437 protein-coding genes, 7 tRNA genes, 1 other RNA gene, 10 pseudogenes and 1 riboswitch (2 of these 456 only partly in view) are annotated in these 448,795 nt (G+C 53.1%); of the genes and pseudogenes, 216 read left to right on the top strand and 239 right to left on the bottom strand.

Going from position 1 to position 448,795, the window contains the following annotated elements:
• Nucleotides 1-376: the start of a hydrogen peroxide-inducible genes activator gene (locus ABNV41_RS12920; protein ID WP_050819056.1), read on the bottom strand. The gene continues 587 nt to the left of window position 1, outside the view; only the first 376 of its 963 coding nucleotides appear in the window; it begins with the start codon at nucleotides 374-376; its stop codon lies beyond the left edge, outside the window.
• Nucleotides 377-556: 180 nt separating this feature from the next.
• On the opposite strand from ABNV41_RS12920, the gene ABNV41_RS12915 reads away from it, so the two are divergent.
• Nucleotides 557-1,099: a peroxiredoxin gene (locus ABNV41_RS12915; protein WP_012812366.1), complete on the top strand. Its 543-nt coding sequence runs from the start codon at nucleotides 557-559 to the stop codon at nucleotides 1,097-1,099.
• Nucleotides 1,100-1,301: 202 nt separating this feature from the next.
• Nucleotides 1,302-1,829: a carboxymuconolactone decarboxylase family protein gene (locus tag ABNV41_RS12910; RefSeq protein ID WP_050819057.1), complete on the top strand. Its 528-nt coding sequence runs from the start codon at nucleotides 1,302-1,304 to the stop codon at nucleotides 1,827-1,829.
• Between the two features lie 98 nt (nucleotides 1,830-1,927).
• Here ABNV41_RS12910 and ABNV41_RS12905 read toward each other — a convergent pair.
• The 4 genes from ABNV41_RS12905 to ppa all read right to left on the bottom strand — a co-directional run bounded on the left by ABNV41_RS12905 (nucleotide 1,928) and on the right by ppa (nucleotide 4,348).
• Nucleotides 1,928-2,004, bottom strand: a tRNA-Asp gene (locus ABNV41_RS12905).
• A gap of 149 nt (nucleotides 2,005-2,153) precedes the next feature.
• On the bottom strand, nucleotides 2,154-2,762 hold the full coding sequence (locus tag ABNV41_RS12900) for a YceI family protein (protein ID WP_349934784.1): 609 nt from the start codon (nucleotides 2,760-2,762) through the stop codon (nucleotides 2,154-2,156).
• Nucleotides 2,763-2,843: 81 nt separating this feature from the next.
• Nucleotides 2,844-3,662: a class III extradiol ring-cleavage dioxygenase gene (locus ABNV41_RS12895; RefSeq protein WP_050819059.1), complete on the bottom strand. Its 819-nt coding sequence runs from the start codon at nucleotides 3,660-3,662 to the stop codon at nucleotides 2,844-2,846.
• Between the two features lie 158 nt (nucleotides 3,663-3,820).
• Entirely contained in the window at nucleotides 3,821-4,348 is a 528-nt protein-coding gene (gene ppa, locus ABNV41_RS12890) for an inorganic diphosphatase (RefSeq protein WP_003625653.1), read from the bottom strand.
• A 156-nt stretch (nucleotides 4,349-4,504) separates the two neighbouring features.
• Between ppa and ABNV41_RS12885 the strand changes: the two genes are divergently transcribed.
• From ABNV41_RS12885 to ABNV41_RS12875, 3 genes are all read left to right on the top strand, one after another.
• Nucleotides 4,505-4,578: transfer RNA gene (locus tag ABNV41_RS12885), tRNA-Ile, on the top strand.
• 80 nt (nucleotides 4,579-4,658) lie between these two features.
• Nucleotides 4,659-6,338, top strand: a complete 1,680-nt coding sequence (ettA, locus tag ABNV41_RS12880; protein WP_050820308.1) for an energy-dependent translational throttle protein EttA — start codon at nucleotides 4,659-4,661, stop codon at nucleotides 6,336-6,338.
• Between the two features lie 123 nt (nucleotides 6,339-6,461).
• Nucleotides 6,462-6,965 carry a GNAT family N-acetyltransferase gene (locus ABNV41_RS12875; RefSeq protein ID WP_050819060.1) on the top strand — a complete coding sequence of 168 codons (504 nt, stop codon included), beginning with the start codon at nucleotides 6,462-6,464 and terminating at the stop codon, nucleotides 6,963-6,965.
• Nucleotides 6,966-7,018: 53 nt separating this feature from the next.
• Here ABNV41_RS12875 and ABNV41_RS12870 read toward each other — a convergent pair whose 3' ends face one another.
• From ABNV41_RS12870 to queA, 7 genes are all read right to left on the bottom strand, one after another.
• Nucleotides 7,019-7,645, bottom strand: coding sequence for a phospholipid-binding protein MlaC (locus ABNV41_RS12870; RefSeq protein ID WP_050819061.1), 627 nt, complete (start codon nucleotides 7,643-7,645; stop codon nucleotides 7,019-7,021).
• 27 nt (nucleotides 7,646-7,672) lie between these two features.
• On the bottom strand, nucleotides 7,673-8,521 hold the full coding sequence (locus tag ABNV41_RS12865; protein ID WP_080986737.1) for a VacJ family lipoprotein: 849 nt from the start codon (nucleotides 8,519-8,521) through the stop codon (nucleotides 7,673-7,675).
• A 244-nt stretch (nucleotides 8,522-8,765) separates the two neighbouring features.
• Complete coding sequence (locus ABNV41_RS12860) at nucleotides 8,766-9,593, bottom strand: TerB family tellurite resistance protein (RefSeq protein ID WP_003624849.1); 828 nt, start codon at nucleotides 9,591-9,593, stop codon at nucleotides 8,766-8,768.
• Between the two features lie 79 nt (nucleotides 9,594-9,672).
• Complete coding sequence (locus ABNV41_RS12855; protein ID WP_050819063.1) at nucleotides 9,673-9,918, bottom strand: ribbon-helix-helix domain-containing protein; 246 nt, start codon at nucleotides 9,916-9,918, stop codon at nucleotides 9,673-9,675.
• Complete coding sequence (gene queG / locus ABNV41_RS12850) at nucleotides 9,915-10,985, bottom strand: tRNA epoxyqueuosine(34) reductase QueG (RefSeq protein WP_050819064.1); 1,071 nt, start codon at nucleotides 10,983-10,985, stop codon at nucleotides 9,915-9,917. The genes ABNV41_RS12855 and queG overlap by 4 nt, the downstream gene beginning before the upstream one ends.
• A 12-nt stretch (nucleotides 10,986-10,997) precedes the next feature.
• Nucleotides 10,998-12,158, bottom strand: a complete 1,161-nt coding sequence (tgt, locus tag ABNV41_RS12845; protein WP_050819065.1) for a tRNA guanosine(34) transglycosylase Tgt — start codon at nucleotides 12,156-12,158, stop codon at nucleotides 10,998-11,000.
• Nucleotides 12,155-13,237 carry a tRNA preQ1(34) S-adenosylmethionine ribosyltransferase-isomerase QueA gene (queA, locus tag ABNV41_RS12840; protein WP_050819066.1) on the bottom strand — a complete coding sequence of 361 codons (1,083 nt, stop codon included), beginning with the start codon at nucleotides 13,235-13,237 and terminating at the stop codon, nucleotides 12,155-12,157. The genes tgt and queA overlap by 4 nt, the downstream gene beginning before the upstream one ends.
• 170 nt (nucleotides 13,238-13,407) lie before the next feature.
• On the opposite strand from queA, the gene ABNV41_RS12835 reads away from it, so the two are divergent.
• Both ABNV41_RS12835 and ABNV41_RS12830 read left to right on the top strand, forming a co-directional pair.
• Nucleotides 13,408-13,620 carry a hypothetical protein gene (locus tag ABNV41_RS12835; RefSeq protein ID WP_003624836.1) on the top strand — a complete coding sequence of 71 codons (213 nt, stop codon included), beginning with the start codon at nucleotides 13,408-13,410 and terminating at the stop codon, nucleotides 13,618-13,620.
• A 19-nt stretch (nucleotides 13,621-13,639) separates the two neighbouring features.
• Nucleotides 13,640-14,137 (top strand): kinase inhibitor, encoded by a 498-nt coding sequence (locus ABNV41_RS12830; RefSeq protein WP_050819067.1) that lies wholly within the window; start codon nucleotides 13,640-13,642, stop codon nucleotides 14,135-14,137.
• 45 nt (nucleotides 14,138-14,182) lie between these two features.
• Here ABNV41_RS12830 and ABNV41_RS12825 read toward each other — a convergent pair whose 3' ends face one another.
• The gene (locus tag ABNV41_RS12825; RefSeq protein WP_035366691.1) at nucleotides 14,183-15,178 is read right to left on the bottom strand and encodes an IS481 family transposase; all 996 of its coding nucleotides are present in this window, start codon (nucleotides 15,176-15,178) and stop codon (nucleotides 14,183-14,185) included.
• Nucleotides 15,179-15,390: 212 nt separating this feature from the next.
• A complete protein-coding gene (locus ABNV41_RS12820) occupies nucleotides 15,391-16,641 on the bottom strand; it encodes an IS701-like element IS1452 family transposase (protein ID WP_012812328.1) in 1,251 nt (416 codons plus the stop codon).
• Nucleotides 16,642-16,783: 142 nt separating this feature from the next.
• Here ABNV41_RS12820 and ABNV41_RS12815 point away from each other — a divergent pair, with 142 nt between their 5' ends.
• Entirely contained in the window at nucleotides 16,784-17,779 is a 996-nt protein-coding gene (locus tag ABNV41_RS12815; RefSeq protein ID WP_035366691.1) for an IS481 family transposase, read from the top strand.
• Here ABNV41_RS12815 and ABNV41_RS12810 read toward each other — a convergent pair.
• The 6 genes from ABNV41_RS12810 to ABNV41_RS12785 all read right to left on the bottom strand — a co-directional run bounded on the left by ABNV41_RS12810 (nucleotide 17,776) and on the right by ABNV41_RS12785 (nucleotide 24,983).
• Complete coding sequence (locus ABNV41_RS12810) at nucleotides 17,776-19,878, bottom strand: hypothetical protein (RefSeq protein ID WP_050819069.1); 2,103 nt, start codon at nucleotides 19,876-19,878, stop codon at nucleotides 17,776-17,778. The genes ABNV41_RS12815 and ABNV41_RS12810 overlap by 4 nt on opposite strands.
• A 60-nt stretch (nucleotides 19,879-19,938) precedes the next feature.
• Nucleotides 19,939-20,688: a methylenetetrahydrofolate reductase gene (locus tag ABNV41_RS12805; protein ID WP_050819070.1), complete on the bottom strand. Its 750-nt coding sequence runs from the start codon at nucleotides 20,686-20,688 to the stop codon at nucleotides 19,939-19,941.
• Complete coding sequence (locus ABNV41_RS12800) at nucleotides 20,685-21,599, bottom strand: bifunctional methylenetetrahydrofolate dehydrogenase/methenyltetrahydrofolate cyclohydrolase (protein WP_050819071.1); 915 nt, start codon at nucleotides 21,597-21,599, stop codon at nucleotides 20,685-20,687. The genes ABNV41_RS12805 and ABNV41_RS12800 overlap by 4 nt, the downstream gene beginning before the upstream one ends.
• 118 nt (nucleotides 21,600-21,717) lie before the next feature.
• A complete protein-coding gene (locus ABNV41_RS12795) occupies nucleotides 21,718-22,866 on the bottom strand; it encodes a GNAT family N-acetyltransferase (protein ID WP_050819072.1) in 1,149 nt (382 codons plus the stop codon).
• A 19-nt stretch (nucleotides 22,867-22,885) separates the two neighbouring features.
• Nucleotides 22,886-23,350, bottom strand: a complete 465-nt coding sequence (locus ABNV41_RS12790; RefSeq protein WP_003624824.1) for a RidA family protein — start codon at nucleotides 23,348-23,350, stop codon at nucleotides 22,886-22,888.
• A 76-nt stretch (nucleotides 23,351-23,426) separates the two neighbouring features.
• Nucleotides 23,427-24,983 carry a vitamin B12-dependent ribonucleotide reductase gene (locus tag ABNV41_RS12785; protein ID WP_050819073.1) on the bottom strand — a complete coding sequence of 519 codons (1,557 nt, stop codon included), beginning with the start codon at nucleotides 24,981-24,983 and terminating at the stop codon, nucleotides 23,427-23,429.
• A 209-nt stretch (nucleotides 24,984-25,192) separates the two neighbouring features.
• On the opposite strand from ABNV41_RS12785, the gene ABNV41_RS12780 reads away from it, so the two are divergent.
• The 8 genes from ABNV41_RS12780 (at nucleotide 25,193) to ABNV41_RS12745 (ending at nucleotide 32,858) form a co-directional block, all read left to right on the top strand.
• Nucleotides 25,193-25,561 (top strand): NADH:ubiquinone oxidoreductase subunit NDUFA12, encoded by a 369-nt coding sequence (locus tag ABNV41_RS12780; RefSeq protein WP_050819074.1) that lies wholly within the window; start codon nucleotides 25,193-25,195, stop codon nucleotides 25,559-25,561.
• A gap of 48 nt (nucleotides 25,562-25,609) precedes the next feature.
• Nucleotides 25,610-26,155 carry an outer membrane lipid asymmetry maintenance protein MlaD gene (gene mlaD / locus ABNV41_RS12775; RefSeq protein ID WP_003624817.1) on the top strand — a complete coding sequence of 182 codons (546 nt, stop codon included), beginning with the start codon at nucleotides 25,610-25,612 and terminating at the stop codon, nucleotides 26,153-26,155.
• Between the two features lie 51 nt (nucleotides 26,156-26,206).
• Nucleotides 26,207-26,428: a hypothetical protein gene (locus ABNV41_RS12770; RefSeq protein ID WP_050819075.1), complete on the top strand. Its 222-nt coding sequence runs from the start codon at nucleotides 26,207-26,209 to the stop codon at nucleotides 26,426-26,428.
• Nucleotides 26,425-27,012: a DUF2155 domain-containing protein gene (locus ABNV41_RS12765; RefSeq protein ID WP_050819076.1), complete on the top strand. Its 588-nt coding sequence runs from the start codon at nucleotides 26,425-26,427 to the stop codon at nucleotides 27,010-27,012. Before ABNV41_RS12770 ends, ABNV41_RS12765 begins: the two co-directional genes overlap by 4 nt.
• A 176-nt stretch (nucleotides 27,013-27,188) precedes the next feature.
• Nucleotides 27,189-27,932: a trehalose-phosphatase gene (gene otsB / locus ABNV41_RS12760; protein WP_050819077.1), complete on the top strand. Its 744-nt coding sequence runs from the start codon at nucleotides 27,189-27,191 to the stop codon at nucleotides 27,930-27,932.
• Between the two features lie 3 nt (nucleotides 27,933-27,935).
• Nucleotides 27,936-29,282, top strand: a complete 1,347-nt coding sequence (locus ABNV41_RS12755) for a trehalose-6-phosphate synthase (protein WP_050819078.1) — start codon at nucleotides 27,936-27,938, stop codon at nucleotides 29,280-29,282.
• Nucleotides 29,279-29,794, top strand: a complete 516-nt coding sequence (locus ABNV41_RS12750; RefSeq protein WP_050819079.1) for a disulfide bond formation protein B — start codon at nucleotides 29,279-29,281, stop codon at nucleotides 29,792-29,794. The genes ABNV41_RS12755 and ABNV41_RS12750 overlap by 4 nt, the downstream gene beginning before the upstream one ends.
• Before the next feature lie 106 nt (nucleotides 29,795-29,900).
• Nucleotides 29,901-32,858 (top strand): glycosyltransferase, encoded by a 2,958-nt coding sequence (locus ABNV41_RS12745; protein ID WP_349934783.1) that lies wholly within the window; start codon nucleotides 29,901-29,903, stop codon nucleotides 32,856-32,858.
• A 14-nt stretch (nucleotides 32,859-32,872) separates the two neighbouring features.
• Here the strand turns inward: ABNV41_RS12745 and ABNV41_RS12740 are convergent, their stop codons facing one another.
• A complete protein-coding gene (locus ABNV41_RS12740; protein ID WP_196332607.1) occupies nucleotides 32,873-33,370 on the bottom strand; it encodes an NUDIX hydrolase in 498 nt (165 codons plus the stop codon).
• 133 nt (nucleotides 33,371-33,503) lie between these two features.
• Here ABNV41_RS12740 and ABNV41_RS12735 point away from each other — a divergent pair, with 133 nt between their 5' ends.
• The 6 genes from ABNV41_RS12735 (at nucleotide 33,504) to ABNV41_RS12710 (ending at nucleotide 41,662) form a co-directional block, all read left to right on the top strand.
• The gene (locus ABNV41_RS12735) at nucleotides 33,504-34,487 is read left to right on the top strand and encodes an aldo/keto reductase (RefSeq protein ID WP_003624799.1); all 984 of its coding nucleotides are present in this window, start codon (nucleotides 33,504-33,506) and stop codon (nucleotides 34,485-34,487) included.
• A 111-nt stretch (nucleotides 34,488-34,598) separates the two neighbouring features.
• Nucleotides 34,599-35,051 carry a hypothetical protein gene (locus ABNV41_RS12730; RefSeq protein ID WP_050819082.1) on the top strand — a complete coding sequence of 151 codons (453 nt, stop codon included), beginning with the start codon at nucleotides 34,599-34,601 and terminating at the stop codon, nucleotides 35,049-35,051.
• 69 nt (nucleotides 35,052-35,120) lie between these two features.
• Nucleotides 35,121-37,367 carry an excinuclease ABC subunit UvrB gene (uvrB, locus tag ABNV41_RS12725; RefSeq protein WP_050819083.1) on the top strand — a complete coding sequence of 749 codons (2,247 nt, stop codon included), beginning with the start codon at nucleotides 35,121-35,123 and terminating at the stop codon, nucleotides 37,365-37,367.
• Between the two features lie 131 nt (nucleotides 37,368-37,498).
• Nucleotides 37,499-38,164 (top strand): 2OG-Fe(II) oxygenase, encoded by a 666-nt coding sequence (locus ABNV41_RS12720; protein ID WP_050819084.1) that lies wholly within the window; start codon nucleotides 37,499-37,501, stop codon nucleotides 38,162-38,164.
• Between the two features lie 43 nt (nucleotides 38,165-38,207).
• On the top strand, nucleotides 38,208-40,952 hold the full coding sequence (locus tag ABNV41_RS12715) for a pitrilysin family protein (protein WP_349934782.1): 2,745 nt from the start codon (nucleotides 38,208-38,210) through the stop codon (nucleotides 40,950-40,952).
• A gap of 230 nt (nucleotides 40,953-41,182) precedes the next feature.
• On the top strand, nucleotides 41,183-41,662 hold the full coding sequence (locus ABNV41_RS12710) for a hypothetical protein (RefSeq protein WP_050819086.1): 480 nt from the start codon (nucleotides 41,183-41,185) through the stop codon (nucleotides 41,660-41,662).
• 38 nt (nucleotides 41,663-41,700) lie between these two features.
• On the opposite strand, the gene ABNV41_RS12705 is transcribed toward ABNV41_RS12710, so the two are convergent.
• A complete protein-coding gene (locus ABNV41_RS12705; protein ID WP_050819087.1) occupies nucleotides 41,701-43,551 on the bottom strand; it encodes an HAD family hydrolase in 1,851 nt (616 codons plus the stop codon).
• Nucleotides 43,552-43,879: 328 nt separating this feature from the next.
• Here ABNV41_RS12705 and ABNV41_RS12700 point away from each other — a divergent pair, with 328 nt between their 5' ends.
• A complete protein-coding gene (locus tag ABNV41_RS12700; RefSeq protein WP_050819088.1) occupies nucleotides 43,880-45,430 on the top strand; it encodes a hypothetical protein in 1,551 nt (516 codons plus the stop codon).
• Nucleotides 45,427-46,197: a glycosyltransferase family A protein gene (locus tag ABNV41_RS12695; protein WP_050819089.1), complete on the top strand. Its 771-nt coding sequence runs from the start codon at nucleotides 45,427-45,429 to the stop codon at nucleotides 46,195-46,197. Before ABNV41_RS12700 ends, ABNV41_RS12695 begins: the two co-directional genes overlap by 4 nt.
• A gap of 75 nt (nucleotides 46,198-46,272) precedes the next feature.
• Here the strand turns inward: ABNV41_RS12695 and ABNV41_RS12690 are convergent, their stop codons facing one another.
• A complete protein-coding gene (locus ABNV41_RS12690; RefSeq protein WP_087651693.1) occupies nucleotides 46,273-47,343 on the bottom strand; it encodes a hypothetical protein in 1,071 nt (356 codons plus the stop codon).
• Nucleotides 47,344-47,645: 302 nt separating this feature from the next.
• Between ABNV41_RS12690 and ABNV41_RS12685 the strand changes: the two genes are divergently transcribed.
• Both ABNV41_RS12685 and ABNV41_RS12680 read left to right on the top strand, forming a co-directional pair.
• On the top strand, nucleotides 47,646-49,196 hold the full coding sequence (locus ABNV41_RS12685) for a hypothetical protein (protein ID WP_050819088.1): 1,551 nt from the start codon (nucleotides 47,646-47,648) through the stop codon (nucleotides 49,194-49,196).
• Nucleotides 49,193-49,963 carry a glycosyltransferase family A protein gene (locus ABNV41_RS12680; protein ID WP_050819089.1) on the top strand — a complete coding sequence of 257 codons (771 nt, stop codon included), beginning with the start codon at nucleotides 49,193-49,195 and terminating at the stop codon, nucleotides 49,961-49,963. Before ABNV41_RS12685 ends, ABNV41_RS12680 begins: the two co-directional genes overlap by 4 nt.
• Nucleotides 49,964-50,038: 75 nt before the next feature.
• Here ABNV41_RS12680 and ABNV41_RS12675 read toward each other — a convergent pair whose 3' ends face one another.
• Entirely contained in the window at nucleotides 50,039-51,109 is a 1,071-nt protein-coding gene (locus tag ABNV41_RS12675; protein WP_087651693.1) for a hypothetical protein, read from the bottom strand.
• Nucleotides 51,106-51,689: pseudogene (locus ABNV41_RS12670) on the bottom strand (amino acid permease). The gene ABNV41_RS12675 and the pseudogene ABNV41_RS12670 overlap by 4 nt, the downstream one beginning before the upstream one ends.
• A 105-nt stretch (nucleotides 51,690-51,794) precedes the next feature.
• Here ABNV41_RS12670 and ABNV41_RS12665 point away from each other — a divergent pair.
• Both ABNV41_RS12665 and ABNV41_RS12660 read left to right on the top strand, forming a co-directional pair.
• On the top strand, nucleotides 51,795-53,180 hold the full coding sequence (locus tag ABNV41_RS12665; protein WP_012812390.1) for an IS1380-like element IS1380A family transposase: 1,386 nt from the start codon (nucleotides 51,795-51,797) through the stop codon (nucleotides 53,178-53,180).
• A 261-nt stretch (nucleotides 53,181-53,441) separates the two neighbouring features.
• Nucleotides 53,442-54,464 (top strand): IS110 family transposase, encoded by a 1,023-nt coding sequence (locus ABNV41_RS12660; protein WP_050818395.1) that lies wholly within the window; start codon nucleotides 53,442-53,444, stop codon nucleotides 54,462-54,464.
• A 276-nt stretch (nucleotides 54,465-54,740) separates the two neighbouring features.
• Here ABNV41_RS12660 and ABNV41_RS12655 read toward each other — a convergent pair.
• A pseudogene (locus ABNV41_RS12655) lies at nucleotides 54,741-55,445 on the bottom strand (amino acid permease); the annotation flags it as partial.
• Between ABNV41_RS12655 and ABNV41_RS12650 the strand changes: the two are divergent.
• A complete protein-coding gene (locus ABNV41_RS12650; RefSeq protein ID WP_035366691.1) occupies nucleotides 55,403-56,398 on the top strand; it encodes an IS481 family transposase in 996 nt (331 codons plus the stop codon). The pseudogene ABNV41_RS12655 and the gene ABNV41_RS12650 overlap by 43 nt on opposite strands.
• Here the strand turns inward: ABNV41_RS12650 and ABNV41_RS12645 are convergent.
• The 4 genes and pseudogenes from ABNV41_RS12645 to ABNV41_RS12630 all read right to left on the bottom strand — a co-directional run.
• Nucleotides 56,394-56,735: pseudogene (locus tag ABNV41_RS12645) on the bottom strand (amino acid permease); the annotation flags it as partial. The gene ABNV41_RS12650 and the pseudogene ABNV41_RS12645 overlap by 5 nt on opposite strands.
• 258 nt (nucleotides 56,736-56,993) lie before the next feature.
• Entirely contained in the window at nucleotides 56,994-58,073 is a 1,080-nt protein-coding gene (gene dinB, locus ABNV41_RS12640) for a DNA polymerase IV (RefSeq protein WP_050819092.1), read from the bottom strand.
• A gap of 95 nt (nucleotides 58,074-58,168) precedes the next feature.
• Nucleotides 58,169-58,927 carry an aspartyl/asparaginyl beta-hydroxylase domain-containing protein gene (locus tag ABNV41_RS12635; protein ID WP_050819093.1) on the bottom strand — a complete coding sequence of 253 codons (759 nt, stop codon included), beginning with the start codon at nucleotides 58,925-58,927 and terminating at the stop codon, nucleotides 58,169-58,171.
• Nucleotides 58,928-59,091: 164 nt separating this feature from the next.
• A complete protein-coding gene (locus tag ABNV41_RS12630; RefSeq protein WP_050819094.1) occupies nucleotides 59,092-59,709 on the bottom strand; it encodes a hypothetical protein in 618 nt (205 codons plus the stop codon).
• A gap of 175 nt (nucleotides 59,710-59,884) precedes the next feature.
• On the opposite strand from ABNV41_RS12630, the gene ABNV41_RS12625 reads away from it, so the two are divergent.
• The 3 genes from ABNV41_RS12625 to ABNV41_RS12615 are packed head-to-tail and all read left to right on the top strand — an operon-like array spanning nucleotide 59,885 to nucleotide 62,249.
• Nucleotides 59,885-60,958, top strand: coding sequence for a quinone-dependent dihydroorotate dehydrogenase (locus ABNV41_RS12625; protein WP_050819095.1), 1,074 nt, complete (start codon nucleotides 59,885-59,887; stop codon nucleotides 60,956-60,958).
• Nucleotides 60,955-61,833: a TIGR01459 family HAD-type hydrolase gene (locus tag ABNV41_RS12620; RefSeq protein ID WP_080986738.1), complete on the top strand. Its 879-nt coding sequence runs from the start codon at nucleotides 60,955-60,957 to the stop codon at nucleotides 61,831-61,833. The genes ABNV41_RS12625 and ABNV41_RS12620 overlap by 4 nt, the downstream gene beginning before the upstream one ends.
• On the top strand, nucleotides 61,827-62,249 hold the full coding sequence (locus ABNV41_RS12615) for an NUDIX domain-containing protein (protein ID WP_196332608.1): 423 nt from the start codon (nucleotides 61,827-61,829) through the stop codon (nucleotides 62,247-62,249). Before ABNV41_RS12620 ends, ABNV41_RS12615 begins: the two co-directional genes overlap by 7 nt.
• Nucleotides 62,250-62,276: 27 nt before the next feature.
• Here ABNV41_RS12615 and ABNV41_RS12610 read toward each other — a convergent pair whose 3' ends face one another.
• The 5 genes and pseudogenes from ABNV41_RS12610 to ABNV41_RS12590 form a co-directional block, all read right to left on the bottom strand.
• Nucleotides 62,277-63,092, bottom strand: a complete 816-nt coding sequence (locus ABNV41_RS12610) for a TIGR00282 family metallophosphoesterase (protein ID WP_050819096.1) — start codon at nucleotides 63,090-63,092, stop codon at nucleotides 62,277-62,279.
• A 24-nt stretch (nucleotides 63,093-63,116) separates the two neighbouring features.
• Nucleotides 63,117-63,704: a 5-formyltetrahydrofolate cyclo-ligase gene (locus ABNV41_RS12605; protein WP_050819097.1), complete on the bottom strand. Its 588-nt coding sequence runs from the start codon at nucleotides 63,702-63,704 to the stop codon at nucleotides 63,117-63,119.
• Nucleotides 63,691-63,846: non-coding RNA, 6S RNA (gene ssrS / locus ABNV41_RS12600), on the bottom strand. Before ssrS ends, ABNV41_RS12605 begins: the two co-directional genes overlap by 14 nt.
• Nucleotides 63,847-63,867: 21 nt before the next feature.
• Nucleotides 63,868-64,194, bottom strand: a pseudogene (locus tag ABNV41_RS12595) (cell division protein ZapA); the annotation flags it as partial.
• 6 nt (nucleotides 64,195-64,200) lie between these two features.
• A complete protein-coding gene (locus ABNV41_RS12590) occupies nucleotides 64,201-64,503 on the bottom strand; it encodes a hypothetical protein (RefSeq protein WP_050819099.1) in 303 nt (100 codons plus the stop codon).
• Between the two features lie 55 nt (nucleotides 64,504-64,558).
• Here ABNV41_RS12590 and ABNV41_RS12585 point away from each other — a divergent pair, with 55 nt between their 5' ends.
• The 4 genes and pseudogenes from ABNV41_RS12585 (at nucleotide 64,559) to ABNV41_RS12570 (ending at nucleotide 67,202) form a co-directional block, all read left to right on the top strand.
• On the top strand, nucleotides 64,559-65,089 hold the full coding sequence (locus ABNV41_RS12585) for a hypothetical protein (RefSeq protein ID WP_050819100.1): 531 nt from the start codon (nucleotides 64,559-64,561) through the stop codon (nucleotides 65,087-65,089).
• Entirely contained in the window at nucleotides 65,086-66,000 is a 915-nt protein-coding gene (locus ABNV41_RS12580) for a class I fructose-bisphosphate aldolase (protein ID WP_050819101.1), read from the top strand. Before ABNV41_RS12585 ends, ABNV41_RS12580 begins: the two co-directional genes overlap by 4 nt.
• A gap of 44 nt (nucleotides 66,001-66,044) precedes the next feature.
• A complete protein-coding gene (locus tag ABNV41_RS12575; protein ID WP_050819102.1) occupies nucleotides 66,045-66,617 on the top strand; it encodes a thiamine phosphate synthase in 573 nt (190 codons plus the stop codon).
• Nucleotides 66,618-66,778: 161 nt separating this feature from the next.
• Nucleotides 66,779-67,202: pseudogene (locus tag ABNV41_RS12570) on the top strand (DUF2501 domain-containing protein).
• Nucleotides 67,203-67,304: 102 nt separating this feature from the next.
• On the opposite strand, the gene ABNV41_RS12565 reads toward ABNV41_RS12570, so the two are convergent.
• The 3 genes from ABNV41_RS12565 to epmA all read right to left on the bottom strand — a co-directional run bounded on the left by ABNV41_RS12565 (nucleotide 67,305) and on the right by epmA (nucleotide 69,870).
• Nucleotides 67,305-68,270: a fasciclin domain-containing protein gene (locus tag ABNV41_RS12565; protein WP_349934781.1), complete on the bottom strand. Its 966-nt coding sequence runs from the start codon at nucleotides 68,268-68,270 to the stop codon at nucleotides 67,305-67,307.
• Between the two features lie 72 nt (nucleotides 68,271-68,342).
• On the bottom strand, nucleotides 68,343-68,753 hold the full coding sequence (locus tag ABNV41_RS12560) for a hypothetical protein (protein WP_006116827.1): 411 nt from the start codon (nucleotides 68,751-68,753) through the stop codon (nucleotides 68,343-68,345).
• A gap of 91 nt (nucleotides 68,754-68,844) precedes the next feature.
• Complete coding sequence (epmA, locus tag ABNV41_RS12555; protein WP_050819104.1) at nucleotides 68,845-69,870, bottom strand: EF-P lysine aminoacylase EpmA; 1,026 nt, start codon at nucleotides 69,868-69,870, stop codon at nucleotides 68,845-68,847.
• Between the two features lie 20 nt (nucleotides 69,871-69,890).
• Here epmA and ABNV41_RS12550 point away from each other — a divergent pair, with 20 nt between their 5' ends.
• Entirely contained in the window at nucleotides 69,891-70,940 is a 1,050-nt protein-coding gene (locus tag ABNV41_RS12550) for a lysine-2,3-aminomutase-like protein (protein WP_050819105.1), read from the top strand.
• A 2-nt stretch (nucleotides 70,941-70,942) separates the two neighbouring features.
• On the opposite strand, the gene ggt is transcribed toward ABNV41_RS12550, so the two are convergent.
• The 3 genes from ggt to ABNV41_RS12535 form a co-directional block, all read right to left on the bottom strand.
• The gene (ggt, locus tag ABNV41_RS12545; protein ID WP_349934780.1) at nucleotides 70,943-72,763 is read right to left on the bottom strand and encodes a gamma-glutamyltransferase; all 1,821 of its coding nucleotides are present in this window, start codon (nucleotides 72,761-72,763) and stop codon (nucleotides 70,943-70,945) included.
• Nucleotides 72,764-72,769: 6 nt separating this feature from the next.
• A complete protein-coding gene (gene map, locus ABNV41_RS12540; RefSeq protein ID WP_050819107.1) occupies nucleotides 72,770-73,570 on the bottom strand; it encodes a type I methionyl aminopeptidase in 801 nt (266 codons plus the stop codon).
• Between the two features lie 125 nt (nucleotides 73,571-73,695).
• The gene (locus tag ABNV41_RS12535; RefSeq protein ID WP_050819108.1) at nucleotides 73,696-74,844 is read right to left on the bottom strand and encodes a D-alanyl-D-alanine carboxypeptidase family protein; all 1,149 of its coding nucleotides are present in this window, start codon (nucleotides 74,842-74,844) and stop codon (nucleotides 73,696-73,698) included.
• A gap of 314 nt (nucleotides 74,845-75,158) precedes the next feature.
• Here ABNV41_RS12535 and clpS point away from each other — a divergent pair, with 314 nt between their 5' ends.
• Complete coding sequence (gene clpS, locus ABNV41_RS12530; RefSeq protein WP_003623838.1) at nucleotides 75,159-75,536, top strand: ATP-dependent Clp protease adapter ClpS; 378 nt, start codon at nucleotides 75,159-75,161, stop codon at nucleotides 75,534-75,536.
• A gap of 166 nt (nucleotides 75,537-75,702) precedes the next feature.
• Nucleotides 75,703-78,048, top strand: a complete 2,346-nt coding sequence (gene clpA / locus ABNV41_RS12525) for an ATP-dependent Clp protease ATP-binding subunit ClpA (RefSeq protein ID WP_050819109.1) — start codon at nucleotides 75,703-75,705, stop codon at nucleotides 78,046-78,048.
• Nucleotides 78,049-78,140: 92 nt separating this feature from the next.
• On the opposite strand, the gene ABNV41_RS12520 is transcribed toward clpA, so the two are convergent.
• Together ABNV41_RS12520 and ABNV41_RS12515 are read right to left on the bottom strand one after the other, a co-directional pair.
• On the bottom strand, nucleotides 78,141-78,644 hold the full coding sequence (locus ABNV41_RS12520) for a DUF3465 domain-containing protein (protein WP_050819110.1): 504 nt from the start codon (nucleotides 78,642-78,644) through the stop codon (nucleotides 78,141-78,143).
• Between the two features lie 6 nt (nucleotides 78,645-78,650).
• Complete coding sequence (locus ABNV41_RS12515; protein WP_050819111.1) at nucleotides 78,651-79,568, bottom strand: polyphosphate kinase 2 family protein; 918 nt, start codon at nucleotides 79,566-79,568, stop codon at nucleotides 78,651-78,653.
• 113 nt (nucleotides 79,569-79,681) lie between these two features.
• Between ABNV41_RS12515 and ABNV41_RS12510 the strand changes: the two genes are divergently transcribed.
• A complete protein-coding gene (locus ABNV41_RS12510; protein ID WP_050819112.1) occupies nucleotides 79,682-80,290 on the top strand; it encodes a YqgE/AlgH family protein in 609 nt (202 codons plus the stop codon).
• Between the two features lie 25 nt (nucleotides 80,291-80,315).
• Here the strand turns inward: ABNV41_RS12510 and rapZ are convergent, their stop codons facing one another.
• Nucleotides 80,316-81,296 carry an RNase adapter RapZ gene (gene rapZ, locus ABNV41_RS12505; RefSeq protein WP_050820312.1) on the bottom strand — a complete coding sequence of 327 codons (981 nt, stop codon included), beginning with the start codon at nucleotides 81,294-81,296 and terminating at the stop codon, nucleotides 80,316-80,318.
• A gap of 264 nt (nucleotides 81,297-81,560) precedes the next feature.
• On the opposite strand from rapZ, the gene ABNV41_RS12500 reads away from it, so the two are divergent.
• A complete protein-coding gene (locus ABNV41_RS12500; RefSeq protein WP_050819113.1) occupies nucleotides 81,561-81,959 on the top strand; it encodes a RidA family protein in 399 nt (132 codons plus the stop codon).
• 19 nt (nucleotides 81,960-81,978) lie between these two features.
• Here the strand turns inward: ABNV41_RS12500 and ABNV41_RS12495 are convergent, their stop codons facing one another.
• Both ABNV41_RS12495 and ABNV41_RS12490 read right to left on the bottom strand, forming a co-directional pair.
• The gene (locus ABNV41_RS12495; protein WP_087651696.1) at nucleotides 81,979-83,781 is read right to left on the bottom strand and encodes an ATP-binding protein; all 1,803 of its coding nucleotides are present in this window, start codon (nucleotides 83,779-83,781) and stop codon (nucleotides 81,979-81,981) included.
• 9 nt (nucleotides 83,782-83,790) lie between these two features.
• On the bottom strand, nucleotides 83,791-84,504 hold the full coding sequence (locus ABNV41_RS12490; protein ID WP_003623821.1) for a response regulator transcription factor: 714 nt from the start codon (nucleotides 84,502-84,504) through the stop codon (nucleotides 83,791-83,793).
• 193 nt (nucleotides 84,505-84,697) lie between these two features.
• Between ABNV41_RS12490 and ABNV41_RS12485 the strand changes: the two genes are divergently transcribed.
• The 9 genes from ABNV41_RS12485 (at nucleotide 84,698) to ABNV41_RS12445 (ending at nucleotide 94,478) form a co-directional block, all read left to right on the top strand.
• Complete coding sequence (locus ABNV41_RS12485) at nucleotides 84,698-85,294, top strand: nucleotide exchange factor GrpE (protein ID WP_050819115.1); 597 nt, start codon at nucleotides 84,698-84,700, stop codon at nucleotides 85,292-85,294.
• 205 nt (nucleotides 85,295-85,499) lie between these two features.
• Nucleotides 85,500-87,404: a molecular chaperone DnaK gene (dnaK, locus tag ABNV41_RS12480; RefSeq protein WP_050819116.1), complete on the top strand. Its 1,905-nt coding sequence runs from the start codon at nucleotides 85,500-85,502 to the stop codon at nucleotides 87,402-87,404.
• A 155-nt stretch (nucleotides 87,405-87,559) separates the two neighbouring features.
• The gene (gene dnaJ, locus ABNV41_RS12475) at nucleotides 87,560-88,702 is read left to right on the top strand and encodes a molecular chaperone DnaJ (protein WP_050819117.1); all 1,143 of its coding nucleotides are present in this window, start codon (nucleotides 87,560-87,562) and stop codon (nucleotides 88,700-88,702) included.
• Between the two features lie 6 nt (nucleotides 88,703-88,708).
• Nucleotides 88,709-89,488, top strand: coding sequence for a 4-hydroxy-tetrahydrodipicolinate reductase (gene dapB, locus ABNV41_RS12470; RefSeq protein ID WP_050819118.1), 780 nt, complete (start codon nucleotides 88,709-88,711; stop codon nucleotides 89,486-89,488).
• Between the two features lie 188 nt (nucleotides 89,489-89,676).
• Nucleotides 89,677-90,864 (top strand): methionine adenosyltransferase, encoded by a 1,188-nt coding sequence (gene metK, locus ABNV41_RS12465; RefSeq protein WP_349934779.1) that lies wholly within the window; start codon nucleotides 89,677-89,679, stop codon nucleotides 90,862-90,864.
• Nucleotides 90,865-90,882: 18 nt separating this feature from the next.
• The gene (locus tag ABNV41_RS12460; protein ID WP_050819120.1) at nucleotides 90,883-91,620 is read left to right on the top strand and encodes a tRNA (guanosine(46)-N(7))-methyltransferase TrmB; all 738 of its coding nucleotides are present in this window, start codon (nucleotides 90,883-90,885) and stop codon (nucleotides 91,618-91,620) included.
• A gap of 99 nt (nucleotides 91,621-91,719) precedes the next feature.
• Nucleotides 91,720-93,297, top strand: a complete 1,578-nt coding sequence (purH, locus tag ABNV41_RS12455; RefSeq protein ID WP_003629724.1) for a bifunctional phosphoribosylaminoimidazolecarboxamide formyltransferase/IMP cyclohydrolase — start codon at nucleotides 91,720-91,722, stop codon at nucleotides 93,295-93,297.
• Nucleotides 93,298-93,418: 121 nt separating this feature from the next.
• Entirely contained in the window at nucleotides 93,419-94,177 is a 759-nt protein-coding gene (locus tag ABNV41_RS12450; protein WP_050819121.1) for an OB-fold nucleic acid binding domain-containing protein, read from the top strand.
• Between the two features lie 130 nt (nucleotides 94,178-94,307).
• Nucleotides 94,308-94,478 carry a DUF1328 domain-containing protein gene (locus ABNV41_RS12445; RefSeq protein ID WP_003623804.1) on the top strand — a complete coding sequence of 57 codons (171 nt, stop codon included), beginning with the start codon at nucleotides 94,308-94,310 and terminating at the stop codon, nucleotides 94,476-94,478.
• 9 nt (nucleotides 94,479-94,487) lie between these two features.
• Here ABNV41_RS12445 and ABNV41_RS12440 read toward each other — a convergent pair whose 3' ends face one another.
• The 3 genes from ABNV41_RS12440 to ABNV41_RS12430 all read right to left on the bottom strand — a co-directional run bounded on the left by ABNV41_RS12440 (nucleotide 94,488) and on the right by ABNV41_RS12430 (nucleotide 98,780).
• On the bottom strand, nucleotides 94,488-95,447 hold the full coding sequence (locus ABNV41_RS12440) for a DMT family transporter (protein ID WP_050819122.1): 960 nt from the start codon (nucleotides 95,445-95,447) through the stop codon (nucleotides 94,488-94,490).
• A gap of 221 nt (nucleotides 95,448-95,668) precedes the next feature.
• Complete coding sequence (glyS, locus tag ABNV41_RS12435; RefSeq protein WP_349934778.1) at nucleotides 95,669-97,729, bottom strand: glycine--tRNA ligase subunit beta; 2,061 nt, start codon at nucleotides 97,727-97,729, stop codon at nucleotides 95,669-95,671.
• Between the two features lie 4 nt (nucleotides 97,730-97,733).
• On the bottom strand, nucleotides 97,734-98,780 hold the full coding sequence (locus ABNV41_RS12430; protein WP_196332610.1) for a glycine--tRNA ligase subunit alpha: 1,047 nt from the start codon (nucleotides 98,778-98,780) through the stop codon (nucleotides 97,734-97,736).
• A 75-nt stretch (nucleotides 98,781-98,855) separates the two neighbouring features.
• Between ABNV41_RS12430 and ABNV41_RS12425 the strand changes: the two genes are divergently transcribed.
• Entirely contained in the window at nucleotides 98,856-99,680 is an 825-nt protein-coding gene (locus ABNV41_RS12425) for a DUF2076 domain-containing protein (RefSeq protein ID WP_050819124.1), read from the top strand.
• A gap of 41 nt (nucleotides 99,681-99,721) precedes the next feature.
• Here the strand turns inward: ABNV41_RS12425 and ABNV41_RS12420 are convergent, their stop codons facing one another.
• The 5 genes from ABNV41_RS12420 to ABNV41_RS12400 all read right to left on the bottom strand — a co-directional run bounded on the left by ABNV41_RS12420 (nucleotide 99,722) and on the right by ABNV41_RS12400 (nucleotide 104,269).
• A complete protein-coding gene (locus tag ABNV41_RS12420; protein WP_080986739.1) occupies nucleotides 99,722-100,216 on the bottom strand; it encodes a helix-turn-helix domain-containing protein in 495 nt (164 codons plus the stop codon).
• 155 nt (nucleotides 100,217-100,371) lie between these two features.
• A protein-coding gene (locus ABNV41_RS12415) for an IS5 family transposase (RefSeq protein ID WP_082779839.1) occupies nucleotides 100,372-101,168 on the bottom strand; the annotation gives its coding sequence in 2 pieces (ribosomal slippage) (nucleotides 100,372-100,829 and nucleotides 100,829-101,168; 798 coding nt in all).
• A gap of 56 nt (nucleotides 101,169-101,224) precedes the next feature.
• A complete protein-coding gene (lnt, locus tag ABNV41_RS12410) occupies nucleotides 101,225-102,871 on the bottom strand; it encodes an apolipoprotein N-acyltransferase (protein WP_050819126.1) in 1,647 nt (548 codons plus the stop codon).
• Nucleotides 102,872-102,935: 64 nt separating this feature from the next.
• Nucleotides 102,936-103,784 carry a GNAT family N-acetyltransferase gene (locus ABNV41_RS12405; RefSeq protein ID WP_003623791.1) on the bottom strand — a complete coding sequence of 283 codons (849 nt, stop codon included), beginning with the start codon at nucleotides 103,782-103,784 and terminating at the stop codon, nucleotides 102,936-102,938.
• Entirely contained in the window at nucleotides 103,781-104,269 is a 489-nt protein-coding gene (locus ABNV41_RS12400) for a Fur family transcriptional regulator (RefSeq protein ID WP_006116856.1), read from the bottom strand. Before ABNV41_RS12400 ends, ABNV41_RS12405 begins: the two co-directional genes overlap by 4 nt.
• 159 nt (nucleotides 104,270-104,428) lie before the next feature.
• Between ABNV41_RS12400 and ABNV41_RS12395 the strand changes: the two genes are divergently transcribed.
• On the top strand, nucleotides 104,429-104,722 hold the full coding sequence (locus ABNV41_RS12395) for a sulfurtransferase TusA family protein (RefSeq protein WP_003623789.1): 294 nt from the start codon (nucleotides 104,429-104,431) through the stop codon (nucleotides 104,720-104,722).
• A 63-nt stretch (nucleotides 104,723-104,785) separates the two neighbouring features.
• Here ABNV41_RS12395 and rho read toward each other — a convergent pair whose 3' ends face one another.
• The 3 genes from rho to ABNV41_RS12380 form a co-directional block, all read right to left on the bottom strand.
• Nucleotides 104,786-106,084: a transcription termination factor Rho gene (gene rho, locus ABNV41_RS12390; protein ID WP_042787093.1), complete on the bottom strand. Its 1,299-nt coding sequence runs from the start codon at nucleotides 106,082-106,084 to the stop codon at nucleotides 104,786-104,788.
• 234 nt (nucleotides 106,085-106,318) lie between these two features.
• Nucleotides 106,319-106,852 (bottom strand): hypothetical protein, encoded by a 534-nt coding sequence (locus ABNV41_RS12385; protein WP_087651699.1) that lies wholly within the window; start codon nucleotides 106,850-106,852, stop codon nucleotides 106,319-106,321.
• Between the two features lies 1 nt (nucleotide 106,853).
• Nucleotides 106,854-108,044, bottom strand: coding sequence for a magnesium transporter CorA family protein (locus ABNV41_RS12380; RefSeq protein ID WP_349934777.1), 1,191 nt, complete (start codon nucleotides 108,042-108,044; stop codon nucleotides 106,854-106,856).
• A gap of 186 nt (nucleotides 108,045-108,230) precedes the next feature.
• Between ABNV41_RS12380 and trpB the strand changes: the two genes are divergently transcribed.
• The 10 genes from trpB (at nucleotide 108,231) to ABNV41_RS12330 (ending at nucleotide 120,913) form a co-directional block, all read left to right on the top strand.
• Nucleotides 108,231-109,550 (top strand): tryptophan synthase subunit beta, encoded by a 1,320-nt coding sequence (trpB, locus tag ABNV41_RS12375; protein ID WP_196332612.1) that lies wholly within the window; start codon nucleotides 108,231-108,233, stop codon nucleotides 109,548-109,550.
• Nucleotides 109,547-110,380 (top strand): tryptophan synthase subunit alpha, encoded by an 834-nt coding sequence (gene trpA / locus ABNV41_RS12370; RefSeq protein WP_050819128.1) that lies wholly within the window; start codon nucleotides 109,547-109,549, stop codon nucleotides 110,378-110,380. The genes trpB and trpA overlap by 4 nt, the downstream gene beginning before the upstream one ends.
• Nucleotides 110,381-110,413: 33 nt before the next feature.
• Nucleotides 110,414-111,667: a TIGR03862 family flavoprotein gene (locus tag ABNV41_RS12365; protein ID WP_050820316.1), complete on the top strand. Its 1,254-nt coding sequence runs from the start codon at nucleotides 110,414-110,416 to the stop codon at nucleotides 111,665-111,667.
• A complete protein-coding gene (locus ABNV41_RS12360; protein ID WP_050819129.1) occupies nucleotides 111,664-113,142 on the top strand; it encodes an ATP-binding protein in 1,479 nt (492 codons plus the stop codon). Before ABNV41_RS12365 ends, ABNV41_RS12360 begins: the two co-directional genes overlap by 4 nt.
• Before the next feature lie 52 nt (nucleotides 113,143-113,194).
• Complete coding sequence (locus ABNV41_RS12355; protein ID WP_050819130.1) at nucleotides 113,195-114,379, top strand: ATP phosphoribosyltransferase regulatory subunit; 1,185 nt, start codon at nucleotides 113,195-113,197, stop codon at nucleotides 114,377-114,379.
• 65 nt (nucleotides 114,380-114,444) lie between these two features.
• Nucleotides 114,445-115,734 (top strand): adenylosuccinate synthase, encoded by a 1,290-nt coding sequence (locus ABNV41_RS12350; protein ID WP_050819131.1) that lies wholly within the window; start codon nucleotides 114,445-114,447, stop codon nucleotides 115,732-115,734.
• Between the two features lie 222 nt (nucleotides 115,735-115,956).
• Nucleotides 115,957-116,646 carry a phosphate regulon transcriptional regulator PhoB gene (gene phoB, locus ABNV41_RS12345; protein WP_019088766.1) on the top strand — a complete coding sequence of 230 codons (690 nt, stop codon included), beginning with the start codon at nucleotides 115,957-115,959 and terminating at the stop codon, nucleotides 116,644-116,646.
• Between the two features lie 19 nt (nucleotides 116,647-116,665).
• Nucleotides 116,666-117,973 carry a cell wall metabolism sensor histidine kinase WalK gene (locus tag ABNV41_RS12340; protein WP_050819132.1) on the top strand — a complete coding sequence of 436 codons (1,308 nt, stop codon included), beginning with the start codon at nucleotides 116,666-116,668 and terminating at the stop codon, nucleotides 117,971-117,973.
• A gap of 73 nt (nucleotides 117,974-118,046) precedes the next feature.
• Entirely contained in the window at nucleotides 118,047-119,081 is a 1,035-nt protein-coding gene (gene pstS / locus ABNV41_RS12335; RefSeq protein ID WP_080986740.1) for a phosphate ABC transporter substrate-binding protein PstS, read from the top strand.
• Between the two features lie 164 nt (nucleotides 119,082-119,245).
• Complete coding sequence (locus ABNV41_RS12330) at nucleotides 119,246-120,913, top strand: OprO/OprP family phosphate-selective porin (protein ID WP_050819133.1); 1,668 nt, start codon at nucleotides 119,246-119,248, stop codon at nucleotides 120,911-120,913.
• Nucleotides 120,914-121,015: 102 nt separating this feature from the next.
• Here ABNV41_RS12330 and ABNV41_RS12325 read toward each other — a convergent pair whose 3' ends face one another.
• On the bottom strand, nucleotides 121,016-121,459 hold the full coding sequence (locus tag ABNV41_RS12325) for a glycine zipper family protein (RefSeq protein WP_006116868.1): 444 nt from the start codon (nucleotides 121,457-121,459) through the stop codon (nucleotides 121,016-121,018).
• A gap of 219 nt (nucleotides 121,460-121,678) precedes the next feature.
• On the opposite strand from ABNV41_RS12325, the gene ABNV41_RS12320 reads away from it, so the two are divergent.
• Nucleotides 121,679-122,545: a glycosyl transferase gene (locus tag ABNV41_RS12320; RefSeq protein ID WP_050819134.1), complete on the top strand. Its 867-nt coding sequence runs from the start codon at nucleotides 121,679-121,681 to the stop codon at nucleotides 122,543-122,545.
• A 48-nt stretch (nucleotides 122,546-122,593) separates the two neighbouring features.
• Here ABNV41_RS12320 and ABNV41_RS12315 read toward each other — a convergent pair whose 3' ends face one another.
• Together ABNV41_RS12315 and ABNV41_RS12310 are read right to left on the bottom strand one after the other, a co-directional pair.
• Complete coding sequence (locus ABNV41_RS12315; protein ID WP_050819135.1) at nucleotides 122,594-123,889, bottom strand: histidine-type phosphatase; 1,296 nt, start codon at nucleotides 123,887-123,889, stop codon at nucleotides 122,594-122,596.
• Nucleotides 123,886-125,208: a hemolysin family protein gene (locus ABNV41_RS12310; protein ID WP_050819136.1), complete on the bottom strand. Its 1,323-nt coding sequence runs from the start codon at nucleotides 125,206-125,208 to the stop codon at nucleotides 123,886-123,888. Before ABNV41_RS12310 ends, ABNV41_RS12315 begins: the two co-directional genes overlap by 4 nt.
• Nucleotides 125,209-125,432: 224 nt before the next feature.
• On the opposite strand from ABNV41_RS12310, the gene ABNV41_RS12305 reads away from it, so the two are divergent.
• Complete coding sequence (locus ABNV41_RS12305) at nucleotides 125,433-126,413, top strand: MDR family oxidoreductase (RefSeq protein ID WP_050819137.1); 981 nt, start codon at nucleotides 125,433-125,435, stop codon at nucleotides 126,411-126,413.
• A gap of 9 nt (nucleotides 126,414-126,422) precedes the next feature.
• Here the strand turns inward: ABNV41_RS12305 and ABNV41_RS12300 are convergent, their stop codons facing one another.
• The 3 genes from ABNV41_RS12300 to ABNV41_RS12290 all read right to left on the bottom strand — a co-directional run bounded on the left by ABNV41_RS12300 (nucleotide 126,423) and on the right by ABNV41_RS12290 (nucleotide 130,238).
• On the bottom strand, nucleotides 126,423-128,579 hold the full coding sequence (locus tag ABNV41_RS12300; RefSeq protein ID WP_087651704.1) for a peptidase domain-containing ABC transporter: 2,157 nt from the start codon (nucleotides 128,577-128,579) through the stop codon (nucleotides 126,423-126,425).
• A complete protein-coding gene (locus tag ABNV41_RS12295; RefSeq protein ID WP_050819139.1) occupies nucleotides 128,579-129,883 on the bottom strand; it encodes an HlyD family secretion protein in 1,305 nt (434 codons plus the stop codon). The genes ABNV41_RS12300 and ABNV41_RS12295 overlap by 1 nt, the downstream gene beginning before the upstream one ends.
• 94 nt (nucleotides 129,884-129,977) lie before the next feature.
• A complete protein-coding gene (locus tag ABNV41_RS12290; protein ID WP_349934776.1) occupies nucleotides 129,978-130,238 on the bottom strand; it encodes a hypothetical protein in 261 nt (86 codons plus the stop codon).
• 257 nt (nucleotides 130,239-130,495) lie between these two features.
• Here ABNV41_RS12290 and ABNV41_RS12285 point away from each other — a divergent pair, with 257 nt between their 5' ends.
• Nucleotides 130,496-131,920: a Hint domain-containing protein gene (locus tag ABNV41_RS12285; protein ID WP_050819141.1), complete on the top strand. Its 1,425-nt coding sequence runs from the start codon at nucleotides 130,496-130,498 to the stop codon at nucleotides 131,918-131,920.
• A 97-nt stretch (nucleotides 131,921-132,017) separates the two neighbouring features.
• On the opposite strand, the gene ABNV41_RS12280 is transcribed toward ABNV41_RS12285, so the two are convergent.
• A complete protein-coding gene (locus ABNV41_RS12280; protein ID WP_050819142.1) occupies nucleotides 132,018-132,749 on the bottom strand; it encodes an SDR family NAD(P)-dependent oxidoreductase in 732 nt (243 codons plus the stop codon).
• 42 nt (nucleotides 132,750-132,791) lie between these two features.
• Nucleotides 132,792-133,712, bottom strand: a complete 921-nt coding sequence (gene argC / locus ABNV41_RS12275; protein ID WP_087651707.1) for an N-acetyl-gamma-glutamyl-phosphate reductase — start codon at nucleotides 133,710-133,712, stop codon at nucleotides 132,792-132,794.
• Nucleotides 133,713-133,784: 72 nt separating this feature from the next.
• Between argC and mazG the strand changes: the two genes are divergently transcribed.
• Complete coding sequence (gene mazG, locus ABNV41_RS12270; RefSeq protein ID WP_050819144.1) at nucleotides 133,785-134,762, top strand: nucleoside triphosphate pyrophosphohydrolase; 978 nt, start codon at nucleotides 133,785-133,787, stop codon at nucleotides 134,760-134,762.
• Between the two features lie 73 nt (nucleotides 134,763-134,835).
• Here the strand turns inward: mazG and ABNV41_RS12265 are convergent, their stop codons facing one another.
• From ABNV41_RS12265 to ABNV41_RS12255, 3 genes are all read right to left on the bottom strand, one after another.
• Nucleotides 134,836-135,363, bottom strand: a complete 528-nt coding sequence (locus ABNV41_RS12265) for a DUF2501 domain-containing protein (RefSeq protein WP_050819145.1) — start codon at nucleotides 135,361-135,363, stop codon at nucleotides 134,836-134,838.
• A gap of 256 nt (nucleotides 135,364-135,619) precedes the next feature.
• The gene (gene htpG, locus ABNV41_RS12260) at nucleotides 135,620-137,497 is read right to left on the bottom strand and encodes a molecular chaperone HtpG (protein WP_050819146.1); all 1,878 of its coding nucleotides are present in this window, start codon (nucleotides 137,495-137,497) and stop codon (nucleotides 135,620-135,622) included.
• Nucleotides 137,498-137,602: 105 nt separating this feature from the next.
• Nucleotides 137,603-138,529 carry an N-formylglutamate amidohydrolase gene (locus ABNV41_RS12255; protein ID WP_349934775.1) on the bottom strand — a complete coding sequence of 309 codons (927 nt, stop codon included), beginning with the start codon at nucleotides 138,527-138,529 and terminating at the stop codon, nucleotides 137,603-137,605.
• 68 nt (nucleotides 138,530-138,597) lie between these two features.
• On the opposite strand from ABNV41_RS12255, the gene ABNV41_RS12250 reads away from it, so the two are divergent.
• Nucleotides 138,598-138,672, top strand: a tRNA-Val gene (locus ABNV41_RS12250).
• 303 nt (nucleotides 138,673-138,975) lie between these two features.
• On the opposite strand, the gene ABNV41_RS12245 is transcribed toward ABNV41_RS12250, so the two are convergent.
• The 22 genes from ABNV41_RS12245 to ABNV41_RS12140 all read right to left on the bottom strand — a co-directional run bounded on the left by ABNV41_RS12245 (nucleotide 138,976) and on the right by ABNV41_RS12140 (nucleotide 151,497).
• Complete coding sequence (locus ABNV41_RS12245) at nucleotides 138,976-140,025, bottom strand: IS481 family transposase (RefSeq protein ID WP_349935111.1); 1,050 nt, start codon at nucleotides 140,023-140,025, stop codon at nucleotides 138,976-138,978.
• Nucleotides 140,025-140,963, bottom strand: a complete 939-nt coding sequence (locus ABNV41_RS12240) for a tyrosine-type recombinase/integrase (protein WP_349934774.1) — start codon at nucleotides 140,961-140,963, stop codon at nucleotides 140,025-140,027. The genes ABNV41_RS12245 and ABNV41_RS12240 overlap by 1 nt, the downstream gene beginning before the upstream one ends.
• Before the next feature lie 174 nt (nucleotides 140,964-141,137).
• Nucleotides 141,138-141,464 (bottom strand): hypothetical protein, encoded by a 327-nt coding sequence (locus ABNV41_RS12235; protein WP_155467955.1) that lies wholly within the window; start codon nucleotides 141,462-141,464, stop codon nucleotides 141,138-141,140.
• Nucleotides 141,461-141,865, bottom strand: a complete 405-nt coding sequence (locus tag ABNV41_RS12230; RefSeq protein WP_050819149.1) for a hypothetical protein — start codon at nucleotides 141,863-141,865, stop codon at nucleotides 141,461-141,463. The genes ABNV41_RS12235 and ABNV41_RS12230 overlap by 4 nt, the downstream gene beginning before the upstream one ends.
• Nucleotides 141,862-142,053, bottom strand: a complete 192-nt coding sequence (locus ABNV41_RS12225) for a DUF1653 domain-containing protein (protein ID WP_050819150.1) — start codon at nucleotides 142,051-142,053, stop codon at nucleotides 141,862-141,864. Before ABNV41_RS12225 ends, ABNV41_RS12230 begins: the two co-directional genes overlap by 4 nt.
• 226 nt (nucleotides 142,054-142,279) lie before the next feature.
• Nucleotides 142,280-142,546, bottom strand: coding sequence for a hypothetical protein (locus ABNV41_RS12220; RefSeq protein ID WP_050819152.1), 267 nt, complete (start codon nucleotides 142,544-142,546; stop codon nucleotides 142,280-142,282).
• Entirely contained in the window at nucleotides 142,543-142,824 is a 282-nt protein-coding gene (locus tag ABNV41_RS12215) for a hypothetical protein (RefSeq protein ID WP_050819153.1), read from the bottom strand. Before ABNV41_RS12215 ends, ABNV41_RS12220 begins: the two co-directional genes overlap by 4 nt.
• Nucleotides 142,821-143,150 (bottom strand): hypothetical protein, encoded by a 330-nt coding sequence (locus ABNV41_RS12210; protein ID WP_050819154.1) that lies wholly within the window; start codon nucleotides 143,148-143,150, stop codon nucleotides 142,821-142,823. The genes ABNV41_RS12215 and ABNV41_RS12210 overlap by 4 nt, the downstream gene beginning before the upstream one ends.
• Nucleotides 143,147-143,737 carry a 3'-5' exonuclease gene (locus ABNV41_RS12205; RefSeq protein WP_050819155.1) on the bottom strand — a complete coding sequence of 197 codons (591 nt, stop codon included), beginning with the start codon at nucleotides 143,735-143,737 and terminating at the stop codon, nucleotides 143,147-143,149. The genes ABNV41_RS12210 and ABNV41_RS12205 overlap by 4 nt, the downstream gene beginning before the upstream one ends.
• Nucleotides 143,734-143,928, bottom strand: coding sequence for a hypothetical protein (locus ABNV41_RS12200; protein WP_349934773.1), 195 nt, complete (start codon nucleotides 143,926-143,928; stop codon nucleotides 143,734-143,736). The genes ABNV41_RS12205 and ABNV41_RS12200 overlap by 4 nt, the downstream gene beginning before the upstream one ends.
• On the bottom strand, nucleotides 143,898-144,398 hold the full coding sequence (locus tag ABNV41_RS12195; protein WP_349934772.1) for a hypothetical protein: 501 nt from the start codon (nucleotides 144,396-144,398) through the stop codon (nucleotides 143,898-143,900). The genes ABNV41_RS12200 and ABNV41_RS12195 overlap by 31 nt, the downstream gene beginning before the upstream one ends.
• A 1-nt stretch (nucleotide 144,399) precedes the next feature.
• The gene (locus ABNV41_RS12190) at nucleotides 144,400-144,861 is read right to left on the bottom strand and encodes a hypothetical protein (protein WP_349934771.1); all 462 of its coding nucleotides are present in this window, start codon (nucleotides 144,859-144,861) and stop codon (nucleotides 144,400-144,402) included.
• The gene (locus ABNV41_RS12185) at nucleotides 144,858-145,082 is read right to left on the bottom strand and encodes a hypothetical protein (protein WP_050819158.1); all 225 of its coding nucleotides are present in this window, start codon (nucleotides 145,080-145,082) and stop codon (nucleotides 144,858-144,860) included. The genes ABNV41_RS12190 and ABNV41_RS12185 overlap by 4 nt, the downstream gene beginning before the upstream one ends.
• Complete coding sequence (locus ABNV41_RS12180; protein WP_050819159.1) at nucleotides 145,079-145,399, bottom strand: hypothetical protein; 321 nt, start codon at nucleotides 145,397-145,399, stop codon at nucleotides 145,079-145,081. The genes ABNV41_RS12185 and ABNV41_RS12180 overlap by 4 nt, the downstream gene beginning before the upstream one ends.
• 78 nt (nucleotides 145,400-145,477) lie before the next feature.
• Nucleotides 145,478-145,723, bottom strand: a complete 246-nt coding sequence (locus ABNV41_RS12175; RefSeq protein WP_050819160.1) for a hypothetical protein — start codon at nucleotides 145,721-145,723, stop codon at nucleotides 145,478-145,480.
• A 6-nt stretch (nucleotides 145,724-145,729) separates the two neighbouring features.
• Nucleotides 145,730-145,852: a hypothetical protein gene (locus tag ABNV41_RS12170; RefSeq protein WP_349934770.1), complete on the bottom strand. Its 123-nt coding sequence runs from the start codon at nucleotides 145,850-145,852 to the stop codon at nucleotides 145,730-145,732.
• Nucleotides 145,852-146,073, bottom strand: coding sequence for a hypothetical protein (locus tag ABNV41_RS12165; RefSeq protein ID WP_050819161.1), 222 nt, complete (start codon nucleotides 146,071-146,073; stop codon nucleotides 145,852-145,854). The genes ABNV41_RS12170 and ABNV41_RS12165 overlap by 1 nt, the downstream gene beginning before the upstream one ends.
• An 11-nt stretch (nucleotides 146,074-146,084) precedes the next feature.
• Nucleotides 146,085-146,804 (bottom strand): KilA-N domain-containing protein, encoded by a 720-nt coding sequence (locus ABNV41_RS12160; RefSeq protein ID WP_050819162.1) that lies wholly within the window; start codon nucleotides 146,802-146,804, stop codon nucleotides 146,085-146,087.
• 682 nt (nucleotides 146,805-147,486) lie between these two features.
• Nucleotides 147,487-148,509 carry an IS110 family transposase gene (locus tag ABNV41_RS12155; protein ID WP_349934769.1) on the bottom strand — a complete coding sequence of 341 codons (1,023 nt, stop codon included), beginning with the start codon at nucleotides 148,507-148,509 and terminating at the stop codon, nucleotides 147,487-147,489.
• Between the two features lie 261 nt (nucleotides 148,510-148,770).
• Nucleotides 148,771-150,156 (bottom strand): IS1380-like element IS1380A family transposase, encoded by a 1,386-nt coding sequence (locus ABNV41_RS12150; RefSeq protein WP_349934689.1) that lies wholly within the window; start codon nucleotides 150,154-150,156, stop codon nucleotides 148,771-148,773.
• A gap of 57 nt (nucleotides 150,157-150,213) precedes the next feature.
• Complete coding sequence (locus ABNV41_RS12145; RefSeq protein WP_155467958.1) at nucleotides 150,214-150,780, bottom strand: hypothetical protein; 567 nt, start codon at nucleotides 150,778-150,780, stop codon at nucleotides 150,214-150,216.
• Nucleotides 150,781-150,840: 60 nt separating this feature from the next.
• Nucleotides 150,841-151,497, bottom strand: coding sequence for a LexA family transcriptional regulator (locus ABNV41_RS12140; RefSeq protein ID WP_050819164.1), 657 nt, complete (start codon nucleotides 151,495-151,497; stop codon nucleotides 150,841-150,843).
• 82 nt (nucleotides 151,498-151,579) lie between these two features.
• Between ABNV41_RS12140 and ABNV41_RS12135 the strand changes: the two genes are divergently transcribed.
• The 5 genes from ABNV41_RS12135 to ABNV41_RS12115 all read left to right on the top strand — a co-directional run bounded on the left by ABNV41_RS12135 (nucleotide 151,580) and on the right by ABNV41_RS12115 (nucleotide 154,094).
• Nucleotides 151,580-151,792 (top strand): Cro/CI family transcriptional regulator, encoded by a 213-nt coding sequence (locus ABNV41_RS12135; RefSeq protein WP_080986742.1) that lies wholly within the window; start codon nucleotides 151,580-151,582, stop codon nucleotides 151,790-151,792.
• The gene (locus tag ABNV41_RS12130; protein WP_050819165.1) at nucleotides 151,789-152,049 is read left to right on the top strand and encodes an SANT/Myb-like DNA-binding domain-containing protein; all 261 of its coding nucleotides are present in this window, start codon (nucleotides 151,789-151,791) and stop codon (nucleotides 152,047-152,049) included. The genes ABNV41_RS12135 and ABNV41_RS12130 overlap by 4 nt, the downstream gene beginning before the upstream one ends.
• Nucleotides 152,050-152,065: 16 nt before the next feature.
• Nucleotides 152,066-153,451, top strand: a complete 1,386-nt coding sequence (locus ABNV41_RS12125; protein WP_349934768.1) for an IS1380-like element IS1380A family transposase — start codon at nucleotides 152,066-152,068, stop codon at nucleotides 153,449-153,451.
• Between the two features lie 323 nt (nucleotides 153,452-153,774).
• Nucleotides 153,775-153,975: a hypothetical protein gene (locus ABNV41_RS12120; protein WP_050820320.1), complete on the top strand. Its 201-nt coding sequence runs from the start codon at nucleotides 153,775-153,777 to the stop codon at nucleotides 153,973-153,975.
• Nucleotides 153,972-154,094 (top strand): hypothetical protein, encoded by a 123-nt coding sequence (locus tag ABNV41_RS12115; RefSeq protein WP_269057429.1) that lies wholly within the window; start codon nucleotides 153,972-153,974, stop codon nucleotides 154,092-154,094. The genes ABNV41_RS12120 and ABNV41_RS12115 overlap by 4 nt, the downstream gene beginning before the upstream one ends.
• Before the next feature lie 86 nt (nucleotides 154,095-154,180).
• Here the strand turns inward: ABNV41_RS12115 and ABNV41_RS12110 are convergent, their stop codons facing one another.
• Nucleotides 154,181-154,909: a DUF1796 family putative cysteine peptidase gene (locus ABNV41_RS12110; RefSeq protein WP_050819166.1), complete on the bottom strand. Its 729-nt coding sequence runs from the start codon at nucleotides 154,907-154,909 to the stop codon at nucleotides 154,181-154,183.
• A gap of 284 nt (nucleotides 154,910-155,193) precedes the next feature.
• On the opposite strand from ABNV41_RS12110, the gene ABNV41_RS12105 reads away from it, so the two are divergent.
• Both ABNV41_RS12105 and ABNV41_RS12100 read left to right on the top strand, forming a co-directional pair.
• Nucleotides 155,194-155,946: a glycosyltransferase gene (locus ABNV41_RS12105; protein WP_349934767.1), complete on the top strand. Its 753-nt coding sequence runs from the start codon at nucleotides 155,194-155,196 to the stop codon at nucleotides 155,944-155,946.
• A gap of 153 nt (nucleotides 155,947-156,099) precedes the next feature.
• A complete protein-coding gene (locus tag ABNV41_RS12100) occupies nucleotides 156,100-156,312 on the top strand; it encodes a hypothetical protein (RefSeq protein WP_050819168.1) in 213 nt (70 codons plus the stop codon).
• Between the two features lie 325 nt (nucleotides 156,313-156,637).
• Here the strand turns inward: ABNV41_RS12100 and ABNV41_RS12095 are convergent, their stop codons facing one another.
• Nucleotides 156,638-157,030 carry a hypothetical protein gene (locus ABNV41_RS12095; RefSeq protein WP_050819169.1) on the bottom strand — a complete coding sequence of 131 codons (393 nt, stop codon included), beginning with the start codon at nucleotides 157,028-157,030 and terminating at the stop codon, nucleotides 156,638-156,640.
• Nucleotides 157,031-157,174: 144 nt separating this feature from the next.
• Here ABNV41_RS12095 and ABNV41_RS12090 point away from each other — a divergent pair, with 144 nt between their 5' ends.
• Nucleotides 157,175-157,960, top strand: a complete 786-nt coding sequence (locus ABNV41_RS12090) for a DNA/RNA non-specific endonuclease (RefSeq protein ID WP_050819170.1) — start codon at nucleotides 157,175-157,177, stop codon at nucleotides 157,958-157,960.
• 114 nt (nucleotides 157,961-158,074) lie between these two features.
• Here the strand turns inward: ABNV41_RS12090 and ABNV41_RS12085 are convergent, their stop codons facing one another.
• On the bottom strand, nucleotides 158,075-158,422 hold the full coding sequence (locus ABNV41_RS12085; protein WP_050819171.1) for a DUF3147 family protein: 348 nt from the start codon (nucleotides 158,420-158,422) through the stop codon (nucleotides 158,075-158,077).
• Between the two features lie 149 nt (nucleotides 158,423-158,571).
• On the opposite strand from ABNV41_RS12085, the gene ABNV41_RS12080 reads away from it, so the two are divergent.
• Entirely contained in the window at nucleotides 158,572-159,252 is a 681-nt protein-coding gene (locus ABNV41_RS12080) for a YfdX family protein (RefSeq protein ID WP_050819172.1), read from the top strand.
• Between the two features lie 288 nt (nucleotides 159,253-159,540).
• On the opposite strand, the gene ABNV41_RS12075 is transcribed toward ABNV41_RS12080, so the two are convergent.
• Entirely contained in the window at nucleotides 159,541-160,956 is a 1,416-nt protein-coding gene (locus ABNV41_RS12075) for a short-chain fatty acyl-CoA regulator family protein (protein WP_087651747.1), read from the bottom strand.
• Nucleotides 160,957-161,087: 131 nt separating this feature from the next.
• Between ABNV41_RS12075 and ABNV41_RS12070 the strand changes: the two genes are divergently transcribed.
• The 9 genes from ABNV41_RS12070 to ABNV41_RS12030 all read left to right on the top strand — a co-directional run bounded on the left by ABNV41_RS12070 (nucleotide 161,088) and on the right by ABNV41_RS12030 (nucleotide 172,171).
• Nucleotides 161,088-162,650: an MmgE/PrpD family protein gene (locus ABNV41_RS12070; protein ID WP_050819174.1), complete on the top strand. Its 1,563-nt coding sequence runs from the start codon at nucleotides 161,088-161,090 to the stop codon at nucleotides 162,648-162,650.
• Between the two features lie 32 nt (nucleotides 162,651-162,682).
• On the top strand, nucleotides 162,683-163,849 hold the full coding sequence (prpC, locus tag ABNV41_RS12065; protein ID WP_050819175.1) for a 2-methylcitrate synthase: 1,167 nt from the start codon (nucleotides 162,683-162,685) through the stop codon (nucleotides 163,847-163,849).
• Nucleotides 163,846-164,778: a methylisocitrate lyase gene (gene prpB / locus ABNV41_RS12060; RefSeq protein WP_050819176.1), complete on the top strand. Its 933-nt coding sequence runs from the start codon at nucleotides 163,846-163,848 to the stop codon at nucleotides 164,776-164,778. Before prpC ends, prpB begins: the two co-directional genes overlap by 4 nt.
• 55 nt (nucleotides 164,779-164,833) lie before the next feature.
• Entirely contained in the window at nucleotides 164,834-166,822 is a 1,989-nt protein-coding gene (gene acs, locus ABNV41_RS12055; protein ID WP_050819177.1) for an acetate--CoA ligase, read from the top strand.
• A 225-nt stretch (nucleotides 166,823-167,047) separates the two neighbouring features.
• On the top strand, nucleotides 167,048-168,310 hold the full coding sequence (locus ABNV41_RS12050) for an MFS transporter (RefSeq protein WP_050819178.1): 1,263 nt from the start codon (nucleotides 167,048-167,050) through the stop codon (nucleotides 168,308-168,310).
• Between the two features lie 70 nt (nucleotides 168,311-168,380).
• Nucleotides 168,381-169,499 (top strand): hypothetical protein, encoded by a 1,119-nt coding sequence (locus tag ABNV41_RS12045; protein ID WP_050820321.1) that lies wholly within the window; start codon nucleotides 168,381-168,383, stop codon nucleotides 169,497-169,499.
• A 96-nt stretch (nucleotides 169,500-169,595) separates the two neighbouring features.
• Nucleotides 169,596-170,183 (top strand): DUF1643 domain-containing protein, encoded by a 588-nt coding sequence (locus ABNV41_RS12040; protein WP_050819179.1) that lies wholly within the window; start codon nucleotides 169,596-169,598, stop codon nucleotides 170,181-170,183.
• 150 nt (nucleotides 170,184-170,333) lie between these two features.
• Entirely contained in the window at nucleotides 170,334-171,626 is a 1,293-nt protein-coding gene (locus ABNV41_RS12035) for an aminopeptidase (RefSeq protein ID WP_050819180.1), read from the top strand.
• Nucleotides 171,623-172,171 carry a hypothetical protein gene (locus ABNV41_RS12030; protein WP_050819181.1) on the top strand — a complete coding sequence of 183 codons (549 nt, stop codon included), beginning with the start codon at nucleotides 171,623-171,625 and terminating at the stop codon, nucleotides 172,169-172,171. The genes ABNV41_RS12035 and ABNV41_RS12030 overlap by 4 nt, the downstream gene beginning before the upstream one ends.
• Nucleotides 172,172-172,239: 68 nt before the next feature.
• Here the strand turns inward: ABNV41_RS12030 and ABNV41_RS12025 are convergent, their stop codons facing one another.
• The 3 genes from ABNV41_RS12025 to ABNV41_RS12015 form a co-directional block, all read right to left on the bottom strand.
• The gene (locus tag ABNV41_RS12025; RefSeq protein WP_050819182.1) at nucleotides 172,240-173,253 is read right to left on the bottom strand and encodes a cell envelope integrity EipB family protein; all 1,014 of its coding nucleotides are present in this window, start codon (nucleotides 173,251-173,253) and stop codon (nucleotides 172,240-172,242) included.
• Nucleotides 173,254-173,349: 96 nt separating this feature from the next.
• Nucleotides 173,350-175,137, bottom strand: a complete 1,788-nt coding sequence (aspS, locus tag ABNV41_RS12020) for an aspartate--tRNA ligase (protein WP_050819183.1) — start codon at nucleotides 175,135-175,137, stop codon at nucleotides 173,350-173,352.
• 122 nt (nucleotides 175,138-175,259) lie between these two features.
• Nucleotides 175,260-176,327 carry a low specificity L-threonine aldolase gene (locus ABNV41_RS12015; protein ID WP_349935110.1) on the bottom strand — a complete coding sequence of 356 codons (1,068 nt, stop codon included), beginning with the start codon at nucleotides 176,325-176,327 and terminating at the stop codon, nucleotides 175,260-175,262.
• Nucleotides 176,328-176,487: 160 nt separating this feature from the next.
• On the opposite strand from ABNV41_RS12015, the gene ABNV41_RS12010 reads away from it, so the two are divergent.
• The 8 genes from ABNV41_RS12010 to ABNV41_RS11975 all read left to right on the top strand — a co-directional run bounded on the left by ABNV41_RS12010 (nucleotide 176,488) and on the right by ABNV41_RS11975 (nucleotide 183,075).
• Complete coding sequence (locus tag ABNV41_RS12010) at nucleotides 176,488-177,102, top strand: 50S ribosomal protein L25/general stress protein Ctc (RefSeq protein ID WP_050819184.1); 615 nt, start codon at nucleotides 176,488-176,490, stop codon at nucleotides 177,100-177,102.
• 96 nt (nucleotides 177,103-177,198) lie between these two features.
• On the top strand, nucleotides 177,199-177,780 hold the full coding sequence (pth, locus tag ABNV41_RS12005; protein ID WP_003625001.1) for an aminoacyl-tRNA hydrolase: 582 nt from the start codon (nucleotides 177,199-177,201) through the stop codon (nucleotides 177,778-177,780).
• Nucleotides 177,780-178,874: a redox-regulated ATPase YchF gene (ychF, locus tag ABNV41_RS12000; RefSeq protein WP_050819185.1), complete on the top strand. Its 1,095-nt coding sequence runs from the start codon at nucleotides 177,780-177,782 to the stop codon at nucleotides 178,872-178,874. The genes pth and ychF overlap by 1 nt, the downstream gene beginning before the upstream one ends.
• An 84-nt stretch (nucleotides 178,875-178,958) precedes the next feature.
• Nucleotides 178,959-180,284, top strand: coding sequence for a glutamate-5-semialdehyde dehydrogenase (locus tag ABNV41_RS11995; RefSeq protein WP_050819186.1), 1,326 nt, complete (start codon nucleotides 178,959-178,961; stop codon nucleotides 180,282-180,284).
• 40 nt (nucleotides 180,285-180,324) lie between these two features.
• Nucleotides 180,325-181,017 carry a nicotinate-nucleotide adenylyltransferase gene (locus tag ABNV41_RS11990; RefSeq protein ID WP_050820323.1) on the top strand — a complete coding sequence of 231 codons (693 nt, stop codon included), beginning with the start codon at nucleotides 180,325-180,327 and terminating at the stop codon, nucleotides 181,015-181,017.
• A gap of 134 nt (nucleotides 181,018-181,151) precedes the next feature.
• The gene (gene rsfS, locus ABNV41_RS11985; protein ID WP_042787045.1) at nucleotides 181,152-181,574 is read left to right on the top strand and encodes a ribosome silencing factor; all 423 of its coding nucleotides are present in this window, start codon (nucleotides 181,152-181,154) and stop codon (nucleotides 181,572-181,574) included.
• Nucleotides 181,575-181,629: 55 nt separating this feature from the next.
• Nucleotides 181,630-182,085, top strand: coding sequence for a 23S rRNA (pseudouridine(1915)-N(3))-methyltransferase RlmH (locus ABNV41_RS11980; RefSeq protein WP_050819187.1), 456 nt, complete (start codon nucleotides 181,630-181,632; stop codon nucleotides 182,083-182,085).
• Nucleotides 182,086-182,196: 111 nt separating this feature from the next.
• Complete coding sequence (locus ABNV41_RS11975; protein ID WP_003630021.1) at nucleotides 182,197-183,075, top strand: sulfurtransferase; 879 nt, start codon at nucleotides 182,197-182,199, stop codon at nucleotides 183,073-183,075.
• A 5-nt stretch (nucleotides 183,076-183,080) separates the two neighbouring features.
• Here the strand turns inward: ABNV41_RS11975 and ABNV41_RS11970 are convergent, their stop codons facing one another.
• Nucleotides 183,081-184,022, bottom strand: coding sequence for a LysR family transcriptional regulator (locus ABNV41_RS11970; RefSeq protein WP_035365910.1), 942 nt, complete (start codon nucleotides 184,020-184,022; stop codon nucleotides 183,081-183,083).
• A gap of 96 nt (nucleotides 184,023-184,118) precedes the next feature.
• On the opposite strand from ABNV41_RS11970, the gene budA reads away from it, so the two are divergent.
• The 7 genes from budA to ABNV41_RS11935 all read left to right on the top strand — a co-directional run bounded on the left by budA (nucleotide 184,119) and on the right by ABNV41_RS11935 (nucleotide 192,678).
• Complete coding sequence (budA, locus tag ABNV41_RS11965; RefSeq protein WP_003624984.1) at nucleotides 184,119-184,925, top strand: acetolactate decarboxylase; 807 nt, start codon at nucleotides 184,119-184,121, stop codon at nucleotides 184,923-184,925.
• A gap of 81 nt (nucleotides 184,926-185,006) precedes the next feature.
• Nucleotides 185,007-186,695: an acetolactate synthase AlsS gene (alsS, locus tag ABNV41_RS11960; protein ID WP_050819188.1), complete on the top strand. Its 1,689-nt coding sequence runs from the start codon at nucleotides 185,007-185,009 to the stop codon at nucleotides 186,693-186,695.
• 330 nt (nucleotides 186,696-187,025) lie between these two features.
• Nucleotides 187,026-188,720 (top strand): thiamine pyrophosphate-dependent enzyme, encoded by a 1,695-nt coding sequence (locus ABNV41_RS11955; RefSeq protein WP_087651751.1) that lies wholly within the window; start codon nucleotides 187,026-187,028, stop codon nucleotides 188,718-188,720.
• Between the two features lie 31 nt (nucleotides 188,721-188,751).
• Nucleotides 188,752-189,495 carry a (Fe-S)-binding protein gene (locus ABNV41_RS11950; protein WP_050819191.1) on the top strand — a complete coding sequence of 248 codons (744 nt, stop codon included), beginning with the start codon at nucleotides 188,752-188,754 and terminating at the stop codon, nucleotides 189,493-189,495.
• Complete coding sequence (locus tag ABNV41_RS11945) at nucleotides 189,492-190,895, top strand: lactate utilization protein B (protein ID WP_003624973.1); 1,404 nt, start codon at nucleotides 189,492-189,494, stop codon at nucleotides 190,893-190,895. The genes ABNV41_RS11950 and ABNV41_RS11945 overlap by 4 nt, the downstream gene beginning before the upstream one ends.
• Entirely contained in the window at nucleotides 190,892-191,482 is a 591-nt protein-coding gene (locus ABNV41_RS11940) for an LUD domain-containing protein (RefSeq protein ID WP_003624971.1), read from the top strand. The genes ABNV41_RS11945 and ABNV41_RS11940 overlap by 4 nt, the downstream gene beginning before the upstream one ends.
• A 191-nt stretch (nucleotides 191,483-191,673) precedes the next feature.
• Nucleotides 191,674-192,678, top strand: coding sequence for a multidrug resistance efflux transporter family protein (locus ABNV41_RS11935; RefSeq protein ID WP_050819192.1), 1,005 nt, complete (start codon nucleotides 191,674-191,676; stop codon nucleotides 192,676-192,678).
• A 64-nt stretch (nucleotides 192,679-192,742) separates the two neighbouring features.
• Here the strand turns inward: ABNV41_RS11935 and murA are convergent, their stop codons facing one another.
• The 9 genes from murA to dxs all read right to left on the bottom strand — a co-directional run bounded on the left by murA (nucleotide 192,743) and on the right by dxs (nucleotide 203,471).
• Entirely contained in the window at nucleotides 192,743-194,005 is a 1,263-nt protein-coding gene (gene murA / locus ABNV41_RS11930) for a UDP-N-acetylglucosamine 1-carboxyvinyltransferase (protein WP_003624966.1), read from the bottom strand.
• 8 nt (nucleotides 194,006-194,013) lie between these two features.
• The gene (gene dcd, locus ABNV41_RS11925; protein ID WP_012812446.1) at nucleotides 194,014-194,568 is read right to left on the bottom strand and encodes a dCTP deaminase; all 555 of its coding nucleotides are present in this window, start codon (nucleotides 194,566-194,568) and stop codon (nucleotides 194,014-194,016) included.
• Complete coding sequence (locus ABNV41_RS11920; protein WP_003624963.1) at nucleotides 194,559-194,789, bottom strand: hypothetical protein; 231 nt, start codon at nucleotides 194,787-194,789, stop codon at nucleotides 194,559-194,561. The genes dcd and ABNV41_RS11920 overlap by 10 nt, the downstream gene beginning before the upstream one ends.
• 106 nt (nucleotides 194,790-194,895) lie before the next feature.
• A complete protein-coding gene (locus ABNV41_RS11915; RefSeq protein ID WP_050819193.1) occupies nucleotides 194,896-196,701 on the bottom strand; it encodes a carbohydrate porin in 1,806 nt (601 codons plus the stop codon).
• Nucleotides 196,702-196,989: 288 nt separating this feature from the next.
• Entirely contained in the window at nucleotides 196,990-197,877 is an 888-nt protein-coding gene (gene hpnK / locus ABNV41_RS11910) for a hopanoid biosynthesis-associated protein HpnK (protein WP_003630033.1), read from the bottom strand.
• A gap of 99 nt (nucleotides 197,878-197,976) precedes the next feature.
• On the bottom strand, nucleotides 197,977-199,407 hold the full coding sequence (hpnJ, locus tag ABNV41_RS11905; RefSeq protein ID WP_019088455.1) for a hopanoid biosynthesis associated radical SAM protein HpnJ: 1,431 nt from the start codon (nucleotides 199,405-199,407) through the stop codon (nucleotides 197,977-197,979).
• A 133-nt stretch (nucleotides 199,408-199,540) separates the two neighbouring features.
• Nucleotides 199,541-200,710, bottom strand: coding sequence for a bacteriohopanetetrol glucosamine biosynthesis glycosyltransferase HpnI (gene hpnI / locus ABNV41_RS11900; protein WP_349934765.1), 1,170 nt, complete (start codon nucleotides 200,708-200,710; stop codon nucleotides 199,541-199,543).
• Between the two features lie 76 nt (nucleotides 200,711-200,786).
• Nucleotides 200,787-201,440, bottom strand: coding sequence for an ABC transporter substrate-binding protein (locus ABNV41_RS11895; protein WP_050819195.1), 654 nt, complete (start codon nucleotides 201,438-201,440; stop codon nucleotides 200,787-200,789).
• Between the two features lie 3 nt (nucleotides 201,441-201,443).
• Nucleotides 201,444-203,471, bottom strand: a complete 2,028-nt coding sequence (gene dxs, locus ABNV41_RS11890; protein ID WP_087651752.1) for a 1-deoxy-D-xylulose-5-phosphate synthase — start codon at nucleotides 203,469-203,471, stop codon at nucleotides 201,444-201,446.
• 423 nt (nucleotides 203,472-203,894) lie between these two features.
• Between dxs and hpnH the strand changes: the two genes are divergently transcribed.
• Nucleotides 203,895-205,106, top strand: a complete 1,212-nt coding sequence (hpnH, locus tag ABNV41_RS11885) for an adenosyl-hopene transferase HpnH (RefSeq protein ID WP_050819197.1) — start codon at nucleotides 203,895-203,897, stop codon at nucleotides 205,104-205,106.
• Nucleotides 205,107-205,266: 160 nt separating this feature from the next.
• Entirely contained in the window at nucleotides 205,267-206,649 is a 1,383-nt protein-coding gene (locus tag ABNV41_RS11880; protein ID WP_080986744.1) for a hemolysin family protein, read from the top strand.
• A gap of 119 nt (nucleotides 206,650-206,768) precedes the next feature.
• Here ABNV41_RS11880 and ABNV41_RS11875 read toward each other — a convergent pair whose 3' ends face one another.
• Together ABNV41_RS11875 and ABNV41_RS11870 are read right to left on the bottom strand one after the other, a co-directional pair.
• Nucleotides 206,769-208,730, bottom strand: a complete 1,962-nt coding sequence (locus tag ABNV41_RS11875; protein ID WP_050819198.1) for a transglycosylase SLT domain-containing protein — start codon at nucleotides 208,728-208,730, stop codon at nucleotides 206,769-206,771.
• A gap of 224 nt (nucleotides 208,731-208,954) precedes the next feature.
• On the bottom strand, nucleotides 208,955-209,809 hold the full coding sequence (locus ABNV41_RS11870) for a uracil-DNA glycosylase family protein (RefSeq protein ID WP_050819199.1): 855 nt from the start codon (nucleotides 209,807-209,809) through the stop codon (nucleotides 208,955-208,957).
• 156 nt (nucleotides 209,810-209,965) lie between these two features.
• On the opposite strand from ABNV41_RS11870, the gene ABNV41_RS11865 reads away from it, so the two are divergent.
• From ABNV41_RS11865 to ABNV41_RS11855, 3 genes are all read left to right on the top strand, one after another.
• Entirely contained in the window at nucleotides 209,966-211,828 is a 1,863-nt protein-coding gene (locus tag ABNV41_RS11865) for a tetratricopeptide repeat protein (RefSeq protein WP_050819200.1), read from the top strand.
• Entirely contained in the window at nucleotides 211,825-212,730 is a 906-nt protein-coding gene (locus ABNV41_RS11860; RefSeq protein WP_050819201.1) for a 4-(cytidine 5'-diphospho)-2-C-methyl-D-erythritol kinase, read from the top strand. The genes ABNV41_RS11865 and ABNV41_RS11860 overlap by 4 nt, the downstream gene beginning before the upstream one ends.
• An 89-nt stretch (nucleotides 212,731-212,819) precedes the next feature.
• Entirely contained in the window at nucleotides 212,820-213,215 is a 396-nt protein-coding gene (locus ABNV41_RS11855) for a hypothetical protein (protein ID WP_050820326.1), read from the top strand.
• Between the two features lie 190 nt (nucleotides 213,216-213,405).
• Here ABNV41_RS11855 and ABNV41_RS11850 read toward each other — a convergent pair whose 3' ends face one another.
• The 6 genes from ABNV41_RS11850 to ABNV41_RS11825 form a co-directional block, all read right to left on the bottom strand.
• Entirely contained in the window at nucleotides 213,406-214,413 is a 1,008-nt protein-coding gene (locus ABNV41_RS11850) for an SDR family oxidoreductase (protein WP_050819202.1), read from the bottom strand.
• Between the two features lie 134 nt (nucleotides 214,414-214,547).
• A complete protein-coding gene (locus ABNV41_RS11845; protein ID WP_003625105.1) occupies nucleotides 214,548-215,126 on the bottom strand; it encodes a YqaA family protein in 579 nt (192 codons plus the stop codon).
• A 13-nt stretch (nucleotides 215,127-215,139) separates the two neighbouring features.
• The gene (locus tag ABNV41_RS11840; protein WP_003625103.1) at nucleotides 215,140-215,349 is read right to left on the bottom strand and encodes a hypothetical protein; all 210 of its coding nucleotides are present in this window, start codon (nucleotides 215,347-215,349) and stop codon (nucleotides 215,140-215,142) included.
• Nucleotides 215,342-216,838: an MATE family efflux transporter gene (locus tag ABNV41_RS11835; protein ID WP_050819203.1), complete on the bottom strand. Its 1,497-nt coding sequence runs from the start codon at nucleotides 216,836-216,838 to the stop codon at nucleotides 215,342-215,344. The genes ABNV41_RS11840 and ABNV41_RS11835 overlap by 8 nt, the downstream gene beginning before the upstream one ends.
• A gap of 144 nt (nucleotides 216,839-216,982) precedes the next feature.
• On the bottom strand, nucleotides 216,983-217,789 hold the full coding sequence (locus ABNV41_RS11830; protein ID WP_349934764.1) for an ABC transporter ATP-binding protein: 807 nt from the start codon (nucleotides 217,787-217,789) through the stop codon (nucleotides 216,983-216,985).
• Nucleotides 217,790-217,794: 5 nt separating this feature from the next.
• On the bottom strand, nucleotides 217,795-218,826 hold the full coding sequence (locus tag ABNV41_RS11825) for an ABC transporter permease (protein ID WP_349935109.1): 1,032 nt from the start codon (nucleotides 218,824-218,826) through the stop codon (nucleotides 217,795-217,797).
• Nucleotides 218,827-218,948: 122 nt separating this feature from the next.
• Here ABNV41_RS11825 and ABNV41_RS11820 point away from each other — a divergent pair, with 122 nt between their 5' ends.
• Nucleotides 218,949-219,881, top strand: coding sequence for a ribose-phosphate pyrophosphokinase (locus tag ABNV41_RS11820; RefSeq protein ID WP_050819205.1), 933 nt, complete (start codon nucleotides 218,949-218,951; stop codon nucleotides 219,879-219,881).
• Nucleotides 219,882-219,892: 11 nt separating this feature from the next.
• The gene (locus tag ABNV41_RS11815; RefSeq protein WP_349934762.1) at nucleotides 219,893-220,495 is read left to right on the top strand and encodes a histidine phosphatase family protein; all 603 of its coding nucleotides are present in this window, start codon (nucleotides 219,893-219,895) and stop codon (nucleotides 220,493-220,495) included.
• A gap of 3 nt (nucleotides 220,496-220,498) precedes the next feature.
• Here ABNV41_RS11815 and ABNV41_RS11810 read toward each other — a convergent pair whose 3' ends face one another.
• The 3 genes from ABNV41_RS11810 to ABNV41_RS11800 all read right to left on the bottom strand — a co-directional run bounded on the left by ABNV41_RS11810 (nucleotide 220,499) and on the right by ABNV41_RS11800 (nucleotide 223,163).
• Nucleotides 220,499-221,938: a hypothetical protein gene (locus ABNV41_RS11810; RefSeq protein ID WP_050819207.1), complete on the bottom strand. Its 1,440-nt coding sequence runs from the start codon at nucleotides 221,936-221,938 to the stop codon at nucleotides 220,499-220,501.
• A 143-nt stretch (nucleotides 221,939-222,081) separates the two neighbouring features.
• Nucleotides 222,082-222,501, bottom strand: a complete 420-nt coding sequence (locus tag ABNV41_RS11805) for a hypothetical protein (protein ID WP_050819208.1) — start codon at nucleotides 222,499-222,501, stop codon at nucleotides 222,082-222,084.
• Between the two features lie 194 nt (nucleotides 222,502-222,695).
• Nucleotides 222,696-223,163 (bottom strand): hypothetical protein, encoded by a 468-nt coding sequence (locus ABNV41_RS11800; RefSeq protein ID WP_012812457.1) that lies wholly within the window; start codon nucleotides 223,161-223,163, stop codon nucleotides 222,696-222,698.
• Nucleotides 223,164-223,542: 379 nt separating this feature from the next.
• Here ABNV41_RS11800 and ABNV41_RS11795 point away from each other — a divergent pair, with 379 nt between their 5' ends.
• Nucleotides 223,543-224,079: a DUF1269 domain-containing protein gene (locus ABNV41_RS11795; RefSeq protein WP_003630102.1), complete on the top strand. Its 537-nt coding sequence runs from the start codon at nucleotides 223,543-223,545 to the stop codon at nucleotides 224,077-224,079.
• A 103-nt stretch (nucleotides 224,080-224,182) separates the two neighbouring features.
• Here ABNV41_RS11795 and ABNV41_RS11790 read toward each other — a convergent pair whose 3' ends face one another.
• The 3 genes from ABNV41_RS11790 to ABNV41_RS11780 all read right to left on the bottom strand — a co-directional run bounded on the left by ABNV41_RS11790 (nucleotide 224,183) and on the right by ABNV41_RS11780 (nucleotide 228,078).
• Nucleotides 224,183-224,695: a hypothetical protein gene (locus ABNV41_RS11790; protein ID WP_003630104.1), complete on the bottom strand. Its 513-nt coding sequence runs from the start codon at nucleotides 224,693-224,695 to the stop codon at nucleotides 224,183-224,185.
• 129 nt (nucleotides 224,696-224,824) lie between these two features.
• Entirely contained in the window at nucleotides 224,825-227,086 is a 2,262-nt protein-coding gene (locus tag ABNV41_RS11785) for a TonB-dependent receptor domain-containing protein (RefSeq protein ID WP_349934760.1), read from the bottom strand.
• A 218-nt stretch (nucleotides 227,087-227,304) separates the two neighbouring features.
• Nucleotides 227,305-228,078: an SDR family oxidoreductase gene (locus ABNV41_RS11780; protein WP_050819209.1), complete on the bottom strand. Its 774-nt coding sequence runs from the start codon at nucleotides 228,076-228,078 to the stop codon at nucleotides 227,305-227,307.
• Nucleotides 228,079-228,236: 158 nt separating this feature from the next.
• Between ABNV41_RS11780 and ABNV41_RS11775 the strand changes: the two genes are divergently transcribed.
• The 6 genes from ABNV41_RS11775 to ABNV41_RS11750 all read left to right on the top strand — a co-directional run bounded on the left by ABNV41_RS11775 (nucleotide 228,237) and on the right by ABNV41_RS11750 (nucleotide 236,202).
• Complete coding sequence (locus tag ABNV41_RS11775) at nucleotides 228,237-229,160, top strand: LysR family transcriptional regulator (RefSeq protein WP_050820328.1); 924 nt, start codon at nucleotides 228,237-228,239, stop codon at nucleotides 229,158-229,160.
• A gap of 65 nt (nucleotides 229,161-229,225) precedes the next feature.
• The gene (locus ABNV41_RS11770; protein WP_050819210.1) at nucleotides 229,226-230,935 is read left to right on the top strand and encodes a Na+/H+ antiporter; all 1,710 of its coding nucleotides are present in this window, start codon (nucleotides 229,226-229,228) and stop codon (nucleotides 230,933-230,935) included.
• A gap of 52 nt (nucleotides 230,936-230,987) precedes the next feature.
• Nucleotides 230,988-231,220, top strand: a riboswitch (cobalamin riboswitch).
• Between the two features lie 134 nt (nucleotides 231,221-231,354).
• Entirely contained in the window at nucleotides 231,355-233,526 is a 2,172-nt protein-coding gene (locus ABNV41_RS11765) for a TonB-dependent siderophore receptor (RefSeq protein ID WP_050819212.1), read from the top strand.
• Complete coding sequence (locus ABNV41_RS11760) at nucleotides 233,526-234,437, top strand: ABC transporter substrate-binding protein (protein ID WP_349934758.1); 912 nt, start codon at nucleotides 233,526-233,528, stop codon at nucleotides 234,435-234,437. Before ABNV41_RS11765 ends, ABNV41_RS11760 begins: the two co-directional genes overlap by 1 nt.
• Complete coding sequence (locus ABNV41_RS11755; protein WP_050819214.1) at nucleotides 234,434-235,447, top strand: iron ABC transporter permease; 1,014 nt, start codon at nucleotides 234,434-234,436, stop codon at nucleotides 235,445-235,447. The genes ABNV41_RS11760 and ABNV41_RS11755 overlap by 4 nt, the downstream gene beginning before the upstream one ends.
• Entirely contained in the window at nucleotides 235,441-236,202 is a 762-nt protein-coding gene (locus ABNV41_RS11750; RefSeq protein ID WP_050819215.1) for an ABC transporter ATP-binding protein, read from the top strand. The genes ABNV41_RS11755 and ABNV41_RS11750 overlap by 7 nt, the downstream gene beginning before the upstream one ends.
• Nucleotides 236,203-236,221: 19 nt before the next feature.
• On the opposite strand, the gene ABNV41_RS11745 is transcribed toward ABNV41_RS11750, so the two are convergent.
• From ABNV41_RS11745 to ABNV41_RS11730, 4 genes are read right to left on the bottom strand one after another with little or no spacing between them, the layout of a single operon-like run.
• The gene (locus ABNV41_RS11745; RefSeq protein ID WP_050819216.1) at nucleotides 236,222-238,465 is read right to left on the bottom strand and encodes a beta-N-acetylhexosaminidase; all 2,244 of its coding nucleotides are present in this window, start codon (nucleotides 238,463-238,465) and stop codon (nucleotides 236,222-236,224) included.
• Nucleotides 238,462-239,448 (bottom strand): N-acetylglucosamine kinase, encoded by a 987-nt coding sequence (locus ABNV41_RS11740; protein ID WP_050819217.1) that lies wholly within the window; start codon nucleotides 239,446-239,448, stop codon nucleotides 238,462-238,464. Before ABNV41_RS11740 ends, ABNV41_RS11745 begins: the two co-directional genes overlap by 4 nt.
• A complete protein-coding gene (locus ABNV41_RS11735) occupies nucleotides 239,448-240,380 on the bottom strand; it encodes an N-acetylmuramic acid 6-phosphate etherase (RefSeq protein ID WP_050819218.1) in 933 nt (310 codons plus the stop codon). The genes ABNV41_RS11740 and ABNV41_RS11735 overlap by 1 nt, the downstream gene beginning before the upstream one ends.
• Nucleotides 240,381-240,401: 21 nt before the next feature.
• Nucleotides 240,402-241,868, bottom strand: a complete 1,467-nt coding sequence (locus ABNV41_RS11730) for a sodium:solute symporter (RefSeq protein ID WP_050819219.1) — start codon at nucleotides 241,866-241,868, stop codon at nucleotides 240,402-240,404.
• Nucleotides 241,869-242,664: 796 nt separating this feature from the next.
• On the opposite strand from ABNV41_RS11730, the gene ABNV41_RS11725 reads away from it, so the two are divergent.
• Nucleotides 242,665-243,777, top strand: a complete 1,113-nt coding sequence (locus ABNV41_RS11725) for an AIDA repeat-containing protein (RefSeq protein ID WP_349934755.1) — start codon at nucleotides 242,665-242,667, stop codon at nucleotides 243,775-243,777.
• A 112-nt stretch (nucleotides 243,778-243,889) separates the two neighbouring features.
• Here ABNV41_RS11725 and ABNV41_RS11720 read toward each other — a convergent pair whose 3' ends face one another.
• Entirely contained in the window at nucleotides 243,890-244,192 is a 303-nt protein-coding gene (locus tag ABNV41_RS11720; RefSeq protein WP_349934754.1) for a hypothetical protein, read from the bottom strand.
• A gap of 526 nt (nucleotides 244,193-244,718) precedes the next feature.
• Between ABNV41_RS11720 and ABNV41_RS11715 the strand changes: the two genes are divergently transcribed.
• The gene (locus ABNV41_RS11715; RefSeq protein WP_349934753.1) at nucleotides 244,719-245,513 is read left to right on the top strand and encodes an IS5 family transposase; all 795 of its coding nucleotides are present in this window, start codon (nucleotides 244,719-244,721) and stop codon (nucleotides 245,511-245,513) included.
• Here ABNV41_RS11715 and ABNV41_RS11710 read toward each other — a convergent pair whose 3' ends face one another.
• Entirely contained in the window at nucleotides 245,514-245,792 is a 279-nt protein-coding gene (locus tag ABNV41_RS11710) for a hypothetical protein (RefSeq protein ID WP_349934752.1), read from the bottom strand.
• Between the two features lie 267 nt (nucleotides 245,793-246,059).
• Between ABNV41_RS11710 and ABNV41_RS11705 the strand changes: the two are divergent.
• A pseudogene (locus tag ABNV41_RS11705) lies at nucleotides 246,060-247,799 on the top strand (Hint domain-containing protein).
• Nucleotides 247,800-247,856: 57 nt separating this feature from the next.
• On the opposite strand, the gene ABNV41_RS11700 reads toward ABNV41_RS11705, so the two are convergent.
• Nucleotides 247,857-249,278 (bottom strand): deoxyribodipyrimidine photo-lyase, encoded by a 1,422-nt coding sequence (locus ABNV41_RS11700; protein WP_050820329.1) that lies wholly within the window; start codon nucleotides 249,276-249,278, stop codon nucleotides 247,857-247,859.
• 168 nt (nucleotides 249,279-249,446) lie between these two features.
• Between ABNV41_RS11700 and msrB the strand changes: the two genes are divergently transcribed.
• The 4 genes from msrB (at nucleotide 249,447) to ABNV41_RS11680 (ending at nucleotide 253,517) form a co-directional block, all read left to right on the top strand.
• On the top strand, nucleotides 249,447-249,914 hold the full coding sequence (gene msrB, locus ABNV41_RS11695) for a peptide-methionine (R)-S-oxide reductase MsrB (RefSeq protein ID WP_050819220.1): 468 nt from the start codon (nucleotides 249,447-249,449) through the stop codon (nucleotides 249,912-249,914).
• A 32-nt stretch (nucleotides 249,915-249,946) separates the two neighbouring features.
• Nucleotides 249,947-250,384, top strand: a complete 438-nt coding sequence (locus ABNV41_RS11690) for a DUF4112 domain-containing protein (RefSeq protein WP_050819221.1) — start codon at nucleotides 249,947-249,949, stop codon at nucleotides 250,382-250,384.
• 194 nt (nucleotides 250,385-250,578) lie between these two features.
• Nucleotides 250,579-251,787, top strand: a complete 1,209-nt coding sequence (locus tag ABNV41_RS11685) for an AI-2E family transporter (protein ID WP_050819222.1) — start codon at nucleotides 250,579-250,581, stop codon at nucleotides 251,785-251,787.
• Between the two features lie 113 nt (nucleotides 251,788-251,900).
• On the top strand, nucleotides 251,901-253,517 hold the full coding sequence (locus tag ABNV41_RS11680; protein WP_050819223.1) for a bifunctional aspartate transaminase/aspartate 4-decarboxylase: 1,617 nt from the start codon (nucleotides 251,901-251,903) through the stop codon (nucleotides 253,515-253,517).
• A gap of 130 nt (nucleotides 253,518-253,647) precedes the next feature.
• On the opposite strand, the gene ABNV41_RS11675 is transcribed toward ABNV41_RS11680, so the two are convergent.
• From ABNV41_RS11675 to ABNV41_RS11665, 3 genes are all read right to left on the bottom strand, one after another.
• The gene (locus ABNV41_RS11675; protein WP_087651539.1) at nucleotides 253,648-254,196 is read right to left on the bottom strand and encodes a Dps family protein; all 549 of its coding nucleotides are present in this window, start codon (nucleotides 254,194-254,196) and stop codon (nucleotides 253,648-253,650) included.
• Nucleotides 254,197-254,352: 156 nt separating this feature from the next.
• Complete coding sequence (locus ABNV41_RS11670) at nucleotides 254,353-255,324, bottom strand: NAD(P)H-dependent glycerol-3-phosphate dehydrogenase (protein WP_050819225.1); 972 nt, start codon at nucleotides 255,322-255,324, stop codon at nucleotides 254,353-254,355.
• Between the two features lie 66 nt (nucleotides 255,325-255,390).
• The gene (locus ABNV41_RS11665) at nucleotides 255,391-255,624 is read right to left on the bottom strand and encodes a bacterioferritin-associated ferredoxin (protein ID WP_087651538.1); all 234 of its coding nucleotides are present in this window, start codon (nucleotides 255,622-255,624) and stop codon (nucleotides 255,391-255,393) included.
• A 337-nt stretch (nucleotides 255,625-255,961) separates the two neighbouring features.
• Between ABNV41_RS11665 and ABNV41_RS11660 the strand changes: the two genes are divergently transcribed.
• The gene (locus ABNV41_RS11660) at nucleotides 255,962-257,413 is read left to right on the top strand and encodes a hypothetical protein (protein ID WP_050819227.1); all 1,452 of its coding nucleotides are present in this window, start codon (nucleotides 255,962-255,964) and stop codon (nucleotides 257,411-257,413) included.
• A 79-nt stretch (nucleotides 257,414-257,492) separates the two neighbouring features.
• On the opposite strand, the gene ABNV41_RS11655 is transcribed toward ABNV41_RS11660, so the two are convergent.
• Complete coding sequence (locus ABNV41_RS11655; RefSeq protein WP_080986746.1) at nucleotides 257,493-258,029, bottom strand: PACE efflux transporter; 537 nt, start codon at nucleotides 258,027-258,029, stop codon at nucleotides 257,493-257,495.
• Nucleotides 258,030-258,091: 62 nt separating this feature from the next.
• Here ABNV41_RS11655 and ABNV41_RS11650 point away from each other — a divergent pair, with 62 nt between their 5' ends.
• The 9 genes from ABNV41_RS11650 to ABNV41_RS11610 all read left to right on the top strand — a co-directional run bounded on the left by ABNV41_RS11650 (nucleotide 258,092) and on the right by ABNV41_RS11610 (nucleotide 265,579).
• The gene (locus ABNV41_RS11650; protein WP_050819228.1) at nucleotides 258,092-259,021 is read left to right on the top strand and encodes a LysR family transcriptional regulator; all 930 of its coding nucleotides are present in this window, start codon (nucleotides 258,092-258,094) and stop codon (nucleotides 259,019-259,021) included.
• A gap of 133 nt (nucleotides 259,022-259,154) precedes the next feature.
• Nucleotides 259,155-260,360 (top strand): amine dehydrogenase large subunit, encoded by a 1,206-nt coding sequence (locus tag ABNV41_RS11645; protein ID WP_050819229.1) that lies wholly within the window; start codon nucleotides 259,155-259,157, stop codon nucleotides 260,358-260,360.
• Complete coding sequence (locus ABNV41_RS11640; protein ID WP_006117006.1) at nucleotides 260,357-260,899, top strand: MauE/DoxX family redox-associated membrane protein; 543 nt, start codon at nucleotides 260,357-260,359, stop codon at nucleotides 260,897-260,899. The genes ABNV41_RS11645 and ABNV41_RS11640 overlap by 4 nt, the downstream gene beginning before the upstream one ends.
• Nucleotides 260,899-261,501, top strand: a complete 603-nt coding sequence (locus tag ABNV41_RS11635) for a redoxin family protein (RefSeq protein ID WP_196332630.1) — start codon at nucleotides 260,899-260,901, stop codon at nucleotides 261,499-261,501. The genes ABNV41_RS11640 and ABNV41_RS11635 overlap by 1 nt, the downstream gene beginning before the upstream one ends.
• Nucleotides 261,488-262,075 (top strand): methylamine dehydrogenase (amicyanin) small subunit, encoded by a 588-nt coding sequence (gene mauA, locus ABNV41_RS11630; RefSeq protein WP_003625995.1) that lies wholly within the window; start codon nucleotides 261,488-261,490, stop codon nucleotides 262,073-262,075. Before ABNV41_RS11635 ends, mauA begins: the two co-directional genes overlap by 14 nt.
• A gap of 2 nt (nucleotides 262,076-262,077) precedes the next feature.
• Entirely contained in the window at nucleotides 262,078-262,587 is a 510-nt protein-coding gene (locus ABNV41_RS11625) for a hypothetical protein (RefSeq protein WP_050819231.1), read from the top strand.
• Nucleotides 262,588-262,697: 110 nt separating this feature from the next.
• The gene (locus tag ABNV41_RS11620; protein WP_196332614.1) at nucleotides 262,698-264,077 is read left to right on the top strand and encodes an outer membrane beta-barrel protein; all 1,380 of its coding nucleotides are present in this window, start codon (nucleotides 262,698-262,700) and stop codon (nucleotides 264,075-264,077) included.
• A 48-nt stretch (nucleotides 264,078-264,125) separates the two neighbouring features.
• Nucleotides 264,126-264,716, top strand: coding sequence for a methylamine utilization protein MauD (locus ABNV41_RS11615; protein WP_012812484.1), 591 nt, complete (start codon nucleotides 264,126-264,128; stop codon nucleotides 264,714-264,716).
• Between the two features lie 128 nt (nucleotides 264,717-264,844).
• Nucleotides 264,845-265,579 carry a hypothetical protein gene (locus ABNV41_RS11610; RefSeq protein WP_349934749.1) on the top strand — a complete coding sequence of 245 codons (735 nt, stop codon included), beginning with the start codon at nucleotides 264,845-264,847 and terminating at the stop codon, nucleotides 265,577-265,579.
• Here ABNV41_RS11610 and ABNV41_RS11605 read toward each other — a convergent pair.
• Nucleotides 265,572-266,326, bottom strand: a protein-coding gene (locus tag ABNV41_RS11605) for an IS5 family transposase (RefSeq protein ID WP_087651418.1) whose coding sequence is annotated in 2 segments (ribosomal slippage) — nucleotides 265,572-265,987 and nucleotides 265,987-266,326 — 756 coding nt in all. Because the reading frame shifts where the segments join, the coding sequence is not laid out codon by codon here. The genes ABNV41_RS11610 and ABNV41_RS11605 overlap by 8 nt on opposite strands.
• Before the next feature lie 220 nt (nucleotides 266,327-266,546).
• Here ABNV41_RS11605 and ABNV41_RS11600 point away from each other — a divergent pair.
• From ABNV41_RS11600 to aldA, 3 genes are all read left to right on the top strand, one after another.
• Complete coding sequence (locus ABNV41_RS11600) at nucleotides 266,547-267,443, top strand: aldo/keto reductase (RefSeq protein ID WP_050819234.1); 897 nt, start codon at nucleotides 266,547-266,549, stop codon at nucleotides 267,441-267,443.
• A 6-nt stretch (nucleotides 267,444-267,449) separates the two neighbouring features.
• A complete protein-coding gene (locus ABNV41_RS11595) occupies nucleotides 267,450-268,316 on the top strand; it encodes a LysR family transcriptional regulator (protein WP_050819235.1) in 867 nt (288 codons plus the stop codon).
• Between the two features lie 105 nt (nucleotides 268,317-268,421).
• Entirely contained in the window at nucleotides 268,422-269,870 is a 1,449-nt protein-coding gene (gene aldA / locus ABNV41_RS11590) for an aldehyde dehydrogenase (RefSeq protein WP_050819236.1), read from the top strand.
• Nucleotides 269,871-269,973: 103 nt separating this feature from the next.
• Here the strand turns inward: aldA and ABNV41_RS11585 are convergent, their stop codons facing one another.
• The 4 genes from ABNV41_RS11585 to ABNV41_RS11570 all read right to left on the bottom strand — a co-directional run bounded on the left by ABNV41_RS11585 (nucleotide 269,974) and on the right by ABNV41_RS11570 (nucleotide 275,120).
• A complete protein-coding gene (locus ABNV41_RS11585; protein ID WP_349934747.1) occupies nucleotides 269,974-271,278 on the bottom strand; it encodes a c-type cytochrome in 1,305 nt (434 codons plus the stop codon).
• Nucleotides 271,279-271,282: 4 nt separating this feature from the next.
• On the bottom strand, nucleotides 271,283-273,475 hold the full coding sequence (locus ABNV41_RS11580) for a molybdopterin cofactor-binding domain-containing protein (RefSeq protein ID WP_050819238.1): 2,193 nt from the start codon (nucleotides 273,473-273,475) through the stop codon (nucleotides 271,283-271,285).
• A complete protein-coding gene (locus ABNV41_RS11575; RefSeq protein WP_050819239.1) occupies nucleotides 273,472-273,933 on the bottom strand; it encodes a (2Fe-2S)-binding protein in 462 nt (153 codons plus the stop codon). Before ABNV41_RS11575 ends, ABNV41_RS11580 begins: the two co-directional genes overlap by 4 nt.
• Nucleotides 273,934-274,043: 110 nt before the next feature.
• Nucleotides 274,044-275,120: a DUF563 domain-containing protein gene (locus tag ABNV41_RS11570; protein ID WP_050819240.1), complete on the bottom strand. Its 1,077-nt coding sequence runs from the start codon at nucleotides 275,118-275,120 to the stop codon at nucleotides 274,044-274,046.
• Nucleotides 275,121-275,227: 107 nt separating this feature from the next.
• Between ABNV41_RS11570 and ABNV41_RS11565 the strand changes: the two genes are divergently transcribed.
• Complete coding sequence (locus tag ABNV41_RS11565) at nucleotides 275,228-276,325, top strand: class I SAM-dependent methyltransferase (protein ID WP_050819241.1); 1,098 nt, start codon at nucleotides 275,228-275,230, stop codon at nucleotides 276,323-276,325.
• 14 nt (nucleotides 276,326-276,339) lie between these two features.
• On the opposite strand, the gene ABNV41_RS11560 is transcribed toward ABNV41_RS11565, so the two are convergent.
• A complete protein-coding gene (locus ABNV41_RS11560) occupies nucleotides 276,340-276,567 on the bottom strand; it encodes a hypothetical protein (RefSeq protein ID WP_050819242.1) in 228 nt (75 codons plus the stop codon).
• A 108-nt stretch (nucleotides 276,568-276,675) separates the two neighbouring features.
• Between ABNV41_RS11560 and ABNV41_RS11555 the strand changes: the two genes are divergently transcribed.
• Complete coding sequence (locus ABNV41_RS11555; protein ID WP_050819243.1) at nucleotides 276,676-277,431, top strand: HNH endonuclease; 756 nt, start codon at nucleotides 276,676-276,678, stop codon at nucleotides 277,429-277,431.
• Nucleotides 277,432-277,461: 30 nt separating this feature from the next.
• On the opposite strand, the gene ABNV41_RS11550 is transcribed toward ABNV41_RS11555, so the two are convergent.
• Complete coding sequence (locus tag ABNV41_RS11550; RefSeq protein WP_050819244.1) at nucleotides 277,462-278,730, bottom strand: MFS transporter; 1,269 nt, start codon at nucleotides 278,728-278,730, stop codon at nucleotides 277,462-277,464.
• A 273-nt stretch (nucleotides 278,731-279,003) separates the two neighbouring features.
• Here ABNV41_RS11550 and ABNV41_RS11545 point away from each other — a divergent pair, with 273 nt between their 5' ends.
• A complete protein-coding gene (locus ABNV41_RS11545) occupies nucleotides 279,004-279,246 on the top strand; it encodes a hypothetical protein (protein ID WP_050819245.1) in 243 nt (80 codons plus the stop codon).
• Between the two features lie 116 nt (nucleotides 279,247-279,362).
• Here the strand turns inward: ABNV41_RS11545 and ABNV41_RS11540 are convergent, their stop codons facing one another.
• The gene (locus ABNV41_RS11540) at nucleotides 279,363-281,024 is read right to left on the bottom strand and encodes a Hint domain-containing protein (RefSeq protein WP_087651532.1); all 1,662 of its coding nucleotides are present in this window, start codon (nucleotides 281,022-281,024) and stop codon (nucleotides 279,363-279,365) included.
• 449 nt (nucleotides 281,025-281,473) lie between these two features.
• Between ABNV41_RS11540 and ABNV41_RS11535 the strand changes: the two genes are divergently transcribed.
• A complete protein-coding gene (locus ABNV41_RS11535; protein WP_349934745.1) occupies nucleotides 281,474-282,055 on the top strand; it encodes a hypothetical protein in 582 nt (193 codons plus the stop codon).
• Between the two features lie 2 nt (nucleotides 282,056-282,057).
• On the opposite strand, the gene ABNV41_RS11530 is transcribed toward ABNV41_RS11535, so the two are convergent.
• On the bottom strand, nucleotides 282,058-283,176 hold the full coding sequence (locus ABNV41_RS11530) for a site-specific DNA-methyltransferase (RefSeq protein WP_349934744.1): 1,119 nt from the start codon (nucleotides 283,174-283,176) through the stop codon (nucleotides 282,058-282,060).
• A gap of 293 nt (nucleotides 283,177-283,469) precedes the next feature.
• On the opposite strand from ABNV41_RS11530, the gene ABNV41_RS11525 reads away from it, so the two are divergent.
• Complete coding sequence (locus ABNV41_RS11525; RefSeq protein WP_349934743.1) at nucleotides 283,470-283,739, top strand: hypothetical protein; 270 nt, start codon at nucleotides 283,470-283,472, stop codon at nucleotides 283,737-283,739.
• A gap of 47 nt (nucleotides 283,740-283,786) precedes the next feature.
• Nucleotides 283,787-284,074 (top strand): hypothetical protein, encoded by a 288-nt coding sequence (locus ABNV41_RS11520; RefSeq protein ID WP_349934741.1) that lies wholly within the window; start codon nucleotides 283,787-283,789, stop codon nucleotides 284,072-284,074.
• A 288-nt stretch (nucleotides 284,075-284,362) separates the two neighbouring features.
• On the opposite strand, the gene ABNV41_RS11515 is transcribed toward ABNV41_RS11520, so the two are convergent.
• The 26 genes from ABNV41_RS11515 to ABNV41_RS11390 all read right to left on the bottom strand — a co-directional run bounded on the left by ABNV41_RS11515 (nucleotide 284,363) and on the right by ABNV41_RS11390 (nucleotide 308,595).
• On the bottom strand, nucleotides 284,363-284,563 hold the full coding sequence (locus tag ABNV41_RS11515) for a hypothetical protein (protein ID WP_339077742.1): 201 nt from the start codon (nucleotides 284,561-284,563) through the stop codon (nucleotides 284,363-284,365).
• A gap of 1 nt (nucleotide 284,564) precedes the next feature.
• Nucleotides 284,565-284,945, bottom strand: coding sequence for a hypothetical protein (locus ABNV41_RS11510; protein ID WP_349934739.1), 381 nt, complete (start codon nucleotides 284,943-284,945; stop codon nucleotides 284,565-284,567).
• 41 nt (nucleotides 284,946-284,986) lie between these two features.
• Nucleotides 284,987-285,298, bottom strand: coding sequence for a hypothetical protein (locus ABNV41_RS11505; RefSeq protein WP_349934738.1), 312 nt, complete (start codon nucleotides 285,296-285,298; stop codon nucleotides 284,987-284,989).
• Entirely contained in the window at nucleotides 285,291-285,470 is a 180-nt protein-coding gene (locus ABNV41_RS11500; RefSeq protein WP_087651528.1) for a hypothetical protein, read from the bottom strand. Before ABNV41_RS11500 ends, ABNV41_RS11505 begins: the two co-directional genes overlap by 8 nt.
• A complete protein-coding gene (locus tag ABNV41_RS11495) occupies nucleotides 285,467-286,024 on the bottom strand; it encodes a lysozyme (RefSeq protein ID WP_349934737.1) in 558 nt (185 codons plus the stop codon). Before ABNV41_RS11495 ends, ABNV41_RS11500 begins: the two co-directional genes overlap by 4 nt.
• Nucleotides 286,025-286,139: 115 nt before the next feature.
• A complete protein-coding gene (locus tag ABNV41_RS11490) occupies nucleotides 286,140-286,451 on the bottom strand; it encodes a hypothetical protein (RefSeq protein WP_349934736.1) in 312 nt (103 codons plus the stop codon).
• 61 nt (nucleotides 286,452-286,512) lie between these two features.
• On the bottom strand, nucleotides 286,513-287,763 hold the full coding sequence (locus ABNV41_RS11485; RefSeq protein ID WP_349934734.1) for a hypothetical protein: 1,251 nt from the start codon (nucleotides 287,761-287,763) through the stop codon (nucleotides 286,513-286,515).
• Entirely contained in the window at nucleotides 287,763-288,548 is a 786-nt protein-coding gene (locus ABNV41_RS11480; protein ID WP_349934733.1) for a hypothetical protein, read from the bottom strand. The genes ABNV41_RS11485 and ABNV41_RS11480 overlap by 1 nt, the downstream gene beginning before the upstream one ends.
• 3 nt (nucleotides 288,549-288,551) lie before the next feature.
• A complete protein-coding gene (locus ABNV41_RS11475) occupies nucleotides 288,552-290,177 on the bottom strand; it encodes a hypothetical protein (RefSeq protein WP_349934732.1) in 1,626 nt (541 codons plus the stop codon).
• A gap of 7 nt (nucleotides 290,178-290,184) precedes the next feature.
• Entirely contained in the window at nucleotides 290,185-295,761 is a 5,577-nt protein-coding gene (locus tag ABNV41_RS11470; protein WP_349934731.1) for a phage tail length tape measure family protein, read from the bottom strand.
• Nucleotides 295,754-296,485 carry a hypothetical protein gene (locus ABNV41_RS11465; RefSeq protein ID WP_349934730.1) on the bottom strand — a complete coding sequence of 244 codons (732 nt, stop codon included), beginning with the start codon at nucleotides 296,483-296,485 and terminating at the stop codon, nucleotides 295,754-295,756. The genes ABNV41_RS11470 and ABNV41_RS11465 overlap by 8 nt, the downstream gene beginning before the upstream one ends.
• A gap of 4 nt (nucleotides 296,486-296,489) precedes the next feature.
• A complete protein-coding gene (locus ABNV41_RS11460) occupies nucleotides 296,490-296,852 on the bottom strand; it encodes a hypothetical protein (RefSeq protein WP_349934728.1) in 363 nt (120 codons plus the stop codon).
• Nucleotides 296,853-296,887: 35 nt separating this feature from the next.
• Nucleotides 296,888-297,322, bottom strand: a complete 435-nt coding sequence (locus tag ABNV41_RS11455; protein WP_349934727.1) for a hypothetical protein — start codon at nucleotides 297,320-297,322, stop codon at nucleotides 296,888-296,890.
• Nucleotides 297,323-297,415: 93 nt separating this feature from the next.
• Nucleotides 297,416-298,726, bottom strand: coding sequence for a phage tail tube protein (locus ABNV41_RS11450; RefSeq protein ID WP_408871354.1), 1,311 nt, complete (start codon nucleotides 298,724-298,726; stop codon nucleotides 297,416-297,418).
• A 42-nt stretch (nucleotides 298,727-298,768) separates the two neighbouring features.
• Nucleotides 298,769-299,215: a hypothetical protein gene (locus tag ABNV41_RS11445; protein WP_349934725.1), complete on the bottom strand. Its 447-nt coding sequence runs from the start codon at nucleotides 299,213-299,215 to the stop codon at nucleotides 298,769-298,771.
• Nucleotides 299,212-299,652 carry a hypothetical protein gene (locus ABNV41_RS11440; protein ID WP_349934724.1) on the bottom strand — a complete coding sequence of 147 codons (441 nt, stop codon included), beginning with the start codon at nucleotides 299,650-299,652 and terminating at the stop codon, nucleotides 299,212-299,214. Before ABNV41_RS11440 ends, ABNV41_RS11445 begins: the two co-directional genes overlap by 4 nt.
• A complete protein-coding gene (locus tag ABNV41_RS11435; protein WP_349934722.1) occupies nucleotides 299,652-299,975 on the bottom strand; it encodes a hypothetical protein in 324 nt (107 codons plus the stop codon). The genes ABNV41_RS11440 and ABNV41_RS11435 overlap by 1 nt, the downstream gene beginning before the upstream one ends.
• Nucleotides 299,972-300,625 carry a hypothetical protein gene (locus ABNV41_RS11430; protein ID WP_349934720.1) on the bottom strand — a complete coding sequence of 218 codons (654 nt, stop codon included), beginning with the start codon at nucleotides 300,623-300,625 and terminating at the stop codon, nucleotides 299,972-299,974. The genes ABNV41_RS11435 and ABNV41_RS11430 overlap by 4 nt, the downstream gene beginning before the upstream one ends.
• A gap of 12 nt (nucleotides 300,626-300,637) precedes the next feature.
• Nucleotides 300,638-301,855 (bottom strand): phage major capsid protein, encoded by a 1,218-nt coding sequence (locus ABNV41_RS11425; protein WP_349934719.1) that lies wholly within the window; start codon nucleotides 301,853-301,855, stop codon nucleotides 300,638-300,640.
• A 69-nt stretch (nucleotides 301,856-301,924) separates the two neighbouring features.
• Nucleotides 301,925-302,776 carry an HK97 family phage prohead protease gene (locus ABNV41_RS11420; protein WP_349934717.1) on the bottom strand — a complete coding sequence of 284 codons (852 nt, stop codon included), beginning with the start codon at nucleotides 302,774-302,776 and terminating at the stop codon, nucleotides 301,925-301,927.
• Nucleotides 302,769-304,103, bottom strand: a complete 1,335-nt coding sequence (locus ABNV41_RS11415; RefSeq protein ID WP_349934716.1) for a phage portal protein — start codon at nucleotides 304,101-304,103, stop codon at nucleotides 302,769-302,771. The genes ABNV41_RS11420 and ABNV41_RS11415 overlap by 8 nt, the downstream gene beginning before the upstream one ends.
• Nucleotides 304,100-305,830 carry a terminase large subunit domain-containing protein gene (locus tag ABNV41_RS11410; RefSeq protein ID WP_349934714.1) on the bottom strand — a complete coding sequence of 577 codons (1,731 nt, stop codon included), beginning with the start codon at nucleotides 305,828-305,830 and terminating at the stop codon, nucleotides 304,100-304,102. The genes ABNV41_RS11415 and ABNV41_RS11410 overlap by 4 nt, the downstream gene beginning before the upstream one ends.
• A complete protein-coding gene (locus tag ABNV41_RS11405) occupies nucleotides 305,831-306,130 on the bottom strand; it encodes a hypothetical protein (RefSeq protein WP_050819265.1) in 300 nt (99 codons plus the stop codon).
• Between the two features lie 156 nt (nucleotides 306,131-306,286).
• Nucleotides 306,287-306,475, bottom strand: coding sequence for an HNH endonuclease signature motif containing protein (locus ABNV41_RS11400; protein WP_230844648.1), 189 nt, complete (start codon nucleotides 306,473-306,475; stop codon nucleotides 306,287-306,289).
• A gap of 246 nt (nucleotides 306,476-306,721) precedes the next feature.
• Nucleotides 306,722-307,180 carry a DUF6362 family protein gene (locus ABNV41_RS11395; RefSeq protein ID WP_349934713.1) on the bottom strand — a complete coding sequence of 153 codons (459 nt, stop codon included), beginning with the start codon at nucleotides 307,178-307,180 and terminating at the stop codon, nucleotides 306,722-306,724.
• 233 nt (nucleotides 307,181-307,413) lie between these two features.
• Nucleotides 307,414-308,595 (bottom strand): hypothetical protein, encoded by a 1,182-nt coding sequence (locus ABNV41_RS11390; protein ID WP_349934712.1) that lies wholly within the window; start codon nucleotides 308,593-308,595, stop codon nucleotides 307,414-307,416.
• A gap of 58 nt (nucleotides 308,596-308,653) precedes the next feature.
• Here ABNV41_RS11390 and ABNV41_RS11385 point away from each other — a divergent pair, with 58 nt between their 5' ends.
• Nucleotides 308,654-309,676: an IS110 family transposase gene (locus ABNV41_RS11385; RefSeq protein WP_087652277.1), complete on the top strand. Its 1,023-nt coding sequence runs from the start codon at nucleotides 308,654-308,656 to the stop codon at nucleotides 309,674-309,676.
• A gap of 223 nt (nucleotides 309,677-309,899) precedes the next feature.
• Here the strand turns inward: ABNV41_RS11385 and ABNV41_RS11380 are convergent, their stop codons facing one another.
• From ABNV41_RS11380 to ABNV41_RS11350, 7 genes are read right to left on the bottom strand one after another with little or no spacing between them, the layout of a single operon-like run.
• Nucleotides 309,900-310,685: a hypothetical protein gene (locus ABNV41_RS11380; protein ID WP_230844626.1), complete on the bottom strand. Its 786-nt coding sequence runs from the start codon at nucleotides 310,683-310,685 to the stop codon at nucleotides 309,900-309,902.
• Complete coding sequence (locus ABNV41_RS11375; RefSeq protein WP_349934711.1) at nucleotides 310,669-311,697, bottom strand: toprim domain-containing protein; 1,029 nt, start codon at nucleotides 311,695-311,697, stop codon at nucleotides 310,669-310,671. The genes ABNV41_RS11380 and ABNV41_RS11375 overlap by 17 nt, the downstream gene beginning before the upstream one ends.
• Nucleotides 311,694-312,113, bottom strand: a complete 420-nt coding sequence (locus tag ABNV41_RS11370; protein WP_349934709.1) for a hypothetical protein — start codon at nucleotides 312,111-312,113, stop codon at nucleotides 311,694-311,696. Before ABNV41_RS11370 ends, ABNV41_RS11375 begins: the two co-directional genes overlap by 4 nt.
• Complete coding sequence (locus ABNV41_RS11365; RefSeq protein WP_349934708.1) at nucleotides 312,106-312,291, bottom strand: hypothetical protein; 186 nt, start codon at nucleotides 312,289-312,291, stop codon at nucleotides 312,106-312,108. The genes ABNV41_RS11370 and ABNV41_RS11365 overlap by 8 nt, the downstream gene beginning before the upstream one ends.
• Nucleotides 312,278-312,472 (bottom strand): hypothetical protein, encoded by a 195-nt coding sequence (locus tag ABNV41_RS11360; protein ID WP_349934706.1) that lies wholly within the window; start codon nucleotides 312,470-312,472, stop codon nucleotides 312,278-312,280. The genes ABNV41_RS11365 and ABNV41_RS11360 overlap by 14 nt, the downstream gene beginning before the upstream one ends.
• Complete coding sequence (locus tag ABNV41_RS11355; protein ID WP_349934705.1) at nucleotides 312,472-312,951, bottom strand: hypothetical protein; 480 nt, start codon at nucleotides 312,949-312,951, stop codon at nucleotides 312,472-312,474. Before ABNV41_RS11355 ends, ABNV41_RS11360 begins: the two co-directional genes overlap by 1 nt.
• On the bottom strand, nucleotides 312,951-313,133 hold the full coding sequence (locus ABNV41_RS11350) for a hypothetical protein (RefSeq protein WP_349934703.1): 183 nt from the start codon (nucleotides 313,131-313,133) through the stop codon (nucleotides 312,951-312,953). The genes ABNV41_RS11355 and ABNV41_RS11350 overlap by 1 nt, the downstream gene beginning before the upstream one ends.
• 24 nt (nucleotides 313,134-313,157) lie before the next feature.
• On the opposite strand from ABNV41_RS11350, the gene ABNV41_RS11345 reads away from it, so the two are divergent.
• Both ABNV41_RS11345 and ABNV41_RS11340 read left to right on the top strand, forming a co-directional pair.
• Nucleotides 313,158-313,544, top strand: a complete 387-nt coding sequence (locus ABNV41_RS11345; protein ID WP_050819273.1) for a hypothetical protein — start codon at nucleotides 313,158-313,160, stop codon at nucleotides 313,542-313,544.
• A gap of 450 nt (nucleotides 313,545-313,994) precedes the next feature.
• A complete protein-coding gene (locus tag ABNV41_RS11340; RefSeq protein WP_349934702.1) occupies nucleotides 313,995-314,687 on the top strand; it encodes a hypothetical protein in 693 nt (230 codons plus the stop codon).
• Nucleotides 314,688-314,733: 46 nt separating this feature from the next.
• On the opposite strand, the gene ABNV41_RS11335 is transcribed toward ABNV41_RS11340, so the two are convergent.
• A complete protein-coding gene (locus ABNV41_RS11335; RefSeq protein WP_088364652.1) occupies nucleotides 314,734-314,940 on the bottom strand; it encodes a helix-turn-helix transcriptional regulator in 207 nt (68 codons plus the stop codon).
• Between ABNV41_RS11335 and ABNV41_RS11330 the strand changes: the two genes are divergently transcribed.
• From ABNV41_RS11330 to ABNV41_RS11295, 8 genes are all read left to right on the top strand, one after another.
• A complete protein-coding gene (locus tag ABNV41_RS11330) occupies nucleotides 314,939-315,385 on the top strand; it encodes a helix-turn-helix domain-containing protein (protein ID WP_250698370.1) in 447 nt (148 codons plus the stop codon). The genes ABNV41_RS11335 and ABNV41_RS11330 overlap by 2 nt on opposite strands.
• Before the next feature lie 84 nt (nucleotides 315,386-315,469).
• Entirely contained in the window at nucleotides 315,470-315,847 is a 378-nt protein-coding gene (locus ABNV41_RS11325) for a hypothetical protein (RefSeq protein ID WP_088364792.1), read from the top strand.
• Nucleotides 315,847-316,203 (top strand): hypothetical protein, encoded by a 357-nt coding sequence (locus ABNV41_RS11320; RefSeq protein ID WP_349934701.1) that lies wholly within the window; start codon nucleotides 315,847-315,849, stop codon nucleotides 316,201-316,203. Before ABNV41_RS11325 ends, ABNV41_RS11320 begins: the two co-directional genes overlap by 1 nt.
• Nucleotides 316,200-316,496: a hypothetical protein gene (locus ABNV41_RS11315; protein WP_349934700.1), complete on the top strand. Its 297-nt coding sequence runs from the start codon at nucleotides 316,200-316,202 to the stop codon at nucleotides 316,494-316,496. Before ABNV41_RS11320 ends, ABNV41_RS11315 begins: the two co-directional genes overlap by 4 nt.
• Nucleotides 316,472-316,819 (top strand): hypothetical protein, encoded by a 348-nt coding sequence (locus tag ABNV41_RS11310; protein WP_349934699.1) that lies wholly within the window; start codon nucleotides 316,472-316,474, stop codon nucleotides 316,817-316,819. The genes ABNV41_RS11315 and ABNV41_RS11310 overlap by 25 nt, the downstream gene beginning before the upstream one ends.
• Entirely contained in the window at nucleotides 316,816-317,469 is a 654-nt protein-coding gene (locus ABNV41_RS11305) for a hypothetical protein (protein ID WP_349934698.1), read from the top strand. The genes ABNV41_RS11310 and ABNV41_RS11305 overlap by 4 nt, the downstream gene beginning before the upstream one ends.
• On the top strand, nucleotides 317,466-317,723 hold the full coding sequence (locus ABNV41_RS11300; RefSeq protein ID WP_063353611.1) for an AlpA family transcriptional regulator: 258 nt from the start codon (nucleotides 317,466-317,468) through the stop codon (nucleotides 317,721-317,723). Before ABNV41_RS11305 ends, ABNV41_RS11300 begins: the two co-directional genes overlap by 4 nt.
• A complete protein-coding gene (locus ABNV41_RS11295) occupies nucleotides 317,723-318,787 on the top strand; it encodes a tyrosine-type recombinase/integrase (protein WP_349934697.1) in 1,065 nt (354 codons plus the stop codon). The genes ABNV41_RS11300 and ABNV41_RS11295 overlap by 1 nt, the downstream gene beginning before the upstream one ends.
• A gap of 69 nt (nucleotides 318,788-318,856) precedes the next feature.
• Here ABNV41_RS11295 and ABNV41_RS11290 read toward each other — a convergent pair.
• Nucleotides 318,857-318,932: transfer RNA gene (locus ABNV41_RS11290), tRNA-Ala, on the bottom strand.
• A gap of 135 nt (nucleotides 318,933-319,067) precedes the next feature.
• On the opposite strand from ABNV41_RS11290, the gene ABNV41_RS11285 reads away from it, so the two are divergent.
• On the top strand, nucleotides 319,068-319,364 hold the full coding sequence (locus ABNV41_RS11285) for a YggT family protein (protein WP_020944560.1): 297 nt from the start codon (nucleotides 319,068-319,070) through the stop codon (nucleotides 319,362-319,364).
• Between the two features lie 5 nt (nucleotides 319,365-319,369).
• Nucleotides 319,370-319,816, top strand: a complete 447-nt coding sequence (locus tag ABNV41_RS11280; RefSeq protein WP_196332617.1) for a hypothetical protein — start codon at nucleotides 319,370-319,372, stop codon at nucleotides 319,814-319,816.
• A 100-nt stretch (nucleotides 319,817-319,916) separates the two neighbouring features.
• Here ABNV41_RS11280 and ABNV41_RS11275 read toward each other — a convergent pair whose 3' ends face one another.
• The gene (locus ABNV41_RS11275; RefSeq protein WP_003626196.1) at nucleotides 319,917-320,096 is read right to left on the bottom strand and encodes a hypothetical protein; all 180 of its coding nucleotides are present in this window, start codon (nucleotides 320,094-320,096) and stop codon (nucleotides 319,917-319,919) included.
• A 266-nt stretch (nucleotides 320,097-320,362) separates the two neighbouring features.
• Between ABNV41_RS11275 and ABNV41_RS11270 the strand changes: the two genes are divergently transcribed.
• Nucleotides 320,363-320,551 (top strand): hypothetical protein, encoded by a 189-nt coding sequence (locus ABNV41_RS11270; protein WP_050819288.1) that lies wholly within the window; start codon nucleotides 320,363-320,365, stop codon nucleotides 320,549-320,551.
• 66 nt (nucleotides 320,552-320,617) lie between these two features.
• Here the strand turns inward: ABNV41_RS11270 and ABNV41_RS11265 are convergent, their stop codons facing one another.
• Both ABNV41_RS11265 and ABNV41_RS11260 read right to left on the bottom strand, forming a co-directional pair.
• Nucleotides 320,618-321,421: a hypothetical protein gene (locus ABNV41_RS11265; protein WP_050819289.1), complete on the bottom strand. Its 804-nt coding sequence runs from the start codon at nucleotides 321,419-321,421 to the stop codon at nucleotides 320,618-320,620.
• A 32-nt stretch (nucleotides 321,422-321,453) separates the two neighbouring features.
• A complete protein-coding gene (locus tag ABNV41_RS11260; RefSeq protein WP_050819290.1) occupies nucleotides 321,454-322,140 on the bottom strand; it encodes a YoaK family protein in 687 nt (228 codons plus the stop codon).
• Nucleotides 322,141-322,383: 243 nt separating this feature from the next.
• Here ABNV41_RS11260 and ABNV41_RS11255 point away from each other — a divergent pair, with 243 nt between their 5' ends.
• The 3 genes from ABNV41_RS11255 (at nucleotide 322,384) to ABNV41_RS11245 (ending at nucleotide 324,356) form a co-directional block, all read left to right on the top strand.
• Complete coding sequence (locus tag ABNV41_RS11255; protein WP_050819292.1) at nucleotides 322,384-323,325, top strand: hypothetical protein; 942 nt, start codon at nucleotides 322,384-322,386, stop codon at nucleotides 323,323-323,325.
• A gap of 93 nt (nucleotides 323,326-323,418) precedes the next feature.
• Entirely contained in the window at nucleotides 323,419-323,811 is a 393-nt protein-coding gene (locus ABNV41_RS11250; RefSeq protein ID WP_050819293.1) for a DUF805 domain-containing protein, read from the top strand.
• A gap of 110 nt (nucleotides 323,812-323,921) precedes the next feature.
• Nucleotides 323,922-324,356, top strand: a complete 435-nt coding sequence (locus tag ABNV41_RS11245) for a hypothetical protein (RefSeq protein ID WP_050819294.1) — start codon at nucleotides 323,922-323,924, stop codon at nucleotides 324,354-324,356.
• A gap of 114 nt (nucleotides 324,357-324,470) precedes the next feature.
• On the opposite strand, the gene ABNV41_RS11240 is transcribed toward ABNV41_RS11245, so the two are convergent.
• Together ABNV41_RS11240 and ABNV41_RS11235 are read right to left on the bottom strand one after the other, a co-directional pair.
• Nucleotides 324,471-324,971 (bottom strand): CHRD domain-containing protein, encoded by a 501-nt coding sequence (locus ABNV41_RS11240; RefSeq protein ID WP_050819295.1) that lies wholly within the window; start codon nucleotides 324,969-324,971, stop codon nucleotides 324,471-324,473.
• Between the two features lie 209 nt (nucleotides 324,972-325,180).
• Nucleotides 325,181-326,005 carry an META domain-containing protein gene (locus ABNV41_RS11235; protein WP_050819296.1) on the bottom strand — a complete coding sequence of 275 codons (825 nt, stop codon included), beginning with the start codon at nucleotides 326,003-326,005 and terminating at the stop codon, nucleotides 325,181-325,183.
• A gap of 253 nt (nucleotides 326,006-326,258) precedes the next feature.
• Between ABNV41_RS11235 and ABNV41_RS11230 the strand changes: the two genes are divergently transcribed.
• The 4 genes from ABNV41_RS11230 (at nucleotide 326,259) to ABNV41_RS11215 (ending at nucleotide 331,773) form a co-directional block, all read left to right on the top strand.
• Nucleotides 326,259-327,662 carry a Hint domain-containing protein gene (locus tag ABNV41_RS11230; protein ID WP_349934695.1) on the top strand — a complete coding sequence of 468 codons (1,404 nt, stop codon included), beginning with the start codon at nucleotides 326,259-326,261 and terminating at the stop codon, nucleotides 327,660-327,662.
• 337 nt (nucleotides 327,663-327,999) lie between these two features.
• A complete protein-coding gene (locus ABNV41_RS11225; protein ID WP_003626226.1) occupies nucleotides 328,000-328,377 on the top strand; it encodes a hypothetical protein in 378 nt (125 codons plus the stop codon).
• Nucleotides 328,378-328,440: 63 nt separating this feature from the next.
• Entirely contained in the window at nucleotides 328,441-329,130 is a 690-nt protein-coding gene (locus ABNV41_RS11220; RefSeq protein WP_050819298.1) for an invasion associated locus B family protein, read from the top strand.
• 426 nt (nucleotides 329,131-329,556) lie between these two features.
• Nucleotides 329,557-331,773, top strand: coding sequence for a TonB-dependent siderophore receptor (locus ABNV41_RS11215; protein WP_349934693.1), 2,217 nt, complete (start codon nucleotides 329,557-329,559; stop codon nucleotides 331,771-331,773).
• Between the two features lie 84 nt (nucleotides 331,774-331,857).
• Here the strand turns inward: ABNV41_RS11215 and ABNV41_RS11210 are convergent, their stop codons facing one another.
• The 5 genes from ABNV41_RS11210 to ABNV41_RS11190 all read right to left on the bottom strand — a co-directional run bounded on the left by ABNV41_RS11210 (nucleotide 331,858) and on the right by ABNV41_RS11190 (nucleotide 336,546).
• A complete protein-coding gene (locus ABNV41_RS11210) occupies nucleotides 331,858-332,388 on the bottom strand; it encodes a cytochrome c (protein ID WP_050819301.1) in 531 nt (176 codons plus the stop codon).
• Between the two features lie 4 nt (nucleotides 332,389-332,392).
• A complete protein-coding gene (locus ABNV41_RS11205; protein ID WP_050819302.1) occupies nucleotides 332,393-333,643 on the bottom strand; it encodes an FAD-dependent oxidoreductase in 1,251 nt (416 codons plus the stop codon).
• A 90-nt stretch (nucleotides 333,644-333,733) separates the two neighbouring features.
• The gene (locus ABNV41_RS11200; RefSeq protein WP_050820334.1) at nucleotides 333,734-334,051 is read right to left on the bottom strand and encodes a hypothetical protein; all 318 of its coding nucleotides are present in this window, start codon (nucleotides 334,049-334,051) and stop codon (nucleotides 333,734-333,736) included.
• A gap of 36 nt (nucleotides 334,052-334,087) precedes the next feature.
• Nucleotides 334,088-335,083, bottom strand: coding sequence for an IS481 family transposase (locus ABNV41_RS11195; protein ID WP_035366691.1), 996 nt, complete (start codon nucleotides 335,081-335,083; stop codon nucleotides 334,088-334,090).
• 212 nt (nucleotides 335,084-335,295) lie between these two features.
• Nucleotides 335,296-336,546, bottom strand: a complete 1,251-nt coding sequence (locus ABNV41_RS11190) for an IS701-like element IS1452 family transposase (protein ID WP_012812328.1) — start codon at nucleotides 336,544-336,546, stop codon at nucleotides 335,296-335,298.
• A gap of 142 nt (nucleotides 336,547-336,688) precedes the next feature.
• On the opposite strand from ABNV41_RS11190, the gene ABNV41_RS11185 reads away from it, so the two are divergent.
• From ABNV41_RS11185 to ABNV41_RS11165, 5 genes are read left to right on the top strand one after another with little or no spacing between them, the layout of a single operon-like run.
• A complete protein-coding gene (locus ABNV41_RS11185; protein WP_035366691.1) occupies nucleotides 336,689-337,684 on the top strand; it encodes an IS481 family transposase in 996 nt (331 codons plus the stop codon).
• A gap of 41 nt (nucleotides 337,685-337,725) precedes the next feature.
• Complete coding sequence (locus ABNV41_RS11180; protein WP_050818501.1) at nucleotides 337,726-340,035, top strand: TonB-dependent siderophore receptor; 2,310 nt, start codon at nucleotides 337,726-337,728, stop codon at nucleotides 340,033-340,035.
• Between the two features lie 45 nt (nucleotides 340,036-340,080).
• Nucleotides 340,081-340,797 carry a tetratricopeptide repeat protein gene (locus tag ABNV41_RS11175; RefSeq protein ID WP_196332584.1) on the top strand — a complete coding sequence of 239 codons (717 nt, stop codon included), beginning with the start codon at nucleotides 340,081-340,083 and terminating at the stop codon, nucleotides 340,795-340,797.
• A 42-nt stretch (nucleotides 340,798-340,839) separates the two neighbouring features.
• Entirely contained in the window at nucleotides 340,840-341,379 is a 540-nt protein-coding gene (locus tag ABNV41_RS11170; protein ID WP_050818500.1) for a hypothetical protein, read from the top strand.
• Nucleotides 341,380-341,394: 15 nt separating this feature from the next.
• Nucleotides 341,395-342,078 carry a Fe2+-dependent dioxygenase gene (locus ABNV41_RS11165; RefSeq protein WP_050818499.1) on the top strand — a complete coding sequence of 228 codons (684 nt, stop codon included), beginning with the start codon at nucleotides 341,395-341,397 and terminating at the stop codon, nucleotides 342,076-342,078.
• Between the two features lie 163 nt (nucleotides 342,079-342,241).
• Here the strand turns inward: ABNV41_RS11165 and ABNV41_RS11160 are convergent, their stop codons facing one another.
• The 5 genes from ABNV41_RS11160 to ABNV41_RS11140 are packed head-to-tail and all read right to left on the bottom strand — an operon-like array spanning nucleotide 342,242 to nucleotide 347,123.
• The gene (locus ABNV41_RS11160; RefSeq protein WP_050818498.1) at nucleotides 342,242-343,120 is read right to left on the bottom strand and encodes a TauD/TfdA family dioxygenase; all 879 of its coding nucleotides are present in this window, start codon (nucleotides 343,118-343,120) and stop codon (nucleotides 342,242-342,244) included.
• An 18-nt stretch (nucleotides 343,121-343,138) separates the two neighbouring features.
• A complete protein-coding gene (locus ABNV41_RS11155; RefSeq protein ID WP_050818497.1) occupies nucleotides 343,139-344,422 on the bottom strand; it encodes an MFS transporter in 1,284 nt (427 codons plus the stop codon).
• Nucleotides 344,423-344,435: 13 nt separating this feature from the next.
• Nucleotides 344,436-345,326: an LLM class flavin-dependent oxidoreductase gene (locus tag ABNV41_RS11150; protein ID WP_349934692.1), complete on the bottom strand. Its 891-nt coding sequence runs from the start codon at nucleotides 345,324-345,326 to the stop codon at nucleotides 344,436-344,438.
• Nucleotides 345,327-345,367: 41 nt separating this feature from the next.
• The gene (locus tag ABNV41_RS11145) at nucleotides 345,368-345,853 is read right to left on the bottom strand and encodes an LLM class flavin-dependent oxidoreductase (protein ID WP_349934691.1); all 486 of its coding nucleotides are present in this window, start codon (nucleotides 345,851-345,853) and stop codon (nucleotides 345,368-345,370) included.
• Nucleotides 345,854-345,890: 37 nt separating this feature from the next.
• Nucleotides 345,891-347,123, bottom strand: coding sequence for an acyl-CoA dehydrogenase family protein (locus ABNV41_RS11140; protein ID WP_157668573.1), 1,233 nt, complete (start codon nucleotides 347,121-347,123; stop codon nucleotides 345,891-345,893).
• Nucleotides 347,124-347,391: 268 nt separating this feature from the next.
• Here ABNV41_RS11140 and ABNV41_RS11135 point away from each other — a divergent pair, with 268 nt between their 5' ends.
• Nucleotides 347,392-347,814, top strand: coding sequence for a hypothetical protein (locus tag ABNV41_RS11135; protein WP_349934690.1), 423 nt, complete (start codon nucleotides 347,392-347,394; stop codon nucleotides 347,812-347,814).
• 223 nt (nucleotides 347,815-348,037) lie between these two features.
• Here the strand turns inward: ABNV41_RS11135 and ABNV41_RS11130 are convergent.
• Both ABNV41_RS11130 and ABNV41_RS11125 read right to left on the bottom strand, forming a co-directional pair.
• Nucleotides 348,038-348,966, bottom strand: a pseudogene (locus ABNV41_RS11130) (IS110 family transposase).
• A gap of 261 nt (nucleotides 348,967-349,227) precedes the next feature.
• Nucleotides 349,228-350,613, bottom strand: coding sequence for an IS1380-like element IS1380A family transposase (locus tag ABNV41_RS11125; RefSeq protein ID WP_349934689.1), 1,386 nt, complete (start codon nucleotides 350,611-350,613; stop codon nucleotides 349,228-349,230).
• Nucleotides 350,614-350,678: 65 nt separating this feature from the next.
• Between ABNV41_RS11125 and ABNV41_RS11120 the strand changes: the two genes are divergently transcribed.
• The 3 genes from ABNV41_RS11120 to ABNV41_RS11110 all read left to right on the top strand — a co-directional run bounded on the left by ABNV41_RS11120 (nucleotide 350,679) and on the right by ABNV41_RS11110 (nucleotide 353,333).
• On the top strand, nucleotides 350,679-351,164 hold the full coding sequence (locus ABNV41_RS11120) for a TonB-dependent receptor plug domain-containing protein (protein WP_349934688.1): 486 nt from the start codon (nucleotides 350,679-350,681) through the stop codon (nucleotides 351,162-351,164).
• 63 nt (nucleotides 351,165-351,227) lie between these two features.
• Nucleotides 351,228-352,808: a TonB-dependent receptor gene (locus tag ABNV41_RS11115; protein ID WP_349934686.1), complete on the top strand. Its 1,581-nt coding sequence runs from the start codon at nucleotides 351,228-351,230 to the stop codon at nucleotides 352,806-352,808.
• An 18-nt stretch (nucleotides 352,809-352,826) separates the two neighbouring features.
• On the top strand, nucleotides 352,827-353,333 hold the full coding sequence (locus ABNV41_RS11110; protein WP_050818492.1) for a flavin reductase: 507 nt from the start codon (nucleotides 352,827-352,829) through the stop codon (nucleotides 353,331-353,333).
• Nucleotides 353,334-353,568: 235 nt separating this feature from the next.
• Here ABNV41_RS11110 and ABNV41_RS11105 read toward each other — a convergent pair.
• Nucleotides 353,569-353,644: transfer RNA gene (locus ABNV41_RS11105), tRNA-Glu, on the bottom strand.
• 382 nt (nucleotides 353,645-354,026) lie between these two features.
• Between ABNV41_RS11105 and cysG the strand changes: the two genes are divergently transcribed.
• The 5 genes from cysG (at nucleotide 354,027) to ABNV41_RS11080 (ending at nucleotide 359,491) form a co-directional block, all read left to right on the top strand.
• Nucleotides 354,027-355,430, top strand: a complete 1,404-nt coding sequence (cysG, locus tag ABNV41_RS11100) for a siroheme synthase CysG (protein WP_087651767.1) — start codon at nucleotides 354,027-354,029, stop codon at nucleotides 355,428-355,430.
• 87 nt (nucleotides 355,431-355,517) lie between these two features.
• The gene (locus ABNV41_RS11095) at nucleotides 355,518-356,945 is read left to right on the top strand and encodes an FAD-binding oxidoreductase (protein WP_050818490.1); all 1,428 of its coding nucleotides are present in this window, start codon (nucleotides 355,518-355,520) and stop codon (nucleotides 356,943-356,945) included.
• 98 nt (nucleotides 356,946-357,043) lie between these two features.
• On the top strand, nucleotides 357,044-357,856 hold the full coding sequence (locus tag ABNV41_RS11090; protein ID WP_050818489.1) for a MetQ/NlpA family ABC transporter substrate-binding protein: 813 nt from the start codon (nucleotides 357,044-357,046) through the stop codon (nucleotides 357,854-357,856).
• Nucleotides 357,853-358,836, top strand: coding sequence for a methionine ABC transporter ATP-binding protein (locus tag ABNV41_RS11085; RefSeq protein WP_050818488.1), 984 nt, complete (start codon nucleotides 357,853-357,855; stop codon nucleotides 358,834-358,836). Before ABNV41_RS11090 ends, ABNV41_RS11085 begins: the two co-directional genes overlap by 4 nt.
• Nucleotides 358,817-359,491, top strand: coding sequence for a methionine ABC transporter permease (locus ABNV41_RS11080; RefSeq protein ID WP_050818487.1), 675 nt, complete (start codon nucleotides 358,817-358,819; stop codon nucleotides 359,489-359,491). Before ABNV41_RS11085 ends, ABNV41_RS11080 begins: the two co-directional genes overlap by 20 nt.
• Before the next feature lie 52 nt (nucleotides 359,492-359,543).
• Here ABNV41_RS11080 and hmpA read toward each other — a convergent pair whose 3' ends face one another.
• Nucleotides 359,544-360,758, bottom strand: a complete 1,215-nt coding sequence (gene hmpA / locus ABNV41_RS11075; protein ID WP_349934685.1) for an NO-inducible flavohemoprotein — start codon at nucleotides 360,756-360,758, stop codon at nucleotides 359,544-359,546.
• A 362-nt stretch (nucleotides 360,759-361,120) separates the two neighbouring features.
• On the opposite strand from hmpA, the gene ABNV41_RS11070 reads away from it, so the two are divergent.
• Nucleotides 361,121-361,489: a helix-turn-helix domain-containing protein gene (locus tag ABNV41_RS11070; RefSeq protein WP_003626381.1), complete on the top strand. Its 369-nt coding sequence runs from the start codon at nucleotides 361,121-361,123 to the stop codon at nucleotides 361,487-361,489.
• Between the two features lie 103 nt (nucleotides 361,490-361,592).
• Here ABNV41_RS11070 and ABNV41_RS11065 read toward each other — a convergent pair whose 3' ends face one another.
• Together ABNV41_RS11065 and alkB are read right to left on the bottom strand one after the other, a co-directional pair.
• Nucleotides 361,593-362,753, bottom strand: coding sequence for a serine hydrolase (locus tag ABNV41_RS11065; RefSeq protein ID WP_050818485.1), 1,161 nt, complete (start codon nucleotides 362,751-362,753; stop codon nucleotides 361,593-361,595).
• A 33-nt stretch (nucleotides 362,754-362,786) separates the two neighbouring features.
• A complete protein-coding gene (gene alkB, locus ABNV41_RS11060; protein ID WP_050818484.1) occupies nucleotides 362,787-363,455 on the bottom strand; it encodes a DNA oxidative demethylase AlkB in 669 nt (222 codons plus the stop codon).
• A gap of 109 nt (nucleotides 363,456-363,564) precedes the next feature.
• Here alkB and ABNV41_RS11055 point away from each other — a divergent pair, with 109 nt between their 5' ends.
• Complete coding sequence (locus ABNV41_RS11055) at nucleotides 363,565-363,951, top strand: hypothetical protein (protein ID WP_050818483.1); 387 nt, start codon at nucleotides 363,565-363,567, stop codon at nucleotides 363,949-363,951.
• A 70-nt stretch (nucleotides 363,952-364,021) separates the two neighbouring features.
• Here the strand turns inward: ABNV41_RS11055 and ABNV41_RS11050 are convergent, their stop codons facing one another.
• The 9 genes from ABNV41_RS11050 to ABNV41_RS11010 form a co-directional block, all read right to left on the bottom strand.
• Nucleotides 364,022-365,476 (bottom strand): sodium:solute symporter, encoded by a 1,455-nt coding sequence (locus ABNV41_RS11050; protein ID WP_050820266.1) that lies wholly within the window; start codon nucleotides 365,474-365,476, stop codon nucleotides 364,022-364,024.
• Nucleotides 365,473-365,670 carry a DUF3311 domain-containing protein gene (locus tag ABNV41_RS11045; protein ID WP_080986704.1) on the bottom strand — a complete coding sequence of 66 codons (198 nt, stop codon included), beginning with the start codon at nucleotides 365,668-365,670 and terminating at the stop codon, nucleotides 365,473-365,475. Before ABNV41_RS11045 ends, ABNV41_RS11050 begins: the two co-directional genes overlap by 4 nt.
• A gap of 156 nt (nucleotides 365,671-365,826) precedes the next feature.
• Nucleotides 365,827-366,318 carry a hypothetical protein gene (locus ABNV41_RS11040; protein ID WP_050818482.1) on the bottom strand — a complete coding sequence of 164 codons (492 nt, stop codon included), beginning with the start codon at nucleotides 366,316-366,318 and terminating at the stop codon, nucleotides 365,827-365,829.
• A 32-nt stretch (nucleotides 366,319-366,350) separates the two neighbouring features.
• On the bottom strand, nucleotides 366,351-367,496 hold the full coding sequence (locus tag ABNV41_RS11035) for an anhydro-N-acetylmuramic acid kinase (RefSeq protein WP_080986703.1): 1,146 nt from the start codon (nucleotides 367,494-367,496) through the stop codon (nucleotides 366,351-366,353).
• A 4-nt stretch (nucleotides 367,497-367,500) separates the two neighbouring features.
• A complete protein-coding gene (locus tag ABNV41_RS11030; RefSeq protein WP_050818481.1) occupies nucleotides 367,501-367,857 on the bottom strand; it encodes a DUF6476 family protein in 357 nt (118 codons plus the stop codon).
• A 1-nt stretch (nucleotide 367,858) separates the two neighbouring features.
• Nucleotides 367,859-368,581 (bottom strand): pyridoxine 5'-phosphate synthase, encoded by a 723-nt coding sequence (locus ABNV41_RS11025; RefSeq protein WP_050818480.1) that lies wholly within the window; start codon nucleotides 368,579-368,581, stop codon nucleotides 367,859-367,861.
• Nucleotides 368,578-369,549, bottom strand: a complete 972-nt coding sequence (pdxA, locus tag ABNV41_RS11020; RefSeq protein ID WP_050818479.1) for a 4-hydroxythreonine-4-phosphate dehydrogenase PdxA — start codon at nucleotides 369,547-369,549, stop codon at nucleotides 368,578-368,580. Before pdxA ends, ABNV41_RS11025 begins: the two co-directional genes overlap by 4 nt.
• 53 nt (nucleotides 369,550-369,602) lie before the next feature.
• Entirely contained in the window at nucleotides 369,603-370,265 is a 663-nt protein-coding gene (locus tag ABNV41_RS11015) for a hypothetical protein (RefSeq protein ID WP_050818478.1), read from the bottom strand.
• 54 nt (nucleotides 370,266-370,319) lie between these two features.
• The gene (locus ABNV41_RS11010) at nucleotides 370,320-370,814 is read right to left on the bottom strand and encodes a protein-export chaperone SecB (protein WP_050818477.1); all 495 of its coding nucleotides are present in this window, start codon (nucleotides 370,812-370,814) and stop codon (nucleotides 370,320-370,322) included.
• 25 nt (nucleotides 370,815-370,839) lie between these two features.
• Here ABNV41_RS11010 and ABNV41_RS11005 point away from each other — a divergent pair, with 25 nt between their 5' ends.
• From ABNV41_RS11005 to ABNV41_RS10980, 6 genes are all read left to right on the top strand, one after another.
• Nucleotides 370,840-371,007: a hypothetical protein gene (locus ABNV41_RS11005; protein ID WP_155467907.1), complete on the top strand. Its 168-nt coding sequence runs from the start codon at nucleotides 370,840-370,842 to the stop codon at nucleotides 371,005-371,007.
• Nucleotides 371,008-371,070: 63 nt separating this feature from the next.
• The gene (locus ABNV41_RS11000; RefSeq protein WP_050818476.1) at nucleotides 371,071-371,418 is read left to right on the top strand and encodes a lipopolysaccharide assembly protein LapA domain-containing protein; all 348 of its coding nucleotides are present in this window, start codon (nucleotides 371,071-371,073) and stop codon (nucleotides 371,416-371,418) included.
• Nucleotides 371,411-372,124, top strand: coding sequence for an orotidine-5'-phosphate decarboxylase (gene pyrF, locus ABNV41_RS10995; RefSeq protein ID WP_349934684.1), 714 nt, complete (start codon nucleotides 371,411-371,413; stop codon nucleotides 372,122-372,124). The genes ABNV41_RS11000 and pyrF overlap by 8 nt, the downstream gene beginning before the upstream one ends.
• Before the next feature lie 25 nt (nucleotides 372,125-372,149).
• Nucleotides 372,150-372,791, top strand: coding sequence for a phosphoribosylanthranilate isomerase (locus tag ABNV41_RS10990; RefSeq protein WP_050818474.1), 642 nt, complete (start codon nucleotides 372,150-372,152; stop codon nucleotides 372,789-372,791).
• Nucleotides 372,792-372,862: 71 nt separating this feature from the next.
• Nucleotides 372,863-372,953 (top strand) — tRNA-Ser (locus ABNV41_RS10985).
• 248 nt (nucleotides 372,954-373,201) lie between these two features.
• On the top strand, nucleotides 373,202-373,846 hold the full coding sequence (locus ABNV41_RS10980) for a TetR/AcrR family transcriptional regulator (RefSeq protein ID WP_050818473.1): 645 nt from the start codon (nucleotides 373,202-373,204) through the stop codon (nucleotides 373,844-373,846).
• On the opposite strand, the gene ABNV41_RS10975 is transcribed toward ABNV41_RS10980, so the two are convergent.
• Nucleotides 373,806-375,263 (bottom strand): NCS1 family nucleobase:cation symporter-1, encoded by a 1,458-nt coding sequence (locus ABNV41_RS10975; protein WP_050818472.1) that lies wholly within the window; start codon nucleotides 375,261-375,263, stop codon nucleotides 373,806-373,808. The two genes, ABNV41_RS10980 and ABNV41_RS10975, sit on opposite strands and share 41 nt — an antisense overlap.
• Before the next feature lie 129 nt (nucleotides 375,264-375,392).
• Between ABNV41_RS10975 and hydA the strand changes: the two genes are divergently transcribed.
• Nucleotides 375,393-376,793: a dihydropyrimidinase gene (hydA, locus tag ABNV41_RS10970; protein ID WP_349934683.1), complete on the top strand. Its 1,401-nt coding sequence runs from the start codon at nucleotides 375,393-375,395 to the stop codon at nucleotides 376,791-376,793.
• Here hydA and ABNV41_RS10965 read toward each other — a convergent pair.
• Nucleotides 376,790-377,800, bottom strand: a complete 1,011-nt coding sequence (locus ABNV41_RS10965; protein ID WP_349934682.1) for a 2OG-Fe(II) oxygenase — start codon at nucleotides 377,798-377,800, stop codon at nucleotides 376,790-376,792. The genes hydA and ABNV41_RS10965 overlap by 4 nt on opposite strands.
• A 220-nt stretch (nucleotides 377,801-378,020) precedes the next feature.
• Between ABNV41_RS10965 and ABNV41_RS10960 the strand changes: the two genes are divergently transcribed.
• Both ABNV41_RS10960 and ABNV41_RS10955 read left to right on the top strand, forming a co-directional pair.
• Complete coding sequence (locus ABNV41_RS10960) at nucleotides 378,021-380,438, top strand: TonB-dependent receptor (RefSeq protein WP_349934681.1); 2,418 nt, start codon at nucleotides 378,021-378,023, stop codon at nucleotides 380,436-380,438.
• Nucleotides 380,439-380,551: 113 nt separating this feature from the next.
• A pseudogene (locus ABNV41_RS10955) lies at nucleotides 380,552-380,995 on the top strand (dihydropyrimidine dehydrogenase); the annotation flags it as partial.
• Here ABNV41_RS10955 and ABNV41_RS10950 read toward each other — a convergent pair.
• Nucleotides 380,960-381,985 carry an IS481 family transposase gene (locus ABNV41_RS10950; RefSeq protein WP_349935108.1) on the bottom strand — a complete coding sequence of 342 codons (1,026 nt, stop codon included), beginning with the start codon at nucleotides 381,983-381,985 and terminating at the stop codon, nucleotides 380,960-380,962. The pseudogene ABNV41_RS10955 and the gene ABNV41_RS10950 overlap by 36 nt on opposite strands.
• A 93-nt stretch (nucleotides 381,986-382,078) precedes the next feature.
• On the opposite strand from ABNV41_RS10950, the pseudogene ABNV41_RS10945 reads away from it, so the two are divergent.
• The 3 genes and pseudogenes from ABNV41_RS10945 to ABNV41_RS10935 all read left to right on the top strand — a co-directional run.
• A pseudogene (locus ABNV41_RS10945) lies at nucleotides 382,079-382,984 on the top strand (FAD-dependent oxidoreductase); the annotation flags it as partial.
• Between the two features lie 15 nt (nucleotides 382,985-382,999).
• Nucleotides 383,000-384,268, top strand: coding sequence for an NAD-dependent dihydropyrimidine dehydrogenase subunit PreA (gene preA / locus ABNV41_RS10940; protein ID WP_087651768.1), 1,269 nt, complete (start codon nucleotides 383,000-383,002; stop codon nucleotides 384,266-384,268).
• A 30-nt stretch (nucleotides 384,269-384,298) separates the two neighbouring features.
• The gene (locus ABNV41_RS10935; RefSeq protein WP_050818467.1) at nucleotides 384,299-385,561 is read left to right on the top strand and encodes a Zn-dependent hydrolase; all 1,263 of its coding nucleotides are present in this window, start codon (nucleotides 384,299-384,301) and stop codon (nucleotides 385,559-385,561) included.
• Nucleotides 385,562-385,615: 54 nt separating this feature from the next.
• Here ABNV41_RS10935 and ABNV41_RS10930 read toward each other — a convergent pair whose 3' ends face one another.
• Nucleotides 385,616-387,025 (bottom strand): PLP-dependent aminotransferase family protein, encoded by a 1,410-nt coding sequence (locus ABNV41_RS10930; RefSeq protein WP_050818466.1) that lies wholly within the window; start codon nucleotides 387,023-387,025, stop codon nucleotides 385,616-385,618.
• A 133-nt stretch (nucleotides 387,026-387,158) separates the two neighbouring features.
• Here ABNV41_RS10930 and ABNV41_RS10925 point away from each other — a divergent pair, with 133 nt between their 5' ends.
• From ABNV41_RS10925 to ABNV41_RS10910, 4 genes are all read left to right on the top strand, one after another.
• The gene (locus tag ABNV41_RS10925; RefSeq protein WP_050818465.1) at nucleotides 387,159-388,511 is read left to right on the top strand and encodes an aspartate aminotransferase family protein; all 1,353 of its coding nucleotides are present in this window, start codon (nucleotides 387,159-387,161) and stop codon (nucleotides 388,509-388,511) included.
• 37 nt (nucleotides 388,512-388,548) lie between these two features.
• Nucleotides 388,549-388,938 (top strand): tautomerase family protein, encoded by a 390-nt coding sequence (locus tag ABNV41_RS10920; RefSeq protein ID WP_128105897.1) that lies wholly within the window; start codon nucleotides 388,549-388,551, stop codon nucleotides 388,936-388,938.
• A 697-nt stretch (nucleotides 388,939-389,635) separates the two neighbouring features.
• Nucleotides 389,636-390,390, top strand: a protein-coding gene (locus ABNV41_RS10915) for an IS5 family transposase (protein ID WP_087651418.1) whose coding sequence is annotated in 2 segments (ribosomal slippage) — nucleotides 389,636-389,975 and nucleotides 389,975-390,390 — 756 coding nt in all. Because the reading frame shifts where the segments join, the coding sequence is not laid out codon by codon here.
• 91 nt (nucleotides 390,391-390,481) lie between these two features.
• Nucleotides 390,482-392,920 (top strand): membrane-bound PQQ-dependent dehydrogenase, glucose/quinate/shikimate family, encoded by a 2,439-nt coding sequence (locus ABNV41_RS10910; RefSeq protein WP_050818462.1) that lies wholly within the window; start codon nucleotides 390,482-390,484, stop codon nucleotides 392,918-392,920.
• Nucleotides 392,921-393,022: 102 nt separating this feature from the next.
• On the opposite strand, the gene ABNV41_RS10905 is transcribed toward ABNV41_RS10910, so the two are convergent.
• From ABNV41_RS10905 to ABNV41_RS10890, 4 genes are all read right to left on the bottom strand, one after another.
• Nucleotides 393,023-394,015 (bottom strand): hypothetical protein, encoded by a 993-nt coding sequence (locus ABNV41_RS10905; protein WP_196332582.1) that lies wholly within the window; start codon nucleotides 394,013-394,015, stop codon nucleotides 393,023-393,025.
• Complete coding sequence (locus ABNV41_RS10900) at nucleotides 394,015-395,505, bottom strand: amino acid permease (protein ID WP_408735224.1); 1,491 nt, start codon at nucleotides 395,503-395,505, stop codon at nucleotides 394,015-394,017. Before ABNV41_RS10900 ends, ABNV41_RS10905 begins: the two co-directional genes overlap by 1 nt.
• Nucleotides 395,506-395,937: 432 nt before the next feature.
• Nucleotides 395,938-396,732, bottom strand: a complete 795-nt coding sequence (locus ABNV41_RS10895) for a family 1 encapsulin nanocompartment shell protein (protein WP_050818461.1) — start codon at nucleotides 396,730-396,732, stop codon at nucleotides 395,938-395,940.
• A gap of 3 nt (nucleotides 396,733-396,735) precedes the next feature.
• Nucleotides 396,736-397,767, bottom strand: coding sequence for a Dyp-type peroxidase (locus ABNV41_RS10890; RefSeq protein ID WP_050818460.1), 1,032 nt, complete (start codon nucleotides 397,765-397,767; stop codon nucleotides 396,736-396,738).
• Nucleotides 397,768-398,101: 334 nt separating this feature from the next.
• Between ABNV41_RS10890 and ABNV41_RS10885 the strand changes: the two genes are divergently transcribed.
• Both ABNV41_RS10885 and cydB read left to right on the top strand, forming a co-directional pair.
• Nucleotides 398,102-399,535 carry a cytochrome ubiquinol oxidase subunit I gene (locus ABNV41_RS10885; protein ID WP_050818459.1) on the top strand — a complete coding sequence of 478 codons (1,434 nt, stop codon included), beginning with the start codon at nucleotides 398,102-398,104 and terminating at the stop codon, nucleotides 399,533-399,535.
• Between the two features lie 5 nt (nucleotides 399,536-399,540).
• Complete coding sequence (cydB, locus tag ABNV41_RS10880; protein ID WP_196332581.1) at nucleotides 399,541-400,557, top strand: cytochrome d ubiquinol oxidase subunit II; 1,017 nt, start codon at nucleotides 399,541-399,543, stop codon at nucleotides 400,555-400,557.
• Nucleotides 400,558-400,750: 193 nt separating this feature from the next.
• Here the strand turns inward: cydB and ABNV41_RS10870 are convergent, their stop codons facing one another.
• On the bottom strand, nucleotides 400,751-401,083 hold the full coding sequence (locus ABNV41_RS10870; RefSeq protein ID WP_196332580.1) for a hypothetical protein: 333 nt from the start codon (nucleotides 401,081-401,083) through the stop codon (nucleotides 400,751-400,753).
• A gap of 353 nt (nucleotides 401,084-401,436) precedes the next feature.
• On the opposite strand from ABNV41_RS10870, the gene proP reads away from it, so the two are divergent.
• Nucleotides 401,437-402,897: a glycine betaine/L-proline transporter ProP gene (gene proP, locus ABNV41_RS10865; RefSeq protein WP_050818458.1), complete on the top strand. Its 1,461-nt coding sequence runs from the start codon at nucleotides 401,437-401,439 to the stop codon at nucleotides 402,895-402,897.
• A gap of 70 nt (nucleotides 402,898-402,967) precedes the next feature.
• Here proP and ABNV41_RS10860 read toward each other — a convergent pair whose 3' ends face one another.
• The 4 genes from ABNV41_RS10860 to ABNV41_RS10845 all read right to left on the bottom strand — a co-directional run bounded on the left by ABNV41_RS10860 (nucleotide 402,968) and on the right by ABNV41_RS10845 (nucleotide 408,525).
• The gene (locus tag ABNV41_RS10860) at nucleotides 402,968-403,714 is read right to left on the bottom strand and encodes a 1-acyl-sn-glycerol-3-phosphate acyltransferase (RefSeq protein ID WP_050818457.1); all 747 of its coding nucleotides are present in this window, start codon (nucleotides 403,712-403,714) and stop codon (nucleotides 402,968-402,970) included.
• Nucleotides 403,715-403,809: 95 nt separating this feature from the next.
• The gene (locus tag ABNV41_RS10855; protein WP_050818456.1) at nucleotides 403,810-404,430 is read right to left on the bottom strand and encodes an SCO family protein; all 621 of its coding nucleotides are present in this window, start codon (nucleotides 404,428-404,430) and stop codon (nucleotides 403,810-403,812) included.
• Nucleotides 404,431-404,434: 4 nt separating this feature from the next.
• Nucleotides 404,435-407,236: a DNA polymerase I gene (polA, locus tag ABNV41_RS10850; protein ID WP_050820260.1), complete on the bottom strand. Its 2,802-nt coding sequence runs from the start codon at nucleotides 407,234-407,236 to the stop codon at nucleotides 404,435-404,437.
• Nucleotides 407,237-407,424: 188 nt separating this feature from the next.
• Nucleotides 407,425-408,525 carry a branched-chain amino acid aminotransferase gene (locus ABNV41_RS10845; RefSeq protein ID WP_050818455.1) on the bottom strand — a complete coding sequence of 367 codons (1,101 nt, stop codon included), beginning with the start codon at nucleotides 408,523-408,525 and terminating at the stop codon, nucleotides 407,425-407,427.
• 280 nt (nucleotides 408,526-408,805) lie between these two features.
• Between ABNV41_RS10845 and ABNV41_RS10840 the strand changes: the two genes are divergently transcribed.
• A complete protein-coding gene (locus ABNV41_RS10840) occupies nucleotides 408,806-410,269 on the top strand; it encodes a YdiU family protein (protein WP_050818453.1) in 1,464 nt (487 codons plus the stop codon).
• 20 nt (nucleotides 410,270-410,289) lie between these two features.
• Here the strand turns inward: ABNV41_RS10840 and ABNV41_RS10835 are convergent, their stop codons facing one another.
• Nucleotides 410,290-411,102, bottom strand: a complete 813-nt coding sequence (locus ABNV41_RS10835) for an ABC transporter ATP-binding protein (RefSeq protein WP_050818452.1) — start codon at nucleotides 411,100-411,102, stop codon at nucleotides 410,290-410,292.
• Nucleotides 411,099-412,166 (bottom strand): iron ABC transporter permease, encoded by a 1,068-nt coding sequence (locus ABNV41_RS10830; protein WP_230844573.1) that lies wholly within the window; start codon nucleotides 412,164-412,166, stop codon nucleotides 411,099-411,101. The genes ABNV41_RS10835 and ABNV41_RS10830 overlap by 4 nt, the downstream gene beginning before the upstream one ends.
• Before the next feature lie 98 nt (nucleotides 412,167-412,264).
• On the opposite strand from ABNV41_RS10830, the gene ABNV41_RS10825 reads away from it, so the two are divergent.
• Both ABNV41_RS10825 and rpoH read left to right on the top strand, forming a co-directional pair.
• Entirely contained in the window at nucleotides 412,265-413,278 is a 1,014-nt protein-coding gene (locus tag ABNV41_RS10825; protein WP_196332578.1) for an RluA family pseudouridine synthase, read from the top strand.
• 249 nt (nucleotides 413,279-413,527) lie between these two features.
• A complete protein-coding gene (rpoH, locus tag ABNV41_RS10820) occupies nucleotides 413,528-414,487 on the top strand; it encodes an RNA polymerase sigma factor RpoH (RefSeq protein ID WP_019087846.1) in 960 nt (319 codons plus the stop codon).
• Between the two features lie 88 nt (nucleotides 414,488-414,575).
• Here rpoH and recJ read toward each other — a convergent pair whose 3' ends face one another.
• The 5 genes from recJ to ABNV41_RS10795 form a co-directional block, all read right to left on the bottom strand.
• Complete coding sequence (gene recJ, locus ABNV41_RS10815; RefSeq protein ID WP_349935107.1) at nucleotides 414,576-416,408, bottom strand: single-stranded-DNA-specific exonuclease RecJ; 1,833 nt, start codon at nucleotides 416,406-416,408, stop codon at nucleotides 414,576-414,578.
• A gap of 16 nt (nucleotides 416,409-416,424) precedes the next feature.
• Nucleotides 416,425-417,423, bottom strand: coding sequence for a class II fructose-bisphosphatase (gene glpX / locus ABNV41_RS10810; RefSeq protein ID WP_050818449.1), 999 nt, complete (start codon nucleotides 417,421-417,423; stop codon nucleotides 416,425-416,427).
• A gap of 53 nt (nucleotides 417,424-417,476) precedes the next feature.
• Entirely contained in the window at nucleotides 417,477-418,790 is a 1,314-nt protein-coding gene (locus tag ABNV41_RS10805) for a homoserine dehydrogenase (protein ID WP_050818448.1), read from the bottom strand.
• The gene (locus tag ABNV41_RS10800; RefSeq protein ID WP_050820258.1) at nucleotides 418,787-420,019 is read right to left on the bottom strand and encodes an LL-diaminopimelate aminotransferase; all 1,233 of its coding nucleotides are present in this window, start codon (nucleotides 420,017-420,019) and stop codon (nucleotides 418,787-418,789) included. The genes ABNV41_RS10805 and ABNV41_RS10800 overlap by 4 nt, the downstream gene beginning before the upstream one ends.
• 136 nt (nucleotides 420,020-420,155) lie before the next feature.
• On the bottom strand, nucleotides 420,156-421,328 hold the full coding sequence (locus ABNV41_RS10795) for a hypothetical protein (protein WP_349934680.1): 1,173 nt from the start codon (nucleotides 421,326-421,328) through the stop codon (nucleotides 420,156-420,158).
• A 46-nt stretch (nucleotides 421,329-421,374) separates the two neighbouring features.
• Here ABNV41_RS10795 and ABNV41_RS10790 point away from each other — a divergent pair, with 46 nt between their 5' ends.
• Together ABNV41_RS10790 and ABNV41_RS10785 are read left to right on the top strand one after the other, a co-directional pair.
• Nucleotides 421,375-422,055, top strand: a complete 681-nt coding sequence (locus tag ABNV41_RS10790) for an ATP-dependent Clp protease proteolytic subunit (protein WP_019087840.1) — start codon at nucleotides 421,375-421,377, stop codon at nucleotides 422,053-422,055.
• A gap of 138 nt (nucleotides 422,056-422,193) precedes the next feature.
• Nucleotides 422,194-423,207 (top strand): hypothetical protein, encoded by a 1,014-nt coding sequence (locus ABNV41_RS10785; RefSeq protein WP_050818446.1) that lies wholly within the window; start codon nucleotides 422,194-422,196, stop codon nucleotides 423,205-423,207.
• 69 nt (nucleotides 423,208-423,276) lie between these two features.
• Here the strand turns inward: ABNV41_RS10785 and pqqE are convergent, their stop codons facing one another.
• The 5 genes from pqqE to pqqA form a co-directional block, all read right to left on the bottom strand.
• Entirely contained in the window at nucleotides 423,277-424,371 is a 1,095-nt protein-coding gene (pqqE, locus tag ABNV41_RS10780; RefSeq protein ID WP_050818445.1) for a pyrroloquinoline quinone biosynthesis protein PqqE, read from the bottom strand.
• A complete protein-coding gene (gene pqqD / locus ABNV41_RS10775; RefSeq protein ID WP_050818444.1) occupies nucleotides 424,368-424,643 on the bottom strand; it encodes a pyrroloquinoline quinone biosynthesis peptide chaperone PqqD in 276 nt (91 codons plus the stop codon). The genes pqqE and pqqD overlap by 4 nt, the downstream gene beginning before the upstream one ends.
• Before the next feature lie 21 nt (nucleotides 424,644-424,664).
• The gene (gene pqqC, locus ABNV41_RS10770; RefSeq protein WP_050818443.1) at nucleotides 424,665-425,405 is read right to left on the bottom strand and encodes a pyrroloquinoline-quinone synthase PqqC; all 741 of its coding nucleotides are present in this window, start codon (nucleotides 425,403-425,405) and stop codon (nucleotides 424,665-424,667) included.
• A complete protein-coding gene (gene pqqB / locus ABNV41_RS10765; protein WP_050820257.1) occupies nucleotides 425,402-426,313 on the bottom strand; it encodes a pyrroloquinoline quinone biosynthesis protein PqqB in 912 nt (303 codons plus the stop codon). Before pqqB ends, pqqC begins: the two co-directional genes overlap by 4 nt.
• A gap of 89 nt (nucleotides 426,314-426,402) precedes the next feature.
• Nucleotides 426,403-426,483: a pyrroloquinoline quinone precursor peptide PqqA gene (gene pqqA / locus ABNV41_RS10760; protein WP_080986702.1), complete on the bottom strand. Its 81-nt coding sequence runs from the start codon at nucleotides 426,481-426,483 to the stop codon at nucleotides 426,403-426,405.
• A gap of 342 nt (nucleotides 426,484-426,825) precedes the next feature.
• Between pqqA and ABNV41_RS10755 the strand changes: the two genes are divergently transcribed.
• The 4 genes from ABNV41_RS10755 to ABNV41_RS10740 all read left to right on the top strand — a co-directional run bounded on the left by ABNV41_RS10755 (nucleotide 426,826) and on the right by ABNV41_RS10740 (nucleotide 431,276).
• Nucleotides 426,826-428,151, top strand: a complete 1,326-nt coding sequence (locus tag ABNV41_RS10755; protein ID WP_050818442.1) for a lipopolysaccharide biosynthesis protein — start codon at nucleotides 426,826-426,828, stop codon at nucleotides 428,149-428,151.
• The gene (locus ABNV41_RS10750; RefSeq protein ID WP_050818441.1) at nucleotides 428,144-429,181 is read left to right on the top strand and encodes an ELM1/GtrOC1 family putative glycosyltransferase; all 1,038 of its coding nucleotides are present in this window, start codon (nucleotides 428,144-428,146) and stop codon (nucleotides 429,179-429,181) included. The genes ABNV41_RS10755 and ABNV41_RS10750 overlap by 8 nt, the downstream gene beginning before the upstream one ends.
• A gap of 15 nt (nucleotides 429,182-429,196) precedes the next feature.
• Nucleotides 429,197-430,342, top strand: coding sequence for a glycosyltransferase (locus ABNV41_RS10745; RefSeq protein WP_050818440.1), 1,146 nt, complete (start codon nucleotides 429,197-429,199; stop codon nucleotides 430,340-430,342).
• 127 nt (nucleotides 430,343-430,469) lie between these two features.
• Entirely contained in the window at nucleotides 430,470-431,276 is an 807-nt protein-coding gene (locus ABNV41_RS10740) for an alpha/beta fold hydrolase (protein WP_050818439.1), read from the top strand.
• 79 nt (nucleotides 431,277-431,355) lie between these two features.
• Here ABNV41_RS10740 and ABNV41_RS10735 read toward each other — a convergent pair whose 3' ends face one another.
• Together ABNV41_RS10735 and ABNV41_RS10730 are read right to left on the bottom strand one after the other, a co-directional pair.
• Nucleotides 431,356-432,141 (bottom strand): exodeoxyribonuclease III, encoded by a 786-nt coding sequence (locus ABNV41_RS10735; RefSeq protein ID WP_050818438.1) that lies wholly within the window; start codon nucleotides 432,139-432,141, stop codon nucleotides 431,356-431,358.
• Complete coding sequence (locus tag ABNV41_RS10730; protein ID WP_050818437.1) at nucleotides 432,138-432,506, bottom strand: iron-sulfur cluster assembly accessory protein; 369 nt, start codon at nucleotides 432,504-432,506, stop codon at nucleotides 432,138-432,140. Before ABNV41_RS10730 ends, ABNV41_RS10735 begins: the two co-directional genes overlap by 4 nt.
• 123 nt (nucleotides 432,507-432,629) lie before the next feature.
• On the opposite strand from ABNV41_RS10730, the gene ABNV41_RS10725 reads away from it, so the two are divergent.
• The 9 genes from ABNV41_RS10725 to ABNV41_RS10685 all read left to right on the top strand — a co-directional run bounded on the left by ABNV41_RS10725 (nucleotide 432,630) and on the right by ABNV41_RS10685 (nucleotide 441,688).
• The gene (locus tag ABNV41_RS10725) at nucleotides 432,630-433,850 is read left to right on the top strand and encodes a deoxyguanosinetriphosphate triphosphohydrolase (protein ID WP_349934679.1); all 1,221 of its coding nucleotides are present in this window, start codon (nucleotides 432,630-432,632) and stop codon (nucleotides 433,848-433,850) included.
• 47 nt (nucleotides 433,851-433,897) lie between these two features.
• Nucleotides 433,898-435,697 (top strand): arginine--tRNA ligase, encoded by a 1,800-nt coding sequence (gene argS, locus ABNV41_RS10720; protein ID WP_050818435.1) that lies wholly within the window; start codon nucleotides 433,898-433,900, stop codon nucleotides 435,695-435,697.
• Nucleotides 435,697-436,695 (top strand): SPOR domain-containing protein, encoded by a 999-nt coding sequence (locus ABNV41_RS10715; RefSeq protein ID WP_050818434.1) that lies wholly within the window; start codon nucleotides 435,697-435,699, stop codon nucleotides 436,693-436,695. Before argS ends, ABNV41_RS10715 begins: the two co-directional genes overlap by 1 nt.
• A 20-nt stretch (nucleotides 436,696-436,715) precedes the next feature.
• The gene (locus ABNV41_RS10710; protein ID WP_050818433.1) at nucleotides 436,716-437,627 is read left to right on the top strand and encodes a ScpA family protein; all 912 of its coding nucleotides are present in this window, start codon (nucleotides 436,716-436,718) and stop codon (nucleotides 437,625-437,627) included.
• A complete protein-coding gene (gene scpB, locus ABNV41_RS10705) occupies nucleotides 437,624-438,490 on the top strand; it encodes an SMC-Scp complex subunit ScpB (protein WP_050818432.1) in 867 nt (288 codons plus the stop codon). Before ABNV41_RS10710 ends, scpB begins: the two co-directional genes overlap by 4 nt.
• Nucleotides 438,491-438,562: 72 nt before the next feature.
• On the top strand, nucleotides 438,563-439,231 hold the full coding sequence (tatB, locus tag ABNV41_RS10700; RefSeq protein WP_196332577.1) for a Sec-independent protein translocase protein TatB: 669 nt from the start codon (nucleotides 438,563-438,565) through the stop codon (nucleotides 439,229-439,231).
• A complete protein-coding gene (gene tatC / locus ABNV41_RS10695) occupies nucleotides 439,228-440,058 on the top strand; it encodes a twin-arginine translocase subunit TatC (RefSeq protein WP_050818430.1) in 831 nt (276 codons plus the stop codon). The genes tatB and tatC overlap by 4 nt, the downstream gene beginning before the upstream one ends.
• Nucleotides 440,059-440,061: 3 nt before the next feature.
• Entirely contained in the window at nucleotides 440,062-441,330 is a 1,269-nt protein-coding gene (gene serS / locus ABNV41_RS10690; protein ID WP_050818429.1) for a serine--tRNA ligase, read from the top strand.
• Nucleotides 441,331-441,349: 19 nt separating this feature from the next.
• Complete coding sequence (locus ABNV41_RS10685; protein ID WP_349934677.1) at nucleotides 441,350-441,688, top strand: SMR family transporter; 339 nt, start codon at nucleotides 441,350-441,352, stop codon at nucleotides 441,686-441,688.
• Here the strand turns inward: ABNV41_RS10685 and ABNV41_RS10680 are convergent.
• The 3 genes from ABNV41_RS10680 to ABNV41_RS10670 all read right to left on the bottom strand — a co-directional run bounded on the left by ABNV41_RS10680 (nucleotide 441,685) and on the right by ABNV41_RS10670 (nucleotide 445,052).
• The gene (locus ABNV41_RS10680; protein WP_050818427.1) at nucleotides 441,685-443,877 is read right to left on the bottom strand and encodes a protein-disulfide reductase DsbD; all 2,193 of its coding nucleotides are present in this window, start codon (nucleotides 443,875-443,877) and stop codon (nucleotides 441,685-441,687) included. The genes ABNV41_RS10685 and ABNV41_RS10680 overlap by 4 nt on opposite strands.
• Nucleotides 443,878-443,995: 118 nt before the next feature.
• Nucleotides 443,996-444,750 (bottom strand): IS5 family transposase gene (locus tag ABNV41_RS10675; RefSeq protein ID WP_408871353.1). Its coding sequence is split into 2 segments (ribosomal slippage): nucleotides 443,996-444,411 and nucleotides 444,411-444,750, totalling 756 coding nucleotides; the frame shifts between segments, so codons are not numbered across the junction.
• Between the two features lie 80 nt (nucleotides 444,751-444,830).
• Nucleotides 444,831-445,052, bottom strand: a complete 222-nt coding sequence (locus ABNV41_RS10670) for a zinc-finger domain-containing protein (protein ID WP_349934675.1) — start codon at nucleotides 445,050-445,052, stop codon at nucleotides 444,831-444,833.
• Between the two features lie 60 nt (nucleotides 445,053-445,112).
• Between ABNV41_RS10670 and ABNV41_RS10665 the strand changes: the two genes are divergently transcribed.
• Together ABNV41_RS10665 and ABNV41_RS10660 are read left to right on the top strand one after the other, a co-directional pair.
• Complete coding sequence (locus tag ABNV41_RS10665; protein WP_050818425.1) at nucleotides 445,113-446,222, top strand: alpha/beta fold hydrolase; 1,110 nt, start codon at nucleotides 445,113-445,115, stop codon at nucleotides 446,220-446,222.
• A 120-nt stretch (nucleotides 446,223-446,342) separates the two neighbouring features.
• A tRNA-Arg gene (locus ABNV41_RS10660) sits at nucleotides 446,343-446,419 on the top strand.
• A gap of 116 nt (nucleotides 446,420-446,535) precedes the next feature.
• On the opposite strand, the gene ABNV41_RS10655 is transcribed toward ABNV41_RS10660, so the two are convergent.
• The 3 genes and pseudogenes from ABNV41_RS10655 to ABNV41_RS10645 all read right to left on the bottom strand — a co-directional run.
• Nucleotides 446,536-446,742, bottom strand: a complete 207-nt coding sequence (locus ABNV41_RS10655; RefSeq protein ID WP_050818424.1) for a hypothetical protein — start codon at nucleotides 446,740-446,742, stop codon at nucleotides 446,536-446,538.
• Between the two features lie 63 nt (nucleotides 446,743-446,805).
• Nucleotides 446,806-448,642: pseudogene (locus ABNV41_RS10650) on the bottom strand (FUSC family protein).
• Between the two features lie 121 nt (nucleotides 448,643-448,763).
• Nucleotides 448,764-448,795, bottom strand: partial view of a LysR substrate-binding domain-containing protein gene (locus tag ABNV41_RS10645; RefSeq protein ID WP_349934674.1) — the end only. It continues 865 nt past the right edge of the window; the window shows 32 of its 897 coding nt (coding positions 866-897); its start codon lies beyond the right edge, outside the window — the gene reads right to left on this strand; its stop codon occupies nucleotides 448,764-448,766.

Here is a 448,795-nt window from a genome sequence, read left to right as displayed (position 1 = left end):
AAAGGCGCGGAAAATGCTCTCGCAGGTTACGCACAAGTTGCGGAATTAGAAACGGCCCGATGGTTGGAATAATGCCGACTCGTAATGGCCCTGTCAGTGGTGTGCGGGCTGCGGCGGCCAGTTGTGGCACGGCTTCCAGCGCAGCCAGTGCTTGCCGGGCTTTGAGTGCAATTTCGTGCCCCAAAGGGGTGAACACCACCTTCTTGCCTACGGTGCGGTCCAGCAAAGGGGCATCAAGCTGGCGTTCCAGTGCCATAATTCCGGCGGAAAGGGTGGATTGCGTTACGGCACAAGCGGCAGCGGCCCGCCCGAAATGGCGCAGTTCTGAAAGGGTGATCAGATAGCGTAATTGCTGGGCAGAAGGCAGCGGCAGCACGGCATGATTTCCTGATGCGATGTATCTGAGAGGCAAATCTTCGGCATTTCATCGAATACTTCAATGATTTTGATATAAAATATTCATTGGCTTAAATGAAAAAGCCGCGTCATACAGGATACCACAGCCGGTGGCACGTTGGTGCTGCATGGCGTGTGCCAAGCTATAAGGAGCAAGATTATGCTGACAGTTGGCGATAAATTTCCAAGCTTTGATCTGACCGCCGTTCCTGGTGGCCCGGAAGGCCTGAAGGGCGATTTCGTTCAGATTTCTGACAAGAGCGATGCCGGTAAGTGGAAGATCGTATTCTTCTGGCCGATGGACTTCACGTTCGTCTGCCCGACAGAAATCGTGGCTTTCGGTAAGCTGGCCAAAGACTTCGCTGATCGTGATGCCGTTGTGTACGGTGTGTCCATCGACAGCCAGTTCGTGCACCTTAACTGGCGCCTGCATCATGATGACCTGAAGGATCTGCCGATCCCGATGCTGGCTGACATCAAGCGTGAGCTGACAGAAGGCACAGGCGTTCTGGCTAAAGAAGCCGGCGTTGCCCTGCGCGCGACCTTTGTTGTGGACCCGCATGGCGTGATCCGCCACGTGTCTGTTAACGATCTGTCCGTTGGTCGTAACCCTCAGGAAATCCTGCGTATTCTGGATGGTCTGCAGAGCGACGAACTGTGCCCATGTAACTGGAAGAAGGGTGACGACTTTATTAAAGTCTGAGCCTGAAAATTTCATCTGGCCTACGGGCCGGATGAGGCGGTGCGGGTGGCATTTGTCACCCGTTGCCTTCTTCCAGAAGGGGAGGGCGGTAGCCCTGATGCGGTTACCATCTGTGCCAAACAGTGGTGCAGCTTACGCGGCAAAAACCGTAATGACGCTATGCGTCTGATTTTTCCGAATAACCTGAAAACTGGAAAACGCTATGTCCATTGATTCAATCAAGGATCGTATTCCCGATTACGCTAAAGACCTGCGGCTGAATCTCAGCTCCTTGGCCAATGATGTTACGCTGACACCGCAGCAGCTTGCGGGCACATTTGTGGCATCTGCACTGGCAGCCCGGAATGATGAAGTGACATCAGCCATTGTGGCGCAGTTTGCTTCAACACTTTCCCCCGAAGCACTGACGGCGGCTAAATCAGCCAACGCCATTATGGCCATGAACAATATTTACTATCGCTTTGTGCACATGGCGGGTGGTGAATATTCCAAAATGCCTGCACAGCTGCGCATGAGCGTGATTGCCAAGCCCGGCGTAGAAAAAGCTGATTTTGAGCTGTGGTGTCTGGCGGTTTCCGTGATTAACGGGTGTGATCTGTGCGTAACCAGCCATGAAAAGATTGTGCGCGAAGCGTTGGGGGCATCTGCCGTGCAAACAGCTGCGCGTATTGCTGCCACAGTGCATGCCGTTGCAGTTATTCTGCAGGGTGCCAGCGCTTTAGGTGATTGAAGCTGAAAAGCCTTGCTTCCGGCTGCTTGGCAGCCGGACAAAAGCAGGCCGCACCACTTTGTGTTCCTAAAAGAAATTAAATTTTTAAGGAAATAAAGTGGCGCGAGTGACGGGGCTCGAACCCGCGACCTCCGGCGTGACAGGCCGGCGCTCTAACCAACTGAGCTACACCCGCAGTTTCAACGCGCTTTCGTGCGTTGGTATGTCGCGCTTTATAGCGATGTTTTCGCGTTTGGCAACAGGGTTTTCATAAAAAAATTCATTTCAGGAAATTTTTCTCTCGCCAAGCCCAGAAAAGCGGCAATTTCTTTTGAAAGGAATGGCTTATTTTGCCTTTTCAAATGCCCCGGCAATGGAAAGCTCCACTTTGTCTGCCACCAGAGGCACATAGGTTTTTATGCCATAGGCACTGCGTTTCAGCTCTCCCGTAGCCTGAAAGCCCACAGTATAGGTTTTGTTCATGGGGTTTTGCCCAGCACCTATAAAGCGTGCATGCAGGGTGAGCGGCTGTGTAATGCCATGTAGCGTGAATTGTCCCTCAATATCAGCTGTGTCTGTGCCGGTTTGTGTGATTTTGGAGGAAACAAATTCAGCCTTGGGGTAGCGGGCCACATCAAACCACTCAGATGTTTTGAGCTCTTCGGTCAGTTTGGTGCTGGGTGTCAGGATGCTGCCAACAGGAATGGAAACGCTCAGGCGGGATTGGGCTGGCTGGGCAGGATCCAGCGCAAGCGTGCCCGATGCGTTGGAGAAAAAACCAGCATAATTGGTAAAGCCCAGATGGAGCACAGAAAACACCACTTGTGTGTGGTTGGGATCTACAGCGTAGTTTCCCTGTTCAACGGCAGAAAAGGCTGGAGCAGCTTGAGCTGTGGAGAGAACAAAGGTTAATCCCACAAATGTCAGGAAAGGGCGCGGGAAAGAGGTGCTCATAAGCTGTTCCTTCAAAAACGAGAGCTTTTAGAGGCATAGCTCCTGAGCAAACAGAAAGTTTCCGGTAAGTTTTTTCCGCCTCTAACCGAAGCGGAATCCAGATAGCGCTTTACCCAAAACTATATCGCTATACGTGCGCACGCCTTCATCCTGCCCGGCAGCACCTGCTGCCACCATAAGTGGCAGTAAATGTTCCTCTCGCGGGTGGCAGACACGTGCACCGGGTGCAGAGGCCCAGTGTATGAGCTGTGTATTGCGTTCAACTGGTGGGGCGGTCACGGCTTTTGCTAACCATGTATCAAATTCTTGTGCAGCCTGATTGGTAGCAGGAGAGCCGTTCATGAAGTGGCGTAGGTTATGGTAGGTCATGCCCGTACCAACAATCAGCACATTCTGGGCACGCAGAGGTTCTAGAGCAGCTCCAAGGGCAATATGGGCTGCGGGATCCATGCTTTTCAGCAGGGATAGCTCCACAATCGGAATATCGGCGTCTTCAAACGCCAGCATAAAGGGGATGAAAACGCCGTGGTCGAACCCGCGTTCTTCGTCTGTGGCACATGGCATGCCAACTTCATGCAAAAGGCTACAAACAGTGCTGGCCAGCGCAGGGCTACCCGGTGCCGGGTATTGCAACTGATAGGTGTGTGGCGGAAAGCCATAGTAATCATAAATGAGCGGTGGATTGGGCGCAGCCGTAACGGTGGGGATGTCTTCTTCCCAATGGCCAGAAACCACCACAATGGCATCGGGTTTGCGGGGCAGGGTGTTTTGCGTACCGCGGAGATATTCCGCCATCCGATCCCACGTATCGGGCCAATCCATAAAAAAGCAGGGGCCACCACCATGAGGGAGAAAGAGAACGGGCTGGCGTGAGGGAAGGGAAGACCCCGTGATGGGCATGCTGGTTTTCTCCAATATCCGTGCGTCATATTGGAGGGGAAGGGCGTGCTTGATAAGCCGTTTTCTGGAAGAACTCTTTTTACGCAGGGTATGAGGCAAGAAAAAAGCTGCGGGGCAGAAGCCACCGCAGCTTTTTGTAAGCAGAGTGCAAAGGCGGCTTATTTGCCTTTTGCAGCTTCCAGAGCTTTTACAATGAACTCGCCTGCTTCTTCCTTGGTGCCCCAACCGGTCACTTTCACCCATTTGCCTTTTTCGAGGTCTTTATAGCGGGTGAAGAAGTGTTCAATGGCCTGCACGGTAATTTCCGGCAGATCGCTCACGCTTTCCACTTTGGTGAACTGCGGGTGCACTTTGTCATGCGGAACGCAGATGATTTTTTCGTCCTGACCGGATTCGTCTTCCATCTTCAGAACGCCAATCGGGCGGGCGCGAATCACGCAGCCGGGCACAACATTGTGCGGGGTCAGCACCAGAGCGTCCGTCGGGTCGCCATCAGCTGCCAGCGTGTTGGGGATAAAGCCGTAAGCCGTGGGGTAAGCCATGGGTGTGAACAGGAAACGGTCTACCACAAGGGCGCCGCTTTCTTTGTCAATTTCGTATTTGACAGAAGAACCCTGCGGAATTTCGATCACGACGTTAATATCAAACGGCACATCTTTGCCGGGGGAAAGTTTTGAAACGTCCATTGAAGACTGCTCCAGAGCTGAAAAATTAAAGGCGGCAAACCCTATCTGGCAGATGCCCGCTTGCCAAGAGTAATGCGTTTTTCATGCCAACTGGCAGTTTTCAGCACAGAAACCCTTGCCAAATCGCTCAGGTTGCGTAATCAGGAACCCGCCTGCGCGCCCGTAGCTCAATTGGTTAGAGCGGGCCGCTCATAACGGCTTGGTTGCGGGTTCAAGTCCTGCCGGGCGCAGGCGATAACAGCTTGCTGCGCCGATGTGGTCGCACCCGCCAGTTTTATCTTACCCATCCGCATTACGGGAGTTCATTATCATGGCATCCTATCAATACGTTTATGTCATGAAGGATCTGACAAAGTCCTATCCCGGCGGGCGTGAAGTGTTCAAAGGCATCACGCTGTCCTTCATGCCGGGTGCCAAAATTGGCATTCTGGGTGTGAACGGTGCTGGTAAGTCCACCCTGCTGAAAATCATGGCCGGCATCGACAAGGAATTCGGTGGTGAGGCATGGGCCGCAGAAGGTGTGCGTGTTGGCTATCTGGAGCAGGAACCGCAGCTAGACCCCAAGCTGACCGTGGGTGAGAACGTGGCTCTGGGCTTTGGTGATCTCAAAAAGGCCGTAGATCGGTTTAACGAGATTTCCGCCCGCTTTGCCGAACCCATGGAAGATGAGGAAATGAATGCCCTGCTGGCCGAACAGGCCGAATTGCAGGAAAAGATTGATGCCGGTGATGGCTGGGAGCTGGACCGCAAGCTGGATATTGCGCTGGACGCCCTGCGCTGCCCGCCGGCAGATAGCCCGGTCGATAAGCTTTCCGGTGGTGAGCGCCGCCGCGTGGCCCTGTGCCGCCTGTTGCTGGAAAAGCCCGACCTGCTGCTGTTGGACGAACCTACCAACCATCTGGATGCTGAAAGTGTTGCGTGGCTTGAACGCACGCTGAAGGATTATGATGGCACTGTTATGGTCATTACCCATGACCGTTACTTCCTGGACAACGTGACCAACTGGATTCTGGAAATCGAGCGTGGCCGCGGTATTCCGTTCGAGGGTAACTATTCCTCCTGGCTGGAACAGAAGCGTAAGCGCCTGGCTCAGGAAGAAAAGGAAGAAAGTGCCCGCCAGCGCGCATTGGCCGCGGAACAGGAATGGATTAACGCCAGCCCCAAAGCCCGACAGACCAAAAGCAAAGCCCGTATTACCAAATATGAGGAAATGCTGGCTGCCAGTGCTGAAAAAGTTAGCGGCGTGGCAGACATTGTTATTCCGCCCGGCCCACGCCTTGGTGGCACTGTTATTGAAGCCGAAAACCTGACCAAGGGTTTTGGTGAGCGCCTGCTGATTGATAACCTCAACTTTAAGCTGCCGCCGGGTGGCATTGTGGGGGTTATTGGCCCGAATGGTGCTGGTAAATCCACCCTGTTCAAAATGATTATTGGGCAGGAAAAGCCAGACGCGGGAGACCTGAAGATTGGTGAAACCGTAAAGCTTGGCTACGTAGACCAGTCTCGTGATGACCTCGATGCAGACAAAACCGTGTGGGAAGAAATTTCCGGCGGCACAGATGTGATCTATCTTGGTAAACGGGCTGTACCTTCGCGTGCCTATGTTGGGGCCTTTAACTTTAAAGGGTCTGACCAGCAGAAGAAAGTAGGCGTGCTTTCTGGTGGTGAGCGCAACCGCGTGCATCTGGCCAAGATGCTCCGTCAGGAAAGCAACGTGATCCTGTTGGACGAACCGACCAACGATCTGGACGTAGATACCCTGCGTGCGTTGGAAGATGCACTGGCAGAATTCCCTGGTTGTGCTGTGGTGATCTCGCATGATCGCTGGTTCCTGGACCGTCTGGCAACGCATATTCTGGCCTTTGAAGGCGATTCCCACGTGGAATGGTTTGAAGGGAACTTCCAGGCATATGAAGAAGACAAGCGCCGTCGTCTGGGTCCGGATGCTACAGAACCAGGCCGTATCCAGTACAAACCTCTTGCGCGCTAAGTAAGGTTAATAGGAGCCCTGAGTTTACTGGGCTCCTATCTTGATGAAGGCACCATGTATTACCGGCAGCATGTGCAATTAAAGGAAGGGCACCTGCCTTTTCTTTGCTGCAAGGCGTGAATTGTGGATTCGCGTTCGGTCAGAACTCCGCGCTTACTGCTTAAGCCCGTAACTTGGCGGGATATGGAAGATATGGTGCGCCTGAAGGCAGATGGAGGTGCCTTTGGCCGCATGCTTGGTGGTGTGCGCAGCCGCCAGCAGGCGGAACTGGAAATGGCGGATGATATCGCTTTCTGGGCCTGCCATCGGGTAGGTATTTTTACTATTCATGAAAAAGGCCGCTTTGTAGGGATGACCGGTATTCATGACCGGCCAGATGGGCGCGGCTTTGCCCTGCGTTTTGCACTTTTTCCGTGGGCCAGTGGCCGTGGCATTGCGCGAGAGGCCGCAGGGGCAGCCCTTAACTTTGCGCATGACGCCGGGATTAATAAAGTGATTGCCGTTGCGGCAGAAAGCAATGTGGCATCCCGCACTATTCTGGGCGGCATTGGGATGCGGGTGGAAGAAACGTTTCAGAGAGATGGCCAGACAATGCTGGTTTATGAAAGCGTTTGGCCCAAGCCATAAAAAAAGGGGTGTTCCATATGGAACACCCCTTTTTAAATTGGAATATGTTTGCGTTAGTTAGCCGGTGCGTTGTGGTGGCTCAGCTGGCGCTGCAAGGCATCCAGCAGGGCACCTACATTACCGCCATTGCGTGCGATGTAGGATGAATAGTCATTCCGCTGTGTCAGGCGCAGGCTTGCACCTTCACCAATAACGTCCACCACTTTGGGGCTGCCAGAGGTATCGCTTACAATCCACTGCATGGCAGCAGCAGGCTGCTGTGGGCGCACCAGCGTGCTGTCTACGGCGTATTCACCAGCACCAGTGCTGGTAACATTGCCCAGCGTAAAGTTTACGCCGCGGTATTCACCCAGCTTGTCTGTAATGGCGTTAACCAGAACCTGATGGAACAGGCCCAGATAACGCTGCTGCTGGTCTGGAGAAGCGGTTTTCCAGTAACGGCCCAGGCAGTAACGACCGATTCCATCAATATCGACGTTTTTCTGCACCAAAGGCAGCACTTTTTCTTTCTTTTCAGCCAACGGAATAGGGCTGTTGACGATGGCAACAAGCTGGTTGCCAAACACCTGAATAAACTGTTTTGCGTTTTCCGCAGCGCGTGCGGGAGCGGAAAAAAGGCCACCAGCGCAAAGCAGGGCAAAGGCACCCAGAACAACACGGCGGCTTGAAAGAAATTTCATGTCTGTGTACCCTTTTGGCTGTTTTTCTTAATGGTACCAGTCTGGCACGGTCGCACGGTTATCATTCTTGATGGCTTCGGCCTGCGCCCGGCGCTGTTGCTGATAGGCACTACGGATGGTGGCATAAGGATCCAACGCATCACGTTCCAGCGCATCAAGCTCATCCAGATGCTCAGAACGGGCATGAACCACCCCAAACAGGTTATACGCCCAGTTGAAGCTGACCAACCCGTATCCGCGTGGCACATAGTCCCATGGAGAAAGGCCTTGGTCAATGGCATAGCCAATACCATCACGGATAGAAGATGGCCCCATTGGCAGGAACAGATAAGGCCCTGCGGGAATGCCCCAGTTGGCCAATGTCATGCCGGCATCGTTATCATGGTGCGGAAACCCGGCCATTTTGGCCACGTCAATCAAACCACCCAAGCCGACAGTCATGTTCACGCACCAGCGTACAAACATATCGCCTGCGCGGCGTGGTTTGCCGGCCCCTACATCGTTAAAGAACACGGAGGGCTCGTTCATGGTTCTGACAAGGTTGCCCAAAGAATTACGCACCGGGCGCGGTACGGCCCATACGTAAGCCTTGGCCATGGGGCGAAGGGCCCACTTATCGAACTTCATGGTCATGTTGAACATCTTGCGGTTCAACGGTTCGTAGGGATCGTTCGCGGCCTTGTATTCGGCCAGAGCATCCGGGTCCTTGGGCACAGGTGCCTTAATGGCGCTGCATCCTGCCGTGCCCAGCAAAGTGGCGGCCAGGCAGAATGTGCCCAGACGAAAACGGCGCTGTGCCGAGGAACCTTCCCGCGTTTGACTTTTTTTTGCCTGCGCGCGAGGGCGGAGCCTTGAGCCGTTCCGTCCTGAAATCATTGCCACCTTTACCTTTGCTCTGTGACGACTGTCTGGCCCATGCTGTATGCAGGCCAATTGCTGTCGCTTTCTCTACCACGAGAAACCAGCGGCGCAATGGCAGGGCTTACTTGCATAACAAACAGGGGCGTAAAATAGACCTGTGTGCGCGACCTTTGACAGCGGAGTGAGAGATTTTTGTGCAACCTGTTGCCAGAAAGTCGCACTTTCTATCTTGCTTCAAAAAGAAAAGAGAATCCTGAAATCAAAGACCACGATCACGCTTGATGATATCCCACGCAGCGTTAATGCGTGAAATCTTGACGGATGCGGCTTCAATTTCAACGGCGCTGGCATTCCGGGCTAGAAGGATATCCGGGTGATATTGCCGCACCAGCTTTTTCCAGAGAGCGCGCAGTTCTTCGTTTGAAAGATCAGGCGAGGCCCCCATAACAGCATAGGCATCATCTTCAGCCATTGCTGGGGTAGAACGCCCATGGGCTGCTCGTTCCCAAGCGCCACGGCTCAGGCCAAACAGGGCATGCACGCGCTTGAGAAAGCGCTCTTCCTCTGGAGCCAGCGGTTCATCCGCAGCCAGATCAGCCCGTGCAATTGTAAACAGAATCCCCATCAGGTCTTCCAACGGGCGTTTGTCTGTTGCGTAAACCTGGCCCAGTTCACGCGCAAAAGCCTCGTAATCATCCGTGCGCTGGCGGGCCATATCAAACAGGCGGCCAACTTCACGCATGTTTTCATCAGGCACGCGAAAACGAGATTTAAAGGCGTTGATTTCACGCCGGTTAACGGGTGCATCGCACTTGGCCAGCTTGGCGCTTAAAATAACGCAGGACAGCCCATAAAGCTGTTCTTTTTTGCCAAGGGCAGCAGCCAGCTTGGCGGCCACAAAAGTGGCTGCACCATTAGGGTCTGGCCGTGCACGCGCAGCCCATTTATCGCTCCAACCGCCTGTAGGGGGCTGAAGAATCGCACCTGTATCTGCTGCGTGGCCCAGTGCTGTGCCAACCGCTGCGCCAACCGGGCCGCCTACGGCAAAACCGGCTACGCCACCAAAAATTTTACCCCAGATCGCCATAAAAACAGTTTATCACGTTCTGGCAGCCTGCCCAAACAACCTGATGCGTTAAAGCGGGCACAGCAGTTCTGCGTTGTTTTCAGGTGCCGGGAGTCGCGCTTGCGGCAAGTTGGTGTGTCAGCCATTCCAGCGCATAAACCCGCAAGGCAGAGGCCAGTGATTGCTCGGGAGAACGTGCTGCATCCACCTTTGTAACCAGTTGAGGCAACGTTTGTTTTTGCTGGTTTGCAATATCTTCCAGCGCGTTCCAGAAGCTGGGTTCCAGTGCCACACTGGTATCATGGCCTGCCAGAATTAGGCTGCGTTTGCGTAAATGGCGGCTCAAGTTGCCTCTCCCATCAGGCACTGCGTGGCCCAATCTGCGGCTTCCGCCACCACAGAATCCGGGTCTTGCTGCAAGGGTTGTGCGTAGGGCAGCAGTTCCGGGTGGCCGGAATTGCCAATGGCTATCAGCACATTCCGTATAAACCGATTGCGGCCAATGCGTTTGATGGGAGAGCCAGAAAACATGGTGCGAAAAGCGGCATCATCAAGCTGGCTGAGCGTTGCCAGTTCTGGCGCTATCAAATCTGGCCGCGGTTGTAGCTTGATGTGGTGGGATGCTTGGGCAAAGCGGTTCCATGGGCATACGGCCAGACAATCATCGCACCCATAGATATGTGTGCCAATGGCTTTGCGTAGTGGGGCAGGAATAGGGCCTGCATGTTCAATGGTCAGGTAGGAAATGCACTTGCGTGCATCCATTTGATAAGGAGCAGGAAAAGCCTGTGTGGGGCATGCATTCAGGCAGCGGGTGCAGCTGCCGCAACTGCCCCCAGAATCGGCAGATGTTGGCAGTTCCAGCGTGGTATAGATTTCACCTAGAAAGAGCCAGCTTCCGTGTTGGCGGGAAACCAGATTGGTGTGTTTGCCTTGCCAGCCTAGCCCGGCTTGTGCGGCCAAAGGCTTTTCTGCCACGGGGGCTGTATCAACAAATACTTTCACATCCGGGGTTGTATCCAGCACCATGCGGGCTTCACGCACAACAAACTGTGCCAGATGCTTGAGCATGCCCTTAACAACATCGTGATAATCACGGTGGCGCGCATAAACGGAAATATTCCCGCATGTGCGATTCTGAAGAGTGTTTAATGGATTCTCTGCCGGTGCATAGTTCAGGCCCAATGCAATAACACTGCGGGCTTCTGGCCATAGAGCTGTGGGTTGACTGCGCTGCTCTGTGCGGTCTGCCAGCCAGCCCATTTCACCATGATATCCTTCAGCCAAAAAATCTTTCAGCCGCGCACGCACCTCCGGGCCCAGATGGGCGGGGCAGAAGCCAATGGCATCAAACCCCAGTTCCAGCGCCTTGATGCGTATTTTTTCCGCCAGTTTTGCCGCGGGTGCAGTCATGGAAGCACTTGTTCAGGGAACAGGCGGAATGGTGGGTTGTGGCATTTCATCTTCCGTCCAATCCTCTGCTGCCCATTCTGCACGCAAAGTGGTGGCCAACGCATCCAACCGTTTTTCAACAATCGCCTGCTGGATCTGGCGCATCAGGCGCTGGTAATAGGCAATATTATGCCATGTCAGCAGCATGGGGCCGAGAATTTCATTGGCGCGGAACAAATGGTGCAGATAGGCGCGGCTATGGCGTGAACAGGCCAGACAGTCACAATGCGGAGAAATGGGGCGTGCATCTGTGGCATGGCGTGCATTGCGCAGGTTGAGCGTGCCGCGCTCGGTATAGGCGCGGGCGGTGCGGCCTGCGCGTGTGGGCATAACGCAGTCAAACATATCCACGCCGCGTTGCACGCTGCCCAGCAGATCATCTGGGGTGCCTACGCCCATCAGGTAGCGCGGCTTGTCCTGCGGCATGATGGGGGTGGTGGTGTCTAGCGTGGCGAACATCAGTTCCTGCCCTTCGCCAACTGCCAGGCCCCCAATGGCGTAGCCTTCAAACCCGATATCGGTGAGCGCCTTTACGCTTTCCGCCCGCAGTTCAGGTTCTGTGCCGCCTTGCACAATACCGAACTGACCATACCCTTCGCGCTGCACATAAGCCTGGCGGGAGCGCGCAGCCCAGCGCATGGAAAGCCGCATGGAAGCCGCAATGGCTTCCGGCGGTGCAGGTAGGGCTGGGCATTCATCAAAACACATGGTGATGGTGGCATCCAGCGCGTGTTGGATGTCTGTTGAACTTTCAGGCGTGAGCCGATGTTCAGAACCATCAATATGGGAGCGGAAGGTGACGCCGTCCTGATCTAACCGTCGCAGCGCGCCAAGGGACATAACCTGAAAGCCCCCTGAATCTGTCAGAATCGGGCCAGACCAATCCATAAACTTATGCAGGCCACCCAAGGCGCGTATGCGTTCTGCCCCCGGCCGCAGCATGAGGTGATAGGTATTGCCCAGAACAATGCCAGCACCGGTGGAGCGCACGGCATCCATGGTCATGGCTTTTACCGTGCCAACGGTGCCAACCGGCATAAAGGTTGGGGTGGCCACAGGGCCGTGGGCTGTGTGCAGCATGCCTGCGCGCGCGGCGCCATCTGTGCTTTCACACGTCCAGTTAAAGCGGGTCATTCTACTGTTCCGAGGTGGTGGGCATGGATGGAGTGGGCGCAGCGCAGCAGGCAGGCATCGCCGTAGGAATAAAAGCGGTAACCGCTGGCAACGGCATGGGCATAAATCTGCCGGGCACGCTCAACCCCTGCAAAGGCGGAAACCAGCATGAAAAGCGTAGAGCGCGGCAGGTGGAAATTGGTGAGCAGCATATCCACAGCGCGGAATTGATAGCCGGGCCGAATGAAAATGGAGGTTGTGCCATCAAACGGATGCACAATGCCGTTTTCATCTGTTGCGGTTTCCAGCAGGCGCAGGCTGGTGGTGCCAATGGCAATAATACGCCCGCCAGCCTTACGGGTGGCGTTGATACGTTCTGCTGTTTCCGGGGTGATGATGCCGCGTTCTGAATGCATTTTGTGTTCAGAAATTTCGGCTTCACGCACAGGCAAAAAGGTGCCGGCCCCTACATGCAGGGTAAGCGTGCAGCGCTGGGCGCCTGTGGCATCTATGGCTTTCAGCAGCGCAGGCGTAAAATGCAGCCCGGCAGTAGGTGCGGCCACGGCCCCTTTGTTACGCTCAAAAATGGTGGCGTAATCACTGGTATCCTGCGCCGTAGGTCCTTCCGGGCGATGAATATAGGGTGGCAATGCCAATGCGCCTGCTTTTTGCAAAAACGCATCAAAAGCATCCCCTTCCGCACTGAACCGAAGGACCGCACCCCCGCCGGATTCTAACGCCTGCACGCGGGCTGTGTCCTGCACACCGGGGAATGCAATAGTATCGCCCACCTTGAGCCTGCGCGCATTGCGCACCAACACGTGCCAACTGCCATCTGGCTGAATCTGGTCCAGCGTAATGCCAATTTTGGCTTCTCCACGCAGGCCATGAAGCTGGGCACGAATAACGGCCGTATTGTTTGCAACCAGCAAATCTCCCCGCTTCAGAAGCGAGGGCAGATCACGGATATGCCTGTCAGCAAACATGTCGGGCTGTGTGGCATCCAGAAGGCGCGCGGCTTCTCGCGGGCGGGCGGGTTCCTGCGCGATCAGGCTTTCTGGAAGGTGAAAATCAAAATCTTCGGTGCGGTCACTGCTCATGATGGCACCGTTTACGCAATAGGCTGGGCCAAGGCCAGAGGCAAAGGCGCAGTTCTGCAGGTGGCATGCAGCCTGTAGGGGTTGAAGAGAGGGCGCTTAGGGGCCAGATTCCCCTTTCAGTAACGCCGGAGGGTATTCCGGTGCACAGATATTTTAAAGGATGACAATTTATGTCTTACGCACTTCTGGATGCAGCACGTGTTGCCAAGGCCGCTGAAGTTTCTTTGGGTGTGCTGAAAACCAGCGATGAAACCACAGAAGCGCATCAGCGTAAGGTTATTATGATTGAACGGATTGAAGCTCTGGCCAAAGCAGCAGCAGAATCCAAAGCAGGCGTTACGCTGACATCTGAAGAATTCTGGCTGATCAGCCGTAATTGGTAACAGCACGGGAGCCGCTTTTATGGCATTTGTTCTTACAAGCCCGGCCTTTGTAAATGGTGATACACTGCCGCAGGCACAGGTTTACAATGGCATGGGGCAGCACGGGCAGAATCTTTCCCCCGCGTTGGAATGGAAAGATGCCCCCACAGGCACCAAAAGCTTTGTGGTAACGGTATATGACCCCGATGCCCCAACTGGTTCGGGCTGGTGGCATTGGGTGGTGGTGAATATTCCCGCTACTATTACAGCACTGCCAGAAGGTGCCGGTTCCGCCGGGGATAAGCTGCCAAAAGGTGCCATGCAGGTGCGTACAGATTTTGGCGTGCCGGGTTATGGTGGGGCTGCCCCTCCGCCGGGGCGTGTGCACCGTTATGTCTTTACGGTTTATGCGCTGGATGTGCCTACGTTGGATGTGCAGGAAGATTCCAGCCCGGCATTGGTTGGTTTTATGGTCAACCACCACAAGTTGGCTTCTGCCAGCCTGACAGCTCTATATGGTAGTGGCTCCCGCGACTAAGCTTTCATTTCCCTGAACCTCTTTATCAGGTTCAGGGAAATGTCCCTAGCTGTCAGGTTGTGAGACGTCATTGGCGTAATCAAGGATTTCGTCGACCTGTTTCATGATGTCACGACCAGCCGGTTTGATATAGTCTTGATTACGTGACGCGGGATGTTTTTCAAGCCATGAGATGATGCATTGGGCGGGAGCGATGCCGCCCAGAACACGCTGCGGGCGATGATTGTAGGCGAAACAGAAGCCTCTGAGCAGAATTTCCAGATCTTCATGGTTTGAGACACAGACCTGCAGTACTTCTGTAGCGACACGGCCATTGAAGCGTTCCACCATTCCATTGGTCTGAGGGGAGTAAGCCTTGGTCCGGCGTCGGTCGATTCCCATGTCATGACAGGCTTTTTCGAAGGCGTCCGCTGTAAAGCAGGAGCCACGATCGGTCAGGATATGGGTGATCCGGAAAGGAAAGGCCGATTTGACGGCATTGAGGAAATCAACGGAATTATCCGCATTTTCCGCGTCATAAACAGCCAGGTGCACTGAACGGGAACAGCGATCGATGGCGACATACAGAAAACGTTTCCGCCGGTCCCCATCTGCTGTCTGTAATTTTGGCAGATGTTTCACATCGATATGGACATAACCGGGATCGTAATCGCGGAACTTTCCCTGTCCCCGAACTGGTCCGGCCTTTGGAACAGGAGGCAGCCTGTTCAATCCGGCGTCTTTCAGTATCCGCCAGATATTGTCCCGGTTCAGATGCGGCAGGAAATGCCGTAAGACAAAGGTCAGATCATCCAGACCAAAACCGGTAGAACGCCGAAGCTGACAGACAATGGCGCGCTCCTCCTCCGAGGCTTTCCAGGCCAGCCTCCAGGGACGGCTGCTGCGGTCCTGACAGGCGTCCGAACCACGCCTGCGCCACTTGCGGACTGTTTCATCGCTGATCCCGTAGCGTCTGGCGAGCACGGATGTCGGTTCTGACGAACGAGCTATCTCAGCCCGGACAGCCGGTGTCGTGCGTGCCTGTGGGTGGATCTGAAGCATCATTCGGTCTCCCTGCAAACGGAAGAAAACAACGAAGCATAACGCGGTATCGCCCACGCTACATCATCCCAATGACGTCTCACAACCTGACACCTAGCACTACAGTTGCATTTTGTGTCGTGAGTGAGCGCGGATAGCACTGGCCTGATGCGTTCGTCGAAAGACGGACCATCTGAGGATGTGAGAGACGGGGAGTCTGCGTTGTGCAAGTTTTACGACGAGGCGCCTGATCTCCTGAATGGACCAGCGGACAAGGACTGTCGTGTTCTGAGTTGTGTTTTTTTCGGTTTCAGTGAGTTTGCCTGGTAACGGACACTGGCCATGACGGCATAGGCCAGCATGACCAGAGAGACATGCCGATGCCAACCATGCCAGGAGCGGGTCTCGTTATGATCAAGACCAAATTCGTTTTTGGCCGTCTCGAACCCTTCTTCGATCCTCCAGCGCGTCCCTTCAACGTTCACCAGTTCCTGCGTGGTTGTCCCTTTCGGGCTCCAGGTCGTAAAATAGGCAAGGTCCCCGTCAGCGATGTTTCGGCGGATCAACAGGCCACGTGTCCATGGTCCGGCTATAGGGCAGTCAAATTCTTCAGCATCCAGATCAGCAAGCGGAAGATACGCCCAGTCATAAAGTCGCTCACCTTTTGTGCCGTGCCCCGCTGACAGACGACGCCAGGCCTGGTCTGGCAGTCCTGCTGCAATATCTTTCGCCTCTCCGGCAATCAGCGGTTCCGTTGCCCATGATCCGAACCAGTGATTGCCCTTGACCCCAAGCACATATCCAATTCCTGCCCGGCGAAGCGTGCGTTCTACGTCGCCCACGCCATACACGCTGTCTGCTGCAACCCAGCGGAACGGCACACCGGCCTCAATACTTCGCTCAATCATCATCGAGGCTAACGCCGGTTTGGTTGCAAACACCACGTCATCGGGAACGTGGGCCCGCTTCAGACGCTCAGGCTTTGATGTCCAGTCTTTCGGGAGATACAGGGCGCGGTCAATAAAGGCATGCCCCCGTTCCGAAACATAAGCGCCAAACACACCAATCTGGCAGTTCGTGATCTTGCCGGCAGATCCCGTATACTGCCGCCCCACACCGCAGGACGCCTGACCCTTCTTCAGAAAACCGGTCTCATCAATGACCAGCACGCCCTCTTCAGTGCCCAGATGCTCAATCACATAATCCCTGACGACGTCACGAAGGGCATCGGCATCCCAGTGCCCGCGTCCCAGAAGCGCCTGCTGCCGCCATGGACCAGGATCTCCTGCGGCTTCCGCTCGCATCCATCCCGTCTTGCGTGGTTCATTGCCAATCAAAACATCAAGAAAAGCACAGGCCGAATCTACGACACGTTTTTGCGTGAACAGCGGCGCCATCCGATCCTTGGCGGACCGAAGCGAGCGCGCCCATAATTCCAGCGTCTCTTCAACAGACGTACCGCCACTCATCATATCCTGAATCATGGTTACCCATAGATTCAGAACTCAACACAAAATGCAACTGTAGTGCTAGCTGTCAGGTTGTGAGACGTCATTGGGATGATGTAGCGTGGGCGATACCGCGTTATGCTTCGTTGTTTTCTTCCGTTTGCAGGGAGACCGAATGATGCTTCAGATCCACCCACAGGCACGCACGACACCGGCTGTCCGGGCTGAGATAGCTCGTTCGTCAGAACCGACATCCGTGCTCGCCAGACGCTACGGGATCAGCGATGAAACAGTCCGCAAGTGGCGCAGGCGTGGTTCGGACGCCTGTCAGGACCGCAGCAGCCGTCCCTGGAGGCTGGCCTGGAAAGCCTCGGAGGAGGAGCGCGCCATTGTCTGTCAGCTTCGGCGTTCTACCGGTTTTGGTCTGGATGATCTGACCTTTGTCTTACGGCATTTCCTGCCGCATCTGAACCGGGACAATATCTGGCGGATACTGAAAGACGCCGGATTGAACAGGCTGCCTCCTGTTCCAAAGGCCGGACCAGTTCGGGGACAGGGAAAGTTCCGCGATTACGATCCCGGTTATGTCCATATCGATGTGAAACATCTGCCAAAATTACAGACAGCAGATGGGGACCGGCGGAAACGTTTTCTGTATGTCGCCATCGATCGCTGTTCCCGTTCAGTGCACCTGGCTGTTTATGACGCGGAAAATGCGGATAATTCCGTTGATTTCCTCAATGCCGTCAAATCGGCCTTTCCTTTCCGGATCACCCATATCCTGACCGATCGTGGCTCCTGCTTTACAGCGGACGCCTTCGAAAAAGCCTGTCATGACATGGGAATCGACCGACGCCGGACCAAGGCTTACTCCCCTCAGACCAATGGAATGGTGGAACGCTTCAATGGCCGTGTCGCTACAGAAGTACTGCAGGTCTGTGTCTCAAACCATGAAGATCTGGAAATTCTGCTCAGAGGCTTCTGTTTCGCCTACAATCATCGCCCGCAGCGTGTTCTGGGCGGCATCGCTCCCGCCCAATGCATCATCTCATGGCTTGAAAAACATCCCGCGTCACGTAATCAAGACTATATCAAACCGGCTGGTCGTGACATCATGAAACAGGTCGACGAAATCCTTGATTACGCCAATGACGTCTCACAACCTGACAGCTAGCTTGTGTAGGCTTTCAGGTCGTTTAAAACATCATCTGGCGTCACAAGCCCTGTTTGCTCATGCTGCGGCATCACCAGAAGGGGCGGACCATCATTTAAGAACCGGATGGAAAGTTGCGCCCAGCGAGACCGGACAAACCGACGAAAGACCTGAGCCAATGCGCAGCGGTCCATGTCTGTATGATATGGGTTGCTAGGTGAGCAGACAGTATTCAAATAATCACTCATAAAAGCGGCAATGGCGGGTACAAGTTCGGCTTCGCCAAAATAGGCCAAAGCCGTATTCATGCTCCACGGCGTGCCATATTGCTGCTGACCGTTGTCATCAAACTGGGTCAGATCAAAGCCATATGTTGCATGGGCTTTCATATCCCGCAGCAGGCTTACAAAATTGGCAGGAAAATAGCCTGCGCAATCCCCTATCAAAACCGGCACCCTAAACTGGGCGGCAATATCGGGCAGAATCAGATAGCGTAATGCCGGTTCCAACGAGGCGGCATCTGATCTGGTTTCCCCGTGCCCAAAGCTGAGCCGCAATGTTGTGGCATGACTTTCTAACCACTCTGAAACAGTGGAAAGAAAGGTAAGCTGATCCACCGTTGGGTTGGCAACACCAAGGCAAAGCTGGATTTTGCCAGCAGAACGATCTTCCCGGCACGCATGGAGAAGGGAAAGAACAAGCCCCGGAACCAGATCAAAATGTTGCCCCGTGCAGGCAAAAGCCAAGCAGGTGGAAGGTTGTTCTTCTGGCATGCTGAAGTGCCATTGCCAGTTTGCCACACCCGTTACATCCGGTATGGCGCGGCTGGCCAAGCGCCCGCATTCCTGCATGCTGAGCCATGAAAATACCCCTTGATCATACGGGGCAGGGGCCATGTTATCCTGCACGGCCAGTTTGCGGGCAATGGCGTAATGCTCATCCGCTTCGGCCTGTAGGCCAGCTAGCCAGCTTGTATGGCCCAAGCCTAGTTCTTCCCACCAGCTTAGGCCATTTAACCGTGCTTCTGTTGTTAACAGGCGTAGGCGGTTTTCTGTATCCAGTTTCTGAAAAGCCTGCTCAAACAAAGAGCTATAAACGCGCCGAATATCGGAGCCATTTTTGGCTGCAAGGCGCATAGGCACCAGCAGCGTATCAAACGGTGTTTCAAAAGCAGGAAGGCCGACGCTGCTTAAAACGCCAGGCACCAGCAAAAGAGCACTTTCTCCAGCTTTTTGCCGTGCCACCAATGGGGCAAGCAGTGTGCTGATATCTCGATCAGGATAACGAGTGGTAAGAGACTGCTCCATGAGCGTGGCGGCAGTATCGTAATTTTTAGTGCGCAGCGCCAGAATGGCGGCCATCCATTGCAGTTCGGGCCGTGGGTCATGCTGGCGGGCAAGGGTTAAAAAGCCGTCAGCCAGTTCCCATTGTCCAAAAAGAGCGCATAAACGCGCCAATTGCACGCATGTACCTGTATCACGCGGGGTAACACTTAAGCGCAGAATCTGTTCGCGCAGATCATCCAGCGTTGCCCAAGGTGTTGTGGCAGGGCGCAATGTGTTTGTTTGCAGAAGATGCAGCACATCTTCCATCAGCCCAGACAAAATATGGGAAGGGCACACAGTAAAGGTAACCTTTTCTGGTGCGGCTTCACTCCACAGCGTTATGGTGTCTTTTGTGCGTGTGACTTGCAGTTGTTCTGCTGGCCATTTGTGGCTACCCAATTGCAGATGATGTTCTGCACAGGTGGCGCGGCCAACAAAACGTGTACCCAGATACCATTCCTGTTCTGTAAGATCGCGCAGGATGGAAAGCAACTCTGACGGCAAAAGCAGAAAACGTTCCCACGTGGCGCAAAGCGGCACAACGTCAAATACATTTTGTTCTCGGCTGGAAAGATAACCTTTACCAGCCCGGAGAGACACAAGCGGGCGGCCAGCAAAGTTTTCGACCGCTTCTGCTTGGGTAAATATTCCACCGGGGTTTAATACCCCAGATTGCGCATCCAGCGTGGCTGGAGTTGTGCCACGCATAAAGGATTGCGCAAAAGAAACCGCATGCAGGCGCAGCCCCGAGTAACCCACCAGAGCACCATGCCAAGAGAGAAGATAGAACGGCATGGGCTGATCCTATAAAACGATCGTGCTGGTGGAAATAATGTAGAACAATGGCACGACTTTTTATGCCACGGCATCCAGCAGGTGGGGAAGATACTGTTCCAGCTTGATGCGCACCGGCATCAGGTAGGCCTTACCTTTTTCCTGAGCCAGTTCCTTAAGCACCGTTTGTGCAAACTGGATATTGGCATCCAGCGTAGGAGAAAAATCACGCGGGAAAACAATGTGGTTTGTTGTTTCCCAATAAGAGCGTGATTTGGGGCCAATAACGGGGGAAAGCCCCCAGAACACGCATTCGCCCTGCATCCATTCCCGGCACAGGTCAAACAGTTTTAGGTCAAATACAGGCTGTGTGAAAAAACCAATGGCTCCGGCTTCTTTCTTGCGGGCCACATCTTCCAGCTCTTTCCACGGCGCGCGGCGGTAGGGGTCAAACGCCGCATAAACTTTCAGATGCGGTGCTTCACGCCGGTAGCGGCGGATAATGCTTTCCGTGCTGTTGGGGTATGTGCGGTGGCTGAGATCTGCCGGAGGGTCACCATGCACAACCAGAATCTCTTCCAACCCCGGTTGGTCCGCCCCGGGTAGGGGGGCATCTGGTGCAATATCTATGGCCCGGATGTGTGGAATAACATTTCCAAACTGTGGGCGTACAAGTGCCGCGGCATCCCAACTGCGGAGGGGAAAGCGCATCAGGTCAGGAATGTTCAGCGTATCTGCAACGGAAAATGTGGCTTTAACTGTAGCCACATCTGTTGCCAGAGCCTCAGCAGAACGTGGGATTAGCTCAACCGAAAGGCGGGAAAGGCTCATTCTGCGCTCCCCTCAAGCTGCAATTTGGCTGCGGTGAGTGTGTTTTTCAGCAGGCAGGCAATGGTCATGGGGCCAACACCACCGGGAACAGGTGTAATGCGGCCAGCTACTTTAACAGCTTCATCAAATGCAACGTCACCCACAAGGCGGGTTTTGCCATCATCGGTTTTGATACGGGTGATACCAACGTCAATTACGGTGGCGCCGGGTTTAATCCAGTCTCCACGCACCAGTTCACGGCAACCCGTGGCCACAACCAGAATATCGGCTTGCCGTGCAAGAGCTGCCGTATCGCGCGTGTGAATATGCGCAATAGAAACCGTGCAGCCTTCTGCCAGCAGCAGCAGGGCCATAGGTTTGCCCACAAGGTTGGAAGCCCCGATAACCACGGCGTGCTGGCCTTTCATATCCCCCAACTGGTCACGCAGCAGTAGCAGGCAGCCCAGCGGCGTGCAGGGAATGAGCGAGGGTAGGCCCACAGCCAAACGGCCAGCGTTGATTTCACCCAGACCATCCACATCCTTTTCAGGCAGAATGGCATTGGTTACGCGGCGGCCATCCAGCCCGTTTGGCAGGGGAAGCTGCACCAGAATGCCATGAATTTCGGGGTCTTTGTTCAGGCGGTCTATCAGCGCCAGAAGTTCGGCTTCCGATGTGTTTTCGGGCAACATATGCATGAAGGAGCGCATGCCGGCATGATGGGTCTGCACCGCCTTGTTGCGCACATACACTTCGCTGGCAGGATCATTCCCAACAAGAATAACGGCCAGACCGGGCGTTACGCCATGTTTCTCGTGAAACGCCAGAACATCCTCACGGATATGCTGACGCATTTTGGCGGCAAAGCCTTTGCCATCAATCAGGGAAGCCTGATGATCGGAGGGAAGGGAGGATGAAGATGCGTTGGTCATGGAGCTGCCAGTTGATCATGCAGAAGCGTGTGGGGTTTCAAGCCGGGGCATACGCAAAAAAACGCCAAACGACAACGTTTTCACCCGTATATGCCCGGTATGCGCAAGAAATTTCAGGTCATGTTTCACTCTGCCGATAGGGAGAAAGCACGTTAAGGGCCTCGGCTTCCGCCAATATGGCGGGGCGTTCTGCCTGAAGGAAAGCCCCAACACCATTGCGAAGAGAGGGGTTTTCCAGCCAATGGGCAGAATGTGTGAGAGCAGGCAAATAACCGCGCTGGATTTTATGTTCACCCTGCGCTCCGGCTTCTACCCGTTTGAGGCCGTGGGCAATGGCAAAATCTATGGCGCGGTAATAGCACAGCTCAAAATGCAAAAATGGCCAGTTGCCAACACAGCCCCAGTTGCGGCCATACAATGTATCGCTTCCCAAAAGGTTGAGGGCAGCGGCAACGGGTGTGCCTTCATGCCGTGCTGTCATCAGCACAACGCGGTCTTGTAGGCGTTCAGAAAGTAGCGGGAAAAAATCTGGCGTCAGGTAGGCGTTGCCCCACTTTTTATCAATCGTGTTCTGGTAAAACGTGTAAAAGGCTTGCCAGTCTTCCGGCGTAATGTCTGACCCGCGCAGGGTATGAAAGCTCAGGCCAGCGGCATTGGCATCACGCCGCTCTCGCCGGATGGCTTTGCGCTTGCGTGATGAAAGTGTTTCCAGAAAATCATCAAAACAGGCGTAATTCTGATTGTGCCAGTGATACTGTAAGCCAAGGCGCGGGAGCCACCCTCGTTCAGCCAGAACATTGCTTTCCTGCTCGGTGCAGAATGTTACATGGGCGGAGGAAAGCCCCGTATCATGGCAGATCTGGCGTAGGGCATCCGCCATAACTTTTTGGGTTTCTGCCGGTGCATCGGGGTGCGTTAAAAGGCGCGGGCCCGGTGCTGGGGTAAAGGGGACGGCAATTTGCAGTTTGGGGTAATAGCGCCCACCAGCGGCTTCAAAGGCGCGCGCCCACCCTTGGTCGAATACATACTCACCCCATGAATGGCCTTTAATATAGGCAGGGCAAGTGGCGGCCAGTTGCCCATCTGGCGCGTGCAGGCTGACATGCTGTGGCAGCCAGCCTGTTTCTTTGCGTACGGAACCGCTGTCTTCTAATGCAGAAAGAAAAGCATGGCTGACAAATGGGTTATCCGCCCCCGCACAGGCATCCCACTCCGTTGCCGGAATGGCGTGAATACTGTTGTGCAGAGATACGGACCAGTCAGCCATGTCTGTCTTTCCTGCAATCTCAGCCGATTTCGAACAGCCCTTCTACTTCAACCGGGGCATCCAGCGGCAGGGAGGGCACGCCAACGGTGGAGCGCGCATGGCGCCCGGCATCACCAAATACGGCAACGGCCAGATCAGATGCCCCATTCATGGCGGCTGCGTGTGAGGTGAACTCTGGCGTGCAGGCAATAAAGCCACCCAGACGCACCACGCGTTTTACGCGGGAAAGATCGCCCACAGCGGCGCGCACCTGTGCGATCACATTGATCATGCTGTAACGCGCAGCTTCAACCGCTGTTTCAACAGAAACGGCATCCCCCAGCTTGCCGGTAGCAAACAGCTTGCCATCTTTAAGTGGCAACTGGCCGGAAACCACTAGAAGAGAACCTGTTTGAACGCAGGCTACATAGTTGGCAACAGGTGCAGCAGGTGTAGGCAGTTCGATACCAAGTTCAGCCAGACGGGATTCAGGAGTGCTCATCACGCTGTATTCCTTGTGTTAAAAAGCTGGGCAAGAAGCAGAAACTTGCCTCTTGCCCAGCAGAATGGACCGTATGCCTTTAGCAGACAAGCCGCAGATTACGGCGCTTGCGCCCGGTGGGGGGCGTATCATCTGCTTCTGGCAGGTCCAGCGGCAGAAGCGGGTCGGGGTCAGATTGTGCATCTTGGTGCGGGCCATCTGGCAGCCGCACACCCAGATACGTGTCTGATAAGGCGCGGAAGGCGTAATCCAACATGGATGTGGCGTAGGAGGCAACCGGGTCTCCCTCCACCGTGCCAGCCGGCCCAAAACAGGTGTAGGCAAAGTTTTCCACAAAGGCTTCCAGCGGGGCCCCGTATTGCAGGCCAATGCTCACGGCTTCACCCAGGCTTTCCATCAGCCCGCGCACCATGCCGCTTTCCCGCGTGGGGGTCAGGGCGAGTTCACCCAGCGTGCCATCTTCATATTCCCCCGTGCGCAGGAACAGCCGGTGGCCACCAATAGTGGTTTTTTGCGTAAAGCCGCCGTGCCGAGGGGGCAAAGTGCGGCGTATGCCACGTTCCAGCTTGTTGCGGATTGGCTGGTTCTGCACTTCTGGCCGTGCGGGCATGCGGTCTACAAAGCCAGTCAGAGCGCGATACATGGCCAAATGCGCGTTAGGGCCGGGTTGGGGTAAAACAGTTTCACCCGCCAGCGCCGCAGCCAAAGCGGTTTCAACCGTAAAGCCGCGTGCTTCCAACCGCAGCAAAGCGCTTCTGGAAAGTTTGCCATCTGGCCGCAACATGGAAAAAGCCGGAGCCAGCCCGCAGGCTTCTACCCCCAAAAGCCCGTCTATCGGGTTGGAGGCAGAAAAGCCGGTTTCAATCGGGGCCAACGGCGTTTCTGTTTCCACTGCTGCTTCGTTCCAGACAGCGCGGAGGGTTTCCCCCAATCCGGGCAGAACGGTGCGCACTGGTGGCAGCGGAAGAGATTCTGGCCCACGGCCAGCATGGGCTGTCAGGGTGGCCAGCGCAGCTATGGCGCATGCGGCAGCACGGCCATCTTCGCTATCATAATCCAGCCCAACGCCTGCAAGGCATGCGTCCAGATTGGTTAGCAGAATATCACCAGCCAAAGGGGTGGGGGCAAGCGTATCGGCAGGTGCAGTGGGGGCTGCTTCTGTTTGTTCTGGTGCAAATAAATCTGGCAGCGGCAGTTCCCCATTGCGCTGGCTGGCCAGTGTGCTGGCGGCATGGCGCAATACGGAACAGATCAGCCGCAGAGCCGCAACAAACGTGCGCGCAGCAAACCCTTCACCGGGGGAAACAAAGGCCGCCAGATTAACAATAAAGCCCGGCGGGCGGTCAAAACGGCAATGCCATACGGCTTCTGTTGGGGCGGCCTGCCGCGTAAGCAGCATCCACACCAAAGATCGGGCCGTGGCATCATCTGGTGCCAGCGCATCAATCCAGCGGGAGGCAAGGCTGGGCAGATCCAGCGCTTCATCTCCTGGTACAAGCTGGGCCAATGCCGTTGCGGCATCTGTATCCCATTCTGCGGGCAGCGTAACGGAGCGAAGGGGAGCGTCCGGGTCTGCTGCGGCCTCTAGCGTGCTCATCAGCACGCCATTCCAGTGGCGTCTGGCTGTTGCGTTCATGCGGGCAGTTTATCGTTTCCGCCTATCGCGTCGGAACCCGGAATCGTGCTGCCAAAAGGCAGTTAACACTCTGCATAATGAGGATATGGGGGATAACTTTTTGTGAGGTTGCGTTTCCCGCCCCAATACCGGCTGCTCGAGCGCAGTTGATCGGAAACACGTGCATATTTCATGGACCGGGCATGGTGCGGAGTCCTATCATCCACAACATGGCAAACTTTGGAACATGGCTGCATACGCGCCGGAAGGGGCGGCTGGTTGGCAAGGATGCCGATGGCCGCTGCTATTACGAATCAACAGGCCGGGCCCGTCAGGGTGGTGGGGTGGAACGGCCCGAACGCTGGGTGATCTACCTGAAAGGGGAAGATCCTTCTGCCGTGCCGCCAGAATGGTGGGGGTGGCTGCACCACACGCTGGATGCGCCTATTCCGGCAGAAGAACGCAAGCCGTGGCAGCTTCCGCATAAGCCAAATATGACAGGTACGGCACAAGCTTACAGGCCACCGGGAAGCCTGTATTCCACCGGCCAGCACCCTCCTGCAACGGGAGATTACGAGGCATGGACACCTGATGCGTGATCTGCTGCGCATTTCCTGCTAAACCGAACAGGCAATACAGGGAGTGCGATGCGGCTTATGGCTTCAGCAATGGCAGAAAAATCTCGGCGTAGTCTTACAGAACTGCTTACAGGCACTTTTGTGTTGGTGGCTATTGGCGGCATGCTGGTGGCTGCCGTGGTGGGCGAAGGCCGCAAGACAGACACAACCGGTTACCAGCTTAATGCTGATTTTACGCACATAGATGGGCTGGATATTGGCTCTGATGTGCGGTTGGCAGGCGTGACAGTCGGGCAGGTGGTGCGTGAAACTGTAGATCCGCACACCTTTAAGGCGCATGTCACCTTCACTGTGCGGCCCGATATTCATCTTTCAGATGATACGGCAGCCATTATCACCAGTGATAGCCTGCTGGGTGGCAAGTATATTGCCCTCTCCCCCGGTGGGGATGACAAAACCCTCAAACCCGGTGAAACAGTTGGGCAGACACAGGGCTCCATCAGTCTGGAGCAGTTGCTCAGCAAGTTTATTTTCTCGGTTACGGATACCCTCACACGTGCCAACAAGGCAGCACCTGCAAATGGTGGTGGCACGGGCGGGAATGATCTGCCCTGAAACAGACATAAAAATCCGTTAATTCAAGATTGAAGCCGGGAAACAAACAGCATGGAAAAGCCACGCTTCTGGCCACAGGATGATGGAGACCCCATAACCTGCCATGAAAAACTGCGTGTTCTGGAAGAAAACTGGCAGGAAGTGCAGGACATTGTGCGCGATGCGTTTGAGGATGCCATGCTGATGGGGGTGAGTGAGCAGTTTATGCGGGCGCGTTTGAAAGATATGGTTGATAGCCTTGCTTCTCCTAAAAACGGAGGGCAGGCAGTATGAGGCGCACAGCACCTAAAGCCGTGGCCTGTGGAGTTGTTCTGGCTGCAATGCCTATGCTGGCGCAGGCTGCTGGTACGGCTCTGGCACCTCCGGCAGTTTACGCACCTGATACGTGGCAAGGTAAAAATACAGCGGTTGTCAGGGTGCTAGACAGGCTGGATGCCCATGTGGAAGTTCTTTCTGTGCCAGTCGGTACAACGGCGCATTATAAAAGTTTGGACATTACGCCCTCACGTTGTCTGCAACGTCCCCCTACACTTTCGCCCGATGCCGCAGCATGGCTGGCTTTGCAGGATAAACATCCCAACGGAGCTACTTTTCAAGGTTGGATGCTGGCAGCAGAGCCTGCATTAGGCGTGTTTGAAAGCCCTGTTTACGATGTGCGGATGGTGCGGTGCGAAGGGGCGGATACAGAGCCTATGTTACCCCCATTGCCTAAGCCTGTTGCACCTGCTGCGCCGCCTACATCTGGTTCGGACACAGCCCCAGCACCTACGGGTGATAATCCATCTTCCAACCATGCAGGCAACCCGGATATTCCCGATGCCATACCAGACAAGCAAGAAACCGGTGGCGTTTATTAGCGTTGGGTAAGGAACCGTTTCAGTTTTGTGCCGGTTCCGCGCGGCAGGTCTGTAAGATCGGTGGTTGTCGAAGCAGGGGGTGTTCGGCAACGTGTTAAAATATCGTGGTCTGGCTGCAAGTGCCTAGCAGTCTTGTCATCAGGGCCGGCCATCACAACAAGAATTGAGGTGCAAACGTGCTAGGTTCTCTCGGTGCGCAGGATTTCCGTTTTCATCTACCCCCGTTGAATGAAACTGCCTTTCTGCTCGATTTTGACGGTACTCTGGTTGATATTGCTCCCACACCAGAATCTGTTGTGGTGCCAAACGGGCTTCTTGATAGCCTGCGCCGCCTGCGTGAAGCATGTGGAGATGCCCTGGCCGTTGTTTCTGGCCGCCCGATTGATCAGATTGATCATTTTCTGGGCGATGTGCCTTTTGCCGTTGCGGGTGAGCATGGGGTGGCCATTCGGCATCGCCCCGGTGGCCCTATTGAACGCGCAGCATTACCTACTCTCCCGCCTGAATGGCTGGCTCAAGCGCGAGATCTGCTGGCAACACTGCCGGGCACACGATTAGAGCATAAAGAAGGCGGTTTTGTTCTGCATTACCGTGCCGCACCAGAAGCTGCAGAAACATTGCGTCAGGCAGCGGATGAATGGGTTAAGCAATCTAAAGGCACATTCTTGCTTTTGCCGGCCAAAATGGCGTGGGAAATTCGCCCTGCCGGAATTGATAAGGGCTATGCCGTTTCCCTGTTAATGGAAAGTCCACCCTTTACGGGCAGAAAGCCTGTGTTTGTAGGGGATGACGTAACGGATGAAGATGCCATAGCCGCTGTACGCAGAATGGGGGGCGTGGGGCTGCGTATTCCATCTGATTTTCCAACACCTTCTATTTTTCGGGCCTGGCTGGCCTCCCTTACAGGCGGGAGCCGATAAGGGATGGGGCGTCTTGTTATTGTTTCCAATCGCGTTCCGGCTGTGCGCGACCGAGCTCAACCTGCTGGAGGGCTGGCTGTTGCCCTGCGTGATGCCGTGCAAGGGCAGGAATGCCTGTGGTTTGGGTGGTCCGGCCAACAAATCCCAGATGATGAAGGGGAAGATCGGCGCGTTAGCATAGACACGGTGGAGAATGTAACCTACGCCACCGTAGATCTCACCCAGTCTGAATATAATGGATTTTACGAAGGGTATTCCAACGGAATCCTCTGGCCACTTTGCCATTATCGCGCCGGGTTAATGAATTATAGCCGGCAGGATAGGCATACATATCATGCCGTAAACACCATGTTTGCGCAGAAACTTGCTCCCTTATTGAAATCTGATGATTTGATATGGGTGCATGATTACCATCTATTTCCACTTGGGCTTGCGCTGCGTGAATTAGGCATAAAATGCCGTATCGGCTTTTTCCTGCACATTCCGTTTCCACCATGGAGTTTGATGCGGGCCTTGCCGGGTGCAGAAAAGCTTATGCGGTCTTTGCGTGCCTATGATGTGATGGGTGTGCAGACAGAAGACGATGCCCGGAATGTGAACGAAGGCTTTTCCGTTGTGGGTGTGCCTGCGCAGGCACGGGTATTCCCTATTGGAATAGACCCCGAAAGTTTTCAGAAGCAGGCTTCTTCTGGTTTGGATAACCCGGAGGTGCAGAAGCTTGAAAAAAGCCTGCGCGGTCTGCCGTTGATTATCGGCGTGGACCGTATGGATTATTCCAAGGGGCTGCCAGAGCGTTTTCGGGCGTATGAAACGTTCTTGCGCAAATATCCAGAATATCGCGGGAAGGTTATTTACCTTCAGATCACCCCGGTTTCTCGTGGCAGTGTGCCAGAATACAAGATGCTGCGTGAAGAACTGGATGGTGTGGTTGGCCATATTAACGGCACGTATGGAGATTTTGACTGGGTGCCTATCCGCTACCTTACGCACCCTGTCCCGCGTGAGCTGTTGGCACCGTTTTTCCGCCTTTCTCGCGCAGCGTTGGTAACGCCCTTGCGGGATGGTATGAATCTGGTTGCCAAGGAATATGTCGCTGCTCAGGATGAGGAAGATCCCGGCGTGCTTATTCTCTCCCGTTTTGCTGGTGCTGCGCCAGAAATGGAAGATGCGCTTTTGGTAAACCCGCATGATGCAGATGAAGTGGCAGATGCCTTGCATAAATCACTCAGCATGTCTCTTTCAGAAAGACAGGTGCGGTGGAAACGGCTGAAGCCAGATGTCTGGCGTGTTACGGCTGGCAGTTGGGCGCGTTCTTTTATTACGGCATTGGCAGAGGTGCGGTCTGAATGAGGGGGAGCCACGCATCTCGGCCACTGGCGCTATTTTTGGCAGGTGCAGCATTATTGGCGCTGGGGGTGGTGTGGTACACCCAACATGTTTTGCAAATTATGCCGTGCGAGTTGTGCCTGTGGGAGCGTTGGCCGTGGCGCCTGCTGCTTGGTACAGCCATTGTGGCTGCTGTGTTGCCAGATAAAGTGACACGGCAGCTTTTGTGGTTAACAGTGCCTTTTATGGTGGCAGATATCGGGCTTTCTATCTGCCATGTAGGGGTGGAGTGGCAATGGTGGCCAAGCCCACTGCCTGCATGCCATGCGCCGCATATATCTGGGTACACTATGGCGGAGCGTCTGGCATCCATGCCTTTGCTGCCTTCCAAACCCTGTGATGCAGCTACGTATCTGGTGCCGGGGGTTCCGGTTTCCATGGCGGCAATGGGCGGCCTGTATGCTGCTGCCGTGTTATGGATTTTTATGGTCTGGCGTAAAAAGCTGGAGCGTGTAACGCGTCGTATTTTCCATTAAATATTACAATTTAAGTGTTAGGTTTTTATTGTTGCAGGCGTGGTCACTTCGTTGCCGTATTGTAGCGGTTGAAGCACCACGTATAAATCTTATACTGTGTGCCTGAATGAAATGTCAGGATATCTCTATGTCTTTAAGCGGTAATATTAAAAAAATCGATTGGAGCGTATTTGACGCAACATGGTACGCAGAAAAATATGAAGATGTTCTGAAATTTCTCGGTATTGAAGGTGCAGAGGCATTAGAGGCATTTTATAGGGAAAAGGGGCCTGCGCTCCGCCATTCTCCCAATCCATATTTTGATGAAGATTGGTATTTGCGGCGTTATCCTGCTGTTGCAGATGCCGTAAGCAAAGGTGAATGGCAATCTGGGTTTGACCATTATTGCCGCACGGGTTCTTCTTCCCATAATCCACACTGGCTTTTTGATCGTGAATTTTATTTCAAACAGCAGCCAGCTCTTCAACCTGCGGTATTGGAAGACGCCGGATTTCGAAATCTTTATGATCATTACCTAAATGTGGGTGATGAGCAGTTTTTGACGGGGTCATGGTTTTTTAACCCAACAGCGTATCTCAAAAGCGGCCATGCACGTATTGAAGGCTTGGGTGCTTTTGCACAATGCGTACGTAATCTGGAACCTGAGCAGGGATATGGGCACCGTCTGTCCTGGTATTTTGACCCTGAATGGTATCTGGAAACCTACCCACATGTCAGGAAGGAACTGGATTCAGGGCGTTGGCTTTCTGCCCTGCACCATTATCTGTCTAATTCTACACCAACAGATTACAATCCGAACGCGTACTTTTCGGAAGAGTTTTATGGCAGCGTTAACCATGATGTAAGTGGTGCGGTTGAAAGCGGAAACTTCCGTAATTTTTATGAACATTTTTTACGCTATGGCGTGCATGAACTGCGTAAACCAAGCGCCAATGTTGATTTGGAAGGCTACTACCGTAATGCGGTTGTGCAAAAGGAAGTTACCCGGGGTGATTTCCCAGATGCATTCGCGCACTATATTGCCCATAACGGCAGGTTAGAAGATGATGTGGCAGGGCTGAAGGAAAGCGAAGCTCTTTCCAAAAAGCTCTATCATGAAATGTGTCAAATTCGGTTGCCTGTTCTTTTGAATCAGACATTGGATTTCACATACGATGCGCCAGATTTAAGCGTTATTATTGTAGCGCATAATCTGTTTGCCATGACCATGAGCGCATTGGCATCGTTACGAGCCAACTATAATGGCCAAATGCAGGTTATTGTGGTGGACTCTGGTTCTACAGATGGCGTGCGCCATATTGAACGTTATGTGCGTGGTTTGGATGTTGTACGTTTTCCAGGCAATGTTGGTTTCTTGTTGAGTTGCAATGCCGCATTGGAAAAAGTGCGTGGCCCATTCACGCTTTATCTGAATAACGATACAGAGTTGATGCCAGAAGCCATTGGCAATGCCTTGGCACGGCTACGCTACAAAATGAAAATAGGGGCCGTGGGTGGCAAACTTGTACGCACCAATGGCTTGTTGCAGGAAGCGGGGAGTATTGTCTGGCGCGATGGTTCTGTGTGCGGTTATCTGCGTGACCAGCGGCCAGATGTGCCAGAAGCTAACTTTGTAAGATCCGTAGATTATTGCGCCGGTGCGTTTTTGATGGTGCGTACGTCTTTGCTGCGTCAGCTAGGTGGCTTTGATACAGATTATGCCCCAGCGTATTTTGAAGAAACAGATCTGTGCCTGCGTATTCATGAAGCTGGGTTTGATGTTGTGTACGACCCTTCGGTGGTTGTGGTGCATTATGAATACGGTACATCCAGTTTTATGAGCGGTGCTTCCATGATAGCGCGCAATCAGGATGTATTTCGGCGTAAGCATACAGCATATTTGCGCCAGAAAAGCCTGAACAACCCAAGAATGCTGATAAAGGCCCGTTTCAGCAGGCAGGATCAGAAACGCGTTTTATTTATTGAAGACAGATTGCCCTATCGGTTTTTGGGGTCAGGCTTTACGCGTTCAAATGATATTGTGCGCAGCATGATTGCTGCAGGATGCCAGGTAACGGTGTATCCGGTGTTTAGACCCACAGAATCTCAGGAAGATATCTGCATGGCTTTTCCCGATCAGACAGAGGTGATCTGGGATAGGGAGCTGCCAGAACTGGAAGATTTTATTAAATCCCGCGCCGGATATTACGATGCTATCTGGATTGCACGCACGCATAATGCAGACCGTCTGGCCCCAGTGCTGATGGATTGTGCTGATGCCCTAACAGGCACAATGGTGATTATTGATACTGAAGCCGTATCGGCCCCGCGTGAGTACCGTAAAATGGAATTACGGGGGCAAACGCCAGAAAACACAGTAGATGATCTTCTGAAGCACGAATTCAGACATCTGTTCATGGCTGAAAAAATTATTGCAGTGAACAGCAAGGATTCAAAAATTCTTAATGCGCATGGTTTTTCGAATGTTCATGTTCTTGGGCATTTGCAAAATGCTTCAACATGGTCTCCCGGATGGGAAGAACGTCGGAATATTCTTTTTCTGGGGGCTATGCACGATCAGGATTCACCTAATGTCGATTCTCTTGCCTGGTTTAGCGGAGAAGTGTTGCCATTGCTGGATGATCGTTTGCCAGAGGATGTTAAGTTTACAGTTTGTGGCTATGTAAACCCGCGTGTTGATCTTACGCCGCTTCTTAACAATCCACGCGTTGTGGTGACGGGGCGGGTAGAGGATGTAACCCCTGTTTACAATAGCCACCGAGTATTTGTGGCACCAACCCGATATGCGGCGGGCATTCCCTACAAACTGCACGAAGCCGCAGCACATGGTATTCCTATTGTAGCCACGGATATCTTGTGTGAGCAGGTTGGATGGGTGCCGGGTGAAGATATGCTGTGCGCCAGTATCTCAGACGCACAGGGCTTTGCAGATGCCATTGTCCGACTGTATGAAGACAAGCAGCTGTGGGAAAAAGTGCATGTGCGTGAACTCAAGCGGATTTCTACAGAGAACACGCAAGAGAATTATGTAAAAGCGATAAAGGAAATTTTAGAAACTTCCTGAATGGTACCTGCACGTCAGATGAGGTGAGTGGAATCTTCCATTTGCAGAATCTGACGTGCCAGACTATGCAGCCGTGCGCTGGCACGTGCCCCTAATGTGCTGATGTCCTGATAGGAAAACCAACGTGCTTCCAAGGCATCATCACCAGCCTGTACCGGGTTCTGGGTGTGTTCGTGCTCCTCACATCTTACGGCAAGAATGATGTAATGGAACGCCAGCTTTCCATCGGTGTCATAATGCAAGCTGTCAAATGCATCTATTACAGAAGTTGCTTTTGCAGGTAAGGATGTTTCTTCTAATAATTCACGTTCTGCGGCATGGAAAATTGTTTCTCCCGGTTCAATCCGTCCTCCGGGAAAACCCCATAACCCGGCATCTGGTGCATTGGCGCGCCGAACAAGCAAAAAATTATTCTGCCTGCGTACAATAGCAAGAACACCGGAGCGGGGGAGGCAGGAATGGCATGATGTTTTCATGATCGGGAAGTGTAGAAGGTCATGAATGCTGGTCAACCCTTATCTGCGTAAAAGGGATTGGGCTGTTTTTTCCCTTTGCCCCAATGCAGAAAATGCGTGTTAAATACAGCCATAACCGTGTGGATGTTGCGCACGGAAAATATAAACCAGCTATCAAGGAGCGCATCTTATGTCGGCAGATACAATTGCCATTCCGGGTATAGCCAAACCTGCTTCTCGCATTGCGTTAGGTACGTGGGCCATTGGTGGTTCCATGTGGGGTGGTGCAGATGATGCAAACGCCAGTAAGACGATAGATGAAGCTCTGGAGCTTGGTATCAATATGATTGATACAGCACCAGTCTATGGATTTGGGCATTCTGAAGAAGTTATTGGTAAGGCTTTGGAGGGCCGACGTGGCCGCGTTATTCTGGCCACCAAGGTTGGCCTGAACTGGCAGGACGGCAAGGTTTTCAGGGATAGTCGGCCAGCACGGATTGAAGAAGAAGTTGAAAAATCTTTAAGCCGTTTGCGCACAGATTATATTGATCTGTATCAGGTTCATTGGCCCGATACGCGCACGCCGTTTGAAGAAACAGCCCGTGCTCTGGAAAATCTGGTGAAAAGCGGCAAGGTTAAAGCCTTGGGGCTGAGCAATTTCTCACCTGCGCAGATGGATGAATTCCGCAAGTTTGCCCCTGTTTCTGCCGTGCAGCCGCCATACAACCTGTTTGAGCGTGAAATAGAGCGCGATGTTCTGCCGTATGCAGAAAAGAACAATCTGGTTGTGCTGGCGTATGGCCCGCTGTGTCGTGGCCTGCTTTCTGGCCGCATGACGGCAGACCGGAAGTTTGAAGGAGATGATCTGCGCAAAACAGACCCCAAGTTCCAGCAGCCGCGTTTTGGGCAGTATTTGCAGGCGGTGGAAGATCTTAAAGCCATTGCCAACAAGTACGGCAAAAGCATGTTGGCTCTGGCTATCCGCTGGGTGTTGGATCGTGGTCCAACTATTGCGTTGTGGGGTGCGCGTAAGCCAGAACAGATTGCAGGCGTGGATGATGCCTTTGGCTGGAAGCTGGATGCAGAAGACATGAAAGCTATTGATGCCATTTTGGCGAAGGATATCAAAGATCCGGTAGGCCCAGAGTTTATGGCTCCTCCACTGCGGGCCTAATTCGGCGTAACAGGTGCAGGGCTGGCTTCTCCAGCCCTGTTCTCGCCGCAAGGCTGGCGGTGGCCCATACGCATTGACTCAGATGCGGCTTTTTTCGCACTCTATTAAGTTATGAAAGAGCCGCATCCTCCTTATCAGGCTGAGCCTGAGCAGGCGACAGTCTGTATGTTTCCGCTTCAGCAGGTGTTGGGGCGTGTAGAGGCTGCGGAATATTTGGGTATTCCTACCCGTAGGCTCAGATTTCTTGAAATGTTTGGGCGTGGGCCTAAATCTGTTTCTCATCGGGCAGGGGCCATTCAATTTCGTAAAGAAGACTTGGATAACTATAGCGCCCAGCAGTTTAGCCGTGCCGGATTAGGGGCAGATGCGCTTTCGCGTTATCGGAGTATGCGCGCACTGGCTGATTATAAAGGGCTGGATCCGTTTATGGATATGGCCAGCCGAGATGAACTTTCTCAGGCATGCACCTATATTGGCGGGCGTGTGGGTATTGGGCTGGGGCTGGTGGTGATTGTGCTTTCTCATACCCCGTTGTCCCGCATTTTGTTCCATGTAGTGCGTTAAGGCGGTTTTGTAGCGGTCTGGGCGCTTTCATATCTTGCGCAAGGCGCTGTGGCAGCCCATGTTTGGGCAATGGCTTCCAAAACTTCTTCCTCTGCGGCACGTGGTAAAAAGCGCCCTTCATTAAGCGAGCGCGCCGCTAGCCTTCCCCCAGTTCTGTTCGAGCCGGAAAAGCAGGCTCCGCGTCCACGCCTCAAGCGCATGGAAGTGGTATCGGAATACGAACCGGCGGGGGATCAGCCGCAGGCTATCAGTGAACTGGTGGCAGGGGTAGAAGCTGGAGAACGCGATCAGGTTCTGCTGGGGGTTACGGGTTCTGGCAAAACCTTTTCCATGGCCAAAATTATTGAGGCCACACAAAAGCCTACGCTTATTTTAGCACCCAACAAAACATTGGCAGCCCAGCTTTATGGGGAAATGAAGCAATTTTTCCCCAATAACGCAGTTGAATACTTTGTCAGCTATTACGATTACTATCAGCCAGAAGCCTATGTGCCACGTTCTGATACGTATATTGAAAAAGACAGCCAGATAAACGAACAGATTGACCGTATGCGCCATGCCGCCACACAGGCGCTGCTGGAGCGGAACGATGTTATTATTGTGGCCTCTGTTTCCTGTATTTACGGTATCGGATCTGTAGAAACCTATTCCCGCATGGTGGTGAAGCTGGAACTGGGCGGAGAGATAGACCGGGATAAGTTGATAAAAAGCCTTGTTGAACTCCAGTACCGTCGGAATGATGCTGCATTTGCGCGAGGCACTTTCCGCGTGCGTGGTGAAACAATAGATATCTTTCCCGTGCAGAATGAGGATAGAGCCTGGCGTGTTTCCCTGTTTGGGGATGAGGTTGACGGGCTGATAGAGTTTGATCCCCTGACAGGTGAAAAAACGGCTGATCTGCAGGAAATTACTATTTACGCAAACAGCCATTACGTAACCCCACGCCCTACGTTGAATCAGGCCATTAAAGGCATCAAGCAGGAACTGCGCGAACAGCTTGATGTGTTTACAAAGGCTGGCAAGCTGCTGGAAGCAGAACGGCTGGACCAACGCACCACCTTTGATCTGGAAATGCTAGAAACAACAGGTGTGTGTAAGGGGATCGAAAACTATTCCCGCTATCTTTCAGGCCGCAAACCGGGGGATCCACCACCAACCCTGTTTGAATATCTGCCTGAAGATGCGCTGTTGATTGTAGATGAAAGCCACGTAACCGTGCCGCAGATTGGTGGCATGGAACGAGGAGACCATGCGCGCAAATCCGTTCTGGCGGAGTTTGGGTTTCGGCTTCCTTCCTGTCTGGATAACCGGCCTTTGAATTTTGCGGAGTGGGATAAGTTTCGCCCACAAAGCATTTTTGTAAGTGCCACGCCGGGTCCGTGGGAAATGGAGCGCACAGGCGGCGTGTTTGCTGAGCAGGTTATTCGCCCCACCGGGTTGGTGGACCCCATTACAATTATCCGGCCTGTTGAGCATCAGGTAGATGATCTGTTGGCAGAATGTCGCACCACCATTGGCAAGGGTGGGCGCGTGTTGGTAACAACGCTGACCAAACGCATGGCGGAAGACTTAACCGATTACATGAACGAAGCCGGTATTCGGGTAAGATATCTGCATTCCGATGTAGATACACTGGAACGGATAGAAATTATCCGAGACCTGCGCATGGGCGCATTTGATGTGCTTATTGGTATTAACTTGCTGCGAGAAGGCTTGGATATTCCAGAATGTTCGCTGGTTGCTATTCTGGATGCAGATAAGGAAGGGTTCTTGCGTTCGCGCACCTCTCTTATCCAGACCATTGGCCGTGCGGCCCGAAATGTAGAGGGCCGGGTTCTGCTTTATGCAGATAAAATGACGGATTCCCTGACATACGCTGTAGAGGAAACAGCCCGCAGGCGTGAAAAACAGATGGCGTGGAACACAGAGCACGGCATTACGCCACAAAGCGTGCGCAAGAATATCAGTGATATTGTCTCTTCTGTGTTTGAGCAGGATTACGTCACCATCGCGCCGGATGAAGATACCGGCGTTGCAGAGTTTGTGGGGCAGGATTTGGGCGCGGCCATCGCCGGGTTGGAAAAGCGTATGCGCTCCGCAGCAGCAGAGTTGGAGTTTGAAACTGCTGCCCGCCTGCGAGATGAAATTCAGCGGCTGGAAGCCTTGCAGCTTGGGTTGGAACCGCCCCCGGTAGCGGCTTCAACCGCAGGGAAAGCGCAGACAAGTGGCCGTAAACCCAAAAAAGACAAGGTGCCACGGCCATTGGGGCCAGGTGGGGGTGGGTATGACCCGGCAGCCAGACGAAAAAAGCGCTAACCTAAAGAAAGACGGCAGATATCGGCCAAAATTATAGCGAAACACCGTAAGCGTTCGGGCAGGCCTTGTTTCTGCCGCTTATCCCTTCTACCGTCCGCAGAGCAAACCCTTATTTGTGCGGACATTACGGCATGACAACGTCAGATACTTTTATCCAGCCGGATTATACAGCACTGGAGCAAGCGCCTGTTGCGCCAGATCCTTTCCCGCATGTGGTGGTGCCGCATTTTATCCGGTCAGAAGATTTGGGGCGTTTGTTTGCGCATCGGCCGCATATTGTGTCTGGCGGATCTTTCCCGCCAGAGTCCTTGCAGCTCTCTTCTCTTATGCAACATCTGGTGGAAGAACTGGAAGGCCCGCGTTTAAAGGCGATTGTTGCGGAAAAATTTCATCTCAATCTCGATCATGCGCCTTCCATGCTCACCATTCGTGGGCGTACGCGTGAAAAAGATGGGCGCATCCACACAGATTCATTGGCCAAACGCGTAACCATTTTGCTGTACCTTAACCCATCTGGGGCCGGTGAGGCATGGGAGCGGCAGGAAGGCTGTTTGCGCCTTTTGCGTGGCCCGCATGATATTGAGGATTACGCCAAGGAAGTGCCACCTGTAGATGGCACCTTGCTGGTTTTCCCCAATGGTCCAACCACATGGCATGGGCATAAGCAGTTTGTGGGGCAGCGCTATACCATCCAGTTAAATTACATGACAGAAGATGCACGTGCCCGGTCTGAACTCCGGCGGCATAAACTTTCTGCCTTGGTTAAAAAGTTGCCTTTGCCGCAATTGGGGCAGTAACTTTCCTTTTTTGATCTGTTGCTGCATTGAACAGGAAACCTGAATGATTTTCCGCAAGCCGTCTGCTGCCCGTAAACACTTTTCACTGCTGGCCGTAACGCTGGCCCTGTTGGGAGGCACGGCCCTTTCTCCCACACTGGCTCATGCTCAGGACGCCGCACCGGGTATGCCGTCTGCTCTTGTCCCTCCTAGCCTGAGCAGTGCGCAGGTTGTGCGGGCCACTCTTCCGAATGGCCTCAAGGTTGTGATCGTCCCTAACCGGTTGGCTCCGGTTGTCACAACGGAAATCAACTATCTTGTTGGCTCGGCAGAAGTGCCAGAAGGCTTTCCCGGCACGGCACATGCGCTGGAACATATGATGTTCCGTGGCAGCAAGGGGTTGGATAAGGATCAGCTTGCAGCTATCGGCACGCGCTTGGGCGGCAGTTATAATGCAGATACAACAGAAGACGTAACGCAGTATTTCTATACAGCGCAGGCACAGGATTTGCCTGTTTTGCTGAAAATTGAAGCCCTGCGCATGAACGGCTTAACCCTGTCTGAAGCGGATTGGGAAAAAGAGCGCGGCGCGATTGAGCAGGAAGTTGCGCGTGATCTTTCCAGTCCGGCCTATCGGTATCTGGAACAGTTACAGGGTATTCTGTTTGCAGGCACGCCCTACGAACACGATGCACTGGGCACACGGCCTTCCTTTGATAAAACCACGGCCGCTGATCTGAGAGATTTTTACCAGAAGTGGTACGGCCCCAACAATGCCGTGCTGGTTATTGTGGGTGATATTAACCCGGTTTCTACCTTGCAGTTGGTGCAGGATACGTTTGCCGATATCCCGCGCAAGGATTTACCGCAGCGCCACAAGGTAACTCCGGTGGCACCACCGGCTAAAACACTTACGCTTTCCACAGATTATCCTGTTGGGTTTGCTACGCTTGCATTCCCCATGGCAGGCAGTTCTTCATCAGATTTCGCAACGGCGGATATTCTGTCAGACGTGCTCTCCAGCCAGCGTGGTGCGCTGTATGATCTGGTGCCGCAGGGCAAGGCGTTATACGCAGGGTTTGAATACGCCCCTAAAAAAGAAGCGGGTTTTGGCTTGGCGCTTGCGGCTTTCCCCAAAGGTGCAGATGCTTCTGGCCCCATGAATGCCATGAAAGCTGTGTTGGAAAAAATCCGCAAGGAAGGCGTACCAGCAGAACTTGTTGAAGCTGCCAAGCAAAAAGAAATTGCCCAGCTTCAGTTTTCCGCCAACTCTGTAAGTGGTCTGGCATCTATTTGGTCCAACGCCTTGGCATTTCAGAATCTGGATAGCCCGGGAGATCTGGTAGCCGCCTATCAGGCCGTCACACCAAAGGCCGTGAATGATCTGGCCGCAAAGCTGCTTGATCCGGCACATGCTGTGTCTGCCATTCTTACCCCAGAAGCATCCGGCAAGGCCGTTTCTGGCAAAGGCTTTGGCGGGGCAGAATCTTTTGCAACAGCTCCAGATAAACCAGTAAAACTGCCGCAATGGGCAGAAAAAGCTCTGGCCAAACTGGAAGAACCAAAACCTACACCACTGCCTGCAGTCAGCACCTTATCGAACGGCATCAAGCTGATTGTTTGGCCATCTCATGTCAGCCACACCATTCAGCTTTCTGGCCAAATTCGTCAGACACCCGAATTGCAGGAACCCAAGGGTAAGGAAGGTGTGCATAGCTTAACAGAGGCTCTGTTCTCCTATGGCACAATGCAGCATGATCGTCTGGCTTTTCAGAAAGCATTAGATGATGTGCCTGCATGGGAAGATGCAGGGGGCAATTTTTCTTTGCAAGTTCTTACGCCTGATTTTGAAAAAGGTGTGGAGCTGCTTGCAGAAAATGAATTGCACCCGGCATTCCCGGAAAAAGATTTTACGGTTGTACGCACACAGTTGGCACAGGCGCAGGCCGGGGAACTGGTATCTCCTGGGCATCTGTTTGATAAAGCTATCAAGGCCGCCATTTTGCCGGAAACAGATCCGACACAGCGTGATGCTACACCTGAATCTATTATGAGCGTAACCCGTGATGATGTGCTGCATTATTACCAAAGTGCATGGTGCCCAGATCTGACAACTATTGTTGTAACGGGTGATATCTCACCAGAAAAAGCACAGGCTGTATTAGAAAAAGCTTTTGGTGGCTGGAAAGCAGAAGGACCAGCACCTGACGTTAATCTGCCGACTGTACCGCTGAGCAAAACATCCCGCGCAACAGTGCCTGATAAGAGTAGCGTGCAGAATGATGTTGTACTGGCAGAAACATTAGGGCTGACAGCACAAAATCCTGATCACTTCCTGCTGCAGTTGGGCAATGAGGTGCTGGGCGGCGGGCTGTTCTCTTCACGTCTGTATAGAGATATGCGGGTGAAGACAGGCTATGTTTATTCTGTAAGCAGTTCTTTTGATTGGGGGCGTACGCGCGGGGCCTATACTGTCAACTACGGTGCTGATCCGGATAAAGTTGGTAAAGCGCAGAGTGTTGTCATGAAAGATCTGAAGGCCATGCAGTCTGCACCTCCTACAGCAGAGGAGCTTTCTTTGGCCAAAGCCTCACTGTTGCGGAGCCTGCCTCTTGCCAGAGCCAGTTTGGGCCGGATTGCTGCGCAGTATCTTTACTTGGAAGATCTGGGCTTGCCGCTTGATAATGCTGATCGTGGGGCGAAAGTATATTACAAAGCCACTGGAGCAGAAGTGCAGGCCGCGTTCCGTAAATGGATCAGGCCAGATGATCTTGCTGTTATTGTAAAGGGTCCCACACCTACTTGGTAAATAATGACATGTATTCGTAAATATTTTATGAATGGGTTTTTCATATGCATTTTACGGATACATTGTAAATTATCTTTTTCCACTCGTATTTAGAAATTAAAAATAGTACGAGTGGATTGGGTGTCAGTATTTTCTGGACAGAAAAATAATTATGCTTGTATTAGATTTATCAGAAAATCATTTATGTATCGAAGAGCTTGCTATGCAGAAGATCACGAGGGGGTGTTGTGATGTCCGGTGAAAAAAAGCCTGTCAGTAAGGTTCGTTCTTCTCGTGTGAAAGTGGCGCGTAAAAAAGTTGTGGCCCCAACAGCGTCAGAAACACATGAACCAGAAGTGGTGCCTCAAGTTGAAGAACAGGTAGCAGCAGACCCTGTAGCCAAGCCTGCACAGGCTCCGGCGGCAGAACAAATTGCATTAGCACTTCAGTCTCAGGCGGGTATTGTGGAACAAGAAGCTGAAAAAGAACGTCGGGCCGCTATCTTTTTTGATAGCCAGTGGTACCTTAATGCATATCCAGATATTCGTGAGGCGGGTGTAGATCCGCTGGAACACTTTCTGGATTACGGTGCTAAGGAAGGTAGAAACCCGAATGCGCTGTTCAATAGCCTTTCCTATTTACGGGTAAATCCAGATGTGGCTGGGTTTGGGCCGGGGCCTTTTATCCATTACATCTGTTATGGTTTTCAGGAAGGTCGCCCACTACGGTAGGATACGCCCTTTTTTATTATTATATAAAAGATATTTTTTTATATTTCTTCAACAACTTCTATATGAGACGGAAACTCTACTTCTTTATTTTCATCCAGAATATAATAGTGAATATTTTCAGAAACCCAATCTTCCCGGAAATCACAATCCTTATAAATGTTACGGCATGGCGTATTATCTGGAAGATCATGAATAGATGCCGTTACACGGACATCTCCATGTTTTTCTCTAACGTGGCTGACAACATCAGCAATAATACTCTTTTCTACTTCCATGCCCAAAACACGGCAGCTCATAACAAACTGTACAATTTCATTATTGCGTAGGTATATTACGCTTACCAACCCATATTTAGTGAATTTGTCCTGAACAGTTGCAACAATAACTTCTCCGCCTTCAGCAAGAAAGCGTGTGAGTTCTTCAAATGTCCAACGTTTGCCAGATGTGTTGAACTGATTGGTCTTGTTGGTAAGTTCTAAGGCACGTGCCAGTTCTGGTTGTTCTGCATCTGTGATGTAGGTGAGGCAGACCGTACATTCCAACGATGCCAGAAATTCTTCACGGTTCAGGTTGGTGCGTGTTTCTTCACGGGCAATTTGTCCTCGGATCATGGTTTCCCGTTGGACTGATTCTTGTGTCAGGCGTGCAACCTGCGTTTCGGGGGACCATAAAAGAATACGACGCGTGAGATACGGGTTGCCGCCAATTGTACGAATTTCAGGAAACGCCGTGTTAACAGCAGCGCGTTCTACAGGGTTATCATCTACAAACACAACGCTTTTGGGTTTGATGTTAAATTCCTGGCAGATGGCAGCAATATTTTCTGGTTTGGGCGTCCAGTTAATTTTAACAGAGGCAAAATCTTCCAATTTAATAAACTGCGGGTTGATAATATCATCCCACCGTTCACGCACATAGGCTTCATCATTTTTGGAGCAAATCGCCACCAGAATACCGCGTGCGCGCAAGGTATGGATAGTTTCCCACAAACCTACAGGCCAACCATCGGTACGTGGCCAAGGTTGTACTTCTGGGCGGTAATGTTCTGCTATCTGGCCGCGCCATAGGGTGTTGTCCAGATCAAAAATAACGGCCTTAACCTGATCTACCTGATGCACAGTGCGATGAGCTGCAACAATCTGGCGGAAAATGGTTTTAATAAATTCTTCCCGGTGAATAGGATAAATGGTTTCTAGTGCAGGAATGGGTTCATTGCGTTCAATGGCACCGAAATCATCCCAATCCTGAAAAGACAGACCGCCATGAGTATGGAAGTAAATCACATCATCCAGCACATAGCGTTTGCCTAAAGAAGACACGACGGAATCAACGTCTAGTACATAGGCATTTTTATAACTGGAAATTTTTTTGGCCAGATGCATGTTCAAGCGCCTGACCATATAGGTAAGGTCTACTTCTGTACCTTGTGAGAGCAAGCTGGAAGCTGTGCTTATTTGCGGAACTATAAAGTTAGAGACAAAAGTTAATAACCCATGTTTGCGGTTGTAAAGCAGTGCCGCATCTAGCATGACATCTAGCGTGTTTAAGGCATCGTGCAGAATACTCTCTGCAAACGCTGGGTCGTTAAGCCTAAACCCTTCTATCACACGGTCACTTAAAACAGTACGTAATGGAATTTGTACATATTGTAGATCGTACTGATCTGCTGGTACGGGTGGGGTTTCAGGTAAAATACTTACAAAATTATAAGGGATGTAATCAAAATTGATATCTGGATAATACCCCTTAAAGGCTTCCAGATATAAAGAAGTTAAGCATGATCCAACCAAGAGAATGCGATTGATCTTGCGCTCTGTTTTTTGAAGATCTGTAGGAAATAGAAAATCCGGAGATGCAAGAGAAGAATTATTTTTTGTTGTTGCCGACATAAAGAACTCCGCCAAGATAGCTCTTATTCTATTTAGATTCGTAATGAAGAGATTACTTGTTCAGTGAGGGAAATGAGTAAGAGCGTAAGGCCTCATTGGAAGTTTATAAAAATTAATTCATACAACACAATGAACATCTTTATAGTCACCCGCCAACATGAAAGAAAGTATTTTTAGGCAATGAATTAAGGGAGGGGAATGAGAAAATCATAGATAAACAGAATAATTTTCATGTAGAGAAATAGTTAACTGTTGTATTTTCTAACATAAAAATTTATATTCTGTATAAGAACCTGCAAATAGAGATAGCATTCAAACGGAAGATGCAATGGTAAGTTTAACTGCCTGGAATAAAAAAGACATAAAATCAATAATTGATTCAGGAAAATTCGATACTGAATTTTATTTAAAAGAAAATCCAGATGTAAAAAAATCTGGTCTTGATCCAATTATACATTATGTTCTTTACGGGGTGCATGAAAACCGTAATCCTAATGATAATTTCAATACAGAAATATATTATAATCTTTATAAAAATGTGATCGGGAAGAATGAAAATCCCTTTGCGCATTATATAAGAAATAATGACCACCTGTTTTTCTTTGAAAAAGGTCTATTGCAGGAATATTCGTATGTTTCCATTACGAATGCATTGAACCGATTAAAGAAATATCCGTTCTTTAATGAAGAAGATTATGTGCGTATGAACAGCGATGTTTCATCCGCCAGTATGCCAACCGCCCGCCATGCTTTGCTGTATGGTATTGGCGAAGGGAGAGAAATTTTTTCCAAGCGTTCAATCGTGCGCTTTTTGGGTAATGAATGTAAGCACGACGTTAACTATAAAATTACAGATAAAGTTTATGGTAAGAATTTTCCTAAAACAATTGGGGTATTCTACCATTCCGAAGGTAATTCCTTTATTCAGGAACTGGCCGAGTGTTTAAGCGACTATCTGTGCGATGCCGGTTTGAATGCCAAGGTGCTGACCGAAAAAACGCCAGAGGAAGAAACACCTGAACTCTGCATTTTCTGTGCTCCGCATGAGTTCTTCTTTCTGGATGGTAATGAAATCTGGAAGCGTGATGAGATTATTAGAAAATCCATCATGTTTAATACAGAACAACCTCAGACACTCTGGTTTACGCGTGGCATTCTGTACATCCTTATGTCAGCCGGGGTGATGGATCTGTGTTATCAAAATCTCAAATCCTTTTCAGATGTCGGGCTTCCAGTCTTCCACTTTGATCCGCCGGTTAAAATAGAGGCTTGCAAACTTTCCGAGGTAGACAAAAAGCATCCCTTGTTCCGTATTTTGCCAGAGAAGGCCAAAATAGGTTCTACGCCATTCCGGTCGATTGCCGAGCGTGATATTGATGTCAGCTTTTTTGGGAATGCTTCCCGCAAGCGCGAAAAATTCTTTTCACGTTCAGCGGCTTTCTTTTCCAACTACCAGTGTTTCTTGTATTACCGTAAGGCAGATGGGCCTATCCCCTCTACCGGTGTTTACGACATTCTTTCGCGGCTTCCACGCTATGTCGCAGAAAACTCCAAGGTAGCGTTAAACATTCATCGTGATGATAACTGCTTTTTTGAATGGCATCGTATTGTCAAGCAGGGTCTGGCTTCCGGTACTATCGTTGTTACAGAAGAATGTTTCCCGCATCCGCTGTATAAGGCAGGTGAGCACTTTCTGTCTGAAACGCCGCGGCATATGCCCAATCTGGTAGAATGGCTGATTCAGACTGAGGATGGGCAAAAAGAGGCAGCCAGAATTCAGCAGAATATCTTTGATTTGCTGCAAGATGAAAAAATATTCAATTCCAAGAATATCGATCTCAAAAACTATATTTCTGCTGTGTGGAGCACTGTGAAATGAGCGTTATCAAGCCATGGGACCCCAGCCCAGAAGTTGTTTTTTCCTATAAGAAAAAATCCCGGAAGCCCAAAAACCTGATTACGGTCTGCGTTACCAACTTTAATTATGCTTCTGTTATTGAAGAGTGCCTGGATAGCATTGCAGACCAAACGCATGCTGACCTGGAAATTGTGGTTGTTGATGACTGCTCCCAGCGAGATGATTCCGTTGATGTGATTGCGGAATGGATGGAAGAAAACAAGCAGCGTTTTTATAGCCTGCAGTGTTTGACCAACCCGCGGAATCAGGGGCCATCATTTTCGCGCAATATGGCGTTTGCACATGCGCAATCAGAGTATGTGTTTATTATTGATGCCGATAATACCATTTATCCAACTGCGCTGGAAAAAATCTACACAGCGCTTTTGCAGGGTAAGTTTCCAGCGGTTTATACCCAGATTGAAGAGTTTGGAGACCGCAAAGGTATTGGCCATGCCGATATCTGGGATGCTGCACGCATGCGCAAGAACAACTATGTGGATGTGATGGCGCTTATCCGTAAAAGCGCGTGGGAAAAGGTTGGCGGCTTCTCACATATTGAAGAAGGCTGGGAAGATTATGATTTCTGGCTGAAGTTTATTGATGCAGGGTTAGAGCCCGGATATCTGCCAGAAATTCTGTGTCGCTACCGTGTGCATAATTCTTCCCGCACAGCAACGGAAGCATTGGCTGCACATTATGATCTGGAATTGGTGATGGAGTTCCGTCATCCAGATTTGGTTGAGTAATCAGGTATTCCAGATACAGCGTTATAAAAAAGAGCGGAGGCAATTCCGCTCTTTTTTATTTTTAATATGCAACGGTTAAAACACACTATTAAACGCTACCTGCGGTGAAACCGAAAACCCGGTATTGTGGCCGGCAAAATAGGTTGAAACACCAGCAATAACCCCAAAGCGGGGGGACCAGTTGTATTCAACCGCAGGGGCTATCAGCCAGTCCCCTGAAGAACTGTTGATACGGTCTATCCGTTCTATTTTGCCGCTTGTAGGCGTACGGCCTTTAACGTGAGATCCATCTGCCCAGTCTCGCGCCAGATCCATGGCCAACACCCATTTCTGGTTGATGCCAAATTCTAGAGAAAACCCGCTTTCTCCATACATGCCGGGTTGCGCTGTGCCGCGGAATCCAACCTCAGTGCCATAACTGCTCACATTATGTAGATGTGCAGTTGTAAGTGCCCGGCGGAAAGTGCCCCACATACGCAAGCGCAGTTCATGCTGGCCCGGCAGCGTGTAAGTGGATTGTTCCGTAAAGGCTAGGCGGAACGTATAAACACCAGAGCCAACACCATCTTCAGCCCGGCCCAGTCTTTGATAATTGCCGGTGGGGAAACCAACCCCGGCAAATACGCTGAGCGCTGGAATATAGCGTGCTGGATCTGCGTCCAGATAACGCCACATTAAATCAACAGGCAGATCTCCAAATTTGAGCCCGCTGCTGGTGCCTGCTTTCTTCTTCCACAAGTAACTGATTGTAGGGGTTACCTGAATACTGATGGAATCAGTGATGGAATATTTATACAGCGTAAAATTGGAAACGGATTGCTGGCGTGGGTGGAGCGGGTGGCTGTTGCCATTAGCATCCAGGTACCCCACGGGCAGGTTGTAACTGACGTAAGGTTCCCACGCGAACACCCCAGATTTGGAAAGCGCACCAGAAGGTGAGACGAGAGACCCCGTATACCATTGCGGGCGTGCTTCCCCCGGAGCTTGAGACCCAGCAGCGGCACTGTTGCCTGTATCAGCAGCATGCGCGGTGGAAAGGCCGACAGAAAGCAACAATGTGCCAACCAGAGAGCGACAAACAGCAGGGCAACACTTAACGCCTGCGCGCGGCTGGAGGGAGGAAAACACACTGGCTGCCTGAATCATGATCTGTCTGACCCTTCATGGGGAACCAAAAAATCTTCCGTCAACACAACAGAAGAGCGTAAGGCCTCATTGGAAGTTTATAAAAATTAATTCATACAACACAATGAACATCTTTATAGTCACCCGCCAACATGAAAGAAAGTATTTTTAGGCAATGAATTAAGGGAGGGGAATGAGAAAATCATAGATAAACAGAATAATTTTCATGTAGAGAAATAGTTAACTGTTGTATTTTCTAACATAAAAATTTATATTCTGTATAAGAACCTGCAAATAGAGATAGCATTCAAACGGAAGATGCAATGGTAAGTTTAACTGCCTGGAATAAAAAAGACATAAAATCAATAATTGATTCAGGAAAATTCGATACTGAATTTTATTTAAAAGAAAATCCAGATGTAAAAAAATCTGGTCTTGATCCAATTATACATTATGTTCTTTACGGGGTGCATGAAAACCGTAATCCTAATGATAATTTCAATACAGAAATATATTATAATCTTTATAAAAATGTGATCGGGAAGAATGAAAATCCCTTTGCGCATTATATAAGAAATAATGACCACCTGTTTTTCTTTGAAAAAGGTCTATTGCAGGAATATTCGTATGTTTCCATTACGAATGCATTGAACCGATTAAAGAAATATCCGTTCTTTAATGAAGAAGATTATGTGCGTATGAACAGCGATGTTTCATCCGCCAGTATGCCAACCGCCCGCCATGCTTTGCTGTATGGTATTGGCGAAGGGAGAGAAATTTTTTCCAAGCGTTCAATCGTGCGCTTTTTGGGTAATGAATGTAAGCACGACGTTAACTATAAAATTACAGATAAAGTTTATGGTAAGAATTTTCCTAAAACAATTGGGGTATTCTACCATTCCGAAGGTAATTCCTTTATTCAGGAACTGGCCGAGTGTTTAAGCGACTATCTGTGCGATGCCGGTTTGAATGCCAAGGTGCTGACCGAAAAAACGCCAGAGGAAGAAACACCTGAACTCTGCATTTTCTGTGCTCCGCATGAGTTCTTCTTTCTGGATGGTAATGAAATCTGGAAGCGTGATGAGATTATTAGAAAATCCATCATGTTTAATACAGAACAACCTCAGACACTCTGGTTTACGCGTGGCATTCTGTACATCCTTATGTCAGCCGGGGTGATGGATCTGTGTTATCAAAATCTCAAATCCTTTTCAGATGTCGGGCTTCCAGTCTTCCACTTTGATCCGCCGGTTAAAATAGAGGCTTGCAAACTTTCCGAGGTAGACAAAAAGCATCCCTTGTTCCGTATTTTGCCAGAGAAGGCCAAAATAGGTTCTACGCCATTCCGGTCGATTGCCGAGCGTGATATTGATGTCAGCTTTTTTGGGAATGCTTCCCGCAAGCGCGAAAAATTCTTTTCACGTTCAGCGGCTTTCTTTTCCAACTACCAGTGTTTCTTGTATTACCGTAAGGCAGATGGGCCTATCCCCTCTACCGGTGTTTACGACATTCTTTCGCGGCTTCCACGCTATGTCGCAGAAAACTCCAAGGTAGCGTTAAACATTCATCGTGATGATAACTGCTTTTTTGAATGGCATCGTATTGTCAAGCAGGGTCTGGCTTCCGGTACTATCGTTGTTACAGAAGAATGTTTCCCGCATCCGCTGTATAAGGCAGGTGAGCACTTTCTGTCTGAAACGCCGCGGCATATGCCCAATCTGGTAGAATGGCTGATTCAGACTGAGGATGGGCAAAAAGAGGCAGCCAGAATTCAGCAGAATATCTTTGATTTGCTGCAAGATGAAAAAATATTCAATTCCAAGAATATCGATCTCAAAAACTATATTTCTGCTGTGTGGAGCACTGTGAAATGAGCGTTATCAAGCCATGGGACCCCAGCCCAGAAGTTGTTTTTTCCTATAAGAAAAAATCCCGGAAGCCCAAAAACCTGATTACGGTCTGCGTTACCAACTTTAATTATGCTTCTGTTATTGAAGAGTGCCTGGATAGCATTGCAGACCAAACGCATGCTGACCTGGAAATTGTGGTTGTTGATGACTGCTCCCAGCGAGATGATTCCGTTGATGTGATTGCGGAATGGATGGAAGAAAACAAGCAGCGTTTTTATAGCCTGCAGTGTTTGACCAACCCGCGGAATCAGGGGCCATCATTTTCGCGCAATATGGCGTTTGCACATGCGCAATCAGAGTATGTGTTTATTATTGATGCCGATAATACCATTTATCCAACTGCGCTGGAAAAAATCTACACAGCGCTTTTGCAGGGTAAGTTTCCAGCGGTTTATACCCAGATTGAAGAGTTTGGAGACCGCAAAGGTATTGGCCATGCCGATATCTGGGATGCTGCACGCATGCGCAAGAACAACTATGTGGATGTGATGGCGCTTATCCGTAAAAGCGCGTGGGAAAAGGTTGGCGGCTTCTCACATATTGAAGAAGGCTGGGAAGATTATGATTTCTGGCTGAAGTTTATTGATGCAGGGTTAGAGCCCGGATATCTGCCAGAAATTCTGTGTCGCTACCGTGTGCATAATTCTTCCCGCACAGCAACGGAAGCATTGGCTGCACATTATGATCTGGAATTGGTGATGGAGTTCCGTCATCCAGATTTGGTTGAGTAATCAGGTATTCCAGATACAGCGTTATAAAAAAGAGCGGAGGCAATTCCGCTCTTTTTTATTTTTAATATGCAACGGTTAAAACACACTATTAAACGCTACCTGCGGTGAAACCGAAAACCCGGTATTGTGGCCGGCAAAATAGGTTGAAACACCAGCAATAACCCCAAAGCGGGGGGACCAGTTGTATTCAACCGCAGGGGCTATCAGCCAGTCCCCTGAAGAACTGTTGATACGGTCTATCCGTTCTATTTTGCCGCTTGTAGGCGTACGGCCTTTAACGTGAGATCCATCTGCCCAGTCTCGCGCCAGATCCATGGCCAACACCCATTTCTGGTTGATGCCAAATTCTAGAGAAAACCCGCTTTCTCCATACATGCCGGGTTGCGCTGTGCCGCGGAATCCAACCTCAGTGCCATAACTGCTCACATTATGTAGATGTGCAGTTGTAAGTGCCCGGCGGAAAGTGCCCCACATACGCAAGCGCAGTTCATGCTGGCCCGGCAGCGTGTAAGTGGATTGTTCCGTAAAGGCTAGGCGGAACGTATAAACACCAGAGCCAACACCATCTTCAGCCCGGCCCAGTCTTTGATAATTGCCGGTGGGGAAACCAACCCCGGCAAATACGCTGAGCGCTGGAATATAGCGTGCTGGATCTGCGTCCAGATAACGCCACATTAAATCAACAGGCAGATCTCCAAATTTGAGCCCGCTGCTGGTGCCTGCTTTCTTCTTCCACAAGTAACTGATTGTAGGGGTTACCTGAATACTGATGGAATCAGTGATGGAATATTTATACAGCGTAAAATTGGAAACGGATTGCTGGCGTGGGTGGAGCGGGTGGCTGTTGCCATTAGCATCCAGGTACCCCACGGGCAGGTTGTAACTGACGTAAGGTTCCCACGCGAACACCCCAGATTTGGAAAGCGCACCAGAAGGTGAGACGAGAGACCCCGTATACCATTGCGGGCGTGCTTCCCCCGGAGCTTGAGACCCAGCAGCGGCACTGTTGCCTGTATCAGCAGCATGCGCGGTGGAAAGGCCGACAGAAAGCAACAATGTGCCAACCAGAGAGCGACAAACAGCAGGGCAACACTTAACGCCTGCGCGCGGCTGGAGGGAGGAAAACACACTGGCTGCCTGAATCATGATCTGTCTGACCCTTCATGGGGAACCAAAAAATCTTCCGTCAACACAACAGAAGGAACGGTTTGTGGCACGGCGTCATGTGCCGGGGCGGAGCGCATACGGCGCCAGCCCCATGCCAGCGCTAAAGCCAGCAGGGGAATGGCGCATATGGTTGCCGTTCCGGTTGGGTAATCAAACGCCATCAGCCCAACGATGCCAATAAAGAAGGCGAGAGCCAGCCAAGAGGTAAATGGCGCGCCCGGCATCGGGAAAGAGGTGGGGGCAATCTCTCCACGGCGAATTTTTTTGCGCAGTTGAATCTGGCACAGCACAATAAAACACCACGTGCTGAGAATACCCAGTGAAGCCAGACTGAGCATAATTTCAAAAATCTGGCTGGGGATGAAGTAATTCAGTACCACGCCCACCAGATAGATGGCCACGGTGGAAAGAATGGCTGCAGAAGGCAAGCCTGTTTGTTCATGCGGGCCAAATAACGTGGGGCAGCCCCATCCAGCGCCAGTGCACGCAGTACGCGGCCAGTAGAATAAAGGCCGGAGTTCAGGCTGGAGAGAGCTGCTGTGAGCACCACAACATTCATCACACTGTCTACGCGGAAATCTCACAGAAGGGTTGTACATCGGGTTAGATTATGAAAAAGTCTATTTTGTGTAAAAGAAATTTTCGTAAGCTATAAGAAAACCCGATGCAGACAGAGTGTAGCGCAGGCGCGTATGAATTTCCAGCCTCCTGTGGACGGCGTGTTGTGGCCCGTTTTGACGGGGGTCGCATGAGTTCGGATGGGGGCGTCATTCTGGTGAAGCAGGCTGATGACATTCTGGGTCTCAGCCGCCGCTTTGCTGCCTGTTTTCGCGATAAGCGGCATCCCGGCTTTGTGGAATACCGGGTTGAAGACCTTGTCCGTCAGCGGATCATGGGCCTGGCACTGGGCTATGAAGATCTCAATGATCACGATGCCCTGCGGCATGACCTGATCTTTGGTCTGGCCTCGGGTCGTCTGTCAGGAGGCCGGGCAAACTGCGCAGCATTGGCTGGCAAATCTACACTGAACCGGTTGGAGCGCAGTGGGCACAAGGCAGATCGTTACTGTCGCATCATTGCTGATCATGAGGCCCTGGCTACCCTGTTCGTCACGCTCTTCCTTGACCAGCATGAGCACGCACCTGCCCGGATCGTTCTGGATGTGGATGCCACCGATGACCGTATCCATGGCCATCAGGAAGGCCGCGCCTTTCATGGATATTACGGCCATAACTGCTATCTTCCCCTGTATGTCTTCTGCGGGGACCATCTCCTCAGCGCTACCCTGCGCACGGCAGACAGGGACCCGGGGAAGGAAGCATTGGCAGACATCCGCCGGATCGTGGAGCAGATCAGGAGCCGTTGGCCCCGGGTGCGTATCCTGGTGCGTGGGGACAGCGGTTTCGCCCGGGACAGTCTGATGACATGGTGCGAAGACAACCACGTTGACTTCCTGTTCGGGCTTGCAGGCAACACCCGCCTGTATGACCGGATTGCCTCTTTGTCCGCTGAGGTTCGTGACGAAGCCGCCACGACAGGCAGAGCTGCGCGCGGTTTCGCCTCCTTTGACTGGATCACAAAGGACAGCTGGACGCGCCGCAGGCGGGTCGTGGCCAAGGCCGAATGGCGCCACGGCAACCGCTATCATCGCTTTATTGTCACCACGCTACCGCAGGGAATGTCCGACCCCCGCCATCTCTACGAACAGATTTACTGCGCACGCGGGGATATGGAAAACCGCATCAAGGAATGCCAGATGGATCTGTTCTCAGACAGGACCTCGTCCCACACCATCCGGGCCAACCAGCTCCGGCTGTGGTTCTCGGCCGCAGCCTATGTCCTGCTGACCGCTCTGCAAAGACTGGCCCTTGGCCAGACCAGCCTGGAGACGGCGACCTGTGGCACCATACGCGCACGACTGCTCAAAATCGCGACACGTGTAACGCTCAGCGTCCGTCGGATTGTCCTGTCCATGCCGGACATGTTCCCCTGTCAGCATGAATTCGCCCTCGCTCATGCACGATTGCGAAGGCTCCGGCAGGCCATCTGAAGAAACAGACAGTGCACAGACCACATAGCTTCCACCAACACTGCCTTCTCAGGCCGTGACACCCTCACTGCGTTCAGAACCCGCCGCCAGAAGCAGAATATCGTCAATATTCCAGATCGGGCTCCTGTGGGATGACTGAATTCTACAAAATGACCCGAAATTTCCTCAAGTGTGAGATGGGGTGGTTGCCGTCCTCCCCGCACGGCATCGCAATGTGCCAGAATGGTCGTTGGAAGAAACGACTGCGCGAAAGGACGGCAGATGAAGGATACAGTGATAGGCGTTGATCTGGCAAAGAACATTTTCCAGGTTCATGGAGCTTCGCGTGCGGGCGAGGTGATGTTTCGCAAAAAGCTGCGTCGTCAGCAGTTTATGCAGTTCATGGCCACGCAGCCGCCTGCTCTGGTCGTTCTTGAAGCGTGCGGGAGCGCGCATTACTGGGCTCGCGAACTGGCAGGAGCTGGTCACGAGGTCAGACTGATCGCTCCGCAGTATGTGAAGCCTTTCGTGAAGCGCCAGAAGAACGATGCTGCTGATGCGGAAGCGATCGTCATTGCGGCCCGGCAGCCGGAAATGCGCTTTGTCGAACCACGCACTGAAGCGCAGCAGGCGCGTGGCGTTCTTTTCCGGGCCCGGCAGCGTCTGGTGCACCAGCGCACGGAACTGGTGAATGCCCTGCGTGCCGTTCTGTATGAATTCGGTCTCGTCGTGCCACAGGGGATTGCGCATATCAGACACATTGAAACCATGCTGGATGAGGCGGTTCTGCCAGAGGCTGTGAAGCAGGAATGCCTTGATCTGCTGCGACAGATTTCGGAGCAGAGTGTGCGGATTGATGTCAGAACAAAGAAGATCAGGATGCTTGCCCAGGAAAGTGAAAACACCTGCAGATTGCAGAGCATGCCTGGAGTGGGTCCTCTGACCGCTCTTGCGATTGAAGCTTTTGCGCCTGACCTGCAGAGCTTCCGGCGCGGGCGCGACTTTGCTGCGTGGCTGGGGCTGGTGCCCCGTCAGTTCTCATCTGGCGGAAAGGAAAGGCTGGGGAAGATATCAAAAGCCGGGCAGGCTGATATCCGCAGGCTTCTCATCATGGGCGCCATGACCCAGGTGAACTGGGCCAGCCGTAAGGCCCCTGCACCGGGAAGCTGGCTGGCACGGATGCTGGCCCGCAAGCCCCGTATGCTGGTAGCCATTGCGCTGGCCAACAGGATGGCACGAGCCATCTGGGCCATGGCAACAAAACAGGAGGATTATCGGGATCCGGCCCTGTCCCTGGCAGCCTGAGCGATGGCTCGGCTCCCGCGGATGGAACCGGTAGGGGTGTGAGAGGGCGATGACCTGAATGGGCGCATGATCGTTTGATCCGGATCGGAAAAACCAGTGGATTTCTCTGTGCTTTAAAGCACGCCTGTGAGATTTGGATCTGATCCGCTGATCACCATACCGGCCAGTGGCTTCTGAAAGGCCACATCAACAGGCCTTACAGAAGACCGCACACGATCACACGTCAATATTGGTCAGAAAACTCTTGCATAACGGACGGTAACCACAGAAGAAATCCGCGTCTATGCCCGGCACGCCTAACTTGGAGAGGAAGGTAACAAAGGGGCTGACACCAGCCTGATACGTGTTCCACGGCAGCAGCAGTACAAGCAGTGTAATGGTGCCTACGTAAAAAATGGCAATACGCCAGATAACGTTGTTAATGGCTTGCGGCAGAACGGATTTAACATCCTCACATTCCCCCGCCGCGGTGCCAATCAGCTCAATACTGGCATAGGCAAATACAACGCCTTGCACCAATACCAGTGCCGGCAAAAAGCCGTGGGGAAACATGCCGCCATTTTCGGTAATCAGATGCAGCCCGGTTGCGTGCCCATCTACGGGATAACGCAAGGCCAGAATAACCAGTGCGATAACCAGAAATCCGCCCAAGGCCAGCACTTTGACCAAAGAAAGCCAGAACTCCAGCTCACCAAACCATTTTACGCCGGTCAGGTTCATGCCGGTTATCAGCACAAGGGCCAGCAGGGCAAAAAGCCATTGCGGTACGCTGGAAAAAACAGGCCAAAAGCGCATGTAAAGCGCCACGGCAGTAATATCCACAATGCCTGTTACAGCCCAGTTAACTGTCAGGTTGTGAGACGTCATTGGGATGATGTAGCGTGGGCGATACCGCGTTATGCTTCGTTGTTTTCTTCCGTTTGCAGGGAGACCGAATGATGCTTCAGATCCACCCACAGGCACGCACGACACCGGCTGTCCGGGCTGAGATAGCTCGTTCGTCAGAACCGACATCCGTGCTCGCCAGACGCTACGGGATCAGCGATGAAACAGTCCGCAAGTGGCGCAGGCGTGGTTCGGACGCCTGTCAGGACCGCAGCAGCCGTCCCTGGAGGCTGGCCTGGAAAGCCTCGGAGGAGGAGCGCGCCATTGTCTGTCAGCTTCGGCGTTCTACCGGTTTTGGTCTGGATGATCTGACCTTTGTCTTACGGCATTTCCTGCCGCATCTGAACCGGGACAATATCTGGCGGATACTGAAAGACGCCGGATTGAACAGGCTGCCTCCTGTTCCAAAGGCCGGACCAGTTCGGGGACAGGGAAAGTTCCGCGATTACGATCCCGGTTATGTCCATATCGATGTGAAACATCTGCCAAAATTACAGACAGCAGATGGGGACCGGCGGAAACGTTTTCTGTATGTCGCCATCGATCGCTGTTCCCGTTCAGTGCACCTGGCTGTTTATGACGCGGAAAATGCGGATAATTCCGTTGATTTCCTCAATGCCGTCAAATCGGCCTTTCCTTTCCGGATCACCCATATCCTGACCGATCGTGGCTCCTGCTTTACAGCGGACGCCTTCGAAAAAGCCTGTCATGACATGGGAATCGACCGACGCCGGACCAAGGCTTACTCCCCTCAGACCAATGGAATGGTGGAACGCTTCAATGGCCGTGTCGCTACAGAAGTACTGCAGGTCTGTGTCTCAAACCATGAAGATCTGGAAATTCTGCTCAGAGGCTTCTGTTTCGCCTACAATCATCGCCCGCAGCGTGTTCTGGGCGGCATCGCTCCCGCCCAATGCATCATCTCATGGCTTGAAAAACATCCCGCGTCACGTAATCAAGACTATATCAAACCGGCTGGTCGTGACATCATGAAACAGGTCGACGAAATCCTTGATTACGCCAATGACGTCTCACAACCTGACAGTTAAAAAAGGCCATGGTGCCTGCAATATAAGAGGCTTTGGGGCCTAAAAATTCCCGCGTGTAGGAAACAAAGCTGCCACTGGTGGGGCGGTACATTACCCATTCCCCCAATGCACGCAGCATCAGAAAAGCAAAAACACCACACACCAGATAAACCAAGGCGAGAGATGGCCCGACTGCCTGCAGGCGAGAGCCAGCCCCCAAAAACAACCCGGTGCCGATAGCCCCGCCCAGCGAGATCATTTGGATTTGCCGCTTACCCAAACCACGATGGTATCCATCTTCAGTGCGTGCGCCTGCATTGGCAGGTGTATGCCCGTCTGAGGTGGGGGAAGCAGTCATCTCGTCAACCTTGATTACAAAATTATGTCAGAACCGATTGGTATCGGGTGCATTGGATTTTGCAGGTTGTAAAGATGGAACCGTTAAATAATCGCAATTAAATACGAATAGTGAGCAAGAATGAAGTTGAATCGTATAAGGAATATGCAGAATCCATATTAATATCAGAAAAGACAAATATGGATATTTTATTTTGATATAGAAATAATTTAAATATAACTACTGTTCATGAGGATAAAAATGTTATTTATTTATTATCTAATCAAGTAAAGAGAGCTGCGTTGTGGCTTCTTGATCTTGCGGATTTAAAAGAGTGGAAAGTGTAATACCCAAAAGTCTTACCGGGGTGCGCACAGGCAGCAATGGCGCAAGTAACCGGCACGCCATTTCGGCCAGAATTTCTTGATCTTGTACCGGATCGGCCAGAGAGAGGCTGCGTGTGCATTGTTCAAAATCTGTATAGCGTAATTTCAGAGTAATCGTGCGGCCTGTCAGGTTTCGTTTCTGGCACCCGGCCCACACTTTGCTAGCCAGTTCACGTAATGCCGCATGTAATTCGGCTGGGGTACGCAAATCCTGTTCGAACGTGACTTCCTTGCCGAGTGATTTGCGCGGTCTGTTTGGTTCTACCGGCCGATCATCTTTGCCGCGAGCAATGCCATAATAAAACGCTGCCGCCTTGCCAAAATGCTGGCGCAAAATATCCAGCGAAAAACGGCGTAAATCTGCTCCTGTATGAATGCCCAGTGTGTGCATCCGCCGGGCAGTGGCAGGCCCTACGCCATGAAAAGCATTTACGGGCAGGGCTGCTACAAAATCTTCCCCCCGGTTGGGTGGAATAACAAACTGCCCATTGGGTTTGCGATAATCTGAGGCCAGCTTGGCCAGAAATTTGTTGTAAGACACCCCTGCGGAAGCTGTGAGCCCTGTTTCTTGTAAAATGGCAGCACGTATTTCTTCCGCAATGGCCGTGGCAGAGGGGCGGGGAAGGAGCGGATGCGTGACGTCCAGATAGGCCTCATCTAATGAAAGAGGCTGAATAAGGGGCGTATAACGTGCAAAAATAGCGTGAATCTGGGCAGAAACGGCACGGTAAACATCAAAACGCGGTGGCACAAAAATAAGGTGTGGGCATTTGCGCTGTGCCTGAACCGAAGGCATGGCTGAACGGACGCCAAATTTCCGGGCTTCATAACTGGCAGCGGCAACCACACCGCGTTCCTGGCATCTGCCTACCGCTACAGGTTGGCCTTTAAGCGTTGGGTTGTCCCGTTGCTCAACAGATGCATAAAAAGCATCCATATCAATATGGATAATGCGGCGTACAACTGCGGTCATCACCTGGGTGTGTTAGCAGAAGACCGCGTAAAAGGGAACAAACAGAAAACAAACTCAGCTGAAAATCCTACCAACCGAGTTTGCAAACTGAAACATCAGGCGGCTTTCATTGTGCCCTGAAGTTGGTTCCATTGGGCAATGTTGTGCTGGGCATCCTTAACAAAAGCAGAATGGCGGATACCGTTTAAAAAGAGGTTTTGCACAATTTTGCCGATGCCTTTGGTAGGGCGTCGGATTTGCATCAACAGCACGATGCGTGTGTCTGATGTGTTGTTGTGCACATCATGCTGGTACGTATCATCAAACAGCAGGCACTGCCCGTTGTGCCACACCAGCTTTTGGCCTGCGACACGAATCCAGCAGTCATCGGCATTGCGGGGCACGGAAATTCCCAAATGGCAGGTTATCAACCCTTTGGTGACGCCATAATGCGGGGGAATAACGGCACCGGGTTCCAGCACCGAGAAAAAGGCGGAATTCAAATCTGGAATACGAGAAATCAGTTCTGCTGTTTTGGGCATACGCGCGCAGTTTTCCGGAACTTTCACGCCATAGCCGTACAGAAAAAAGGATTTCCACCGTGTGTCCGGGGCAATGCGGGTGTGATCAGGAGAAAGAGCCCGTAGCGGCGGAATCGCTGTTCCAGCAGCATTTAGGGTATGAAATTCGCGCGCAATATCTTGCCAGTAACGCTGTAGAATCTGGGTCCACGGAAAAATGTCCGGATCCAGAACCGGCGTATTGGGAATGAGAGAATCCTGCGCAATGAGCTTGTTAAAAACCGGGCGCAGGGCTTTTCCGATCCGGATGAGGAATGGGCGCTTATTGGGCTGAGAAGATGGCAGATCTTTCATGGCTTCTATCTGTGTTCTTGCTTGGGGAAGCGCGAACAAAAGAGACCTGCCTTGCCACAGAACTTTCAAGAAAACGGCGCAGAAGGTCTCGCCTTACACGTAAGGGAAAAACGCTTCCTGAGATTCAGTGTCACGTTTTCCCTTAGAAAAAATTATTATCCTGATCAAGATACCGGAAACCCTTGCGAGTGCTGATATTTTGAGGTGGCCCGTTCCTGCCAGTGCGCCACCATTTGTCTGGGTTGCATATCCAGATCATGCCAGCGTGCAAGAGAAAGTGCTGCCGTGGCCGGGTAAGCCCCATAAGCAGATGGGCGTTCCGATACCTTGGTGGGCACAACACGGCTGGAACTATGAGAAAGCCAGTATCCCGCCCCGGCAAGGCAAGCCCCCAGTGTTGTAATGGCAGAAGCAAGGCGTGCACGCAGGCCAGCAAAAGGTACCAGCGGCTTAAGCAGGGCGTCCATATCTGTATTGCGCTCATTCTGCGCGGCTTCTGTTGCCAGTAAAAGACGATACTCTGTGCTGGTGACAGAAAGAGCACAGCCAACCCGGATATCCAGCGCAGGCATTTCCAGCGCGGCCATATCTGTCAGCGCATCATGAAAGGTTTGTGCAACAGCCAGAAACTCCTGCCTGAAACAGGGCAGAAACAGGCCGCCCGATGGCCCGGTTGTGGGCGTGCGCGGGGTTGTTTGTATTCCTGCAAGGCGGCGAATGGTCCAAAGTGTCAGCCGTTCGCTGCAGGCAAGATCCGTCAGGTAAACAGGTGAACGTGTCATGGCGCATTCCTGAAGGCAGAAGCCTTCATCCTTTGTGTGGCGTGTGCGATAACTCTCTTTAGATGAGAATAATTCTCATTATCAAGATAAAAATGCATCAACTTTTCTCACGCTTGTGTGGTGGCTCTGTTTTTTCTGCTTTTCTTGCGGCGGGGCTTGGGGCAGTACACAAGGCATGTCTGTGCTTGCCTCACTCTCTCTTCCGTTCCTGCGCCGGTTAGATCCGGAACAGGCCCATGAACTGGCTTTGGATGCCCTGACACTGGGCGTATCCGTGCCCATAAAGCGGCCCAAGGATGATCCCGCCCTTGCCACGCGCGCGCTGGGCATGCGGTTTTCCAATCCCATCGGCATTGCCGCCGGGTTTGATAAGAACGCCCGCGTTCTGCGCCCCTTGGCGCAATTGGGATTCGGGTTTGTAGAAGCCGGAACCGTTACGCCACGCCCGCAGGCTGGCAACCCCAAGCCCCGGCTTTTCCGCCTTACGGAAGATCGGGCGGTTATTAACCGCATGGGCTTTAACAATCAGGGTATCAACAAGTTTGCCGTGCGTCTGGCACGTCTGTCTCGCCCATTGCCATCAGGCCGTGGTGGTGGGGCCGGGGTGCCGGTAGGTGCAAATATCGGCATTAACAAAACCGGCGCAGACCCGGAGCGTGATTATCCAGAACTGGTGGCCCGCGTTAAGCCGTACGTTAATTACATTGTGCTCAATGTCTCTTCCCCCAACACGCCGGGCCTGCGCGGTTTGCAGGATGCCGCCCGCTTGCGTGGGATTCTGGATGCCATTTCCGCCCGCCATGCAGAACGGCCACCGTTGCTGATTAAGCTGGCACCGGATCTGGAAGATGATGCCATCGGCCCGATTGTAGAAGCAGCCGTAGCCGGCGGCGCACAGGGGCTGATTGTTACCAACACCACACTGGCCCGCCCCGATTCCCTGCAAAGCCCGTATCGCACAGAAGCCGGAGGGCTTTCTGGCCGCCCGCTCAAACCACGTGCAACAGAAATGCTGCGTCTGGTTGCGCAGGCTGCTGCTGGCCGTCTGGCATTGGTGGCCTGTGGTGGCATTGAAAGCGGTGAAGACATTCTGACCCGAATCCGACTTGGGGCTGATTTGGTGCAGGTTTACACCGCATTCGCCTATGAAGGCCCCGCATTGGTTAGACGGCTAAAGCGTGAAATGCAGCAAATCATGCGTGCGCAGGGTATTGAAACGCTGGATGATATTCGGGGTAAGGATCTATGACAGCGCAACAAACTGTAGAAGATATGCAGCAGATTACAGGCCTTGCTGCGCTGGCAGATCAGTATGATGGCTACATTATAGATCTATGGGGCACGGTGCATGACGGTGTGCAGCCGTATCCCGGTGCTGTGGCCTGTTTGCAGGCCCTGCGTGCATCTGGCAAAAAAATTGTCATGCTTTCCAATGCGCCTCGCCCGGCAGATGTGGTGTGTGCGCAGCTTGAAGCCTTTGGCATTTCTCGTGAACTACATGATGGTGTGATGACAAGCGGTGAAGAAACGCGCCGCCTGTTAAAAGCGCGAACAGACCCTTGGTTTGCCAATCTGGGCCCAAAAGTGCTGCATATTGGCGGCACGCACGATCTGGGCCTGTATGATGGCTTGGATGTGCAGCGCGTGGCGCAGCCTGCTGATGCCGATTTTATCATGAACACCGGGCCAGATGCCGAACGCGGCGTAGGCTCACTAGATCCATATCTGCCAGAACTGCGCGCTTGTTTGGAACGTGGCCTGCCAATGGTATGCGCCAACCCGGATATGGTGGTGGTAAAAGGCGGCAAACGGCAGATTTGCGCCGGTGCACTTGCCGCCTTTTATGCAGAGCAGGGCGGTAAGGTAAGCTGGATTGGCAAGCCATACCCCCGTGTGTACGAACCTGTTTTTGAGATGCTGAATGTGCCGCGCCAGCGTATTCTGGCCATTGGCGATGCATTGGCTACCGATATGCGCGGTGCTTCTGCTGTAGGTGTGGCCGGGTTGTGGATTCTGGGTGGTATCCATCAGGAAATGATCGGGGATGATATCCAGTTGGCAAAAGAAGAAGCCAAAGCTGCAGGCTTGGCACCGGTTGCCGCTATTAAAAGGTTGGTGTGGTGAGCGCGCAGCCGACTTTGCCAGCAGTGGGATGTGGCGCAGCTATTCTGAATGATGCTGGCCACATTCTGCTGATACGTCGCCTTAAACAGCCAGAAGCAGGTTGCTGGGGCTTGCCGGGCGGGAAGGTGGATCCGTTTGAAACCGTACCGGCTGCCGTTATCCGCGAAGTGCAGGAAGAAACCGGCTTAGCCGTGCAGTTGGATGCGTTGCTTTGTGTGGTGGATCAGATTGATCCGGCAGCAGGCGCGCATTGGGTTGCCCCAGTTTACAAGGTGCGGCAGTACACCGGACAGCCCCATATCTGCGAGCCACATAAGCATGATGGGCTGGAATGGTTTGCGTTAGATGCGCTGCCTCAGTCCCTTACCATTGCTACACAGCAAGCTGTGGCTGCCTTGAAAGATCAGGCAGCCTAAAACAGCGCCACAAACGCCAAGCCTGATTTAAAAATCAGGCAGCGTCTGGGCCAGCAGGCCACCTTGGCGCAGGGGAGCCACACGGCGGGCAAGGCCGGTGGCATCTTCTGTTTCCACCATAATTCCGCATATTGTGGCTTCACCTTCAGCGGGTTGCAGGCGTTCGCCCGGCATTTTACGCACAAAGCGCGTAACTGCGGGTTCCTTGGTCATGCCAATAACGCTGTCGTAATCTCCGCACATGCCTGCATCTGTCTGGAACGCAGTGCCGCCTGCCAGAATCCGATGGTCTGCCGTGGGGGTATGCGTATGCGTGCCCACAACCAAAGAAACGCGGCCATCCAGCATGTGGCCCATAGCCCACTTTTCGCTCGTGGCTTCTGCATGCACATCCACAATGGCTGCCTGTATGGTGGCGCCAAGGCGATGCTTGTTCAACAGCTCATTCATGCACCGGAATGGGTCATCCAGCGGGTCCATAAACAAACGGCCCATAACGTTGACCACAAGGGCTTTGCGGCCATCTGCCAGTTCTACCACCACACTCCCGTGGCCGGGCGTGCCGGGGGGATAATTGAGTGGGCGCACAATGCGGGGTTCGGAGGTAATATGCCCGATCAGATCGCGCCTATCCCACGCATGGTTGCCAAGGGTGAGCACATCCACACCACCTTGCAGCAGAGAGGTGGCAATAGCGGGGGAAAGGCCAAAGCCGTGGCTGGCGTTTTCGGCATTTACCACAACCAGATCCAGCGCCAGTTTTTCACGCAAAGCGGGCAGGCGGCTTAAAACGGCTTCGCGGCCTGTGCGGCCAACAATATCACCCAGAAAAAGGAGTCTCACGCCAAAGGTTTCCTGTGCTTGCTGTTAGTCAAAACGGAGAATCTCCTTTTCAGTCACAATACAGGAAAGTGGCCTGTCATACGGGCCAGTAGGCAGACTGTCTAATTCTTGGCAGGAGGGTGCGTATCCAATGCTGAGCGCATCGGGCAGGGCGGCCAGAGTGCGATCATAATATCCGCCGCCATATCCTAGCCGGTTGCCTGTGCGGTCAAACCCCAGCAAAGGCACCAATATGATGGCGGGTTGCTGCACAGGCCCGTCGGGAAATTCTGTGCCAAAACGGCCTTGCATCATGGGGGTATCGGGCGTCCAGCGCCGAAAAATAAGGGGCTGCCCACGTGGCGGTGTTTCAGGCAGCACCATGGTTGCACCTGCATCCACTAATATGTGGCACAGTGGGCATAGGTTTACTTCATGCGGCAGTGGCCACACGCCAGCCACAACGGCGGGCAACTGCGGGTACAGCAGTGTATGCAAATGGGTGAGAATACCGCTGTCCAGCGCCTCATCACGCGCCTTTAGCGTGGCCGTGCAGTGCTGGCGCAATTCTTTTTTGCGCGCGGCAACAGCAGGCGAATCACCTTGAGGGGAAGAAATGTGCGGAGCCACCATGAACCGTGGGTCTTTCAACCTCCAGGACCTGCGAGTGCAGGTGGGCGCCGGGTAATGTGACCAGGGCCACAACAGAGCCAGCTCCCTAGGAAGTGCTTATCGGCCCAGGGGATGACTTGCCTCACGCGTTGGGCAGCCCCGCCCCATCTATGTAGGCGCGCTCAAGCTCCGCTGCAAGAGATTCCGCACGTTCGGCCAAATCTGCCAAACGGCTGGTGGTCAAAGCCTGTTCTGCCCGCAGGCGTTCGGCATCTTTTGCAGCCTGTATGGTGGCATCTGGCACGCGGCTGCCAGAAAGATCCTGTATTTCATCTGCCATTAAAAGGGCGGCCAGCACCAGCACCCGGGCATCTCCGCTAAAGCCCATGTCCCGCACACGCTGCACGCGGCGTTCTACCTGCTGGGCCATGGCCTGAACGTGGCGTTCCTGCCCGTTATCGCACCCTACCGTATAGCTGTGACCGTTAATCCGAACCGAAACAAGTGCCATGCTCTATCAGTTTCCCTGTTCGTGTTCTGCCGGGTTGTAAAACGTAAGGGGAGATGGCTTGTCTGCCCGTTCCAGCGCATCACGCACGCGGGAGAGAAGGGCATCTACATTGGCCACCAGTTCCTGCTTTTCTGCACCTGTACGGGTTTGCTGTTGCAGCCCTTTTTCAACAGCAAAGGAAATGCGTTGCAAGGCACGATCCAGCCGGGCTATGGGGTCTTGCCCAGCCAGCGGCTGCGTGGCCGGGTGCTGTTTACCAGCGTGTTCGTCAGTCTGGGGCAAAGACGGCTCCACGGCTTGATCCTGCATTCTTGTTTTTGTCAACTGCGCTCAGGAATCACCCGCAAACGCGATGGCGTCAAGCATGCTAACCAAAAACGCTTCACTTTTCTTGCCAAAATTGCAGCCAGACAGGCTGTTTACGATTGATGGATACGAATCTGGCATGGCTGCCTGTCAGGCTGCGCGTGAAGTGGAGGGCATGATAGACGGCCCAAGCGCGCGTTTTGGTTTTCTTTCGGCCCCAGGTGCGGCTGGGTTTATGGGGGCAGGGTGGTGGTTGGCCCTTATTGCGGCGCTGGAGGATTCGGTAGGCTGTGCATTTTGGCATGCGCTGGATTGCGGTGGCAGCGCAGCTTATGCATTGGGGGCCGTGCGCATGGGGCAAAAACATGCTGTGTTGCAGGCTCCTACAGCCCAGTTTAAGGCGGTAAAAGCGGTTTATTTGCAGGAATCTGGCATGCTGTTGAGTGCTCGCCCGCCATCATTTCACCTTATACCGTCATTATGTCACACGTCTTCTCTTGTCGGGTATTTCACCGACGGTTATTGCCAATCCTCAGATCCGGAAAATAAACTGCCGGACACAAGGCAAAAAAAGGATTGTTACCCATGACACTTACCCCCAAGGTTAAGGCTATTCTCGACCAGTACGAGAGCGATAATCCCGGCACCAAGATGAATCTGGCGCGGCTGCTTAACGCAGGTAAGCTGGGTGGCACGGGTAAGCTGGTGATTCTGCCGGTTGATCAGGGGTTTGAGCATGGCCCGGCCCGTTCCTTTGCAGCCAATCCGGCAGCGTATGATCCGCATTATCACTTTGAACTGGCTATTGAAGCTGGCCTGAGCGGCTATGCAGCCCCTCTGGGCATGCTGGAATGCGGCGCAGCAACATATGCTGGCGAAATTCCGCTGATTCTGAAGTGCAACAGCTCCAACAGCCTTGCAACAGAAAAAGATCAGGCTGTAACGGGCACCGTGTCTGATGCGCTGCGTCTGGGCTGCTCCGGTATTGGTTTTACCATCTATCCGGGTTCCGAATACTGCTTCGAGCAGATGGAAGAACTGCGTGAACTGGCAGCAGAAGCCAAAGCTGCCGGTCTGGCCGTTATTGTATGGAGCTACCCACGTGGCCCCGTGCTGGACAAAAAGGCTGAAACCGCAGTGGATGTGTGCGCCTATGCCGCACATATGGCTGCGCTGACGGGCGCGCACATCATCAAGGTAAAGCCGCCAACGGATGTGGTGGCGTTGGATGCCAACAAGCCCGTTTATGAGCAGAACAAGATTGACGTTGCCACTCTGGCTGCCCGCGTGCAGCATGTGGTGCAGTCCTGCTTTGCGGGCCGCCGTATCGTGATCTTCTCTGGTGGTGCGCATACCAGCACGGATGAGCTGTTGCAGACCATTCAGGGCATTCAGGATGGTGGCGGCTTCGGTTCCATTATCGGCCGTAACGTGTTCCAGCGTCCGAAGGCAGAAGCTCTGGCTCTGCTGGACAAAATTACCACCATTTTCAAAGGCTAAAACAACCGTAGTATCTGCGCAGCGGGCATGAGATAAGGAGCGCTATGTCTGATCTTTATCTTGTCACGCCTGCTGTGTCTGATGCGCAGGCTTTTTTACCTGTTCTTGAGGCAGGTTTGGCCCACCACCAGCCTGCAGCTTTGTTGCTGCGGCTGGCGGATATGCCTGCCTCTACAGCCCGGCAGGCCGTGCTGCTTCTTAAGCCGGTTATTCAGGCGCGTGATATCGCCCTGATGCTGGAAAACGCCCCCACTCTTGCGCAGGAAACCGGGTGCGATGGTGTGCACCTGTCTGCGTCATATACAGCGGCTTCTGTAAAAGATGTGCGGCGTATTATAGGGCCGGATCTTCAGCTTGGTGTGGCTGTAGGGGAAAGCCGTGATGCCGCCATGTGTGCTGGTGAAGATGGCGCAGATTACATCTGCTTTGGCGCAGAAGATGGGGCATCGCTTGAAACTGTTTCTGCTCTTACACGCTGGTGGTCTTTAATGATGGAACTGCCCGTGGTGGCGCAGGCGCAAACACCGGCTGATCTGGCGGTGTTAAATGCCAGCGGGGCAGATTTTGTTATGCCCTCCGAACAGTGGTGGCAGCAGCCAGATGCGTGGCAGGGCTGATTTTTGTCGGGTTTGATACGGTTTTTTGCCATGTTTGCGGGCAATGCTAAGTATCAGAACGCGCTTTCTGATCAAACAGATCATGCTGATCTGCGGATGAAGGAAGCGGCACGATTATCGAGAACTGGATATTTTCCATGCTGAATAAAAAAACATTCCTGATGCTGGCTATGGCTGCTGGTGTTGTGGCTGCTCCGGCTGTGCATGCACAGGGTTTTGGCGGCGGACTGGGTTCTATCGGCAAAAGTGCTCTATCTGGTGCTGAAAGCGGTGTGGAAAGCCAGGGTGCAAGCATGGCATCCAGCATGTTGCCAAGCCTTTCTTCTGCCAGCACGGGCAACCTGGCCGGTATTCTTGGCTACTGCGTGCAGAACAATGTGCTTCAGCAGAGCTCTTCTACAGCGCAATCCGTTCTGGGTAGCCTGACACAGCAGCCGGGTGTGACATCTTCCAGTGCATATGAAGCTGGCCAGCGCGGCCTGTTGCAGACCGGCAATAACCAGATGTTCTCCTTGGCGACTTAAGGGTGAACTCAAAACCAAGCTGTGCAGCATGGTGCTGGATAAGGCGCAGTCTGCCCTCTAATTTTGCGGTGGTGTTAGCAGGCCTTCTGTCTGCTTCATCTGTAAAAAAGCCCCTGCCAGTATTTACACTGGCAGGGGCTTTTTGCGTGTTCTCAAACTGTTTTCAGGGCAGTTGTAAAACAGGCGGCGTTGTCAGGTTTTCCTTGCGAGAGGTGTAGGAGGCTGTAGCCGGTTGCGTGCGGGCGGCAATCGTGCTGGCCTGTGCCTGTGCCTGTGCCTGTGCCTGTGCCTGTGCCTGTGCCTGTGCCTGTGCCTGTGCTGTGGGCAGTGGGTTGGCTGGGGCTACAGAGGCAGCAGAAGCAGATGTGCTGGCACCTGCATTTTGTTGCGCAACAGGTGGAAGAACAAGATCCTGCGTGAAGTACAGCACACCGTTAGATTGCGGAATACCCGTAACCCATAGGTGGGATGTCATGCCTTGCCCGTTGCCTATAACCACTTGGCCAGATGGCCCATCCACCCACGCTGAAAGCAACTGGCCATTCAGGGTTGGTAGTCCGACAGATTGAGTGGGTGAGGCCAGAGCAGCCTGCTTGATTTTGGCCAGCGGCCAACGTCCTTTGACAATGGTGTAGGACAGAATTTCCTTGATAACTGCCGTATTGTCCGGGTTTGTCAGCTTGTTGCCTGTCTGGGCATCATAGGTTTCCAGCGCAGAATTGGGGATGCCGAAAACTGTAAACGGTCCACTGCGCTGCAAGGTGGCAAGCAGGCCTGTTGTATTGAGCAGATGAGTATAATCTGCCATTTCCAAAGAACTGGGGAGGGTGTCCGACAAGGGGCGGTCACAAAAAGCCGGAGTTTCTGGGTTGGGGTAAGCAATCTGACTGTCGGGAGCGCTTTTTGGCTCTCTTCCCAGTTGCTGGGTTTGTTGGGCAGGCATGTAGGTACGTGTGCCCGAAACTGTTGGCATCATGTACGAACAGGTTGAATTGGCAACCTTATACGTATCCTGCCGTGCGCGGCTTTGTGTGCAAGCGGCAAGCGCCAAGACTGCAATGCCTATGGCAGCGGGTGCAAGCGCACGTGGGTTAAAGGCTGTTCTGTACAGAACACGCTTAAGGTGCATGGATGTCTCCTAAAAGATCATGCCGCTGAAAAAAGTCTGGCTTCATGAAGTAGAAGACTGCACCGGGCATACTCAGCACCCGTCTCCTCGCATTGTCCAGGCTGTTACAATACCGTTTACCAGTTCAAACGTGGTTTGGCAGGTGTAGGTATAGGCTGTGCCCATGCCACCGCCCATGCCGCCCCAACCGCCATCCCAGCCGCCCATACCCCAGCCAGGGCCATATCCGCCCCAGCCACCCCAGCCGCCATCCCATCCCCATCCGCTCATGGGCATGGTGTAATCGGTTTGCTGGTTGATATAGGCCAGAAAGGTGTGGTTGCCAGAAACAAATTGCCGCGTAGGCACGCCGAATGTACGCACCACATCGGTTGTTTGTTTGCCAATCATGGAATCAAGCTGGCGCCGTTCCTTTTTACTGGGAACTTGGCAACCCGTTAGGGCCAGAGCGCCCAGCAGCAGGATAAATCTTTTATGCATCATGGCAGCTCTGGCTCCCGCCGGCAGTTTTGTAACCGGGCATCATACGGATGAATGTTGAACAGCATATTATGGTTGCGCCAAATGTTGCAGACTAACCGTTTATCCACAAGACGTTCTGTATACGTGTTGTGCCGCAAGCCAGCATAACCAACCTATCAAACCCCAATGCAATGCCAGAACAGGTGGGCATATGGGGCAGGGCGCTGAGCAGTTTTTCATCCACGGGCCATTCGGGCCGGTCGGGGTAGAGGGTTTTGCGCTGGTGGCGGTCGGCCTCAAAACGGGAGCGTTGTTCTGTGGCGTCTGTCAGCTCTTCAAAAGCGTTCGCTAACTCCATGCCTGCGGCATAAAGTTCAAACCGTAGAGCCACACGGGGGTCTTGCGGGCTTTTACGCGCCAGCGCGGCTTGGCTGGCGGGCCAGTGGGTAAGAAAAGTGGGGCGTGTGCGGCCAATGGCGGGTTCTATGCGCTCCATCAGCAGGCGGAAGAACAGGTCCTCCCACGTTTCACCATCACGCAAAGTGCAGCCCGCTGCTTTTGCCAAAGCCTGCGCGTTTCCTTCTGTTGGCAGAAGGTCGATGTCGGCATGGCGATGGAAGGCTTCTTGCATGGTCAGCCGCTCAAACGGGCCGGATATGTTCAGGCTATGGCCAGAATGGTGGAGAATCGGCGGTAATACGGCTTGCAAAAGGGCTTCGGTTTCATCCATCAGCCCATCCAGCGTCATGTTGGGTTGATACCATTCCAGCATGGTAAATTCTGGAGCATGCAGGTGGCTGCCCTCGCCATTTCGCCAGACACGCGCAAACTGAAAAACAGGCAACCCGGTGGCCGCCACAATACGCTTCATGGCAAATTCCGGGCTGGTGTGCAGGAACAGGTTTTGTTGCACGCCATTAGGTGCTTCCTGCACCGTATGAAAAGGTTGGAGGTGTACCTCCTCCCCCGGTGTAGGCACGGCGTAAGGCGTTTCCACTTCCACACAACCACGCGCTTCCAGAAAGGCACGTGTCCCGCGCAAAACCAGATTACGGCGCAGCAGAAAAGGAAGCCGGTCAAGAATATGATCGGGGTCTTTCATACCCGGATCAGGCTGAACAGTTGCAGAGTCTGACATGAGAGGAGTAGAGGCGTGACATGTCTTTCCCGGTCAAGCCCTCTTTTTCGCGGCGCAAAACATTGCGCACCCCGGATGATCTGATAGCAGCCGGTTTGGTGCCCCCCAAACAGCGCGAGATGTTGGATGCTGTTGCCCAGCATTATGCCACGGCCATTCCACCAGCTTTTCTGGATGTAATCACTGCGCCAGATGATCCGATAGGTGTGCAGGTTGTGCCCTCCGCGCAGGAGCTGGAGATTGCGCCAGAGGAGCGCTCTGACCCTATTGGAGATAACGCGCTTTCACCCGTTCCCGGCATTGTGCACCGTTATGCAGATCGGGCGCTGTTGAAGCCCTTGCTGATCTGCCCGCTTTACTGTCGGTTCTGTTTTAGGCGCGAGCATGTGGGGCCAGATGGCGGTGTGTTGGATGATGCCGCTCTGGAACAGGCGCTGGAGTGGCTGCGCACGCATGAGCAGATTCGCGAAGTGATTCTAACGGGGGGAGATCCGCTTATGCTCTCTCCGCGCCGGTTGGGGCATATTGTGGCAGCGCTTTCAGCCATGCCGCATGTCACCACTATTCGGGTGCATAGCCGCGTGCCCGTGGCAGACCCTGAGCGTGTAACAGATGCCCTGCTGGATGCGTTGGAAACAGATAAAGCGATGTGGATGGCCGTGCACGTCAACCACGCGCGGGAAATGTCCGAACCCGCACGGGCATGTCTTAAGCGCATTGTGCGCAGGGGTATTCCGCTACTGGGGCAGTCTGTTTTGCTGCGTGGTGTGAATGATAGCGAGCAGGCGCTGGAAGATCTGTTCCGCGCCATGGTGGAAACCCGTATGCGCCCGTATTATTTGCACCAGCTGGACCCGGCCCCCGGCACAGCGCATTTTCATGTGCCGGTAGAGGAAGGGCAGCGCCTGCTGGCAGGTTTGCGCGGGCGCGTAACCGGTTTGGCGTGGCCGCTCTATGTGCTGGATATTCCCGGGGGCTACGGCAAGGTGCCGTTGGGGCCTGAGTATGTGCAAGGCCCCAAGCAAGTGAAAGACCCTAAAGGAACCACCCACAAGTTGGACCGGCTATAGGCTTACTCACCTATAGCGGCGCCTCCGGGGTGGCGCCTGTCATACCCTCCAAAATAAGGAGGAGCACCTGTGGTCTGGTCTGTTAAGCGTGGGCTGCCTGTCAGAATGCCCTCCGGTATGCCCCACGGCGCATGGGGGGCAAAATGGTAGCCCTCATGCTCCAGTGTCTGTTCTACAGATGAGGAAACTGCGCCGGATTCTATTTCTACTGCATCGGGCATCCACTGTTCATGCAGGCGCGGCAGATCAATGGCCTGCTGGATGTCTAATCCGTAATCCACAACACCCAGAATAACAGACAGCACAATGGTGGGAATGCGCGAGCCACCGGGGCTGCCTATCACCATAATGGGCTTGCCATTGCGGGAGAGAATGGTGGGTGTCATGGAAGAAAGAGGCGTTTTACCCGGAGCAATGACATTGGCTGTGCTGCCGGGAATACCAAACATATTGGGCGCGCCGGGTTTGATGGAAAAATCATCCATCTCATCATTCATGAAAATGCCGGTATTGCCCCCCATCACCTTGGCCCCAAACCATCCGTTCAGTGTGTATGTGGTGGAAATGGCAAAGCCATTTTTGTCCATCACAGAAAACTGCGTGGTTTCAGGTTTTTCGGCAAAAGCATCCCCGGCTTTCAGGGATGTAGAAGGCACAGCGTGATCTGTGGGAATATGCGCCCGTATTTCAGCTGCGTAAGTTGTGTCTAGCAAATGCTGGCTGGGGTTGGGCACAAAAGCCGGATCTCCCAGATCACGCCTGTCAGAATAAGCGTGGCGCATGGCTTCTATTTCGCGCTGCAAAGCTGGGGCTGTGTGCAAACCAAGGGTTTGCATGTTGTAGCCACCCAGAATGTTCAGCATTTCACACAAGGCAACGCCACCGGCACTTGGGGGCGGTGCGGTTTCCACTTCCAGCCCGCGATAATGACACGTTAGCGGAGGAAGTTCGCGTGGTGCGTAACGCGCAAAATCTGAAAGGGTGAGGATGCCACCATTTTTGCGAGAGGTATCTACAATGGCGTGGGCAATGGGGCCTTTGTAAAAAGCATCTGCACCGTGGCGGGCAATCTGTTCCAACGAGCGAGCAAGGTCTTTTTGCACCAGTTTATCTCCCACCTGCAGGGGGGAGCCATCGGGGCGCAGGAAAATAGCCCGTGCATAGGAGTCTTTACGAAAAGCCTCGGTCGAGGTGTTCAGTAACGCCACCTCTCCGGTTTCCAGCACAAAGCCTTCACGCGCTAGCCGAATGGCCGGGGCCAGCACAGCCTGACGCGGCAATTTGCCCCAGCGTTTATGCACTTCCTCCAGCCCAGCCACAGTGCCGGGAATGGCAACAGCCTTCCAGCCGGTTACAGATTGATCGGGCAGCACATTGCCGTGTTCATCCAAAAACATGGTGGGGGTGGCCGCAGCAGGAGCTTTTTCCCGAAAATCCAGAAAAACACTTTGCAGTTTGCCCGGTGGGCGCAGCAGCATAAAGCCACCACCGCCCAGATTGCCCGCCGCAGGGTAAACAACAGCCAATGCATAACCCATGGCCACGGCGGCATCTGCTGCGTTGCCGCCTTGGGCCAGAATGTGCGCTCCGGCTTCAGATGCAAGGCGTTGGGCAGAAACGGCCATGCCATGCGCCCCACGTGTGGGTGCTAAAGGTGGGAGGTGATCAGGCTGTGTTGTGCTGAATGCCAGCGGGTCTGGCGCAGATGCCACGGGGGCCGCTGCCCATACTGGCTGGATGGTGGTAGCCCCCACTCCCATACAAAGCACTGCCATCGCCACCAAACGGGAGGGGAGGGAGAAACGCTGTATGGGAGCAGGCATGGGGGCTTATCCTTTTACAGGGTAGGGTGGGCAGGTGTAGCCAGCAGGAGAAAGCGTGAAAATTTCATAACCTTTTTCGGTTACGGCCAGCATGTGCTCAAACTGGGCGGAAAGGGAGCGGTCACGCGTTACTGCCGTCCACCCATCTTCCAGAATTTTTACATCTGCTTTGCCAATGTTCAGCATGGGTTCAATGGTAAACACCATGCCTGCCTTTAGCTTCATACCTTCGCCGGGGCGGCCATAGTGCAGAATGTTGGGTTCGGTATGAAAGGTCTGGCCAATGCCGTGACCGCAGAAGTCTTCCACAATGGAATAGCGGTGTTTTTCTGCATAGCTCTGGATAGCGTAGCCAATATCACCCAGCGTGGCGCCAGGGCGTACGGCCTCAATCCCGCGCATCATGCTTTCATAGGTTGCTGTAATCAGCTTGGCAGCTTTGATGGATACTTTGCCCACCGTGTACATACGGCTGCTGTCACCAAACCAACCGTTCAGCTTGGGGGTAACGTCAATATTCACGATATCCCCTTCCTGCAGAACGCGATCACCGGGAATGCCGTGGCACACAACATGGTTAACGGAAATGCAGCAGGATTTGGGGTAACCGCGATAATTCAGCGGGCCGGGCACGGCATCATGCGCCAGCGTGTAGTCATGAATAATACGATCAAGTTCCCCTGTGGTAACACCGGGTTTGACGTAAGGGGTAATCATATCCAGCGTAGAAGCTGCCAGACGGCCGGCAGCACGCAACATTTTAAAATCTTCTTCAGTATGCAGAATAATTCCGCCTCTGCCGGCCATAATGGTGCTCCCTAAATTTTGCAGGCGTTAAACGAGTCAGCCGCAAGATGGAGCCAGCAGGCAGCAAAGGCAACCCGCTTATACCGTTGCGGATCGCCTAAGCCTGCAGAATCGGCAGAAAAAACTCAGGTATGGTTATGCGTTGCATGGTGTTTGGTTGCGCTTCTGGAAGATGTAGCCGTTGCTGGCCGCACCTTGGCACCAATTAACCGTACGTGGTGACCGCCAGAAACTGGCATGGCCATAACGTGTCGGCCACGGCGTGCCGCAGGGGCGGAGGCCACTTCTACCACACGGCGGTGGGCAGATGCCGCCATAATAAGTGCATGATGGTTGCGGGCTGTGCGTGTGCCAATCTGGGCACGGGCTAGCATAAGGGGCCGTGCAACCGGGGCTACACCTTCTGCATCAAACCCACGGTCTAGCTGATTGGCCATAACCAGAGAGCGCTGGTTGTTGCTGGAAGCCCCCATAACCACGCCCACAAGGCGCACGTTATCACGGATGGCGGAGGTAACAAGGTTACGCCCGGCTTCCTGCGTGTAACCGGTTTTCATGCCATCTGCCCCTGCATACACTTTGAGCATGGGGTTGTGGTTGGGAATGATGCGGCGGTGAAAGCTGAAATACGGCGTTGAAAAGTAGTGATAATATTCGGGGAAATCAGAAATCAGACGGCGGCCTAGGGTGGCCAGATCGCGTGCTGTTGTCATCTGGTCCGGGTCAGGCAGGCCAGAAGCATTGCGGAAGGTGGTGTTGCTCATGCCCAAGTAGTGGGCCTGTTGCGTCATCATTGCGGCAAACTGGGGTTCGCTTCCGCCACCAATCAATTCACCCAATGCGCAGGCAGCATCGTTGGCGGATTTGGTAACAAGAGCCAGAATTGCCTGTTCAACAGTAAGATGTGAACCGGGAACCAATCCGAGTTTGGAAGGTTCCATAGTAGAGGCATGGATGGAAACAGGTACAGCTTGATCTAGCGAGATGGCACCAGCGCGCAGGGCGTTGAATGTCATATACAGGGTCATCAGCTTTGTCAGGCTGGCCGGGTAGCGGCGGAGGTCTGGATCATCTTGCGAAAGAACAGCGCCGGTGCGTGCATCCACCACAATGGAGCTTAACTGCCCTGCATACTGGGCCTGCGCTTTGCCATAAGTAACTGTGGTGCCAATAGCCAAGCCTGCCAACAGGCCAACCCATTTGCGCAAAGAGGGTGTTTTTTTACGTTTCAGCTTGGGCAGCATATTATTTTCTGCCGTTGTTGCGTGCCGCATTACTGTCCTGTTTGCCACTGCCACCCCCACCTGCTTCCTGCAGGGTTACTATTCCGTCTGCCGCTTAAGATCGCAAGCCCACGACTGCATAAATCTGGAAAAATCCGAATCAGGGTTTCAGTTTTAGCGGCGTGGTAGTGTGTATATTTTCGTGTGTTCTGCCTATGTGGCACAAATATGGCAGTGCACGGGGCATAGCCACGTTATAAAGGTATGGCGTGGTATGTCCTCTTCCATATGGGGTTGCCGTAACCAATATGGTGGAAGATACAGCCTTATGATTTTGTCTGACCTGCTGCCGGAGTTTGCCCATAATGGTTCTGCATCGCGATCCTGTTTTGCATACGGGTAATGGGCCTTTGCGCCGTGGCGGAGGCACGGATTCTTCGGATGATGGTGCTGATATTGGCGTGGTGGTGCGGGCCAAACCCAAAACCCGCAAGCCGGCCATGTACAAAGTGCTGATGCTGAATGATGATTACACCCCAATGGAATTTGTGGTGTACGTGCTTGAACGCTTTTTTCAGAAGAATCGGGAAGAGGCCACAGACATCATGCTCAATGTGCATCGGCGCGGTGTTGGGGTGTGTGGCGTGTTCACTTATGAAGTAGCCGAAACCAAGGTGGCGCAAGTTATGGACTTGGCGCGGCAAAACCAGCACCCGTTACAGTGCACGATCGAAAAAGACTGATCACTTCTGCAAGGTTATTGCTAAAAAACGGCATGGTACGCGTTTTTTACGCGGAATAAGACTCGCATTTCCTGAAGAAGCAGCCAAATATGATAACAAGGGCTGCGGGTATGGTGGGTAGCGTTGCTACCGTGCCTGCAATGTCTGGGGAAAGGAGCGTCTCGTCATGTTGTCACGCAATCTCGAACAGACTCTACATCGGGCGCTCATTCTGGCCGGTGAACGGCATCATGAATACGCCACGCTTGAGCATCTGCTTCTTGCCCTGGTTGATGATGCGGACGCCGTTACGGTGTTCCGGGCGTGCGGGGTGGATCTGGACCGCCTGCGCACGGATCTGACAGGTTTTCTGGATAAGGATCTGGCTGGGCTGGCATCTGATCGGCCAACAGAACCAAAACCCACTGCCGCGTTCCAGCGCGTTATTCAGCGGGCGGCTATTCATGTGCAATCTACCGGGCGGGATGAGGTAACAGGCGCAAACGTGCTTGTGGCCCTGTTTGCCGAGCGGGAAAGCCATGCAGTATATTTCCTGCAGTTGCAGGATATGACGCGGCTGGATGCCGTTAACTTTCTGTCTCACGGTATTGCCAAAGCGCCGGATCGTTCTACACGCCGCCCGGTGGCGGGTACGGAATCGAACGCAGAAAAGGGTGAAGAACCCGAGCGGACTGAAAGCAAGAGCCAGAAGGGCAATCAGGATGCGCTTTCTACCTATTGCGTTAATCTGAACGATAAGGCGATTGCCGGTAAGGTAGATCCGCTTATCGGGCGTGATACGGAAATTGAGCGCACTATTCAGATTCTGTGCCGCCGCACCAAGAACAACCCGCTGTATGTGGGGGACCCGGGTGTAGGTAAAACCGCCATTGCGGAAGGGCTTGCCCGCCGCATTGTGGAAGGTAACGTGCCAGAAGTGCTGCTGAAATCCACCATCTATTCGCTGGATATGGGCGCATTGCTGGCAGGCACACGCTACCGCGGTGATTTTGAAGAACGCCTGAAAGCTGTGGTGACAGAGCTGGATCAGGACCCGCACGCCATCCTGTTTATTGATGAAATCCACACCGTTATTGGTGCCGGGGCAACATCAGGCGGCGCGATGGATGCCTCCAACCTGCTTAAACCCGCTTTGGCAGCAGGCACTCTGCGTTGCATTGGCTCTACAACGTATAAGGAATTCCGGCAGCACTTCGAAAAAGACCGCGCACTTGTGCGGCGCTTCCAGAAGATTGATGTGCCAGAACCCACAATTGATGATGCGGTGAAGATTCTGCGCGGCCTGAAAGGCAGCTACGAAAAACACCACAAGGTACGTTACACGGAAGAGGCCATTCGTGCGGCAGTGGAACTGTCTGCCAAGTATATTCATGATCGTAAGCTGCCCGATAAGGCAATTGACGTGATTGATGAGGTAGGCGCTTCCCGCATGCTTCAGCCTGAAGGCCGCCGCCGCAAGACGGTGAACCTGAAGGATGTGGAAGACATTATCGCGCGTATTGCCCGCATTCCGCCCAAAAGCATTTCTGCGGATGACAAGGAAGTGCTGCGCTCCTTGGAACGCGATCTGAAAGGTATGGTGTTCGGGCAGGATCAGGCGATTGATGCCTTGTCTGCTGCCATCAAGCTGGCACGTGCTGGCCTGCGCGATGCAGAAAAGCCGATTGGCAACTATCTCTTCTCTGGCCCCACCGGGGTTGGTAAAACAGAAGTGGCCCGCCAGCTGGCAACAGCGCTGGGGATTGAGCTGGTTCGCTTCGATATGTCCGAATACATGGAGCGGCATTCCATCTCTCGTCTGTTGGGTGCGCCTCCGGGGTATGTCGGGTTCGATCAGGGCGGTTTGCTGACAGATGCCATTGATCAGCACCCACACGCTGTGCTGCTTCTGGATGAAATCGAAAAAGCACATCCAGATCTGTACAACGTGCTGTTGCAGGTGATGGATAACGGGAAGCTGACGGACCATAATGGCAAGACGGTGGATTTCCGCAACGTTATCCTGATCATGACCACCAATGCTGGTGCGTCGGATATGAGCAAGGAAGCTGTGGGCTTTGGTCGTCAGGTGCGAGAAGGTGAGGATGAAGAGGCCATTAAACGCCTGTTCACACCAGAATTCCGCAACCGTCTGGATGCCATTATTCCGTTTGCACATCTCTCGCCTGAAATTGTGGGGCAGGTGGTTGAAAAGTTTGTGCTGCAGTTGGAAGCGCAGCTTGCAGACCGCAACGTAACCATCGAACTGTCTTCCGCCGCCAAGGAATGGCTGGCAGAGCGCGGGTATGACAGATTGTATGGCGCACGGCCTCTGGGGCGCGTTATTCAGGAATCCATCAAGAAGCCGCTGGCTGAAGAACTGCTGTTTGGCAAGTTGGCAAAGGGTGGAGCCGTGAAAATCGGTCTGAAAAACGGTGAACTGGCGTTTGATATTGTTGAAAGCAGCAATAGCTCTTCCAGCAATGGGGAAGACACTCACGGTAGTGAACATGAGGAAGAAGCAACGGGCTGATGAATATCTGCCACGTGCGTAAATAACAGCAGGGCCGCCAGAAAATATCTGGCGGTCCTGTTTGTATGTGCTGTGTGGGACTGAAAAAAAGATCAGTCGTACTTGGTGCCATTAACCGTAACAGAACCCGGAATTGGCCAGGATTTGCCAGTGCCGCGGTGTGTCCAGTCAATGCCCTGCTTGCGGTAGGAATCGTAGTAATAACGGCCCACCACTTCCACCTGGTCTCCCTTATTCACCCACGGCCATGATGGCGTGTGCATTTCATCTAGATTGGTCACAATGCGGATGGAAATGTTGGGGGCAACGGTTACGTAAAAATACCCATGCCACCCACTGCGGGTATGGCGCGCCTTGGGGCTGACTGCGCGCACGGTGCCGCAGATATGGACGGGTGTATCCCCTTTGGCGCCGCCGTTTTCATAATCCTGCTGTTTGTTCAGGAAATCCTGATTATTGCAGGTTGCGGGCATGGAGGATGCAGCAGGGGCTTCCTGCTTCCATCCCCATCGGGCTTGTGCGGGGGAGGAGAGGAAAGAGGCTGCCAAACCCGTAAGGCCTGCCAGCATAAGTGCGGGAAAACGTGAAGACATCATTCAGGTTCAGTTTTGTGGTGTGGGAATCTGGCCTTTTTCAGCCAGAAGATGGGCGCGGTATTCATCCAGAAAGTGTTCAACCTCTGGCGCGGGCTTGGGTGTAACCTGATGCAGGTTTCTAAGGGCACGAATAATGGTGCCAATCACCACAAGGCGCGCATACCATTTGTGGTTGGAAGGCACGATAATCCACGGTGCATAAGGGCGTGCTGTTTCAGCAATGGCATCCTGATAAGCCGTGGCATATTCCTTCCAGAATTCACGCTCCTTCAAATCGGAAGGTGAGAATTTCCAGCGCTTTTCCGGAATATCCAGCCGGGCCAACAGGCGTTTCCGCTGTTCTTCGGGCGAGATATTCAGGAAAAACTTGAGCACCACAGTGCCTTGGCGGCTGAAATAGTGTTCCAGGTGGCGGATATCGCTAAAGCGGCCTTTCCAGAATTCAGGAGTGTTCACCTCTCCCGTCAGGTGGGCGTTCTGGAGCAATTCCGGATGCACACGGGTTACAAGCACATCTTCATACTGGCTGCGGTTAAAAATAACGATCCGCCCTGCCTGTGGTGCAGCAGTATGGATACGCCATAAAAAACCGTGTTGCAGTTCAGTCGGGCCGGGTTGTTTGAAGGATGTTACGGACACCCCCTGAGGGTTCACGCCAGACATCACATGCTTGATGGTGCCATCTTTGCCCGCAGCATCCATGCCTTGCAAAATGATGAGCAAAGAGTGGGTTTGGTTTGCGTAAAGAAGTTCCTGCAATATTTGCAAAAGGCTTTTGACTTTGCGCAGCAGAAGTTTTCCATCTGCTTTTGTCAGGCCCAGATTGCCGTCATCATTCGGATTATGCGCGCTCAGTTTAAACTTGCTGCCATCCGTAACATGATAGCTGTCTAGCGCATCCAGAAAGCGCGAAAGAGTATTCATGCTATAATTGCCTTACAAAATATTTGCCCTTCACGGAGTGTGGCGGGGCATATGTCAGTCATAAAGGCAGGGGCAATCTTGTCAAAAAAAGAGGCGCTTCTCATATTCTAAGTATGATATCCGTACATTCTTCTATTTCTGCACCTTCCAAACCAGAAGAGACACACTCTCTTGCAGGTATGCTGCTGGTGGCTTCTCCCATGTTGGCGCAAACCCCTTTTGCTCAGAGTGTGATTTATATCTGCGCACATGCGCCAGATACCGGCACCATGGGGCTGGTGGTGAACAAACGTCTGGCTGTGGCCAGCTTTGATGAATTGTTAGCCCAACTTGATATCCAGCCCATGCCTCCTGTCAGGCGCATTGGTTTGTGTGCCGGTGGCCCAGTAGATGCTGGGCGGGGTCTTGTGTTGCATTCTGCTGAATGGGAAGGGGAAAATAGCCTGAGTGTCAGCCCCAATGTTGCCCTGACAGGCAGCGTGGATGTGCTGAAGGAAATTGCTGCAGGCAAAGGCCCACAAGAAGCCCTGTTGGCTATGGGCCATGCCAGTTGGACAGCCGGGCAGCTTGAAGAGGAAATTCTGCAGCACGATGCCTGGTTGGTGGCACCTGCCACGCGGGATATTGTGTTTGGAAGTGACCATGCAGCCAAGTGGCGGCGTGCCTTGGCTTCTATCAATATTGATCCATTGCGCTTGAGCGGACAGGTGGGACACGCCTGATAGCGGTATATGCTCCTGCTTGAAATTAGAGCGTGCGGGAGGAATCAGACAAAGCAGGCTCCACAGGTTTTCTGGCCCAACGCCAAGAGGTAATGCCCTGCCGCGCTAGTTCACGGTGCATAACCATGATGGGCCATTTTCCCGCGCCCTCGTAATGTCCCATTCCATCAGGCGCGGAAAGTCTTTTGGCCAAGGCTTCTACAATGGTTACGGAGCGATGCCGCCCGCCGGAACAGCCAATGGCAATGGTGGCATACTTCTTGCCTTCCCGCACAAAGCGCGGAAGCACCAGTTGCAGCATGGCATGAATCTGGTTCAGGAACGGCAGGTAATCGCGGTCTTCCGCTACATATTCCGCAACATCAGCATCCAACCCGGTTTTGGGGGCCAGTTCGGGCACATAATGTGGGTTGCGCAAAAAGCGGGCATCAAAAACAATATCAGCTTCTCGCGGTAGGCCTGCAGGGTAGGCAAAAGACATGAGCGCTACGGTCAAGCCTTCCTGCGCGCCACCAGTCCAAGGGCTGAAACGGCTTTCTACAAACTGGCGCAGCTCCGGCGGGGGCATGTCTGTTGTATCAATCACCAGATCAGCCGCAGCCCGCAGCGGCGCTGTCAGGGCTATTTCTTCTTCAATGCCTTCTTTGATACTACCGTGCGGGGCCAGCGGGTGGCGGCGGCGTGTTGCCGTATAGCGGCGTAGCAGCACGCTTTCATCTGCTGTGGCATAAATCAGCTCAACACGCAGGTGCGGGTTCATACGCAGGCGGGCCATGGCTTCCAGCACGGCAGAAGCATCAAACCCACGGGTGCGGGAATCTACCCCAATGGCAACTGGGCGTTCTGCACGGGCCACAATATCATCCAACATCCCAAGTGGAGGGTTGTCGATAACTTCGTGTTCCAGATCTTCCAGAATCCGCAGGATGGAGGATTTGCCCGCCCCAGATAGGCCGGACACCAGCAGAATGCGGCGTGGTGCAGGCGTATCATCTGCCGTAACCATGAACGGCTTTTCCTCTCCATCTTGAGGCTGGCAGGTGCTGGTTGATGATGCAAAAAGATGCCAGAACCCGCAATCAGCCAGTAAACCAGTTAAGCGCTTTGCCAAGCCACTTTACTGCAGTTTGGCCGGTTGTGAGAAGGCATTATACTCAAGGCAGGCATCACTTCGTAACACATCGTTGCGTTTTGTGACGTAAAACAAGGCGTTTGTTACGAAAGAGAAAATTGCGGTTCGTTCGTTCTTGCCTTACGTCCTGACATTGTGATGACGCAAAAACAACAGGCAGATCGGGCTTTGGTGAAACAGCATACACCACATCTTAAACATATAACGGGTGGATTTGTTCTTTCAGGCATAACGGCTCCGCATATCAAAGGGCTGGATATGGCTGAGCAGTGCCGGGCAGCGCTGGAGCAGGGGGTAGAGCTTCTGGCCAAACAGGGGCATGCTTTGCATGATGTCACCCATATTCTCTGCACCGTTGCCGATGCTGAAAATTTTCCGTCTTGTTTCCCTGTTTTCAGGCAGTTTTTTCCTTCCATTTCCCCAACCATGACACTGATGTGGTTGAAGGATGCACCTTCTTCCCAGCCCAAAATCATTTTTGAGCTGGTTGTGCAGGAAGAAATGCTTGAGGCGCAGGAAGAAGATTACGCCTTCTGATATGCCCAGTTTTGCCAGCCTAGCGGGTGACACTCACCCGTGGCAGCTGAATGGTAAAACAGGCGCCAATAACCTGCCCATTCTGGTTGTGCAGATTATCAACAGAAATTGTGCCATGCAGGGCTTCTATAATCTGCCGGCTGATGGAAAGCCCCAAGCCTGAGTGCTGGCCGAAGTTTTCATTCTTCGGGCGCTCGGAATAAAAGCGGTCAAAAATCGAATCCAGCTTGGCCTGTGGAATGCCCGGGCCTTCATCTGCCACAGAAATGGTTACCATCTTACCCGTTGGCATAGCTGAAAGCGTGATGTGGCCGTTGGGCGGAGAAAAGGAAATGGCATTGCCAATCAGGTTGCGTAAAACCTGCACAAGCCGGTCTTCTACCGCCAGAACTTCCAGTGGGCTTTCTGGGGTATCACCCTGCACATTTGTTTGCACAATGGGTTGTCCATCTTGCCGCGTGGCCTGCTGAATTTCTGCTAAAACAGAAAGCAGCGGCGCAATGGCAACAGGCTCAGCCTTTGCGCGAGACATTTCGGCATCCAGACGGCTGGCATCTGAGATATCGGTGATCAGCCTATCCAACCTGCGCACATCATCATTGATAATAGTCAGTAGGCGGCGTTGCTGGTTTAGGTCTTCAATACGCAGCAGTGTTTCAATGGCTGAGCGGATCGAGGATAGCGGATTTTTAATTTCGTGGCTGACATCGGCGGCAAAGCGCTCAATGGCGTCCATCCGCTTCCAGAGCGCTTGCGCACTGGCTTGTAGGGCGCGCGCCACATCGCCAATTTCATCACGTCTGGCCAGCAGTCGTGCGGGTACGGTGCCAGTGCGCCCTGTTGCATCACGCATAACCTGTGCTGATGCAGCCAGCCGCAACAGTGGCCGGGCAATGGTGAGTGAGAGGTACCACGAGAGCAGTACCGTCAGCACAAGTGCCATCAGAAAAACGGACAGAATGGAAGACCGAATGGCAAACAGGGAGCGATCAACCTGTGAGGCCACGCGGGTAAGCTGAATAATGCCAATGGTGCTGCCATCGTGCATAACGGGTTCAGCCACCGTAATAATCAGGCGCCCCCGAGCAGTACGCCGGATATAGGGCGGCGCTTCCTGCGGGGGAGGTGGCGGGGCGCCTTGTGTTCCTATGGCAGTGCCAGACGGCCGGGCAGGAATATCTTCCTCATCCGTGTTCAGCGTAACAATGCCCGAATTATGGCTCCCCCATAGCCATGTGAGAAACCGTTCATAAATGCCGGGCTGCGTGGCTGGCGGAAAAGGGATGGTTTTTACACGTTGCTCGTTGCGCGGTGTGGCAGGAGCGGGTTCTGCCGTTTCGGGCCAGTCTGCGAGGTTGTCAGCCACCAAGCGGCCATCCGGCCCAAACAGGCGGGCATGGGCATTGGGGCTTGGTTCTGTAAGCCGCAGCAGCAGTGGGCGCGCTAGAGATTCTTCCAGCACATAGCCCCGATCCTGCGGGTTAATGGCGTGGGGGTGCGTTGCGCGTACGGCACTTTGACCTAACGCGCCCGCATAAATCCGGGCCTGTTCACGCAGGGCCGTGACTTCTGTTGCCAGAAGACCGTTCCGAAACTGGTTCAGAAACAGAATGGTTACGCCCAGCAGAGCGATAGGCAAGATATTAACCAGCAAGACCCGCCGCATCAGCGGAGAAATCAGCCGTGTGCGAGAGGCCTGATAAGCCGCTGTGGCTTCTATACTGCCTTTGCGGGGCTTGTTACCCGGCATAGACAGATAATGCAGGCCACCAATGCGGCCTGCCAGCGCCTTAAAAAAAGAAGGGGCGGGCGGGCTGGTCATGAACCGCGATCAGTCTTCCCGATATCGGTAACCGATACCGTATAAGGTTTCGATCTGGTTGAATTCGTCATCCACCTGCCGGAACTTTTTGCGCACACGCTTGATATGGCTGTCGATGGTGCGGTCATCTACATACACGGTGTCACCATACGCAGCATCAATCAGCTGATCGCGGGATTTCACCAGTCCGGGCCGCTGGGCCAGTGTTTTTACCAGCAGAAACTCCGTTACGGTCAGGGGCACATCTTCCCCTTTCCATGTGCATTTGTGGCGTAGTTCATCCAGAGAAAGGTTGCCACGCACCAATGCGCCACCCGTAGGTTCCCCATTGGCTTCTGCTCGGCTTACTTCATTCCGGCGCAGCAGGGCGCGGATGCGTTCCAGCAAAAGGCGTTGGGAGAACGGCTTGGTAATGTAATCATCCGCCCCAAGGCGCAGGCCCATAAGCTGGTCCACTTCCTCGTTCTTGGAGGACAGGAAAATGACAGGCAGGTTGGAGCGGGTGCGCAACCGTTGCAGAAGTTCCATGCCATCCATGCGGGGCATCTTGATGTCCAGAACAGCCAGATCAACCGGGTAGGCCGTTAAGCCCTGCAGTGCCGATTCGCCATCTGTATATGTGCGAACATTGAAGCCTTCTGCCTCCAGCGTCATCTGCACCGATGTCAGGATATTGCGGTCATCATCCACCAGCGCAATTGTCTGCTTGGTGCGCTCTGTCATTGTCTGCGTTGTCCTTCCCTGCTGCCATGCGAGCAAGCCCTATAGACTAGGACGTGCCATCCTATCCTGCCAAGTGCCCCTGTCCAGAATCGGCCAGCTTTTTTCTGTATTGTGTAGATAGGGCATAAAATCATGCACATGGCAGGGGTGGCGGGTCTTGTCGGCGGCGTTTGCGTTGCTTACTTCAAAAGGCATGACCCAAGATACAGATCCCACACAGGTCGAAACGCCGGCAGCACAGCCGGCCCCGGCCGAGCAGACGGCTCCGGAACACGAAGCCGCTGCTGAAGCTGCGCAGAACGGTCAGCCAAGCGGCCCGGAAGCGCGTATTCAGGAACTTGAGCAGGCCGCTGCTGACTTTAAGGAAAAGTGGCTGCGTTCAGAGGCTGAAAACCAGAACCTGCGCGCCCGTGCCAAGCGTGATCTGGATGATGCCCGCCAGTACGCCGTGCAGAAATTTGCACGTGACGTTGTAGAGGCCGCAGAAAACCTGCGCCGTGCGCTGGCCAGCCTGCCACCTGCGCAGGAAGGTGAAGATTCTGTGCTGACCAAAATGCGTGAAGGCATTGAAAGCACGGAACGTTCCTTTATTTCCATTCTGGAACGCCATGGCATCAAGTGTGATGACCCGTCAGGCAAGCCGTTTGATGCCAACCTGCATCAGGCAATGGCAGAGCAACCCAGTGCTGAACACGAACCCGGTACGGTCATGCAGGCATGGACGCCAACATGGACGCTGCACGGGCGCCTGCTTAAGCCAGCCATGGTGGTGGTTGCCAAGGCTTCCTGATCAGGAGGTTACGGCATGGCGGCAGGTAAAAAATCCTGCCCGCCAAGGTGTTTTCCCTTCTTGAAAAAGAGAAAACGCCACCATACATCAGGTTTATCATTCAGGCCTGCTTTTACCTCATTACGGGCAGAGCGGGCGGGTAAATGAAAGCAAGGGCCTTTTCTGGTGCTTCGGGCCAGATGGGGTCGCTGAAAGGGAATATATAATGAGTAAAGTTATTGGTATCGACCTTGGTACAACCAACTCCTGCGTTGCAGTGCGTGAAGGTAACGAAACTAAGGTTATCGAAAACAGCGAAGGCGCACGCACCACCCCGTCTATGGTGGCTTTCACCGAAAGCGGTGAAATGCTTGTGGGTCAGGCTGCAAAGCGTCAGGCAGTTACCAACCCGGCTAACACTTTCTACGCTGTTAAGCGTCTGATCGGTCGTCGTTTTGATGATCCGACAGTCCAGAAAGACAAGGAAATGGTGCCCTACGCCATCGTTCAGGGTGATAATGGCGATGCATGGGTTGAGGCGCGCGGCAAAAAATATGCCCCCTCACAGATTTCCGCCTTCGTTCTGGGCAAGATGAAGGAAACGGCTGAATCCTATCTGGGTGAAAAAGTTTCTCAGGCCGTTATCACCGTTCCGGCTTACTTTAACGATGCCCAGCGTCAGGCAACCAAGGATGCAGGTAAGATTGCCGGCCTTGAAGTGCTGCGTATCATCAACGAACCCACAGCAGCTGCTCTGGCTTACGGGCTGGAAAAGAAAAGCGGCGGCACCGTGGCTGTGTATGACCTTGGTGGTGGCACGTTTGACGTTTCCGTTCTGGAAATTTCCGATGGCGTGATCGAAGTGAAATCCACCAACGGTGATACGTTCCTGGGTGGTGAAGACTTTGATAACCGCATCATCGGTTACCTGGCAGACGAGTTCAAACGCGAACAGGGTATTGATCTGCGGTCTGACAAGCTGGCTCTGCAGCGTCTGAAAGAAGCAGCAGAAAAAGCCAAGATCGAACTGTCTTCCTCCAAGGAAACAGAAATCAACCTGCCGTTCATCACGGCCGATGCATCTGGCCCGAAACACCTTGTTCTGAAGCTGACCCGCGCCAAGCTGGAAAGCCTTGTGGACGATCTGGTGCAGCGTACGCTGGAACCCTGTAAGGCAGCGCTGAAGGATGCTGGCCTGTCTGCTTCTCAGATTGACGAAGTCATTCTGGTTGGCGGTATGACCCGTATGCCCAAGGTTATCGAAACGGTTAAAGGCTTCTTTGGTAAAGACCCAGCCCGTAACGTGAACCCCGATGAAGTTGTGGCCATTGGTGCTGCTATTCAGGGTGCCGTTCTGAAGGGTGATGTTAAAGACGTTCTGCTGCTGGACGTAACTCCGCTTTCTCTGGGTATTGAAACGCTGGGTGGTGTGTTCACCCGTCTGATCGACCGCAACACAACCATCCCGACCAAGAAGAGCCAGGTGTTCTCCACAGCGGAAGATAATCAGAGCGCTGTGACCATTAAGGTCTATCAGGGCGAACGCGAAATGGCAGCCGATAACAAGCTGCTGGGTAACTTCGACCTGACCGGTATTCCTGCAGCTCCGCGTGGCGTGCCGCAGATTGAAGTGACCTTCGATATCGATGCCAACGGCATTGTGTCCGTGTCCGCTAAGGACAAGGCAACCGGTAAGGAGCAGCAGATCAAGATCCAGGCTTCTGGTGGTCTGTCCGATACCGATATCGACAAGATGGTGAAGGACGCTGAAGCTAACGCTGAAGCCGATAAAGCCAAGCGTGAGCAGGTAGAACTGCGCAACAATGCTGAAGCTCTGGTGCATCAGACTGAAAAGTCTCTGACCGAAGCTGGTGACAAGGTTCCGGCTGCTGAAAAGAGCGAAGCAGAAAGCGCCATTGCTGCTGTTAAGGCCGCTATGGAAGGCACAGATGCAGAAGCTCTGAAAAGCGCAACCGAACGCCTGACACAGGCAGCCATGAAGGTGGGTGAAGCCGCTTACAAGGCTGGTCAGGCTGGTGAAGCTGCTCCGGAAGCAGAAGCTGCAAAGCCGGACGAAAAAGAAATCGTTGACGCTGACTTTGAAGACGTGAACGACAGCAAGAAGTCCTGATCGGACGCTATGCACAAGGGTGACTATGTGACAAACATAGTCACCCTTTACTTTATTTCTGGCGTCCGCGCTTCATTGTAAGGCGGGCGCTTTTTGTTGTTTCGGACAAATGCTGTGCTCATGCTTTAGAGGCAGCCCCCGACAAGAGGACTTCCATGGCCACTCAGCTCGATTACTACGCAATTCTTGAGGTTTCCCGAACAGCCACGGCTGATGAAATCAAGAAATCCTATCGCAAGCTGGCCATGAAGTATCATCCCGATCGGAACCCGGGGGATGATGCAGCAGAAGCCAAGTTCAAGGAAATCAACCAGGCCTACGATATCCTGAAGGACGAACAAAAGCGCGCTGCGTATGACCAGTACGGCCATGCCGCGTTTGAAGGCGGTGGCCCTGGCCCCGGCGGGTTTGACTTTGGCGGTGGCTTTGGTGGCGGTGGTCTGGGCGATATTTTCGAACAGATGTTTGGTGACATGATGGGCGGCCGCCGTGGTGGCCGTGCACGCACTGGCAACGATATCCAGACCCATGTTGAAATCACGCTAGAAGAAGCTTTTACCGGCGTAAAAAAAGATGTGCGGGTCATTACCCGCGTGGCGTGCGAATCCTGCCACGGCACAGGTTCTAACGATGGCGCATCGGGCGTTGAAGTCTGCCCAAGCTGCCACGGTGCAGGCAAGGTGCGGGCGCAGCAGGGCTTTTTTGTTGTGGAGCGCCCATGCCCAACCTGCCATGGCGCAGGCAAGGTGGTGAAAAACCCCTGCAAGGTTTGCCACGGCGAAAGCACAGTGGAAAAGGAACGCACGGTTGAAGTGCAGATTCCTGCCGGTGTGGAAGACGGCACGCGCATCCGTCTTTCTGGTGAAGGAGAGGCCGGAGGCAACGGTGTGCCGCCGGGTGATCTGTATATCCACGTTTCTGTTGTAGAACATGGCATTTTCCAGCGCGATGGTGCCAACATTTATTGCCGCGTGCCGTTGCGCATGGCGCAGGCTGCTTTGGGCACAGAAATTGAAGTGCCTGTGATTGATGGCTCCCGCACCAAGGTAAAAATTCCGGCTGGCACGCAAACCGGCGCACATTTTCGCCTGCGCGGTAAAGGCTTCTCGGTTCTGCGCTCTACGGCCCGTGGCGATATGTACATTCAGGTTACGGTGGAAACGCCGCAAAACCTCAGCAAGCGCCAGCGTGAACTGTTGGAAGAATTTGAAAAAGAAGCCGGTGAGGATGTGAAGCAGAGCCCCGAACATACGGGCTTCTTCCGCCGCGTGCGGGACTTTTTTGAAGGGAAGGAATAAGCGCTCATGCGTATCGGTATTGCAGGCATAACGGGGCGCGTGGGCCGTTTGTTGGTGGAAGAAGTGCAGGCCGCAGGGGCAACCCTTTCTGGTGGCACAACACGTAAGCCAGAAGCAGTCAGTGGTCTGCCCCAAGGTGTGCCGCTGTTTAAGGATATGGCCGAATTAGCTGCCAACAGCGATGTGGTGATTGATTTCACCCACGCTGATACGGTTATCCCGAATGCACAGGCATTGGCCGCAGCAGGCACGGCATGGGTGCTGGGTACAACTGGCCTTTCAGCAGAGCAGCAGTCAGCCGTAAACAAAGCAGCAGAAAAAATTGCTGTGGTACATGCTGCCAATTATTCCCCCGGCGTTACATTGGTGCAGCGTTTGGCGCAGATGATGGCACGTGTGCTGCCAGCAGACTCCTACGATGCTGAAATTGTGGAAATGCACCACCGGCAGAAAGTGGATGCGCCATCCGGCACGGCCTTGGCTATTGGTGAGGCCGTGGCGCAGGGGCGTGGTGTAAAGCTGGCAGACGTGCGTGAAAGTGGGCGTGATGGCCATACTGGCCCCCGCAAGGAAGGGGCTATTGGCTTTGCAGCTTTGCGTGGTGGGCAGATTGTGGGCGAACATGAAGTATTGTTCACATCAGCCGATGAGCAGATTGTTCTGGGGCACCGCGCCTTTGATCGGCGCATTTTTGCCACTGGTGCGGTGCGTGCTGCCAAGTGGGTAAAAGGGCACAAACCCGGCCTTTACAGCATGGAAGACGTGCTGGGCCTGCCCCCACTATAAGGCCAGCTTAAAGGGGCGGGCAGTGTCCGCCCCGCGTTGGGCGCAAGGCTGAAAACGGCGTTTCTTGCTGGCCTGTTTGGCCAATACTCTTGACCGCTGCTTTCTATCCCTTCATACGACCTCGTCCCCCTTTTTTAGGGCGGGCTTCTGTTTCCTTTTTCACAGTGCGTGGGGCAAACGGCACCATCATGCGTAAAGACGGCGATTTTCTGTTTACTTCGGAGTCTGTTTCCGAAGGCCATCCCGATAAAGTTGCTGACCGGATCAGCGATACCGTTCTGGACGCTTATCTTGCGGCAGATCCGGAAGCCCGCGTTGCCTGTGAAACGCTGGTAACCACCAACCGCATCATTCTTGCGGGTGAAGTACGTGGCCCATCTTCCGTTACATCGGACAAGCTGACTGAACTGGCGCGCGAAGCTGTCAAAGATATCGGTTACGATCAGGAAGGTTTCTCCTGGCGCCGTGCGGAAGCTGCCAATTACCTGCATGCGCAGTCTGCTGATATTGCAGTAGGCGTTGATAGCGCAGGTGAAAAAGACGAAGGCGCAGGCGATCAGGGGATCATGTTCGGGTATGCCTCGAACGAAACCGATACCCTTATGCCAGCCCCCATCTACTATGCGCACCGCATTCTGCATGAAATGCGTGATCTGCGCCGTGCGGGTGACCCGATTGTGGCAGGCCTGCAGCCGGATGCCAAAAGCCAGGTGACCCTGCGCTACGTCAATGGCCGCCCGGTTGGTGCGACCTCTGTGGTGATTTCCACCCAGCATGATGAAGGTATCAATCAGGAAGAACTGCGTGGCCGTCTGGGTCAGGTGGTTAAGAATGTGCTGCCAGAAGGTTGGGTGCCGCCGGAAAAAGAATTCTACGTCAACCCCACGGGTGTGTTCGTAATTGGCGGCCCGGATGGTGACTGCGGGCTGACAGGCCGTAAGATTATTGTGGATACCTATGGTGGTGCAGCCCCGCATGGTGGTGGTGCATTCTCCGGTAAGGACCCCACGAAGGTTGACCGTTCCGCAGCTTATGCCTGCCGCTATCTGGCTAAAAATGTTGTGGCCGCTGGTCTGGCAGACCGTTGCACCATTCAGCTTTCCTACGCCATTGGCGTGTCTCATCCGCTGTCCGTCTATGTGGATCTGGATGAAACCGGTAAAGATGTAGATGAAAACCGTCTGGGTGACGTGCTGCGTGAAGTGATGGATCTTACCCCACGTGGTATCCGTAAGCACCTGCGCCTGAACCGTCCGATTTATGCTGTGACATCTGCTTATGGTCACTTTGGCCGCCAGCCAGATTCCAAGCTGGACACCTTTACGTGGGAACAGACCGATCTGGTTGACGCCCTGCGTAGCGCGCTGAACCGCTAAGTTTAGGGCGTTCTGTTCATGGCGGAGGCTAAAGGTTCGGCTGAAAATGGTCAGCCTGTGGTAACAGATGTCAAACCCCCGCCGGAGCGGCTGTACGGCCGCCAGCGTGGGCATCCGTTGCGCCCCCGTCAGGAACGGCTGCTGGATGAAACCCTGCCGCGTATGCGCTTTCCGCTAGAGCGCGCGGCAGATCCGGCTTCTGTTTTTGGCCATACGCCAGAACAGATCTGGTTTGAGGTTGGCTTTGGCGGTGGTGAGCACGTGCTTGCTCAAACCAATGCACACCCCGAAGTGGGGTATATTGCCTCCGAAGTTTTCCATAACGGTTTGTGCTCCCTGTTAAGCCGCCTTGTGCCGGTGGGGGAGGAAGCAACGGCTCCCGTGCCAGAAATGCTGCGGCTGTGGGATGATGATGCCCGGCAAGTGCTGAATGTGCTGCCCGATGCGTGTCTGGACAGGTTGTTCCTGATGTTTCCAGATCCGTGGCCCAAGGCACGCCATGCCAAGCGGCGCTTTGTGCATCCGCAAAATGTGGCGTTGGCTGCCCGTGTGCTTAAGCCCGGTGCCGTGTGGCGCGTTGCCAGTGATGATCCTACCTATCAGGCATGGGTGGAGGAAGTTATGGCAGCTCAGGATTACTTTGAAGCGCCAAAACCCGTTTTAACCCGGCCAGAAGGCTGGTTCCCCACGCGGTATGAGGCCAAGGCCATTGCTGCTGGCCGCCAGCCTATGTACTGGACATTTACCCGCCGCTAAGGCGGGTTTTGTCGTTTTTCACCCCTCGGCTGATGGTCTGCATGTGACATGTTGGGGTCATCAGCCCGCATTACGTTTTTGCCATGCGAAAGGTCCGCCATGAGCCAGACGACGCTGCCTATCCGTCGTGCCCTTGTTTCTGTTTCCGATAAAACGGGTCTGCTTGATCTTGCCCGCGCTCTTGCAGCGCAGGGGGCAGAAATTCTTTCTACCGGGGGGTCTGCCAAGGCGCTGCGCGATGCAGGTATCCCTGTTACGGAAGTTTCGGATTACACAGGCTTTCCCGAAATTCTGGATGGCCGGGTAAAAACACTGGTGCCCAAAATTCATGGTGGCATTCTGGGCCGGCGTGATCTTCCTGCGCACGTGGCCCAGATGGAAGAACACGGCATTGGCCCAATCGATCTGGTGGCTGTCAATCTGTATCCGTTTGAAAAAACGGTTGCTTCTGGCGCAGATGCAGATACCTGCATTGAAAACATTGATATCGGTGGCCCTGCACTTATTCGCGCTGCCGCCAAAAACCATGCCCATGTGGTGGTGCTGACAGACCCGGCCCAGTATGAAGGGCTGATTGATGCGTTGGGCGATGGTGGCACCACGCTGGAAATGCGCCGTGCCTATGCGGGTGCTGCGTATGCCCGTACTGCTGCGTATGATGCCGCCATTGCTGCATGGTTTGCCAAGCAGGCTCAGCAGCCTTTCCCCGAACGCTTCATTATGGCTGGCCAGCGTGCGGAAATTCTGCGTTACGGTGAAAATCCGCACCAGAAGGCCGCTTTCTATCGTGATGGCACAGTGCGCCCCGGCGTGGCTACGGCACAGCAGGTGCAGGGTAAGTCTCTCTCCTACAACAACATCAATGATACCGATGCTGCGTTTGAGGCTGTAGCTGAATTTGATAGCCCGGCCGTTGTGATTGTAAAGCATGCCAACCCTTGTGGCGTGGCTGTTGCACCTTCACTGACAGCAGCGTGGGATCAGGCCCTGCGGTGCGATCCGGTTTCTGCCTTTGGGGGCATTGTGGCCCTAAACCGCACGCTGGATGCGGCTACGGCAGAAAAGATTTCCACCATCTTTACGGAAGTGATTGTGGCTCCGGATGCGGAAGAAGATGCCAAGGCGCTTCTGTCCCGCAAAAAGAACCTGCGTCTGCTGCTAACCGGTGGCCTGCCTAACCCTGCGGCAGAAGGTATTGTGGTGCGTTCTGTAGCCGGTGGTTTTCTGGCTCAAACGCGTGATAACGGCCAGATCAGCCGTGAAGGCCTGAAGGTGGTGACAAAGCGCGCCCCTACGGAACAGGAAATGCAGGATCTGATCTTTGCATTCCGCGTGGCCAAGCACGTTAAGTCTAACGCTATTGTGTACGCCAAGGATGGCGCCACAGTGGGCATTGGCGCTGGCCAAATGAGCCGTGTGGATTCTGCGCGTATTGCGGCTTCCAAAAGTGGTGAGGCCGCAAAGGCTGCCGGGCAGGATACGCCGCTTACACAGGGTTCTGTTGCTGCGTCTGATGCGTTCTTCCCGTTTGCAGATGGTCTGGAAACCATTGTTGCCGCTGGGGCCACTGCGGTTATTCAGCCGGGTGGTTCCATCCGTGATAACGAGGTGATTGCCGCAGCAGATGCTGCCGGTATTGCCATGGTGTTTACTGGTATGCGCCATTTCCGCCACTGACACGCTTTTCCCGCTCTTGCGGGAATGACAGTTCGTGGCAAAGAATAGGGCCACGAATCTCACGCAATGCTGTCCCCCGTGCACATATGGGCGGGGGCGGCGTTTCATAATCGGTTGGGCTATGCGCTATCTGCTTTCTTTGTCTGCTGCATTATTGGTGTCTTCCGTGGCTGTAGCCGCGCCAGCACATAAAACGCCTGCCTCCAAGGCAGAGTCCTTTTCTGCTCGGCAGACACACACAGAAAAGCAGGCAGATGGTGTGTATGATCTTTCTGGCTTGCCTTCCTTTAGCGGTAAGGTCGCGCAGTTTCTGCCATCCCCTCATGGGGGTGTGTTTGGGCTGGTGCTGGAAGATGGCACGCAGGTTTTTGTTTCCCCAGAACAAACGCATGCATTGGCTGGGCTGGTTAAACCGGGGGATGTTATTTCCATCCGCGGGTTAAAGGGCCGCACATTGCCTATTATTCGGGCGTTTGGAATTACCAGCCCGCGTGGCCGTGGCATGCAGGACAATTTTATTGCCATGCCCGTGCATTCTACTGAAATGATTGCCGGCCCGGATTTGGTGCTGCATGGCGAAATCTGGCAGCAGCTTTACAATGCCAATGGGGAACTTTCCGGTGTGATTTTGAAAGATCACTCCGTTATCTGCATTACCCCGCGTGAAGCTGCGCGTGTGGCTAATCTGCTTACACCGGGCCAAACGCTCTATGCTGTTGGCACAGGTAGTAGTGGTGAGCTTGGCACGGCTATTGATGCACGAGAAATTGGTACATCAGCCGAAAAAATGGTGGGTATTGCCGTGGGTGATGCGCCGCCACCCGGCCCACCTGCTGGCAGCCCGGCTTATGATATTATTCCCGGTGCAGAAGAACACTAAAGCCGCTCTATAGGCGTGCAGCGTAAGTGCAAAGTGGCAAGCAAACTGTTGCCGCTTTTGTGCGTTAGCCTTTCTACTACAGGTGACTAACAGTCATACGTGTTGACGTGTGGCGGAAGGGAGAAAGTAGATGGCTATTTTACGCTGGGTTCTGATTTTTCTAATTTTTGCCCTTCTGGCATCCATATTCGGGTTTTCTGGCGCGGCAGGCAACTTTACAGAAATAGCTAAAATTCTGCTGTTTGTGTTTGTGGTGCTGCTGGTAATCAGCCTCTTTTTTGGACGCACACCCCGAACCTGATTTCAGCCTTTATTCAGATGTGTTGTGTGGTGTGCGGTGGGCTGCCGTGCACCACAGCACACCTGTTATGAGGCAGATAATGGCGCAAAACTCTACAAGACTGGGCCAGCGATGTGCCCATACAAAGCTATAAAGCAGGGCAAACAGCGTTTCAAAAATAATCATTTGCCCGGAAAGCGTGAGCGGCAGCAGGCGGGAGGCTCGGTTCCATAACCCGTTGGCCACTACAGAAGCCAAAAGCGCCGTAGCACTACACACGCCCCAAAAACGCGCCCAATCTAGCCAGGCATGGGGCACAGCATGCAAAACAAAGGCGGGAATAACCAGCACAAGAGCGAGTGCGCCGGTAACAACGCCTGTTAGCAGAGACCAGTCATGGTCACTCACGGTAGAGGTTTTTAACAGCCAGCGCGTGTTTTCAACGGCATATAATGTCCATGATGCCAAAGCCCCCACAGCACAAAGCAATCCAATAACTTGGGTAGGAAAAGCCACCGGGTGCGCCGGAGTGGCTGCTGCATGAGCCGTAAAACTGCGCGAAACAATAAGCAGAATACCAATAATACTAAGGCTCATGGGGGCAGCAATCTGTTTGATACGGATGCTACTGCCCGCCCGTATGCCCATAATCAGCACAGCAATGGGTAAAAACCCAATAATAAGCGTGGTTACAGGGCCGCCTACAGTTGTAATGGCGGTGGAAAGCAGAATGTAATACAGAACATTGCCCAGAATAGATAAGCGGATAAGCGCAATCCACTCGGCTTTTCCCAGAATGTTTTTAAGAATATTCCAACGGGGCAATAGCAAGGCCAGAGAGATTAGACCATAAACAATGTAACGCCCGGCTGTCATTTGCAGAGATGTAAAATCATGCAGCAGCAGGGGAACAATAAATACAGTGCCCCATAACGCACCGCTTCCCATACCATTAAGCACACCAAGGGTGAGAGAGCGGGAAGACGTCATTTTATTCTACCATGCAAAAAACCGGAAAAGGCCTATTCCGGCTTTGTCTTGCCGGAGAAAGGTTCATGCCTGTCTAAAAGAGTATTGGGGCAGACACTATGTTTTTTGCAGGTATCAGCTACACGCCTGCGTGCAACGCATTGTGTGGGGTTTTTGCGGGCAGATTTAACGTAGCTTGCTGCGTTTACAGGCAGCAAGCCACGTTAAGATAATGTGGGTGATTATCCCTCAATCTGGCTGAAATCTGCAATCAGCCGCATCATACGTACAACGCGGGAAAGCAGCTTCAGGCGTTTTAGCCGCAGCTCTGGTTCTGGAGCATTTACCGTTACCACTTCAAAGAACTTATCCAGCGGCTCGCGCAGGCTGGCGGCTTCGCGCATGGCATCGGTAAAGTGTTCGGCGGCAAAGTCCTTTTCTACGGCAGGTTCCACACGTTCCAGCGCGTCAAACAGGGCGCGCTCCTCATCCTGCGTGAACAGGGCGGGGTCTGGCGTATCTTCGTGCGGGCCGTCTTTCTTGTCTTCAATCCGCAGAATGTTGGCGGCGCGGCGCGTGGCGGCCAGCAGGTTTTTGCCGTCTTCTGTTTCCAGCATGTCCTGCAAGGCATGGGCACGGGCCAGCAGGCGCACGATATCCGTATCGGAATTATCAACGGAAATTGCGGCCAGACAATCATGCCGCGCCCCTTCAGAGCGTACCTGCACGCGCAGACGTTCGGCAATGAACTGCGGTAGCAGATCCAGATCAGGCGCATCCTGCAAATCAGCAGGCAGAGCTTCGGCTGCCAAAACAAACAGGCGCACCAGATCAAGCCGCAGATTGTTTTCACGGATCAGGCGGATAACACCCAAGGCTGCACGGCGCAGGCCGAACGGATCTCCCGAACCCGAAGGTTTTTCACCCGCAGCAAAGAAGGCCACCAGCATATCAATGCGGTCAGCCAGCCCCAGCACAACGGAAACCGGAGCAGTTGGCACCGAATCACCGGGGCCGCGTGGGGTGTATTGTTCGCTAATGGCCTGCGCCACGGCAGCACTTTCGCCGTCATGTTTGGCGTAGTAACCGCCCATCACACCCTGAAGTTCGGGAAACTCCCCAACCATACCGGTTGTCAGGTCGGTTTTGCTCAGTTCAGCCGCGCGTTCGCAGTCGGCCTTGGGTGCACCCACCATGTCGGCCAGAATACCGGCCAGACGCACCATACGGCGTGTGCGATCACCCTGAGAGCCCAAGCTGGCATGGAAGGTGATGGAATCCAGCGCCTTCAGGCGGGAAGCCAGCGTTTGCTTGCGGTCCAGATCCCAAAAGTGGCGGGCGTCTGCAAAGCGGGCACGCAGCACGCGTTCATTACCGGTGACAATAAGCGTGCCATCATCTGCCGGCACAATGTTGGCCACAAAAGCAAAGCGCGGTGCAGCCGTACCATCGCTGTTGCGCAGGGCAAAGTAACGCTGGTTCACACGCATGGAAACCTGCATCACTTCAGCAGGCAGTTCCATAAACTGCGCATCAATCTGGCCAAGGAACGGCACAGGCCATTCCACCAGCCCGGCTACTTCGTCTACCAACCCGGCATCTGGCACAATTTGCAGCCCTTCGGAAGCTGCCAGAGCGTTCAGGCCTTCTGTAATGGTTTTGCGGCGTTCTGCAGCATCCACCATCACGTGGCGGTCATGCAGGGTTTTCCGCCATTCCGCAGCGCTGGAAACAGCCACAGCACCGGGGTTGAGGAAGCGATGGCCCTCTGTCAGGTTGGCAGCCACCAGATTGTGCCCGTTATCTTCACCCTGAGCGAGGGAGAAAGGCACGGTTTCACCATCCAGAATGCACAGGATGCGGCGCAGCGGGCGCACCCATGTAAAGCTGCTGCCAGCCCCCCAACGCATGGATTTGGGCCAAGGGAAGCGCCGCAGCAGATCAGGCAGCACAGCCGCAATATGGGCCTGTGCGCTTACGGCTGGTTCTTCACGCTCCAGAATCCAGAACCCGTTCTGCAATGTGAGCGCATCACGTGTTACGCCGTGCTTGCGGGTAAAGCCATCCAGCGCCTTGTCTGGCGCGCCCTCACGCGGGCCGCGTTCAGAAACCGTGCGGCCGGGCACGGTGGCATCAATGTTCAGGCTGGCAGCAATACGGCGTGGGCCAGTGGCCGCCACGGCATTTTGCGGGTGCAGAGGGGCCAGAGCTTCTGTCAGCAGGCGCAGGAGGTTTTCCCCTGCCTGGCTTTGCATGCGGGCCGGAATTTCTTCAGAGAACAGTTCTATCAGCAGTTCGGGCATTATCTTACTTGTCCTCGCCAGCCAGCCAGGTTTCACAGCATAGCTTGGCCAGATTACGCACTCGGGCAATATAGGCGGCACGTTCGCTCACGCTGATAACGCCGCGCGCATCCAGCAGATTGAACAGGTGGCTGGCCTTCAGGCACTGGTCATATGCAGGCTGGGCCACACCGGTTTCTGCCAGTGCCACGCTTTCTTTTTCTGCATCTGTAAAGTGCTGGAACAGCAGGTCTGTATTTGCCAGTTCAAAATTATGGCGGGAATAATCTTTTTCGGCCCGCAGGAACACATCACCGTAGGTCAGGCCCGCGCCATTGTAATCCAGATCGTACACGTTCTCTACGCCCTGCACATACATGGCCAGACGTTCCAGACCGTATGTCAGCTCGGTAGAGGGCAGAGTTACGGGAATACCGCCAACCTGCTGGAAATACGTAAACTGCGTGACTTCCATACCATCACACCAGACTTCCCAGCCAAGGCCCCATGCACCGATGGTGGGATTTTCCCAGTCATCTTCCACAAAGCGGATATCGTGCAGTTCCGGGTCAATCCCGATGGCGCGGTAGCTGTCCAGCAGCAGTTTCTGGCTTTCTTCCGGCGTGGGTTTGAGCAGAACCTGATACTGATAATAGTGCTGCAAGCGGTTTGGGTTTTCCCCATACCGGCCATCGGACGGGCGGCGGCAAGGCTGCACATAAGCCGCTTTCCACGGTTTGCTGCCAAGGGCGCGCAAGGTGGTGTGGGGGGAAAGAGTGCCCGCGCCAATTTCCTGATCATAGGGCTGGAGAATGGCGCATCCCTGTTTGGACCAGAACTGGTGAAGGGTCAGGATAAGATCCTGAAAGGAAAGAGGCCGCTCAGTGGGGCGGGGAGACGCCGGGTCCATGATCAGGGTGCTACTCCGGTAGGTTACGTTATAATGCAGCTCATACATGCTGCGTGCGGGCACACCATACAGCCCCATGCGCCGAACCGGAAGAGAAGGCAGGCCATGGTGCAATTCTTCCTGCGCAGGGCTTCTTGCATCGCGCTTGTATCCGCGCCACATCTTGGACAGAGTGTTGGCGTAAAACAAAGGCTATAGCCGCCAGTGTTAGCCCCCAAAGGGCAGGGAAGGTATGGGATGAATAACGACGAACGCGATCTGATCGAAAAATTCTTTGCGCGTGTAAGCGGCGCACCACAGGGCGGTTTTGCCAGTGTGCCCTCTACGCGGCCCAACCTGCCCCCGATAGACCCGGAGGCAGACCAGTTTATTGCGCAGGAATTCCAGAAATATCCGGAAGCGCGCTATCGCATTACCCAGATGGCGGTTGTGCAGGAAGCAGCGCTGGTAGAAGCGCAAAACCGTATTCAGCAGCTTCAGTTCCAGTTGCAGCAGGCCCAGCAGGCTTTGCAACAGGCACAGCAGCAGCAGGGTGCCGGGCAGCAGAAATCTGGTGGTTTCTTTAGCGGCCTGTTTGGCGGCGGGCAGAATGCACAGCCGCAACCGCAGCCAACGGCGGCTCCTCCGGGTTGGGGTGGTCGTCCTGCAGCAGCGCCCATGCCGCCGCAGTATCAGCCGCAGCCCATGCCGTATGGTATGCGCCCCTCCATGTTTCAGGGCGGTTCCGGCTTTTTGGGCAGCGCGCTTTCCACAGCTACAGGTGTTGCTGGCGGCATGATGGCCGCCAATGCGCTGACCAGCCTTTTCAGCGGGCATCATGATGCCGGTGCAGCAGGTGGTGATGCAGGCTGGGGTGGTGGTGCAGCCCCCACGGAAACCATTAACAATTACTATGGTGATGCAGGAGCAGGAGCTGGAGCAGCGGGCGCAGATCCGTTTGGTGGTGCTGGCACCAGCGCAGACCCCAACTTTGACGCGAACAGTTCTGACTGGGGCGGCGATGCCGGAGACGCTGGAGATGCCGGTGGAGATTGGGGTGGCGGAGATGATCAGAGTTTCTGATTCACCTCACTTACAAAGGGCGGCTTTAAGGCCGCCCTTTTTTATTTGGTCCCACTCATTGTTTGCATGAGTTCGAGAATTTTTTGGCGCATTTGGGCATCTGGAATACTGTAATATGCGCGCACCAGTTCCAGTGTTTCCTGATTTTTGAAAATATTTTTTGTATCTGTTGTAGAAGTTACAGGAACATTTTTGTCCGATATTGTGCCAAAGCTTTTACGTGTTTCTGAAAAATGCGCATGTTTGTTGGAAACAGCTTCAGCGGGATACATATCATCAAAAAAGAAGTTGATCGGCACATCCAGCGCGCAGGCAATATGGTACAGCCGTGATGCACCCACACGGTTTGCGCCACGTTCATATTTCTGAATCTGCTGGAAGGTAATTCCCAAAGCTTCTCCCAGTTTTTCCTGAGAGAGGCCTAGCAGTGTGCGGCGTAGTCTTATGCGTTTGCCAACATGGGCATCAATGGCAGTGGCAGCAGCATGAGACTGGATCATGGTGGTGTCGATCGGTTCGTGCTCCGTGTGTTTCACGCCTCGAAACTTTTCATGCTTTCATGAGATGAGATGCTCAAGAAGATTAATATTTTATAAAGATGTTTGTCATTTCCTCCAAAAGAAAAACAGCGCAGACATCTGTTTAAAAAGGAACTGCGCCATAAAATTAAAAAATGATGAACTAGGGCCTGTTAGGGCTTGATCCAGTCTGCTGCGGCAGCGATGTGGATGACCGCGAGGAACGACGTTGCTGTTTTTTCATATCTGGTTGCGACAGCGCGCCACTCCTTGAGGCGAGCCCAGAGGTTCTCAACGAGATGCCGACACCGATAGGCCCATTTGGGGCAGGCGACCGGGCCATCGCGTCGTTTCGCGGGAATGGCTGGCCGTGCTCCCATGTCCCATATCCGTTCACGCATGGCGTTCGACGCGTAGCCCTTGTCCGCTACTACCCACAGGGGAGTGGCGGGAAGGCTGTCGAGCATGGCTGGTGCCAGAGGCAGTTCATGAGCCTGTCCAGGGGCCAGCGCAAAACCGAAGGCTTTTCCATGTCCATCAGCGATCACGCAGACTTTTGTGCCATAGCCGCCGCGAGAGCGGCCAAGTGCTTCACGATGGTCTCGCTCTTCGAAAGAGGCCCCTTTTTTTGGGCTCCCGCCGCTTTGTGGTGAGCCCTGATGTTCGTGCCATCCAGAAAAGTCATTCCGAATGCCACTCCCTGTTGTTCCTGAACCAGTGCGAGCAGCCGCTCCCATACGCCGAGCTTCGCCCAGCGGATGAAAAGCTGCGCAGCCCGCCACCACGGACCCAGTTCAGCGGGGATACTCCGCCATTTCGCGCCATTCTCATGACGCCAGAAAATCGCTGCTATCGTCCGCCGCAGATCATGTGGCGGCGTCTTGCCCCTCGGGCGAACCTCCTCAATCAGAGGTTCCCAGATCGCCCATGTCTCGTCCGTAAAGGTGCCTGTTCTGTCTCCTTCTTCCATCCCTACAATATGGGAAGAAATTCAAGATCTAACAGGCCCTAGTAATGAATAAAAAGTTAGATTTTGTTGCGCCGGAGAGATGCTCCAAGCATCAGCAACGCACAGCAGAGTAAAGGAACGGTTTGCCCGTAATGCCCGAAAAATGTGCGAGGCAGCGCAGCAGGTACAGCAGAAACAAGTATTCCTGTTTTGTCCCACTCCAATTTGGAAAGAAGATGGCCTCTGCCATCAAACGCGGCAGAAATACCTGTGTTGGCAGCTCTGACTATGGGTAACCCTTCTTCTACAGCCCGCAAGCGCACGGATTCCAGATGTTGGCGTGGGCCTGCACTATTACCAAACCAGCCATCATTCGTCACATTAGCCAACCAGCGCGGACGGTCATGAGGGTTGGTGACATCGCCTGAAAAAATAACCTCGTAACAGATTAACGGACCAACAGGGGGAATGTTGGCTAAATGCCATGTTTGTGGGCCCGGACCAGCAGCCAATCCGCCTTGTGGTACAATCTGCAACGGAATGAAGGAGGGTTGATACTCTCCAAAAGGTACAAGGCGTGCTTTGTCATACACGGCACTTACGGCGCCATCGGGCGCCAAAGCTAAAACGGAATTGCGGTAACGCCCATTATCATCCTGGCGAAGTGCTCCAATAATTCCTGCATCTGCCCCCAGTGCCCAGTCCATAATAACTTCGCGGGCTTTGGGCGTATCCTGCAACAGATCATAGCCGGGAAAAGAGGTTTCTGGCCATAAAAACACAATAGGGCGGTAAGGTGTGCCAGAAGCTGCCTGCTGAATCTGAATTTGCCGCGCCTGCTGCACACCTTGGGCTGTCAGACGCAGGTAACGCAAAAAGATATCTCTTGGGCGTAACCTGCCTACTTTTTCAGTTTCCGGCACATTGCCTTGCACCATAACAGCTATTGGGCCGGATTCTCCTTGGGGGTGAATGCTGTAAAAGCGTGCTGCCCCAACACCAAGCCAAAGCACACAGGCCGCGAGACTGCCCACGTAAATTCTACGCCGCGCTGCAGATGAGCAGCACGGTGTTGCTGATTGCGGTGTAAATGGCGTGCGCAGATGTAGGCTGTCTAATAAGGCGCTCCCGCATAACAGGCTTACCAGTACAAGCGCCAAAGTCAGCCCGTCTTCCCCCATCCATGCAGCAGGTTGAATGAGCAGGTCCCCAACAGGGCCGGGTATGGCAAGGCAACTGCCCAGTGCATTCCATGTAAAGCCGCTGAATAAAAATGTGCGGCCCATATCAAACACTGTCCACGCACCGGCAAAAAATGCCAAACGGCGCAGTCCCGCAGGTACAAGAAGGCTTAACGCGGCTGGCGCGCCTACCATTGGCGCAAGAATGAGAGCACACCCCATGGAAGGGAAGGGTACAAACCACCAGAACTCATCTGCGCGGATGAGCACCGCATTAACCAGCCAGTAAAGCCCGGCGGTGTAAAAGCCAAAGCCAAACAGGCAGCCAGCCCACGCTGCGTGTTTCCAGCTTGTTGTGGTGTTGAGTATCCGGCTCAGTATGCCAAAGGTTAGCAACAGGATAGGTAAAAAATGCAAAGGGGGTAGAGCCAGCGCAGAAAGAGCGCCAACCCCCAGCATAAACCCCATAAAACGCCAGTTTTCCCGCCAGCACCGGCGCAGGCGGGTATGCGCCGTTTGAAAAAACGCGGGCAGTTTTACCACGGCGCAAACCTTAGTTTACTGACTAACAGAAAAAGAAAACGGACGTTGAAAAAGCTGCCCGTTCTCAGTCCAGCGCATCGCGCAGGCGGCGTTCGTAGTGCCTGTAATATTTGTCTGCCAGCAGTTCACTTTTAACCAGAATAGCCACATCTGTGGTGTTGAACTGCGGGTCCACCACGGCGCCATCACCTACATAGCCACCTAGCCGCAGATAGCCTTTGATAAGTGGGGGCAAGCCTGCCAAGCATCGGCGCAGGTTCAGGCTGTGCGGGTCTGTGCGCAGCATTTCCACTTTCCGGTCTGGCAATGCACGTACGCGCAGGGCCGGAGGGGCCAAGTGGTTGTGATACAGATAAGTCAGCTCATCTGCCATTTTATCCGGGTCTGTTCCCGGCAGGCTGGCGCAGCCAAACAGCAGATCAATCTGATGCAGAAAAATGTAGGAGGCAATGCCGCGCCATAGCAACTGCATGGCTGTGCGCCCACGGTAGTTTTTATCTACGCAGGACCGGCCCACTTCCAGCAATTTACCGGGGAATTCTTTTAGCGGCGTAATGTCATACTCGCTGGAAGAATAAAAACGCCCGATTTTTTTTGCGGCGTCACTTTGCACCAGCCGGTATGTGCCCACCACGCCCCGTGCGTCCGAGGCAATAGCGTGGTCAATAACCAGCAGGTGGTCTGCTACATTGTCAAATTCATCAATATCGCGTTTCAGGCGCAGGGTTTCGCCCTCGGGGCGTGCACCCATTTCTTCATAAAAAACGCGATAACGCAGGGCCTGGGCTGCTTCCAGCTCGGCCTCTGTTTCTGCAATGCGTACGCTCAGGGTGCCACCACGCAGTTCAGGAAAGCCTTTGCGTTCCAGATCCAGCGCAGAAAGCCCCCCTCCGTTGTTGCGCGTTGCACTCATGCAGCATTTCCTTTCTGGCGGGCGCGAGAGGATGTTTTGGTGCCCGGCTTTGCAGCGGATTTTTTGCGGCCAAACAGCTCAAGCCGCATGGAAACAAATTCAAAGCCCAGCCGATCCGCCACTTTTTTCATCAAGGCTTCATGTTCCGGGTCTTCAAACTCTATAACCTTCCCATTATCCACGTCTATCAGATGATAATGGTGACGCCCATTTTCCGTTGCTTCATACCGTGCGCGCCCACCGCCAAAATCTCGGCGTTCCAGAATGCCTTTTTCTTCCAGAAGGCGTACGGTGCGATACACCGTGGCCACTGAAATGCGGGAATCCAGCGTTAAGGCACGGCGGTACAGTTCTTCCACATCTGGGTGGTCGTCTGCTTCAGACAGAACACGCGCAATAACGCGCCGCTGTCCGGTCATTTTCAGGCCGTGTTCAACACACAGCTGCTCGATCCGCGATTCTGCCGACTGTGCCTTCAAGATCACAAATCCTGCTTTGAGTTACAATTTGTGTTTCAGGTTTCAGGTAGCCGAAAGTGATAGGGTTTGTCCAATTTTACACTCGCTGGCAGTTTTTTTATGCGATGCAGGCCCCTATCTTTTGCAGATGAGCTTACATTTTTTGCCATTTTGTGGAGTTTTTGAATGACCCGTTCTGCTGCATACGTGCCCGATTTTAACGTGCAGGAAGAGCCACGCATTGCCGTTTTGGATATTACAACGGAAAAATGCCCCATGACATTTGTGCGCACGCGCTTGGCGCTGGATGGTCTGCCGCCGGGTGGTTTGCTGGCTGTGCGCCTGAAAGGGGAGGAACCGCTGAAGAATATCAGCCGGTCTGCCCGTGCATTGGGGCATACCATTTTGTCTGATGTGCCGCAGCCCGATGGCAGTGTGGTGCTTACGCTGCGCAAAAAACAGGAAACGCCTGCCTCGTAAACCGAAGCAGGCGCTCTGTAGAAAAGAACTGATAGAGGGGAAGGCTAAAAAATGCCTGCCCAATCAGTTGTTCATGGCTTCGAAGAAGTCGTTGTTGGTTTTGCTGTATTTCAGCTTGTCCAACAGGAAGTCCATGGCGTCCATCGTGCCCATAGGGGCCAGAATACGGCGCAGAACCCACATTTTGGACAGCGTAGCCCGATCCACCAGCAGTTCTTCCTTACGGGTGCCGCTCTTGGTGATGTCGATCGCGGGGAAGGTGCGCTTGTCTGCCAGCTTGCGATCCAGCACCAGTTCGGAGTTACCCGTGCCTTTGAATTCTTCAAAAATCACTTCGTCCATACGGCTGCCGGTATCAATCAGCGCGGTGGCGATAATGGTGAGGGAGCCACCTTCTTCAATATTACGGGCAGCACCAAAAAAGCGCTTGGGCCGCTGCAGGGCGTTGGCATCCACACCACCGGTCAGCACCTTGCCGGATGAAGGCACAACGGTGTTGTAGGCGCGGGCCAGACGGGTGATGGAATCCAGAAGGATCACCACATCGCGCTTGTGTTCAACAAGCCGCTTGGCTTTTTCCAGCACCATTTCCGTAACCTGCACGTGGCGGTGTGCGGGTTCATCAAAGGTGGAGGCAATCACCTCACCGCGCACAGAGCGCGCCATGTCGGTTACTTCTTCGGGGCGTTCATCAATCAGCAGAACAATCAGGAAAACTTCCGGGTGGTTCGCGCTGATGGAAGAGGCAATGCTTTGCAGCATAACCGTTTTACCCGAACGGGGCGGCGCCACAATAAGGGCGCGCTGGCCCATACCAATGGGGGAAACAAGATCGATAACGCGCGGCGTAAAGTCTTTTTGCGCGCCTTTCTTGCCTTTTTCGGCCTTTGGTTCTGGGGCGGAAGCCTGGCTTTCCACTTCCATCTGAAGGCGACGTTCAGGGTAAAGTGGGGTCAGGTTATCAAAGTTGATGCGGTGGCGTACGGCATCCGGTGGCTCAAAGTTGATCGTGTTGATCTTGAGCATGGAGAAGTAGCGTTCACCATCACGCGGGGCGCGAATCTGGCCTTCTACCGTATCACCCGTGCGCAGGCCAAAGCGGCGCACCTGAGTGGGGGAGATGTAAATATCATCCGGGCCGGGAAGGTAGTTTGATTCGGGGGAACGCAGGTAACCAAACCCGTCATGCATGATCTCAAGCGTGCCTTCGCCGTAGATCGCCTGGTCGTTGTCGGCCAGTGCCTTCAGGATGGCAAACATCATGTCCTGCTTGCGCAGGGATGACGCGTTTTCAATATTCAGGTCTTCAGCGCAGGCCAGAAGATCCGCTGGGGATTTGGCCTTGAGTTCCGCAAGATGCATCTAGGAAATGCCCTGACTGGCAAAAGTTCATAAGGGATATGTCAGGATTTCTCATGCCATCGGCTGCCGAAAGCGCGCGGCTATGGCAAATAAACACCTTGCTGGAAGGTGATGCCGGAGCAGAATAATCCAGACTAAAGGGAGGATGCGCTGGGCAGGTGAAGTCAGCCAGCACTATGGAACCGCATAATAACGATGGCCCGATGTGTCGTCAATAACCTTGTGGTGTGGGCTTCATGGCGTTGGCGCGGGTGTAATGGCCGCATTCCACCCGGCGCGCGTCAGCCACACGGCAGAAATGGACATATCGGGCGAGATAAAGCTGTTGACCTGCGACCACAGTTGGGAAGGGTGCATGGTGCGCGTAAGCCCGCCGGAAATCTGATCTCGCGAGCACGGGCCATTCAGGTGCAGGCTGTCTTCCTTCAGGGTGGCTGTGAGCTGGCATGCACCTGTTTGCCCATTTTGCAGGTCAGGCGCAGTGCCTTCCACATCTGCCGTTAGCAGCGGGCGCATGGTGCCATCCAGCAGCATCAATTCCCCTGTCACATGGCCTTCTGTAGAGGGATGAAGCCCTACAAGAAGCCGTTTGCCACTGTGTGAAGAAATGGCGGCATAGCGCAGAGGCTCGGTACTGAGATGATCAAAAAATGCCTGATATCCGTTAGGCGGCGGAGCCTGAACGGGTGTGGAAGGCGCGGCATGTGCCGTAGCAACGGCCCCCATAAGAGAGGCGCAGAAAAAAGCCGTTTTCCAGAACTGATGCATCTTACTTGATCCCTCCCAGCCAGCCTTTTTTCCAGAACCACAGTAGCGGCAACACAATGGTGGAGGCCATAAGCCCGAGTGAATACCAGTATCCGAAAGACCAGTTCAGTTCAGGCATGTTCTTGAAGTTCATACCATAGATACCGGCAATCAAAGTTGGGGCAACACCAATAAAGCTGACAACTGTCAGCACCTTCATCACCCCGTTCTGTTCAATGTTGATAAAGCCCAGCGTGGCATCCAGCAGAAATTCCACCTTGTCCTGCGCTTGGGAAACATAGGCATCCAACGAGGAAAGGTCTCGGCTTACGGTGGTAATGCGCATCCGCAGCGGGTTAGAAAGTGCATAGGCGGCGGCAGTATTGCTCCCCCCTTCTTGCGGTACGGAATCCGTGGTGATGTGGCGTGTGCTCAGCATGTATCCGGGGGTGGGAATGGCGCTGGCCGTTTTGCGGCTTTCGCTCAAAAACAGGGCAATGCGCTCCATGCCCAAAAGCGTATCGCGCATACGTGAACACAGATTACCCGAACTGCCAACGCGCTGGAGCAGATCACGCTGCCAGGAGGCAATATTACGCACTGCGGACCCAGATGGGCGGGTGCGGAAAATATCGTGAGAGAGGGTATCCAGCAGGTCTCCCACACTTTCTAAAATATCGGCCAGCCGGTCCACAATGGTTTCAATCAACGCCACCAGAATTTCCCCGGCATGCAGGGTTGCATCATGCTGGGTGTGCAATGGGGCAGAGGGCGCGGCTGTGGATGCAGGCGTAGGGGCCGTTGTTTCTGGCGTGGGAATAGCATGGGGGGCAGGCATAACCTGCGCATGGTCCGCCACAAGCAAAGCCACCGTTTCAAAAGACTGGTAGGCCTGAAAGCGAATAGTGAACAGCCGGTTTTGCGTGAGAATAAAGCCTACCGGTGTTGTCTGAAATTCCGGGCCAGTTTTTTGTAATAAAGGGGAGGAAAGAAAGGCCGCACCATTGCGCACGCTAATGCGGGATGAACTTTCAATTTCATTCAGATCATCCAGAGTGGGAATGGGCTGGCCACATAACTGGGTTGCCAGGGCCTGTTCCTGTGGTGTGGGGTCTAAAAGGTCCAGCCATACGGCATCGGCGGCGTCGGCTGCGGTCTCAATAGCCCGTGCGGGCATACCAGGCCGGTGGGCCAGGAACATGCGTTTCTCCATTTTGTGCGCGCGCTACCGAAGGCAGGCAGGGCCACTGTTTTCTGAACACAGAATGTCAGGTGGCGGTATGGGCTGCAAATATTCAACTGTTACAAATTATGCGGCCTTCTACATGTTTCTGGCAAGGTTACGTGGTTGCAGGGCTGTGCAACGCCTTGCGGTATCTGGTAAGCCTGCGGCTTCGTTATGACAGGCGATGTCAGGCTTTTATATATCTGGCAGGCGCGGTTTTTCACGCGGTATGGGAGCGGCAGACCAGAAATGGCAGATCCGAAGGAACACGGCACGTCAGCGGTGCATAGCAATTCCCTCCGGCACCAGCCGGATGAGCGGGGGCATTTTGGTGGGCGTCATGGGGGCCGTTTTGTAGCGGAAACCCTTATGCCCCTCATTCTGGAACTGGATGAGGCCTATAAGGCCGCCAAGGCTGATCCGGCTTTCCGTAAGGAGCTGGATTACTATCTGAAAGATTATGTCGGCCGCCCCAGCCCGCTCTGGTTTGCCCAGCGCATGACGGAAGAACTCGGTGGCGCTAAAATTTTTCTTAAGCGTGAAGAACTCAATCATACGGGCTCACACAAGCTCAATAACGTCATGGGGCAGATTCTGCTGGCCCGGCGTATGGGTCGCACCCGTATTGTGGCGGAAACCGGGGCTGGCCAGCATGGTGTGGCCACGGCAACCGTATGCGCTCTGTTTGGCCTGAAATGCGTAATCTACATGGGTGCTACCGATGTGGAACGGCAAAAGCCCAACGTGTTCCGCATGCGTCTGCTGGGTGCGGAGGTGGTGCCCGTTACCTCCGGCGCAGGCACGCTGAAGGATGCCATGAACGAGGCCATGCGTGATTGGGTGGCCAATATTGCCGATACCTACATGCTTATTGGCACAGTGGCAGGCCCGCATCCGTATCCGGCTATGGTGCGTGATTTCCAGAGCGTGATCGGCACGGAAACCAAGGCTCAGATGAAGGCTGCCGAAGGCCGTCTGCCAGATGTGGTGGTGGCGGCTATTGGCGGTGGTTCCAACGCTATGGGGATTTTCTATCCGTTCCTGGATGATAAATCTGTGCGTCTGATTGGCGTGGAAGCCGCTGGCCACGGGCTGGATAGCGGCAAAACCGCAGCTTCTATTGAGCGTGGGCGCCCCGGTGTGCTGCATGGCAACCGCACCTATCTGCTTCAGAACGCAGATGGACAGATTGAAGAAGCACATTCCATCAGTGCCGGGCTGGATTACCCCGGCGTGGGGCCCGAGCATTCATGGCTGCATGATATCGGCCGTGCAGAATATGTAGGCATTACGGATAACGAGGCACTGGATGCCTTCCAGTTCTGCACACGCATGGAAGGTATTATTCCTGCGCTGGAATCCGCCCATGCCGTGGCGTATGCCGCAAAAATTGCGCCTACGCTTTCCAAGGATACCCTGCTGGTGGTCAACCTTTCTGGCCGGGGTGATAAAGACATCTTCACTGTTGCCGAACATCTGGGGGTCAAGCTGTGAGCCGTATAGCAGCCCGTTTTAAAGCATTAGCCGCCCAAGGCCGCGGCGCGCTTATCCCGTATCTGGAAGCGTATGATCCAGATTGGGATACATCGCTCGAACTGTTGCGGAAAATGCCCGCTGCTGGCGCAGACCTGATTGAAATTGGCATGCCTTTTTCAGATCCTTCTGCCGATGGCCCGGTTATTCAGGCCGCTGCCCGCCGTGGCCTTAAAGCCGGGGCCACGTTGGCAGGCGTGCTGGATATGGTAACGGACTTCCGCCAGCAGGATAACGAAACCCCGATTATCCTTATGGGGTATCTGAACCCGGTAGAATCCTATGGTTATGAACGCTTCTGCCGCGATGCCTCCAGTGCCGGTGTGGATGGCCTGATTTTGGTGGATCTGCCGCCAGAAGAAGCCGATGTGCTGGCACCATTTGCCAAAGCCAACAAGCTGGATATCATCCGGCTTGTGGCACCTACCACGTCGGATGAGCGCCTATCTTATGTGCTCTCTCATGCATCTGGCTTTGTCTATTACGTCAGCATCACGGGCATTACGGGCACACGTTCTGCCACGACGCATGATCTGGAAGCCGCTATTCCACGCTTGCGTAAGGTCACCAAACTGCCGATTGCCATTGGGTTTGGTGTGCGTACGCCGCAGCAGGCCGCCAATGCTTCCTGCATTGCAGATGGTGCAGTTGTAGCCTCGGCCCTGCTGTCCACCTTGGCAGAAACGCTGGATGACAAAGGCCGCGCTACGGCAGAAACTCTTCCGCGCGTGTTGGCGCAGATTGAAGATCTGGCAAAAGCTGTGCGCAGTGCTGGCGGAAAGGCGGTATGATTCCGCTTTTCCGATTCCAGTAATATCTTGCCCATGACAAATGCCTCAGCCGCTAACATCGTTATTGTCGGGGCTGGCCCTGCGGGGCTGGCTGCGGCGGAATATCTGGCGCAAGCTGGTTACGGCGTGCAGGTGCTGGAGCGTATGCCCAGTGTTGGCCGCAAGCTGCTTATGGCGGGGCGGGGTGGGTTAAACATCACACATTCCGAACCGCATGAGGCCTTGATGCGGCGTTATGGTGTGGCGCAATCCTGGTTGCGCTCAGCATTGGATGCGTGGACCACGCAGGACATCCAGCACTGGATGGAAGGGCTGGGGCAAGCCCATTTTACGGGGTCTTCTGGCCGCGTATTTCCTTCGGCCATGAAGGCATCTCCGTTGCTGCGTGCATGGCTGGCACGGCTGCGGGAGCTTGGAGTTGTGTTTCACACCCGTACCGCATGGAAAGGGTGGGATGCACAAGGCTACCTGCTTGTGCAGCGCGAAGGGCAGCCTGAACCACAACCCATGCAGGCAGATGCCACATTGCTGGCGTTAGGTGGGGCAAGCTGGCCACGCTTGGGCAGTGCAGGAGGTTGGGTTTCGGTTCTGGCGCAGCAGGGCGTTAATATAGCGCCATTGCAGCCCGCAAATTGTGGTTTTGAAACAGCTTGGTCTGATCTGTTTCGGGGGTGCTTTGCAGGCGAGCCCCTTAAACCTGTAGCGCTCAGCTTTGCAGGGCAACGCGTGCAGGGTGAAGTGATGGTAACGGCCAACGGGCTGGAAGGCGGCGCGATATATGCGCTGTCTGCGCCAATTCGGGCAGCTATTGCCGAAGAAGGCGTGGCCATTGTGCTGGTGGATTTGCGCCCGGATATGCCAGAGCAGGAAATAGCCCGCCGTCTGGCCGCCACCCGCCCGCGTGAGAGCCTTTCCAACAAATTACGCAAGGCGTTGCGGCTGCCGCCTGTTGCTGTCGCACTGCTGCGTGAAGGGGGGCAGGATATTCCTTCCTCACCGCAAGCCTTGGCCGCGCGGTTAAAAGCTGTGCCAGTTGTATTGAGCGCTCCACAACCGCTTGCCCGTGCCATTTCTACCGCGGGTGGCATTACGCGCGACTCCTGCACAGAGGGTTTTATGCTGCGTGCAGTGCCCGGCGTATTTGTGGCGGGTGAAATGCTGGATTGGGAGGCCCCAACTGGCGGCTATCTGCTGCATGCCTGCCTTGCCACGGGGCGTGCGGCAGCAAAGGGCCTACAGGCATGGTTGCAGGATACAGGGGCTAAGCGGTATCCCCTCCAGCCATGAGCAGCATGATTATAATGGGTGAAGTGCCGGGGGGTGGCCCGGCGCAATTAGATTTGGCCGAACTTCTGGCCACGCGCCTGCTGGTGCAGGGCAATTCGGGGTCTGGTAAATCACACTTGCTGCGGCGGTTGCTGGAGCAATCTGCCCGCATGGTGCAGCAGGCGATTATTGACCCGGAGGGGGATTTTGTCAGCCTTGCGGAAAAATTCGGCCATCTGGTGATTGATGGCGCAGACCATTCCGAAATGGCGCTGCATGCTGCAGGCGAGCGCATGCGTATGCACCGTGCATCTGTTGTGCTGAATCTGGAAGGCTTGGATGCAGACCAGCAGATGCGCTGGGCGGCTGCATTTTTGGGCGGTATGTTCGAGGTGCCGCGCCAATACTGGTACCCGGTGTTGGTGGTGGTGGACGAAGCGCAGCTTTTTGCCCCTGCCGCAGCGGGTGAGGTTTCGGACGAAGCCCGGCGTGCATCCCTTGGCGCCATGACAAACCTGATGTGCCGTGGTCGTAAACGTGGTTTGGCCGGGGTTATTGCCACACAGCGTTTGGCCAAGCTGGCCAAAAACGTGGCCGCAGAGGCTTCCAACTTTTTAATGGGCCGGACATTTCTGGATATTGATATGTCCCGTGCGGCAGATCTGCTGGGGATGGAGCGCAGGCAGGCCGAATCGTTCCGCGATCTGGCGCGTGGCACCTTTGTAGCGCTTGGCCCGGCCTTGTGCCGTAGGCCAATGCCGGTGCGTATTGGCACGGTAGAGACAGAAAGCCGTTCTGCCGGTCCGGTTCTCACACCGTTTGAGCCGCCACCTGCGCCTGTGCATGATCTTATTCTGGCCCCCGTACCTGTGCAGGATATGCCGGTACGCCCGCGTAAGGCACCTGCACCGCCACCGCCTGATTTACTCACCCAACTTGCTGCGCATGGTGAGGCACAGGCTGCCCAAGCTGAACAGGAAGCCCCCGAAGAAACATCCGAAACCCAAGCCGAGCGTGAAGCCCGCATGCGTGCCATCTTGCGTGACATGATGGAGGATGAGGAAGCTGCCTTTCGCCCTGCACCGGTTTTGTATCAGGATTTTCTGGTGCGGTGTCGTATTGCTGGGCTTGGGCGGAATGCGCTGGATATGCGGCGCTTTAACCGGGCCTTGGCTACCGCTCGCAGTGGGGTGGATGAAGAAACATCTACTCAGCCTGAATGGCAGGAGGCTGAAGCGCTGGCCTCCACTTTGCCGGAGGACCTTCAGGCCGTGGGGCTTTTTCTGGCCCGCGCCGCATTGGAGCGGCAGCCATGCCCATCTGATGCCGCTATTGCGCGGGTGTATGGCACGGTTTCAAAAGGGCGTGCGCGCCGTTTGCTTGGTTGGTTGGAAGACCAGAATCTGATTGTCTTGCGTGCAGATGGCATGGGCCGCCGTGTGCTGACTTTTATTGGCACAGGGTGGGAAACCTTGCCCGGCAACGCAGATGGCTGAAAAAACCACACCAGTTAGACGCATATAGCGCAAAAAGTGCCCCTTTGCGGGCATGACGGGCACGCCATGCAGTGCTATAGCCCGAAGCATGACGGAAGACCCGCCTTTCAGCCCGGCGCTGCTGCCCGCAGGCTTTGTAGATTTTTTAACGCCCGATGCCCGAACCGAGGCAGAAGGTGTTGCCACGCTTATGGACGTGTTTGCATCCCACGGATACGACCGCGTGCGGCCTCCTCTTATAGAGTTTGAGGACACGTATCTGGCGGGTGCCGGTGCGGCCCTTGCGGAACAGAGTTTCCGGGTGATGGACCCGGATACCCGCCGCATGATGGTGCTGCGCCCGGATATTACGCCGCAGGTTGCCCGTATGGCGGCAACGCGTGTGGCTAGCACGCCGCGCCCGCTGCGTGTTTCTTACGCCGGTGTGTGTGTTGTGGTTTCTCCCGTGGCTGCGGAAGAAAGCAGCCGCCAGATCATGCAGACAGGTATCGAACTGATAGGCCCGGATTCGCCAGAGGCGGATGCAGAGGTCATGTCTGTTGGGGCGGAAGCTCTTGAGCGTCTGGGTGTGAAGGATGTTTCCTTCGATCTCACCATGCCGCCCTTTATTCCGGCCCTGCTGGAAGAAAGCAAAGTGCCCGAAGCACAACGTGCCGCCCTTATGCGTGCGTTGGACCGTAAGGACTCCGCAGCGGTGGCTGAACAGGGCGGGGCATTGGCAAGCACGCTTATTGCGTTGCTGGAAGCCACCGGGTTGGCAGAACATGCCGTAGCGCGGCTGACGGAAATTACTCTGCCCCCCAAAGCCCGCGCTGTTCTGGACCGCCTGGTGGATACAGTGGCCGCCCTGCGTGAGCAGTGCCCCAACCTGCGTATGACGGTAGACCCCGTAGAGTTCCGGGGCTGGAAATACCACACAGGTGTGTGCGTAACGCTGTTTGCCGTTGGCCGTTCGGAAGAGCTGGGGCGCGGTGGCCGGTACCTGTGTAATGATAATGAACCCGCATGCGGGCTGACATTGCGGCCAGATGTGCTGTTCCGCATGATTCCGCCAACCCCTGCACGCCCTCGTGTCTATCTGGCACCGGGGGTAGATAAGCGGGAGGCTGCGCGCTTGCGCACGCAGGGTTATGCCACGCTGGCGGCATCTTCTCTCACCGCAGAGCCAGAGATTGAAGCGCGCCGTTTAGGGTGCACCCACGTGTTGCGTGGTACCGTTTGTACGGCCCTGTCATAATTTCCCCGTAAGGGGCTTTTTCTCTTTCAGTTTAGCGGCAAGATTCTTTCAGGAGCACACCATCCATGTCCAACGTAACCGTGATTGGCGCCCAGTGGGGTGATGAAGGCAAAGGCAAAATCGTAGATTGGCTTGCCAGTCGGGCTGATATTGTTGTGCGCTTTCAGGGTGGGCACAATGCCGGGCACACGCTGGTTGTGGGCAATCAGGTTTACAAGCTTTCCCTGCTGCCTTCTGGCGTTGTGAACAACAAGCTGGGCATTATCGGCAATGGCGTGGTGGTGGACCCGCAGGCTCTGTTGGCAGAAATCGGCCGTATTCAGGAGCAGGGTCTGGAAGTTACGCCTGATACGCTCAAGATTGCAGAAAACGCCCCCCTGATTCTGCCTGTGCACGGCGCGCTGGATCGTGCGCGTGAGGCTGCGCGTGGTGATCGTAAAATTGGCACCACGGGCCGTGGCATTGGCCCTGCGTATGAAGATAAAGTGGCCCGCCGCGCTATCCGCCTGTGTGATCTGGCTGAGCCAGAAACGCTGGACTGGAAGCTGGATGAACTGCTGCTGCACCACAACACCCTGCTGGCAGGGCTGGGTGCAACCGTATTCACCAAAGAAGAACTTCTTACATTCCTGACAGATATTGCCCCTAAAGTGCTGCCTTATATGGCTCCTACTTGGGATATTCTGGATGATGCCCGCCGTGCAGGCCGCCGTATTCTGTTTGAAGGTGCGCAGGCTGTAATGCTGGATGTGGACCACGGCACCTATCCGTTTGTAACCAGTTCCAACACGGTTGCTGCCAATGCGGGCACAGGGTCTGGCATGGGCCCAACGGCTGCGGGTTTTGTGCTGGGTATTGCCAAGGCATATTGCACCCGTGTGGGTGAAGGCCCGTTCCCTACAGAACTGCATGATGAAACAGGCCGCCGCCTTGGCGAACGTGGGCATGAATTTGGCACCAACACGGGCCGTCCGCGCCGTTGCGGTTGGTTTGATTCCGTTCTGGTGCGTCATGCCGTGCGCGTTGGTGGTGTAAACGGTTTGGCGCTTACCAAGCTGGACGTGCTGGATGGTCTGGATGAAATCCGGATTTGCGTGGGGTATGAACTGGACGGGCAGAAGATTGAACGCTTCCCCTCCGCTCCGGCAGCGCAGCAGCGTGTGCGCCCGGTTTATGAAACGCTGGAAGGTTGGAAGGAAACCACCCACGGTGCACGCCGCTGGGCAGACCTGCCAGCTCAGGCCATTAAATACGTGCGCCGGATTGAAGAACTGGTGGGCGCACCTGTTACCCTGCTTTCCACCAGCCCAGATCGGGATGACACCATTCTGATGCGTGACCCGTTTGAAGATTGATCTGGCAGGCAATGTGTTTGTAACAAAAGGGCCTTCTCCATACGGGAAGGCCTTTTTTTGTTGCAACTTTGTGAGGGTTTCACAAAACTTTCATACGGGTACTTTTTGCCCGATATATAAGCGGTTTTCACACATGATCTCTTTCTTGCAAGGTGGCGGGACGTTGTTTTTTGCTGTGAGAACCCCCTATCTTTCAATCATGTTACAAAAAGCAGGGAAAGCATGAATAAGGCAGATCTTCTGGTGGTTGAGGATGATCCGGCACTCTCCCGGCTTATCGGCTACAATCTTGAAAAGCAGGGATATGCAGTCCGTGTTGTTGGGGATGGTGAAGCAGCACTTGAAGAAGTGCGCCAAAAACGCCCTGATCTGTTGTTGCTGGATTGGATGCTGCCGGGTATTTCTGGCTTGGAAGTGTGCCGCCAGCTAAGGGGGCAACCCAAAACGGCAACTCTTCCGATTGTGATGCTGAGCGCACGTGGGGAAGAAACAGATACGATCCGCGGTTTAGATACCGGAGCGGATGATTATCTTGTCAAACCCTTTAGCATGGAGGCGCTGTTTGCGCGCGTAAAAGCCATGCTGCGCCGCCTGCCTCCAGCAGATAAAACCCTGCGGTTTGATACGTTGGTGATGGACCGAGTGAGCCACAAGGTAGAACGTAGTGGGCGTTTGCTGGCTTTGGGGCCAACCGAATATCGTCTGCTAGAATTCTTTATGCTCAATCCGGGTAAAGTTTTCTCTCGCGAGGAACTTTTGAAACATGCTTGGGAACGCAGTTCTTTTGTAGAATTGCGTACTGTGGATGTGCATATCCGCCGCCTGCGGCAAACCCTGAATGAAGGTGATGAGCAGGATCTTATCCGTACAGTGCGCGCCAGAGGGTATGCGCTGGATCTGCCGCAGGGCTAGAACAGGGTAAATTTTTGGCATGGTTGCACAGGCATGGCTGATAATGGGGGAAGGGGCCATAGCTGGTGCAGCCATGGCAACTTTGGGTGGTATGGTGCTTGGGCGCATGCGTGCCTCTGCAAGCCGTGTGCCTGTTCTTGCCCGGCGCAGCCCCAGTAAGGAAGTTTCACAACCTTGCTTGGAGCAGGTTATGGCTTGCCTGCCCGCCGCCATGCTGGTGATAAACGAAACACGCGGGTTATGCGTGGTTTCCAAAATGGCTGAACAACAGTTTGATGGGGACCTTGGCAGTATAGTGCGCCATCCGGCGTTTCAGGCCAAACTGGATGTGGTGCTTGCGCAAAAGGCAGGGAACATACAGCCTGGCCGTGTGCGTGTCATTCTGGATATTCCACGCCTTCGTGTCGTTCAGGCTGTTTTACAAAAACAAAGTTTACCAGCAGCATTGTTGCCCATAAGTATGCGCCGGGAAAACACAGCACCCAATGCGCAAACAACTCTGGTTTTTGTTGATTTGCATGATGAAACAGATGCCGTTGTTGCAGAGCGCCAGCATACAGATTTTGTGGCATTTGCCAGCCACGAATTACGCACCCCTTTGGCAGCTTTGCTGGGATTTATAGAAACCCTGCAAGGGCCTGCTGCGGATGACCCAGTAGCACAAAAAGAGTTTTTGGAAATTATGGCCCAGCAGGCTAAGCGGATGCAAAACCTGCTGAACAGTCTGCTTTATCTTTCCCGCGTGCAAATGCAGGAACATCAGAAACCGCGAGACGTGGTGCGGCTGGTTGATCTGTTGGATCAGTGCCAGACAGAAGGAGATCTTCTAAGCTCTGGTTTACCCGTTACAGTTGATGTGCAGCCGCCAGAAAATCAGAACTGGCAGGTTGCGGGGGATGAAACCCAACTTTTGCAGGTTGTGGTTAATCTTGTTGAAAATGCCATAAAATACAGCCTTGTTTCAGAAAAAACAAAGGCCGGTAAACCTGTATCTATTACCATAAGTTGCCAGCAGGCAGAGGCAGATCAACGTTGGCCATCTGCGCCAGGTATTGTGCTGAGTGTAACAGATAATGGCCCCGGTATTCCGGCCCGGCATCTGGCGCGTTTAACAGAACGGTTTTACCGCGTGGCTAAAACTGCGGCCGCAGTGCAAGGTAGTGGGTTGGGGCTTGCCATTGTGCAGCATATTGTCAGCCGGCATGGCGGACGGTTTGTGGTGGAAAGTGCTGTGGGGCAGGGCACGTCCTGCCATATCTGGCTACCACTTTTACCTTTGGTGGCGGATCATTCATCAAACTGTCACCAAACTGTCTTGCAGACGTAACCCATTTTTGCGTTCCCTCCCTTACGAAGCAGAGGCGGCATGTACTGGTGCCGTTTTGTGTTGATGCTTAGGGATGCTCCCCAAAATGCGTTTTTCTTTTCGGTCTGAAACCTGTGCTGCTGCGGTTGCCTGCTTGCTGGCTGCGGTGCCCTCCTTTTCTCACGCACAAAGTGTAACTGGTGCGGGATCCAGTTTTGCTGCCCCGATTTATGAGGCATGGGCCTCTGCCGCCAAAGCAGATACAGGTGTTAATGTAAATTATCAGACCGTAGGGTCCAGCGCCGGGCAGAACCAGATTCTGGCAGGCACGGTGGATTTTGGGGCATCTGATGCACCTATGGATGCCAAAAAGCTGGAAAGCGCACATCTTTTTCAGTTCCCCACCGTTATGGGCGGGATTGTGCCGGTTGTGAACATTCCGGGCATTAAGGCAGATGTGCTGGTGCTGAGCGGTGATGTGCTGGCTTCTATTTATTCCGGCGATATCACCAGCTGGAATGACCCGAAAATTGCTGCACTTAACCCGGGTGTTTCCCTGCCAGATACCGCAGTGGCACCTATCCATCGCGCAGATGGGTCTGGCACAACATTTGTGTTTACGTCCTACCTCGATCAGTCTTCCAAAAATTGGCATGATCAGTACGGCGCAGGCACATCCATCAGCTGGCCCGGTGGTTTGGGCGCACGTGGGAACGATGGCGTATCTGCCACCGTGCAGAACACCGAAGGTGGCGTAGGGTATGTGGAATACGCCTATGCTAGCCGTAACCATCTGACCACCATTCGCCTCAAGAACAGTTCTGGTCAGGCTGTTGCTGCCTCTCAGGCCAGCTTCTCTCAGGCAGCAGAAGCCGCAGATTGGAAAAATGCTTCGCATTTCTCTGTGAATTTACTGAACACTTCTGGCGCACAGGCATGGCCTATTGTTTCTGCCACCTATGTTCTGGTGCCGCTGCCAGCACGTAACCCTGTGCGTGATGAAGCTGTAAAGCGCTTCTTTATCTGGGATTTTGCTAAGGGCGATTCCATCGCAGCAAAGCTGGATTACGTGCCACTGCCCAAAGCTGTTAAAGACAGCATTCAATCTGCATGGCAGGCAGGTAAATAAGCAGTTTTTAATACCCTTATTTCAATAATATATTTTATTATGGAAAGCGGCCCCTTTGTGGGCCGCTTTTTTCATGAAACTGTCATGAAACCATCATCTAAGCGTCACGCACAAAAAGTTGGAATAAAGTTATTCACCACGCATCGCTCCTCTTCTCTTTTGGAATGGCCATGATGCGTCGTTGTTCACCGCTTCTTCCATCTTTTGCATTTGCTTCTATTTTAATGTCTGGAATCGCCCCAGTGGCCGAGGCTTCCAGCTCAGATGATGCCCAGATCCGCGCCCTGAAAGCTGAAATGGCTGAAATGCGGCGTGAAATGATGGGGCAGATCACACATCTTAAATCTCAGATCGCTCAGAACGAAACACGGCAGAAAGGCCCTGTTTCCCGCCGGACTGCACGTACAACGGCACAGAACGGGTATAAGTTCCCGGAAAAATATGCTGATAACGATGTAGACCCCAACGTAAAGTTTGGTGAACAAGTTCCGCACAAAAATATTCTGCTGAACAACGGTGTTGGCACGCCTCCCTCTGACCGCGGCATGACGACATCATGGAAGGATTTCAAGGCAGCGACGCAGCAGGATGAAAATGTGCACGTTGGTGGCATGACCATCGGTTTCCCCAAAGGGCGCTTTACGGTTGCATCTGAAGATGGCGCTTATGGTCTGTCCATCGGTCTGGCATTCCATGAAGACTTCGGTGGCTTTATGGGCATGTCTCCCCGCCGGGGTGAAACCAAGGGTGATTTCTCCAGCTTTACAGAAAACGCTCGCCGCCTGCGTATTCCGTTCACCTTCCGGTATAAAGACTGGGTGGCAAACGTAACGCCTGATTTCGGGTCTGGCAGCGCGGACGGGTCGGATGGTCTGTATGAAGCCAACCTGAACTACACCGGTCTGCACAACACTATTCTGACAGTAGGTTACTTCCAGCCGCGTGTGACGGAAGAAGATTCCGAAAGCTCCAACGATTTCGAAATGATGGAACGTCCCGCCATTACGGATATCGTGCGTAACATTGCCGCAGGCGATGCCCGCTTTAGTGTTGGTGGCTTGCATTATGAAAAACGCTGGTGGATTGCAGGGTATTTCACCGGACAGACATTTGGTAACCGCGCCAAGGATGCCAACATTGGCGATAGCCAGACAGGTGGCACCTTCCGTGTTGCCGGGCGCCCTTATGTTTCTAAAGACATAGACGTGCATCTGGGTCTTTCTGCCATTAGCGCATTCAAGGTGAATGATGGCACCAATGGCCGCACCTATACCTTTAAGGAAGCACCGGAAGTTAACCTGACAACCACTGCGCTGTTGAACACGGGTGCCCTGCGCAACATTGGTTCCGTATGGTCTGCTGGCCCGGAACTGGGTTTCCGCTGGAAAAAGCTGGTGCTGAAGGGTGAATATTACCACATCGGCGTAACCCGTAATCAGCAGCAGGGTGGGCAGTCTCTGCCGTCTCTGTCGTTTGAGGGTTACTATGGCGCGGCCAACTATACGCTGTTTGGCAAGCCCCGTATGTATAATGAAAAAGAAGGCGCGTTTTCTGCTCCGGGTGTAGAGCACGAATTTGACCCCGCACATGGCTACTGGGGTGCGTTGGAACTTTCTGGCCGTTACAGTGTGGCTGATTTTGATGATACGGCAAACAGTGTGCGCGGTGGCCGCCAGACAGTATGGTCCGGTGGGGTGAACTGGTATCCCAACCGCCACTTCCGTGTGATGCTGGACTTCAACCACTTTATCGTAACGCGTAATAGCCAAGCCTATAACATTCTTGGCCGGGATGGGAACTCTGTTGCCGCCCGTGTGCAGGCTGCATTCTAAACCCAACATTCTGCCATTAAAAAAGGGATCGTTCCGGAAGGAACGATCCCTTTTTGCTATTATCAGCCCACGTAATATGTGTGGACTGGTAAAGCGTAGCTTTTACTGCTGGGGCATATAACCAGCATTGGGGGCAGGCAGCACGTTTTTGTAGGCTACCATGCAGGCTACATAAGCATTGTTGTACTGGGTCTGGATGCCGCCTTGCTGGCTGTTGGAATATGCACTGCCACCAAGGCCACCACCCAACGCACCAGCTGCGGCACCAATGCCAGCACCCGTGCCACCACCAACAGCAGCACCCAGGCCAGCGCCAAGCGCAGTGGTTGCCAGGCCGCCATACAGAGCCTTGCGATTCTGGCTACCGGCCTGACCATGCACAGCAGCAGCAGCCTGAGAGCGGCAGAAATTCTGTTCCTGCAGGAAGGTGCCATAATCCTTGCCTGGGCCGGGCAGTACTTGTGCAGTCGGGCCCATGGGCGTTTCAGCACAAGCAGCCAGCAAAAGCGCCGGCAGAAAGGCAAACGCTGCTTTATGAAGTTTCATGTATATTTGTCCTCTGTATATAAGCCATGATACATACGTATATATGGTAGGTAATCATGCCATTTTTAAGGAAAAGAAAGAATGAAAATATGACCAGGAAAAGATTTCTTACAAGATAAACGGTCCTGCAGTAATTAAAAAATAAACTAGCCTGACTTTTGTTTGAAGTGTTGGCTCTTTCTGTTATGCAAGCGTTTATTCTAATAACAAAAAATCAATATGAAAGACCTACGAATGAATGCCGTAGTGAAACTGTTTATTGGCTGTGATCCAAATGATTGTGACCTCGAACAGTTAATGGTGTTACACTATAGTATTACAAAATATAGTAGTTTGCCGGTTGATATTACTTTCATGCAGCTTACGCGTGATCCTTCCAGTTTCTGGTATTCTGGCCTGAAACCAGAGGAAGGCTGGAATACAACGGAATGGCCAACGCCTTTTTCTGGTTTCCGTTGGGGCATTCCTGCCTATTGTGGTGGCAAGGGCCGTGCGCTGTATATGGATGCTGATATTTTTGCCCTTTCAGATATTGCAGAGCTATGGAACCAGCCTATTCCACAAGGCAAGGTGATGCTGGCATCTGGTCAGGGGCGAGATTTGCGGTTGGGGACCCTGATGTGGGATTGTGAAGCCGCCATGAAGCTTTTGCCCCCGTTGGCAGAAATTAAGAAAGACGCCTCGGCCCACAAAAAGCTGAAAACATTTTTTGAAAAGCACCCCGAGTATATCCAGCCGCTAGATCCCGCCTTCAGCAATCTGGATGGCGACGGTATGCCGCTGGAAGCGTTAAAATTTCTGCATTATTCGGATATGGGTACGCAGTTTTCCCACAAATACTCCTTGAAGCGGCTGAAAGGGGAAGAGCGCAAGCACTGGTTTGATGGCACAATTTACAACCATCCGCGCCCAGATCTGCAACAGAAATTTGACGAGCTTTACAAGGAAGCGCTGGAAGCTGGGTTCAGCCTAGATACTTACCGGGTTAAAGAACATTTTGGCGTTTTACCTAAAAAAACGCAGGTGCGTTACAAAGGTAACAAGATTACACGCTCGGCGTTTCGGTTTCTTAAACCATTTAGGTAAAAATATGCTGGCCTATGCAATGCGGTTTCAATGCATAGGCCGTGTGCCTTAATGTTGCGGCACATTCTGGCTTAAGTTTTCCAGCCAACAGGTTTCATTTTTAGGCTGGTTACACAGTGTACTGGTTAACGGCAGGGGCGCACCTTGCCCCGGAATATTGTCCAGTTTCAGGCCATCTCGCAGTTGGGCGAGAGATTGATGGAAAACAGCAAAGCGGATTTCTTTGCGTCCATCAGAGTGCTTCCATGTTTCAAAAGCCAGAGTTGTATCGGGGGCGGTAGGGTCCGGTTGGTCTGTAAAGTTCCAATCCAACCCGAACAGAGTGGTGAGCATATCCAGTGTGGTATCATGCCCGGCAAACATCACCACGCGGGCCTGTGCAGGCAGTACGCTTCCATCCGGTAGGGGAAGGGGCTGTTCATTCAAGAGTGTTAAAATAGCTTGGGCCAGTTTGCCACCACGAGGAATGGCAATGGCTGGGGTGCGGCGCATACGTGCACTTTGATAATTATGCACAGGTAAAACGCTATTAAGCGTATTTACAGTATCCGTATGGGCTGCGGTTACAGAGGAAGGTAACCCCTGCACATATTCCAGCAACAGAGCTTCTGAAACAGTAGAACCTAACGCTAGCCCGTTTTCTGCGTGGGGTGCACCCTTTTTCCATGAAAGGGGTGCATGCTTGGAAAAACATGGCGTTGTGCCAGTTGTACATGCGTTGGGGGCAAAGAGTGCTTGCAGGGTTTGAACGCCCGATTGCACTGGCGGTGGCAGTTCCGTGCCCGGTGTGAGATCTGGATTAAGGTTTTTTTCAACGTCATCTGTATTTAGCGCCGTGCTTTGGGCAGCCAAGGCGTTAAACAGCGGATCATGTGTTTTAGCAGGCATGGAGCGCGCTTGCGTCTGGCAACCATCGCTTAACGCGGCAGCCAGAATATCGCCGCTGTGTTGTGTGCGGCTGCTGGCGGAATCTGCCCAGATAAAAGCTGGCTGCTCCGGCAGACAACGGGCAGAGCTATCCCTGCTGGCAATATGGTAATAGCTTTTTAAAAACTGCCCCATCAGGCCCAGATCAAACTGGCCATGCGCCGTCATCTCACCGGGGGGAACGGGCCAAGGTGTCCACGTATGGCGGGTCTTTTTTTCTAGCTTGTCCAAGGGTTTGGTTGGACTGCGGATTCCGTGGCGAGAAACCAGCACAACCCGTTCCAATGTGGCATCAAAGACATCTGCCTGCGCAGCAGATGCCTCTGGAATAGTGATTGCGGGTGGAAAAAGAGAAAAGGTGGTGCCCAGAAAGCAGGCAAAAAGGAAAGCGGAGGAACGGGAGTGGGGAAAGTTCATGGGGTCTCGGTCATACGTGTCACAAGTAGCTGATTGATACGGAATCCTTCCACATCCACCACTTCAAAGCGGAAACCAGCGGCATCTACCCTGTCTGCCTTACGGGCCATACGGCGCAGACGGTGCATAATAAAGCCACCAATTGTGTCAAACTGCTCGCTATCGGGCAAATCCACGACATGCAGTTCGCGGATAACATCACCAATCGGCGCGGCGCCATCTACAAGCCATGAGTTCTCATCACGCTTTACAATGGCTTGTTCTTCAAACGGGCTGGCCAGCCCATCCATCAGCACGCCCATAATGTCTTTAAAGGTAATCAGCCCCACAACCAGCCCGTATTCATTGACAATCAGGGCAAAGCCGGTGCCGTGCGTATCAAACTGAGCCAGTGTATCCCAAAGGTTCAGTGTTTCGGGAACAGAGAGAACTTCACGCCGCATCCGGGCGATGGGGTTGCTATGGGGGCGGCCAGAGGGTGCGATGGAAGGATCCACCACAGATGCCAGCACGTCTTCCGCACGAATGGAGCCGATAACTCTATCCAGCCCACCATTGCATAGCGGATAGCGGGAATAAGGGTTGGTGCGTACCTTTTCGTGGTTATGTTCAGGCGTGTCCTGAATATCCAGAAAGATGATTTCATCACGCGGGGTCATGGCGGAGGTGACGGAACGTGCCTGTAGGGCCAGCACGTTTTCAATCATCTGGTGTTCCTGCTGTAGCAACACACCGGATGCCGTGCCAGCAGCCAGAATGGCATGCAGGTCTTCCGGTGTAATGGGTTCCACCGCAGAAGCTGCCGGAATTTTCAGCGCATGCAAAATGGCATCGGAAATCTTGGAAAAAATCCACACAAACGGATACAGCACCCGTAGGGCCACGCGGGGAAACCACCCCACGGCCATGGCCACTTTGTCCGGGTTGTTCATGGCTACGCGCTTGGGCAGCAGGTCAGCAAACAGAACAAAGGCGCCGGTTACAAAAATAAAGCTGAAAGTGGAGGCCAGATTCTGCGCCCACCAGTCTGACATGCCCCAGCGGCTTAGAAATTCGGTTACAGGCGGGGTGAACATTTCGGAACTGGCAATACCGCCCAGAATCCCTACGCCGTTCAGGCAGATCTGGATGGCGGTCATCACCTGTCCGCTGTTGCGGCGCAGGGCCAGAAAGGCTTGGGCGCGCTTGTCTCCTGCTTCTGCACGACTGCGAAGCCTGACTTCCCGCGCAGCTGCGAAGGATATCTCGGAAAGTGAAATCAGAATGCTGACAGCAATCAGCAGGACAAGGGTCAGCAGACCCATAATAAACAGGAACAAGAGAACGTCCGAAATAAAGTGAAACCTGTAATGGTGGCTTCATCTATACCCGCAGGCCGAACAGATACCTAGTTTAATTTTTGTTCCCAACCGGAATGAGAGGAAACTTCAAAATACTGTCATGCAGGCACAGATGGGCTTTGCATGCGTTGGTGTACTGCGTACCGTGCCCAAGATTTTGGCCGGTTGATGGGTGGCAAAAGCTTAACCAGCGGTGAAAAAACATGTTTAAAGCCCTGTATGTAGAAAAAACAGAAACTGGTCAGCAGGTTACGCTGCGTGAACTGGCAGAGGCAGACCTGCCAGAAGGGGATGTAACAATCCGGGTGCAGTGGTCATCCCTTAATTACAAGGATGCGCTCGCCCTTACAGGTAAGGGCCCGATCATACGTAACTGGCCCATGGTGCCGGGTATTGATCTGGCAGGTAAAGTTGAGGCTTCTACACATCCGGCGGTTCTTGTTGGGCAGGATGTTATTGTGACCGGGCATGGCTTGGGGGAAAACCGCTGGGGTGGGTTTGCCCAACTGGCGCGTGTGCCGGGTTTATGGGCTTTGCCACAACCTTTGGGGCTAAATGGGCGGCAGGTTATGGCGCTCGGCACGGCGGGCTTTACGGCTATGCTGTGTGTGCAGGCCCTTCAGCGTGAAGGGGTGGAACCTGCAAGCGGGCCGGTACTGGTTACCGGTGCCAGCGGCGGAGTGGGTAGCGTGGCTATCATGCTGCTGTCGCGGTTGGGGTATCAGGTTGTGGCAGTAACCGGGCGGTTGGAGGAGCAACCTTACCTGCACAGTTTGGGGGCTGCAGACGTATTGCCACGCGCGCATTTTACCACGCCATCCCGCCCGTTGGAAAAAGCGCGTTGGGCTGGTGCGGTTGATGTTGTGGGGGGGCAGGTTCTGGCCTCGGTGTGTGCAAGTATGCGCCCTCAAGGGGTGGTTACAGCATGCGGGTTGGCCGGAGGGATGGATTTTCCCGCAACGGTGGCCCCATTTATTTTGCGCGGCGTAACATTGGTGGGCATTGATAGCGTGCAATGCCCCCGGCGAGAGCGGCAGGAAGCATGGGCGCGCCTTGCTGAACTGATAAACCCTAGTCAGCTTGATGACATGGTGCGTGAGATTGATCTGGCAGAAGCCCCGCAGGCTGCGGATATGCTTCTGGCAGGCCATGTGCGGGGGCGGCTGGTTGTGCGTATTCCTTAACCCCAAAAATTAAGATGCCGCCCTGTTTTGCTGATGGGGTGGTTGATACTGGGTCAGCACGCCGCCGGGCTGGAAGATATAAATGGTATCTGCATGTGCAATGGTTGCCGGGCGATGGGCAACCATAATGCGGGTAATGTTCATATCGCGCAGGGCTTCGGCCACCTTGTGTTCGGTCAGTTCATCCAGATGGCTTGTGGCTTCATCCAGAAACAGGATTTCGGGTTTGCGATAGAGCGCACGTGCCAGAATAACACGCTGTTTTTGCCCACCAGAAAGCCCACTGCCCATATCACCCACCAAGGTTTCAAACCCCATAGGCATGCGCTTGATATCGTCAATAATGGCAGCACGGGTGGCGCATTCCACCAGCCATGCCTCATCCACCTGTTCGGAAAAACCACTGATATTATCTGCAATAGAGCCAGAGAACAGGCCATCATCCTGCAACACTCCGGCAATGCGGTTGCGATAGCCTTCAAGCGTCAGGCTTTCCAGATCTGCACCATCCAGCCGAATGCTGCCTTCCTGCGTTTCCATCAGCCCCATCAGGGCCTTAAGGAATGTGGTTTTGCCACAGCCCGAAGGGCCGACAATGGCAACACTACTGCCTGCAGGTACCTCTAGTGAAATATTGCGGAAAATCCACGGATCTTGTGAGCCGTAGCGGGCAGACAGGCCAGAACAACTGAGCGTGCCACTGGCCCGTTGTTCATCCAGGCGGGGTGGCGGCATAGCAGCCGTGGTGCTTGTGGCTTCCGGGTCTGTCATCACAATGTCAGACAAACGGTCTGTCTGCACATTCAGCATACGTATCTGAAAGCCACTGCTAATCAGGTTGCCAATGCGTGTGGCAAATTGATCTTTGTAGGACAGGAAAGCCACCAGCATACCCACAGTCATGTGGCCGCTCATAACAGCACCTGCACCCAGAACCATCATGATCAGGCGGTCAGCGCCAAAAATCAGATCGCCCATGCGGCCATAAATCAGATCATACCGTTGCAGGCGCAGGCGGATGTTAATGCTGTCTATCAGCAAGTTCAGCCATGTGGTGCGGCGGCGTTCACGCAGGCCCAAAAGTTTTACGCTGGCCATACCGCGTAGGGTTTCTATAAAATGGCTTTGCTGGCGCGCATCAATTACAATCTGTTCTTCAGATGCCTCACGGTAGATACGGTAGGTAATCAGCCGCAACAGCACATCCAGCCCCGTGGCCACCATAGCCACCATGCCCAGCCAGCCACCATAAATGAACAGCATGATGGCCATGCCCACAGCCATCACCCCATCCATAACCGTTTGCACCATATCGGTGGTGATGGTTTTTTGGATGGTGCCCAGAGAGTTAAAGCGTGAAAGCACATCGCCCACATGGCGTTTGGAAAAATAATCTAATGGCAAGCGAGAGAGGTGGTCAAACAGGCTGGTGTTCCATTGCAGGCCCACGCGCGTGCTCAGCAGCAGCACAGCCCATTGGCGCACACAGCCAATAAGCATTTGCAAAAGCAAAAGCAGGGCCATGCCACAAGCAATGGTAATGAGCAGTTCGTGATCTGCTGTTACCACCACTTCATCAATCACGACTTGCGAGACCATGGGCATGATCAGCGCAATGACTTCCAACCCAAGAGAAAGCGCACCCAGCACCATCAGGGCAGGGCGCAGCCCAGCGACATGGCGAAACAGATCGCGCAAGCGCAGGGTTTCTCGGTCATCTTCGCGGCGGAAGCTATCGTTTGGCGTGGCTTCCAGGGCAATACCCGTGAACTCGCGCGAGACTTCGCCCATACTAAGCGTACGGCGGCCCACTGCTGGGTCATGAATAGTAACTTTGTTGCCCTTAACCTGCGTAAGCACCACAAAGTGGTTCATGCTCCAGTGTAAAATGCAGGGCATGCGCAGGTTGGGCAGGTCTTCCAGTTCCAGCCGCACGGCGCGGGTGGAAAGGCCCACCGTATCAGCCGTAGCGATAAGATCGCGCAGCGTAACACCTTTAACGGATATGGAATAACGCCTGCGCAATGTGGCCAGATCAATCTGGTTGCCATAATGGCCCATAATCATGGCCAGACATGCCAAACCACATTCTGCAGCTTCTACCTGTAAAATAACAGGCGTGCGCGAACGCCACCCGAATTCAAGAGATTTGAGGGTTACGCCCATTACCTCAATCCTCCGCTCACGGCGTAAAAATCATCACGCATGCTGATAACGGGATCAAAAATCCACTGGTAAAGTCTGCGGGTATCAATAGCGATATCGGCTTCAACTTCCATGCCAGCTTCAAGCGGCTTGTGTTGGCCATAGGCATCAACAAACTGCTGATCGGGGCGCACGCGGATGCGGTAAATATCCTGCCCCGGATTTTGAGATTGCGTTTTGTCTTTGTCTGAAGGGGCAGCTTTCTGGCCTGTGCCATCTGTTGCGGTAACAGGCGCACGCGTAATCTCGCTGACATGACCGCGATACAAACCAAAACGCTGATAGGGGAAGGCGGCATAGCGTAGCAACACTGGCTCGCCCTCATGCAAAAAGCCTATAGAGGCAGAGCTGACATACAATTCAGCTTCCAGGGCATGGCCTGTGGGCAATAATGTGAGCAGGGGCGTGCCAGACGAAACCTGTTGGCCGGGGTTAACGCGAATAGCGGTGAGGGTGCCATCATCCGGAGCAAGGATAATACTGCTGCGGTGGCCTTCGCTTTCGGCAATCTGTTGGTCAATCTGGGCAATCTGCTTGTCCAGATCATTCAGATCATGCGCCAGTTGGCCATCATAGCGAATGAGCTTTGTGGTCAGGTCCGCAATCTTTCCGTCTGTGTCCGTATAGCTTTGCAAAAACTGTGCATGACTGCTTAGCAACTGGGCATAAGTATAAAGCTGACTCTGGAATTGTGTTTCTGTCACCAGATGTGCGGATTGTGCCGTTTGCATACGGCGTACCGCAGCTTCTACCACTGGCAGCACATGGACATCGTTATCAAGCTGGTGCCCGATATGTTGATGTTGCTGGTTGAGGTAACGGATCTGGGTCACCATGGATTGTTTTTCCACGGGAGCATCCTGCGTGCGAATATTCTTTTGCTGCTGCAACAGGTCGCGCTGATGGCGCAGTTGGGAGAGGATGTGCTCCTGCGTGGGACCAGATGAAGATGTTGCTTCCAGATCTATGGTGAACAGCACATCACCTTTTTTAACGTGATGGCCTTCTATGGCGTTTTGTTGCGCAATAGTGCCAGTTGTATTGGCATTAACGGTAATAAGGCCTGAAGGAGGAACCATTAAGCCGGTAGCGTGCACACGCCGGGTATAAACACCCCAGATAGTGTAGAGAATGGCCAGCACCACAAGGGCGAGCGTGAACCATGCCGCAATTCGGATAGAAAGCGGTTGAGAGGTCTGAACTTGCCCAAGCCATGATTGGCGTCGCGCTTCCAGAACCTCACGTCTAAAAAGGTCCGAACTCATGCAGGCTTTTTTGAAGAGAGCAAGGTTTTACCACTTTAGTATTTTTGCAAAATAACCAGGCGGATTTTTAAAAACCGCCTGGAAATTCCTGAAATTAAACTTTCAGAACGTCATCCAGCAGGGAGGTTACGCCATTGGTTGTGGCATTCAGGCCCGTCAGCAGGCCATCGGCAACCGTGGTTGCGCCGCTTGTTACAGCAGGAACCAGAGTATTCACCGTGTTGTTCACGCCGCTAAGGATGGTGGCCAGACCAATATCCAGACCAGCCAGTGTGTCTGTCAGTGTGGTGCCCAGAGCATCGCCCAGCGTGCCGCCAGCAACCATAGCGATTTCGGAATCGTTCAGAGTTTTCATAGGTTTTCACCTTCGACTAAGAAAGTTGTGCCATTGCGGCAGACCTATATTCTGGCAAAATACATTTTCTGACAACAGTATAGTAAAGTAACAAATAAAAGAATACACAGCTAAATATTTAAATAAAATAATTTATATTACATGGAGTGTATTTATTTTGTTCATTAATTCTTATCAAAAATAAATAATCAAATCAGGTATGTAATTTTTGCATTCATGGGCGCACTTCAAAAGCTCTTACGTTTTGGCATGTTTTCATAAAATTATATGGTGATTCTCAAATGTCAGATCTAAAAACTATAGAAATTACCTCACCTAATCAGGATGTATCTCTTTCTGGTCCTGATTCTTCCAATCTTTCAGATTCGTATTATTATGAAATCAGCAATCCAGATGATCATCCTTTCACATTAGATCTTTCTATTTCCACATCAGATCTATATGCAACATATGATTCAGCAAAGAAAGAAACAATTATTAGCACAGATCTTGAAGGAGACATGGGTTATGCAAACCAGAACCTCTACGTTGTGATTCCGGACACAGCAACTGTTTCTAATCCGTTAAATCTCAATACCACTTTACTTGGTCATGACTTGGTTACAACTATTTCAACAGATGGAACGTACAGCGATACATTTGCATGTTTTTTAAAAGATTCTTTAATAAAAACAAAAAATGGATATATGCTGGTGCAGGATATTGCTCCTGGTGAAATGGTTTCCGTTTTTATTGGTGATAAAGAAGAACAAAAAGAAGTTGTATGGGCAGGAACAGCGCATGTTGTTGTCAATGCCAATTTGCCGGAAGATCAGGCCGGATTTCCTGTACGTATTTTAAAAAATGCTATTTCAGAAAACGTACCTTTTAAGGATATGTTGATAACGCCCGAACACTGTCTATTTGTAGAAGGCAAGTTTGTTCCCGCACGTATGTTGGTAAATGGTCGTTCCATTTATTATGATACCACCATAACATCTTATGATTACTATCATATTGAAGCGGAAAAACATTCAGTCATTATGGCAGATGGTATGCTGACTGAAAGTTATCTGGATACAGGAAACCGTCGTAACTTTCGGCAGGTTGGCAAAGTTATCAAAATTGGTGGAAAACAGAAAAACTGGCATAAAGATGCCGCTGCACCGTTGGGTGTTCAGCGTGATTTTGTTGAACCAATTTTTCAAAAAATTAAAGAAAGAGCAAAAGATCTGGGAATTGAGAATCGCACAGCACCAAAAACCCTTATTGAAGACCCAGACCTCAAGTTGATTACAAACAGTGGGGCAACTATTTACCCATTCAAGAAATCAAAGAACATTTACAGCTTCATGCTTCCCGCAGGTGTGAAGAGTGTGCGCGTGGTATCTCGCTCCAGTCGCCCATGTGACACTATCGGACCATTTGTGGATGACCGTCGCCAAATGGGTGTTGCTGTTGGCAAAATCCATTTTGGCTCTATTCGGGTGTCACAGCAGGTTCAGGAGCATCTGGCGCCATCCAAGCCAGAAGGGTGGCATGATATGGGCTGGCAAGATTGTGCATGGACAGATGGCAATGCCTTTTTGCCACTGCATAACATCGTAACAAGCAAAATGGGTATTCTCAGCCTGGAAGTCCGAGCAACTGGCCCCTATGTTGCGCAGGCCGACCAACAGGAATATGTCGCGCTGTCAGCATAGTTTTTGCTGTCGGGGGCTACGGAATAGAAAAAGCCCCAACATCTGTAAAAAGATGTTGGGGCTTATAATAAAATCCCGTTAGAAAATAGGTAGCTCTTTAAGCTTCCAGACCACCATCTACCGGAATGGCCGCACCCGTAATGTATTCAGCCTGTGGGCTGGCAAGGAAGGCAACAGTAGAGGCAATGTCTGCCACTGTGCCGTAAGCACCGGTTGCTACAAAGCTGCTGATCAGTTTTGCAACTTCACCTTCTGCCGGGTTCATGTCCGTATCAATCGGGCCGGGTTCCACCACATTGGCTGTAATGCCTTTTGGCCCCAGATCACGCGCAACGCCTTTGGCAAAGCCGCGTAGTGCCGCTTTGGTGGTGGCATAAAGGGAAATGCCGGGGAAGGGCGCACGCGCACCAAAAGCAGAACCGATAAAGATAAGGCGGCCGCCTTTTTGCATGTGCTTTGTGGCTTCTGCTGTTTCAATCATAACAGCGCGCACATTCAGGTTGAGAACTTTTTCAATATCTTCAACGCTGGTTTCGTTAATCGGGCCATAAGGAAACATGCCCGCATTGCACACCAGTGCATCAATCCGGCCAAAATCTGCAATGGTTTTGGCAATAACAGCCTTGTTGCCTTCTACCGTAGCGCCATTGGCTTTGATTGTAACGGCCTTGCGGCCCAGTGCGCGCACTTTCTGGGCAACCTTTTCGGCTGCATCTGCGCTGTTGGCGTAAGAAAGGGCAATGTCGTAGCCATCTTTTGCCAGTGCCTCAACAATAGCGGCACCAATGCCTCGGCTTCCGCCGGTTACAAGCGCAACACGGTTGCTCATAGTGTTTAACCTTTCTTCTATTTTGCGTGGGCAGGGCGTCGTTTAGGCAGCGTTCAGGTCCAGCATCAGCCGGATATTCTGCAACGCAGCACCAGATGCCCCTTTGCCCAGATTATCCAAACGGGCCGTAAGCAGTGCCTGCCGGTTCTGGGTATTGGCATGCACGCGCAGTTCCATTCTGTCGCTTCCCGCAAGGGCTTCGGCAGAAAGTTTTGGCTCTGCGGCCAGCACACGCACATGGTCTTGCCCTGCGTAGCGTTTTTCCAGAATGTTGTGCAGGTCTTCCCCGCTCACGTTTCCGTTCAGATCATCCAGATGCAGTGGGATGGACACAATCATGCCGCGCGCAAAGTGCCCAACAGAAGGCACAAAAACCGGCCTGCGCTTAAGGCCCGCGTGTTGATGAATTTCGGGCACGTGCTTGTGCTCAAGCTTCAGGCCATACAGTTCAAATGCAGGGCCACCATCGCGCTCATGCGCTTCTATCATGCTGCGGCCACCGCCTGAGTATCCGCTAATGGCGTTAATACACACCGGGTAGCGCGCATCCATCACACCGGCATCTACCAGCGGGCGCAACAGGGCAATGGCGCCTGTGGGGTAACAGCCGGGGTTGGCTACGCGAGGGGCAATGGCAATGGCTTCAGCCTGTCCCGCTTCCAGTTCGGGAAAGCCATAAACCCAGCCGGGTGCCGTGCGGAAAGCCGTGCTGGCATCCAGAATGCGAGGGGCGGCATCGCCTAGTTCTGCGGCCATTTCAACAGCTTCGCGGGAGGCATCATCAGGTAGACACAGCACAACCAGATCGGCCGCCTGCATGGCTTCCTTACGGGCAGCAGGGTCCTTGCGGTGTGCATGATCTACGGAATGGAGCGTAACAGGCAAAGGGGCAAGGCGTTCGCGAATTTCAAGCCCTGTTGTGCCAGCTTCACCATCAATAAAGACTACGGGTTTCTGTGTCATGCCTTACCTCATTCTGGTTCTGGCGGCAGATTAGGCTTTCTGGGTGCTGCCGCATAGACGGCGCGGCTGTTTATGGCAAAATGCCACCATATCTTTTTGCACCGGGTAGCGGTGTATGTATGCAAACCAAAGGCAGAAACAAGCATGACCACTTCTCCCGCATCCAGCCAACCAACAAAAAGCGTACAACAGGGCAACAGCCAGCAGGCAGCGTACGAACTGCAACGTCTGCTGGCCCTTATGGCCCGTTTACGAGACCCCAAGGAAGGCTGCCCGTGGGACAGAGAGCAAACGCACGAAACCATAGCGCCCTACGCCATTGAAGAAGCGTATGAAGTGCTGGATGCCATTCAGAAAAAGGATTGGAATGCGTTTCCCGATGAATTGGGAGACCTGCTGCTACAGGTTGTATATCAGGCCCAGCTTGCGCAGGAAGAAGGGCGGTTTGATTTTGCAACCGTAGCCCGCATGATTACGGAAAAGATGATCCGCCGCCACCCCCATGTGGTGTTTGGTGCCGATGTGCTGGAAGACCATGCCGTAGCGGATACGCGGCAACCAAAGCAGGATATTGCCAGCCAATGGGAGACGTTGAAGGAGCAGGAACGGCAACGTAATGCCGGGCAAACTGGTAAAGGGGCAGCAATACCGGGTGCCTTGGCGGGTGTGCCGCCAGCATTGCCTGCATTATTGCGTGCTTCCAAACTGGCGGCGCGGGCTGCACGTGTGGGGTTTGACTGGCCAGATATTTCTGGCGTGGTGGCCAAGGTTCATGAAGAGATTGAAGAGTTTTCTGTTGAACTGGAGGCCGGCAACCGTGAGCGCATGCAGGATGAGCTGGGTGATGTTCTGTTTTCTATTGCCAGTTTGGCACGGCGGCTGAATCTGGACCCAGAAGCCTGCTTGCGCCAGGCGTGTGACAAATTCACCCGCAGGTTTGAAGGAGTAGAGGCAGTTTTGGCAGAACAGGGACTTTCCATGTCTGACCAAAGCGTGGAAATGCTTGATGGTATTTGGAAGGATGTCAAAAAAGCAGAAAGCAAAAAGTAACGCCAGCCGCAAAACCTGGGCCTATTTATAAAATAGGGCAGGCTGTTATAGCCTGCCCATGTATGAAGGATAATTAGTCTGTCAGGCTTTGGCCTTTTTTTGTAAGATCGCTGCACAGCTTTACGCGTTTGGAAAGCTCAAGAGTGGCAATATCAAAAGGTTTGGATGTACTGTTTTGCAGCAACCCTTGCCCCCCTAAAGAATATCCCTGATCGTTTCGCACATCGGGACGCTTGGAAAGATTGCGAGCTACACTGCGTGGTGTTGTGCCAGAGGCATAATTTTTATGCACGCAATAGGAAAGCAGCCCAGCCACATTGCCGGTGCTTGCATTTTCTATTGATGGCAGACCACCCTCTCCCAAAACGCCGGGGGTGGCTATGGTAGAGGTGCCAGAAACATTCCCCACAACCTGTGCGCCATTAGTAGGGGCAGAAGCCGGATGGGCCGGATCTGTTACCGGAAGGGCATCTGCAGGAGCTGTTGGGAATGTGGTGCCTGCTGGAAGGGGGGAAGACGTGTTTTGTGCGTGCGCCATACCTGCGGCGCTTAGCCCCAGAATACAGCTTGCCGCCATTATTGTTTTTTTGGTGGAGAACATTTAGATGGCCCTTTCAAAATTTTCCATACAACAGGTCTTATTCAAAAAGTGCCGCTATTTTTTGTAATAAAAACGCAATAGCGGGTTCTGCCTACTAGAATGCGCCAGAGCGGGAAAAGTTCTGTTCTACTGTAATCGGTCAGATCTTGTTGGGATATTTTGTAAAACAGTTTTTGAAAAGCTTGTTTTATAAAAAGGAAAGGCCCGGCAGAACCGGGCCTTTTTGAAACATATAAATATTTTGTGAAGCGATGCTTTAGGCCTTGGGGGCTTCTGGCTGTGTGCCCTGCGCCAGATATTCCATCAGGCGGCGAGAAAAGGCATTTACATCCTTGGGTGTATCGCCATTCTGGATGCTGGCAACATCCAGCAGAATATGGGCCAAGGCATCCACTTTTTCACCAGCTTTTACCTTTTGTGCCAGCGTATGCACGATAGGATGTGCCGGGTTAAGTTCCAGAATAGGTGCGGCTTCTGGCATGTTCTGTCCGCTACGCTGCAGCAGTTTGCGCAGTTGCAGATCTGGCCCACCTTCTGGAGCACTCAACACCATTGCGCTGGAAACCAGACGGTCTGTTGCGCATACGTCTGAAACATCTTCGCCCAGTGCTTCTTTCAGGGCAGGAATCAGGGCTTCCATGTCTGCCTTTTCGGCAGATGTTTCTTCTGGTGCGCCAAATTTTTCCAGATCAGTCATGCCCTGAGCCACGTTGCGCAGGGCTTTGCCCTCATACGTGCCCAGACGCTCTGGCCAGAAGGAATCAACCGGGTCAGACAGCAGCAGCACTTCTACACCGCGTGCCTTGAAGCCTTCAATCTGCGGAGATGCCGCCAGCACTTCTGCGCTATCACCGGTTACGTAGTAAATGGCATCCTGTTCCGGCTTCATGCGGCTGATATAGTCATCCAGAGATGTCAGACCATCTACAGCGCTGGAGCGGAAACGGCTGAGTGCGGCAACCTCCGTGCGGTGTGTGGGGTCATCCCACATGCCTTCTTTCAGCACCGGGCCAAAGTTTTCCCAAAATGCAGCGTAGCTTTCGGCATCCTTGGCGCGGGTTTTCAACTCACCCATCACCTTGCTGGTAACAGCCTTGCGAATACGGGCCAGCACGGGGGTAGCCTGCAACATTTCGCGCGAGACGTTAAGCGGCAGATCTTCCGTATCTACAACGCCCTGCACAAAGCGCAGCCACGGCGGTAGGATTTCGGCTTCATCAGTAATAAACATGCGGCGCACATGCAGGCGCAGCTTGCTTTCACGCGTTTGTTCCGCAAATTCAAAAGGCCGCATGGAAGGGATAAACAGCAGGGCTGCAAATTCAATGGTGCCTTCTGCGCGCCAGTGCAGCGTATCCCACGGTTTATCGAAGTTGTGGGTTAGATGGCGGTAGAATTCTTCAAGCTGTTCTTCTGTAATTTCACTTTTGGGTTTTAGCCAAAGTGCTTTACCTTCATTGGCTGTTTCTTCCTTACCGTCATGCAGGATCGTGACAGGCCATGCAATGTTGTCCGACCATTTGCGAATAATGGTTTGCAGACGGGTAGGGTCCAGAAACTCTTCAGCATCAGACTTGATGTGCAGGGTAATATCCGTGCCCGGCTTATCACGCGTGGCAGGTTCTAGTGTGTAAGATCCACGCCCATCGGAAGTCCAGCGCCATGCTTCATCTGATCCAGCTCGGCGGGACACAACATCCACTTTATCTGCCACCATGAAGGCCGCGTAAAAGCCTACACCAAACTGGCCAATCAGGCTGGGGCGATCTTCCGGTTTGGCATTTTCAAGCTGCTGGCCAAAGGCACGGGTGCCAGAGCGTGCAATGGTGCCAAGGTTGTTAATAAGTTCTTCCTTGGTCATGCCCGAACCATCATCGGTAATGGTCAGCAGGCGTGCGTCTTTATCCGGGTTGATATGAATTTTGGCATCTTCTGGCAGGGCGCGGGCGCCATCTGTCAGGGCTTCAAAGCGTCTGCGGTCTGTGGCGTCTGCCGCGTTGGCCACGAGTTCGCGCAGGAAAATTTCTCTTTCAGAATAGAGAGAGTGGACAACCAGATCCAGCATCCGCCCAACTTCTGCACTAAACTCCCGCGTTTCGGCATTGGGTGTGGTGTTCTGGGTTGTTTCTGTCATGTTCACGTCCTGTAATGCATTGTTTGCTTTTATGTGATTATCAGATGTGGTGGTGACGCCGCGTTTTCAATATCCACCCCTTTAGATAATACGCATGCTTCTTTTCTATAAACCGTGGGAAGCGGGAAAGAGTTTCAGAAGCTTTTCTGTAAGTGTCGCCAGCGCGTTAGATAGCGGTGCAAAGCCTGCGTGGCAGATATGGGTTTCTTCATCCATATATAGGCTTCTGCGCATTTCAATTTGCAGGGCATGTAGGTTGTGCTGCGGTCTGCCGTAATGGCGGGTGATATACCCGCCAGCATAAGGCTGGTTGCGCGTGGTGCGGAAGCCCAGGCTCTGCAAGGTCTGTTCGGCTGTGCTGATAATATCTGGGTGGCATGTGGTGCCGTGAGCATCGCCTAGCACAAAGTCTGGGCTTGCCGCTTCTGGCACATCGGGCATGGAGTGTAAGTCCAGCAGCAGGCAGAAGCCGTGCGTCTTACGTGTTTTATCCAGCATATCGGCCAGCATGGCATGGTAAGGCATCCAGTAATGGCGGATGCGCAGGGCGGCTTCCATAAAAGGTAGGCGATGCCAGTAAATGGGTTTTCTGTTGCCCACAATACGCGGAATGGAGCCCAGCCCAGCGAGGCCACGTTCTGTGGGACGTACAAAAGCAGGAATGGGGCCTTGGAACATGCGTGTATCCAGATCCCACGCACCACGGTTTACATCACAAAACACGCGGGGGAAGGTGGCATGTAGCAAGGCTGGCCCTAAGGCATGTGCCTGCTCTGCCAAAAGGTGAATATGGCTATCCTCCCCACTGCGTAAAACGGAAAGAGGCTGGCGGGAGTTTTGCACAAAGGCTTCTGGGTAAAATTGCCCGGAATGCGGAGATGCCAGTACAATAGGCGCACCCACAGCCCCCAGCACCTCAAACGGAGCAGGCGCAATGGCCCGGCTTGCCTGATCTGGCAAGTCTGCCTCTGATGTGTTTTCCAGCAAACGTGCCAAATGGCGAGGCAGCAGGGAATGGGCAAGATTTTTCATGTTGCTGGTATTCTAAGGGGTTGCGTTTGCCACGCAAGAAGGATAAAAGGCGGCCCACGGTTACGGATGGGCGCATAGCTCAGCGGTAGAGCACTACCTTGACATGGTAGGGGTCACAGGTTCAATCCCTGTTGCGCCCACCATCCCTAACCGGTAGTTTTCTGCGGATTTTAAGTATTTCTCTCCCTGAAAAATCTATCCATGTAGTGCCATTAAGCGGCATCAATTTGCATTATTTGGCACCTATATCCGTGCCAGATCCGTGCCGCTCAGACAGTCCCCACCAAGCGCGAATCTCTTCGCGATATGCATCAGGCATTTTCTTCGCATAGCGTGCCACGATGCCCATAGTCGCCCATCCGCCATCCTCTTTGAGCGCCAGAATGTCGCGATACAGACAATAGTGCCACGAAGCCCATGTATGACGTAAATCATGAGGCGTGACGTCAGGAACAAAGACGGTCTTTTCTTTTATTGATCCCTTTGGAGTCCAGACTCGCATATGTGTCAGGTTGTGAGACGTCATTGGCGTAATCAAGGATTTCGTCGACCTGTTTCATGATGTCACGACCAGCCGGTTTGATATAGTCTTGATTACGTGACGCGGGATGTTTTTCAAGCCATGAGATGATGCATTGGGCGGGAGCGATGCCGCCCAGAACACGCTGCGGGCGATGATTGTAGGCGAAACAGAAGCCTCTGAGCAGAATTTCCAGATCTTCATGGTTTGAGACACAGACCTGCAGTACTTCTGTAGCGACACGGCCATTGAAGCGTTCCACCATTCCATTGGTCTGAGGGGAGTAAGCCTTGGTCCGGCGTCGGTCGATTCCCATGTCATGACAGGCTTTTTCGAAGGCGTCCGCTGTAAAGCAGGAGCCACGATCGGTCAGGATATGGGTGATCCGGAAAGGAAAGGCCGATTTGACGGCATTGAGGAAATCAACGGAATTATCCGCATTTTCCGCGTCATAAACAGCCAGGTGCACTGAACGGGAACAGCGATCGATGGCGACATACAGAAAACGTTTCCGCCGGTCCCCATCTGCTGTCTGTAATTTTGGCAGATGTTTCACATCGATATGGACATAACCGGGATCGTAATCGCGGAACTTTCCCTGTCCCCGAACTGGTCCGGCCTTTGGAACAGGAGGCAGCCTGTTCAATCCGGCGTCTTTCAGTATCCGCCAGATATTGTCCCGGTTCAGATGCGGCAGGAAATGCCGTAAGACAAAGGTCAGATCATCCAGACCAAAACCGGTAGAACGCCGAAGCTGACAGACAATGGCGCGCTCCTCCTCCGAGGCTTTCCAGGCCAGCCTCCAGGGACGGCTGCTGCGGTCCTGACAGGCGTCCGAACCACGCCTGCGCCACTTGCGGACTGTTTCATCGCTGATCCCGTAGCGTCTGGCGAGCACGGATGTCGGTTCTGACGAACGAGCTATCTCAGCCCGGACAGCCGGTGTCGTGCGTGCCTGTGGGTGGATCTGAAGCATCATTCGGTCTCCCTGCAAACGGAAGAAAACAACGAAGCATAACGCGGTATCGCCCACGCTACATCATCCCAATGACGTCTCACAACCTGACACATATGTCCGGGCAATCCGGCCTTTCTGCATGCGACAGACCAAGCCGCTTTTATCTGGCCGCCGCTTACTCTTCCTTTGTCTGCATATCCTCTTTCAATCCCCCGCTTATAGCGCGGACGGAACACCGGCCCATCTCTATCGGGTAGTGAGCGCAAGGCTTCGATAACGCGCGGCACAAGGCCAACATGCCGTTCATTCCCCTGCTTTTGCCAGACCACAGCACTGGCGCCTCGGATATCTACATATCGCCAATCAAGCTCAATTGCTTCGGACATGCGGCAACCGGTGCCAATCAAGAAAATCAGTAATGGTCTGATATGAGGCGATGCCGATTCCACAAGGCGCGTGGCTTCTTCGGGCCTCAAGAATATGGAGCGTGTTTTGGGTATGGACGGGCCCTTAAAAGCAGGTCTGTCGCACCATTGGCGGACGGCGGCAAATTCAAGGACTGCCTTGAGAGGGGTTAGCACACCCCTCACTTTTGTTGCCGGCGCAGCATTATCCCCATCGCGGAGCAAGTATCGGTATGACTGGTCAACCGTTTCTTGCGTAATAGTGGAGAGCTTCATGCGCCCGAAGTGCATTAAAAGGCGCATGAGATAGTCTTTTGTGGTGTCCGATCTTTCTTCCGCTTTGAGATATGCCTCTACTGCGCTGGAGAAGGTGACGACTGCACGGGCGCCAAAGACACTCGCCGTCCAGAGTTCGCTCTCCCGTTTGGCGCGGTACGCTTCCGCTTGCTTCGGGTCAGAAGTTCCTGTGCTCTCAAAAATGCTTTTTCCGCAGACGGTTCCACGGACGTAGAGATATTCACGGCCTTTGCGACTGATGATTTTGAGCGACATTCCAAGCTATCTAACAGACGTTTAAAATCGTCATTGCGAAACACAAATTTTCTTCCCCAACGCCTATGGGTTGGGCCGCCCGCATATATCGGGGTTTCATTCAGATGTTTCCGAAGGGACTTTTCTTTTACTGTTCCGCGCAAGCGCAGCAACACATCCTTCAGCGTCATAAGATCAGGTAGCGTCTCTCCCATTCCCGCCCTCCATAGCTGCGTCAATGGCGGCGCGTATTTCTTTGGGATCTGTGACACCAGATCTTGAGAAAAACATGATCTGCCAAATTAGGGGTTCGCCATGACGGCCCCCAATGCTTGACACACATTCAGCCAACCACTCCAACCGCCGCGTATCAGCCGCACATTCTGCCCGTGCGCGTTCTTCGGCTTCACTAATAGCGGCGGCAAGCATCATCCGGAGATTATCGGGCGTGTAATCTTCGTGGCACAAATAGGCAGAATTAACCTGCACCATTTCTTCAATTTGTTCCTCTCTCGCCCTCATGCCGCGGCCCCTAGATTGCGGATTGCTTTGGCACATTCAGAGGCTGCGCACATACGCTCATCGTAATAAACGCGGTCATCATCGTTATCCGCGAGTTCGCGCTCATCATAATATTCGTCGCTGATTTCTTGTGCTTTCTTCGCTGCACGCTCCCGTTCCGCCGCCAGCATTTCGTTTATCTGCGTGGGGGTGAGGACGGGGCCGTGGTATTCCCAGGCCTTGGTGTATTTCCATCTATGTGCCCAGACTTCAGTGGATGTGAAATACCCTTGGGCTTTGCTGCACCAATAAAAAGGACGTGGACCGCTGCCGTTGCCTATGTGTATCCAATGCCATCCATCCCGCTCTGGAAACATAGGCACGCCGGGGCGCTTTGGGTCGGGCCAGTTTTGGGTGGTCATACTTCTACCTTTTCAAATCGGCCATCAAAAAATTCAGTGGAAGGGCGAACCCAAATGCGACCATCATCCATGCTCATATAGACGATGCATTCGGTCATATCGTGAGGCCCTTCGATTTGAAGGGTTCCTTTTCCCATCACCATATATTGCGTGCCCCGCTTTTTATGCCGGTATATGTCTTCCCTCACGCCTTCTCTCCTGCGCGGGTGTTCCGTGCGGAAAAAGCTGGCATCCCAGATTCCGTGACAAAATGGCTTGGCAATTCATCATACTGGCAAAGGGGTGTGTCTTTTTCTGATGTACGCCCACAAGCGTGGCAACCAAAATTACCTCTGCATAATGGCCTTTGAAAAAAACCATCTTTGCAAACATGCCCATCAGGCTGGTAAGACCGACACGGCTTCAATTCCTCGCTCATGCTTCCTGGCCTTTCAGGGCTGCCTCAAGCAAATAAGCAGCCTTCATTGGGTTTCCATTGGCAATGCTTATGCGCGCGCCGGTCACTATCTCGTTCAACTGCGAAATAACCGCATCCGCATCGGCCTTCATAACCACGGCCCCAGATACGCCAGCGTTTGGCTCTGCTCGTAACTGCGTTGTATTGATGCCGCTGGTTGGGTCGCGTAGGGCGTCTGCCACCAGTGGGTTGATGTAGCCAACTATGGGAAGGGGATGGGTCATAGTGCATACCCCACACCTGTAAGAGCCTGATAAGGGCACTCAAAAAACAGTTTGCCATCTACCCAAACGCAAGCGCGAGTGCGCATACAATATTCACCGTTAACGTCATGCTGCAAGGTAATGCGCTCAACTATAGGCCATTCGCTTTTTGGCTTGCATGCAACGTAGCTAGGTTCCCCAACCTTAAAAAATGGACTGTCTCCGTCCGCATCAGGTGTGCCAGTTATATAGAGGCACTCTTTTACTTCATAATCGGCCATTGCAGATTTATCGGTCATTCGCCTTCTCCCGGCAGCACTTCGCGGACGTGTATTACTTCTTTTCTATACTCTGGTGTAAACGCCTGATGCGCTTGTTCTGGGCTTGTGCATGTTATGCGCCCACCAGAATTGCTAAGCGCCATCCAGAATTCACGCGGCTGCGGGACTTCCTCGGCGTTCTTTATATCCAACAGGCAAGCAATAAACCCTTCATTACTTTCGGGCCTGCTAATGAAAGCAAGCTGCCCCAAAACAGCATGAACCACGCACACCTCACCATTGAAGGCATAAGGCCCCTCATGTTCTGGCGTGTAGGGGCCGAGGATTTTTAGTTTCTGGGTCATGCTCCAGTTCCTTCCACATCACGCAGATGGAAGAACAGACGAGCGCAGGCCCGAACGTCTACCATGGCATCGTGCGCGCCTTCGAGTTCTTCATTGAAGAAGTGCTTGATGCATTCTTCCAGTTTCGGTGATTTGGGCTTGTCGATGCCAGCAGCGATCATGCGTGCTGTTGGTGGCAGGTTCACCAGCGGGGCGGCTGCATCCATTGTGCAGAACTTCTCGCCCAGCAGACGCCAGCCACGCGCGACACGCGCAAACATAATGTCGATGATCTGCACATCGAATTTGATATTGTGTGCAACCAGAAGATCGGCCTTTTTGGTCAGATCATAGAAGGCCGCGGCTGCGATCGCTTCACGCACACCGCAACGCTGAGCCATTTCCGTTGTAATACCATGAACCTTTGCTGCCGCTTCCGGTATCGTCCACCCATCAGGATGAACGATCAGGTTCAGGCTTGCGCGTTTTGTGCCATCGTCTTCCGTCAATAGGGCCGCAAGCTGCACGCAATGCGGCTGCCGGTCGGAATTGAGGGGAGTGTACCGGTCGGGGAGGCCTGTAGTCTCCGTATCAAAAAAGAGGATCATGCCGGCGCTCCATCAACAGGAGCTTCGGCAGCTTTCTTGTCCAGTTTCTCGCGGCGATCAGCGATCATATCCTGCACCGCTTCCTGCACTTCTTCACTGATCGGACGGCCTGCTTCTTGGGCACGAGCGATAGTGGTCTGCCATAGGCTCCACTGGCTATCTACACACGCAACATCAGGGCACTTTTCCAAGCGCGTGTGGAATAAGGCGATGTGGTCAACCGGTGGCGCAACACGCTGCTGTGCTGCCATGGCCCTTGCTTACCAAAGAGGTTCGCGCGTTTAGCGTCTGCAATACTGAAATCGCCTGTTACTTCATCACCATCTATCCGCTTGGCAACGCATACAGCGCGAAGGTTGTCGCCTTCTCCTTCAAAGTATTCTTTAACCGATGCGCATTTACCGGATCCACGCACAAGCGCCAGCATGGCATCACCCCAAACGCTGGGGCGTCCGTTGATCACGGCAATGTTCTGGATAGCCTGCATTGGTGCCAGGCCAAGTTCAGAACCCATCTGCACAGCGATCATGATATTTTCTGGCTTACCCTTGTAGTCCTTGGGCATCAGATCTGAGTTCGCTGCCATTTTTGAAAACGTAAACAGCTCATTGAATGTGCTGATCTGCAAAACGGGGGCATGTGCTGTCAGTGCATTACTCATTTCAACCATCCTTCCGGGCGCTAACAACCAAAATGGGAGCGCCGCCATTGCTCATTGTGACGCCGGGCAAATCTTGCTTCCGGGCCAGTTTCTTCATTTCTGTGGTTTGGAACTTATCCGGCTGTGGCTTCCAAAGTTCGGGATGGGCGGTTTGAAGCGCCTTTTCATCCGTGACCATTGGCTCTGGCAACCGCTCACGCAGGCTGGCCTTCCAGTTGTCAGACTGAAAACCTGTTACGCCGTCCTGCTGCATCGTCTTTGCGAGTTCTGACCGCAGAAGCTCTGCTGCCATCTTTGCCTTGCGCACTAGATCCTCAGCCGCACCAATAGCCTCAAGGGCGCAGGAGTCTGTATTGGCCCCATCTGCTCTGGAGGCGATGATCTGATTGTTCCACGCCTGCATAGCCTCACGCATGTAATCAGCGTGTGCTCTATTGAGGGTTGCGAGAACGGCATCCATCACGCAGCCTCCAGCACGCGATCAGCAATGACCGGACCCGTATCAGTTCCCAGCATAGCTGTGAGCCAATTCACTTGCGTCCTGATCTTTACTTGTGCATCCAGCAGATTACTCCATTTCTCACCAAGGGCAGGGACATGCTTCATTTCGCCCATGATGATCTGCTCTGCTGCTTGTAGGTTGGTAATGACGCGCTGGGCTTCGTTGTGGGAGAGGGTGATCATGCCGCACACTCCGCAACTTTGCGCCTGTCGTCATTATGCGACAGGGCGGCAGACTTAATGCTTTCCTTCCGCTTTTCGCGCAGTTCACGCACAGCGCAGACCATATCACCGATAGCTTCTTCGGAATAATCAATCATCGTGTCTGCAAAAGCACGGTCTGAAAATTCATCCCGCTGCATGCGCATGATGATCTGGCAGTGTTGATATATTGCCGCTTCATATTCGCGGATTTCACGCGCTACATGCTCCGGCACATCATCCGTATTAAACATGCCATCACGCACGGCGTTTGCGTACGCCTTGTTTGTGTAAGCCATTTTCTACTCCTAGCGTGGAGAAACATTCAGCCAATGCGGCCATGCAACCCGCTGCGGACAGCGGGAAACATTGCGGCATTAGGGTTCTGGATTTTCGCCCCTGGCTTTTGCTAAAGCGGTGCGAGCTAGACTTTCAGAATTTCCTATCCATGAAGAAAATCTCCCTTGCTCGCTCAATGAATCCCAATCCGCAACATCGCCATTTTGATGCAAACCAGATACACCTTCGCTGTTTTCTTTAAGATCTTGAATGTCATGGAGTAGGCGATCTAAAGCCTCATAAAGCTCAGGCGCCGTGGCAATCAGACGAGCGTTGGCTTCCATAACAGGTCATGTTTCAGACTGGTTATAATCACCGCAAATTTGTGCAACTTCATTGCCGTCAGCCGTTGCAACTAGCGTGTCATCTACAGGTCCAACTTTCCATGGGCCGGGTGTGAACTTCGTTGCCATCACGCACCCACCATCAGCGCGATAACGCCAGCAAAGGTCATGTCGATATATTCAACAAACCGCAGGCCAGTATCCGTGCAAAGCAGACAGAAAACAGCCACGTAGAAAAACACAGCCAGACAGAACAACTGCCCCAGCGCCGTAAACTGCAACCAGTCGCACACATCCCGCGCACCGCTTCCGATGCGTTCTGGCCATTCTTTGTTTTGGAGAGTGTTCATTTGCTTTACCCTCAGTGCTGGCCAGATATTTTAACGAGGCGCGTAATGCCTTTTGGTGTGAAAAACACCTGCGGGCTAAAGCGCTCATCGCCGTCACGGTCGCGGTATGGGTGAAACTTTACGTAGCAATATCCAGCCTTCACCTTGTCAGAATAGGCATTCCATTTTCCGTTCTGCTTAAAGATGAATCCGTTTGCATGCGCTGCACGCGTGAACTGGTTGAGCTGCATATTTGCGGCTTTGGCTGACAGGTTCAGCGTGTAGAGGCCATCACTGTCTGCGATCTTTCTGGCGACCTCAGCTTGAGGTGCAAGAATAGCGTTTTCCTGTTTAAGCTCTTCAACCTGTCGTGCTGTGATCTGGAACGCCCGTGCGACAATTTCCTGTTCGCTTAGTGCGGGTGCAGCGATCTGGCCCGTTACCAGTGCGTCAAAAGCGCGAATGACAGTGAGGTGGAAGGCGGGGCTAATCCACATTGCGTAGGCATATACCAGCTCTTTGCAGGCGTAGGTGCCGTTGTTAATGCCATCATTCGTTTTCGAGAGGGGGGTCTGCAAATTTGCAGAGGCCCTAATTTCTTTAACAAGATATTGAGTTTGGGAATTACGAACCCAAAACGCAGGTTGCTTAGATTTATCGCTACCGGCTGCCTTATGGCAGTCGTTCAGGCAGAACCGGCCTTCCGCATCCTGCCGTATCTTCGTTCCGAGAATTGAGAGAGAAGCGTTCATCGCCCATCACCTTTCGTTCGTGATGGGTGGATGTAAGTATTACTTACCAATCATGTAAAGGGAAAAGTAAGTAAAACTTACATGCTCTGCAAAAAAATGCCCCGCTTCATATTGGAGCGGGGCATCAAGAATGATTTAATTTAAAGTTAGGTTGCTAATCATTTATAGGCTTCGTGTTATTGTGATTAAAACATAATCCATCAGCATTATATGTCGATGTTGTCGTGTAGTTTGACGTCAATGTGAATTTTTTAAATCTGAAACATGTTTCTCTTTGGTATTTATGTTTAAAAATGTCTTCATATTTTGCTTTTACCAAAACGTAAAAATATTCTGTATTAATAATTTGATTCCATTTTAAATGAGGAGTTAAGGAAAATGAACTTCCTCTCGGGATATCGTCGCGGATTTCTTCTGTGGTTACCGTCCGTTATGCAAGAGTTTTCTGACCAATATTGACGTGTGATCGTGTGCGGTCTTCTGTAAGGCCTGTTGATGTGGCCTTTCAGAAGCCACTGGCCGGTATGGTGATCAGCGGATCAGATCCAAATCTCACAGGCGTGCTTTAAAGCACAGAGAAATCCACTGGTTTTTCCGATCCGGATCAAACGATCATGCGCCCATTCAGGTCATCGCCCTCTCACACCCCTACCGGTTCCATCCGCGGGAGCCGAGCCATCGCTCAGGCTGCCAGGGACAGGGCCGGATCCCGATAATCCTCCTGTTTTGTTGCCATGGCCCAGATGGCTCGTGCCATCCTGTTGGCCAGCGCAATGGCTACCAGCATACGGGGCTTGCGGGCCAGCATCCGTGCCAGCCAGCTTCCCGGTGCAGGGGCCTTACGGCTGGCCCAGTTCACCTGGGTCATGGCGCCCATGATGAGAAGCCTGCGGATATCAGCCTGCCCGGCTTTTGATATCTTCCCCAGCCTTTCCTTTCCGCCAGATGAGAACTGACGGGGCACCAGCCCCAGCCACGCAGCAAAGTCGCGCCCGCGCCGGAAGCTCTGCAGGTCAGGCGCAAAAGCTTCAATCGCAAGAGCGGTCAGAGGACCCACTCCAGGCATGCTCTGCAATCTGCAGGTGTTTTCACTTTCCTGGGCAAGCATCCTGATCTTCTTTGTTCTGACATCAATCCGCACACTCTGCTCCGAAATCTGTCGCAGCAGATCAAGGCATTCCTGCTTCACAGCCTCTGGCAGAACCGCCTCATCCAGCATGGTTTCAATGTGTCTGATATGCGCAATCCCCTGTGGCACGACGAGACCGAATTCATACAGAACGGCACGCAGGGCATTCACCAGTTCCGTGCGCTGGTGCACCAGACGCTGCCGGGCCCGGAAAAGAACGCCACGCGCCTGCTGCGCTTCAGTGCGTGGTTCGACAAAGCGCATTTCCGGCTGCCGGGCCGCAATGACGATCGCTTCCGCATCAGCAGCATCGTTCTTCTGGCGCTTCACGAAAGGCTTCACATACTGCGGAGCGATCAGTCTGACCTCGTGACCAGCTCCTGCCAGTTCGCGAGCCCAGTGATGCGCGCTCCCGCACGCTTCAAGAACGACCAGAGCAGGCGGCTGCGTGGCCATGAACTGCATAAACTGCTGACGACGCAGCTTTTTGCGAAACATCACCTCGCCCGCACGCGAAGCTCCATGAACCTGGAAAATGTTCTTTGCCAGATCAACGCCTATCACTGTATCCTTCATCTGCCGTCCTTTCGCGCAGTCGTTTCTTCCAACGACCATTCTGGCACATTGCGATGCCGTGCGGGGAGGACGGCAACCACCCCATCTCACACTTGAGGAAATTTCGGGTCATTTTGTAGAATTCAGTCATCCCACAGGAGCCCGATCTGGAATATTGACGATATTCTGCTTCTGGCGGCGGGTTCTGAACGCAGTGAGGGTGTCACGGCCTGAGAAGGCAGTGTTGGTGGAAGCTATGTGGTCTGTGCACTGTCTGTTTCTTCAGATGGCCTGCCGGAGCCTTCGCAATCGTGCATGAGCGAGGGCGAATTCATGCTGACAGGGGAACATGTCCGGCATGGACAGGACAATCCGACGGACGCTGAGCGTTACACGTGTCGCGATTTTGAGCAGCCGTGCGCGCATGGTGCCACAGGTCGCCGTCTCCAGGCTGGTCTGGCCAAGGGCCAGTCTTTGCAGAGCGGTCAGCAGGACATAGGCTGCGGCCGAGAACCACAGCCGGAGCTGGTTGGCCCGGATGGTGTGGGACGAGGTCCTGTCTGAGAACAGATCCATCTGGCATTCCTTGATGCGGTTTTCCATATCCCCGCGTGCGCAGTAAATCTGTTCGTAGAGATGGCGGGGGTCGGACATTCCCTGCGGTAGCGTGGTGACAATGTAGCGATGATAGCGGTTGCCGTGGCGCCATTCGGCCTTGGCCACGACCCGCCTGCGGCGCGTCCAGCTGTCCTTTGTGATCCAGTCAAAGGAGGCAAAGCCGCGCGCAGCTCTGCCTGTCGTGGCGGCTTCGTCACGAACCTCAGCGGACAAAGAGGCAATCCGGTCATACAGGCGGGTGTTGCCTGCAAGCCCGAACAGGAAGTCAACGTGGTTGTCTTCGCACCATGTCATCAGACTGTCCCGGGCGAAACCGCTGTCCCCACGCACCAGGATACGCACCCGAGGCCAACGGCTCCTGATCTGCTCCACGATCCGGCGGATGTCTGCCAGTGCTTCCTTCCCCGGGTCCCTGTCTGCCGTGCGCAGGGTGGCGCTCAGGAGATGGTCTCCGCAGAAGATGTATAACGGCAGATAGCAGTTATGGCCGTAATACCCATGAAAGGCCCGGCCTTCCTGATGGCCATGGATACGGTCATCGGTGGCATCCACATCCAGAACGATCCGGGCGGGTGCGCGCTCATGCTGGTCCATGAAGAGCGTCACGAACAGGGTAGCCAGGGCCTCATGATCAGCAATGATGCGGCAGTAACGATCTGCCTTGTGGCCACTGCGCTCCAGCCGGTTCAGCGTGGATTTTCCTGCCAGTGCTGCGCAGTTTGCCCGGCCTCCTGACAGACGGCCCGAGGCCAGACCAAAGATCAGGTCATGCCGCAGGGCATCGTGATCATTGAGATCTTCATAGCCCAGTGCCAGGCCCATGATCCGCTGACGGACAAGGTCTTCAACCCGGTATTCCACAAAGCCGGGATGCCGCTTATCGCGAAAACAGGCAGCAAAGCGGCGGCTGAGACCCAGAATGTCATCAGCCTGCTTCACCAGAATGACGCCCCCATCCGAACTCATGCGACCCCCGTCAAAACGGGCCACAACACGCCGTCCACAGGAGGCTGGAAATTCATACGCGCCTGCGCTACACTCTGTCTGCATCGGGTTTTCTTATAGCTTACGAAAATTTCTTTTACACAAAATAGACTTTTTCATAATCTAACCCGATGTACAACCCTTCTGTGAGATTTCCGCGTCGAAATCCAATTGATTATTTACATCAACCTTTGAAAAATCATCAACTAGATTTAGTCTTTCATTGGTAAATTTTTCAGAAACTTCTGTATAAATTAAAGTCGCATCAGATTGACCAACATTATTAACAACAATGGGGATGATGTATATTCCATTTGGAGATATAGGTAGTCCTGGGGATGAAATGTTCATCAATAAGGATGGCATTTGTGAAGCATCAAGAGCTTTCATTGCCGTCTTTGCGCTTTGCTTGGATGCAGATGACGAGCGCAGTGAGCCAATCATTGATCCAAGACTCCATATGCATGAAAAAATTGATATAATGAATGCCCAAAATGCTATTCTTTTTGCTAAGGAATCTTGGACTGGGGGCATAACATGACAACTTGGGTTTGGATTTTCGCCGCTTTGGCAAGTGCAGGAACCGCTGTTTTTGGAAGTGCTACTGCTGTTTATGGTGGATATATTCGTGGCATTTGCGCTGCAATTAGTACTGGCGCGCTGATCGTGTGCGTCTTTATCTTGATCCATAGTGGCTTTTAACTTTCTAGAATAATTGCGTAATTGTTAATGTAATTATTTGTAGAATTTTTAGATCCGCCTCCCAAACCAAACAACACGACCTAAAATTTTGCAGTTTTCCGCCAAAACATCGTAATCTTTAAAGCGTGGGTTTTCCGACCGTATTTTGAGCGTCGGCACATCTTTATCGCGGTCGATTTCAACCCATTTGCAAACCACACCATCTCCATCGAACAAGACAAATATGCCTTCCATGGAGAGATTGGTTTTCCTGCGGTCCACCAGCACCGTGTCGCCATGGCGGAGAAGAGGCTCCATTGATTGCCCTTCAATCTCGACCAGGCAGAGATCTTCTGGAGAAGCGCGTAGCTCTTGGGTTATAAACCCGGCCTCAAAATATCGAGGCGCGCTGAGATATGCTCCATCAATGATACCTCCTCCACCGGCTCCCGCTCTCACATCAAGCGTTGGAACTGGAAGATAATTGGGAGGATGTACCACAGTCATATCGGGCATATCAGAGCGGCATGGAGCTAGGTCTTCTTGATTTGCGATTTTATCCTCAAGATAAGCCCTGACCTGCTCAATGCGGATGGAGCCGGGCAAAGTGCTGCCACTTCGCCATTGACTGACGGCCTGACTGGAAACGCCAAAATGCTTCGCCAACTCAGAATTACTGACATTGGCACGGGCCATAGCATCACGAAGAAAATCACCGAAAGACATGCTTACATTCTACAACGTTGTTGCGCTTACATCGACGTAAGTTTTGCTTGATATAATATGTAACCTGTGCTTACATATTGGCATGGAACACAATCCCATTAAAGCTGCGGTAAGCGCAGCAGGAAGCAAGAGCGCATTAGCTAAAATGCTTGGGGTTACATCTCAGGCAATAAGCCAATGGAAGAACATTCCTCCCGCGCATCTCGAAGCTATCTCGTCTCTTACGAAGAAGGGATTTCATGAACTACGCCCCGACCTGTTCAAGCGTACCCCAGCGCAGGAGGCTACGCGATGAGCAAACCCAAACCATGGACGCCCGAAGAAGACGCGAAACTGGAAACCTTAGCCAATGCAGGCAAAAGCTGGGATGCGATTGCCGGAGTGATCGGACGCTCCAAATCCTCATGCCAGTCGCGAGCATCGTCTCCGAATTCTCCAGTCACATTGAGCGAAGAGGGGATGCGCATCCGTCGCCGCGGAAATCTCACAGAAGGGTTGTACATCGGGTTAGATTATGAAAAAGTCTGTTTTGCACAAAAGAAATTTCCATAATCATCAAGAAAACCCGATGCAGACAGAGTGTAGCGCAGGCGCGTATGAATTTCCAGCCTCCTGTGGACGGCGTGTTGTGGCCCGTTTTGACGGGGGTCGCATGAGTTCGGATGGGGGCGTCATTCTGGTGAAGCAGGCTGATGACATTCTGGGTCTCAGCCGCCGCTTTGCTGCCTGTTTTCGCGATAAGCGGCATCCCGGCTTTGTGGAATACCGGGTTGAAGACCTTGTCCGTCAGCGGATCATGGGCCTGGCACTGGGCTATGAAGATCTCAATGATCACGATGCCCTGCGGCATGACCTGATCTTTGGTCTGGCCTCGGGCCGTCTGTCAGGAGGCCGGGCAAACTGCGCAGCACTGGCAGGAAAATCCACGCTGAACCGGCTGGAGCGCAGTGGCCACAAGGCAGATCGTTACTGCCGCATCATTGCTGATCATGAGGCCCTGGCTACCCTGTTCGTGACGCTCTTCATGGACCAGCATGAGCGCGCACCCGCCCGGATCGTTCTGGATGTGGATGCCACCGATGACCGTATCCATGGCCATCAGGAAGGCCGGGCCTTTCATGGGTATTACGGCCATAACTGCTATCTGCCGTTATACATCTTCTGCGGAGACCATCTCCTGAGCGCCACCCTGCGCACGGCAGACAGGGACCCGGGGAAGGAAGCACTGGCAGACATCCGCCGGATCGTGGAGCAGATCAGGAGCCGTTGGCCTCGGGTGCGTATCCTGGTGCGTGGGGACAGCGGTTTCGCCCGGGACAGTCTGATGACATGGTGCGAAGACAACCACGTTGACTTCCTGTTCGGGCTTGCAGGCAACACCCGCCTGTATGACCGGATTGCCTCTTTGTCCGCTGAGGTTCGTGACGAAGCCGCCACGACAGGCAGAGCTGCGCGCGGCTTTGCCTCCTTTGACTGGATCACAAAGGACAGCTGGACGCGCCGCAGGCGGGTCGTGGCCAAGGCCGAATGGCGCCACGGCAACCGCTATCATCGCTTTATTGTCACCACGCTACCGCAGGGAATGTCCGACCCCCGCCATCTCTACGAACAGATTTACTGCGCACGCGGGGATATGGAAAACCGCATCAAGGAATGCCAGATGGATCTGTTCTCAGACAGGACCTCGTCCCACACCATCCGGGCCAACCAGCTCCGGCTGTGGTTCTCGGCCGCAGCCTATGTCCTGCTGACCGCTCTGCAAAGACTGGCCCTTGGCCAGACCAGCCTGGAGACGGCGACCTGTGGCACCATGCGCGCACGGCTGCTCAAAATCGCGACACGTGTAACGCTCAGCGTCCGTCGGATTGTCCTGTCCATGCCGGACATGTTCCCCTGTCAGCATGAATTCGCCCTCGCTCATGCACGATTGCGAAGGCTCCGGCAGGCCATCTGAAGAAACAGACAGTGCACAGACCACATAGCTTCCACCAACACTGCCTTCTCAGGCCGTGACACCCTCACTGCGTTCAGAACCCGCCGCCAGAAGCAGAATATCGTCAATATTCCAGATCGGGCTCCTGTGGTATGACTGAATTCTACAAAATGACCCGAAATTGCCTCAAGTGTGAGAAATCCGCGTCGAGGCCGGCAACAGCATTACTGAAACGGCAGTATCCGCTTTGCAGACAGACTTCGCATCATTCGAAACCTGCTGGGCAGGCCTGAAAACCGGTACCACGCCGGATGTTTGTACAGCACTTGGCGGGAGCAAGTAACATGAACGCAGCAGAAATTAGCGCCATTCTTAGCGTAGTGGGCACAGTGGCCAGTCTGGCCGAAAAATACGGGCCGGAAGTTTATGAAACGGTCAAGGAAGCTCTGGAACAATCCAAGAGCAAGACCGGGCCGAGTGTGGCGGATATTCAGGCCATCTTTGCCAAATGCAAGGCGGATAATACGGCTATCCAATCTGCATGACGCCAGATTTTGAGTGCGGGATGATTGTTGGTGGTGGGGGAGTGTTTTTTGCCACCATCATCTTGGTTGTAGGCTGGCGGTTGCTGGTGGTGCGGTCGGATTTTTGGCGTGGAAATTGACCAAGAGCCGCCATAGGTAGCGGACAGGCTCTTGGCTGGTTGTTTTATGCCACTGATATAAGGCAAAAATTTGATGTCTTGTGTTTCTATCGCCCTTTCTGGGAGGCAAGAAACGCAGAGAAAACGGTCATAAAGCTCATGAAATCCTGTGTGGTTTGAAAATCCGTGCCGTCAATACTTTCTTTGCGTGAAATGGAATATAAAAGCGCATTCTCTGTTTCTAGGGAAATGCTGCATGTATAAAGTTGATCTTCGCGCTGTATGAAGTTTAGAGCAAGAAGATATTTGTTGTTATAAAGAGATAGGGTTTTTGAAAGTTCATAAAAGTCGTTTTGATTGATTCTTTGAGAAATGCATAAAAATATAACCTTTTTATCTGAGTGTAATAGATTTACAAATCTTTCAACACAGCGCTCGTAGTATCTGTAAATCTTATCATCCGATATATCATAGTGATTGAATGTAAAGAGAACGCCATAGTGTGTTTTGTAATATATGTGATCACAAAAATTAGCATCTGGTGAAAGTTTTTCATCTTCAGAAATTTTCATATGTTGTGATCTATCCAGAAATGTTAAAAAATTATCCTGAATACAATGATTTACCATACGGATATCACTAAATATCCAATCAAACGGATAAGATTTCTTTTTAAGTCCCAAATTTTTGAGCACTGAGGCTGTAAGGCAATGGTCTCCTACAGATACAATTTCTATATCCTGAACAGCTTGCGCAATGCGTCTGAAATGACGGTAATATACGAGTAAAGAGAGCAGGTCTTTTACAGACTGTTTGGCTTTTTTCAGACTGTCCATAAGCGCTCTCGGAATTGGGTGTAACTGATACTTATATGGATGAATGTATATTCTGATATTGGAATATTTTAACTTTTCTTTCAACACCGTTCTCAGGGCGGTCTGTGTGGTAGTATTATGTCCGGCCCATAGGTGAGGGATATTTTTGTTTATATCTTTTTTCCATGGTAATATTTTATGGGTATGAAAAATAATTATTTATGACGAGAAATATGAGCACGCAATCTAGGCGCCCCAATTCGCCCCATGTCAAAATGGATTTTTTTCGTTGTTTGGAAAAAGGCGTGGAAAGTGGCTGGCTTCCAACGCTTGATCAGGCGGATATTGATCCACCAGATAAAAGCGTTCTGCCACCAACTATACCGAAAAGAATTTCTCAATACTGGCATAGTGAAACACTGCCGGATGACGTAGCGTGTTCTATTGAAAAAGTAAAAAACAACAACCCGGATTTTGAGATGGCCCTCACGCATGATGAATCTGCGCGGGCTTTTCTGCATACGCATTTCGGGCCAGATATGGTGGCGCTTTTTGATGTGTGTTTCCACCCTGCCATGCGGTCTGATCTGTGGCGTATGTGTGACATGTATGTGCATGGGGGTATTTACGTTGACGTCGATATTTCCATGCATGCTCCACTCGTTCACATCACCGGTCATGCGTCTTATGAATGCTTCCTTCTGTACGCCGTTGGCAGCCCATGGTGCATTGAAAACGGGTTGATCATCTCCAGAAAAAAGCACCCTGTTATTGAAGCTATTATTCATGCCCTTTGTGATTCTTTGACCCGTTATAAAAATAACCCCAATAGCTTTGAGAACATCTGGGTGAATACTGGGCCGGGTACAACAACAATTGGGGCTATAAAGTACCTTTTTGATGTCACCCCGCAATCAGCACCCCATGCCAATGGAAGTGGTTTTTTGCTTGGGCACCATAGCCGTGCTGGTGCGAGCTATTGGCATGATGAGCTTGCTTACAAGGCATCGGCTGAAGGCAATTGGCGCAAGGCAAGACCACCTCATCGTCAGAAATAAAGCGCCATATCTGTGTCTCTTTCCACAGGGTTTGGTGTAGGGTTTTTCTGCCTGTGTACAACCTTGTGGAAAGTGTGAATGAATACCTTGCAGCGCTTATCTGCTAAGGCCACATAGAAGCAAGTATGTAAGATTGAAGAGAAAGTTCACGCTATGACCACTGTTACAATTTCTGTTCTGAAAGAGTTTGTTTCCAAGGCATCCGCTTTGCATCAAACCTGGAAAGCAGCCAAACCCTCTGCATCCGAGCTTTCCTGGCAGGAATGTGTGGAAGATGAAAACTATAAGGATGCCGTAGTAGATAGAGATTTTCTGGCAGAACTGACAAAAGCCAACATACCGTATGAAATGTCGGAAGCTGTTTGAAGCCTAAGAGATATATTCTAAAAATTGGGTAAGAAAAAACCGCCTTTTGGCGGTTTTTTTTGTGGTTATTTCAAAGTGATTTTTAGGCCTGACCTCTTTCTATAAATGGTCAATCAGGAAATAGGAAAGCATGGCAAAAATAATGGCTATGCTGGGGGCAAAAGCATTTAATCAGGTGCCCGGATTTATATAGGGTATGGGTAAATCATCAGCGTGACTCACATGGGTTGTGCCCGTTATCCACAGGCTTACCCACCGGAGCATCCGCAGAATCTGTGGACAAGGCCACTAAGCTTGGCAGTCAAGATGGCTGCGGATAAAAACTTTAGGGATGGTATAAATCCTGCTCCAGAAAGGTTTGAACGCGCAGGAAGGCTTCTTCTTCCGTTTCGTTTTCAGCAATGCCCAACCATGTGGGCTTGCGCCGGGCAATCCACCCCAACATCTTACCGCTCAGGCTCTGAAAGAGCGGAATATCCTCTGCTAGCAGCAAAATACCCAAAGGCAGCATCCACACACCCAAAACGGGTAAAAAGGAAAGCAGCCCACCCAAAATGAACAGCAGCCCAGAAGGCAGGCGCACCCATTTTTGCTCGGGCTTGCGTAGCCATTGTATGGCGCGGCGCATTTTGGCCGGCAGTTTTGCCGTTATCATTTGTGTGCGGCGTTCACGCAGGGTTTCTGGCGTAGTGGTGCTGGAAGGTGAGAGCTGCTCCATTTCTGCTCCATAACTGTGGCTGTTTTGGTTTTATGTGCCTTTGTTTGGGCGTTATCTTTTCTATAAAGGCATTTCGTATTGTATGGTATTTAACAAAGGCAGCATTGTGTATTCAAAACAGGGCTTCACGCTGGTATTTGTGCAATGAGTGTGCGTGTTGCAAAAATATGCTTGGGCATGGCTGTGGCCTGCCTGCCAGTTTCGGCCGCTTGGGCGCAGGAAAACGCAGCATGTCAGGCTTTTGGGCCAGAAAACAAATTACCCGCAATAACGCGGCCTTTCATGCTGAAGCAGACAGAACTGCTGTGTAACACGGGCTATGCTGTTCTGGTTTCATCTGTCACGCACACACCTTTGTGGGCAGCGGAGCATTTGCAGGCCAATAATGTGCGCCTTGCAGAACGCTTGATGCGTGCAGGCACTTTTTATGCAGATTCCCGGTGGCCAGATGGCAGCCGAGATCAGGATTACAAAAAATCCGGCTACAGCAGGGGGCACATGGCCCCCAGTGCGGATCAGCCAACGCCAACAGCACAATTTGAAACTTTTGCGTATTCCAACATGGTGCCGCAATCCATTGCGCTTAATCAGGGTATTTGGGCACGTATTGAATACACGGTGCGGGAGCTGGCTGTGCAGGAAGGGGACTTATATGTGGTCACCGGCCCTGCGTTTCATGGTCATCCCATTCCAACCATTGGGCCAGACCACGTGTTTGTGCCATCTTCTACATGGAAGGCTGTGTATTCCACACGTCGTCAGGCTGCGGGCGTGTATGTCTGCAAGAACGTGCAACGTTCTCCACATTGCGATCAGGTGACTGTGGCAACCCTTATTCGCAATACAGGGGTAGATCCATTTCCGGCGGTGGCGGATACCATTAAGCAGAGTTTCTGGCGCTTGCCGTCACCACGCAAAATACGGCGGTAAGCGTGGACCGGAAACGGTACAAGCCACAATTTTCACGGAGGTTGTACACGTTATCCACAGGCTTACCCACCGGAGCATCCGCAGAAACTGTGGGCGACTCTATTGGCAAGTGGTTTATTGGCTAATGCCAAGCCACGGGCCAGCCCAGATCATCAGCAGGTATAAAACAACGGTTAAGCCACACCCACTGGCCAGTGCGGGCCAGAAATGCACGCCACACCGCATCAGCCACGGCATGAACAAAAACATGGGCAGGGAAGGCAGCACATACCAGAACGTAGCGCTGACATGGGCTTCCATCCGTGCAGGATCATGCGTTTCCAGCCAAAGCCAGATCATGCCAAATACGGAAACAAGGGGCAGGGCGGCAACTAGCGCGCCAAATCCGGGGTAACGGCGTGCCAAAGTGGAAACCAGAGCAATAATCAGAGCTGAAAGCAGAGTTTTGAGAAGAAAAAACATTCAGGTATCAGACAATAAATAAAAAACGCCTGACTATAATATATTTTTTAATATAGATGAATTGTATCACCCCACCCGGCGCATTAAATTAATTTTCAGGATATCATCCGTTATCTTTTGAAAATTTAAATCAGTTTGGATTAGTTTTTATGCGTTTAAAAGCTCTTTTTGCAGCATCTGCTGTATTGCTCACCAGTTTTTCTGTGGCACAGGCAGGCACCATGCACACCACGTGGGAAAAGTTCAAGGCTGGCCATGCCATGCATCGCCTTTCCGTTGATGGCCAGAAAGCCATGATGGATGTGTTTCAGGCGCGTGATCTGCTGGCTCAGGGCAAAACCGATGCCGCCATTCCGCCGCTGTATGATGCGCAAAAGCGTTTCAAGGCTGCCAGTGCAGATAACAAGAAGTTCTTTGCGGCAGAAAGCCAGCTCCAGCCAGCTCCGCAGCATCCGGCTTCTGCAACCCATACGCCGGTTGCTAACCCCACAACATGGGTGCCAGTTGGTGGTGAGTTTATTGTAAGCGAAACACTGGCCCCAGAAAAACAGGCCGCACTGGCTAACGCCAACAAGCAGTTCCAGGCCGGGCAGACCCAGCAGGCACAGCAGAGCCTGCAGGTTGTGGGTGAAGATGCAGACTTCATTCTGGCCCTTGCACCGCTGGAACAGAGCGAAGGTGCCCTGTACCGCGCAAAAGTGTTTACAGAAGGCCGCCAGCCGCAGCAGGCTGTAGAAGCACTTAACCAGCTGCTGGATGGCATTGTTTTTGTTTCTGACGATGTGGTGGAAAAAGTGGCTCCGTCCACACCGGCTAAAAAAGCGAACTAAAACAACACGCTGTGTTGCAAGGCAGGGGTGGGGAGCAAAAAAGTTCTCCACCCCTGCTTTTTTATGTTGCGTTTATTGAGAATGGTTCTTATTATCAATCTTGTCGCGGCGATGAAGGCGTTTCTGCTGGTGGGGCAAGGGGCATCGTCGCGACAACTCTTGGTTCGTCTTGATTTATCCCGTTCAATCCCCGGTTCCTATCTGGAATGTTTTTGCATCCCCGGTCATTCCAGATAGGTCTTTTAAGTTCCCCTTGCCCCACCAGACTATCTTCTTCCTTATAAAATATCAGGGTTTTTCAGGTAGTGCCCGGTAGGGCACAACGCCTCTGGCATCACTTCCCGTATCCAGCATCCGGCCCGAAACAGGTAAAGATCTGTGGCTGCAATTATCCCGCACACAGGCGCGGCAGCCGGGGCCAATGGGTACTACCAATCTGTGGTCATTCAGGTTTAAGCCATCTGCATAAACGGTTTTTGCGGCATCGCTTATGGTGCAGCCCAGCACAATGGCAATCTGCCGTGGGCGGTCTGTATAGGTAACACCCTCATGCCCCACTGTGCGGGCAACATTGAGGTAAATGGAATCATCCGTAGTTTGAGAAAGCTGCACCTGCACCTGCCCCGGTGTGGCAAAAGCCCGAAAGATGTTCCACAACGGGCAGGGGCCACCAAAACGTGCCTGAGAAAAACGGTTAGCAGAAAAACTTTTAAGAATATTGCCCGCGATATCCAATTTGAGAAAATAAAAGGGAATGCCCTCCATACCGGGGCGCTGCAACGTGCTTAATCTGTGGCTTATCTGTTCAAAACTGGTGCCAAAATGGCGGCGTAGGCGCTCGATATCATAACGCATGGTCTGTGCTGCGTGCAGGAAGCGCGTATAGGGCAACAGCAAGGCCCCGGCAAAGTAGTTACCCAAATAAACGCGGCCGAGTTCCAGCGCATTTTTCTCTTTGGGGCCTTCACGCCGTAAAATGCTGCTTATCAGGCGGGTATGGTCTCGTTGGCCAATAATCTGCGCCAGATAGAACAGCGTGCTTTCTGGCGGTTGGTCTGGGGGTAAAAGAATGGTGCGGCGGTGCCGGTCTATTCGCCATACCAACCCGCCTTCTTCCAGCGCCGGGTCTTGTTGCGTGTGCAATCCATGCTGATCAAGCAGATAGGTTTTTAAGGCTTCGGCCAAGCCGTTTTGGAGGTTAAGGTTTTCGTAAAACTTTTCGGCAGCACAATCGAGTTCATGAAAATAGTTTCGGTGTTGCTGCACCCAGTCTCCTACCGTTTCATACGGCTCTAGCGGAGGAGAGGGGGAAAGAGTATCGCTTTCACGCTCCTGCTCAAATTTATAGGCGCGGTAAAGGGTTAAAAATGCAGCGCATAAATCCGGGTTGGCATGTACGGCATCTGCCATTTTGGCCAAAGGTAAGGATGCATTTTTAAATACAGGGTCTGCCATGGTTTCGCGCATGGCCTGCACGGTATGGGCTTCTTTGGTGTTGCTGAACCATGCGGGGGTTAGATTAAAGCGTTCACACAGCTTTTGTAACAGATGGTGCGGAACAGGCCGGTGGTTACGTTCTAACTGGTTAAGATAACTTGGTGATATGTCAAGCATGTCTGCCAAGTTGGCTTGGGTTAGGGTTTCGCGTTGGCGCAACTGCCGCAAGCGCGGGCCAGCAAAAAGCTTGGTTCTGGTTTGTGGCATGGTACGAACTTCGCAAACTTCGCAAACGGGAACATTCCCTTCGCCTCTTTTTACTCTTATCTCTCTGCCGCTCAAAACAACACTCTGCAACACTCCCCTCACGATCAAATTCCGATCATGAGGTTAAAGCAATGCAGTATCATGATGTGCGTGTTCATCCAGAAAGCGACCGTCTGCCAAGGCCCGAACAGCTTGCGTGGAAAATTGCGCAGGTAGCGGCAGATCCGGTGCCGGTGGAGGCCGCAGTTACGGATATGATTATCAACCGGCTGATAGATAACGCATCTGTGGCCATGGCATCTGTAAACCGTCATTCCGTCATGAGCGCACGGGCCGAGGCTCTGGCGCATCGGCGGGAAGGTGGTGCCACGGTGTTTGGCATGGGGCCAAATGTGCGTGTGCATGCAGAATGGGCCGCATGGGCCAATGGCACAGCCGTGCGTGAGCTGGATTTTCACGATACATTTTTAGCGGCAGAATATTCTCATCCGGGCGATAATATTCCCGGCATTCTGGCTGTTGCCCAGCAGTGCCGCCGCAGCGGTGCAGATTTAATCCGTGGTGCCGCCACGGGGTATGAAATTCAGATAGACCTTGCGCGTGCCATTTGTTTGCACAAACACAAGATAGATCATGTAGCGCATCTTGGCCCATCTGTGGCCGCAGGTATTGGCACGCTTATGCGCCTGCCGCCAGCGGTTATCTATCAGGCCATTGGGCAGGCCTTGCATGTTACCACCGCCACGCGCCAGAGCCGCAAGGGCGAGATTTCATCATGGAAAGCCTATGCCCCCGCCCATGCCAGCAAAATGGCGGTAGAGGCCGTTGACCGCGCCATGATGGGCGAAACATCTCCAACCCCGATTTATGAAGGGGAAGATGGCGTTATTGCCTGGATGCTGGATGGTAAAAATACGCATTACCGTGTGCCATTACCAGAAATGGGTGAGCCAAAACGTGCCATTCTGTCCTCCTTCACCAAGGAACATTCGGCAGAATATCAAAGTCAGGCGCTTATTGATCTTGCCTTTCGTATGGGGCAGAAAATAAAAAACTGGGATGATGTTGAAGATGTGCTGATAGAAACCAGCCATCACACGCATTACGTTATTGGTACGGGCTCGAACGATCCGCAAAAGTTTGATCCGCAAGCCTCGCGGGAAACGCTGGATCATTCCATCATGTATATTGTGGCTGTGGCTTTGCAGGATGGTAGCTGGCACCATGTGCATTCCTACGCGCCGGAACGCGCCCGCAGGCCTGATACCGTAAGGCTCTGGCGCAAGATCCACACAATAGAAAAACCCGAGTGGACACAACGGTATCATGAAACAGACCCGGATAAAAAAGCCTTTGGTGGCCGTATTGTTATCCGCATGAAAGATGGCTCGGTTATTGCGGATGAGCTGGCTGTTGCCAATGCCCATACCTTGGGGGCTACACCGTGGCAGCGTGCTGATTATATCCGTAAGTTCCAAACACTTTCAGAAGGCATTGTGCCGCATCAGGAAGCCGAAAGGTTTTTGGATATTGTGCAAAACCTGCCCAATCTGAAAGCCGGAGAACTGCATATGTTGGAAATTGCCATTCCCGAGCGTGATATTCGCCAGAACACTGCGGAAGGTATTTTCAATTTCGGGCAGGCCAAGCCCGCTGCGGTTACGGCTGCCACCTCTACAGCTCTGGCTTCCTAAACAGGCGATAACGCACAGGAAGGAATGGAAAAATGACAACGCATCTGCACAGAAAACCAAAAAAATCTGTTGCGCTGTCAGGCACGGTTGCGGGCAACACGGCGCTTAGCACTGTGGGGCAGAGCGGGAATGATCTGCATTATCGTGGGTATGATATCAAAGATCTTGCACGCGCCAGCACGTTTGAGGAGGTCGCGCATCTCCTTATCCACGGTTATCTGCCCAATAGTGCAGAACTGGAAGCCTACAGGCGGCATCTGGCCAGTATGCGGGATATTCCTGCCATTGTGCGTGCTGCTCTGGAACGTCTGCCAGCCGCCACACATCCTATGGATGTTTTGCGCACGGCCGTTTCCGTTCTGGGCTGTGCGCTGCCAGAACGGAGCGATTGCCCCACAGCAGGTGCGCGGGATATTGCAGACAGGCTTGTGGCCTCGTTAGGCTCCATGCTGCTGTATTGGTATCATTTTTCCAACCACGGCCGGCGGATAGATACCAATACGGATGATGAAAGTGTGGGCGGTCACTTTTTGCATCTTCTGCATGGCAAAGCGCCAGCAGAGGACTGGGTGCAGGCCATGCACACCTCTCTTATTCTGTATGCGGAGCATGAATTCAATGCGTCCACATTTACAGCCAGAGTAGTGGCGGGCACGGGTTCGGATATGTATTCCGCCGTAACAGCCGCCATAGGTGCCCTGCGTGGCCCCAAACATGGGGGCGCCAATGAAGTTGCGCTGGATATTCAGCAGCGCTACCGCACAGCGGATGAAGCCGAGGTGGATATTCTCAGGCGTCTGGAAAACCGTGAAGTTATCATCGGGTTTGGGCATCCGGTTTATACAATAGCAGACCCGCGCAACGAGATTATCAAGGAAACAGCGCGCAACCTTTCGCGCCGTAACGGCAACATGCGTTTGTATCATGTGGCCGAGCGGATTGAGCGGATTATGGATGAACAGAAAAAGATGTTTCCTAATCTGGATTGGTTTAGCGCGGTTTCCTACAACGCCATGGGTATTCCCACGGCCATGTTTACACCCATTTTTGTAATTGCCCGCGTAACAGGGTGGTGCGCCCATATTATGGAACAGCGGCAGGATGGAAAAATCATTCGCCCGTCTGCCAATTATGTGGGGCCGGATAATCGGCCTTTTGTACCTCTGCGTGAACGCGATGGTCTGGAGCATGCAGCATGACATATCTGGTTGGCAAGGATCTGCCGCAAACACCAGCCGGGCAGCGGTTTCGCGCTTTGCTGAACAAACCGGGCATTATGCAAATTCCCGGTGCGCATAACGGGCAGGCGGCATTGCAGGCCAAGGATAATGGCTTTCAGGCTCTTTATCTTTCAGGCGCGGCCATGTCTGCCAGCATGGGGCTGCCGGATCTGGGCATTATCACCATTGAGGATGCGTGTTTCTTTATCCGTCAGATTGCACGCGCTTCCGGTCTGCCGCTTTTGGTGGATGGGGACACCGGATATGGTGAAGTCCTGAACGTAATGCACATGGTCAGGGCTTTTGAAGATTCCGGAGCCGCCGCCGTGCATATTGAAGACCAGATCCTGCCCAAAAAATGTGGCCACCTGAATAACAAAAAGCTGGCCACCCCGCAGGAGATGGCCCAAAAGGTGGCCGCCGCCGCCAAGGCCCGGCGTGATATGGTGATTATTGCCCGCACAGATGCCGCCAGCTCAGAAGGGCTGGATGGTGCCGTGGCCCGCGCCCGTTTGTATTACGAGGCCGGAGCAGACGCCATTTTCCCTGAAGCACTGATTTCTGAAGAAATGTTCAGGGAGTTTGTGCGCCGTATGCCCGATGTGCCCCTGCTTGCCAACATGACGGAATTTGGCCGTTCGCCTTATTTCACGGCTTCTCAGTTTGAAGATATGGGATACCGTATGGTCATCTGGCCTGTCAGTTCCTTGCGGGCGGCCAATAAGGCGCAGGAGGATTTGTACAAAACCATTGCGCGCACAGGCGGTACGCAGGAGATGCTCCCCCGCATGCAAACGCGAGAGGAATTGTACAAAACAATCCGGTATTACGATTATGAATCATTGGACGCAGGCATTGTGGCCACGGTTCTGCCGCACATCGGCCAGGCCGATCGCAACGCCGCCTGAACATTCTCTTTCTTTCCCGAACAACAAAAAACAAAAAAGTAAGGGAGACGGAACAATGTCGGAAAACATCACTATCCCGCCTACACAGTATGCAGATTACCCGGCCCTTATGCCACCTGCGGAACTGGCCGCCATGCAGCGCTATGCACGGCGAGACCCGGATGGTTTTTGGCTGCAACAGGCCAAGCGCGTACATTGGCACCGTAAACCCAAACATGGTTTTACGGGCAGCTTTACGGGTGATGTATCCATAAGCTGGTTTGAAGATGGCCTTATCAATGCATCCGTGTGCTGTATTGATAAGCATCTGACAGACAAGGCCGATCAGGTTGCCCTTATCAGCCACCGTGAAGGCCGGGCCGAGGCAGAAAAAATTACATATGCCATGCTGCATGAACGGGTTTGCCGCCTGTCTAACGCGCTGGTGCATTTGGGGGTGGAAGAAGGGCACCGCGTTGCCATTTGCTTGCCCATGATTTCAGAAGCTGTGGTGGCCATGTTGGCCTGTGCACGCATTGGGGCTGTGCATGTGGTGTTGTTTGGTGGTTTTTCGGCAGAAGGTATTGCAGAACGCATTATAGATAGCGGTGCAGTTGCGGTTATTACCGCCAGCGAAAGCATGCGCGGCAACAAGATTGTACCGTTTAAAGCGATTATGGATGAAGCCCTGTGCAAGGCAGGTGCAGAAAGTGGCGTGCGTTCTGTTCTGGTTGTGCGTACGTCTGATGCACCCGTGCCAATGCTGCCAGGGAGAGATTATGATTTTCATGATTTTGTAGATTCGTTTGAGGCAGATTTTGTGCCCGTTGTTATGCGGGCAGAAGCACCCCTGTTTATGCTCTACACATCTGGCAGCACGGGCAAGCCTAAAGCGGTTGTGCATGCCACCGGTGGGTACATGGTGTGGGCGGCTTACACCATGGGCATGGTGTATCATCATCAACCCGGCGATGTGCTGTGGTGCACGGCAGATGTGGCATGGATAACGGGGCATACATCCGTTGTATATGGCCCACTGGCCAATGGCGGCACCACCATGATTTCAGACAGCCTGCCTTCATACCCCGCGCCGGGCAGGTGGCTGGATCTGGTGGATGAGCATAGGGTGACCATGCTGTTTACCGCCCCCACAGCCGTGCGCGCCATGATGGCCGATGGCGATGATGTGGTGAATGCGCGCAATCTGGAGTCTCTGCGTTTGCTGGGTGTTGCGGGGGAACCCATAAGCCCGGATGCATGGCTATGGTATCACGATGTCGTGGGCAAAAAACGTTGCCCCGTGGTGGATACATGGTGGCAGACAGAAACCGCCGGCATTGTGCTGGGGCCAGTGCCGGGTGTGCAACCGCTTAAACCCGGCTCTGCCAGCACGCCGTTGCCAGGGTTGGAAATGGTCATAGCCGATACACAGGGCAGGCCGGTGCAGGGGCCTGCGGAAGGTAGCCTGTGCATTGCGCGTTCATGGCCAGGGCAGGCCCGCACAATCTGGAAAGATCATGCTCGCTTCTGCCAGACATATTTTGGTATGGTTCCGGGGCATTATTTCACGGGTGATGGCGCACGGCGAGATGCCGATGGCTATTACTGGATTACGGGGCGCATGGACGATGTTATCAATATTGCAGGGCACCGTTTGGGTACAGCAGAAGTGGAAGATGCGTTGGCAGCAGATCATCGTATTGTGGAATCTGCTGCAGTGGGCATCCCGCACCCGGTAAAGGGGCAGGCGCTGGCAGTATTTGTTATCCAGCGCCAGAATGTGGCTACGGAACTAACGGAAAAAGGCATAAGCCGCCTTATCTCCGGTATGCTGGGGCGTTATGCTACGCCAGAGGCCGTTTATCTGGTGCCAGATCTGCCTCGTACGCGTTCTGGCAAGATTGTACGCCGCCTGCTCCGCAAAATTGCCAGTGGCAAATTGGATAATTTGGGAGATCTTTCATCTCTGAATGATCCGTCCATCGTGCGTATGCTGTGTGACAGGGTATGGAGCCACATGGCTTTTGATGAGGGGGCAACGCCTCGCACACAGGCAAGGGCCTGATCTGACAACGAGATGTTACAAGTTTGCTTCGCGCGGCAAGATGCTTCAGGGCCGGGGGAACCCCTCGGCCCTGTTGTGTGTTCTGTTCCTAACAAACGGGTTGATGTTGGCTTATCACGCAAAAATGGGCGCACTGGCGGGGTCGTGATCTGAGATTCACTGGTTGGTTAAGGGGCTTGCGTGGCACCATCACGGTAAAAACAGGTTGTAGAACCGGAGCTGTGAATGACCGAGCCTTCTTTTTCATCCATAACGCCATCTGCTTTGCCCGATCAATCGGTAGATAAAGCAACAGCTCGCCATGTTGTGCTGGCATCCTTTTTGGCCTGGATGTTGGATGCGTGTGATTTTTTTATTGTGTTGTTTACACTTGATGATGTGGCAAAAAGTTTTAACGTTTCCCTGCAAAGTGTGCTGCTTGCCCCCACCCTTACGTTGATGACACGGCCACTAGGTGCCTTTTTATGTGGGCGCGCGGCAGATAAATATGGCCGCAAGCCCGTGCTGATTTTAACAATTATTATTTATTCTCTTATAGAATTGGCATCAGCCTTTGCGCCAACGCTTGTTATATTTTTAGCACTGCGCACCCTGTTTGGCATTGCTCTTGGGGGCGAGTGGGGGGTGGGTACATCTCTGATTATGGAAAGCGTGCCCAAAAGCTGGCGCGGCACGGCTTCTGGCATTTTGCAGGCGGGGTATCCTGCGGGGTATTTGCTGGCATCTTTGGTATTTTTGCTATTGCCGGTTTTGGGGTGGCGTGGGCTGTTTGTGCTGGGCAGTAGCGCTATTTTTTCTGCCCTGTATATCTGGCTGCGTGTGCCAGAAAGCCCAGATTGGCTGGCCCGGCAGAAGGCCGATACACAACACGGAAAAGCAGAAGAACAGCTTGGTTTGTTGGCCATTATAAAAGGCAATGCGGCATTATGTGTTTTTGCTGTGGTGCTGATGGCGGCTTTCAATTTCATGAGCCACGGTTCTCAGGATCTCTACCCCAAGGTGTTTCTGGCGCTGGAACGGCATGTGCCGCCTACGTCCATTACAACTGTTGTGGTGCTGTATAATCTGGCTGCCATTGCAGGTGGGTTGTTCTTTGGGTTTCTGTCGCAAAAAATCGGGCGGCAATATGCCATTATTCTTGCAGCGGCCTTAACGTTGCCTTTGCTGCCGTTATGGACACTTCCGCATTCTCTGCTTTGGCTGGGGTTGGGGGCTGTGTGTATCCAGTTCTGCATTCAGGGTGCATGGGGTGTGGTGCCGGCTTATTTAAGCGAGCTTTCTCCACCTTCTGTGCGGGCTACGTTCCCCGGCCTTGCCTATCAGTGCGGGAACCTTATTGCCGCCAGTAACGCTTTGCTTCAAACATGGTTTGCCACCCAATTGGGTATGGGGCTGGCACCTGCGCTTATGTTGGCTGTTGGGGGTGGTGCAGTGGTTGTGCTGGTGCTTACACTCCTGAATGCCCGGCTGTATCCACAACGGATATAAAACAGCAGGCAGGTGGCAACACGCAGGAAGGAAAAACGGTTTGGCTTTTATAAGGTATCTGGGCGCATGTATGGTGTTGGCGAGCACTGGGCTGCCATATGCGCAGGCACACGCCGCAACACCGGCAGAACAGCGGATTATCACGCGCAATGCGCAGCCGCGCCCGGTGCCGCCACTGGCTACCGCGCAGGTGCAGGGGGATGATCTGCACGCAAAGGCACAACCGGTAAATCTATCTGCTTTGGGCCTGCAGGCGGCTGTAAAAGTGGCGGACAAACAGCCGTGCCCTGCCAACAGCCTGCTTTTGGGGAAAGATGAAAACCCAACAGCCGGGCAAACATGCCGCGTGGCCACTTTGGAAGTGAACGCACCAGAACACCCCGTATTTATCCAGACCCTAGGCAGCCTGATGGCGGAAGATAGTCCTGGGCTGATGGATTTGCATCTTTCCCTGTACCAGCTTGCGCCAAACGGACAGAAGAATGCTCTGCCGCAGGTTATGGTTTCGGGCTACACAGGTGGAGCGCATTGTTGCCAGGCCGCCGCTATTGTAGAGGCCGCCCCGCAAGGCCAGTGGCGTGTGCTCTCTCTTCCCGCACAAAATGGCGGAGGGGAACCCGTAGTGCAGGATATTGCGCGAGATGGCACCCGCCAGCTTGTATATACGGATGAGCGGTTTGATTACGCCTTTGCCTCTCACGCAGGGTCGGCCATGCCGGTGGTGCTGTATCAGTATCAGGATGGCCAGTTGCAGAATGTTACGGCGCAGCCGCGGTTTGCAGCCTATTTGCGCAACCAGCTTGCGCAGGATTCCGCACAGTGGCGCAAAACGGGGGTAACGGAGGTAAACGGCTATCTGGCCGCGTATGTGGCCACCAGCGCAAATATTGGAGAGCTGAACGCAGGCTGGCGCTACATGATGGCGCGGTATGATACGCACTCTGATTTTGCAGAAACATGGTGCGCGCTGGATAAAGCCGCATGGCCCCAGAACAAGGATGGCGTATTCTGCCCCAAGCAGTTTGTAAAAACCGTGCCGTTTCCGCAAACTCTGGCGCAATCTCTGGTGCAGTGGGGGTACATCACACCCCAGCAGAGTGCTGCTCTTGGCTATGATGTAGAGAAAATAAAGCAGAACCAGCAGCAGGTTATTGCCACCACTACCAAGGCATGGCGCGCTGCACATTAGGCAGATTACAGCCCTGCTGGCAGGCAGATTTGTGCCAGAACACAACACAGCCTAAAACTTGGGCTTGTTTTGCCATGTTCTGCCAGCGGGAGTGTAATGGAAGATCTGTTTGAAGGGCATAATGTGGGCACGGCCCGCCCTCTGAAACTTTCAGAAGATGTTGTGAGCACCGCCACCTATGGCGGCCCAGACAAATGCTATGGCGGCCCAGACAAATGCTACCGTTATAAGCTTAAACGGGTGTGGGACCCATCACGCCCACTGGTGATGTGGCTGATGATGAACCCATCCGTCGCCACAGAATATGGGGATGACCGCACCGTGGCCAAATGCCAGCGCTATGCCCGTGCATGGGGGTATGGTGGTATTCTGGTGGGCAATACGTTTGCGTATCGGTGCACAGATCAGCTTCGGTTGCTGGAAACGCCAGATCCGATAGGGCCGGAAAATGATAAAGCTCTGCTGGAAATGGCGCAGGAAGCCAATAAGGTGATTGCAGCCTATGGCACGCCACACCACAAGGCCCTGCTGGCCCGTGGGCCGGATGTGGTGCATATGCTCCAGCAACACGGCATTACGGTGGATGCGTTGCGGTTAAGCAAAACAGGTCGTCCGTGCCATCCGCTCTATTTGCCAGCAAGCCTGCTGCCCGAGCCTTTGCCAACCAACCTGGTGCAAAGCTAACAGGCACATAACGGAAAGCAGCTTTCTGCCCATGTGTATTGACGCCAAGCCCCGTTCGGTATCCGATACACATAAAGGTGTTTGAGTTCTGCACATCATGCCTGCCACATTGCAAAATAAGGCGTGCTGTGCAGCAAAGTTAAGGGAAACATGCATATTATGGCCTTACAGAACACGCAGGGTGCCGCAGGCGGTTATCTGGCATCTGCCGAATTTGCCACCATGCTGGACAGGCTGGGTGAAGTGGCAGCACGTACGGGCCTGAACGTGGCCCACGGCCAGCAGGTCATTATTACGGCACCCCTTCATGCCGTGCCGCTGGTGCGCCGCATTACGGAGCACGCGTACAAGGCCGGGGCCTCACTCGTCAGCACGTTTTATTCGGATGAGGAAACCACGCTGGCCCGTTACAAATACGCGGCGGAAGATACGTTTGATACCGCAGCAGGCTGGCTTGCTGGCGGGATGACAGAAGCCTTCCGTAATGGTGCCGCGCGTATGGCCATTACGGGCTCTAACCCGGCATTGCTGGCGGGGCAGAACCCGGAACGTATTTCCCGCGCCAGCAGGGCTAATTCCCGCGTGAACCGGCCTGCCATGGAAATTATCACCAATTTTGATGTGAACTGGTGCATTGTGGCGGCCGCTTCTCCGGCTTGGGCAGCACAGGTGTTTCCTGATCTGCCGGTTGATCAGGCGGTAGAAAAACTGTGGCAGGCCATTTTTTCTGTCTCGCGCATTACGGGTGAAAACCCGGTAGCGGATTGGGAGGCCCATAATGCCGTTCTGCACCGCCGCGCCGCATTTTTGAATGATGCCCGTTACAGCGCGCTACATTTTAAAGGTCCCGGCACAGACCTGATGGTAGGGCTGGCAGATGGGCACGAATGGGCAGCCGGTGCGGAAAAAGCCGGAAACGGCATTGTGTGCAACCCCAACATTCCAACCGAGGAAGTGTTTACAACACCGCATCGCCTCAAGGTGGATGGCATGGTGGCAGCCACCAAGCCGCTTTCTCATCAAGGCACGTTGATTGAGGATATTCGCGTAAGGTTTGAAGGCGGACGCATTGTAGAAATGCACGCCAGCAAAGGCGAAGATGTGCTGGCCCGTGTGCTGGATACGGATGAAGGCGCCCGCCGTTTGGGGGAAGTGGCGCTTGTGCCCAATTCCTCCCCCATTTCGCGCAGCGGTATTTTGTTCCAGAACACATTGTTTGATGAAAACGCCGCCAGCCATATCGCATTGGGGCAATCTTACACCAAATGTATGCGCGATACGGCTGGGCAGGATGAGGCCGCATTGGCCGCCCGCGGAGCCAATAGCAGCATGATCCATATAGACTGGATGATTGGTTCTGGTGACATTGATGTGGACGGCATAGATGCCAAAGGTGAACGCGTGGCATTGATGCGCAAAGGTGAATGGGTGATAGAAGCATGAGACATACTCTAAAACTTTCCTGCCGCTCTGCTCTGCTGGGCGTTATGGGCGCTGCAGCGCTTGTGGTTGGCACAGCGGCACAGGCGCAAACGGTTTCTACCGGTGGCAATGGCGCGCCCAATTTAACGCCAGAGCAGGTTGCCACTTTGCAGCATGATATGGATACCGCGCTGCATTATCATCTGGCCCCAAACGTGCTGCCGCGCCTGACCACAACGCTGAAGGAAATTCAGGCCGCCGGCATTCAGCCGCCCTCACGCTTTGGCATGTCTCTGGACCAGCAGATTGCCCTTGTGCAGCAGGTGCCGGGTTTGGACCCGATTTTGCAAAAGAATGGCTTTTCAGCACATGATTTTGTTATGAGCCTTACCTGTGTGGGCCTAACGGGCAGCCTGATGAACGTGCCTGCCAACCCCAGCAACACCAAGATGCCGCAGCCTGAACCTGCTAATGTGGCTATTCTCAAATCCAACCCGCAGGATTTGCAAAATCTGGTTACGGTTCTGCGTTCGGCCCATCAGTCAGGTGGTGCGCTTTCGCACTAATTTCACACATACATATTGGTGTGTAAGAAAATGGCAGGTTTTTCCTGCCATTTTTTATGTGTGATGGTTTAGTTTTTCTTCTGATGTGGCTTGGCGTGGCATGTTTCCGGCTTGGGCAGATCCAGCACATGCAATGTACCCTTCATGCGGAAATCTCCAAAATCCAGCGTCAAATTGTCAGAAACACCATTGGCAAAATACCGCATGCCAATTTCATATTCCGGCATCATGTTTGGTGGCGTGCGTGAAAAAAAGGCCACATGCACACGGCCAGATTGCAAGGCGTTCAGGGCAGTAAAATCCGTGGTGGGCGTTGTATTGCCCCAGCCTAAAAGGGTTATGTACGTATCTGCCGCGCCATCTGGTGATGTGCCATCAAAAATAGGGGCTGAAATCTCGGTTTTTCCGCTTCGGGCGGCATCCAGAATGGAAACGGTATGCTGGATGGGGAACAACGTGCCAGCCGGAAGCGGGAGTGTTTTGGCTAAAGGTTTTTCGTAATGCGCTGTGCCAGAACCATCCGGGTGCAGTGTGGCTTCCCCCCGCAGGTTTTGCAGCAATTTGCCGTTAGATGTTTCCATGGTGCGAAAGATCAGGTTGCGCCCATCTGCACTTTCAAACGTGGAATAGTCAGATACCAGATGCTCCACGCCGTTCTGGCGGGTTACGCTTTGAATATCCAGCCGCTGTTGGGTGGACCATCCGCTGCACCCATGCCGCACGCTGTAAAGCATGGTGCCCGTGGCCGATAATGTTTTGCCGCCAGAAGCTTCTGTGAGTGTGAGATCATACACCGCACGTTGCGAGGCAATCTGGTTGATATCTGAATCGGAAAAAGAATGTGCAGCGTTGGGCGTAGCATTGGGGCGTGCTTCAGCCGGTGGGGTGTTTTGTGAAACAGTGCCCGAAGGCACCACTGCACCGGCTGTTTGTGCATGCGCCATGTGCAAAGGCAGAGCGACCACGCCACCCAGCAGCACAGATGCAACGGCCTTGCGTAACGCACGGGCATTATGCCCCGGCGTAAAGCAAAAACCTTGGGCAAGGGGTAGGGGAAGTGGCAGGCGGCGTGAACGTCTCATACCCGGTACAAAAAAACATCCGGCGCGGTCTTGCAACCACCCGGATGCCAAAAGGGCCGGGGTGTGGCCCTTTTACATGCATATGTGAAAGCCCGATCAGTCTTTCTTGACAGCGGGCTTCAAGTTCAGCGCGAGGGAGAGTTCCTTCAGGCGTTCCGGCGGAACGGGGGCCGGGGCACCCATCATCAGGTCTTCGCCCTGCTGGTTCAGCGGGAACAGAATGACTTCACGGATGTTCGGCTCATCAGCCAGCAGCATCACAATACGGTCCACACCGGGGGCGGACCCACCATGCGGCGGTGCACCGTAGCGGAAGGCGTTGAGCATACCGCCAAAGCGGGCTTCTACTTCGCTTTCCGGGTAACCAGCAATTTCAAAGGCGCGGATCATCACATCCGGCAGGTGGTTACGGATAGCGCCGGAGGAAAGCTCAATGCCGTTACACACAATGTCATACTGGTAAGCCAGAATATCCAGCGGGTCTTTGGTGTTCAGTGCTTCCAGACCACCCTGCGGCATGGAGAACGGGTTGTGCGAGAAGTCAATCAGCCCCGTTTCTTCATTCAGCTCATACATCGGGAAGTCCGTGATCCAGCAGAAACGGAAGGCATCCTTTTCAATCAGATCCAGTTCTTCAGCAATGCGTGTGCGCACAAGGCCAGAGAACTTGGCCACATCATGCCCCTTGCCCGCGGCAAAGAACACGGCATCACCGGGGTTCAGCCCCAGCTTGGTGCGAATGGCTTCCACGCGGTCGGCTTCAAGGTTCTTGGCAATCGGGCCCTGGCCGCCCTCTTCTGCAAAGGTGATGTAACCCAGACCACCAGCTCCGTTTTCACGCGCCCAAGCGTTCAGCTTGTCATAGAAGGAGCGGGGACGGCCACCAGCGCCGGGGGCCGGAATGGCGCGCACTTCACCACCATCGGCTGCAATGCGGGCAAACAGGCCAAAGCCGGAACCGGCAAAATCTTCCGTTACATCGGTAATCAGCAGCGGGTTGCGCAGGTCTGGCTTATCAGAACCATACACCTTCATGGCGCGGGCGTAGGGAATACGCTCAAACGGTGCGGTGCTGACGGCGCGGCCCTTGCCGAACTCTGTAAACAGGCCAGACATCACTTCTTCCAGAACGGCAAAGATTTCGTCCTGCGTGGCAAAGGCCATTTCAAAGTCGAGCTGGTAGAACTCACCGGGGGAGCGATCCGCGCGGGAGGCTTCATCACGGAAGCACGGAGCAATCTGGAAGTAGCGGTCAAACCCGGCCACCATGGCAAGCTGCTTGAACTGCTGCGGGGCCTGCGGCAGGGCGTAAAACTTGCCGGCATGGGTGCGGGAGGGCACCAGAAAGTCACGCGCACCTTCGGGGGAGGATGCTGTTAGGATGGGGGTCTGGAACTCAGTAAAGCCCAGATCCGTCATGCGGCGGCGCATGCTGGCAATAATGGCGGAGCGCAGGCGGATGTTGGCGTGCACCTGCTCGCGCCGCAGATCAATATAGCGGTAACGCAGGCGCAACTCGTCAGAATAATGTTCCTGCCCGGCAACCTGTAGCGGCAGCACAGCGGCGGAGGACTGTACAATCAGCTCACGCGCACGCAGCTCAATATCACCCGTGGCAAGGTCCGGGTTGCGGGTGGTTTCATCACGCAGCACCACGTCACCCGTTACGGTTATCACGCTTTCCACGCGCAGGTGCTCGGCCGTTTCCATAACGGGGGAACCCGCGGGAATAACAATCTGCGTCAGGCCTGTTTCATCGCGCAGGTCAATAAACAGCAGCCCGCCGTGGTCCCGCTTGCTATGCACCCAGCCGGACAGGCGCGCGGTGGTGCCGGCATCGCTGGCGCGAAGGGCCGAACAGCTGTGGGAACGGTAAGGATGCATGGTCTTGTCCTGAAATCTGGCCCGGCGTTGCAGCAGGGGCGGTTTTTGGCAATGATTCCGTTGTGCCCGGAGGAAGCAGTGGAGCAGCGCTTATGTCAAGGCCGCACTGTATATCTTGCGTCTTATAAGGCACCTTGCCCGCGCACGCAGCTGCGTAAATCTGCTGCCAGCGCGGCAATGGCTTCTGGCCGTGCGTCCCACGCAAACATAAAGCGGCAGATGCCCCCAAAAAACGTGTAAAAGCGCCAGCCACGGGCCCGCAATTCGTTCATCACAGGTTCGGGCATCAGCAAAAACACGGCGTTGGATTGCACGGGCCATGCCAGTTTGATGGAGGGAATATCCTCTACCGCCTGTGCAAACTGGCGTGCGCTGGCATTGGCGTGGCGTGCGTTATCCAGCCATGCGCCACTATGGATCATGGCCAGCCACGGGGCAGACAGAAAGCGCATTTTAGAGGCTGTTTGCCCGCTCTGCTTTGCGCGCTCGGTAAAGCCCTGAGCCATGCTGCGTTTAAAAAACACTACGGCTTCCCCCATGGCCATGCCGTTTTTGGTGCCACCAAAACTTAGGGCATCCACGCCGGATTGCCATGTCATAGCCGCAGGTGTGCAGCCCAGCATGGCAACGGCATTGGCAAAACGCGCACCATCCATGTGCAGCCGCAAGCCGTGATCATGGCAGGCATTGGCAATGGCCCGAATCTCATCCACCGAATACACAAGCCCGTTTTCTGTGGGTTGCGTAATGGTCACCACTGCGGGGGTGGAAGAGTGCGGATCGCTGGCGCGGCGGGCGGCCAGTTTTATGGCTTCAGGTGTCAGCTTACCGTCTGGGGTGGGGGGCGTTATCAGTTTGGCGCCACCGGTAAAAAACTCTGGCGCACCGCGTTCGGAGGTTTCGGCATGTGCCACTTCCGAGGCAATAATGCTGCAATAGGGCGGGCATAATGTTGCCAGCGCCAGCGCATTGGCTGCCGTGCCGGTGAGCACAAAAAACACTGCGGCTTCAGGCGCTTCAAACACATCCGCCACTGCTTTGGCGGCAAGGCGTGTCCAGGCATCATCCCCATATGCGGGGGTGGATCCCTTGGCCGCGCGGCTTATGGCTTCCAGCGCCTGTGGGCACAGGCCTGCATAATTATCACTGCCAAACTGTTGCGGGGGCGTGGTGGTTTGCGGCAGGGGCATAAGCGGCTTCTCCGGCAAGGGCTGTGGGGCAACAGGTGCCAAAGCCTGCTCTATAGCACAAGCTATACCTTGCTCCTGCACAGCTTTTGCTGTAAGGCGCTGCCACTGCGTGGGCACCCCTGGAGGCCCGCGTGATTAAGTTTTTTATGGAGAAGTCAACGTGTCCAAGATTACATCTATCGAAGCTTCGGCGCGCGCGAAGGCTGGTAAGGGGGCAGCGCGGGCAACGAGGCGTGCAGGGCTTGTTCCCGGCGTTATCTACGGCGGCAAGCAGGAACCCACCCTTATTGCTATCGACCCACGCATTATCATCAAGGGCATTCAGGCATCTGGCTGGCGCTCTCGCGTGTATGAAATCAAGGTTGATGGCAAGGCAGAACGCGCTCTGGTGCGTGACGTGCAGCTGCACCCGGTGAAGGATTCCCCTGTTCACGTTGACTTCCTGCGTCTGGCCGCTGGTTCTCGCGTGCATGTTGAAGTGTCTGTTCACTTCGAAAACGAAGAAGCATGCCCCGGCATCAAGCGCGGCGGTGTGCTGAACGTTGTGCGCCACACCATTGAAGTGGACGTGCCGGCAGACAACATTCCCGAATTCTTCACGGTTGACCTGTCCAAGCTGGACATTGCGGACAACGTGCGTTGGGAAGATGTGCAGGGCACCGAAGGCGTAACCCCGCTGACCCACGAAGAAAACTTTGTTGTGGCTTCCATTGCTGCTCCGAGCGTGGACACCACCGAAGGCGCAGAAGCTGCTACGGAAGAAGCCGCTTCCTGATCGGAAGCCGGTTTATTCGGGTTGTTTATTAGGCATGGGGGTGCGTGCAGATGCGCGTGCCCCCTGTGCTGTTCATAACGTTAGGTGGAATCAGCAATGCTGCTCTGGGTCGGGTTGGGCAATCCCGAATCCTCCATGCGTCGGCACCGGCACAATGTTGGCTTTATGGCGGTGGAAGCCATTGCCCGTAAGTACGGGTTCACGCCATGGCGCAACCGCTTTAAGGGCGAGGTTGCAGAAGGCCGCATAGGCGGGCAGAAAGTTCTGCTGCTGCTGCCCATGACCTACATGAACAAATCGGGTGAAAGCGTGCAGGAAGCCGCCGCTTTTTATAAAATTGCACCCGAAAATATTACCGTTTTTCATGATGAGCTGGATCTGGCACCGGGCCGCCTGCGCATAAAGCGTGGGGGAGGGGCTGCGGGGCATAACGGTTTGCGCTCTACAGATAAAATGTTGGGCACGCCAGAATATTGGCGTGTGCGCATAGGCATTGGCCACCCCGGCGCCAAGGAACGGGTGCACGGCTGGGTGCTGGGCAATTTTACGGAAACAGACCGGCAGGAATGGCTGGAACGGCTGCTTGATCGCATGGCCGATGCCGCCCCCCTGTTGGCAGATGGGCGGGCAGACCAGTTCATGACAAAGGTTGCACTGCCGGAAGGGAGCAAGGGCTGATGGGTTTTAACTGCGGTATTGTCGGGCTACCCAATGTGGGTAAATCCACGCTGTTCAACGCGCTTACGGCCACGGCCACGGCGCAGGCAGCCAATTATCCGTTCTGCACGATCGAGCCCAATACAGGCCGCGTGGCTGTGCCAGACCCCCGGCTGGACAAGCTGGTGGAAATTGGCAAATCACAGCGCGAAGTGCCCACCAGCCTTGAGTTTGTAGATATTGCCGGCCTTGTGCGCGGTGCCTCCAAGGGTGAAGGGCTGGGCAACCAGTTTTTGGCCAACATCCGTGAAGTAGACGCCATTATCCATGTGCTGCGCTGCTTTGAAGATGATGACATCACCCACGTTGAAGGCGGCGTGGACCCCGTGCGTGATGCCGACATTATTGAAACGGAGCTGATGCTGGCGGATCTGGATTCGCTGGAAAAACGTCTGCCCAATCTGGAAAAGCGCGCCCGCAACCGGGATGCTGAAGCCACAGCACAGCTTGCCGTTATGGCGCCGCTGATGGAAGCGCTGCGTGAAGGCCGCCCAGCCCGCACCGCCATTCCGGCAGGGGAAGAAGAAGCCGTGCGCCGCCTGCAGCTGCTTACCACCAAGCCGGTGCTGTATGTGTGCAACGTGGATGAAGACTCGGCCGCAACTGGCAACAAGTTCTCAGAACAGGTGCAGGCCAAGGCTGCGGCGGAAGGTGCTGCTGCCGTTATTGTGTCTGCCGCGATTGAAGCCGAAGTCAGCCAGCTTGAAAATGAAGAACGGCGCGAGTTTCTGGAAGGTTTGGGCCTTCAGGATAGCGGGCTGGATAGGGTTATTGCCGCTGGCTACAAACTGCTGGGCCTGTGCACCTACTTTACCGTAGGCCCGAAGGAAGCCCGCGCCTGGACAATTACCGCAGGCACCAAGGCCCCGCAGGCTGCCGCCGTTATTCACAATGATTTTGAACGCGGCTTCATTGCATGCGAAACTGTCGCGTATGATGATTACGTTCAGTATGGTGGGGAAGCTGGCGCAAAGGAAGCCGGACGCCTGCGTATTGAAGGGCGAGATTACGTGGTGCAGGATGGCGATGTGCTGCTGTTCCGCTTTAACGTTTAACAGCCACGTACAACCACAAATCACAGCTTGATGGCCTGCCATCACCGGCAGGCCAGATAGAAAGATGGAGATAGGAACGCCGTTATGAACGCGGAGGGTGAGAGTAAGCTGCAAGGGGTTACAACGGCTGCGGCCAATCCCGTGCAGGATGTTCCAGCGCAGGCACAGGGGCTGGGGCCAATGGCTGCCTTGGCCCATCGTGCTCGGCTGGCGGCCCGCACACTGGCGCAAAGTTCTTCCGCCACGCGGGATAAAGCCCTGTGGGCCGCTGCGGCGGCTTTGCGTGAGGCTGCTCCCGCCATTCTGGAAGCCAATGCGCAGGATCTTGCCGCTTCCACCGCTAATGATGCGTTTCGTGATCGGCTTACCCTCACGCCCGAACGGGTGGAAGCCATGGCCCGTGGTCTGGAAGAAATTGCAGATCTGCCAGACCCCGTAGGCCGCGTGTTGGAGGAATGGACACGCCCCAACGGCCTGCGCATCCGCCGTGTTGCCACCCCTGTGGGTGTGATTGGCATGATTTATGAAAGCCGGCCCAATGTGGGGGCAGATGCCTCTGGTCTGTGCATTAAATCCGGCAATGCCGTGTTGCTGCGTGGGGGATCGGAAAGCCTGAACAGCGCACGTGCCATTCATGCCGCCATGCAGGCCGGATTACGCTCTGCCGGTTTGCCGGAAGATGCCGTGCTGATTGCCCCAGATGCCAACCGCGCCCATGTGGCGGAAATGCTCACCGCTTCTGGCCTGATTGATCTGATTATTCCGCGTGGTGGGCGTTCATTGGTCGAACGTGTGCAGCGTGAGGCCCGCGTGCCTGTGCTGGCCCATGCTGAAGGGCTGTGTCACACCTATATTCATTCCGCGGCAGATTTTGCCATGGCGCGCCGCATTGTGCTCAACGCCAAAATGCGCCGTACCGGCATTTGTGGTTCAACAGAAACCCTGTTGATAGATGCAGCCATTGCGCCAGCATTGTTGCCGCAGATTGTGGCAGATCTGGCAGAAAAAGGCTGCACCTTTAAGGCGGATGCCGAAGCCCGCGCCATTATGCCCGATCTGCCCGCGGCAACGGAAAAAGACTTTGCAACAGAATGGCTGGATGCGGTTCTGAACATTGCCGTGGTGGATGGTGTGGATGAAGCGCTGGACCATATTGCGCAGTATGGATCTTCCCACACAGAAGCCATTGTGACAGCGGATGAAAACATGGCCATACGGTTCATGAACGGTGTTTCCAGCGCTGTGGTGATGTGGAATGCCTCCACCCAGTTCTGTGATGGGGGGGAGTTTGGCTTTGGTGCGGAAATTGGCATTGCCACTGGCCGCTTCCATGCCCGTGGCCCGGTGGGTGTGGAGCAGCTGACAACCTTCCGTTACGAAGTGATTGGCACCGGGCAGGTGCGCCCCTGATTTTTGCGGCCATGCGGCCAACTGCACGGGGCGCGCGCAGGTGCCGGTAACTTTCCAACCACATCCGGCTGCAAAGCCTTGTGCACGTGGCACTGTTATTCCCACTTGGGGGGATAACAGATGCCTGCGTATTGGGCTTTTGGGTGGGTCTTTCAATCCCGGCCACAAAGGGCATCAGGCCATTGCGCGGCGTGCGCTGGCGGTGCTGGGGTTAGACCAGGTGTGGCTTATGGTTTCACCCGGTAACCCGCTTAAAGCCGGGCGCTCAGATATGGCGGCCTTGCCTGCACGCTTGGCCACGGCGCGCCAACTGGCAGATGGGCGGCGCATTATTGCCACGGATATCGAAAGCCGAATCGGCACACGTTATACGGTGGATACAGTGCGGGTGCTGCAAACGCGCTTTCCGCGTGCGCGGTTTGTGTGGCTGATGGGCGCAGATGGTCTGGCCACCTTGCCGCGTTGGAAAAACTGGCGGCAGCTTGTGCATAGCGTGCCAGTGGCGGTTTTCCCTCGTCCGGGGCAAAATGCGCGGGCCTTGCATGGGCTTGCCGGGCGGTATCTGGCCCGCTGGCGGGTGCCTGCATGGCGTGCACATGCCCTTGCGGAACTTTCTCCCCCCGTGTGGGCTTTTCTTCCGGGGGCACAAAACAGTATATCTGCAACAGCTATTCGTCAGCAGGGCGGATTCAATGCCGCTGCAGGCCAACCCCATACCCCCGATACGCTTTAAAGATCAGGAGAACGGTCATTCCTACCAAGCCCCCCGCCGAAACATCAGCACGTTCCCGCACGGCCACCACGTCCGCCAAAGGGCGTGCCGCATCTGCACGTGCCACCACAGCTGGCGCTGCTGCGCCTGGTTCCGTGCGTAAAAAAGCCGCTGCGGCTGGCCCCAAGGCCACCACCAAGCGCGAAGCCGTGGCCCCGGATATGCTGGAGCAATCTCTGGCGCTCATCACCGCCAGCCTTGAAGATGACAAGGCTGAAGATATTGTGGTGATCGACCTTGCAGGCCGTGCCTCCTTTGCAGACCGGATGGTGATTGCCACAGGTCTGGCAGACCGTCAGATTTCCGCCATGGCGCAGCATATTGAACGCAAGCTGCGTGATATCGGCATCAAGCGCGTGATGGTGGAAGGCGCCAACGGGTCTGACTGGGTGCTGCTGGATACGGGTGATATTGTGGTGCACCTGTTCAAGCCAGAAGCACGCACCCTGTATGGGCTGGAAAAAATGTGGGGCAAGGAACTGGATGAAGGCGCAGAAGGTAACGTGACCCGCCTGTAATCGCCTGGTTCATGATGTTGTTCTCTGATTTTTCAGTGCGTATGGGCATACCGGCATGAGGCTGGTGGCCATTGGGCGTATGAAGGATAAATCCGAGCGGGCGCTGGTGGAACGGTACCTCAAGCGCCTGCGCCCCAAGCTGGAGATTATAGAACTGCCAGATGGGCGCGGCAGCCCGGATGAAATCAAACGGCGCGAGGCACAGGCCATTCTGGCTGCTTGCCCCGCGCAAAGCCACGTTGTGGTGCTGGATGAAGCCGGGCGCAATTTCAGCAGCCCGGATTTTTCCAATGCCGTGCAAGGCTGGCTAACGGCTGGCCGTATCCCCTGCTTTGTTATTGGCGGGGCGGAGGGGCTGGATGCCTCGGTTATCCAGCGGGCCGATGCGTCCATGTCCTTTGGCACCCTTACATGGCCGCATATGTTGGTGCGGATTATGCTGGTGGAACAAATTTACCGCGCGCAGGCTATTGCGGCGGGGCATCCGTATCATCGTTCCGGGCGGCCATAAGGGGCTGCTGGCTGCTTTTATGGCATGGCGGCAGTGAACCACGGGGTCTGCCTGCATGGGGGCAGACCTGATAGCGTCCGGCCTTTCCTGAACAGACCGGACTGAAGATACATGACAGACGTTCTCTACACTCCGGATGCCCTGCGGCAGTTGCAGCACACTGGCAACGCCGTTCTGATAGATGTGCGTTCGGAAGAAGATTTTGCCAAAGGGCATATTCCCGGTGCCGTAAACATGCCGGATATTTTTACCTATCTGGCAGAAACATCAGAAAGCGGGCTGGCCAGCCTGCAACAGAAGTTTTCATCGCTGTTTGCGCAATACGGTCTGGATGGCAGTAAAACAGCGGTTGTGTATGAAGATGCCCTGCATACACGTTATGGCGCGTCCTGCCGTGGATACTGGATCTTGCAGTATCTGGGGTACCCCAAGGTAGGTATTCTGGATGGCGGGTTGCGGGCGTGGCAGGCCTCTGGCGGCACGTTGACGCAGGATGTCACGCACCCAGCACCCACGCAGTTTCCGCTCTCTATCAACCACGCGCTGATGGCCACGCGGGAAGATGTGTTTGCGGCCCTTACCAACCCGTCCATCAAGCTGCTGGATAACCGCGACAAGGTGGAATGGCTGGGTGAAAGCTCATCACCTTACGGGGTGGATTTTGCGCCGCGCAAAGGGCGTATTCCCGGTGCTGTGTGGATTGAGTGGTATAGCTTCATGCATACGCAGGATCAGGAAGCACGCTTTAAAACACCGGAAGAAATTCGGGCTCTGGCCGCCACGCGCAACCTGTACCCGGATGATGATATCATTATCTACTGCTTCAAGGGCGCACGTGCTGCCAACACCTATGTGGCGCTGGCTTCTGCCGGGTTTACCAAACTGCGCATCTATATGGGATCATGGAACGAGTGGTCTCGCCATGCGGATATGCCCATAGAAGATGGCGTGCCACGGGCTTCTGTGCCGTATCGCCCGCAGCAGGGCTGAGGCAGTTAGAGGTTTTCCGAATCTGCAAAGGGGGCGGTGTCATGCTGGCGCTGCTCCCACTTGCGGCAGGCCGTGCGCAACACCGTTACAAACCGCGTAACCAGCGGCATGTTCTGCCCGGTGCGGATGGCAACAGCCAATGTGGCGCGGGGTGCGGGTTCACTAATGGCATGAAACGTGACCCCGCCAGCATGAATCTGGCTGAGTGAGCGCGGTACAACAGAAACCCCAAGCCCCGCCGCCACCAAAGGCACGGTGCCCGCAATTTGCGGGGCCTGTTGGCCCATTGTGGGGGTAACGCCCGCAAGCTGATAGGCCGACAGAATGGCATCATGAAAGCCCGGCCCTAACTCACGCGGGAAGATAATCAGCGGGTCATCCGCCACCATATCCAAACTGATCACCGGTTCCTTGGCCAGTCTGTGGCCACGGGGCAGAGCGATAACCGTGGGTTCATCCAGCAGGTGAAAAACCGAGAGGCGTGAGGGATCGGTAAACGGCGGGCGGATAATGGCAATATCCACGCTGGGTTCGTGCAATGCCGCACACAGGGCAGGGGTGTTGCTTTCTTCCAAAGAGAGCGTGACATCGGGCGCCATTTCCCGAAACCGGCGGATGGTAAGCGGAATAACCGGCAACAGCGGCACAGCCCCAGCCAACCCTACGCGAATATGCCCTCTTTCCCCCCGCGCCAGACCTTCTGCCGTGGAAAGAAATTGGGCCTGCAAATCCAGAATGGTGCGGGCGCGGGGCAAAAGCACTTCGCCAATTTCTGTCAGCTTCATGCCCCGAGTCTGCCGTTCAAACAGCGTTACGCCCAGATTGCGCTCAAGCTGGCGGATTTGCTGGCTGAGTGGGGGTTGCTCGATACCCAGTGCCTCTGCGGCATGGGTAATGCTGCCATGCTCGGCAACGGTTACGAAGTAGCGCAGGTGCCTGATATCCATATGGTATATGTAATGCATATGGATAACGTGTTCAATATATATTGGAAGACTGGCTTCCACTGTTATAACGTGCGGGCGAAACGAACTTAAACCACCATGCGTTTGTGGGAGTATTGCAGCATGAAAAAACAGTCGGTGATGGACATGGATGTCCGCTCTTCTGCCCTTGGCAACGGCGTGCTGAAAAAGCCTGTTGCAAACCGTTTGTACCAGACCTCCACCATGGCGGCCCTGCTGGATGCGGTGTACGATGGTGAAACCACGCTGGATGAACTGCTCCAGCACGGTAACTTCGGCCTAGGCACATTCAACGCCCTTGATGGCGAAATGATTGTGACAGACGGCGTGGTGCGCCAGTTCCGTGCAGAAGGTCTGGCCGCAGAAGTGCCCGGTTCTCTTAAAACGCCGTTTGCCTGCGTAACGTATTTTGAACCGGAAAAAACGGTTACCATCGATTCCCCCAAAACCAAGGAAACGTTTGAAGAGCTGGTGGACAGCCTACTTGGTAACCCCAACCTGTTTGGTGCCGTGCGCTTTACGGGTGAATTCCAGCGCGTTGATACCCGCACGGTGTTCTGCCAGTGCAAGCCGTATCCGCACATGCTGGAAGTGGTGAAAAAGCAGCCCACCTGCACCATGGAAAACGTTATGGGCACCATGATCGGCTTCCGCACCCCGGTTTACATGCAGGGCGTAAATGTTGCGGGCTACCACCTGCACTTCCTTTCTGAAGATAGCAAACGTGGCGGGCACGTTACGGAATATCGCCTTGTGCGCGGCAAGCTGGAAGTGGCTTCCATTTCCGATCTGGAAATTCAGCTGCCCCGTACGGAACAGTTCGCCAAGGCTGACCTGAACCCTGAAAGCCTGAGCGAAGCCATCCGTATTGCTGAAGGCGGCTGAGCCTCCATTCGCTGAACATTTTTAACGGGGCTGCTGAAAAACAGCTTTCTGGCAGCCCAGTTTTTGCAGGACAGAACTGAAATGACCAATCCGGCAGACAACGCCGCTCAGTGCGGTGCGGAGCTTATTGTCAAAAATCTGGAAGCCCACGGCGTCAAGCACGTGTTCGGTATTCCGGGCGCTAAGGTAGACCGTCTGTTTGATGCGCTGGTGGATTCCTCCATCACCACCGTTGTTACGCGGCATGAACAGAACGCAGCCTTTATTGCAGGTGGCCTCGGCCGTCTTACAGGCAAGGCAGGCGTGTGCATTGCCACATCCGGCCCCGGTGCTTCCAACTTTGTAACCGGCCTTGCCACCGCCAATTCTGAAGGCGACCCGGTGCTGGCTATTGGTGGCGCCGTAAAACTGGCAGACCGCCTGAAGCTGACGCACCAGACCATGGATACGGTCAACCTGTTCAAGCCCATCACCAAATACAGTGTTGAGCTGACAACCCCGGTTGCGATTTCTGAAGTGATGGCCAACGCTTTCCGCTTTGCAGAAGGCGGTCGCCCCGGTGCTGCTTTTGTCAGCACGCCTATGGATGTGCTGTCCATGCCGGCTCATGCACCGGTTCTGGCTGGCCGTCCGCTGCCGCGCGTTGGCGGTGCCCCGGCTGATGTAATTGCAGAAGCTGCAACCATGCTGAAAAACGCCAAACGCCCTGTGGTTCTGCTGGGTATGCTGGCCAGCCGCCCGGATGTGGCAGAAGGCGTGCGCTCTTTTGTAAAAGAAACCGGCGTGCCGGTTGTGGGCACCTATCAGGCTGCTGGTGCGGTTTCTGAAGATCTGGTGGACCGTTTTGGTGGCCGCGTTGGCCTGTTCCGCAACCAGCATGGTGATCAGCTTCTGCACGAAGCCGATGTTGTTGTGGCTATCGGCTACAACCCGGTGGAATATGATCCGTGGCTGTGGAACGTGAATGATGACCGCAAGATCATCAACGTGGACATCGTTCCTGCAGAACTGGATAACGCTTACGTTCCGGCCATTGAGCTGATTGGTGAAATTGCACCCACGCTGACAGTGCTGGCAAAAGATGCAGGCAAGCTGGCCCGTGCTTCAGAACTGGAAGCTGTTCTGGAAGGCTACAAAAAAGCCCGCACCACCGCGCTGCTGGAAGCCCGCAGCACCAGCAACAACGCCGTGCATCCGCTCCAGATCGTGCGTGAGCTGGAACAGTTTGTAACCCCGGATATGACACTGTGCTTGGATATGGGCACCTTCCATATCTGGCTGGCACGTTATCTGCTGTCCTTCCGGGCGCGTCAGGTGCTTATCAGCAATGGTCAGCAGACAATGGGCGTGGGCCTGCCGTGGGGTATTGCTGCAAGCCTGCTGAACCCGGCGCAGAAAGTGCTGTCCATCTCTGGTGATGGTGGGTTCATGATGTCCAGCATGGAACTGGAAACGGCTGTGCGCCTGAAGTGCAACCTGATCCACATGGTTTGGATTGATGAAGCCTACAACATGGTGGAAATGCAGGAGCAGAAGAAATATGGCCGTGGTTCCGGTGTGAACTTTGGCCCCATTGATTTTGCAAAATATGCAGAAGCCTGCGGCGCAACGGGCATTAACGCCACCACGGAAGATGAAGTGCGTCAGGCCCTGCGTACGGCTATGGATGTAGAAGGCCCGGTGGTTATTGCCGTGCCGGTTGATTACTCCCACAACCATCTGCTCATGCAGCCGCTGGCTCAGCTGGGTGAAACGAGTGCCGCAGCGTAAAGCTGCGCAAAAAACGCAGGCCAGATTTTTTTTGCTGATGTGCGCGCCGCCTGTTTTGCAAAATGCTTCATTTTGTTATAACAAGCGGCGTAGCAGTTCAGGCTGCCAGAAAAGGCAGCACAGCATGACAGAAATTTGGGCTAGCAAAGCAGATGTTACCGTTCTGCCTTATTGTGAATTCCCCTGCATATTTCTGCCAGTCTATCAGGGTAGGGGAATGAACAAATCCTTTCAGTCGTGCAAAGTGTATATACAGTTGGGCAATGGCGCAGTGTGCCAATGCGCAGGCTGTGCACACTTGCCAAAACGGCAGAATAGGGGGCAGGCGTAATGGCAGTAACATCTGTAGAAACAGCAGGCGGCAAAACCCGGCGCGGTGCAGCGGTTTTGCTGGAAGTGCTGCGGAGCGAAGGGGTTGAATACATATTCGGCAACCCCGGCACTACGGAACTGCCGCTGATAGATGCCCTGCTGGAAGTGCCCAACGTGCATTACGTGTTGGGCCTTCAGGAAGCCAGCGTGGTGGCCATGGCAGATGGTTACGCGCAGGCCGCCCGCAAACCGGGCTTTCTTAACCTGCATACGGCAGGTGGTTTGGGCCACGGTATGGGCAATCTGCTCAATGCCAGTGTTTCGCAAACCCCATTGGTGGTGACTGCCGGGCAGCAGGATTCCCGCCACACCATTTCTGATCCGCTTCTGTTTGGTGATCTGGTGCAGATTGCCCGCCCCGCCGTAAAATGGGCGCAGGAAGTGGCCCATGCAGATCAGCTTCCTGTTTTATTGCGCCGCGCTTTTCATGATTCCACCGCAGCCCCCACAGGGCCGGTGTTTCTGTCACTCCCCATGGATGTGATGGAAGAAATGAGCAGCGTGGATATTGGTGAGCCCTCCAATATCAACCGTCAGGCCGTGGCGGGCGGGCTGCCAGAACTGGCGCAAGCTCTTACAGCCCTGCGCCCCGGCAAGGTGGCCATTATTGCGGGGGATGAGGTGTATGCCTCGGATGCCGCAGATGAAGTGGCTGCTGTGGCAGAGTGTTTGGGTGCGCCGGTTTATGGCTCATCATGGCCATCGCGCATTCCGTTTGCCACGGCGCATCCGCTGTGGTGCGGCAACCTGCCCACACAGGCCACCGGTATTGCGGAAAAGCTGAGCGGATACGATGCCATTTTTGCATTGGGTGGCAAATCCCTCATTACCATTCTGTACACAGAAGGCCCGGCCCTGCCGCCATCCTGCGCAGTGTATCAGATGTCTTCCGATGTGCGGGATCTGGGGCGCACGTTCTGGACGCCGCTTTCCGTGGTGGGGGATATTCGAGCATCCTTGCAGGCGTTGTTGCCCATGTTGCAAAAGGCGGCAGCCCCGCAGCGTGCTGCCTATGCGGCATCGGGCCAGAAGGTGGCGGAAGCCCGGCGTGCACAGCGTGCGCAGGCTGTGGCAGAGGTATTGGCCCATCCGGCAGATGCCGTTATTTCCCCCCGCGTTGCAGCGTGGGAGACGGTGCGTGCCATTGGCCCGGATATTGCCATTGTGGATGAAGCCATTGCCACTTCATCCGATGTTCGGTTGTTTTTAGAAAGTGCATGGTCTGCCCAGTATTCCTTCCTGCGGGGGGGCGCGCTGGGCTGGGGCATGCCTGCGGCTGTTGGGGCCTCACTTGGCCTTGGGCGGGATAGAGTTGTCTCACTGGTGGGGGATGGGGCAGCCCTGTATTCCCCACAGGCTTTGTGGACAGCCGCACACGAAAAGCTGCCCGTTACTTTTGTTGTGATGAACAATCGCGAGTACAACGTGCTCAAGAACTTCATGCGGCAGCAAAACAACTATATCTCTGCGCAGGAGGGGACATATCCCGCCATGGATATTGTTGATCCACAAATAGACTATCAGGCTTTGGCCCGGTCCATGGGGGTGCCTTCCAGCAGAGTAACGCGGGCGGCAGATATTGCGCCCACGCTGGAAGCAGCATTAGCGACCGATGGCCCCACGCTTGTTGAAATTATGATTGCAGCGGGCTGAGAGTGTCTGGCTGCAAAAACCGGGGGTGCGTATGAAAATCGGGTTGTTTATTCCCTGTTACATAGATGCGTTTTATCCAAACGCAGGGGTTGCCACGCTGGAGCTGCTGGAAAAGCTGGGCCAGGATGTGGAATACCCCATGGAACAAACCTGCTGCGGCCAGCCAATGGCCAATTCAGGCTGTAACCGGGATGCTGCCTCTGCTGAGGCGCTGTTTGTCAAACTCTTTGCCAAATACGATGCCATTGTCATGCCGTCTGGCAGTTGCACCCACCATGTGCGGGACAACTTTGATGCCATTCCGCAAACGGATGAAGTGCGGCATGTGCGTGAAAACACCTTTGAACTGGTGGAATTTCTGCACGATGTGCTGAAGGTGCAAGATTTCCCTTGGGCGGAATTCCCGCACAAGGTGGGCCTGCATAACAGTTGCGGCACCCTGCGCGCCCTGCGTACGGCCAGCATGTCTGAACTGGGTGAGCCTTTCTTCTCCAAACCGATGGATCTGCTTTCCAAGGTGAAGGGTATTTCCTTCGCCCATCCCAAACGGCCAGATGAATGCTGCGGTTTTGGTGGCACCTTCTCGGTTACGGAAGAAGCCGTTTCCGCCAAAATGGGGGTGGATAAGGTAACCGATCACCATAATGCCGGGGCGGAATACATTGTTTCTGCCGATACGTCCTGCATGATGCACCAGCAAGGGTGTGCGGAACGGGCCGGGGTTCCCATCCGCTTCATTCACATTGCTGAAATTCTGAATGGAGCACGGGAATGAAGGTTAAACCAGTCAACCACGCCAAGGCGGCGGAAGAGTTCATTGAAGACGTTGCGCATGAAAGCTTTCATGACGAACGCCTGTGGGACCTGCGCCAGAAGCGTGATGAGCAGATGCACATTCTGCCGGAATGGCAGGAACTGCGCACCCGTGCCTCCCAGATCAAGGAACACACGCTGGCCAACCTGCCCGAATATCTGGAGCAGTTTGAGGCCAACGCCAAAAAGAACGGCATTCATGTTCACTGGGCAGCCGATGGTGCGGAGCATAACCGCATAGTTGGCGAAATTCTGGAAAAACACGGCGCCAAATCGCTTATCAAAAGTAAGTCGATGGTGACCGAAGAATGCCAGATGCGCGAATATCTGGAACCACGCGGCGTTACGGTAACCGAGACAGACCTTGGTGAACGTATCCAGCAGCTTGATAACCAGATGCCCAGCCACATTGTGGTGCCAGCCGTACACAAGCTGATACCAGACGTGGCCAAGATTTTTGCCGAGCACTATCACACAGACCCGAACGACAACAGCGCGCAGTCTCTGGCATGGCAGCAGCGTCTGGCCGCGCGCCCGGTCATTCTGTCAGCCGATGCGGGCATGACAGGCGGCAACTTTGTTGTGGCCGAAACAGGCTCCTTCGTTGTCTGCACCAATGAAGGCAATGCGGACCTAAGCGCTACGGTGCCGGGCCTGCATATTGCCACGATCGGGATCGAACGCCTTGTGCCGCGTATGGCGGATATGGGTGTGTTTATCCGCCTGCTTTCCCGCAGTGCGCTGGGCTCTCCCATTACGCAGTACACCACGCACTTCCGTGGCCCGCAAAAGGGCAGCGAAATGCACGTGGTGCTGGTGGATAATGGCCGCTCCCACCGCCTTGGCATGCAGGATTTCTGGACATCGCTGAAGTGTATCCGCTGCGGTGCGTGTATGAACACCTGCCCGGTGTATCGTCGTTCCGGTGGTCTGTCCTACGGTGCCGTGTATTCTGGCCCGATTGGCGCAATTATTGACCCCACCTTTAACGAGCGCAAATACAGCACGCTGCCGTTTGCTTCCACCATGAACGGAAGCTGCACCAATGTGTGCCCGGTCAAGATCAACATTCACGAGCAGCTGTATAAATGGCGGCGCGTGCTGGCCGAACATCATGAACTGCCGTTTGTAAAACGTGAGATCATGCACATGGCTGGCAAGCTTATGGGCCAGCCCAAGCTGTACCGTGCAGCCATTAACGGTACGGAAGTGGCGCTGAGCACCATGCCACGTTTTGTGCTGTATAACTGGCTGAACCCGTGGGGCAAGCACCGTGAACTGCCGCACCCCGTCAAAACCACCTTCAACAGCTGGTACAAGAAAAACCGCCTGAACAAGCAGAAGGAAGGGGAAAAAGCATGAGCTCGCGTGATGCCATTCTAGCCCGTTTGCGGGATAACCGCCCAGACCCCAACGCCCATCCGCTGCCCCCCGTTGCCAAGCTGGGGGATATGGATGCAGGCAAGGCGCGTTTTGAAAACAGCCTGCAAATTATTGGTGGCCAGGTTCTGGAACGGCAGGAAAACGATACGCTGGCAACAGCTATTGCCCGCACCTTTCCGGATTCCAAGGTGATCTGCTCTGCCGTGCCGGATTTTGAAGGCACAATTCGGATTGAAGATCTGGATTCCCCACAGCAGGCGGCCTCGGTGGATGTGCTGGTGGTGCGCTCACCTTTCGGCATTGCCGAAATGGGCTCCATCTATCTGAGCGAAGCGCAGTTGAATAACCTGAACTCCGCAGCGCATCTCACGCAGCATATTGTGGTCATTCTTTCCCCCAAGAATCTGACCGCAAACATGCACACCGCCTATATGGACCGCCCCGAGTTCCATACCGCCAATTACGGTGTGCTGATGAGCGGACCTTCTGCCACGGCAGATATTCAGGGTGTTCTGGTGCGTGGTGCACAGGGCGTGCGCACGCTTTCCGTGTGGTGGGAAGACTAAACCCTACCAGCCTGAAAAGAGCGTTTCTTCAAAAGCCGGAGCGGGGCATCAGCCTGCTCCGGCTTTTTTGTATGTGCGCAGCAGGCGGTGTGCTCTTGTATTATTCGTTAACACATCGCACAGAATAAAGGGCAGGCTTTGCCTGTGCATGGTTGCAAAGTGTGGTGTGAGGATAAAACAGGGGCGCAGATATGGTGGAGAAAAACACAGCAGCAGCGCCCATTCTGGCAGGCGCAGGCATACAGCATGGTGGCACGGGGGCGCCTCGGCTTATCGGGTTGGGGCTGGTGGCCTCGGCGTTGTTTTCCGTCACCTTTGTGCTTAATCGCTTTATCAGCCTGCATGGCGGGCACTGGGTGTGGAGTGCCGCACTCCGGTATATTGAAACCGCTTTGCTGCTGTTGGCGTGGGGCTTTGTGGCCAAAGGCGCGCGCTGGGTGGAGGCAATCTGGCACCTGTTCTGGCAAAAGCTGCGCTTCTGGCTGGTGGCAGGAGGCATTGGGTATGGTGCCTTTTACGCGTGCTGCTGCTTTGCGGCCAATCATGCGCCCGGCTGGATAGTTGCGGCCACATGGCAAAGCACCATTCTGGCCACGCCTGTGGTGCTATGGGCTTTTGGTGGCAAGGTGCCCTTACGCGGTGTGGCGTTTCTGGTGCTAATTTTTGCCGGTATCGTTATTCTCAATGCAGGGCGGCTGCAATCTGGTGTGCCATTGGCACAAATTGCCTCTGGCGTGGTGCCGTTGCTGGTGGCGGCGTTCTGTTACCCAATTGGCAACCAGTTGCTTAATCGGTTCCGGCATCAGGCCGGGCCACACGCTGCACTGTTGCAAGATCCACTGGCCGCTGTTTTGTTAATGACACTTGGCGCCCTGCCGTTTTTTGCGGGGCTTTTGTTACTGGTGCGCCCCCCATTGCCAGATATGGGGCAGATAACATCCACGGGCCTGATTGCGCTGTTTGCAGGCTGCTTGGCCACGCCACTATTTACCTATGCCCGCAACCTTTCATCAGATCCGTATCTGATTGCCGCCGTGGACGCCACACAGGCGGGAGAGGTTGGGTTTACATTGGCGGGTGAAGCCCTGCTGCTTGGCAGTGTTTCACTGGGAATGGCAGATTACGTGGGTCTTATGGCTGTTATGGGTGGCCTGATTGGCTTTGCCGTAAGCGAGGAAACTGCGCCTGAAGCCTGAATACAAAAACGGGTGGGAGCATTGCTGCCACCACCCGTTTTAAAACGCTATGCTGTAGCAGGGTTTAGTCCCGCACACGCTCAATCTGTGCGCCACAGGCGGCCAGCTTGCGTTCCACAGCCTCATATCCCCGGTCTAGGTGATACACGCGGCTGAGAATGGTTTCACCATGCGCGGCAAGCCCTGCCAGAATGAGCGAGAAAGATGCCCGCAGATCGGTCGCCATAACAGGTGCGCCAGAAAGGCTGTGCACACCGCGGATAATGGCGGAAGACCCATGCACGTTAATGCGTGCGCCCATGCGGTTAAGCTCCGGCACATGCATGAAACGGTTTTCAAAAATGGTTTCCGTAATCATGGAGGCCCCTTCGGCCACAGAAAGCAGCGCCATGAACTGGGCCTGCATATCTGTGGGGAAGCCCGGGTAGGGTTCTGTCATAATATCAATGCCACGCAGCGCACCGGTGCGGCGCACGCGCATGGCATTGCCTTCCTGCGTCACTTCCACGCCGGTTTCTTCCAGCGCGCGCACCACAGCACCCAGATGGTCCACATGTCCATCAATCAGGCGCAGATCACCCCCCGTAATGGCGGCGGCGCAGGCATAGGTGCCGCATTCAATGCGGTCTGGCATAATGCGGTGGTGGGCCCCGTGCAAGGCTTCTACGCCATCAATGGTAATGGTGCCGGTGCCCGCGCCAGAAATACGTGCGCCCATGGCGTTCAGGCAGTTGGCCAGATCCACCATTTCCGGCTCACGCGCGGCATTCACAATTTCCGTGCGCCCTTTGGCAAGGGTGGCGGCCATCATGATGTTTTCCGTAGCCCCAACAGAGGCAAACGGCAGAATAACCCGCTCGCCCTTTAGCCCCTTGGGGGCCTTGGCGTTGATGTAGCCGTTTTCCAGCGTAATTTCTGCGCCCAGAGTTTCCAGCCCCCGAAGGTGCATATCTACCGGGCGCGTGCCAATGGCACACCCACCGGGAAGGGAAACGCGAGCTTCATGGCAGCGGGCCAGCAGGGGCCCAAGCACCAGAATGGAGGCACGCATTTTGGAAACAATGTCATACGGTGCTTCGGTGTTGGTAATGTCACCGCCAACGGAAATGGTAGAGCCATCACCGTTTACGTCTTCCACTTCCAACCCATGCTGGCGCAGCAGGGCGCGCATGGTGCCAATATCTGCAATGCGCGGCACGTTGGAAAGCACCAGCCGTTCAGATGTCAGCAGCCCGGCCACCAGCAGTTTCAGGCCTGCGTTCTTGGCGCCGCCAATGGTAATTTCGCCGTGCAGGGGGCGTCCGCCCCGGATGATGAAACGATCCATGGTCTTTCTTACATCCGCGGGGTGGCAACGCCACGCTGGCCCATATACTTGCCGGCACGGTCTGCGTAGCTGACTTCACACGGGCTTTCACCCTTAAAGAACAGGAACTGGCAGATGCCTTCATTGGCATAAATGCGGGCGGGCAGGGGGGTGGTGTTGCTGATCTCGATCGTCACCTGTCCTTCCCATTCCGGTTCCAGCGGGGTGACGTTGACGATAATGCCGCAGCGCGCATAGGTGGATTTGCCCAAACACACCACCAGTACATCCCGCGGGATACGGAAGTATTCAATAGTATGTGCCAGCACAAAGCTGTTGGGCGGAATAATGCACACATCGGCCCGGCGGGAAACAAAGCCATCCGGGCTGAAGTTTTTGGGGTCCACAATGGCGTTGTTTACATCCGTAAAAATACGGAAATCATCTGCCACGCGGGCATCATACCCGTAGGAGGAAAGACCGTAGGAAATAACGCCTTCGCGCTTCTGGTTTTCCACAAACGGTTCAATCATGCCGTGGTCCTGAGCCATCTGGCGGATCCATGTATCTGGCATCACGGGCATGTCTTGTCTTCTCCGGTAGGGTGGCGGTTTTGTGCGCCGGGTTCAGAACTGGTGGGGGTGGCAGAATCTGTTGAGTCCTGCCGGGTGCGTGCCTGTTCCTTGCGGCGGCGCAAATTGGCACGCAGCGCCGCAGCCTGCCGGGCCATACGCTCGGCGCGGGCAGCTTCCGCTTTAGAGGAAAGGCGGGGGCCGGAAGATGTGTTTTCGGGCGTATCAGTCATGCCGGTATGCAGCAGGCCAGTCGCGTAGGTTGAACGTTCGACAGGCTGACTAGCAGAGGCAGCCCGCCCTGACTAGGGCAGACTGCATGCGTATGGGCAAAACCTGCTAGAGGTTGGCAATAACCTTAAGGCCCATCATGCCCGCATTGCGGATTTTATGTGTTTCACCGGGGTGGATCATGTACTGGAACTCTGGCTGAACCAGCAGGCCGGGCAGGGCATCAATACCGTAATAGGCCTCAATCACGTCAGACGAATGCTGCACGCCATACACACCACTTGGCAGGCCGTATCCGCCATCCAGCGCGAGCTGTTCACTCTGCCGCCGCCGGTTGCTGACCTTGTACCATGAAAACATCATGCCCAGACGGTCCGTCATGCGAGAGGGAATCACCCCTACAAGGGAGATACCGCCGTACAACTGGTCAGACACATTCACGGCGCGCGGGGTCACATGGATGTAGCCGCCCATCAGGTAGCCACCGGCCATCATGTTACGGCCACCAAGGCGGTACACCATCTGGTCTGCTTCCAGCCAGAACATGTCAGACGGGGCAGAGCGTGCGCCGGGCACCTGTGCGGCAACGGCACTTGGCAGGGCCGAGCCAATTTTATCGGCATAGCGCGTGGTATCATGCGCGTAGCCCAGCACGTAATGCCCCGGCAGGCGGTTGCGTGTTAAAAACGGCTGCCACGTAAATTCGATGGGCAGGGAAATACCGGTGGCGTGTTCCGCGCCCCATGCCCAGCCGGAGGGGTTCTCGTTCAACGCGCCCACAGAATACGCGCCAATCTGGATAGCCGTATCCCATGTGGGGCGGAAGCGGATGCGCGCCCCCCATGTGGCTTTTGGATACACGCTCATGCCCGGATTCTGTTTGATGGCCACAGGCGCAGAACACGTCACCATGAACGAGCAGAGCAGAGGCGATGTTGCAAACACATGGGTGAGCGACATACGCCCGAAAATGACATCGAGCGTGTTGTTGCGGAATTTCTTTTCAGCATACAGGTCCACCAAGTGGGCCACCACGTTGCCGGAAAGAGAATACACTTCCTGCAAGCCAACGTAGGATTCGCCCACGCGCGGGCCCTGAATGGCCTTGCCCGCACGTTCCATCACCAATGTATGCACAGACCACCCGCCCAGTCTGGGGTCCATTTTGCCCAGATCGAAAATGGCCTGAAGGGTGAGTTCGTGCACATAACTGGTGCCTTTTTCCCCCGGTCGGCCACCGGCAAACAGGCCGTTGGCTTCGCCCTTATAGGTGAAGGAAAAGGTAAAGCCTTTTTCGCGCAGCCGGTTTCGGAATGGGCTGAGCTGCGGAATAAGCGCGCCAGACCCCGCCGTGGGCACGTAGTACGGATCATTCAGATCCGTATCTCGCAGTGCATCCAGGCTGGGGGGCAACATGCGTGAAGGGCCTTCTGTAGCCAGAATGGAATCCAGTTCCACCTTATGAAAGGCTGAGGCATCGCCCGATGGGCCTACAGGCTGCACGCTCATGGTGGCCATACCGGGAAACGGCAGAACAGGCACACCGCTGGGCGGGATAGGCGTGTTGGGTGGCCGCCGAATGGCGTTAAGATCCGGGCCGAGGGATTCTGCATCCAGCGGGCGGCCTGCCTGCGCGGGGCCTGCGTGTACCTTGTTATCTCCGGGCGTTACAATTGCATCGGATACAGGTGCCACGGCCGTTTGGGCCGTAAGCGGAGATGTGGTGGTGCTTTGCGCCTGTGCCGCATTGTGTGCGCCAACAGGCAATACAACAGCCGCGCAACCTGCAAGCAGCGCAGAAAGGGCGGTAGAAAATGCACGCCCGGGCATATCATGCTCCGCTTTATGGCGGCATGTTTTTGAAAAAGTCATTCCGCTTCCCGCAAAATCATGAGTGTCGGAAATGTTGACCACAATGCTGATAAGGAAAAAGCTCCGCAGAGCTTGCCTGTCTGTTTAAGGCAGCATGGTGAGCCAGCGCAGATAGGTGGACAATTCACCTTTTAGCGCAAAGGCAGCGGATGAACGCAAAGCACGAGGGCTGAAGATGAAAGGCATGGGACAAACCATTATTGTTATTTTTGGTTGTTGGCCCCTCATCACAAACAGAAGCGCTGTGTGTGGTCAAGTTGGTATTTGTAATAATATTTCCTAAAACTGTATAAAAATGAAATAAAAGCCAATAACGGGATGCATTTTTTGTTATAACGGTAATTTTGCAACAGGTGGCACATTGTCCTGTGGCATTTCTAAATCCTGCCAGCCGCAAAGCTGCGCATGGGCATGTTCCAACCCGGCCCGAAAGCCCGGAGAACACAAAGCTTTGAACTCGGCTTCCTGCTCATAAGTTGGCATCAGCCTTTTCAGCAGGGCATTTTTATGTGTGGCGGGGTGGAAATAGATTTCAGAAACACCTTCGGGCAGATGCGCGGCCAGCGCGGCCACGCGGTCTGTTGTCATGTGGCCGCTCCATGCCAGCCCAAAGCACCAGTCATTTGTTTTCATGCCCGCAGCATGGGCCTGATGGCGCAAAAGGCTTGTCCAGCGGCGGAGGGCGGCATCACCCAGCGTGTCTGTATAGGTGCCAGCGGCGTAAAGGGGTTCGGGCGGTTCCAGCGGCACGCGCACAGCATTGAGCCCATAGCGTTTGCCAATGGTGACAAGCAGGTGCCCCACCGTGGGGTGCAGGTGCATGTGTTTGTGGGCATTGGCGTGGTCTAACCGCAGGCCAGTGCGGCGGAAGGCTTCAAACTGGGCGGTAATTTCGGCTTCCAGTTCTCTCCGTCCTTCAGGGCGGAAAAAGTAATCGACCCCCAAGCCAAATTGCGAGGATGAAAACCATCCATCGGGCTGGGTAATAAGCGGCAGGCTGGTATGGGGCAGAACAGCGGGGCCTTCTATCACCACAAGGTGCAGGCCAACATTAAGGGTAGGCAGGCGTTTGGCGCGTTCTATGGCGTCATCCACAGCCTCACCCGCAACCATAAGGCTGGCTGTTGAAAGCAGGCCATTGCGATGGGCAAGTTCGATTGCCTCATTCACTTCAACAGACATGCCGAAATCATCGGCAGAGATAATGGCGCGTTTCATAACAGAACCCCTGATCTTGCTCCGGCAGTATCTAGCACCGGCAGGGGGGAAATGTCATGGGCGGAGGCATTTTGCCCCCGCCCATGTGGCATGCGTAGGTTACGCAGCATCCTTACGGTTTTTAAGGAACTGGAAGAACTCCACACCTTCACGCAGGCGGCGCTTCATCATCTGCGGAGAACGCACCATTTCACCCAGGATGGAGGCAATCTTGGGCGCGCGGAAGTAGAACTTCTTGTAGAAGTCTTCCACACTGTTGAAGATTTCTGTGTGAGACAGGTGCGGGTAATGCAGCGGTGCAATCTGCACGCCGTTATCATCCAGCAGTTCTGCGTTGTTTTCATCCAGCCAGCCGTTTTCCGTGGCCTGCTTGTGCAGGGCCGTGCCCGGATACGGCGCCGCCAGAGAAACCTGCAACGTGTGCGGGTTGATTTCCTGCGCGAAGCGGATGGTTTCCTGAATGGTTTCCTTGGTTTCACCCGGCAGACCCAGAATGAAGGTGCCGTGAATTTTAATGCCAAGTTCGTGGCAGTTCTTGGTGAACTCACGCGCTACTTCAACGCGCATACCCTTCTTGATGTTATGAAGGATCTGCTGGTTGCCGCTTTCATACCCAACCAGAAGCAGGCGCAGGCCGTTGTCACGCAGCACTTTCAGTGTTTCGCGCGGCACATTGGCTTTTGCGTTACAAGACCACGTAACACCCAGCTTGCCCAGTTCACGCGCAATGGCTTCTGCACGCGGCAGGTCATCGGTGAAGGTGTCATCGTCAAAGAAGAACTCTTTCACCTGCGGGAAGTACTGCTTGGCCAGACGGATTTCAGCCGCAACGTGCTGCGGGCTGCGTGTGCGGTAGCGGTGGCCACCCACCGTTTGCGGCCACAGGCAGAACGTGCAGCGAGATTTACAGCCACGGCCCGTGTAGATGGAAATGTAGGGGTGCATGAGGTACCCGATAAAGTAGTCCTCAATACGCAGGTCCCGCTTGTACACTTCGGTCACGAAGGGCAGGCTGTCCATGTCTTCAATCATGGCGCGGTCACGGTTGGCAATAATTTCGCCATCCTTGTTGCGCCACGTAATGCCGTCTACATCCTTAAAATCACGGCCTTCGGCAATTTCCTTGATTGTGTAATCAAATTCATTGCGGGCCACAAAATCAATCGGCGCGCCTTTCAGCAGGCTTTCTTCTGGCTGAACGGCAACCTTGGCACCCACCATCCCGATTTTCAGGTTGGGGTTCACGTCTTTGAGCATCTGCGCCACTTCCACATCCTTGGCGAAGGATGGGGTGGAGGTGTGCAGAATAACCAGATCGCGGTTTTTAACGTCTTCCAGAATCGGTTCCATGCCAATGCCTGCGGGCGGGGCATCAATCAGGCGGCTGCCTTCAACCATTGCTGCAGGCTGGGCCAGCCATGTCGGATACCAGAAGGACTTGATTTCGCGCCGTGCCTGATAGCGCGAGCCTGCGCCACCATCAAAACCGTCAAAAGTCGGGGGCTGCAGGAAAAGTGTTCTCATCGTCATCGGTTTTTATCCTGACAAGGGCGTGAAGCGGTTGGAGCCGGCAAAAAAAGCGGTCTGCAAGGCTTCCATGGTCATTTAGCTGAGGGATTTACTCTGGGCTGTTAGCATAAGGCAAGTTTTGCGTGCGCCGGGCTTACTGTCTGGCGGAAAGACCACCAGATGAAGGGGGGCCAACCGGGTGTGGGGCCACATGCATGGTTTGCCCCCGCCAGTGCACTTCTGTGCCGGAAGCGCTGCCCACCATAATGGCGGCAGAAAGCCAGTCCCGCGCAGGCAAAAGCAGAAGCGGCCATAGCGGGCGAGACCCCACAGTGCGGTCTATCATCAACGCGGTAAGGCAGCGAAAGCCCCATACACCCCAGAAAAAAGGGAGTGTCCACGCAGCATGGGGCTGGAACAAGACCACCAATGTAGCCCAGAACAGTGGAAGCTGGATTGAAGAGGCCGCATAGCCCGCAGGTGCAAGCGTGCAGACTGTGCGGCCCCATCTGAGCTCATGCTTTAACAATTCTGTAAAATTGGATTCGGCAATAGTGGTCCATGTTAGGCAGTCGGCAATGGTAATATCCATGCCCAACTGGCGTACAAGGCGGCCTAGCAGTGCATCATCCGCCACATGTGGCAGCAGGGCTTCCAGCCCGCCCACCTGTTCCAGCGTTTCACGCCGCAGGGCCATGGTGGCGCCCAGACAGTCCTGCCGCCCCAGATAGCGCGAGAGAATGACGCCGGGCAAAAAGTTATGGTTGATCTGGCAGGCTGCCAGCATCTGCACCACAGTATGCTTGGCAGGTAGCCCGGCATACAGGGTGGTAACTAGCCCGGTGTTGGGTGTGTTCAGCTCAGCCACGATATGTTGAAGATAATCGGGGCTGACATGAATATCAGAATCGGAAATAACCAGAATATCGTGCTTGGCCTGCGGCAGGATATTCATAAGGTTGCTGATCTTGCGGTTTAGCCCGTGCAGCACGGGGTTCACCACCAAATCCATATCCAGTTCCGGGTGGCGTTCTTGCAGGCGGCGCACAATGGCTATGGCCGGATCATCTGCATCGCGCACGCCAAACAGAATCTGCACATGTGGGTAATCCTGCGTACAAAAGCTTTCCAGCGCTTCTTCCAACAGGGGTTCAGAGCCATAAAGTGGCTTTAAAACGGTAACCGGTGGGCTGTTTTCAAGAGCAACCGGCTTATGCTCCTTGCGGCGGAAACGGGCCAGAAGGCCCGCCCCCAAAGCAGATTGCACGCAGCCGGTAACAGCCAGTACCGCGCTGGCCGCAGCTAGAAACGGAAAGGCGGACATTACACCTCAACCGTTTTATGGCCCCGTGGGGGCGCTGGTTTCTTTCCGCTGCGGCGCACGATGCTGCTTCTCGCTCTTAATCTTTGGAGTAACTCTGAACCTTGCGGTTCAGCACGTTGATCAAACCCTGCACACCGCCAGAGTTCAGCGTGGAGCTGAAGTCAGACCGCTGGGCAGCTGCCTGGCTGATGCGGGAATCGCTCAGCAGCACATCGGTAATTTTCCATGCACCACCTTCGTTGTGCATGATGTAGCTTACAGCCGTGCCGGGCATGCTGTCATCAGACCCGATATGGGTTTCTACAATCTTGCCGCCGCCAGCAGGCGCATCCGTAACGGACGGAGAGATGGTAAAGCGTGCGCCAGAACCGGGCTTAAAGCTGGAGACATAGCGCGCAATGGTGAAGTTGCGGAAAGCTGCCAGCAGGTTCTGCTTGTCGCTCGGGCTCAGGCTGTCATAGCGCAGGCCAACAGAGGCTTTCAGCACGGCTTCAAGATCATAAGCCTGATCCACCGCACCAGCCACCATCTGGCTGCGTTCAGCAAAGCTGCTGTGCGCGCTCTGAACCTGATCCAACGCTTTGTACAGCGACTGGATAGGCGCGCTTACGGCACTTGCCGGAGCAGACTGGGCAAAAGCTGCCGGAGCGGAAATGCCAGCGCCAGCAACCGGAAGGAGGGCCATGGTCATACCAAACACAAGGCCTGCACGAATTGAAAAGCGTTTCATGGCTTAAGATTTTGTCCCGGTTGCGCGGTTTGGCAAGATCGCTTCAAGCATGTCACCGATGCCCAACGCGCTTAGAGCGGTTCCGACGATGTGTGGTGCGGAGAGGCCGGCCTCGGCGTATTGGGCGGCCTGGGTGTTATGGTCGATGAAGCGGTCTGGCAGGGTGAGGGGGCGGAAACGCACGTTATCGAGCAGGCCGGTGCGGGCCAGATGGTGCCCGACAAGGGAGCCAAAGCCACCTTCCGAACCTTCCTCAATGGTAATCAGCACGGCATGGTTGCGGGCCAGATTTTCCACCAGTTCCGTATCAAACGGCTTGGCAAAGCGGGCATCCGCCACGGTGGGCGGCAGGCCACGGGCGGCCAGCATGTCTGCGGCTTTCAGGCACTCGGCCAGACGCGGGCCAAGCGAGAGAATGGCCACGCCACCTTTTTCCGGCCCGGACTGCCCACCCATTTCACGGATGATGCGGCCTTTGCCAATTTCCAGCGGTGTGCCTTCTGCGGGCAGGTCCAGCCCAAGGCCACTGCCACGCGGGTAGCGCAGGGCAATCGGGCCTTCATCAAACAGGGCGGCGGTGGCCGTCATGTGCAGCAGTTCCAGCTCATCCGATGGGGCCATGATGGTCATGCCCGGCAGGCAGCCCAGATAGGCAATGTCGAAGGAGCCTGCATGGGTGGCGCCATCGGCGCCCACCAGTCCGGCGCGGTCAATGGCAAAGCGCACGGGCAGCTTTTGCAGCACCACATCGTGCATCACCTGGTCATAGGCGCGCTGGAGGAAGGTGGAATAGATGGCGCAGAACGGGCGCAGCCCTTCGGTGGCCATGCCGGCGGCAAAGGTTACGGCATGCTGCTCGGCAATGCCCACATCAAAAAACCGGTCCGGGTAGGCCTTGGCAAAGGCATCCAGCCCCGTGCCAGAAGGCATGGCGGCGGTAATGGCGGCAATCTTGTTATCGGTGGCCGCACGGCGTGTGAGCTCGCGGGAGAACACGGATGTGTAGCTTGGCGGGCCTGCGGGGCCTTTTTTCTGTTCACCGGTGACCACGTTGAACTTGGCAACGGCGTGATACTTGTCTCCGGCTTTTTCGGCCGGCTGATAGCCGTGGCCTTTTTCCGTGATGACATGCAGCATGATGGGGCCGTTATCCGTATCGCGCAGGTTGCGCAGGATAGAGACCAGCTGCGGCAGATCATGCCCATCCACGGGGCCAACGTAGTAAAAGCCCAGCTCTTCAAACAGCGTGCCGCCGGTAATCATGCCGCGGGCATATTCATCGGCCTTGCGGGCCGTGCGTTCCACAGGGGCGGGCAGTTTTTTCACAAACTTGCCAGCCAGTTCGCGCAGCCCCATGAACTTGCGGGAAGACATCAGGCGCGACAGGTAGTTCGACATGGCCCCCACAGGCGGGGCAATGGACATCTCGTTGTCGTTCAGGATGACAATCAGCCGTTCCGCACCGGGGCCGGCCACGGCGGCGTTGTTCATGGCCTCATACGCCATGCCGGCGGAAATGGAGCCATCGCCAATCACGGCAATCACATTGCGTTCGCGGTAGCTGGGGTCTTCCTCCGCCCGCAGGTGGTGGGCCACGGCCATGCCGAGTCCGGCGGAAATGGAGGTGGAGGAATGGGCTGCGCCAAACGGATCGTATTGGCTTTCTGCGCGGCGGGTAAAGCCGGACAGGCCGCCCGGCTGGCGCAGGGTGCGAATGCGGTCACGCCGGCCGGTCAGAATCTTGTGGGGGTAGGCCTGGTGGCCCACATCCCAGATCACCTTGTCATCTGGGGTATCAAACACCGCATGCAGGGCAACCGTCAGCTCCACAACACCCAAGGAAGCCCCAAGGTGCCCCCCTGTGGTGGAAACCGCGTCCACCGTTTCGGCCCGCAGTTCATCCGCAACCTGCTTGAGCTGCTCAACCGAGAGATTGCGCAGGTCCGCCGGATACTCAACCCGGTCCAGCGCAGGAAAACGCCCTAACGTCGGAATCGGTGAAGGCGCGCTCTTGTCCTGAGAACTGTCCATGCGATCGTTTCCATCTTTTTGTTGCGGGCTGCTGTCTGGTATCTGGGCGGATGACGCAACCCGGAGTGTGTCTTACGCCGCGTTTGCATGCCGACAGACATCGCGATCCGATGGCATGTGGTTTAATATTTCACGCAAGAACGCAAGTATTGAAACAAAACAAGCCGGCGAATGTGGCCTTTTTGCAACAGGACTGTGAAAACACTTGAGCTTGACAAACCACACAACATATATGCAGGCCAATGTCTTCTTTCATGCGTGGCCGCGTAACGCGTGTATTCAGTATTCTGTCTGACCACCTGATGGTTCAGGGCGGAAATACTTGCCGCGGGTAACACGGCCGCGTTTCTTGTTACACACTGAACTGACCAAGTTCTTTCCAGTCACGATACGGGCGTAAGTGATGCGCCGGAGCGGGGGTTTATGGCCGTACCGATAATGCAGGCCGTCAGGGTCGGCAAATATGTCGTCACACAGCATCTCAAGAAGCGGAAGCGTTATCCGCTTGTGCTGATGCTTGAGCCGCTTTTCCGCTGCAATCTGGCATGCGCAGGTTGCGGGAAGATCGACTACCCGGCTGCCATTCTCAACCAGCGCATGACCGTGCAGGAATGCATGGATGCGGATGCCGAAGCAGGCGCGCCCGTTGTGGCTGTGGCCGGCGGTGAACCGCTGCTGCACAAGGAAATGCCGCAGATTATCCGCGGTTTGATTGCGCGTAAGAAATACGTTTACCTGTGCACGAACGCCCTGCTGCTTGAAAAGAAGATGGATGAATATGAACCATCCCCCTTCTTCTCTTGGGATGTGCATCTGGATGGTGACAAAACCATGCACGATTCCTCCGTCTGTCAGGATGGGGTGTATGAACGTGCCGTGGCCGCCATCAAGAAGGCCAAGGAACGTGGGTTCCGCGTTTCCATCAACTGCACCCTGTTTGATGGCGCAGACCCGCAGCGCGTTGCCAATTTCTTTGATGAAGTGATGGCAATGGGCGTGGACGGAATCATGACCGCACCGGGTTATGCCTACGAACGCGCACCGGATCAGGAACACTTCCTGAACCGCCAGAAAACCAAGCAGCTGTTCCGCGATATCTTCCGTTTGGGCAAAGGCCACAAATGGCGGTTTACGCAGTCTCCGCTGTTCCTGAACTTCCTGGCGGGGAACGAGCAGTACCACTGCACGCCGTGGGGTAAGCCGCTGCGTAACGTGTTTGGCTGGCAGCGCCCGTGCTATCTGCTGGGTGAAGGCTATGCCAAGTCCTTCCGTGAGCTGATGGACGACACGAAGTGGGATGATTACGGCACCGGTAACTACGAAAAATGCGCTGACTGCATGGTGCATTCCGGTTACGAATCCACCGCTGTTATGGATGCCGTGCGTCGGCCTTGGCACATTGCCAAAGTGGCGCTGTTTGGCCCAGAAACAGAAAAGCCAATGGCCCCGGAAATCTCGCTGGCCAACCAGCGCCCGGCCCAGTACGTCTTCTCCAAACAGGTGGAAGAACAGATGGAAGCCATTGCCGCACGCAAGCCTGCAAAGGCCCCACGTGTGAAGGTGATTCGCACAGCCGAAGGCGCGAACGATGCCCCGGCAGCAAAGCCAGCAGTAGAAGCCACTGCGGCAGACTGATCGGGCCTTCCGAATCGGGTTTTAAAAAGGGGCGGTTCCCGCAAGGGGCCGCTCTTTTTTTGTCTTTCCCCTTCAAAACATACCGAATTGGTCCGCTTTATCTGGAAGGCAGGCATACGGTTGCCGCATAAGGCAATCAGCGTTCCCGTATGGCCTAGCTGTGGCTTTGGGGGAAATCATCCCCTATTCTGCCCGCCAGAAACCCGCCACGCGGGTACCCTACACAGAGGGCATATCGTTTTTCATGGCACTTTCCATTCTTGTCATTTTCTTTCTGGTGTTGCTGAACGCCGTGTTCGCCATGGGGGAACTTGCGCTTATTTCCGTGCGTATTCCCCGTTTGGCCATGTTGCAGGAACAAGGCGTGCGCGGGGCCGAACGGGCCATGCGCCTAGCGGAAGATCCCCAAATCTTCCTGCCCACGGTGCAGGTGGGCATGACACTGGTTTCCATTCTGGAAGGCACATTTGGTGGGGTGCAGATAGAAGCGCACCTTACCCCCATGCTGGAGCGTATTCCGGCCATTAAACCCATTGCGCCCCAGCTTTCCATGATTGTGGTGGTGGTGCTGATTACGGCCATCATGCTGGTGCTGGGTGAGCTTGTGCCCAAGCAGCTGGCCCTGCGTGAGCCAGAAAGAGTGGCGGCCCGTCTGGCCATGCCGCTGGAACTTCTGGCCAATGCTACCCGCCCTGTGGTGTGGCTGCTGCGCCAATCTTCCAACATCGTGCTGCGGCTGATGGGCGCGGCAGATGCCGTAAACCAGACGCTGACGGAAGAAGAACTGAAAGCCTACATTGCCGAAGGCGCACGATTGGGCGTTCTGGAGCATGAAGAACGCACCATGATCGAACGCCTGCTGCGTCTGGCGGACAGGCCCGTGCGTGCCATCATGACCCCCAGAAACGAACTGGTGTGGATAGACCGCCATGCCGGGCGCGAGGCACTGGTGCAGGCGCTCAAGCAAACCACTTATGCACGCCTTGTGGTGTGCGAGGGTGGGGTGGATAACCCGGTGGGCGTGGTTCTGGCCAAGGATATGCTGGACCGTGTTCTGGACGGCATGCCGGCTTCCATAGAGGCCGGTTTGCGCCCGATGGTGGTGGTGCCAGACAGTATTTCCGCACTGGATATGCTGGAACGCATGCGGAGCATCCCGCTGGGCATGGCCTTTGTGTTTGATGAATACGGGGCGTTTGAAGGCATTGTTACGGCGTCTGACCTGTTTGACGCCATTGTGGGTGAAACCTCGCACGAGCCTCAAAAACTCACGCGCCTGCATACAGAACCGGCCCCCGATGCCGTGCTGATGCTGGATGGCACGGAATCCGCCGATGAAGTGAAGGACCGTCTGGCCCTGAAAACCCTGCCAGAAGAAGGCAGCTATCATACGTTGGGTGGGCTTATTCTGGCCCTTCTGCGCCGTGTGCCAGCTGTGGGTGACAAGGTGGCTTACGAAGGCTGGTTGTTCGAGGTGCTGGAAATGGAAGGCCGCCGTGTTTCCCGCGTGCGGGCCAGCAGGCAGCCTCTGGCAGAAAACTGAACAAAGCTACATGGGGCAGGCGTTTGGCCTGCCCACAGGCCACAAAAAAGGGGCGCAGCCGGTTAAAGCTGCGCCCCTTTTTATATGCGATAAGCCGGCTGAACCTGCGCCGCAGACCCTTAGTGAAGGGTGCGGGTGTTCAGCGTATGTGCCAGTGCCTTTTCATCCTCAAAGTCTGGCCACGTGCTTTGGGCCAAGGCTGTAAGGGAAGGTGTGGGCAGCTTCATCTTGGCGGCATACATCCACAGATAGGCGAGGGTGTGGTGCACGTAATCCCGCGTTTCCGTGTTGGGCAGCAGTTCCATGAACAGCAGCGGGTCATTGGCTGCGGGGCCGGTGGCGCTTTCCCAATGTGCAAGGGCAGAAGGCCCTGCATTGTAGCTGGCCAGCAGGCGGATAATATCTCCACCACGTGCCTCTGTGTGGCTGGTCTGGCGTGTTAGCCCGGCCAGATACTGCACATAACGCTGCCCGATTTCCAGATTGATGCTGGGGTCATGCAGGGCTTCGGCAGAATGCACAAAGTGGTGGTTGATATTGGTGGGGGACTCACTGGTAACAAAATCAGCCGTAAGCGGGCGGATCTGCATCAGCCCATGTGCCCCTGCGCCGGAAACAGCGCGTGGGTCGAAGTTCGATTCCACACGGGCCAGCGCGTAAACAAGGGCGGGGTCCATGGTAAAGCCGTGCCGGGGGCGCAGCAGGGGCAGGGGGGTATCCTCTGCGTTCTGTGCTGTGGCGGCATGGGTGTTCAGGGCATCGGCCATTTCTGTGGCCAGATCATGCAGCCCGGCTGTTTGCGCCACAAGCTGAAAGGCCCGTGCCAGTGTGACGTCTCGCAGGTCTGGCCATGCGCGGCGGATAGCGTTTTCGGCCATTTCCGGCTCACCAACCTGCAGCAGGGCAAACACGCGGCGGCCGACATCTGTGGCGCCTACGGCTTCAATATCAATTTCCGTCAGCACCGGGGCAGAGGACGCGCCGTTATCTGGAGCGGGGCTGTCTTCCAATGGTTTGAAGCCAACAGGGCGTGTATGGGCGCTGGAGGCCGCATGGTCTGCCGGGGCTGGCCGCAGCATACGATAGGCCAGAAGCCCATAGAAGCTGCGCGGAAAAGCCGCCGCATGCTGGAGCCAGATGTGCTGGGCATGGGTGTTGCCGGTTTTTTCGTGCCCGCGTGCGGCCCAGAAGGCGCAGGCGGCCCGCATTTCCGGCATGGCGCGCGGGGCGTGGGAGGCTTTTTCAAAAAACGGAATAGCCTCGGCGTAAGCCTGCTTTTGCCACAGGGCCAGCCCGGTAATGTAGCTGGCCAGCGCATTGCGCTCGCGCGAGATGTTTACGGCCGTGCGGCCAATATCCAGCGCCATATCCGTTTCACCGGAAACCAGCATGGCCTGTGCGGTTTCAGCCTGTAGCTGGGCCGCGTAGGCGGGCGTCATACCCGGTGTAATGCTGATAAGGTGCAACGCACTGTGCACGCCCTTCAGCCCCCATGTGGTGCGTTCGCGCAAGGTGCGGTCCAGCAAGGGGTTGCGGGTGAATTCCTGCGCCAGTGGGCCAGCCGCAAGGGCGGCATGGGCTGGGGCCAGATGGTCTGCCGGTGGGGCAGGTGGCAGCGGGCCACCCCGTTCGGGCAGCGCAGCAAGGCGTGCCCATATGGCCGGAGCATCGGCATAGCTGGTGTATTGTTTCAGCCAGTTCCGCAGCTCGGTCGCATTGGGGTGGTAATTCGGGTTCAGGTAACGGTCTGCCTGTAGCTCACCCAGCAGGGTGGCATCTGTTAGATGCGTGGTGCTGCTGATGGCTTCTGTGAACGCACCCTGCTGCTGTAGGCGCAGGATGGCGCGCACCTGAGTGGCAACTTCAGGAGGAAGAGGTTTTGGAAGTGTAACATCATCACCTTCAGGGAAAGCCTGGCGTGGCAGAACCATAGCCAGCTCTTCGCTGTACGGTTCGGGCCCGGCTTCCGGGGGCTTGGCATGGGCTCTCGTCACAACGACGGAAGCGCTGGCCAAAAGGGCGGCACCAGCCAGAATGGCTTTTGCCGCGATCTGATGAGGAATTTGACCTATCGCTCGCATGGCTGGCGGGGTCTAGGCCCTTCCAGCCCAAAAGGCAAGTTTCCTATCTGTAAGAAAAGGGAAAGGTTCTTCAAAAATTGTTGCATTCCCAGCGGTGAATCGCTGGTCAAGGCGGAATAATTTCTATGATTTGTGCAGGTATTCCCACGGTTTGGGGACTGTATTTCTTGCTGACATATTCTGTAACATCTGGCACGCCGTTTACACTTACATGCGCGCGCTGATTACATGCTTTGGCTGTTTTGGCGCAGGGTATCCATCACCGTCATCAGTGTTGTCCATATTTCACGCCGTGCGGAGGGGCTGGCCCGGAGCTGGAGCGGGTGGCGCATACACATAACGGGCAGCGGGGGCAGGCCCGGCAGGGTGATGTCCTGCCAGTTGCGGCGGGGCAGATCCGTGGTTTTGCCAAGCAGCATTCGGGCAGGCAGCCGCCCACATAGCAGCAGCCGCTTGGGTGCAAACAAAGTTATGGCGCGCTCTAAAAAGGGGCGGCAGATGCGCTGGTCCATCTCTGTTGGGGGGGTGCCACCTGCGGGCCGCCAAGGCAGGGCTGTGGCAAGGGCCAGTTGGCTGCGTTCCAACGGCAAGGGGGCCAGCATGGTATCCAGCAGGGTGCCGCATAGGCCCGCAAAAACCTGCCCGCTTCTGTCTTCATCCTCATCTGGGGCTTCCCCAATCAGCATCAGGGGGGCGTTGCGGGGGCCAGAGGGCATAAGGGTGTGCATGGCAGCGCCGCGCAACGGGCATGCCGTAAAGGAATCCATGGCCTGAAACAGCTCTTCTGGCGTGTTGGCGGCTGCGGCAAGGCGCTGTGCCTGTTCCACCGTATCTGCAAAGCTGGTGGGGGCAGGCGGTTGCTGTGGTTGGTTTTGCGTAATCGCGGCAGGCGCTGGTGTTCTGCCGGTTCCGGGCTGCGGGGGTATGTATGGGGGTGTCTGCTGGGGCGTTTTGCCCCGAAGCGGAGGCAACACAAGCCCGGCCCCCGCGTGCCGATGATCGGCCGGGGTATCGGTTACAGCAACATCCACGCCCCATTCGGTATAAAGGCGCAGGAGAGACAGAGCAGCTTCCATCATATAAACCGTATCACAAAGCGGACGGTTTGGTGGTTTGGCGCGGGCGCGTTAGACAAAACCAGTCGTTCATGTCGTTCCTTTCCGCTCTGCCAGAAGGGGCGGTGCATCCGTGGGCGGCCTGCCCGGTTGCCACCGTATCCTGTAGATAGGGTTCTTATGCTGTTTTGTCGCCTTCTGCCTACGGTTTTCATGCTGCTTTCCGCCACTGTGCTGGCTTCTCCGCTGTATGCGGCCCAGCCCGATACATCTGGCGCAGCCCTTAAAGGGGCCGAACCCAAAGCAGATACTGCGGTTATGCATGCGCCTGTCGGGCATGTCGATTCGGGGGCGTTTTTAAGCGCCGTCATTGCCGTGCGCAGGGGGGATGACCTTCAGGCCGCGCGCTCTTTCCGCCAGGCCGCAGCCGCAGACCCACAGAATATGGAACTGCTGAAGCAGGCCTTTGTGCGCAGTGTGATGGCGGGGGATGCCGATGCCGTGCCGCTGGCCCACAAGCTGGATAAGCTGCCCGGCGCGCAGAGCGTGATTTCCGCCCTTGTGCTGGGGAACGATGCCGCCGTGCGCGGTGAGTGGGGCGAGGCGCTGACCTATTACCATCAGGCCCGCACAGACCCGCTGACACATCTTATTATGCCGCTGCTTCTGGCATGGTGTGAGCAGGCGCAGGGCCATGCCAATGAAGCCGTGGAAAGCCTGACCCATATTCAGAAGTCTGTTTTGGTGCCGTTTTACACGCTGCACGCCGCCCTGATTGCACAGGTGGCAGGCCAGACAGACCGCGCAGGCCAGCTTTTTGATGAAACGCGCAAGATCATGCCGGGGGGTGATCTGCTGCTTACCCGCTCCTACGCCGCATGGTTGTGGGAGCACGGGCAGAAGGAAAAAGCCCGCGCCGAGCTGCGCAAGCTGGAAGGGGATGATCCGGTTCTGCTGCTGGCTGGCCCGCAGCTTCAGGCCACAATTTCGCACTTTCCGGTTACATCGGCACGTGGCGGGATTGCGCGTGCTTATATTCTTACCGCGTTTTTGCTGCGCCAGCAGGGACGGGAGCAGGCCCAGCAGGCCGCAGCCACCGGCGGCATGGTGGGGAATGATGCCAACCTCTACCAGTTTAACGAGGCCGCCCGCCTGATGCTGGGCTTTGCCTTGGCCATGGACCCCACATTGGCCGAAGCCCGGCTGATGCTGGCCGAAATCCAGATTGATGAAGACCACGGGGCCGCTGCGCGAGAAACATTGCTGCGCGTGCCGCAGTCTGACCCCATGTCCCCCGTGGCGCGGTTGCGGTTGGCTGTGCTGGATTCCACGCCCGATCAGGCCACCGAGGCTGTCAGCCTGTTGCGCCCGCTTGTGGCCCAGTTGCCCGATCAGATTCTGCTTCAGCGTGCCTTGGGCAATGCGCTGGTGCAGCAGAAAGACTGGAAGGGCGCGATAGCCGCCTATACCAAGGCCATAGACCTTGCCACCGCCCAGAAGGATGTGGATTGGACGCTGCTTTTCCTACGCGCCATGGTGTACCATGAAATGGGGGATTGGCCCCACGCGCGGGATGATGCCCGCGCCGCACTGGCCTATGCGCCAGACGAATCCATGCTGCTGAACTTTCTGGGCTACTCCATGGTGGAACGGCATGAAAACCTGCCCGAAGCCGAAAAGCTTTTGCGCAAGGCGCACCAGCTTTCCCCCGATGATGCCGCCATTACAGACAGTCTCGGCTGGGTGCGTGCTGAGCGCGGAGACCTGAACGAAGCGCTGGAGCTTTTAGAAAAAGCCGCAGAAAAAACTCCCGAAGACCCGGAAGTGAATTATCATCTGGGCGAGGTTTATTGGCGGCAGGGCCGCAAGACCGAAGCCATAGATCAGTGGAACGTGGCTTTGGGGCTGCACCCCATTCCGTCGGATGAAGTATTGATACGTGCTGCGCTCAAGCGTGCAGGTGTGGAGCCGGATGTGAAAAAGGCAGATCAGGCCGCCCCCGCTAAAGCAGCGCCGCAGGATAAAGGAACACACACGCCATGACAGTTGATGTTCTGGATGTTGCAACCACAACCCTGACAGAAATCGCACCAGCAAAAATCAATCTGTATTTGCACGTTACTGGCCGCCGGCCAGATGGATACCACCTGCTTGATAGCCTTGTGGTGTTTGCCGGTGCAGGAGATGTGCTGCATTATGAGCCGGGCACACAACCGCTGCACCTTAAGCTGGAGGGGCGCTTTGGCCGCGCCCTTGGCGCAGATGCCGCAGGTGCCGATAATTTGGTGATGAAAGCCGCCGCCGTGCTGCGTGATCTGGCCGGGCCACAGGCCAATGTGCAGGGTGGTTGCCTTGTGCTGGAAAAAAACCTGCCCGTGGCTTCTGGCATTGGCGGAGGTTCGGCAGATGCGGCCGCGGCCCTACGCCTGCTAAACCGCGCATGGAACACGCAGGTGGATGAACCCACCTTGTTCCGCGTGGCGGAAACACTGGGGGCCGATGTGCCAGTGTGCCTGCTTAGCCAAACCGTGCGGATGGAAGGTATTGGGGAAACCCTAACCCCCGCACCGCGTTTGCCAGAGTGTGGCCTTGTGCTGGTTAATTGCGGGCAGGCTGTTTCTACCCCGGATGTGTTCCGCAAAAGAACAGGCGATTTTGTGCCACGGGCGGATTTACCACAAAGCTGGCCCAATAGTGCCGCTATGGTGGCAACCCTTAAGGCGCAGGAAAACAGCCTGGAAGCCCCGGCATGCAGCGTATGCCCGCCGGTTAAAAAGGTGTTGGCCGATATTGCGGCGCAGCCAGACTGTCAGTTGGCCCGTATGAGCGGTTCTGGCGCCACATGTTTTGGCGTTTTCCCCACTGTTGAAGCCGCGCGGGAAGCAGCAGACAGGTTGGCAGATGCACATGCCGCATGGTGGGTGTGGGGCGGCGCTCTGGTTTAAAGGGGTTTGCCACCTTATATCAGCATCAGTTTTTTCAGCGGGCCGGAGGGCGCAAGCCTGTTCCGGTCTGGCTGGGTGTAGGAGGTTTTATGTCTTCCAAGCTTGATCTGTCTCTTTCAGCAGACCACACAGAAGTTCATCTTAAGGTACTAGAGCAGGAAGACCAGCCTGCTGTAGATATTGCGCTTACGGTGGAAGACCTCACACGGCTGATTCAGGTTTTGGGCCAGTGTCGGGAAACGATGCTGGAAGGCAAGGAATTGCCGCCCATAGAAGGAGCCACCTTTACGCCCGTTACCCGCACCAAATGGGCGCTCCAGCCCGAAGCCAGCACGGATGGATCTGTTCTGGCCTTTCAGCACCCGGCCTTTGGCCCGGTGGGGCTTGTGCTGCCACCAACAGATGCAGACCGCCTGATGCATGGGTTGCACATGCACCAGCAAATGCGCCAGCAGCCTGCCAAACCGCGCGGGCGTTTAAACTAGGTTTTTAGGTGTAGCGCATCCGGGCATAGGCACGGATGCGTGGTGGCCTTGCCACTCTACGCCATGCGCTCAGCACGTTCTGCCCTTATGCCGGTTGCAAGAGCGCATTGCGTGAGATGACGTAAGGCGAGGCAGAAAACACCACCCCATTCAGCATGAAAAATACGCTGAACAGGATGGCACGTGCCCTTCAGGATTTCCGGCAGTTGCGGATATGCGCCATCAGGGCGGTTAACCCCATGGCTGTTAATGCGCCAAAAATACCGGCCCGCAAGCTGCTGGGTACAAAGAAGGTGAGCGGGCTGTCCAGCCTGCGGGAGTGTTCATCAAACGGCCCCTGCGCCCCAAAGGAACCGGGCACGGATTTGTATAAATCATCCGGCTGCGGGCCTTCTGCCCAATCATGCTCCATCTGGGCCTTGTAGCCTTTTTCTGCCATGCGGGCTTCACGGCAGCCGGGGGCAACCATGTGCCACAGGGCGGCAAAGCTGTTGGTGGCTCCAATGGAAATGGAGCGGCTGGTGCTAAAGGCCGCACGGCAAATGGCTTCTGCCGCCACTTCGGGTTCATACACCGGGCCAACGGGTTTGAGGCGCTTGCCCGTGAGGTTGCGTGTCCAGCCATAATGGGGGGTGTTGATGGCAGGCAGATCCACCATGACCACGCGGATATTATCAGCATCGTGCAGCAGTTCTGGCCGCAGGCTTTCGCAAAACCCACGCAGGGCAGAGCGTGCCCCGTTTTCAGCAGCCTGAAGCGGCATGCCGCGTAGGTTGGGGGCCAGATCCAGGTTGATAATAGCCCCTTGCCCACGCCGGCGCATAACGCCAAGTGCGGCCAATGTGCCGTTTACGCTGCCCAGATAGGTTACTTCCGTAGCACGGCGGATATCATCGGCAGAAAGGGCAGCCACCTGCCCAACCACCGTGGCCCCGGCGCAGTTGGCCCACACTGAAATGGGGCCAAGTTCTGTTTCAATACGTTCCGCCGCATCCTGCACGGCTTTGGCATCTGAAACATCCAGCGGAATCACCAATGACCGCACAGAGTGCTTGGCCAGATTTTCTGCTGTTTCCTTCAGCCGGTCTTCATCGCGGCCCAGCAGGGCAATATCAAACCCGGCGCGGCCCAGCGCACGTGCCGCCGCGCGGCCAATACCGGCGCCTGCGCCTGTAATCACAGCTATCTGGGTTGGCATCCGCGTTTTTTCTCCCGGTTATCAGTCAAGCAAGACGTTCAAAATCTGGCTGCCATTTTGCGCCGCAATCGGGCAGGGCACAAGCCACAGGGCAGAGGTTCTGCCCCGCGTGGGCCTGAATGCAGGTGCCAGATTTACAGATATTTCAGCGCAATAATGCCGCCTAAAAACACCACAGCAAAAGCCCCGGCCACCAGCGGCAGACGTTTTTCCAGAAAATCCTGAATAGGCGCCCCAAAGCGCCACAAAAGCCCGGCCACCAGCATAAACCGCACGCCGCGCGTAACAAGGCTGGCCAGCATAAAGGGCAGAATGGCAAAATGCGCCATGCCGCTGGCAATAGTCACAAACTTGTAGGGAATGGGCGTAAGCCCCTTGAGCAGAATAATCCACACCCCCCATTGGCGGAATTTTTCCTGCAAGGTCAGCAGTGTGCCCTCGGCGTGGTAAAAATGCACAATCGGGCGGGCCACTGTATCTAGCAAAGCCGCGCCAATCAGCCAGCCCAAAAGCCCCCCGGCCACACTGGCAATGGTGCAGATGGCCGCATAAACCCATGCCTTTTGCCTATGCGCCAGCACCATGGGCACCAGCAGCGTTTCTGGCGGGAGAGGAAAAAAGCTGGCTTCTGCAAAAGCCAGCGCCGCCAGCCATAAAGGTGCGTAGGGGCTGGCAGCGTGCCGCAAAACGCGGGCATAAAGGCGGTTTAGCATATGGGTTTAAAAACTACATCCGTTCACGGCGCAGAACATCCTCCGCCTTGGCGTGGATGGTATCATATTCTTCCTGCGTGAGGTTACCTCGGTGCAGCATTTCACTGGCACGGGCCAGCGCATCACGCGCGTGGGTGGCATCGGGTATGGGGTAACGGCGGCCGGGCAGGGCAAAGGCATCATCCGGCAGGGCGTTGCGTTCTTCAGTTGTCAGCTTAGACATGGTTGGTCTTCCTGTCTTCCTCACATAGTTCAGAGGCACTTTCCAGTTCGTCCAGTTCCGCCATGGCAGCTTCTGCGCTGGTGGTGGGAACATCGGAAACCGGCGTGCTGCTCCGCACTCCCGCTGCCAGAGGATGCTGTGCGGGAGAGACTTCTAATGTTTGTGTCACACGGAACGCCGTCAAGACCGCGAAGGACCCAAACACCACTGCCCCCAGCGCTTGCCCGGCCTGCACGCCAAGCGGGCCAAAGCGTGCACCCATCATGACAAACGGAATGGTGCCCAGCGTGGCCCGCCCCCAGTTAAAGGCAGTAGAATACAGCGGAAAACCAAGGTTATTAAAGGCAGCGTTGGCCACAAACAGCATACCCACAAACAGGTAACTGCCGATTGTCCATGTGCAGAACAGATGGATAAGGGCTGCGGCATCACCTTGCGCATTATACATGGCCACAACCCCGTTCTGCACACAGAACAGGAAAACCCATGTGGCCCCTACGCTGAGAATAACCAGTTTAAGGGCGGCGCGCAGCGTTTCACGCACACGGTCACACTGCCCGGCCCCGATGTTCTGCCCCATAATGGGGCCAACTGAGCCGGTGAGCGCAAAAACCAGCGCAAACAGCACGGGCACCGTGCGCTCGATAGAGGCTTGCCCCGCAACGGCGGCCAGCCCAAAGCGCGCCATGGCCTGCGTGACGTACACTCCCCCAACAGGTGTGGCCAGATTGGTGAGAATGGCCGGAAAAGCCACCGAGGCCACGCGCTTGGTGTCTGGCAGAATACGGTGGAGCTGCGGCATGGCCAGCATATCGTGCCGCAATGCGCCCCGCAGGCCCACTGTGGCCACAACGGTGCGTGAAAGCACAGTGCTGATGGCCGCCCCGGTAAGCCCTTCATGCAGCCCAAAAATAAACAGCGGGTCCAGCACCGCAGCCACAACGGCACCCAGCAACGTAATGTGCATGGAGCCCTTGGCATCCCCCACCACACGCATGAGGGAGGAGGACCCCATGCCCGCGCAGATAAGCGGCAATGCGGGGCTGACGGTGCGCAGGAAGGTGGTGGCGTTGGCCAATGCCTCACCCCGCGCGCCAAACAGTTCCAGAATGGGGTGGGCAAATATCATGGTGCCCACACCCAGCACCGTTGCCAGCCCGATCATGACGGTAAGGGCGGAGGAGGCAATGCCCCGTGCTTCATCTGCGCGGCCTGCGCCAATTTCACGCGCAGTGGCGGCACTTATGCCAATGGTCAGCCCGATGGAAACGGCAATCTGCAAGCCAATAACGGCCCCGGCAAAGCCAATGGCCGCCGTAAGGGCCGTGTTACCCAGGTGGCTGATATACACCATATTGAGCATATCCACCGCAAACACCGCCATAAGGCCAATGGCACCGGTGCCAGCCATAACCAGCACATGGCGCATGATGCTGCCGGTGGTAAAGCAGGCCTTGTGACGTCCGCCAGGCGGGGAGGGCCGGTTCATTCATGCTCCGTGTGGGCTGTGCTGCGCGCGTGCCGGTGTGTGCGTTGAGTATGTCATGACTTGTGCCCCCTGCGAACAGGGAGAACACGGAACATCTGCCCTGAAAGGCGTGCAAGCCCGAATAATGTGCCCCAAGCGCCGGGTTTAGGGGGCTGGGGATGCGTCTTCCGGCTTTTCTTCTTCTGGTTTGCGCTCCAGCGGGCGGCCTAAATATGCCTCCAGCACTTGCTCGGTAGGGCCATCCATCCGCACTTGCCCCTGATCCAGCCAGATCAGGCGGTTGCACCAATCGGCCATCACATCCGCTATATGGCTGGAGAGCACCAGAATATCGGCGCGGGAGACAAGGTTTTCAAGCCGGGCGCGGGCACGGTTACGGAAGGAGGCATCCCCCGCCATAAACCATTCATCCATCAGCAGCACATCGGGCATGATAGCCGTGGCCAGTCCAAAGGAAAGGCGCACCATCATGCCCGAACTATAGGTGTTTACGGGCAGGTCCATAAACGCGCCAAGGCTGGCAAAGCTTTCTACATCAGCCTCAACCTGCGCGGTCTGTTCCGTGCTCAGGCCAGAGAACATGCCGCGCAGGCGAATGTTCTCCCGCCCGGTCAGGTCCATGTTCATGCCCAGTGCGGGGTCTAGCAACGTGCCAATGCTACCGCGCACTGTCACACTGCCGCCTACGGGTTCATAAATACCGGCCAATGCGCGCAGCAGCGTGGTTTTGCCTGCACCATTGCCGCCTACAAGGCCCAGCCTGTCTCCCGGTTGCAGGGTAAAGCTGACCCCTTTAAGCGCCTGCACCACCACGCGGTCTCGGTTATCGTGCATGAAGCGCGTGTTGAGCGTGCGGCCCAGCGTTTTGCTGAGCGATTTGCGCAGGCTGCGGGCATTGCCATGATACAGCGGAAAGGTGATTTGCAGGTTTTCAACTGCAATATCCGTCATGCGCCTTACACCCAGTATGCCAGCCGTGTGCGCATACGGGCGAACAGGCAGAAGGTTGCAACAATCAGCACGGCAGACCACCCAAGGGCCGCAGGCCATACGGTGGTTTGCATCACATCCCCCGTAAAGGGTGCGCGCAGAATTTCAATCAGCGGGTAGAAGGGGTCCAGCAACAGCCATGCCTGCCCGGTTGTCATTAACTGGGGAGACCACAAAATAGGTGTCACAAAGAACATCACCTGCGTCAGGCTGGCCATAATGGGGGGCACATCCCTAAAGCGCGCGCCCAGAATGCCCAGCAAAAGCACGGCAAAAAAGCAGTCTACCAGCCACAGGCCCGTGGCGGGCAGCACCGTCCATGACCATTTGGGCGAGACGTGAAACCACAAAAACACCCCGGCCACCACGGGCACGTTATGCGCAAACACCAAAATGTTGCGCACAGCCACACGCAGCACGTGCAGGGAATATGGCATGCGGGCCGCATGAATAAGCCGCGCCGCCCCCGTAAAGGTGCCGCAGCCTTCCTGCATGGTGCCGCCTACAAAGCCCCATAACACCAAAGAAAGGGTAAGGAAGGGCAGATAGGTGTGCACATCCGTGTTGAGCAGATACGCATACAGCACACCCATGGCCGCCACCATAATGGCGGTAGTGGCCGTAAGCCAGAACGGCCCGAGAATGGAGCCACGATACCGCAGCCGAATATCCAGCCAGGCCAGCGTAAGCCCCAGCCGCGCATGGCGGAAGCCGCGCGCAAAATCCTGCGCGGCATGCACAAAGTAGGAAAAACCACGTTCTGGCACCAAATGCAGCACAGGCTGGCCCTTTGGCTGCGGGGCGTGCTGCGGCGCAGCCGAAAGAGGGGGCTGTTTTTTTGTGGCGCGTTCTTCCTGCGTATCCGGCAAGGTGGGCGTGCTGTTCATGGTGTTTAACGCGATAGAGAACCCTGCCTGTTTGTGCAAGGTTGGCATGCTTTTTATGCTGCCATTATAACCCGCCACACAGGCCCATATGGGCCCAAAGCAGCGCGTTATTTGCGCAACGATTGGCAGGAAAACACTCCACAGAGATGACAACAGGCCCCGTGGTTGCTACACCCGGCCCGCCGGAGAGCCCTTTTTTCGTTCCACACCTAAGGCCGGGAACCGTCCTTGTCATGAAAATCGTCGCCTGTAACAGCAACCTCCCACTTGCCGAAGCCGTTGCCGCGGAGCTGAACCTCCCCCTCTGCAACGCCACCGTGCGCCGCTTTGCGGACATGGAGGTGTTTGTAGAAATCCACGAAAATGTACGTGGTGAGGACGTGTTCGTTATCCAGAGCACCTGCACCCCCACCAATGATAACCTGATGGAACTGCTGATCATGCTGGATGCGCTGCGCCGTGGTTCGGCCAAGCGTATTACCGCAGTGATGCCCTATTTTGGTTATGCCCGGCAGGATCGTAAATCCGGCCCGCGTACGCCTATCAGCGCCAAGCTGGTTGCGAATCTGCTGGTAGAAGCCGGTGCCAGCCGCGTGCTCACGCTGGATCTGCACGCCATGCAAATTCAGGGTTTCTTTGATATCCCGGTAGACAATCTGTACGCCGCGCCGCTGTTTGTGCGCGACATTCGCTCCCACTACGGAGACCGTGATCTGATGATCGTCTCCCCCGATGTGGGTGGTGTGGTGCGTGCCCGCCAGCTGGCCCAGCGCCTGAACACGGATCTGGCCATTATTGACAAACGGCGTGAACGCGCAGGCGTTTCCGAAGTGATGAACGTGATTGGTGATGTGCGCGGCCGCCACTGCCTGCTGGTAGATGATATTGTGGATAGCGGTGGTTCACTGTGCAACGCAGCCCGCGCCATTGCCGAACAGGGTGCTGCATCTGTGGGCGCATACGTGACACATGGTGTGCTGACAGGGCAGGCCGTGGAACGCATTGCCGATTCGCCTATCGAAATGCTGACACTGACAGACAGCATCCGCGCCACGGAAAAAGTTATGGCTGCGCGCAATATCCGCCAGATCACCATTTCCGGGCTGCTGGCACGCGCCATTCATGCCGTGGCGGATGAAAGCTCCGTTTCCTCCCTGTTCGATTGATCCGAGGCCCTATGAGCACGCTTTTCCCCCGCCCATACTGGTATTTGCGCCACGGCCAGACAGACTGGAACCGGGCTGGTCTTTCTCAGGGGCGCACCGATGTGCCCTTGAATGAAACCGGCATTGACCAAGCTGTGGCGGCGGGAAAGCTGCTTGAGGTTGCCCTGCGTGCCGCAGGGGAAAATGGGGTAACGCGCATTGTGTGCTCTCCGCTGGAGCGTGCTTTGCGCACTGCCACCATTGTGCGCGATGCGCTTATCACCCACGGCCTGCCAGCCTTGCCGCTGGATGTGGATACGGGGCTGGAGGAAGTCTGCTTTGGTGAGCAGGAAGGCCAGCCGATAGGGGATTGGTATAATAGCTGGATTGCCGGTGATTACACCCCACCGGGGGCAGAAACATTTGCTGCCCTGCGCCAGCGCGCTACAGATGCCGTAAACCGGGCCACACAGGCCCCCGGTCGGCCGCTGATTGTGGCACATGGGGCGCTGTTCCGTGCTTTGCGCGCCGCTATGTCTCTGCCTGCCAATGTGCGCCTGCCCAACGCCATTCCGCTAAGCTTGGAGCCAGAGGCAGATGACCGTTGGGAGCTGCGGGAGCTGATAGACGCGTAAGCGTTAGTTCTGGAACTTATAGAGTTCGAACGAAAAGCGGTTTGGTTGTTTTTTGCCAGCCTTGCCTATGCGCACGCTATAAGCCTGCTGATAATGTTGCTGAATATAAACGCATACAGGTTCTTCTACTTTGTCTGTTGAACATCCCTGATACGGTAACATGACAAAAGCCGGGCGCTGCGCCAGGTCCTGCAAATAGTGTTTGCCCGCGTTTTTGCCATAAATAATGTCGATATGATCTCGGAAAAGGTAGCGGTCAAAACTGTGCAAATGCGCCATGTAAAAATGGGTGTGCGGTGTACGGATGTTGAGCACTTTTTGTTGTTGAACCAGATCAGATAGGTACGTGTAATCAATCTGTTTGAAGTTGAGATAGTCTTTTAGATTCTTGTGGATTTCATCTGCACAGCTAAACCCAACAACAGCGGCTAAAGGGGCTACGGCCCAGCCTAACAAAAGGCGTTTCTGTTGTGCCAATAGCACCAGCATGATGCTGAGGGGCGCAAACCACAGCCCCGAATAATGGCTGAATGCGTGGCCAGAAAGTAAAGCCGCAGGCACCGAGGAGATAAACCACAGCGTAAGCAATGTGGTATCCGGTGTTGGGGCCGTTTTAAGTATGGATTTCTGCCCGAACCATTTGATGAGAATAGGTGAAAAAACGGCCAGATAAGCGGCCAGCAGCAGAACAGCCTTTATGCGTTTTGAAAGCTTGCCGCTGTAAGCATGTAAAAACTGATGCTGCAGCGCAAAGTAATCAGCCAGCGCATGATGCCCCTGTATAAAATATGGCGTAAACAACGCAGCCAAACCTCCACAGGTGCCAATAGCAAACAAAATTATATTTAAAGCCGGGCGTGTATTTGCCAGTAATAAAAAACATACAGGCAGAAACAGGCAAATACCTTCCAGATAATTTATGTTCACCGTAAGGCCAAACATAACCCCGGCAGCCAGAAGCCATAGAATGCGGGTTGCGGGCTGAATGGTGGCAAGTGTGCCTTTGCGGGCCAGCCAGAGTACGGCCAGTTCTGTTGTGATCAGAAGTGTTTCTGTATTTCCGGCCAGCAGCTCAAATGGCGCGCCCAGCAGCGTGAGTGCCGCAAAAACCCATAGCCAGCGTGTGTGCCATATACTGCGGGCCATGGCTGCAAATGCAGCAAGAGAGAGCAGGGCCAGCACCGTAAACTTGCCAACAGGTAACTGGGCTGTAAGCGCATCCCACACACCATACAGCACATAAACACCAAAGGGTTTATGGTCGAACACATACTGGTAAGGGAGCATATGGTCTTGCAGCAGCCCCCGGCCAATAAGTGCGTAAAATGTTGTATCGGCAGTGGAGAAGGGGAGGATCAGGTAAGAAAAAATATAAAAAATACTGCATAAACATATAATAAAAATAAATATCTTGTTTTTGAAAATGCTCTGTAAATCCAACATAATCCTTCCCCTGTTCGAAAGTGTGGATATTCACGCAGGGAAAAGGAAGTAAAGGGAAAATAAGTTAAATAATTTTCTAAAAAACATGGCAGAATAGCCAAGCGGCAGCTTCTGCCATGCTTATCTTAACAGTGTTGAACACATTATACGGCGGGCGTGTGTTCCTGCGGGGAAATGCGGTTTCTTTGCGGAAACAGAGAGGGATCATGCAGGGCACGCAGGCGCACGCACCGGGGCAGAAGCCTGCGGATAATGTGCATGGTGGCGGTATCGGAAAGCCCGGTCTGTTCAGAAAACCAATCCAGCTCTTCCTGTAGGAAAAAGCCGCGTACTTCTGCTTCAGATGCCGGAGGGCTGTGGGGGGCGGTCTGCCACCGGCGGATGGTGGAAATCATGCCCATGGCTTCTGCCCGCTGTTCCAGCTTACTGGGGTGATCCGGGGCAGGAACAGGGCCAAGAACCTCGTTTAGCGCGCTTAACAGGCCGGATTTGTTAAACCATGCGGCAGTTACAAAGTCTCCCACGCTGGAAATGGCGTTGGAGACGGAGTTCAGGAATGTCATGAAAACCTCCCGTCTTTATAAAAGGGGTGCATACTGCCAACGGCGCGTGGGCGCAGAGAGTTTCCATGTGCTCAAAAAATAAAAACCGCCCCCAAAGCAAGGGCGGTTTTTACAAACAGACCATCTGCCACAGCCATCAGCCTTAAGCCATATGGTGTGGCAATGTGTGGCGGGTGTGGCCGCCTTTTTCTGTATTAGTCCTGCAACGGCAGCATAAAGGTGCCATCATCCAGCTGGATGCCACGCTGGGCAGCATGGGCACAGGTTGCGGTGCGGATGTCTTTGTCATCCACCGTGTTCAGGTCAATCATCTGGCCGGGGCCAACCATCAGCTGCCCTGCGCCACCGGCGGGGTATGCGGCATCACTTTTCACATCGCTGCGTTTTGCAAGGGAGCGGCCGAGTGAGCGCACCGTTGTATCATCATCAATGTTGTGGGCGTAGCAGTAGTACATCAGCCCGGCAATGTTGCCTACAGATGCGTTATCTACCGTAGGGCCGGGGCCAACAGGTGCTTCCGGCACAGAAGCCACGCCAACATTGGCAGCATGGGCAGGTGCAACCCCGGCAGCCAAAGCCAGGCCACATACGGCAGCAAGGGCCGCTTTGCGCAGTGTGTTCATGGGTGAACCTCCTTTGTGAACAAGTTTGATGAGGCTCACTATCGAACCGGCCCGGATATGCGGCAAGGGCCTTGGTTGCCGGTCTGTTATGCAGAAAATATTGGTTTGTTATCAAAAATCCTGCATGATTTGTGAAGTTTCGTGATCTAATCGGACAATAATGGTCCGTATTGTCACTCGGGCGTGAGCGGGTGGATGCTGTACCTGTATTGGCGGAGCGGGGTATGGTTATTTAGTCGTCTTATACGAATACTCTATAATGGTATTTCTGTATTTTTATGCTGCCTGCGTAATCTGGCCCACTGGCATGTGTGGGGTGGGCTTCCCATATCCTGAAAGGACTACATACAAATGTACATGCCGTTTGCCGCGCGTAGGCCAGATGGCATGAGAGATATAAAGCAGGGAGCCGATTTGAATGTCTGATCTGATTGTTCTGGGTTTTGACCACGTTGATGATGCCGCCAAGGTGCTGACAGAATGCCGCGCCTTGCAGAAAGAATACCTGCTGGATCTGGAAGATGCCGTGGTTGTTACGCGGGATGCACAAGGCAAGGTGCATTTGCACCAAAGCGTAAACCTTGAAAAAGCCGGGGCTTCCTGGGGCCTGCTTTCCGGCGGTTTCTGGGGCGCGCTGGTTGGTCTTTTGTGCCTGAACCCGCTGGCTGGCTTTTTGATCGGGAGCGCTGTGGGCGCCGGTGCGGGCGCGCTGTCTGGCAAGTTCTCTGATTACGGAATTGATGATGGCTTTATCAAACAGCTAAGCGACACCATTCCGCCCAACACCTCTGCGCTGTTCATTCTGGTGCGTAAGTCTCAGCCGGAAAAAGTGCTGGCCGATCTCAGCCAGTTCAAGGGCCATGCCCGTATCCTGCAAACCTCTCTTTCCCCAGAAGCAGAAGAAAAGCTCAAGGCTGCTTTGGGTCAGGTTGCTGCGGCACAAGCCAAGGCCTGAGCCATACTTTAGGCACCATCCTGCACTTTGTGCATGGAAAACCCCCGGTGGCAGAAGCACACCGGGAGTTTTTTAGTATCTTAACGCACAGAATGAAAAAAGTTCACAGCCGTTTGCCCATTTCCTGCCGCAGGGTGTTGCAGCGCTGGGTATATTTTGCGGCGCGTGTGGCGGTAATCCAGTTGATAATAAACGCCGCCGCCAATGAGAGGAACGAGGCCGCGGTCAACAACTGGCCGGTCAGATAGATTTTTTCATCATAATGCAGGGCGGAATACCACAGCAAAGTCAGGCTCAGCACCGCGCCAATAAAGCCGGAAACACCTGTAAGCCGCATAAGGGAATCTTCCACCAGTTCAAAGGCGGCGGTTTCTCGCCACAGGTCAAACAGGCGGCGGTCAATGTCTCCCACGTTTTCAGCGTGGTCTGCCTTTTCGGCTTCCGTGCGCTTGTGGGGGTTCTTGCGGTGGATCTCCAGCTCCTGCCGGGCCTTGGCAAAAACCTTCCGCCGTTCCTGAATGGCGGGCAGGCTGATATCCACAAAACTTAAAATGGCAACATTCAACCCGGCGGAAAGCTGAACAATGGCCTGAAAGTTGCCCCATGTCATATCCATTGGTCTGGCTCCTCCACGGGCTGGATATCCTCGTATTGGAGCCGTTTTCTGGGGCAAAATGCCGGTAAAATCAATCCATGCCCATGTGGGGGCTGTAGCGCGTGGGCAGCGCCACAGCCGGTAACGTGCTTAGAAACCTTGGGAAATCCCGCCCAGAATGGTGCGGCGCAGCCCGTATTGCGGGGCCCCCACGCCAATGCCGGAACCATCACGCAGCTTGTAGGTGTGGTCCCCCAGATTGATCACATCTATGCGGAACTGCGTATCCCCCGGCCATGCACTGCCAAATGTGTTGTGGATGGTTTCCACGGCAGAAAAGTTGACGGTAGCATAAGGCGTAAGCGCCACACCGTTGGGCACAAGGCCATCGGCCCGCAGCCCGCTGCCATACACCATGGTGGCAGACAGCCGCAGCGGAAAGCGCGTTTTGTGGAAGAAGGAATACGCCGCCCCGGCAGAAGCCGTCCAACGCTGGTCATGGTCCAGATGGATCCAGCGGTGCTGAATGTAAGCCAGATCATCCGGGCTCATGTTAAACTGCGCGCTGGTAATATCCTTGCCGATGGCGCGAGACCACGCAAAGTTGCCGTATAGAGAAAGCGGGCCACGATCATAAGAGGTGCTGACCTCATACCCGTTCACCTGCCCACGGCGATAGTTAAAGCCACTGAGGATGATGGGCGCACCAAACTGGCCTTCATCAATCAGGTTATGTGCCAGCTTGTAATAGGCATCGAACGAGACACGCCAGCCCGGCAGAATGGTTTGTTCAATACCGGCATCAAAGTAATGGTCGCGCTCGGCCCGTACCTTGTTGTTCTGGTAAACGGAGGGCGCGGCACTGGTGCCTGCAAATTTGTACAGCGAGGAAGAACTGACAACCTCAAATGGCGGGGGCGTAAAGTAGCGTGAATACCCGGCGTGAATCACACCGCCTTTCCACGGCTTCCACACAATGTTCAGGCGTGGGCTCACCTGTTTTTCCGCCGTGTATTCGCTCACCCCATCAAAACGCAGGCCGTAATTGATGGTCAGGTTGTTCAGCGGTCGCCATTCATCCTGCGCATACAGGCCGTACACCGTGCCGGTTTTGCCGCTGCCATCGTAAATGCTCAGGGGCGTGGTGCCAAAGGTGGCGTTGCCATCTGCATCCTCACCTTCCTGCCCAAACACGCGGGAGAGGGATTTGGAGGTGTTGCGTTCTACAAAAAGCTGAAAACCAAAGCGCACGGTATGATCTTTTGCAGCACGCCATGTGACGTCATGCTGCGTGCCCATGGAAAACACCGAGCGCGCGGCCTGCTGCGCAATACCGTTGTAAACCAGATCTCCCAGCCAGTCGGGCGAATAGCGCAGGCTGCTGTAGCGGGAGAACACGGAGCTTTGCAGGCTGAAGTCTCCCATCTCTTTCTGCAACGCCAGAATGGCAAAATCTGTAATCTGATTTTGGTGTTCATCCAGATGCGCACTGTCCACGCTGCCATTCAACTGCTGCGCCAGATCGCTGCCAGAATAGGCGGGCATGGCAAACTGGGTTTGCTGGCCGGGGTTGTTGGGCAACTGGTATTCTGCGTTGGAAACACCGGCAATAAAGCTGATACGCGTATCCTCATCCGCGGTGTACCGCAGATGGCCCAGAAAGTGATACTGCTCGCTCAGGTCATGGATGGCGTTGAAGGAGGATGTTGTATTTTCAATGCCAGTGCGGTCATGCACATAATCTGCCGTGGCAAAGAAATCCCACTTCCCTTTATGAAAACCATATTGCAGGGAAGGAAAGAAGTAATCCCGCGCCCCACCGTAAAGTGAGAGATTGCCGCCAGAATTGGTGGTGCCGTTCTTGGTGTTGATATCCACTACAGCCGCCTGCAAAAACCCGAACTGGCTGGGCAACGCCCCAGTGGTGAGGGACATGTTATCTGCAAAGCGTGTCATCAACGCTTGCCCAAACACGCTCAGCCCCTCCGGCAACTGCACGCCATCCAGCCGGAACTGCACCTCGTTATGGTCCCCACGCACATGGATCTGGCCGTAGCTGTCCTGCGCTACGCCGGGGGCTTGCAGCAATACCTGATTAAGCGGTGCGTTATCACCACCGGGAATGGTTTCCAGCGCCTGCCGGCTGAACTTGTGCACCGTGGCCCCGGTGGAGGGCGAAAGTTCTGAACGCATGCGGTCCAGATGCGCGGTTACAATCACCTGCTCGGCATCGTTCTTGTCATGCGCAATCACTTTTACGGTTTGCGGCTTTGTTTCAGTGGGCTTTTTCTGCTGCGTTTCTGTTGTGGAGGGTGTTGTCGTGGTCGTGGTGGTTTCAGCCAGGGCCATGCTGCTGCCCAGAGCAGTAAAAACAGTGGAGCAGAGAAGAAGAGCGGCTGATCGAACCATCATGCTGTGCGCTGCCTTGGTTGAGTGTGGTGGAGGCGCAGCATGTATTATGTAACACTATAACATTACAACAGGAATGAGCCCCGTTTGCTCAGCTTTCTGTGGGCTGTTGCACGCGCGCAACAGCTTTGCATCTGGGGCAGGGCACAAAAAAGGGGGCCACGCTTTGCACGTGGCCCCCTTGCACATGGCGGTGTACCGCAACGGGCACAAAGCCGGTTTTATTTTGTGGTGTAACCGCCGTTTACCAAAATGGTCTGGCCCGTCATCCACCAGCCTTCAGAAACAATAAAGCGCACATAGGGTGCAATATCTTCAATGTCTGTCAGGCCTGTTTTGCTAAAGGGAGAAAGTGCCGCAGCGGTTTTGTGGTAAGCCACGGCATCTGCACTTTCCTGCCCGTAAAAGAATGGCGTATCCATAGGGCCGGGGCCAATGGCGTTAACAGAAATGCCACGCGCGCCATATTCCTTGGAAGCCGCACGGGTGAAGTGTTCCACCGCAGCCTTGGAACCCGCATAGGTGGAATAGAACGGTGTGTACGCGCCCAGCAGAGATGTCACCAGTGTCAGCAGTTTGCCGTTATCGGCCAGATGTTTTCCGGCTTCACGGATGAACTGATACGCTACCTTGGTGTTGATGGTGAACATGGCATCAAATTCTTCATCCGTGGTGTCTGCAATCGGCTTTTTCAGCACTTTACCCACAGTGTTAATGGCAATGTCTGGCGCGCCAAAAGCAGTTTTTGCATCTGCAAACAGTTTGGCTACTGCTCCGGGCTGTGTCAGATCAGCCTGAAAAGCCTCAGCCTGCGCGCCTGCCGCTCTTACAGCGGCCACTGTGGCATCGGCTTCCGCCTTGCTGGCTGCACTATGGTAATGGATGGCAATGGCCTTTGCGCCATGTTCTGCCAGATCCCGCGCAATCAGCCCGCCCAGATTTTTGGCCCCACCGGCTATCAGAACGGTTTTGCCTTTAATGCTGTGGTCTACCATGTTGGGTGCTCCCTTGCATGTATCGGAGGCCGATGGATGTGGCTCCCGTTTTCTCTTGCCACCGTATCAGCTACAGTGGACGGATAAAGCTGCCTGTTCTGACAACACTTGCCAGATTTCCCGAACAATGCAGGTGGCAGCCCAAAAGGCTAACGCGCATGGATAGGATAGATCTTTTTCGTATTTTTGCCCGCGTGGTAGAGGCCGCCAGTTTTACCCACGCGGCAGAAACCTTGGGCATGCCGCGTTCCAGCGTATCCGCCGCCGTGCAGCAGCTAGAAAGCCGCGTGGGGGCACGTTTGCTTACGCGCACAACACGCACAGTTACCCCCACGCCAGATGGCGCAGCCTTTTACGAACATTGCCTGCGCCTTGTGGCGGATGTGGAGGAAGCGGAAAACCTGTTCCGCCAGAGCGAAAGCGCTGTGCAGGGTGTGCTGCGTGTTAATATGCCCGGCCGCATTGGGCGGCTGATTGTAGCCCCGGCCTTGCCCGATTTTCTGGCAACATATCCCGGTCTTTCGGTAGAATTGGGGGTAACGGACAGGGCCGTGAACTTGGTGGAAGATGGGTTGGATTGTGTGCTGCGCGTTGGGCCCTTGCAGGATTCCGGCCTGATTGCCCGCCGCATGGGGGAGCTTGAACTTATAAACGTGGCCAGCCCCATATATCTTAAGCAGCGCGGCACACCCCAATGCCCGACAGATTTGCTGAAAGGGCACGAGGCCGTGCGCTATGCCTCCCCCCAGAATGGCCGGGTAGAGCAATGGGAGTGGGAGGAACACGGCCATACCCACACGCTGGATGTGCCGGGCCGCGTAACGGTTAACAGCGCAGAGGCTTTAATAGCCTGCACACTGGCCGGGCTGGGGGTGATGCAGATACCCGCTTACGATGTGCGCTCTTACCTGCACACAGGCCAGTTGGTGGAAATACTGCCCCAGTGGCGTGCGGCACCGCTGCCTATGGCGCTGCTTTATCCGCACAGGCGGCACCTTTCCATGCGGGTGCAGGTGTTTGCCACATGGTTGGAAGGCCTGGTGCGCCAGCAGGTTTTGCGTCCTGTTTCCGCCATGCCGTAAAGCGGGTGTGTTTCTGCAGAATGTCCGTTGCATAAACACCCAAACACGCCCAAAGAGCGCAGGCCATGTTGACCATAGAAAACATTCTGCTGCTGCTTTTGCTGGCGGCAGTCAGCAGCCTGCTTGTTGCCCTGTTTAAACAGAAGGTGCCGCAGCCGGTTATCCTTATCATTCTGGGTGTGTTTGCTGCGGTGGCGGGCATGCATGTCAGCTTGCAGCCAGATATGTTCATGTTTGTGTTTCTGCCGCCATTACTGTTTGCAGATTCATTTCGCATGCCATTGCGTGAGTTTGCAGAACTGCGCGGCCCCATTCTGTTTCTGGCCTTTGGGCTTGTGGTGCTCAGCACGCTGGTATGTGGCTATGCTATCCACTGGATTGTGCCAGAGCTGGGCCTGCCTATCTGCTTTACACTGGCGGCTGCACTTTCCCCCACAGATACGGTTGCGGTTTCCAGCCTTATTGAAGGGCGCAAGGTGCCCAACCGGCTGTTGCAGATTTTATCGGGCGAGGCCCTGTTTAATGATGCCTCCGGCCTTGTGTGCTTTCGCTTTGCCATGGCCGATGCCCTTACGGGTGAGTTCTCTTACAGGCAGGCTTTTGGCACGTTCCTAATGGTGGCGCTGGGCGGCCTGCTGGTGGGCGCTGCGGTGGCATGGCTGGCAGTTAAGCTCAACCGCGTGCTGGTGCGCCGTGGGTATGATGATCCGCAATCCCAGATCATCTTTGTGTTGCTCTTGCCGTTTTTAATGTACGCTGCGGCAGAAGCGGTGGACTGCTCGGGCATTCTGGCCGCCGTGGCAGGCTGCATGGTGCTCAAACTTTCCGGCATGATAGAGGACACTGCCACTTTTACCCGCCTACAGGCCACAACGGTCTGGAACATTGTCAGCTACGTTTTTAATGCGCTTATCTTTTTGTTTCTGGGCATGCAGTTGCCAGAACTGCTGCAACATGGCGTGGCGCTGGGCCGGAAATATGATGTGGCCTTGTGGCAGGTTGGCCTGTTTGTGGTGCAGATATACGCCATTATGCTGGCCATGCGCTTTGCAGGTGTATGGACATCCGTTTTCGGCCGTTGGGTGGTGGCGCGTATTGGCAGCCTGCCGTTTGAACCCACAGGTTTTGCAGGCAGCATGTTGCTGACATTTGCTGGCGTGCGCGGGGCCGTTACGCTGGCGGCTGTGCTTTCCCTGCCCGAAGGCACGGATGGCACAGATGCCTTTCCCATGCGCGATGCCGTGGTGGTGGCCGCTACGGGGGTGATTGTACTTTCCCTGCTGGCAGCCAGCGTGTTCATTCCGCTGTGTTTGCGTTTTTTGCCGCAGGAGACGGTGGATAAGAACGCGCAGGAAGAAAACATGGCCCGCCAGAAGCTGATACGCGCAGCCCTTGCGGTGCTGACAAAAGCGCGCGCGCAACCGCCAGCGCCCAACCCAAACAGCACAGCACTGGCAAAGCCCGAGGGGCAGAATGCAGATGAAGCCCTGCGGCAGGAGGTGATAGACCGCCTGTATCAGCTGTATCACAGCCGTTTGGAAGAAGAGGACGAAACGCCGCGTATCACACCGCTAGACCGCAGCCGCGCCCTACGCCATGCGCGTATGGAACTGGCGCTGCGCCTGCAACTGCTGCGGGCCGAACGGCAGGCCATGCGGGATATGACATCGCGCAGTGAGATTAACGACCAGACAGAATGGAAGCTCCAGCAGGAACTGGATTATGAGGAGCAGGTTATTCGCTCCCAGTCTCAGCGCCTCCCGCGTGAAGCCTAAAGCCAGCCGCCACACTGGGGCGTGCTTTTGTTGACAAGCCACCCCCAGCCTGTAAACCACACCGCATGATGGTTTCCCCCAAGGGGAATGAAAAGGGAACCGGGTGCCCGCGCCATTGCCTGCAATGGTTTTGCGATATTCCCGGGCTGTCCCCGCAACTGTAAGCGGCATGGATGTGCACGCACGGCGCAAAGCGCTGGCCCACTGGAACAAACCTTTCCGGGAAGGGGTGCCACAACCGAAAAACCGCAAGCCAGGAGACCTGCCATCAGCACACAGTTGCAGACGGGGCATGTCAGCCGGGGTGTGCTGGCAGGCTGGGCAAGCGGTCAGCCAATGGGGTGGTTTGTGCCCTGTGGTGGAAAAAGCCGGGCCAAGTCTCGTGGCAACGCTGTTAAACCGCGAGATTGCCTTAACCCATGTGCCTGAAAATCCTTTTGCTTACCGGCTCTTCCCTGCTGCTGGTAGAAACCACTGCCGCCATGGCGGCAGATGCCGTAAACCCCGCTACATCAACGGGTAAAAACACCGTTGATGCCAAAGTGGCCGTAACACCCGCCGCCACCGCTCCGGCGCAAAAGGCGCCTCTCTCTCATGCAGCGGAGGGCCCGCAAGCTGTGCAGGCCCGCAGCACGCAGGCTTACCCGGATTACGTTACGGTAAGTGCGGCCCGCCACCCCATGCGGGCGGATGAAATTGGCACGGCCATGACGATTGTGACAGAAAAGCAGATCCTCACCCAGCAGCGCCGCACGCTTACAGATATTCTGGCCCGCCAGCCGGGGCTGAATGTGGTGCGTTCGGGTGGCTTTGGCGGCACCACCTCCATTTTCATGCGCGGCAACAATGCCAACGAGGTGAAAGTGCGGCTGGATGGCATGGATATTAACGATGGCAGCTCCACCTCCGGCGCATTTGATGCTGCGCAGTTTGTGACCGATGGCATGGGCCGCATAGAAATTTTGCGCGGGCCACAAAGCGGCCTGTACGGGGCAGATGCCATGGCCGGGGTTATTGATATTACCACAGCACAGGGGCAGGGCAGGTTTACGCCTTTTGTGCGGGTGGAAGGTGGATCTTACGGCACGTTCAATCAGGTTATGGGCGCGCGCGGCAGTAAGGGAAAGTTTCATTACAATGTTGAACTTTCCCATTACCGGCAGGATGGTTTTCATGAAATCCCGCGCTATATCGGCCGCTATTTTGGCGCAGACAAGGAACAGCGCCACCGGGGGGACAGAAACGATAACCGCTCCGCCAACATTCGCTTGGGCTATGATGTCACCCATAATTTTGATCTGGGGCTGACGGCCCGGCTGATACAGAGCAACCTGCACACCTACAGCGCCTATAATATGGAAGATGAATATTACAGTCGGCTAGGATATTACGGTGATGTGGGGAGCGAGCGTGAACACACCACGCAAAATCAGGCCATTGTGCGGGGCACGGCGCATTTATCCTCATTCGGGGGCAGGTTCGATCAGGTGATTGGTCTGGGGTATATGACAGGCCGCAGAAGCTGGACAGAAACCGGCACCACGCTGGAAGGTGATGCCTTGCAGTATGACCCCACATATTACCGCACCAGCCGCATTAAAATAGATTGGCACGGCACTGTTAATCTGGACAAATACGGATCTCTGCTTGTAGGGGCAGAGCATTTTCATGATACGTTCAATTCCAGCCAAGGAAACAGTGCAGCATCTTCCACACCGTTCAGCACCAGCGCGGGCATGGATACCACAGCAGGTTACGGGCAGTATCAGGGCAACTGGAACAAGATTTTATATGGCGCGGCCAATATCCGGTATGATGCCAATTCCCGCTACGGCAATTACGTGACGTGGCGTGTGGCTCCGGCCATTCATATTCCGCACAGCGGCACGGTTATCAAGGCCAGTGCGGGCAGTGGCTTTCATGGCCCTTCATTGTATCAGCTTTTTGCCAACCAGATTTCCACCAGCTATGCGGAAAAAGGCAACCCCAACCTGCGGGCCGAACGCCTGATAGGGTATGATGTGGGTGTGGAACAGACACTGGCGCATGATAAACTGCATTTTGGGGCCACATGGTATGAAAACCATGTGCGCAATCTTATTCAGTCTGTCAGTTCCTACGAAAATTACTATTCCACCTATTCCTACAATAACGTGGCCCGTGCCCGCATGTATGGCGTAGAAGCGTATCTGGATTGGAAAGCGCTGGATACGCTTGATTTCAACCTGAACTATACATGGACCCACGCGCGAGATGCCTCTACCGGGCAAGCCCTCCAGCGCCGCCCGCAGCACAAGTTCAACTTCAACACCACATGGCAGCCGGTAGATGGGCTCTCGCTTTCGGGCAATATCCTGTATGTCAGCGGTTCGCGCGATACGCCGGTTATTTCCGATACGTACCAGTATTGCAGCACATGCGGTAAAGACCACGGATATTTCACCATAGATCTGGCGGCCAGTTATAAAATCAACCGCTATGTCACCGTATTTGCGCGGGCGGATAACCTGCTCAACCGCCAGTATGAAAGCCCCATAGGCTACCTTCAGCCCGGCCGCGCAGGCTATGGCGGCTTTACGCTGAATTACTGATGCAGCTTTCCGTCTTCCTTCGCCGGGTGGTTGTGTGTGCATGGGGTGCTGCCCTTGCGGCGTTTGCACCCGGTGCGGCATGGGCGGAGCGTGTGGCATCGCTCAACCTGTGCACAGATCAGCTGGCCCTTATGTTGGCAGATCACAAGGATATTATAGGCGTATCCACCCTTGCGCGGGATTGTACGGAATCTGTGTTGTGCCAGCAGGCGCAGGATGTGCCGGTGTTGCAATCCACCGCAGAAACAGTGCTGGCCGCCAAGCCCGATGTGGTGCTGGCAGGACGCTTTACGGCACGCTTGGCTGTGCGTGCCGCCAAGGAGGTAGGGGCCAAGGTGCTTACGTTGCCGCCTGCATCCTCCTTGGCGGATATTCCAGATCAGATCATGCAGGTTGCCAATGCGGTGGGGCAGCCAGAACGCGGGCGGCAACTTGTGGCGGCGTTTCAGGCCCGGTTGGCAGAAATAGCCACAACCCGCCAGGTGTCAGACCCCATAGCCGTGGTGTATGAGGCCAACGGTTTTGTGGTGCACGCCCATAGTCTGCCAGATGATGTGCTGGCCCATGCCGGTTTGCGCAACTTTGCCACCACGGCAGGCACACCTCCCTTGGGTAGGCGTGTGCCGCTGGAGGTGCTTTTGGCCTATCATCCGGATTTATTGGTGAGAGACCCTTCCGGCCCCGGCCATTCTCTTGCACAGGCCATGCTGTCCAACCCGGTTATGCTGGCCATGTTTGCACCGCCGCATGTTGTGGATGTGCCAGCCCGCCTGTGGCTTTGTGGGTTGCCGCAAACGCTGGATGCCGTTGCCACATTACGCCATGCGCGGGATGGTATTGTGGCTGATGCTGCAAGGCATGTTTCACATCCCCCCATAGCACAACCCACGGTAAAGGAGACCCAACCATGAAGCCCCTGCGCCCCGTTGTGCTGAACACCCTGCTGGCGTTGCTGGTGGCTGTTATGGCTGTGGCCTCCCTATGGTGGGGGGAAAGCAGCATTAACGTACCTGCGGCTTTGGCGGATTGGTGGAACAGTGCCCATTCCATAGGCGCGGTCATTATGGGGCAGTTGCGCCTGCCGCGCATGTTGCTGGCCCTTATGGTCGGTGGCACGTTGGGGCTAAGTGGTGCGGTGCTGCAAGGTTATTTGCGCAACCCGCTGGCAGATCCGGGCCTTTTAGGTGTTTCTGGCGGGGCGGCCCTTGGGGCTGTGTGCGTGTTTTATACAGGACTTTTTCAAATTGCCTCGGCATTGCTGCCGTTGGGCGGCTTGGCCGGTGCATTGGTAACAGCCATGTTGTTGGTGGCCTTGGTAGGGCGCGGCGGGGCATTGGTGCTGCTGCTGGCCGGTGCGGCCGTTAGCAGCTTTACGGCTGCCCTTACGGCATTGGTGCTCAACCTGGTGCCCAGCCCCTATGCCACGTTTGAAATTATGCATTGGCTTATGGGGTCTTTAACAGATCGCACATTAAATGATGTGCTGCTGGCCTTGCCCGGTGTGGTAGCGGGCTGCGCCCTGCTTATGGGCTGTGGCCGCGCGCTGGATGCCCTTACAATGGGGGAAGATGTTGCCCAGAGCCTCGGCTTTCGGCTGGGGGGTGTAAGGGGCGTGCAAATGCGCGTGGTTGTGGGCACGGCCTTGGCTGTGGGGTCCTGCGTTGCGGTTTCTGGCGCTATCGGGTTTGTGGGGCTGGTGGTGCCGCATTTGCTGCGGCCTTTGGCGGGGCATCGGCCATCTCGGCTGATGGTGCCAGCCTTTTTGGGTGGTGCGGCACTTTTGTTGGCGGCAGATTTGGCTGTGCGGTTAATGGCCGGGCGCACAGAGTTGCAGTTGGGCGTGGTTACGGCGTTAGTGGGTGCGCCTGTGTTCTTCCACCGTGTGATCCTGTTTAGAAAACGGAATATGCTGTCATGCTGAATGTGCAGAATGTTGGCTTCAGCATAGAAGGCGCGCAGCTTCTCCAATCCGCCAGCGTGCAGTTCGAGGCCGGGAGTGTGACAGCCCTGATAGGCCCCAATGGTGCAGGCAAAAGCACATTGTTGCGCATTATGGCGGGGTTGCTGCCCGCCACGCAGGGGCAGGTGGTGTGTAATGGCACACCGTTGCAGCAGCTTACACTGGCCCAGCGTGCGCGGCTTATGGCGTATATGCCCCAAGATGTGCCGCCGTTTCCGCCCATGCCAGTGCGGGAGGTGGCATCATTGGGGCGTCTGCCCTATGGGGAATCTTCAGCACAGGCCTTGCATCATCCAGCAGTGGCGCAGGCCTTGGCAGAAGTGGGCTTGCAGGATTTGGCAGAGCGCCCGGCCAGCCAGCTTTCTGGCGGGGAGCGTGCACGGCTGATGCTGGCGCGCGCCTTGGCCGTGCAGGCCCCCATCTTGCTGGCGGATGAACCCGTAGCTGCGCTGGACCCGGCACATGCCTTGGCCGTTATGCAGGTGTTTTGCAAACTGGCAGCACAGGGCACATGTGTTGTGGTGGTGCTGCATGATCTGCTGCTGGCCACACGTTTTTGCAAAACGCTGGTGCTGATGCAGCAGGGGCGTATTCGGCACATCATCCCGCCCGCCCGTTTAACGGATGATATGGTGCGCCAAACTTACGGTGTAACCACCCGGCGGGTAGAAAACGCTGTTGTGCCGTGGGATTTATGCACGGCACAACCAAATTAGCATTTGCAAAAATATATGATCAGGGCAGGGTTAATCCGCCCTCACGCGTTACAAGTGCCTCCACACCCGGCACAATACGTTGAATGAGATCCCCCGCAGGTTGGGGCGTGTTGGTGACAACATGGATGGAGGAGGAAGCTGCAATGTCCTTGTGTGCGGCATCCAGTGTTTCCCGCGCCTGTTCACGCCAGCCGGGGGTACGTTCTGCGCCTAGTGCCGCCAGCCCGGCACGCGCCAAAGCGGCCAGCCGGGCAGATGCCGCCAGTGCGGGCGTAAGGGCGGCATGGCGGGCTGCAACCTGATGAAACGCGGCATCATTATCCGCCCAGATTGTGAGCAGCCGCTCCAGCTCCGGTTTAAGCTCTACCTTGCCGTTTACAAAAGCCACTGCTTCTGCATTAAACTTTTCAGCCTCAAAGCTATCCGGGCTGGCAATATCTGCCGGGGTATTTAAATCTTGCTCCGTGGCTGTCTGCTTATGGCGAATTTGTAAAAATTCGTGGTTATGGGCGTAATTGCGAATAGGGGAAACAGCACTCAGCAGCACACGCGGGGCCTGTGTTTCACCCGCTGCCAGGCGGTCTAGCAGGGCTTCTGCATCTTCCTGGCTTTTCAGGCCCAGAAGGTCCAGCTTGTCCCGCGTTACAGCCAGCCTGCCATACAGGGTTTGGGGCACGCAGTTTTGCGGGGTAGACCAAAAACGCTCCGCCACAGCGGCCATACGGGGCCATAGGCGGGCATCCAGCATGTCTTCATCCACCACCTCTGTCCATAAGGCACCTTCGGCCCCCAGTATCAGGGTTTTTTGCTGCTTGGTTAAGGGGGGTACGGGGGCTTCGGGCTTGGTGTCTGTTGGGGTGGCAATGGTGCCGCCGGGGCCGGTTGTCTGGGATGCGGCCTGTGCCTCTGCGGCATCTTTGCGGGTGTCTAACGGGTCTGTCTCATAATAGGCAGAGGCCGGGAGCAGCCTGTCCAGATAATAAGGGCCGGAAACCACCACCGGCAAACCTGCCTCTGCCGCTTTTGCCGTGTTGGCCGGGCCGCGCCAGCTTTCTATAATGGTGTGGGGCGGCACGCTGGCGGCCAATATCTCATCCCACCCCATAACGGTTTTGCCATCGGCTTTGAGCATCTGCGCCACGCGGTTTGTAAAACTGGCTTGCAGATCAGCCGGTGTGGCAAAATGATGCGCCTGCATGTAGTGCGCAATGCGGGGGGTGAGTGTCCACTGTTTGGCCACCACCTCATCCCCACCAATATGGAACACAGGGTCCGGGAACAGGGCGGACATTTCAGCATACAGGCCGCGCACAAAAGTGTAGGTGGCGGGGTTTGTGGGGTCCAGCGCTGCGCGGTTGATCTCGGCGCGGTCTGTCGTGTTCATGGGCAGAACAGAGGCGTATTGAGGGTAGGCCAGCAGCATGGCAAAGCTGTGCCCCGGCGTATCAAACTCCGGCACAATGCGCACGCCCCTGTCTGCCGCATACTGCACCAGATTACGGATTTCGGCCTGCGTGTAATATTGCCCGTGGCTGCTGATTTTTTGCAGGCGTGGGTAATGCCTGCTTTCCACCCGAAACGCCGCGCCATCTGAAAGATGCAAGTGCAGCACATTCAGTTTCACCATTTCCATGGCATCAAGCTGCCGTTCAATGGTGGGGATGGACATGAAGTGACGGCTGACATCCAGCATCAGCCCCCGCCATGCAAAACGCGGGCTATCCTGAATATGCGCCTGCGCCATAACGGGGCCTGTGGCCTCGCGCCGCACAAGTTGCACAATACTGGCCAAGCCGTGCAGCACACCGGCAGAGCCTTGCGCGGTAAGGGTTATGCCATCTGGCCCCACATCCAGCGTATAATCTTCCCGCATGGTGGGGGCGGGAAATGTGGCCTCACGCGCATACTGAATGTGGAGGGGAAAGGTATTTTTGTCCTTTCCTGCATTTTCCAGTGCAACAGTCTGCCCGGCCACTACGCTCATGCGGTTTGCAAAGCGCTGTATGGCACGGGTTAAAAGCGGGGTGGGCGGGGTTTGCCAGATAACCTGCCAGTTGGCAGGCAGGGCAAAGGCAGATCCATCCGTTTGCAGGGAGTTGGGTGCAGGCATGATAACCGGCGGCCGTGGCGCGTTAAACGCTGCGGGCGGTGCGGTATCTGCCTTGGCGGGGGCAAGATGAGCACCAAAACCCGCCAGCACGCCTATGGCGCACCCTGCTGCCAGAACACGTAAACCAGAGCGGATGGAAAACCCCTTTATCATGCAATCGCCTTTCCATGCGTGAGATTGCGGGCAAGTTGGCAGATCCATGTGGCATCAGTGTGCCATCCGGCCAGTTCTGCTGCTTTTAATACCGCGCCACCAATAGGGGGCAGCGTGGCCGGGTGCGGTTCTGCCCCCAGCAGGGATGTTACGGTTTGCAGCACAACGGGGTTGTGCATCACGCTGCCGCCGTAGCTCCATGCCAAGGGCAGGGGAGAAGGCGGCAGGTTGCTTACCTGCTTAGCCGTTGTATGGGCCAGTTCTGCCAGGTGCCCGCCAGCGGCACGCAGCAGGGCTATGGCGTATGTGTCTTCATTTAGGGCCAGCGTGTGCACGGTTGCCGCTACATCTCCCACGGCGGAGCGAGGGTGTGTGCGGGTGCGCAGCCATTCCCGCAGGGCATCTGGCGCGGTGGGGCCTATGGTGGGTAGGTTCAGGCTGTGCAGCAGTTCTTGCGCAAATGCGGCAAAAGGCACGGAAGGATCATCCAGATACCGCGTGGCATAGCCTAGGGCTTTGCGGCCTATCCAGTATCCGCCGCCTTCATCCCCCAAAAGCCAGCCCCAGCCGCCAGCGCGTGCTGTTTGCCCGTTTGCGCCAACAGCCATGGCGACAGACCCGGTGCCCGCCAGCACAAACACACCCGCCTGCCCGGCAAAGGCTGCGCGGTGTGCGGTTTCTACATCGTTTTCCAGCCACAGCCGCACATTGGGGCCAAGGGCGGTGCGGGCCACCTGTTCCTGCTGGGCGGAGGAAGGGCGTGCGGCATCATACCCCGCCATACCCAGCACGGCAGATTGCAACGTGGTGCGCGGCATCTGTTCTAAAAGGTGGCGCAGGTTTTCGGCCCATTCTGGCCGGTCAAACGGGTTGCAGCCGGGGCCGGTAGCCTGTGCCAGCACGGTGGCATCGGGCGCTATCACCACCGCACGCGTATGGGTGCCGCCGCCATCTAGCGCCAGAATGGTGGGTTGGGCGGGCATCAGGCGTGGGCCTTTGCGGGTGTTTGTGCAGCAATACGGGCCAGAGCCTTGCGCAAATGCCCGCCACACAACACCAAAAGCTGCCGAGCCTGCGTAACATCCAGCCCGTGGCGCAGCAGCACGGCCAGTTTGATGCTGCCATTGGCCTGTTGCAGGGCCTCTTCTGCCTGCGCCTGTGTGCAGCCTGTAAGATGGCGCAACATGCGGTGCGCACGCCGCACCAACTTGGCGTTAACAATGCGCATATCCACCATTTGCCCGCGCCATGTATGGCCCAATCGGATCATCAATGTGGTGGAGAGCAGATTGAGCGTAACCTTTTGCGCCGTGCCGGCCTTCATGCGGGTAGAGCCTGCCACCACTTCTGGCCCGGTCTGGATCAGCACCGGGTATTCCGCATTTAGCAAACGCGTGTTGGGGCTGCATGACATGCCAATGCACAGGCTGCCTGCTGCCTTCGCGGTTTCCAGCGCAGCGCAGGTGTAAGGCGTGCCACCGCTGGCGGCCACACCTATTACAACATCCTGCGCAGTAGGGGCGTGGGCAGTTATGGCGCGGCGGGCTTCGGCCTCATCATCCTCGGCCCCTTCCACGGGGTTGAACAATGCGGCATCGCCTCCCGCCAGCATCAGCACCAGCCGTTCGGCTGGCCAGCCATAGGTGGGAATAAGCTCTACCCCATCTTGCAACCCAATACGGCCCGATGTGCCTGCGCCCACGTAAAACAGGCGGCCTCCGGCTTCTAACCGCGGCACGGCGGCTGTAATGGCGGCTTCCAGTTGTGGCAGGGCAGATTTTACGGCAGCCACGGCCCCAAGCTGGCTTTCCAGCAGGGCTTCCAGCACCGTGCCTGTGGGCCATATGTCCAGATCCGTATAGCGGGCATCCAGCGTTTCTGTGTGGGCAAGTGGAACAGAGGCAGGCTGGAGCATAAGCGGAAAACCTTTATAAAACTAACGGTGATTTCTCTTTTGTATCACATAGCGTAGGCCGACCAGCCCAAACAGTGTGATCATGCCCAGCACAATCAGCCAGACAAACGCCAGCGGTTTGCCGTAGGGGTGCAGGTACATCATGGCCAGCACCATAAGCGGCACGCTCAGGCCAAAGGCGGGGGCCAGTGTGCGGGCTTTTAAACCGGGCCATGCCATGCCTGCTATAAAGCTGGCCAGCATGGGACCATACCCACATGCAGCAATGGAAAGCCCCACCAGCACGGCAGACTGGCTGCCCTGTGCAAACAGGCCCGCGCAAAGCACTAACGCCCCGGCCCAGAACAAGGTGATAACCCGTGCAAACCCAAGGCCGGAAAGGCCAAGCCTGCGGGTGGCCCATGCGCAGGGGGCGGCAAAGTCTCCCACAGTGGCGGCTGTCATGGCGGACAGCGTGGCGGAGAGAGACCCCATAGTGGCTGCCAGCACACCCGCCAGCATTAGCCCGCGCAGGCCGGAGGGCAGTTCCTGCGCAATATAGGCGGGAAAAACAGCATCCGGCGTGGCAAACCCGGCCTGATGCAGGGAGGCCCCACCATGATGCACCCATAACAGCACCCCCACGCCAGAAAGCAGCGCAAACAAAAGGCCCACACCCACAGCACTGCCCATAAGCGCCAGCCGCGCATCACGCAGGCAGCGGGCCGCCAGCACGCGCTGCACCATAAGCTGATCTGTGCCGTGGGAGGCCACGGAAAGCACCGTACCGCCTAAAAGTGCCGCCAGAGGTGTGAAGGAACTTGTGAAAGGTGGCGTGTTATAAACAAACAAATCAAACCGCCCAGCGGCTTGCAGCGTATGCAGCACACCCGCAGGGGCTGCATGCCATAGCAGGGCAAGGCAGGCCGCAGATCCAAACAGATACAGCCCGAACTGAATACTGTCTGACCACACAACAGCGCGCAGGCCACCGCACAGCGTATAAAACAGCGTAACAAGCATAATGCCGCCCAGCAGCACGGCATGGGGCAGACCCATATGTGCGGCATCCAGCATGGCGGCTAAAGGCAACATACCTGCAAACAGACGCACTGCCTCGGCCAGCAAACGGGTGATGAGGAATGTGGAGGACGCCATGCGTTGCATGGAAGAGCCAAAGCGCTGGCCCAGCCAATCATACGCGCTCAGCATTTTGCCGGACTGGTAAAGAGGCAGAAACTTCCATGCCACAATGGCGCGGCCTATCAGATACCCTAGCGCCAACCCCACAAAAACCATGCCGCTGCCATAGGCAATACCCGGCACGCTAATAAGCGTAAGGGTGGAGGTTTCTGTTGCCACAAGGGAAAGGCATAGCGCCCACCAGGGCAGATCTCCATGCCCTTCAAGGTAAGCGGTGGCGGAGGTCTGGCGGCCAGCAAGCCCCAGCGCCAGAAGGGGCAGGGCAGTCAGATACGCCAGCATGACCAGCAGATCGGCAAATGTCATATCAGGCGTAAAGATTTTGGCATGATGTGGCTGCGCTAAAGCTGTTTTGGAAGAATAAAGTGAGCGTAGTTTTGCCGTTGCAAAAGATCAACCGCTTGGGCGCCTGTTGTTGTCTGATGGCAATGCATAAGGTTTGGCAGCATATCTGCAATGCAAACAAAGCATATGATGTTGGACACTATTATACGCATTGTTTTGGGTAATATATTGAGAGGCGATTCTGGCGCGGAATGGGCCCTTCTTTAATTTTTCATAGTTAAGAAAAGCAAAGTTATATTGGACTATTTTGGTACGTTATTAATATCATGAAATGTGTTTGTTTTTTGGTTGCATTAAGGTTTTTGTTTTCCTAACAAGAAATAAGATTCTAGGGTGCAAAGATAATTTAACGAACTACCTGATTTTTCGTGTGTTTTTGCGCACATAACAGTTTTAGACGCGGGCATAATTGATGATGAGCAGAAATTTGAATGCGCTTTCCATTTCTAATTCAAAACGAATGTCTTTTTTCGTACCAAAAGGTGAAAATCAGCAAAATTATCTGACCCGCACGCGGCCGCAACCCCGGTACAGGCAGGCCCCGAAGGTATCTTCTGAGATCTTACTGAAGGTGATTGGGTCATGAACTGGCGCGCCTCAATTTGTGTTGGAATGACCCCCCAGAGCGCTTCAATCACCAAGATTTCCTGTGGTGTCCGCGTCATGCAGGAACGCCAAGGCAGTTCGAATGCCCCCGACGGATCACTGCATAGCAGGTGATTGAGCAGTGCAAGAATATCTTGAAACAGAAAGGTAAATGAAAATGAGTGATGCTCCAACCCGAGTACAGGGAACAGCAAAAGTTCCAGGAGAAGTAAATGGAAGTTCTGTTACCAGCGTTAATAACGTTTTTAACATGGGAACAGACAGCCTTACGGTAAGCGACGGAGGGACGGCCACAAACGTAACCATACAGGGGTATGGTTATGTCTATGGTGGCACCGCTTCTAACTGGAGCGCTCTTTCAGGTGCCTATATGGCAGTGGATAGCGCAGCTACGCTTACAAATTTTACCGATAATGGCGCATACGTTGAAGTAAACGGCGGTGCTATAGTTAATTCCGCGCAGGTATTAAATCCTTTTAAATTAGACGGAAAAGGCTACCTTATCATCAATAGCGGTACTGTGAATGGTGGTACTGCTACCTCTGGCGGTATGATTGATGCTAAAGGCACAAATGCTATTGCCAACAATGTTAGTACCAGTTCTGGTGGCCAGATTGTGGCAGAGCAAGGCACGGTTAACAGTGCTACCGTGGGGAATGGTGGTAGCTTTACTGTGTGGGCTGACGGAAAGGCAAACACTACGACTGTAAATGGCGGCGGTGAGTTCTACGTTAGTGGGACGGCAACTACGACGACAGTAAATTCTGGCGGCGATGTGTCGGCTTGTGGAAATGTGACTGGCACCACCCTCAACGATGGAAAGCTAACAGTTCTTGATGGTGGCACTGCTGATACGACTACTGTTAGCGGTACAAGCGCATCACTGTATGTGAACAGTAACGCGACTGCAAATAACAACACCATTGATGGCGGTAGCGTCTTTGTTGAGGGACTTGTCTCAGGCGGAACGCTGACTAACAAAGGCCAGATAAGGGTTTCCGCTGGGGGTGTGATTTCCAGCATCGATACGACAGACGGTAGTCTGTTTATTTCTGCTGGTGGTTCTGCCTATGATACAAACGTTGTGTCAGGCTTTACACAGGTTGACGGATATATTTCTGGCGGCTCCATCTACGATGGAAAAATCCAGATTGATTCTGGTGCCACAGCTTCTGGTGTTTCCGCTTCCGGCACGGACTTTCCGACACAAGGTACCATTGAGGTTGATGGCGGCACGCTTACAGGCTGTTTCAAAAGGGTCTAAACCACCCGAAAACGTGAGTCATACTCAAAGGTTTCTATAGGTTTTTGCTTACGTTGAAGGTGCCGTTTTCAGGCACAAAAAGGTGGCCGGAACATTATACCCGGCCACCTTATCATTTTACCAAATGACGATAAGCAGCAAAAAGAGGTCGGCAAATAAACCCTAGAATTTTTAGTGGTATGATGATTGGCGAAAACATTATGAAGCCAATCACGTAGAAAAACCAAGCAAGACCATTCAGTAATCTATTATCGCTGAACCGGCCTTCAAATTCATAGCTATCTTCACCGTCCAACTCATCCAGCATGTCTTGCAGGCGGGCTTCTTCCCGAACCTGCTTGCGCATTTTGAGCCGGTTTAATTCCTCTTCAAGCTCCTCGGTTGTCCAATCGTCATATTCAGGCGGCAAACTCACCTTCTAACCTCAGTTGGGCCGCTGAAAAACTTTGGGTTGCCATACTGCATTTTAATCAGTTCTTTCGCGTTGAACACATTATTTGCAGTAACAGTAACTTCTTGTACTGAACCATTAGGAAGAACTATTTTTGCTTTATACAGCCTATCAGCCATTATCGTAACCTCGTGCTATTTCGTCCTACGACAGACGTGTTTGAGCATCGGCGCCTCCTGGCGTCGGGCGGGTCGTAGCGTGTTTACACGAGGCATAGTCACGCCCTGCCTATTTCCCAGACGATAAACAGCTTTCACCGTTCACCGCTGGACAATAAGTCCGGGTGTTGTATTGGGCAGGCCACCCGACATAGGAGACCGCCTCGTGTAAAAAGGCGCTACGACACGCCAGCACACATACTAGCACAGGCCAAAACTGGCAGCTAGGTTTCACTGTAAGCCCTTGATATAGAATAATAATTACAATTTTTTAACTTGACTTGAGTATGGCCTATCATATAATAGGAGCATGATTGGCGTGATGCGCATATATGGCCTACGATACTGATCTCACTGATGAACAGTGGGGGCTAATTAAACGCCACATCCCTCGCGCCAAAAAAGGTGGTAGGCCACGCGCTACCAACATGAGACGCGTAATTGACGCAATCATGTATGTGCTTACGCATGGGTGCAAGTGGCGGGGCTTACCCAAAGATTTCCCGCCGTGGGAAACAGTGTACCGCTATTTTGCTGACATGCAGCAACGGGGCCGTTGGCGGCGTATTCATTATGACTTGTATGAGAAGGTACGAAGGGCCGCAGGTAAAAACCCACAGCCCTCTTTGTTGGTGATTGACAGCCAAAGTGTCAAAACAGGCAAGTGCGCAAGTAATGACACCAAGGGATATGACGGCGGCAAGCGCGTAAAAGGCCGCAAGAGGTTTATTGCAACCGATAGCCTTGGGTTGCTGGTTGATGTATCTGTGACCACAGCCAACCGTCATGATACCAAAGGCGGTAAGAAGGTTATGGCCAAATACCGCAAACGGGCCAAAAATCCCCGCTTGAAGAAGGTGGTAGCTGACAAGGGTTTCAGAGGAACCATATTTGCCGGGTATGTAAAATCAGCCTTCAAGGCCGTGGTAGAAATTGGACAAAACCACACCACGGCCAAAACTGGATTTGTACCCGTCAAAAACAGATGGGTGGTAGAACGTAGCTTCGCTTGGCTTGGTGATTGTAGACGGCTTACGATTGACCAAGAGCGCACCATTTCCCATAGTTGCGGGATGGTGCGTTTGGCCTTCATACGCTTGATGCTGAGAAGGCTGGTGCCGGTATGATTACTGTAGAGGTTTATGCAATTCTTTCTGAAGTGCCGCTGCAAAATTCATTAAAGCAGTCTGGGCTTTTACAATAGATTCATCAGTGCTTTTTACTGGATGAACAGTGTGAGTAAAAACAAACGATGTTTCCTCGCCGAATGTTACATTCAGTTTTACTTTGTGTGCATCCTCTTCTACCGTATCGTCCCATCGCTGTAAATTTTTATTACTTGCATCTTCAGATTCAATTTCAACAGTCGTGGCTTCTAAGCTTAGAAATTTCACTTCTACACTCATACCTAAAATCCTTTTGATATACTGACTAAAAGATTGTAGGCGCTTATACAGCCTTTGCAAGATGTTAGCGCGTAGAGATTGAATAAAGGTAATATCTTTAGAAAAAGTCACTTTTTATTCTCCTATCGGAACAATTCGAACGCAAGTCGCGCTATTGTTTTTCACCCAAATAGGTCAGAATAACTTTTGACCTGAATTACCTCATTATCGGTAAAACTGCCCAAGTTAGTAGGGTATGACTCAAGAAATTTGGCTGTTTACCTACTTATGAAACAGCCTGTTACTGATGCCACAACGCATGATTACGGTAACGTTACCCTTATTACCGGCACTGTAAATAACCTTTCCGCAACAGGCGGTGGTATTACAATGACTGGCGGCACACTCTCTGGCGGCACGTTCCAGAGTGGCGCTACCATGACTGTTAATGCAGGCGCAGTCAGCGGTACTGTTACCATTGGCAATAAGGGAAATGCCAATGTAAGCGGCGGAACTGTTTCCGATATCAACATTGCTTCTGGTGGTTCCGGGGCCATTACGGGCGGATCTGTTGCTGATGTTACTGTTTCATCCGGTGGCACGGTCAATTTTAATGCCGGCGCAACATTAACGGACACACTCACGCTCTCAAGTGGTGGCACAGCTTCTATCACGGGCGATACAGGGGGTGCTGTTCAGCTTGGAGATGGCTATACAAGTGGTTTAACAATTACCGGGCTGAATACCTCTAAAGATACAAATGTTACGACAACGATTAACGGTTGGACCAAGGACAGCCAGATTGATCTGCAGTATGTGACATTTAATAATGCAAAATGGAAATATTCTGACGCAAATACTGTTGCGATCACAACAACAGATGCCACAACAGGTGATACATATACTGTTACGCTGAACATACCGAATGTTGAAGCAACGGGTTTCAATCTGGTTAATGATAACCAGGGTGGTACAATCATTACCTGCTTCCTGGCTGGCAGCATGATTTGCACGCCTGATGGTGATGTGGCGGTTGAAGATCTCCAGATTGGTGATCAGCTTGTTGCGTTTGATTGGGAACATGACAGGGAAGTTACCCGCCCGGTTGTATGGGTTGGCAAGGCACATGCAAAAGTGCGGGCTGGTTTGCCGGATGATGAGGCCGGATACCCTGTGCGTATCCTTAAAAATGCCATTTCAGATGGCGTGCCTTACAAGGATATGCTGATTACCGCAGAGCATTGCCTGTGCTTTGAGGGCAAGTTTGTGCCGGCCCGTATGCTGGTAAATGGTTTTTCCATTTTCTATGATAAATCCATTACCTCTTACGATTACTATCACGTGGAAACAGACCAGCATTCCGTCATCACGGCCGATGGCATGCTGACAGAAAGCTATCTGGATACCGGCAACCGCCGCGCTTTCCGTCAGGAAGGTAAGGTTGCAACACTACGCGGCGCTGTGCAGAGCTGGGCAGAAGATGCAGGCGCACCCCTATGTGTGGACCGCGCTTTTGTTGAACCTCTGTTCCACAGGCTGGAAGCACGCGGGAACAGCATGGCGGGGCACCGTGTGCCAGCAAAACAGGCTGTTGTGGCAGATCCTAACCTGCATCTGGTTACGCAGGCAGGGGCCATTATTCGCCCAATGCGGCATGAAGGCCAGCGTTACAGCTTTATACTGCCCGCCAATACGTAATCTGTGCGCATTGTCTCCCGCGCTAGCCGCCCGGCAGATGCGATCGGCCCGTTTGTGGATGATCGCCGCCAGATGGGTGTGGCTGTGGCAGACGTGCATTTTATCACCGCCAAAAAGCTGCATTCCATTACAGCGCATCTTCAGGCTGAAAAGCCCGCAGGCTGGCATGATACGGATTGGACCGATTGCGCATGGACAAACGGTAACGCCATGCTGCCTTTGGGTGAGTGCACCAAGGGGAACATGGGCCTTCTGTCTCTGAATATTCGTGCCGCTGGCCCGTATGTGGAGCATAAGGCAGACAAACAGGCACAGGTTCTTTCTGCCTGATTTTAAAAAGTTAGTTCTAAAAACAGGCTCTATCTCTTATGGGGTAGGGCCTGTTTGTTATTTGGGCAGGTTTTTCCAGCACTCCAAGGCGCGCAGGCGGCCCAGTTTAAGGTCCACAATCGGGGCCGGATACTTTAAACGCTGCGTGCTTTTCCATGGCGTGTGAATGGTTTTGTTATCCAGCGCCGCCAGTTCCGGCACCCATGTGCGGATATACTGGCCTGCTGGATCGTATTTTTCAGATTGCCCCACCGGGTTGAAAATACGAAACCACGGTGCGGCATCAATGCCCGTGCCAGCGCCCCATTGCCAGTTCATGGCGTTTACGGCGGCATCAGCATCTACAAGCTGAGTGTAAAACCAGCGTTCACCTTCTCGCCAGTCTGTTAGCAGATGCTTGGTTAAAAAGGAGGCCACAACCATGCGCACGCGGTTGTGCATCCAGCCCGTGCGGGCCAGTTGGCGCATGCCGGCATCTACCAGCGGAAACCCCGTTTGCCCTTGCTGCCATGCGGCCAGATCTGCGGCATCTGTGCGCCACGGCATGTGGTCAAACTCTGCGCGCAGGTTGCGGGTGGCAAGGTCGGGCGTGGTGAACATCTGCATCCATGCAAAATCACGCCAGCCCAGTTCTGCCAAAAACTTTTCGGCATCGGTGGTCAGGTGTGGATTCTGGTCGGCTGCATGGCGGATAGCGTGCCAGATCTGCCGCACAGAAATCTGCCCCACCCGAATATAAGGTGAAAGCAGAGATGTGCCGTGCGGTGCATCTGCTCTATCGCGCTGTGTTTCGTAATTTGCCAGTGCGTTTTCTATAAACCGGTGCAGGTTGGCGTGGGCGGCTTTTTCTCCACTTGTCCAGCCGGGAGGCAGAGCAGGTGGCTTTGTGCCAACACGGTGCAGGTGCACGCCATCAGGCAGCGTAAGGGTGTGGGCAGGCACATACTCTTTGCCGCGCATATCTGGTGCAGGCAGCGGGGGCGGGGGTTCTGGCAGATCCCGCGCAGCGCGCCACCATGCTGTAAACACACGGTAGGGCTGGCCCGCCTGCGTGCGTATGGCCCAGGGTTCAAACAACAGGCGGCCGGTGCAGGAATGTACGCTCACGCCCTGTTTTTTCAGGCTGGCATGTACATCCGTATCTGCCGCAATGCCCGGGGCATCGTACCGGCGGTTCCAGAACACATCTGTGGCATTTACGGCCTGCGCCAATGCGGGAACAGAAAGCCCCGTTGGCCCGCAGAGCATAAACAGTGTCTGCCCCTGTTCGTGCAAACTGGTGGCCAGTTGTGCACAGGCCGCCTGCGCCCAATCTGCAATGCGGGTGCCAGAGGCATCTTGCAAAGCGGCATCCTGCACATATGCGCACAATACGGGCTGCCCGGTGGCGCAGGCCGCGTGCAGGGCAGGGTTATCAGCCACGCGGTAATCATCTCGCAGCAGAACCAGAACAGGGGCGGGGGAGTGTGCATGAACCATACACAATGTGGTGCCGGTATAGCTGCGCACATGCAATGGGGTGGGCCATAATTTTGTAAGAGTGCGGGTTCTGATGGTCGCTAGAGTGTGAAGGTATCAAACTATGGCCATGCGCGTTGTTGGTGCCATAATGTATAACTGTAAACACGGCAGGAAAGGCGATTAGCCATGTCAGATTCTTTATCAGGCAGCTGCGGTGCCGGTGGGTGCGGCCCGCGTGGCCCGCTTACCCCAGAGCAGGAGCAGATTCTGTTTGGCCACGGAACGGAGTATCCCGGCTCCAGCCCGCTAAACCATGAAAAGCGCGAGGGTGCGTATCATTGCGCGGCCTGCGGGTCTTTGCTGTTCCGCTCTGCCACCAAGTATGAAAGCGGCAGCGGCTGGCCTTCCTTCTGGGCGGCAGAACCTAACGCTGTTGCCACGCATAAAGATACCAGCCACGGCATGGTACGCACAGAAGCCCATTGCGCACAGTGTGAAGGGCATTTGGGCCATGTCTTTCCCGATGGTCCGCCCCCTACAGGCCAGCGTTATTGCATGAACGGTCTGGCGCTGGATTTCAGGCCAGATCCGCAGCGGGCAACATCTGCTGGTGGAGCAACTTCTATGGATCATACAAGCGGCTGGGCATCTTGAAAGCGTTATGCCCCCTGCTTACGTAATGAGGCATGACAACACACGCTCTGGCTCATACCGGGTTTTCCTCTTTTCACAGTGGGCAGTCTGCTAACGGGCAGCCCTCTGCGGATGCACTGCGCCGCCTTAAAAGGGTGCGGCGTTTTGCGTGGCTGCTGGATGCCGCCATTAGGCTGCCCGGCACCCGCGTGCGGCTAGGGGCAGATGCCATTGTGGGGCTGGTGCCCGGCGGTGGCAGCACGGTTATGGGCCTGCTTTCCTTTTATGTGGTGTGGGAGGCCTGGCGCATGGGCCTGCCGCTTAAGCTTTTGCTGCGCATGGTGGGCAATATTGCCATAGAAGCCGCAGTGGATGTGGTGCCCGTGGCGGGTGATCTGCTGGACATTGCCTTTAAGGCCAACATGCGCAACGTGGCCGTTATGGAAAACTGGCTGGGTGTGCCGCCCTCTGCCGCTACGCGTAAAAAATAGGCATCATTTTATAAAACATGATTGTTTCTAATAAGGGCTGCCCATTGGGTGGCCCTTTTATGTATCTGGCACGTTAGCAGGTAAAACAGGCAGGGTGGCCCGCCACGTTTAGCCTGCGTTGCAAGAAAAAAGGGTGTGGGCGGCGCCATTTTGCAGCACAACGGCACAAATGCCGGTGGTTGGCAGAGGGTGCAATGTGCCCTCCGTTCTTCCGCCCCGCAGGCAGGAGAAAACACGCCGTGCAGCCGCCAGATAGCAGCGCCCCAACCCCGTCCATTACAACGCCAGCCGCTTCTGCGCCTCATGTGCCAGAGGCACCGCAGCTTGCCGGGCTGGAGGCATCTGTTCACAAGCTGGAAAACACGGTGCGCCGTTTTTACCGGCTGGCTGTTATGGTGGTTACGGTTACGGCGGCAGGGCTGTTTGTAAGCTCTGGCGGTGCGGTGGTGATGGTGGTGTTTGCCTCTGCCTTGGTGGCGGTGGTGCTGCATGCTGCGGCGCGTATTCTCTCGCGCCTGCTGCATATTCCGCAGTGGCTTTCTGTCATGCTGTTTGTGTTGGTGCTTGTGGGTGCACTTTCCCTTGTGGTGCATGTGTCCGGCCCGGAACTGATGGTGCAGCTTTCACACTTGCATGAAGCTTTAACCAGCGAGCGCGATGCCCTGCACAACATGCTGGACAGCAACCCGCTGGGCCATGCGGTGCTCGACCACTTTCCACGTTTTCTGGGTGGCAACATGGTGCCAGATGGCCATGCGGGCACAGATAACGGCATGGATTTTGCAGGCTCCATGACCAACGTGCTCACCTCCACCTTTGGTTCGGTGGGCACCATGGTGGTGATTATTATTGCCGGGGTGTATTTTGCACTTTCCCCCCACCTGTATGCCAACGGCATTTTGCGCATAACGCCTGTGGCTTACCGCAGCACCATGCGCACTGTGCTGCTTACAACCGGCCATGCCCTCACTGCTTGGGTGGCAGGGCAGATGTTGGATATGACGGTTGTGGGGTGTTTGACATGGAGCGGCCTTTCCCTGCTGGGTATGCCACTGGCGCTGCCTTTGGGGCTGGTGGCGGGGCTGGCCAATTTTGTGCCGTATCTGGGCACGTTTATCGGGGCTGTGCCCGCGCTGCTGATTGCGCTTTCCGTTGGCCCGCGTGAGGCCATGATGGTGGCGGGCCTGTATGCCGCTATCCAGACGTTTGAAGGGTATGTGATGTCTCCCTTCATTCAAAAACGTGCGGTGCGGATGCCGCCTGCGCTTACCATTCTTTCGCAAACAATTTTTGGTGCGTTTTTGGGCATGTGGGGCTTTATTTTTGCCTCCCCCATTACAGCGGTGCTTCTGGCTGTGGCCAGCCGCCTTTCCGCACCACTCCCGCCGAATGAAGAAGTGTAACCTTGCCCATACGTAGGCAAAACCGCTGTTTTTTTACACTTTCCCACTGGTCATAATAGAACAGGACATGCAAGCTGATGGTGGCAAGAAGTTCCGCAGGAAGGAAACCCCGCATGTCTAGCACGCCGGATGCGTATCAAAAATTTCGTCATCTCAGCCCGTTTGAATTGAAAGATGAGCTTATAAAACTGGCCTCTGGCCGTGCCCAGCGCGCCATGCTGGATGCCGGGCGAGGCAACCCCAATTTTCTGGCAACACTGCCCCGGCAAGGGTTTTTTCAGCTTGGTATGTTTGCTGCGGCAGATTCAGCACTTACCTTTTCCTACATGGCCGAAGGCGTGGGCGGCGTGCCCCGGCGTGAAGGCATAGAGGCACGGTTTGAAGCCTTTTTGGCAGATAACCAGAACGTGCCGGGTATTTCCTTTTTGCGCCGTGCCGTATCCTATGTGCGAGACCAGCTTGGCCTGCCGGCAGATGAGTTTTTGCTGGAAATTACATCCGGTATCTTGGGGTGTGATTACCCCACACCGCCGCGCATGCTGCGTTATACGGAAAAAGTGGTACGCCATTACCTGCTGCACGAAATGGCAGGTGGCACCATGCCAGAAAGCACAACAAACCTGTTTGCGCTGGAAGGTGGCACGGCGGCCATTAGCTACATTTTTGCATCATTGCGAGAAAACGGGCTGATCAAGCCGGGTGATAAAGCGGCCATTGGTATGCCGGTGTTTACCCCGTATGTGGAAATTCCCGAACTGCGTGATTACCAGTTGCAGGAAGTGGCCATTAACGCCAGCCCGGAACAGGGGTGGCAATACCCGGATGAAGAGCTGGACAAGCTGCTTGATCCATCCGTTAAGATCTTTCTGGTGGTCAACCCCAGCAATCCGCCATCTGTGCGCATAAGTGATGAAGGGCTGGCCCGCATTGCCGAGATTGTTAAAAAGCGGCCAGACCTCATTATCGTAACAGATGATGTATACGGCACGTTTGCAGATGATTTCCGCTCCATTTACGCCATCTGCCCGCACAACACTATTCTGGTATATTCCTTCTCCAAGTATTTTGGGTCTACAGGCTGGCGTTTGGGCGTGATTGCCATGCACGAGCAGAACGTGCTGGACGAAGCCCTGGCCGCATTGCCAGAAGCCGAAAAGGTTGAGCTGGATAAACGCTATGCCTCGCTTACGCCAGATGTGCGCGGCCTGAAGTTTCTGGACAGGCTGGTGGCAGATAGCCGCACCGTGGCCCTTAACCACACGGCAGGGCTTTCTACCCCGCAGCAGGTGCAGATGGTGCTGTTTGCCCTGTTTGCGCTGATAGATGGGCGTGATGCGTATAAAAACGCGCTCAAACGCCTGCTGCACCGGCGCGAACTCGCCTTGTATCGAGACTTGGGCGTAAAAGCCCCGGATGATGCTGGCAGCACGCATTATTATACGCTGATTGATCTGGTAAATGTGGTTACGCAGCTTTACGGCACGCGCTTTGCCCGCTGGCTGATGACGCATATGGATTACCAGACAATCCTGTTCCGTATTGCAGAGGAAACAGGCGTTGTGCTGCTGCCGGGTGATGGTTTTGCTGTAAAACGCCCCTCGGCCCGTGCTTCATTGGCCAATCTGAACGAATATCAATACGCAGCCATAGGCGCTGCCCTGCGCCGCATGGCCGGTGAGTATTATGACCGCTACCGGCAGGAAAAAGGGCTGAACAGCAAAGGGGAATAATCTGTTTAGGGCAGAAAAATCCCTGCTGCATGTTGGCCAGCAGTCTTTCATAAAAAAGGGCCCGGATTGAAAAGTCCGGGCCCTTTTTATGCACACGCGTTTTTAAAATACGCTGGCAGGAAAAACTGTTTTACTCGTTATGGCCAAAAACCGGGCGCGTGCTTTCAAACAGGAACCACGTGCGGCGTTCTGTTTCATCAATCCAGGTTTCAAGCAGGCTGGTTGTGGCCACATCTCCGGCATCGGATGCAATGGCATGCACGGCGCGCAGGCGCTTGGTGAGGGTAAGGTTATCTTCCCGCAGTTCTGAGAGCATGTCCTCTGGGGTTACGTACAGGGCATCGTTATCAGAAATTTTGGTTTTGCGGGCAATTTCCCCAACCGAGTGCAGGGTGGTGCCACCAATCTTGCGGGCGCGTTCGGCCATGGGGTCTGTCATGGCAAAAATCTGCTGGCTCTGTTCATCCAAAAGCAGGTGGTAATCCCGAAAATGGCGGCCGCTCATATGCCAGTGAAAGTTCTTGGTTTTAATATACAGGGCAAATACATCGGCCAGAACTTCAGACAGGCCACCCGCTACGGCCTTTACCTTATCGGCCTTCAGGTCTGTGGGCGTGCCAAGATATTCCTTGATATGGGCTTCTTTAGCTGTGGCGGCTTTTGCTGTGGTTGTGCTCATGGTCTGAACGAACCTCCTGTTTTCACTTTTTGGCAACACCAGATTGGTTGCTGCCAAGTGCTGCCTTTACACGTGGTACGATAAAGGCATCGTGCAAGGCCTGACATGGAAAGATCACAATCCTCACATCCATGTGAATGTCAGGGTGCAACGCGTTCAGGGGGTATCAAGTTCCGTGCGCAGGGGGCGGGTTAAAAGCTGCTCCTGCGCTTGTGGCAGCGTAATCCTGCCTTCCAGAAAAGCGGCAATGCAGGCGGTAATGGGCACATCCACCTTATGCTGGCGGGCCAGTGCCAGAAGAGCATCTGCTGTGGTCACACCTTCTGCCACGCCGGGCAGAGTGGCCAGTGCGGTTTGGGTGGCGCTGCCCCGGCCAAGGGCCAACCCCATCTGATAATTGCGCGAGGCCTCACCCGTGCAGGTCAGCAGCAGGTCTCCCAACCCGGCAAGGCCAGCCAGTGTGGCGGGGTGTGTGCCCAAGGCCACGCCAAGGCGGGTTATTTCTGCCAGCCCACGGGTAATAAGGGCCGCGCGGGCGTTTTCTCCCAACCCGGCGCCAATGGTAATGCCCGCCGCCACGGCAATAACGTTTTTGGCCGCCCCCCCAAGCTGCACGCCAGTAATATCTGCACTGGCATAAAGGCGCAGGCGCGGGGTGGAGAGCAGATCTACCAGCTTGTGTGCCAGATCTACATTGGCAGAGGCCACAACAGATGCCGCCGGAAGGTCTGCCGCAACCTCACGCGCAAAGTTGGGGCCAGAAAGTACAGCCCCCGGCACATCTGGCCGCAGCCGGTGCAGCACATCCAGCGGAAAAGCCAGCGTGCTGCGTTCTATGCCCTTGCAGCACAGCACGGCAGGCACGCCTGCAGGCACCAGCGGCAGAACAGAGGCCATATGTTGGGTGGGAATAACCATAAGCGCGCACGCCACATCTGCCGGTGGCGGCGCAGAGGAAACGGTTATGGAATCTGGTAGCGGAAAATCTGGCAGGCGCGGCATGGCGCCAGAGGGCAGGCGGGCAGGGTTACGTGCCCACAAATAAACCTGTGCCCCGGTGCGGGCGGCGTGCAGGGCCAGCGCAGTACCCCATGCGCCAGCGCCCATAACCAGAATACGGTGTTTCATGCTCTAAGCGGTGCCAGAACCCCAAGCGGGGCGCAAGCACCATATAAAGCAGTAGCTTTAAGCGCCTTAAGCAGACAGCGCCACGCCAGCATGAGCCGGCACCATGTGGGCCGGAACTTCGGCCTTTTTCATGTGTTTCAGCCGGGCTTCACGCAGCAGGCACACAACGCCTTTTACGCAGTTCCCGCACTGGGCCTTGCAGTTGCGTGCAGCATAAATTTCACGCGGGCGGGTAGCCCCATCCGCCACTGCGGCTTCAACGTCCTTGTGGGTGAGACGATTGCAAGAGCAGACAACCATACGCAGCACCTTTGTGGTGGGTGATCGATTCTGAGTAAGACCTGACCACAAATAAGAATGAATCGCAATTATTTTTTGCAAAAAGTTCTCATTTGCTTGTGTTCTGCCTGTGCATATGGGGATGAGGTGCACGTATTTGGTGTGTGATTTTTGCAATGTTCGTATCAATTTTATGCATATGCATAAAAAAATAATAAATTTCATTCATATTAAAAATATAAGGAGCGCATCTTAAAAAAGCCTTTATTTAATAAAGCGAGGATGCGTGGATAAAAATATAACAAGAACGTCGTATGTTCTCTTCCTGCTGTGCACGTTCTTTTTTATTTACAGAAACATGGAAGGTCTTGGTTATCTTCCATTTGGTGATGAATCTGGCCATTTTTTAGGGGCCATTGCTCTGCATCGTGGAGATAGACTTTACCGTGAATACATAGATGCCCACGGCCCACTGGTTTTTACGCTTTCGTGGCTGGTTGGCCATGTTGTGGGGTGGTCTCAGGTCTGGTTAATGCGTCTGGTTTCCACCGCATGTGCGGCGGCGGCTGGGGCTGCGGTCTTTTTTTCTCCGCTGTTTCGGTTGGCATGGCAGCGTTATCTGGCCACCGCCCTGTGGTTGGGTATGGTGGGCAGCGTATGGGTGGTGCAGGGCCTTAATCTGGATGATTACTGGACAATAGGCGGGGCGCTGGCTGTTATTGCGTTGGCCATGCTGGCGGTGCCGCTTGTATGTGCTGCTCCTGTTTCGCGCATGCAGGCTTTTATGGGCGGGGCTGCCTTGGGGTTGCTACCTTTTGCCGCTTATCCGTTCAGCCTGTTTTCTGCTGGGCTGGGGCTGGCTGTCTTGTGCGTGTTTCTTTCTGCCCCTCGGCAATATCAGGTGCCCTTTGTGGGGATGATGCTAGGCGGTGTGGCTGCCGTTGGCATCATGCTGCTCTGGCTGCTGGTATATGGTGATATTGGCGGCATGGTTGCGTTCCATTTTATCGCCAATCAGCAGTGGTATGCGCATTATATTCCAATGGACGTAAACCAGTTCTGGCAAAGTTTGCGTTTTTCTTTGGCTCCAGATCGTCTTGTTCAAACAATAGCTGTGTGCATGCTGGCTGTGGGGGGCGCGTTGCTGCTGTTATACGGGCGGCATAGGGTGGCGGCGCTGTTTATCCTGCTTGGCATACTAAGCTTGCAGGCGCGTGGCAGTGTCGGGTTCCAGAATGGCTCATTCCTTATGGCCGCTCTGGGCCTTGGGGCTTTGCTTCTGGCCAGTGTGTTGGCATCCAAACCTAAGGTGCTGTTTTTTGTGGCCGTTGCCTGTGTGGCATTAACGGTTGTTGGCGCGCGGCATGCGGTTTCATCTCCATTTGGGCAAACCGCGGCGCAAAGGCATGCGGTAGGCTGGCACCGCTTTAGGGAAAACCCCACCGTGGGCTTTGCAACCCTTATTCGTAAATATGCTGCACCGGATGAGCGTGTGCTTGTTTTGCCGTATAATCCCGATGTTTATATTTACGCCAATCGCCTTTCCATGAAGAAATATCACGCCTACCTGCCGTGGGAGGCCGATTATGCGGCCCATCCGTGGCATGGATATACGCGCGATATTTGTGTGGATCTGCCAAAGGATGAACCCCCGGTTATCTATTATGATCACTGGGTTGTCTGGGGTGCGTATCCGGCAGAAAAGTTTATGCCCTGTTTTTTACAGGTGCTGGAAAAAGACTACACGCAGATGCCGGATGATCAGTTCATTTATGTTAGAAAAGATCGGCTGGCAGCGCAGCAGCCGTAAAATACTTAGTTCTTCTGCATAAGTTTTGCCCCCTATCTCTGCCATGCAGGGTAGGGGGTATTTTTTGGACTGGCTTGGCTTACCCGTTGGCCTTGCCCGTTGCGGGGTGGTCCGCCGGAATAGGGAATATCCGGTCATACGCCATGTTAAACACAAACGCATAAGCCAGATAAAACACGGCAATGGACATGCTGAGCGAAAACGCCGTCAGCACACTTTCATGCAGGTACCATGCAATGGCGGGCAGCAGCACAATCTGCAATCCGGCTTCAAACAGCACTGTGTGCACAATGCGTATGCCCACTGTTTTGTGCGTGGTGGCATAAAGCCGCGCCATTATGCGGTCGAACACCACATTATAAATGTAGTTCCATATTGTAGCGGTTATGGCGCTGCCAATGCCAATAACCCCCATGGAGGATTCGTGCAGCCCGAACAGCGTGCTGCCGCCGGGTATAACAATGGCCAGCGCGATAAGCTCAAACAGCAGCACGTGGCGCACACGGTCTGCCGTACCGCGCGTGCCCACAGCCGGGGCATTTTGTGCGGTCTGATGATCTGCCATGGCAGAAGGGGCCGAAGCGGCCTGAACGGAACTGAATGTTTGCGTTGACATGCGGCGCAATCTATCGCCACCCTCGCCAAAGGAAAGATAAGAACCATCAGGAAAACAGATGGATGAATGTCTCGCTCGAACAGCTTGAAGCCTTTGTTGCCACAGCGGATGCAGGATCATTTTCCGCAGCAGCCCGCCGTTTGGGGCGTGCGCAGTCTGCCATCAGCACGCATGTGGCCAATCTGGAAGTAGATCTGGGGCTGGAGCTGTTCCTGCGCACCGGGCGCACACCTGTATTGACACCAGAAGGTGAACGCCTGCTGCGTGAGGCCCGCGTGGTGCTGGACCGGCGCGAACATCTGATAGGCGTGGCCCGATCTTTGGAAGATCAGGTTGAAAACCGGCTGGTTGTGGCCATAGATGAACTATACCCCGAACACGCCCTTGGCCCGGTTTTTGCCGAGTTTGCAGAACACTTCCCCTACGTGGAAATGGAAATCCTTTTTCCGCTGATGGAGGATGTAGGCCAGCTTGTGCAGGAAGGGGCCGCGCATCTGGGGGTGATGTGGCAGCAAACACGTATGCCGCCAGATCTGGCGTTCCGCACCATCGGGCGGGTGCCGCTTAAATTGGTATGTGGGCGCAGCCACCCGTTGGCCCAATGCGGCCCCGTAGCGTGGGAAGATCTTAAACGGTATCGGCAGATTATGGTGGCCGCCCGCGGGCAGGAGCGCGAGCGCCAACACCTGCGCGTGGCGGGTGAGGTTTGGTGGGTGGAAAGCCACTGGGTGATTCTGGAGTTGGTGAAGCACAATATCGGCTGGTCTTTTATCTCAGACCACATTCTGGAGGCCTCTCCCGCAGCGCCAGATATTGTAACACCGCCCCTGGCGTTTGATGCCGGAGACAGGCCCGTACCCCTTGCTGTGGTGTGGCATCACAAACGCCCGCAAGGGGCGGCTGCGCGCTGGTTACGGCAACGCCTATGTGGCTCGGAGTCTGTTTTATATAAAAGGTCAAACAAAAGTTCACAAACGCGCGATCAGATGTAACAATTTGATATTCAAGAAAATATAGATGTCATAACAGCATAAAAATGCATATCAGGGCGCATGTTTTGTCTTGCGGACGAAATGAGAAACGCTATGATACCGAAACATTCCGGTATCGAGAGAAACAGTTCGCATGTCTCTTCAAAAAGTCCGCCCCTCCCTGCTGTGTGCCCTTCTGGGCAGTGCAGCCATTCTGACCATGGGAGGAACCGCCGCCAAGGCAGCGGAACCCGTATTACAGACCGAGCAGAGTGACGTTATTACCCTGCCTCCTTATTCCCCCCACACCATTTTGGTGGAAGATGCGGTTTACACCCACAACAAGGATGGCCGCGTTTATGTAGTGGATGCCGATTCCGGCAAACTGCTGGGCATGGTGCAGGCCGCCTATAACGCCAACATGGCGCTTACGCCCGATGCCAAGCGCATTTACGTGGCAGAAACCACGTGGGAACGCGGCAACCGTGGCGCACGGAACGATCTGCTGGCCGAATATGATGCCAGCACGCTCAAGATCACATCCGATGAAAAACTGCCCGCCCGCGCGCTGGTCACGCCTAAAAAGAACGACTTCGCGCTGAATGCCGATGGCTCACGCGCCTACGTGTATCAGATGAGCCCCAGCAACGCGGTGGAAGTGGTGGACAACGCCGCCCACAAAGTGACGCAGACGGTAGAAATTCCCGGTTGCGCGCTGGTGTATCCGTGGGGCAATTCCGGCTTCTCCTCCCTGTGTGCAGATGGCACGCTGGCCAATGTTAGCCTTGGTGCAGACGGCAAAGTGGGCATGACGCACACAGCCCCGTTCTTTGAACCCGACAAGGATGGCATTTTTGAACAAAGCCCCACTGTTGCGGCAGATGGCACGGCTTACTTCATCAGCTATAGCGGCATGGTGTACCCCACAAAAATGGGGGAAAACAGCACGGTAGAAAAACCGTGGTCCTTGCAGGAAGGTGCGGGGCTGAAGGCAGCGCCTGATTCCTCCAAGCCGTTTGAAGTAACATGGCGCCCCGGTGGCTGGCAGATTGCCGCCCTGCACAAGGCATCTCACCAGATGTACGTGCTGATGCACAAAGGCACGTTCTGGACACATAAAGATAACGGCACGGAAGTGTGGGTGTATGATACGCAAACCCACAAGCGCATCCGCCGCTATCCGCTTAAAGTGGCCAGCAACCTTGTGGGTGTCACGCAGGATGAACATCCGCTGATGTTCACCGCCAATGAAGATAACGGTGATTTCTTTGTGTCTGATGCGCTTACGGGCAAGCCCCTGCGCACCATGAAGGCCCTTGGTTCCTCCCTTATCTTTACGGTTGCGCCGGGTGAAGGATGAGCCTGCTGGCTGAAACAGCCCCGCTGGCTGCCCTGTGCGCAGGGGGCATTGGCACCATGTTTTTGGTGGCCGGTGTTTCCAAACTGCGTGGGCATGATGCGTTTTTAGGCACGCTGGCCTCTTACCGGCTTTTGCCCTCATGGTCATACGAAGGTGTGGCGTGGGGCTTGGCCGGGGCAGAGGTTCTGGCTGGTCTGGCGCTGTTTTCCGGCTTTGCCGCCGGGCTTGGCGGTTTGGCTGCTGCGGCCATGCTGGTGGTGTTTGCGCTGGCCATGGGCATAAACGTGGCCCGTGGGCGCACCAGCCTGTCTTGCGGGTGCACACCCGGTTTGGTGTCTGAAACCCTGTCATGGAAGCTGGTCGCCCGCACCGTGCTGTGCGTGCCGCTGGCGCTGGCCCCATGCTTTGCATCTGGCGTTTCTGCCTTTGTATGGGGGCAGGGCGTTATGGCGGGTGTGGCGCTGTATCTGGTGTGGTTGGCACTGGTGGCGCTGCCGCCAGAACGCGTACCCGGATCTGGCGGAGGGCAGGAAGCATGATGCTGTTTCTATACATCTGGCAGGGGCTGCTTACGGTTCTGGCCCTTGGGCTTGCCGTTATGCTGGTAGCCTTGGCCCGCCAGATTGGTGTGCTGCACGAACGCCTTGCACCGCTGGGGAATCAGGAAGCCAAGCCGGGGCTGGATGTGGGGCAGATTGTGCCGCGTCTGGTTTTGCATACGCTACAGGGCCAGCCTTTTGTGGTGGGGGATACCCTGCCCGCAGGCGCCAAGCAGCTTTTGCTGTTTGTGGCGGCGGAATGCCCGGTGTGTAAGCGCGTTATCCCCATTGCACGGCAGGTGGCTGCCGAACGTGGGCTGGACCTTATTTTTGTGGGCGATGGCCCCGAACCTGAACTGAAAAGCATGGTGGCTGCCCGCCCGGAAATGCAGGGTGTTCCCCTCATAACCGGTGTGGAGCTGGCCCTTGTGCTGCAAATTAACCGTATGCCAGCCATGGTACTGCTTGATGAACGCGGCACCATTCTGGCCAAAGACCTCGTGAATACCCGGCGTCAGATCGAAGGGCTGCTTGGCAATATTACCGCCACACCCCCGCAGGGTCTGACCGATACAGGAGCAATGTCTCATGCTGCCGTCTGAAAACAAGAACTCCGCAGAACAGGGCACCCTGTTTGACCGGCTGACCGAATCTCTGCTCCGCCGTTTTGCGGGCAAAACCTCCCGCCGTGGCGTGGTGGCAAAGCTGGGCGGCGTGGCCGCTGCCGTGCCGCTGTTTCCGCTGCTGCCGGTAAGCCGCGCCAATGCGGCTTCTTCCTCCGCAGCCAAGGCTGTGGCCAAGGCCACAACGCCGTTTGGCTCCAAGGCGCAGGCCAAAGATGCCAACGCGTGCGATTACTGGCGGTATTGCGCCATTGATGGCAATTTGTGCTCCACCTGTGGTGGTGGCGTACATAGCTGCCCGCCGGGCACGGCGCCTTCTCCCACATCCTGGATTGGCAGCTGCTACAACCCGCAGGATGGCAACTCCTACATGATTGCATATCGTGATTGCTGTGGTCAGGATTCCTGTAACGAAGTGACCTGCCTGAACACGGATGGAGATCAGCCTTCCTACCGCCCCATGGCCAATAATGACATCATCTGGTGCTTTGGCACGGGCACGTCTGAAATGTACAACTGCTCCACAGCTGCGGTGATCGGGAAAGCTTCCTGATTATGTTGCGTGCTGTTTTCCGCCTTGCCGTGCCTGCTGTTGCAGCGTGTGCAACACTGGTTCTGGCAGGCGGGGTGGCACGCGCGGCAGATGCCGTGCCGGGGGCCACAAGTTTAAACCCCACGCAGGTTGCCTATCTTTCACACTGCGGGGGGTGCCACGGTATTGCAGGCGTATCTGGCCCAACCTTTGTGCCTATGCTGCGTGATAGCGTAGGCAGCTTTGCCTGCACGGATGAAGGGCGGAAATATCTGGTGCAGGTGCCGGGTGTTTCCATGTCCCTCATTCGGGATGATCAGCAGTTAGCCGATGTCATGAACTTTGTGCTGATTGATCTGGGCGGCAAAAGCACGCCGCCGGGCTTTAAGCCCTATACAGCGGCAGAAGTGCATGAATGGCGGAAGCATCCGCTTTCCATGCCAGATTTCATGGCCAACCGCGCCCATGTGCTGGAGCGTTCTTTAGCAGCGTGTCATCGCAGCAACAATGGCGCGGCTGCAACAGTAAAGTAACACGGCAAGCCCTGTTCTGCAGGGCTGCTCTCGGCTAGATCACGGCTTTGGTGCCACACTAATTGTAAAACAGAAGCAAACCCGCCCCCTGCCGCGGTTGTTTGTGGATAATGGGAGTATCAGGGAGCATGCGTTTGCGCCACCGTTTGTCCGCCGGTATGTGTTTTGCCCTGCAACTGGCAGCGCTGCCTGCATTTGCGCAGGAAAAAACCACCCCCGATGATGCCGAGCGCCCTTTGGCAGTGGAAGAAACAGCAGCAGAAAAAAAGCAGGCCAAGCAGGATGAGGTGAACCTGAAAAGCCCTTCCAGCCACTCATGGTTTGATGATGTTGAAGGCCATATTGTGGTGGAAGCCGGTGTAAACGGTAACCCATGGACCAAAACAGGCCGCAACTGGGCACAGTCTTACGTAGATCGGGCCAACACCGCCACACTAAACCAGATTACCGGCACGCTCTCCCACCCGGTAACAGAACTGGGCGATGGCTACGGCCTGGGTTTTGTGTTTGAGGTTCTGTACGGCTCCGATGCCCGCTTTAACCCCACCATTGGTATGGGTGATGGCAACCTGACAGGCATGTACCAGTGGACGCCCACTCAGGCGCATATTGATGCCCACCTGCCGTGGCTGACCAAAGGCGGGATAGACCTGCAAATTGGCCAGCAATATGGTATTCAGGGTTTTGAAGGCACAGATGCGCTGGAACGGCCCTTTTATTCCTACAACTATTCATCCGATTACATTGTGCCGTTTGAAACCGTGGGTGTTCTGGCCACATGGCACATGACAGACCACGCAGCCCTTGTAATGGGTGTAAACGCCGGTAACTCCACCACCTTTGGCCACGCCAAAAACAACAGCCGCCCCAAAGGGTATTTTGGTTTCCAGTTTACAGAACTTGCAGGTGGCAAGCTGGATGTTGCCGCCATTGGCTATTTTGGCCCGCAGCAAAGCGTGTACGCCATTGGGCGTGAAGCCAACCACGATATGGAATATATTGGAGACCTTCTGGCCTCCTACAAAATTAACGATAAAACCACTGTCACCCTGAACGCCACCTACTTCCATGATGATTACCTGCGTGATGATGTGTACGGTGTAACCGCCTATTTCGCGCATGATTTCAGCGATGAGCTGACGTTTAACGCGCGTGGTGAAATCTTCCGCGATAACAATGGCGGCGTGGTGGGCAACAACACATCTCCCATGTCTTACGTGAACGAACTGCGTGGCCAGAACTATCCGTATGATTACGCACCCGGCACCACCTATGGGGAACTCACGGTGGGTGTTACGTATCGCCCCGGTTTTCTTAAGCTGCCCAAGGGGTCTTTTTCCATCCGCCCGGAAGTGCGGCTTGATAAATCCCTTAACGGCACAAAACCCTTTAACCGTGTTTCCCCCACGGATGATCCAAACGTGAACTATGCCAATAACGGCATGAACAACATGTTCTGGTTCAGCTGTGATGCCATCTGGGCATTTTAAAACACCGTTACGCCACTCCACCACCGGCACAACATAAAGGACCAGCCCGTGCAGAACCTGATATACGCCAATGCTGCCCTTACTGTTGTGCTGCTTGCGGCCTGCATTGTTATGGGCCTGATGCTGCGCCGTATCCGCCGCCTGTTTCAGGAAATTGCACCGGTGGGTGCGCTTACCAGTTCTCGCGGCCCGCAACCGGGAGATGCCTGCCCGCCACAGCCTTTTCACACATTGGCGGGGGGCGTGCTGGCGCTGGCAGGGGGTGCCAAGCCACGGCTGGTGCTGTTTGTTTCTGCAACATGCCCGATCTCTCGCAAGGTTATTCCCATTGCGCGCAACTTCTGCGGGCGTGAAAATCTGGAACTGGTGCTGGCGGGGGATGATGCCCCAACCATTCAGCAGCACTTTGCCCAGCAAACCAACACACCTGCTGCCGCGTTTATTAATGATCCGGCGCTGGGCCGTGCCTTGCAGGTAGATAAACTGCCTGCCGCGTTTTTGTTCGATCAGCAAGGCACGCTTATTGCCCGTGGGTTGGTGAACAACCGCGAGCATCTGGAAAGCTTGCTGAACGCGTGGGAAAGCGGGTTCAGCACCGTGCAAACCTACATGCAGCACACGCGCCGCAACCGCGCGTGATGTTGGGTGTGTATTTGTAAAATATTTGGCAACCGTATTATAAATAATCGCAAATAGTTTTTATTGACTCTTCTGCTCATAACTTGCCAGATTTAAATTAAGTTCTGGAAAAGAGCAGGAGTGCCACCATGACCGACTCCTTTCATCTCCCCAAAATCTCTCTTGAAGGCCTGGAGAAGATTATTATCGCGTACAGCCATGTGCCCGATAACCCTACCTTGGATATACTTGCGCGCCTTACCAAAATGGGCTCTGCCGCCATTAGCAGAAACAATAAGTTTCTGATGGATATCGGTATTATTGCAGGTGCGGCAGACAAAACAGTTACTCCCTTAGGCCAAAAGCTGGGGCATGCGCTGGAATACGCCATGGGGGCCGATGCACAGGCATATTGGCGAGAGGCTGTTGCCAGCAATGCCGCCCTTATGGCGCTTATGGCCACGGAACATCTGCAACGCGGCATGAGCGAAAAGGATTTATCTGCGCATATTCTTGATGTTTCGGTGCATAAAAAACATGCGCATACACAAACAGGTGCGCGGTGCCTGATAGATATTCTGCTGGAAAGCGGATTACTTGTGCAGGACAAAGACAAGCTTGCAGCCGCACCCGCCAAAAGCCCAGATCAGCCAGAGCCTGCCGCCCAAGATCATGGGCAAATTTTCGGCCTGCAGGCAGAAGATTCCGCGCCGGATACTAAGGACAGCACGCCACAGGCCGCCCTTATAGGGGTGCCACTTGCAGGGCAGAATACAATACGCCCGGATATGCCTGCTATCACGTTGAATCTGACATTGCCGGAAACAGAAGATCTCACGGTTTATGAAAAAATCTTTCGTGCTCTACGGCGTGTCGTCAGTTAAGCAGGATGATGATTGAGGCGAACTGCACGGCTGCGAGGAAGGTCGATTTCAGTTTATCGTAGCGGGTTGCGATAGCGCGAAACTGCTTGAGTTTATTGAAGAACCTCTCAACAAGGTTCCGTTCGCGATAGAGAGAAAAATCGGTTTTCCGTCGTGTCGTTCTGTTGCGTTTTGGCGGGATGACCGGGGTAATCCCGCGCTGTATCAGCCGATCGATCAACCTGTCCGCGTCATACGCCTTGTCAGCAAGGAAAGCATCCGGTTCGATGTTTTCCAGAAGTGGTTCTGCCTGGGTGATATCGGCATCCTGTCCCGGTGTGATGCCGAGTTCCACTGGATTGCCCAGAGCGTCGCAGATGGCATGGATCTTTGTAGTTAGCCCGCCTCGTGATCGTCCGATGGCCTGATCCGTGCCCCTTTTTTGAGAGCTCCGGCACTATGCTGATGCGCTCGGACAATTGTGCTGTCGATCATCATGTATTCGTTGTCGTAATCAGCGGCCAGATAACGAAATATCCGTTCGATGACGCCGCTTTCACACCAGCGGCGCAGACGCCGGTGCACGTTTTTCCAGTCACCGAAACGGGCAGGAAGGTCGCGCCATGGAATACCCGCGCGATAGCGATACAGCACCGCCTCCACGAACAGACGGTTGTTCACCGCAGTGCCGCCGACATAGCCTTCTCGACCAGGAAGAAGATCCTTTATCCGCTCCCACTGGTCATCGCGTAAACTATAGCGCCGCATCTGTCTGTCTCCCCAAAAAATGGGAAAACAGTCAGCACACGCAGACACAAAGTACAACCCTCACGTGCCACTCTCAGGGCTTAACTGACGACACGCCGTAAGGGAAAATCTTTTGGGCTTGCCGCCTGTGCCCTAAAGCGTGTTCGCTCTGCGCAAAGCTGGCATGAATACAGCCCAGTGCAACCTCTGCGCCGGGTAGGCGTTGGGGATAGCATGTGGCATGGTTTTACACGCAAAACCAGCATGTTACCGTTTAACGCCAGATTCAGGAGAGCACGTTTTGGGTATTCCCGATATCACACTGCACGATGGTCTTACTTTTCCCGTTATCACCTTTGGCACCTACAAGCTCAACGGTATAGCTGGCATGGAAGCAATGGTCAGCGCATTGGATGTAGGGTACCACGCACTGGATAGCGCCTTTAATTATGAAAACGAAGGCGCTGTAGGCCATGCCGTGCGCAAAAGCGGCAAAAAGCGGGAGGACCTGCGCATTGCCTCCAAACTGCCGGGCCGCCACCATGACTACAACGAGGCGCTAACAACCATTGAGGAATCCCTCTACCGCGCGCAGCTGGATTATTACGATCTGTATTACATCCACTGGCCCAACCCCAAGGTTGGCAAGTACGTAGAGGCATGGCAGGCGCTTATTGAAGCCAAGAAACGTGGCTATGTGCGCTCTATTGCCGTATGTAACTTCCTGCCCGAACATCTGGAAAAATTGCAGAAAGAAACAGGTGTTCTGCCATCTATCAACCAGATTGAGCTTTCCCCCTACTTCCCGCAGGATGAGATGCGAGCGCTACACAAAAAGCTGCATATCCTTACGCAGTCATGGAGCCCCCTTGGCCGTGCCAACAAGCTGCTGCAGGACCCGCTGATTCAAAAAATTGCCCAGCGGCTTAACAAATCCACCGTGCAGGTTATCCTGCGCTGGCACCATCAGCTTGGCTGCGTGCCTATTCCTAAAGCTGCTAGCAAGGAGCATCAGATTTCCAATATGGATATCTTTGATTTCTCCCTGACAGAGCAGGACATGAAGGACATGGCAACCCTTGCCCGCCCAGATGGCCGCAGCCATGGGCAGGACCCCGCAACATACGAAGAGTTCTGATTTATCATGGAAGCACTCCGTCTGGCGCAGTTGCAGATTTTCTGCGCCGTGATGGAGGAGGGCTCGGTGGTTGCGGCCTCGCGCCGCATGCACTGCGTGGCATCCAACATTACGGCGCGCCTAAAAGAGCTGGAACAGCTTTTGGGGCAGGATCTGTTTGCGCGTGAAAAAGGGCGTCTTATTGCCACGCCAGAAGGCCGCCTTTTTTACCATGAGGCAAAAGAGGTTGTAGAAAAAGCCCATAGCCTTGCAAGTTTTTTTCAGCCCGATGTGCCGCGTGGCATTTTGCGTATAGGGGCGCTGGATGTGGCCTTGGCGCATTTTTTGCCCCAATATATGCCCGCCTTTATGGCCGCCCACCCAGATGTAGAAATATGCCTGCTGCGCCGCGCCAGTTATACGCTGGAACATATGCTGGATGATCAGGAACTGGATCTGGCCATAACAGATGGCCCCATTGTGCATCCACTTCTTGAAAGCCGCTTTGTTTTTACAGAAGAACTGGTGCTGGTGGCCCCGCAGAATATCCGCAGTTTGCAGGATATTCATTGGCCCAGCACCACGGTGCTTTTGTTCCATACAGATTGCTTTTACCGCAGCGCGTTTGAACGCTGGATGGCAGAGCAGGGCTTTGTCCCTCGTGCTATTCAAACAGTGGAATCTTACGATGTCATTCGGGCCTGCGTGCGCGATGGTATTGGTATTTCCTGTTTTCCTAAAAGCATTTTTGCGCATAAAGCGCCGGATGATGTGCGTGTTCTCAATGTGCAGGGGCTACGGCCCGCCCCGGTGTACTGTGTATGGCGGCGCAATGGTGCAAAACCTTTGCTGCGCAGGTTCATAAATACCATTTGCCCAGCAGAAGCAGACTAAAACCATTCACCTTTTGTAAATGGTTTACTGATATATCATTACTTTTAATGAACGTATATGCGCGTCATACTGTAAACAGAATTTCAGAAAAAAGGAGAACATCTCATGGCTGATGTTAAACAGCAGGATCTGTTCATCAATAATGAATGGGTAAAACCCACATCTGGCAATTACACACCCATTAAAAGCCCCGCTACGGGGGAAGAAGTTGGCCAAGCCGCAGAAGGCAACCCGCAGGATGTAGATAAAGCCGTGGCTGCCGCAAAAGCTGCCTTTAAGGGCTGGAGCAGCAAACCCGCCAGCCAGCGGGCCGATTATCTTTACGCGCTTAAAAACCTTGTAGAGCGGGACAAGGAACGTCTGGCCACCATTATTACATCAGAAATGGGCAAACCCATTAAGGAAGCCCGCGCCGAGGTAGATTTTGCTGCTGGCCTGCTGCGCTTTGCTGCAGAAAATGCCCGCAGGCTTCAGGGGGAAATCATTCCCGGTGAACGGGAAGGTGAAAAAATCCTGATCGACCGCGTGCCGCACGGTGTGGTGGGGGCCATTGCTGCTTGGAACTTCCCGCTGGCTTTGTGTGCGCGTAAAATTGCACCAGCACTGGCTGCGGGCAACACCATTGTTCTCAAACCTGCTGATGGCACACCGCTTTCTGGCCTGGCACTGGCCGAACTGGTGCAGGAAGCCGGTATTCCCGCCGGTGTGGTGAATGTGGTTACAGGCAGCGGCCAGGGTGTGGGCGTGCCACTGGTGGCGCATAAGTACACCCCGCTGATTACCATGACAGGCTCTACCCCCGCGGGTAAGAAAATCATGGCCGCCGCAGCCGAACATCTTAAGGAAGTACGGCTGGAGCTGGGCGGTAAAGCACCTTTTATTGTCATGGAAGATGCAGATATTCCCGCAGCGGTGGAAGCCGCCGTTACGGCACGCTTCTTCAACGGCGGGCAGGTGTGCACAGCCAACGAACGCACCTACGTGCATGAAGATGTGTATGACCGCTTTACCACGGCGCTGAAAGATCGCATCGCCAGCCTGAAGGTGGGTGACCCGATGGATGATGCCACAGATATGGGCCCTAAGGTAAACGAAACCGAGCTGGAAAAAGTGGATGGCATTGTGCAAAAAGCCATATCACAGGGTGCAAAGCTGGAACTGGGTGGCAAACGCCTAACGGGTGGCGCCTTTGATAAAGGCACCTTCTATGCCCCCACATTGCTAACAGACATTACCCCGGATATGGACATTGTGCAGGACGAGGTATTTGGCCCCGTGCTCTCCCTTATCAAGGTGAAAGACTTTGATGAGGCTCTAACCCGCGCCAATGATAGCCGCTATGGGCTTTCTGCCTATCTGTTCACTAACGATCTTTCCCGCATCCTGCGTATGGGCCGGGAACTGGACTTTGGGGAAATTTACGTCAACCGTGGATCGGGTGAAGAACCGCAGGGCTTCCACCACGGATACCGTGAAAGCGGATTGGGGGGTGAGGATGGCCAGCACGGGCTGGAAGCCTATGTGCGCACCAAAACCATTTATCTGAACGCCTAATACCCAAACTCTGCCACGCAACATACTTTAAGCGTGGCAGATACAAAAAACCGTGCCGGAGCAGAACGCACCCGGCACGGTTTTTTTGTGTTTTCAGGAAAGATTAATCCTGCTCTTTTTTAATCTGCTCAACCTGTTTTTCCAGATCATGCGGTTGGGCTGTGGTAAAGTGTGTCATTACAAACGCGGCAATATCGGCCAGATCACGGTTGCTGAGGCCACCACCTGTAAAGTGCGGCATAATCTGCACGCCCGTTGCAGTTTGCAGGCCTGTGCCATTTACCAAAACCTGTATCAGGTTACGGCCATTATCCGCACCTAATGAGCGCCCACCCGCAATGCTGGCAAAGCTGCTTTGCCGCCCTGTGCCATCTGGCAAATGGCAGCCCGCACAGGCTGATGCATAAAGCCGCGCGTCACGGCTGTTTTGTGGCAGACTGGCATCTCCGCTGGCCGTGTTGCGGAAGGTTACGGAATCCTGCGGTGTGCTCACAGGTTTTGTGCTGCGCAGATACGTTACCATAGCCTGAATATCCGCCGGCGTCAGGTAGCGCAGGCTGTGGCCAATAACATCCGCCATATCGCCAGATGCCGTGCCGTGGCCATCTGCATGGCCGGTGGAAAGGTATTGCGCTAGTTCGGCATTTGTCCAGCCGCCAATACCGGTTTTGTTATCGGACGAAATGTTATAGATGCGCCAGCCGTTCAGCATATTGCCGCCAAACGCCTTGCTGGTTGAAAGCCCAAAGGTGAGCGTGCGCGGGCTGTGGCAATCTGCGCAATGGCCGGGGCCTTCTACAAGCCAGCGGCCACGGTTCCATTGGTCGGATTTGGTGGTATCATCCGGGTAGGCAGAAGCCGGGCCGTTTACGATGTTCCAGAAAATCATCAAACTGCGTATGGAAAAAGGAAAACGCAGCTTGTTTTCTGGCGCCGCGCTGGCAGATGTGGGCAATGTGGCCAGATAGGCCCGAATATCGCGCACATCCTGATCACTCAGGCGGGAATACGCAGGGTAGGGCATGGCGGGGTAAAGGTGCTTGCCACCGCGGGAAACACCCTGCTTTACGGCGGCAACAAACTCCTCATCGCTCCATGCGCCAACGCCGTGCTGCTTATCCGCCGTAATGTTGGTGGAATACACCACACCCATGCCCGGCAACTTAAACGCTCGCCCGCCCGCATAGGGCATGCCGCCGGGTGCGGTGTGGCAGACCTCGCAATCCGATGCACGGGTGAGGTACTGGCCGCGTTCCACCGGTGTGTTGCCGGGTGTGCCGTCTTCCGCCGCATTGGCGTGGGCTGCGTGTGTGGGCATGCCTAAGGTTGCCAGCAGCAGGGCCGCTAAGGTGATTTTGCCAGAAAAGGAAACACGTTTTGCGGGTGAGAAAGAAAAAGCGTGTGTCATGGTCTTATTCTTTCCCTTCCGTGTTGCGGGCAGAAAGCAGGGGCAGGCTGCGGTAACGCCGCCCCTGTGCCGCCGCCATGGCGTTGGCCAGCAGCGGGGCTGCGGCGGCGGTGCCAACCTCACCAATACCGCCGGGGTCTTCCTTGCTGGGCATCACCACCACATCAATGCGGCGTGGGGCCTCGTTCATGCGCATTACGCGCCATGTATTAAAGTTTTGCTGCTGCACACGCCCGTTTTCCAGCGTGATCTCGTTATACAGGGCGGCGGAAAAACCAAAAATCAGCCCGCCCTCTATTTGCGCAATCACTTGGTCCGGGTTGATAACCTGCCCGCAATCCACGGCTGCGGTTACGCGGTGGATAATCACTTCATCCGGGCTGGGCATTTCAATTTCTGCAATGCTGGCCATGTAGGATCCAAACGCAAACTGCAAGGCCACACCGCGCGCGCGGCCTTTGGGCACGGGTGTGCCCCAGCCTGCATCTGCTGCCGCGCGTTCCAGCACCGCCAGCGCGCGTGGGTTGTTCTGCACCATGGCGCGCCGATAGGCTACCGGGTCTGCCCCCGCGCGGGCGGCCAGTTCATCTATAAACCCTTCCACCACAAACAGGCCACGCGTGCCACCCACGCCACGCCACCATGCAGTGGTGATGCCGGGGGCCTCGCGCCGGGCAAACTCCAGCCGATACGCGGGGTAGGTGTAGGGTGTGACCACCGTGGCAAGGGAGAGGTCTTCATCATACCCATCCTTTGTCAGTTCTGGCGGGTCCCACCGTGCCACCACGGCCGGGCCGACAATGCGATGTTGCAGCGCGGTGATATACCCTTTGTCATCCAGCGCGGCGGTGAGCTTATCAACATAGGCCGGGCGATATCTGTCCTTCGTGATATCTTCTTCCCGGCTCCAGACAATTTTCAGCGGGTAGGGCACCTGTTTTGCAAACTGCACGCACTGGGTGACGTATTCATGCTCCAGCCTGCGGCCAAAACCGCCGCCAATATATTGGCTGTGCACCGTAATTTTGCTGGCGGGCAGGCCGGTTATTTCGGCTGCGGTATCTCGCGCGCGTTCGGCCACCTGTGTGCCCCCCCATACATCACACCCATCTGGCCGCACATGGGCGGTGCAGTTTATGGGCTCCATGGGGGAATGGGCCAACAAGGGCTGTTGATAGGTGGCTGTATAGGTTGCACCGGCTTTGCCAATCACACCCGGTGCATCTGCCTTGGCGTTGGCCACAATGGCCGGGCCGTTGAGCCCTGCGTGCAGATCATCATAAATGGTCTGGGTGGTAATGGCGGCGTTTTTTCCAAAATCCCATTGAATATGCAGGGCTTTCAGGCCCTTGCGTGCGGCCCAGTAATGCTCTGCCACCACGCATACGGTATCTTTATTATCCGTTACCAGCACAGCGTGCACGCCATTTACGGCCAAGGCGGCGTTGCGGTTCATGCTGCGCACGGTGCCACCCTGCACGGGGCAGGCGGCCACGGTGCCAATTTTCATGCCCGGCACCTGCACATCCATGCCAAAGTGGGCGGTGCCATCCACCTTGATCTGGCTATCCAGCCGATGGTGCTTGCGGCCAACCAGCGTGTAATTGGCAGCATCTTTTAATTTCGGCTCTTTGGGCACAGGCAGCTTGGCGGCAGCTTCTGCTACATCGCCAAACGGCACGGTGCGGCCAGAGGGCGCATGCACTACGGCCCCGTTGGCGGTTGTGCAGCTTTCTGGCGCAACGCCCCAGCGTGAGGCCGCGGCCTGCACCAGCATGGTGCGCGCTGCCGCACCAGCCTGGCGCAACGGCAACCATTCTGTCATGACAGAGGTAGAACCACCGGTAATTTCCGCCCCGCCACCGGGGGGTGCTGCTTCTATCTGCACGGCAAACGGGTCTATCCCCAGTTCTTCCGCCATCAGCATCACGGATGATGTGTAAATACCTTGCCCCATCTCGATATTTGGTAAAATGAGGGTGATGGTATTATCTGCGGCAATACGAATAAACGCATTGGGTGCAAAGGGGGTGGCTACACCTTCTACCAGCACGCCGGTGCCTGCCTGCGTGGCCTGCGCTGCTCGCCCACGCGGTGTGGGCCACAGCGTTGCCAGCAACAATGCACCGCCCGCTTGCAGCACGCGCCTGCGGCCGGTTTTTAGCCGCGCGGTGGATGAGGGGGAATGTGTGCTCATGCCAGTTCTCCCGCCGCGTGGTGAATGGCTGCGCGAATACGCATATACGTGCCACAGCGGCACATATTGCCAGACATGGCACTGTCTATCTGTTCATCCGTGGGGTTGGGGGTGGTGCGCAGCAGGGCCACAGCAGCCATAATCTGCCCCGGCTGGCAGTATCCGCACTGCACCACATCCAGCGCCACCCACGCAGATTTGATAGCCCGCACAACCGGGTCTGCCATATCCAGCCCTTCTGGCGTGGTAATGGCGCGCTCTCCCACCAGCCCAACGGGCAGGTTGCACGCACGCACGGCCTTGCCATCTACATACACGGTGCAGGCCCCGCACTGGGCAATGCCACAGCCAAATTTGGCGGCATTCAGGCCCAGAATATCGCGCAACACCCAGAGCAACGGCGTGTCGGCATCAACGTCCACGCTGTGCGGCTGGCCGTTTATCACAAGGGTTGGCATAAGGGGGAGCTCCTGCTGGTGGTTTGTTACGTATGAAAAACCACCCTAACACTTTCGGAACAGAAACGGAATCTTCTTGATTATATATGCAAAAATATAGACAGCTATCTTCAGCCCATCTGCCCTTTGCGCCATTGCAGCAACGTGTGCGCGTGGCCAACAATTTGATCTACCGGCAGGGGCAGGCTGGCGGGTGTGTAGTGGTCTTCATGCGCAACGCCGGTTTCCACCTTGTCTGCCCAATACTGCAAACCGCCCTGAATACACATGGCCAGAAAACACGGGTTGAGGTGGTGGCTGGGCACCAGTTCGTACACCAGTGTGCCGGGCTGGCACCATGCCACATTGGCAAGGCCCGCGCCCAAAAAGCCCACTACCATATCGGCCTGTGCAAACAGGTCTATCTGTTGGGCCACGGGCAGGCGTTCTGGGCGCACGCGGGCAAAGCCCAGTGTGGTTAGGGCCTCTGCCAACTCGGCCTCGTTAGGCATGCGGCGGTTTGTGGCCTCACCGCGTTCCAAAAACAGGTAGCGCCCGCGTTTGGGCGTGGTGCTGGCGGCCTGACGCAACGCGGCATAGGCTGCAAGTGATGTTGCAGATGCCGTAAAATCCGTTTTGCCGCGCACAAAATCTGTATACACCACGCGGGGGAAGGCATAGCGCGTGCCGGGCTGTGTGATCAGCCGCCGCTCAGGCGCCAGCCCGGCAAGGGTTACAAACTGCTCCTGCCACGGGGTAAGGGGCGGCAGCAAAAACACATCGTTCTGCCCGGCATGTTTTAAAAAATAGTAAAGTGCCGGAACCGTGTGTGCCACCCAGTGATAGTAATTGGTGTTCCAGTGGTCAAACCCGGCCCATGCGGTGCAATGGTGTTGCTCCACCGGTGTGCTGGCGGGGGCTGCGTGCCAGCGTTTGAGCGCATCTGGCCCTTGGGTATAAACCGTATCATGCAAAGGGTGGCCTTCCCACGCAAACAGGGCCAGCGCGGGGTCAAACACTGCGGGGCCAAAGCTGTAGCGGTATATGGGGGGGGTATCTGTGTGCCAGTCTGTCAGCAGGCTGTGGGTGCCATCGGGCAGGGTGCCCGCAAAGGCGAAGGTGCCCCCAATGCGGGATGAGGTTTCAATTAACCCCCGGCCTCCAGCAGCCTGAAAGATACAAGGAAAAGCAGAAAGAGGCACAGACATGGCGGGGGGCTTTAGCGTTTGGCAAGGGTGTGCCAAGTATAGGGGTGGGGCTTGGGTTCAGGCAATAGGGCGGAACTTTGGCGCGCACAGTATGCAAGGTAGAGCGGATGCAAGACGGTTCCTATAACGAAGTGCCAGTTATCAGAACACCGGTTTTTAAAACCCCAGCGGATGATCTGGCCTACTGGCAGGCCAACCCGGATGTGGCCGCGTGTGGGCTTTCTGCCCCCCAGCATTATGCCCAGTATGGCCAGCATGAAGGGCGTATGCAGGCTGCCAATCAGGATCTGGTGGCCGCCATGCGTGAACGCAAGCTGGAGCGCATTGCCTTCCGCCAGAACCCCGTAACACCACGCACCTATGGCCAGCCCGCCAATTACATGACAGACGCCATAAGGCAGGAGTTCCATATTCCGCCTTTTCCGCCCATTTCGGCCCATAATTACGGCGGCTATATTGCGGGCCTGCAAAAAGAACACCCGGATTGGATGTTTCTGGATGTAGGGGCCGGGCTGCGTGATACCGTAACCGAGCAGATGGTGAATGTGGATGTGTTTCCCGCCCTGAGCACCGATGTGGTGTGTGTGGGCGAAAACCTGCCTTTTGCCGATGCCCAGTTTGATTTTGTGCTGTGTGCCGCCACGCTGGAACACACCAAGCGCCCGTGGGAGGTTGCGGCCGAAATCTGCCGTGTGCTGAAACCCGGCGGCATTGTGCGCATAGATTATCCGTTCCTGCAGCCTGTGCACGGTTATCCCTCACACTACTTTAACGCCACGCCTGAAGGAAATATCAGCCTTTTTGAAAAATGGTGTGATATCCAGTACTGCATTGTAGAAGACCACTTCCACCCCCTTCATGCCCTGCGCTGGATGATGGAGGACTGGAAAAATGGCCTGCCAGATGATGCCAAAGCCCAGTTTGGCAATATGCGGGTGGATGACTTTTTATCTTCTGCCATCCCGGACATGATGCAGCAACCCTTTTGCACGGAACTGAGCCCGGAAGCCAAAAAGGTGATTTGTGCAGGTTCTACGTTGGAGGGTGTTAAAAAGCAGGGCCCGCAGTTTTATGGCAGCTTGCGGGAAGAACATCTGGCGCAGGAAGTGCAGCAGGCCCGGCGGGATGTGGAGATCATGCGGGCTTCCTCATCATGGAAACTCACAGCCCCATTGCGTAAGGTTGTTGGCCTGCGGCGTAAATAAGGACCGTTGCCGCATTAACCAAAAAACAGCGGGTAAACAAACATCCACATACCCATAACCAGCAAGATGCCCGCAATAACCATAGGCAGTGCAACGGTTACCATAGGCCCAAAACGCGTGGGCCGTTCTGGTGGTAACCCGGCATTTTGGTTAACTTGCGCCACACGGGCATCAATTTCTGCGTCTATGGGGTCTTCCTCTGTCCAGTTCTCTTCAGGCGTGGGGGAGGGAGCATTTATCATGTGTGGTCCTTGTAGGGATGAGGAAGAGGCCGAGGGAAAGATGTAGCGTATGTTTTGGGTGTATTGGGATATTGATTAAAGAATATGAAGATTTGATACGAGAAAAATATGAAACACCAGCCAAAAACCCCTTCTCGTAATCCTGCATGGACACGTGATGAGCTTATTCTGGCTTTAAACCTTTACCTTGAATGTAATGGCGCTTTTCCAGCTAAGGGGGATGCCCGTGTGCAAGAGTTAAGCGATCTTCTTAATAAGTTTTGGAGATTGCAAGGATATTCTGGCGCCACACTACGTAATACAAATGGCGTGGCAATGAAGTTAATGAACTTTCGTGTTCATGATCCAAAATATGCTGAATTAAAAGGATTGAAAGCAGGCAATAAGTTAGAAAAAGAGGTGTGGGAAGAATTTGCAAACCAACCGGATGATCTGCAAAAAACAGCCCAAGCGATTTGTGATATTATTCAAAACCCTCAGGAAGCAGAGGAAGCCCTTGCCCCAGAGCAAGAAATAGAAGCAGAAGCCGTAGAAGGGCAGTTACTTACCCACCTGCATGTGCGGCGTGAGCGTTCTAAAAAACTGATTGCACAGAAAAAGAAAGCCGTTTTAGAAAATTTAGGGCAATTGGTATGCGAAGCTTGTGGCTTTGATTTTCAAAAACGCTACGGTGAAAGAGGCGCGGGTTTTATAGAATGCCACCACACCAAGCCTCTTTCTGATTTGCCAGAAGAACGCACAACGCGGCTAAGTGATCTCGCGCTTTTGTGTGCAAACTGCCACCGTATGATTCATGCAAAGCGTCCGTGGTTAAGCATTCAAGACCTTAGAGATATGATAAAAAAGGCATCTCAGCCGCATTAAAAATATTTTCCTAACGGGGGGTGGAGGGCTTTAGCGTTTCTGCCCGGTTTCACGCAGCAGAAAGGTCAGCACGCCTGCCAGCACAATACCGGCCAGCCCAAAGCTGAAGCCCTCTGTAAAGTCTGCCCCGTTAAGTGGCCGCCCATGTCCCAGATGTTGTAGGAACGCGGCAAACAGCGGAGAGACAATGGCGCTCATAACAAACACCAAAAAGTTAATGGCCCCTGTGGCGCTGCCCTTTACATCATCGGCATTCACTTCCTTGATGATGGTGTAAGGGATCATGGCCGCACCGGAAGAAAAGCCCAGCAATAGCGCCAGCACATAAGGCGGAAAGGTGTTGCCCGGCAGGTAGATAATGGCTGCAACCGTAAGCGCCATAACAATAATGCCGCCCAGCAGCACGGGTTTTCTGCGCCCAATCTTGTCTGTTAAATAGCCAAGGGCAGGGCAGCCAAACATCCAGCCCACTGGCACCATGGCGGCGCGCATCACGGCCTCATGGTACCCAACGTGCCAGCTTTGGGTTAAAAACGTAATGCCCCATGTCATGCTGCCCACGGTGGTGGGCAAAAACAGCAGCCCCGCACATAGGCCGCACAGATAAGACTGCGGGTTGGTGAGCACGCTTTTATACGGCGCAAACATGGAGCCAGAAGCCGGGGCCACATGCGTGGTGTCTGCCTTTTTTTCCTGCGGGGTCATGACAAACAGAAAAACGGCTATCAGGGCAATAAGCAGCCCGGTATCAATCCAGTAAAAATGCCAGTTGATGACACCATGTATCAGCCATGCCACGGTAGATTGCCCCATGGCGCCACCCAGCATGCCCGCGCACTGCGTGGCCCCCACAGCCGTGGCCAAATACTTTTTGGGAAAACCCCGCGCCGCCAGATAAACCGCGCCCACAAACGCAAAAGCCGAGCCCGCACCTTGCATAAGGCGGCCAAGGCTTGCCATCCATTCTTCCCCCCAGCCAAACAGGCAGGTGCCAATGGCCAGCACCAGCGCCCCAAACGAGATGGTATATTTGGCCCCCCACCGGTCCACCGCAGCGCCAGAAATAATGGAGCAGAAGGAATAGGTGTAATAATACAGCCCGAGTAAGGACCCCAAACCCACCGTAGTTAGCCCAAAGGCGGAAACAAGCTCGCTCACCATCACGCTGGGGGCAGAGCGGGTTGAGTATTGCAGAAGATAAAAAACCAGGCACAAAAACCATGCAATAATATAGGGTGTCTGGATTGAAGTTGTGGGTTTATGTGTTGGGGGCGGCGGGGTGTTAATATTGGCAGGCATCTTTATCTTCCACACTTTTTACGTTATCAATAAGAAATATTCCGAAAATCTATATATAAATTTTCATTCCTATACACTGACAACACTTATCTGGTCTGGCGTGTTCTGCCAGAAAGAGGCAACACAATTTTCAGAGACAACTTACACCTAACATAGACATGTCTGGGCAGAAATTGATGTATGTCTTTTAGGGTGGAAGAGGCCCGGCATTGATACGGCGGCCAGCTGCGTTCATGATACAGCAGAAAAAAGACACAACAGGATAAGTTCAAGATGACAGAAGATGAAGCCCGTATGCTGGTTGGCACAGAACTGGACCCACAAAAACTTTACATGCAGGTTGAAGGGCTGAAAGATGTTTTAAAACTTGCGGTAAGTGGTCTGCCTCCGCAAAGTTTGAAAAACCTGCGTGATGCGCTTGAAGAAGTATGCGCAGGCAGTGTGGAAATTCCGGGAATGGCCGAAGCGCTAGAGATAGTAAAAGAACATTCAGCCGAGGCACCGCATGTGCAGTAAGGTGCCTGAATGTGTTATACGGTTTCTATAAAAGCGTTTTATACACTGTAGATATATAAAAACAGGCCCTCTCTTTGCGGAGAGGGTCTGTTCAAACCGTTTAGCTGTTGAAGAGATTAAGCAGAGCGTGCCAGCTTTTCTGCTGTTGGTTGTGTGTTAATCAGGTAAGGGCCAGCCGCACGGATGGTGAGGGTAAGAATGCCCATTTTCCCTTGTAGCAGAGAGCCATCCAAAGGCAGCACGGCATCACCGTTCGTCCAGGCGCAGTCTGTCCAATCAGTCTCATGCCAGCCCTGAGGCTTTTCAGCCTGAAGGTGCGTTGTGATGTTGTAAGACTGTCTGGCGCAGTGCAAAATTACATCAGCAACCGCAACGCCCATATAACGGCGATCATCCACAAACGGGCCGATCATATCGAATGGGCGGCTGGCGCGAGAAACAATGCGTAAGGATTTTGTGCCAGATGGCAGCATAAAGCTGTATTGCTGGCCATCATGCCGTATTGGGCGAATGGTTGCGCCTGTTTCCGTAACAAGATGCAGATCAGGATTGCTGGTTGTTGCAACCGGTTCTGCAGGAACGTGGGCATCTGCAACAGTGTTTGAGCGTTCTGCCAGATTATGGAACAGGGGTTCAACAAAAGCGCGATCAACGCAAAGAGGCGCGCCTGCATCTTCCGCCCAGCTTTTAACGCTGCCACCTATACGCACAACCTTGCCAGCCTGCTGGAAGGCGGAGCGGTTGCCTGTATCCAGATAGCTTTCTGTCAGCATACCATCAGCGGTAATAACGGAATGCTGTGCCGTTTCAACATGATAGTAATCGTAAGAGGTGATGGACTTGTCATAGAAAATGGAGGTGCCATTTACCAGCATACGCACGGGCACAAACTTGCCATCAAAGAACAGGCAATGTTCTGCGGTAATCAGCATATCCTTGTAAGGCACACCATCTGCTATGGCATTTTTGGTGATACGAACCGGGTATCCGGCCTCATCATCCGCCAGTTCAGGGCGGACAGTGGCATGCGCCTTGCCGGCCCAGATAACAGGCTGGGTCATTTCCGTGTTGTGCTGCCAGTTATAGGTAACAACCTCATCACCAAAGCGCAGGTCTTCTACCGCCACATCACCCTTGGAAGTACGGATCATGCTGCCGGGAAGAAAGCAGACAAAAATAGTATTATTATTTGAATCTAGAGAGGTTTTGAAAGCAGAAGACGTATAATAATTTCCATCAACATCTTTGGCTGTATATAGGGTAGCTATTACAGTTCCATTATCTGCCTGTTCTACTTTAATAACGCCAGCGCTTACATCAACCAACTTTGTTTGAACCCAAGTGGCGGCAATAGTAATATTGTCCCCCGGAGCAACGTTGGAAAAAGTAACATTTCCGTCTTTTAGGGCGTTATCAGTTATTGTAACAGTATTTGTCTGGTGTGTTGTATCACCAAACGTAATATCTAGTTTTCCCGATGTGCTAGAAGAATTGGGCGCAGAAAAAGAGCCACCGTTTATTTCAATTGTTCCACTTGGTAGAGTGCTGGAATCTGTTGTTAAATCGGTTCCGGCGTTTACGACAACTTTGCTGTTTTCAGATATATTTAGAATTTGGAGTGTGATTGCTCCGTTGTTGTCTAGAATAACGTCTCCAGCAAATGTAACATTATTGATCGCACTAGATGGTGACCCTGTCATAATTGTAGTGGTGCCAGCAGAACCAACTGTTCCGCCATTTTGATCTACATCTGACCATGAAAGTGTTTCTGTTGCCATTTTCCAAACCTCAGATTGTGTAAAAACCGAATTTTCACGATGTTAAGTATATTTTAAACAGTTTACAGACTCAAAAATTGTTAAGTCAACGAGAACAAATCGTGTTATGAAAAATTTGTCCTGCTTTAGGGAGGAATGTGCAAAATGGCAGCCGCTCTCAAGGCAGCTCAACAGCCACGTATTGTAAAATGGCGTTGTAAATTTTACAGTTTTTTAGGAAAAACCCAATAAAAACAAAGGGTTGAACAGGAGGGTGGTGGAGCTGAGGGGTGTGTAATAATCTTTTGATATCAATGGGTTGCTGTGGAAAACAAGTATTATTTTAAGTGCATAAATTCAAAGGGTTATAGGATGATTGTAAACTTTTAAACTATTAAAAAAGATGTGTTTGGCGAAATAAAATGCTCTCTGTAGTAGATGCGCATAAATGAGAAGGTATGGTGAATTACATGAGGTCAGTTCTTACATGGCAAGATCGTATTCAAAATTATATTCGAGAGACTGGTTTCCCTGAAAATATTTTTATGGGAGAGGATGGTCGCGTAGTCGGCACTTGGATTATGGGTAATGACTATCGTGTGAAGTCTTCTTATTATGGCGGGTATCCACCTACTTATCTGCGGAGGATTAAAGCCTTATTTCCAGATAAAGTTTCAACGTTACATGTTTTTAGTGGTAAAGTAGATTTAGAGACTTTTCCTGGTGATACGGTGGATATAAATCCAGATGTCAATCCAACTTTTCTTGATGATGCTCAAGGTCTAGAGGCAGTTCCATTGGAAAAATATGATCTTGTATTAGCTGATCCTCCGTATTCCGTAGAGGATTGCAAACATTATGGTACAACCATGGTTAAACGTAATAAAGTAATGCGGGCCTTACAAGGATTACGTTCTGGTGCACATATTGTTTGGCTAGATCAAGTTTTGCCAATGTATAGAAAAGATGAATTCACCGTTGAAGCGACGATTGGCATGTGGAAAAGTACCAATCATCGCTTTCGTGGAATTACTATATTTAAGAAAACTTAAGGTTAATTTGTTCGGCCAAGTTTTGGACCTAAATTACGTCCAAAGATGTCTTTCAATCGATCTTCCCAGCCGCCTTGATGGTAATCAAAGGCGTATTTGGGAATGCGTTCTAAGTCAGAATTTTCTAGAGTGAGTTCGCCTGTCGTTTTATTCAGGCGTTCTTGCAAACTAACTAACAAACTCTGAAAACCTCCATCCTGTCTTGTGCTCGGATCTTGTTGCAAAAGGAGTTTCATTTCATCTTGGGTTAAAATAATTTTTTTAGATGCCATAATGGAAGCCTTTAGCCGTTGGACTGCAGTTTTTACATAGGTATCGTCTACTTCAATTCCAATACCTTTTCCGCCAGAAAAATCTGCAGCGACTAAAGTGCTTCCTGTTCCAACAAAAGGATCTAATACAACAGGATTTCTTTTGCCATGTAAAAAAATACACCAAAGTGGTAATTCTACAGGAAATGTCCCTGGGTGAGAGAATTTTTTAGCTTTGCTGTTTACTGTTCGGTAAGGAATGAACCACGTATTTCCACGGCAGCGCAAATCGGCTTTATGACCAAAACGATTGATATTGCTTTTATCAGCGAATGGAACGCCGATTGATAGACGATCAAGCTTTACGTCACCTTTTTTTGTGAGATGAAAGATGTGCTCGTGATTGTGGTGTGTGAAGCGGGCACCTGAAATTGGTTTGAAGTGACCGCTAGTCTCACGGTCAACTGCAATGGACTTTACCCATACAATATGGTTTTGCAGTTCAAAGTGTTCTTTAAGGCGAGCTGTGATGAGGAACGGCAACCATGGTTGCCGACTTGAGCCTGAAATATTTAAAAAAAATGATCCATCATCTTTTAATACCCTTTTGAGTCTTTTAAATAAATGATCCATCCATTCTAGATATTCTAGCTCTGTTTTGTTATCATTATATGAATTATATGATAAATTTATATTATAAGGTGGAGATGTAACTATAACATCGACAGATTTTGATGGTATTTTATCGAGTGTAGCTAGGCAGTCTCCGTGATGAATTTTATGTCCTTTTACCTCATGTATGCCATGAGCTTTGATCCGAGTAATATGTGCAGGTTTGTGGTGGTTAGGGTAAGAAATAGCACCGCTCATTTTGGGTCTCTCCACTTGCATTGAAAGAGGGGTACCAATTTTCAAAGAATCGTACAACTAATATCTGTACATTGAAGGTATGAAATTTTGTGATGTAATGATGTGCAAAATAAAAAGAATTTCATAAATTTATAGGGTTTGCACTCTAATGATAGATATTGAAAAAATTATATATATTTTAAATAATTAATATTTATATATTAATAAAATCTGCTTAGAAATTCAATGTTGCGTGACGATATTGATGTTTGGAAAATAGTGGGGTAGAATTCTGAAGTAAGGAGATAGTAGTAATGAGTGATCAAGAGTTGATTTTATTCCGTCTCACGCCAGATGAAGCCACTGCCCTTACTGCTCAGAAAGGGCAGGGAGGATTTCAAAGTTTATTTGCTAAAAGGTTGGCGCAATTTGATTCTACTAGGAATGAAGTTCGCCTTACTGATGAAGGCTTAGGTATGATTGTTCGTCACTTGAGTTATGGCCCCGGTGGTTTTCAATTATATTTAAAGAAAATTTTTGGTAGATCCCTTATGGATCTTTTAAATGGAATCCGTGAAAGATAATCAAGTGTCATAAAATTGTTAATTAAATCAATCTGATGGAGAGTGTCGTGAATATATATGTTATTGTGGCGGCAGCTCATGAAAATGCCGTCAATCATCTAAATTCAAAATTCAAGATGTATAGATATCAGGAAATTCCGGGTGAAGATGAGTGGAAGTTTCTAGGTTGGAAAAATATTCATTTTATTAGTGATAAAATCAAAATGGGTAATAAAGTTTTAACTGGGAAATTCATTGCAAACAATGAGATCTTAACCGGAGAACCGGTTGAGATAGAATTAAGAATCGCAAAAGATAAGAAAAAATATAAAATAAGCGAAATGCCAGATAAATAGCAATATATATAGTATGTTTGTATTTTACGCCCCACGAAAGACATTGTGCTTGATATCCATCGTGGGGAATATATTTATTACTCAGTCTGCATAGTGGCATCGAGCTGCTTTCCCGCAAAGGCCCATTCATCCACCGTGATGTGTAAAGTCTTCCTTAAGCAGTTTTAAGTCACTCATTCCTCCAAAAGTCTGACCGTACCACCAGTGCATGCCAGCCGACAGCAAAGATGATGGTGGCGAGGAAAACTCCCCCGCCACCAACAATCATGCCGCACTCAAAATCCGGCGTCATGCGGACTGGATGGCCGCGTTATCGGCCTTGCATTTGGCAAAGATGGCCTGAATATCCGCCACACTTGGCCCGGTCTTGCTCTTGGATTGCTCCAGAGCTTCCTTGACCGTTTCATACACTTCCGGCCCGTATTTCTCGGCAAGACCAGCCACGGTGCCGACTACGCCCAGGATGGCGCTGATTTCTGTTGCGTTCATGTTATTTGCTCCCGCCAAGAGCTGCACAGGCATGCGGCGTGGTGCCGGTTTTCAGGCCTGCCCAGCAGGTTTCAAATGAAAGAAAATCGGTCTGAAGTGCGTTCACACCCGTCTGGGTGATGCTGTTGCCGTGCTCAATGGAGGTTTCCAGAGACGAAATTTCATTGAACACGGTCTGGCTTGCCCGCTTGGCAATATCCTTCTGCGTATCCGTCAGGGCGATGCCCTTTACGTTGCCTTTAATGGCATCAGGAATCGGCTGCGCCAGAACGTGGTAGGAGCTATCCGCATCGAAAACAGTTTGGCGCAGCTTAGCCTGCGGGGTTGCGCCACAGGCAGCCAGAAGGGGCAGCAGCCCCAATGCGAGGAATGCTTTTTTCATTTCAGATCGTCTTTCTCAGATGAAGATGAGAAGGCTAACTTTCAGTTAGCCTTTGGCTCTGATGGCGTGGCCGCAGCCTTTGTGCGCATCAGAATGGCTGCGTTGGCGGCTTGGCCCCAGTTGGCAGCAAAAACGTTAAGAACCCGGTAAACCGGCCACAGCTTGGAACCGGCAGGCGGTGCCGGGATCTGTGTTGCCACAAACCCCAGAATGGCTGCGGCGCTCAGGCCAATTTCCACCCAATGGGCATATGGCTGGGGCAACTGCGTAAGAGCCACAACCAAGGTGCTGGCAATGCCACCGGCCTTTGCCGTTTGGACAAGGGCGGTTTTAGCTGTTGGTGTATCAGCCATAACCAGCCCCACGCATGCTGACGGGCAGCGTGTTGATATCCATGCGCTCAATGATGATGTTTTCTTCATTCAGCCGAAAGCCGCTTTGCCGCAGGCGCTGGGCCAAACGGTCGAACAGTAGATCTGCCAGGCAATCCAGTTCATGCCGGGACAGAGGATCTCGCTCACTCATGCGTTTTCCTTCACGCGATCGATTTCCGCCGCGTTGAGTTGATCTGTGGAAGTAGGGGAGGGTGCAGGCGCTAATGGCTGCGAATCGCAGGGGTTAACCCCGCTCCAGAGCAGCCATTCCGCATGACGCCGTGCCGTCAGGCCGGGCACCGTAATCAGCTGGCCGTTGCGGTGCATGTGGTTCCACAGCAGGAGCTGATCACTGGCCGCAATATCTTGGCCCGCGTTCAGATATTTCAGCAGTGTGGAACCTGCCAGCGCTGCTGTTCCCAGATTATACTGGAAATCCAGCAGCGCACCTTCTCGGTTTGGCGAAAGCTGCGTGCGCACCAACTGGCGCAGCTTTACCCGCAGGCCTGCCAACGTAAAAACCAACAGGGCTTCGGCCTGCTGCTGCGTAATGGGCGCAGTTTTGGCAGTTACGGCGGCCCCGTTGGCCAGGGCACGATTGCCATAACCAATAGACCAGTAACCCGCCGGGCAAACGTAAGGATGCAGGCGCAGGCCCTCGAACTTGCGGCACAGGCATGCCGCCAGCTGGATGGAATCATTCATCTGTTTTTCCGGATACAAAAAAGGCCGCTCAATGGCGGCCGGAGTGGGCGTATTTCAGAACTGTTCAGAACTGTTCAGAACTGAATACTTCTGCATTGACAAACAGCGCAGTCAGCTAGGGATGGCTGAACAGGTGATAAAGAGCTGCGGCCAGCGTTGCGATGCCGGTTGGCCCCAACATGCTGGCAACCCACATGGTCAGGCGCGTGGCGCCGGCGCGTTCGGCATCATCAATCGCCATTTTGTCGATCTTGGATAAAATCAGCGTATCCCGCTTTTCTAGCGCATCCGTGCGTGCCGCCAGGGCAACGCGGGCATCGCGCTCTTCTCGCTGATCCTTTTTCACCTCACTGAGATCCTCTTGCATGGTGTCGAGTTTCGCCAGGACGGTGCGCAGATCTGCACCATCGTTTTCTGCTGTGGGCATAATGTGTCCTGATACAAAAAAAGCGGCCTAAAGCCGCTGGAAATCTAAAAATTTGATACTGCTATGATGCCTTTGGCCCTATAGCGATGATATCCAGTCCCCACGCAGTGGAACCACCCCATATTACAGCAGTAAATCCATCCTCATCCACGCCACCGGGATTTACTGGCAGAACTGTCGTTCCACCCGCTGGCTGCGTAGCATTAACAATAACGCGTGGAATGCCACCAAATTTGATGGGGAAGTCGATACGCGCCATTGTGGGCGTTGAACCTACGGCAAAATGCTGGATCAGAGTGTTCTCGTCTGGCGATGTAATAGATATATCACCTGAGAATGCTACAGTTCCCTTGCCCGTCGTGACACCACCATCTGGAGCCATCCGGAGCCAGTTTTTGTTGCCTGTATTATTGTCAGGCGATCCACCGTTCAGATCCCATGTGGCGTTGCCATTACTGTCAACATAGGTGTTTACCCATGCATTCGCAGCGGAATTGTAAACGGCACATTCATTACCCAACACACAGAGAGATGTTCCCACGCGCAGGTAATTGACCTGACCACCAGAATATCCAAGTTTCTGGCTATCAAGTGCGAGGGGTACAACCTTCGTATTGCTGTTGTAAGCCAGATACGGCAGACCATCTGCCGGATTTACGCATAAGGATGTGCCCGCCAGTGCATTGGCAATGCCGGGGTTTGTATTTTGAAGACAGCCGCCGATCAGCGCATTCACCTTGGCGACACCATACGCGCCATATGTTGTGCCATTGGCGCCAGTAAAGCCAAAGCGCGGGAAACCCTTTTCTGTGGTCAGGTCAACCCATAGCGCATCCACGGCTGTATCGGTTGCAACCAGACCTACGGCCAGCTTGAGATATCGCAGATCTGCCTGCGCTGCTGGCACAGCTTCCTGAGAGGTAAAATCATCCACATTCTGGACTAGCGTTTTACCCTTGACCGTCAGGCCGCCCGCCAGTGTCAGAGATCCGTCCTGTTCCAGAACAGGCACCATCTCGGCAGGGATTTCGTTGTAAACCTCAACAGAGCCGGGAAAGTTTAAAGCTACCTTGGTGCCTGCGGTGTTCCCCAGCACGGTAGAGCGTGCCAGCGTGCTAGGCGTGCCAACGGTGAGTGTACCAATACCCCATTCGGCCTGAGAACCATCATCGGCAAAATACAGGACGTTCCCACCATTCGGGAACGCGGCAGAAAAAGAACGCCGGTTTGCCTCAGCCCCGTTCAGGGTAAAGCCACCCGTGCCGGGTGCCGTGGCTGTTTCCAGCACATAATTGCCAAGCTGTGCAGCCATTACAGGCGCTCCGTGAGATTGAGAGTGAGGGAATGCCGATCAGCTGGCCCGTATGGATTGGACAGATCTCCGCCGCTTAGCGTTCCGAACAGGGATTTCTGCGCCAGCACATCGGTTGTGGCACTGGGATCTGGTACAAACAGAATATTCTGGCCGGTAACAGCTGCCTGCAAGACCTGATCCAGCACGGCCGCATCGGCATCACCCAGAGAATCATGCACGATGGAGAGCTTGCGCTGATACCAGCGGCCAGACACAAATTCCGAACCGCCCAGCGTGGTGACAGTATCCTGCCCCAGATTGTTGCCTGCGGTGCTGGATGTGCTGAAATTGCGCACTGGCTGAAACAATGGGCCGGCGTAGATCAGCGGCACAGACAGGAACCCATCAGGGTTGGCCGTGTCTGTTATCGTGATTTCGCAGCGTTCATCAGTCGCAATGCTGGGCAAGATGAACACGCACTGGCCGTTTGCCACATTGCACGGGCCTGTCCAGTCTGTGTGCCAATCCACGCCCCACCAGCTGTTGATGCTGCCAGTGCGGATCCGCCACGTTGCTGTAGCACTCAGGTTGGTGCGATGCAGACTGATAGCCTGCCATTTTGCACCAGCGACATTGGCAATCGTCAGAACGGCGGACGTGCCCGGTGCACGCCAGCCAAGGCTTGTCGCCCCCTGCTGATTTTTCAGGTTTGTTACCGGCAGGCCAGATGCCTGCGCACTGGCGCCTAACGATACGTGCGGCCAGAGCACAATATTCTGCCAGCCGAAGCCACAGTTTTGCATGAATTATACCAGTATCTGAAAGGTCACGGTCTGATCCGTTGCACGGATCTGCTCACTCACCACACGGGCAAGCTGGCGGGTTTGCAGACCAGGCGCTGGGGCTGTGATGCCGATCACGTCACCCAGTTCCAGCTGCCACGCATAATCCTGCGGGATTGTGACAGCCCAGAGCCTGCGCTGCGTGCCCCATAATGCGCCGTGAGATTGCGCAATCAGAGCGGCATCCGCCTGATTAGCCAGCGCCGTAGTAATGAGTGCCGGATCATTCGGCACGCGGTAGCGGCTCTTGATATCCGCCGACCACCACACCGCCGCACGGTCTGCCACGGCAATGATGGCCTGCCGATCTGCCGGAGCCTGCGGATGCAGATTGGAACCTGTGGTCTGCACCGTGAAATTGTGCTGCCAGCCAATACGCCAGCGCCATGTTGGCGGATCTAGCGAACTATCCAGCGAGGCCGCTGCAATTTCCGTGATCAGATCTGCATTCAGCTCCACCACTGGCGTCTCTGCTGCCGTGGGTGCTGCCAGTGCAATGGGCAGCAGCGTGCCTGTGCGTGTGGGCACCAGCGTAATGTTCAGGCCAGAAAGCAATGTGGTAGCAACCTGTTTGCCCGTGACACTTTCAGAGCCGTCCCAATACCAGCCACCAGACCACGGCGCGATGGTAGAGGCTTCCACCCATCCGGCATCAATATAGGCCGCAGGCATCACCAGATCCTCCAGCAGCATCTGCCGCAGAATATCCAGCACGCCAGACGGCGCTTTACCGGAGCGGAACTGTCCCACTGCATCTACCGTGATGCCGTAAACAGGTTTTGTGCCCAGCCGCAGCCATGTGCCGGCTGATCCGGTCTGCACGGTATATGTGCCCGGAGCCGGGCTGGTTGCATAAATATCCGCAACCGTTGCAGCAAACTGGATACCGCCTGCATAGCCACCTTCATACAATGCCGTGATGGAGGCTGGCCCATCCGAGATCTGATAGACGTAATTCACGCTATCAATCAGCACGGGCGTGATGTTGCACACGCTGCCCCGGATGCGCGGCATGTTCTTGCCTGCCACGTTGCTGTCTCCATCCAGCTTGCCCGTTCCACCGTAGGTAGAAACCGGCATGCTGCCATCCAGCCAGTAGGTGGCATCCAGAAGGTCAATTTCTGCCGTGGTGCGGTCTGGCTTCCAGCTTTTGCCCAGACCGGCAAACACCGGCAGCATGCTGCCGCTTTGCGGATCTTTCCAGATCTGCCGCGTGGCATCCCACACCTTGCTGCCCGTAAAGATCCTCACGGGCAGATGATCATTTAATCGGGTTGTCAGAAGGCTATCCAGCACACCGCCTGGATTGGCTAGCGTGATGGAACCTGCCGAGAAGGAACCGCCCATGGCATCCGCTGACAGTGACAGACCCCGATCAATCGCAAAGGCATCTGTCACATACGGCGGATAGGGCATGCCGTTTTCGTCCACAAACCCGGCATCTGAAAAGCGGATGGTATCCGTGCTTTCCAGTGCATGGGTTTGCCGGCGCAAGGTGCCGTGTGCCCGCGTGCCATGACTCAGCGTTTGGGCAATCGTGCCCGTGGCCGGCTGGACAATATCCAGCTCAACCGTTCGGAATGTTGCCATTTTAAGATTACTTTACGCTGGCAGCCCGTATGAACTGCTTTAATTCCTGAACAACAGCAGTTTTCATGCTGTCCACCGCTTGTTTGACCTGATTTGTGGCATCTACCGCATTGGCAGAAAGTTGCTTGGCCAAGGCTGCGGTAAACTGCCCCGTATCCACATTGGCTATGGATTGCAGCATAGCCAGGTTGTTCTGAAATTCCTTGGCGTAATCTACGCCGGAACCAAACCACTCCTTGGCCAGTGTCAGATCAGACTGGGAATCTGATTGCAGGCGCGAAAGCGCGTTGTAATCACCACCCATGGCAGCCTGATAATCAGTGTTCAGATTATCGTTGGCTGCCTTGTATTGATCTTCCACAGACAGAGGCGAGGCATCAGATGTGGCCAGACCCTGCACATAATCCGTCAGATTGGAAAACACAGACGCCACAGAAGACTGTGCCTGGGAAAGATATTCCTGCTGCGCTTCCGTGGCTTTCTCCTGATACTCGGTTTGTATCTGAAGACGTTCAGCTGCCTGTGTTTTTTCCAGATATGCCAACTGCTGCTGATAAGTGACGTTATCGGCAAAGTTATCACCCAGAAAGCTGCGCCAGTTATCCTGAAGCTGCTGGATTTCCTGTGCAGCCGATACCTGCTGATTGAGAAGATCCGCACCTTCCTGATCACCCGTGGCAGACAGATAACGCGCCTGCACGGACTGGTCAGATTGCGAAAGCGTAGTCTGCTCATTGGCAATCATGGCAGCAGCAATGGCGTTGCCCTTATCAAGCAGCGCCTGGGCATCCAGACCGTAGGATGCTGCCGTGTTGGCAGCGTCCTGATATTTGGCCTTAAGATCATCCACCTGCTGCATCAGGCTTTCGGAACCCGTGGCCGTGACATTCAGCAGCCCCGGCATTGTGGTGCCCACAAACTCCTCAATGGCCTCAAACTTGCTTTGCAGGTCATCTACGGAATAGGTACCACCATCCAGCGTTGAAAGCGCTTTGGCCATATCTCCCGTGTAGCCGGTGAAATGATCCACCGTGACATGGGAGCTATCATCAAACTTTGAGACAGACACTTTCATGCTGTCCAATTCGTCTGCAAGGCTTTTCAGGCTTTCCAGATCCTGCGTGAACGTGTCCACGCTATCGAAGCTGGACGGCATAAGCTGCTTCAGCTCCTGCTGCATGGTGGCGTCTGAACTGGTCAGATCCAGATCAGGCAGCAGATCTGTCAGGCTGTAGGTGTGGGATTTCTTGCCCTTTTTAGACCATCCCACCTTGCCGATGGTACCCGTGTTTGTGGCAGAAACCCCGGTATATCCAAACACATTGTTGATGCTGTCCAGATCACTTTGCAGGCCGGACGCCACGTTATCATTGCCGTGAATATGCTTGTACACATGGCCGCTGATATCCAGCATCCCATCGCTGCCTACGGAAACATACTGATAATCCTTCTTCCTTTTGGCAAAGAGCTGCGACAGAAGATTGTAGGCCATATCACCAATGCCGAAGGCCGCACCTGCCATGCCCATGTAGGAACCGATGGAAGAAACAGCACTGCCAACGCTGCTGAAAATGCCGCTGCCATCGGCTGCCTTGCCAGAAAACAGGTTTTCCAGACCTGAAAACATGCCGCCACTTTTTGCAGCTGATCCGGCTGGATTGCTGATCTGGTTTTTCACATTCAGGGCTTCCCATGGGGAATAGGCCCAGCCGGATGATGTGATGTCGTTTCCTGTGCCGTAGCTGGACAAGAAGCTGCTGGAACCTGAACTGCTGCTGCCTTCTGATCCGGTTTCACTAAACAGATTTCCAATATCTGCCAGCGTTGTGCGGGTTTTACCGTCCAGGGCATTCATCAGCGGATTGATAAGGGCAAAGCGTGCAATCACGCTGGCAACCGATGCTTCCACACCCTGCAACATGCTTTTGAAAGACATGCCTGCCGATGTGCCCTGCACGAAGCCTTGCACCACCCCATCGGACAACTGCTCGCTCATATCGCTGATGGTGCCGGTAAAATCATCTAAAACCTGAGTTTGATGCTGGTAGGCCGCAGTAGCGTCCGAGAGCGCATCAACAGTTTTCAGATATTTCTGTACCGCCTGATCCTGCAGGGAGTTGCCTTTTTGCAACTGATCCTGCTCGGCCTGCATGCGGTTGATCAGCTTTGTTCTGGCATCTGCATTCTGACCAATCGTGTCGGTTTCCGCACCCAAAAGCTGGAGCTGATTGTTATTGGCAGAAGTCTGCTGCTCTAGCTGTATTTGTTGCGAGACGGAATACTGACTATCCAGTGCCTTAGTGCGTTTTTTTACAGCATCTACAAAGGCTGGCGTACCTTCCTGGTAATGATCCAGCGCATCCGTGTAGGCCTGCACATAATTGGTAGCATGTTCTGCCGCCGCACCGCCTTGCGTCCATGCTTCTGCAATCAACCCCTGAAGAGAGGTGTTGCGCTGCATGACAGACGTGCTGGTGGTATACTCTGCCGCCAGTGTGCGTGCTGCGGCAGCCTGGACAAGCGCTTTCTCGCTGGCTGAAGCCAGACCGCCAGAGAGCTGCCGCGCAGCATCATCAGCCTGCTGTGCGGCATCCACCATAGCCTTGTTATAGCCTGTCAAAGCAGCTGCGGATTGCGTGGCGCGATCCTGCTGCTCCAGAAGCTCTGCAAACGGCCCACGCAGGCCGCCAAGTGCCACTTCCTCAGCCTGAAGCTGCCCAGTCAGGTTTTTCATGGCAGCATTATAGGATTCCACGTTTCCGGAATCATAATGCTCGACACCCAGCGCCTTTAGTTTGGCAATGGAGGATGTCAGACCTTCAATGTTGCGCTGATGATCCGCAATCTGACCACTCAGGCTGCCGTCAGAGCCGATGTGTGCATCAATTTCCTTTCTGTCTGCCTCCCATGCGGCGGTATTTTTTGTAACTGCCGCCGTCTGCGCATCCACGCTGGCTGTTGTGGGAGAAAGTTTGGCAGCACTGTAGGAGCCCGTGGTATTCGTATTGCTGGGCATGGAGAATTCAGGATCAGCTGTATTCCCCTGGCCTGTGATATGAGCGAGGTTTGTAGCGCCTACAAAATTCAGACTGCTTTCGATACCGCTTTCAATGCCATTTCCCAGCCATGCTGCGCCTTCCTTGACGGTATCCCATATCCCACTTGCTGCATTTTCAACTTTCTCTGGAACTTGTTCTACCAGACCAATCAGATCGGTAAGGGCATTGATGCCCTCAGTTGCCATACTGACAATGCCATCACCCATATGCTGAAAGGTGTATGTGACAGCATCACCGACACCGCCGGTTTCATCCTTCAGGTTTTTCAGAGCCGTCTGGAACGGTGTCAGTGCCTGCTCTTCTGCACCCTTTGTGGTCTGCTCCATGCGTTTGAGCACGGTATCCACAGCGCCGGCACGATCTCCCATCTGCTGCATGTGCTGGACACTGAGCACCAGACCGGCATTGAACCCGGGCAGTCCCTGCTGGGAAAATTCCTCTGCCGCCTTTGCCGGATCCTGTAGCGCAGATGCCATGGTTTTTGCGGCATCAGGCACAGTCTCGCCCATGATGGCTGCCAGATTACGGGCATCCGTCATGTAACGCTCAATCTGGCTGCTGTTGACGGTTGGCACAGATACGATGGTCTGCACGGCCGTGCGGCTGTCTGACAGGGACAGATCACTGTCACTCTGGTGCAGCGAACGCGCAGCCTTTTCTGCAGCGTCTGCCATATCGACATAATCAGTGCGTGTGGCACGCAGATGCGTGGAAAGCTGAGCAAGATTTTCCTGCTCACTCTCGGCATATTTGCCCATACCAAGAATGGCCGCACCGGCGGCCCCAGCAGCCACAGCAAGGCCAGCCGGCCCAGTCAATCCGCCGATCACGCGTGTCAGCGCACCATCCAGACCGCCCATCACCTGCACCATATTGGGCACCTGATAGAACGCGGCCTGCAAGGGGCTGCCACCAGCCAGAACCTGATCGAAAAACTTATGGGTTTCGTCAGCAAGAATACCCATTTCGAACGAGGTCAACTTAACTGCTGCTGCGTTGCCACCCTGTGCCGCTTTCTGGCGGTTCAGGGCATCTGTCGCCTTATCGACATACGCATCACGCTCCGCCTGATCTATGATTTGGGCTTTTAATGCGGCATCAGCTTCTGCAACTGCTTTTGCGTAATCCTGTTCTGCCGCAGCCAATGGCACCAGCTTGGCACGTGTGGCATCTGCGCTGGCAAGTGCCGCTTCAAAATCTTCCTGCCGACTGTCTGCCTGCCCATATTCCGGCGTGCTGACACCAGCCCATGTGTTGATTTTCTCCTGGGCACCGGCGGCCACAGATTCACGCTGCAAGCGCAGCGCTTCCTGCTGAGCCTGCACGTTGGCGGCAATGGCGTCTTTCTGCTTCTGGTAGGATGCCGTGGCGCGATCCATGGCAGCCAGATATTCGCCAAGGGTAATGACATCGCGTTTACGGGCATCGCTGGCAACAGCAATGGCACTGGCGTAATCCCGCTCTGCCGCAGCTAACGGCACCAGTTTGGCGCGTAGATTGTCAACTTCCTGAAACGCCTGCGTGACATCTTCCAGTCTGGATGCACTGAGATCGTCACTGGGCAGAGTGATGCCCAAGCTGCTGTTGATGCTGTCCTGATGATTCTGTGCAATCTTAGCCAGTGCTGTTGCAGATGCACCGCTCAGCTTGGCGTATTCTATTGTAACTTCCTGTAACCCAGCCTTGTACACGTCCAGCGTTATCAGGTTTTTATCAAATTCCGCGCGCAATTCACGCAGAGCCATGGTTTGCGCCAGATCTGCAGCAGACATTTTATCAACAACGGCGGCTGCACTTGCGCCGCTTTCGGCCATCTGGCCAAAATCCGCAACTGTGGCAGCCTGCTCTAGACGCAGTTTGGCCAGACTAATTGCGGCTTCATCCTGCGCTTTTTTATTAGCCTCCAGCAGGCGGCTAACATCTTCAGGGTTGGTGCTGCCATTTGCAACCGCAGCACGGCCACGAGCATCCAGCCGGTCATATTCGTTTTGCAGCAGGCGGATCTGCCGCTGCGCTTTGGAAATGCTATCCCCAGCGCGGGCAGCTGCGGCCTGCCACGAAACATCAGCCTTGGTCGCATCCTGCGAAAGAGCGTCAGCAAGGCCAGTAGAAGCATCTTTTGCTTCCTTCATGCTGTCACGGAATGCCGAACTAATACCGCCAGCTGCAGCAGAAGTCTCGGCCACGGCATCCTGAACGCCAGACAGCGCGTTTTCTGTATTTTTCGCACCAGTCTGCACATCATGGCTGATTTGGGACACACCATCGCCCAAGTGACCAAGTGAGCTGGTGAGCTTTCCAGATCCTGCCGTGGCAACTTCTACCGTGCGCTGGATAGCCGTTTCAGCATTTTCCATGCCCTTGACTACTGCAGCACCAAGGCCTTCACCGCTGGCCGCTACGTCATCAATCTTGTCCTGAAGCCCTTGCATACGCGTACCAATAGCGTTGGCAGGTTCCGCTGTTTGATCATCCACAATAGCGCGGTTGATGATCTGATTGATAACGGTAGTGGCCTTAACCATTTTCTGACTCCGTCAGCACAAGAGCTGGATACGTCATGACCTGACCGGCAGCGCGATCCTTGCGGTTGCTGCGGCGTGGTTTTCTGAGGCGTTCAAACCCATCGGCTTTTGACCAGGTGAGACCGCTTTCAATACCTTGCGCCTTCAGCACGTAGGGCAGGGATCCACCGCGTGCATCCCGACCATCTGTGAGGTTGATGAACTTTCTGTTGAGTATGAGTGTGGGAAACTGGCGTTGCGTGGCCTGCCTTACGGCTTCCACAATACCCGGCGGCACACTGGTAATTTGCCCACCCGTATCAATCTTGCGGGCGTAGGGCATGGTGTTGACGATTTCTACAATGCTGCCTTTGGGAATGGTGACTGTATTATGCGTCCACCATCGCCCGTTCACGCGCACAGCCCACGCTTTACGAAATGCGCCAGTGCGGGCAGGAGAGCGCTTCTGACACTCTTCCAAGGCAAAGGTCACACCCTGCGCCAGATAGGAAAACACATAGCTGACAATCCCGTTATCCAGACGCACATGCTCTTCCGCATCGTTCATGCGGCCATCAACAAATGTGCTGAATACGGGAGAGGCAGCGCCTGCGGAAATCTGGGCATCACGCAGATCACGGCATTCTTGCGCAACCAGATCATGCAGGCTTTGTGATGCGAGCACATTGCGGGTGGCCAGATTGATCTGTTCCCGAATGACGTCTGCCATACGTGCCCGTGCCATGATGCTATTTTTTCCTGAACGTGTGTTGCAGATCTTCCGTGATCTGTCGGTTACGGATCTGAAGAAATGCCTGATCCATTGATTTGACGAGCTGGAACGTAAATTCTGTTTCCGCCTCATTCAGCCGGCGCATCTGGCACCAGTGCAGGATCTCGGCATCAGCCAGTGGCTGCGGATAGGCGATATTACGGATGGCCCCTATGCCTGCGCCAAATCCCTCTGGCCGATGCAGGCGCGTGCCGGCTACGCCGTGCCAGCACCGCCAGGGCAGCATGTTGGCGGGCTCCGGATCAACTTTCCGCAGCCACGCATCACACGCTTCCCAATCCTGCGCTGGCGGTGGCAGCACGCCGCAGCGCCCTGTCACTGGCCCATCCACCAGATGCCAACGCAGGGCGGCGATCAGTTTCCCTCAGCGGCCTGCATCTGTTCCTTGGTTGCGCGGCCAACAGAAGCTGCGGCCTGCAATGCCAGAGCAAGCAATGCGCGGTTTTCGCGGTGCGTGATCATTTCCTTGAAAGTGGCGATATCAATCGGGGTGCCATCGTCATTTTCCAGACCCTGCACGTCAATCAAGCACTTTTCACTCAGCGCCTGTGCCTGGCACGCATCATCCATGGAAGGCGGCAGGTTGTTTTCATTCACCGGAACATCGGTTGCAGACAGGCCGGCATTGTAACGGATGGCAGCAGCGCGGCGGAGCGCCCACAGGCGGTCTGCATAATCTGCCGTCATGCCTTTGGTGACGATGGTGAACTGGTCTGTCACGCCAACGGTAACAGGCGTGCCCTCAGCGATTGCAGCAGCGTTGCGGGTAAAGGAAGAAAGTCTGGCCATTGTGTAAAACCCTGCGAGTTGTGTGTATGAATAAAAAAGGGCCGGACTATTATTCCGACCCTTTACGAAACGAGTTTTTCAGAAAAGGAACGGTCAGGAGCCGGTAGGCGCAACGCCACTCAGGCGCATGATGGCAAACGTGCCACCGCCCGTTGCCGGATTGCCTGCAATATCAAACGATGCCTTTACGGTCTGATTGGTTTGCGAACTGTTCACCTTGCCGTTCCGCAATGCCGCATTCAGGAAGATGAAGGCGTAACCGTTGCCTGCATCATCAACTGTTTTAACAATGATGGTGCCCTGTGTGCCTGCCAGCGCCGCGTTGTATTCATCCCAACTGCGGAAATAGAATTCGAGGCTCCCAGATGCAGTAAACTGCCCTGAACGTACGCCGCAGGCATCTGCGTGGCCCATGCCGTAATCATTGGCGGAGCCATCACGCGCCAGTGTGCAGGTAAACTGAGTCAGGCAGCCCTGTGGAGACTTTCCAAAAACGGTAGCGCCCAGGAAATTGTTGACCGAGTTATGCACCACGCCAGATGGCGCAGGCAGAACAGAAGCCGCAATATCCGTGGTGGACTGCACTTCATTCGCGCTGGTGGCATCAATGCTAACAGTACCAAACTGCGCCTGCTGCAACTGGAACTGCACCTGCGTAATCAGGCTGCCCGGATACATCAGGAACTGCCCAAGCAGTTTTTTGCGAATGGTAAACGTTTTATCCAGATTACCGTTCAACAGGCTGGGAATGAAATACGTGCTGTTTGCCCCAAGATGTATCGAGCCAGTGCCGGCCAATCCGTAGCACTGCTTCAATAGCGGGGCTGCGGAATTCAACACGCCGCTGCCAAAAACAAAAACCGCTGCATTGGGGACGGAAACGGTATCAATTTTGGTATATGGCACGCTGATCACAAAACCGCAGGATGGATCAGAAATGATCAGATTTCCTGTTGCAGGAAATTTTTTGGCGCTGGTCACGTCTGCTGTTTGCAAACAATCTACGCCATTCATAAATGTGCTATCAGAGGCATGCAGAACATCACCGCCTGGATTGCCCATTGAAACGGCATTGGCAGACCAATCAGCTCCCATGACGCCGGCAATCAGATCATCAAACGTGCCCGACGATAGCGCACCGGAAATGGTGCCGGATGCAGAAACCTGCGTGACGACATCCTGAGAAACTTCCTTGAGGGAATTGATTTCTTCCGGACGCCCGGTTGTCTCCGCACGAGAAAAACTTTCACCCGTAATGCGCAGCGCCTGATAATTTCCGGTAGGTGGCGTGGCGTAGGTTGTTTCCAGCGCAAAATCCATGCGCGTATCATTGGTTTGCGCACCAGCGGCCAGCCCTGCTGTGGCTCCAGTAAAAGCCATGATTACCTCAATAAAAAAGGCCACCTGAAGGCGGCCTACGTTGAAAGAATGGAGATAGGATCAGCGTTAGCTGGCAGGCGTTGCCGTGCTTTCTGTTCCGCTGGAGGCAGGTGCTGCCTCAGTGCCTGATGTTGCCGGTGCCGCTACAGGTTTCTCATCCACCGGCATCAGGCCGAGGCGGAAACCCATATACTGCGACATGGACAAACACAGATTGGACGCATCGCACAGCGTAGAAACAAGCTGCTGCCCGTCTTCCACCCACGGTTGATCTGTGCCGCCAACTTGCGCCAGAACCGTATATGTTTTGCCTTTTTCGGCATCCGTTACGGGCGAGAAATCCGGCAGGCCGCGCACTTCATGATACAGCCACGCGCCATAGCGCAGGCCTGCACCAACGGTGGGTGCAATCAATGCCAGAGCAGCAGTGGTGCTTTCGGCTTCTACAGCAGCGCCGGAAAGCTGAAACTTTCCAGAATTGGCGGCAGTTTCGATAAGAGGAAAGAATTTCATGGGGTTTGTTCCGTAATATTCTGCCAGCGGTAATCCACCATCAGCGTGGCGACATACCAGTTACCTGTCTGGGCAAGAAAAGAGGGTGGCGTATAATTCTGGCCATCGTAAAACAGACCAGCTGGCCAGCGTTTATCCGGATCTACCGGCTGGGTGCGAAAGGCCGCTTCAAACGCATTCATGATGGACAACACGGTGGGCGTGTTCATCTTGCCCTGCGGTATCCAGAGCATGATGCAGATCTGCCCGCTTTCCTGTGCCTGCTTATCACCTAGTTCCAGGCTTTCTATGCTGGAGGATGCCAGATCCAGTGCCGCAAAGGCTTTGATCTCACCTGTAAAATCCCATATCAGCGGATCTCCAATCAGCAGCCCCAACTTTGCTGCTACGGCACTGGCGCGGGCATAGGCATCATTCCAGACTATTTCCGAGGGCATTAGTCGCCTCCTGCTGCAATCAGCGTCCAGCCGCAGATGGTGGCGCCGTCATAAACGGGGGTGGCATCTGTCAGCGTGTAGGTTTTGGGGCCATCCTGAAGGTAGAATTGTGCCCGTGGCGTCACGTTGGCCGCATTCAGTTCATCCGCCAGCGTCTGGGCAATGAATGCCGCCTTGGGCATGCCATCTGCCAACTGTGATGACTGAGGCGGCGGTGCATATGCACGCAACGTGACCGGATTGCTGCCATCCCGTGCCGTGAGCACCATCTGGCGGCCTTTGGCCATGATCTGGCGGCGGCGGCGTTCTGTGCGGTAGCTCACCGGATACCGCCAGCACGATAACGAGCGAGCGCATCAGCTGCGGATTGCGGCATGCCAGCAAGCCCCGGCGCAGGTGTATTCCACGACGTGGAGCCAACACCCTGTTCTGATTCTGATTTCAGAAGAGGGTCACGACCGGATGAATTCCAGATGCTACTGGCGACCAGACGCACGGCACGCTGAATATCAAGCGGCACAGACCAAGGATCCGAAGGCGTACCGTTCTTATCGCCAGGCGCAATATAACCAGCTGTGTAGGTGACAACATATTTGCCAGAGATCCACAGTGGCACACCATTATCCGCAGGCCAGATAGTGCCTGAATTTGGTTCGATATTCAGGGCCGCAATCTGGTCTCCAGTTAGTAATGCGCCATTACTGGAGAAAGCATTGATCTGGACAAGCGGATAATTTTTCAGGACTAGCCCCAGCAACTTTTCGCCAGGAGGAATATCAAAAATATCCCGCCAGTCTGTCTGAAGGATTGGCCGACCGATATAAGCGACAGCCATGCTGGAGGCTTCCAGCAAAATGCTGGAAAGCCTTGTATCCTGCGTTGCGTCTGTAATGCCCATATCGGCCTTAAGATCCTCCAGCAGCGCCAAGGGCTTGAGGGCCGATGGCGCATTTACTGGAATACTGCGCTGCACGGTCAGTTCTCCTTAGCCGCCCGCTGCGGGCGCATCTGCCGCAAAGGTGCCTTTGATCAAGGCTTCCGGACGATACACAGCCAATGCCAGACGTTCTTCCGCACGAATGGTAACCATGTTTTTCTGGAAGTTGTCGCTATCTTCGGTGGAGATGGCGACTGCCGCTTCTTCACGATCAAACACCTGTGCCGCATACTGGAGCGCACCGGTCAGGAAGTTACCTGCAGCCATGGAAAGACTTTCCGCAACTGGCAGTCCCCATAACGTGGGAGAGGCAAGACCTACCGGATTGGCAAACACATAGCGGCTCTGGGCATCCTTGGTCAGTTCAATGCTGGCCCAGTCTGTAGGGTTAAGCACATGACCTGTTGCTGGATATTCTGCCAGAGTTGCCTGAAGCATGGCCAGACGCAGCGTATCAATCATGGTGGCGTTTTCTACTTTGACGCCACTCGGCTGCGCATATCCAGTTGCCTGCACCATCAAACCTTTCAGGTTTACACCTGTGCCGTCACCGTTCAGCAGTTGGTTATCTTCGCGCAGCTTCAGGCCGTAAATCAGCCGCCCGTTGATGTAGGATGACAACATGGGCGCATCTGCCAGAACCTGTACGGATGCCAGCACAAAATGTGCAATGGTGCGAACGGGCAGGTTTTCCAGGTCAAATGTGATATCGGACTTGGGCTTTGCTACACCCGGGTTTTCTGCAACTTCTGCTGCGTTGTTCGTGAAGCCGGTTTCCTTCACGTAATCAATAGCGTTGGAGGATGTATTGCCGGGCATCAGCAGATCACGCACAACGAGCTTGCGCTGAGGTGGCGCCACAACACCAGCCACACGATCTGCCACAACAAGGCCCGTGCCAGATGTGCCTGCAACGGCAGAGGTGATGTTTTTCAGTTCAATGCGAGCACGCCCAGTCCATGCCCCGTTTTCTTGGAGGATGGATTTAACTTCTTCGGAATCAATCACGTACTGACCAACGCTTTTGGCTTCTGGCTGTTGATTGCCACCACTCCGGCGGCTGGCTTTCTGTTCCAGATCCGTCACACGGGCAGAAATGTCTGTCAGAGCAGTCAGCGCCTTGTCTGCACTGGCTTTGGTTTCATCCGTGACCTTACCAAGGTTTTTCAGCTCGGTCTTGGAGGTTTCAGCAAAGCTCTTGACTTCATCCGTGGCTTCAGAAAGCTGCTTGATGGCGGCTTTGTATTCAGTTTCCAGTTCAGGCATCGGGTTTTTCCCATAAAAAAAGCCGCCTCAATGGGCGGCTGTGGGTGAATGAAAAGCAGTTTTGTCAGATCACAGACGAAAACTGGAAAGACCAGGTGGCACCAGAGAAGATCCGGGTTTGGGTGCTTCCTCGCCACGCACGGCGGCCATCAGGCCAGCCGTTACGGATTTCAGCTCCGGCAGCATGGGAATTTTCCCATCCTGCAACGCCTGCTTCATGCCTTCGGGCATGCGCTGGCCTGTCAGGGCTTCATAGGCATCCTGCAAATGCCCCAGAAGCTGCTGGCGTTCCTGCGCCGTGGGGGCATCGTTCCCTTTCAGGGATTTCTGATAAATGCCTAGCGCGGCTTCCAGCGCCTGCACGGCAACCGTTGGCTGCACAGTGGACTTGAAGGCATCGCCCCAGCGCCGCTTGAGATCCGTGACACGGGCCTGGGCATTGCTGGGATCATCCACCAGGCTGACCTCATACAGATTGGCCTGCTTGATCTGGCGGCGTGGGCCTGCGGGATCTGTCATTTTCACAGATCCATCCTTGGGGATGCTGAAGCCAATGGATAGACCGCCCAGCGCACCATCCTTGACGCGCTCATACAGCAGCTTCCCGGCATCCGTATTGGTACCGGAGATCTTGCCCTTGACGTGCAGGCCCTTGCTGTCTTCCGCCACGTCATTCCACACACCAGCAGGCACGCCGTCACCGCCAAAAAAGCCGTGCATGACGTGCATGGGCAGAACACGGCCCTGCGCCTTGCGCTCGGCAATGGATTTGGCGAAAGCCCCCGGCAGGATCACATCACCATGTGAATCCGTATTGCCGAAAACAGCGCCGTAACCTTCCACATGGCCGGTTTGACCGTCAGCACCGGCAATAGCCTTGTATTCGAATGGAACGGCGCAGACTTCCATGCCGTCAATCATCGTCCGGATCTCCTATTGTGCCATTTGGCTGTGGTGGAGGCGCAGGCGCAGATCCAGTAATGGGCTGCACATTTGGTAACACACCAGCCTTGCCCACATCTGTTAGCGGGATCATCTGCGCCTGTACGGTTGCAATATCGCCGCCTGGAATTGGTGCCAGACCTTCCTTTTCACGGATCTCATTGCGGGTTTTGATCCCGTTCTGAACCTGCGCGGCTTCAAGCTGGGTACGTGCCTGACTATCTGCCCGCAGCAGCGCATCCACGTTGTGCTGGGCAAAATATGTTTCCTTTTCAGTAGGCAGCAGAAGGCAGCGCGTAATGGCTTGCTCTATACGCACCAGCCACGCCTGAAGCGTGTAGGTTAGAAACCACAGGTTCATTTGCTCCAGGCCGGATCCCCATGCGGTAGATTTGCTCATATGTCCGATCATGACCGGAGCGACACCAAACCAGCGGCAGAGTGTTTCCACGTTAAAGGCTCGCGTCTGAAGCAACTGCGCATCTTCTGGGTTCATGCCGATACTCTCGACAGTCCATCCACCCTCCAGAAGCGGCGTTTTGCCAGCATTTACGGCGCCCCGATATTCATTCAGGATTTCCTTGGCCCGCATCACCTTGGTATCGTCCAGCCAGTCAGGGCTTTTGATATAAGTCTGGCTCAACAGGCCATTTGCGAACATGCGCGAGGCAGTTTCTTCTGCTGCCATGGCGCTGCCCATCTGCTGGCGGCCTGCGCTGATGGGGGACATGCCCATCATGCCGTCCAGGCAATACCCCTTGATGTGCAGGATCTCGCTTTCTTCCAGCGTGAGTGTCTGCCCCTGATACGTGTAGGTGTAGATCAGCATGCCGCTGTCGCTATCCCGCGTGACGGTCATGCGGTCAGGCCGGAGAGGGTAGAGGGCAATCACGCGCTTTGTGCCAACATCGTTCCAGATCACCTGGGCAAACGCGTTTCCCCACAACATCAGGCAGGCAACCATGGCCGACCAGAATTCCATGCCGGTCATGTCTGAGTTGGGCGCATTGTAAAGAACACGATAGAGCGGATGATCCCGCGCTAGAGTGGAGGAATTACCATCCTCACTGCGCTGATAGAGCTTTAGCGGCATTGCTCCGATGGTGTCGGAGATCAGCCGCGTGCAGGCCCAGACCGTATCCAGCTGCATGGCCGTATCGACAGAGACCATTTTGCCGCTGTAGGTCGGGCCGCCCGCAAGAAATGTGCCCAGGCGCAGATCTGTCAGATTCACGCCGGTGGCAATCAGGGATACGGCATTTGCTGCTTTGAACAGCCACCCCCTGATTTTTTTCCGTAATGTCATACTGACAGCAATCCTCTGCGCATGAAGCTATCCATTGTGGGCTTTGCTTGCGGGTTTTTGGACATAAGGGTCACCGCGTTCAGCAGTGACATAAGCGGGTCAATCTTGAGGTAACCAGAGCCTTGCTTGGTGATGATGATAGCGTTGCCACGCCCTTCGGCCTTGGCGTTGCTGACAGCCCACGCCATGATGCGCTGGCCAGCATGCAGCAACGTACGGTCTGCCAGCTTGCGCTCTGTGGTTTTGATAGCGCCGGAAAGCGTCCAGCCCTGCGCAACGCCGACAACGCGTGATCCTGAAATCCCACGGTCTGCCAACGCATCTACAACCAGACCAACGCCTTGCGGATCTAGCCCTACCATTGCCAACTTGCCGGATTTGTTGACGTATCCCAGTGCGTCAGCAATGCCTTCCACATCAAGCCCTGGCTCTTCTACCAGCACCAGATCACCTTGCTTGGCGAAATCCTCCAGCTGAGAGGCTTCTTTTTTGCGGATATCCAGAACGCACTGCATGACCCAGCTTTTCTGCCAGTGCAGCCACTGATCTGTGACGCTATCGCGCCCCAGCACAGAAAGTGACATCAGATCATCCAGACCGCCGCCATCAATGCCGCCGACAAGCACGTCAGATCTGCTGATGATTTCATCAAGCGTCAGATCTGGATCAGCCTGTTCTTCCCAATAATCAGCACCAGCCCAGCGGTCATTCCGTAAAGCAAGGCCGATTTCCACATTCAGATGCTGTGAGGCCCATTTGATCAGATCCTGAATGCCTTTGGCTCGGGATTTCTCAAATTCCTCTACCAGCCGCTCCAGTTTGAATGATCTACCAAGGTTGGGCAGCACCATGTGCCACAGGGATGGATTTTCCCACGGCGCTGCCTGCCCGGGTAACGTGGCAGCCTTCTGAATATCCTCTGGAAATTCATACAGAACGGGCAGCACATCGTTTGCTACGGGTATCAGCTGATCATCATCACCCTTGCGATAGGATTCCCCATCACGAATGGCACGCGCCTGGAGCAGATCATCACGGAACACCCCACGCGGCGGCTTTACGCTTTGCGTGGTGATGGTGATCAGGAAAGCTTCTTCCTGACTGATCATGCCGCCGCGGATCTGGATCATCACATCCTCGGCTTCCGGCTTGATGGCAATCTGATGCTCTTCATCCACCAGAACGCCCGCAGGCTTCACGCCGGTCATAACGTTGGCGTCAAACGCCTTAATGCAGAGCGTGGCGCCCGTTGGCAGATACGTCAGAGTTTTGATGTGTGCCTGAAGCTTGAAGCGTTTACGCAGATCTTTGTTGAGGTTGACCATGCCCGCAGCCTGACGGAAGGCCAGGCCGGCAATGTCTTTGGTCGGAGCTACAATCAGAAATTCAGCATTAGGCCGCTCATTTAGAAGAACAGCGACCAGCATGAGTGCTGCACCCATCGTGGTTTTGCCGTTCTTTTTAGGAACGAGCAGAAAAACCTCACGGATCAGGCGCGTTTTTGTTTCTGGATCCAGAGAGCCAAACAGCATGGCCACGATATCGCGGAACCAATCGCCGCAGGCATCACGCAGAAGGGGCGTGCCCAACACATCAGGGATACGCAGAGCGTCAAAATACGCCACAGCCCGTGCCGCCAGATCAGCATCTACTGGAGCGACATCGGGAAGGAGAGATTTCCCTGCGCGAATACGCTCCCGCCAATCTGGACGGCTGAGATTTAGCATTTAATGCCTCACAGGCGGTAAGCTGGAAAATGTAGCATCGTCTGACGACTGATCTTCTGGGAAGAAATCCCCTTGCCCCTCGTCTGTCCGGCGCGGCGCAGGTTTTGCGTGCTTGTATGGCGCCAGTTTGTCAGCAGCCATCAAACGCCATGAAGGAGGAGCCTTTGGATCCTGCAAAATGGCCTGCCAATAGATTACGGGCGTAAGCTTGGAATAATCTTCTATCAGCGGCCCTCTGTATTCTTCCTCAACCACCTTCTTCTTTCGGCCAGCACCAGGACGAGCGCCGCCGCGTGCCATTTGACCCTCCTTTGATTTCTTTGATTTTTTTCAAAAACGTTTGAAAATCTGCGCGTGAGACTGGCGCGGTTCAGGTGCCTTCGTCCGGCTAGACTTTTGACTACCCCCCCCCAACCGTATCGAAAACGTGAGGAAATCTGCAGAAAACTGCCATTTTCAGCGGGTGTGACGCGCCGCCATTCGGGCTGCGCGAGCGCGGGCAGTCTTTTTTGTGTGACAGGAGCCGCAAAGCAACTGGATGTTTGCTGGATCCAGCTTCGCGCCGCCATCCTTCAGCTCAATGATGTGATCACCAAACAGACGTGTGTTTGTGCGACCGCAGGCCTGACAGACGGAACCGCGCATTTCAACAAGATGGCGCATGAGCTGTCGCCATTCCCGAGAAAGGTAGAATGGATCAGCCCGTTTGGGTGCGGTATGCGCAATGCGTGTATCGAAAACTGGCGGCCCGACAGTCACGCATTTAAGGCGTGGTGCCATTGTGGTGCTCCGGGCATAAAAAAAAGGCCGCGTAGCCTGTTGGCTGCACGACCCCTGATCATGGTGTCTAAAAAAGTATATTTTGGCGAATTTGGCGAGTAAAAAATGCAGTTAGGTGTAATTTTTTTTCGTGATCTCGGCTACTGCCTTGTAAAACCAGCCTTTTACGGTTTCGTGACGCTTTCCCAAAACACTGCCAATCTGCCTCCAGCTATAGCGATGTTGCCGTGAGAGCGGGTGGATCATCATCCAGAGCAGCACGACGCGGCGGTGACTGACATTGGAAATACCTTGTACCCAGGTGAATGTTTCATCCATGCGGGTAATGGCGGCAGCTGTTGGCATGGGTGGCCGGACTTCACTTTCTGCCGTGAGCGTCAGCAGATCATCCATGTCCATCAGCGTTTCGCCCCAGACTTTGCCCCATCCAGCTGGACGGACACCGTGGGCTGGCAGGCAGGCCAGTGTGTATCCGGCCTCAAACAACCGATCTTCCACGGCCTGTGCCATTTCCTGCCCGCTTATGGGCTTGATGGCTTTCATTTCTAGCGAGGTTCCTGCGGTTCCCATGTGGTTCCCTTCTGGTTCCTTTTATTATTTATATATATCAATAGGTTAGAAAGAAAGGGAACTAAGGAACCAAGGGAACTGCTATTTTTCTCTCACAATGGATTTGAGGCACGGAGAGCGTGCTTCTGTATAGGAGTGAAAAAACAGGTTCCCTATAGGGGTTTTGGTTCCCTTTAGGAAATATAACGAACTAATGGGAACCATCGCGGTTCCGTTGCGGTTCCATGGTTCCTTTACAGCCCATCGTCACCATCATCAGACAAGCCAAGCTCACAACACCTGACCCAGAAGCAACCCTTGTTCTTCTTACCATCCATGGTGATGGTAATCTGATGCCCGCGCGCGTTACGCGGCGGCGGCCTGTAGCTTTCCATTCGCGAAAACTCATAAACGAACTTCTGCCCGGCAAATGGCGTGTCCTTGAACAGCGCAGTCAACATAGCGTTGCGCGGCCAGATCCACAAGCCATCACCTTCACTGCCACGCGGCACATCCTGACCGCTGCGGGGCGTGGGTTCATTCCGTCTGACAACCCTGATACCATAACTTGCCAGAACGGATGCAACGTTTTTACGGGAGAACGCATTTTCCTCTATATCCGGCTTTTCTTCATTCACCGGCACCAGCATGCGCTCTATCAGTGATGAAAGTGACCGCCGATCTGTTGAGCGATCCATTTGCACCTTTTGCGAAAGCAGATGATCTATCATCTGTTGGCTGCCACTTGCGGCTTCCGCCGTTTCTGCCGTGCGGATGTAACCCATAACACTCCTTACAATATGATCTGCTTCCGTTTCTGCTGGCACGGTGTCGTTAGCTAATGTCCACCAACCGGCCAGCAATGACCCCATCTGATCCATTTCACGCGGCTGACAACCGGAACGGCCCACGGCGGCACGGAGGATCACACGCGCCGCACTATAGCGCTGCCATCCTGCCAATGCGCGGCCCCATAGCTTTGACCCGATTTCCTTTGCCCATTCAGCAAATTCCCGATGTTCTGCCGTGTGGTCTGCACCGTTTTTAGGTGCCTGCATTTCCACCAGTGTAAAGCGGCCCAGATGCTGCGCTTCCATATCCGGTGGCCGGATGGATGCCATGATGATGGAACCAGCCACCGCAATCTTGCGGGCGATACCATCCGAACCGCCACGCGCACCTTTTGTGCCTTCGCCACCCGTTGCGGACAACACCAGATCCAGCAGAGCACGGGCAGCACGTTGATCCACACGGTCAGACGCCTCATCCACAAGCATGGGAATGGCACGACCATCCACCATCTGTTCAATACCGGCCTTTGATGCGTCATTCGTAGCGAATTTGAGCGGAATGGCGTTTTGCAGCACACGCAGCAGGGAAGATTTACCGCAACCAGCAGGCCCTGTTAGATGGGGTGGTTGCCGTCCTCCCCGCACGGCATCGCAATGTGCCAGAATGGTCGTTGGAAGAAACGACTGCGCGAAAGGACGGCAGATGAAGGATACAGTGATAGGCGTTGATCTGGCAAAGAACATTTTCCAGGTTCATGGAGCTTCGCGTGCGGGCGAGGTGATGTTTCGCAAAAAGCTGCGTCGTCAGCAGTTTATGCAGTTCATGGCCACGCAGCCGCCTGCTCTGGTCGTTCTTGAAGCGTGCGGGAGCGCGCATTACTGGGCTCGCGAACTGGCAGGAGCTGGTCACGAGGTCAGACTGATCGCTCCGCAGTATGTGAAGCCTTTCGTGAAGCGCCAGAAGAACGATGCTGCTGATGCGGAAGCGATCGTCATTGCGGCCCGGCAGCCGGAAATGCGCTTTGTCGAACCACGCACTGAAGCGCAGCAGGCGCGTGGCGTTCTTTTCCGGGCCCGGCAGCGTCTGGTGCACCAGCGCACGGAACTGGTGAATGCCCTGCGTGCCGTTCTGTATGAATTCGGTCTCGTCGTGCCACAGGGGATTGCGCATATCAGACACATTGAAGCCATGCTGGATGAGGCGGTTCTGCCAGAGGCTGTGAAGCAGGAATGCCTTGATCTGCTGCGACAGATTTCGGAGCAGAGTGTGCGGATTGATGTCAGAACAAAGAAGATCAGGATGCTTGCCCAGGAAAGTGAAAACACCTGCAGATTGCAGAGCATGCCTGGAGTGGGTCCTCTGACCGCTCTTGCGATTGAAGCTTTTGCGCCTGACCTGCAGAGCTTCCGGCGCGGGCGCGACTTTGCTGCGTGGCTGGGGCTGGTGCCCCGTCAGTTCTCATCTGGCGGAAAGGAAAGGCTGGGGAAGATATCAAAAGCCGGGCAGGCTGATATCCGCAGGCTTCTCATCATGGGCGCCATGACCCAGGTGAACTGGGCCAGCCGTAAGGCCCCTGCACCGGGAAGCTGGCTGGCACGGATGCTGGCCCGCAAGCCCCGTATGCTGGTAGCCATTGCGCTGGCCAACAGGATGGCACGAGCCATCTGGGCCATGGCAACAAAACAGGAGGATTATCGGGATCCGGCCCTGTCCCTGGCAGCCTGAGCGATGGCTCGGCTCCCGCGGATGGAACCGGTAGGGGTGTGAGAGGGCGATGACCTGAATGGGCGCATGATCGTTTGATCCGGATCGGAAAAACCAGTGGATTTCTCTGTGCTTTAAAGCACGCCTGTGAGATTTGGATCTGATCCGCTGATCACCATACCGGCCAGTGGCTTCTGAAAGGCCACATCAACAGGCCTTACAGAAGACCGCACACGATCACACGTCAATATTGGTCAGAAAACTCTTGCATAACGGACGGTAACCACAGAAGAAATCCGGCAGGACGCCACGGAATGGCCGCGCCATAATACGCACAGGCCAACATGCCCATAACAATGATATCGCTTCCTTCCAGCCGGAAATCCCACAATTCCCTGACTTGGCGCTGAAATTCCCTCGCATCAATCGCCTCGCACGGCTCTGCTGGACGTGGCTCAGCTGGTGCAGCAGCCCAGATCTGATTGCCAATGCGCGTGCCTGGTAATTCCAGCTTTGAACCCACCAGAACACGGTCGCCACAATGCACCACTGGCATACCTTCTGACGTAGGCCAGATACCCGGACGGCGGATCTGTATGTGATCGCCGAAAAGGCCAGCAGAAAAGCACTCACGCTGAAGGAACTGGCAAGTGTGATTGATATTAAAGTCAACCACAACTTCACGCGCTGTTTCATTGCCTTCTGCATCCTTGTCTTTGACTTTTGCCGTTTTCGGAAATGTTTCTTTCAGCCAGTCGATATTGCCACCGAACAACGCCACCAGATCTGGCCGCCGTGTCATTTGCGATGCCTTGAGCACACGCAGCTGACCAACGCGATCAAGAAAGTAAAAAGACCCGTCCAGATGCCCGATGGTGACAACAGGGCAGGGCTTCTTTTCTTTGGTTTTGGGAGGACGTCCACCATTATCGGCATTCTTGCCACCTTCAATAACTTGGAACTGCCGTTCTGCCGTATTGATGGCCGAACGGATGGCGTCTAGGCCGCTTTCTTCATCTTCCGATAACATCGTTGAAATCCTTGCCTTTTGGCGGCCAAGCCACATCTACCGTGCGCCCTGCTGACAGGTGCGTGTCTATGGCTTTACGCAGGCCTTTTTTGGCCGCCGTGCTTTCGTCCCGATCTGCCAGAATGAGCACGTTGCGTGCTGTATCTGGCAGACGGATCGTTCCGAGATTTGCGAGAGAGATTGCTGCTAGTACCCGCAGATCCGGAAGGGCCATGGCAACGGAAAGGCATGTTTCTATGCCTTCACCAATCGCAATAACCTCATCCGGTGAAACCTGTTTGAGTGTTGTGCCGGCCGCACCTTTGCGCAACCGGATACAGGCGCCACGGAAACTGCCCAGAACTTTCTTGGGAATTTCCAGTTGTGCCTTGGCCCATTGACCACCATGCTGGCCGAGCCACGTCTGATGCACGGCAACGCACCGCCCATTCAGATCTGTGATGGCAGCCAGCATGGCAGGCAATGGAGCTTCTATTTCTGCACAGTAATGCTCTGGCGCAAACCGCAATGCACCGGGAGGCCGATCAAACTTTTCCAGCTTGATGCCGCGTGCCTGCAAATAGAAATCCACAGGCGTGTTCAGGATATTTGGCTGGGCATTCATCCAGATATCCCGCGCACGGCTGACACGCTTTTTAGCGTCTGCTTCTTCTTTTGCCTTAGCCTGTTCAGCTTTTTCACGGATTTCCGCACGGCGCACTTCCACCGTTTCCGTGCTCAATCCCAGCCAGTTGCAGGCCCAGCGATATGCAGCACTCAGATCACGCTTTGTCAGGCAATGCGCGACCAGATCCAGCGGATCACCACCGATATCTTGCGAAAAGTCTTTCCACACACCGGCTTTTGCACCGTACAGATGCACAGCTAGCTTTTTGCCGGGCTCACCTGCTACAGATCCGGCCATCCATTCAGCGCCGGTTTTCTTGCCACCGGGCAGCAGCTCACGCGCCAAAGCCTCCATCTGGCTGGCCAACATGGCGGAAACTTCCGCAGCTTTCAGCTTGCCGCTCATACTGCGTTCCGAACAATAAAGCGCTGCACCGGAAAGCCATAACCCAGCACATTAAGCACTGGCATGACGCCGCGCCGTGCATTCTGGATGTTGGATAAGTGGCCTTTGCTGATACCAAACCGGCGTGCAGCAGCTTCCTGCGTTCCGCAACGCCGGATAAAAGTATTCAGTTTTTCTTGGATTTCGTGGAGTGATGCAAAGCGACCACTGCCGTCCCGCACTGGATAGCGCAGAACTTTGACCAAGCCAAGAGCTTTGCAGACACCATCACTGATAGATTGCATAGCTTCTGCATCACGCACGGACTGTTCTTTCAGCCCATGTTTGCGGGCAAAGGCAGCAAGGCTTTTTTCCGCAGCAATAGCGTTACGCAACCGACCGCAGAAATCATATCCGTCCAGCAGCACCTCAGCCATTGTACTGCCTTGTCTGCCGAATGGCTTTGCGTGGCGCGCACCATGTGAAGCCACTGGACACACGCGACTGCATGGAAAGATCAGGCTGCACGCGTGCGCTTTCACGCAATGCCTGCGCATTGAGAGGACGGCGGCGGAAAAACCGGCATGCAGATTTGGCGTTTTTATGACGCGACATGAGAAGAATTCTCCTGCGCTGCATGCTTTTTCTTTGTAATTCCAAGAAAAGCACGGCGCTTTTTAATGGATATTTCCGAAATACTCAGCTTTCTGGCTTGGCGGCGAATACTGAAACCACACCGGGCATAGTGCCGGATTTTAGGATCAAGCTCCCGCCAGTTAATTGCTTCACGTGCCATCAGGATGCACTTGCTCCATCAGCAACGTTCACCTGTAACGGCTTGCCATCAGCGATGATTTTATGCGCTGTGGCTTCAATATGATGCAGGGACGTACGGGCACGTTGCGCGTATGTGAGTATTTCATGCGCTTCCTGCACATCCACATTGCCATCTGCCATGCTTTCAAAGCCCTTTTGCAGAACCTCACTGGTGGCCTTGGCAAACTTTCCCATATCGTGTGGCAGCAGACCGTTGCCAAACTTGACCGGCACTAGGGCAAAACCTTCTGCCTGAGCCATAACGGAAAGAATAAGCGGCTCTTGCGCCTCTTTATCCAGCTCAACAGCAACATCTACCGGCACCACAGACGCTTTTTCACGGTTGCAGTAATCGGAAAGCTGCGTGATGCCGACACGCACAGCGCGAGATATTGAATCCAGACCACCACAGGCTTTGATGGCCGTACGGGTAGCTGTTTTGATAGCCGCGGTTAGCATCAGGATTTTCTCCTGATGAACTGCCCGACCTCATGGAATACTTGAATCCGCAAACGATCTACCGCATCGCGCACAGCATACGTAGCAGCAACCTGCTGGTCATTTAGTTCACGCAACAGATCAGAGCTGCTGGTAGCGGCATTGATACCGCCACCAGCTTCATCCACAGTGGAGGTTCCCACGACTCCAGCAGAGGATGAATTCTTATGTCCAATATCCCGCAAACGCCGAGCGAGCTTTTGTGGAAGCTGGCATATTTTGTTACTGATGCTATCGGGCAAGCTTCGTGCGAAAGCGAACTTCGCCTTGATCTTGAAGCGACAACCCAGCTTATGCAGCGCATTAAGAAAGTACTGCCGCAAGACAATGAATGGTCCGCCTACCTGACGCCATTCATGATTTGGCGTACAGTTTATAGTGTGCAGCGGCACTTTTTTTATACGGACAGGTATAAAACTGAAGATGATATTATAAAGCTTATAGATGATAGCGTGCTTCATCTGAAAAAAGCATTTAGCTCTACAGATGACAGCGCAGAAAAGTCTACAATTGCTTCTGACAGCTTCCTTAGCAGAGGCTTGCTGACTACTTAAGCGCTCACCCGTTAATACGTAATGTACCGCGCGGTCCGCGATTAAGAGGCCATCGCATAGATCTTCATTAGTCACGTGTGGGCTTTGGAAAATAGTTTCTAAAGCCCATTTGCGTAGGTGTTCTGCTTTGTCCATCCGAAACGATTCCGGCTGACAGGAGACGCCTTTAACGGCATGGTTGGTTTCATGGGAATTAGTCATGCCATAACTCCAGTGGTTTCATTTTTCAGGAAGGTAGAAGTGCAGACACCAATATTGCTGCCAGTGCCTACTTCGTTCATTATCTTTTCGTCAGAAACAAAAAGGAACGAAGTTATGGAAAACGAAAAATTAGACATTCTAAGTAGTATTAGGAAGCTACAAATTGCCAATTCAGATAGAATAAAATAAATTTTATCAAGAATTGATAGTATAGAGGCGCAGGTGAATTGCATACAATATATATTGTATATGATTTTCCCTAGGTTTCCCCGTGAATGTGGCAAAGAAGCAAAAAGTATTCTTGAATATCTATGCAAGACATCTGCCAACGATTCAGAAAAAAGTTCTAAATATAAAGCAATAATTCCAAAAATTGCAGAACTTTGGATAAAACGCTTTGCTGAAATGACACCGCAATCACCTACAGCCTCCGAAACACCAAATATTGAAATAGCAGATAAAATCACTGTTTTAGAACAAACGGTTGAACGTTTGCGTGAAATAGTAAATTCGATATCGAATGATAAAGTTCCGAGAATTTCTATGCGTCGATTAAATAAGGCTCTTGGAGAACATTCTATTCTCACTACCAGTATATCGGAAAAAATAGATGATGATGAAATTTCAGATATCGAAGCAGCTATATATGATGCCCAAACATTTTCTGAAAGAGCAAACCAAGATACCCGGCGAACAAAAAGCGCCATGGAAGTGCATCGTGTTATTTTGGCTAAACTGCTTAAAAATTTGCAGCCCTCAGATGTCTCAAACATTCTGGAAGAAACCAAAGCATATGCAAGTAATTTTCCCGAAGATCCTATAAATCCTGATAAAATTCGAGCAGGCAGTAGACAGCAGGTGGCAGGCATCGGGCTTGATGGCCTTGAATTGCGAGCATTTAACAAAGAACTAGATGCCATCACCTCTCTATTAAAAAGCTGATTTCTAACCAACAGATAAAAGTATGGAGTTGCATCATCATGAGCTGTCATCGTTCTGCAACTCCATCGGTTTCTTCAGGGATAAGTTCCTCCAAAGAAACACCCAGCACTTGCGATACCGCGCGCAGCATCCGCGCTGGAATCAGCGCTTTTCTGCTTATCCACCGGGATATGGTTGGCTCGCTAACTCCCATTTGGGATGCGAGTTGAGCTTGGGTTACCCCACGCTCTTTCAGGATGGCCCTCAAAGACATGTCAAAACTTTATTCTAATGAAACTTTCAGGTCAAGAAAGTTTTCCTTTGAAGGCATCCACCTATTATGTGTGCATAGGCACAATGCTGTTATGAAGGAAAAGCAGCTAACTGAAGATGAGATTGCTAAGAACCGCCACACACTGCGGTTCGTTAAGCCTTGGATGAAGTTACGCGGCCTTACACAAAGGAAGCTTTCTGAGGAACTTGGAATGTCCGAGCCGTCAGTCTCTAAGTGGCTGAATGGTAAGGTAAATATGACATTATCCCAGTTCACTAAGGTAGCTGAGCTTCTAAATACTAACCCTGAAGATCTGCTCTTTGATCCAAAAGAAAAAGATAAAGCTTCAAAATATAAAGAGGCGGCTGAATTGGCAGAAAGCCTAGATCCAGAAGCGTTTCGTGTATGGATAGCTGCAGGGAATGCAATGCGTAAGAAGGAATAACTTTCATCAAATGAAATTTATTATTGACTAAAGGTTTCTTTTGGTGAAAGTTTCCTCTATCGCCACGACGCGATGGAGGAATGAATGACACTTATTGCGGAACTCCGCACGGTATCGGATGCTGCGCTAGAGCGCTCCCGTGCTGCATCGCAGCTGATCACGGCCATTGGCCCGCTGCTAGACCCAACATTACCCACACCAAACGCCATGCAGGCCGCTCGCGTGCAGCGTGCTGCCTTAAAACTGGTGGATACCGCGCTGGAAGAAAGCGGCGCAGATGCCACCCGGTACGTAGGCTTTGGCTTGGCGGCACTGTATTGCGGCCTGCAACCAGATACCTTCCATAGCCTATGTGAGAAAGGCAAAGGCCCGCGCTGCACCATAGTTGAAGGCAATGGCCTGTTTACTGTGGCCGCTCTGGATGAATGGATGGAAAGCATCCGCCAGAAGGAAGGTGCGTGATGGTTGATGCAAGCACCTGCCCAGTAAAATGTCTCGGCAGCCGATGGGAAGATGGGTGGAGATATTATATCTTCCGTGATGTGGTCGGTCAGGAGCGAAAGCTTACTTGGTCGCAAATGACACGGCGGCCTGACATTGTTGCGCTATTTGGCGGCAATATTAGCTGGTTAAAGTCTCATTTTCCGTATCATACAACCGTCATGAAATCACACCCCGATGGCAGTGTAAGCCACCATCGGATCGTATCGGATTTTGTGATTTCAGATGCTGCTAACTGGCTAGCGTCTGAATGCCTTATTCAGGCTTCGGAAAAGCACCTCAAACACACCATTCTTGCAGAGGATCATACCCCATGACCTGCACACAATCCGCCACGTTCCCTGGCATGCGCATTATTCCCGTAGCCCGTGATGTTGTGGTGAAAGACCCATCCGGTAAAGGCCGGCACGCATACCCAACCATTGGCCGTGAAACACGCACGCTGATGTTTGGGAAAACACCCGTCAAACACACGGTAGTTTTTGCTGATGGCCAAACGCTGAACTTTCCACCAGCTTGGATTGTGCCGATTGCGGACACCATGCCGGACGCACCACAGCATGGATCATTGGCGGAGTGCATGGAATGCCCCGATACCAGGCAACACTAACGCGCAACCAGGCAGGCAGATACCAGGGCACGGTAACAGACCAGCGCACAGGCAATCAGATTGAATTCCCTGATTGCAGCAAGGAGCGCAAGGCAGGCCGCTGGATTGTATCGGGGAAAAGCACAACGCCCAGCCTGCCTGAATGGTTTTTGGAAATGCGTTCGATGGGTGATGGCCTGTTTGAAATAACAGCCACAGAGGACAGGAATTTTCTCATCCGGTTTCCTGAATGCGAGCAGGACGAAATAGACGGACAGAGCGGCATCATTGGCTGGGCAGACGATGTGCAGCTGATTGCAGCGCGAAAGGAGAAGGCGGCATGAGCAATACTGTCAAGATCATGAGCGGAGACCTATTCATATCGCAAAACCCAAGGTGTTTTTATACAAGCGCGCAAGTATTACGTCCTGATGATCTTCCAAATTCAAACCAAATAAATATCAGGTTTGAGGTTAAATGGATGAACAGGAAAGGGGAAACTAAATGTTTTTCTGAATACAAGCAAAACATAAAAATGTGGATACTTAAGAATGATGCTAGGCGCTTTCCTAATCAGGAAAGACCAGCAGAGCGCACGCATATTATAGGTTACGTGCCTGATCAACTTCCGTGGAATGACCTTAGTCCACCAATGACCGGATTATACCGGGAACGGTCGCCATTAGGACGAAATGCCGTTGTCCTTGAGAAGGATCACGTTGCGGATGTTGCGCGAAGGGAAGTCCTGATTGCGGATCTTAATTTGAAAAATGCCTGTTTATACGATGAGCTGACAGCGCGTGATGAAGAGATTGCGCGGCTGCAGGCCAAAAATGAACGCTTTTGGGCGGCCCTAGACAGCATTGGAATGGAAATAGACTCCCTGCCATCTGACAATGAATACGGTGCTCGTATATCCGTCCATCAAATGCAGCGGCAAGCGCTTGCCATTGTGAAGGAGGAAATTAAAGCCCTGAAAGGCCTGGAAGCATGAGTCAGACATTACAGGTGCCTGTACGCACAAAAGCCAAACCAATGCTGCCAGATTGGCCGCGCATCATGCGGCGTGAAAAGGCAGCACAGTATCTGGATATTTCACCAGCAATGCTGGATCAGGCCGTGGCAAGCGGCAAGATGCCCAAACCCATACCCATTACCGGCACCATAAAAGGCTGGGTGCGGGATGATCTGGACGCGTGGATAGAAGACAGGCGTACTGCGCCCTTAATTGAGAATGACTGGGATTGATGGCCCGAATTCATCTCAAATATGTGCAGACCACCCTGAAAGAGCGTGAGGTTTACTTCTATTTCCGCAGAAGGGGATATCCACGCATCCGCTTGCCCGGTTATCCGGGTTCAAAAGAATTCATGGCGGCCTATCAGAAAGCCTTGGCGACTGAGCGGGAACAGGTTGGTGCATCCAGAACACTACCGCGCAGCATGAAGGCGCTTGCCATTGCGTGGAGGGCTTCCAGCCAGTTTAAGGGGCTGACTGCGGCATCACAGAAAACCTACAACAGGCTGATAGAGAACTTTCTGGAGCGGCATGGCCATAAAGCAGCCGCCACAGCAGAGCCACGCCATATTCTGGCAATATTGGAAAGCATGAGCGATACGCCTGCCCAGGCGAATGCTCTGCGCAATGTGTTGCGCCAGATGTTTCAGTACGCATTTGAACACGGCTGGCGGCAGGATAATCCGGTTAAGGATATCAAGAAGCTGAAATACCGGAAGAACCCATTCCCCACCTGGTCGGAAGAGGATATTCGGATATTTGAGAACTTCTGGCCTATCGGATCACGCGCACGCCTGGCGTTGGCGCTGTTTCTTTATACCGGCCAGCGGCGGAGCGATGTCATTCGCATGGGACCTGCACGCGTGAAGAACGGCAGCATTGAAGTGGTGCAGATCAAGACGGGCAAATATCTGCTGATACCCATGCACCCGGATCTGGCAGAGGTGCTGGGTGCCCATGAGCACCCAGGCGAGGCATTTCTTATTACCCAGACAGGCCAGCCCTTTGCATCAGGCAATGCGTTTTATAATTGGTTCAAGGAATGCGCTATCAAGGCAGGTGTGCAGGCAAAGCTCGGCCCGCATGGACTGCGCAAGGCAGCAGCTCGGCGCTTGGCAGAAGCTGGATGCACGCCATCAGAAATTCAGGCCATTACCGGCCATAACACGCTTTCAGAAGTGGAGCGTTACACCAGAGAAGCCAATCAAAAATTGCTGGCTGAATCTGCATGGAAAAAGCTGGGAAGCATGAGCACAGAACGGTCTAAAAAAGGCATGAAAAAAGAGGGGGTGTGAAAACTTTGTGAAGAAAGTTTTCACTTTCCACCAAAAAACCCAATAAAAACAAGGGGTTGAACAGGAGGGTGGTGGAGCTGAGGGGAATCGAACCCCTGACCTCCTCATTGCGAACGAGGCGCTCTCCCATCTGAGCTACAGCCCCGCCTGTTCCATAGATTTTTGGGTGTATAGGGCTTACCAATTTGCTGTCAAGCTGTATTGTAGGCGCCCAATGGCAGATATGCGGGCATGCCATAAGGGTGTGCCCGGTTTTTCAGCAAAGCAGGATTTGGCGTTCGTGTTTTTCGTTTTCATGCTGCTGATGCGGCTTCTGGAACTGTATAGCTGGGTGCTTCTGGCAGCCTGTATTTTTGTAAACCTGTATGCCTTTGGCATTCTGGATAGCCGCAACCAGATTGTCTGGAAAATAGGCGTGTTTCTGGAACGCATAACAGAACCCGTGCTGGCCCCCGTGCGGCGTATGCTGCCAATGCCGGGCGGCATGGACTTTAGCCCAATGGTGGTGCTGCTGATTATCCAGTATGTGCTACAGCCGGGGCTGGTCAGCCTGTTTCGTGCGCTGATGTATCATTAAATAACGTGCGGCGGCTGGCGTTGGCCCGGTTTGTTAGAAACGGAGCAACCGCCATGCCGCATCTTTTCCGCACATTGGGCCTGTTTTGCGCCACCATAGCCGCCACACCTGCCTTGGCGCAGGATACGCCGCCCGCTACTTCCGCCCAAATATACACCGGCAGCATGGCCGGTGGCCAAGGCACCCTTAAACTGGTGCAAACGGGGGATGAAACCTTTGCCGAGGTTGCTGTTGTGGGCGATACCTGTGCAGGCTCGGCCGAGGGCGCAGCCACCCGCCACGGCAACACATGGGTGATGGTCACAGACCCCGAATACAACGGCCAATCCTGCCGCATCACCTTCCGCATGGGGCCACATGGCGTGGTCAGCAGCGAGGAGCAGAACTGCGCGCCCTATCACAACGGGGCCTGCGCCTTTACCCACGCGCAACTGGCCCGCACAGCGCAGTAAGGCCGCGCTTTATACGCATGTGGGCACAAAAAAACCGCCGGGCCAATAAGGCTGCGGCGGCTTTTTTACAGCATGGCAGGTCAAAACCCGCCAGCTCACATTAGTGGTGAGAAGAAGACGCGTTCGGGTCTTTTTCAATGTGGGTCAGGCTGTAGCTGCACATCACAATAACCGGAACAATAAAGGCGATAACAGCAGAGCTCATAGCTGCAACGTTCATGCCCAGGAAGTACAACATCAGATCCAGGCCCAGCAGCGCAATGCACAGAAACATGCCCATCCCAAAAACCCCTTATATAGTGTTCCGGCGGTAAAAGGGTTGCCGGGCCGGTGCCATATCCATGCATCTCAAGCCCCGCAGATTCCACCGGAATCATGCCAAATCAAAACAGCGTCACACTTACTCTTTTGCCCCGCGTGGTCAACCGCTATCTGGGCATGGCGTTGTGGCGGGTAATGCTGGTCTGCTTTTGTGCGGGTTGTGGGTGGCTGTGGTGGCCCCAATGTTTAAGGTAGGCTCTTACGCAAATAGGGAAAGAAATTTTTATGTCTGAAAAAACAGAAAACTATACCCACCATCTGCCATCCGCCACGGATATCAGCCGTGAAATGGAGCAGGTGAAGCGGGAATACGATATTGCGCTGAAGGATCGGCCAGAACACGCAAAAGCTTTGGGTGAGCGCCTGCGCAAGCTGGAAGCCCAGTTGCAGGAAGGCGCACGCGGCAAGGCCTGAAGCCCCCATAAAACATATCGGGCGCGGGCATATTCCCGCAGCCCCTATGGTTTTAAACGCCCGGCCCTAGTGCTGGGCGTTGCTGTTTGGGGCTGCTGCCGCAGCGGGTGTTGCCGCTTGCGCCTTGGCCGCCCAAGCGGCTGCCACGGCCTGTGGGCCTGTAAGAGTTTGAGAAACCGGAACAGCCTGTGCAGCCGGTGTGGCCTGCACCGCAGGCGTTGCGGCGGAAGATGGCGTGCCGGCAGAATCCGGCTGCGGGTTGAGAATGCGCTGCGGTTCTGGCGGCTCATAAACCGAATGCAGCGCGCGCCTTTGCGCCTCTACACTGGGCTGATGAAAGGCCGAAACAGGGCCAAACCCGATCAGCCTGTCATGGAACCGGTTGGTGGATGCCACGGGGGAGCGGATGCAGCCTTTTACAACGGTAGAGCACGCGCCATCCGTGCCAATCATGCGGTCATTATCACCACTGTAATGCAGGTCATACACATGGCCATCCACCATGCGTATGGTGGCCACGCAGGTTTTGCCCGCACCGCCAAAGGTGGTTTGTGTCATGTTCACAAATGTCTGGAGCGGAAACAGCGAGGAATCGTTGGTGGAAGGCATGTTGACCGAGCGCACGTACTGATAAATTGTGGTGTGGTCATCTATCTTCTGCGTTTTGTCGGGAATGCCCGCGCAGGCCTGTAAATCCTCATTTGTCATGCCAATTACAGCCAACTGGCCCTTATGGGCGGTGCGGCTATCTATATACCCACACCCCGCCAGCGTGGGCAGAAGTGCTATGGCCGCAAGCCCGCGGGCACGGCGCAGAGTGGAAAGAAAAGAGGCAGAAAAAGGCAGGGAGGGGCAGGGCAGAACGGTCATACTCTTTTTGTCGCAAATGGGTGGGGTGGCGTTCAGGGCGGCGTGTTATGGGCTTCGGCGCGGGCTATATCCAGATACAGTAAAATCAGTAAGGGCAGTGGCCAGATAAAGGGCAGCGGCACATGCCATGCCATGGCAAGGGTGCCACACAGTGCCCCAGCCGCAAACCCCAGCCAGGAAAGCCCCGGCAACAAAGCCGCCCCCGGTGGCGGTGGTTTAACAGTGCTGCCCGGCCAACGCGCCGCCAGTAATGTAGCCAGTGCCGAGGCACATTTGAGCAGGTTGCTGGTGATCACAATGGTTTGGATAGCACTGCCAGAAAAGCGGGCTATCGTTTCCCCCTGCACGGCCATAAGGGCGGGCAGCAGCACAAGGGCCAGCGCACGGTGCCACGGCGTAAGCATGGCAATTTGCGTGGCCCCCAGCAGCACGCCCACACAGGCTATGCCAATGGCCGCCTGCCAGCGCAACCGCGCCAGAGTGGCCAGCATGGCCACCACAAAAAACGTGCCCAAAATACCCAGCAACATAAAGGCATGGGGCCAGATACCCCCAACAAGGGCGGCGGCCAGATGGGTTGTGTTGCCTGTCATGGCGGAGGCAAACAGCCCGCCCAGATACACAAAGCCCAGCGCATCTACATACCCGGCCAGAAGGTCCAGCACTAAAATGCGCCGCGCAGAAACCCGCACGGAGGAAGGAGGAGAAAGCTCAGCCATATTCACCCTTCAGCATACAGCGCCCTTACGTAAAATCCACCCGCTGCCTTTGTGCCCGCTGCGGGGGGTATAGGCCATTCACAGGGGCGTAAGCCTGTATCTGCACAGAAATGGGGGTGGCCGTGGGTGTGGATATCATGCATCTATGCGCAAGTTTATGCGGCATGGCCCGTGCGGCGGGCCTTGCTGGCTGGTGGGGTTTTTCCGTATTCTGCGGCCAGACCAAAGCAAGGAACAAAGTAGATGTTGGGATTCCGTCCTGTTTTTCTGGCGTTGGGGGCCTGCACTGCCCTGTTGGCCGCGCCCCCGGCGGCTTATGCGGCGGAGAAGAACCCTCATTACGGGCTGCAGATTATGAAGATGCGCCCCGGCCCACCGCCCATGACAGCCGCCACAGCCGCCCCCGGCATTTTGGATTACGATGGCATACCCACCGTATTGGGCACAAATGCGGCCAATGTGGGCGGGCTGATGTATTTTTGCTACCACAACAAGCTGATAACAGACACCACGGTGAAAAAGCTGGGGCGCGAGTTGTCTGAACTGCCAGATGTCAGGGCCTCGTCCGATTACGCATGGGGTGGCATTGGCATGCTGCGCCTTGGCCCGGACCAGATGTTTGATACCCGCACCCTGAACCGAGACCAGCGCGAGGCCGTGTGCTCCCGCACAGCCCTTATGGGGCCAGACCTGCTAAAGGCCGCCCGCAATGGTGATGCCGCACCGGGCATAGATAACCAGCGTGCCTCGGATGAAAAACCCAGATGGCCGTCTGAACCCCCGCCGCCTATCCGTGTACCTGTGGCCGCTGCGGCGGCTGTTCCGGCAGGTGTGGCTGCTACGCACCGGGTTTCTGCCCCTGCGCCTGCGGTTTCCGCCCCTGTTGCGCATGTGGCGGCACCACGCCCGGCTGTATCTGCTCCGGCTTATGTGGCCCCACGTGCCGTGGCGGCCACGCCGCATGTGGCAGCGCCTTCTGCCCCCGCGCCGCAGGTTGTTTCTGCACCGCCACCGGCTGTTATGGCCTCCACACCTGCGCCAGCACCCAAGCCGGTGCCCTATACGCCGCTGCCCTCGCAGCAGGCCATTCAGGATGAAGTGGCCCAAAAGGCCGAAGCGCGGGAAGCCGCAGCACAGGCCGAATTTGCCCGTCAGGCCGCTGCGCAGGCAGGGGCGGTGCGGTAATACGCGCCAACCACAGCCCAACATACAGGCAGGCCCGCTGGCAGCAATGCTGGCGGGCTTTTGCGTTGCGGGCCTTGCAGAAAGGGGGGAGCCATGTCTGTTTTGATAGAGCAGTTTAAACAAAGTTTTAAGTACACAGGCCGCCTGTCTGTTTCCGATTATCGGATATGGAGTGCATGGCTGCTGCTTCTATTTATACTTACATATATTGCACATTTATATGCAGTGTATGTGCTTGATAATTATGCAGGCTCTTCCATAAATGCCGTAACTGGCGTGCATGTGTTTTATGCTGCACTTTTACTTGTATATGTGTTTCTCATGTTTGCCATTACATCTGCTTTGGTCAGGCGGCATCATGATCTGGGGCGCAGTGGCTGGTTTTCTGTTTTGTGGTTTGTTCCATATATAGGCGTGGGTTATTGGATTTACCTTTTATGCGCCAAGGGCACGCCAGGCCCCAATGCCTATGGGCCGCCCGTATAGCCAACGCCGCTGTATTCTGCCTTGGCCTACATTCCGCCACTGTTTGCAGGTTAGTGTGGTGGTGTTGAACAAAGCTGCTGCCATATCTATTTGCTATAGAAGTTTGGCAGATGCCTGCCCCAAACCGGCAGGCGCTAGAAAAGACGGATAAAAGAATGCGTAAGATTGTAACCCTTGGCCTAGCAACCCTTATGGCCGCCACCATTGGCACCGCCGCAAACGCCAGCGAACCGGGCGGCTGCCTGAAATACGGCGCAGCCGGTGCTGTGGGTGGCCATGTAGCCAACCATCATGGTGTGCTGGGTGCGGCGGCCGGGTGTGCTGCGGGCATGTATCGCCGTCATGAATACCGTAAGGAAGCCCGCGCCAAGGCTGCGCTGTATGATAAGGAACACCCCGGCGCAAAGGGCACCTATCAGCAGAAAGCCACGGCGTATGATGTGGAACATTCCACCACACCGGGCACCATGCAGCCCAACCAGCAGCAGCCTAACGCTGCCCCGCAGGGTGGTGAAGCCCAGCCAGAAGGCGCACAGCACCTGTAATACGCTGCGTTTTATGCCCGTTATGAGGGCCTGAAACACAAAGCGGCCCCGCTGCCAACACCCCAGATACGGGGCAAGGCGGCGGGGCCGTTTTTTTATGCGCGGGTGTTGGGCTTAGGTGTGGTTGGGGTCTGCGTGGTCTGTCTCACCATTGTAGGGAGATGTCAGCTGCGCACGGGCTTCACCCTTGGGGTAGGCGGCGGTGTGCAGGTTGAGGTACATCTTGCCATCATGCAGGGCTTTTTCCTGCTCTGCGGTTAAAATGGCGGTGCCAGAAAACGGGCTTTTAAAGGGGCCTTTCAGGGTGATCATATGGTCTGCTTCCTGCCCCGGATCTGCCGGGCCATGAAAATGCGCCACCGTAACCGGGCCGCTTAGCCCATCCCACGTAATGGTATAGCGCAGCTCATGCGTGGAAGGAAAAAACACCGCATCCACCTTGCCGGAGGGGTGTGATGTGGCGCTGTGTTCTGCTGTAAAATCACCGCCAAAGCGTTCGCTGCGTTCAGCATGGGCGGTAGAAACCAGCGTGCTCACAGCCGCCGGAGCCACCGTAACGGCAAGCGTGACGCCCAAAGCCACCTTGCAAAACACTTTTTTGCTGGCTGAAATCATACGAAAGCGCCCTTTCAAACATAACAAAGATATCTGTGCGATATGCCTATAACGGCCCGCTTGGGCGCAGGTTCCTGCGCTACCATGCGGGCAAGGGCACGTATCTGCGCCACATGTGGCCACTATAGGGCCGTGCAGCGGGGTGTGTTAGCCCGCTGCCTCTCACGCTCGCGTGATGGGCAAAAGCCCGAACCCGCCATGCGGAAAAGTTAAAACACCTGCCGCAAACGAATGGTTTTGCCGCCAGAGGTTTGCAGCACAAGGTGTGTGCCATCTGTTGTCCAGCCGGTTACGCTGTTCAGCAGCGGGCGGAAGGTGTTGGCAATATCGTTCTGTTTGCCGGGGCAGGCCATCAGCGTGCTAATGCCGCCTGCGGGCATGGGCTTTACGCTGCCCTTTGGCCCAAACACCAGCCCGCCCACATAGCGGTTGCAGCCATCCGAGCCAGAAATCTTGCCCGTATCGTTAATATCCAGCGTGGGGGCAAACATGTCTGCCGCCGGGTTGGGGTTTTCATCCGTGGCGCTGTCATCCGTATCGGGCACAAAATTGCCGCCGCGCAGCCTGCGGCCATCCATGGCGGTTACTACCCAGCGCGTATCGTTCAGGCTGGTGGGGGGCACCAGCACACCGCCGCACCCGTGCAGGGTTTTGGTGGCGGAGGTAAGGGTGACGGTATCTGTAAACACCTGCCCGGTCATGCTATCTGTGCAGGCAGATGCGGTAAGGGCGGCTTTGACGTCCGATGCCTCATAATACCGGGTGCCGTTTTCAGAATAGGCGTGGCGGATCACGCGGGCCATGCGCGGGCCATCCGGTGTTTCAACAGAAAGCGCGCCATCGGCCAGTGTCATGTTCCAGAAGGGCTCGTTCCCGCGTGCTTCATACACCCCTTTGGGGCCGGTGGCGGCCACCGGGGCTTCCTTACCCTCTGGCGTGGTGGTGGTGCGGGGTTCTGCACAGCCAGCCAGCGCCGCGCCCGCAGCGCACAGCGCAAAAAGGCCGGGGCGGAAAAAAGGGGCGGAAAAGCGCATGGCCGGGTGTCCTTCTACTTCAGTTGCCCCTTGGCAGCACAGGCACGCCGGGCGGTGGAAAATGCGTGCCTGTATCTGTGCCGCATAATGCCAGAACTGTTAAGGGGCATGTATGCCACGTGCGGGCCAGTGCCGGGCGTTTTAGGGGGACGCTGGAGCAGCCGTTGGGGTTGAGAATCATTTGACACGAAAACGAGATAAAATATATTTAACAAAGTCGTTTTACAAATAATTGCTGCAAGAGTTCCCCTTCATGTCTTCTAAAAGTAAGATCCCTAATTCAGGATACAATATCCTTAACTTTGCCCAAATAGACGCATCTGGAAATGTATCTAACATTCAGAATAGTGTTAAAGTAACTTTTGATGGTTCTACTGATTTTATTATTAATGGCCAAACCTATACATATGATTATACTTGGGGGGCGCGCGGTTCGCAGCAGGTCATACTTGGTGATGGAAGCGGCGGTTATTATTTATTAACAGATGCAGATATTGATATATCAAAGTATACATATTTAAATAATTCAATGGGCGGCTCTTCTTCGAATTATTGGCAGGTAAATGGATCGAACGGGGAAAGCACAGACCTTACTTTCAAGGACCGTCATTTTGATCCGTGCTTTCTTGCAGGTACAGAAATCTCGGTAAATGGCGTCACCCGCAAGGTTGAAGATCTGGCGGTGGGTGACCGGATTGACGTGCTTGTAAACGGCAAAACAGAGCAGAAAACCGTAACATGGGTTGGCAAATCAACCAGCGTTGCAGCACCTTTTCTGCCCCTCGATATGGCAGGGTACCCGGTGCGCATTCTTAAGGATGCGCTGGCAGAGGGCGTGCCTTTCAAGGATATGCTTATTACGCCAGAGCACTGCCTGTATCTGAACGGCTGCTTTGTGCCGGCCCGGATGCTCGTAAACGGTCAGTCCATCTTTTATGATCAGTCCTTCACATCTTACGATTATTACCACGTTGAAACTGAAGATCACGCCATCATCACCGCAGATGGTGTGCTGACGGAAAGCTATCTGGATACCGGCAACCGCCGCAGCTTCCGCCAGAGTGGTGATGTGGTTGCCATGCCCCGCAGCCGCAATCTGACATGGGATGATGCCGCAGCCCCCCTGAATGTTTCCCGCGCTTTTGTTGAGCCCTTGTTCCAGCAGTTTCGCGCACGTGCACAAGGCATGGGCCTGCCGCAGCGCACAGAGGCACCGGTTGTAACACATAAGAGCAACCTGCATCTGACAGCAGGCAATGGCCGGGTAATGCGCCCACTGCGCACAGAAAAAAATTACGCGCTGTTTATGATCCCCGCTGGTATTGAAACGGTTTATATCCAATCCAACACCAGCCGCCGGAATGAGGCGATAGGGCCGTTTGTGGATGACCGCCGCACTCTGGGCGTTCTGGTGGGCAATGCCACCATATGCGAGGGCAACACAACGCGCACTCTCACATCCTATCTGCAGGATGAAGATCTGGCAGGGTGGAACAATGTGGAGTTTTACCCCATGCGCTGGACAGCGGGAAATGCCTGCCTGCCGCTGGGCCACAGAAAACCGGGCACGATAGCGCTGCTCGCGCTCCAGATTCTGGAAGCCGGCCCTTATATTGTGAGCACTGTAGAGCCAGAAGAAACCGCGCTGCGGGCCTGATGGTATCACCCTGCTCCATATTCTGGGGCAGGGTTTTTTATAGCGTATTCTCTTTTAGCCTTTGCTTGCCCGTGCGCTCAAAACTGGGGTGTTTCTCCCTTAAGCGCACGCTCTGCTTTAAAAACAGGCAGAAAACCCCCATATCACACCGCAGCAGCAAGCCGCACACAGGCTAAGTGCAGCCGTGCACGCGCCCCGGTTGCATGCACCTGCACAGTATGGGAGGAGGAGGGCAGAGCTTACCAAAGCATGCCCCATGCCCAGCCCAGCGGATACACCCCAAGAAGCTGCCGCGCAGGAATGGCGCACAGAGCGTAAAGATGCAGAATAGAGAAGCATGAAAATACAGGGTTACAACTTTTTTTGCGATATGCCGGATGATGCGCGCTACCTGCGCCGCGCCCAGCCGGATGAGCGGTTTATTGAAGAAAACATGATCTTCATTCTGCCAGACAGGCTGCGCAAGTTCCGGCGCAATTTGTGGCATGTGCGGCGCAACCCCGGCCCGGTGCATATTTATGTGCCGCTGTTTAGGGTGGAAACTTTGTTGGAGAGTGACCCCCTGCCGCCAGAATACGGCCCCCCGCAGGATGTGTTTCCGTTTTACACCCACACCACCCGCAGGCGCGGCCGCGCGCTGGATTACTACGTGCTGTTTATCTTTAGGGATAAGGAATCCTACGTGCGGTGTAACGCCGCCTTGCCCGTGCCATAACGGTGTAGGGGGCAACCCATTGCAGCATGTGCTGCGCATAGTTACACAACAGGAGTTTCAGGCATGGCCCAGCAGCGTTTTTTAAAAGTGCATTTTGCGCGGGCAGGGCTTTTGGCGGCCTGTTGTGCTGTGGCCGCCCTGCTGCATGGCCCGGCACAGGCCGCCACCAAAGCGCCGGATGCAGATACAACACTGCTTGATACGCTGCATGATAAAGGCCCCGTTGGCCCCACGCAGGCAGGTATTCCGCAGATAGACCGTAAAAGCGGGGTGATTGAGCATTGGGGCTGGCAGTGCAATTTTAACAGCACCACCAACAGGCCGTTTGTGTGTGGCGTGCAGCAGAACTTTCAGTTGAACGATGTTCAGCACCACGTTGTCAGCACTATTGGCAGCATGCAAATTGCGCGCGCCGTGCCACCCAACAGCCCAGCCCGGCTTGCTGATGCGCCATACAAAATTATCCTGCGGGTGCCGCTTGGCCTTTCCTTAAACAAACACTCTTTTCTGGGGGTGGATAACGCGCCCCCCGTGCCGCTGGAATGGCAATATTGCGATAATAAAGGCTGCGTGGGCCTGGCTGCCTTTACGCAGGAGCTAATGGACGCCCTGCGCCGGGGCAGCATTGGCCACCTGATGCTGGCCAAGCGTGATGCCGGCGTGCTGACCATAAACTTCCCGCTTGGCGGGCTGGCCCCGGCGTTGGATGCAGCAGATGGTTGGGCCAGCAAGAATGGCGGGGTGTCTCCTTAACGCCACAGTTGCAACTGCAATCTGTTCTCATGCGCAAATTTTAGAGAGCAGCCTTTCCGTGTTTTTCCCATAGGGCGGAGGGGCTGCATGTGCCCTTTTGCAAGCAATAAAGCCTGCCCAGAAAAGCCGTTTTTCAGCCCTTGTGGGGCGCTGTGTTGCGGGTGAGATATCTTGCCAAAGCCCCTGAATATTAAAAGATAGTTTATAAAACATCCGCCCATATTTTGGGGCTAAATACAGGCTGCGCGTGCACCTGTTTTGCATGGCATGAGCTGCGCATTTACGGCCCCCAAAACCACCCCCAAACCCGCTATATAACGGCAGAAAACCGCAGAAATCTGGCTATCATTTGGTCTTGCAAATGATTCTCAACGTTGGTAACTGCCCACACCTCAGATCAGCAGGAACCATGGGGTAAAAACCGGTATGCACCGCAACAAGGTTATTTTTTGTGCGCTTCCCCTTACATTTTTCATAAGCGGTAAGGTTCTTGCAGCAACCCGGACATCCACATCCGGGCAGCCTCAGCAGGTGGGGGCAACGGCAGCAAAACAGGGTAAGGTCGCCAATAAGGCGCCAACATCCGCCGTGCATGTTGAAGGGGTGGAGGTGCGCGCGCACAGGGCGTCCACCATGGCGTCTTCCGCCACCAAATCCAACACACCGCTGATTGAAACAGCGCAGTCTGTAACAGTAATTACGCGCGATGAAATGGATGTGCGCGGTGTGCTCAGCCTTAATCAGGCCATCCGCTACGCGGCGGGCATTACGTCAGACCTGCGTGGCGGGGGCGTGGGCACGCGGTATGATCAGTTCATGCTGCGCGGCTTTACCGTACCCACCTTTCTGGATGGGCTGAAGGTGCAAAGCAGCCCCACCGGGTACGCCACAGCGCAAACAGATACATCGCGCCTAGATAGGGTGGAGGTGTTAAAAGGCCCGGCATCTGCCCTGTATGGGCAATCCAGCCCCGGCGGGCTTGTGGCCCTTTCCAGCAAACTGCCGATAGATAAACAGTTTTACGGAGATATCACCACCACGGGCGGCAGTTTTGATCTGTACCGTGTGGATGCCGATGTAGGCGGTTACGCCACCAAGGATGGCTCCGTGCAGTATCGGCTGTACGGCACGGTGAATGGCCAGCACAGCCAGCTTGCGCGTACGGGCAGCCGCCGTTTTTCCATAAGCCCTGCCTTTACCTTTGGCGCCAAAGGCCCCACCACGCTCACCCTGCTGGGCAATTATCAGTATGACCCCGAAAACGGCACCTATGGTGGCGTGCCGCTTGTGGGCTCCCTCAAACGTGCCTCATACGGTTACCTGCCGCGTAACTTTTATGATGGTGACGTGCCTTTTGAAAAGTTCAACCGTAGGCAAGGTGGCATCACCTATATCCTGAACCACAAGTTTAATGATGACTGGAGCTTTAGCACCCGCGGCCGGTATGATGATATCAAAACCATCTATCGCAGCGTGTATGATGGCGGCTATTACGATACAGACCCCACAATGCTGGCCCGCTCTGCCTTTGGCACCAACGAGCACACGCATAATCTGGCGTTTGATAGCCAGTTCAAGGGCCATGTGCGCACCGGGCCTGTAACGCATGACATGATGTTCGGGTTTGATTACATGCAGCAAAGCGCATCAGAAGTGGGCTATTATGCCTCTGCGCCCTCTCTGAACGTGCTGCACCCCGATTACCACATGACCATGCCCAACATGAGCAGCCCGTATATGAGTTACCAGACGGATTCACACCAGATTGGCATGTACGCGCAGGATGAACTACGCTGGAAAGGCCTGATTGTAACAGGAAGTTTGCGGAATGACTGGTATAGATCCCACCAGATGAACTATATCAGCCACACCGGCACCAGTGAAAGCCCGCGCCAGATTACGTGGCGTGCATCTGGCCTGTATCATTTTGATTTCGGGCTTGCGCCTTACATCAGCTATTCTACATCCTTCCAGCCGCAATCTGGCATTGTGTCCAACAATGGGGGGCAGAGCTTCCGGCAGGCAGATCCCTCCTTGGGCAAACAGCTTGAAGGCGGCGTGAAGTATCAGTTCCCCGGCACATCCGTGCTGCTTACGGCTGCGGGCTTCCATATTGAGCAAACCAACGTGCTGGTGGCTGTGGGGAATCTGGGCTACAATACGCAAAGTGGCAAGGTGCATTCAGATGGTTTTGAATTTGAAGCCCATGCCCAGCCGTATAAAAACCTGATGATTACCGCAGCCGTAAGCGTGCAGAAGGTAAAGGATGATTCCACCGGCAAGCCGCTTATGCAGTCTGGCAAGGGCAATGCTTCCTTGTTTGCCTATTACACCATGCCCAAGGGGGTGATGAAGGGTTTTGGCTTTGGCGGCGGCCTGCGTTACTCCGCCCCAAGTTATGGGGGGCAGGCCTCCTACGGCAGCGTGCATGTGCCACAATACACGGTGTTTGATGGCTCCATCGGGTATGATCTGTCCAACCTTTCTCCCTCCCTGCGTGGGTGGAGCGTGGCGGCCAGCGTGCGCAACCTGTTTGATAAAAAGTATATCGGCAACTGCATGGCCTATGCCTCTTACGGGCAGGAATGGTGCTATTATGGAGAGCGCCGAAATGCCCAGGGCAGCATTGGCTTTAAGTGGTAAGCCATACGCTTTGTAAAACAGGCCAAAATGCCTGATACATTTTAAAAACCCCGCCCACCGTAAACCAGTGGGCGGGGTTGTTTTTTACCGTGTGCGCGGGGCCTTGCCCGGTTGCGCCGCTTTTACAGGCGGCAGCGCATTGGGGGCGGGAAACACCATTTGCGCCAAGCGGTTTTCATCCGCCGGTAGGGGTGTGTGCCCCGGTTCCGTGCCGTTTTCACGCAGCAGAAACGCCATTACATCTATGTTGTCCTGCGGGGGCAGGGTGCCCGGCGCCATCAGCGGCATGGCGTGGGTGATGTAAGCGTACAGCTTGTTCAGCGGTGTGTTGGCCCAGCGTGCCACAAACAGCCCACGCAGGGGCGGCATATCATGCGCGCCTTCCAGCGCTGCACCGTGGCACATGGCGCAGGTGCCTGCGTAAAGCTGCGCCCCGTGGTCTGCCTGCTCTGCGGTAAAGCTGGGTGCTGTGGGGGCGGGTGGCGTTGCAGAGGCATGGCGCGGGGCGGCAAGGGCTGCGTGTGTGGTGGCCACAAGCCCGGTTACGGCCAACAGTGCTGCGCAAAACCCTTTGGCCTTTTGGGCCTGTTTTGCAAAAATGGGGTGCTGTGCCATGCCGTTATCCTCTGCGGGGCCGAAAGCGGGAGAACAGATCTTCAAACACGGCCACGGCCTGTTCGGCCTCCGCGCGGTTGGGCTGTTCCATACTGTTGCCCACGCCTTCCAGTTCCCCCAACCCGGAAAGGTTGACACCCTGCACCATCAGCCCATCGGATTTGGAAAGCATGGCTGCACCCTTGTAACGCACGCCATAATTGGCCGCCGGTTGTGGCGGCAGCCACGCCGTTTGCCCGCGCACGGGAATAAGAGATTTATCACCCCACAAATCTCGCGCCGCATAGCCGGTGCAGTTAAACACCACACGTTCGGGCAGGTCTGCCAGTTCTGATGGGCTATGGAACTCGCGTATCTCAATCCGCCCGCCAGCCTGATAGAAGTCAGAAAGCAGGGCGTGGCCGAACGCGCCAAAATTGTAGATCATAATGGGCTTGCGCCGCGCATACGCTACGGGGAAGGGATTATCCGCCCCGGCCAGAAGCTCGGCTGCAGGAATAATATCCTTTATCCTGTCTGCATATTTGGCAAACTCGGCCTCGCTTTGCGGCATGCCGGTAGAGGCATAGGAACCCTTGCTAATGTCGGGCGTAGGTTCAGTATGGTCGGCCTCATCCGGTGGGGTGTCGGAGAGAATGTAATTGTCTCTAAAATCCACCGGGTTGCCGGGCAGGCCCAGATATTCCCGATAGGTTTGCCACGAATACCGGGCCATGCGCTCCCACGTGGCGGCAAAATCTGGCGTGGCGGCGGTTATCAGCGCAATGCGTGAATCCGGGGTCCAGCTGCCATTGGCCCGAACAGAGCGCGTATGCGGCAGCATGTCCCGCGCATAAATGGTTACGTTCATGCCCGCGCGCTGGGCGGTTAGGGCGGTGGTAAGGCCAATAATGCCGCAGCCAATAACGGCCACGCGTTTTTCCATCAGCGGGGCGGCGCGTTCCACCGCCATGGTGGCAGACCCCCATGAAAGAGACCACCCGCTGCCGCCGTGCCCATAATTGTGCACCACAATTTTATCTGCCACCGGCTCTATTTCCAGCCGAGGGCCAGCGGGGCGGAAGGGGCGCAGGCACACCTTAATGTCCATTATCTGGTCTGCATGTACGCGGGCGGGCGTTAGGGCTGGCACGGTGCCGGGCAGCGCGGTGCGGCCCATGGCCTGTGCGGCCTCTGGCACGCTGGCCCAGCTTTTGCGCCCGGCGGCCAATGCGCCGGCAGCCAGAGAAGCGGCAAAAAGGTTTCTGCGTTTCAAAAGGTCTGTCCTCTATACGGTTTCTGTTTTGTCGCGCAGCGTGGCGAAGGGGCAACATAGCAGGGCAAGGATGTTTCCAAAACCCACATATCAGCCAGTGCGGGTGTGCTCTGCCGCCAGCTCGGCCAGTGTTTGGGGGTCATCATGCGCAATGTCATCCGCCAATGCGTGCAGGGTGGCGGTGCACTCCAGCACAGCCAGCGGGCCAGTGCGGAAGTAAAGCTGCGCCACAAGCGGGGCAATCTGCCCGGCGCAGTTTTGCAAAACTGTCACAATCTGGCGCACGGTGGCGGTATCCTGCGCAAGCTGGCGGGCCATATAGGCGCGCGTGCCGGGCAAAGGCGGCCAGTCCTGCGTGTTGGGCAAGGGGCGCTTGCGGGGGGCGGAAGGCGCTGGCGGTGTGGGCATCATCGGCTTTCGTGCAAGGTGGGGTTTCTTGCACGCTTAGCTGTCAGGTTGTGAGACGTCATTGGCGTAATCAAGGATTTCGTCGACCTGTTTCATGATGTCACGACCAGCCGGTTTGATATAGTCTTGATTACGTGACGCGGGATGTTTTTCAAGCCATGAGATGATGCATTGGGCGGGAGCGATGCCGCCCAGAACACGCTGCGGGCGATGATTGTAGGCGAAACAGAAGCCTCTGAGCAGAATTTCCAGATCTTCATGGTTTGAGACACAGACCTGCAGTACTTCTGTAGCGACACGGCCATTGAAGCGTTCCACCATTCCATTGGTCTGAGGGGAGTAAGCCTTGGTCCGGCGTCGGTCGATTCCCATGTCATGACAGGCTTTTTCGAAGGCGTCCGCTGTAAAGCAGGAGCCACGATCGGTCAGGATATGGGTGATCCGGAAAGGAAAGGCCGATTTGACGGCATTGAGGAAATCAACGGAATTATCCGCATTTTCCGCGTCATAAACAGCCAGGTGCACTGAACGGGAACAGCGATCGATGGCGACATACAGAAAACGTTTCCGCCGGTCCCCATCTGCTGTCTGTAATTTTGGCAGATGTTTCACATCGATATGGACATAACCGGGATCGTAATCGCGGAACTTTCCCTGTCCCCGAACTGGTCCGGCCTTTGGAACAGGAGGCAGCCTGTTCAATCCGGCGTCTTTCAGTATCCGCCAGATATTGTCCCGGTTCAGATGCGGCAGGAAATGCCGTAAGACAAAGGTCAGATCATCCAGACCAAAACCGGTAGAACGCCGAAGCTGACAGACAATGGCGCGCTCCTCCTCCGAGGCTTTCCAGGCCAGCCTCCAGGGACGGCTGCTGCGGTCCTGACAGGCGTCCGAACCACGCCTGCGCCACTTGCGGACTGTTTCATCGCTGATCCCGTAGCGTCTGGCGAGCACGGATGTCGGTTCTGACGAACGAGCTATCTCAGCCCGGACAGCCGGTGTCGTGCGTGCCTGTGGGTGGATCTGAAGCATCATTCGGTCTCCCTGCAAACGGAAGAAAACAACGAAGCATAACGCGGTATCGCCCACGCTACATCATCCCAATGACGTCTCACAACCTGACACCTAGCACTACAGTTGCATTTTGTGTCGTGAGTGAGCGCGGATAGCACTGGCCTGATGCGTTCGTCGAAAGACGGACCATCTGAGGATGTGAGAGACGGGGAGTCTGCGTTGTGCAAGTTTTACGACGAGGCGCCTGATCTCCTGAATGGACCAGCGGACAAGGACTGTCGTGTTCTGAGTTGTGTTTTTTTCGGTTTCAGTGAGTTTGCCTGGTAACGGACACTGGCCATGACGGCATAGGCCAGCATGACCAGAGAGACATGCCGATGCCAACCATGCCAGGAGCGGGTCTCGTTATGATCAAGACCAAATTCGTTTTTGGCCGTCTCGAACCCTTCTTCGATCCTCCAGCGCGTCCCTTCAACGTTCACCAGTTCCTGCGTGGTTGTCCCTTTCGGGCTCCAGGTCGTAAAATAGGCAAGGTCCCCGTCAGCGATGTTTCGGCGGATCAACAGGCCACGTGTCCATGGTCCGGCTATAGGGCAGTCAAATTCTTCAGCATCCAGATCAGCAAGCGGAAGATACGCCCAGTCATAAAGTCGCTCACCTTTTGTGCCGTGCCCCGCTGACAGACGACGCCAGGCCTGGTCTGGCAGTCCTGCTGCAATATCTTTCGCCTCTCCGGCAATCAGCGGTTCCGTTGCCCATGATCCGAACCAGTGATTGCCCTTGACCCCAAGCACATATCCAATTCCTGCCCGGCGAAGCGTGCGTTCTACGTCGCCCACGCCATACACGCTGTCTGCTGCAACCCAGCGGAACGGCACACCGGCCTCAATACTTCGCTCAATCATCATCGAGGCTAACGCCGGTTTGGTTGCAAACACCACGTCATCGGGAACGTGGGCCCGCTTCAGACGCTCAGGCTTTGATGTCCAGTCTTTCGGGAGATACAGGGCGCGGTCAATAAAGGCATGCCCCCGTTCCGAAACATAAGCGCCAAACACACCAATCTGGCAGTTCGTGATCTTGCCGGCAGATCCCGTATACTGCCGCCCCACACCGCAGGACGCCTGACCCTTCTTCAGAAAACCGGTCTCATCAATGACCAGCACGCCCTCTTCAGTGCCCAGATGCTCAATCACATAATCCCTGACGACGTCACGAAGGGCATCGGCATCCCAGTGCCCGCGTCCCAGAAGCGCCTGCTGCCGCCATGGACCAGGATCTCCTGCGGCTTCCGCTCGCATCCATCCCGTCTTGCGTGGTTCATTGCCAATCAAAACATCAAGAAAAGCACAGGCCGAATCTACGACACGTTTTTGCGTGAACAGCGGCGCCATCCGATCCTTGGCGGACCGAAGCGAGCGCGCCCATAATTCCAGCGTCTCTTCAACAGACGTACCGCCACTCATCATATCCTGAATCATGGTTACCCATAGATTCAGAACTCAACACAAAATGCAACTGTAGTGCTAGCTGTCAGGTTGTGAGACGTCATTGGGATGATGTAGCGTGGGCGATACCGCGTTATGCTTCGTTGTTTTCTTCCGTTTGCAGGGAGACCGAATGATGCTTCAGATCCACCCACAGGCACGCACGACACCGGCTGTCCGGGCTGAGATAGCTCGTTCGTCAGAACCGACATCCGTGCTCGCCAGACGCTACGGGATCAGCGATGAAACAGTCCGCAAGTGGCGCAGGCGTGGTTCGGACGCCTGTCAGGACCGCAGCAGCCGTCCCTGGAGGCTGGCCTGGAAAGCCTCGGAGGAGGAGCGCGCCATTGTCTGTCAGCTTCGGCGTTCTACCGGTTTTGGTCTGGATGATCTGACCTTTGTCTTACGGCATTTCCTGCCGCATCTGAACCGGGACAATATCTGGCGGATACTGAAAGACGCCGGATTGAACAGGCTGCCTCCTGTTCCAAAGGCCGGACCAGTTCGGGGACAGGGAAAGTTCCGCGATTACGATCCCGGTTATGTCCATATCGATGTGAAACATCTGCCAAAATTACAGACAGCAGATGGGGACCGGCGGAAACGTTTTCTGTATGTCGCCATCGATCGCTGTTCCCGTTCAGTGCACCTGGCTGTTTATGACGCGGAAAATGCGGATAATTCCGTTGATTTCCTCAATGCCGTCAAATCGGCCTTTCCTTTCCGGATCACCCATATCCTGACCGATCGTGGCTCCTGCTTTACAGCGGACGCCTTCGAAAAAGCCTGTCATGACATGGGAATCGACCGACGCCGGACCAAGGCTTACTCCCCTCAGACCAATGGAATGGTGGAACGCTTCAATGGCCGTGTCGCTACAGAAGTACTGCAGGTCTGTGTCTCAAACCATGAAGATCTGGAAATTCTGCTCAGAGGCTTCTGTTTCGCCTACAATCATCGCCCGCAGCGTGTTCTGGGCGGCATCGCTCCCGCCCAATGCATCATCTCATGGCTTGAAAAACATCCCGCGTCACGTAATCAAGACTATATCAAACCGGCTGGTCGTGACATCATGAAACAGGTCGACGAAATCCTTGATTACGCCAATGACGTCTCACAACCTGACAGCTAGTAAGGTGAACCAGAAACTAGGGTTCATCAGGAGTGCGGCAAATGAGTCGATCAGAGTTGTCTCACCCGAGTTCACAAGGCAAGGGCCTGCGTGTGGCTGTTGCCTTGGGTGTATCTGTTGGGTTGGGTGTTACAGAAAGCAAAGCGCAGGCAGAAGATGCGGCGCAACCACCTCAGCCTTCCTCATCCGATACATCTATTAAACTTTCCGCAGTGCGGGTGGGAGGACATGCTGAATCTAAAAATGAATCTTATGAGGCAGGGAATACCAACAGTAAGATACTGAATATTTCACGTATGCCTGCTTCCGTGCGTGATACCCCTCAAACCATTAATGTCGTGCCACAGGAGCTTATGAAGCAGCAGCGTGCTTTCACGCTGGATCAGGCGCTGAGCAATGTTCCGGGCATTACGCTTTCAACAGGGGAGGGAGCTGGGGGCCTGAATGGTGATCAGTTTCGTATCCGTGGCCTGCAGGCCAGGCAGGATATTTATACCGATGGCCTGCGTGATTTTGGCACATATACCCGAGATGTTTTCAACACGGAAAGCGTTGAAGTTATTAAGGGGCCATCAGGCGAATATTTTGGTGCAGGCAATGTTGGTGGGGTTATCAACCAAAGCCAGAAGCATGCACATGCGGGTAACAGTTACAGTTATGACCAGTCCTTTGGAAGTGGACCGCTCTTCCGTGGGGTAGGTGATATTAACTATCAGATCAATGATGATATGGCCATTCGTATCAACGGAATGTTCAATAAACAGGATGTCGTTGATCGTAATAATGTAACCTCAAATAGGTACGGTGCTGCGGTTGATTTTGGCGTTGGCTTGCGTAGCAAAACATCCTGGCATTTAACGTGGCAGTGGCTAAACAGTGATAGCAAGCCCGATTACGGTGTGAGCATGATCCAGGTGAATGGGATTTACCGTCCTATTACAGAATATGGTCTGTCTCGAAACACCAGCTATACACGTAATTTCGATTTTGACCGTTCCAACATTCATTCTTTGACATCCTCTCTTAAATCCGAGATTTCGCGCTGGTTTACGCTCACGAATGATACGCGTTTAAGCCTGTATAATCGTGATTATACTGCTACAACGCCTGCTGCATGTTCCGGTGCTTGCGCAACAGCATTTCTGGCAGGTGGTAATTATGCATTGCCTTATGGTGCCGGTGGTGGCGCTGCTTACCGTCAGGAAGGCTGGGGTGTGCAAAACATCCTAATGGGACGTTCACAGTTTAAAACCGGCTTTGTGCATCACGACATTAAAGCTGGTGTAGATGTAAACTATGCGAGTGATTCCCGTTGGCCTGGTAGTTTTACCAACCGAGTGAATAATCAGACCATTCGTAATCCACAATATTCTTATTCTGGCACGTCAGTTAGTTTTCCATCTTCTGGATATGGGAATGCAAATGCCAGAGATGTTGGCTTGTTCTTTTCTGATCGTATTCAGTTAACCAAGCAGCTTTCTCTTTTTGGAACTGGCCGTTGGGATTCTTTCAGTAGCACATATTACGCGCGCTCCAAGGCTGCGCAGGGGCGTGCAGAGCAGAAATCTGATCGCTGGAGTCCATCTGCCAGCATTATGTATTCTCCTTTAAAAAATGCCTCTTTCTACTTTACGTTTGCACGATCCTATAAGCCAGTGGGAACCGATGTGTCCTCTCTGGTTACAATCAAGCCACAAGCAGGGGATGTTGCGCAGAAAGGTGTAAACCTTTCACCCCAGCGGAGTGATTTGTTTGAGTTTGGTAGTAAGGCGGATTTTCTACATAAACGGCTGGGAACAACCGTTTCTTTCTTCCAGATCAGTGAAAATAATTCTCGTTACTATGATGTAAACGGTGATATGGAAACAGGGTTTGCAGATTCAGGAAGCGGCCGACGCATCCGTGGTGTGGAATTAAGCGCCAATGGCAAGCTTACACGAGATTGGCAGGTGTTTGCATCTTATTCCTATATGGATGGGCGTGTAACCCATAGTAGCACCGGAGATAACGGGAAAACTGCTCCACAGGTCCCACATAATACAATGTCTGTTTGGAGCTCGTATGATCTTTCCAGACAATTGCTGAATCCTGAATGGGGCACGTTAAAAATTGGTGGTGGCGTACAATATTCATCTGGTTATTGGGCAGGCCCCGATACGGCTAATACGGCACGTATCCCTAATACGTTCCTACTGAATGGGATGTTGTCTTGGGATTACAAGCATTATCGTGTGTCGTTTAATGCCAACAACATCACAAATAAGTTGAATTATGCTTCTTCATTCTCTGGTTCACGCGTTGTTCCTGCATCTGGCCGGTACTTTATAGGAAACATTGGTGTGACATTCTAATAATATCAGAAAATATAAAAAACTTATGATGCATGCTTTGTTTTTGTGGTGCAAATTATGAAACCAGTTACAGGTGTTAGTACGCTTGATAAAGATTTCCCGGAAGACAAAGCATGTCATTCTGTCTCCACAGTGAATGTACAACTCATGCTTGGGCAGATTTATCTGAATAATGGTAAATTTTCAGATGCATTTAGTATGTTTGAAGTTGCAGCCCGATCGGGGGATCCTCGTGCGTTAAACATGCTTGGGCGTGCGTATGAGCGCGGTTGGGGTATTCCGTGTAATGCATCTGCTGCTGCAATGTATTTCTCTCATGCTGCGAGCATGGGAGAAGGGTGGGCCATGTTTAATCTGGCAGACCTTTATTTGGCAGGTAAGGGCGTAAAAAAGGATCCGCAAACGGCATATAATTTGTATGTTATGTCTGCACAGCATGGCGTTTCTAAAGCGTTTAACATGCTTGGTCTTATTATTGAGGATGGGCTTATTCCTGAAATTGATCGTGGAAAATCCATTGATTTTTTTAGAGCAGCCATAAATTCTGGAGATTGTTGGGGCTATTTAAATATGGCGCGTTACCACCTGTTGTATGGAGAGAGGGATGCCGCCTTGATGTGCCTTGAAGGGGCTCTTGATCTTGGGTTTGAGGATGTTTTTCAGGCAATAGAAAAACTATTTTACGGTGTGGAAGATGCGCGTTTTTGCAAAATCGTAGAAAGAGCAAAAGAGCGCTTCTGTCATTCTTGTAAGAGTGCTTAGAATGAGCACTAGGTTTGAATATTATTCTTGTTTTGGCAGGGTATGTTTTCCATGAATATCGTTATAAAAAAATATTCTACTCCGTTGATCACCGGCTTGTTTATTGTTTCAGCTGTTTCTGGAACAGCCTTGTTTTTTCATTGGATGCCAGGGATGTTCCACTCCATGCATACATGGCTCAGCATGGTATTGTTGCTGCCTTTTTTTATGCATATGTGGCGCAACTGGTCTCAGTTTTTGCTCTATTTCCGTAATAAGACAATGATATTTGCATGTATGGCGTCTTTAGTGGCGGCAGGAGCTTTTATGCTAACAACAGGCCATAAAGGAGGAAATCCGGCTGCCCGGGTTTTTCCTGTTTTAACGCATGCTCCGCTTATAGATCTGGCCCCTTTACTTCATGTATCGCCAGATGAATTGGGTGCGCGTTTAACGCGAGATGGTTATATGGTAAATTCTACATCAGAAACACTGGATGAAATTGCTTCACGATCAGGTAAGTCGGCTTCGGACGTGCTGCTGAAAATTTTGCCTCAGCATTCAGGTAATAATCATAAACATTCTGATGTAAAACCTAGCTGAACGGTAAGACCTATTATGCTTGTTCACATTCCTAACGTTCTGACTTCTGAAGAAATTGCTTATTGCCGTAAGACACTGGAAAAATCGCAATGGGTTGATGGTAAGATTACTGCGGGAGATCAATCCGCAAAAGCAAAGTTTAATCTTCAGATCCCACAAGAAAGTGCAGAAAGCCAAGAGCTGGGGGAAATCATTCTGCAAGCATTGGGGCGTAATCCGACGTTTAACAGTGCAGTATTGCCGTTACGTGTTTTTCCACCATTGTTTAACCGGTATGATGAAGGAATGTGTTTTCATACGCATGTAGATAACGCCATTCGTCATTTGCCTGGTACAGGTTTTCGTATTCGTACGGATGTTTCTTCTACATTATTTCTAAGTGGCTTGGATGAGTATGATGGAGGAGAGCTTATTGTACAAGATACGTATGGTGTTCAAAAAATTCGTTGTCCGGCAGGGGATATGGTTATCTATCCTTCCACAAGCTTACATAGTGTGGAAAAGGTAACGCGTGGCAGCCGTTGGGCCTCTTTTTTCTGGTCTCAATCTATGGTGGCTGATGACACACAGCGCACGCTTTTGTATCAGTTTGATCAGTCAATAATAGATGTCAGGAAACAACTTCCTGATGATCATTCTGCTGTTCTTGGCCTGACGGCAACATATCATAACCTATTACGTCAGTGGGCGGTGCTTTAGGTATTAGATAAAATGATTTTTTGTTTGGAAGTATTTGATTATAAATTTTATTTATCATGATGAGATGAAAAAATGTTTTTATATAAATGCTTAAAATATTATTGAGAGGTATGATCATAGGAATAAATAGCTCTATACGATTGGTATAGAGATATTTATTTAATTAAATATAATAACTTTTTTTTCCATCTACGCTTATAGGTATGTCTCCTTTCACTGTAATACGTCTTAATTCCCTGCGGTGTTGATCAAAATCTGCAGGAGCGTAATGTTGGGTGCTACGATTATCCCATATTGCTACGTCTCCAGGCTCCCATCTCCAGGTAATAGTATTTTCAATTTCTGTTATATAATTCTGAAAAATTTCGAAAAGTGCATTGGCATCTTTGGTGGAAAACCCGTCCAATCCAATCACAAAATGCCCTAACACCAGACTCTTTTCTCCACTGTCTGGATGGACTCTTACAACAGGATGAACTGTTTTATATATTTGAGATGTAAATTCTTTTCTGAAAGCCGATATTTCTTCTTTTCGGCTATCAAATTTATAATAATTTGTATCATAATCATTAGAATGAATGGCCCAAGCCGCATCTGCCAATGCTTTTAATGGTGCAGGCAATGCCTCATACGCGGTTGCTGTATTTGCCCAAATTGTTGTGCCTCCGTATGGGGGAATATGTAAAGCCCGCAAAATTGAGGCTTTTGGATAATTTGTCATAAATGTAACATCTGTATGCCATGAATCTGTTGAACGCCCATAACGAGATTTAAGTTCAAACGTATATTTTGTGCCTTGAGGCGGAGCTATGGTTGGGTGCAGAATAGGTTCACCAAATACACGGCTTAAACGTTCATGTTGTGCATCATCCAAAAACTGTTTTTTTAGGAAAATAACTTTATTTTTTACAAGTTCTTTATTTAAAAATTCTTTTTGATCTTCTGTTAGATCCTTTTTCGCATCTATTCCATGAAGGACAGCCCCTAACCGTGATCCAACTTTTTCAGCAACAAGATGTTCTGTATTGAGTGTTTCAGACATTGCAGTATTTCCTCTTGGTTAAAGTTGCATAGGAGAGAATATTGAGGAAGAATTCTGGCTATGCAGGATCCTGCCTGCTGATTGTGGTGGGATCTTGATGAGTGACACCAGAATGCCACTTACAAAAAAGAGAAATGCGTAAATATGGATAACGCCCGCAACGCCAACAAATGGCTGAAAAATATAAACAATAAGAGGCCCCAACCATACACTGCATCCAGCCCCCAGATTTAGGAACGACATAGCAACCCCTTTCTTTTCTGGTAACAGGGAAGGCGTTAAGGCTGAAAGCGGAACATATCCGGCTAATGCAAGGCCAAACAGAATTGCAGCTACGTACACACTCCACGGATGGCTATGCCCATATAGGGCCGGCACCCAATATAGTAGGGCGCAAGCAAAGCTGCTTCCTATGCCACCAGCCCACAAAACAGTTCCACGCCAAGACAAACGATCACTTACGGCCCCTAAGAGCACGTTAAAAACGATATTACTGGCAAAAATGGTTTCTAAAAAATGGATCCATAATTCGTTTGATAATCCAAGCGTTTGCACAAAATAGAATGGCATGAACACAATAATACCATGCGTAGCTGCTGAATTAATTGCTCTGATAATGCATACAAGCAGCAAAGAAGGGTATGCGTATCCGTCCTTCAGAAACTGCAAAAAATGTCTATCCTGATGTATAGATAAAGCCTTTGGCTGATCCGAGTTGTTGGGCAAAGCAATTACACTCAGGCTTCCACCTAGTATAACAACGCCTAATGCAACCCAAAAAGTAAGATATTCTCCTAGTATCGGTAAGCTTGCAGCAGCTACAACAGTGCCGAGTGTGGGCAGCCCACATGTAAAGCAAAACCAGAAAATGCCAGAAGCCAGACCTCTTTGCTCTGCACTTACTTCTTTAACAATAAGTGTGAGAATACCGTATGCTAATAAAGGATATCCGAAGCCTCTGATACTGTATGTAAGCAAGACACCCCATGCAGTATGCGATGGCAGCGCCCAGGCCAAAAAAAGCACTTGCGGCACCACCCATAATACCACACCTGCAATAATTACCTTGCGGCAGCCCACATACTCGCACAGCAATCCAGCGCCCCATGCAGAAATTGCAGCAGTAAAGCCATATAATGTAAAAATAAATGCTACCTGATGCTCACTTATGCCTGAGGAGACCAGAAATGGTGACAGGTAACCAACCTCCACACCATCTCCAATCATAAAAAACAAAAGCCCCAGATACTGCATGCCAAAATCACGTGGCGTTTTTCCTGCTTGTTGTGAGGATTGCACCATCAGACTATTTCTTTCAGGCTGGAATTTTCTGATCAAACGCATAGCGTGCAGCCGGATGATCTGCTGAGGGTCGACCATTTTTGTTATTAGGAAACAACCTTTCTCTTAAGGTTGCTCCTTGATCGCCCCGAATACGCCCGCGCTTTTTAAGTTCTGGAATAACCAGACGACCAAAATCTTCAAAGCTTTCTGGATTAACAAGCTGAATCAGGTTGATGCCGTCAGTCTCGGTTTCATCCAGCCACTGTTCCAGGTCATCCGCCACGGTTGTGGCTGAACCTATAAATGTACGTGCGCGGCCAAATCCATTTTGCGGATTAGCGGCTTGAGCCAATGTCCATTGGCGCCCACTGACTTGCGGATCAAATTGACGTAGAACAGATTGGCTGGCTTCCGTGTTTTGGTAACGAAGTACATTGTCAGGAGCCGTTTGCGAAAAATCTATACCAGTCATGGATGAATAATGGATAATTGATGCTATAGGATCATAATATCTATAATATTCTTCAAACTTTTCCCATGCGGCTTCATCTGTTTCTGCTGTCACAACAGCAACTGCTGTAATAAATTTTATGTTTTCTGGTTTTCTTCCATACTTCACTGCCTGAGCACGGATACGGCGTACATTTTCTCTCACGCCATTTGCGCCTGCTCCGACAACAAAAACAATCTCGGCATGCTTGGCTGCAAAGTCTGAACCACGGGCAGACGTGCCTGCTTGTAACACTACAGGCACGCGTTGCGGGCTGGGTTGTACAACATGCCCGTCTGGCACGGTAAAATACTTACCTTTATGCTGAATGGAATGTACCTTGGATGGATCTGTATAAATACTTTTTTCCAGATCAGTATTCCGGATAACGGCGTTATCTTCCCAAGATCCTTGCCAAAGTTTGTAAGTCACATCCATAAACTCATTGGCAAGATTATAACGCTCATCATGAGCTATTTGGTAGCTATTTGGTGGCCGAGACCAAGATTGCGCGCGGCACTCTCTTGCTGCGACGTGACAACGTTCCAACCAATGCGACCATTGGTGATGTGATCCAATGTGCTGAACTTACGCGCAGCTTGGTAAGGATGTTCATATGTGGTGGAAAGCGTAACGCCAAATCCCAACTTTTTTGTTGCCGCAGCCATTGCAGAAACAAGCAGGAGTGGATCAATTAAAGGTGACTGAATGCCATGCTTGAGAGAAGGCGCAGGACTTGCACCATAAACATCAATAAGCCCCAGAGCATCTGCTATAAACAGGCAGTCAAACCCAGAAGTTTCTAGAGATCGTGCAAGTTCAACCCAATACTCAACGCTTGTATATCTATACGTTTTATCTCGTGGATGACGCCATAGCCCGTAATTGAGGTGTGATACGGTGGCCATGGTAAACGCATTGAGAATGATTGGATCTGTTTTTTGTGCGGTATAAGCCATGCTGAGATTTCCAAATAAGAAACGGTAAAACAGACGTTCAAACAGTCCCTACGCGCCATTGGCCGGGCGGTGGATTGCCGTTTACCAAGTAATCCCCCACAATTCTGGTGCGATAGACCCGTGGATTATGGCAACCAATTGTACGGATATTACGCCAATATCTATCTAGTGCAGCGCTGCGCAATGTTGCTGTGCCTCCCAAGGCATCAAACAACAAAGACGTTGCATTTAACGTAAGCGGAAAGATAATTTCCTGAGCTTGCCAGACTTCGAGTTCTGCCTTGATAATATCGGGGCCTCTATCTTCATCTTTCTTATCTACTGCAGCTTGCAGTGCTTCTGCTGCGTGCCTGACAATAGATCTGGCTGCATGCGCGGCAGACGCAACCTGTCCCACAATTTCCAGAATCTGAGGGTCTTGCGCAGGTAATTCGTGGTTAGCGTGGCTGAAGGCTCGTTTTCTGTTTTTTACAGCCCCCGCAATATCCAAAGCGGCCGCTTGCGTAATGCCAGCTACTGTTGCGAGGTGATAAAGTTGGAAAAATGCTTGAGAATACGGAAACTCGGTATTGCCATAACGCAAGATATCATCATGCACTCGCACATCTTGAAAATGCGCTGTGCCACTTGCTGTTAATCGCTGGCCAATTCCATCCCAATCATCAACAATGTTCAACCCAGGATCATGGCGAGCGGCAAGGCATTTAACTGTCTGGCCATCCTGTGTAGAGGCTGTAACAGTCAACCAATCGGCATATAAAGAGCCGGTTGTGAAAAATTTACTTCCATTGATCACAAAATGTTCATTCTTGCGGGAAACCGTGGTGGCAAAGCGATCTCGCCCAGTGCCTTTTTCGGCTGCAGCAGCTCCTGCTGTTTCCCCTTTTCCGACACGCTCAAACCATTGGTCTGTATAAGCGGAAGGTTGTTCAAATAGCAGATGTTCTACAAAGCCAAAATGTGCACGCAGGGCCTGTGCCACATTTGAATCTGCTGTTGCCAGATCAATAACTGCAGAAAAGAATTCAGACAGCGGACGCCCAAGCCCGCCATACTGTGCAGGCACGCGTAAAGCAGTAAAACCACTTTGTTTTAGTCGCTTAATCGCCTCAAAAGGGAGTGCGCGCTCAACTTCAGCCTTGGCAGACTGTTGGCGAATATCTTCCAGCAGTACAGCATATCCACTTATTTCTGTCGGATATTGTAGGGGAAATGCCTCCTCCCACAAAACAGAGCTCCGCTCCTGCTCAACAGATCTATTTCGCTTCAACACCTTAAACCTCCTGCGCAGAATGGTTCTGCCATTCTGTTTCTAATTTTCTTTCCACAAAAAGAGGTTTTCCCGAATCACATGGAAGGTTCTCCATGTCTACGAATCACTCTCATGATTCGTATTAGGCACATATTCCACTAAACAAACAAGCACATAATTCTGCAATTTATAATTTTATCATGTTGACTCGTATTTAATTGTAAATGCATTCTAATAAACGATTCTGAGTCATTTTTTATGAATCTCATAACAACGAACAATTAACGTGAAATTCCATGTTCTGGAGCCGAAAGTGAAATCAAAAAGAGCTTGGCACTACGCCACCACAACTGCGCTTGCTGTATCCTCTGTATTTTGGGCAGAAAACTTGGCTCATGCACAAAGCAAGCCAGATGCTGAACATTCTCCGGCGGCGGTACGTAATACCGTTACGTCTCAACAAAAAAGGAAAACCATCACAGCCGTTGATGCACATTCTGTAGAGCACGTGAATATACAGGGGCAAAGGCAAGCCAACTGGGTTGTTACCCCCGTTTCGGCCTCTACAATTGCGAATTATGCACCTGGTACTAACGCCTTAAAAGCGCTCACTACCCTTCCCGGGGTCATGTATAACTCTGCGGACCCTCAACGCGGATTTCTTCTGTGGTTACCGTCCGTTATGCAAGAGTTTTCTGACCAATATTGACGTGTGATCGTGTGCGGTCTTCTGTAAGGCCTGTTGATGTGGCCTTTCAGAAGCCACTGGCCGGTATGGTGATCAGCGGATCAGATCCAAATCTCACAGGCGTGCTTTAAAGCACAGAGAAATCCACTGGTTTTTCCGATCCGGATCAAACGATCATGCGCCCATTCAGGTCATCGCCCTCTCACACCCCTACCGGTTCCATCCGCGGGAGCCGAGCCATCGCTCAGGCTGCCAGGGACAGGGCCGGATCCCGATAATCCTCCTGTTTTGTTGCCATGGCCCAGATGGCTCGTGCCATCCTGTTGGCCAGCGCAATGGCTACCAGCATACGGGGCTTGCGGGCCAGCATCCGTGCCAGCCAGCTTCCCGGTGCAGGGGCCTTACGGCTGGCCCAGTTCACCTGGGTCATGGCGCCCATGATGAGAAGCCTGCGGATATCAGCCTGCCCGGCTTTTGATATCTTCCCCAGCCTTTCCTTTCCGCCAGATGAGAACTGACGGGGCACCAGCCCCAGCCACGCAGCAAAGTCGCGCCCGCGCCGGAAGCTCTGCAGGTCAGGCGCAAAAGCTTCAATCGCAAGAGCGGTCAGAGGACCCACTCCAGGCATGCTCTGCAATCTGCAGGTGTTTTCACTTTCCTGGGCAAGCATCCTGATCTTCTTTGTTCTGACATCAATCCGCACACTCTGCTCCGAAATCTGTCGCAGCAGATCAAGGCATTCCTGCTTCACAGCCTCTGGCAGAACCGCCTCATCCAGCATGGTTTCAATGTGTCTGATATGCGCAATCCCCTGTGGCACGACGAGACCGAATTCATACAGAACGGCACGCAGGGCATTCACCAGTTCCGTGCGCTGGTGCACCAGACGCTGCCGGGCCCGGAAAAGAACGCCACGCGCCTGCTGCGCTTCAGTGCGTGGTTCGACAAAGCGCATTTCCGGCTGCCGGGCCGCAATGACGATCGCTTCCGCATCAGCAGCATCGTTCTTCTGGCGCTTCACGAAAGGCTTCACATACTGCGGAGCGATCAGTCTGACCTCGTGACCAGCTCCTGCCAGTTCGCGAGCCCAGTAATGCGCGCTCCCGCACGCGAAGCTCCATGAACCTGGAAAATGTTCTTTGCCAGATCAACGCCTATCACTGTATCCTTCATCTGCCGTCCTTTCGCGCAGTCGTTTCTTCCAACGACCATTCTGGCACATTGCGATGCCGTGCGGGGAGGACGGCAACCACCCCATCTCACACTTGAGGCAATTTCGGGTCATTTTGTAGAATTCAGTCATCCCACAGGAGCCCGATCTGGAATATTGACGATATTCTGCTTCTGGCGGCGGGTTCTGAACGCAGTGAGGGTGTCACGGCCTGAGAAGGCAGTGTTGGTGGAAGCTATGTGGTCTGTGCACTGTCTGTTTCTTCAGATGGCCTGCCGGAGCCTTCGCAATCGTGCATGAGCGAGGGCGAATTCATGCTGACAGGGGAACATGTCCGGCATGGACAGGACAATCCGACGGACGCTGAGCGTTACACGTGTCGCGATTTTGAGCAGTCGTGCGCGCATGGTGCCACAGGTCGCCGTCTCCAGGCTGGTCTGGCCAAGGGCCAGTCTTTGCAGAGCGGTCAGCAGGACATAGGCTGCGGCCGAGAACCACAGCCGGAGCTGGTTGGCCCGGATGGTGTGGGACGAGGTCCTGTCTGAGAACAGATCCATCTGGCATTCCTTGATGCGGTTTTCCATATCCCCGCGTGCGCAGTAAATCTGTTCGTAGAGATGGCGGGGGTCGGACATTCCCTGCGGTAGCGTGGTGACAATGTAGCGATGATAGCGGTTGCCGTGGCGCCATTCGGCCTTGGCCACGACCCGCCTGCGGCGCGTCCAGCTGTCCTTTGTGATCCAGTCAAAGGAGGCAAAGCCGCGCGCAGCTCTGCCTGTCGTGGCGGCTTCGTCACGAACCTCAGCGGACAAAGAGGCAATCCGGTCATACAGGCGGGTGTTGCCTGCAAGCCCGAACAGGAAGTCAACGTGGTTGTCTTCGCACCATGTCATCAGACTGTCCCGGGCGAAACCGCTGTCCCCACGCACCAGGATACGCACCCGAGGCCAACGGCTCCTGATCTGCTCCACGATCCGGCGGATGTCTGCCAGTGCTTCCTTCCCCGGGTCCCTGTCTGCCGTGCGCAGGGTGGCGCTCAGGAGATGGTCTCCGCAGAAGATGTATAACGGCAGATAGCAGTTATGGCCGTAATACCCATGAAAGGCCCGGCCTTCCTGATGGCCATGGATACGGTCATCGGTGGCATCCACATCCAGAACGATCCGGGCGGGTGCGCGCTCATGCTGGTCCATGAAGAGCGTCACGAACAGGGTAGCCAGGGCCTCATGATCAGCAATGATGCGGCAGTAACGATCTGCCTTGTGGCCACTGCGCTCCAGCCGGTTCAGCGTGGATTTTCCTGCCAGTGCTGCGCAGTTTGCCCGGCCTCCTGACAGACGGCCCGAGGCCAGACCAAAGATCAGGTCATGCCGCAGGGCATCGTGATCATTGAGATCTTCATAGCCCAGTGCCAGGCCCATGATCCGCTGACGGACAAGGTCTTCAACCCGGTATTCCACAAAGCCGGGATGCCGCTTATCGCGAAAACAGGCAGCAAAGCGGCGGCTGAGACCCAGAATGTCATCAGCCTGCTTCACCAGAATGACGCCCCCATCCGAACTCATGCGACCCCCGTCAAAACGGGCCACAACACGCCGTCCACAGGAGGCTGGAAATTCATACGCGCCTGCGCTACACTCTGTCTGCATCGGGTTTTCTTATAGCTTACGAAAATTTCTTTTACACAAAATAGACTTTTTCATAATCTAACCCGATGTACAACCCTTCTGTGAGATTTCCGCGTCAAGGCCTGAACCTGTGGGGACAATCCTTTTTGATGCACGGTTTTGACCAATCCCAGATTGGCATGACATTAGACGGTATGCCTTTAGGGGGACAATTATGGAGCAATTCCAATGGTCTTAGCCCTTCAGCCGCTATTTCTTCCGAAAATATCAGTCGGCTAGATGTATCTGCCTCTGCTGGGTCTGAAGGAGCAGCCAGTATCAGTAACCTGGGCGGAACTGTGCAGTTTGTTTCCCGAGATCCATCGCATAAAGCGGGGGGCACAGTGCGCCAAACTTTTGGCAGCAACTCCATGTTTCATACCTTTGTGCGGGCGGATAGTGGTGACCTGAATAAACAAGGTACACGTTTTTATGTGTCCTATATGCGGAATGACACAGATAAATGGCGCGGGGGACAAAATCAGTTCATGCAGCAGGTGAATGCCAAGCTGCTGCACCCTGTTGGAGAGTAAAGCAAGCTGACTGCTTTTTTCAACTATGCTGATGAAGAAATGCAGAATTATCAGGACTACAGTATGAATATGTTCCGCCACGGCGGCTATCATATTGATAATCTTGCAGGCACACCCAATGGTTATGAAACAGCATACCGTCTTGCTCTTGCCTCCAATGGTATGCCTGGAGGCAGTGTGCCAGCCGCTTATCAAAATCTTTCTAGTCCATATACGGCTTCTTTTTATGATGGTGCGGGCAATCAGCGGCAATATTTTGGCGGTATAAATGCTGATCTCGCGCTTACAGATAGATTGCGTTGGAACTCTACTTTTTATGGTCATCGCTCGTGGGAAGTTGGAACGGTTACAAGCCCGCTTATTTCATCTCCGAATGGCGCACCTTTTGTTGAGCAGGCTACCATGCCAAGTACCAATAGATTTGGTTTGCTTTCCTCTCTGACATACACAATTTCCAAAAATGAAATTAACGGTGGTGTTTGGTACGAAAACACAAAATTTGTTGCCGACAAAAGAGCTTATGAAGAACCTTTGTTAGAAGACGTTCTTTCGGGTAATGCACGTCCCGTTGATGGTATGCACCTGACATCTCCTTATCAGAGGGAATATGAGCAGGTTTTTAATACCAATACTTTTGTTGCTTACCTGCAAGATACTTATCATCCTCTGTCTAATTTGGCATTCCACTTTGGCTTTCGGTCAGTGCTTAACACCACGCGCGTAGGGCAGTTGGCAAACTGGCCTACCTATACCCGAACAGATGCTATTGCCGGTGGCGATGGTATTACCACAAGCAAGCCATTTCTGCCGCATATTAGCGGTCAATGGAGCTTTTTACCGGGGCATCAGTTTTATTTTGATATTGCCAATAATGTGAAGGTTTTACCTGTAGCAGGTTACAATAGTGGAGCTTCACCTTTTGCAACAACACAAGCTGCCTTTGATGCATCTAAAGCCGGTTTGACATCAGAAACTGATTGGAATTACGCCGTAGGGTATCGTTATACATCCCACCTTATTACCGGGAATGTTTATGCGTATCACACGGATTTTTCTAACCGCTTGCAACAGATTTCAACCGGAAACCCCAATAATCCATATACTGTTATCAAAAATGTTGGTGGTGTAAGTATGAACGGCGTAGATGCAGGCTTTGTGCTACGGCCATTGGAAGGTCTGCAACTTGCCAGTAGCATTAGTTATAATCATGCAACTTACTCAGATAACGTTACAGAAACCACAAGCTCTGGAAACGTAACTTATGGGTTGAAAGGTAAGCAGGTAGTTGCCTATCCGCGGTTGATGTACAAAGGTCAGATTTCCTACAAATGGCGAGATGCCGAAATACATGCTGATACACAATATATAGGTACCAGAAACCTCAGCTATACGGGGGATGAGAAAGTGCCTGCTTATTGGCTGACAAATGTAGGAGCGAGATATGATCTTACGCCTCTGTTTAATCAGGGAAAGGTGGGGAATATTATCAAACATGCATCATTAAGCTTTAATGTTTATAATATTACTAACGAGCACTACATCTCCACAATGGGGCAAAATGGCTTTCCCATGTCTGGAGATTACCAATCCGTTGTTTTAGGCGCTCCTCGGCAATATTTTGGCACTGTTCAGATTGATTTCTGATAATTGGAAACAAATGTCATGTCACAAACAACGCTTTTACCTGCAGTAGATTCTCAAAAATTTCGTAATGGTATGTCTCTTGTGCCTGGTGCTATTTGTATTATCGCAACAGATGGCAAAAATGGCTGCTATGGATTTACAGCTACTGCGGTATGCAGTGTTTCTGATGCGCCACCCACCTTGCTTGTCTGTGTCAATAAAAGCACAACAGCACATGACCATATTCTGGCTCATCAATGTCTTTCCGTTAATGTACTAGCCCCTTCGCAAGAAGCACTCTGTGCAGGTTTTAGTAATCGCTCTTTGACTCAAACTGAGCGGTTCGCCCTTGCGAAATGGAATAAGTGTAACAGCGGTGCGCCGCTGCTTGCCGGATCTACTGTATCTTTTGATTGTATGATTGCGCAGACGATTGAGACACAAACACATACAATCATTATCGCCTCAGTGGTCGATATTGTTTATGAGCAGGAGCCTCAGAATGGCTTGGTCTGGTATCGTAAAAAAATAGCTTACACAGTTTAACCAAAAATATTTTTTCTAATGTGGGGCATTTTAGAGAGCTTTTTTCATAGCCTGCGGGTGAAGCTTCATGATGGCTCCATTGCCATGTGCAAGGAGGATCTCCGCTGGATCGTCAACCTTGTAGAGGTTGATGATAAGGAAATTCGTATTTGTGGAAGAGAAGGGGAGATTGATAAAATAGTGTATCTCAAGCTATGTAAAGCGAAGCCCGAAGACTCTTGTTTTCGCACAGAAGTGGCGTCCCGTACGGGATTCGAACCCGTGTTGCCGCCGTGAAAGGGCGGTGTCCTAGGCCTCTAGACGAACGGGACAAGAGGCTGATGCGGCTTCCTACGAGAAAAATATCTTTAACACAAGAAGATTCTTTAGAGTGTTTGCTTGTTTGATACGAAAATGCAGGCAAAGCGCTGAATTTGTGCGCGTTCTGGCCTGATACGGATTATGAAACGTGGCGGAAATGGCGTTATTATAATGAGTGCGTCACCTCAGAATAACGCCAGTGTTGGGTCATGGGCCGCACCTAGCAACAGACACTATAACACTTCAAACGTTTGAGGGGCGTGCTTAGAAGTTATCAGCCATCTTCAATATGATAGTGGTTTTTGTGCGTAAAAGCAGGTTCTGGAAATCTTTTTTGCGTTTAAGGTGTTTGGCCTCTTGCATCTGGGCCAGAAGACTGCTTGCAGAGGCATTATGCAAGGTTTGTCAGAAAATACAGGTTGGTTTCCCGTTGTGTTTCGCATGGAAGGCGAGCGGGTTCTTGTTGTGGGTGGCGGAAATGTTGCTGCCAGCAAGGTGCAACTTCTTGTCTCCACAGGTGCGCGTGTTGAAGTGCTTTCAGCTTTCTTGTGTCCGGAGCTTGAGCGGCTGGTAGATAAAGGTGCCATACACCATCTTGCGCAGGATACTTCTGAACAGGATTTACAGCCGCGGCTTGCTGGCTGCCGTCTGGTTTATTTAGCGACGAATGACCGGGATCTGAACCAAACACTTGCGACTCTTTGCAAAGCGCAAAACGTGCCGGTTTGTGCTGTAGATGATCCGGCTATTTCTACATTTATTACGCCAGCACTGGTTACACGTGGGAAGGTGCAGGTTGCTATTTCCACAGGAGGAGCAGCTCCTGTACTCGCACGTAGGCTCAGAACAATGGTCGAGCGTGTTTTGCCAGAAGGTTTGCATCATCTGGCAGATTTTATGTCTGCCATACGGGATGAGTTGCGCCAGCGTATTCCAGACACCTCTGCTCGTCGGCAATTGTGGGAACATTTTCTGGATGGGGAAGGTGCACGCGCAGCACTGGCGCGAGATACGGCTGAAGCCACACGGAAGCTGCAGGAATTGGAAGTAGGTAATGCTGCGCGTGGCGAGGTCTGGTTGGTAGGGGCCGGCCCGGGTAATCCTGATCTGCTTACTCTGGCGGCTTTGCGGCTTATGCAGGATGCCGATGTAATTTTGTATGATAACTTGGTAGGGCCAGAAATCCTGAATTACGTGCGGCGAGATGCTGAGCGTGTTTTTGTAGGGAAAAAGCGCAACCGCCATACATTGCCGCAGGAAGATATCAATCATGAACTTGTACGTCGTGCGCAAGCCGGCCAACGAGTTCTGCGTCTAAAAGGTGGAGATCCTTTTATATTTGGCCGCGGTGGGGAAGAGCTGGAAACATTGGTAGAGGCCGGCGTGCCTTTCAGAATTGTTCCGGGTATTTCTGCAGCTAATGGATGTGCTGCATATGCAGGTATTCCGCTGACACATCGTGATTGCGCACAGGCATGTCTGTTTATTACGGGACATGCACGCGCAGATGGCGTGCTGAATCTGGAATGGGAAACCATCGCCCTTAAAAATCAGACAGTAGTGATTTACATGGGGCTGACAATGCTTTCCCAGCTTTGTGCTCAGCTTGTTAAGCACGGATTGCCTGAAAACTGGCCCGTTGCGGTGGTAGAAAAAGGTACTTTGCCGGAGCAGAGAGTATGCGAAGGCACATTGGCAACGTTACCAGATATGGTGGCGGAACAGCAGATACAAAGTCCGGCCCTTGTTATTGTTGGAGAGGTTGTACGCCATCGTGTGATCTCACCTCGTTATTGATTTAAGATACAACACTACATCGTTGATATTTGCGGCATTGTTACCTGCAGGTTTTAACCGCCATTTATCGGGAAAACAGGATAGAGCATGACAAGCACTTCATTATCTCATGCAGATGCAGCCAAACGGGTTGAGGTTGTGCTCGCGCAACTGAAAGCGCAGTTTGGTGAACGTGTTTCGTGTAATGAATCTGTTTGTGAAGCACATAGCCATGGAGAGGCTTTGCAGGTATCCCGCATGCCAACGGCTGTGGTGTTTGCTGAAAGCACGGCGGATGTATCTGAAGTGCTCAAGCTCTGCCATCATCATCGGGTTCCAGTGGTTGCCTTTGGTGCAGGTACATCCGTGGAAGGGCATGTCACGCCCCCAGAACATGCCATCAGCCTTGATCTTTCCCGTATGACAGAGGTGTTGGAAGTAAATCCGGCGGATCTGGATTGCCGTGTGCAAGCAGGCCTTACCCGGCAAGATTTGAATGTGCAGTTGCGGGATACGGGGCTGTTTTTCCCGGTGGATCCGGGTGGTGAAGCAACATTGGGAGGCATGTGCGCTACACGAGCTTCTGGCACAGCTGCGGTGCGTTACGGCACCATGAAGGAAAATGTGCTTGGGCTGACAGTTGTTCTGGCGAATGGCGAGGTTATTCGCACTGGAGGGCGTGTACGCAAGTCTTCCACAGGGTATGATCTTACTTCTTTGTTTGTCGGCTCTGAAGGCACGTTAGGAATTATTACAGAGGTGCAGTTGCGCCTGCATGGTATTCCCGAACAGCTTTCGGCTGCTATTTGCCAATTTGAAAATCTGCATGATGCTGTCAGCACGGCTATTGAGATTATCCAGATGGGCGTGCCTATTGCCCGTGTGGAACTGATGGACGAAGTGCAGATGGCTGCCAGTATCAGCTACTCTAGCCTTACAGATTTGCAGCCTCTTACAACCCTGTTTTTTGAATTTGCTGGTGCACCAGAATCCGTGCGTGAACAGATAAGTGTTACGGAAGAGATCGCGCGTGAAAACAACGGGCTGCGCTTTATGTGGGCGGATACGGCAGATGAGCGTGCACGCCTTTGGAAAGCGCGACATAATGCGTTCTGGGCAGCTAAAGCTGTTGATCCAGCCGCACGGGTGATCAGCACAGATTGTATTGTGCCTATTTCACGCCTTGCGGATCTGATAGATGGAGTTCGGCAGGATATAGCAGCTTCCGGCTTGCAGGCTGCTATTTTGGGCCATGTGGGTGATGGCAATTTTCATACTCTGATCATGACAGAAGATAGCGATGCCGGGCATGCGCGTGCGCTTGATCTTGACCGCAAGATTGTTGCACGTGCTTTGGTAATGAGTGGTTCATGCAGTGGTGAACATGGTGTGGGCTTGGGAAAACTGGAGTTCCTTGAAACTGAGCATGGGGCAGGGGCTCTGTCTGTCATGCGGGCGTTGAAAGCAACGTTGGATCCGCTGAACATTCTCAACCCCGGCAAATTGCTGCCAGAAGGGCCTGTGTTCAAAGGGTGAGGAGTGTTCAGGCAGTTTCCCCGTATAAACTTGACATCTGCGTGTTATTTTCTGTTTATACACACCAAATCGTATTTATCTGGAATGGACTATAAATCATGTCTTCGTCCTTTTTATCCCGTAGGGTAATGCTTGCCGGAATGGGCGTGGCCATGATGGCCCCCTATGGTATTGCTCATGCTGATGGTCAGGTTTTGCGCATCGGCATTATTGCTGGTGAGGATGAAGATGTCTGGCGCGTGGTGGCTGAAAACGCTGCCAAGGAAGGGCTGACTCTCAAAATTATTCCGTTTTCAGATTACAATGCGCCGAATGAGGCATTGGCTGAACACGAACTGGATGCAAATGCGTTCCAGCATGGGCCATTTCTGGAAGCGCAGAACAAAGCCAAAAATTTCCACATTGTGCCTGTTGGCAATACGTATTTGTCGCCTATAGGTTTGTATTCTCGGCGTTGGAAGTCAGTTGCAGAACTGCCAAATAAAGCCGTGATTGGCGTGCCGAATGACCCGACGAATGAGGGGCGCGCTCTTTTGCTGTTGCAGAAACTGGGGCTGATCAAAGTGGCGGAAGATGCCGGCCTGGTGCCCACGGCATTAGATATTACCGAAAATCCACGCCAGATTTCTGTAAAAGAAATGGATGCCGGAATGGTAGGGCGCGCACTGCCTGATATGGATGCGGCTGTGGTGAATACAGATTGGGCCAACAAAGCAGGCATTGATCTGCAAAAAGAGCGGATTGCCCAGGAAGCCCCGCAAAATAATCCGTATGTCTGCTTTATTGCGGTAAACGAGGCAGACAAAAATGCACCGTGGGTCAGCAAGCTTGTTTCAGCTTTTCAGCAGGATAATGTCAAACAAGCGCTGGCACAGGCCTTTCATGGTGCAGTTGTGCCGGGTTGGTCATGAGTCTTTTACAGGTTGAACATCTTACCCGCTCATTTGGCGGGCAGCCTGCCCTTAAGGATATTTCTTTTACGGTGGAAAAAGGCGATAGCCTTGGCATCATCGGGCGTTCGGGGGCGGGAAAGTCCACCTTGTTGCGGTGCCTATGCGGGCTGGATCGTCCTCAATCCGGGCGTATTCTGCTAGAAGGGCAGGATCTGGCGGTTCTGCCAGAATCTCAGATCATTCCTTTGCGGCGGCGTATCGGGCTGGTGTTTCAGCATTTTAATTTGCTGACATCCCGCACCGTTGCGGACAATGTAGCACTGCCATTGGAAATTGCAGGTATACCGCGCGATCAGCGGGTAAAGCGTGTAGCGGAATTGCTTGATCTGGTGGGTTTGGCTGATCATGCCAATAAATACCCGGCTATGTTGTCTGGCGGGCAAAAGCAGCGGGTGGGTATTGCCCGCGCCCTTGCTGCACAACCTGCCTTGCTATTGTGCGATGAAGCGACTTCTGCACTGGACCCGGAAACAACAGAGTCGATATTGGCTCTGTTAAACAGCATCAATCGTGAATTGGGGCTGACCATTGTTTTTATTACGCATGAAATGGACGTTGTGCGTACATTGGCCAAGCATGTTCTGGTGCTGGATCACGGCCGAATCATAGCCCGTGGCCTGCCTGCTGATATTCTGGAAGAAACCAGCCTGCAAGCAGCTTTACCCTCCAATATGGAACATAGCCCGCAGGAGGGTAGCCATGCGGTGGTAAGGTTAACGGTAGATCAACATCTGATTATGGCGCCATTGCTGCAAAATGTGCAGGAGATGTGCCAGACACAGGCATCTTTGCTACGCGTTATTCCTGCCGAAGATGCGGAATATCAGGTTTTGGATGTTCTTTTACAGGTTGGGGATGTTTCCGTCGCAACCATGAACTTTCTTCAGCAAAATTGTCATGCAGCAGAAGTGGTAGGATATGTCCCGGCTCATTCTTGATCTGCTATGGCATGCCACAGGCGAAACGCTGATAATGGTGCTGGTATCTGGGTTTATTGCAGTACTCTTTGGGCTGCCATTGGCCGTTTTTATGGTTGTAGCCGGCCGGGGCGGTCTTTACCCATTGCCTGTGCTGCCACGTTTGCTTGGTGTGGTGATTGATGCCATCCGGGCTGTGCCATTTATTATTCTGCTGGTGCTGCTGATTCCATTTACCCGAATGGTTGTGGGCAGTGCATTGGGCACAACAGCTGCCATTGTTCCTCTTTCCATCGCTGCTATTCCGTATTTTGCGCGTATTGCCGAGGTTTCCCTGCGGGAGGTGGATCATGGATTGGTTGATGCCGTGCGCGCCATGGGCGGAACACGGTGGATGGTAATCCGTTATGTTTTGCTGCCAGAAAGCATGCCAGCGCTTGTATCCGGCATAACAGTTACGCTGGTAACCTTGGTGGGCGCATCTGCTATGGCAGGTACCATTGGGGCCGGTGGTTTGGGAGACCTAGCTATCCGTTATGGCTATCAACGTTTCAATACAACGGTGATGTTAGGGGTAGTGGCCGTTTTGATTGTGCTGGTAACGGGTATGCAGGCCTTGGGTAACTGGCTTTCACGCATACTACGTCATTCTGAGCGCGCCAGAATTGCAGATTAGAACTTAAAAATAGCCTCTCTATTCTTCATGAAATAGAGAGGCTATTACGTAATTACGCGCCTACAAGTTCCGCATCAGCGGCAGATCCAAAGAATTCATAGTGGATTTGTTTTTCTGGCACGCCGGCTTCTGTCAGAGCTTTAATCATGTCTCGCATAAAACTATCAGGCCCACAGATATTGTAATCTGCCGTGATATCTATGTGGGGTTTAAGCCATTCTGCGGTCACTCTGCCTTCATGCAGTTTCACGTTCTTGCTCGAACGGTTGGTGGGGGCGGGGGAATGACTATAGAAAATATCGGCTTTGAGAGCATCTTTTTCGGCTAGGTCGTATATGTAGTCGGAAAATGCTTCATCCTGTGCCGTATGGACGCCGTGGATGTAATGAATATCACGCTTGGTTCCATCTTTTAGAAATGCACCCAAAGTAGAAATAAAAGGTGTTTGCCCCACACCTGCGCACAGGAGAACGATTTTGCTGTTTTTTTCCGTTTCGGGTGTAAAGTCTCCTGCTGGTGCAGAAACGTCCAGCATTTGCCCTTCTTGTACGGTATCATGTAGCCATTGAGACACCACACCACCATCTGCACGACGCACACTAATGCGGTAATGATCCGCACCGGGTTCGGAAGAAATACTGTAGTTGCGGCGTTGTGAACCATGCCCCGGAACATCTAGCTTGAAGCTGAGATATTGCCCGGCTTCGTGTTTCATAATGGGTTTGTTATCGACTGGTACCAGTTCGAAGGATGTAATGGTGTCACTTTCACGCACTTTGCGCCGTACCGTAAAGGGTCGCCAACCTACCCATCCGCCCGGGGCTGCTGCATGGGCTTCATAAATCTGTTCTTCACGGCCGATGAGAATTTCTGCTAAGAACCAGTAAGCTTTGCCCCATGCTTCCAGAATTTCGGGGGTGGCGGCATTTCCCAATACCTGCGCAATCGCTCCCAAAAGTGCATCTGCTACATAGGGGTAGTGTTTGGGCAGAATATTCAGGCCAACGTGTTTTTCAGTAATGCGTTCAACCATACCGCCTAAGGCGCCAAGGTTATCAATGTTACGCGCATAAGCCAGCACAGCCAAGGCAAGGGCTTTTGGTTGTTCACCATCTTTTTGGTGAGACATGTTGAAAAGGTCCCGGATATCGGGGTTGGACAGTAGGTGTTTGTACATCTCCCGCGTAATATCCAACCCGTGTGCCTCAAGAGCAGGAACGCAGGCTTTTATGATTGAGATTGTTTTTGCATCAAGTGGAGAAGGCATGAGGAGGATTCCGTATAAAATGTATTTCAATTACACCTTATAGAGGTATTTAAAGGTGTCAATATGACACATCTTTTGTACGGAGATAGCTGCATTGTGATGCATGCAATATTTAGAGAGAATTAATATTCTATATTTGAGTTATTATGTTAGGTAATGGATAATATTATACGTTTTCTGGAAAAAAATAGCTTTTGCTTTTGCATTTCTATAAAACTAAGATTACTTACTGGATATAAGAAAACATGTTATCAGGTTATTAAGTTTTCAGTGGTTTGTCATACTTTGTAGAATGACAACCATAAAATATTGGGCATGCTACAAGAACCACGGTAACTCTGGAGCAATGGGTATAAAGAACAATGGCTGACCAGGACGACGTTATTTCACCCGGGATAGATCTTGGACAAAGGATCAAAATCCTGCGTAAATCTGCTGGACTTACACAGCAGCAGGTTGCGGATGCGCTGGGGGTTTCAAGGCCAGCTATCGCTTTTTGGGAAACCGGACGCGAAGGAAGCGCTAGAAAGCATATTCCCAAGCTGGCTGCACTTTTTAATGTTGATCCAGAAATTTTTCTGACAGGTTATGTGCAGGAAGATATTGAACTGGTGATTACACCGGATGAGCACGATGTGATCCGCCTTTACCGTATGCTTGATCCATCTCGCAAAGTATCTGCACAAAAATGGCTGGAGCGTCAGGCGCGGATGGCGCGGCAGGAAGACTAAATTTATCGCGTCATTTTTATATAATTAGGTAAGTTCTTTTCAGTGTTTGTGGGCGCAACCCCTGTGTAAACATTGAGAAGAACTTACCTTTCAAACTTCTTCTTTAAAGCTGCTCTAAGGCAAGTGCAGCCGCAGAAGCCACATTATGCCTTAAGGCAACAACATTGCCCTTTCCATAAGGGTGAAGCCGGTTTGTTAAAATCAGAACAAAGCTGTCTGTTTGTGGCACCAACCATAGAGATGTGCCCGTAAAGCCGGTGTGACCAAATGATCCTACAGGAAAGTAATCTCCTCGCGGGGTAGAATAGTGGGTGGCAATATCCCATCCTAAACCACGTTGGTCTGTTTTATCCGCAGGCTGCTGCGGTGATGACATCATAACCAGAGTTTCTGCCTTGAGCGGAAAAGGGGAGGAACGCCCGGCGCGCTTGTTAAGCAGCGCAATGGCGTAGTGGGTCATGTCATCTGCGCAGGAAAACAACCCTGCGTGGCCTGCAACGCCACCCATGCGGCGTGTTGTGGGGTCATGCACAATACCACGGAGGAGTGTCTCTTTTTCATCATACTGAGTAGGGGCTATGGTGCTATAAAGTGCAGATGTGGGCGTAAAAAAAGTTCTTTTTAAGCCGAGTGGTTTGAGAATATTTTGAGTTGCATAGTCTTGTAAGGTCAGGCCTGAAAGTTTTTCTACAATCAGCCCAAGCAGGATGAAATTGATATCACTATAGACAAACTGTTCTCCGGCAGGGTGGATAGGGGTGCAGGAAAACGCCATGTGTATAGCTGTATTACGGCCTATCCAGGGTGTTGAAAGGTCCAGATCTGGTGGCAGGCCGGAATAGTGAGTGAGCAACTGTCGGACAGTAATATCCTGTTTGCCCTGTCCGGAAAATTCAGGAAGGTAATGGCAAACAGGAGTATCCAGTTGCACTAATCCGCGTTCATAAAGCTGCATGATGGCAGGGGCGGTAATAAGCACTTTGGTGAGAGACGCCATATCAAACAGCGTATCCCATGTCATGCCCTCAGGATGAGGCACAAGTGCACGTTGCCCGAACACACCTTTCCAAACCACGCGGCCTTTATGGCCAATGGCAGCAACGGCTCCCGGTGTTTTATGGGTTTTGACGGCATCCTGAAAAATCTGTTCCACTTGTGCAAAGTGGTTTTTTGTCTCGGAGGCCATACTTTTCTTTATCGGCATGTAGAACAGGTTTGTCATACCCAACAGCAGAATACGTCGGCTCAAAGCGGGAGAGGGCATACTTGTTCTGCCTTATAATAAAATGCGGTTTGTTCAAGAAGCAACGAATCTGAATGTGATATTCAGGCGTGTTTCTCCTGTTCGGGAGTGTGTGCCTTGGCGGAGGGGTTTAATTCCATGAAAGCGTAGGCGATCAGGCCCCCCCCATACCAGCACATCTCCATCTTTGAGCAAAATTTGCCGGGTAGGGTCTGATCTTTTGAGACCACCCCACAGAAAAGTTGCTTCCAATCCAAATGAGAGAGAAACCACGGGCTGATCTGTGCACCCTTCATCTCGGTCTTGATGAAGCCCCATACGGGCACCGGGGCTGTAAGAATTGATAAGGCAGGCATTTGGCTGAAACTGTGCAAAGCCTGCTTTCTGGGCAGCCTTGTGCGCCAGAGCTTGAAAAATGGCAGGCATATCTGGCCAAAGTTGGCCAGTAAAAGGGTTTACTTTGGTATAGCTGTAACCTTGTAATGTGCTCACCCACCCAAATGTTCCGCAACATGTCATGGCTACAGACATCTGCCCTCCACCAGGAGTCTGCATCTTCCTGAATGGAGCCTGCTGCGCAATATGATGAATAGCTCGCATACAAGCTTCAGCATTGTGCAGGGCGAAACCGGGTAATAACACAGCACCTGTATCTAACTGCACATACTCTGGCCGTGTATCTGGCAAAAGAAAATCCAGTTGCGCGGGACGATTGTCTTTCATGCAGGAAGCTCTGTGTGGAAAGTGTTTGCGGTGGTGTGCGCAGTCTGGCACAGCATGCAAAGAGTATAGCAGCACCTATGTTTGAAACAGAAGGAGCAGATTCCCAACAATGTCGGTTTCTGGTCGGGATATGATGTTTATCGGCGGCATTCCGGCTGTTATCAGCTTTAATGCCAGCAGCCGCATGTTTCGTGGGGTTTTTATAGGCTTGAACGCAGAGGTGGATTTTCTGGCGTGTTCCCCTATGGATTTGCAACCGCAAGGTGAAGCAGCTTTGAGTGTGTTTTTGGAAACATGCCGCCAGCAGAAGCGTTCTCCCTTGCTTGCACGGCAGGAGGGGCAAAAAGGCTACCTGCTTGAAGATATATATGCAGAACTGGAAGGGCCAGCACGCCAGAAAGGGATAGATCTGTACAAGCTTGTACGAGATCAGACACTGGAGTTTCAGAAAACAGGATATCGGGAAAAAGGGCCGGTCGTTTTTCTGAATTTTTAATGGGAACGGCTGACTCTCTAAAAATGAAAGAGGGCTTGAGGTATAAGCCCTCTTCTTAACATCTATTGTGTTAGGCTGTGGTTTTAGCTGGGATATCCTGTTTGGCGGGAGCCATTACAGATACAAGTGCAACCATGGCAATATTGATAACCAGAGAAAGTAGGCCCGTAGAAATATTGCCTGAAAACAGCCCCAGATTAATGGGGTGAATAGGTTTCAAGCCGTCCATCCAGCACATGCCAACGCCAAATACTGTGCCTACAGCCCATCCCGTCAACATAGCGGCGGCAGAAAAGCGCACACGTAACAGGCCCAGAATAAGCGCAGGGAATGTTTGTAGAATAAACACCCCTCCCAGAAGCTGGAAATCAATGGCAAATTGCGCGTTCAGGAACAATACGCAAATCAGCGCGCCAATTTTAACGATAAAAGCTGTAATGCGGCTGGCACGCACCGGGTTAGCTTGTGCGGGAAGCAAATTGTTGGTGACCAGATTTGCTGCGCCAATGGCCATAACGGCCGCCGGCACCAACGCACCCACGGCAATGGCAGCAAGGCAAAAACCGGCAAACCATGCCGGAAAGACGCTTTGGAACAGCAGAGGCACAACCATGGACGTATTGGTGGTGTTAATGCCCGCCGCATGCGCCATAAAACCCAGCATGGCGATAAGCCCCAATACAATGGTGTATGCCGGTAAAAAAACGGCATTCTGTTTGATGGTATCTGCCGAGCGAGATGCCAGAATACCTGTAAGTGTGTGGGGATATAAAAAGGCAGCCAGAGCGGAAGAAAGCGCGAGTGTGGCATAGGGCAAACCTTGCCCGGTTTTAAGCACCGTATCGGCATGTGCAGCCGTGGCGAACAGCGCGCTGTAACCGCCGGTGTGCAAAGGAATAACAGTTACCGCCACCAGTACGGCAATATAGATCATAATATCCTTGATAAAGGCCGTAAGTGCTGGTGCGTGCAGTCCCCCCAGCCATGTGTAAGCGGCAAGAGAAATAAAGGCGATAATCAGTGGTAGATCGCCCGGTAATCCCAAAGCCTGCACTACTGTACGGATGCCAATAAGCTGCAGTGCAATATAGGGCATAACCGCTACCAGGCCGGTTAATGCGATAACCACCTCCAATGCCCGGCTGTTAAAGCGTGCCTTTACAATATCTGCCGCTGTGGCGTGGCCGCCTGCACGAGCAAGCTTCCAGAGTTTAGGCATGACAAGAAAAATGAACGGGTAAACGATAATGGTATAAGGCAGCGCAAAAAAGCCGTATGCCCCCGCCGCATACACCAGTGCTGGCACGGCAATAACAGTATAGGCGGTGTAAAAATCTCCACCAACCAGAAACCACGTTACCCACGGCCCAAATTCTCGCCCGCCCAAAGACCATTCTTCATGGCTATTGGTGTCACGCTTGGCATGAAACAGGCCGCGTATCCATTGTATGGAACTGCCAACAACAATGGTGGCAGCAAAAAAGAAAACAAAAACGCCAAGCGCCCACGGGTTTATGGTGTTCATGTGCTTTGTCCCTTTTTCCAGACAATCCAGATAAGGGCAGAGGTTACGGGCACCCATGCGAATTGGTACCAGTAGAAAAAGGGAAAACCCCATAAAACAGGATCGTGCCTGTTATACAGAGGTGTCCAGAGCAACCCTAAAAAGGGCAAGGCCAGTAGGAAGTTCAGATATTTCATTACAGAAAACCCGGTCATTTTGTTTTTTTTGTTCGTGACCGGGATAAGAATGGCGATGAAAGTTACCGCCTGTCAATTATTCTGTATGTTTTTCTGGTTTGAGAAACCAAGCTGTGGCTTTTCCACTACAAACAGCTGAATTGCCTGTAATGGAGTAAAAAAGACCAGTGGATTTTAACGTGTAGCGCTATGCTTTTTGTTCTGTAAAACTTGGTTCAGCTTATCGCCATACTGCCGATAGCTGCCCTCTGGCACGCAGCCCATTTCTTCCAGATCAGCCAGATCCGCTCCGTGATTGATCCACATGTTCACTTCACGTGAATCAATAGTGGCTGGGATCTCTCGTGGTTCATAAACGATAGGTGGGTTTTCACCCTCCGCTGCGCCAAAAAGCATAAAGCTATCTGGTTCCGGTGTTTTGCTGGAACTCAGGCTGATTTCACCACACACAACCTGCTTTTTTTCTGCATTAGGATGCGTGGTAATTGCGCGGAAAAATGGATGCGTGTCTGGGAATCGTTTTGTTAGTGTTTTGAGGGTGTTTTTGACAAAAGGAGAGGCCTTTTTATCGCTACCATCGATAACGGTTTGTGCACTCGCAGAACAGGCCAGTCCCGGCGCGCCAAGGGCAGCAAGCAACAGGCTGAATGCCAGAAAGCGTTTCATGGTTTTAAGTCTTTCCTGTTCAATGGAATGTATTAGACAATATTATACTGCATTTTCGTGTTTAAAACAGCTTTTGCCTTCCATGGCGTAATGCCGCCGCAACTTAACCGGCCACCCTGTTGAGGAGCAGGCACACCGGTGGTGGATGGCAGAGATAAAGGTAATCCATACAGGCTTCTGACTGCCAGAAAGCCAAAGCATTCGGCTTCCAGCGCATCCCCGTTCCATCCTAGAGTTTCTGCCGGAAATACTTGGCCAGAAAGGCGTTGTGCAAGCGCTTCCATAATAGCGGGGTTGTGCCGGCCACCACCACACACAAACCATGCCTTTGGTTGTTCTGGTAACGGGGTGCGGGCAATGGCTTCCGCCGTAAAGGCGACCAATGTAGCAGCCCCATCTGCCGGAGAGAGTGCAGCAATATCCTGCAAGGCAGTATGGAAGCTCAGCCTATCGAGAGATTTCGGGGCTGGTTTGCTAAAAAATGGATGTGCCAACAACTGCTTCAGAAGAGGTTCTGCAACCTTACCACTGCGAGCAAGCTGTCCATCTTTATCGTAGGGGATACCGGTATGGCGGAAAGTCCAGTCATCCAGCAGGGCATTTCCGGGCCCTGTATCGCAAGCCAGAATCTCACCTTCCGAAGTCAGCAAAGTGAGATTGGCAACTCCCCCAATATTCAGAATTGCAACGGGCCGTGGCTGATTATGTAGCAGAGCGGCATGATATAAAGGAGCTAAAGGCGCACCTTCTCCACCAGCCTGAACGTCTGCGGTGCGAAAGTCATGGATAACTGGTAAATCTGTAGCAGAAGAAAGAGCAATGGCATTACCTATCTGCCACGTGCGTCCAGGCTGATGCAAAATGGTCTGACCATGAAAGCCGATAAGATCGGCAGGCATATCAGGAGCCATTTGGCGCAGTTGCTGTACAGCTATGGCATGCACTTCTGTCAGATCATGTTCTGCAGACAGCAATATAGGGTCAGAAGGTGCAAGCTGGGGTGCCGCATCCAGTATGTGGCGCAGGCGTGCGCGTAACTCTGGGGTATAAGGCACGGTCAAGGAAGGACCATGCCTGGATATACGTGTGCCATCAGTTTGTATGAGCGCTGCATCTACGCCATCAAGCGACGTACCACTCATAAGCCCAATGGCGGTGAGGAGAGGGGAAGAAGGCATAGTGTTACTGTGCCGTGTTGATATCCAGCCCGGTCTGTAACTGCCCGGTAGGTACATCCCATAGCACAATACGATCTTGCCCCTGTTCTGTAACATGCAGGGCCAACAGATTATCCCGCACACGCGTTACGCTTAACAGGTGTTCACCTGCAGGTAACGTCGCATGTGCTGTGGGGAGGCTGGGGGATGGTGCAGCATCAGATAACGCAACAGGTGGAAGTGGCGGGGGAGTAGGCTTGCTGCTCATGCGATGAATGAGTACGCCTGCCAATACAACAACGCCCACCACAATCAGCACACCCATGCCAATAACGGCTACAAGTAAGGCTTTGGGTGTTTTGTATTCCTGTGGTTCTTCCATTTTAAAGAGCCGCACCTTCTGCAATATGGCGTTTCATGTTTTGCACTACGGCTGCCAGACCATCAAAAATGGCCTGTCCAATCAGAAAGTGCCCAATGTTGAGTTCTCGCAACTCTGGCAAACCTGCTATGGGGCCAACATTTTCAAATGTCAGACCATGCCCTGCATGTACCTCCAGCCCAAGTGCGGCGGCTTGTGTGGCTGCGGCACGCAGGCGTTCTAGTTCTCCGGCTTTCCCTTCTGCGTAAGCGCCAGTGTGAAGTTCTACTACTTGTGCGCCTATTTTGGCGGCAGCTTCTATCTGTAAGGGTGAGGGATCTATAAACAGCGAAACACGAATACCTGCTTGTGCGAGTTTTTGCACTTTTGGCGTAAGTGTTTCTAGCTGTCCTGCTACGTTCAGGCCGCCTTCTGTGGTGAGTTCCGCACGCCGTTCGGGCACAAGGCAGCAGGCATGAGGGCGTAAGCCAAGGGCTATGCCAACCATTTCATCAGTTGCGGCCATTTCCATATTAAGAGGTGCCGCAACTTCTGCGCGCAGGCGTTCCATATCTTTATCACGGATATGGCGTCTATCTTCACGTAGATGGGCAGTAATGCCATCTGCACCAGCCTGAATAGCCAACAAGGCCGCGGCAACGGGATCTGGATATGTGCCACCACGTGCATTGCGAATGGTAGCGACATGATCAATGTTGACGCCAAGCCGGATAGCTGAAGTCATGCTGCGTTCCTTCTGTTCTGCGCAAGCTGTGCTGCCAACCGAATGGCCGCGACAAGGCTGCTTGGGTCTGCCTTGTTCTGCCCCGCAATGTCAAAGGCTGTGCCATGGTCGGGCGATGTACGAATAATGGGCAGACCCAGCGTTACATTCACGCCTTCTGCCATATCCAGCGTTTTGAGCGGGATCAGCCCTTGGTCATGATACATGCATAAGGCCACATCGTAACGGCTGCGGGCTGCGGGTGTGAACATGGTATCTGGCGGCATGGGGCCTGTAATGTTGAGCCCTTCCTGCTGTAACGCTTTAATGGCAGGGGTGATAATCTGCTGCTCTTCATGCCCCATTAAACCGTTTTCCCCTGCATGGGGGTTTAATCCGGCTACAGCAATGCGTGGTGCTTTCAGCCCAAAATCGCGCTTGAGCCCAGCCGCGACTGTGCGGGCTGTTTTAACAATCAGCTCTGTATTTAATTGTTCCAGCGCATGCCGGAGGGATACATGCACAGTAACAGGCACAACCCTCAGAGATGGGCTGGCCAGCATCATCACTTCATGTCCGGGCACATGGCATAGTTCTGCCAGATAGCTGGTGTGCCCCGGATGTTTAAACCCTGCGCTTTGAATAACTTCCTTGCTGATAGGGTTAGTAATAATGGCGGAGGCTTCACCATTCTGGGCCAGTTCTACGGCCAGACGGATGCTTTCAATAACACTGGGTGCGTTCTGGCGGTCTGGTTCTCCGGGGGCAGCAGGTGTCTCCAGACGGAGAGGGAGTACAGGAATGGCGTGGGAGAAAACATCCGTTCCCTGTTCCAGATAACGCACAGCTTGCACTGGAGCATGCTGTTCCAGAAGGGTGGGGTCTCCAACAAAAACAAAAGGAAGCCCACTTTCGCGTAATATGCGCCATGCTTTTACAGTAATTTCAGGCGCAATACCTGCTGGGTCACCTTGTGTTAAAGCAAGCATGGGCTTCTTCCTTCAGTGCAGGAAAATATGAGTATGCAGGCAGGTAGCAACGCTCAGAAATGGTCTGGCGTAAAGGCGCTAAGAAACTGATACAGCACGTTAGGTGCAAAACCGTATTCTACAGCCATAACGGCATCCGGGCAAAGGGCGCGATACCATGTAGGATTAAAGTGATTAGACAGTGAAATGGAATTGGGAAGACTATGTGCTGAATGAAGTAGGTTCATAAACGGGGACAGCCCCTGCAGGTTTGGATCAGCAGGTCTATTTTGCAGATAGATGTTTGGATCAAAAAATAGATGGCCGGAACGCTTTTCTTGATCGCCAGATCGTAGGAAATGATCATACCCATTTACAAAACCGCCTGATTGCAGGTTTTGTTCCGAGATATCAGGATAGCGCTGGCGATAATAACGTTCTGAAAAGAGGTAATGTGGGGAAAAGCTTTTGTAGCCCTCGTTGCAGTAATGCTCAAAGCCAGAAGTATAGGTGCCGCTTGTAATGGCTTCTGCTGCTTGGGAACAATTAACCCGGTACCATTCTTCGTTGAAATATCTGTTTGGCGAATGGCCGGAGGGAGCGCCTTCGGTTTTATACCAGTGTTCAAGTTCCTGATCAGAAAAAGACAGCAAAGCATCCATAATTGCGCCGTATTCTGCGCGGTACCAATTTGCATCAAAAGAGTACCATAAAGCTTTGGATGCTTTAGCAGCCATAGTTTGTTATCTTTCTTTTGCAGGTATAAAAATCAACAGGCCGGAATGTTGCTTTCAGCCTACAGCGCGGCGGTTGCGCCATAATGCGGCAAAATCAATCTGCTGCATGATAACAGGCAGAAAGCCTGCTTCACGGCATAGAGTGGCCAGCATATTGCGTGCAGCAGGGTAGAGAAGGTGCGGGGCTTCAATAAGCAGCAGGGTTTCAAAAGTTTCGGCTGTTGCATGTTGCAACGTAAAGATACCTGCATACACCAGATTAACATCAAACAAGGGCGTAATTTCTTCTCCTTCCCGTTGTGCAGGAAGATGCCCTTGGCAGCGCAAGATAAGTTCAACTTCAAAATTTGGCTGGTTTTCGCCCATTTGATGGGCACGCACATCTACAGAAACACCCAGATGTGGGCGGTCTGTTACGCGTGTGTAAACTGCAGGTGCGCCGAGAACCTGAAATTCAACAGATTTAACGTATTGGATTCCCATCTGAATAGACGGTGCACGAGGTGTTTGAGAGGCGCCGCCAAGTGAATCTGCAGTCTCGGTATTCATGATGGATGTCTGATCCTCAGGAGTAATGTCGCAAACAGAAATGGCTCATTATTCAGGAAAAATGAGCAAAACAATACAATCCACATCAGCCCTAGCAGATTCAGGCAGTTGCGGCGAGAGGAAACACAATAAAGTTCTTTATCTATTGCAGCTTGGTGATCCTGTAAAAATGTGTGAAATATTTTATCATTAAGCTTGCAGTTGATGATATTCAGTCGCTTGTTCTTTATGTGTGATACGGCTACGACTTGCTATCATGATCAGGCTGATAATTGTTGTCCCATTCCTGCTGGCGCTTGTCGTGTTCAGTGCCAGTAATCAGGATCCGCTCGATATGTGGCTGCTGACATATAGCTGGAAATCTTCCGCTGGTGTGTTGGCGCTGTTGGTCGCTGCTGTTGCTTTTCTGCTAGGCGCGTTCTGTTTGTGGACGGCTGAATTCAAGCAGCGTCGGCGTGCGCGCAAGGCAGAACAGCATGTAAAGGAATTGGAAGCACAGCTTGCGCAAGTGCAGGTTGTATCCAGCCCGCCGGTGGCCCCTGCGCCTGTAGCTGTGGCAACTCCGTCTGTTTCTCCTTCTTCGGGGGTAGAACCACATGTCTGATACGGCAAGACAAACAGGTTTGATTGTGGCGCTGGATACACAGGATCCGGCACAGGCCAAGGCATGGGCTCACGCAGTGCAAGGTGCTGCGGGCGTTATTAAGCTTGGTATGGAATTTGCTTATGCGGCCGGTTTTCAGGCTGTAGCAGATGTGGCCGGGCAGAGGCCTTTATTTCTGGATCTCAAGCTGCATGATATCCCCAATACAGTTGGGGCAGCTGTAAAGGCACTTTCTCATTTGCGCCCTCGTATGCTGACACTCCATGCAGTTGGCGGCGTAGACATGATGAAAGCTGCGCGTAAGGCATGTGATGAAGCTTTTCCAGAGGGAGAGCGGCCATTACTGCTGGCTGTAACTGTGCTGACCAGCATGGATGATCAGGCTTTGGCAGAAGTGGGTGTGCCAGATGATACGCGCACGCAGGTTTTGCGTTTGGCACATCTGGCCATGGAATCCCGGATGGACGGATTAATCTGCTCAGCGCATGAACTGAAGGCCATTCGAGCTGCTCTGGGAGATAAACCCGTTTTGGTAACGCCCGGCATTCGGCCCGCAGGTGCCGAGAAAGGGGACCAAAAACGTGTTATGACACCAGCAGAAGCGCGTGCCGCTGGAGCAGATTGGATTGTGGTGGGAAGGCCCATAACACAGGCAGCAGATCCGGCCGCGGCTGCCGCCGCCATTGCTGCAGAGCTAGCAGCATAAATCTGCTGTATAGATGGGGTAGGTTATGGACGGCGTTCAGACAGGTGTAAAAATCTGTGGCCTAACGGAAGAAGTCGGGCTTGATGCTTGCGTGGAATATGGCGCCGATTGGATCGGTTTTGTTTTTTTTGAGCGCTCACCCCGTTATATAAGTGCTTTGCAAGCAAAGGCTTTGGCTTCTCGGATTACGGGTAACATCAGGAAGGTTGGGCTGTTTGTGCGTCCTGATGATACTGTTTTGGAGCGTGTGCTGGATCAGGTGGATCTGGATATCTTGCAGCTTTATACAACGCCTGAACGTGCCGTGCAGATACAAGCCAAGTTTGGGCGGCCTGTCTGGTTATCCATACCAGTGGCATCACAGGCCGATTTGCCACGACTATGCACGGTGGAGCGCCTTTTAATTGAGCCTAAGCCTCCTGTGCATGCAACACGCCCAGGCGGCAATGCACAGCAGTTGAACTGGGATCTGCTGCACGGGTGGCAGCCTGGTTATTCGTGGATGTTGGCAGGGGGCTTGAACCCGGAAAATGTAAGCCAAGCTGTTGCAATAACTGGCGCTCCGGCGGTGGATGTATCATCAGGAGTTGAGAGCGCTCCGGGTATTAAGAGCCCCGATGCAATTGCCCGTTTTATCCACAATGCGCGTAATCCGGCCATTGGTTGAGATAAAAACATTATTTTTTCCGCTTTAGGTCTTGCCTGTTTCGAAAATTTTGCTATTACCTCTCTCGCGTCGGAGAGATGGCCGAGTGGCTTAAGGCGCACGCTTGGAAAGCGTGTGTACGTTAATAGCGTACCGAGGGTTCGAATCCCTCTCTCTCCGCCATAGTGTTTTTCCTTAAAAATATTGAACTTTATGAATCTGTCATCAGAGATTCTGTGACGTTGTTCTGCACGGGACGTAAATACGGGACCTTAGGGCTTTCTGTTGCCTCAACGTTATAAGGTTGGGAATCGTCTGAGCAAAAATAGCAGTGTCTAGAAAGAGGGGTAGCAGAGTTCTCTAAATAAGGACTGTTCGCTCTCAGTTTAATTTAGTAAGCGCGTATAGAATTCCAATTAGAGATTTTTGTAATTATGCGCAAAAATGACAATGCCGAGCAAACTGTTGGCAATCCTCGTAAGCAGAATACGAGTCAAATCTTGGATGCCGCAGAAAAAGTGTTTGCCGTGCACGGTTTAAACGGCACGCGTATAGATGACATAGCCAAAGCATGTGCGTTGCCAAAGGCAAATATTCTTTATTATTTCAACACAAAAGAAATACTTTACCAAGCTACGCTAGGACGGTTTTTAGACGATTGGCTGGGAGATGCCAATGTGCATCTTTCCGCCGATATGAACCCGCGAGAAGGTTTGCAAAGCTACATTCAGGCTAAAATGTTATTTTCCCGCCAGAGGCCAGAGGCCTCTCGCCTGTTTATGCATGAGCTTTTAGCTGGTGGTGAACAAATTCAGTTTTTTCTACAGGAAATACTGAAGCCACATGTAGAGCACTTAGCGATTATATTTGCAGCATGGTACGAGAAGGGACTTATCAAAAAGATAGATCCCTTCCATTTTATGTTCATGCTTTGGGCGATGACGCAATCTTATGCGGATATGCAGATACAATTTGCCGCAGTTTTAGGAAAAAAACGCCTGACGAAGCATGATTTTGAAGCAGGCGCAGAAACAATCATGCAGTTGGTTGCCTCAATTTGTATTGACGCGGAATAAGGGGGCTAAGTAGTGTTTGTGCAAGCATGCCAATAACAAAACCAAAAAGGCATGAAAAATTTCGCACACTCTCCAAGCTGGGCAAGAAAATAAAAAGAACGCCGCATCCTGTACTGATAAACAGTGAGAGCAAGGCAATAGGATTAAATCCAGATTTATACCAATAAACATTTCTTTTGTCTGATGAATACAGAGCTTCGGTGACAATGTTTTGTTTCTTGATAAGATAATAATCTGCCAGAATGATACCGATAAGAGGCGTAATAAATGTGCCCAAAACATCAAGAGTCAGATGGATCAGTTCTGGACGTGCATATAAATTCCATGGCGTGAATAAGATGGCACCTATGGCAGCAATAAGCCCCCCCTTGCGCCAAGAAAGAAGGTGAGGTGCCATATTAGAAAAATCAAAGGCAGCAGATACAAAATTGGCTGAAATATTAATGCCAATGGTCGCAATAACAATAGTTATCACGCCAATAATAGCTGTTCCTAAACTCGTAGTTTTGACGACCGTTTCTACAGGGTCAAAAATCATATGCCCGAACACAGGCAGTGTCAGTGTTATGGTAACAAGAGTAAGAAGTGAGAAGGCAAAAAAGTTAAACGGTAATCCCCAAAAGTTCCCTCTATTTATAGATTGCATACTCGTGCCATAGCGTGAAAAATCCCCAAAATTTAAAATAATAGGCGCAAAAAAGGCAAGTATTAAGGCCATTGCATTTATAATGCCCAGAGTATGCGCAATAAGGCTAATAGATTGATGTGGTGCAAAAAATTGGAAAGAAAGATGCCACCCTGTTTTAGAAAACAACCAAATATCTAGTAAAGCCATCAGGCCATAAATAACGGGGCCAGCCCAGTCTATAAAATGGCGTATAGCATCCATACCATTCCAAAAGACAAGGGTTTGTAAGGCCCAGACAATTAGAAAGGCCAACCATCCCACGTAGGATAATCCAAGAAAACCATGGTGTGTGGCATTGGCCCAAGGTTCTACAACAGGCCAGATTTTTAGAATGAGAATGACCAAAGCATTTGATGCCAACCACGTTTGAATGCCATACCACCCAACGGCTATAATTCCGCGTATGAGTGCGGGAATAATGGCACCGTACACGCCAAAGGTCATGCGCGCGACAACAGGGAAAGGGGCCCCTGTTTTAAAACTGGGTACAGCCATCAGATTGCATGTTAATTGAACGAGCAGAATGGCAAAAAGCAGAGCTGCAAAAACATCGTATAGCGGGAGGCCTAAAGTAAATAAGCTTCCAACCGTGATGTACCCGGCAACACTATGAATGTCTGACATCCATAAAAACAGATAATCTTTCCATTGCCATGTGCGTGTCACAGAGGGCGCTAAATCCTCGTTTGTTAGGCGATTATCATGTGATGCATGATGCGTTCCACCCATAATGTTTCCCTACATTACGATTCGAATCCGAAAATATATTATTGACCAATTAGTCAGAATAACAATACGATTTCGATATGAAATGTATTTTGTTTTTTAACGGTTAGGAAATAGAAAGGCAGCCACGTCATGCTCCATGTTAAAGGCGGAACGCTTGTTACGGCGGATGGCAGTAAGCGGGCAGATATTCTGTGTGGTGCAGATGGCAAAATAGCTCATGTGGCAACAACTATAGAAACACCTACAGGGTGCGATGTTGTTGACGCAGCAGGGCTATTGGTTATGCCAGGGGGAATTGACCCGCATACCCATATGGAAATGCCTTTTATGGGTACAATTGCAAGTGATGATTTTTATACCGGAACAGCTGCGGGTTTAGCTGGTGGAACAACCAGTATTATTGATTTTGTTATTCCTGATTCTAAAACATCTTTGGTGGATGCTTGGCAAGCATGGCGGCAAAAAGCCCAAAAATCTGCGGCTGATTATGGATTCCATGTTGCGATTACGCATTGGAATGATCAAATTTACCACGATATGAAAACCCTTGTAGAAGAATGTGGGGTTAATTCATTCAAACATTTCATGGCGTATAAAAATGCATTGATGGTGGAAGATGAGGCCTTTCTACATTCAATGCGCCGTGCCGCAGAATTAGGTGCTATTTGCACTGTCCATGCTGAAAATGGAGATGCGGTGGCTTACCTGCAGCAAGATCTCTTGTCTGAAGGGCGCACAGGGCCGGAAGCGCATCCAGTATCACGCCCAGCCGCGGTAGAAGGGGAGGCAGCACATCGCGTCATTACTTTGGCGGGTTTGCTTGGGGTCCCTATTTATATAGTGCATGTTTCAACGCAGGAAGGCGTGCAAGCCATTTCAGAAGCACGATTGCGGGGGCAAGAGGTATACGGTGAAGTGCTGCCCCAGCATTTAGTATTTGATGAAAGTGTTTATGAGGGGGCTGATTGGTTGAAGGCGGCACAGTATGTCATGAGCCCACCATTTAGGCCCAAACATCATCAGGCAGCGTTGTGGGGCGGTATGATGTCTGGGCAGCTACAAACAACGGCTACAGATCATTGTTGTTTTTGTGCGCCACAAAAAGAAATGGGCAAAACAGATTTTACCCGGATCCCCAATGGCACGCCTGGAATTGAGGATCGGATGAGTGTTTTATGGCACTATGGTGTTAAAACAGGAAAACTGACGCCAGAACAGTTTGTGGCTTTAACATCTACAAATACAGCGCAAATTTTTAATATGTATCCACAAAAAGGAAGCTTAGCGATAGGGGCAGATGCGGATATCGTACTGTGGGATGCCGACGCAGAACGCACAATTTCTGCACAAACACATCATCAGAATGTTGACTATAATATTTACGAAGGAATGACGGTAACAGGTGTTGCAAAGAAAACAATAAGCAAAGGCCATCTTGTCTGGGATGAAGGGGATTTACGCGCAGTGCGTGGGGCAGGACAATATATTGCACGCCAGCCAAAACGCAGAAATGTGCGTAAACCGCTTTAACCAGATTGTAGACGTGCAGTATTTATAGATTCTTCGTTAAAAGCAAAAGGTAAACAGGCATAGCGTTTACCTTTTGTAACGGGCTGAACAGCATGTAAAAGCGCGCTTGAAAAAATAAGTGCTCCTCTAGCAGGTGGACAAAACCTTTGACTGGAAAATTCAGGGAAAGTGAGTTCTCCACCTTCAAAAGTATCATTCAGATTAATAGAAATAGCAAAAAGTCTATGTTTGGCACCTTCCACTGTATTGTCTCTATGTGGGGAAAAGTGCCCTTTATATGCAGCATCATAACAGCTGACAATCATACGATCCATGCCAGTGACAGTGCATTGAAAGGCTTTGCGAATTTCAGGAACAACGCGTCTGATAATGCGTGCTTGCAAACCTTTGATTAAATTTTGATTTTGTATTTTACAATCATAACGATGTTTAAAAAATGTATCTACTTTTTCTATAGTTGATCCATGTGCATTTTTTGTAAGCACACCTGAAGGTGTAGGGTTGTTATGATGGTAATAATGAATAAGGGCATGGCAAAATTCTTCCTCAAGAATGTCTGTTAACAAAAGTGCTGGAATAGGGACGTTTTGGTTTGGGATTGTATTTTTTAGAAAACGTTTGATGATGTCATACGCAATAGCATGTTGCGGGAGAACCTCTTTTATTCTTAACATTGGATCTGTTATAACGCATGTAATATCTTCAATATTAATGCCGAAAATATTGTGAACATTACAGTCTAAGTCGTAAATATAATAAAAATCATCACTCTTTAATTTTTCATCCTGCGGGGATGTTGTAACAATAAAAATTTCTATGGGAACGGATTTTTTTAATTTGAGTAAATCTTTTAGCGTATCGGTCATTTTGCTTGTAAGACATATTTGCACAGCAGGTACAAACACCAGAATATTGTATTTTCCTGCGGCCATATCAAAGCTGTAATGCCCCCAGTTTGTAGAGCATTTTTGGGTAAAAATAGGTGCAGGATCTCCAGGAAGAATCATAAGATAATCCTTATTAAATCTAATAACTTTTTAAAAACCTACCCCATATAGGGGGTGGGTTTCAATCATAATTCAGTTTCGTAATAAGTGTGATGCATGAAAGACACAAAAGGGCAAAACTTAACCAAGCATTCAGATTTATGTTGCGAATCCGAAACATTAAAACATAACGTCTCTGTGTCCCCGCGATTTATCCTCTTTATCAGAGCTGAGAAAAAACATGCCTCATCCTCGTTTTTCAGTTGTTCATTTTCTCTTGGCTGGAACTATCTGTAGTTCAATTGCACTGGAGAATGCTGCATTTGGTCAGTCCATGTCACATCCTGCAAAAACGGTAAGGGCACAAACTAAAAATACGAATAAAAAAATAGCATCATCTAAAAAACTTGGTGCGGTTGAATCCAAAAGCGGTCCTGAAGAAGTCCATGTGGGTGGGCATGCATTATCTGCCCAAGGTGTGACACGTCGTGCCCCAGGGGGAGGCCTGATGCGACTGGAGACCAGAGCAGGAACCATTCAGTCCGTTACGCGTGATGCTATTGCCAAACAATCACCATCAGCTAATCCTGTTCAGGTTTTGGCGTTAACTCCCAGTGCATTTGTTACCCTTACAGAACCCTACGGCATTGCGGGTGGCAACCTGATGTTACGTGGTTTGCCGGGTGATCACGTAGGTTGGATTTACAATGGAGCTCCTGTAAATGACGTGGGAGATGGCGGATTTTACGCAAACCAAACATCTGATGGTGATAATCTAAAATCCGTTTCTTTGATGCCTGGTTCGGTCGATATTGATACACCCAGTATTTCTGCTGCAGCGGGGAGTGCCTATGCAGAACTTATAGATCCTTCTCATAGAAGGGGAGGGTTTGTAGATTTTTCCTACGGCTCCTACAATATGCATCGCGAATTTATCCGTCTTGAAAGCGGTGATATAGGAAACAGTGGTGTAAGAGCATTCGCTTCTTTTTCTAACACAGAATCCGATAACTGGCGCGGTCCGGGAAAGTTCACGCGTAAGCATGTAGATTTCAAAATGATTAAGGAGTTTACGCCAGAAAGCCGCTGGACTATTAACGCCAGTTATAACACCAATGTTCTACAGCTTGATGAAAACCCCACAAAAGAACAGTTTGGTGAATTTGGGAAAAATTACGATTACGATTCCCATTATCATTTAAATAACAAAACAAATTACTATAAGTATGGGCTTGATGCTTTCCAGAACTTGATAGCTTCAGCACCCCTATCAGTTAAGCTGGCAGAAGGCTTGCGTTTTGATGATACACCATATCTTTGGTGGGGATCTGGCACTATTGGTGGGGTAAGCACCGTTGAGGATGGTAAAACGTATTCAGGAACGCAACCTGTTGATGTAGACGTTGCAAACGGTACAAATGTCTATACGCCACTATATTTCAGTTATCATCGCACGGGCAATAATGCCAAGATGACATGGACAAAAGGCATTAACACCTTAACGTTTGGCTGGTGGTATGAATGGTCTCGTACAAACCAATCTACTCCCGTATCCTACATCAATCAGGCAGATGGTGGGCCTGCGAATATCTACGGAGATTATGGACCGCATATTTATCGGACATCCGATGGAAACCGATGGTATCTGAATGACCATAATACGTTTACTCAGGTAAACATGTTGTATCTGGGTGATCGGGTGAAATTGCTACATGATAAGCTCGAATTGCAAGCGGGTATAAGGCTGGCTATGGTCAACCGTAAGGTAGACAGCTACGTGCCGAACATTCAGCAGCATCGTGGGCAGAATGTTTTTGAACCTCTTCCACAGTTTAGTGCCAGTTACAAATTTAATGATCATCATCAAATATATGTTCGTGGGGCAACAAACTTTAAAATGCCCAACAACAATACTATGTTTGAGCTGTATAATATTGATGGAAGCATGTCTACAGCACCATCAGGTAATGTAAAACCAGAATACGCCATTAATGAAGAAATAGGTTACCGCTACCATGATGATCTTCTGGTGGGAGAAATTTCTTTCTTCAACTATAATTTCACCAATAGGCAAATGGGCGTTCTGAGCTATTTTGGAAGTGCTCCGATGTCTACAACAATGAACGTAGGTAACCAGACATCCCGTGGTGTGGATATTCAAATCGGAACACGGCCTATTTTTGGACACTTCAGGCCGTATATGAGTTTTGAATATCTGGATGCAACAATGGATTCAAATATCCAATACCTTAATGATTATCTACATACAAAGGGCAAGCGTCCGGTAGGCACTCCGCATGAAATGGGCGCTTTAGGGGTTGATTGGGACAATGGGCATATTTTTGCCAACTTGAACCTTAAGTATATTGGTTCTCAGTATTCTACCTTGATGAATGATGAAAAACTGCATCCATATATTATGGATACAGTCACGCTTGGCTATAGATTTTCCAATAAATGGTATCTGCGCTCTCCCCAGATACAGTTGAATTTTCAAAACCTTGCGGGCTCACTCTATCGGAATGGGGTATATTCGATGTCTCCATTTGCGCATGCAACAACTGGCGTGTACGGCACGCAATTCGCATCAGGAACAGCACCAACCTATACCTTGTCACCTGGGTTTGCCGTTTCGTTTTCAGTATCAACGGGTTTCTAATATCCCCGCGGATATTTTGAATTAAAAACTGACTAAATGGTCAGAAAAATGTTGCGGAAACGAACTTAAATAACATACCATTCTGGTATCGGGGTTGAACGGGAAATCTTCTGATGCATGTCTTGGATCTAAAAAATAGTCGCTTAACAGAGGAGGAGCTCCAGAAAAACTTTTCGGATGCTCATCCTTCTCTTACGCATGAGCAGGCTTTGGTAGAGGCAGAACGTTGTTTTTACTGCTATGATGCACCTTGCACAGAGGCCTGCCCAACAAGCATTGATATTCCCAAATTTATACACGCTATTGCTACGGGTAATATGCAAGGTTCGGCACATACTATCTTGGAATCTAATATTCTGGGGGGATCATGTGCACGTGTTTGCCCGACTGAAATCCTATGCGAACAGAAGTGTGTTCATAATGTTCGGGAAGAAGGAAAGCCCATTCGTATTGGTGCCTTGCAGCGCCATGCCACAGATTGGCAAATGGAGCATGGTGGCCAGCCATTTACTCGTAAACCTTTAACTGGTCGTAAAATTGCAATTGTAGGGGCAGGTGTCAGGTTGTGAGACGTCATTGGCGTAATCAAGGATTTCGTCGACCTGTTTCATGATGTCACGACCAGCCGGTTTGATATAGTCTTGATTACGTGACGCGGGATGTTTTTCAAGCCATGAGATGATGCATTGGGCGGGAGCGATGCCGCCCAGAACACGCTGCGGGCGATGATTGTAGGCGAAACAGAAGCCTCTGAGCAGAATTTCCAGATCTTCATGGTTTGAGACACAGACCTGCAGTACTTCTGTAGCGACACGGCCATTGAAGCGTTCCACCATTCCATTGGTCTGAGGGGAGTAAGCCTTGGTCCGGCGTCGGTCGATTCCCATGTCATGACAGGCTTTTTCGAAGGCGTCCGCTGTAAAGCAGGAGCCACGATCGGTCAGGATATGGGTGATCCGGAAAGGAAAGGCCGATTTGACGGCATTGAGGAAATCAACGGAATTATCCGCATTTTCCGCGTCATAAACAGCCAGGTGCACTGAACGGGAACAGCGATCGATGGCGACATACAGAAAACGTTTCCGCCGGTCCCCATCTGCTGTCTGTAATTTTGGCAGATGTTTCACATCGATATGGACATAACCGGGATCGTAATCGCGGAACTTTCCCTGTCCCCGAACTGGTCCGGCCTTTGGAACAGGAGGCAGCCTGTTCAATCCGGCGTCTTTCAGTATCCGCCAGATATTGTCCCGGTTCAGATGCGGCAGGAAATGCCGTAAGACAAAGGTCAGATCATCCAGACCAAAACCGGTAGAACGCCGAAGCTGACAGACAATGGCGCGCTCCTCCTCCGAGGCTTTCCAGGCCAGCCTCCAGGGACGGCTGCTGCGGTCCTGACAGGCGTCCGAACCACGCCTGCGCCACTTGCGGACTGTTTCATCGCTGATCCCGTAGCGTCTGGCGAGCACGGATGTCGGTTCTGACGAACGAGCTATCTCAGCCCGGACAGCCGGTGTCGTGCGTGCCTGTGGGTGGATCTGAAGCATCATTCGGTCTCCCTGCAAACGGAAGAAAACAACGAAGCATAACGCGGTATCGCCCACGCTACATCATCCCAATGACGTCTCACAACCTGACAGGCAGGGCCTGCTGGGCTTGCATGTGCGCATCGTCTGGCTATGCACGGGCATGATGTTGTGATTTTTGATAAGCATGACCACCCAGGTGGTCTGAACGAATATGGCGTGGCCGCCTATAAGCTTGCAGATGATTTTGCGCAGAAAGAAGTAAAATTCCTTTTTGATATCGGTGGAATCTCCTTTGTTGGGGGTAAAACGTTAGGAGTGGACTTCACTCTGGGAGATCTGCAGCGGGATTACGACGCAGTGTTTCTTTCTTTAGGTTTGGCGGGAGTACGCCAGCTAGAAATGGAAGGGGAAGCGCTTGAGGGTGTTCAGGATGCCGTTTCTTTCATTAAAATATTACGATCTAATAACAAAAAGGACATTCCAGTAGGCCGACGTGTTGTTGTGATTGGAGGAGGGAACACAGCAGTAGATGCGGCTGTTCAGGCGCGCCGGTTAGGCGCAGAGGAAGTTACGCTCGTTTATCGTCGTGGTGAAGAAAACATGTCTGCCACTGTTGTGGAACGAGAATGGGCCCAAACCAATGGTGTAACTGTAAGGTTGTGGTCTGCACCAACCCAGATAGTTCAGAAAGATGGTGTGTTGGCAGGTGTTGAATTTGCCAAAGGGCACAGCAATGCGGATGGAAAAGTCATATATAGCACAGAAGATACGTTTTTCATTCCTGCGGATATGCTGCTGAAAGCAGTCGGGCAAGTGTTTCATCATGATCCCGTTAGCGGTGAAGATATTGAAATCTGTAATGGACGTATCGTTGTGGATTCCTTTTATCGTACGAGCATGCAGGGTGTTTACGCAGGGGGGGATTGCACAGCGGGTGAAGACCTAACGGTGGCTGCTGTACGGGATGGCCGAGATGCAGCAGAAGCTATGAATATAGCCCTACAAAAAGACGCGTGAGCAGGAGAGACGTAAGTGGCTAATTTAAAAACATCTTTTGCTGGGATTAAGTCTCCCAATCCGTTCTGGTTGGCCTCTGCTCCTCCAACAGACAAGGAGTATAATGTTCGCCGTGCTTTTGAAGCTGGTTGGGGCGGGGTTGTATGGAAAACATTGGGGGAAGATCCTCCGGTAGTCAATGTCAGCTCGCGTTACGGATCACTTGATTATAATGGCGCGAGAATGATTGGCTTAAATAATATTGAGCTTATTTCTGATCGCCCATTGGCTGTAAATATTGCAGAAATTAAATCTGTTAAGAGAGATTATCCAGATCGTGCCGTTATTGTCAGCTTGATGGTGCCTTGTCAGGAGGAAAAATGGAAAGCCATTTTGCCTATTGTTGAAGAAACAGGCGCTGATGGCATTGAATTGAATTTTGGTTGCCCGCATGGAATGTCAGAACGCAATATGGGCGCGGCTGTAGGGCAAGTTCCAGAATATGTGGAAATGGTAACACGCTGGTGTAAACAAAATACACGTATGCCTGTTATTGTTAAACTTACGCCAAATATCACTAATATTCTTATGCCAGCTCGTGCGGCAAAACGCGGTGGAGCTGATGGTGTTTCTCTTATCAATACGATCCAGTCTGTTATTGGTGTAGATCTGGATGCCATGGCGCCTATGCCCGTTGTGGGTGGAAAAGGAACACATGGTGGATATTGTGGCCCAGCGGTTAAACCCATAGCTCTCCGCATGATTGGTGAGATTGCTCGAGATCCAGAAATGTCCGGTATGCCTATTTCTGGTATTGGAGGCATTGGAACATGGCGTGATGCCGCAGAATTTTTGGCAATGGGCTCAACAAGCCTTCAGGTTTGTACAGCCGCCATGCATTATGGTTTTCGTATTGTAGAGGACATGGTGGATGGATTATCTGCATGGATGGATCAAAAAGAATATGTCGATATTCCTGCTGTAAGCGGTCAGGCTATTCAAAAATTTGTTCCGTGGAACACGCTTAATCTTAAATTCAAAACCATTGCCAATATTGACCAGGATGCTTGCGTGCGTTGTGGCTTGTGCCATATCGCTTGTGAGGACACGTCACACCAGGCAATTTCTAAAACCCGAGTAGATGGTGAACGTCATTACGAGGTTATTGAGGAAGAATGTGTAGGGTGTAATCTTTGTGCACATGTGTGCCCAATTGGTGATTGTATTACCATGGAACCTCAACCTGAAGAAGGTGAACTGACATGGAACCAACATCCTAATAATCCGATGAAAATTCCAGCATAATTACAATATTCTATATTCAGGAGAAAATCTGTGTCCGATTTAGCAAAAAATAGCAACCTACACATTGATGGTGCGGCCCTTTGGGCAGATCTTATGGAAACAGCACAGTTTGGCGGAACAGAAAAAGGAGGGGTACGCCGTTTAACCCTGACAAAGGAAGACAAACTGGTGCGTGACTGGTTTATGCGCACGTGCCAGAGCTTGGGTTGTGAAGTTTCTTATGATTCCATGGGCAATCTTTTTGCGCGGCGTCCAGGGCAGGACAATAATCTGCCACCTATAACCATGGGGAGTCATCTAGATACACAACCTACAGGTGGAAAATTTGATGGTATTTTAGGTGTATTAGGTGGCTTAGCCGTTTTGCGGACACTGCATCAATCCGGATATGCCACACGTCATCCTATCGAGTTGATTAATTGGACAAATGAAGAAGGTTCTCGCTTTTCTCCACCCATGATGTGTTCTGGTGTTTTCGCAGGTATCTTTACAGAAGCAGAGGTGCTTGAAAAAAGAGATCGCGCAGGTATCCGTTTTGGCGATGAGCTGGATGCCATAGGCTATCGAGGGGAAGAGATATGCGGGCAGCATCCTATTTCTGCTTATTTTGAACTGCATATTGAGCAAGGACCTATTTTAGAAGCAGAAGATAAAACAATTGGTATTGTAACGGGTATTCAGGGCGCCCGTTGGTATGAAGTAACAGTGCGTGGTAAGGATGCTCATGCAGGTTCTACGCCAATGACATTAAGGCATGATGCCTTGGTGGCAACCGCAGGTATGATTGAGGCCGTGAGTAAAGTTGCAAAGGCACATGGTCCAAGTGCTGTGGGAACTGTAGGGTTGATTGAGAATAGGCCCAACAGTAGCAACGTGGTGCCGGGTGAAGTTTTTTTCACAGTGGATATTCGAGATCCAGACGATGCAGTTGTTCTGCGTATGGAGAAAGAACTTAAAACACTGATGGAAAAAATTGCATTAGATAATCAGGTTACTGTTGAGATCGTGCAGATATGGGATGCCCCAGCGGTGCACTTTGATCCAGCCTGCATTGGTATGGTTGAACAGACAACGCAGGAAAAAGGTTATAGTGCACGCCGTATCGTTTCTGGGCCTGGTCATGATGCTGGTTATTTGGCCCATGTTGCGCCAACAGCAATGATTTTTGTGCCCTGTAAAGATGGGCTCAGTCATAATGAAGAAGAAAGTATTCTGGAGGGGGATGCAGAAAAAGGCGCTAATGTTCTTCTTGGTGCAATTTTAAAAGCTGATACCGAACTGAACTTGAAGTAACGGAAAAGTAATTAGAAAAATAAATAAGGATGCAAGATCATAATTCTTGCATCCTTATTTATGTGACTGTGTGCGTGTAATATTTTCCAAAAATGAATATAATTTTTTATTATCCGAGAGTGTTACGTTAAAACGAAACCATTGTGATGGTTCTTGGTTGGGACGAAATAGATAACCAGGAGCTAAAAGAATATTATTTTCAGCGGCTATTTGTGTGATTGTTAAAGGAGAGATGTCATATGCAAATCGTGCCCAGATAAATAAACCTCCCATCGGTCTATTATAAACCTTAAGTCCAGAAGATTTGAGGGAATTTGAGACTGCCTTCTGGCTTTGAAAAAGTTGTTCACGTAAATCTGAGAGATGCGTAATATATAAACCACTTTTTAAAATATTATGTACAATCATTTCATTGATTTGTGGTGTTGTGAGACTGATTGACATTTTGTGAGAAAGAATTTTTCGGGTTATTTCAGGGGGAGCAATAATATAGCCAACCCGCAAACCTGGACCAATAGTTTTTGAAAAGCTTCCTATATGAATAACATTATTATTTTCTTGTGATAAGAAAGGTTGGCTAGTTGGTGTAAGATCAAGAAAAATATTATCTTCGATTAACGTTATACCAATTTTTTTTGAAATATCATTTATTTTACGAATATTGTCCGCAGATGTGCACGAACCAGTCGGATTATGTAAAACTGAAGTTGTAACCATAATGCGTGCTTTTGTCTGATATTGTATTTTTAGCAAGACATCTATATCTGGTCCTTCTTTGGTGTATGGAATACCAACAGCCCGTAAATTGAGGTTTTTGAGTAAAAGGTAAAGATTACAATAGCCGGGATCATCAACTAATACGATATCTCCGGGACGTGTGCATGCTCGTAAGGAGAGTTCAAGAGCTTGACTGGCTCCATGTGTAAGGGTGATGGCACTTTCTATTGTATGTACATTCCTGCGTTCTAAAAGGTGACGAATATCTGTTCGCAGTAATCGTAATCCAGCAGGATCTCCATACTCCATAAGAGAAGGAATGAAATTTGATTGTGTAATACATTTTAAAGATTTTTGAATAGATGATGTAAATATTTGCTGTTCGGAAAGCCAGCCACCACCTGCTTTAATATGCGGAGATGTATCTTCATAAGCATGCTGCAAAAGCCACTCAGGATTGAATGATGATTGTGTGTATGTAGATGTAACGGGTATTTTTGTTACGTAATATCCGCTGCGGTTTTTAGAATGAATATATCCTTTTTCAGATAGTTTATTGTACACATTGGCAGCTGTTACATGGCTGATAGAAAAAATATCAGCAAGTTTTCTAATGGAAGGAAGACGTTCTCCTGGAGCGATATGCCTGTGTTCAATTTCTTTTTGTATAAATTGAACAAGATGGTGTGTGAGCGTCTCTCTCTGATCTACTTTGAATTGGAACAAAGGGGGGCGAGAGAAGGGCATTTTATACCTGTACAGATTCCAGATTAAATGGTGCTTCTGTACATATCATAACACATGGTATTTTGTTACGGTTATTTACTGACTTCCGTGCAAGACAGAAGTTCAAACACATCATTATGATGGAACCCATGCTATGGTAGACATGAGCAGCAATTTTGATTCTGTAAATGAAGCGCGTAAGGGCACTTACTGGCAGCCTTTTACAAGCAATAGGCTATTGCGCGCCAACCCAGAACCTCGAATGCTTACAAAAGCCGAAGGTATTTATTATACGTCTATCAACGGTACGCGTTTGCTGGATACGCTTTCAGGCCTATGGTGTACTCCTTTGGGGCATGCTCACCCACGCATTGCAGAAGCTGTTAAAACGCAGGTGGAAACGCTGGACTTTGCACCGAGTTTTCAGATGACGCATTCTGGTGCCATAAGCCTTGCTGAACGCATTGCAGAGATGGCTCCCGAAGGAATGAACCATGTGTTTTTTGCAAATTCTGGTTCAGAGTCTGTAGATACGGCTTTGAAGGTTGCCTTAGGTTTCCACCGTATTAAGGGGGAAGGTAATCGCTTTCGTATGATAGGGCGTGAGCGCGGATATCATGGGGTTGGTTTTGGGGGGATGTCTGTTGGGGGCATTGTATCCAACCGTAAGATGTTTGCGCCATGTATGATGCCGGGGGTGGACCATCTTCGGCATCCGTACGAACCAGAATATGCAGCTTTTTCACATGGTCAGCCAACATGGGGAGCTGAACGGGCCGAGGATTTGCAGCGATTGGTTGCGTTGCACGATGCCTCTACAATTGCTGCAGTTATTGTGGAACCAGTGCAAGGGTCAACTGGAGTGCTGGTGCCTCCTGTAGGGTATTTGGAACGTTTGCGTGAGATTTGTACGCAAAATGGTATCCTTCTTATTTTTGATGAAGTGATTACAGGGTTCGGTCGTATGGGTGCTCCGTTTGCGGCCCAGAGATTTGGTGTAAAACCTGATATCATCACGTTTGCCAAAGCTGTTACAAACGGTGTGGTGCCGATGGGCGGGGTGATTGTTACGGATGAAATTTACAACACATTTATGACAGGTCCTGAAAGTGCCATAGAATTCTGTCATGGATATACGTATTCTGGGCATCCTTTGGCGGCAGCTGTGGGGCATGTTGTGCTCGATATTATGGAAAGTGAAGATATTTTTGCCCGTGTGCGTGAACTGGAGCCAGTTCTTGAAGAAGAAGTGCACAGTTTGAAAGATCTATCTTGTGTTTCTGATATCCGTAATATCGGTTTAACTGCTGCTGTGGATATCAAACCCATAGAAGGCAAAGCTGGCGCACGATGGTCTGCTATTTTTGAAGAAGGCCTACGTCAAGGGCTTTTGCTTCGTTGTACGGGAGATACGGTTTCTTTTGGCCCTCCTTTTGTTGCGTCAGAGCAGGAATTGCGGGGTATGATTGGCTCTTTCCGTAAAGTTCTTGAAACTGTTTGTGAGTAAACTGTTTTTGTTCAGTTGATTTTGTAAAGGAATTGTTATGCCTCTTCTTCACTTCCATCTTGTTAAAGGCCGTAATCCAGAAGAAATTCGCACATTATTAGATGCTGCGCATGGAGCCATGCTGGCGGCCTTTAAGGTGCCAGAGCGTGATCGATATCAGATTGTTTCTGAGCATGATTCTAACCATATGGTTATTGAAGATACTGGGTTGGATATCCCGCGTACGAACAAGTTCGTGTTACTTCAGGTTACATCGCGCCCACGTTCTAAGGAGCAGTTTGCGGAGTTTTATCGTTTGCTGGCAGAAGCGCTGCAGCAGAAATGCGGCATAGAGCCTTCAGATCTCATGGTTTCTGTTGTAGAAAATTCTGCAGAACATTGGAGTTTTGGTTATGGGCGCGCTCAGTTTTTAACTGGCGAACTGTAAATTTTATTATTTCCAACATAAATTTCATGACCATACAGTATTTATATGTATGGTCATGAAATACTTTTCTTAATATGCAATAATATTTCTAATTTATATAAATAATTATATGCGCATATCGTATATAATTTCCATTACATTCATAAAGTAAATTTGGAAAATGCACTCTTTAATATTTGATGTCATGAAATATGTAGATTAGCACGTTCATGTTGACGGATTTTTGAGGATGTATGCCTTAGATGAGGGTGTTTTCGCATACACGTATAAAAAATCAGCAAAATATACTATTTCATTAGGATATGAATGAGAGTGATGTTTTAAGGTTTTTATCAAAAGTCTGGTAGCGCGCATAAGCTTTATCCTAGCAATCATAAATATTTGCTCTGAAATTTACAAATATTGTGCGGATTTCTAAGTCTTCCCAGCTTGACAATATCTATGATTTTCGAGACAGAGCAGCCTGTTTTTCTTTTAGTCTTACTTTGCAGGTGAGGAGCTTTTTTTATCGCGGCAGAAAATAAGGTGTTCTGTGGTTCGCTTCAGAACCGGCACGGCAAAATTTCACAGTGTAAAAAGTTTTATTACACGGTTTGCTACGGCGTGTCGTCAGTTAAGCCCTGAGAGTGGCACGTGAGGGTTGTACTTTGTGTCTGCGTGTGCTGACTGTTTTCCCATTTTTTGGGGAGACAGACAGATGCGGCGCTATAGTTTACGCGATGACCAGTGGGAGCGGATAAAGGATCTTCTTCCTGGTCGAGAAGGCTATGTCGGCGGCACTGCGGTGAACAACCGTCTGTTCGTGGAGGCGGTGCTGTATCGCTATCGCGCGGGTATTCCATGGCGCGACCTTCCTGCCCGTTTCGGTGACTGGAAAAACGTGCACCGGCGTCTGCGCCGCTGGTGTGAAAGCGGCGTCATCGAACGGATATTTCGTTATCTGGCCGCTGATTACGACAACGAATACATGATGATCGACAGCACAATTGTCCGAGCGCATCAGCATAGTGCCGGAGCTCTCAAAAAAGGGGCACGGATCAGGCCATCGGACGATCACGAGGCGGGCTAACTACAAAGATCCATGCCATCTGCGACGCTCTGGGCAATCCAGTGGAACTCGGCATCACACCGGGACAGGATGCCGATATCACCCAGGCAGAACCACTTCTGGAAAACATCGAACCGGATGCTTTCCTTGCTGACAAGGCGTATGACGCGGACAGGTTGATCGATCGGCTGATACAGCGCGGGATTACCCCGGTCATCCCGCCAAAACGCAACAGAACGACACGACGGAAAACCGATTTTTCTCTCTATCGCGAACGGAACCTTGTTGAGAGGTTCTTCAATAAACTCAAGCAGTTTCGCGCTATCGCAACCCGCTACGATAAACTGAAATCGACCTTCCTCGCAGCCGTGCAGTTCGCCTCAATCATCATCCTGCTTAACTGACGACACGCCGTAGAGCAAATTTTTTCTGATTGTCAGTCATTAACCTCGTATCGGCCTATGTGCCGGACATTGATATTATTGGAGTGATAAAATGGCTGATATCCAGCCCACAGATCACCAACCACCTTTAGGTGGTATCTATCGCGCTTTTTTCTCTTTAATAAGTTTTCTTGCAGGATGTGCTCTTGTTTATGGAGGGGGGAAACTTCTTCTTTTGGGCGGATCTGCTTATTACCTCCTTGCTGGCTTGGCATATATTGCGGCGGCTATTCTGGTCTTTCTCAAAAATCGTTTTTCTTTGTGGGTAGCTATAGGCACATTTATTGCAACGTGCTTATGGGCTATCTTTGATACCCCAGAATTTGGATATTGGGCCCTGCTGCCACGCTTGGTGGTTCCAGCTATTTTATTCACGTTAAATATTTGGGCTGTGGCGACCTTTTCCAATATCAGCCAATCAGTACGGCGCAAAAGCGTTTTTACAGGTTTAGGTATTGTTGGATGTTTGCTGCTTACTCTTGTTGAAGCATTTTACCCACATGGGCAGATTATTTCTCCAGAAGTAGCAGAAAAAAATCCCGAATTGGCACAGACAGATAAAGCTGATGGGCCAGAAGATTGGGAGTTTTTTGGCAGGAATGCAGCCGGAACGCGTTACGCACCGTATACCCAGATTACCCCGCAAAATGTTGATAAGCTGAAAGTCGCCTGGGTGTATCATACAGGTCGGCGGATACGTGGTGCGGGAACAGGGGTTGATGAAAATACGCCCGAACAAATTGGGAATGTATTGTATTCCTGCACGCCAGAAAACCTTATCACGGCACTGGATGCTGATACAGGTAAACCGATCTGGAAGTTTGACCCGAAAGCTCATACTGCAGAGCACGTAACATGCCGCGGTGTTGGTTATTACGATATTGATAAAGATGTATCACTTACCGAAGCAGAAAAAACAGCTGATTCAGCACAGATGTGCCGACAGCGTATTCTGGTTTCAACGGTAGATGCCCGTTTTATCGCGCTAGATGCACATACAGGCACACCATGCGCTGGTTTTGGTGTTGATGGTGCAGTGGATCTTAAACCTCAGATGGGGCCGGTAGAAAGGGGCAGACGTTACCATCCAACTTCTATGCCTGTTGTTATGGGGCATGTGGCTGTTATTGGTGGCTGGGTGCGTGATATCGTGCACGGTGAGCCATCGGGCGTTGTGCGTGCATATGATGTGCGGAATGGTTCCTTGGTTTGGGCGTGGGATGTTGGCCATCCGGACAACACTGGCGCACCGCCAGAAGGCCAGACCTATACATTGGAAACGCCTAATGTGTGGACGGTTCCGACATATGATAAAGAACTCAATCTTGTGTATTTGCCTACAGGCAATGGCCCACCAGATTACTGGGGTGGTGACCGTGATGCTGTAAAAGAAAAGTTTGGTGCTGCCATTGTGGCTGTGGATGCAGCAACAGGCAAAACCAAATGGGTTTTTCAAACAGTTCATCACGATGTATGGGATTATGATCTGCCTTCTCAACCTGTGCTGTATACGGTTACAAATGCACAGGGTGAAAAAATTCCAGCACTGATCCAGACTACAAAAACCGGCCATATTTTTGTTGTGGATCGTCGAACAGGCACTCCGGTGACCGAGGTGCAGGAACGCAAGGTTGCCACGTCTCCTTCCGCACAGGGCGAGCATCTTTCTCCTACACAACCTTTCTCGGTGGGGATGCCCGTTATTGGTGCAGATCCGCTTACAGAAAGCGCTATGTGGGGTGTGAGCACGTTTGATCAGCTTTATTGCCGGATCATGTTCAAGAACTCTGTTTATGAAGGGCCGTTTACCCCACCGGGTGAAAAGCCTTACATTGAATGGCCGAGCCTTTTGGGCGGTATGAACTGGGGCGGCATCTCTATTGATGAAGCTAAGGGCGTTATGTTTGTAAATGACATGCGTATGCCCTTGCGTATGTCTTTGGTGACGCACGAAGAAGCTAAAAAATATAAATCTTCTACAGATGAAGTGCCGGGCTTTATGGGTACAATACGCCCGCAAATTGCAGGGCCTTATTCTGGTGTAAGAATTGATATTCTGCAGTCACCACTTGCGGTGCCGTGCAACACACCACCTTTTGGCACCATGAGTGCGATTGACCTGCATACCAAGAAATTGCTGTGGCAGGTGCCAATGGGCACCACGCAGGATCTGGGCCCTATGGGTATTAAAACCCATTTGCCAATTCCTATGGGTATGCCCACGCTTGGGGGGCCAACCTCCACAGCTTCTGGGTTAGTCTTTTTTGCAGGAACGCAGGATTATTATTTGCGGGCGCTTAATTCTGCCAACGGCAAGGAAGTGTGGCGTGAGCGTTTGCCAGTTGGAGCCGTGGCAGCACCACTGATCTATCGTTCACCTAAAACGGGTAAGGAATATATTGTTATTTCTGCCGGTGGTATGAGCCATTCTCCAGATGTAGGCGATTATATTATTGCCTATGCGCTGCCTGATGGTGCTGCGCAGAAATAAAGAACGACTAGAATGAGCCTAAGAAAAATCCCCACTTACGAGTGGGGATTTTTTGTGGGCAAAGAGTGAATAAGGAAGGGAGGCTAGGTTTTGTAAATCCGGTCAGTATAATGCGTTAAAGGCAAACTGTGGTGATACAACGCGGGATGTATTATGCCCCGCATAATAAACAGAAACACCAGCAATCACGCCATAATTGGGTGTCCAGTTGTATTCTAATGCTGGGGCAACCTGCCAATCTCCCGAACCCGAGCTGAGTTCATCTACTTTCAGGCCAGAAGCGTAGTGTCCCTTTAGGCGGGAGCCATTGGCCCAATCTCGCGCTACGTCAATTGCAAAAACCCATCTTTGAGTAATGCCATATTCCAAGGAAAATCCTGCTTCACCATACATGCCGGGCTGTCCGTGACCACGGAAACCGCGTGTGGTGCCATAACTTGTAACATCTCTTAGGTGAGCAGAATTAAGTGCTCGGCGGAAGGTTGCCCATAGCCGTAACCGCAACTCGTGGTTATTGGGCATGGTGTATGTGGATTGTTCGGTTAATGTTGCGCGGTATGTGTAAACCCCACTGCCAACACCATCCTGCGAGCGTCCCAGATGAGAGTAATCACCCGTAGGAAAGGAAACGCCGGTAATCAGATTGAGTGTGGGAATAAACCGTTTGGGGTCTGCCGTCAGATAGCGCCACATCAGATCAACGGGAACATCCCCAATTTTCAGGCCACTACTGGTTGTATCACCATGCTTCCACCGATAGCTGATGGCCGGAGTGGTTTGAATACTCAGGTAATCAGTTAAGGCATATCGGTAAATGGTAAAGCTGGTAACCGATTGCTGACGTGGGGAGGACATGGGCACATTATTATTGTGCGGCCCGATCATACCTGAGGGTACAGAGTAGTACATATAAGGTTCTAAAAGGAACATACCCTGTTTGGAGAGGGGGCCTGATGGAGAAACAAGAGACCCCGTGTACCACTGATCGGCAGCGTATGCGCTATGAGAGTATGTGGTTGCAGTAATGGCGGATAAGGCAAGAGGCAGAAGGAAACGCAAAGATTTAGAAGAAAAATATCTGATAATGCTGCTCATCAAATGTGCTCCTTGGAAACCTGATTGTTTTCCGCACATGGAAAGTTTGCATCATCAGTAAGTTCCACTGAGGAGAGTGTTTGTGGAACAATATTGTGTGGCTTCTGGCTGGAGGTTTTCCATCCGATAATGAGCACAACAGCCAATAATGGAATAGCGGCGATGGACATGGTGCCGGTTGGGTAATCCAGCGCCATCAGCAGTAAAATGCAAAGGAAAAACACAATGCTTAGCCAGGATGTAAAAGGGGCTCCAGGCATTGCAAAACCTGTAGGAGCAATGCGACCAGCCTTAATAGCTTGGCGCAATTTGATCTGGCATAAGAGAATAAAGCACCAGGTGCTGATTATTCCCAAAGACGCCATATTAAGAACGATTTCAAAAATTTGTGATGGCAGAAGGTAGTTTAACCCAACACCAACCAGATAAATGGCAACAGTTGTAAGAATGGCAGCTGCTGGCACAGATTGTTTGTTCATATGTGTGAGGTAACGTGGTGCGGAACCGTTGAGCGCCAGCGCCCGAAGCACTCGGCCTGTGGAATAAAGGCCAGAGTTCAGGCTGGAAAGTGCTGCGGTGAGCACCACAATGTTCATAAGGGAATCTACTCCCGGAACACCCAGTTTGGAAAAAAACGTTACAAATGGACTAATCCCTGCCTGATAAGATGACCACGGCAGAAGCAGCACAAGAAGAGTAACAGTACCAACGTAAAAAATAATAATCCGCCAAATAACATTGTTGATGGCAGATGGCAGGATTTCACGCACATTCTGGCATTCACCAGCGGCAGTGCCAATCATCTCAATACCAAAATAGGCGAAGACAACACCTTGCATGAGAGCAAGCGCAGGGAGTGCTCCATGAGGGAATAGGCCACCATGCTCAGTAATCAACTGCAGGCCAGTTGTGTGTCCATCAATTGGAACGCGCAGGCCTAAAATAGCACTTCCCACAACAAGAAAAATTAAAAGTGCGGCAACTTTAATCAGCGAGAACCAGAATTCCATCTCGCCAAACCATTTTACACCAATAAGATTCATTGATGTGATGACCATAAGGGCCATTAACGCCATGACCCATTGAGGAACAGCCGCAAATATGCCCCAGAAATGCATGTAAAGGGCAATGGCGGTAATATCGACAATACCTGTCATGGCCCAACTGAAAAACGACAGTGCACCCGCGACATAAGAAGCACGAGGCCCCAGAAATTCCAGCGCGTAGGAAACAAAACTGCCGCTGGTAGGCCGGTACATAACCAGTTCCCCCAATGCTCTGAGCATAAGGAAGGAAAAAATGCCGCAAACGAGATAAACGATTGCAAGAGAGGGGCCTACAGCCTGAAGCCTGCTTCCTGCGCCAAGAAAAAGACCAGTGCCAATTGCGCCTCCTATAGAGATCATTTGGATCTGACGTTTGCCTAACGCTTGTTTATATCCTTCTGAAGTCTGTTGAAGGGGGTGGGATGAAGACGTTTTTGTGTCCAAAATTTCTATCTCCATAACAACAGACAGTGCGAAATCTGCAGTATATTTAATGGAACGCACCTTGTTTCGATAATGCAATAACAGTAATCGCAAGATCAGGGAAGTCATTGCAGAATCGAAATGCCGTAGATTTGATGTATAGTTTGTTTTATAAAAATAAACTACATAGAGTTTATTGGAGTTTTTATGGGGTGTGTAACCTATTTTATTTGCATTTATTTAAGTTAAACCAGAAATAAAAAAGTAAAAAACTTTTTATATATTATATGGCGTAATTAAAAATATATTATAATATCTAAATAAGGAATTATTTTTGATAAATACAAATCAATTGTTTATTCATAAAATAAGATAAATAATGATATTTATTGGATGTTTAAGTGAGGTGTCGTGACGGTCTTACCGTCAATGGCACGACACCTCTTTAAAAAGTTACGCGATGCAGACAGTTGCTTCGCTTGTAAGCACACGGAAAGTGAAGCTTTCCTGAAGATACAATTCAACGGTTTCTGCTGTATGGCTTAGATAGCCGATAGAAAAGTCCTGCCCGATATCAAGCTGTAAATCTCCACCACGTTTGGAGATAACAAAGGCACCTTCAATAGCTGGAGCCCAAATGGGTTCTCCTTCAATCAGGCTTTCAATATGCTTAAGCACGGGGTAGCCAACATCATCTCCGCCACTCACGGCTTGATAAGCTTTTGTGCCAAGAACGAGGGCATAAGGGCCGTTGACACCAGCGAGGCGCAAGGTGTCCAGCGCACTGGTAATAGCCCGAGGGTAATCTTTTGCAGAAGCCGGCAGTTTTGTATGAGGGTTGGATGATGCCTGCCGAATGCCCTTAATGCCAGCGGCGGTATAGCCATCGAAAATAGCACGGTCTTCCGCAAAGGCAATTTTTTGGGCGGCATCCTTAACGGGCTGCCAATCAGAATCCAGAGAGCCACGTTCTACGGCATCAATTTCCGCGCGTGATAAGGTAAAGGGCACGCGCACTTCAATAAGTGGAAGCACTTCGCGCTGTACAGCCTGTACGCCATCACTTGGCGGCTGGATCTGTTTGTTACGGCCCGTGCCAACGCTGGAAAATGCTGTACCTTTGGGTTCTGGTGTATCAACCACGCGCCGGCCAGCCAGATTGCGACGAATGGCGCGAGAGGCTTCCTGTTCAATTTCAGCCCAAGCTGCGTGAGAAATGGGGGCGAGATGTTTATGCAGGTTGTTCATGTTTTAGGCGTCCTTATTGTTTAATGATCCAATGCCAAGAGAACCGTGCAGAGCTTTGGGGGTTTGAGGAGCCGTTACAGGTTCTGGAGATGCCTGTGTATTTTCTGTGCCGAAGTTGGGAGCATCGTCAAGAAACTCACTGGTGGGAATAAAGAAAAGCGACCCTGTTACCGCTGTGCTGACATCTAGAATTCTATCGTAATTGCCCGGGGGCTTTCCGATAAACATATTTTGTAACATCTGCTCTGTGCGTGCAGGAGAACGCGCATAGCCAATAAAGTATGTGCCAAACTCTCCTTTACCCACTTCCCCAAAAGGCATGTTGTCACGCACAATTTGAAGCTGCTGCCCGTTTTCTTCAATGTTGGTCAGAACATTGTGCGCGTAGCTGGGTTTGGCGGCTTCGGGCAATTCTATGTCGGATACTTTTTTACGGCCGATAATGTGTTCCTGAACCTCAGTTGGTATGGCATCCCATTTTTTCAGGTCATGCAGGTATTTCTGCACAATAACGTAACTACCGCCCGTAAAGGCTGGGTCTTCATCTCCAATAACAGTTGCTGCAAAAGCTGCCTGCCCGGTTGGGTTTTCGGTGCCATCAACAAAACCGAGCAGATCTCGTGCATCAAAATACTTAAAGCCGTGTACCTCATCTACAACTTTTGCAGCACCTTCTAAGCGGGAGGTAAGGGCTGTTGCCAGTTCAAAGCATAAATCCATACGCGTAGCGCGTATATGAAACAGAAGGTCCCCCGGTGTTGAGGGGGCGTGATGAACGCCGTTAATTTCCTGAAAAGGATGAAGCTCCTTAGGGCGTGGTGCGCCAAAAAGGAGATCCCATGTGTTTGAGCCAATACCGGCAATACAGCTTAATTTTCCATCAGGAATACGAAACCCGACACCTCGTACAAGTGAAGAAATATCACCAAGCAGATCCAGAACCTGAGTGCGCACCGTGGGGGCATCATTCAGGGTCATCACAAGAAAAAGGGCCGATTGCGTTAATTTGGTATCAACTGGCTGCGGTGTAACCACTGTGAGGGAACTCCTGAATGCATGACGCGTTATATAATCGCAACGGATGCCTAGCATAGGCAGATGAATATTTGTGGCAAGATGGCAGGTGGTATCTAATAAACACATCCATCAGATAATATTTTTCTATGATAAGCACCTTTTATCATAAGATAAGTAAAAGGTCTTGGACGCACACTTACTGTTGATCTAGGTTTATAACCAAATCATGGTGGTGTTGTTTCCGGTGTATAATGCACATTTATGGCATTAACGGCGTATAGATAGCGTTTTCATTAATATCCAACGTCAATTTTCGGTCAAAATACCACAATTATAAGTTTGGAAAGAACCTATGCAACCTGCGCATGATATTGCGCTTCTTTTGGCGCGCTTCCAGTTTGCCTTTACTGTTGGTGTTCATATCATCTTTCCGGCCTTTTCAATTGGGCTGGCAGCTTACTTGGCTGTATTGGAAGGATGCTGGCTGAAAACCGGACGTTCTGTTTTCCTTGATCTATATCGTTACTGGATCAAGGTGTTTTCAATCGTTTTTGGTATGGGCGTGGTCTCCGGTCTGGTGATGTCGTATGAATTCGGCACGAACTGGTCGGTTTTTTCTCAAAAGGCAGGACCTATTACAGGGGTTCTTTTGTCTTATGAGGTTATGACAGCCTTTTTTCTTGAGGCCGGGTTTCTTGGCATCATGCTATTCGGCATGAACAAGGTTGGGCGCAAGTTGCATTTTGCGGCTACGTGCTGTGTATCAGTCGGCACTTTGATTTCCATGACGTGGATACTGTCTTCCAACTCATGGATGCAAACGCCGCGTGGCTACATGATAGATCCCGCAACAGGGCGTTTTATGCCAGCAGATTGGTTGGCCATTATCTTTAATCCGTCTTTCCCATTCCGTTTGGTACACATGGGGTTAGCGGCTTTTTTGTCTGTTGCCTTTATTGTTGGCGCAACAGGCGCGTGGCATATGCTTAAAGCGCGGCGAGAAGGCAAAGCCGCTACGGCTCCAGTGCGTACTATGTTTTCTATGGCCATGTGGATGGCAGCTATTGTCGCCCCGCTACAGATCATGGCAGGTGATGCGCATGGCCTGAATACCTTGAAATATCAGCCAGCAAAAATTGCAGCTATGGAAGGGGATTGGGATTCCACAGCCCGTGCGCCGGAGCTTTTGTTTGGTATTCCCAACATGAAAACCGAGCATACCGATTACGCGGTAAAGGTTCCGCTGCTTGGCTCCCTGATTTTAACGCATAGTCTGGAAGGCAAAGTGCCGGGGCTGAAAGACTTCCCGCGTGATCAACGTCCACCCTCACAGGTTATCTTCTTTTCCTTCCGTATCATGGTTGCACTTGGTGTGCTCATGATGTTGGTTGGCTTCTGGTCTTTGTGGCTGCGGCGTACACGTACCTTGTTTACGAACGCTGTGTTCCATCGTGTTGCGGTGTGTATGGCGCCAGCAGGTTTTCTGGCCTTGCTGTGTGGCTGGGTTACCACGGAAGTGGGGCGGCAGCCTTGGACAGTTTATGGTCTGCTCAGAACATCGCAAAGTGTTTCACCAATTATGCTGCCCAGCATGGCTATAACAATGACAGCCTTTGTTGTGGTGTATGTGATTGTGTTTGGTTCTGGCATTGGCATTTTGGTGCGCCAACTGGGGCACGCACCGCAGGAAGGTGAGCAGGAAACCAGCTCTGCAAACGCATCCGACATTTTGGCAGAACGTATGCATCCGGAAGTTATTGAATCTACTTCTGGTAAGGGAGCTTGAATATAATGGATCTTACATATTGGCTCCCGATTATATGGGCCGTTATTTTGGTAGCGGCTATTTCGATCTACGTCATTCTGGATGGTTTTGATCTTGGCATTGGCATGCTGTTTGCATTGGAGCGTGATCCTGGCCGCCGCAATGTGATGGTGAGCACCATTGCCCCGGTATGGGATGGCAATGAAACATGGATGGTGCTGGGTGGGGCTGTGCTTTACGGTGTATTTCCGGGAGCATATGGTACGCTTTTGCCTGCGTTTTACTTACCAATCATTCTTATGCTGCTGGCGCTGATTTTTCGTGGCGTGGCATTTGAATTTCGGGTCATGACACATGGTACAGGCCGCGAGAAGTTATGGAATGTCGGTTTCATGGCAGGGTCTGGCATTGCCGCATTTTGTCAGGGCGCCATTCTTGGGGGCGTTGTTCAGGGTGTAAAAGTTGTTGATGGTGCCTTTGCCGGAAGTGCGCTTGATTGGCTGACGCCTTTTAGCATTCTGTGTGGTCTCGCCGTGATGTGTGGTTATGCTTTGTTAGGAGCAACCTGGCTGATTTGGCGCACGACCGGAGCGCTAGAAGCATCTTGCCGCCGCTGGGCAAGTAAGCTGGCCATCGGGTTGTTTGTGGGGATTGTAGCTGTCAGTCTGTGGACACCACTGTTGCATGCACCTTATTTACGCCGTTGGACAGATTGGCCCAATATCGTTTTTGTTCTTCCTGTGCCAGTTCTTGTGGCTGTGTTGGGCGTTCTGTTCGTGCGTGGCTTAAGGCATGAACATTCCAAAGGCCCATTTCTATGTGCGCTCGGCTGGTTCTTTTTATGCCTTTCCGGTTTGGGTATTACGGTTTGGCCTTATATTGTGCCGCCCGGTCTGACACTTTGGGATGTTTCGGCCCCCCCAAGTAGCCAATTGTTCCAGCTTGTTGGCACAGTTATTCTGCTACCAATTATCCTAACCTACACAATTTATTCCTATCGTGTGTTTCGCGGAAAGGTGACGGAAACAGATGGCTATCACTAAAATTGTTCAGGGAAATGGCGATGGTGCCCCAAAGAATATTGGGGCACGGATTGGATGGTTTGTAGCTATCTGGACGCTGAGTACCGCAGTGTTTTTTGCCGGGGCCTCTTTATTACACCTGATGATTCCCAAATAGGTAAGTTTGAAATTCCCCTGCTTTGCGAGAAGCAGGGGAACACCTTAAAAATGTATTTTATTTTGAGGTAGCAGTATTCTCTTTTGGTTGTTTTGCTGAATTATCCGTGTTGTTTTTTGAAACAGTGTCAGCATTTTCTAATTGGCTGCGTGGTGTGCTTTTAAAGGGCGGGATTTTTTGTCCTGGTAAGTAATAAGGCCCTTGGTAATTCTGATCGAGTTGAGCATTGTTAAGTCTGTCGATCATATTATCGCCCGTTCCATCAGAATAAATGGAAGATTGCGGCATGGGGCCTGCCCTGTGCGGTTTAGAAGTGCTCTGCGCAAAAGCTGGCACTGCTAAGCATCCTAAAGCCATTCCTGTATATATGATCTGTTTTATGCGTGACATGAGGAATTTCTCTTTGCTGAGTATAGGCGAAGGAGAATGGATAGGCTCATCAAAACAGAAGCCTCTTTATAACTGTTTATGGATATGCGGCGTTCCTCAGTGAACGCAAAGAGTTTTTCATTTACGGAGAATGCAACATTCATGCTGGTATTTCGTTTCTAAGGCATGACTTTGTTTTGCATTCAATGGGTATACTAAAGTTGTTTAAAGTATTGTTTTTTAATGTGTAAATTACTTTACCAAACAAAACATCATAAAATAGTATAATTTAGAAAAATATTGAATAAATTTCTGCACAATGATAATATTTTAGATGCACATTACGTATGAAATAAGAGGTGAGGGAATATTTTATGAAGGATTCTGGAGCGGCGCACGCGCATTTTGGTTGGTTTAAGCGCCGTAAACAGATGAAGCCGCAGGACATTACTGTTGTTGATGCCCAGATGTTAAACAAAGCAGTGGGCGCAGCCGCTTTGGGTAATGCCATGGAGTGGTTCGACTTTGGTGTCTATGGTTATATTGCCGTCACGCTGGGGCAGGTCTTTTTTCCATCGGATGATGCTGCCACTCGTCTGATTGCAACTTTTGCTACGTTTACTGTTGCATTTCTGGTCAGGCCTCTTGGCGGTATGGTTTTTGGGCCGCTGGGGGATCGGTACGGGCGGCAGAAAGTACTGGCCTTTACCATGATCGCAATGGCAATCGGCACGTTCTCTATCGGCCTGATTCCATCTTATGCCCAAATTGGTTTATGGGCTCCGTTGCTCTTGCTGCTGGCGCGTTTGGTGCAGGGGTTTTCAACCGGTGGGGAATATGCCGGTGCGGCCACCTTTATCGCAGAATATTCCACCGATAAAAATCGCGGGCTTATGGGCAGTTGGCTGGAGTTTGGTACTCTGGCTGGATATGTGGCAGGCGCAGGCATTGTAACAGCCTTGCAAATTGGCCTGAGCCATACGGCCATGTTGCAGTGGGGATGGCGTATTCCCTTTTTAATTGCCGGCCCACTGGGGCTGCTGGGGGTATATATGCGCTCCCGGTTGGAAGAAACGCCAGCTTTTCAAGCGTATGCAGAACAGGCCGCGCAGCGGGATGATGAAAAACCGGGCTGGGGTGAACTGCTACGTGTGCATTGGCGCCAGTTGCTCAAATGCATGGGCCTTGTGCTGGTATTTAACGTAACCGACTATATGCTGCTGACGTACATCCCCAGCTATCTGACGGTTGCTTTAGGCTATGCTGAAAGCAAAGGGCTTTTGCTGATTATCATCGTTATGCTGATGATGATGCCATTGAACGTAATGGGTGGGTATTTAAGCGATAAACTGGGGCGTCGCCCCATGATTATCGGTGCCTGTATTGCTCTTCTGGTGCTGTCTATTCCTTCAGTTCTGCTGTTGCAGAGTGGGAATGATTGGCTGATTTTTGCGGGCCTTATGCTTCTTGGTCTTGCGCTTGTCTGCTTTACCAGCAGCATGCCATCCACTTTGCCAGCGCTTTTCTATACACCTATCAGATATACCGCGCTTTCTATGGCGTTTAACGTATCTGTTTCCATGTTTGGTGGCACAACACCGTTGGTAACAGCATGGCTGGTGGGGCATACGGGTAACCTGCTTATGCCAGCTTATTACCTCATGTTTGCGGGTGTTGTTGGTATTGTGACAATGCTGACGGTGAAGGAAACAGCTTGCATGCCTTTGCGAGGGTCACCACCAGCTGTGGGAAGCGAGGCTGAAGTTAAAAAGATACTTCAGGGGGATCACCCAATCACGGTAGATTCTACGTTACCGCCTATTCCTCAGGAATAAGGTGAAGCGGAATAGTATTTCTATGATGCAGGTTCAGCATGAAACCACTCATGCTGAGCCTGTTTTGCATTCAGGCCAAATGGTCTTTCAACCAGCTTTCAACAGCTTCAAGCAAAGCGCGCCCGCTTGCTTCATCTCTGGCGGGGGCAGGAAAGTGCGGGCCAGTTTGTATTTGATAGCGCATAGGGAGGGGAGGCTGCTTCAAAAAAGGCCATCCTTGAGAAAGATAAGGTGAGTCCGTTTTGATCAGGAGCGTTTGCACGGGCAGGCGTGTGCGCTGTGCAATAGCAGCAAAACCCGGCTGCATGGGGCTGGGTTCTGTTCCTGCGCGGGAACGTGTGCCTTCGGGAAACAGAAGTAACTGATTACCTTCTTTCAGGCGTTCAGAAGCAGGTCCGATCAGCCGCAAAAGGCTATCATGCCGAATATAACCCGCAGTGCGTAATGTGCTGCCTAAGGTTGGACGCTCCCAAATAGAGGCCTTGGTAACGCAAACCAGATGCGGCAGGGCAGAGGCTAGAATAAGACTGTCCAATCGTGAGGGGTGGTTAGCAACCAGTATAATATTGGGAACGTTTTTAAGGGTGTTAAGCTCTGCCAGGTCACATTCCAAAATACCGGCCGCTTCAAGATAACGCACTGCAAGCCGGGCCATAAAACAAAGCCATGCCTGCCCTATTTTACGGCGTTTTGGCCCTTCCGGCAGTGCGTGACGTAGCAGAAAAGAGCCTGCGTCCAATGCCAGAAAAATAATACCAATAACGGCAAGTGATACATAAAACCGTAAGCTGGTACCAAGTTTTGAAAACAACGACATGAGAATACAGTACAGCTCTGGCAGAAATAAAAAACATGCAGAACATACATTACGCCATCACGTATAAAGCATGGCGTCATGTATTTTAATGTAGATTATTCGCCGTTCTGAGGTTGCATGATGCGGCGCAGGTCTTCCGCCATATGGGTACTATCTGCACGGGCGTCAATCATCCCCTTGTAACGCACCTCCGGCCCCATAACGACAAACTGTGGGGACATCCGCATGGTATATGTCCATTCGGGGTCGGGCACTTTTTCAATAGGAGCATGATATTCCTTTGCCAGATCAGCCAAGGCAAAGGGAGCCGCCGTGCCGCTTACAACCCGTGGGCCAATACTTTCACCATATTGGCGGAGGCGTTCGGCATCATCTCTGTCTGGGTCGAGGCTTACAAAAATGATAACGGCGTTGTGCCTGCCACCTTCTACCTGATCCAATGCGGCAGACATATTGCGCAGGGCAGGGGCGCAGGCATCTTCTGCACAATGTGTGGCGCCAAACAGAACAAGCATCCAACGGTTACGGAAGGTCTGGTCCGTCATGGTGCCTGTTGTGGAATCCATAAGGCGGAAGGAACCCCCAACCTCGTTGCCATAGGTGTTTAGCTGCACGCCGTGCTTTAAGGCCAGATGAGTGGCCGTGTAACCTCCGGCGGCCGCCAGAGCCAGCACACCAAAGGTCATGAGGGCTATACGTTTTCCAGCCGGTGTCATGGTTTTAATGTGCCTCCGCCCAATTCTGGCCTATTCCGGTTTCTACAACCAACGGTACAGCAAGATCTGCTGCTGCTTCCATAACGTTTTTAATAATTGCTGCTACTGCTTCTGCTTCTGATTTATCTGTTTCAAACAACAGTTCATCGTGCACCTGCAAAAGCATGCGTGTTTCGCCAAAGCCTGCTTTTTGCAGGGCTAATGGCAAATGCACCATGGCGCGTTTTATAATGTCTGCCGCGCCACCCTGTAAGGGGGCATTAATAGCTTGTCGCTCGGCATATTGGCGTCTGGCAGCACTTTTTTCATGAATGCCCGGCACATAGCAGCGCCGGCCAAAAGGCGTGAGAACATAGCCATGAGTGCGCGCTTCTTCGCGCATGCGTTCCATATAATCACGGATACCGGGGTAACGGGCAAAATAGGCATCTATATAAGTGCGCGCTTCGCCCGCAGGAATGCCAAGCTGTTTGCCGAGCCCAAAAGCCGAAATGCCATAAATAATGCCAAAGTTAATGGCTTTGGCGCGCCGCCGTGTTAGGGCATCCATCCCCTCAAGCGGGATATTGAACACTTCCGATGCGGTGCGGGCATGAATATCCTGCCCAAGCTGAAAAGCCTCACGCAACGCAGGAATATTGGCAACATCAGCCAATAACCGCAGTTCGATTTGCGAATAGTCAGCAGAAATCAGCTTCTTGCCTGGGGGCGCAATAAAGGCCTGCCGGATACGTGTGCCTTCTTCTGTGCGTACTGGAATATTTTGCAGGTTGGGGTCTGTAGAAGATAGGCGCCCGGTGGAGGTGATCGCCATCTGGAAAGATGTATGCACGCGATCATTCCGGCCGGCTTGGCGTAACAGCGCATCCGTATAAGTGGATTTTAGCTTGGCAAGCTGTCGCCATGCCAGAATGCGCGCTGGCAGATCATGTCCTTGGTCGGCCAGATCCTGCAGGACAGAGGAATCCGTGCTCCATGCTCCAGCCTTGCCGCGTTTGCCACCTTTCAGGCCCATTTCATCAAACAGGATTTCCCCAAGTTGTTTGGGGGAACCAATATTGAACTGCCGACCGGCGGCTTCGTAAATATCGTTTTCCATGCCCTGCATACGGGCTTCAAAGTCTTTGGAAAGTCGATCAAGCTCCGCGCGATCTACCGCAATGCCTGCTTTTTCCATGTCAGCCAGAATGGCCGAAAGCGGGCGTTCAATCTGCTCATACAGCGCCAATGCCTTATTGGTGCGCAGCGTGGGGTGCAGAACATGCCACAGGCGTAAGGTTACATCGGCATCTTCAGCCGCATATTTGGTAGCAGTTGCAACAGGCACTTGTGCAAAAGGCAGGCGGTTGCGGCCTGTGCCCGTCACACTGTCATACGTGATGGGGGTATGATTGAGGTGCAGGGTAGAAAGTTCATCCATGCCTTGCCCATGCAGCCCAGCAGACTGGCTGTAAGAGATCAGCATTGTGTCATCTACAGCGGTAATGCTGGAAAGAGGGATGCCCGCATGATCCAGAATGAGCAGATCAAACTTGGCATTATGGAAAATCTTTAAAACGGCATCATCCTGCAAAAGAGGAGCCAAGAGTTTAAGGGCTGCATCAACAGCCAGCTGTTCGCCTGTTGGGGCTTCCAGAGTGCCTTCATGTTTTAAGGGCACATAGCATGCCTTGCCCGGAGCCGTTGCAATAGAAAACCCGACAATATTGGCCGCAAGCGGGTCTAGCCCATCTGTTTCTGTATCTACAGCACAGATACCGGCTTCCTGCGCTGCGCTCACCCATTTTTGCAGGGCTTCTGCTGTGCGCACGGTTTCATAGTCATGATACGGGGCAGAAAGCACAGATGCATCGGGGGCTGAGGCATCCTCAGCGGGTGTGGTGGCTCCAGCAACAGAGGCCGCGGCGACTTTTCTGGCAGCACGATGAGCGTGGGCGCCAGAAGGGTGGCCAAGCCCCATACGGCTAAGAATAGAGCGAAAGCCCATGCGGTCTAGCCAGTCTGCCAAAACCAGCATGTCTGGTTCACGCGTGCCAAGCTCTTCTACCGGCACGGGCAGGGGGACATCTGTGGCAAGTGTGACGAGCTGGAGGGAAACCCGTGCGGCTTCAGCATGTTCGATCAGCATGTCACGCCGCTTGGATTTTTTCATCTCCGGAGCTGCATTCAAAACGGCTTCCAACGTGCCGTATTCCTGCACAAGGGCTGCTGCTGTTTTGGGGCCAATACCGGGCACGCCGGGCACGTTATCTGTGGGGTCTCCCATCAGGGCCTGTACATCCACCACTTTTGCGGGGGGCACACCAAATTTGGTTTCTACCTCAGCAGGGCCAACTGGTGTCTGTTTGATAGGGTCCAGCATGCAAACGCCGTCTCCCACCAGTTGCATCAGATCCTTGTCGGATGAAACGATGGTGCATGTGCCACCCTGTGCCCGAATGGCCGTTGCATAGGATGCAATCAGATCATCTGCTTCCCAGCCGGGGAGTTCGATGCCTGGCACATTGAAGGCCTGCGTGGCTTCCCGGATGAGGCTGAACTGGGGGCGCAGATCCTCAGGCGGTTCGGGGCGGTGCGCTTTATATTGCGGGTAGATTTCTGAACGGAATGTCTGGCGGCTGGCATCAAACAGCACAGCCAGATGGGTGCCTACATGGTCTTTAAGCAAACGGGCCAGCATGGTGGTAAAGCCGTAAACAGCATTTACTGGTACACCTTCCGGGCTGGTCATGGGGGGGAGGGCATGAAAGGCGCGGAAAATAAAACCGCTGCCATCTACCAGAACCAGATGGGGTGTTTCTGTCATACTGATGCAAACCGTGTAAGCGGAAGGGAAGGCAGAAAGAAAGCCATAGGGTTTGGATATGCCCCTTGGGTTTTGATGTCCAGCATTGGGCATCTGGCTTTCTGCAAGGTGTTGAGGTCTGTAATAGGCAAATACCCCGGCCTAAGCCGGGGTATAAGGGATATGTTTACAGGAAGGATACCTGCAACTTAGCCAATTTTTTTAACCCAGCCATGCGGATCTGCTGCACGGCCAAACTGGATATCGCACAAAGCCTTGCGCAGGCTGCTGGTGACTTCACCAGTCTGGCCGTTACCGATAGTGCAGCCGCCTTCTGTGCTTTTGAATGTGCCAATAGGTGTCACAACCGCAGCGGTGCCGCAGGCAAACACCTCTTTCAGCTTGCCGGAATCAGCATCACCATAAAGCTGATCAATAGCGTAGCGTTCTTCCTTTACCTTCAGGCCGCGATCACGCGCCAAAGTAAGCAGGGAATCGCGCGTAATGCCGTGCAGGATGGTGCCGCTATCCAGCGGAGGGGTTTGCAGGGTGCCGTCTTCAAACACCATCATCACATTCATGCCGCCCATTTCTTCCAGCCAGCGGCGTTCCTGCGCATCAAGGAACAGAACCTGATGGCAACCGTGTTCCTTGCCTTCCATCTGGGCTGTCAGGCTGGCAGCGTAGTTACCACCACATTTGGCAGTGCCCGTTCCCCCGCGGGAAGCACGTACTGTGCGTTCTTCCACCCATACGGAAACCGGGCCGGCATCCTTGGAGAAATATTCACCAGCGGCACAGGCAATCACGATAAACTTGAATTCAGATGCCGGCTTTACGCCAAGGGCAGCTTCCGTCGCAATCATGAATGGGCGGATATACAGCGTGCCAACTTCGGGCTTGGGCACCCAGTCCTTATCCAGCTTCACAAGCTGTGTAACGGCATCCAGAAACAGGTCTTCAGGCACCTGCGCCATAGCCATGCGTTCGGCAGAATGGCGGAAGCGGCGGGCATTTGCATCCGGGCGGAAAAGCTGCACGCTACCATCCGGGGTGCGATAGGCCTTCATGCCTTCAAAAATTTCCTGCGCGTAGTGCAGTACGGATGCAGCAGGATCCAGCATCAGTGGCTGGCGGGGCAGGATTTCAGCAGAATGCCAGCCCTTACCTTCCGTATAGGTGACAACAGCCATGTGGTCGGTAAAAACGCGGCCAAAACCCGGATTGGCCAGCATGGCTTCCCGCTCTGCCGCGGGGGTGATGTCTGTTTTGCGGGTAATCTTGAAGGCGGTGTCAGATTCGGTGGTCATGGGTTCTGCTGTCTCCACGGCGCTGGGGTCTGAACCAGATAGTCTGGCGGCTCCGTTGCCTCGGTTCTTTTTTTGCTTTCAGACGTTCTTATATCTAGGTCTGAGTTGGCAGGCGTGATGGGGCTTTTCCTATCATGTTCAGGCTTTATGTGCCAGAGAGCCAGACAGGCATGCCCTGTGGGGCGGGTTTGCATCTGGCGGAATGGGTGCTGTTTTCAGCAACACAGGCCGTTATTGAGCCACTTGGGCGCTTTCCGTCTTTATTCCGGAGAAATGAGTTATGGCACCACTTCCTTTCCGACAAAGCTATGCAGCATTGCCAGAGCGGTTTTATGCCAATGCTCCTCTTTCTCCTGCGCCAGCCCCTAAGCTGATCCGGCTGAACCATGCTTTGGCAGATCAGCTTGGGCTGGATGCAGAATGGCTGGCCAGCCCGGAGGGCGTAGCCATGTTATCTGGTAGCGCCATGCCAGAAGGGGTGGAGCCACTCTCTACAGCGTATGCAGGCCACCAGTTTGGCAGCTTTAACCCGCATTTGGGTGATGGCCGTGCCCTGTTGCTGGGGGATGTGCGGGATGCCCAAGGCCATGTGTGGGAAGTGCAGCTTAAAGGTTCTGGCCCCACGCCGTTTTCGCGCAGGGGAGATGGCCGCGCTGTGTTGGGGCCTGTGCTGCGTGAATATGTGGTGAGCGAGGCCATGCACGCCTTGGGTATTCCCACCACCCGTGCATTGGCTGCCGTAAAAACGGGCATGACTGTTTTACGTGAAACCATGTTGCCCGGGGCTGTTCTGGCGCGTGTGGCATCCAGCCATATCCGGGTTGGCACATTTCAGTATTTTGCATCACGGCAGGATCTAGCAGGGTTACGGCTTTTGGCAGACTTTGCCATTGCCCGCCATTACCCACAGGTAGCACAAGCTCCAGCACCGTATCTGGCGTTTCTTCAGCAGGTTATTGAGGCCCAAGCCAAGCTTATTGCCCAGTGGATGCTGGTTGGCTTTATTCATGGTGTGATGAATACGGATAATATGGCCGTATCGGGGGAAACCATAGATTATGGCCCATGTGCCTTTATGGATCAGTATGATCCGAATACCGTGTTCAGTTTTATTGATGAACGCGGGCGTTATGCCTTCACCAATCAGCCGACAATCGCCCTGTGGAATCTTACGCGTCTGGCGGAAGCCTTGCTGCCGCTTCTTTCTGAAGATGAAGAAGAAAGTGTTGCTTTGGCGGGGCAGGCGCTAGAGCAGTTTGGAGGGTTATTTCATGGCGCATATTTTGCGGGATTGCGTGCAAAGCTTGGTTTGAAAACACAGCAAGCAGGGGATGAAGCATTCTTTCACGCCTTGTTTGCTCAAATGCAGGAACATCAGGCAGACTTTACCAATACATTCCGCAGTTTGAGTGATGAGCGCGTCATAACAGGTGAGCATGTGCCCGATATGTTGGAAGGCATGCAGCCGTGGCTCATCCAATGGCGGCAGCGCTTAATGCAGGAAGCGGAGGAAGCTCCAGCTATGCGGGCGGAAAACATGCGCCGCGTAAACCCATGCTATATCCCGCGTAATCATCTGATAGAGGCCATGATAAGTGCTGCCGTGAATAATGATGACTACACGTTGTTTGAGGAAATGCTGCAGCTTACAGCTTCACCCTATACAGAGCAGGCAGATATGGCGCGGTATGCACAACCTCCGCAGCCTGAAGAGCGCGTAAGATACACGTTTTGCGGGACGTAATAAGGCTAAAGAGTAGTCTCTTATATACAGTCGGTAATCACGATAAATCGGTGGTTATCGGCTGTCGTTTCAATGCGTGCCTCTACGCGGTACACGGTGCGGAGCAGTGCTGGAGTTAAAACCTCCGCCGGAGGGCCAGAGGCAATAATTTGGCCTTCGTGAAGCACACATACCAGATCGCACAAGTTTAATGCGATGTTCAGGTCATGCAGCACCATCAACGTGACAAGGTTATTTGTGCGGGTGATCTGCGTGAGCAGTTTTGTAACGGCATACTGATAATGCAGATCCAGAGCACTAAGTGGCTCATCCAGCAACAGGGCGTGCGGTTGGCGGCCAAGTGCCTGTGCCAGACCAATAAGCTGGCGTTGGCCTCCAGAAAGTTCGTTCAATTTGCGCAACGCCAAATGGGCAATGTTAAATTGCTTCAGAAGATCCAATGAAGCCTGAATATCTGCCTCATGAGGAGCATCCGCAAAACTTTGTCCTTGTCTGCCAAGCGTAACACGTTTTGCAGCCAGCATGGCTTCCAGCGCAGTAATGTTGACGGGCGCGGGAAGTGCTTGCGGGAGATACAGGCAGTGTTGGGAGCGTTCAGGCAAGCGCAGGCTGCCAAGTTGAAGACCATCTAGTGTGATACAACCCTTAGCTGGCAAGAGGCCGCTCATGGCGCGCAGTAAGGTAGATTTGCCGCTACCATTTGGCCCAAGCAGGGCGCAGATACGCCCATGTGGAAAGCAAGGTGTTGTCAGATCATCCAGCACCGTATGACGTCCGTAATGGACGGTAAGATTGTGCGCTATCAGGCCTGAAAAAGGTTTATCTGCCATCATACCATTGGCCGCTGTTTAAGAATGATGGCCAGAAAGAATGGAATGCCCACCAGTGACGTAATAATGCCAAGAGGCACAACAATGCCCGGCACCAGAATGCGTGCGACCAAAGAAGAAACAGATAGAATAAGTGCGCCAGTCAGTAAGCTGCCAGGCAGGCTGAAGTGGTGATCTTCTCCCACCAACCGGCGCGCGATGTGTGGGGCTACTAACCCTACAAATCCGATAACACCCACAAACGCTACGGAAAGAGCGCATAAAAAACTGATACGTAAGAGGGCCGCCTGCCGGAGCCGAGGGACATCCACCCCAAGGCTGGCCGCGCGTTCTTCCCCCATTCTTAAAAGGGTTAGCTCACCAGCAGAGCGTAGAGAAAGTGGAAAGATAAGAGCCAGACTTCCAGACAATAAAGCCAGAGTGGCCCATGTGGCACGGCTTAGGCTGCCAAGCGTCCAGAATACCAGATCTTGCAGCGTATCTTCACTGGCAACAAATTGCATGAGAGCAACCAGCGCCTGAAACGAAAAAACAAGCGCAACACCACACAGAATAACCGTGCTGGTATCGGCTTGCCGGAGGCGTGTCAGTATATCCAATGCAAAAACAGAGGATACGGAAAACACAAAGGCACATCCTGCTACCAGCCAGTTATCGGGCACGCCAGCAATGTGCCATTGCAAAACAATAGCCAAAGAAGCCCCAAAAGCTCCGGCAGCAGAAACGCCCAATGTAAACGGGCTGGCTAATGGATTGGCCAGAACTGTCTGCATTTCTGCGCCGGCCAGGCCAAGAGCGCCCCCTATACAGGCAGCCATCAGGGCATAAGGCATACGAATCTGCCACACAATAATGGCAGTTTGCTGCGGCACAGAAGCTGAATGAAACAGTGTCTGCAAAAACAGGCGTGGGGAGAGATGAGCGGGCCCAATCAGAAAATTGGCACCAAGTGAGAGTACAACGCCAACGGCCAGAAAACCAAGGATAAACAGCCGTTTGTAGATGCTGGCCCGATATGTAGCTTGCACAGCAACAATATCTGGCAGCGTATCCTTGTAGTCCGACATGGTATCCTGAGCTTGACGGTATGCAGTGGAAAAGGCTTTGTGCGTTTTCATCTTTTCTTTCTGCATGAAACTTGAAAAACGGGAGGGTGTTGGCACAGATGGTTATAATGCAAAATGGTTATGATCCATCTTTGCCTGTAAAGGAAACATCCATCTCCTTTACAGTAACGCCAGAGCAGGCAGGAGAACGGATTGACCGTTTTCTGGCTGCCACAATGGAAACGCTTTCACGCTCACGCATTAAAAGCCTGATTGAAGAAGGGCATTTGGCGTGTGATGGCATATGTATAAGGGAACCCGCAGCCATAGCCCGTGCTGGTATGGAAGTGGTACTTACCATTCCGCCCGCTGCTCCCGCGGTGCCGCAGGGTGAGGATATTGCTTTCACTGTTTTGTATGAAGATGATGATCTGATTGTGCTGGATAAACCGGCCGGTCTGGTTGTCCACCCCGCGCCGGGGAATGAAACAGGCACCCTTGTAAATGGTCTGATTGCGCATTGTGGGGAAAGTCTGAAAGGCATTGGTGGGGAACGCCGCCCCGGTATCGTGCATCGGCTCGATAAAGATACTTCTGGCGTGATGGTCGCTGCCAAAACAGAAATGGCGCATCAGGCCTTGTCAGAGGATTTTGCGGCACGCCGGATAGACCGTGCCTATCTGGCTTTTTGCTGGGGGCTGCCTAATCCGGCAGAAGGAGATTTTGAAGGCGCTATCGGGCGCGATAAGCGCGACCGCAAGCGCATGGCGCTCACGCCCAAAGGTGGGAAATGGGCGCTAACGCATTACCGCACGTTGCAGGCTTTTGGCACAGGGGCGGCCCTTGTGGCTTGCAAGCTGGCAACAGGACGCACTCACCAGATTCGTGTGCATTTTTCTGCGAATGGGCACCCTTTGATAGGTGATCCACTGTATTTGCGTCGGATTCCTGCAGCTTCTCGTGTTCTGCCATCTGCGGCCCGTGTGGCTGCGCTGGATTTCCCGCGTCAGGCCCTACATGCAGCGCGGCTGGGTTTTACACACCCCAGAACGGGTGAAAAACTACTGTTCGAAACCCCGATGCCTGAAGATATGCAGGTGTTGGAACGCAGCCTCAAGGCAGATCAGGAATAGGTTTTTCGATTCGGAAACAGTAAACAGGACCGCACAGGTCCAGAAATCTGGCTGTCTTCTGCCATGCATCTTAGAATTCTTGACACATGTGCTTTTTCCAGCGCACCCTGTTGCACCCACTAGGCCTTGGAAACCGTAGCCGAACTGGTGGGAGAGCCTCTTTTCAGTTTGTCGCTCATACGGAGGACAGAGGGATTGAGGATTAAGACATCTGTCCATCGCATGACTGGATCTTGCCTCTTTTTATGAATGTTTTGCGGGCGTTACGGGAACCTAAAGCATTCGAGGGAGTTTCCAGTTCAGGGGAGTAGTCAACACATGGTATCTTCCGTTATCAATGTTGGGCCTGAAAACAATCTTTCAAGGTACCTTCAGGAAATCCGCAAATATCCTCTCCTTACACCAGAAGAGGAACTCAGCCTTTCACGCCTGTGGCGCGATAAGGGAGACGTTAAGGCAGCGCATCAGCTCGTTACCTCCCATCTGCGTCTGGTTGCAAAAATTGCCATGGGTTACCGTGGTTATGGTCTGCCGATTAATGAACTGATCAGTGAAGGCAACATTGGCATGATGCAGGCCGTGAAGCGGTTTGACCCTGAAAAAGGGTTCCGCTTGGCCACATATGCCATGTGGTGGATTCGTGCGGCTATTCAGGAATACATCCTGCATAGCTGGTCTCTGGTGAAAATGGGCACAACTGCGGCTCAGAAAAAGCTGTTCTTCAATCTGCGCCGCCTGAAAGGGCAGATGCAGGCCATTGATGATGGTGATCTGAAACCAGAGCAGGTGAACAAGATTGCCACAACACTGGGTGTATCTGAACAGGATGTGGTGGATATGAACCGCCGCATGGCTGCGCCAGATCATAGTCTGAATGCGCCCATGCGGGCCGATCAAGATAGTGAATGGCAAGACCGACTGGTTGATGACCACACCAATCAGGAAGACGTTTACGCTGAGAATGAGGAGCTTTCAGGCCGGAAAGCACTGCTTTCTTCCGCCATGGAAAATCTGAACGAACGCGAACGCCGGATTTTTACGGAACGCCGGTTGAAGGATGATCCTTCAACATTGGAAGAACTTGCGCACGAATATGGTATCTCGCGCGAGCGAGTGCGCCAGATTGAAGTGCGTGCCTTTGAAAAAGTGCAGGCGGCCATGAAAAAGGAAGTTCAGGCCCGGCGCGAAGAAACGGCCCAGAATACGTAAGAGAGTTTAGGCGTTTCCTACTTGCAGAGCATGCTGCAGGCAGGGAGCGCCTATACGCTTTATTTGCTACGGAAGGGCAGGCTTGTTATCAGGCAGCCGCAGCATCCTGAATAAAGAATGTAGCGTCTGTTCTGCCATTCCAACTTTCTGCTCGCAGATACCCGGCAAGATGCAGGGCAGGGCGTGTTGTGTCTTCCAGCTTGGCCGCTAAAGGGTTTTCATGCGCCCGGAACAGTAGCGCTTTCAACCGGCCATTATTTTCACCTTTTAGAAGCAGACGTAGTGTGTTGCCATCTCGGCCAATGCGGTCTGCCCGTATCACTGTTACACGTGGTATAGCTAACAGAGGTTCCGGGTTTCCGGCCCCAAATGGGGCAAGGGCTCCCATATCCTGCGCCAATTCTGCTGTGGCGCCAGAAATAGCTACCACCGCATCTACAGTAAGAGGCACTTTTTCTGGAAGCGTGGCTGCTTGCGCCAACCGAGTATCCAGAAAAGTATGAAATTCTTCCAGTTTATCTGCGGTAAGCGAAAAACCTGCGGCCATGGCGTGGCCGCCGCCGGTTTTAAGCATTCCTGCTTGGCGTGCCGCAATAATTACGGTGCCAAGATCTAAACCGGGAACAGAACGGCCAGAACCTTTAATGGTGCCATCTTCCTGTTCGGCCCCAACAAGGGCAGGCCGATTGAACCGCTCCTTAATGCGCCCCGCTACAATACCGACAACACCGGGGTGCCAATCTTTTCCGGCCAATAAAATAACAGCATGCCCCGCTTCTTTCTGGGCTTCTGCCTGTTGCATGGCGCGGTCCAGAATATCGGCCTCAAGACCTTGTCTGCGGCGGTTTACGGCATCCAGACGTTCGGCCATCTGGCGTGCTTCAAAACTATCCGGGCAACGGAGCAGGCGCAGGCCTAAAGCTGCTTCTGCAATACGGCCACCGGCATTGATGCGCGGTCCTAATGCAAAGCCGCAGGAAAAAGCATCCGGGGCTTTGGTAACGCCAGCAATTTCCATCAGGGCATTCAGGCCAGTACGCTGGCGGCGGGCCATAATTTTTAGCCCTTGCGTTACAAAGGCGCGGTTAAGCCCATGTAGGGGCATAACATCACAAACCGTTGCCAAGGCAACCAGATCAAGCTGACGCATCAGATCGGGCGGAGGCTGGTCTGCTGTAAACCACTCTGCACGTCTTAGGTCTCGCGTGGTTGCAACAGCGGCAAGAAAGGCGAGGGCTGCCGCACAAATATGATGCAAGCCAGAGGAACAGTCAGGCCGGTTAGGGTTAACTGTTGCCAAAATTGGGGGGAGGGCATCTTCCGATTTGTGGTGGTCCAGCACAATCATATCGGCTTTGTCTGTCACTTGAGACAGAATATCAGCAGAAGCGGTGCCGCAATCCACGCAAATCAGTATGGAAGCGCCTTGTGCTACTAAATTATCCAGTGCGGCTACGTTAGGACCATATCCTTCGGTCATTCTATCCGGGATATGGGTATGGACAGTGCAGCCGAGTTCTTCAAAAAATGAGGCGAGAATGGCGGAAGCGCAGGCCCCATCCACGTCATAATCACCAAAAATACCAATTACTTCACGGTTCTGGACAGCTTTTGCCATGCGGTTGGCAGCTTTATCCATATCCGTGAGACTGGAAGGATCAGGCATAAGTGCCCGTAACTTAGGCTCCAGAAAATGAGGGGCCTGATCTGGTGTGATCTGACGCATGGCCAACAGACGGCCAACAATTTCTGGAATGCCCAGTTGTTGTGCCAAAGCAGCACCCAGACGCATCAGAGCAGGGTCTTCCGCTCCGGCACGCCAAACCCAACGCCGCCCAATAAAGCTGGCTTCCACCCCCAATACAGCAGGAGTGGAAGTTTCTTCAGTGGGTTCAGAAAGTTGCAAGGTGCTGCTTTGCATCAAAATTCAGAGCTGCTTATTGCGGAGCCCATGTTTTGGTTTTGAAGTTATGGTGGCCTTCAATAAAGCGCACCGTGCCAGATTTGGAACGCATGACCAGAGAATGCGTAATAGCCTGATGCGGCAGCTGCCGAACGCCACGCAGCAATGTGCCAGTGGTAACACCGGTGGCAGAAAACAGCACAGATCCAGCGGCCAGATCATGCAGCCCCAGTTTACGGTCTGGGTCTTTCCCGGGGTTCATTTTGCGGGCACGTTCGCGCTGCCCATCATCTTCAAACAGCAGGCGACCCTGCATCTGTCCTTCTACGCAGCGGATAGCAGCAGCAGTCAGCACACCTTCAGGTGCACCACCAGAACCTACGTAGATATCAACCTGGCTGGTATCAAGACAGGCAGCAATGCCGCCGGCCACATCGCCATCTGTCAGCAGGCGCACACGTGCACCTGCAGCACGGGCGCGGGTGATCATTTCTTCATGCCGTTCACGGTCTAGCGTGCAGAGCAGAAGATCCTGAACGCTCTTGCCTTTGGCTTTAGCCAGATTTGTCAGGTTGGTTTCAATGGAGTTATCCAGATCAACGACACCATCGGGCAGATTGGGGCCGACCACAATCTTGTCCATATAAATGTCTGGCGCATGCAGGAAGTTGCCACGCTCAGCCAAAGCCACCACGGTAATGGCGTTTGGCATATCTTTGGCGCAAAGGTTGGTGCCTTCCAGCGGGTCCACGGCAATATCCATGCCGGGGCCGCCAGAGCCAACTTTTTCACCAATATAAAGCATGGGGGCTTCATCCATTTCCCCCTCACCAATCACCACCATGCCATCAATGGCGACGGTATCAAATGCCGTGCGCATCGCTTCTACAGCTGCGCCATCAGCATCGTTCTTGCGTCCGCGTCCCGTCCATCGGGCAGAAGCCAGAGCAGCGGCTTCCGTTACACGCACCAGTTCAAGCGCGAGATTGCGGTCAGAAACAACAAAAGGAGAGGGGCCTATGGAATCAGACATCAGAAACAGGATCCTTGCTTAAAAGTCTATGATACCGGAAAAGGTGGCTAGAATCAGGCTGTTTCGATCCGAATCATCGCAGGGCTGTCCGTCACCACGCTCAAGGCATCTATTTTGGTGATAGCTTCCTGCATGGCGGCTTCTGATGTCTGATGCGTAACCAGAACAAGCGGAACGTACGGAGTTGTTTCATTTTCCGCAGGGTGCTGGAGCATGCTGCGCAAGGAAACACCGCAATCGCGCAAGACTGCTGTAATATCTGCAATAACGCCGGGGCGGTCTTCTACCATCAAGCGCAGATAGAAAGCGCCGGCGCCAGTGCCAGCCGGGCAAGCGCGCAACGCCGGTTCTGAACTGGCTTGCACGCCCCAGACCGGAATGGTGTGGCCACGAGCAATATCAACCAGATCCGCTGTTACAGCACAGGCCGTTGGGCCAGCACCGGCACCGCGGCCTTCCAGCATGATACGGCCCACAAATTCGCCTTCAGCTACAACGGCGTTAAACACACCATCCACCTGCGCAATAGGTGCGTTGTGGGGCAGCAGGCAAGGGGCAACACGTGCTTGAAGTCCGGCATCTGTCAGGCGGGCAAGGCCCAGAAGTTTGATGCGATAGCCAAGGGTGCGCGCAAAAGCAAAGTCAATGGCGCCAATCTGGCGGATGCCTTCTACCTGCACGGAATCAAAGGCTACAGGGCGACCAAAAGCCAAGCCAGCCAGAATTGTCAGCTTATGTGCGGCATCAATGCCATCAATATCGGTAGAAGGATCAGCCTCTGCATATCCGAGATCCTGCGCATCTTTCAGCACCAGATCAAAATCCTTACCCGTTTCACGCATTACCGTAAGGATATAGTTGCATGTGCCGTTCAGAATGCCGCCAACATGTAGCAGTTTGTCTGCGGCCAGACCTTCGCGCACTGTTTTAATGGCAGGAATGCCACCAGCCACGGCTGCTTCAAACAGCAGCGGTGCGTTGTTGTCTGCACTAAGCTGGGCAAGGGCGGAGCCATGCACAGCAAGAAGCGCTTTGTTGGCGGTTACAACAGGTTTGCCTGCAGATAGCGCTTTTTCTACCAGCGCACGGGCCGGACCTTCGCTTCCGCCAATCAATTCTACAACAACATCCACATCGGGATCAGAAACCAGATCCAGCGGGTTTTCATGCCAACGCAGAGTGGAAACATCTATACCGCGGTCACGCGAGCGGTCTCGGGCGCTTACGGCTACCACTTCCAGTTTGCGGCCTGCGCGTGCACTTAGCAGATCTGCATTCATACGCAGCAGGCGAATAACGCCAGCACCAACCGTGCCCAGACCGGCAATACCAAGACGAAGAGGAGAGGAATTGGAACAGGATGTCACGGTGCAACAGGCTCCGGCTTTTTAGGAGAGGAAGAGGAAGACGGCGAGATACCATGCGCAGATAGGAACCCACGAATGGAACGCAGGGCCTGACGCAGGCGCTGGGTATTTTCAACCAGCCCGATGCGAACATGGTCATCACCATATTCACCAAAGCCAAGGCCGGGGGCTACAGCCACGCCAGCTTCTTCAAGAAGAAGTTTGGAAAAGGCAACACTGCCCATTTCACGGAATGGTTCAGGAATAGGTGCCCAAGCAAACATGGAACCTTCTGGAGAAGGAACATCCCACCCTGCCGCATGCAAGCCGCGGATCAGCACATCGCGCCGATCTTTATAAAGAGCGCGCAAATCAGCCACACAATCCTGCGGGCCATTAAGGGCCGTTACAGCAGCCACCTGAATAGGCGTGAAGGCGCCGTAGTCCAGATAAGATTTAATGCGGGTAAGGGCGGCAATCAGGCGTTCATTGCCTGCGGCAAAGCCAACGCGCCACCCTGCCATGGAATAGGTTTTGGAAAGAGATGTGAATTCTACGGCAATATCTTTCGCACCCGGCACAGCCAGAATGGAAGGTGGCACAAGATCGCCAAAGTAGATTTCAGCATACGCCAGATCAGATAGAATCCAGATTTCTTCCTTCCGGCAGAAGGCAACCAGTTCTTTATAAAAATCCAGATCAGCCAGATATGCAGTTGGATTGGACGGGAAGTTGACAATCAATGCCGTGGGTTTGGGCACAGAATGGCGCACAGCCCGTTCCAATGCACGTAGCATGTTCTCATCAGGCGTGGCCGGAATGGAGCGGATGGAAGCTCCGGCGATAATAAAGCCAAACTGGTGAATGGGGTAGGAAGGATTGGGCACCAGAATGGTGTCCCCCGGGCTGGTGATGGCAGAGGCCAAATTGGCCAGCCCTTCCTTGGAACCCAGTGTGACAATCACTTCCTTGTCCGGGTCTAACCCCACATGGAAGCGGCGTTCATAATACCCGGCAACAGCCTTGCGCAGCCCCGGAATGCCGCGGCTGACGGAGTAACGGTGGGTGCGTGGGTCCTGCACCGTTTCCAGCAGTTTGTTGACAATATGCTGCGGGGTGGGGGTGTCCGGGTTGCCCATGCCGAGGTCAATAATATCCTCGCCCCGCGCGCGGGCTGCTGCCTTGGCCTGGTTTACCGAGGCAAATACATAAGGCGGCAGGCGGCGGATACGATGGAACTCTTCGGTCATGGGCTTTTGATGCTCTAAAGAACCGGGGGCAAGGAACCCCCGCAGGTTTGTGGGAAGAAGCATAGTAATCGTCAGAACAGAACAGGCAACTCCTCACTCTGCCTAAAATGTGGGAATGGCGTTTTTTCGCTAAGTTTTAGGGGCTGGTAGCCACTTTGGCACCTGTGCCAAAGGCATCACCGCGCACATGAATGCTGGCGGAAGGCACACCAAGCTTTGCCAGTTCCGTTGCCAGACGTTGCGCCCGCAAAAGCCCCAGTTTTACGGCATCAGATTGATCCTGCGCGCTAAGGGATAAGGCATTGCCAAACCCACGAATAAAGAATGGCCCATTGGGATGATCAGCTTTGAGCTTGCTGAGAATATTTTCCTGCCCACTGGAAAGCACATCTGACTGCGGCACAAAATGGAACGAAGTGCCTTTTACATCAACCAGATCATAGTTTGGTTTGATGGTATCCGGCACATGTGCATCAGAGGGTACATCAAAACCCGGGAATGATGGTGCTGTGGGGGGCGCATCGGGAATCTGCGGAATGTCAGAAGCTGGTATTTCTGTTTGTGCGGCTTTTGGGCGCACTTCTGGCATACCAACTTCAGGCTCGGTTTCTGCGGTTTCGTCTTGCTTCTTACTGGCATGGCTATCTTTGGAAGACGCTTTGCCGGTTTGGGAGGTGGAGCTTTGTGCCTTTTGGTCTGGCGAGGAATCTGCAGCATCCATTATGGCGCCGCTTACGCCTTCGGGCAGACTAGCTTGTTGAGAAGCATCCTGGGTAGCGCCATTTGGCTGAGTGGATGAGCTAGCTGCAGGCGTAGCACTTTTTGCAGGAGGCTGCGCCGTGGCAGAAGGTGGGGGCGGAATATCGGGAATAAGGCTGCCATTGGCGGCCACTGTCCGATACGCCAGATTGCGCTCACGAATAAGTTCCTGAGTTACAAGCGCACGGTCTTGGGGCGAGGGCATTTCTGGCGCTTGTGTAGGCGTAAGGCCAACATGCGGGTAGGGATCATAAATACCCGGCGGCGGTGGCCGTTGGGAGGCAATAACCCCACCGCGCATATGCTGCATCCATGATAGCGTCCCATCAATCGCATCTTTATGGGGGCTGCAGCCGCCAAGCAGCAGCGCACCAGAGGCCATGAGCATTCCAAGCCGTACAGCAGGTTTTAAACCTATGGCGCTGCGGAGTGTCCGCTTGTGTTCTAAGCAGGGTTGCGGCATGGCAGCGCGGATACTCCGACTAATGGAAACCAGACAGTAAGACGGAGCGCACCTTACCCTTTTCCGCCCCGGCTGGCGAGACAGCACATGATTGCCCCTTGGCAGGCAGGCTTAGGCAGCGCAGGATAAGGGAATGTACACAGATACAGAACATGCGGAGAAAGCAATGACGGGCATTTTCCCCCGTAACGCCATCAAGATGGATGACGAACCGGAAACTCCGGCAACCCCGGAGAAGGCAGAAGAAAAAACAGCCGGCGCCCCGCATGGCGAACTGGAACACAAGTTGTTCAAGCAGCGGAAAGTGCTGATTTTTGGCGGGATTGATGACAAAATCGCCCGTGATGTAACGGGCCGCCTTTTGGCGCTGGCTGGTGAATCTGACCAGCCGATTGATGTTTACGTTAACTCTCCCGGTGGGCATGTGGAAAGTGGTGACACAATCCATGACATGATCCGCTTTGTCGATTCGATTGCTCCAATCAATATGATCGGAACAGGCTGGGTGGCATCTGCTGGTGCGCTGATTTTTGCCGCCGGACACAAAGATCGCCGATTCTGTCTGCCGAATACGCGCTTTTTGCTGCATCAGCCGATGGGGGGCGTACGTGGCCCTGCAACGGATATCGACATTGAAGCGCGTGAAATTATCAAGATGCGTGAACGGCTGAACCGGATTTTCGCCAAGGAAACCGGCCATAGCTATGAAAAAGTCGCAAAAGATACGGACCGCAATTACTGGATGTCCGCCAAGGAAGCGATTGATTACGGCTTAGTGACCAAGATCATTTCAAAGCTGTCTGATCTGCACTAATACACATCGCGCCTGCTTCGCATTCCCATCTTTGGGCTGCGCGAGGCAGGCGCGTTTGCGTTACTGGATCTGCCAGAATGTCTGCCCAAACGGTTGGGTGTCGTATCAGGCGAGATCCCTAGAAAACAGGTTCCTCACATGGGTTCTCTGAGCGATATCTATTCTCATCTGCCTGAAAGCATGGATGATCTGCCCCCGCCGCCCAATGAGGCAGCTGTGGAAGAGGCTGATTATCGTGCCCGCCATTGGGTAAGCCCTCTAAAAGGGCCGCTTAAGCCGGGGTCTGAGGCGCATAAACACGCCTTGGCGCAAATGTTCCGTGAAACGTTTAATCCTTACAGGCCATCTGTCATCAATTGGCCTAAGCTGGATCCAGAAACGCTCAAGCGCGTAACTTCCTTGCCTATCTGGGATATCGCTGTGCAGACAGAGGGCAAGGCCCGCCTGCGCATGGCAGCTTATGCCAATCTGGTGACAGACCCGGATATGAAGGATGCCATCTCCCGCAATGCATGGGAGGAAAACCGGCATAAGGAAGTGCTGTCCAAAATGGTGGCAGCCTATGACATCCCTATGGCACCGGAACCGCCCTACATTGAGCCCAAGGATGTTGAATGGGCGTATCTGGTGACGGGTTTTTCCGAATGTGCGGACAGCTTTTTTGCTTTTGGCATGTTTGAACTGGCCAAGCGTTCTGGCTATTTCCCACCTGAACTAACAGATACATTTGAGCCCATTATGCAGGAGGAATGCCGCCATATCCTGCTGTTTGCCAACTGGTTGGCATGGAACCGGGCTGTTATGCCGTGGTGGCGGCGGCCTTACTTTGAGCTGAAGGTTCTGGCTGTTTGGGCTTTCCTCGGTTACGAGCGCTTATCTTTGGTGCGCACGGTGGATGATGAAGGCCATGTGCATACGCAGGATAACAACTTTACGGTAACTGGTACCAAGGAAGTAACTAACATTCAGATCAATCTGCCTGATTTCATGCAGCTTTGTCTGGATGAGGATGATCGTCGCTTCTCTGGCTATGATCCACGTTTACTACGCCCCACAACCACGCCAGCCATTGCACGTGTTATCCGTGACGTTGGGCGGTGCTGGGAATTTGCAAGTGGTGTTTTCAAGGCAAATCGTAAAACAGCAGCGTAATCTGCTTTGAAGTTATCCCAACCAGCGAGATTATTTTATCTGGGCTGGTTGGGTGATTTTTTACCCGTCTTACACCTTGGCATTGCCATGGCGCCTGTAATGGAAAGGCGGTGGGGCTTCTGGCCGCTCAGTTATGGCTTGGGTAATAAGGTCATGATCCGGGGCACGGTGGCATACTGGGTCAGTTGCCGTAGCATCTCCAGCTAGTGCCAAGGCTTGGCAACGGCATCCGCCCCAATCGTCTTTCTTGAATGCACAGGACTGGCATGGTTCGGGCATCCAATCTGTGCCACGGAATAAGCGGAACAGGGGCGCATTTTCCCAAATATGAGCGAGAGATTCTTCTGTAACAGAAGGTATCTGAACGCCCGGAATACTTTCTGCCGCATGGCATGGCAGCACTTTGCCTGCGGGGGAAACGTTTAGAAAGCGCTGGCCCCACCCGCCCATGCAGGGTTTGGGCCTGTCTGCATAATAATCTGGCGTTACAAAATCTATGCTCATGCGGCCGGCAAGGCGGGTGCGTGCTTCTGCAACCACCTTTTCTGTTTCTTCTACCTGAGCGTGGCTTGGTAATAACGCATTACGGTTGAGCAGCCCCCAGCCGTAATACTGCGTATGCGCAATTTCTACGCGTCTGGCCCCAAGTTGTTCCGCCAAGGCCAGCATGGCAGGCACACGTTCGCAGTTTTGCCGATGGATTACAAAGTTAAGGGTAAGCGGTAGGCCTTCGGCTTTAATAAGCTGTGCGGCTTCAAGCTTTTTGGCGTGGGCCCCTTTCATATGGGCAATATGGTCTGCGCTTTCAGCTGCGGCGTCCTGAAAGGAAAGCTGGATATGGTCTAACCCGGCATCAGCCAGTTCTTGCAGGTTTTGGGCGTTGAGCAGCACACCGGAGGTGATCAGATTGCTGTATAATCCTGCTTTAGCTGCGTGAGCTATAAGTTCGGGCAGATCTGGCCGCGCCATAGGCTCACCTCCAGAAAAGTGAACCTGCAATACGCCCATTGCAGCAGCTTCACTCAGCACACGTTTCCAGTCCTGCGTGCCAAGTTCCTGTGTGCGTGGTTCCAGTTGCAAGGGGTTGGAACAATACGGACATTGCAGAGGGCAGCGGTGCGTGAGCTCTGCAAGCAAGCTCATGGGCGGCGGCGGCGCACTCATATGGCTTGTAAAACCTGTTTGGTAGCCAGATCCTGTAGAAGGGTCAGCACATCCCGCGCAATAATCTCCCGTGGGGCTGAAAATTTCTGGCAGAGCAGATCCAGTATATCCCCCACATTGCGGGTGCTATCTATAAGTTGCAGCACTTCAACTGCAATAGGGTCTGCATGAAAGGCGCGTTCAGGCGCTTGAATGAACCATACATCCCGCACGCGGTCATGTTGCAAGCGTGTGCCCCGCGCAAAGCGGAGGATACTGTTTTCAGAAATCATTGGAAGCATCAGCCACTTGGTTCATACTGCAGCTTCTGGGCGAAAAGCACCCGGTGGAATACGGGCAGGTGTGACATAAGCGTAATCCAATGCATCTAGCATGGACCACAACACCCCACATTTAAACTTCAGCGCATTGAGCACGCTTTGCTGTTGTTCAACCGTGCGGGCATGCTCCTTCACATAAGCCAGAGCAAAAGCGGAATCCTGCGGAGCCTGTGTGAGGCGTGGCTTAAAGTAAGCCAGTGTTTCTTCGGTAATGAAGGCATAGTTCTGCAACATGCCCGAAACACGTTCGCTGATAATGGTGGGGGAAAACAGTTCTGTTAGGGAAGATGCAATGGCTTCCAGCACAGACCGTTCACGCACAAAATGCACATAGGCCTCTACAGCAAAGCGCGTGCCGGGCAGCAATCCTTCAAGTGATTCTACATAGGCACGATCCAGCCCAAGCCCATCTGTTAGTTTCAGCCAGCGGGCTACACCGCCAGAACCAGGTTCTGTGCCATCATGGTCTTCCAGCCGTCGCCGCCATTCACGCCGCAGTTCAGCGGTGGGAAGGCGCGCAAGGAGAGAGGCATCTTTAGCGGGAATGCTGGCCTGATAGTAATATCTGTTCAGCGCCCATGCCTGAACCTGCCCTTTATTCAGTTTGCCGTCATGCAGTGCGCGATGGAAAGGGTGCAGGTTATGGTAGCGTTCTGCGCCTATGGCACGCAGAGCTTTTTCCAGTTCATCCGGGGTGAGCAGTTGGTTGGTCATAGCGAGACTTTCATTCCATCAAATGCAACATCCCATCCGGCTTGCTCTACGGCACGGCGTTCTGGTGAATCGGCCAGCAGAATAGGGTTGGAATTGTTGATGTGGATGAGAACTTTACGTTTCACATGCAAGGGGCGGAAGGCAGCAATGGTGCCATCAGGTTCATCTGCAATGGACATGTGGCCCATGCGGTGGCCGGTTTTGCTGCCCAGTCCGGCACGGATCATTTCATCATCGGTCCACAACGTGCCGTCAAAGAACACAACATCTGCGCCGTTTATGCGGTTGCGTAGGGCATCCGTCATCATCGCGCATCCGGGGATAAACAGGGCGCGGGCGTGGCCATCCGTTATTTCCAGCCCGATATTTTCCCCATTGCTCATGATTTCAGCGGGGTTCTCGGCTTTTTCTGCGTAAAGGGGCACTTTGCCCGGCACAATAAACGGCGTGATGCTAAACCCGGCAGGCGTTAAAGGAATAGGGTGTTCTGGCTGCATGGCATGGCGCGGCACAAGTGTGCGGTCCAACGCATTAAAAATAGGGTTTGCGTTGAGCTGATCGAGCACTGGTTGTGTGGCATACAGATCAAAATGCTGCCGTTCTCGCAGGGTTAACAGGCCCGTAATGGCATCAATTTCCCCACTTGTGAGCACAACGCCAGAAATGGGGGTGGAGCGTAGCCCCTCATGCGGGAACATATCCGGTGTCTGATTGATCTGGGTACGCAGATCGGGCGAGGCATTGAGCACATACCAGTGCTGGCCATCTCCGCTTACAGCAATGGAAGCCTGAGTGCGGGAAGGGGCTGCGGGGTCTCCCGCACGGGCGCGGCGGCAAGCAGGAGCGTTAGAATTCCATTGCGGAAAACCGCCACCTGCACCTGCACCAAGAACAACAATCTCAAGCATAACAACACATCTAAATAAAAAAGCCGCCAGTGCAAAACCGGCGTTCACACCGGTAATGGCTGGCGGCTAAGCTTGGGTATAACCCTGACTTATTTCTTCTGGCCGCAAACGTAGCTGTTGATTTCGGCGCCCAACGGAATTTCGGTTACTTTTGGTGTGGTCCAAGCCATGAGCCTGTCTCCTTGATTGAGTTGAAACAGGGCTGTTTCCTACAGGGTCTTGAGATAAAGATCCGCAGGAAAAAGCCGCTTTTGCGCCTTGCAGTGTGATGAAAAATAGCTATCACGCAAGTGTTTTACCCTCCAAACAGGCGGGTAGAGGGCCTATTTTCACGCAACTGTGAATAAAAGAGGGGCTGTACACCGCAACCGTACAAAATCTGTGCAAGATTTGTCTTGGCGGGCGGAGTCTTCTAAAGCAGCCCACACAGGCAAGGCCCCAGCCCAGCGGGGAACTATGCCGGGGAGGAAACAGATGAGTGACCAGATACGCGGTTGGGGTAAGACACACGCATGATGAGTAGTCAGGTTAAGGCGCTGTTTGTCCGTGTCTTTCGCAATACCGGGTATATTCTGGGGGGGCGCGGGTTTTGCGCCGTTCTGTCTCTTATAACCACAGCTGTTTCTGCACGTGCGTTGGGTTTGCAGGATTACGGTGTTCTGCTGCTTATCAATTCCTTTGTTCTCTCCTGTTCGGCTGGGTTGCGGTTTCAGTCCTGGCAACCTTTGCTGCAATACGGCAGCAGTTTGTACCGTAATGGAGATAGGCATCCGTTCCAGATGCTCTTACGCCATTGCATGTTGCTGGATGGCATAGGGGCCGTGGCCGGTATGGGGCTTGCCCTGTTGCTGTGTGAATGGTTCGGGAATCTTTTGGGCTGGGGAGATGCCTCTTCTGCGACGCCGTTTTGGTACATGACTGTTATTTTATTCATGAACACAGGCGGCGCCATGGGCGTGATGCGGCTTTTGGACCGGTACGAACTTTCTGTGCTGGCAGATAGTGGAAGCGGGCTGATCCGTTTGGTTGGCAGCCTTGCCGGGCTGTTCTGGCATTGGTCTTTTACCAGCTTTTTGGTGATCTGGTATCTTTCAACAGCAGCATCATTCTTTATCAATTACGGAATGTGCGCGTATCTGCTTTTGCGCTCGGATAGTTTGCAGAACTTCCGTATATTCGGTGTGCCTTGGGTAAGCCCTATCAAGGGTATCTGGCGCTTTATTTTTTCTGTCAGCATCAATCAGGCGCTTGCGCGGCTTTCTTCACGCTTAACGGTTATGATTGTAGGTGCTGTTCTTGGGCCGCAAAGTGCTGCCATTTACAACGTGACATGGCAGATTTCTGATGGTCTGGCCCGCCCGGCCCAGATGATGACGCCAGCCTTGTATCCAGAACTGGTGGCTCTGAAAGATAAGCGAGACTGGACCTCTATTCGGCAGGTTACGCACCGTATTCTGCAAGTGCTCGGCGTGTTCTCGGCGGCGGTGCTGGCTATTGTGTTTGTGCTGGGGCCTTGGTTGTTGCATGTGCTGCTGACTGTACCGTGGTCTGGCACCCGCACACTTTTGCTGTTGATGACATTAACTGCCATTCTGGATTTGTGGGATGTGCCGCTGGAGCCCTTGCTGGTTTCTCTCAACCGCGCCCATCAGATTTTGCTGGGCCGGTTGTTTACAATGTGTGTGACACTGCCCTTGCTGTATTTCCTAACTTCAGGATTGGGGATGACGGGGGCTGGGCTGGCAACGCTGATAGGTGAGTTGGTGATCTTCCTGACTCGTTTGGTGCCGTACATGTTGATGAGCCGAAAGCAGGATTTTGGAAGAGGTAATGGCTAAGGCAACTCCAGTTTCTGATACATCTGAGGTATGGATACTGGATACCCACCGTGTTGGGGAAATAGCGCAGTGCAAGGCCTTGGCAGATATGCTTGGGTTACCGTGCCGGATTATTTCGCTTCAGTCAGATTTCAGCCTGCCTGAGCAGATTCCGGATACCCAAAACCTTCGGTTGATTCTGTCTTTTGGTAACGCAGTGCAAGCCGCATTGGTATTGCGTGGGCGTTGTAAAAACACGCCCGCCATTGTGCAGTTAGGGCGTCCCAGCCACGTACCTGCAGCGGATTTGGATCTGATAATCATTCTGCCGCAGGATGATTATCCGGTAGCACCCAACGTATTACACTTAAGGTTTCCCTTAAATGGTGCGCATAAAAGCCAGACATTCATCCCGCAAATAGACCCCAATATGCGGCATGGTGGCACTGTTGTTTTATACGGGGCACCATCACGGCAGTTTTTTCTGGATAAGCAGGATACGTATAAACTGCTACGCTTCAGCCATGAACTTGCACAGGTAAATCAGGAACCTTTGCATGTGCTGACCAGCCCAAGAACGCCTGTTGAGGCTGAGGGATGGCTGGAAGATATTAGCAAAACTATTCCAATGCAGATGTATATATTCCGCAAAGGCGTTAACCCGTTCCAGAAGTTTTTGCATGAAGCCAACAGGTTTGTGGTGACCGGAGACAGTGCGTCCATGTTGGCAGATACGTGCCGTACAGGTGTGCCTGTATGGCTGTTTCCATTGCGGCCCAAACACAGCTTCATGACACGTTTGCAAGCCAGCGCAGATCGGCTGGGGCTGCAGAATATCCGCAACGGGCTCGTGCGGCGTGGTTGGCTGGGGAGCGGAACATGTTTTGGTAAGTGGCACGCCGCTTTGGCCAAGCAGAATTATATCCGTTTGGTAACGCCAGAGCTTTCCTCCCAGATGTTGAAGTGGCAGCCAAATGCATTGCGGCGGGATGATGATATGCAAAAATGTTATGCAAGTATCATGAAACTGCCTTTGTTTATTGCCAGATAAGCAGCAGTATTAGATATGCTGGAGGCGTGGCAGTGTTTGCCACGTTTATGGTTTCTGCCATTGGGAAGTTTGTTTCGGCTGACGACTTATAACGGCATTTCACAACGGGCAGACATGTGCATGCACGATAATCTTGAATGGAATGAGCAGACAATTCTGCAAGGAACATGCGCAGCCATTGTTACGTATGGTAACCGTGTCCATTTTCTAAAACAGGTTTTAGAAGGTGTTTTTGGCGCAGGAGTTGGGCATGCCATTGTTGTAGATAATGGCACAGAAAAAAGTGTGGCGGCAGAAATTGCCAGCTTGCCAGAAATATTCGGATCCAGTCAGCTTACCATTGTACGCTTACCAACCAACACAGGGTCTGCGGGTGGTTTTCATGCGGCTATTCAAGCTGCTGCAGCGCGTGAAAATACGCAGCATGTCTGGGTGCTGGATGATGATAACAGGCCTGAGCCTGCTTCTCTTGCGGCGCTTGCCAAAGCATGGAACGGCATGGGGGCAGATACACAAATATGCCTCAGCAGCTTTAGGGAAGATAAAACAACATATAAAAAACTTTTCAAAACCTGTAAGTTTCACGGCATTACAAAAAACTCATTTTTTGGTTTTTCCATGCAGACTCTGCTGCGGAAACAGAAAGCAAAGATTTGGCAGAAAGACGGGCTGAAATGTTTGCAAATGCAGATGTCGGCTTATGGTGGGTTCTGGTTTCATAAAAGTTGGATTCAAAAAGTAGGACTGCCGGATACACGGCTTTTCCTTTATTTTGATGATTATGATTTTACATTACGAATTACTGCAAATGGCGGGCAAATTTGGGCGTGCCAGAACAGTGTGCTGAAAGACCTGGAACTATCATGGCAGGTTCATGATTCTGCATTACAACACTGGCTGCGTGAAGAAGAAAACTTCTCTCGTACTTATTTTTCTATCCGCAATCGTGTTTATATTGAGAGAGGTTTTGTAAAAAATAAATATATTTATGATGCGAATATCATTTTATATTTTTTATCAAAGATTATTTTTAAAAATAGGCAGAGCGTTTACTATCATTTACTGCATCCACGCTTGGTATACAAAAGGTGGAAATTGATTCTACAGGCCATAAAAGCCGGCAAAGCTGCAGATTTTCAAACACCCCCTCCGAAGGTTTGAAAAAAGTTTTGTATATCTGGCATGATCCATACTGGATGGGTTGTTATAACAAAAAGAGGGCCTAAATTACTAAAGTGAAACGGGCAGAAAATGTGTCTCGTTACATTGTGATTTAAGGAGAAGATGCGTGTCTGATCGTAAGCATCTGCGTTGGCAAACTTTGCCAGCAACGCCAGCTCCCTTGGCTAATTTCAAGGGGCAGTATGCTCAGATCAATGGGTGTTCATTATATTATGCAGTAGGTGGCGTGGGGGAAAATACTGTCATCATGCTGCATGGTGGTATGGCAAATTCAGATTATTGGGGTTTGCAGGCGGCATTTTTGGCCCAAACCCATCGTGTCATTCTTGTTGATAGCAGGGGGCATGGGCGTAGCACGCTTGGTGATAAACCTCTTGGTTACCACCAGATGGCGCATGATGTTGCACGGTTAATGGAGCATCTGGAAATTTCCAAAGCCAGCATTGTTGGCTGGAGCGATGGTGGCGTGCAAAGCATTATTCTGGCAGCAACTTACCCAGATAAAATTGCACGTATTTTTGCATATGGTCCGCATATGTCCTTGGTCGGTTTGAACACGCAATGTGGTGATAACCCGGTGGTAGATGCATTCATGAAGCGGGCAGAGCAGGATTACAAACGTCTTTCCCCCACGCCTGACCAGTTCGGAACTTTTTATAAGGACGTTTGGAGCCTTTGGCAGTGGCAGCGTGATGCACTGTTTACAGAAGATCAGATGACTGCCATCCGCTGCCCAGCATGGATTGTGGATGGAGACAGGGACGAGATGATTAACCGCTCACACCTGGATTATCTCGCCGCGCATATTCCCGATGCATCTTTGATGTTGCTTCCAGATACAAGCCACTTTGCCTTTTTGCAGGCACCAGAATTGTTTAATGCGGCTTTAAAGGACTTCCTCTCTGTACAATAAAACAGAACAGAACCAAGATCTTTTTAGTCGCATATTGTAACCCCGGCGCAATGAAGAATTGCTCCGGGGTTTTGTACTCTTAAACGTTTGTTTTTGCTGGATCTTTTAACGTTACAATAAATGGCACATGGTCAGATGGGCGCGGCATTGCGCGTTCATTTCTGTCTGGCTCAGCACTTTGCAGACGTTCGGCAAGGCGGGGGGAAAGCAGCATATGGTCAATCCTCAGCCCGCAATCGCGTTCCCACGCGCGGGCCTGATAATCCCAGAATGTATAAGCTGCGCCTGTTGGGTGTAATGCCCGCAAAGCATCTGTTAGCCCCAACCATAGCAGGCGACGATACGCAGCCCGACTTTGTGGGCGTACGAGCGCATCTTCTGGGCCAAGGGCTCCGGGGGCGCAATCTATGAGGGCAGGGCAGATATTGTAGTCACCCGCCAAAGCAAAATCTGTTTCTTCCGCCAGCAAAAGGCGTGCGCGTGCTGTGAGAGCGTTTAGGAACTCAAGCTTGGTGGCATAGCCCTGTTCTCCGCCCGAATTGCCGTTGGGCAGATAGAGATTGCCCAGTACCATACCTTGGGTGCGCACTTCTACATACCGCGCGGCCGGGTCTGAAAAACCGGGGAGGTGATCTGTTGTGACGCTAAAATCTCCGCGTACAAGGGTGGCAACGCCATTGTAGGATTTCTGCCCCACTACGGCGCAACCATAACCAGCATCCTCAAACGCAGCTTTGGGGAACTGATCCGTCTCGCACTTTATTTCCTGCATCATCAGCACGTCTGGCTGTTCGCGCTTCAGCCAATCCAGAACCAGATCCAGACGTTGCCGGACGGAGTTTACATTCCAGGTTGCGAGTTTCATGCCACAGAAAAGCTTGTGCCACAGCCGCAGGAAGACGCTGCATTGGGGTTGTTTACCGCAAAATGTGCGCCCATCAGCTTGTCTGCAAAATCAAGCTCTGCACCGGCTAGTAAATCCATGCTGGCTGGGTCTACTACCACCAGCGCGCCGTTTCTTTCTATGCGCGTATCATCGGCAGCAATATCAGCCGCAGGAATAAGCGTGAAAAGATACTGAAAGCCGTTACATCCCCCGGCTTCTACAGATACCCGCATGGCAACCGGTGCAGGGTTTTCTGGGGTGGCAGTTGCCTGCTTTTTGGCAATCACGCTGGCAATGCGGTTTGCTGCAGATTCCGAAACGGAAAAGGGTGTTGGCTGTGTCATACTCTCTTAAATAGCTTGCGCGCCTTCTGGTTTGAAGGGGCAAGATAGCAAGAATAGTCAACTTTGGCGGAATATTCTAAACTCCTATAAGTTTCACTCGGATTAGATACCGGCAACACGCTGGTGGACCGTGCTGCAAAGGAAACCGCAGGAGTGCCAGACACGACAGAATGCAGGGATCTGATGCCCTATGCCGTTCAACCGGGAGAAGGCCGGGCGCGCCGCCTTTATGATGAGCCGGAATCTCTGGCACGTTCACCATGGCAGCGTGATCGGGATAGAGTCATTCATTCTTCAGGCTTTCGTCGCCTGCAATATAAAACGCAGGTGTTTGTGAACCATGAGGGAGATTTCTTTCGCACACGCCTGACACATTCCTTGGAAGTGGCTCAGGTGGCCCGTTCCATGGCCCGGTTTCTAAAGCTGGATGAAGATCTGACAGAAGCCGTCGCTCTGGCGCATGATCTGGGGCACACACCCTTTGGGCATGCGGGGGAAGATGCACTGGCAGCCCATATGCAGGAATGGGGCGGGTTTGACCACAACACGCAGGCCCTCCGTCAGGTGATGCTGAAGGAACGCCGCTATCTGGCGTTTGATGGGTTGAACCTGACATGGGAAACATTGGAAGGGCTGGCCAAGCATAACGGCCCGGTCAAACGTCCATCTGCACGGTTGTTGGAATTGGACGCGCTGTTTCCACTGGAACTTTCCACATACGCCTCAGCCGAGGCACAGGTGGCAGCCTTGGCAGATGATATTGCCTATCACGGGCATGATCTGGATGATGGTGTGAAGTCCGGCCTGCTCTCGCTGGATGATCTGGTGGATGTACCAGTGGTAGGGGAAGAACTGTTTGAAGTGCGGAAGGCTGCGGCTGATCTGCCTTCTCAGGATAAGCGGACCTTACAGCGTATCCGGCATGAAATGGTGCGCCGCGTTATTCATAAGCTGGTGACGGATGTACTGATCTGCACGCGCGAACGTCTGCAGGATCTGGCGCCCCGGCATGTGGAGGATATACGGGCTGCTTCCGGTCCGGTTGTGGCGTTTCATGAACCCATGGCCCAAGCCAATAAAGGTATCCGCAAGTTTCTGTTTGCGCATCTGTATCGCCATTGGCGTGTAAACCGTATGACGCATAAGGCACGGCACGTTACGGCCGAGCTTTTTGATACGCTTACGGAGTCGCCATCTCTGTTGCCGGCTGAATGGCAGCGTGAGGCAGAGGGAAAAGATGCCACAGGGTTACGGCGTGTGGTGGCGGATTATGTGGCTTCCATGACAGATCGCTACGCCATGGAAGAACATAGACGGTTGACTGACCTGTCTGTTGCAGGCTGATAAACGCGCTTCCAGCGCTTTCTTACTATTACGGGGTTAAGTGTTTTATGTCTGACTGTGTGTTTCAGCGTTACCGTCAACATGTTCTGGCCATTGTGCAGGAACTGCTGCCCAATGTGCCGGAAGAAACGCTGGCCCGCGTGGAACTGACCCCAACGCGAGACCCCTCGCACGGAGATATGGCAACCAATGCCGCTCTGCTGCTGGCCAAGGTGGCACGGCGCAAACCAGCAGATATTGCGGCTGATCTGGTAACCGCCCTGCAAAAGGTAGAAGGTGTTGCCTCAGTAGCCGCGGCAGGGCCGGGGTTTGTAAACATTACGCTCAAGCCCGATGTCATGCGTGGCATTCTGCCCGCAGTGTTGAATGCGGGTGAAGCCTATGGGGCATCTCAGGCAGGCAAGGGCTTACGGGTGAATGTGGAATATGTTTCCGCCAACCCAACTGGGCCAATGCATGTTGGGCATTGCCGTGGCGCTGTGGTGGGGGATGCCCTTGCCAACCTTATGGCCAAGGCAGGCTTTGCCGTTACCAAGGAATTTTACATTAATGATGCCGGCGCGCAGGTAAAGGCGCTGGCATGGGCAGCCTACTGGCGTTACCTGCAAGCCTTAGGCACCAAAATGACGCAGGATGATTTTTCTGCGCTGGCTCCGGGTGGTCTGCAATATCAGGGGGAATATCTTATTCCCGTAGGTATGGAACTTGCTGCGGAATACGGCAACAAGCTAACAGAAACCGATGCCGATGGGGCACCTCTGCCAGCGCCAGAAGCCACGTGGCTGGAAACAGTGCGTGGTTTTGCCGTGGCGCATATGCTTGCAGCTATCAAGGAAGATTTGGCAGCCCTTGGCGTGCATCATGATGTGTTTACATCAGAAGCCGAAGTGCTGCGTCGTGGCGTAACAGATGCGGCTATCAGCAAGCTGGAACAGCAGGGACTGTTGTATGAAGGCGTGCTGGAGCCCCCCAAAGGCAAGCTGCCGGAAGATTGGGAAGAGCGCGAGCAGCTTCTGTTCCGTTCCACTCAGTTTGGAGATGATGTTGATCGCCCGCTGCGCAAGTCTGACGGTACCAATACCTATTTTGCTAACGATATTGGTTACCATGCAGACAAGGTAGCCCGCGGCGCGCAGATGATGATTGACGTCTGGGGTGCCGATCATGGTGGTTACGTCAAACGCATGAAGGCGGCTGTTAAGGCGATTACGGGCGATACGGTGCCGCTTGAAGTGGTGCTGTGCCAGATTGTGCATATTCTGCGTGATGGGCAGCCCGTTAAAATGTCCAAACGTGCTGGCACGTTTGTCACGCTGCGTGATCTGATTGATGAAGTCGGACGTGATGCGGTGCGCTTTACCATGCTAACCCGCAAGAGCGATGCTCAGATGGAGTTCGATCTTGATCTGGTTGTCGCGCAGCAGCGTGATAATCCGGTGTTTTATGTGCAGTATGCCCATGCTCGCTGCCGTTCCGTGTTGCGGGCCGCAGCTGAAGCTGCCGTGTATGGTGATACGGATGATGCCGCTCTGGCCTCAGCATCGCTCGAATCTCTGACATCTGATGCAGAAATGGCGCTTATCCGCCGTCTGGCAGAATGGCCACGTATGGTGGAAGCTGCAGCGCTTGCGCGGGAGCCTCATCGTGTGGCCTTCTATCTGGCTGATGTGGCGGGTGACTTTCATGCCCTTTGGAATCGTGGCCGGGATGATGCCTCTTTGCGCTTCCTTCAGCCTGATGCCGTAGAGGCCACCCGTGCGCGTCTTGCCCTTGTTGCAGCTACGGCGGTGGTTATCCGCTCTGGTCTTGCAGTCATGGGTGTGGAACCCGTGGAGGAAATGCGCTGATGAGTGATGAAGACCGACCCAAATTTTCAGCGGATGACAGGATCAGCCGTGCGCGTGAGCGCATGAGCATGGATTACGAAGATCCAGCACCTACACGGCCAGCAGCCGTAGGTGGCCGCCCCACAGAAAACGTGCTGACCCGCTTTTTAAGCAGCGATACGGGCACGCGGCGTCTGGTTTATGGGGCTGCAGGTCTGGGCGGTTTGCTGGTGTTGGGTATTGGTGGTTGGGCACTGGTGGGGCACCATCAGCATGGTATTCCCATTATGGGTCCGCCACCGGTTTCCATGCGTACAAAGCCGGTTGATCCGGGTGGGATGCAGCTTGATTCTGTTGCCATGCCGGATGAAGAAGGTGATGCAAAGGCGCATCCTGTTCCTGCCCCGGAAAAACCTAACCCAGAAGCTCTGGCAGCCCAATATGGTGCGCAGGGTGAAGGGGATGCTGGTAAACCGGAGGGGGTACCTGCTCCGGCAACTGGCGCTGAAGCAACAGGCACAGGGCAGGCAGCAGACCAACAAGCACCCGCCGCCGCACCACCTCCGGCAGATGCACAAAGTACTTCTGCGCAGGAAGAAACCGAAGCTTCATCTGGCGGAGAGGAAGGGGACGCCGCTGCGGCTGCACAGTCAGCCGAAAGCAGCCCGAAACCAAAGCCAGCAACACCAGTTCCTGCCAAGGATACTGCTGCGGCTAAAGCGGCACCGGCAGATACAAAAGCATCCACTGTGCCACATGGTGGTGTAGAGGGCGGGAAGTATCAGGTGCAGTTGGCTGCGGTGCAAAGCGAAGATGAAGCGCGTAAGGAGTGGTCGCGCCTGAAATCTCGTTACCCCACCTTGTTCGGAGATAGCACGCCTTCCTTTGTGCGGACGGAGCAGAATAACGCCACGTTCTATCGCTTGCGCGTAAAAGGCTTTGCTTCTGTTGCAACAGCGCGTGAATTCTGCTCTGCGGTGCGAGAACGCGGCATGGCATGCATGGTTGTGCGGCAGTAAGCTGCAACTGGTCTGGCAGAATGGAAGCAGGACACACGCAGGCAGATATTGAAGGTGCGCCAAGCACAGTAGAGGCTTCTGGCGCGCTGTCTGCTCATGTTAATGCGCAGACAGAGCAGGTGCCGCGTGTGCCGCTGTTGCGTCTGGATGGGTTTGAAGGTCCTATGGATCTTCTGCTTGATCTGGCACGGGCGCAAAAGGTCGATCTGGCGCGTATTTCCATTCTGCAACTGGTAGAACAATATCTTGCCGTTGTAGAAAATGCCCGTCGGGTTAGGTTGGAACTGGCCGCAGACTGGCTGGTTATGGCGGCATGGCTGGCGTGGCTTAAGTCGCGCCTGCTCCTTCCCCCAGATGATGAACTTGCCGTAGAAGGCGAAGAAGCTGCAGAACTCTTGCAGGAACGGCTGATAGAGCTTGCCTGCATGGGTGAACTGGCCCGTTGGCTGGATGATAGGCCCAGATTGGGGCGGGACGTGTTTGCCCGTGGCGTGGCAGAAGATCTGGTGGAAATAGACCGGTCTGGTCTGGCGCTAGATATGCCGCAACTCATGCGGGCCTATATGGCGGCTATGCGGCGTAATGCCCGTAAGCGTATTTATGCGCCACGCACGTTACGGTTCTGGACAGTGCAAGATGCCTTAAGCAGGCTGACACGCTTGTTAGGGGAAACACCACCAGGCTGGAGTAGCCTGGATGCGTTTTTGCCTGATGTTCTGCCAGAGCAGGCCGAAGGGGCAGATGCGGTGCGCCAACGGCGTGCCGCCGTGGCAGGCACACTGATTGCAGGGCTGGAGCTGGCAAAAAGTGGAAGGCTGGAATTGCGGCAGGAAGAGGTGTTTGGGCAGATCATGCTACGCCCGCATGAAGAAACGCATGAGCCAGATAGTGCTGAAAACGCACTTGCCACAGAAGAAGCGCAAAATTCATGACCACGGACATAACGGATAATGCTGCTTCTGAAAGTGCAGAGGCCATGAAGATAGTTCAGCCTGAAAACACTATGGTTTCAGAAGAAGCTTTGCGCTTGGCGGAAGCACTTATTTTTGCGTCTACCGAACCTGTAAGTGCGCGCCGGTTGGCGGAGTTGCTGGAACTGCGCCAGCTTGTGCCGGATGGAGTGGATAATCTGGCCGCCTTTGTAACATCTGTTTTGCAAGCCCTTGTGCAGCGTTATGAAGGCCGGGGGGTGATGCCTGTTGAAATAGCCGGAGGGTGGCAGTTTCGGACAGCGCCAGACCTGGCGCCAGCCCTTACGCGCGTGCTGGAGCGGCCTCGTCGTTTTTCACGTGCGGTTATGGAAACACTGGCAATTATTGCTTATCATCAGCCCTGCACACGTGTGCAGATAGAAGAAATACGCGGCGTAAGCCTTGGCCAGAATGTGCTGGATACGCTGATAGAATCAGCACTTATTATGCCCAAAGGGCGCAAGGAAGTGCCAGGGCGGCCTGTGTTGTGGGGTACAACGCAGGATTTTCTACGCCATTTCAGCTTACGCTCTTTGGCGGATTTGCCACGCAGGGAAGAATTGCTGGTAGAAGTGCCAGAAAACGCAGGGGCAATGGGGCGCCCACAAACAGAAATCACTTTTGCAAATGGCGCAGAAGAGGTTGCTGATCAGGCAGAACACGCGCCCGATATATCAGGCACGGATGCATCGTCAGAGAATGCGCTACAAACTGATACTGGCTCAGCCACGGCTGCCGAAAATACAGATGCACAGGCAGAGATAACGCCAGAAGTTGCGGAAGAAAGCATAAAACCGCATGTTTCCGCGCCAGAAGGCTCATGATAGATACTCTCCATCTGGTTGTGCGGGCGTTTTTGTTTTTCCCGTGCGGTGCGTGCAGCAACGGAACTGCCCATGTTTGATTTTGCCTGGTCTGAAATCGCGCTGATTGGCGCCGTGGCTCTGGTCGTGATCGGCCCGAAGGATTTGCCCGTGGCTATTCGTGGGCTGGCAGGAGCTATAAAAAAGGCACGCAAACTAGCGGGGGAGTTTCAGTCCCACGTTGATGAAATGGTGCGTGAAGCCGATCTGACGGAAGTGCGTGATCAGGTTCGGGATCTCAAAAACCTCAACGTACGCAACCGGATCATGAAGGCCATTGATTCCGATGGCACGCTAAGCAGTTCTTTCGCGCCGCCGCCACAAATTGCAGAACAGCATATTCCCGCCGGCCCCCGTGCATTGGATATGCCTGCTTCCAGCACACAAAGCACAACCAATGTTTCTGCTTACGTGCCCAGCACGTATGAGCCAGCCGTAACGGATGAGGATATTGCCAGCGCTCCGCCAGAACTGCCGCCCAATATTGTGCGCCGCATTTTGAAGGAGCAGGACCGTTTGCACCCTCCAGCATTTTTGCCGCCAGTGCGCGTCATGCACGGTGGGCGTAGTGTGGCACCGGGTGAAAGATTGGGGCGTGTGGCTGGCCCAAGCAGGCCAGCATGGCAGCAGGATGTGGATTTGCAGACAGAGCAGCCAAAAGGGGCTGAGCCAGAACAGCAGGTGATGGATCATCAACCATGAACGAAAACGAAACCGTGGGGGAAGATCCTATTCACGATCAACCAATGCCGTTGATTGATCATTTGCTGGAATTGCGTCGCCGTTTGTTATGGGCGGGCGCTGCCTTCATTCTGTGTTTTGCACTGTGTTATCATTACGCAGGTGATATATATCTGTTTCTGGCGCGCCCGTTGGGTGAAATTATGCGCCAGCAGGGAGAGCAGCCGCATCTCATTTACACTGCGCTGTATGAGGCATTTTTCACCTATATTCGTGTGGCGTTTTTTGGTGCGGCTTTTCTGTCTTTTCCCGTTGTGGCCATGCAGGCGTGGATTTTTATAGCCCCTGGCCTTTACCGGTCGGAAAAGCGCGCTTTTGCTCCATTTCTAATTGCAACGCCCATTCTGTTTCTGGTTGGGGCATCGCTGGCCTATTACTTTATTTTCCCCATTGCTTGGCGTTTCTTCCTGTCGTTCCAAACAGCCGGTGCGGGGCATGATGGTGTGCAGATTGAGCTGCAAGCCAAGGTTTCCGAATATCTTTCACTCGTCATGAAACTGATCATGGCTTTCGGCGTGGCGTTTGAACTGCCGGTAGTGCTTACGCTTCTGGCGCGGGTGGGCATTGTTACGGCAGATATGCTCCGGCGTTTCCGCCGTTATGCCATTGTGGGCGCTTTTGTTATTGCCGCTATTCTGATGCCGCCAGATGTTATCACCCAGATTGGTCTGGCTGTGCCGTTGGTCTTACTTTACGAAATTTCCATTATCTGCGCGCGCTTGGTCGAACCTAAATGGAAGGCCAGCCAAGCGGAAGATACATCCAACACCCAGCAGGAGGTTCCCTGACCCATGCATGATATTCGCGCCCTGCGGGCTGATCCCGCTGCTTTTGATGCCGATCTTGCCCGCCGTGGGATTGAGCCTGTTTCGGCCAAATTGCTGGCATGGGATGAAGAACGCCGCCAGGCCCAGACCGTGTTGCAGGAAAAGCAAGGGCGCCGCAAAGCGCTGGCACGTGAAATTGGAACTCTGAAGCGTAATGGTGGCGATAGCAGTGATCTGGAAGCTGAAGGCTTGGCCCTGCGCGCAGAAATGGAAGCGCTGGAAGAACAGGTAGACGCACTGGGGCGTGAAAGCACGGCACTTTTGGCTAACCTGCCCAACCGTTTGGATGCCACCGTACCAGAAGGCCCGGATGAAAGCGCCAACGTGGTGCAGCATGAATGGGGCACAAAGCCTGCCTTTACGTTTACACCCAAACAGCATTTTGAGCTGGGTGAAACGCTAAAGCAGATGGATTTTGCAACAGCAGCCAAGCTTTCTGGTTCGCGTTTTGTGGTGCTGCGTGGCGGTATTGCGCGTCTGGCGCGTGCTCTGGGCCAGTTTATGCTGGATCTGCACGTTACCGAGCATGGATATATGGAAACGCAAGTGCCCGTCATGGTGAATGATGATGCCATGTACGGAACAGACAAGCTGCCAAAATTTGCAGATCAATCCTTCCGTACAGAAGATGGCCGCTGGCTTATCCCCACAGCAGAGGTGCCGCTTACAGCTTCTGTATCTGGCGATATTCTGGAGGCTTCAGCACTGCCGCTGCGTATGACAGCACTAAGCCAGTGTTTCCGAAGCGAAGCAGGGGCTGCTGGGCGAGATGTGCGCGGGATGCTCCGCCAGCATCAGTTTGAAAAAGTGGAAATGGTTTCCGTGACCACGCCAGAAGAAAGTGATGCCGAGCATGAGCGCATGACGCGCTGTGCAGAAAAGGTGCTGGAAAAGTTGAACATTCCGTATCGCCGCGTGCTGCTGTGCGCGGGTGATACCGGGTTTGGCGCAGCTAAAACCTTTGATCTGGAAGCATGGCTGCCGGGGCAGGATGCTTGGCGGGAAATTTCTTCGTGCTCCAATACGCGGGATTTTCAGGCTCGCCGCATGAACGCCCGTTATCGCCCGCAGGCCGGTGCTGCACCTGCTTTTGTGCATACGCTGAATGGCTCTGGCCTTGCTGTGGGCCGTACCCTTATTGCGGTTATGGAAAACTATCAGAACGAAGATGGCTCTGTAACCGTGCCGGATGTTCTGCGCCCATATATGGGGGGTATTGAAAAAATTAGCTAAAAAGTAGAGCTTAGATACAATGTTTTCCAAACCTTCCTTATACTTGGCAGTTGCCATTGTATCTGAAGTTATCGGCACATCCTTGCTAACAGCCTCGCACGGGTTTGCGCGTTGGGGATACGCTGTTGCCAGTCTGGCGGCGTATGGATGTGCCTTCTATTTTCTATCCATCCCGCTCAAAACCATTCCAACGGGTATTGTTTATGCCATATGGAGCGGGGTAGGCATTGTGCTTGTTTCAGCTATTGGTGCGCTGTTCTTCAAGCAAATGCTGGATATGCCAGCCCTTATTGGTATTGGTCTGATTATGGTTGGGGTGTTGGTTATCAATCTGTTTTCAGGTTCCGTGCAACATTAACGTGTGGAACTGATAGTTTTAATAACCAACCCTGGTGTGAGCACCTGCGGCAGCGTTATGGGTGCTCCGTTAGCCGGAATAAACAGGTAAAAAGGCACACCATCGCGCCCATGTTGCCGTAGGTAGGCCGTAATGGCGGCATCGTGCGTTGTCCAGTCTCCGCGCAGCAGGGTGACATTCTGGGTTTTGAAGGCCTCGCGCACCTCCGGCACATCCAGCGCTACACGTTCGTTTACCAAACAGGTAATGCACCACGCAGCTGTCATATCCACAAATACGCCTTTGCCGCTGTCATGTAAGGTTTGGAGCCGCGTGGTGGAAAAAGCTTCTACGCCTTCGGGCAAGGTCATGCCTTGGGTAGAAGATGGAGCGGCTGCTTGTTGCCGTAATACGGGCAGCAGAGATAATGCACCAAGCAATGCCAATAATGCCAAACCGTGCAAGGCAAAGCGTTTGCGGTCAGATAACGTGTTCTGACGTGTCTGGGCCAGACCATACACCCATGCGGCTCCCCCCAACAGCACCATGCCTGACCCAAGCAAGGCAACTATAGAAGCGCCACCTTCCAATGTAGCAACCCATAGTAACCATACGCAGGATGCAAGAAGGGGAAATGCTAGAAACTGGCGTAAATAGATCATCCATGCGCCGGGGCGCGGCAGCATTCTGGCGCAGGAAGGAAAGATTGCAATTAACAGATAGGGAAGGGCCAACCCAAGCCCGAGTGCTGCAAATACGATAAGCCCTGCAATGGGAGGGCCAGACAGAGCCCCGGCAATAGCCACACCCATAAAAGGAGCTGTGCAGGGTGAGGCCACAACAACAGCCAGCACACCTGTTAGAATATCATTCCATAAGCTGTGGTGTGTATGAGGTGCGCTGTTGATGGATACAGCAGAAAAAGAAAACACACCCAAAAGATTTAGGGCCATGGCAAAAAGCAGCCAACAGATCATTCCCACAAAAAGGGGAGATTGAAACTGAAAGCCCCAACCTGCTGCAGAGCCAGTTAACCGTGCCGCCATCATGGTGGCGCCTAATAAAGTAAAGCTGCCGATAACCCCACCCGCGTAACAGGCTGCACTCAGAATTTGTTCTTGTCTTGCAGCATGTCCTAGCCGGGTGATTGCCAATGCTTTCATGGCCAGAATGGGGAACACGCAGGGCATCAGGTTCAGGATCAGCCCACCTATAAAAGCAAACAGCATTTGCCGCATAAATCCGGCAGACGCAGTGAGCGTATTTTCTGATGTATCGGTAACTGTACCGGGGATGGCCTTAACTTGCAGAGCGCGTTCGGTGCCAGCTTTATCCTTTAAAACCACAATTCCAGATAAAGATGGCAAGGCAGAAAAATCTGTAGTCGGCTTAAGATGCAACGTCACAGAACCGTTGCGGATGATAGGTTTTTGCGCGGCAGCTTCGGCAATTTTGCCTTGTTGCTCTGGCATGAACCACGCATCGGATACGGATGTGGGGCTAAGATCTTTACCTGTTAGCTGTAAAATGCCGTTGGAGGAAAAGGTTGCCGTATAGGGTGAGGACACAGCCATATGTTGTAATGTTTGCTCAAACAAAGGGGCTTGAGCAGAAGGCACTGGAGTGCCTTTACCCAATGTGAGCGCAAGATCAGCTTCTTCGGGCACACAGACATGCTCACACACCAGCCAATTTGCGTGTGCTGTGATGTTCACCTTGTCTGATTTCTGGTCTGCAGATTGAAGAGGAAGCTCCAAAGGCAGAATCACATCGCCAGTGTAGGCATAAGACATGAGTGAAGAATCAGGAATACGCTGAGGTACTGGCCACTGAATGGTTTGCGTGCTGCCTTGCAATGCGCCATCCGCTTTTATGGTAATAGCAGGAGGATCTCCTGCATCTCCCGGATTTTGCCAGTATGTGTGCCAGCCGTTCTGAAGCTGAAGCCGCAAGGCAATATGTAAGCGACTATGCGCATCCACTGTGTCAGACGCAGTTATCAGGCTTGCTATACTATGGCCGGTTTTAACCTGCGGGCTTTCTGCCGCGACTGAAGGATGTGAGAAAACAAAAGGCGCCGCCAAAATGGCAATAGAAAGAGCCAGCCAGCCTGCAAGGCCGCGCCTGTTGCCTTTTTCCTGCCTTGAGGCAGAAGCAGAAGACAGACTAAGGGCAATAAAACGCGAAAGAGGCATAACAGGCAAACTCATGGTGCATTCTGCAATAAGGAACGCGCAGCATAGGCCAAACTTGCCTGTAATTGTAACCTGTTGTTGGTGAAAGCGAAGGATGCAGAAAAAGCAGTTAGTGTTCTGCTACGGCGTGTCGTCAGTTAAGCAGGATGATGATTGAGGCGAACTGCACGGCTGCGAGGAAGGTCGATTTCAGTTTATCGTAGCGGGTTGCGATAGCGCGAAACTGCTTGAGTTTATTGAAGAAGCTCTCAACAAGGTTCCGTTCGCGATAGAGAGAAAAATCGGTTTTCCGTCGTGTCGTTCTGTTGCGTTTTGGCGGGATGACCGGGGTAATCCCGCGCTGTATCAGCCGATCGATCAACCTGTCCGCGTCATACGCCTTGTCAGCAAGGAAAGCATCCGGTTCGATGTTTTCCAGAAGTGGTTCTGCCTGGGTGATATCGGCATCCTGTCCCGGTGTGATGCCGAGTTCCACTGGATTGCCCAGAGCGTCGCAGATGGCATGGATCTTTGTAGTTAGCCCGCCTCGTGATCGTCCGATGGCCTGATCCGTGCCCCTTTTTTGAGAGCTCCGGCACTATGCTGATGCGCTCGGACAATTGTGCTGTCGATCATCATGTATTCGTTGTCGTAATCAGCGGCCAGATAACGAAATATCCGTTCGATGACGCCGCTTTCACACCAGCGGCGCAGACGCCGGTGCACGTTTTTCCAGTCACCGAAACGGGCAGGAAGGTCGCGCCATGGAATACCCGCGCGATAGCGATACAGCACCGCCTCCACGAACAGACGGTTGTTCACCGCAGTGCCGCCGACATAGCCTTCTCGACCAGGAAGAAGATCCTTTATCCGCTCCCACTGGTCATCGCGTAAACTATAGCGCCGCATCTGTCTGTCTCCCCAAAAAATGGGAAAACAGTCAGCACACGCAGACACAAAGTACAACCCTCACGTGCCACTCTCAGGGCTTAACTGACGACACGCCGTAGCGCCTCGGCATCTGGTTGCAGCACAAACAGGCGTGAACAATAGGGGCATACGGTTTGATGACCGCTAATTTTCAGCCATACGCGTGGGTGCCCAAGCGCGCCCAAGCCGCCATCGCAGGCAATTGTGCGTTTATCCACCATAATGGTTTCAACATGCCCCAGTTTGGGGTGTGGCACAGGGTTGGCAGGCTGTATCAACATAGGTGTGGTATTCCCTTTTTGCTATGATGCCCAAATGAACAACATGTGCTGGCTGTGTGCATGATAGCTGTGTGGGCTATGGTTTTGCACCTTTCTTATCTTCCCATGCGCGTGAGCAGATATGGACGATACGGTTGCGCGTTACTGGTTGTGTTTTTGAGTTTGGCAGGATGCAGTATGAAACTTCCTGATCCCCCTAAGCCTCCATCACGTTTTGCGGCAGCTGCGCGGCTTGTTCCACCCGATCGCATGTTCACATTGTCTGACGGCGCAGCCATTCCCGCTCGTGTATGGAAGGCGCAGGAACAACCACGGGGTATATTGCTAGCGCTGCACGGGTTTAATGATAGCCGTGATGCTTGGGAGCAACCTGCGCCATTTTTTGCCGGACAGGGCATAACTGTAGTCGCGCCAGATCAACGGGGTTTTGGCGAAGCCCCAAACCGTGGAGAATGGGCCGGTTCAGACCGTATGGTGCAGGATGTGCGGGAAGAAATAGCCATCCTTCAGAAAGAAAACCCCCAGATACCGCTCTATCTTACGGGTGAAAGTATGGGGGGCGCTATTCTCATGCTTCTCATGTCTAAATCAGATGCTCCATCTGTTGCGGGCACATTGCTGCTGGCACCTGCTGTGTGGAATCTGGGCCTAGGGGCAGATATTCCATTGGATGTTCTGGCAACGCTTTTTCCACACCATTTGGTAACTGGGCGGGAGCTGCCCGTGCATGTGGTGGCAAGTGATAATCCGGCAGCCCTTTTGCGCCTGTATTTTGACCCGCTTACTCTAAGGGCTACGCAGCTAGAGGCTTTGCGCGGATTAGTGGGTTTGATGAAGCAGGCCGCTGCCGCCGCGCCACAAATTAAAGGGCCGCTGCTTTGTGTGTATGGAGATAAGGACCAACTTGTGCCTTCCAAGGCAATGGCCAAAGTATGGGAAACTTTGCCCAAAGGTGCGCGGCTGGATCTGATTTCCGGCGGCCACCATTTGTTGCTGCGCGATAAGAACGGCAAACAGGTGATGCAGGACATGCTATCTTGGATCACACAGCCAGATAGTTTTTTACCATCAGGTGGAGATGTATCTGCTAGTACGTGGCAAGCACAAAATCCGGCAAAACCGGAGGGAAAGTGGTTTCCGGCCTCATGGTTGGATGGTTTGGCGCGTTAAATCCATTAGCCCAGAATGATAGGGTCGGAATGCGGCGTAAAAGTCTATCTGCGGAAGTTATCAGGATAATGCAGATAGAGGCTTGGCAAATACCCCTGAATTGCGTTAGGGAAGGCGCACGGACCCGTAGCTCAGCTGGATAGAGCGTTGCCCTCCGAAGGCAAAGGTCGCGCGTTCGAATCGCGCCGGGTCCACCATTCCTTAAAATTATTGATAGTTTTTGGCCGCTTTCTGCAAAAGTTAGACCCTTTTGTGGTCTCGGTGAGACCGTCCGCTTCCAACGTTGGAGTTATACGGTTTGCCTTGGTAGGCATTACTTTTTGCGTCGGTAATGGTCTTTTGCATCTTCCAGTAGGCTCCGCAGGCTGGCGCGAGGGGATGCAATAAATCCGATAAAACCCAAAAACGCGGTAATACCTGCGCCGCTCCCTAAGTTGGCACCTGTTTGAGATGTAGAAGCCCGTTGGGTTGCCCGATCTGTGGTTGGCGTCTTGTTTTCAGGTTTGGGCATGCGGTGCATTCTTTCGGGCTATGAGTTTTTCAGCCGCAAATATGCAAAACCGTAAACAAGGCTGAAAAGCCACTATTTCATAGGGGCAGCCAGAACATGCAGGTACGTGCATATTTTTTCCATGCGCGCGTGGTCTGGAGAAGAAGGTGGGAAATCTTCCTGTTTCAGGCTGTTTAGAAAATCCTGCGTTTGCTGCATGCGTAAAGGGCTGCCGGAGGCCCAGACCCGAAGGATTTTTTTGACCTCGGTTTTTAAAGCTTCGGGAAGTGTTTTGTCCTTCAAAGTATCCCGCAGAAAAATCAGATACAGGCCTTTCACCATGTATATGATCTGCTCCTGAATATAATGTTCCGTTTTCTCCTGAGGGAGAGCTTTGGAAGTGTTGATAATTCGCACAAGGCTTTCTGCATTTCTCGAAAGCCAGATATGGGGCAGGGTTTTATCACCTGTACGGGCCAGATGATTCAGGCTTTTTTCTATCCATCTGCGCGTGCGGCGCATGTGAGAATCAAGCCTGAAGGGAAAGATAATCAGAAAAGTCCACCGGGCGAACAAGACAGCTCCCAGAAACGCCAAAGTGGTGTTGAAAAAAGATTGCTCGTCAAATCGCCCTTGGTTGGCAGGTCCAAGCAGCACGGGCAGGAACATGTTGAATGAAAAAGCATATCCCGCTGTGTGTGCATGCCGCGCAGCTAACCCACCAATAATCATCGGAATAAACAGGAACAGAACCAGAAGTTCTGGTGCCGTTATGGCGGGTATAACCAGTAGTGCGTATAAAGCGGCAATAAGTCCGCACCATAAAGCACCCTTAAAAAATGGGGCCGCCGCCAAAAGTGGATTTTCACGCGTGGCCAGCAAGCCATATACGAGCGAGACAAAAGAAAAAAACGTAGGGCCTGCGGGCCATGCGGTTACTTCCCATACAAGCCATGCCCCCAAAATACCCAAACAGGCGCGGATACCGTTATCCATGGCCTCTACGGCATGCCTGCGAGATTGCAGCCTGAAACGGAAATGATCCCTAGATTTCGGATACATACAGGCCTGAATATGCTGGCGGATAGCTGCTTCATCAGCCAGCATGGTGTGTTCTGTTGGTGTGAGTTGATGCGTCAGGGCAAGGCCATATCCGCGGGCCAGCATGGTTATCATGCCAGCAAAAGCTGCGCGTGCATGGTCTGCCGCATGAGAATGCGGGCCCATTTCCAAAGCATCATATTCTGCACGGGCATTGGCAGTGAGAAGTGCAGATAATGCTGGTTCCAGTGTAATGGCGCGAGGGTGATGGATAAGTGAGGCAATGCCTTGGTTTGTGCTTAACAGGGTTGTGTTCAGGCGCTCTAAAAGGCGTTTTTTGCGCCTGTTCCTGTAGGCCTGGCATAAACAGCACGGCCAAAGTGGCTTCACACACAATTCCCAAGATAATGTAGGAACTTCGAGCCATGGCGATATCGAAAATATTGTCTGGCTGCATAATGGCGCCAGATGCCACGATGGCGGAAGTAAAACTGGTGACCAGCAGGCCATAGGCGCGGTAACCGGTTCCAAAAGTTGCTAGCCCACAGCACACGCCAATCCATAGTGCCAGACTGCAAAAAAATAGCCCTGGTTCTTGGGGAAAAGCTGCAATCAATACAAATGCGGCACAGCAACCAACAAGCGTGCCAAAAATACGCCACCGTGCTTTTGAAAGACTTTCCCCGCGGGAGGAAAGAGCAACCACCCATACAGTCAGCGGGGCCCATTGGGGGCTATCTAGCTCCATCCACATGGCAATCAGCAGAGAGAGACACGCTGCGCTCGCAGTGCGGAGTGCAAACAGAATATCTGGCACACTAGGTGCCAGCAGCCACGCCAAAGCTGATTTGTTAAATGGTTGCCCTATAGCGGCGGTAAGTGTGCGCATAACGTTTCCTGCAGGTCGGAAAGCGCACGCTGCCGGATACAAAAACGGCCGTCCAAGTGTTTGTCGTAATTATATCATAAGTAATATTTATGATGAAAATACAACAAATCGAATGGGCATTTTAGATGGAATAAGAGTGGTGAAAATCCAGCT

This window comes from Acetobacter sp. A11-2, from assembly GCF_040208445.1.
Classification (GTDB): domain Bacteria; phylum Pseudomonadota; class Alphaproteobacteria; order Acetobacterales; family Acetobacteraceae; genus Acetobacter; species Acetobacter oryzoeni.
The sequence above is the reverse complement of the archived record's forward strand: the minus strand, read 5'-3'. Positions and strand labels throughout refer to the sequence as shown.

What these genes read in the sequence shown, in the direction of transcription:
- ABNV41_RS12720 (WP_050819084.1), top strand. Translation starts at nt 37,499, where the DNA reads ATGACAACGTCAGATACTTTTATCCAGCCGGATTATACAGCACTGGAG.
- ABNV41_RS12315 (WP_050819135.1), bottom strand. Translation starts at nt 123,889, where the DNA reads ATGAACTTTCCCCACTCCCGTTCCTCCGCTTTCCTTTTTGCCTGCTTT.
- ABNV41_RS11405 (WP_050819265.1), bottom strand. Translation starts at nt 306,130, where the DNA reads ATGGCACGCGGCGGCGCTCGTCCTGGTGCTGGCCGAAAGAAGAAGGTG.
- ABNV41_RS11310 (WP_349934699.1), top strand. Translation starts at nt 316,472, where the DNA reads ATGCCCCGATACCAGGCAACACTAACGCGCAACCAGGCAGGCAGATAC.
- ABNV41_RS12805 (WP_050819070.1), bottom strand. Translation starts at nt 20,688, where the DNA reads ATGAGCCTTTCCCGCCTTTCGGTTGAGCTAATCCCACGTTCTGCTGAG.
- ABNV41_RS10905 (WP_196332582.1), bottom strand. Translation starts at nt 394,015, where the DNA reads ATGAGCAGCATTATCAGATATTTTTCTTCTAAATCTTTGCGTTTCCTT.
- ABNV41_RS11755 (WP_050819214.1), top strand. Translation starts at nt 234,434, where the DNA reads ATGAAGCCCCTGCGCCCCGTTGTGCTGAACACCCTGCTGGCGTTGCTG.
- ABNV41_RS11725 (WP_349934755.1), top strand. Translation starts at nt 242,665, where the DNA reads ATGAAAATGAGTGATGCTCCAACCCGAGTACAGGGAACAGCAAAAGTT.
- argC (WP_087651707.1), bottom strand. Translation starts at nt 133,712, where the DNA reads ATGACACAGAAACCCGTAGTCTTTATTGATGGTGAAGCTGGCACAACA.
- ABNV41_RS11855 (WP_050820326.1), top strand. Translation starts at nt 212,820, where the DNA reads ATGTCTTCCAAGCTTGATCTGTCTCTTTCAGCAGACCACACAGAAGTT.
- ABNV41_RS12520 (WP_050819110.1), bottom strand. Translation starts at nt 78,644, where the DNA reads ATGATGTCTTCACGTTTTCCCGCACTTATGCTGGCAGGCCTTACGGGT.
- ABNV41_RS12490 (WP_003623821.1), bottom strand. Translation starts at nt 84,504, where the DNA reads ATGACAGAGCGCACCAAGCAGACAATTGCGCTGGTGGATGATGACCGC.
- ABNV41_RS10825 (WP_196332578.1), top strand. Translation starts at nt 412,265, where the DNA reads ATGGTTATAATGCAAAATGGTTATGATCCATCTTTGCCTGTAAAGGAA.
- ABNV41_RS12265 (WP_050819145.1), bottom strand. Translation starts at nt 135,363, where the DNA reads ATGTTCTCCACCAAAAAAACAATAATGGCGGCAAGCTGTATTCTGGGG.
- ABNV41_RS11475 (WP_349934732.1), bottom strand. Translation starts at nt 290,177, where the DNA reads ATGGCAACATTCCGAACGGTTGAGCTGGATATTGTCCAGCCGGCCACG.
- ABNV41_RS12325 (WP_006116868.1), bottom strand. Translation starts at nt 121,459, where the DNA reads ATGAAACTTCATAAAGCAGCGTTTGCCTTTCTGCCGGCGCTTTTGCTG.
- ABNV41_RS12710 (WP_050819086.1), top strand. Translation starts at nt 41,183, where the DNA reads ATGTCCGGTGAAAAAAAGCCTGTCAGTAAGGTTCGTTCTTCTCGTGTG.
- ABNV41_RS11795 (WP_003630102.1), top strand. Translation starts at nt 223,543, where the DNA reads ATGTCTGATCTGATTGTTCTGGGTTTTGACCACGTTGATGATGCCGCC.
- ABNV41_RS12700 (WP_050819088.1), top strand. Translation starts at nt 43,880, where the DNA reads ATGGTAAGTTTAACTGCCTGGAATAAAAAAGACATAAAATCAATAATT.
- ABNV41_RS10920 (WP_128105897.1), top strand. Translation starts at nt 388,549, where the DNA reads ATGCCTCTTCTTCACTTCCATCTTGTTAAAGGCCGTAATCCAGAAGAA.
- ABNV41_RS11170 (WP_050818500.1), top strand. Translation starts at nt 340,840, where the DNA reads ATGTTTTCCATGAATATCGTTATAAAAAAATATTCTACTCCGTTGATC.
- mlaD (WP_003624817.1), top strand. Translation starts at nt 25,610, where the DNA reads ATGCGGCTTATGGCTTCAGCAATGGCAGAAAAATCTCGGCGTAGTCTT.
- ABNV41_RS12215 (WP_050819153.1), bottom strand. Translation starts at nt 142,824, where the DNA reads ATGACCGATAAATCTGCAATGGCCGATTATGAAGTAAAAGAGTGCCTC.
- ABNV41_RS12565 (WP_349934781.1), bottom strand. Translation starts at nt 68,270, where the DNA reads ATGCACCTTAAGCGTGTTCTGTACAGAACAGCCTTTAACCCACGTGCG.
- ABNV41_RS11190 (WP_012812328.1), bottom strand. Translation starts at nt 336,546, where the DNA reads ATGATTCAGGATATGATGAGTGGCGGTACGTCTGTTGAAGAGACGCTG.
- epmA (WP_050819104.1), bottom strand. Translation starts at nt 69,870, where the DNA reads ATGTCAGACTCTGCAACTGTTCAGCCTGATCCGGGTATGAAAGACCCC.
- ABNV41_RS11715 (WP_349934753.1), top strand. Translation starts at nt 244,719, where the DNA reads ATGGCCTACGATACTGATCTCACTGATGAACAGTGGGGGCTAATTAAA.
- ABNV41_RS12765 (WP_050819076.1), top strand. Translation starts at nt 26,425, where the DNA reads ATGAGGCGCACAGCACCTAAAGCCGTGGCCTGTGGAGTTGTTCTGGCT.
- ABNV41_RS11120 (WP_349934688.1), top strand. Translation starts at nt 350,679, where the DNA reads ATGTACAACCCTTCTGTGAGATTTCCGCGTCAAGGCCTGAACCTGTGG.
- ABNV41_RS11760 (WP_349934758.1), top strand. Translation starts at nt 233,526, where the DNA reads ATGCAGCTTTCCGTCTTCCTTCGCCGGGTGGTTGTGTGTGCATGGGGT.
- ABNV41_RS12795 (WP_050819072.1), bottom strand. Translation starts at nt 22,866, where the DNA reads ATGGCTGACTGGTCCGTATCTCTGCACAACAGTATTCACGCCATTCCG.
- ABNV41_RS12705 (WP_050819087.1), bottom strand. Translation starts at nt 43,551, where the DNA reads ATGTCGGCAACAACAAAAAATAATTCTTCTCTTGCATCTCCGGATTTT.
- ABNV41_RS12340 (WP_050819132.1), top strand. Translation starts at nt 116,666, where the DNA reads ATGGTTGCACAGGCATGGCTGATAATGGGGGAAGGGGCCATAGCTGGT.
- ABNV41_RS11195 (WP_035366691.1), bottom strand. Translation starts at nt 335,083, where the DNA reads ATGCTTCAGATCCACCCACAGGCACGCACGACACCGGCTGTCCGGGCT.
- ABNV41_RS11485 (WP_349934734.1), bottom strand. Translation starts at nt 287,763, where the DNA reads ATGGCTGCACAGCTTGGCAATTATGTGCTGGAAACAGCCACGGCACCC.
- ABNV41_RS11790 (WP_003630104.1), bottom strand. Translation starts at nt 224,695, where the DNA reads ATGGATATGACATGGGGCAACTTTCAGGCCATTGTTCAGCTTTCCGCC.
- ABNV41_RS12280 (WP_050819142.1), bottom strand. Translation starts at nt 132,749, where the DNA reads ATGAGCAACCGTGTTGCGCTTGTAACCGGCGGAAGCCGAGGCATTGGT.
- ABNV41_RS10990 (WP_050818474.1), top strand. Translation starts at nt 372,150, where the DNA reads ATGGACGGCGTTCAGACAGGTGTAAAAATCTGTGGCCTAACGGAAGAA.
- ABNV41_RS12900 (WP_349934784.1), bottom strand. Translation starts at nt 2,762, where the DNA reads ATGAGCACCTCTTTCCCGCGCCCTTTCCTGACATTTGTGGGATTAACC.
- ABNV41_RS10860 (WP_050818457.1), bottom strand. Translation starts at nt 403,714, where the DNA reads ATGTCGTTGTTTTCAAAACTTGGTACCAGCTTACGGTTTTATGTATCA.
- ABNV41_RS11345 (WP_050819273.1), top strand. Translation starts at nt 313,158, where the DNA reads ATGTCCAATATCCCGCAAACGCCGAGCGAGCTTTTGTGGAAGCTGGCA.
- ABNV41_RS11035 (WP_080986703.1), bottom strand. Translation starts at nt 367,496, where the DNA reads ATGCCTTCTTCCCCTCTCCTCACCGCCATTGGGCTTATGAGTGGTACG.
- ABNV41_RS11730 (WP_050819219.1), bottom strand. Translation starts at nt 241,868, where the DNA reads ATGACATTTGCCGATCTGCTGGTCATGCTGGCGTATCTGACTGCCCTG.
- dapB (WP_050819118.1), top strand. Translation starts at nt 88,709, where the DNA reads ATGCGTATCGGTATTGCAGGCATAACGGGGCGCGTGGGCCGTTTGTTG.
- ABNV41_RS10790 (WP_019087840.1), top strand. Translation starts at nt 421,375, where the DNA reads ATGTACACAGATACAGAACATGCGGAGAAAGCAATGACGGGCATTTTC.
- ABNV41_RS12195 (WP_349934772.1), bottom strand. Translation starts at nt 144,398, where the DNA reads ATGAGTAATGCACTGACAGCACATGCCCCCGTTTTGCAGATCAGCACA.
- ABNV41_RS10655 (WP_050818424.1), bottom strand. Translation starts at nt 446,742, where the DNA reads ATGCACCGCATGCCCAAACCTGAAAACAAGACGCCAACCACAGATCGG.
- ABNV41_RS12125 (WP_349934768.1), top strand. Translation starts at nt 152,066, where the DNA reads ATGCAGACAGAGTGTAGCGCAGGCGCGTATGAATTTCCAGCCTCCTGT.
- ABNV41_RS12425 (WP_050819124.1), top strand. Translation starts at nt 98,856, where the DNA reads ATGAATAACGACGAACGCGATCTGATCGAAAAATTCTTTGCGCGTGTA.
- ABNV41_RS11970 (WP_035365910.1), bottom strand. Translation starts at nt 184,022, where the DNA reads ATGGATATCAGGCACCTGCGCTACTTCGTAACCGTTGCCGAGCATGGC.
- ABNV41_RS12175 (WP_050819160.1), bottom strand. Translation starts at nt 145,723, where the DNA reads ATGGAAGCCAACGCTCGTCTGATTGCCACGGCGCCTGAGCTTTATGAG.
- glyS (WP_349934778.1), bottom strand. Translation starts at nt 97,729, where the DNA reads ATGCCCGAACTGCTGATAGAACTGTTCTCTGAAGAAATTCCGGCCCGC.
- ABNV41_RS12815 (WP_035366691.1), top strand. Translation starts at nt 16,784, where the DNA reads ATGCTTCAGATCCACCCACAGGCACGCACGACACCGGCTGTCCGGGCT.
- ABNV41_RS11110 (WP_050818492.1), top strand. Translation starts at nt 352,827, where the DNA reads ATGTCACAAACAACGCTTTTACCTGCAGTAGATTCTCAAAAATTTCGT.
- ABNV41_RS12135 (WP_080986742.1), top strand. Translation starts at nt 151,580, where the DNA reads ATGGAACACAATCCCATTAAAGCTGCGGTAAGCGCAGCAGGAAGCAAG.
- ABNV41_RS11275 (WP_003626196.1), bottom strand. Translation starts at nt 320,096, where the DNA reads ATGGGCATGTTTCTGTGCATTGCGCTGCTGGGCCTGGATCTGATGTTG.
- hpnK (WP_003630033.1), bottom strand. Translation starts at nt 197,877, where the DNA reads ATGAAACGCGCCATTATCTCTGCCGATGATTTCGGCATGTCTGTTGAA.
- ABNV41_RS12360 (WP_050819129.1), top strand. Translation starts at nt 111,664, where the DNA reads ATGAGCAGCATGATTATAATGGGTGAAGTGCCGGGGGGTGGCCCGGCG.
- ABNV41_RS11810 (WP_050819207.1), bottom strand. Translation starts at nt 221,938, where the DNA reads ATGTTGGATTTACAGAGCATTTTCAAAAACAAGATATTTATTTTTATT.
- ABNV41_RS11420 (WP_349934717.1), bottom strand. Translation starts at nt 302,776, where the DNA reads ATGATTGACGGCATGGAAGTCTGCGCCGTTCCATTCGAATACAAGGCT.
- dxs (WP_087651752.1), bottom strand. Translation starts at nt 203,471, where the DNA reads ATGGACAGTTCTCAGGACAAGAGCGCGCCTTCACCGATTCCGACGTTA.
- ABNV41_RS10665 (WP_050818425.1), top strand. Translation starts at nt 445,113, where the DNA reads ATGATAGCTGTGTGGGCTATGGTTTTGCACCTTTCTTATCTTCCCATG.
- ABNV41_RS11360 (WP_349934706.1), bottom strand. Translation starts at nt 312,472, where the DNA reads ATGGCACGTGAAGCAATTAACTGGCGGGAGCTTGATCCTAAAATCCGG.
- ABNV41_RS12690 (WP_087651693.1), bottom strand. Translation starts at nt 47,343, where the DNA reads ATGATTCAGGCAGCCAGTGTGTTTTCCTCCCTCCAGCCGCGCGCAGGC.
- ABNV41_RS11370 (WP_349934709.1), bottom strand. Translation starts at nt 312,113, where the DNA reads ATGGCTGAGGTGCTGCTGGACGGATATGATTTCTGCGGTCGGTTGCGT.
- uvrB (WP_050819083.1), top strand. Translation starts at nt 35,121, where the DNA reads ATGGCTTCCAAAACTTCTTCCTCTGCGGCACGTGGTAAAAAGCGCCCT.
- ABNV41_RS12235 (WP_155467955.1), bottom strand. Translation starts at nt 141,464, where the DNA reads ATGAGGGCGAGAGAGGAACAAATTGAAGAAATGGTGCAGGTTAATTCT.
- ABNV41_RS11045 (WP_080986704.1), bottom strand. Translation starts at nt 365,670, where the DNA reads ATGACCGGGTTTTCTGTAATGAAATATCTGAACTTCCTACTGGCCTTG.
- ABNV41_RS11945 (WP_003624973.1), top strand. Translation starts at nt 189,492, where the DNA reads ATGAAGGTTAAACCAGTCAACCACGCCAAGGCGGCGGAAGAGTTCATT.
- hpnI (WP_349934765.1), bottom strand. Translation starts at nt 200,710, where the DNA reads ATGTCCGCCTTTCCGTTTCTAGCTGCGGCCAGCGCGGTACTGGCTGTT.
- ABNV41_RS11210 (WP_050819301.1), bottom strand. Translation starts at nt 332,388, where the DNA reads ATGGCACAGCACCCCATTTTTGCAAAACAGGCCCAAAAGGCCAAAGGG.
- ABNV41_RS11645 (WP_050819229.1), top strand. Translation starts at nt 259,155, where the DNA reads ATGTCTCTTCAAAAAGTCCGCCCCTCCCTGCTGTGTGCCCTTCTGGGC.
- ABNV41_RS12585 (WP_050819100.1), top strand. Translation starts at nt 64,559, where the DNA reads ATGCTAACCAAAAACGCTTCACTTTTCTTGCCAAAATTGCAGCCAGAC.
- ABNV41_RS12810 (WP_050819069.1), bottom strand. Translation starts at nt 19,878, where the DNA reads ATGCCGTTCTATCTTCTCTCTTGGCATGGTGCTCTGGTGGGTTACTCG.
- ABNV41_RS11050 (WP_050820266.1), bottom strand. Translation starts at nt 365,476, where the DNA reads ATGAACACCATAAACCCGTGGGCGCTTGGCGTTTTTGTTTTCTTTTTT.
- ABNV41_RS11525 (WP_349934743.1), top strand. Translation starts at nt 283,470, where the DNA reads ATGAGTGATCAAGAGTTGATTTTATTCCGTCTCACGCCAGATGAAGCC.
- ABNV41_RS11355 (WP_349934705.1), bottom strand. Translation starts at nt 312,951, where the DNA reads ATGCTAACCGCGGCTATCAAAACAGCTACCCGTACGGCCATCAAAGCC.
- ABNV41_RS12865 (WP_080986737.1), bottom strand. Translation starts at nt 8,521, where the DNA reads ATGATTTCAGGACGGAACGGCTCAAGGCTCCGCCCTCGCGCGCAGGCA.
- ABNV41_RS12185 (WP_050819158.1), bottom strand. Translation starts at nt 145,082, where the DNA reads ATGATCACCCTCTCCCACAACGAAGCCCAGCGCGTCATTACCAACCTA.
- ABNV41_RS12430 (WP_196332610.1), bottom strand. Translation starts at nt 98,780, where the DNA reads ATGTGGCGCGGATACAAGCGCGATGCAAGAAGCCCTGCGCAGGAAGAA.
- ABNV41_RS12110 (WP_050819166.1), bottom strand. Translation starts at nt 154,909, where the DNA reads ATGGACAGTCTGAAAAAAGCCAAACAGTCTGTAAAAGACCTGCTCTCT.
- cysG (WP_087651767.1), top strand. Translation starts at nt 354,027, where the DNA reads ATGCAAGGTTTGTCAGAAAATACAGGTTGGTTTCCCGTTGTGTTTCGC.
- ABNV41_RS12355 (WP_050819130.1), top strand. Translation starts at nt 113,195, where the DNA reads ATGACGGGCACGCCATGCAGTGCTATAGCCCGAAGCATGACGGAAGAC.
- ABNV41_RS12695 (WP_050819089.1), top strand. Translation starts at nt 45,427, where the DNA reads ATGAGCGTTATCAAGCCATGGGACCCCAGCCCAGAAGTTGTTTTTTCC.
- ABNV41_RS10925 (WP_050818465.1), top strand. Translation starts at nt 387,159, where the DNA reads ATGGTAGACATGAGCAGCAATTTTGATTCTGTAAATGAAGCGCGTAAG.
- ABNV41_RS11455 (WP_349934727.1), bottom strand. Translation starts at nt 297,322, where the DNA reads ATGGCCAGACTTTCTTCCTTTACCCGCAACGCTGCTGCAATCGCTGAG.
- cydB (WP_196332581.1), top strand. Translation starts at nt 399,541, where the DNA reads ATGGATCTTACATATTGGCTCCCGATTATATGGGCCGTTATTTTGGTA.
- ABNV41_RS12040 (WP_050819179.1), top strand. Translation starts at nt 169,596, where the DNA reads ATGGAAGATCTGTTTGAAGGGCATAATGTGGGCACGGCCCGCCCTCTG.
- acs (WP_050819177.1), top strand. Translation starts at nt 164,834, where the DNA reads ATGTCGGAAAACATCACTATCCCGCCTACACAGTATGCAGATTACCCG.
- pyrF (WP_349934684.1), top strand. Translation starts at nt 371,411, where the DNA reads ATGTCTGATACGGCAAGACAAACAGGTTTGATTGTGGCGCTGGATACA.
- ABNV41_RS11870 (WP_050819199.1), bottom strand. Translation starts at nt 209,809, where the DNA reads ATGATGGAAGCTGCTCTGTCTCTCCTGCGCCTTTATACCGAATGGGGC.
- msrB (WP_050819220.1), top strand. Translation starts at nt 249,447, where the DNA reads ATGTCAGATTCTTTATCAGGCAGCTGCGGTGCCGGTGGGTGCGGCCCG.
- ABNV41_RS12785 (WP_050819073.1), bottom strand. Translation starts at nt 24,983, where the DNA reads ATGAACGCAACAGCCAGACGCCACTGGAATGGCGTGCTGATGAGCACG.
- ABNV41_RS12130 (WP_050819165.1), top strand. Translation starts at nt 151,789, where the DNA reads ATGAGCAAACCCAAACCATGGACGCCCGAAGAAGACGCGAAACTGGAA.
- ABNV41_RS12580 (WP_050819101.1), top strand. Translation starts at nt 65,086, where the DNA reads ATGACACTTACCCCCAAGGTTAAGGCTATTCTCGACCAGTACGAGAGC.
- ABNV41_RS12830 (WP_050819067.1), top strand. Translation starts at nt 13,640, where the DNA reads ATGGCATTTGTTCTTACAAGCCCGGCCTTTGTAAATGGTGATACACTG.
- alkB (WP_050818484.1), bottom strand. Translation starts at nt 363,455, where the DNA reads ATGAAAGACAATCGTCCCGCGCAACTGGATTTTCTTTTGCCAGATACA.
- ABNV41_RS11850 (WP_050819202.1), bottom strand. Translation starts at nt 214,413, where the DNA reads ATGCCAACCCAGATAGCTGTGATTACAGGCGCAGGCGCCGGTATTGGC.
- ABNV41_RS10800 (WP_050820258.1), bottom strand. Translation starts at nt 420,019, where the DNA reads ATGACCGAAGAGTTCCATCGTATCCGCCGCCTGCCGCCTTATGTATTT.
- ABNV41_RS11215 (WP_349934693.1), top strand. Translation starts at nt 329,557, where the DNA reads ATGCACCGCAACAAGGTTATTTTTTGTGCGCTTCCCCTTACATTTTTC.
- ABNV41_RS10735 (WP_050818438.1), bottom strand. Translation starts at nt 432,141, where the DNA reads ATGAAACTCGCAACCTGGAATGTAAACTCCGTCCGGCAACGTCTGGAT.
- ABNV41_RS10930 (WP_050818466.1), bottom strand. Translation starts at nt 387,025, where the DNA reads ATGCCCTTCTCTCGCCCCCCTTTGTTCCAATTCAAAGTAGATCAGAGA.
- pqqA (WP_080986702.1), bottom strand. Translation starts at nt 426,483, where the DNA reads ATGGCTTGGACCACACCAAAAGTAACCGAAATTCCGTTGGGCGCCGAA.
- ABNV41_RS12290 (WP_349934776.1), bottom strand. Translation starts at nt 130,238, where the DNA reads ATGAAAACTCTGAACGATTCCGAAATCGCTATGGTTGCTGGCGGCACG.
- ABNV41_RS12090 (WP_050819170.1), top strand. Translation starts at nt 157,175, where the DNA reads ATGAGTGTGCGTGTTGCAAAAATATGCTTGGGCATGGCTGTGGCCTGC.
- ABNV41_RS11015 (WP_050818478.1), bottom strand. Translation starts at nt 370,265, where the DNA reads ATGGCTGCTAAAGCATCCAAAGCTTTATGGTACTCTTTTGATGCAAAT.
- ABNV41_RS11815 (WP_349934762.1), top strand. Translation starts at nt 219,893, where the DNA reads ATGAGCACGCTTTTCCCCCGCCCATACTGGTATTTGCGCCACGGCCAG.
- ABNV41_RS12080 (WP_050819172.1), top strand. Translation starts at nt 158,572, where the DNA reads ATGCGTTTAAAAGCTCTTTTTGCAGCATCTGCTGTATTGCTCACCAGT.
- ABNV41_RS12100 (WP_050819168.1), top strand. Translation starts at nt 156,100, where the DNA reads ATGACCACTGTTACAATTTCTGTTCTGAAAGAGTTTGTTTCCAAGGCA.
- ABNV41_RS11545 (WP_050819245.1), top strand. Translation starts at nt 279,004, where the DNA reads ATGACAGAAGATGAAGCCCGTATGCTGGTTGGCACAGAACTGGACCCA.
- pqqC (WP_050818443.1), bottom strand. Translation starts at nt 425,405, where the DNA reads ATGACCAACCAACTGCTCACCCCGGATGAACTGGAAAAAGCTCTGCGT.
- ABNV41_RS12380 (WP_349934777.1), bottom strand. Translation starts at nt 108,044, where the DNA reads ATGGAGAAACGCATGTTCCTGGCCCACCGGCCTGGTATGCCCGCACGG.
- ABNV41_RS10960 (WP_349934681.1), top strand. Translation starts at nt 378,021, where the DNA reads ATGCCTCATCCTCGTTTTTCAGTTGTTCATTTTCTCTTGGCTGGAACT.
- ABNV41_RS12770 (WP_050819075.1), top strand. Translation starts at nt 26,207, where the DNA reads ATGGAAAAGCCACGCTTCTGGCCACAGGATGATGGAGACCCCATAACC.
- ABNV41_RS12575 (WP_050819102.1), top strand. Translation starts at nt 66,045, where the DNA reads ATGTCTGATCTTTATCTTGTCACGCCTGCTGTGTCTGATGCGCAGGCT.
- ABNV41_RS11560 (WP_050819242.1), bottom strand. Translation starts at nt 276,567, where the DNA reads ATGATAAATGCTCCCTCCCCCACGCCTGAAGAGAACTGGACAGAGGAA.
- polA (WP_050820260.1), bottom strand. Translation starts at nt 407,236, where the DNA reads ATGACAGAAACACCCCATCTGGTTCTGGTAGATGGCAGCGGTTTTATT.
- ABNV41_RS11775 (WP_050820328.1), top strand. Translation starts at nt 228,237, where the DNA reads ATGGATAGGATAGATCTTTTTCGTATTTTTGCCCGCGTGGTAGAGGCC.
- ABNV41_RS12590 (WP_050819099.1), bottom strand. Translation starts at nt 64,503, where the DNA reads ATGCAGGATCAAGCCGTGGAGCCGTCTTTGCCCCAGACTGACGAACAC.
- ABNV41_RS12560 (WP_006116827.1), bottom strand. Translation starts at nt 68,753, where the DNA reads ATGATGCATAAAAGATTTATCCTGCTGCTGGGCGCTCTGGCCCTAACG.
- serS (WP_050818429.1), top strand. Translation starts at nt 440,062, where the DNA reads ATGCATGATATTCGCGCCCTGCGGGCTGATCCCGCTGCTTTTGATGCC.
- mazG (WP_050819144.1), top strand. Translation starts at nt 133,785, where the DNA reads ATGGCAAAATGCCACCATATCTTTTTGCACCGGGTAGCGGTGTATGTA.
- ABNV41_RS10745 (WP_050818440.1), top strand. Translation starts at nt 429,197, where the DNA reads ATGCTGGAGGCGTGGCAGTGTTTGCCACGTTTATGGTTTCTGCCATTG.
- ABNV41_RS11025 (WP_050818480.1), bottom strand. Translation starts at nt 368,581, where the DNA reads ATGACTTCAGCTATCCGGCTTGGCGTCAACATTGATCATGTCGCTACC.
- recJ (WP_349935107.1), bottom strand. Translation starts at nt 416,408, where the DNA reads ATGCAAAGCAGCACCTTGCAACTTTCTGAACCCACTGAAGAAACTTCC.
- ABNV41_RS11065 (WP_050818485.1), bottom strand. Translation starts at nt 362,753, where the DNA reads ATGCCCTCTCCCGCTTTGAGCCGACGTATTCTGCTGTTGGGTATGACA.
- ychF (WP_050819185.1), top strand. Translation starts at nt 177,780, where the DNA reads ATGGGTTTTAACTGCGGTATTGTCGGGCTACCCAATGTGGGTAAATCC.
- ABNV41_RS11005 (WP_155467907.1), top strand. Translation starts at nt 370,840, where the DNA reads ATGTCGCAAACAGAAATGGCTCATTATTCAGGAAAAATGAGCAAAACA.
- ABNV41_RS12870 (WP_050819061.1), bottom strand. Translation starts at nt 7,645, where the DNA reads ATGAAATTTCTTTCAAGCCGCCGTGTTGTTCTGGGTGCCTTTGCCCTG.
- ABNV41_RS11380 (WP_230844626.1), bottom strand. Translation starts at nt 310,685, where the DNA reads ATGTTATCGGAAGATGAAGAAAGCGGCCTAGACGCCATCCGTTCGGCC.
- pqqE (WP_050818445.1), bottom strand. Translation starts at nt 424,371, where the DNA reads ATGAGTGCGCCGCCGCCGCCCATGAGCTTGCTTGCAGAGCTCACGCAC.
- ABNV41_RS12630 (WP_050819094.1), bottom strand. Translation starts at nt 59,709, where the DNA reads ATGACACGTTCACCTGTTTACCTGACGGATCTTGCCTGCAGCGAACGG.
- ABNV41_RS10895 (WP_050818461.1), bottom strand. Translation starts at nt 396,732, where the DNA reads ATGAACAACCTGCATAAACATCTCGCCCCCATTTCTCACGCAGCTTGG.
- ABNV41_RS11805 (WP_050819208.1), bottom strand. Translation starts at nt 222,501, where the DNA reads ATGACATTCCTGAACTCCGTCTCCAACGCCATTTCCAGCGTGGGAGAC.
- clpA (WP_050819109.1), top strand. Translation starts at nt 75,703, where the DNA reads ATGTTGTCACGCAATCTCGAACAGACTCTACATCGGGCGCTCATTCTG.
- ABNV41_RS12860 (WP_003624849.1), bottom strand. Translation starts at nt 9,593, where the DNA reads ATGGCGATCTGGGGTAAAATTTTTGGTGGCGTAGCCGGTTTTGCCGTA.
- ABNV41_RS11320 (WP_349934701.1), top strand. Translation starts at nt 315,847, where the DNA reads ATGGTTGATGCAAGCACCTGCCCAGTAAAATGTCTCGGCAGCCGATGG.
- ABNV41_RS11570 (WP_050819240.1), bottom strand. Translation starts at nt 275,120, where the DNA reads ATGTCTGTGCCTCTTTCTGCTTTTCCTTGTATCTTTCAGGCTGCTGGA.
- ABNV41_RS12650 (WP_035366691.1), top strand. Translation starts at nt 55,403, where the DNA reads ATGCTTCAGATCCACCCACAGGCACGCACGACACCGGCTGTCCGGGCT.
- ABNV41_RS12230 (WP_050819149.1), bottom strand. Translation starts at nt 141,865, where the DNA reads ATGACCACCCAAAACTGGCCCGACCCAAAGCGCCCCGGCGTGCCTATG.
- ABNV41_RS11820 (WP_050819205.1), top strand. Translation starts at nt 218,949, where the DNA reads ATGAAAATCGTCGCCTGTAACAGCAACCTCCCACTTGCCGAAGCCGTT.
- ABNV41_RS12755 (WP_050819078.1), top strand. Translation starts at nt 27,936, where the DNA reads ATGGGGCGTCTTGTTATTGTTTCCAATCGCGTTCCGGCTGTGCGCGAC.
- ABNV41_RS12625 (WP_050819095.1), top strand. Translation starts at nt 59,885, where the DNA reads ATGTCTGTGCTTGCCTCACTCTCTCTTCCGTTCCTGCGCCGGTTAGAT.
- ABNV41_RS11995 (WP_050819186.1), top strand. Translation starts at nt 178,959, where the DNA reads ATGAACGCGGAGGGTGAGAGTAAGCTGCAAGGGGTTACAACGGCTGCG.
- scpB (WP_050818432.1), top strand. Translation starts at nt 437,624, where the DNA reads ATGACCACGGACATAACGGATAATGCTGCTTCTGAAAGTGCAGAGGCC.
- ABNV41_RS12150 (WP_349934689.1), bottom strand. Translation starts at nt 150,156, where the DNA reads ATGCAGACAGAGTGTAGCGCAGGCGCGTATGAATTTCCAGCCTCCTGT.
- ABNV41_RS10715 (WP_050818434.1), top strand. Translation starts at nt 435,697, where the DNA reads ATGAGTGATGAAGACCGACCCAAATTTTCAGCGGATGACAGGATCAGC.
- ABNV41_RS11265 (WP_050819289.1), bottom strand. Translation starts at nt 321,421, where the DNA reads ATGACCGTTCTGCCCTGCCCCTCCCTGCCTTTTTCTGCCTCTTTTCTT.
- ABNV41_RS12240 (WP_349934774.1), bottom strand. Translation starts at nt 140,963, where the DNA reads ATGTCGCTCAAAATCATCAGTCGCAAAGGCCGTGAATATCTCTACGTC.
- ABNV41_RS12665 (WP_012812390.1), top strand. Translation starts at nt 51,795, where the DNA reads ATGCAGACAGAGTGTAGCGCAGGCGCGTATGAATTTCCAGCCTCCTGT.
- ABNV41_RS10950 (WP_349935108.1), bottom strand. Translation starts at nt 381,985, where the DNA reads ATGCTTCAGATCCACCCACAGGCACGCACGACACCGGCTGTCCGGGCT.
- dnaK (WP_050819116.1), top strand. Translation starts at nt 85,500, where the DNA reads ATGAGTAAAGTTATTGGTATCGACCTTGGTACAACCAACTCCTGCGTT.
- ABNV41_RS11470 (WP_349934731.1), bottom strand. Translation starts at nt 295,761, where the DNA reads ATGGTTAAGGCCACTACCGTTATCAATCAGATCATCAACCGCGCTATT.
- ABNV41_RS12620 (WP_080986738.1), top strand. Translation starts at nt 60,955, where the DNA reads ATGACAGCGCAACAAACTGTAGAAGATATGCAGCAGATTACAGGCCTT.
- ABNV41_RS12295 (WP_050819139.1), bottom strand. Translation starts at nt 129,883, where the DNA reads ATGAGTTCGGACCTTTTTAGACGTGAGGTTCTGGAAGCGCGACGCCAA.
- ABNV41_RS11830 (WP_349934764.1), bottom strand. Translation starts at nt 217,789, where the DNA reads ATGACGGATATTGCAGTTGAAAACCTGCAAATCACCTTTCCGCTGTAT.
- ABNV41_RS11245 (WP_050819294.1), top strand. Translation starts at nt 323,922, where the DNA reads ATGCCTGCCCCAAACCGGCAGGCGCTAGAAAAGACGGATAAAAGAATG.
- ABNV41_RS11330 (WP_250698370.1), top strand. Translation starts at nt 314,939, where the DNA reads ATGTCAAAACTTTATTCTAATGAAACTTTCAGGTCAAGAAAGTTTTCC.
- ABNV41_RS11690 (WP_050819221.1), top strand. Translation starts at nt 249,947, where the DNA reads ATGACAACACACGCTCTGGCTCATACCGGGTTTTCCTCTTTTCACAGT.
- ABNV41_RS12305 (WP_050819137.1), top strand. Translation starts at nt 125,433, where the DNA reads ATGTTTAAAGCCCTGTATGTAGAAAAAACAGAAACTGGTCAGCAGGTT.
- ABNV41_RS12835 (WP_003624836.1), top strand. Translation starts at nt 13,408, where the DNA reads ATGTCTTACGCACTTCTGGATGCAGCACGTGTTGCCAAGGCCGCTGAA.
- ABNV41_RS11580 (WP_050819238.1), bottom strand. Translation starts at nt 273,475, where the DNA reads ATGAGCACACATTCCCCCTCATCCACCGCGCGGCTAAAAACCGGCCGC.
- ABNV41_RS10685 (WP_349934677.1), top strand. Translation starts at nt 441,350, where the DNA reads ATGTTTTCCAAACCTTCCTTATACTTGGCAGTTGCCATTGTATCTGAA.
- ABNV41_RS11425 (WP_349934719.1), bottom strand. Translation starts at nt 301,855, where the DNA reads ATGCCTGAACTGGAAACTGAATACAAAGCCGCCATCAAGCAGCTTTCT.
- clpS (WP_003623838.1), top strand. Translation starts at nt 75,159, where the DNA reads ATGGTTCTGCATCGCGATCCTGTTTTGCATACGGGTAATGGGCCTTTG.
- ABNV41_RS12385 (WP_087651699.1), bottom strand. Translation starts at nt 106,852, where the DNA reads ATGCATCAGTTCTGGAAAACGGCTTTTTTCTGCGCCTCTCTTATGGGG.
- htpG (WP_050819146.1), bottom strand. Translation starts at nt 137,497, where the DNA reads ATGACAGAAACAACCCAGAACACCACACCCAATGCCGAAACGCGGGAG.
- ABNV41_RS11410 (WP_349934714.1), bottom strand. Translation starts at nt 305,830, where the DNA reads ATGCTAAATCTCAGCCGTCCAGATTGGCGGGAGCGTATTCGCGCAGGG.
- ABNV41_RS12075 (WP_087651747.1), bottom strand. Translation starts at nt 160,956, where the DNA reads ATGCCACAAACCAGAACCAAGCTTTTTGCTGGCCCGCGCTTGCGGCAG.
- ABNV41_RS11375 (WP_349934711.1), bottom strand. Translation starts at nt 311,697, where the DNA reads ATGAGCGGCAAGCTGAAAGCTGCGGAAGTTTCCGCCATGTTGGCCAGC.
- murA (WP_003624966.1), bottom strand. Translation starts at nt 194,005, where the DNA reads ATGGATCGTTTCATCATCCGGGGCGGACGCCCCCTGCACGGCGAAATT.
- ABNV41_RS12450 (WP_050819121.1), top strand. Translation starts at nt 93,419, where the DNA reads ATGCGCTATCTGCTTTCTTTGTCTGCTGCATTATTGGTGTCTTCCGTG.
- ABNV41_RS12445 (WP_003623804.1), top strand. Translation starts at nt 94,308, where the DNA reads ATGGCTATTTTACGCTGGGTTCTGATTTTTCTAATTTTTGCCCTTCTG.
- ABNV41_RS11860 (WP_050819201.1), top strand. Translation starts at nt 211,825, where the DNA reads ATGACAGTTGATGTTCTGGATGTTGCAACCACAACCCTGACAGAAATC.
- ABNV41_RS11230 (WP_349934695.1), top strand. Translation starts at nt 326,259, where the DNA reads ATGTCTTCTAAAAGTAAGATCCCTAATTCAGGATACAATATCCTTAAC.
- ABNV41_RS11240 (WP_050819295.1), bottom strand. Translation starts at nt 324,971, where the DNA reads ATGATTTCAGCCAGCAAAAAAGTGTTTTGCAAGGTGGCTTTGGGCGTC.
- queG (WP_050819064.1), bottom strand. Translation starts at nt 10,985, where the DNA reads ATGACTGCACCCGCGGCAAAACTGGCGGAAAAAATACGCATCAAGGCG.
- ABNV41_RS11445 (WP_349934725.1), bottom strand. Translation starts at nt 299,215, where the DNA reads ATGAAATTCTTTCCTCTTATCGAAACTGCCGCCAATTCTGGAAAGTTT.
- ABNV41_RS11295 (WP_349934697.1), top strand. Translation starts at nt 317,723, where the DNA reads ATGGCCCGAATTCATCTCAAATATGTGCAGACCACCCTGAAAGAGCGT.
- budA (WP_003624984.1), top strand. Translation starts at nt 184,119, where the DNA reads ATGCGTTTGTGGGAGTATTGCAGCATGAAAAAACAGTCGGTGATGGAC.
- ABNV41_RS12745 (WP_349934783.1), top strand. Translation starts at nt 29,901, where the DNA reads ATGAAATGTCAGGATATCTCTATGTCTTTAAGCGGTAATATTAAAAAA.
- ABNV41_RS11200 (WP_050820334.1), bottom strand. Translation starts at nt 334,051, where the DNA reads ATGCCCACACCGCCAGCGCCTTCCGCCCCCCGCAAGCGCCCCTTGCCC.
- dnaJ (WP_050819117.1), top strand. Translation starts at nt 87,560, where the DNA reads ATGGCCACTCAGCTCGATTACTACGCAATTCTTGAGGTTTCCCGAACA.
- ABNV41_RS10830 (WP_230844573.1), bottom strand. Translation starts at nt 412,166, where the DNA reads ATGTCGGACTACAAGGATACGCTGCCAGATATTGTTGCTGTGCAAGCT.
- ABNV41_RS11625 (WP_050819231.1), top strand. Translation starts at nt 262,078, where the DNA reads ATGTTGCGTGCTGTTTTCCGCCTTGCCGTGCCTGCTGTTGCAGCGTGT.
- ABNV41_RS11865 (WP_050819200.1), top strand. Translation starts at nt 209,966, where the DNA reads ATGCTGTTTTGTCGCCTTCTGCCTACGGTTTTCATGCTGCTTTCCGCC.
- ABNV41_RS11395 (WP_349934713.1), bottom strand. Translation starts at nt 307,180, where the DNA reads ATGGGAACCGCAGGAACCTCGCTAGAAATGAAAGCCATCAAGCCCATA.
- ABNV41_RS11530 (WP_349934744.1), bottom strand. Translation starts at nt 283,176, where the DNA reads ATGAGCGGTGCTATTTCTTACCCTAACCACCACAAACCTGCACATATT.
- ABNV41_RS12350 (WP_050819131.1), top strand. Translation starts at nt 114,445, where the DNA reads ATGTCCAACGTAACCGTGATTGGCGCCCAGTGGGGTGATGAAGGCAAA.
- ABNV41_RS11270 (WP_050819288.1), top strand. Translation starts at nt 320,363, where the DNA reads ATGTCTGAAAAAACAGAAAACTATACCCACCATCTGCCATCCGCCACG.
- ABNV41_RS12825 (WP_035366691.1), bottom strand. Translation starts at nt 15,178, where the DNA reads ATGCTTCAGATCCACCCACAGGCACGCACGACACCGGCTGTCCGGGCT.
- hmpA (WP_349934685.1), bottom strand. Translation starts at nt 360,758, where the DNA reads ATGCCTTCTCCACTTGATGCAAAAACAATCTCAATCATAAAAGCCTGC.
- ABNV41_RS12395 (WP_003623789.1), top strand. Translation starts at nt 104,429, where the DNA reads ATGACCCGTTCTGCTGCATACGTGCCCGATTTTAACGTGCAGGAAGAG.
- rapZ (WP_050820312.1), bottom strand. Translation starts at nt 81,296, where the DNA reads ATGGTTACGGCAGATGATACGCCTGCACCACGCCGCATTCTGCTGGTG.
- ettA (WP_050820308.1), top strand. Translation starts at nt 4,659, where the DNA reads ATGGCATCCTATCAATACGTTTATGTCATGAAGGATCTGACAAAGTCC.
- ABNV41_RS11335 (WP_088364652.1), bottom strand. Translation starts at nt 314,940, where the DNA reads ATGTCTTTGAGGGCCATCCTGAAAGAGCGTGGGGTAACCCAAGCTCAA.
- ABNV41_RS12535 (WP_050819108.1), bottom strand. Translation starts at nt 74,844, where the DNA reads ATGCGGCACGCAACAACGGCAGAAAATAATATGCTGCCCAAGCTGAAA.
- ABNV41_RS12440 (WP_050819122.1), bottom strand. Translation starts at nt 95,447, where the DNA reads ATGACGTCTTCCCGCTCTCTCACCCTTGGTGTGCTTAATGGTATGGGA.
- ABNV41_RS12735 (WP_003624799.1), top strand. Translation starts at nt 33,504, where the DNA reads ATGTCGGCAGATACAATTGCCATTCCGGGTATAGCCAAACCTGCTTCT.
- ABNV41_RS12685 (WP_050819088.1), top strand. Translation starts at nt 47,646, where the DNA reads ATGGTAAGTTTAACTGCCTGGAATAAAAAAGACATAAAATCAATAATT.
- ABNV41_RS12070 (WP_050819174.1), top strand. Translation starts at nt 161,088, where the DNA reads ATGCAGTATCATGATGTGCGTGTTCATCCAGAAAGCGACCGTCTGCCA.
- ABNV41_RS11125 (WP_349934689.1), bottom strand. Translation starts at nt 350,613, where the DNA reads ATGCAGACAGAGTGTAGCGCAGGCGCGTATGAATTTCCAGCCTCCTGT.
- ABNV41_RS12120 (WP_050820320.1), top strand. Translation starts at nt 153,775, where the DNA reads ATGAACGCAGCAGAAATTAGCGCCATTCTTAGCGTAGTGGGCACAGTG.
- ABNV41_RS11675 (WP_087651539.1), bottom strand. Translation starts at nt 254,196, where the DNA reads ATGAGCACAACCACAGCAAAAGCCGCCACAGCTAAAGAAGCCCATATC.
- ABNV41_RS12915 (WP_012812366.1), top strand. Translation starts at nt 557, where the DNA reads ATGCTGACAGTTGGCGATAAATTTCCAAGCTTTGATCTGACCGCCGTT.
- ABNV41_RS11565 (WP_050819241.1), top strand. Translation starts at nt 275,228, where the DNA reads ATGCAAGACGGTTCCTATAACGAAGTGCCAGTTATCAGAACACCGGTT.
- ABNV41_RS12085 (WP_050819171.1), bottom strand. Translation starts at nt 158,422, where the DNA reads ATGTTTTTTCTTCTCAAAACTCTGCTTTCAGCTCTGATTATTGCTCTG.
- ABNV41_RS11750 (WP_050819215.1), top strand. Translation starts at nt 235,441, where the DNA reads ATGCTGAATGTGCAGAATGTTGGCTTCAGCATAGAAGGCGCGCAGCTT.
- ABNV41_RS11010 (WP_050818477.1), bottom strand. Translation starts at nt 370,814, where the DNA reads ATGAATACCGAGACTGCAGATTCACTTGGCGGCGCCTCTCAAACACCT.
- ABNV41_RS12365 (WP_050820316.1), top strand. Translation starts at nt 110,414, where the DNA reads ATGACAAATGCCTCAGCCGCTAACATCGTTATTGTCGGGGCTGGCCCT.
- ABNV41_RS11145 (WP_349934691.1), bottom strand. Translation starts at nt 345,853, where the DNA reads ATGGCTTATACCGCACAAAAAACAGATCCAATCATTCTCAATGCGTTT.
- ABNV41_RS11670 (WP_050819225.1), bottom strand. Translation starts at nt 255,324, where the DNA reads ATGAAACACCGTATTCTGGTTATGGGCGCTGGCGCATGGGGTACTGCG.
- ABNV41_RS11250 (WP_050819293.1), top strand. Translation starts at nt 323,419, where the DNA reads ATGTCTGTTTTGATAGAGCAGTTTAAACAAAGTTTTAAGTACACAGGC.
- ABNV41_RS11555 (WP_050819243.1), top strand. Translation starts at nt 276,676, where the DNA reads ATGAAACACCAGCCAAAAACCCCTTCTCGTAATCCTGCATGGACACGT.
- ABNV41_RS10730 (WP_050818437.1), bottom strand. Translation starts at nt 432,506, where the DNA reads ATGACACAGCCAACACCCTTTTCCGTTTCGGAATCTGCAGCAAACCGC.
- ABNV41_RS12485 (WP_050819115.1), top strand. Translation starts at nt 84,698, where the DNA reads ATGACCCAAGATACAGATCCCACACAGGTCGAAACGCCGGCAGCACAG.
- ABNV41_RS12170 (WP_349934770.1), bottom strand. Translation starts at nt 145,852, where the DNA reads ATGGCAACGAAGTTCACACCCGGCCCATGGAAAGTTGGACCTGTAGAT.
- ABNV41_RS11940 (WP_003624971.1), top strand. Translation starts at nt 190,892, where the DNA reads ATGAGCTCGCGTGATGCCATTCTAGCCCGTTTGCGGGATAACCGCCCA.
- ABNV41_RS11000 (WP_050818476.1), top strand. Translation starts at nt 371,071, where the DNA reads ATGATCAGGCTGATAATTGTTGTCCCATTCCTGCTGGCGCTTGTCGTG.
- ABNV41_RS11610 (WP_349934749.1), top strand. Translation starts at nt 264,845, where the DNA reads ATGACCGACTCCTTTCATCTCCCCAAAATCTCTCTTGAAGGCCTGGAG.
- proP (WP_050818458.1), top strand. Translation starts at nt 401,437, where the DNA reads ATGAAGGATTCTGGAGCGGCGCACGCGCATTTTGGTTGGTTTAAGCGC.
- ABNV41_RS12660 (WP_050818395.1), top strand. Translation starts at nt 53,442, where the DNA reads ATGAAGGATACAGTGATAGGCGTTGATCTGGCAAAGAACATTTTCCAG.
- ABNV41_RS11765 (WP_050819212.1), top strand. Translation starts at nt 231,355, where the DNA reads ATGTGCCTGAAAATCCTTTTGCTTACCGGCTCTTCCCTGCTGCTGGTA.
- ABNV41_RS12115 (WP_269057429.1), top strand. Translation starts at nt 153,972, where the DNA reads ATGACGCCAGATTTTGAGTGCGGGATGATTGTTGGTGGTGGGGGAGTG.
- ABNV41_RS11895 (WP_050819195.1), bottom strand. Translation starts at nt 201,440, where the DNA reads ATGAAACGCTTTTCAATTCGTGCAGGCCTTGTGTTTGGTATGACCATG.
- ABNV41_RS11080 (WP_050818487.1), top strand. Translation starts at nt 358,817, where the DNA reads ATGTCCCGGCTCATTCTTGATCTGCTATGGCATGCCACAGGCGAAACG.
- ABNV41_RS11740 (WP_050819217.1), bottom strand. Translation starts at nt 239,448, where the DNA reads ATGCCCGCCCAACCCACCATTCTGGCGCTAGATGGCGGCGGCACCCAT.
- ABNV41_RS11655 (WP_080986746.1), bottom strand. Translation starts at nt 258,029, where the DNA reads ATGTCAACGCAAACATTCAGTTCCGTTCAGGCCGCTTCGGCCCCTTCT.
- ABNV41_RS10870 (WP_196332580.1), bottom strand. Translation starts at nt 401,083, where the DNA reads ATGTCACGCATAAAACAGATCATATATACAGGAATGGCTTTAGGATGC.
- ABNV41_RS11700 (WP_050820329.1), bottom strand. Translation starts at nt 249,278, where the DNA reads ATGGTTCATGCACACTCCCCCGCCCCTGTTCTGGTTCTGCTGCGAGAT.
- pdxA (WP_050818479.1), bottom strand. Translation starts at nt 369,549, where the DNA reads ATGCTTGCTTTAACACAAGGTGACCCAGCAGGTATTGCGCCTGAAATT.
- ABNV41_RS12495 (WP_087651696.1), bottom strand. Translation starts at nt 83,781, where the DNA reads ATGACCAGCCCGCCCGCCCCTTCTTTTTTTAAGGCGCTGGCAGGCCGC.
- ABNV41_RS11780 (WP_050819209.1), bottom strand. Translation starts at nt 228,078, where the DNA reads ATGGTAGACCACAGCATTAAAGGCAAAACCGTTCTGATAGCCGGTGGG.
- pqqD (WP_050818444.1), bottom strand. Translation starts at nt 424,643, where the DNA reads ATGATTTCTGAAAACAGTATCCTCCGCTTTGCGCGGGGCACACGCTTG.
- ABNV41_RS12220 (WP_050819152.1), bottom strand. Translation starts at nt 142,546, where the DNA reads ATGACCCATCCCCTTCCCATAGTTGGCTACATCAACCCACTGGTGGCA.
- ABNV41_RS12095 (WP_050819169.1), bottom strand. Translation starts at nt 157,030, where the DNA reads ATGGAGCAGCTCTCACCTTCCAGCACCACTACGCCAGAAACCCTGCGT.
- ABNV41_RS12155 (WP_349934769.1), bottom strand. Translation starts at nt 148,509, where the DNA reads ATGAAGGATACAGTGATAGGCGTTGATCTGGCAAAGAACATTTTCCAG.
- ABNV41_RS12405 (WP_003623791.1), bottom strand. Translation starts at nt 103,784, where the DNA reads ATGAGTGCAACGCGCAACAACGGAGGGGGGCTTTCTGCGCTGGATCTG.
- ABNV41_RS11835 (WP_050819203.1), bottom strand. Translation starts at nt 216,838, where the DNA reads ATGAACCGGCCCTCCCCGCCTGGCGGACGTCACAAGGCCTGCTTTACC.
- ABNV41_RS12205 (WP_050819155.1), bottom strand. Translation starts at nt 143,737, where the DNA reads ATGATCCTCTTTTTTGATACGGAGACTACAGGCCTCCCCGACCGGTAC.
- ABNV41_RS11115 (WP_349934686.1), top strand. Translation starts at nt 351,228, where the DNA reads ATGAATATGTTCCGCCACGGCGGCTATCATATTGATAATCTTGCAGGC.
- ABNV41_RS11745 (WP_050819216.1), bottom strand. Translation starts at nt 238,465, where the DNA reads ATGATAAAGGGGTTTTCCATCCGCTCTGGTTTACGTGTTCTGGCAGCA.
- ABNV41_RS12800 (WP_050819071.1), bottom strand. Translation starts at nt 21,599, where the DNA reads ATGACCAACGCATCTTCATCCTCCCTTCCCTCCGATCATCAGGCTTCC.
- ABNV41_RS11070 (WP_003626381.1), top strand. Translation starts at nt 361,121, where the DNA reads ATGGCTGACCAGGACGACGTTATTTCACCCGGGATAGATCTTGGACAA.
- ABNV41_RS12780 (WP_050819074.1), top strand. Translation starts at nt 25,193, where the DNA reads ATGGCAAACTTTGGAACATGGCTGCATACGCGCCGGAAGGGGCGGCTG.
- ABNV41_RS11040 (WP_050818482.1), bottom strand. Translation starts at nt 366,318, where the DNA reads ATGAAACGCTTTCTGGCATTCAGCCTGTTGCTTGCTGCCCTTGGCGCG.
- ABNV41_RS12550 (WP_050819105.1), top strand. Translation starts at nt 69,891, where the DNA reads ATGTCTTTCCCGGTCAAGCCCTCTTTTTCGCGGCGCAAAACATTGCGC.
- ABNV41_RS11300 (WP_063353611.1), top strand. Translation starts at nt 317,466, where the DNA reads ATGAGTCAGACATTACAGGTGCCTGTACGCACAAAAGCCAAACCAATG.
- ABNV41_RS12245 (WP_349935111.1), bottom strand. Translation starts at nt 140,025, where the DNA reads ATGCTTCAGATCCACCCACAGGCACGCACGACACCGGCTGTCCGGGCT.
- ABNV41_RS11845 (WP_003625105.1), bottom strand. Translation starts at nt 215,126, where the DNA reads ATGCTAAACCGCCTTTATGCCCGCGTTTTGCGGCACGCTGCCAGCCCC.
- ABNV41_RS12025 (WP_050819182.1), bottom strand. Translation starts at nt 173,253, where the DNA reads ATGAGACGTTCACGCCGCCTGCCACTTCCCCTACCCCTTGCCCAAGGT.
- tgt (WP_050819065.1), bottom strand. Translation starts at nt 12,158, where the DNA reads ATGACCCGCTTTAACTGGACGTGTGAAAGCACAGATGGCGCCGCGCGC.
- ABNV41_RS12605 (WP_050819097.1), bottom strand. Translation starts at nt 63,704, where the DNA reads ATGGTGGCTCCGCACATTTCTTCCCCTCAAGGTGATTCGCCTGCTGTT.
- ABNV41_RS11735 (WP_050819218.1), bottom strand. Translation starts at nt 240,380, where the DNA reads ATGCTCCAGCCTGCCTCTGTTCCACTTGCCCACACAGAAACGCTGGAT.
- tatC (WP_050818430.1), top strand. Translation starts at nt 439,228, where the DNA reads ATGAACGAAAACGAAACCGTGGGGGAAGATCCTATTCACGATCAACCA.
- ABNV41_RS11165 (WP_050818499.1), top strand. Translation starts at nt 341,395, where the DNA reads ATGCTTGTTCACATTCCTAACGTTCTGACTTCTGAAGAAATTGCTTAT.
- glpX (WP_050818449.1), bottom strand. Translation starts at nt 417,423, where the DNA reads ATGTCTGATTCCATAGGCCCCTCTCCTTTTGTTGTTTCTGACCGCAAT.
- ABNV41_RS11550 (WP_050819244.1), bottom strand. Translation starts at nt 278,730, where the DNA reads ATGCCTGCCAATATTAACACCCCGCCGCCCCCAACACATAAACCCACA.
- ABNV41_RS12680 (WP_050819089.1), top strand. Translation starts at nt 49,193, where the DNA reads ATGAGCGTTATCAAGCCATGGGACCCCAGCCCAGAAGTTGTTTTTTCC.
- ABNV41_RS12165 (WP_050819161.1), bottom strand. Translation starts at nt 146,073, where the DNA reads ATGAACACTCTCCAAAACAAAGAATGGCCAGAACGCATCGGAAGCGGT.
- ABNV41_RS11595 (WP_050819235.1), top strand. Translation starts at nt 267,450, where the DNA reads ATGGAAGCACTCCGTCTGGCGCAGTTGCAGATTTTCTGCGCCGTGATG.
- ABNV41_RS11685 (WP_050819222.1), top strand. Translation starts at nt 250,579, where the DNA reads ATGTGCCCTCCGTTCTTCCGCCCCGCAGGCAGGAGAAAACACGCCGTG.
- ABNV41_RS12160 (WP_050819162.1), bottom strand. Translation starts at nt 146,804, where the DNA reads ATGAACGCTTCTCTCTCAATTCTCGGAACGAAGATACGGCAGGATGCG.
- ABNV41_RS11305 (WP_349934698.1), top strand. Translation starts at nt 316,816, where the DNA reads ATGAGCAATACTGTCAAGATCATGAGCGGAGACCTATTCATATCGCAA.
- metK (WP_349934779.1), top strand. Translation starts at nt 89,677, where the DNA reads ATGCGTAAAGACGGCGATTTTCTGTTTACTTCGGAGTCTGTTTCCGAA.
- ABNV41_RS11415 (WP_349934716.1), bottom strand. Translation starts at nt 304,103, where the DNA reads ATGACATTACGGAAAAAAATCAGGGGGTGGCTGTTCAAAGCAGCAAAT.
- ABNV41_RS10785 (WP_050818446.1), top strand. Translation starts at nt 422,194, where the DNA reads ATGGGTTCTCTGAGCGATATCTATTCTCATCTGCCTGAAAGCATGGAT.
- ABNV41_RS10885 (WP_050818459.1), top strand. Translation starts at nt 398,102, where the DNA reads ATGCAACCTGCGCATGATATTGCGCTTCTTTTGGCGCGCTTCCAGTTT.
- ABNV41_RS12895 (WP_050819059.1), bottom strand. Translation starts at nt 3,662, where the DNA reads ATGCCCATCACGGGGTCTTCCCTTCCCTCACGCCAGCCCGTTCTCTTT.
- ABNV41_RS11660 (WP_050819227.1), top strand. Translation starts at nt 255,962, where the DNA reads ATGGAAGGTCTTGGTTATCTTCCATTTGGTGATGAATCTGGCCATTTT.
- ABNV41_RS10845 (WP_050818455.1), bottom strand. Translation starts at nt 408,525, where the DNA reads ATGACCACCGAATCTGACACCGCCTTCAAGATTACCCGCAAAACAGAC.
- dcd (WP_012812446.1), bottom strand. Translation starts at nt 194,568, where the DNA reads ATGCCCGTGATGCCAGATACATGGATCCGCCAGATGGCTCAGGACCAC.
- ABNV41_RS11510 (WP_349934739.1), bottom strand. Translation starts at nt 284,945, where the DNA reads ATGAAAAAAGCATTCCTCGCATTGGGGCTGCTGCCCCTTCTGGCTGCC.
- ABNV41_RS10975 (WP_050818472.1), bottom strand. Translation starts at nt 375,263, where the DNA reads ATGGGTGGAACGCATCATGCATCACATGATAATCGCCTAACAAACGAG.
- prpB (WP_050819176.1), top strand. Translation starts at nt 163,846, where the DNA reads ATGACATATCTGGTTGGCAAGGATCTGCCGCAAACACCAGCCGGGCAG.
- ABNV41_RS11770 (WP_050819210.1), top strand. Translation starts at nt 229,226, where the DNA reads ATGTTGACCATAGAAAACATTCTGCTGCTGCTTTTGCTGGCGGCAGTC.
- ABNV41_RS11540 (WP_087651532.1), bottom strand. Translation starts at nt 281,024, where the DNA reads ATGGCAACAGAAACACTTTCATGGTCAGATGTAGATCAAAATGGCGGA.
- hydA (WP_349934683.1), top strand. Translation starts at nt 375,393, where the DNA reads ATGCTCCATGTTAAAGGCGGAACGCTTGTTACGGCGGATGGCAGTAAG.
- ABNV41_RS12715 (WP_349934782.1), top strand. Translation starts at nt 38,208, where the DNA reads ATGATTTTCCGCAAGCCGTCTGCTGCCCGTAAACACTTTTCACTGCTG.
- ABNV41_RS12330 (WP_050819133.1), top strand. Translation starts at nt 119,246, where the DNA reads ATGGCCATGATGCGTCGTTGTTCACCGCTTCTTCCATCTTTTGCATTT.
- ABNV41_RS12820 (WP_012812328.1), bottom strand. Translation starts at nt 16,641, where the DNA reads ATGATTCAGGATATGATGAGTGGCGGTACGTCTGTTGAAGAGACGCTG.
- pqqB (WP_050820257.1), bottom strand. Translation starts at nt 426,313, where the DNA reads ATGCTTGAGATTGTTGTTCTTGGTGCAGGTGCAGGTGGCGGTTTTCCG.
- ABNV41_RS11585 (WP_349934747.1), bottom strand. Translation starts at nt 271,278, where the DNA reads ATGACACACGCTTTTTCTTTCTCACCCGCAAAACGTGTTTCCTTTTCT.
- rpoH (WP_019087846.1), top strand. Translation starts at nt 413,528, where the DNA reads ATGTTTTGCGGGCGTTACGGGAACCTAAAGCATTCGAGGGAGTTTCCA.
- ABNV41_RS11480 (WP_349934733.1), bottom strand. Translation starts at nt 288,548, where the DNA reads ATGCAAAACTGTGGCTTCGGCTGGCAGAATATTGTGCTCTGGCCGCAC.
- rho (WP_042787093.1), bottom strand. Translation starts at nt 106,084, where the DNA reads ATGCATCTTGCGGAACTCAAGGCCAAATCCCCAGCGGATCTTCTGGCC.
- hpnJ (WP_019088455.1), bottom strand. Translation starts at nt 199,407, where the DNA reads ATGACGATGAGAACACTTTTCCTGCAGCCCCCGACTTTTGACGGTTTT.
- ABNV41_RS11500 (WP_087651528.1), bottom strand. Translation starts at nt 285,470, where the DNA reads ATGAGTGAGCGAGATCCTCTGTCCCGGCATGAACTGGATTGCCTGGCA.
- ABNV41_RS10670 (WP_349934675.1), bottom strand. Translation starts at nt 445,052, where the DNA reads ATGTTGATACAGCCTGCCAACCCTGTGCCACACCCCAAACTGGGGCAT.
- ABNV41_RS11710 (WP_349934752.1), bottom strand. Translation starts at nt 245,792, where the DNA reads ATGAGTGTAGAAGTGAAATTTCTAAGCTTAGAAGCCACGACTGTTGAA.
- ABNV41_RS11440 (WP_349934724.1), bottom strand. Translation starts at nt 299,652, where the DNA reads ATGCCCTCGGAAATAGTCTGGAATGATGCCTATGCCCGCGCCAGTGCC.
- ABNV41_RS11785 (WP_349934760.1), bottom strand. Translation starts at nt 227,086, where the DNA reads ATGATGGTTCGATCAGCCGCTCTTCTTCTCTGCTCCACTGTTTTTACT.
- ABNV41_RS12750 (WP_050819079.1), top strand. Translation starts at nt 29,279, where the DNA reads ATGAGGGGGAGCCACGCATCTCGGCCACTGGCGCTATTTTTGGCAGGT.
- ABNV41_RS11920 (WP_003624963.1), bottom strand. Translation starts at nt 194,789, where the DNA reads ATGACTGATACGCCCGAAAACACATCTTCCGGCCCCCGCCTTTCCTCT.
- ABNV41_RS12730 (WP_050819082.1), top strand. Translation starts at nt 34,599, where the DNA reads ATGAAAGAGCCGCATCCTCCTTATCAGGCTGAGCCTGAGCAGGCGACA.
- ABNV41_RS11640 (WP_006117006.1), top strand. Translation starts at nt 260,357, where the DNA reads ATGAGCCTGCTGGCTGAAACAGCCCCGCTGGCTGCCCTGTGCGCAGGG.
- alsS (WP_050819188.1), top strand. Translation starts at nt 185,007, where the DNA reads ATGACCAATCCGGCAGACAACGCCGCTCAGTGCGGTGCGGAGCTTATT.
- ABNV41_RS12210 (WP_050819154.1), bottom strand. Translation starts at nt 143,150, where the DNA reads ATGACCCAGAAACTAAAAATCCTCGGCCCCTACACGCCAGAACATGAG.
- ABNV41_RS10965 (WP_349934682.1), bottom strand. Translation starts at nt 377,800, where the DNA reads ATGATTCTTCCTGGAGATCCTGCACCTATTTTTACCCAAAAATGCTCT.
- ABNV41_RS11225 (WP_003626226.1), top strand. Translation starts at nt 328,000, where the DNA reads ATGAAAATACAGGGTTACAACTTTTTTTGCGATATGCCGGATGATGCG.
- ABNV41_RS11255 (WP_050819292.1), top strand. Translation starts at nt 322,384, where the DNA reads ATGTTGGGATTCCGTCCTGTTTTTCTGGCGTTGGGGGCCTGCACTGCC.
- ABNV41_RS11220 (WP_050819298.1), top strand. Translation starts at nt 328,441, where the DNA reads ATGGCCCAGCAGCGTTTTTTAAAAGTGCATTTTGCGCGGGCAGGGCTT.
- ABNV41_RS11980 (WP_050819187.1), top strand. Translation starts at nt 181,630, where the DNA reads ATGAGGCTGGTGGCCATTGGGCGTATGAAGGATAAATCCGAGCGGGCG.
- hpnH (WP_050819197.1), top strand. Translation starts at nt 203,895, where the DNA reads ATGGCCGTACCGATAATGCAGGCCGTCAGGGTCGGCAAATATGTCGTC.
- ppa (WP_003625653.1), bottom strand. Translation starts at nt 4,348, where the DNA reads ATGGACGTTTCAAAACTTTCCCCCGGCAAAGATGTGCCGTTTGATATT.
- mauA (WP_003625995.1), top strand. Translation starts at nt 261,488, where the DNA reads ATGCTGCCGTCTGAAAACAAGAACTCCGCAGAACAGGGCACCCTGTTT.
- ABNV41_RS11600 (WP_050819234.1), top strand. Translation starts at nt 266,547, where the DNA reads ATGGTTTTACACGCAAAACCAGCATGTTACCGTTTAACGCCAGATTCA.
- ABNV41_RS12515 (WP_050819111.1), bottom strand. Translation starts at nt 79,568, where the DNA reads ATGAATACTCTTTCGCGCTTTCTGGATGCGCTAGACAGCTATCATGTT.
- ABNV41_RS11490 (WP_349934736.1), bottom strand. Translation starts at nt 286,451, where the DNA reads ATGCCCACAGCAGAAAACGATGGTGCAGATCTGCGCACCGTCCTGGCG.
- ABNV41_RS11620 (WP_196332614.1), top strand. Translation starts at nt 262,698, where the DNA reads ATGGGAGTATCAGGGAGCATGCGTTTGCGCCACCGTTTGTCCGCCGGT.
- ABNV41_RS12675 (WP_087651693.1), bottom strand. Translation starts at nt 51,109, where the DNA reads ATGATTCAGGCAGCCAGTGTGTTTTCCTCCCTCCAGCCGCGCGCAGGC.
- ABNV41_RS12320 (WP_050819134.1), top strand. Translation starts at nt 121,679, where the DNA reads ATGAAAGACCTACGAATGAATGCCGTAGTGAAACTGTTTATTGGCTGT.
- ABNV41_RS11180 (WP_050818501.1), top strand. Translation starts at nt 337,726, where the DNA reads ATGAGTCGATCAGAGTTGTCTCACCCGAGTTCACAAGGCAAGGGCCTG.
- ABNV41_RS10710 (WP_050818433.1), top strand. Translation starts at nt 436,716, where the DNA reads ATGGAAGCAGGACACACGCAGGCAGATATTGAAGGTGCGCCAAGCACA.
- ABNV41_RS11875 (WP_050819198.1), bottom strand. Translation starts at nt 208,730, where the DNA reads ATGCGAGCGATAGGTCAAATTCCTCATCAGATCGCGGCAAAAGCCATT.
- ABNV41_RS11085 (WP_050818488.1), top strand. Translation starts at nt 357,853, where the DNA reads ATGAGTCTTTTACAGGTTGAACATCTTACCCGCTCATTTGGCGGGCAG.
- ABNV41_RS11315 (WP_349934700.1), top strand. Translation starts at nt 316,200, where the DNA reads ATGACCTGCACACAATCCGCCACGTTCCCTGGCATGCGCATTATTCCC.
- ABNV41_RS12910 (WP_050819057.1), top strand. Translation starts at nt 1,302, where the DNA reads ATGTCCATTGATTCAATCAAGGATCGTATTCCCGATTACGCTAAAGAC.
- ABNV41_RS11840 (WP_003625103.1), bottom strand. Translation starts at nt 215,349, where the DNA reads ATGTCTAAGCTGACAACTGAAGAACGCAACGCCCTGCCGGATGATGCC.
- ABNV41_RS12015 (WP_349935110.1), bottom strand. Translation starts at nt 176,327, where the DNA reads ATGCCCCTGCCGCAAACCACCACGCCCCCGCAACAGTTTGGCAGTGAT.
- ABNV41_RS11400 (WP_230844648.1), bottom strand. Translation starts at nt 306,475, where the DNA reads ATGCGCGGTTCCGTCTGTCAGGCCTGCGGTCGCACAAACACACGTCTG.
- ABNV41_RS11385 (WP_087652277.1), top strand. Translation starts at nt 308,654, where the DNA reads ATGAAGGATACAGTGATAGGCGTTGATCTGGCAAAGAACATTTTCCAG.
- ABNV41_RS11365 (WP_349934708.1), bottom strand. Translation starts at nt 312,291, where the DNA reads ATGTCGCGTCATAAAAACGCCAAATCTGCATGCCGGTTTTTCCGCCGC.
- ABNV41_RS12180 (WP_050819159.1), bottom strand. Translation starts at nt 145,399, where the DNA reads ATGGCTTACACAAACAAGGCGTACGCAAACGCCGTGCGTGATGGCATG.
- ABNV41_RS11955 (WP_087651751.1), top strand. Translation starts at nt 187,026, where the DNA reads ATGGCAGTAACATCTGTAGAAACAGCAGGCGGCAAAACCCGGCGCGGT.
- ABNV41_RS11235 (WP_050819296.1), bottom strand. Translation starts at nt 326,005, where the DNA reads ATGCGCTTTTCCGCCCCTTTTTTCCGCCCCGGCCTTTTTGCGCTGTGC.
- prpC (WP_050819175.1), top strand. Translation starts at nt 162,683, where the DNA reads ATGACAACGCATCTGCACAGAAAACCAAAAAAATCTGTTGCGCTGTCA.
- ABNV41_RS11505 (WP_349934738.1), bottom strand. Translation starts at nt 285,298, where the DNA reads ATGGCTGATACACCAACAGCTAAAACCGCCCTTGTCCAAACGGCAAAG.
- ABNV41_RS11575 (WP_050819239.1), bottom strand. Translation starts at nt 273,933, where the DNA reads ATGCCAACCCTTGTGATAAACGGCCAGCCGCACAGCGTGGACGTTGAT.
- ABNV41_RS11975 (WP_003630021.1), top strand. Translation starts at nt 182,197, where the DNA reads ATGACAGACGTTCTCTACACTCCGGATGCCCTGCGGCAGTTGCAGCAC.
- ABNV41_RS11185 (WP_035366691.1), top strand. Translation starts at nt 336,689, where the DNA reads ATGCTTCAGATCCACCCACAGGCACGCACGACACCGGCTGTCCGGGCT.
- ABNV41_RS12140 (WP_050819164.1), bottom strand. Translation starts at nt 151,497, where the DNA reads ATGTCTTTCGGTGATTTTCTTCGTGATGCTATGGCCCGTGCCAATGTC.
- ABNV41_RS11160 (WP_050818498.1), bottom strand. Translation starts at nt 343,120, where the DNA reads ATGTCTGAAACACTCAATACAGAACATCTTGTTGCTGAAAAAGTTGGA.
- ABNV41_RS10835 (WP_050818452.1), bottom strand. Translation starts at nt 411,102, where the DNA reads ATGATGGCAGATAAACCTTTTTCAGGCCTGATAGCGCACAATCTTACC.
- ABNV41_RS11465 (WP_349934730.1), bottom strand. Translation starts at nt 296,485, where the DNA reads ATGGCACGGGCACGTATGGCAGACGTCATTCGGGAACAGATCAATCTG.
- ABNV41_RS11535 (WP_349934745.1), top strand. Translation starts at nt 281,474, where the DNA reads ATGAGGTCAGTTCTTACATGGCAAGATCGTATTCAAAATTATATTCGA.
- queA (WP_050819066.1), bottom strand. Translation starts at nt 13,237, where the DNA reads ATGAGCAGTGACCGCACCGAAGATTTTGATTTTCACCTTCCAGAAAGC.
- ABNV41_RS12050 (WP_050819178.1), top strand. Translation starts at nt 167,048, where the DNA reads ATGACCGAGCCTTCTTTTTCATCCATAACGCCATCTGCTTTGCCCGAT.
- ABNV41_RS11950 (WP_050819191.1), top strand. Translation starts at nt 188,752, where the DNA reads ATGAAAATCGGGTTGTTTATTCCCTGTTACATAGATGCGTTTTATCCA.
- ABNV41_RS12500 (WP_050819113.1), top strand. Translation starts at nt 81,561, where the DNA reads ATGACGCAAAAACAACAGGCAGATCGGGCTTTGGTGAAACAGCATACA.
- ABNV41_RS10840 (WP_050818453.1), top strand. Translation starts at nt 408,806, where the DNA reads ATGGCACCACTTCCTTTCCGACAAAGCTATGCAGCATTGCCAGAGCGG.
- ABNV41_RS12030 (WP_050819181.1), top strand. Translation starts at nt 171,623, where the DNA reads ATGAGACATACTCTAAAACTTTCCTGCCGCTCTGCTCTGCTGGGCGTT.
- ABNV41_RS11340 (WP_349934702.1), top strand. Translation starts at nt 313,995, where the DNA reads ATGATTTTCCCTAGGTTTCCCCGTGAATGTGGCAAAGAAGCAAAAAGT.
- pth (WP_003625001.1), top strand. Translation starts at nt 177,199, where the DNA reads ATGCTGCTCTGGGTCGGGTTGGGCAATCCCGAATCCTCCATGCGTCGG.
- ABNV41_RS12300 (WP_087651704.1), bottom strand. Translation starts at nt 128,579, where the DNA reads ATGGGCGTAACCCTCAAATCTCTTGAATTCGGGTGGCGTTCGCGCACG.
- trpB (WP_196332612.1), top strand. Translation starts at nt 108,231, where the DNA reads ATGACAGGCGATGTCAGGCTTTTATATATCTGGCAGGCGCGGTTTTTC.
- ABNV41_RS10910 (WP_050818462.1), top strand. Translation starts at nt 390,482, where the DNA reads ATGGCTGATATCCAGCCCACAGATCACCAACCACCTTTAGGTGGTATC.
- ABNV41_RS10855 (WP_050818456.1), bottom strand. Translation starts at nt 404,430, where the DNA reads ATGACACCGGCTGGAAAACGTATAGCCCTCATGACCTTTGGTGTGCTG.
- ABNV41_RS11030 (WP_050818481.1), bottom strand. Translation starts at nt 367,857, where the DNA reads ATGGAAGAACCACAGGAATACAAAACACCCAAAGCCTTACTTGTAGCC.
- ABNV41_RS12035 (WP_050819180.1), top strand. Translation starts at nt 170,334, where the DNA reads ATGCATATTATGGCCTTACAGAACACGCAGGGTGCCGCAGGCGGTTAT.
- ABNV41_RS10755 (WP_050818442.1), top strand. Translation starts at nt 426,826, where the DNA reads ATGATGAGTAGTCAGGTTAAGGCGCTGTTTGTCCGTGTCTTTCGCAAT.
- ABNV41_RS11155 (WP_050818497.1), bottom strand. Translation starts at nt 344,422, where the DNA reads ATGGTGCAATCCTCACAACAAGCAGGAAAAACGCCACGTGATTTTGGC.
- ABNV41_RS10750 (WP_050818441.1), top strand. Translation starts at nt 428,144, where the DNA reads ATGGCTAAGGCAACTCCAGTTTCTGATACATCTGAGGTATGGATACTG.
- ABNV41_RS11095 (WP_050818490.1), top strand. Translation starts at nt 355,518, where the DNA reads ATGACAAGCACTTCATTATCTCATGCAGATGCAGCCAAACGGGTTGAG.
- ABNV41_RS11495 (WP_349934737.1), bottom strand. Translation starts at nt 286,024, where the DNA reads ATGAATGATTCCATCCAGCTGGCGGCATGCCTGTGCCGCAAGTTCGAG.
- argS (WP_050818435.1), top strand. Translation starts at nt 433,898, where the DNA reads ATGTCTGACTGTGTGTTTCAGCGTTACCGTCAACATGTTCTGGCCATT.
- ABNV41_RS11650 (WP_050819228.1), top strand. Translation starts at nt 258,092, where the DNA reads ATGAATGTCTCGCTCGAACAGCTTGAAGCCTTTGTTGCCACAGCGGAT.
- ABNV41_RS12045 (WP_050820321.1), top strand. Translation starts at nt 168,381, where the DNA reads ATGGTGTTGGCGAGCACTGGGCTGCCATATGCGCAGGCACACGCCGCA.
- ABNV41_RS11325 (WP_088364792.1), top strand. Translation starts at nt 315,470, where the DNA reads ATGACACTTATTGCGGAACTCCGCACGGTATCGGATGCTGCGCTAGAG.
- aldA (WP_050819236.1), top strand. Translation starts at nt 268,422, where the DNA reads ATGGCTGATGTTAAACAGCAGGATCTGTTCATCAATAATGAATGGGTA.
- ABNV41_RS12460 (WP_050819120.1), top strand. Translation starts at nt 90,883, where the DNA reads ATGGCGGAGGCTAAAGGTTCGGCTGAAAATGGTCAGCCTGTGGTAACA.
- dinB (WP_050819092.1), bottom strand. Translation starts at nt 58,073, where the DNA reads ATGACCGCAGTTGTACGCCGCATTATCCATATTGATATGGATGCTTTT.
- ABNV41_RS11665 (WP_087651538.1), bottom strand. Translation starts at nt 255,624, where the DNA reads ATGGTTGTCTGCTCTTGCAATCGTCTCACCCACAAGGACGTTGAAGCC.
- ABNV41_RS11680 (WP_050819223.1), top strand. Translation starts at nt 251,901, where the DNA reads ATGTCTAGCACGCCGGATGCGTATCAAAAATTTCGTCATCTCAGCCCG.
- ggt (WP_349934780.1), bottom strand. Translation starts at nt 72,763, where the DNA reads ATGCCTGCTCCCATACAGCGTTTCTCCCTCCCCTCCCGTTTGGTGGCG.
- aspS (WP_050819183.1), bottom strand. Translation starts at nt 175,137, where the DNA reads ATGCATCCTTACCGTTCCCACAGCTGTTCGGCCCTTCGCGCCAGCGAT.
- ABNV41_RS11055 (WP_050818483.1), top strand. Translation starts at nt 363,565, where the DNA reads ATGTCGGTTTCTGGTCGGGATATGATGTTTATCGGCGGCATTCCGGCT.
- ABNV41_RS11635 (WP_196332630.1), top strand. Translation starts at nt 260,899, where the DNA reads ATGCTGTTTCTATACATCTGGCAGGGGCTGCTTACGGTTCTGGCCCTT.
- ABNV41_RS12145 (WP_155467958.1), bottom strand. Translation starts at nt 150,780, where the DNA reads ATGGATCAAGATAAAGACGCACACGATCAGCGCGCCAGTACTAATTGC.
- tatB (WP_196332577.1), top strand. Translation starts at nt 438,563, where the DNA reads ATGTTTGATTTTGCCTGGTCTGAAATCGCGCTGATTGGCGCCGTGGCT.
- ABNV41_RS12510 (WP_050819112.1), top strand. Translation starts at nt 79,682, where the DNA reads ATGATATCCGTACATTCTTCTATTTCTGCACCTTCCAAACCAGAAGAG.
- pstS (WP_080986740.1), top strand. Translation starts at nt 118,047, where the DNA reads ATGCTCCCCAAAATGCGTTTTTCTTTTCGGTCTGAAACCTGTGCTGCT.
- ABNV41_RS11260 (WP_050819290.1), bottom strand. Translation starts at nt 322,140, where the DNA reads ATGGCTGAGCTTTCTCCTCCTTCCTCCGTGCGGGTTTCTGCGCGGCGC.
- ABNV41_RS11935 (WP_050819192.1), top strand. Translation starts at nt 191,674, where the DNA reads ATGGTGGAGAAAAACACAGCAGCAGCGCCCATTCTGGCAGGCGCAGGC.
- map (WP_050819107.1), bottom strand. Translation starts at nt 73,570, where the DNA reads ATGGCCGGCAGAGGCGGAATTATTCTGCATACTGAAGAAGATTTTAAA.
- phoB (WP_019088766.1), top strand. Translation starts at nt 115,957, where the DNA reads ATGAATAAGGCAGATCTTCTGGTGGTTGAGGATGATCCGGCACTCTCC.
- ABNV41_RS12635 (WP_050819093.1), bottom strand. Translation starts at nt 58,927, where the DNA reads ATGAAAGATCTGCCATCTTCTCAGCCCAATAAGCGCCCATTCCTCATC.
- ABNV41_RS10680 (WP_050818427.1), bottom strand. Translation starts at nt 443,877, where the DNA reads ATGAGTTTGCCTGTTATGCCTCTTTCGCGTTTTATTGCCCTTAGTCTG.
- purH (WP_003629724.1), top strand. Translation starts at nt 91,720, where the DNA reads ATGAGCCAGACGACGCTGCCTATCCGTCGTGCCCTTGTTTCTGTTTCC.
- ABNV41_RS11090 (WP_050818489.1), top strand. Translation starts at nt 357,044, where the DNA reads ATGTCTTCGTCCTTTTTATCCCGTAGGGTAATGCTTGCCGGAATGGGC.
- ABNV41_RS11515 (WP_339077742.1), bottom strand. Translation starts at nt 284,563, where the DNA reads ATGAACGCAACAGAAATCAGCGCCATCCTGGGCGTAGTCGGCACCGTG.
- ABNV41_RS12255 (WP_349934775.1), bottom strand. Translation starts at nt 138,529, where the DNA reads ATGAAAAATCTTGCCCATTCCCTGCTGCCTCGCCATTTGGCACGTTTG.